426 protein-coding genes, 4 tRNA genes, 1 other RNA gene and 2 pseudogenes (2 of these 433 only partly in view) are annotated in these 461,373 nt (G+C 39.3%); 245 read left to right on the forward strand and 188 right to left on the reverse strand.

Features of this window, described 5'->3' with window-relative positions; all coding sequences use genetic code 11:
- A protein-coding gene (locus OK344_RS04750; protein ID WP_055041803.1) for a hypothetical protein crosses the window boundary here: on the reverse strand, window positions 1–317 show its 5' portion. It extends 145 nt beyond the left edge of the window; only the first 317 of its 462 coding nucleotides appear in the window; it begins with the start codon at window positions 315–317; its stop codon lies off the left edge, out of view.
- Window positions 318–356: 39 nt separating this feature from the next.
- Window positions 357–797 (reverse strand): DUF6646 family protein, encoded by a 441-nt coding sequence (locus OK344_RS04755; RefSeq protein WP_265143701.1) that lies wholly within the window; start codon window positions 795–797, stop codon window positions 357–359.
- Window positions 798–910: 113 nt separating this feature from the next.
- Here OK344_RS04755 and OK344_RS04760 point away from each other — a divergent pair, with 113 nt between their 5' ends.
- Window positions 911–1,669 carry an amidohydrolase gene (locus tag OK344_RS04760; RefSeq protein WP_265143702.1) on the forward strand — a complete coding sequence of 253 codons (759 nt, stop codon included), beginning with the start codon at window positions 911–913 and terminating at the stop codon, window positions 1,667–1,669.
- Window positions 1,670–1,673: 4 nt separating this feature from the next.
- Here the strand turns inward: OK344_RS04760 and OK344_RS04765 are convergent, their stop codons facing one another.
- From OK344_RS04765 to OK344_RS04805, 9 genes are all read right to left on the reverse strand, one after another.
- Complete coding sequence (locus OK344_RS04765; protein WP_265143703.1) at window positions 1,674–1,979, reverse strand: thioredoxin family protein; 306 nt, start codon at window positions 1,977–1,979, stop codon at window positions 1,674–1,676.
- Between the two features lie 50 nt (window positions 1,980–2,029).
- Entirely contained in the window at window positions 2,030–2,335 is a 306-nt protein-coding gene (locus tag OK344_RS04770; protein WP_265143704.1) for a rhodanese-like domain-containing protein, read from the reverse strand.
- A 21-nt stretch (window positions 2,336–2,356) separates the two neighbouring features.
- Complete coding sequence (locus OK344_RS04775) at window positions 2,357–3,763, reverse strand: MBL fold metallo-hydrolase (protein WP_265143705.1); 1,407 nt, start codon at window positions 3,761–3,763, stop codon at window positions 2,357–2,359.
- A 90-nt stretch (window positions 3,764–3,853) separates the two neighbouring features.
- The gene (locus tag OK344_RS04780; RefSeq protein WP_265143706.1) at window positions 3,854–4,213 is read right to left on the reverse strand and encodes a hypothetical protein; all 360 of its coding nucleotides are present in this window, start codon (window positions 4,211–4,213) and stop codon (window positions 3,854–3,856) included.
- A 2-nt stretch (window positions 4,214–4,215) separates the two neighbouring features.
- Window positions 4,216–5,016 (reverse strand): sulfite exporter TauE/SafE family protein, encoded by an 801-nt coding sequence (locus OK344_RS04785; protein ID WP_265143707.1) that lies wholly within the window; start codon window positions 5,014–5,016, stop codon window positions 4,216–4,218.
- 77 nt (window positions 5,017–5,093) lie between these two features.
- The gene (locus OK344_RS04790; protein WP_265143708.1) at window positions 5,094–5,537 is read right to left on the reverse strand and encodes a hypothetical protein; all 444 of its coding nucleotides are present in this window, start codon (window positions 5,535–5,537) and stop codon (window positions 5,094–5,096) included.
- Between the two features lie 84 nt (window positions 5,538–5,621).
- Complete coding sequence (locus OK344_RS04795) at window positions 5,622–7,610, reverse strand: TonB-dependent receptor plug domain-containing protein (protein ID WP_265143709.1); 1,989 nt, start codon at window positions 7,608–7,610, stop codon at window positions 5,622–5,624.
- 118 nt (window positions 7,611–7,728) lie between these two features.
- The gene (locus OK344_RS04800) at window positions 7,729–8,586 is read right to left on the reverse strand and encodes a hypothetical protein (RefSeq protein WP_265143710.1); all 858 of its coding nucleotides are present in this window, start codon (window positions 8,584–8,586) and stop codon (window positions 7,729–7,731) included.
- 98 nt (window positions 8,587–8,684) lie between these two features.
- Window positions 8,685–9,047, reverse strand: coding sequence for a hypothetical protein (locus OK344_RS04805; protein WP_265143711.1), 363 nt, complete (start codon window positions 9,045–9,047; stop codon window positions 8,685–8,687).
- 134 nt (window positions 9,048–9,181) lie between these two features.
- Here OK344_RS04805 and OK344_RS04810 point away from each other — a divergent pair, with 134 nt between their 5' ends.
- The 11 genes from OK344_RS04810 (at window position 9,182) to OK344_RS04860 (ending at window position 20,959) form a co-directional block, all read left to right on the forward strand.
- Window positions 9,182–10,708 carry a helicase HerA-like domain-containing protein gene (locus OK344_RS04810; protein ID WP_265143712.1) on the forward strand — a complete coding sequence of 509 codons (1,527 nt, stop codon included), beginning with the start codon at window positions 9,182–9,184 and terminating at the stop codon, window positions 10,706–10,708.
- 51 nt (window positions 10,709–10,759) lie between these two features.
- A complete protein-coding gene (locus tag OK344_RS04815; protein ID WP_265144105.1) occupies window positions 10,760–11,983 on the forward strand; it encodes a 3'-5' exonuclease in 1,224 nt (407 codons plus the stop codon).
- Between the two features lie 121 nt (window positions 11,984–12,104).
- On the forward strand, window positions 12,105–13,304 hold the full coding sequence (gene lysA, locus OK344_RS04820) for a diaminopimelate decarboxylase (protein ID WP_265143713.1): 1,200 nt from the start codon (window positions 12,105–12,107) through the stop codon (window positions 13,302–13,304).
- 64 nt (window positions 13,305–13,368) lie between these two features.
- Window positions 13,369–13,851, forward strand: coding sequence for a hypothetical protein (locus OK344_RS04825; RefSeq protein ID WP_265143714.1), 483 nt, complete (start codon window positions 13,369–13,371; stop codon window positions 13,849–13,851).
- 60 nt (window positions 13,852–13,911) lie between these two features.
- The gene (locus OK344_RS04830; protein WP_265143715.1) at window positions 13,912–14,664 is read left to right on the forward strand and encodes an energy transducer TonB; all 753 of its coding nucleotides are present in this window, start codon (window positions 13,912–13,914) and stop codon (window positions 14,662–14,664) included.
- A 10-nt stretch (window positions 14,665–14,674) separates the two neighbouring features.
- Window positions 14,675–15,394, forward strand: coding sequence for an energy transducer TonB (locus OK344_RS04835; protein ID WP_265143716.1), 720 nt, complete (start codon window positions 14,675–14,677; stop codon window positions 15,392–15,394).
- 105 nt (window positions 15,395–15,499) lie between these two features.
- Complete coding sequence (gene miaB, locus OK344_RS04840; RefSeq protein WP_265143717.1) at window positions 15,500–16,948, forward strand: tRNA (N6-isopentenyl adenosine(37)-C2)-methylthiotransferase MiaB; 1,449 nt, start codon at window positions 15,500–15,502, stop codon at window positions 16,946–16,948.
- Between the two features lie 52 nt (window positions 16,949–17,000).
- Window positions 17,001–18,284 (forward strand): sigma-54 interaction domain-containing protein, encoded by a 1,284-nt coding sequence (locus OK344_RS04845; RefSeq protein WP_265143718.1) that lies wholly within the window; start codon window positions 17,001–17,003, stop codon window positions 18,282–18,284.
- A 20-nt stretch (window positions 18,285–18,304) separates the two neighbouring features.
- Window positions 18,305–18,829, forward strand: a complete 525-nt coding sequence (locus OK344_RS04850; RefSeq protein WP_088468692.1) for an LptE family protein — start codon at window positions 18,305–18,307, stop codon at window positions 18,827–18,829.
- The gene (locus OK344_RS04855) at window positions 18,829–20,574 is read left to right on the forward strand and encodes a DUF8458 domain-containing protein (RefSeq protein WP_265143720.1); all 1,746 of its coding nucleotides are present in this window, start codon (window positions 18,829–18,831) and stop codon (window positions 20,572–20,574) included. Before OK344_RS04850 ends, OK344_RS04855 begins: the two co-directional genes overlap by 1 nt.
- A 16-nt stretch (window positions 20,575–20,590) precedes the next feature.
- The gene (locus OK344_RS04860; RefSeq protein WP_228399596.1) at window positions 20,591–20,959 is read left to right on the forward strand and encodes a sulfite exporter TauE/SafE family protein; all 369 of its coding nucleotides are present in this window, start codon (window positions 20,591–20,593) and stop codon (window positions 20,957–20,959) included.
- 9 nt (window positions 20,960–20,968) lie between these two features.
- On the opposite strand, the gene OK344_RS04865 is transcribed toward OK344_RS04860, so the two are convergent.
- The 4 genes from OK344_RS04865 to OK344_RS04880 all read right to left on the reverse strand — a co-directional run bounded on the left by OK344_RS04865 (window position 20,969) and on the right by OK344_RS04880 (window position 23,415).
- Entirely contained in the window at window positions 20,969–21,616 is a 648-nt protein-coding gene (locus OK344_RS04865) for a DUF4126 domain-containing protein (RefSeq protein WP_265143721.1), read from the reverse strand.
- Between the two features lie 62 nt (window positions 21,617–21,678).
- On the reverse strand, window positions 21,679–22,059 hold the full coding sequence (gene rnpA, locus OK344_RS04870) for a ribonuclease P protein component (protein WP_265143722.1): 381 nt from the start codon (window positions 22,057–22,059) through the stop codon (window positions 21,679–21,681).
- A complete protein-coding gene (locus OK344_RS04875) occupies window positions 22,052–22,783 on the reverse strand; it encodes a tRNA threonylcarbamoyladenosine dehydratase (RefSeq protein WP_265143723.1) in 732 nt (243 codons plus the stop codon). Before OK344_RS04875 ends, rnpA begins: the two co-directional genes overlap by 8 nt.
- A 2-nt stretch (window positions 22,784–22,785) precedes the next feature.
- The gene (locus OK344_RS04880) at window positions 22,786–23,415 is read right to left on the reverse strand and encodes a TatD family hydrolase (protein WP_265143724.1); all 630 of its coding nucleotides are present in this window, start codon (window positions 23,413–23,415) and stop codon (window positions 22,786–22,788) included.
- A gap of 90 nt (window positions 23,416–23,505) precedes the next feature.
- On the opposite strand from OK344_RS04880, the gene OK344_RS04885 reads away from it, so the two are divergent.
- From OK344_RS04885 to OK344_RS04920, 8 genes are all read left to right on the forward strand, one after another.
- On the forward strand, window positions 23,506–24,132 hold the full coding sequence (locus OK344_RS04885) for a TetR/AcrR family transcriptional regulator (protein WP_265143725.1): 627 nt from the start codon (window positions 23,506–23,508) through the stop codon (window positions 24,130–24,132).
- 147 nt (window positions 24,133–24,279) lie between these two features.
- On the forward strand, window positions 24,280–25,254 hold the full coding sequence (locus OK344_RS04890) for an outer membrane protein assembly factor BamD (RefSeq protein ID WP_265143726.1): 975 nt from the start codon (window positions 24,280–24,282) through the stop codon (window positions 25,252–25,254).
- Between the two features lie 41 nt (window positions 25,255–25,295).
- A complete protein-coding gene (locus tag OK344_RS04895) occupies window positions 25,296–25,619 on the forward strand; it encodes a DNA-directed RNA polymerase subunit omega (RefSeq protein WP_265143727.1) in 324 nt (107 codons plus the stop codon).
- 144 nt (window positions 25,620–25,763) lie between these two features.
- On the forward strand, window positions 25,764–26,969 hold the full coding sequence (gene coaBC / locus OK344_RS04900) for a bifunctional phosphopantothenoylcysteine decarboxylase/phosphopantothenate--cysteine ligase CoaBC (RefSeq protein ID WP_265143728.1): 1,206 nt from the start codon (window positions 25,764–25,766) through the stop codon (window positions 26,967–26,969).
- A gap of 37 nt (window positions 26,970–27,006) precedes the next feature.
- Window positions 27,007–27,912, forward strand: a complete 906-nt coding sequence (gene porD / locus OK344_RS04905; protein ID WP_265143729.1) for a type IX secretion system protein PorD — start codon at window positions 27,007–27,009, stop codon at window positions 27,910–27,912.
- 113 nt (window positions 27,913–28,025) lie between these two features.
- Complete coding sequence (locus tag OK344_RS04910) at window positions 28,026–29,675, forward strand: DNA repair protein RecN (RefSeq protein WP_265143730.1); 1,650 nt, start codon at window positions 28,026–28,028, stop codon at window positions 29,673–29,675.
- Window positions 29,676–29,782: 107 nt separating this feature from the next.
- Window positions 29,783–31,255 (forward strand): DUF5687 family protein, encoded by a 1,473-nt coding sequence (locus tag OK344_RS04915; RefSeq protein ID WP_265143731.1) that lies wholly within the window; start codon window positions 29,783–29,785, stop codon window positions 31,253–31,255.
- A gap of 14 nt (window positions 31,256–31,269) precedes the next feature.
- Entirely contained in the window at window positions 31,270–31,980 is a 711-nt protein-coding gene (locus tag OK344_RS04920; protein ID WP_265143732.1) for an ABC transporter ATP-binding protein, read from the forward strand.
- A 53-nt stretch (window positions 31,981–32,033) separates the two neighbouring features.
- Here the strand turns inward: OK344_RS04920 and fumC are convergent, their stop codons facing one another.
- On the reverse strand, window positions 32,034–33,428 hold the full coding sequence (gene fumC / locus OK344_RS04925; RefSeq protein WP_265143733.1) for a class II fumarate hydratase: 1,395 nt from the start codon (window positions 33,426–33,428) through the stop codon (window positions 32,034–32,036).
- 121 nt (window positions 33,429–33,549) lie between these two features.
- Between fumC and OK344_RS04930 the strand changes: the two genes are divergently transcribed.
- The 9 genes from OK344_RS04930 to OK344_RS04970 all read left to right on the forward strand — a co-directional run bounded on the left by OK344_RS04930 (window position 33,550) and on the right by OK344_RS04970 (window position 43,888).
- Entirely contained in the window at window positions 33,550–34,626 is a 1,077-nt protein-coding gene (locus OK344_RS04930; RefSeq protein ID WP_265143734.1) for a helix-turn-helix transcriptional regulator, read from the forward strand.
- A gap of 155 nt (window positions 34,627–34,781) precedes the next feature.
- The gene (locus OK344_RS04935) at window positions 34,782–36,389 is read left to right on the forward strand and encodes a fumarate hydratase (protein ID WP_265143735.1); all 1,608 of its coding nucleotides are present in this window, start codon (window positions 34,782–34,784) and stop codon (window positions 36,387–36,389) included.
- A 94-nt stretch (window positions 36,390–36,483) separates the two neighbouring features.
- Window positions 36,484–36,768 (forward strand): hypothetical protein, encoded by a 285-nt coding sequence (locus OK344_RS04940; RefSeq protein WP_218250515.1) that lies wholly within the window; start codon window positions 36,484–36,486, stop codon window positions 36,766–36,768.
- Between the two features lie 284 nt (window positions 36,769–37,052).
- The gene (gene prfA, locus OK344_RS04945; protein ID WP_265143736.1) at window positions 37,053–38,138 is read left to right on the forward strand and encodes a peptide chain release factor 1; all 1,086 of its coding nucleotides are present in this window, start codon (window positions 37,053–37,055) and stop codon (window positions 38,136–38,138) included.
- Window positions 38,139–38,187: 49 nt separating this feature from the next.
- Entirely contained in the window at window positions 38,188–38,478 is a 291-nt protein-coding gene (locus OK344_RS04950) for a hypothetical protein (RefSeq protein WP_265143737.1), read from the forward strand.
- A gap of 117 nt (window positions 38,479–38,595) precedes the next feature.
- Window positions 38,596–40,713: a methylmalonyl-CoA mutase gene (scpA, locus tag OK344_RS04955; protein WP_265143738.1), complete on the forward strand. Its 2,118-nt coding sequence runs from the start codon at window positions 38,596–38,598 to the stop codon at window positions 40,711–40,713.
- Between the two features lie 493 nt (window positions 40,714–41,206).
- The gene (locus tag OK344_RS04960) at window positions 41,207–42,598 is read left to right on the forward strand and encodes an RtcB family protein (protein ID WP_265143739.1); all 1,392 of its coding nucleotides are present in this window, start codon (window positions 41,207–41,209) and stop codon (window positions 42,596–42,598) included.
- 95 nt (window positions 42,599–42,693) lie between these two features.
- Window positions 42,694–43,392: a peptide chain release factor H gene (gene prfH, locus OK344_RS04965; RefSeq protein ID WP_265143740.1), complete on the forward strand. Its 699-nt coding sequence runs from the start codon at window positions 42,694–42,696 to the stop codon at window positions 43,390–43,392.
- Window positions 43,379–43,888 carry a tetratricopeptide repeat protein gene (locus tag OK344_RS04970; protein ID WP_088468297.1) on the forward strand — a complete coding sequence of 170 codons (510 nt, stop codon included), beginning with the start codon at window positions 43,379–43,381 and terminating at the stop codon, window positions 43,886–43,888. Before prfH ends, OK344_RS04970 begins: the two co-directional genes overlap by 14 nt.
- A gap of 11 nt (window positions 43,889–43,899) precedes the next feature.
- On the opposite strand, the gene OK344_RS04975 is transcribed toward OK344_RS04970, so the two are convergent.
- The 5 genes from OK344_RS04975 to OK344_RS04995 all read right to left on the reverse strand — a co-directional run bounded on the left by OK344_RS04975 (window position 43,900) and on the right by OK344_RS04995 (window position 48,577).
- Window positions 43,900–44,412, reverse strand: coding sequence for a hypothetical protein (locus OK344_RS04975; RefSeq protein ID WP_265143741.1), 513 nt, complete (start codon window positions 44,410–44,412; stop codon window positions 43,900–43,902).
- A gap of 172 nt (window positions 44,413–44,584) precedes the next feature.
- The gene (sufD, locus tag OK344_RS04980; protein ID WP_265143742.1) at window positions 44,585–45,892 is read right to left on the reverse strand and encodes a Fe-S cluster assembly protein SufD; all 1,308 of its coding nucleotides are present in this window, start codon (window positions 45,890–45,892) and stop codon (window positions 44,585–44,587) included.
- 89 nt (window positions 45,893–45,981) lie between these two features.
- Complete coding sequence (sufC, locus tag OK344_RS04985; RefSeq protein ID WP_265143743.1) at window positions 45,982–46,725, reverse strand: Fe-S cluster assembly ATPase SufC; 744 nt, start codon at window positions 46,723–46,725, stop codon at window positions 45,982–45,984.
- A gap of 67 nt (window positions 46,726–46,792) precedes the next feature.
- A complete protein-coding gene (gene sufB / locus OK344_RS04990; RefSeq protein WP_265143744.1) occupies window positions 46,793–48,241 on the reverse strand; it encodes a Fe-S cluster assembly protein SufB in 1,449 nt (482 codons plus the stop codon).
- A 6-nt stretch (window positions 48,242–48,247) separates the two neighbouring features.
- Window positions 48,248–48,577: a HesB/IscA family protein gene (locus tag OK344_RS04995; protein WP_088359029.1), complete on the reverse strand. Its 330-nt coding sequence runs from the start codon at window positions 48,575–48,577 to the stop codon at window positions 48,248–48,250.
- Between the two features lie 149 nt (window positions 48,578–48,726).
- On the opposite strand from OK344_RS04995, the gene OK344_RS05000 reads away from it, so the two are divergent.
- Entirely contained in the window at window positions 48,727–49,569 is an 843-nt protein-coding gene (locus OK344_RS05000) for a GLPGLI family protein (RefSeq protein WP_265143746.1), read from the forward strand.
- Between the two features lie 54 nt (window positions 49,570–49,623).
- Here the strand turns inward: OK344_RS05000 and OK344_RS05005 are convergent, their stop codons facing one another.
- On the reverse strand, window positions 49,624–50,388 hold the full coding sequence (locus OK344_RS05005) for a murein L,D-transpeptidase catalytic domain family protein (protein WP_265143747.1): 765 nt from the start codon (window positions 50,386–50,388) through the stop codon (window positions 49,624–49,626).
- A gap of 146 nt (window positions 50,389–50,534) precedes the next feature.
- On the opposite strand from OK344_RS05005, the gene OK344_RS05010 reads away from it, so the two are divergent.
- The 4 genes and pseudogenes from OK344_RS05010 to OK344_RS05025 form a co-directional block, all read left to right on the forward strand.
- Window positions 50,535–50,906, forward strand: a complete 372-nt coding sequence (locus OK344_RS05010) for a hypothetical protein (protein WP_088468305.1) — start codon at window positions 50,535–50,537, stop codon at window positions 50,904–50,906.
- Between the two features lie 69 nt (window positions 50,907–50,975).
- Window positions 50,976–53,648 (forward strand): TonB-dependent receptor domain-containing protein, encoded by a 2,673-nt coding sequence (locus OK344_RS05015; protein WP_265143748.1) that lies wholly within the window; start codon window positions 50,976–50,978, stop codon window positions 53,646–53,648.
- A gap of 22 nt (window positions 53,649–53,670) precedes the next feature.
- A complete protein-coding gene (locus OK344_RS05020; protein WP_265143749.1) occupies window positions 53,671–54,129 on the forward strand; it encodes a hypothetical protein in 459 nt (152 codons plus the stop codon).
- Window positions 54,130–54,279: 150 nt separating this feature from the next.
- Window positions 54,280–55,218: pseudogene (locus OK344_RS05025) on the forward strand (IS256 family transposase, variant Zn-binding type); the annotation flags it as partial.
- Window positions 55,219–55,456: 238 nt separating this feature from the next.
- Here OK344_RS05025 and msrB read toward each other — a convergent pair.
- A complete protein-coding gene (msrB, locus tag OK344_RS05030) occupies window positions 55,457–55,987 on the reverse strand; it encodes a peptide-methionine (R)-S-oxide reductase MsrB (protein ID WP_088468308.1) in 531 nt (176 codons plus the stop codon).
- A 74-nt stretch (window positions 55,988–56,061) separates the two neighbouring features.
- Here msrB and OK344_RS05035 point away from each other — a divergent pair, with 74 nt between their 5' ends.
- Window positions 56,062–57,306, forward strand: coding sequence for a DUF445 domain-containing protein (locus OK344_RS05035; RefSeq protein WP_265143751.1), 1,245 nt, complete (start codon window positions 56,062–56,064; stop codon window positions 57,304–57,306).
- Window positions 57,307–57,328: 22 nt separating this feature from the next.
- Here the strand turns inward: OK344_RS05035 and OK344_RS05040 are convergent, their stop codons facing one another.
- Complete coding sequence (locus OK344_RS05040; protein WP_265143752.1) at window positions 57,329–58,339, reverse strand: quinone-dependent dihydroorotate dehydrogenase; 1,011 nt, start codon at window positions 58,337–58,339, stop codon at window positions 57,329–57,331.
- Between the two features lie 93 nt (window positions 58,340–58,432).
- On the opposite strand from OK344_RS05040, the gene OK344_RS05045 reads away from it, so the two are divergent.
- The 7 genes from OK344_RS05045 to OK344_RS05075 all read left to right on the forward strand — a co-directional run bounded on the left by OK344_RS05045 (window position 58,433) and on the right by OK344_RS05075 (window position 65,734).
- A complete protein-coding gene (locus tag OK344_RS05045; RefSeq protein ID WP_265143753.1) occupies window positions 58,433–60,184 on the forward strand; it encodes a TrkH family potassium uptake protein in 1,752 nt (583 codons plus the stop codon).
- 12 nt (window positions 60,185–60,196) lie between these two features.
- Window positions 60,197–60,895, forward strand: coding sequence for a potassium channel family protein (locus OK344_RS05050; protein ID WP_265143754.1), 699 nt, complete (start codon window positions 60,197–60,199; stop codon window positions 60,893–60,895).
- A 118-nt stretch (window positions 60,896–61,013) separates the two neighbouring features.
- Entirely contained in the window at window positions 61,014–61,289 is a 276-nt protein-coding gene (locus tag OK344_RS05055; RefSeq protein WP_265143755.1) for a hypothetical protein, read from the forward strand.
- A gap of 27 nt (window positions 61,290–61,316) precedes the next feature.
- The gene (locus tag OK344_RS05060) at window positions 61,317–61,607 is read left to right on the forward strand and encodes a hypothetical protein (protein WP_265143756.1); all 291 of its coding nucleotides are present in this window, start codon (window positions 61,317–61,319) and stop codon (window positions 61,605–61,607) included.
- A gap of 70 nt (window positions 61,608–61,677) precedes the next feature.
- Window positions 61,678–63,219 (forward strand): glycine--tRNA ligase, encoded by a 1,542-nt coding sequence (locus tag OK344_RS05065; RefSeq protein WP_265143757.1) that lies wholly within the window; start codon window positions 61,678–61,680, stop codon window positions 63,217–63,219.
- Window positions 63,220–63,307: 88 nt separating this feature from the next.
- Window positions 63,308–64,444 (forward strand): serine hydrolase domain-containing protein, encoded by a 1,137-nt coding sequence (locus OK344_RS05070; RefSeq protein WP_265143758.1) that lies wholly within the window; start codon window positions 63,308–63,310, stop codon window positions 64,442–64,444.
- A gap of 69 nt (window positions 64,445–64,513) precedes the next feature.
- Window positions 64,514–65,734, forward strand: coding sequence for an aminotransferase class V-fold PLP-dependent enzyme (locus OK344_RS05075; protein ID WP_265143759.1), 1,221 nt, complete (start codon window positions 64,514–64,516; stop codon window positions 65,732–65,734).
- A gap of 3 nt (window positions 65,735–65,737) precedes the next feature.
- Here OK344_RS05075 and bcp read toward each other — a convergent pair whose 3' ends face one another.
- Window positions 65,738–66,187, reverse strand: a complete 450-nt coding sequence (gene bcp / locus OK344_RS05080) for a thioredoxin-dependent thiol peroxidase (RefSeq protein ID WP_265143760.1) — start codon at window positions 66,185–66,187, stop codon at window positions 65,738–65,740.
- Between the two features lie 32 nt (window positions 66,188–66,219).
- On the opposite strand from bcp, the gene nth reads away from it, so the two are divergent.
- Complete coding sequence (gene nth, locus OK344_RS05085) at window positions 66,220–66,840, forward strand: endonuclease III (protein WP_265143761.1); 621 nt, start codon at window positions 66,220–66,222, stop codon at window positions 66,838–66,840.
- Window positions 66,841–67,051: 211 nt separating this feature from the next.
- Here the strand turns inward: nth and OK344_RS05090 are convergent, their stop codons facing one another.
- Window positions 67,052–68,845, reverse strand: a complete 1,794-nt coding sequence (locus OK344_RS05090) for a DUF885 domain-containing protein (protein ID WP_265143762.1) — start codon at window positions 68,843–68,845, stop codon at window positions 67,052–67,054.
- Between the two features lie 174 nt (window positions 68,846–69,019).
- Here OK344_RS05090 and OK344_RS05095 point away from each other — a divergent pair, with 174 nt between their 5' ends.
- From OK344_RS05095 to OK344_RS05140, 10 genes are all read left to right on the forward strand, one after another.
- Window positions 69,020–69,481 carry a hypothetical protein gene (locus OK344_RS05095; protein ID WP_088468317.1) on the forward strand — a complete coding sequence of 154 codons (462 nt, stop codon included), beginning with the start codon at window positions 69,020–69,022 and terminating at the stop codon, window positions 69,479–69,481.
- Between the two features lie 99 nt (window positions 69,482–69,580).
- Window positions 69,581–70,261 (forward strand): MotA/TolQ/ExbB proton channel family protein, encoded by a 681-nt coding sequence (locus OK344_RS05100; RefSeq protein WP_088468318.1) that lies wholly within the window; start codon window positions 69,581–69,583, stop codon window positions 70,259–70,261.
- A complete protein-coding gene (locus OK344_RS05105) occupies window positions 70,261–70,659 on the forward strand; it encodes an ExbD/TolR family protein (protein WP_265143763.1) in 399 nt (132 codons plus the stop codon). Before OK344_RS05100 ends, OK344_RS05105 begins: the two co-directional genes overlap by 1 nt.
- Window positions 70,659–71,501 (forward strand): energy transducer TonB, encoded by an 843-nt coding sequence (locus tag OK344_RS05110; RefSeq protein WP_265143764.1) that lies wholly within the window; start codon window positions 70,659–70,661, stop codon window positions 71,499–71,501. The genes OK344_RS05105 and OK344_RS05110 overlap by 1 nt, the downstream gene beginning before the upstream one ends.
- Window positions 71,502–71,678: 177 nt before the next feature.
- Window positions 71,679–72,917: a bifunctional folylpolyglutamate synthase/dihydrofolate synthase gene (locus OK344_RS05115; protein WP_265143765.1), complete on the forward strand. Its 1,239-nt coding sequence runs from the start codon at window positions 71,679–71,681 to the stop codon at window positions 72,915–72,917.
- A gap of 33 nt (window positions 72,918–72,950) precedes the next feature.
- Window positions 72,951–73,025: transfer RNA gene (locus OK344_RS05120), tRNA-Val, on the forward strand.
- Between the two features lie 196 nt (window positions 73,026–73,221).
- Window positions 73,222–74,415: a site-specific integrase gene (locus OK344_RS05125; RefSeq protein WP_265143766.1), complete on the forward strand. Its 1,194-nt coding sequence runs from the start codon at window positions 73,222–73,224 to the stop codon at window positions 74,413–74,415.
- A gap of 66 nt (window positions 74,416–74,481) precedes the next feature.
- Window positions 74,482–76,785: a DEAD/DEAH box helicase family protein gene (locus OK344_RS05130; RefSeq protein ID WP_265143767.1), complete on the forward strand. Its 2,304-nt coding sequence runs from the start codon at window positions 74,482–74,484 to the stop codon at window positions 76,783–76,785.
- An 87-nt stretch (window positions 76,786–76,872) separates the two neighbouring features.
- A complete protein-coding gene (locus OK344_RS05135; protein WP_265143769.1) occupies window positions 76,873–77,841 on the forward strand; it encodes an ATP-binding protein in 969 nt (322 codons plus the stop codon).
- Complete coding sequence (locus OK344_RS05140; RefSeq protein WP_265143770.1) at window positions 77,819–78,985, forward strand: DUF3871 family protein; 1,167 nt, start codon at window positions 77,819–77,821, stop codon at window positions 78,983–78,985. The genes OK344_RS05135 and OK344_RS05140 overlap by 23 nt, the downstream gene beginning before the upstream one ends.
- Window positions 78,986–79,032: 47 nt before the next feature.
- Here OK344_RS05140 and OK344_RS05145 read toward each other — a convergent pair whose 3' ends face one another.
- From OK344_RS05145 to OK344_RS05155, 3 genes are read right to left on the reverse strand one after another with little or no spacing between them, the layout of a single operon-like run.
- Window positions 79,033–79,470: a hypothetical protein gene (locus OK344_RS05145; RefSeq protein ID WP_265143771.1), complete on the reverse strand. Its 438-nt coding sequence runs from the start codon at window positions 79,468–79,470 to the stop codon at window positions 79,033–79,035.
- Complete coding sequence (locus OK344_RS05150; RefSeq protein ID WP_265143772.1) at window positions 79,439–79,888, reverse strand: helix-turn-helix domain-containing protein; 450 nt, start codon at window positions 79,886–79,888, stop codon at window positions 79,439–79,441. The genes OK344_RS05145 and OK344_RS05150 overlap by 32 nt, the downstream gene beginning before the upstream one ends.
- A 13-nt stretch (window positions 79,889–79,901) precedes the next feature.
- Window positions 79,902–80,450: a hypothetical protein gene (locus OK344_RS05155; protein ID WP_265143773.1), complete on the reverse strand. Its 549-nt coding sequence runs from the start codon at window positions 80,448–80,450 to the stop codon at window positions 79,902–79,904.
- A gap of 177 nt (window positions 80,451–80,627) precedes the next feature.
- On the opposite strand from OK344_RS05155, the gene OK344_RS05160 reads away from it, so the two are divergent.
- From OK344_RS05160 to OK344_RS05210, 11 genes are all read left to right on the forward strand, one after another.
- Window positions 80,628–82,082, forward strand: a complete 1,455-nt coding sequence (locus OK344_RS05160; RefSeq protein WP_265143774.1) for a type I restriction-modification system subunit M — start codon at window positions 80,628–80,630, stop codon at window positions 82,080–82,082.
- Between the two features lie 9 nt (window positions 82,083–82,091).
- A complete protein-coding gene (locus OK344_RS05165) occupies window positions 82,092–83,204 on the forward strand; it encodes a restriction endonuclease subunit S (protein WP_265143775.1) in 1,113 nt (370 codons plus the stop codon).
- Between the two features lie 29 nt (window positions 83,205–83,233).
- Window positions 83,234–83,683, forward strand: a complete 450-nt coding sequence (locus OK344_RS05170) for a hypothetical protein (RefSeq protein WP_265143776.1) — start codon at window positions 83,234–83,236, stop codon at window positions 83,681–83,683.
- A gap of 59 nt (window positions 83,684–83,742) precedes the next feature.
- Window positions 83,743–87,087, forward strand: coding sequence for a DEAD/DEAH box helicase family protein (locus OK344_RS05175; protein ID WP_265143777.1), 3,345 nt, complete (start codon window positions 83,743–83,745; stop codon window positions 87,085–87,087).
- 18 nt (window positions 87,088–87,105) lie between these two features.
- On the forward strand, window positions 87,106–87,429 hold the full coding sequence (locus OK344_RS05180; protein ID WP_265143778.1) for a hypothetical protein: 324 nt from the start codon (window positions 87,106–87,108) through the stop codon (window positions 87,427–87,429).
- Window positions 87,430–87,442: 13 nt separating this feature from the next.
- Window positions 87,443–87,697 carry a hypothetical protein gene (locus OK344_RS05185; protein ID WP_265143779.1) on the forward strand — a complete coding sequence of 85 codons (255 nt, stop codon included), beginning with the start codon at window positions 87,443–87,445 and terminating at the stop codon, window positions 87,695–87,697.
- 24 nt (window positions 87,698–87,721) lie between these two features.
- Complete coding sequence (locus tag OK344_RS05190; protein WP_265143780.1) at window positions 87,722–88,099, forward strand: KTSC domain-containing protein; 378 nt, start codon at window positions 87,722–87,724, stop codon at window positions 88,097–88,099.
- A 303-nt stretch (window positions 88,100–88,402) separates the two neighbouring features.
- Entirely contained in the window at window positions 88,403–89,296 is an 894-nt protein-coding gene (locus OK344_RS05195) for a WG repeat-containing protein (protein ID WP_265143781.1), read from the forward strand.
- Window positions 89,297–89,673: 377 nt separating this feature from the next.
- On the forward strand, window positions 89,674–90,048 hold the full coding sequence (locus OK344_RS05200; protein WP_055041862.1) for a hypothetical protein: 375 nt from the start codon (window positions 89,674–89,676) through the stop codon (window positions 90,046–90,048).
- Between the two features lie 99 nt (window positions 90,049–90,147).
- Window positions 90,148–90,588, forward strand: a complete 441-nt coding sequence (locus tag OK344_RS05205) for a JAB domain-containing protein (RefSeq protein ID WP_265143783.1) — start codon at window positions 90,148–90,150, stop codon at window positions 90,586–90,588.
- A gap of 89 nt (window positions 90,589–90,677) precedes the next feature.
- Entirely contained in the window at window positions 90,678–90,884 is a 207-nt protein-coding gene (locus OK344_RS05210; RefSeq protein ID WP_265143784.1) for a hypothetical protein, read from the forward strand.
- A 51-nt stretch (window positions 90,885–90,935) separates the two neighbouring features.
- Here OK344_RS05210 and OK344_RS05215 read toward each other — a convergent pair whose 3' ends face one another.
- Window positions 90,936–91,052, reverse strand: coding sequence for a helix-turn-helix domain-containing protein (locus OK344_RS05215; protein WP_306400448.1), 117 nt, complete (start codon window positions 91,050–91,052; stop codon window positions 90,936–90,938).
- A gap of 330 nt (window positions 91,053–91,382) precedes the next feature.
- On the opposite strand from OK344_RS05215, the gene OK344_RS05220 reads away from it, so the two are divergent.
- The 3 genes from OK344_RS05220 to OK344_RS05230 all read left to right on the forward strand — a co-directional run bounded on the left by OK344_RS05220 (window position 91,383) and on the right by OK344_RS05230 (window position 94,376).
- Complete coding sequence (locus OK344_RS05220) at window positions 91,383–91,730, forward strand: hypothetical protein (RefSeq protein WP_265143785.1); 348 nt, start codon at window positions 91,383–91,385, stop codon at window positions 91,728–91,730.
- Window positions 91,731–91,783: 53 nt separating this feature from the next.
- Window positions 91,784–92,170, forward strand: coding sequence for a hypothetical protein (locus OK344_RS05225; RefSeq protein ID WP_265143786.1), 387 nt, complete (start codon window positions 91,784–91,786; stop codon window positions 92,168–92,170).
- 670 nt (window positions 92,171–92,840) lie between these two features.
- The gene (locus OK344_RS05230; protein WP_088468322.1) at window positions 92,841–94,376 is read left to right on the forward strand and encodes a YifB family Mg chelatase-like AAA ATPase; all 1,536 of its coding nucleotides are present in this window, start codon (window positions 92,841–92,843) and stop codon (window positions 94,374–94,376) included.
- A gap of 12 nt (window positions 94,377–94,388) precedes the next feature.
- Here the strand turns inward: OK344_RS05230 and OK344_RS05235 are convergent, their stop codons facing one another.
- Entirely contained in the window at window positions 94,389–95,495 is a 1,107-nt protein-coding gene (locus OK344_RS05235) for a DUF3078 domain-containing protein (protein WP_407936700.1), read from the reverse strand.
- Window positions 95,496–95,647: 152 nt separating this feature from the next.
- Between OK344_RS05235 and OK344_RS05240 the strand changes: the two genes are divergently transcribed.
- The 4 genes from OK344_RS05240 (at window position 95,648) to OK344_RS05255 (ending at window position 99,922) form a co-directional block, all read left to right on the forward strand.
- Complete coding sequence (locus tag OK344_RS05240) at window positions 95,648–96,418, forward strand: rhomboid family intramembrane serine protease (protein ID WP_265143788.1); 771 nt, start codon at window positions 95,648–95,650, stop codon at window positions 96,416–96,418.
- A gap of 28 nt (window positions 96,419–96,446) precedes the next feature.
- Window positions 96,447–97,556, forward strand: a complete 1,110-nt coding sequence (gene dprA / locus OK344_RS05245) for a DNA-processing protein DprA (RefSeq protein WP_265143789.1) — start codon at window positions 96,447–96,449, stop codon at window positions 97,554–97,556.
- A 186-nt stretch (window positions 97,557–97,742) separates the two neighbouring features.
- Window positions 97,743–99,101, forward strand: coding sequence for an NADP-specific glutamate dehydrogenase (gene gdhA / locus OK344_RS05250; RefSeq protein WP_265143790.1), 1,359 nt, complete (start codon window positions 97,743–97,745; stop codon window positions 99,099–99,101).
- Window positions 99,102–99,310: 209 nt separating this feature from the next.
- Window positions 99,311–99,922: a YdeI/OmpD-associated family protein gene (locus tag OK344_RS05255; RefSeq protein WP_265143791.1), complete on the forward strand. Its 612-nt coding sequence runs from the start codon at window positions 99,311–99,313 to the stop codon at window positions 99,920–99,922.
- Window positions 99,923–99,931: 9 nt separating this feature from the next.
- Here OK344_RS05255 and OK344_RS05260 read toward each other — a convergent pair whose 3' ends face one another.
- Together OK344_RS05260 and dinB are read right to left on the reverse strand one after the other, a co-directional pair.
- Window positions 99,932–102,997, reverse strand: a complete 3,066-nt coding sequence (locus OK344_RS05260; RefSeq protein ID WP_265143792.1) for a DNA polymerase III subunit alpha — start codon at window positions 102,995–102,997, stop codon at window positions 99,932–99,934.
- Window positions 102,997–104,175 (reverse strand): DNA polymerase IV, encoded by a 1,179-nt coding sequence (gene dinB, locus OK344_RS05265; protein ID WP_265143793.1) that lies wholly within the window; start codon window positions 104,173–104,175, stop codon window positions 102,997–102,999. Before dinB ends, OK344_RS05260 begins: the two co-directional genes overlap by 1 nt.
- A gap of 61 nt (window positions 104,176–104,236) precedes the next feature.
- On the opposite strand from dinB, the gene OK344_RS05270 reads away from it, so the two are divergent.
- The 4 genes from OK344_RS05270 to OK344_RS05285 all read left to right on the forward strand — a co-directional run bounded on the left by OK344_RS05270 (window position 104,237) and on the right by OK344_RS05285 (window position 106,851).
- A complete protein-coding gene (locus tag OK344_RS05270; protein WP_265143794.1) occupies window positions 104,237–105,013 on the forward strand; it encodes an XRE family transcriptional regulator in 777 nt (258 codons plus the stop codon).
- A 135-nt stretch (window positions 105,014–105,148) separates the two neighbouring features.
- A complete protein-coding gene (locus OK344_RS05275) occupies window positions 105,149–105,736 on the forward strand; it encodes an energy transducer TonB (protein WP_265143795.1) in 588 nt (195 codons plus the stop codon).
- Between the two features lie 61 nt (window positions 105,737–105,797).
- On the forward strand, window positions 105,798–106,349 hold the full coding sequence (locus OK344_RS05280; protein WP_265143796.1) for a DUF3575 domain-containing protein: 552 nt from the start codon (window positions 105,798–105,800) through the stop codon (window positions 106,347–106,349).
- A 70-nt stretch (window positions 106,350–106,419) separates the two neighbouring features.
- On the forward strand, window positions 106,420–106,851 hold the full coding sequence (locus tag OK344_RS05285; protein WP_265143797.1) for a nucleoside deaminase: 432 nt from the start codon (window positions 106,420–106,422) through the stop codon (window positions 106,849–106,851).
- A gap of 13 nt (window positions 106,852–106,864) precedes the next feature.
- Here OK344_RS05285 and OK344_RS05290 read toward each other — a convergent pair whose 3' ends face one another.
- The 3 genes from OK344_RS05290 to OK344_RS05300 all read right to left on the reverse strand — a co-directional run bounded on the left by OK344_RS05290 (window position 106,865) and on the right by OK344_RS05300 (window position 111,296).
- Window positions 106,865–107,623, reverse strand: coding sequence for a type III pantothenate kinase (locus OK344_RS05290; protein ID WP_265143798.1), 759 nt, complete (start codon window positions 107,621–107,623; stop codon window positions 106,865–106,867).
- 19 nt (window positions 107,624–107,642) lie between these two features.
- Window positions 107,643–109,487, reverse strand: coding sequence for a M1 family metallopeptidase (locus OK344_RS05295; protein WP_265143799.1), 1,845 nt, complete (start codon window positions 109,485–109,487; stop codon window positions 107,643–107,645).
- A 123-nt stretch (window positions 109,488–109,610) separates the two neighbouring features.
- Complete coding sequence (locus tag OK344_RS05300; RefSeq protein WP_265143800.1) at window positions 109,611–111,296, reverse strand: DUF6909 family protein; 1,686 nt, start codon at window positions 111,294–111,296, stop codon at window positions 109,611–109,613.
- 202 nt (window positions 111,297–111,498) lie between these two features.
- Between OK344_RS05300 and OK344_RS05305 the strand changes: the two genes are divergently transcribed.
- Together OK344_RS05305 and OK344_RS05310 are read left to right on the forward strand one after the other, a co-directional pair.
- Entirely contained in the window at window positions 111,499–113,700 is a 2,202-nt protein-coding gene (locus OK344_RS05305) for a glutamine synthetase III family protein (RefSeq protein ID WP_088468336.1), read from the forward strand.
- 299 nt (window positions 113,701–113,999) lie between these two features.
- Window positions 114,000–114,686 (forward strand): C40 family peptidase, encoded by a 687-nt coding sequence (locus OK344_RS05310; RefSeq protein WP_265143801.1) that lies wholly within the window; start codon window positions 114,000–114,002, stop codon window positions 114,684–114,686.
- 157 nt (window positions 114,687–114,843) lie between these two features.
- On the opposite strand, the gene rodA is transcribed toward OK344_RS05310, so the two are convergent.
- Genes rodA through OK344_RS05335 form a run of 5 tightly spaced genes read right to left on the reverse strand, consistent with a single transcriptional unit; the run spans window position 114,844 to window position 120,539 of the window.
- Complete coding sequence (rodA, locus tag OK344_RS05315) at window positions 114,844–116,073, reverse strand: rod shape-determining protein RodA (RefSeq protein ID WP_265143802.1); 1,230 nt, start codon at window positions 116,071–116,073, stop codon at window positions 114,844–114,846.
- A complete protein-coding gene (locus tag OK344_RS05320) occupies window positions 116,070–118,088 on the reverse strand; it encodes a penicillin-binding transpeptidase domain-containing protein (protein ID WP_265143803.1) in 2,019 nt (672 codons plus the stop codon). Before OK344_RS05320 ends, rodA begins: the two co-directional genes overlap by 4 nt.
- A gap of 48 nt (window positions 118,089–118,136) precedes the next feature.
- Complete coding sequence (locus tag OK344_RS05325) at window positions 118,137–118,643, reverse strand: rod shape-determining protein MreD (protein WP_265143804.1); 507 nt, start codon at window positions 118,641–118,643, stop codon at window positions 118,137–118,139.
- Window positions 118,640–119,488: a rod shape-determining protein MreC gene (gene mreC / locus OK344_RS05330; protein WP_265143805.1), complete on the reverse strand. Its 849-nt coding sequence runs from the start codon at window positions 119,486–119,488 to the stop codon at window positions 118,640–118,642. Before mreC ends, OK344_RS05325 begins: the two co-directional genes overlap by 4 nt.
- Window positions 119,489–119,513: 25 nt before the next feature.
- The gene (locus OK344_RS05335; protein WP_088468342.1) at window positions 119,514–120,539 is read right to left on the reverse strand and encodes a rod shape-determining protein; all 1,026 of its coding nucleotides are present in this window, start codon (window positions 120,537–120,539) and stop codon (window positions 119,514–119,516) included.
- A gap of 255 nt (window positions 120,540–120,794) precedes the next feature.
- Here OK344_RS05335 and hemA point away from each other — a divergent pair, with 255 nt between their 5' ends.
- Genes hemA through hemE form a run of 4 tightly spaced genes read left to right on the forward strand, consistent with a single transcriptional unit; the run spans window position 120,795 to window position 124,718 of the window.
- On the forward strand, window positions 120,795–122,069 hold the full coding sequence (hemA, locus tag OK344_RS05340; protein WP_265143806.1) for a glutamyl-tRNA reductase: 1,275 nt from the start codon (window positions 120,795–120,797) through the stop codon (window positions 122,067–122,069).
- Window positions 122,056–122,967, forward strand: a complete 912-nt coding sequence (hemC, locus tag OK344_RS05345) for a hydroxymethylbilane synthase (RefSeq protein ID WP_265143807.1) — start codon at window positions 122,056–122,058, stop codon at window positions 122,965–122,967. Before hemA ends, hemC begins: the two co-directional genes overlap by 14 nt.
- An 18-nt stretch (window positions 122,968–122,985) precedes the next feature.
- Window positions 122,986–123,693 (forward strand): uroporphyrinogen-III synthase, encoded by a 708-nt coding sequence (locus OK344_RS05350; protein ID WP_265143808.1) that lies wholly within the window; start codon window positions 122,986–122,988, stop codon window positions 123,691–123,693.
- A complete protein-coding gene (gene hemE / locus OK344_RS05355; RefSeq protein WP_265143809.1) occupies window positions 123,690–124,718 on the forward strand; it encodes a uroporphyrinogen decarboxylase in 1,029 nt (342 codons plus the stop codon). Before OK344_RS05350 ends, hemE begins: the two co-directional genes overlap by 4 nt.
- Before the next feature lie 82 nt (window positions 124,719–124,800).
- On the opposite strand, the gene OK344_RS05360 is transcribed toward hemE, so the two are convergent.
- Window positions 124,801–125,307 carry a GNAT family N-acetyltransferase gene (locus tag OK344_RS05360; protein ID WP_265143810.1) on the reverse strand — a complete coding sequence of 169 codons (507 nt, stop codon included), beginning with the start codon at window positions 125,305–125,307 and terminating at the stop codon, window positions 124,801–124,803.
- Between the two features lie 110 nt (window positions 125,308–125,417).
- Between OK344_RS05360 and OK344_RS05365 the strand changes: the two genes are divergently transcribed.
- From OK344_RS05365 to OK344_RS05390, 6 genes are all read left to right on the forward strand, one after another.
- Window positions 125,418–125,687, forward strand: a complete 270-nt coding sequence (locus OK344_RS05365; RefSeq protein ID WP_265143811.1) for a SemiSWEET family sugar transporter — start codon at window positions 125,418–125,420, stop codon at window positions 125,685–125,687.
- A gap of 27 nt (window positions 125,688–125,714) precedes the next feature.
- Complete coding sequence (hflX, locus tag OK344_RS05370) at window positions 125,715–126,926, forward strand: GTPase HflX (protein WP_265143812.1); 1,212 nt, start codon at window positions 125,715–125,717, stop codon at window positions 126,924–126,926.
- Window positions 126,927–126,940: 14 nt separating this feature from the next.
- Window positions 126,941–127,594, forward strand: coding sequence for a DUF4919 domain-containing protein (locus OK344_RS05375; RefSeq protein ID WP_265143813.1), 654 nt, complete (start codon window positions 126,941–126,943; stop codon window positions 127,592–127,594).
- Window positions 127,594–128,310, forward strand: a complete 717-nt coding sequence (locus OK344_RS05380) for a DNA alkylation repair protein (RefSeq protein WP_265143814.1) — start codon at window positions 127,594–127,596, stop codon at window positions 128,308–128,310. Before OK344_RS05375 ends, OK344_RS05380 begins: the two co-directional genes overlap by 1 nt.
- A 12-nt stretch (window positions 128,311–128,322) precedes the next feature.
- On the forward strand, window positions 128,323–128,670 hold the full coding sequence (locus OK344_RS05385; protein WP_265143815.1) for a DUF6122 family protein: 348 nt from the start codon (window positions 128,323–128,325) through the stop codon (window positions 128,668–128,670).
- Window positions 128,671–128,732: 62 nt separating this feature from the next.
- Window positions 128,733–129,809, forward strand: a complete 1,077-nt coding sequence (locus OK344_RS05390) for a calcium:cation antiporter (RefSeq protein WP_265143816.1) — start codon at window positions 128,733–128,735, stop codon at window positions 129,807–129,809.
- Between the two features lie 50 nt (window positions 129,810–129,859).
- On the opposite strand, the gene OK344_RS05395 is transcribed toward OK344_RS05390, so the two are convergent.
- Window positions 129,860–130,243, reverse strand: a complete 384-nt coding sequence (locus OK344_RS05395) for a group III truncated hemoglobin (protein WP_265143817.1) — start codon at window positions 130,241–130,243, stop codon at window positions 129,860–129,862.
- Between the two features lie 214 nt (window positions 130,244–130,457).
- Here OK344_RS05395 and OK344_RS05400 point away from each other — a divergent pair, with 214 nt between their 5' ends.
- On the forward strand, window positions 130,458–130,946 hold the full coding sequence (locus tag OK344_RS05400; protein WP_265143818.1) for a YkgJ family cysteine cluster protein: 489 nt from the start codon (window positions 130,458–130,460) through the stop codon (window positions 130,944–130,946).
- Between the two features lie 117 nt (window positions 130,947–131,063).
- Window positions 131,064–131,342, forward strand: a complete 279-nt coding sequence (locus OK344_RS05405) for a hypothetical protein (RefSeq protein WP_265143819.1) — start codon at window positions 131,064–131,066, stop codon at window positions 131,340–131,342.
- A gap of 112 nt (window positions 131,343–131,454) precedes the next feature.
- On the opposite strand, the gene OK344_RS05410 is transcribed toward OK344_RS05405, so the two are convergent.
- The 4 genes from OK344_RS05410 to OK344_RS05425 form a co-directional block, all read right to left on the reverse strand.
- Window positions 131,455–132,090, reverse strand: a complete 636-nt coding sequence (locus tag OK344_RS05410) for a 50S ribosomal protein L25/general stress protein Ctc (RefSeq protein WP_265143820.1) — start codon at window positions 132,088–132,090, stop codon at window positions 131,455–131,457.
- Between the two features lie 48 nt (window positions 132,091–132,138).
- A complete protein-coding gene (locus tag OK344_RS05415; RefSeq protein WP_265143821.1) occupies window positions 132,139–133,077 on the reverse strand; it encodes a ribose-phosphate pyrophosphokinase in 939 nt (312 codons plus the stop codon).
- Window positions 133,078–133,168: 91 nt separating this feature from the next.
- Window positions 133,169–134,686: an SGNH/GDSL hydrolase family protein gene (locus OK344_RS05420; RefSeq protein WP_265143822.1), complete on the reverse strand. Its 1,518-nt coding sequence runs from the start codon at window positions 134,684–134,686 to the stop codon at window positions 133,169–133,171.
- A gap of 14 nt (window positions 134,687–134,700) precedes the next feature.
- Complete coding sequence (locus OK344_RS05425; protein WP_265143823.1) at window positions 134,701–135,936, reverse strand: OmpP1/FadL family transporter; 1,236 nt, start codon at window positions 135,934–135,936, stop codon at window positions 134,701–134,703.
- A 391-nt stretch (window positions 135,937–136,327) separates the two neighbouring features.
- Between OK344_RS05425 and OK344_RS05430 the strand changes: the two genes are divergently transcribed.
- The 5 genes from OK344_RS05430 (at window position 136,328) to OK344_RS05450 (ending at window position 143,413) form a co-directional block, all read left to right on the forward strand.
- Window positions 136,328–137,647: a PSP1 domain-containing protein gene (locus tag OK344_RS05430; protein ID WP_265144107.1), complete on the forward strand. Its 1,320-nt coding sequence runs from the start codon at window positions 136,328–136,330 to the stop codon at window positions 137,645–137,647.
- A complete protein-coding gene (locus OK344_RS05435) occupies window positions 137,640–138,104 on the forward strand; it encodes a gliding motility lipoprotein GldH (RefSeq protein WP_265143824.1) in 465 nt (154 codons plus the stop codon). The genes OK344_RS05430 and OK344_RS05435 overlap by 8 nt, the downstream gene beginning before the upstream one ends.
- 8 nt (window positions 138,105–138,112) lie before the next feature.
- Window positions 138,113–140,494 (forward strand): penicillin-binding protein 1A, encoded by a 2,382-nt coding sequence (locus OK344_RS05440; protein ID WP_265143825.1) that lies wholly within the window; start codon window positions 138,113–138,115, stop codon window positions 140,492–140,494.
- Window positions 140,495–140,563: 69 nt separating this feature from the next.
- Window positions 140,564–142,108, forward strand: a complete 1,545-nt coding sequence (locus OK344_RS05445; protein WP_265143826.1) for a protein adenylyltransferase SelO — start codon at window positions 140,564–140,566, stop codon at window positions 142,106–142,108.
- Between the two features lie 30 nt (window positions 142,109–142,138).
- Window positions 142,139–143,413, forward strand: coding sequence for a DUF6080 domain-containing protein (locus OK344_RS05450; protein ID WP_265143827.1), 1,275 nt, complete (start codon window positions 142,139–142,141; stop codon window positions 143,411–143,413).
- Window positions 143,414–143,464: 51 nt separating this feature from the next.
- Here the strand turns inward: OK344_RS05450 and OK344_RS05455 are convergent, their stop codons facing one another.
- Window positions 143,465–143,968, reverse strand: coding sequence for a superoxide dismutase family protein (locus OK344_RS05455; RefSeq protein WP_265143828.1), 504 nt, complete (start codon window positions 143,966–143,968; stop codon window positions 143,465–143,467).
- A 152-nt stretch (window positions 143,969–144,120) separates the two neighbouring features.
- Here OK344_RS05455 and OK344_RS05460 point away from each other — a divergent pair, with 152 nt between their 5' ends.
- Both OK344_RS05460 and OK344_RS05465 read left to right on the forward strand, forming a co-directional pair.
- Window positions 144,121–146,340 carry a TonB-dependent receptor gene (locus OK344_RS05460; RefSeq protein ID WP_265143829.1) on the forward strand — a complete coding sequence of 740 codons (2,220 nt, stop codon included), beginning with the start codon at window positions 144,121–144,123 and terminating at the stop codon, window positions 146,338–146,340.
- Window positions 146,341–146,445: 105 nt separating this feature from the next.
- Window positions 146,446–147,087: a hypothetical protein gene (locus tag OK344_RS05465; RefSeq protein WP_265143830.1), complete on the forward strand. Its 642-nt coding sequence runs from the start codon at window positions 146,446–146,448 to the stop codon at window positions 147,085–147,087.
- A 44-nt stretch (window positions 147,088–147,131) separates the two neighbouring features.
- Here the strand turns inward: OK344_RS05465 and OK344_RS05470 are convergent, their stop codons facing one another.
- Window positions 147,132–147,668: a hypothetical protein gene (locus tag OK344_RS05470; RefSeq protein WP_265143831.1), complete on the reverse strand. Its 537-nt coding sequence runs from the start codon at window positions 147,666–147,668 to the stop codon at window positions 147,132–147,134.
- A 292-nt stretch (window positions 147,669–147,960) separates the two neighbouring features.
- Between OK344_RS05470 and mnmA the strand changes: the two genes are divergently transcribed.
- Window positions 147,961–149,148: a tRNA 2-thiouridine(34) synthase MnmA gene (mnmA, locus tag OK344_RS05475; protein WP_265143832.1), complete on the forward strand. Its 1,188-nt coding sequence runs from the start codon at window positions 147,961–147,963 to the stop codon at window positions 149,146–149,148.
- 56 nt (window positions 149,149–149,204) lie between these two features.
- On the opposite strand, the gene OK344_RS05480 is transcribed toward mnmA, so the two are convergent.
- From OK344_RS05480 to OK344_RS05495, 4 genes are all read right to left on the reverse strand, one after another.
- On the reverse strand, window positions 149,205–149,948 hold the full coding sequence (locus tag OK344_RS05480; RefSeq protein ID WP_265143833.1) for a LytR/AlgR family response regulator transcription factor: 744 nt from the start codon (window positions 149,946–149,948) through the stop codon (window positions 149,205–149,207).
- Window positions 149,949–149,962: 14 nt separating this feature from the next.
- A complete protein-coding gene (locus tag OK344_RS05485; RefSeq protein WP_265143834.1) occupies window positions 149,963–150,253 on the reverse strand; it encodes a 2TM domain-containing protein in 291 nt (96 codons plus the stop codon).
- A gap of 4 nt (window positions 150,254–150,257) precedes the next feature.
- Window positions 150,258–151,577, reverse strand: coding sequence for a 2TM domain-containing protein (locus tag OK344_RS05490; protein WP_265143835.1), 1,320 nt, complete (start codon window positions 151,575–151,577; stop codon window positions 150,258–150,260).
- 142 nt (window positions 151,578–151,719) lie between these two features.
- The gene (locus OK344_RS05495) at window positions 151,720–153,840 is read right to left on the reverse strand and encodes a carboxy terminal-processing peptidase (protein ID WP_265143836.1); all 2,121 of its coding nucleotides are present in this window, start codon (window positions 153,838–153,840) and stop codon (window positions 151,720–151,722) included.
- 136 nt (window positions 153,841–153,976) lie between these two features.
- Between OK344_RS05495 and surE the strand changes: the two genes are divergently transcribed.
- The 4 genes from surE to OK344_RS05515 are packed head-to-tail and all read left to right on the forward strand — an operon-like array spanning window position 153,977 to window position 156,975.
- Window positions 153,977–154,741, forward strand: coding sequence for a 5'/3'-nucleotidase SurE (gene surE, locus OK344_RS05500; RefSeq protein WP_265143837.1), 765 nt, complete (start codon window positions 153,977–153,979; stop codon window positions 154,739–154,741).
- A 45-nt stretch (window positions 154,742–154,786) separates the two neighbouring features.
- Window positions 154,787–155,830 (forward strand): GMP reductase, encoded by a 1,044-nt coding sequence (locus OK344_RS05505; protein ID WP_265143838.1) that lies wholly within the window; start codon window positions 154,787–154,789, stop codon window positions 155,828–155,830.
- A gap of 9 nt (window positions 155,831–155,839) precedes the next feature.
- Window positions 155,840–156,496 carry a hypothetical protein gene (locus tag OK344_RS05510; RefSeq protein ID WP_265143839.1) on the forward strand — a complete coding sequence of 219 codons (657 nt, stop codon included), beginning with the start codon at window positions 155,840–155,842 and terminating at the stop codon, window positions 156,494–156,496.
- A gap of 29 nt (window positions 156,497–156,525) precedes the next feature.
- Window positions 156,526–156,975: a GNAT family N-acetyltransferase gene (locus tag OK344_RS05515; protein WP_265144108.1), complete on the forward strand. Its 450-nt coding sequence runs from the start codon at window positions 156,526–156,528 to the stop codon at window positions 156,973–156,975.
- Between the two features lie 357 nt (window positions 156,976–157,332).
- Here OK344_RS05515 and fabG read toward each other — a convergent pair whose 3' ends face one another.
- The 4 genes from fabG to OK344_RS05535 all read right to left on the reverse strand — a co-directional run bounded on the left by fabG (window position 157,333) and on the right by OK344_RS05535 (window position 161,470).
- Window positions 157,333–158,076 (reverse strand): 3-oxoacyl-[acyl-carrier-protein] reductase, encoded by a 744-nt coding sequence (gene fabG / locus OK344_RS05520; protein ID WP_265143840.1) that lies wholly within the window; start codon window positions 158,074–158,076, stop codon window positions 157,333–157,335.
- A gap of 1 nt (window position 158,077) precedes the next feature.
- On the reverse strand, window positions 158,078–158,815 hold the full coding sequence (rsmI, locus tag OK344_RS05525; protein WP_265143841.1) for a 16S rRNA (cytidine(1402)-2'-O)-methyltransferase: 738 nt from the start codon (window positions 158,813–158,815) through the stop codon (window positions 158,078–158,080).
- A gap of 264 nt (window positions 158,816–159,079) precedes the next feature.
- On the reverse strand, window positions 159,080–160,465 hold the full coding sequence (locus OK344_RS05530; protein WP_265143842.1) for a UDP-N-acetylmuramate--L-alanine ligase: 1,386 nt from the start codon (window positions 160,463–160,465) through the stop codon (window positions 159,080–159,082).
- A gap of 9 nt (window positions 160,466–160,474) precedes the next feature.
- On the reverse strand, window positions 160,475–161,470 hold the full coding sequence (locus OK344_RS05535; RefSeq protein ID WP_265143843.1) for a DUF8457 domain-containing protein: 996 nt from the start codon (window positions 161,468–161,470) through the stop codon (window positions 160,475–160,477).
- 59 nt (window positions 161,471–161,529) lie between these two features.
- On the opposite strand from OK344_RS05535, the gene OK344_RS05540 reads away from it, so the two are divergent.
- From OK344_RS05540 to OK344_RS05565, 6 genes are all read left to right on the forward strand, one after another.
- Window positions 161,530–162,120 (forward strand): thymidine kinase, encoded by a 591-nt coding sequence (locus OK344_RS05540; RefSeq protein WP_265143844.1) that lies wholly within the window; start codon window positions 161,530–161,532, stop codon window positions 162,118–162,120.
- The gene (locus OK344_RS05545; RefSeq protein ID WP_265143845.1) at window positions 162,117–164,561 is read left to right on the forward strand and encodes a bifunctional UDP-N-acetylmuramoyl-tripeptide:D-alanyl-D-alanine ligase/alanine racemase; all 2,445 of its coding nucleotides are present in this window, start codon (window positions 162,117–162,119) and stop codon (window positions 164,559–164,561) included. The genes OK344_RS05540 and OK344_RS05545 overlap by 4 nt, the downstream gene beginning before the upstream one ends.
- The gene (locus OK344_RS05550) at window positions 164,561–166,726 is read left to right on the forward strand and encodes a patatin-like phospholipase family protein (RefSeq protein WP_265143846.1); all 2,166 of its coding nucleotides are present in this window, start codon (window positions 164,561–164,563) and stop codon (window positions 166,724–166,726) included. The genes OK344_RS05545 and OK344_RS05550 overlap by 1 nt, the downstream gene beginning before the upstream one ends.
- Window position 166,727: 1 nt before the next feature.
- Window positions 166,728–167,135: an rRNA maturation RNase YbeY gene (gene ybeY, locus OK344_RS05555; RefSeq protein ID WP_265143847.1), complete on the forward strand. Its 408-nt coding sequence runs from the start codon at window positions 166,728–166,730 to the stop codon at window positions 167,133–167,135.
- 129 nt (window positions 167,136–167,264) lie between these two features.
- Window positions 167,265–169,127: a tRNA uridine-5-carboxymethylaminomethyl(34) synthesis enzyme MnmG gene (mnmG, locus tag OK344_RS05560; protein WP_265143848.1), complete on the forward strand. Its 1,863-nt coding sequence runs from the start codon at window positions 167,265–167,267 to the stop codon at window positions 169,125–169,127.
- Window positions 169,128–169,190: 63 nt separating this feature from the next.
- Window positions 169,191–170,009 (forward strand): class I SAM-dependent methyltransferase, encoded by an 819-nt coding sequence (locus OK344_RS05565; RefSeq protein ID WP_265143849.1) that lies wholly within the window; start codon window positions 169,191–169,193, stop codon window positions 170,007–170,009.
- 132 nt (window positions 170,010–170,141) lie between these two features.
- Here OK344_RS05565 and OK344_RS05570 read toward each other — a convergent pair whose 3' ends face one another.
- Window positions 170,142–171,332 (reverse strand): phosphoglycerate kinase, encoded by a 1,191-nt coding sequence (locus tag OK344_RS05570; protein ID WP_265143850.1) that lies wholly within the window; start codon window positions 171,330–171,332, stop codon window positions 170,142–170,144.
- Window positions 171,333–171,952: 620 nt separating this feature from the next.
- Between OK344_RS05570 and rpiB the strand changes: the two genes are divergently transcribed.
- From rpiB to tsaB, 7 genes are all read left to right on the forward strand, one after another.
- Window positions 171,953–172,384, forward strand: coding sequence for a ribose 5-phosphate isomerase B (rpiB, locus tag OK344_RS05575; protein WP_265143851.1), 432 nt, complete (start codon window positions 171,953–171,955; stop codon window positions 172,382–172,384).
- Between the two features lie 30 nt (window positions 172,385–172,414).
- A complete protein-coding gene (gene rnr, locus OK344_RS05580) occupies window positions 172,415–174,568 on the forward strand; it encodes a ribonuclease R (protein ID WP_265143852.1) in 2,154 nt (717 codons plus the stop codon).
- 529 nt (window positions 174,569–175,097) lie between these two features.
- A complete protein-coding gene (locus tag OK344_RS05585; protein WP_265143853.1) occupies window positions 175,098–175,778 on the forward strand; it encodes a LysE family translocator in 681 nt (226 codons plus the stop codon).
- Complete coding sequence (locus OK344_RS05590) at window positions 175,778–176,707, forward strand: S66 peptidase family protein (protein ID WP_265143854.1); 930 nt, start codon at window positions 175,778–175,780, stop codon at window positions 176,705–176,707. The genes OK344_RS05585 and OK344_RS05590 overlap by 1 nt, the downstream gene beginning before the upstream one ends.
- Before the next feature lie 4 nt (window positions 176,708–176,711).
- Window positions 176,712–177,083: a YraN family protein gene (locus tag OK344_RS05595; RefSeq protein WP_265143855.1), complete on the forward strand. Its 372-nt coding sequence runs from the start codon at window positions 176,712–176,714 to the stop codon at window positions 177,081–177,083.
- A gap of 27 nt (window positions 177,084–177,110) precedes the next feature.
- Window positions 177,111–177,863 (forward strand): SDR family NAD(P)-dependent oxidoreductase, encoded by a 753-nt coding sequence (locus OK344_RS05600; RefSeq protein WP_265143856.1) that lies wholly within the window; start codon window positions 177,111–177,113, stop codon window positions 177,861–177,863.
- Window positions 177,864–177,911: 48 nt separating this feature from the next.
- Window positions 177,912–178,589: a tRNA (adenosine(37)-N6)-threonylcarbamoyltransferase complex dimerization subunit type 1 TsaB gene (tsaB, locus tag OK344_RS05605; RefSeq protein WP_265143857.1), complete on the forward strand. Its 678-nt coding sequence runs from the start codon at window positions 177,912–177,914 to the stop codon at window positions 178,587–178,589.
- 45 nt (window positions 178,590–178,634) lie between these two features.
- On the opposite strand, the gene porW is transcribed toward tsaB, so the two are convergent.
- The 4 genes from porW to OK344_RS05625 form a co-directional block, all read right to left on the reverse strand.
- Window positions 178,635–181,133, reverse strand: coding sequence for a type IX secretion system periplasmic lipoprotein PorW/SprE (porW, locus tag OK344_RS05610; RefSeq protein WP_265143858.1), 2,499 nt, complete (start codon window positions 181,131–181,133; stop codon window positions 178,635–178,637).
- A 91-nt stretch (window positions 181,134–181,224) separates the two neighbouring features.
- Complete coding sequence (locus tag OK344_RS05615; protein WP_265143859.1) at window positions 181,225–181,782, reverse strand: Maf family protein; 558 nt, start codon at window positions 181,780–181,782, stop codon at window positions 181,225–181,227.
- Window positions 181,783–181,795: 13 nt separating this feature from the next.
- Entirely contained in the window at window positions 181,796–182,314 is a 519-nt protein-coding gene (locus OK344_RS05620) for a KdsC family phosphatase (RefSeq protein WP_265143860.1), read from the reverse strand.
- A complete protein-coding gene (locus tag OK344_RS05625; RefSeq protein WP_265144110.1) occupies window positions 182,304–183,056 on the reverse strand; it encodes a Rossmann-like and DUF2520 domain-containing protein in 753 nt (250 codons plus the stop codon). Before OK344_RS05625 ends, OK344_RS05620 begins: the two co-directional genes overlap by 11 nt.
- A 104-nt stretch (window positions 183,057–183,160) precedes the next feature.
- Here OK344_RS05625 and OK344_RS05630 point away from each other — a divergent pair, with 104 nt between their 5' ends.
- The 5 genes from OK344_RS05630 (at window position 183,161) to OK344_RS05650 (ending at window position 188,831) form a co-directional block, all read left to right on the forward strand.
- Complete coding sequence (locus OK344_RS05630; protein WP_265143861.1) at window positions 183,161–183,712, forward strand: RNA polymerase sigma factor; 552 nt, start codon at window positions 183,161–183,163, stop codon at window positions 183,710–183,712.
- Window positions 183,713–183,725: 13 nt separating this feature from the next.
- The gene (locus OK344_RS05635; RefSeq protein WP_265143862.1) at window positions 183,726–184,265 is read left to right on the forward strand and encodes a hypothetical protein; all 540 of its coding nucleotides are present in this window, start codon (window positions 183,726–183,728) and stop codon (window positions 184,263–184,265) included.
- A gap of 13 nt (window positions 184,266–184,278) precedes the next feature.
- Entirely contained in the window at window positions 184,279–184,791 is a 513-nt protein-coding gene (locus tag OK344_RS05640) for a hypothetical protein (protein ID WP_265143863.1), read from the forward strand.
- 249 nt (window positions 184,792–185,040) lie between these two features.
- Window positions 185,041–186,837 carry a translation elongation factor 4 gene (gene lepA / locus OK344_RS05645; protein ID WP_265143864.1) on the forward strand — a complete coding sequence of 599 codons (1,797 nt, stop codon included), beginning with the start codon at window positions 185,041–185,043 and terminating at the stop codon, window positions 186,835–186,837.
- Between the two features lie 299 nt (window positions 186,838–187,136).
- Window positions 187,137–188,831 carry a M14 family zinc carboxypeptidase gene (locus OK344_RS05650; RefSeq protein ID WP_265143865.1) on the forward strand — a complete coding sequence of 565 codons (1,695 nt, stop codon included), beginning with the start codon at window positions 187,137–187,139 and terminating at the stop codon, window positions 188,829–188,831.
- Window positions 188,832–188,902: 71 nt separating this feature from the next.
- Here OK344_RS05650 and OK344_RS05655 read toward each other — a convergent pair whose 3' ends face one another.
- Complete coding sequence (locus OK344_RS05655) at window positions 188,903–189,784, reverse strand: cupin-like domain-containing protein (protein ID WP_265143866.1); 882 nt, start codon at window positions 189,782–189,784, stop codon at window positions 188,903–188,905.
- A 169-nt stretch (window positions 189,785–189,953) separates the two neighbouring features.
- Between OK344_RS05655 and OK344_RS05660 the strand changes: the two genes are divergently transcribed.
- Both OK344_RS05660 and OK344_RS05665 read left to right on the forward strand, forming a co-directional pair.
- Window positions 189,954–192,680, forward strand: a complete 2,727-nt coding sequence (locus tag OK344_RS05660) for a carboxypeptidase regulatory-like domain-containing protein (RefSeq protein ID WP_265143867.1) — start codon at window positions 189,954–189,956, stop codon at window positions 192,678–192,680.
- Window positions 192,681–192,846: 166 nt separating this feature from the next.
- Complete coding sequence (locus OK344_RS05665) at window positions 192,847–192,999, forward strand: hypothetical protein (protein ID WP_265143868.1); 153 nt, start codon at window positions 192,847–192,849, stop codon at window positions 192,997–192,999.
- Between the two features lie 58 nt (window positions 193,000–193,057).
- Here OK344_RS05665 and OK344_RS05670 read toward each other — a convergent pair whose 3' ends face one another.
- Window positions 193,058–193,555, reverse strand: a complete 498-nt coding sequence (locus OK344_RS05670; RefSeq protein ID WP_265143869.1) for a DinB family protein — start codon at window positions 193,553–193,555, stop codon at window positions 193,058–193,060.
- A 126-nt stretch (window positions 193,556–193,681) separates the two neighbouring features.
- Here OK344_RS05670 and OK344_RS05675 point away from each other — a divergent pair, with 126 nt between their 5' ends.
- The 5 genes from OK344_RS05675 to OK344_RS05695 all read left to right on the forward strand — a co-directional run bounded on the left by OK344_RS05675 (window position 193,682) and on the right by OK344_RS05695 (window position 200,122).
- The gene (locus OK344_RS05675; RefSeq protein WP_265143870.1) at window positions 193,682–194,578 is read left to right on the forward strand and encodes a GLPGLI family protein; all 897 of its coding nucleotides are present in this window, start codon (window positions 193,682–193,684) and stop codon (window positions 194,576–194,578) included.
- Between the two features lie 138 nt (window positions 194,579–194,716).
- A complete protein-coding gene (locus OK344_RS05680) occupies window positions 194,717–194,971 on the forward strand; it encodes a FeoA family protein (protein ID WP_265144111.1) in 255 nt (84 codons plus the stop codon).
- A 40-nt stretch (window positions 194,972–195,011) separates the two neighbouring features.
- A complete protein-coding gene (gene feoB / locus OK344_RS05685; protein WP_265143871.1) occupies window positions 195,012–197,048 on the forward strand; it encodes a ferrous iron transport protein B in 2,037 nt (678 codons plus the stop codon).
- A gap of 225 nt (window positions 197,049–197,273) precedes the next feature.
- A complete protein-coding gene (gene glmM, locus OK344_RS05690; RefSeq protein ID WP_265143872.1) occupies window positions 197,274–198,656 on the forward strand; it encodes a phosphoglucosamine mutase in 1,383 nt (460 codons plus the stop codon).
- Between the two features lie 95 nt (window positions 198,657–198,751).
- Window positions 198,752–200,122, forward strand: a complete 1,371-nt coding sequence (locus tag OK344_RS05695; protein ID WP_265143873.1) for a tetratricopeptide repeat protein — start codon at window positions 198,752–198,754, stop codon at window positions 200,120–200,122.
- 95 nt (window positions 200,123–200,217) lie between these two features.
- On the opposite strand, the gene OK344_RS05700 is transcribed toward OK344_RS05695, so the two are convergent.
- The gene (locus OK344_RS05700; RefSeq protein WP_265143874.1) at window positions 200,218–202,737 is read right to left on the reverse strand and encodes an ATP-dependent Clp protease ATP-binding subunit; all 2,520 of its coding nucleotides are present in this window, start codon (window positions 202,735–202,737) and stop codon (window positions 200,218–200,220) included.
- A 159-nt stretch (window positions 202,738–202,896) separates the two neighbouring features.
- Between OK344_RS05700 and OK344_RS05705 the strand changes: the two genes are divergently transcribed.
- Genes OK344_RS05705 through OK344_RS05720 form a run of 4 tightly spaced genes read left to right on the forward strand, consistent with a single transcriptional unit; the run spans window position 202,897 to window position 205,645 of the window.
- The gene (locus OK344_RS05705) at window positions 202,897–203,115 is read left to right on the forward strand and encodes a uroporphyrinogen decarboxylase (protein WP_265143875.1); all 219 of its coding nucleotides are present in this window, start codon (window positions 202,897–202,899) and stop codon (window positions 203,113–203,115) included.
- A 9-nt stretch (window positions 203,116–203,124) separates the two neighbouring features.
- A complete protein-coding gene (locus OK344_RS05710) occupies window positions 203,125–204,228 on the forward strand; it encodes a glycosyltransferase family 4 protein (RefSeq protein WP_265143876.1) in 1,104 nt (367 codons plus the stop codon).
- A 32-nt stretch (window positions 204,229–204,260) separates the two neighbouring features.
- A complete protein-coding gene (locus OK344_RS05715) occupies window positions 204,261–204,680 on the forward strand; it encodes a SufE family protein (RefSeq protein ID WP_088468414.1) in 420 nt (139 codons plus the stop codon).
- A complete protein-coding gene (locus OK344_RS05720; protein WP_265144112.1) occupies window positions 204,680–205,645 on the forward strand; it encodes a glycosyltransferase family 9 protein in 966 nt (321 codons plus the stop codon). The genes OK344_RS05715 and OK344_RS05720 overlap by 1 nt, the downstream gene beginning before the upstream one ends.
- A 55-nt stretch (window positions 205,646–205,700) precedes the next feature.
- Here OK344_RS05720 and OK344_RS05725 read toward each other — a convergent pair whose 3' ends face one another.
- The 7 genes from OK344_RS05725 to OK344_RS05755 all read right to left on the reverse strand — a co-directional run bounded on the left by OK344_RS05725 (window position 205,701) and on the right by OK344_RS05755 (window position 212,045).
- Window positions 205,701–206,783: a mannose-1-phosphate guanylyltransferase gene (locus tag OK344_RS05725; protein ID WP_265143877.1), complete on the reverse strand. Its 1,083-nt coding sequence runs from the start codon at window positions 206,781–206,783 to the stop codon at window positions 205,701–205,703.
- A gap of 2 nt (window positions 206,784–206,785) precedes the next feature.
- Entirely contained in the window at window positions 206,786–207,376 is a 591-nt protein-coding gene (locus OK344_RS05730) for a SprT-like domain-containing protein (RefSeq protein WP_265143878.1), read from the reverse strand.
- 22 nt (window positions 207,377–207,398) lie between these two features.
- Window positions 207,399–208,739, reverse strand: a complete 1,341-nt coding sequence (locus tag OK344_RS05735; protein WP_265143879.1) for a TolC family protein — start codon at window positions 208,737–208,739, stop codon at window positions 207,399–207,401.
- A gap of 46 nt (window positions 208,740–208,785) precedes the next feature.
- Window positions 208,786–209,172 (reverse strand): hypothetical protein, encoded by a 387-nt coding sequence (locus OK344_RS05740; RefSeq protein ID WP_265143880.1) that lies wholly within the window; start codon window positions 209,170–209,172, stop codon window positions 208,786–208,788.
- 8 nt (window positions 209,173–209,180) lie between these two features.
- Entirely contained in the window at window positions 209,181–210,584 is a 1,404-nt protein-coding gene (locus OK344_RS05745; protein WP_265143881.1) for a spore maturation protein, read from the reverse strand.
- A gap of 86 nt (window positions 210,585–210,670) precedes the next feature.
- Window positions 210,671–211,714 (reverse strand): PA0069 family radical SAM protein, encoded by a 1,044-nt coding sequence (locus tag OK344_RS05750; RefSeq protein WP_265143882.1) that lies wholly within the window; start codon window positions 211,712–211,714, stop codon window positions 210,671–210,673.
- A 133-nt stretch (window positions 211,715–211,847) separates the two neighbouring features.
- Window positions 211,848–212,045, reverse strand: a complete 198-nt coding sequence (locus OK344_RS05755; RefSeq protein ID WP_088468420.1) for a hypothetical protein — start codon at window positions 212,043–212,045, stop codon at window positions 211,848–211,850.
- A gap of 133 nt (window positions 212,046–212,178) precedes the next feature.
- Between OK344_RS05755 and OK344_RS05760 the strand changes: the two genes are divergently transcribed.
- From OK344_RS05760 to OK344_RS05790, 7 genes are all read left to right on the forward strand, one after another.
- A complete protein-coding gene (locus OK344_RS05760) occupies window positions 212,179–214,293 on the forward strand; it encodes a prolyl oligopeptidase family serine peptidase (protein WP_265143883.1) in 2,115 nt (704 codons plus the stop codon).
- A gap of 91 nt (window positions 214,294–214,384) precedes the next feature.
- Window positions 214,385–215,104, forward strand: coding sequence for a class I SAM-dependent methyltransferase (locus OK344_RS05765; protein ID WP_265143884.1), 720 nt, complete (start codon window positions 214,385–214,387; stop codon window positions 215,102–215,104).
- Window positions 215,105–215,178: 74 nt separating this feature from the next.
- Window positions 215,179–216,939: a DNA mismatch repair endonuclease MutL gene (gene mutL, locus OK344_RS05770; RefSeq protein ID WP_265143885.1), complete on the forward strand. Its 1,761-nt coding sequence runs from the start codon at window positions 215,179–215,181 to the stop codon at window positions 216,937–216,939.
- Between the two features lie 5 nt (window positions 216,940–216,944).
- Window positions 216,945–217,676: a rhomboid family intramembrane serine protease gene (locus tag OK344_RS05775; RefSeq protein ID WP_265143886.1), complete on the forward strand. Its 732-nt coding sequence runs from the start codon at window positions 216,945–216,947 to the stop codon at window positions 217,674–217,676.
- Window positions 217,677–217,687: 11 nt separating this feature from the next.
- On the forward strand, window positions 217,688–218,668 hold the full coding sequence (locus OK344_RS05780) for an endonuclease/exonuclease/phosphatase family protein (protein ID WP_265143887.1): 981 nt from the start codon (window positions 217,688–217,690) through the stop codon (window positions 218,666–218,668).
- 1 nt (window position 218,669) lies between these two features.
- Complete coding sequence (locus OK344_RS05785; RefSeq protein ID WP_265143888.1) at window positions 218,670–219,050, forward strand: hypothetical protein; 381 nt, start codon at window positions 218,670–218,672, stop codon at window positions 219,048–219,050.
- A gap of 36 nt (window positions 219,051–219,086) precedes the next feature.
- Window positions 219,087–219,428, forward strand: a complete 342-nt coding sequence (locus tag OK344_RS05790; RefSeq protein WP_265143889.1) for a hypothetical protein — start codon at window positions 219,087–219,089, stop codon at window positions 219,426–219,428.
- Between the two features lie 31 nt (window positions 219,429–219,459).
- Here the strand turns inward: OK344_RS05790 and OK344_RS05795 are convergent, their stop codons facing one another.
- From OK344_RS05795 to mraZ, 16 genes are all read right to left on the reverse strand, one after another.
- On the reverse strand, window positions 219,460–220,974 hold the full coding sequence (locus OK344_RS05795; RefSeq protein WP_265143890.1) for a GH3 auxin-responsive promoter family protein: 1,515 nt from the start codon (window positions 220,972–220,974) through the stop codon (window positions 219,460–219,462).
- A 102-nt stretch (window positions 220,975–221,076) separates the two neighbouring features.
- Window positions 221,077–221,487 (reverse strand): BrxA/BrxB family bacilliredoxin, encoded by a 411-nt coding sequence (locus tag OK344_RS05800; protein WP_088468429.1) that lies wholly within the window; start codon window positions 221,485–221,487, stop codon window positions 221,077–221,079.
- 198 nt (window positions 221,488–221,685) lie between these two features.
- On the reverse strand, window positions 221,686–222,132 hold the full coding sequence (locus tag OK344_RS05805; RefSeq protein ID WP_265143891.1) for a GatB/YqeY domain-containing protein: 447 nt from the start codon (window positions 222,130–222,132) through the stop codon (window positions 221,686–221,688).
- Window positions 222,133–222,134: 2 nt separating this feature from the next.
- Window positions 222,135–223,970 (reverse strand): cell division protein FtsZ, encoded by a 1,836-nt coding sequence (gene ftsZ / locus OK344_RS05810; protein WP_265143892.1) that lies wholly within the window; start codon window positions 223,968–223,970, stop codon window positions 222,135–222,137.
- An 18-nt stretch (window positions 223,971–223,988) separates the two neighbouring features.
- Window positions 223,989–225,362, reverse strand: a complete 1,374-nt coding sequence (gene ftsA, locus OK344_RS05815) for a cell division protein FtsA (protein WP_265143893.1) — start codon at window positions 225,360–225,362, stop codon at window positions 223,989–223,991.
- Window positions 225,363–225,382: 20 nt separating this feature from the next.
- Window positions 225,383–226,264, reverse strand: a complete 882-nt coding sequence (locus OK344_RS05820; protein ID WP_265143894.1) for a cell division protein FtsQ/DivIB — start codon at window positions 226,262–226,264, stop codon at window positions 225,383–225,385.
- A 118-nt stretch (window positions 226,265–226,382) separates the two neighbouring features.
- Window positions 226,383–227,741, reverse strand: a complete 1,359-nt coding sequence (gene murC / locus OK344_RS05825) for a UDP-N-acetylmuramate--L-alanine ligase (RefSeq protein ID WP_265143895.1) — start codon at window positions 227,739–227,741, stop codon at window positions 226,383–226,385.
- 5 nt (window positions 227,742–227,746) lie between these two features.
- The gene (gene murG / locus OK344_RS05830) at window positions 227,747–228,859 is read right to left on the reverse strand and encodes an undecaprenyldiphospho-muramoylpentapeptide beta-N-acetylglucosaminyltransferase (RefSeq protein ID WP_265143896.1); all 1,113 of its coding nucleotides are present in this window, start codon (window positions 228,857–228,859) and stop codon (window positions 227,747–227,749) included.
- 18 nt (window positions 228,860–228,877) lie between these two features.
- Window positions 228,878–230,107 (reverse strand): FtsW/RodA/SpoVE family cell cycle protein, encoded by a 1,230-nt coding sequence (locus OK344_RS05835; protein WP_265143897.1) that lies wholly within the window; start codon window positions 230,105–230,107, stop codon window positions 228,878–228,880.
- Window positions 230,108–230,128: 21 nt separating this feature from the next.
- The gene (gene murD, locus OK344_RS05840; protein WP_265143898.1) at window positions 230,129–231,454 is read right to left on the reverse strand and encodes a UDP-N-acetylmuramoyl-L-alanine--D-glutamate ligase; all 1,326 of its coding nucleotides are present in this window, start codon (window positions 231,452–231,454) and stop codon (window positions 230,129–230,131) included.
- 33 nt (window positions 231,455–231,487) lie between these two features.
- The gene (gene mraY / locus OK344_RS05845; protein WP_088468436.1) at window positions 231,488–232,729 is read right to left on the reverse strand and encodes a phospho-N-acetylmuramoyl-pentapeptide-transferase; all 1,242 of its coding nucleotides are present in this window, start codon (window positions 232,727–232,729) and stop codon (window positions 231,488–231,490) included.
- Window positions 232,730–232,767: 38 nt separating this feature from the next.
- Window positions 232,768–234,228 carry a UDP-N-acetylmuramoyl-L-alanyl-D-glutamate--2,6-diaminopimelate ligase gene (locus OK344_RS05850; RefSeq protein ID WP_265143900.1) on the reverse strand — a complete coding sequence of 487 codons (1,461 nt, stop codon included), beginning with the start codon at window positions 234,226–234,228 and terminating at the stop codon, window positions 232,768–232,770.
- 42 nt (window positions 234,229–234,270) lie between these two features.
- On the reverse strand, window positions 234,271–236,262 hold the full coding sequence (locus OK344_RS05855) for a penicillin-binding transpeptidase domain-containing protein (protein WP_265143901.1): 1,992 nt from the start codon (window positions 236,260–236,262) through the stop codon (window positions 234,271–234,273).
- On the reverse strand, window positions 236,246–236,611 hold the full coding sequence (locus OK344_RS05860) for an FtsL-like putative cell division protein (RefSeq protein ID WP_265144113.1): 366 nt from the start codon (window positions 236,609–236,611) through the stop codon (window positions 236,246–236,248). The genes OK344_RS05855 and OK344_RS05860 overlap by 17 nt, the downstream gene beginning before the upstream one ends.
- Window positions 236,612–236,643: 32 nt before the next feature.
- Entirely contained in the window at window positions 236,644–237,537 is an 894-nt protein-coding gene (rsmH, locus tag OK344_RS05865; RefSeq protein ID WP_265143902.1) for a 16S rRNA (cytosine(1402)-N(4))-methyltransferase RsmH, read from the reverse strand.
- Between the two features lie 51 nt (window positions 237,538–237,588).
- Window positions 237,589–238,059: a division/cell wall cluster transcriptional repressor MraZ gene (mraZ, locus tag OK344_RS05870; protein WP_265143903.1), complete on the reverse strand. Its 471-nt coding sequence runs from the start codon at window positions 238,057–238,059 to the stop codon at window positions 237,589–237,591.
- Window positions 238,060–238,309: 250 nt separating this feature from the next.
- On the opposite strand from mraZ, the gene OK344_RS05875 reads away from it, so the two are divergent.
- The 6 genes from OK344_RS05875 (at window position 238,310) to OK344_RS05900 (ending at window position 244,609) form a co-directional block, all read left to right on the forward strand.
- On the forward strand, window positions 238,310–239,074 hold the full coding sequence (locus tag OK344_RS05875) for an alpha/beta fold hydrolase (RefSeq protein WP_088468441.1): 765 nt from the start codon (window positions 238,310–238,312) through the stop codon (window positions 239,072–239,074).
- A 56-nt stretch (window positions 239,075–239,130) separates the two neighbouring features.
- Window positions 239,131–239,751 carry a ribosome biogenesis GTP-binding protein YihA/YsxC gene (yihA, locus tag OK344_RS05880; protein WP_265143904.1) on the forward strand — a complete coding sequence of 207 codons (621 nt, stop codon included), beginning with the start codon at window positions 239,131–239,133 and terminating at the stop codon, window positions 239,749–239,751.
- The gene (locus OK344_RS05885) at window positions 239,751–240,212 is read left to right on the forward strand and encodes a GNAT family N-acetyltransferase (RefSeq protein ID WP_265143905.1); all 462 of its coding nucleotides are present in this window, start codon (window positions 239,751–239,753) and stop codon (window positions 240,210–240,212) included. The genes yihA and OK344_RS05885 overlap by 1 nt, the downstream gene beginning before the upstream one ends.
- Before the next feature lie 138 nt (window positions 240,213–240,350).
- Complete coding sequence (locus tag OK344_RS05890; RefSeq protein WP_265143906.1) at window positions 240,351–241,715, forward strand: T9SS type A sorting domain-containing protein; 1,365 nt, start codon at window positions 240,351–240,353, stop codon at window positions 241,713–241,715.
- A 113-nt stretch (window positions 241,716–241,828) separates the two neighbouring features.
- On the forward strand, window positions 241,829–243,967 hold the full coding sequence (locus tag OK344_RS05895) for a S46 family peptidase (protein WP_265143907.1): 2,139 nt from the start codon (window positions 241,829–241,831) through the stop codon (window positions 243,965–243,967).
- 75 nt (window positions 243,968–244,042) lie between these two features.
- On the forward strand, window positions 244,043–244,609 hold the full coding sequence (locus OK344_RS05900) for a DUF3267 domain-containing protein (RefSeq protein ID WP_265143908.1): 567 nt from the start codon (window positions 244,043–244,045) through the stop codon (window positions 244,607–244,609).
- A 31-nt stretch (window positions 244,610–244,640) separates the two neighbouring features.
- Here the strand turns inward: OK344_RS05900 and msrA are convergent, their stop codons facing one another.
- The 5 genes from msrA to OK344_RS05925 form a co-directional block, all read right to left on the reverse strand.
- Complete coding sequence (gene msrA, locus OK344_RS05905) at window positions 244,641–245,204, reverse strand: peptide-methionine (S)-S-oxide reductase MsrA (protein ID WP_407936704.1); 564 nt, start codon at window positions 245,202–245,204, stop codon at window positions 244,641–244,643.
- Between the two features lie 495 nt (window positions 245,205–245,699).
- Window positions 245,700–246,668 (reverse strand): ROK family protein, encoded by a 969-nt coding sequence (locus OK344_RS05910; protein ID WP_265143910.1) that lies wholly within the window; start codon window positions 246,666–246,668, stop codon window positions 245,700–245,702.
- A 105-nt stretch (window positions 246,669–246,773) separates the two neighbouring features.
- Window positions 246,774–249,845 (reverse strand): preprotein translocase subunit SecA, encoded by a 3,072-nt coding sequence (gene secA / locus OK344_RS05915; RefSeq protein ID WP_265143911.1) that lies wholly within the window; start codon window positions 249,843–249,845, stop codon window positions 246,774–246,776.
- A 108-nt stretch (window positions 249,846–249,953) separates the two neighbouring features.
- Window positions 249,954–250,175: a DUF2795 domain-containing protein gene (locus OK344_RS05920; protein ID WP_088468449.1), complete on the reverse strand. Its 222-nt coding sequence runs from the start codon at window positions 250,173–250,175 to the stop codon at window positions 249,954–249,956.
- Between the two features lie 96 nt (window positions 250,176–250,271).
- Window positions 250,272–251,300 carry a GDP-mannose 4,6-dehydratase gene (locus OK344_RS05925; protein WP_265143912.1) on the reverse strand — a complete coding sequence of 343 codons (1,029 nt, stop codon included), beginning with the start codon at window positions 251,298–251,300 and terminating at the stop codon, window positions 250,272–250,274.
- 65 nt (window positions 251,301–251,365) lie between these two features.
- On the opposite strand from OK344_RS05925, the gene OK344_RS05930 reads away from it, so the two are divergent.
- Genes OK344_RS05930 through OK344_RS05940 form a run of 3 tightly spaced genes read left to right on the forward strand, consistent with a single transcriptional unit; the run spans window position 251,366 to window position 256,650 of the window.
- A complete protein-coding gene (locus tag OK344_RS05930; protein ID WP_088468451.1) occupies window positions 251,366–252,160 on the forward strand; it encodes a DUF2797 domain-containing protein in 795 nt (264 codons plus the stop codon).
- On the forward strand, window positions 252,160–253,968 hold the full coding sequence (locus OK344_RS05935) for a WG repeat-containing protein (protein WP_265143913.1): 1,809 nt from the start codon (window positions 252,160–252,162) through the stop codon (window positions 253,966–253,968). The genes OK344_RS05930 and OK344_RS05935 overlap by 1 nt, the downstream gene beginning before the upstream one ends.
- Before the next feature lie 30 nt (window positions 253,969–253,998).
- Window positions 253,999–256,650, forward strand: coding sequence for a hypothetical protein (locus tag OK344_RS05940; RefSeq protein WP_265143914.1), 2,652 nt, complete (start codon window positions 253,999–254,001; stop codon window positions 256,648–256,650).
- A 16-nt stretch (window positions 256,651–256,666) separates the two neighbouring features.
- Here the strand turns inward: OK344_RS05940 and OK344_RS05945 are convergent, their stop codons facing one another.
- The 4 genes from OK344_RS05945 to OK344_RS05960 all read right to left on the reverse strand — a co-directional run bounded on the left by OK344_RS05945 (window position 256,667) and on the right by OK344_RS05960 (window position 257,373).
- Window positions 256,667–257,008: a hypothetical protein gene (locus OK344_RS05945; RefSeq protein WP_265143916.1), complete on the reverse strand. Its 342-nt coding sequence runs from the start codon at window positions 257,006–257,008 to the stop codon at window positions 256,667–256,669.
- Window positions 257,009–257,113: 105 nt separating this feature from the next.
- A tRNA-Leu gene (locus tag OK344_RS05950) sits at window positions 257,114–257,197 on the reverse strand.
- Between the two features lie 13 nt (window positions 257,198–257,210).
- Window positions 257,211–257,283, reverse strand: a tRNA-Gly gene (locus tag OK344_RS05955).
- An 8-nt stretch (window positions 257,284–257,291) separates the two neighbouring features.
- Window positions 257,292–257,373 (reverse strand) — tRNA-Leu (locus tag OK344_RS05960).
- A 158-nt stretch (window positions 257,374–257,531) separates the two neighbouring features.
- Here OK344_RS05960 and OK344_RS05965 point away from each other — a divergent pair.
- From OK344_RS05965 to OK344_RS06000, 8 genes are all read left to right on the forward strand, one after another.
- On the forward strand, window positions 257,532–257,909 hold the full coding sequence (locus OK344_RS05965) for a DUF3127 domain-containing protein (protein WP_265143917.1): 378 nt from the start codon (window positions 257,532–257,534) through the stop codon (window positions 257,907–257,909).
- Between the two features lie 70 nt (window positions 257,910–257,979).
- On the forward strand, window positions 257,980–258,627 hold the full coding sequence (aat, locus tag OK344_RS05970; RefSeq protein ID WP_265143918.1) for a leucyl/phenylalanyl-tRNA--protein transferase: 648 nt from the start codon (window positions 257,980–257,982) through the stop codon (window positions 258,625–258,627).
- Window positions 258,617–259,501 carry a DMT family transporter gene (locus tag OK344_RS05975; RefSeq protein WP_265143919.1) on the forward strand — a complete coding sequence of 295 codons (885 nt, stop codon included), beginning with the start codon at window positions 258,617–258,619 and terminating at the stop codon, window positions 259,499–259,501. The genes aat and OK344_RS05975 overlap by 11 nt, the downstream gene beginning before the upstream one ends.
- Window positions 259,502–259,672: 171 nt before the next feature.
- On the forward strand, window positions 259,673–260,326 hold the full coding sequence (locus OK344_RS05980; protein ID WP_265143920.1) for a CBS domain-containing protein: 654 nt from the start codon (window positions 259,673–259,675) through the stop codon (window positions 260,324–260,326).
- A gap of 3 nt (window positions 260,327–260,329) precedes the next feature.
- Complete coding sequence (locus OK344_RS05985) at window positions 260,330–261,196, forward strand: NAD kinase (RefSeq protein WP_088468704.1); 867 nt, start codon at window positions 260,330–260,332, stop codon at window positions 261,194–261,196.
- A 68-nt stretch (window positions 261,197–261,264) separates the two neighbouring features.
- Window positions 261,265–262,332 (forward strand): class II fructose-bisphosphate aldolase, encoded by a 1,068-nt coding sequence (gene fbaA / locus OK344_RS05990; protein WP_265143921.1) that lies wholly within the window; start codon window positions 261,265–261,267, stop codon window positions 262,330–262,332.
- A gap of 78 nt (window positions 262,333–262,410) precedes the next feature.
- On the forward strand, window positions 262,411–263,259 hold the full coding sequence (accD, locus tag OK344_RS05995; protein ID WP_088468460.1) for an acetyl-CoA carboxylase, carboxyltransferase subunit beta: 849 nt from the start codon (window positions 262,411–262,413) through the stop codon (window positions 263,257–263,259).
- Between the two features lie 51 nt (window positions 263,260–263,310).
- Window positions 263,311–263,823 (forward strand): DUF6973 domain-containing protein, encoded by a 513-nt coding sequence (locus OK344_RS06000; RefSeq protein ID WP_265143922.1) that lies wholly within the window; start codon window positions 263,311–263,313, stop codon window positions 263,821–263,823.
- 47 nt (window positions 263,824–263,870) lie between these two features.
- Here OK344_RS06000 and OK344_RS06005 read toward each other — a convergent pair whose 3' ends face one another.
- Both OK344_RS06005 and OK344_RS06010 read right to left on the reverse strand, forming a co-directional pair.
- Entirely contained in the window at window positions 263,871–265,103 is a 1,233-nt protein-coding gene (locus OK344_RS06005; protein ID WP_265143923.1) for a PQQ-dependent sugar dehydrogenase, read from the reverse strand.
- 54 nt (window positions 265,104–265,157) lie between these two features.
- Complete coding sequence (locus OK344_RS06010; RefSeq protein WP_265143924.1) at window positions 265,158–265,538, reverse strand: hypothetical protein; 381 nt, start codon at window positions 265,536–265,538, stop codon at window positions 265,158–265,160.
- A gap of 46 nt (window positions 265,539–265,584) precedes the next feature.
- Here OK344_RS06010 and OK344_RS06015 point away from each other — a divergent pair, with 46 nt between their 5' ends.
- The 4 genes from OK344_RS06015 to uvrB all read left to right on the forward strand — a co-directional run bounded on the left by OK344_RS06015 (window position 265,585) and on the right by uvrB (window position 271,069).
- Window positions 265,585–267,078: a S41 family peptidase gene (locus tag OK344_RS06015; RefSeq protein WP_265143925.1), complete on the forward strand. Its 1,494-nt coding sequence runs from the start codon at window positions 265,585–265,587 to the stop codon at window positions 267,076–267,078.
- Window positions 267,079–267,208: 130 nt separating this feature from the next.
- The gene (locus OK344_RS06020) at window positions 267,209–267,577 is read left to right on the forward strand and encodes a BlaI/MecI/CopY family transcriptional regulator (protein WP_265143926.1); all 369 of its coding nucleotides are present in this window, start codon (window positions 267,209–267,211) and stop codon (window positions 267,575–267,577) included.
- Between the two features lie 424 nt (window positions 267,578–268,001).
- Entirely contained in the window at window positions 268,002–268,979 is a 978-nt protein-coding gene (locus tag OK344_RS06025; RefSeq protein WP_265143927.1) for a M56 family metallopeptidase, read from the forward strand.
- 101 nt (window positions 268,980–269,080) lie between these two features.
- Window positions 269,081–271,069, forward strand: coding sequence for an excinuclease ABC subunit UvrB (uvrB, locus tag OK344_RS06030; protein WP_265143928.1), 1,989 nt, complete (start codon window positions 269,081–269,083; stop codon window positions 271,067–271,069).
- A 469-nt stretch (window positions 271,070–271,538) separates the two neighbouring features.
- Here the strand turns inward: uvrB and tnpA are convergent, their stop codons facing one another.
- From tnpA to OK344_RS06055, 5 genes are all read right to left on the reverse strand, one after another.
- Complete coding sequence (gene tnpA / locus OK344_RS06035) at window positions 271,539–272,015, reverse strand: IS200/IS605 family transposase (protein ID WP_265143930.1); 477 nt, start codon at window positions 272,013–272,015, stop codon at window positions 271,539–271,541.
- A gap of 363 nt (window positions 272,016–272,378) precedes the next feature.
- A complete protein-coding gene (locus OK344_RS06040; RefSeq protein ID WP_265143931.1) occupies window positions 272,379–272,639 on the reverse strand; it encodes a DUF3820 family protein in 261 nt (86 codons plus the stop codon).
- Window positions 272,640–272,642: 3 nt separating this feature from the next.
- Window positions 272,643–273,725 (reverse strand): AI-2E family transporter, encoded by a 1,083-nt coding sequence (locus tag OK344_RS06045; RefSeq protein ID WP_265143932.1) that lies wholly within the window; start codon window positions 273,723–273,725, stop codon window positions 272,643–272,645.
- A 21-nt stretch (window positions 273,726–273,746) separates the two neighbouring features.
- On the reverse strand, window positions 273,747–274,481 hold the full coding sequence (locus OK344_RS06050) for a beta-carotene 15,15'-monooxygenase (RefSeq protein ID WP_265143933.1): 735 nt from the start codon (window positions 274,479–274,481) through the stop codon (window positions 273,747–273,749).
- Window positions 274,482–274,550: 69 nt separating this feature from the next.
- Window positions 274,551–275,273: a hypothetical protein gene (locus OK344_RS06055; protein ID WP_265143934.1), complete on the reverse strand. Its 723-nt coding sequence runs from the start codon at window positions 275,271–275,273 to the stop codon at window positions 274,551–274,553.
- Window positions 275,274–275,349: 76 nt separating this feature from the next.
- Here OK344_RS06055 and OK344_RS06060 point away from each other — a divergent pair, with 76 nt between their 5' ends.
- Genes OK344_RS06060 through OK344_RS06070 form a run of 3 tightly spaced genes read left to right on the forward strand, consistent with a single transcriptional unit; the run spans window position 275,350 to window position 279,558 of the window.
- Complete coding sequence (locus OK344_RS06060) at window positions 275,350–276,327, forward strand: aminodeoxychorismate synthase component I (RefSeq protein WP_265143935.1); 978 nt, start codon at window positions 275,350–275,352, stop codon at window positions 276,325–276,327.
- Window positions 276,311–276,937 carry an aminotransferase class IV gene (locus OK344_RS06065; RefSeq protein ID WP_265143936.1) on the forward strand — a complete coding sequence of 209 codons (627 nt, stop codon included), beginning with the start codon at window positions 276,311–276,313 and terminating at the stop codon, window positions 276,935–276,937. The genes OK344_RS06060 and OK344_RS06065 overlap by 17 nt, the downstream gene beginning before the upstream one ends.
- 56 nt (window positions 276,938–276,993) lie before the next feature.
- Window positions 276,994–279,558, forward strand: a complete 2,565-nt coding sequence (locus OK344_RS06070) for a DUF5686 family protein (RefSeq protein WP_265143937.1) — start codon at window positions 276,994–276,996, stop codon at window positions 279,556–279,558.
- On the opposite strand, the gene menD is transcribed toward OK344_RS06070, so the two are convergent.
- Window positions 279,559–281,223: a 2-succinyl-5-enolpyruvyl-6-hydroxy-3-cyclohexene-1-carboxylic-acid synthase gene (gene menD / locus OK344_RS06075; protein WP_265143938.1), complete on the reverse strand. Its 1,665-nt coding sequence runs from the start codon at window positions 281,221–281,223 to the stop codon at window positions 279,559–279,561. It abuts the gene before it with no gap.
- Window positions 281,224–281,313: 90 nt separating this feature from the next.
- On the opposite strand from menD, the gene OK344_RS06080 reads away from it, so the two are divergent.
- The 10 genes from OK344_RS06080 to OK344_RS06125 all read left to right on the forward strand — a co-directional run bounded on the left by OK344_RS06080 (window position 281,314) and on the right by OK344_RS06125 (window position 291,110).
- Window positions 281,314–282,261 carry an isopenicillin N synthase family dioxygenase gene (locus OK344_RS06080; protein WP_265143939.1) on the forward strand — a complete coding sequence of 316 codons (948 nt, stop codon included), beginning with the start codon at window positions 281,314–281,316 and terminating at the stop codon, window positions 282,259–282,261.
- An 89-nt stretch (window positions 282,262–282,350) separates the two neighbouring features.
- Complete coding sequence (locus OK344_RS06085) at window positions 282,351–283,313, forward strand: YpdA family putative bacillithiol disulfide reductase (protein ID WP_265143940.1); 963 nt, start codon at window positions 282,351–282,353, stop codon at window positions 283,311–283,313.
- A 366-nt stretch (window positions 283,314–283,679) separates the two neighbouring features.
- The gene (locus tag OK344_RS06090; protein ID WP_265143941.1) at window positions 283,680–285,800 is read left to right on the forward strand and encodes an elongation factor G; all 2,121 of its coding nucleotides are present in this window, start codon (window positions 283,680–283,682) and stop codon (window positions 285,798–285,800) included.
- A gap of 122 nt (window positions 285,801–285,922) precedes the next feature.
- The gene (locus OK344_RS06095) at window positions 285,923–286,387 is read left to right on the forward strand and encodes an RrF2 family transcriptional regulator (protein WP_265143942.1); all 465 of its coding nucleotides are present in this window, start codon (window positions 285,923–285,925) and stop codon (window positions 286,385–286,387) included.
- 77 nt (window positions 286,388–286,464) lie between these two features.
- The gene (locus tag OK344_RS06100) at window positions 286,465–287,589 is read left to right on the forward strand and encodes a DUF2249 domain-containing protein (RefSeq protein WP_265143943.1); all 1,125 of its coding nucleotides are present in this window, start codon (window positions 286,465–286,467) and stop codon (window positions 287,587–287,589) included.
- A gap of 12 nt (window positions 287,590–287,601) precedes the next feature.
- Entirely contained in the window at window positions 287,602–288,099 is a 498-nt protein-coding gene (locus tag OK344_RS06105; protein WP_265143944.1) for a hemerythrin domain-containing protein, read from the forward strand.
- A complete protein-coding gene (locus OK344_RS06110; protein WP_265143945.1) occupies window positions 288,096–288,926 on the forward strand; it encodes a DUF2249 domain-containing protein in 831 nt (276 codons plus the stop codon). The genes OK344_RS06105 and OK344_RS06110 overlap by 4 nt, the downstream gene beginning before the upstream one ends.
- Window positions 288,926–290,191, forward strand: coding sequence for a hypothetical protein (locus tag OK344_RS06115; RefSeq protein WP_265143946.1), 1,266 nt, complete (start codon window positions 288,926–288,928; stop codon window positions 290,189–290,191). The genes OK344_RS06110 and OK344_RS06115 overlap by 1 nt, the downstream gene beginning before the upstream one ends.
- Window positions 290,192–290,193: 2 nt before the next feature.
- Window positions 290,194–290,523: a metal-sulfur cluster assembly factor gene (locus OK344_RS06120; protein WP_265143947.1), complete on the forward strand. Its 330-nt coding sequence runs from the start codon at window positions 290,194–290,196 to the stop codon at window positions 290,521–290,523.
- A gap of 98 nt (window positions 290,524–290,621) precedes the next feature.
- Window positions 290,622–291,110 (forward strand): D52 family tumor protein, encoded by a 489-nt coding sequence (locus OK344_RS06125; RefSeq protein ID WP_265143948.1) that lies wholly within the window; start codon window positions 290,622–290,624, stop codon window positions 291,108–291,110.
- Between the two features lie 297 nt (window positions 291,111–291,407).
- Here OK344_RS06125 and OK344_RS06130 read toward each other — a convergent pair whose 3' ends face one another.
- From OK344_RS06130 to OK344_RS06145, 4 genes are all read right to left on the reverse strand, one after another.
- Window positions 291,408–292,154 carry a hypothetical protein gene (locus OK344_RS06130; RefSeq protein ID WP_265143949.1) on the reverse strand — a complete coding sequence of 249 codons (747 nt, stop codon included), beginning with the start codon at window positions 292,152–292,154 and terminating at the stop codon, window positions 291,408–291,410.
- Window positions 292,155–292,289: 135 nt separating this feature from the next.
- Window positions 292,290–293,666 carry a tryptophanase TnaA gene (tnaA, locus tag OK344_RS06135; protein WP_265143950.1) on the reverse strand — a complete coding sequence of 459 codons (1,377 nt, stop codon included), beginning with the start codon at window positions 293,664–293,666 and terminating at the stop codon, window positions 292,290–292,292.
- 102 nt (window positions 293,667–293,768) lie between these two features.
- Window positions 293,769–294,389 carry a DUF502 domain-containing protein gene (locus tag OK344_RS06140; RefSeq protein ID WP_265143951.1) on the reverse strand — a complete coding sequence of 207 codons (621 nt, stop codon included), beginning with the start codon at window positions 294,387–294,389 and terminating at the stop codon, window positions 293,769–293,771.
- Between the two features lie 69 nt (window positions 294,390–294,458).
- The gene (locus tag OK344_RS06145) at window positions 294,459–295,040 is read right to left on the reverse strand and encodes a MiaE family protein (protein WP_265143952.1); all 582 of its coding nucleotides are present in this window, start codon (window positions 295,038–295,040) and stop codon (window positions 294,459–294,461) included.
- Window positions 295,041–295,196: 156 nt separating this feature from the next.
- On the opposite strand from OK344_RS06145, the gene OK344_RS06150 reads away from it, so the two are divergent.
- Window positions 295,197–295,445, forward strand: coding sequence for a hypothetical protein (locus OK344_RS06150; RefSeq protein WP_088468485.1), 249 nt, complete (start codon window positions 295,197–295,199; stop codon window positions 295,443–295,445).
- Between the two features lie 38 nt (window positions 295,446–295,483).
- Here the strand turns inward: OK344_RS06150 and OK344_RS06155 are convergent, their stop codons facing one another.
- Complete coding sequence (locus tag OK344_RS06155) at window positions 295,484–296,575, reverse strand: acyltransferase family protein (RefSeq protein ID WP_265143953.1); 1,092 nt, start codon at window positions 296,573–296,575, stop codon at window positions 295,484–295,486.
- Window positions 296,576–296,765: 190 nt separating this feature from the next.
- Between OK344_RS06155 and rplU the strand changes: the two genes are divergently transcribed.
- The 3 genes from rplU to OK344_RS06170 all read left to right on the forward strand — a co-directional run bounded on the left by rplU (window position 296,766) and on the right by OK344_RS06170 (window position 298,494).
- Window positions 296,766–297,194, forward strand: a complete 429-nt coding sequence (gene rplU / locus OK344_RS06160) for a 50S ribosomal protein L21 (RefSeq protein ID WP_265143954.1) — start codon at window positions 296,766–296,768, stop codon at window positions 297,192–297,194.
- 26 nt (window positions 297,195–297,220) lie between these two features.
- On the forward strand, window positions 297,221–297,478 hold the full coding sequence (gene rpmA, locus OK344_RS06165) for a 50S ribosomal protein L27 (protein WP_027376950.1): 258 nt from the start codon (window positions 297,221–297,223) through the stop codon (window positions 297,476–297,478).
- A gap of 170 nt (window positions 297,479–297,648) precedes the next feature.
- Entirely contained in the window at window positions 297,649–298,494 is an 846-nt protein-coding gene (locus OK344_RS06170) for a UDP-2,3-diacylglucosamine diphosphatase (RefSeq protein ID WP_265143955.1), read from the forward strand.
- A 1-nt stretch (window position 298,495) separates the two neighbouring features.
- On the opposite strand, the gene thiL is transcribed toward OK344_RS06170, so the two are convergent.
- On the reverse strand, window positions 298,496–299,548 hold the full coding sequence (gene thiL, locus OK344_RS06175; protein ID WP_265143956.1) for a thiamine-phosphate kinase: 1,053 nt from the start codon (window positions 299,546–299,548) through the stop codon (window positions 298,496–298,498).
- Window positions 299,549–299,577: 29 nt separating this feature from the next.
- A complete protein-coding gene (locus tag OK344_RS06180) occupies window positions 299,578–300,108 on the reverse strand; it encodes an acyl-CoA thioesterase (RefSeq protein ID WP_088468490.1) in 531 nt (176 codons plus the stop codon).
- A 269-nt stretch (window positions 300,109–300,377) separates the two neighbouring features.
- Between OK344_RS06180 and OK344_RS06185 the strand changes: the two genes are divergently transcribed.
- Entirely contained in the window at window positions 300,378–301,604 is a 1,227-nt protein-coding gene (locus tag OK344_RS06185; protein ID WP_265143957.1) for a BaiN/RdsA family NAD(P)/FAD-dependent oxidoreductase, read from the forward strand.
- A gap of 49 nt (window positions 301,605–301,653) precedes the next feature.
- A complete protein-coding gene (locus OK344_RS06190) occupies window positions 301,654–301,977 on the forward strand; it encodes a bacteriophage spanin2 family protein (protein ID WP_265143958.1) in 324 nt (107 codons plus the stop codon).
- Between the two features lie 73 nt (window positions 301,978–302,050).
- On the opposite strand, the gene OK344_RS06195 is transcribed toward OK344_RS06190, so the two are convergent.
- The 7 genes from OK344_RS06195 to rsfS form a co-directional block, all read right to left on the reverse strand.
- On the reverse strand, window positions 302,051–304,180 hold the full coding sequence (locus tag OK344_RS06195) for a cation:proton antiporter (protein WP_265143959.1): 2,130 nt from the start codon (window positions 304,178–304,180) through the stop codon (window positions 302,051–302,053).
- The gene (locus tag OK344_RS06200; protein WP_265143960.1) at window positions 304,177–304,746 is read right to left on the reverse strand and encodes a hypothetical protein; all 570 of its coding nucleotides are present in this window, start codon (window positions 304,744–304,746) and stop codon (window positions 304,177–304,179) included. Before OK344_RS06200 ends, OK344_RS06195 begins: the two co-directional genes overlap by 4 nt.
- A gap of 90 nt (window positions 304,747–304,836) precedes the next feature.
- Entirely contained in the window at window positions 304,837–305,490 is a 654-nt protein-coding gene (locus OK344_RS06205; protein ID WP_088468494.1) for a phosphatidylserine decarboxylase family protein, read from the reverse strand.
- A gap of 4 nt (window positions 305,491–305,494) precedes the next feature.
- Window positions 305,495–306,370 (reverse strand): phosphatidate cytidylyltransferase, encoded by an 876-nt coding sequence (locus tag OK344_RS06210; RefSeq protein ID WP_265143961.1) that lies wholly within the window; start codon window positions 306,368–306,370, stop codon window positions 305,495–305,497.
- A 58-nt stretch (window positions 306,371–306,428) separates the two neighbouring features.
- Window positions 306,429–307,010 (reverse strand): LUD domain-containing protein, encoded by a 582-nt coding sequence (locus tag OK344_RS06215; RefSeq protein ID WP_088468496.1) that lies wholly within the window; start codon window positions 307,008–307,010, stop codon window positions 306,429–306,431.
- A 113-nt stretch (window positions 307,011–307,123) separates the two neighbouring features.
- A complete protein-coding gene (ftsH, locus tag OK344_RS06220; RefSeq protein ID WP_265144114.1) occupies window positions 307,124–309,115 on the reverse strand; it encodes an ATP-dependent zinc metalloprotease FtsH in 1,992 nt (663 codons plus the stop codon).
- Window positions 309,116–309,159: 44 nt separating this feature from the next.
- Entirely contained in the window at window positions 309,160–309,528 is a 369-nt protein-coding gene (gene rsfS, locus OK344_RS06225) for a ribosome silencing factor (RefSeq protein ID WP_265143962.1), read from the reverse strand.
- Window positions 309,529–309,614: 86 nt separating this feature from the next.
- Here rsfS and OK344_RS06230 point away from each other — a divergent pair, with 86 nt between their 5' ends.
- Window positions 309,615–310,331: a biotin--[acetyl-CoA-carboxylase] ligase gene (locus OK344_RS06230; protein ID WP_265143963.1), complete on the forward strand. Its 717-nt coding sequence runs from the start codon at window positions 309,615–309,617 to the stop codon at window positions 310,329–310,331.
- Here the strand turns inward: OK344_RS06230 and OK344_RS06235 are convergent.
- From OK344_RS06235 to OK344_RS06250, 4 genes are read right to left on the reverse strand one after another with little or no spacing between them, the layout of a single operon-like run.
- A complete protein-coding gene (locus OK344_RS06235; protein WP_265143964.1) occupies window positions 310,325–311,419 on the reverse strand; it encodes an LptF/LptG family permease in 1,095 nt (364 codons plus the stop codon). The two genes, OK344_RS06230 and OK344_RS06235, sit on opposite strands and share 7 nt — an antisense overlap.
- A gap of 15 nt (window positions 311,420–311,434) precedes the next feature.
- Entirely contained in the window at window positions 311,435–312,568 is a 1,134-nt protein-coding gene (gene tgt, locus OK344_RS06240; RefSeq protein WP_265143965.1) for a tRNA guanosine(34) transglycosylase Tgt, read from the reverse strand.
- A 4-nt stretch (window positions 312,569–312,572) separates the two neighbouring features.
- On the reverse strand, window positions 312,573–312,941 hold the full coding sequence (locus OK344_RS06245; RefSeq protein ID WP_265143966.1) for a DUF4296 domain-containing protein: 369 nt from the start codon (window positions 312,939–312,941) through the stop codon (window positions 312,573–312,575).
- Window positions 312,938–313,654, reverse strand: a complete 717-nt coding sequence (locus OK344_RS06250; RefSeq protein ID WP_265143967.1) for a polyprenol monophosphomannose synthase — start codon at window positions 313,652–313,654, stop codon at window positions 312,938–312,940. Before OK344_RS06250 ends, OK344_RS06245 begins: the two co-directional genes overlap by 4 nt.
- Before the next feature lie 140 nt (window positions 313,655–313,794).
- On the opposite strand from OK344_RS06250, the gene OK344_RS06255 reads away from it, so the two are divergent.
- From OK344_RS06255 to OK344_RS06270, 4 genes are all read left to right on the forward strand, one after another.
- Window positions 313,795–314,436: a DUF4271 domain-containing protein gene (locus OK344_RS06255; protein WP_265143968.1), complete on the forward strand. Its 642-nt coding sequence runs from the start codon at window positions 313,795–313,797 to the stop codon at window positions 314,434–314,436.
- A 10-nt stretch (window positions 314,437–314,446) separates the two neighbouring features.
- Complete coding sequence (locus OK344_RS06260) at window positions 314,447–315,187, forward strand: uroporphyrinogen-III synthase (RefSeq protein WP_265144115.1); 741 nt, start codon at window positions 314,447–314,449, stop codon at window positions 315,185–315,187.
- A 120-nt stretch (window positions 315,188–315,307) separates the two neighbouring features.
- The gene (locus tag OK344_RS06265) at window positions 315,308–317,362 is read left to right on the forward strand and encodes a S9 family peptidase (protein WP_265143969.1); all 2,055 of its coding nucleotides are present in this window, start codon (window positions 315,308–315,310) and stop codon (window positions 317,360–317,362) included.
- On the forward strand, window positions 317,352–317,705 hold the full coding sequence (locus OK344_RS06270) for a hypothetical protein (RefSeq protein ID WP_265143970.1): 354 nt from the start codon (window positions 317,352–317,354) through the stop codon (window positions 317,703–317,705). Before OK344_RS06265 ends, OK344_RS06270 begins: the two co-directional genes overlap by 11 nt.
- Window positions 317,706–317,735: 30 nt before the next feature.
- On the opposite strand, the gene OK344_RS06275 is transcribed toward OK344_RS06270, so the two are convergent.
- Window positions 317,736–318,221 (reverse strand): SRPBCC domain-containing protein, encoded by a 486-nt coding sequence (locus OK344_RS06275; RefSeq protein WP_265143971.1) that lies wholly within the window; start codon window positions 318,219–318,221, stop codon window positions 317,736–317,738.
- Window positions 318,222–318,411: 190 nt separating this feature from the next.
- Here OK344_RS06275 and OK344_RS06280 point away from each other — a divergent pair, with 190 nt between their 5' ends.
- Together OK344_RS06280 and OK344_RS06285 are read left to right on the forward strand one after the other, a co-directional pair.
- Window positions 318,412–319,959 carry a sensor histidine kinase gene (locus OK344_RS06280; RefSeq protein ID WP_265143972.1) on the forward strand — a complete coding sequence of 516 codons (1,548 nt, stop codon included), beginning with the start codon at window positions 318,412–318,414 and terminating at the stop codon, window positions 319,957–319,959.
- A gap of 66 nt (window positions 319,960–320,025) precedes the next feature.
- Window positions 320,026–320,712, forward strand: a complete 687-nt coding sequence (locus OK344_RS06285; protein WP_088468507.1) for a response regulator transcription factor — start codon at window positions 320,026–320,028, stop codon at window positions 320,710–320,712.
- A 52-nt stretch (window positions 320,713–320,764) separates the two neighbouring features.
- Here the strand turns inward: OK344_RS06285 and OK344_RS06290 are convergent, their stop codons facing one another.
- Entirely contained in the window at window positions 320,765–321,286 is a 522-nt protein-coding gene (locus OK344_RS06290; RefSeq protein ID WP_265143974.1) for an SPOR domain-containing protein, read from the reverse strand.
- A 186-nt stretch (window positions 321,287–321,472) separates the two neighbouring features.
- Here OK344_RS06290 and OK344_RS06295 point away from each other — a divergent pair, with 186 nt between their 5' ends.
- From OK344_RS06295 to OK344_RS06355, 13 genes and pseudogenes are all read left to right on the forward strand, one after another.
- Window positions 321,473–322,843: a c-type cytochrome gene (locus OK344_RS06295; protein WP_265143975.1), complete on the forward strand. Its 1,371-nt coding sequence runs from the start codon at window positions 321,473–321,475 to the stop codon at window positions 322,841–322,843.
- A gap of 21 nt (window positions 322,844–322,864) precedes the next feature.
- Window positions 322,865–325,963: a TAT-variant-translocated molybdopterin oxidoreductase gene (locus tag OK344_RS06300; protein ID WP_265143976.1), complete on the forward strand. Its 3,099-nt coding sequence runs from the start codon at window positions 322,865–322,867 to the stop codon at window positions 325,961–325,963.
- An 18-nt stretch (window positions 325,964–325,981) separates the two neighbouring features.
- Window positions 325,982–327,382 (forward strand): NrfD/PsrC family molybdoenzyme membrane anchor subunit, encoded by a 1,401-nt coding sequence (gene nrfD, locus OK344_RS06305; RefSeq protein ID WP_265143977.1) that lies wholly within the window; start codon window positions 325,982–325,984, stop codon window positions 327,380–327,382.
- Window positions 327,369–327,890 carry a DUF3341 domain-containing protein gene (locus OK344_RS06310; protein ID WP_265144116.1) on the forward strand — a complete coding sequence of 174 codons (522 nt, stop codon included), beginning with the start codon at window positions 327,369–327,371 and terminating at the stop codon, window positions 327,888–327,890. Before nrfD ends, OK344_RS06310 begins: the two co-directional genes overlap by 14 nt.
- Before the next feature lie 55 nt (window positions 327,891–327,945).
- Window positions 327,946–328,653, forward strand: coding sequence for a c-type cytochrome (locus OK344_RS06315; protein ID WP_265143978.1), 708 nt, complete (start codon window positions 327,946–327,948; stop codon window positions 328,651–328,653).
- 13 nt (window positions 328,654–328,666) lie between these two features.
- Window positions 328,667–329,998 carry a quinol:cytochrome C oxidoreductase gene (locus OK344_RS06320; RefSeq protein WP_265143979.1) on the forward strand — a complete coding sequence of 444 codons (1,332 nt, stop codon included), beginning with the start codon at window positions 328,667–328,669 and terminating at the stop codon, window positions 329,996–329,998.
- A 78-nt stretch (window positions 329,999–330,076) separates the two neighbouring features.
- Complete coding sequence (locus OK344_RS06325) at window positions 330,077–331,234, forward strand: hypothetical protein (protein WP_265143980.1); 1,158 nt, start codon at window positions 330,077–330,079, stop codon at window positions 331,232–331,234.
- A 1-nt stretch (window position 331,235) separates the two neighbouring features.
- Entirely contained in the window at window positions 331,236–331,781 is a 546-nt protein-coding gene (locus OK344_RS06330) for an adenine phosphoribosyltransferase (RefSeq protein WP_265143981.1), read from the forward strand.
- Window positions 331,782–331,909: 128 nt separating this feature from the next.
- The gene (locus tag OK344_RS06335) at window positions 331,910–332,620 is read left to right on the forward strand and encodes a YfgM family protein (RefSeq protein ID WP_265143982.1); all 711 of its coding nucleotides are present in this window, start codon (window positions 331,910–331,912) and stop codon (window positions 332,618–332,620) included.
- A 10-nt stretch (window positions 332,621–332,630) separates the two neighbouring features.
- Window positions 332,631–333,146, forward strand: a complete 516-nt coding sequence (ribH, locus tag OK344_RS06340; protein WP_265143983.1) for a 6,7-dimethyl-8-ribityllumazine synthase — start codon at window positions 332,631–332,633, stop codon at window positions 333,144–333,146.
- A gap of 68 nt (window positions 333,147–333,214) precedes the next feature.
- Entirely contained in the window at window positions 333,215–333,496 is a 282-nt protein-coding gene (locus OK344_RS06345) for a hypothetical protein (protein WP_265143984.1), read from the forward strand.
- 46 nt (window positions 333,497–333,542) lie between these two features.
- On the forward strand, window positions 333,543–334,397 hold the full coding sequence (gene ypfJ, locus OK344_RS06350) for a KPN_02809 family neutral zinc metallopeptidase (RefSeq protein ID WP_088468519.1): 855 nt from the start codon (window positions 333,543–333,545) through the stop codon (window positions 334,395–334,397).
- 157 nt (window positions 334,398–334,554) lie between these two features.
- Window positions 334,555–335,493, forward strand: a pseudogene (locus tag OK344_RS06355) (IS256 family transposase, variant Zn-binding type); the annotation flags it as partial.
- Between the two features lie 255 nt (window positions 335,494–335,748).
- On the opposite strand, the gene OK344_RS06360 reads toward OK344_RS06355, so the two are convergent.
- The 3 genes from OK344_RS06360 to OK344_RS06370 form a co-directional block, all read right to left on the reverse strand.
- Entirely contained in the window at window positions 335,749–335,991 is a 243-nt protein-coding gene (locus tag OK344_RS06360) for a YtxH domain-containing protein (RefSeq protein WP_088468520.1), read from the reverse strand.
- Between the two features lie 222 nt (window positions 335,992–336,213).
- Window positions 336,214–337,839 carry an L-glutamate gamma-semialdehyde dehydrogenase gene (gene pruA, locus OK344_RS06365; protein ID WP_265143985.1) on the reverse strand — a complete coding sequence of 542 codons (1,626 nt, stop codon included), beginning with the start codon at window positions 337,837–337,839 and terminating at the stop codon, window positions 336,214–336,216.
- A 77-nt stretch (window positions 337,840–337,916) separates the two neighbouring features.
- A complete protein-coding gene (locus tag OK344_RS06370; protein ID WP_265143986.1) occupies window positions 337,917–338,573 on the reverse strand; it encodes a metal-dependent transcriptional regulator in 657 nt (218 codons plus the stop codon).
- Between the two features lie 275 nt (window positions 338,574–338,848).
- On the opposite strand from OK344_RS06370, the gene OK344_RS06375 reads away from it, so the two are divergent.
- Both OK344_RS06375 and OK344_RS06380 read left to right on the forward strand, forming a co-directional pair.
- Window positions 338,849–339,922 (forward strand): threonine aldolase family protein, encoded by a 1,074-nt coding sequence (locus OK344_RS06375; protein WP_330697438.1) that lies wholly within the window; start codon window positions 338,849–338,851, stop codon window positions 339,920–339,922.
- Window positions 339,919–341,262: a M28 family metallopeptidase gene (locus OK344_RS06380; protein WP_265143988.1), complete on the forward strand. Its 1,344-nt coding sequence runs from the start codon at window positions 339,919–339,921 to the stop codon at window positions 341,260–341,262. Before OK344_RS06375 ends, OK344_RS06380 begins: the two co-directional genes overlap by 4 nt.
- A 51-nt stretch (window positions 341,263–341,313) precedes the next feature.
- Here OK344_RS06380 and OK344_RS06385 read toward each other — a convergent pair whose 3' ends face one another.
- Both OK344_RS06385 and OK344_RS06390 read right to left on the reverse strand, forming a co-directional pair.
- Complete coding sequence (locus OK344_RS06385; RefSeq protein WP_253311393.1) at window positions 341,314–342,129, reverse strand: enoyl-ACP reductase FabI; 816 nt, start codon at window positions 342,127–342,129, stop codon at window positions 341,314–341,316.
- A 102-nt stretch (window positions 342,130–342,231) separates the two neighbouring features.
- Entirely contained in the window at window positions 342,232–342,531 is a 300-nt protein-coding gene (locus OK344_RS06390) for a hypothetical protein (RefSeq protein ID WP_265143989.1), read from the reverse strand.
- Window positions 342,532–342,684: 153 nt separating this feature from the next.
- Between OK344_RS06390 and OK344_RS06395 the strand changes: the two genes are divergently transcribed.
- Window positions 342,685–343,245 (forward strand): DNA-3-methyladenine glycosylase I, encoded by a 561-nt coding sequence (locus OK344_RS06395; protein ID WP_265143990.1) that lies wholly within the window; start codon window positions 342,685–342,687, stop codon window positions 343,243–343,245.
- A 50-nt stretch (window positions 343,246–343,295) separates the two neighbouring features.
- Here the strand turns inward: OK344_RS06395 and OK344_RS06400 are convergent, their stop codons facing one another.
- Window positions 343,296–344,150: a nucleoside phosphorylase gene (locus OK344_RS06400; protein ID WP_265143991.1), complete on the reverse strand. Its 855-nt coding sequence runs from the start codon at window positions 344,148–344,150 to the stop codon at window positions 343,296–343,298.
- 90 nt (window positions 344,151–344,240) lie between these two features.
- Window positions 344,241–344,573 carry a translation initiation factor gene (locus OK344_RS06405; RefSeq protein ID WP_265143992.1) on the reverse strand — a complete coding sequence of 111 codons (333 nt, stop codon included), beginning with the start codon at window positions 344,571–344,573 and terminating at the stop codon, window positions 344,241–344,243.
- A 152-nt stretch (window positions 344,574–344,725) separates the two neighbouring features.
- On the opposite strand from OK344_RS06405, the gene OK344_RS06410 reads away from it, so the two are divergent.
- Genes OK344_RS06410 through OK344_RS06425 form a run of 4 tightly spaced genes read left to right on the forward strand, consistent with a single transcriptional unit; the run spans window position 344,726 to window position 350,999 of the window.
- Window positions 344,726–345,181 (forward strand): GbsR/MarR family transcriptional regulator, encoded by a 456-nt coding sequence (locus OK344_RS06410; RefSeq protein ID WP_265143993.1) that lies wholly within the window; start codon window positions 344,726–344,728, stop codon window positions 345,179–345,181.
- Window positions 345,182–345,183: 2 nt separating this feature from the next.
- Window positions 345,184–346,413 (forward strand): efflux RND transporter periplasmic adaptor subunit, encoded by a 1,230-nt coding sequence (locus OK344_RS06415; protein ID WP_265143995.1) that lies wholly within the window; start codon window positions 345,184–345,186, stop codon window positions 346,411–346,413.
- Window positions 346,413–349,562, forward strand: a complete 3,150-nt coding sequence (locus OK344_RS06420) for an efflux RND transporter permease subunit (protein ID WP_265143996.1) — start codon at window positions 346,413–346,415, stop codon at window positions 349,560–349,562. The genes OK344_RS06415 and OK344_RS06420 overlap by 1 nt, the downstream gene beginning before the upstream one ends.
- A gap of 27 nt (window positions 349,563–349,589) precedes the next feature.
- Entirely contained in the window at window positions 349,590–350,999 is a 1,410-nt protein-coding gene (locus tag OK344_RS06425) for an efflux transporter outer membrane subunit (RefSeq protein WP_265143997.1), read from the forward strand.
- Window positions 351,000–351,051: 52 nt separating this feature from the next.
- Here OK344_RS06425 and OK344_RS06430 read toward each other — a convergent pair whose 3' ends face one another.
- Window positions 351,052–351,591: an RNA methyltransferase gene (locus tag OK344_RS06430; RefSeq protein ID WP_265143998.1), complete on the reverse strand. Its 540-nt coding sequence runs from the start codon at window positions 351,589–351,591 to the stop codon at window positions 351,052–351,054.
- 64 nt (window positions 351,592–351,655) lie between these two features.
- Here OK344_RS06430 and mutS point away from each other — a divergent pair, with 64 nt between their 5' ends.
- The gene (mutS, locus tag OK344_RS06435; protein ID WP_265144117.1) at window positions 351,656–354,241 is read left to right on the forward strand and encodes a DNA mismatch repair protein MutS; all 2,586 of its coding nucleotides are present in this window, start codon (window positions 351,656–351,658) and stop codon (window positions 354,239–354,241) included.
- A 39-nt stretch (window positions 354,242–354,280) separates the two neighbouring features.
- Here mutS and OK344_RS06440 read toward each other — a convergent pair whose 3' ends face one another.
- From OK344_RS06440 to OK344_RS06450, 3 genes are all read right to left on the reverse strand, one after another.
- Complete coding sequence (locus OK344_RS06440) at window positions 354,281–354,688, reverse strand: energy transducer TonB (protein WP_265143999.1); 408 nt, start codon at window positions 354,686–354,688, stop codon at window positions 354,281–354,283.
- An 8-nt stretch (window positions 354,689–354,696) separates the two neighbouring features.
- Complete coding sequence (locus OK344_RS06445; protein WP_265144000.1) at window positions 354,697–356,535, reverse strand: ABC transporter ATP-binding protein; 1,839 nt, start codon at window positions 356,533–356,535, stop codon at window positions 354,697–354,699.
- Between the two features lie 145 nt (window positions 356,536–356,680).
- Window positions 356,681–357,070: a DUF4293 family protein gene (locus OK344_RS06450; protein ID WP_265144001.1), complete on the reverse strand. Its 390-nt coding sequence runs from the start codon at window positions 357,068–357,070 to the stop codon at window positions 356,681–356,683.
- 156 nt (window positions 357,071–357,226) lie between these two features.
- Between OK344_RS06450 and rho the strand changes: the two genes are divergently transcribed.
- Window positions 357,227–359,023, forward strand: coding sequence for a transcription termination factor Rho (gene rho, locus OK344_RS06455; protein WP_265144003.1), 1,797 nt, complete (start codon window positions 357,227–357,229; stop codon window positions 359,021–359,023).
- A 147-nt stretch (window positions 359,024–359,170) separates the two neighbouring features.
- Entirely contained in the window at window positions 359,171–359,767 is a 597-nt protein-coding gene (locus OK344_RS06460; protein WP_265144004.1) for a superoxide dismutase, read from the forward strand.
- A gap of 53 nt (window positions 359,768–359,820) precedes the next feature.
- Here the strand turns inward: OK344_RS06460 and OK344_RS06465 are convergent, their stop codons facing one another.
- Together OK344_RS06465 and OK344_RS06470 are read right to left on the reverse strand one after the other, a co-directional pair.
- The gene (locus OK344_RS06465) at window positions 359,821–360,234 is read right to left on the reverse strand and encodes a DUF6146 family protein (protein WP_265144005.1); all 414 of its coding nucleotides are present in this window, start codon (window positions 360,232–360,234) and stop codon (window positions 359,821–359,823) included.
- 77 nt (window positions 360,235–360,311) lie between these two features.
- Complete coding sequence (locus OK344_RS06470; RefSeq protein WP_265144006.1) at window positions 360,312–361,511, reverse strand: endonuclease/exonuclease/phosphatase family protein; 1,200 nt, start codon at window positions 361,509–361,511, stop codon at window positions 360,312–360,314.
- Window positions 361,512–361,756: 245 nt separating this feature from the next.
- On the opposite strand from OK344_RS06470, the gene OK344_RS06475 reads away from it, so the two are divergent.
- Entirely contained in the window at window positions 361,757–364,633 is a 2,877-nt protein-coding gene (locus OK344_RS06475) for a carboxypeptidase-like regulatory domain-containing protein (RefSeq protein ID WP_265144007.1), read from the forward strand.
- A gap of 17 nt (window positions 364,634–364,650) precedes the next feature.
- A complete protein-coding gene (locus OK344_RS06480) occupies window positions 364,651–366,717 on the forward strand; it encodes a DUF5689 domain-containing protein (RefSeq protein ID WP_265144008.1) in 2,067 nt (688 codons plus the stop codon).
- Window positions 366,718–366,915: 198 nt separating this feature from the next.
- Here OK344_RS06480 and OK344_RS06485 read toward each other — a convergent pair whose 3' ends face one another.
- Genes OK344_RS06485 through OK344_RS06505 form a run of 5 tightly spaced genes read right to left on the reverse strand, consistent with a single transcriptional unit; the run spans window position 366,916 to window position 370,378 of the window.
- Window positions 366,916–367,386, reverse strand: a complete 471-nt coding sequence (locus OK344_RS06485) for a DUF6702 family protein (RefSeq protein ID WP_265144009.1) — start codon at window positions 367,384–367,386, stop codon at window positions 366,916–366,918.
- 41 nt (window positions 367,387–367,427) lie between these two features.
- Window positions 367,428–368,186, reverse strand: coding sequence for an LOG family protein (locus tag OK344_RS06490; RefSeq protein ID WP_265144010.1), 759 nt, complete (start codon window positions 368,184–368,186; stop codon window positions 367,428–367,430).
- A gap of 14 nt (window positions 368,187–368,200) precedes the next feature.
- Window positions 368,201–368,914 carry a nucleotidyltransferase family protein gene (locus OK344_RS06495; protein WP_265144011.1) on the reverse strand — a complete coding sequence of 238 codons (714 nt, stop codon included), beginning with the start codon at window positions 368,912–368,914 and terminating at the stop codon, window positions 368,201–368,203.
- Window position 368,915: 1 nt separating this feature from the next.
- On the reverse strand, window positions 368,916–369,326 hold the full coding sequence (locus tag OK344_RS06500) for a RapZ C-terminal domain-containing protein (protein WP_265144012.1): 411 nt from the start codon (window positions 369,324–369,326) through the stop codon (window positions 368,916–368,918).
- A 29-nt stretch (window positions 369,327–369,355) separates the two neighbouring features.
- Complete coding sequence (locus OK344_RS06505) at window positions 369,356–370,378, reverse strand: aminoglycoside phosphotransferase family protein (RefSeq protein ID WP_265144013.1); 1,023 nt, start codon at window positions 370,376–370,378, stop codon at window positions 369,356–369,358.
- A 51-nt stretch (window positions 370,379–370,429) separates the two neighbouring features.
- Here OK344_RS06505 and xrtF point away from each other — a divergent pair, with 51 nt between their 5' ends.
- Together xrtF and OK344_RS06515 are read left to right on the forward strand one after the other, a co-directional pair.
- Window positions 370,430–370,972 carry an exosortase family protein XrtF gene (gene xrtF, locus OK344_RS06510; protein ID WP_265144014.1) on the forward strand — a complete coding sequence of 181 codons (543 nt, stop codon included), beginning with the start codon at window positions 370,430–370,432 and terminating at the stop codon, window positions 370,970–370,972.
- The gene (locus OK344_RS06515; protein ID WP_265144015.1) at window positions 370,959–371,393 is read left to right on the forward strand and encodes an exosortase F system-associated membrane protein; all 435 of its coding nucleotides are present in this window, start codon (window positions 370,959–370,961) and stop codon (window positions 371,391–371,393) included. The genes xrtF and OK344_RS06515 overlap by 14 nt, the downstream gene beginning before the upstream one ends.
- A 2-nt stretch (window positions 371,394–371,395) precedes the next feature.
- Here OK344_RS06515 and OK344_RS06520 read toward each other — a convergent pair whose 3' ends face one another.
- From OK344_RS06520 to OK344_RS06565, 10 genes are all read right to left on the reverse strand, one after another.
- Window positions 371,396–372,394, reverse strand: coding sequence for a cation diffusion facilitator family transporter (locus OK344_RS06520; RefSeq protein ID WP_265144016.1), 999 nt, complete (start codon window positions 372,392–372,394; stop codon window positions 371,396–371,398).
- A 79-nt stretch (window positions 372,395–372,473) separates the two neighbouring features.
- The gene (locus OK344_RS06525) at window positions 372,474–373,466 is read right to left on the reverse strand and encodes an aspartate-semialdehyde dehydrogenase (protein WP_265144017.1); all 993 of its coding nucleotides are present in this window, start codon (window positions 373,464–373,466) and stop codon (window positions 372,474–372,476) included.
- Window positions 373,467–373,499: 33 nt separating this feature from the next.
- Window positions 373,500–373,937, reverse strand: a complete 438-nt coding sequence (locus OK344_RS06530; protein WP_265144018.1) for a hypothetical protein — start codon at window positions 373,935–373,937, stop codon at window positions 373,500–373,502.
- A 94-nt stretch (window positions 373,938–374,031) separates the two neighbouring features.
- Entirely contained in the window at window positions 374,032–377,364 is a 3,333-nt protein-coding gene (locus OK344_RS06535; protein WP_265144019.1) for a TonB-dependent receptor, read from the reverse strand.
- 214 nt (window positions 377,365–377,578) lie between these two features.
- Window positions 377,579–378,439, reverse strand: a complete 861-nt coding sequence (gene nadC, locus OK344_RS06540; protein WP_265144020.1) for a carboxylating nicotinate-nucleotide diphosphorylase — start codon at window positions 378,437–378,439, stop codon at window positions 377,579–377,581.
- A 38-nt stretch (window positions 378,440–378,477) separates the two neighbouring features.
- Window positions 378,478–380,052 (reverse strand): L-aspartate oxidase, encoded by a 1,575-nt coding sequence (nadB, locus tag OK344_RS06545; RefSeq protein ID WP_265144021.1) that lies wholly within the window; start codon window positions 380,050–380,052, stop codon window positions 378,478–378,480.
- A 6-nt stretch (window positions 380,053–380,058) separates the two neighbouring features.
- Window positions 380,059–380,682 carry an NAD(P)H-dependent oxidoreductase gene (locus OK344_RS06550; protein WP_265144022.1) on the reverse strand — a complete coding sequence of 208 codons (624 nt, stop codon included), beginning with the start codon at window positions 380,680–380,682 and terminating at the stop codon, window positions 380,059–380,061.
- Window positions 380,683–380,758: 76 nt separating this feature from the next.
- Window positions 380,759–381,235 (reverse strand): ribonuclease HI, encoded by a 477-nt coding sequence (rnhA, locus tag OK344_RS06555; protein ID WP_265144118.1) that lies wholly within the window; start codon window positions 381,233–381,235, stop codon window positions 380,759–380,761.
- 8 nt (window positions 381,236–381,243) lie between these two features.
- Window positions 381,244–382,833, reverse strand: coding sequence for a replicative DNA helicase (dnaB, locus tag OK344_RS06560; protein WP_088468559.1), 1,590 nt, complete (start codon window positions 382,831–382,833; stop codon window positions 381,244–381,246).
- A 137-nt stretch (window positions 382,834–382,970) separates the two neighbouring features.
- Window positions 382,971–384,209, reverse strand: coding sequence for an MFS transporter (locus tag OK344_RS06565; protein WP_265144023.1), 1,239 nt, complete (start codon window positions 384,207–384,209; stop codon window positions 382,971–382,973).
- Window positions 384,210–384,293: 84 nt separating this feature from the next.
- Here OK344_RS06565 and OK344_RS06570 point away from each other — a divergent pair, with 84 nt between their 5' ends.
- Window positions 384,294–384,632 carry a DMT family transporter gene (locus tag OK344_RS06570; protein WP_265144024.1) on the forward strand — a complete coding sequence of 113 codons (339 nt, stop codon included), beginning with the start codon at window positions 384,294–384,296 and terminating at the stop codon, window positions 384,630–384,632.
- A 95-nt stretch (window positions 384,633–384,727) separates the two neighbouring features.
- Here OK344_RS06570 and OK344_RS06575 read toward each other — a convergent pair whose 3' ends face one another.
- The 7 genes from OK344_RS06575 to OK344_RS06605 form a co-directional block, all read right to left on the reverse strand.
- Window positions 384,728–385,684 carry a T9SS type A sorting domain-containing protein gene (locus tag OK344_RS06575; protein ID WP_265144025.1) on the reverse strand — a complete coding sequence of 319 codons (957 nt, stop codon included), beginning with the start codon at window positions 385,682–385,684 and terminating at the stop codon, window positions 384,728–384,730.
- Window positions 385,685–385,895: 211 nt separating this feature from the next.
- A complete protein-coding gene (locus tag OK344_RS06580; protein ID WP_265144026.1) occupies window positions 385,896–387,395 on the reverse strand; it encodes a GH3 auxin-responsive promoter family protein in 1,500 nt (499 codons plus the stop codon).
- Between the two features lie 19 nt (window positions 387,396–387,414).
- Window positions 387,415–388,002: a putative outer membrane beta-barrel protein gene (locus OK344_RS06585; protein WP_265144027.1), complete on the reverse strand. Its 588-nt coding sequence runs from the start codon at window positions 388,000–388,002 to the stop codon at window positions 387,415–387,417.
- Window positions 387,999–388,370, reverse strand: coding sequence for a transthyretin-like family protein (locus tag OK344_RS06590; protein ID WP_265144028.1), 372 nt, complete (start codon window positions 388,368–388,370; stop codon window positions 387,999–388,001). Before OK344_RS06590 ends, OK344_RS06585 begins: the two co-directional genes overlap by 4 nt.
- 17 nt (window positions 388,371–388,387) lie before the next feature.
- Complete coding sequence (locus OK344_RS06595; RefSeq protein ID WP_265144029.1) at window positions 388,388–388,990, reverse strand: hypothetical protein; 603 nt, start codon at window positions 388,988–388,990, stop codon at window positions 388,388–388,390.
- Window positions 388,987–389,364: a hypothetical protein gene (locus OK344_RS06600; RefSeq protein ID WP_265144030.1), complete on the reverse strand. Its 378-nt coding sequence runs from the start codon at window positions 389,362–389,364 to the stop codon at window positions 388,987–388,989. The genes OK344_RS06595 and OK344_RS06600 overlap by 4 nt, the downstream gene beginning before the upstream one ends.
- Window positions 389,365–389,439: 75 nt before the next feature.
- Entirely contained in the window at window positions 389,440–389,868 is a 429-nt protein-coding gene (locus OK344_RS06605; RefSeq protein WP_265144031.1) for a hypothetical protein, read from the reverse strand.
- A gap of 275 nt (window positions 389,869–390,143) precedes the next feature.
- On the opposite strand from OK344_RS06605, the gene mfd reads away from it, so the two are divergent.
- The 3 genes from mfd to pth are packed head-to-tail and all read left to right on the forward strand — an operon-like array spanning window position 390,144 to window position 395,050.
- Complete coding sequence (gene mfd / locus OK344_RS06610; protein ID WP_265144032.1) at window positions 390,144–393,524, forward strand: transcription-repair coupling factor; 3,381 nt, start codon at window positions 390,144–390,146, stop codon at window positions 393,522–393,524.
- A 57-nt stretch (window positions 393,525–393,581) separates the two neighbouring features.
- Entirely contained in the window at window positions 393,582–394,481 is a 900-nt protein-coding gene (locus OK344_RS06615) for a hypothetical protein (RefSeq protein ID WP_265144033.1), read from the forward strand.
- 5 nt (window positions 394,482–394,486) lie between these two features.
- Complete coding sequence (pth, locus tag OK344_RS06620) at window positions 394,487–395,050, forward strand: aminoacyl-tRNA hydrolase (RefSeq protein WP_265144034.1); 564 nt, start codon at window positions 394,487–394,489, stop codon at window positions 395,048–395,050.
- Here pth and OK344_RS06625 read toward each other — a convergent pair.
- The 10 genes from OK344_RS06625 to OK344_RS06670 all read right to left on the reverse strand — a co-directional run bounded on the left by OK344_RS06625 (window position 395,037) and on the right by OK344_RS06670 (window position 404,057).
- Window positions 395,037–395,729 (reverse strand): carbonic anhydrase, encoded by a 693-nt coding sequence (locus tag OK344_RS06625; RefSeq protein ID WP_265144035.1) that lies wholly within the window; start codon window positions 395,727–395,729, stop codon window positions 395,037–395,039. The genes pth and OK344_RS06625 overlap by 14 nt on opposite strands.
- 31 nt (window positions 395,730–395,760) lie before the next feature.
- Window positions 395,761–397,356: a SulP family inorganic anion transporter gene (locus tag OK344_RS06630; RefSeq protein ID WP_265144036.1), complete on the reverse strand. Its 1,596-nt coding sequence runs from the start codon at window positions 397,354–397,356 to the stop codon at window positions 395,761–395,763.
- Window positions 397,357–397,527: 171 nt separating this feature from the next.
- Complete coding sequence (locus OK344_RS06635; protein ID WP_088468571.1) at window positions 397,528–397,821, reverse strand: hypothetical protein; 294 nt, start codon at window positions 397,819–397,821, stop codon at window positions 397,528–397,530.
- Window positions 397,822–397,826: 5 nt separating this feature from the next.
- Entirely contained in the window at window positions 397,827–398,507 is a 681-nt protein-coding gene (locus tag OK344_RS06640) for a carbonic anhydrase (protein WP_265144037.1), read from the reverse strand.
- A gap of 125 nt (window positions 398,508–398,632) precedes the next feature.
- On the reverse strand, window positions 398,633–399,187 hold the full coding sequence (locus tag OK344_RS06645; protein WP_265144038.1) for a serine acetyltransferase: 555 nt from the start codon (window positions 399,185–399,187) through the stop codon (window positions 398,633–398,635).
- A 23-nt stretch (window positions 399,188–399,210) separates the two neighbouring features.
- The gene (locus tag OK344_RS06650) at window positions 399,211–400,392 is read right to left on the reverse strand and encodes a glycosyltransferase (RefSeq protein WP_265144039.1); all 1,182 of its coding nucleotides are present in this window, start codon (window positions 400,390–400,392) and stop codon (window positions 399,211–399,213) included.
- Between the two features lie 45 nt (window positions 400,393–400,437).
- Complete coding sequence (locus OK344_RS06655) at window positions 400,438–400,998, reverse strand: acyltransferase (protein WP_265144040.1); 561 nt, start codon at window positions 400,996–400,998, stop codon at window positions 400,438–400,440.
- Complete coding sequence (locus OK344_RS06660; RefSeq protein WP_265144041.1) at window positions 400,998–402,173, reverse strand: glycosyltransferase; 1,176 nt, start codon at window positions 402,171–402,173, stop codon at window positions 400,998–401,000. The genes OK344_RS06655 and OK344_RS06660 overlap by 1 nt, the downstream gene beginning before the upstream one ends.
- Window positions 402,163–403,224 carry an acyltransferase family protein gene (locus OK344_RS06665; RefSeq protein ID WP_265144042.1) on the reverse strand — a complete coding sequence of 354 codons (1,062 nt, stop codon included), beginning with the start codon at window positions 403,222–403,224 and terminating at the stop codon, window positions 402,163–402,165. Before OK344_RS06665 ends, OK344_RS06660 begins: the two co-directional genes overlap by 11 nt.
- Window positions 403,221–404,057 (reverse strand): glycosyltransferase family 2 protein, encoded by an 837-nt coding sequence (locus OK344_RS06670; protein WP_265144043.1) that lies wholly within the window; start codon window positions 404,055–404,057, stop codon window positions 403,221–403,223. Before OK344_RS06670 ends, OK344_RS06665 begins: the two co-directional genes overlap by 4 nt.
- 109 nt (window positions 404,058–404,166) lie before the next feature.
- Between OK344_RS06670 and OK344_RS06675 the strand changes: the two genes are divergently transcribed.
- Window positions 404,167–404,940 (forward strand): class I SAM-dependent methyltransferase, encoded by a 774-nt coding sequence (locus OK344_RS06675; protein WP_265144044.1) that lies wholly within the window; start codon window positions 404,167–404,169, stop codon window positions 404,938–404,940.
- A 3-nt stretch (window positions 404,941–404,943) separates the two neighbouring features.
- Here OK344_RS06675 and OK344_RS06680 read toward each other — a convergent pair whose 3' ends face one another.
- The 13 genes from OK344_RS06680 to OK344_RS06740 all read right to left on the reverse strand — a co-directional run bounded on the left by OK344_RS06680 (window position 404,944) and on the right by OK344_RS06740 (window position 417,900).
- Window positions 404,944–405,882: a glycosyltransferase family 2 protein gene (locus OK344_RS06680; RefSeq protein WP_265144045.1), complete on the reverse strand. Its 939-nt coding sequence runs from the start codon at window positions 405,880–405,882 to the stop codon at window positions 404,944–404,946.
- A gap of 34 nt (window positions 405,883–405,916) precedes the next feature.
- On the reverse strand, window positions 405,917–406,921 hold the full coding sequence (locus OK344_RS06685) for a glycosyltransferase family 2 protein (protein ID WP_265144046.1): 1,005 nt from the start codon (window positions 406,919–406,921) through the stop codon (window positions 405,917–405,919).
- Window positions 406,864–408,663 carry an asparagine synthase (glutamine-hydrolyzing) gene (gene asnB / locus OK344_RS06690; RefSeq protein ID WP_265144047.1) on the reverse strand — a complete coding sequence of 600 codons (1,800 nt, stop codon included), beginning with the start codon at window positions 408,661–408,663 and terminating at the stop codon, window positions 406,864–406,866. The genes OK344_RS06685 and asnB overlap by 58 nt, the downstream gene beginning before the upstream one ends.
- 2 nt (window positions 408,664–408,665) lie before the next feature.
- Complete coding sequence (locus OK344_RS06695) at window positions 408,666–409,487, reverse strand: FkbM family methyltransferase (protein WP_265144048.1); 822 nt, start codon at window positions 409,485–409,487, stop codon at window positions 408,666–408,668.
- 11 nt (window positions 409,488–409,498) lie between these two features.
- A complete protein-coding gene (locus OK344_RS06700; RefSeq protein WP_265144049.1) occupies window positions 409,499–410,458 on the reverse strand; it encodes a hypothetical protein in 960 nt (319 codons plus the stop codon).
- Complete coding sequence (locus OK344_RS06705; RefSeq protein ID WP_265144050.1) at window positions 410,455–411,246, reverse strand: glycosyltransferase family 2 protein; 792 nt, start codon at window positions 411,244–411,246, stop codon at window positions 410,455–410,457. The genes OK344_RS06700 and OK344_RS06705 overlap by 4 nt, the downstream gene beginning before the upstream one ends.
- Window positions 411,243–412,079 (reverse strand): glycosyltransferase, encoded by an 837-nt coding sequence (locus tag OK344_RS06710; RefSeq protein ID WP_265144051.1) that lies wholly within the window; start codon window positions 412,077–412,079, stop codon window positions 411,243–411,245. Before OK344_RS06710 ends, OK344_RS06705 begins: the two co-directional genes overlap by 4 nt.
- The gene (locus OK344_RS06715) at window positions 412,076–412,891 is read right to left on the reverse strand and encodes a glycosyltransferase family 2 protein (RefSeq protein WP_265144052.1); all 816 of its coding nucleotides are present in this window, start codon (window positions 412,889–412,891) and stop codon (window positions 412,076–412,078) included. The genes OK344_RS06710 and OK344_RS06715 overlap by 4 nt, the downstream gene beginning before the upstream one ends.
- Window positions 412,892–412,894: 3 nt before the next feature.
- Entirely contained in the window at window positions 412,895–413,827 is a 933-nt protein-coding gene (locus tag OK344_RS06720; protein WP_265144053.1) for a glycosyltransferase, read from the reverse strand.
- Between the two features lie 163 nt (window positions 413,828–413,990).
- A complete protein-coding gene (locus OK344_RS06725; protein ID WP_265144054.1) occupies window positions 413,991–414,773 on the reverse strand; it encodes a class I SAM-dependent methyltransferase in 783 nt (260 codons plus the stop codon).
- A gap of 4 nt (window positions 414,774–414,777) precedes the next feature.
- Window positions 414,778–416,010: an ABC transporter ATP-binding protein gene (locus tag OK344_RS06730; protein WP_265144055.1), complete on the reverse strand. Its 1,233-nt coding sequence runs from the start codon at window positions 416,008–416,010 to the stop codon at window positions 414,778–414,780.
- Window positions 416,011–416,036: 26 nt separating this feature from the next.
- Window positions 416,037–416,885 (reverse strand): ABC transporter permease, encoded by an 849-nt coding sequence (locus tag OK344_RS06735; protein ID WP_265144056.1) that lies wholly within the window; start codon window positions 416,883–416,885, stop codon window positions 416,037–416,039.
- A 37-nt stretch (window positions 416,886–416,922) separates the two neighbouring features.
- On the reverse strand, window positions 416,923–417,900 hold the full coding sequence (locus OK344_RS06740) for a hypothetical protein (RefSeq protein WP_265144058.1): 978 nt from the start codon (window positions 417,898–417,900) through the stop codon (window positions 416,923–416,925).
- A 206-nt stretch (window positions 417,901–418,106) separates the two neighbouring features.
- Here OK344_RS06740 and rimP point away from each other — a divergent pair, with 206 nt between their 5' ends.
- The 17 genes from rimP (at window position 418,107) to pckA (ending at window position 447,460) form a co-directional block, all read left to right on the forward strand.
- Complete coding sequence (gene rimP / locus OK344_RS06745) at window positions 418,107–418,574, forward strand: ribosome assembly cofactor RimP (RefSeq protein WP_265144059.1); 468 nt, start codon at window positions 418,107–418,109, stop codon at window positions 418,572–418,574.
- Window positions 418,575–418,633: 59 nt separating this feature from the next.
- Window positions 418,634–419,881 (forward strand): transcription termination factor NusA, encoded by a 1,248-nt coding sequence (gene nusA, locus OK344_RS06750; RefSeq protein ID WP_265144060.1) that lies wholly within the window; start codon window positions 418,634–418,636, stop codon window positions 419,879–419,881.
- Between the two features lie 73 nt (window positions 419,882–419,954).
- A complete protein-coding gene (gene infB / locus OK344_RS06755; protein ID WP_265144061.1) occupies window positions 419,955–422,792 on the forward strand; it encodes a translation initiation factor IF-2 in 2,838 nt (945 codons plus the stop codon).
- Window positions 422,793–423,075: 283 nt separating this feature from the next.
- A complete protein-coding gene (locus OK344_RS06760) occupies window positions 423,076–425,886 on the forward strand; it encodes a SusC/RagA family TonB-linked outer membrane protein (protein WP_265144062.1) in 2,811 nt (936 codons plus the stop codon).
- Window positions 425,887–425,898: 12 nt separating this feature from the next.
- Complete coding sequence (locus OK344_RS06765; RefSeq protein ID WP_265144063.1) at window positions 425,899–427,299, forward strand: RagB/SusD family nutrient uptake outer membrane protein; 1,401 nt, start codon at window positions 425,899–425,901, stop codon at window positions 427,297–427,299.
- A gap of 100 nt (window positions 427,300–427,399) precedes the next feature.
- Window positions 427,400–428,083 carry a hypothetical protein gene (locus OK344_RS06770; RefSeq protein WP_265144064.1) on the forward strand — a complete coding sequence of 228 codons (684 nt, stop codon included), beginning with the start codon at window positions 427,400–427,402 and terminating at the stop codon, window positions 428,081–428,083.
- A 209-nt stretch (window positions 428,084–428,292) separates the two neighbouring features.
- Window positions 428,293–428,553 carry a RagB/SusD family nutrient uptake outer membrane protein gene (locus tag OK344_RS06775; RefSeq protein WP_407936702.1) on the forward strand — a complete coding sequence of 87 codons (261 nt, stop codon included), beginning with the start codon at window positions 428,293–428,295 and terminating at the stop codon, window positions 428,551–428,553.
- Window positions 428,554–428,878: 325 nt separating this feature from the next.
- Window positions 428,879–431,776: a SusC/RagA family TonB-linked outer membrane protein gene (locus OK344_RS06780; RefSeq protein WP_265144065.1), complete on the forward strand. Its 2,898-nt coding sequence runs from the start codon at window positions 428,879–428,881 to the stop codon at window positions 431,774–431,776.
- An 11-nt stretch (window positions 431,777–431,787) separates the two neighbouring features.
- Entirely contained in the window at window positions 431,788–433,386 is a 1,599-nt protein-coding gene (locus OK344_RS06785; RefSeq protein ID WP_265144066.1) for a RagB/SusD family nutrient uptake outer membrane protein, read from the forward strand.
- Between the two features lie 296 nt (window positions 433,387–433,682).
- Window positions 433,683–436,658, forward strand: a complete 2,976-nt coding sequence (locus OK344_RS06790; RefSeq protein ID WP_265144067.1) for a SusC/RagA family TonB-linked outer membrane protein — start codon at window positions 433,683–433,685, stop codon at window positions 436,656–436,658.
- Between the two features lie 18 nt (window positions 436,659–436,676).
- Complete coding sequence (locus OK344_RS06795; RefSeq protein ID WP_265144068.1) at window positions 436,677–438,197, forward strand: RagB/SusD family nutrient uptake outer membrane protein; 1,521 nt, start codon at window positions 436,677–436,679, stop codon at window positions 438,195–438,197.
- Between the two features lie 167 nt (window positions 438,198–438,364).
- Entirely contained in the window at window positions 438,365–440,293 is a 1,929-nt protein-coding gene (locus OK344_RS06800; protein WP_265144069.1) for a putative porin, read from the forward strand.
- A 3-nt stretch (window positions 440,294–440,296) separates the two neighbouring features.
- Complete coding sequence (gene bshC / locus OK344_RS06805; RefSeq protein WP_265144070.1) at window positions 440,297–441,883, forward strand: bacillithiol biosynthesis cysteine-adding enzyme BshC; 1,587 nt, start codon at window positions 440,297–440,299, stop codon at window positions 441,881–441,883.
- 38 nt (window positions 441,884–441,921) lie between these two features.
- Complete coding sequence (locus OK344_RS06810; protein ID WP_265144072.1) at window positions 441,922–443,829, forward strand: amino acid ABC transporter substrate-binding protein; 1,908 nt, start codon at window positions 441,922–441,924, stop codon at window positions 443,827–443,829.
- Between the two features lie 109 nt (window positions 443,830–443,938).
- Entirely contained in the window at window positions 443,939–444,814 is an 876-nt protein-coding gene (fabD, locus tag OK344_RS06815; protein WP_265144073.1) for an ACP S-malonyltransferase, read from the forward strand.
- A gap of 3 nt (window positions 444,815–444,817) precedes the next feature.
- Complete coding sequence (locus tag OK344_RS06820; RefSeq protein WP_265144074.1) at window positions 444,818–445,726, forward strand: GYDIA family GHMP kinase; 909 nt, start codon at window positions 444,818–444,820, stop codon at window positions 445,724–445,726.
- 129 nt (window positions 445,727–445,855) lie between these two features.
- On the forward strand, window positions 445,856–447,460 hold the full coding sequence (gene pckA / locus OK344_RS06825) for a phosphoenolpyruvate carboxykinase (ATP) (RefSeq protein ID WP_265144076.1): 1,605 nt from the start codon (window positions 445,856–445,858) through the stop codon (window positions 447,458–447,460).
- 394 nt (window positions 447,461–447,854) lie between these two features.
- Here the strand turns inward: pckA and ssrA are convergent.
- Window positions 447,855–448,254, reverse strand: a transfer-messenger RNA (tmRNA) gene (gene ssrA, locus OK344_RS06830).
- A gap of 352 nt (window positions 448,255–448,606) precedes the next feature.
- On the opposite strand from ssrA, the gene OK344_RS06835 reads away from it, so the two are divergent.
- Together OK344_RS06835 and OK344_RS06840 are read left to right on the forward strand one after the other, a co-directional pair.
- On the forward strand, window positions 448,607–449,431 hold the full coding sequence (locus OK344_RS06835; RefSeq protein WP_265144077.1) for a hypothetical protein: 825 nt from the start codon (window positions 448,607–448,609) through the stop codon (window positions 449,429–449,431).
- Between the two features lie 74 nt (window positions 449,432–449,505).
- A complete protein-coding gene (locus tag OK344_RS06840) occupies window positions 449,506–450,237 on the forward strand; it encodes an SIMPL domain-containing protein (RefSeq protein WP_265144078.1) in 732 nt (243 codons plus the stop codon).
- Window positions 450,238–450,332: 95 nt separating this feature from the next.
- Here the strand turns inward: OK344_RS06840 and OK344_RS06845 are convergent, their stop codons facing one another.
- Together OK344_RS06845 and OK344_RS06850 are read right to left on the reverse strand one after the other, a co-directional pair.
- Window positions 450,333–450,845: a GNAT family N-acetyltransferase gene (locus tag OK344_RS06845; RefSeq protein WP_265144079.1), complete on the reverse strand. Its 513-nt coding sequence runs from the start codon at window positions 450,843–450,845 to the stop codon at window positions 450,333–450,335.
- Between the two features lie 81 nt (window positions 450,846–450,926).
- On the reverse strand, window positions 450,927–451,148 hold the full coding sequence (locus OK344_RS06850) for a PspC family transcriptional regulator (RefSeq protein ID WP_088468611.1): 222 nt from the start codon (window positions 451,146–451,148) through the stop codon (window positions 450,927–450,929).
- Between the two features lie 140 nt (window positions 451,149–451,288).
- On the opposite strand from OK344_RS06850, the gene OK344_RS06855 reads away from it, so the two are divergent.
- The 6 genes from OK344_RS06855 to OK344_RS06880 all read left to right on the forward strand — a co-directional run bounded on the left by OK344_RS06855 (window position 451,289) and on the right by OK344_RS06880 (window position 455,284).
- On the forward strand, window positions 451,289–451,906 hold the full coding sequence (locus OK344_RS06855) for a hypothetical protein (protein ID WP_265144080.1): 618 nt from the start codon (window positions 451,289–451,291) through the stop codon (window positions 451,904–451,906).
- A 9-nt stretch (window positions 451,907–451,915) separates the two neighbouring features.
- Entirely contained in the window at window positions 451,916–452,449 is a 534-nt protein-coding gene (locus OK344_RS06860) for a hypothetical protein (protein ID WP_265144081.1), read from the forward strand.
- A 6-nt stretch (window positions 452,450–452,455) separates the two neighbouring features.
- Entirely contained in the window at window positions 452,456–452,746 is a 291-nt protein-coding gene (locus OK344_RS06865) for a winged helix-turn-helix domain-containing protein (protein ID WP_265144082.1), read from the forward strand.
- A 71-nt stretch (window positions 452,747–452,817) separates the two neighbouring features.
- The gene (locus OK344_RS06870; protein ID WP_265144083.1) at window positions 452,818–454,188 is read left to right on the forward strand and encodes a DUF4153 domain-containing protein; all 1,371 of its coding nucleotides are present in this window, start codon (window positions 452,818–452,820) and stop codon (window positions 454,186–454,188) included.
- Window positions 454,185–454,685, forward strand: a complete 501-nt coding sequence (locus tag OK344_RS06875; protein WP_265144084.1) for a hypothetical protein — start codon at window positions 454,185–454,187, stop codon at window positions 454,683–454,685. The genes OK344_RS06870 and OK344_RS06875 overlap by 4 nt, the downstream gene beginning before the upstream one ends.
- An 89-nt stretch (window positions 454,686–454,774) precedes the next feature.
- A complete protein-coding gene (locus tag OK344_RS06880) occupies window positions 454,775–455,284 on the forward strand; it encodes a hypothetical protein (protein WP_265144085.1) in 510 nt (169 codons plus the stop codon).
- A 63-nt stretch (window positions 455,285–455,347) separates the two neighbouring features.
- Here OK344_RS06880 and OK344_RS06885 read toward each other — a convergent pair whose 3' ends face one another.
- Window positions 455,348–457,429, reverse strand: coding sequence for a protein-disulfide reductase DsbD family protein (locus tag OK344_RS06885; protein ID WP_265144086.1), 2,082 nt, complete (start codon window positions 457,427–457,429; stop codon window positions 455,348–455,350).
- Window positions 457,430–457,459: 30 nt separating this feature from the next.
- On the reverse strand, window positions 457,460–458,779 hold the full coding sequence (gene tilS / locus OK344_RS06890) for a tRNA lysidine(34) synthetase TilS (protein ID WP_265144087.1): 1,320 nt from the start codon (window positions 458,777–458,779) through the stop codon (window positions 457,460–457,462).
- Between the two features lie 79 nt (window positions 458,780–458,858).
- Here tilS and OK344_RS06895 point away from each other — a divergent pair, with 79 nt between their 5' ends.
- The 4 genes from OK344_RS06895 to OK344_RS06910 form a co-directional block, all read left to right on the forward strand.
- Complete coding sequence (locus OK344_RS06895; RefSeq protein WP_265144088.1) at window positions 458,859–459,695, forward strand: OmpA family protein; 837 nt, start codon at window positions 458,859–458,861, stop codon at window positions 459,693–459,695.
- Window positions 459,696–459,768: 73 nt separating this feature from the next.
- Window positions 459,769–460,416, forward strand: a complete 648-nt coding sequence (locus tag OK344_RS06900) for an O-methyltransferase (protein WP_265144089.1) — start codon at window positions 459,769–459,771, stop codon at window positions 460,414–460,416.
- 105 nt (window positions 460,417–460,521) lie between these two features.
- Window positions 460,522–461,235, forward strand: coding sequence for a C40 family peptidase (locus tag OK344_RS06905; RefSeq protein ID WP_265144090.1), 714 nt, complete (start codon window positions 460,522–460,524; stop codon window positions 461,233–461,235).
- Window positions 461,236–461,244: 9 nt separating this feature from the next.
- On the forward strand, window positions 461,245–461,373 hold the 5' portion of the coding sequence (locus OK344_RS06910) for a DUF1648 domain-containing protein (protein ID WP_265144091.1). 351 nt of this gene lie beyond the right edge of the window; 129 of the gene's 480 nt are visible here — the first part of the coding sequence; its start codon is at window positions 461,245–461,247; the stop codon falls past the right edge of the window.

The raw sequence follows: 461,373 nt of genomic DNA on the forward strand, positions 1-461,373 counted from the left end.
GCAAATTCTGTAAATCCATCACCAAAGATGATTCCAGGACCTGCACCAACATACCACTGTAGTCCGCTGGCACCTGCGAAAGGTTGGTGGTACTGATAGTTTGCCTGCGCTAAAGTTGCACCATCTGCAAACAATACGCTGAATTCCCCTGCGTGATTTGCTTTGAAGAAATGTTTCACATGTGGACCAACGAAGGTTGAGCCATCACCAAAATCCACCAATACACCAGCTCCGGTTTTGTACGTCTGTGCTTGTGCTTGGGAAACTCCTAACATTGTCGCCGCAGCGAAAGCTGCAACTGCGAATAACTTTTTCATAATAGTAATTTTAATTTGTTATATTTTGTTTAATGTATTTTAGAGGTTGATAGAAACACCTAAACTGCCATTATTTCCTGCTTCAACGAATATTCCAAACTTGTCGTTGATAAAGTATCTTGCTCCTAAGTGAACACCAAGTCCGAAAGTGTTTCCAATTACACCTACGTCTGCTCCGGGATAAACATCCCATTTTTCAGGCATATCCAAAATGTCCTGCAAGTGGAAATTTACGCGTCCAAATATGAAGAATTTGTGGTCCTTATCATTGTCCTTATAATTATCGAAATAAAGGTTTGCACCAGCGCCAAGAGAGATTAAATCCGTAATACCGTAATCATAAGTCCCTGTAATGCCGGTTCCATTTCCCCAACCGCTTAATCCAATCTGCACTTTTTGATCTCCCTGTCCGTTCCAGGCCTGCGAAAAGGCTGTTTGAGATAATCCGGCAAATAACAGTGCTAAAAATAGTTTCTTCATAAAATTTGTTTAGAATATTCTTCGCAAACATCAAAAACAAGACCAAAAAATGCTCATTTAAATATTTATATGTAAATTTCCTAAGATTTTATAACCTTTTAATGAAATTCTATATGGATAATTTAAAAATTGCAGGTTTAAATTTTGATATCTTATGGAAAGATAAAAATAAAAATTTAATCTTTATTGAAGAAAAAGTAAAAAATATTTCAGTGGACCTCATACTTTTGCCGGAAATGTTTCCTACTGGATTCTGTATGGAAGCAACAGAAATTGCCGACAGAAACGAGGAGACGCTTCATTGGATGAAAGGTTTGGCTTCCTCTAAAAAATCAGCGGTGTGCGGAAGCGCGTCTGTTTTTGATAACGGCAGTTTTGTAAACCGTTTCTATTTCGTAAAGCCCGACGGAAGTTATCAATTCTACGACAAAAGACATCTTTTTACCTATTCCGGCGAAGATCATTCTTATTCAAAAGGAAAAGAAAGGGTAATTGTGGAGTACAAAGGCTGGAGAATTCTGCTGCAGGTTTGTTATGATCTTCGCTTTCCGGTGTTTTCACGAAACAATGAAGATTATGACGCGGTGATTTACGTCGCAAACTGGCCGGAAACCCGAATTGATGCATGGACTACGCTGCTGAAAGCCCGCGCCATAGAAAATCAAAGTTATGTATTTGGCTTAAACAGAATCGGAACAGACGGAAATAATCTGAATTATCCGGAAAGTTCTTACTGTTTTTTTGCGGATGGAAGCATTATTTCTGAAACCGAAAACCATTTTGTTTCCGCAGAATTTAATTCAGATGAACTTAAGAAATACCGCGGGCGATTTCAGTTTTTAGATGACCGGGATTCTTTTGAAATTTTTTAAAAATCTAACTGTTAGAAAAATCCTTAAGAAGTTTGGTTAAAGTATTCACATCGTGAACACCGCTTTCTTTCCAAAGCAAATTGCCGTTACGGAAAACCGCTAAAGTAGGAACGCCTCTTACACCATATTCTGCAGCAATCGCAGGATACTGATCTACATCTATTTTTACGATTCTTGCCAGATCACCGATATTTTCTTTAACGGTGGTAAGCACCGAAGACTGCACTTTGCAGGGTCCGCACCAGGTAGCAAAAAAGTCGATTAAAACAGGACGTTCAGAGTTAATCAGTTCCTGAAATTTTTGTGACATAGTATTATTTTTAAAATTAAACTAAAGATTTAGGAGAGTAGTTTTTTCTGCTAAAGTTTTTTCTGTAGGGCAGTCCAGCCTCCGCCGTTATACACTTCGAAACCGTTCTGTTTAAGAATGGCTTTGGCAGAAGCACTTCTCATCCCACTTGCGCAGCAGGTTATAATTGGTTTCTTAAGATCTAATTTCTTCATCTCCGATACAAGCTGCTGTAAAGGGATATTTTTAGAATTGCGGATGCTTCCGCTACTGTATTCGGCGGGAGTTCTTACATCAATAATTTGTGCCCCATTTTCTACAAGAGCCTTATAATCAACCTTGTTTTTACCGAATAATTTCTTGATAAAATCGATCATTTTTGTTGTTTTTGGAATCGCTTACAAAGTTTTGCTTTGGCAAACAAAATTACTTTTTGGCACACTCGTCTCTTTTATTTTATTGAAACCACCCTCTATTTCTGTGAAATTCCTAATTCCTCTTGAATTTAAAATACTGGCCGCAATCATACTGCGGTATCCGCCGGCACAGTGAATGGAAAAATGCTCGTTGTTATCCAGAGTTCCAGCCCAATCGTTAATTTCGGAAAGCGGTCTTCGGAAGGCTTCATTTACATGTTCTGCTTCATATTCGGATTCTTTTCTTACATCAATTACTTTTGAATTTTCATTGAATTTTTCAGCAAATTCGTCAGCAGAAATTCTTTGAATCGTGTCAATTTCCTTACCTGAATTTTTCCAGGATTCAAAACCATCTTCCAGATATCCCAAAACATGATCAAAACCAACTCTTGACAGCCTTGTAATCACCTCTTCTTCACTGCCATTTTCGCAAACTAAAAGAATAGGTTGCTGTACATCGACAATCATGGCCCCAACCCAAGGTGCGAAATCTCCTTTCAGCCCGATATTGATGGAATTCGGAATAAATCCTTTGTGAAAATCGGCCGCAGCTCGGGTATCGAGAATCAATGCGCCAGAATCTTCGGCTGTTTTTTCAAAATCTTCAGCGTTCAACGGATTTTTACCTTTTTCGAGTACATTTTCGAAATCATCGTAGCCACCTTTATTCATTGCGACATTCATCCCAAAATACTTGGGCGGCGCCGAAAGTCCGTCTAAAACTTCTTTTATAAAAGATTCTTTATTGGGCTGTTTCAGTGCATAATTGGTCTTTTTTTGATTCCCTAAAGTGTCCACAGTTTCTTTCTGCATATTTTTTCCGCACGCTGAACCTGCTCCGTGTGCCGGATAAACCGTGATGTCATCAGCAAGCGGAACAATTTTGTTCTTAAGACTGTCGTAAAGTAAGCCGGCCAACTCTTCCTGAGTCATGTGCGCAGCTTTCTGTGCGAGATCCGGGCGGCCTACATCCCCTAAAAACAGGGTATCGCCAGAGAAAATTGCGGTTTCTTTTCCAGATTCATCAATCAGGAGAAAAGTTGAACTTTCCAAAGTATGCCCTGGCGTGTGCAGCACTTTAATTTTAATTTTTCCTATGGTAAAAATCTGATTATCTTCTGCAATTATCGCATCAAAATCCGGTTCTGCTGTTGGCCCGTACACAATTGGTGCACCAGTTTTTTTTGAAAGATCCAAGTGTCCCGATACAAAATCTGCATGAAAATGTGTTTCAAAAATATATTTGAGTTTTACCCCATCTTTCTCAAGCCTTTCGAGGTAAGGTTTTGTTTCCCGCAAGGGATCGATGATGGCTGCTTCATTTTCAGAAACGATATAATATGCACCCTGTGCAAGACATCCTGTATATATTTGTTCTATTTTCATGGTAATTTTTTTAACCCATGCAAATTTGGTGAAATTGCTCACAATATACACCAACCGATCAATCGAAATAATTGATTATAGCATTTTGAATTAGTTATATTCGGTAACATTACCGTCTTTGTCAGACAACTTACCGGCCTGGCCTTCCTGTGTGAGCTCCCACATAAATTCCTCATTTGTAAAAATAGGATTACCGCTTGGGTTTACTGTTTTGGCAGATAGCTTCTGTTCTTCCTCTCCAGCTTTCTGAATTTTTACAGCAACTGCATCACCTTCAGAGAAATAGGTTACCGAAATTTCTTCACCTGTAGCGCTTTTCAGTATTAAAGGTTTTTGTACAAGTCCTATTTCAGCAGATTTTTCATTTTCTGTTGAAGCTGAATTGGTTTCTGTTTTGGTACAGGAATTCATTAAAAACAATGCGAAACCTGCAACGAGTATATTTTTCATATCTAAAATTGTTGTTTTAAAAATACTTCTTTGATGATAATAAAAATGCCCATTCCCAAAATGATCCATCCAAACATCGGTTTTAGTTTTCGGCCATCCATTTTTTTAGAAACGGCAATACCCACAAAAATGCCCACTACGGATAAACCTGTGAAGCCAAGTAGAAATCCCCAGTCATGGCTCACCATCTCCATGGTGCTGATGAATCCCAGAATAGAATTCATTGAAATGATAAAAAGTGAAGTAGCTACCGCTTTTTTCATGTGCAGGCCCAGCAGCATAACCAGTGCGGGAACAATTAAAAATCCTCCACCGGCACCAATTAATCCTGTGATAATTCCTACCAAAAGTCCTTGCGAAATTAAAATGGTATAGTTGGTATCTTCGAAACTCTGCAATCTTGGCCTTTCATTTTTTCTGATCATTTTATACGAGGCAATCAGCATTAAAATCGCAAAAAGCAAAAGCAGAAACATATCTTTGGTGAGTGTTATTCCCCACCGGTTAATGATATATTCTGGCAAATGCGGCAGAATCAGCCTGCGTGAAAACAAAACGCCCAAAATCGATGGAATCCCGAACGTAAATGCTGTTTTAAAATCAATCTGTTTCTGTCTGATGAAACCTGCCGAGCCTACCAAACTCGTAATTCCTACAACAAATAACGACAGCGCGGTAGCAGTAACTGCATCGAAACCAAACACATACACGAAAACCGGCACGCTCAAAATACTTCCACCACCACCAATGAGACCCATTACCAGACCTATTACGATTGCCGAAAAATATCCTAAAAACTCCATCAATTATTTTTTGGCAAAACTAACTTATTAAATTAAAAACCAGCGTAACCTTTGTTACAGCCCAACTGTATTCAATTTTACCCAATGGACTGTATTTCATATGAATTATCACCAATCTTTACGCGGTCGCCAATTTTTTTTCCTTTGAATCCTTCATATATTGGCGCGTTATCGGAAAAAGAAATCACCTCTTTGCCATCAATGTCGAAAACCGGCACCGAAATTCCGACGAATAAAAAGTTTTTATCGGTTTCGATTACACTTCCCTTTTCGATCATTTGGTGACTTGATTCTTTCTCGTTCATCAAAAAGCTAAGATTTTCTTCGGCCTCGCTCAACATCTTTTCGAACCGCAGTTGCATATCTTTAGCCTGGGTCTGATGAGAAAAATCTTCCGGATCGTGCGTGCTTTCTTCATCCATATCCGAAGCGGTTCTATATTGATTTACAGATTGCTGTAAACTTTCAATAACCTTACGCTGTTCTGCGATAAGCTGCTCAATAATTAAATCCCTTTTCATGATTTTCATTTTTTGATGGTTAACAAATTTACTAAAAATATCTGCCTTTTTCGGGGTCGATATGTGATTTTTGAATTAAAGATTTTAAAAATTCAGATTCAGATTAAGGTAAAAATTTCTTCCGGGACGCGGAATTTTGTTCCAGTCAGCATACGATGTGTAAAGTCGGTCGAATATATTTTCAACGCCAATTTTAGTTAAAACTTTCACCCTATTAAAGCTGAACTGATAACCTGCATTAACATTCAAGATTGTGTAATCCGGCGTTTCTGTTTCACCGTAAACAGCTGCAAAATCACGGTATCTGGAATTGCCGAAAACTGAAAATTCTGCGGAGAGTTTGTTTTTGTAAAAGTGTAATGCCGAACGGTAACTCAACGGACTCATAAACGGAAGGTTTTCTTTGCGGTAATCCTTTCCACGGGCATAGGTAAACTGCGAATTCCATTTAAGAAAAGAAAAAAGCTGAACCTGCGCATTGAGATCTGCATTAAAAATTGTGGCATAATCCAGAGAGCCATATTGTTTTACACCCTTTCCACCAATCGTCATCGGTACAAGTCCTTCTATAACTTTCCCAACGATATAATCTGAAATATGGAAATAACTGGAAGACAGTTGTACCGAAACTCTTTCATTTTTAAAGGCGGCAAAAGCATTGGCTTCCAGCGACGATTCATTATTCAGGTTGGGATTCCCGACATAATCGTACTTTTCGGAACTGTTGAAAAGGTAAAAACCATATCCTTCCGATACCGAAGGAGCGCGGTCGCCGTAACCACCGCCAAAACCGAATTCAAACATATTTACTGAATACTTATATTTTGCAGAAATGCTTTTCAGAAGACGGTTTTTCTTGCCATCCATTTCTGGGTAAAAAATCTGTAGACTGTTCAGTCCAAATTCACTTTCCACTTTATTTGAATGGAAACCCAGCGATACTGAAATCTGAAGCGAAGAATTTCCGTTCAGATTAAAATGATCATCAAGATAAATCCCCTGAAATAATGTTCTCACCTGAGGCCACGTGTACATAAACATCAGTTTTTCGTTAGAATTGGCTGGGTACATGGTCATTTCAGCCGTTGACAAATTCGAAAAACCGTGAAGGTTTACGGTAAAGTGATGGTCGGGCAACTCCGCATAAAGGTTGGTAAAATAACCAAAAGTCTTGCTCCAACCCGGCATATCCATATGTATGGGAACTGCGGGACGTTTGGTATCATCCATTCTGTGCGTGATGTTATTAAAATAAACCTTAGTTTCCCAGTTGGTGAAGAAATCTGAAACGGGAACGAGCTGGAATTTTACTGAACTGATCAGCGCTTCAGCCAGTGAAATGTCCATAGGCAAAGCCGGATAACCTACATCGGTAGCTTTATCGTAAATCACGGAGGCTTCGAGCATTTTATTGTCGCCTAATTTAACTCCGGAATTTCCTGAAAAATTAATTTTTCGGAATTGTGAATACGGAACTTCAGCGCCACCGCCAGCCTTATAATTGTCGGCATCTCTGGACATCAAATTAAAATCGGCGAAAAATTTTGGCGCTTTAAAGGCCGCTGAACTGCCGAAAATCTTCTGTCGGTTAACGCTTTCAAGGCCTGAATTTACACCGAAACTCCATTTTTTTTCACCAAATCCTGTCCGGTTTCTTTTCAGATCAATTGCCCCGCCAATCGTGTTGCCATGCGCAGTTCCGGCCTGTCCTGAACTGATTTCCGCTTCTGAAAGATTCGATATTTCCACATAAGAAGTTACAGGGTCCATTTTATCGGTACATGCCCCGAAAATCCTCATACCATCGATGGTAATTACCGTTCTTTCAATTGGCATATTGTTCAGCAGCGGTTCCCAGGCGTAGGCTCCGCGCTTGATCATTTCTATTTTTGCTGATTTCTGCAGATATTCGTCAATGGAACTCAGGGGTTTGGAATCCTTCGCAGAAATGCGGTTGGTACCGATAACCACAACTTCCTGAATGCTGTGGTGCTGCAGAGAATCGGGATTGCTATTTTGCGCCGCGGCGGCAGAAGCTATAAACGTTATTATCAGTACGAAATTTTTTTTCATTATAGTAATATTCAAAATGAGCGAAATGCCCGTTTCGTTAGCAAAACTTACCAACTTCAGGAAAAGAATCCTTTGAAAACGGGCATTCAAAATGCTAAAAAGACTGCGAAAATATTTCTTAGAATTCGATTTCGAAAAACAGTGACGATGCAGGATTTTGGTCTGTAACTTCTTCACCTTTCAACACTGTTCCGGCTGCGTTTGCGAGCTGCAGATTAATCTTCCAGTAACCGGTCATGGTAAGCGAAAGTTTTCCGTTATACAGTTTTCCGGCTGAAGTTTGGGTCGCGTTCACATTATTTGGCGAGCCGTGATTTCCCATTCCCGGCATTCTGGGATCGATTTTCACGGTGTAACCGTCAACCACAGGAAAAGTCATCATATCCTGCATTTTCCAAACTCCAAGAGTCATGTCATTTACAGCAACTTTTGGTGTTCTGGGTTCGATATAGGCAACAATATATTTCGTGTTATCGCTGCCTAAAAACGAATTTACCCTTCTTTTTGCTGAATCAGGAACATCAACTACAGTGGTTGCGGTATAAGCCGTTCCGTTAATGGAATAATCGAATTTCAGATCCCAGTATTCCGTCGCGTTTTGTGGCATTTGGAATACAAGATAGCCGGTATACAACGTGCCATCTGGAGTTACTTTGGTGATTGAAGACTTCGGCCCGGAATGGCTCATTGAAGTCATGTGCATCACGGGACTCCAGTTTACTGACGCATTTTTTTCGTACTGATTGCTGGATTTGTTTTTAATCCTGAATTTCAGCTCGTTATAACCTAATTGTGTCGTTCCGGTAACGGTATAAAGTTCAATGGTGTGGGTGTCATTTGAAAATTCTTTAACCTTAACCAACCCTTCAAGTTCGTTAACTGATGGTGGTGTAACAGGATCATCTGATGTTCTGCAGGAAATAAGGAAGATTGAAAGCGCAACAAATGCCACGAATATTTTTAGTGAAAATTTCATTTTTTATAAATTTTAGAATGGAGGAAATGCTTCTAAGCACAAAGTCTTAAAAAAATTAAAATTTGCTGCCCAAAAGTGAACAGCCCGATAAATGAAATTTATACTTGTGGCGGATGCGGAAGAATATTCAGATAAACTTTCAGCATACCTAAATCTTTATATGTATTGATCTGCTGATTGGTTTTGAAATCTGGATTCTTGGAGGATGCTAATTCTGGTTGCTGAGAAGGCAAAATATTAAATTCGAAACTGTATTTAACGACTTTTAACAAAGATTCGTTTTTGCTGCTTTCTTTCTGCATCTCACATTTGCCATGGCAGTTTAACTCTGGCTTTGCCTTGTTCACGCAATGGATTTCATAGAAATCTCTGTTGATCTGATAATCGACCAAAATCAGCGAATTCTGAAAACTCGCCAGAAAAATTAATGCGGATAATATGGTAAGAAAAAACCTTTTCATTTGGCAATCCAAATTTAAGATTTTTTTATCCGACTTAAAAATGATTTTCATCAGCACCTTAACTACTAATCTATAGGAAAAATTCTGAAGTCTTTCAATATTTTTTATCTTTATAAAATAAAACTTAATTCAACATGGCAGATAAAGCGAAATTTATTGAAGAGCTTTCGGCAAGATATTCTCCAAAAGGAGATTTCATAATATTGGGAAAGGGGATGCTCGATAGTGAAGTTATACCTGAAGTAAATGTTACCCTTCCCCTGAAAACCATTAACAGACACGGCCTTATTGCCGGCGCTACCGGAACAGGAAAAACAAAAACTTTGCAGGCTTTTGCAGAACAGCTTTCCCACAAAGGAATTCCGTCTTTAGTTTTAGATATTAAAGGTGACTTTTCGGGAATTGCTGAACCCGGTGAAGAAAATAAGAACATCAGCGAGCGTTATGCAAAAACAAAACTTACTTATCAGCCACAGGCTTTTCCGGTGGAACTGATGTCGATTTCCGGTGAAAAAGGTGTTAAACTCCGCGCAACAGTAACGGAGTTCGGACCCATTTTACTTTCGAAAATTCTGGAACTTAATGATACCCAACAAAGCATTATTTCTATCGTTTTCAAATATTGCGATGACAAAGGTTTGCCGCTTATCGACCTCGAAGATCTGAAAAAAGTCCTGCAGTATGTCACTGATAATCCGCAGGGAAAAGCAGATTTAGCCAATAATTACGGATCTATTTCTCCCGCATCTTTGGGTGCAATTCTTCGGTCAATTGTAGCTTTGGAACAACAGGGAGCAGCCCAGTTTTTCGGAGAGCCAAGTTTCGATGTGGAGGATTTACTGCACCAAAGAGACGGAAAAGGCGTGGTAAATATACTGAGAGTAGGAAATATCCAGAGCAAACCTCAGCTGTTTTCAACTTTCATGCTTTCTCTTTTTGCTGAAATTTATATGACTTTTCCGGAAGAAGGCGATTCCGGTAAACCCAAACTGGTGCTTTTCATTGATGAAGCACATCTGATTTTCAAGGAAGCTTCAAAAACACTGCTCAACCAGATTGAAACCATGGTGAAACTGATCAGGTCTAAAGGCGTCGGGATTTATTTCATCACTCAAATCCCCGGTGATGTTCCCGAAAATGTACTTTCCCAACTTGGTCTGAAAATTCAGCACGCATTGCGCGGATTTACTGCGAAAGACAGAAAAGAGATTTCAAAAGCGGTTGATAATTACCCCATTACCGAATATTACAAGGCCGATGAACTGATTCAGAATCTCGGGATTGGGGAAGCTTTTATAACAGCGCTCGATGAAAAAGGAATTCCTACGCCATTGGTTCATACGTATCTCGTTTCTCCGGAATCAAGAATGGATATTCTGGATGAATCCGAAGTAACAGATTTAACCAGCCGCTCGGCACTTGTAGCAAAATACGAAGAAAATCTCGATAAGGATTCTGCTTACGAAATGCTCACCAGCAGAATGGAACAGGCCGTTCAGAATGCAGCACCTACTCAAAAATCAAAGCCCGTAAAAGAAGAACCCGGAATGTTCGAATCAGTGATGAAATCACGCGCCGGACGAACCTTCACGACTACCCTTGCGCGCGAAGGCGCAAAATTTGTACTGGGAATGTTTGGTTTGGGCGGAAGAAAAAGGTAAAATTGCACCTGTTTTTTGGGAATCCAAAAACTGATGCCAGAAAAAGAAAAAATGTATTCAGTAATTGATATAGAAAGTAACGGAGCAGGTTTCAGGAAAGAAAGCATTATTGAAATTGCAGTGTACAGATATGATGGTCACGAAATCGTAGACCAATTTATCTCATTGGTAAATCCAGAGAGCGATATTACGCCGTTTGTTCAGAAATTAACCAATATTTCACCCAAAATGGTGAAAACTGCACCAAAATTTCATGAAATCGCAAAAAGAGTTGTCGAAATTACTGCCAATACCACTTTAGTCGGACATAATATTGAGTTTGATTACCGAATGCTTCGACAGGAATTTAAAAGATTAGGTTATGACTTCAAAATCAATACATTAGACACCATTCCGCTGGCTAAGAAGCTCATTCCCGAAGCAGAAAGTTATTCTTTAGGAAAACTCGTAAAATCCTTGGGAATTCCTTTGGTAGATGCCCATCGCGCTTCCGGCGATGCGCGTGCGACCCTGGATCTTTTTAAGCTTTTGATGATTAAGGATAAAGATTCCGAAATTATTCAGCAACACCATGAAGAATTAAATTCAAAGTCTTATCTCAACAAAATCAGGGATTTAACCCAGGATTTACCGTTTGAAAGAGGGATAATTTACCTGCAGAATGCCGAAGGAAAAATTATCTTCTTCGACTTTGTAGATGATCTGAGCAAATTTGCGAAAATGATGTTCAATTCTAAGTCCAAGCGCTGGAAACAACTGCAGGATGAGGTAGAGCATATTCAGTACGAACTCACAGGAAACGATATTCTTGCAAAACTGATGATGAAAACCAAAGGATTGCGCAAACGCGAAAATCTTCCGTTTGGACTTTATCATAAAAGCGGAAAATATTTTGTGGAAAAAGTCGCCAGTGAGAAAACCGAAAAACCAATCCTGAAATTCAGTTCTTTTACCCAGGGTTTAAAAGCGATAAGCTTCATCAACACTCAGGAAAAATATGCCGACCCACAAGAATTGATTAAAACATTAAGTCTGAAAAACCGCAACGAAATGTGGCTTTCCGGAGGCAGAACCCTGGGCGAAAAATCATTTGTTATTTTTGAAAAAGGCAAACTTACAGCGTATGGTTTCTACGAACTTCACACGCAAATCAATTCCTGGAAAAAAATTACAGCACTGAAAATCGACCTTAATACGACCACCGCAGATCTGCAAAATGATTTAAAATTAGCCCTTTTGCGAGAAGATTTTGAAATTCAGCCTCTTCCTAAATAATTTTTTTCTGCAAAATTTCTACATTTGCAACTTCTTAAGATTTTAATCTGATGTTTAGGCTCTGTTTCCAAACCAGAAATTAGCCTCAGGTTTCGTCTGTAACACTTAACAATTTACTACAATGACCAACCAGGATTTATTGAAAATAGCCGCTGAATATGGCACACCTACGTATGTCTATGATGCAGAATCCATTAAAATTCAATACGAAAAACTCACGTCTTCATTCCACAAGAGCACACGGTTTTTCTACGCTTGTAAAGCACTTTCGAACATCAATATTTTAAAATATGTGAAAAATCTTGGCGGAAGCCTGGATTGTGTTTCCATTAACGAGGTAAAACTGGGTTTAAAAGCTGGTTTCGAACCAAAGGAAATTCTTTTTACGCCGAACTGCGTTGATCTGGCTGAGATTGAGGAAGCCATGACGCTGAAAGTACACATCAACATCGATAATATTTCGATTTTGGAGCAGTTCGGAAACAAATATGGCGACGCTTACCCCATTTTCGTAAGAATTAATCCACACATTTTTGCCGGTGGAAATTATAAGATTTCTACAGGCCATATCGATTCTAAATTTGGTATTTCCATTCATCAACTCCGACATATTGAAAGGGTGATGAAAACCACCAATATCAATGTAGAAGGACTTCACATGCATACCGGAAGCGAAATAAAAGATCCTGATGTTTTTCTTCAGGGTCTGGAAATCATGTTCGAACTGGCAGAACATTTCCCTAATTTGAAATATCTGGACATGGGAAGCGGTTTCAAAGTTCCTTATCAGGAAGGCGATATGGAAACCGACGTGAAAGAACTCGGCAAAAAAGTAGAGAAAGCCGTTGCTGAATTCTCAAAAAACTCCGGAAAGAAATTCGAACTTTGGTTCGAACCAGGGAAATATCTCGTGAGTAAAAGCGGGCATCTTATCGTAAAAACGAATGTCATCAAACAGACTACTGCTACGGTTTTCGCAGGAATTAACTCCGGTTTCAACCACCTGATCCGTCCGATGTTTTACGATTCGTATCACATTATTGAAAACCTTTCGAACCCAAAAGGTGCTGAAAGAATTTACACTGTGGTCGGAAACATCTGCGAAACCGACACTTTCGCATGGGACAGAAAACTGAACGAAGTTCGCGAAGGCGACATTCTGGTTTTTAGAAATGCCGGAGCTTATGGCTTTGAAATGAGTTCCAACTTTAACTCACGGCTTAAACCAGCCGAAGTGTTGTTTATGGACGGAAAAGCACATCTCATCAGAAAGCGCGATGAATTTGAAGATTTACTGAAAAACCAGATCGAGGTACTGTAAAAAAACACTTGTAAAATCGGGTGTTTGCTTAAAAAAGAGGTAACTTTAATAAAATTTTAAAAAGATGAAAAATTTCTTAATACTTTTACTCTTTTCAGCCACATTGTTGCAGGCGCAATACCTTGTAGAAGACAATGACATCTCCGAAAACACTACAGAATCCGGAAAACTTGCGATTTCTTATGACCTTAATAATCCTCTTGAATTTTATCGTCTCAAATGCGAAAATGCGGTTTACGCCCAGTTTCCCGGCGGCGAAAATGCCTTCAAGCAGACACTTTTAAAAAATATGCGTGGTTATCTTGATACAGGATTTTATTCCGTGAACGGCACTTTCGAACTGATCATTAACATCAGTAAAAATGGGAATCTGCAGCGTCTGGAATTAAAACCTGAAGTGCCTAACAGCAACCTGCTTTACCGCGATATTGAACTCGCACTGAGGAAGATGAATCCGAAATTTACGCCCGCAACCTGCAACGGTTTGCCGGTTGATTCTAAGCTGAGACAAAAAATAAACTTCAGGACAGAAAGTTTCGATCTCTAAAAAAATAAAACTTTGCATTCGGTGCAAGGTTTTTTTTTATATTTATGAAAATATTATTGAATGAAATTATTCTATTTTCTTCTTAAACAAAAGCTACTCTGGCCTTTATTAGCATTTCCGTTCTTCCTGTCGGCTCAAACTGTTCACGAATTTCCTACGGCTCAATCTCCTTATATCGGTGGTTACGAGGCTTATTACAAAGACTTTCACGACATTGTTTTAGAAAAAAAACTACAGCCCTGTGCAGAAAAATCACAGTTCTACCAATTTTCGGTTTTAGTTAATATTGATGCATCGATCAATTTTATCAAAGACCAGCATCCCAATTACTTAGCCAATAACAAATGTGCCTCTGATCTTGCACGTGAAGTTGCGAAATACCAGACAAAATGGAATCCTGCAATTATAAATGGTACCCCACAGCCGGCTATTGCACGTTTTATGATTTTTCCGGACCATATCTTCGAGGAGAATAATACCCAATATTCTCCGGTGGTGACAACTCCCGTTTACAATAATGTCGGCGAAGATCACATGAACCACTTCTGGAAACAGCTGAAGTCAAATATGGACCTGAGAAGGTTTCGGTGGGAAGACCGTTTCACGATAGAAGCAGAGTTTATTATCACCAAAGAGGGTAAACTGGAAGATATTGTGTTGACCAAAAAAACCGGACTGGAAGAATTTGACCGTATGCTTTTTTACGCCTTTAAAAGCATGAAGAAAAAATGGAAACCCGCAACAGTTAACGGCATTCCCGTAGATTTTCGCTATAAATACCATTTAACCGCTACTACTGATCCTGAATATTAAGACTTTTAAAATGCGCTATTACTTTATTTTTATCTTATTTATACTTTACTCCAATTCTTTTGCACAAGACATATACGAGCAATATCCTGCCGGACAAACCGATTATATTGGTGGGAACGTTCAGTTTTACAAAGATTTTCATCAGGTCCTGAAAGATAAAAAACTCCAGCCTTGCGAAAACAAAAATGAAGCTTTCAGTTTCCGGATTGTAGTGTATCCCGACAAAAAAATAAAGTATGTTAAAAGTGAAGACGCTGAAAGTTTAGAGAAAAATAAATGTGCTTTTGAGCTTACTAAAGAGGTCGCTAAATACTTAACAGGTTGGAATCCTGCTGTAGTAGATGGTAATAAAGTAGCTGCTCTTACAAGTTTCTGGATTATTCCCCATGAACTTTTTCAGGAATTACCGCAAGGTTACGATCCTATAAACGATATGGAAATGGCTACTTATGAAGGCGGGATTAATAATTTCCGAAAGAAGGTTTTTCAAAGCATCGATCTTTCCCGGTTTACCTTCACAGGCACTTTCAGGCTTGAAGTAACTTTTATAGTAGAGACCGACGGAAAAATGAGCGATGTGCAACTCGCTCAATCAACTGGCCTTAAAGCTTTTGACGATATGGTCATTAAAAGTATATCGCAGATCCGCAACAAATGGACGCCTGGAAACATCCACGGAATTCCAGTGAGATATCGCTTCAGATTACCGTTAGCATTTAAAATGGATTAAATTTTTCTGCCATTCTGTCACTAAAATTCTTATCTTTGCACCCTTAACAAATTTGAATTTAAGTTTGAAGACTCAAATCTTAAATTCGTATTCAAATCATTAATTGTGCAGGAAAAATATATAGACGAAACCAAACAGGGTGAAGCATTTGCTATTGCAGAGAAGCCACAGAATTCCAAAAAACTTTTTCTGGAAAGTTACGGATGCCAGATGAATTTCTCTGATTCTGAGATCGTTGCCTCCATTCTCAGTGAACAGGGATACAACACGACACTAAATCAGGATGAAGCAGATTTAATTTTATTAAACACATGCTCTATCCGTGAAAAAGCTGAGCAAACAGTGAGAATGCGTCTGTCTCAGTTCAAAAATTTAAAGAAAGCAAAACCCAATCTCACAGTTGGCGTATTGGGCTGCATGGCCGAAAGACTGAAAACAAAGTTTCTGGAAGAAGAACAGTTGGTTGACTTGGTGGTAGGACCTGATGCGTACAGAGATCTACCAAATCTTTTAAAAGAGACCGATGGCGGCCGCGATGCCATCAATGTAATCCTCTCGAAAGAAGAAACATATGCCGACATCAACCCAGTCCGTTTAGGCGGGAACGGTGTTACCGCTTTTGTAACCATTACGCGGGGTTGCGATAATATGTGTACGTTCTGCGTGGTTCCGTTTACCCGCGGGCGCGAAAGAAGCCGCGATCCTCATTCGATCATCAACGAATGTAAAGAGTTGTGGAATAACGGATATAAAGAAATTACGCTTCTCGGCCAGAATGTGGATTCCTATCTTTGGTACGGAGGCGGACCGAAAAAAGATTTCAAAAACGCATCGGAAATGCAGAAACTTACTGCCGTAAACTTCGCACAGCTTCTTGATATGGTTGCGGTTGCTGTTCCTGAAATGAGAATCCGATTTTCTACGTCCAATCCGCATGAAATGACGGAAGAGGTTTTCAGAGTGATAGCGAAACACCATAATATCTGCAAATATGTTCACCTTCCGGTACAAAGCGGAAGCGACAGGATTTTAGAGAAAATGAACCGCCAACACACCCGCCAGGAATATTTGGATTTAATTAAGAAAGGAAAAGAAATCGTTCCCGATATCTCTTTTTCTCAGGATATGATTATCGGATTTTGTGGCGAAACTGAAGAAGATCATCAACTTACCCTCTCTCTTATGCGGGAAGTGGAGTACGATTATGGCTACATGTTCGCTTATTCCGAAAGACCGGGAACGCCAGCCCATAAAAAAATGGAGGACGATGTACCTGCTGATGTAAAACAAAGACGATTGGCAGAAGTAATCGCGCTTCAGGGGGAACTTTCTAGAAAAAGAATGCAGGGTTATGTCGGAAGAATTCACGAAGTACTGATTGAGGGCACTTCAAGAAAAAACGAGAACCAGTGGAAAGGCCGAAACTCGCAGAACGCAGTTTGTGTTTTCGATAAAATCGAAGGCCAGAAGTTAGGCGACATTGTGTCTGTTTTTGTTCACGGAAACACCCAGGGAACGCTTTTGGGGACTACGGCAGCAGAGATTACAGTATAAGATTATTGACGTAAATCTCTTTAGCCGTTTTGAAAACTTTGAAATTAAAAAAATGACAGATTTACAATCCATAAAAACACGTTTCGGAATTATCGGAAATTATCCGGCTCTTAACCGGGCTCTTGAAAAAGCAATACAGGTCGCACCAACCGACATTTCCGTTTTAGTGATGGGGGAATCCGGTGTGGGGAAAGAATTTATTCCAAAGATTATCCATAGCGAATCCAGACGGAAGCACCAGCCTTATATTGTGGTCAACTGTGGCGCAATCCCTGAAGGAACAATTGATTCTGAACTTTTCGGGCATGAAAAAGGTGCGTTTACCGGCGCAACTTCTACCAGAAAAGGATATTTTGAGGTTGCGGATGGCGGAACAATTTTCCTTGATGAGGTGGGTGAATTACCGCTCCAAACCCAGGTTCGTTTACTTCGTGTGCTGGAAAGCGGCGAATTTATGAAAGTCGGTTCTTCACAAATCCAGAAAACCGATGTAAGAATTGTGGCTGCCACTAATGTAAACATGCTGAATGCCATCAATGACGGCAGATTCCGCGAAGATTTGTATTACCGACTAAATACGGTGCAAATCGACATGCCGCCTCTAAGAGAAAGAAAAGGAGATATTCATTTATTATACAGGAAATTTGCAATCGATTTTGCTGAAAAATACCGCATGCCAGAACTTGTTCTGACCGAAGATGCAGTGAATTACCTCGAAAAATATCCTTTCCCCGGAAATGTTCGGCAGTTGCGGAATTTGGTAGAGCAGATGACGGTGGTTGAGCAGAACAGAACGGTAAATGCCGTGAAACTTGCTGAATATATCCCCGCATCACCAAATCTTCCGGCAGTAGTACAGAAAAGCGGCGGCGGAATATCGAATTCAGAATTTAATTCTGAAAGAGAAATCATGTACAAAATACTTTTCGATATGCGGAATGATTTGAATGATTTAAAATCGCTAACTTCGGAACTCATAAAGAACCGTGGAAACAGCGATTTCAGCAGTCAGGAAAAAAATCTCATCAACCGGGTTTTTACGCCGGAAACGCAGGTTCAGAATTCCGGATCGCTGCTTTATTTTGAAAACCATAATGCAAATCAGTTTCAGAACCCCACAATTATTTCAGACGGAAATGATAATTACAATGATGTTGAAGACATTGAGATCGAGGAAACAAAACCAGATTCTCTCTCGCTTCAAAATAATGAGCGTGAACTGATTGTCAAGGCTTTAGAGAAACACAAGGGCAGAAGAAACAAGGCTGCTGACGAATTGGGGATTTCTCAGAGAACACTTTACAGAAAAATCAAACAATATAATTTAGAAGATTAATGCATACCATCAGAATTCATATGAAATTAAGACGATCTTTAAGTTTTTGTTTGTTCTCTTTTTTCTTTTTTCTTCAGAGCTGCTACAGTTTTACCGGTTCATCTCTGAGCCCTGAAACTAAAACAATTCAGATAAAAGATTTTCCGAATAATGCGGCGCTGATGAACCCAAATCTGGCTCAGCAGTTTTCTACCGATATACAGAACCGCTTTTTACAGAGAACCACTTTAAAGGGCGCCGCAGAAAATCCTGATATTTTAATTGAGGGTGAAATCACCGATTATTCGATTACTCCCACTACAATTTCTTCTGCGGTAAACGCTCCGGGCGGAAACATTCAGGCAGCACAAAACAAGTTAACAATCACTGTAAAAGTACATTACGAGAACAAAATAGAGCCAGACAAAAGTTTCGACAGAACATACTCTGACGAAGCAGTTTTCAGCAGCGACCTTGATATCAACGCAATTGAAGCTTCACAGGTAAAAGTAGTGAACGAGAGAATCATCAATAAAATTTTTAACGATATTGTAGCCAACTGGTAATGAACGCAAGAATTTTAGAATTAATAAAAAATCCCGAACTATTTCAGTCTCAAGATTTGGAAATCCTGAATTCTGAAATAAAAAAACACCCTTATATACAGAGTATAAGAGCGTTGCACCTGTTCGGCATCCACAAATTCGACCCGGAAGTATACCAACATACACTTTCGACTACCGCTGCTTATACCACCGATAAAAAAATACTTTATCAGTTTATTAACAGAAATTCAGCAGAAACAACAAAAAGTGAATTAAAAACTGATTATCAATACATTAACAAGGAAGAAAAACATAAAGAAGTCTTCGGTAAAATTAAATCTGAACCCACCGAACTTCCCAAACCTGTATATATAAACGGTGAGTTGAACAGAATTTTATTTGAAGAGGAAGATAATTTTCTGAATGAAAAAAGTGAAGTCATTGATCTTGAATCTACATTGGAATCAGGGCAAATCGTTACCCAAAATAAAGTAATTGAAACTGTTGAAGTAGAAACACCTCCTGAAGAAACGGAAATTATTGATGAAATTCAATCAGAAACACAGGAAGATCCAATTTCCGAAACCGTTGATAATAATGAACAAATTGCGGTTGATGTTTCTGATGCAGAAGTTAATTTTCAGGAAACTGATGAGTTCTTACCGTCAACTCAACCAAGTATTTCTGGAGAAACCGAAATCCAACAAACAGAGAATGTATCAGTAGAAACAGTTATTGAAGAAGAAGAAAAAATTTCTGAGAAAACCGATACGGTAGAAAATCCGGCTGAAATCAGTTTTCACGGTACGGAAGAATTTTTTGCTGATATCAAAATCGCACCTAAATACTCAGAACCAATATCTTACAAAGCTCCTGAACCTCAACCAAACAAACATGAGATCGAGATGCAGCGCCTTATTGCTGAAGTGGAAGCAAAAATGAAAGCGGGCAAAAAAGTAAAAGCAGAGGAAAAGGAGGAAGAAATTTCAAACACTGACGTTAACTTCTCTGAAACTCAGAATTTCAATATTGCCCAGCCTGAACCATCTGTTTCAGAAACCAAAAACACAGAAATTCTGGAAGAAAAAATTGAAATCCAGGCAGAGGAAAAAGCGCATAATACCATTGAAAACACGAGTTCATCACAAGAAAGAGGATGGAAACCAATGTCTTTTTCAGGCAACACTCCTGACGCGTTAATTGGTAATACGGAAAATAAACCAGAGCAAAAACCAGTTCCTGAACAGCCAAACACCACAAATGACCAACCAAACACGTCATCTGAAAAAACTGAAATTCCAGAAGAAAGACCTGTCTTCAATGTTTCATTTTTCTCTCAGAATTTAGCGCCGATTGAATCTGAAACTGAAAAAGAAGTTGCAGAAGAAAAAACAACACCGGAAGAAAGCAACGTTCCAACTTTCATCAACACTTGGCAAAACTGGCTAAAAATCGACAGAAGCAAAATCGAGTCAGCCAAAAAACCGATATCAAAAGCAGAAATAAAAAATACAGTCATTGAAAATTTCATCGTAAAAGAACCGAAAATTTCAAAACTTAAAGAAGAATCTGATTTTGTCGTGAAGGAAAAAAGCGATAATATTTCGCACCTGATGACCGAAACGCTTGCTAAACTTTACGTTGAACAGAAACTGTATTCCAAGGCCATCAAAGCGTACCAGATCTTATCGGAAAAACATCCGGAAAAAGAAGCACATTTCGCCGAACAGATCAATTACGTTAAAGATTTAAGACAAAACAAATAACCTAAACCTCATGAAAATGGATGCGACACTTATTATCGGACTTATATTGTTGGGATTATTAGCCGGCTATTTAAGCGGTTTGGTGGGCATTGGCGGAGGCATTGTGATGGTTCCGGTTTTGGTCTTACTCTTCGGATTTACGCAACATAAAGCGCAGGGAACCACTTTGGCACTTCTAATTCTTCCTGTCGGCATTCTGGGCGTGATGAACTATTACAAAACAGGAAATGTCGATATTAAAACAACACTTCTACTCTGTGCAGGTTTTGTTTTGGGAAGTTATCTGGGAAGTAAAACCGCGATTACACTTTCACAAGAAATGCTTCGTAAAGTTTTTGCAATTCTCATGCTGGTCGTCGCTGTGAAGATGTTTTTCCAGAAGTAAAAAAATCCGCTACTCTAGGTTTTTACGGTCAACCGCATCTACATTAATGACTTTTGCGTTTCGGTCTGAATTAAAATTCCGGAATTTCTGCCAAAGTTTTTTTCCTAAAACAAGAACGGTAATTATCAGTGCAACAGCAGCGATAAATGCAATTACAGGTGCTGCTAATGCCAGAAACGACATAATTCCTGCACCGGCTGTTTCGGTAGTTGCCACAACTGAATTCCCCAAGCCACCAGTTGTGGCGGTAGATGCAGCTCGCGTTCCCGCAAATCCCGAACTTATTGCTGCTGCAGTTCCGCCGCCTGCAATTAAAGCTAAAGCCCATTGCGGAAAAGTTCCGATATCGGCGAACTGGCTGGCAAACATTACAGAACCGGCGATTGTAGCCAAAGGCACTGAAATCGTATCTAAAAGGTGATCGATAAAAGGAATGTAATAGGCAAGAATTTCAGCAATCATTGCAATTCCTGTGGTAATAAGTGTAGGCAAACCGGCTAGCCACTCAAAACTTTCGTTCATAGGAATCCAGCCTAAGTAAGAAGCCAGACTCACCGCAAACATGGGCATAAAAACCCTGAAACCTGTAGCTGCGGCAAGCCCGATGCCGATGAACGCGCTGATGATATAAGGAAGAAAAGGAATTTGATCTGACATTATTTGTTGAATTTAGATTTAACAAACCAAATTTACAAAATAATGTATTCCGAGCTGGAATTTTATTTTTTTGATTTACAAAGTGTTATGAAATTTTCTTCCAGAGATTGAAAACTGACTGGTTTTTCATTTGAAACCCAGAAAATCATCGAAATTGAGTTTTTCCCAAAAGCGTCGGTAAAAGTTTCTTTGTTCAGTCGGTAAGTTTCGCGAAGCAATCTTTTGATTCGGTTCCGGTCAACGGCTTTCTTAAAATACCTTTTTGAAACAGAGACGCCAAATTTTTGGTTTGAAACAAGAAAACCTTCCTGAGGTTTTTTCTCGAGATCAATAGAAATGATCCGCAAATTTCCACAGGTCTGCCATTTTCCTTTTGCGAAAAGAAGATCGATTTCCCTTTTATGTTTAAGTTTTTCCTCTTTAGGAAATTTGAAATCAGTCATCTGTTTTCTTGAGAAGGTGGTTAATAACTTCGGCTGCGGCATACAACCCAAAAATTGCGGGCATAAAGCTGCTTGTTCCGTAAAAAGACCTTTTAAAATTTGCGCCGTCGGTCATTTTCAAACTTTCTTCATTCTGAATTTCGTTGGAAAAAACACAGCGGATCCCTTTGTTTATCTGTTCTTTTTTCAGGCGTTTGCGAACATTTTTAGCCAAAAAACAATTATAAGTTTTGCTGATATCGCGAACCATAACCTTCGAAGGATCCATTTTTCCGCCGGCTCCCATACAGCTAACAATCTTTATTTTTTTTCGTTTCGCGGTGATGATAAGTGCAAGTTTTGGCGTCACACTGTCGATACAGTCGAGAATATAGTCGAATTTTTCACTGCCAATCACCTCCTCCATTCTTTCTGGATTCAGGAATTCGTTAATTTTAGTCAGCTGAAGTTCAGGGTTAATATCGAGAAGTCTTTCTGAAACCACCTCAACTTTAGATTTCCCAACAGTTGAATGAAGCGCGGGCAGCTGACGATTAATATTCGTAATATCTACAGTGTCACCGTCAACTATGGTCATTTTACCGATTCCCGAACGTGCCAGAAATTCAGCAGCAAAAGAACCTACCCCTCCCAAACCTACCACGAGGAGATTGGCGTTCTGAAGTTTTTCAATTCCCTGTTCTTTGATAAGAAGCTCTGTTCGCTCCAGCCATTTTTTCTGCATTTTTATATCGGAATTTGTAAATTTTTGAGATTTTCTTTGATTTTCTGTGTTAAATCTTCTAAACTGATCTTTTTGAGGTCTGCAACTTTTTGATAGAGCTCCTTGATTTCAAAATTTGAAGAATCGGTTTCCAGAAATAATTTTTCGGTCGGAAAGTCTTTTAAAAATTCCTGCAAATTTACATTATACAAAACTGATTTTCCAAAACTTAAACAGAAACCGTTTTTCAGGAGATCGTCACCAATCGTTTTCCTTTTATTGAAACCGTGGACAATCATGGGAACTTTAGCCATTTTTCGGAACTGAAGAAGTTGCGAAAATCTTTTCACACAGTGAATAATTAAAGGTTTCTGAAGCGAATTGGCGATCTCGATCTGGGCTAAAAAAGCTTTTTGCTGAAGTTTTTCTTCAACATCAATTAAGCCATCAAGTCCGCACTCGCCGATTGCTACACAGTTTTTATGGGCAGAAATCTTCAGCAACCAATTTAACTTTTCTTCAAAATCATCAGCAACAGCATCAGGATGAATGCCCGCAGAAAAGTAATTTTCTGGCGGAATTTCATTGAATTTCAAATTATAAATCCCCAAATTTTTACCTGCATCGTGGTGATGGAAATCGAAAAAACCCATCCTCAAAATTATTAAAAAAAAGGCCTTAAAACATTAAACATTCGTTTGAAATTTCTTTATAATTTCTTAACTTTACGTAAAATAACAAAAATGAAGAAGAAATTTACCGAAAAGCAGATTCATATTTTGGATGTTGCCGAAAAATTAATCGCCAAAAAAGGATTTGAAGGAACCTCGATCCGCGATATTTCTTCTCACGCGAATATTAACGTAGCCATGATTTCTTACTATTTTGGATCGAAGGAGAAAATGATGTCGTATCTCTACCGATACCGCGTGATGAAAACCAGAGAGAGTTTTGCCGAATTTGCGGAAGTTATTAAAGACGGTAAACCCGAAATGCAGATGAAGGAACTGGTGAAATATGTAGTTAACCAGCTTTTTAAATTCAATTATTTCCATGGTTTTGTGACCCAGGAACTTCGCCATACCGAGCATCTTAAAGATGATTTACTCGAATTTTACACCACTTTTACGTCGAAACTTGATGATGTTATAAAAAAAGGAGTGGCTTCGGGTGTATTTCACCACGCACCAAAACCTGAAGATATTCTGACCTTGATTTTGGGCTCATCGCTTTTCGTCATCAGAAACAAAAATTTCTACGAATTATATGTCGCAGGAAAAGAAGAAAATTATCTGCGTGATGCTGAACAGAAAGTCCTGGCTAATCTTTTGGTGACTGTTTTTTCCGTTTTGGGTTATAACGCGTACTGATTTCACCGCAATTTTCTAGTAAAACATCAAATGCTGATAAATTATTAGTTAAATTATCATAAAAAAAAATCTATTGATAAAAAAATTATATTTTTGCAGACTGAACCGCAGAAGATGAAAATCCATCATTTTCGCTTTAATAGATTTATGAAAAAATATTTGATAGTACTGCTTGCTTTTTTTGCTTTATCGGCCTGTAACAAACAGCAGGAAATGGCGATGAAAAGCGCAGACAAAGATTATATCCTGAAAGTTGCCAACGAGAACTTCGAAAAGAAAAAATGGACCGACGCGCTTGCGCTTTACGAAAGACTTTCGAACCTTGTTGCCGGTACCGACGATGCGCCAAATGTTGTTTACAACTCAGCCTACGCCAACTATTACGATAAAAATTACAAACTCGCAGGCCACCAGTTCAAAAATTTCTCGGTGACTTTCCCGCAGGATCCACGCGCTGAAGACGCGGCTTACATGTCGGCACTTTGTTATTACGAAGGATCAATGGATTATAATCTTGATCAGACGAGTACTGAACTGGCAATTAATGAACTCCAGAACTTCCTGAACAATTATCCGAATACAGAGAAATCTAAAAACATTAACGAACTCATCGATGAGTTGAGTTATAAACTGGAATTCAAGGCTTACGAAAACGCCAGACAGTATTATAAAATGGCAGATTATAAAGCAGCGAATGTCGCTTTTGAAAATGTTCTGAATGATTTCCCAAGTACCAAACTGGCTCCGAAAATCTACGAATACATTTTAAAATCGAAATACGAACTTGCTGTAAATTCAGTTTATGATCTTAAAAAAGACCGTATTGAAAATGCTTTGGCCTTCACAAAACAGGTAGAACGCGATATGCCGAACACCGAAAATGCGAAAACCGCAGTTGATCTAAGAGCTAAACTTCAGAAAGAAAAAGAGAGCTTCCTGGAATTGGAGAAGAAAGTAGAACTTAGAAAAAAGGAACTTCAGGATAAACAGAAAGAGGAAGAAGCCAGACTGAACCTGGAAAAAGACCAGAGAGAAGCCGAGAAGAAAGCCAGACAGATCAAAAGAGACAGCGCGGCGCTTAATACCCCTGCTCCTGCAGCAACTTTCAATATTCAAAAATAAGCTGTATATTTGCAGACTCTAAATAAAATAATTCACTGAAAATGAGCGTTAAAGATTCTAAAGCCGAATTAAGTACTATAACTTACGACAAAGATAAAATTGAAGAAAAAGTGGGTTCTATCTACGAAGCCATTGTAATTATGGGGAAAAGAGCAGAGCAGATTAATGCTGAAATCCGCTCAGAACTTCATAATAAATTAGATGAATTCGCTGTTCATAATTCTACTCTGGAAGAAGTATTCGAAAACAGAGAACAGATCGAAATCTCAAAACACTACGAAAAACTTCCGAAACCTACTTCTATCGCAATCCAGGAATGGCTTGATGATGAAATTTATTTCAGACATACGGACGATAGAAACTAATCGCAGCGTTTTACAGACAATATAAAAAATCGCACTAGCACTATTGCTTCTGCGATTTTCTTTTTTTGCAAAACTTATACTGAATCATTAGAAATGGTATATCTAAAAATTTAAGTAAATTCGTTCGACTTTAAAACACTCGAAATGGCAATTCAGGAAAAAAAAATCCTCATCTGTGTTACCGGCGGAATTGCCGCATACAAAATCAATTACCTCATTCGCGACCTTGTAAAAAAAGGAGCGGAACTGCAGGTTTTAATGACACCTTCAGCGGAAAAATTTGTTTCTAAACTCACGCTTTCCACACTTTCTAAGAAACCGGTTTTTTCAGATTTCTATTCAGAAAACGGCACCTGGAACAATCACGTGGAATTTGCACTTTGGGCAGACTTAATTTTAATTGCGCCCTGCACCGCCAATACTTTGGCTAAAATGGTTCATGGCATTTGCGATAATTTGGTGATCGCAACGTATATGTCAGCAAAATGTCCGGTGATGATCGCGCCGGCGATGGATCTCGATATGTATGAACATCCCTCAACCAAACAGAATTTAGAACTGGCTGAAGATTTCGGGCACATCATTATTCCTGCTGAAACGGGTGAACTGGCGAGCGGACTGGTTGGGCAGGGAAGAATGGCCGAACCGGAAAAAATCTCTAAAACCATTGAAGATTTTTTCACATCAAATACAATTTCGAAAAGCTTAGATGGGAAAACAGTGCTCATTACGGCGGGCCCCACTTATGAATCCATCGATCCTGTACGTTTTATCGGAAATCATTCTTCAGGCAAAATGGGATTTTCTTTGGCGGAAGAAGCGGCAAGACGCGGCGCAAAAGTAATTTTGATTTCAGGACCAAGCTCTTTGGATATTTCTCATCCTAATATCGAAATTCACCGCGTAACCTCCGCGAAAGAAATGTTTAATGAAGTTTTTAAATACTATGAAATTTCGGACATTGCCATCGCAAGTGCTGCGGTAGCCGATTACGCTCCAAAGGAAATCGCCAGCGAAAAAATCAAGAAAAATGATGATTCTTTAACCATTGAACTCGTTAAAAATCCTGACATCCTTAAAACAATGGGCGAAAGAAAATCGAAACAGTTTTTAGTAGGTTTTGCGCTCGAAACCCAAAACGAGGAAGAAAATGCGTTGGGAAAACTCCAGAAAAAAAATCTCGACATGATTGTTCTGAATTCGCTTCGTGATGATGGCGCCGGATTTAAAAATGACACCAATAAAATCAAGATTTTCACTGAAAACGACAGAAAGGAATTTGCTCTGAAAGCTAAAAATGAAGTAGCAAAAGATATTTTAAATGTCGTAGAACAGGAAATTCTGAAATAATATAACTAAATTTCCGTTTTCAACTTTTATCACCAACATGAAGAAACTTTTTACCATATTCATCCTTATTTTCAGTTTTAATTACAGTTTTTCACAGGAATTGCTGGCCACAGTTCAGGTCAATGCGCAGCAACTGGGTGGCAGCAACAACCAGGTGTACAAAACTTTAGAAAAAAATCTTCGCGATTTCATCAACAACACGAGTTGGACAGGAAAAAAACTTCAGAACTTCGAAAAGATAAAATGTAATTTTGCGATTGTAATTACCGAACGCGCGGGAAGCAGCAATTTCAAAGGAAGTATTGTGGTACAGGCCGTTCGCCCGGTTTTCAACACGACTTACGAAACTCCTTTAGTCAATATTAATGACACCAATTTCGGTTTCGATTATACGGAGAATGAAAATCTTGTTTTTAACGAAAGACAGTTTTCCGGGAAAAACTTAATCGATGTGGTAAGTTTTTATGTGTACACGATTTTAGGGTATGATGGCGACAGCTTCAAAGTGCGTGGCGGCCAGCCGTGGTTTGAAAAAGCGCAGAAAATCTCCAACAACTCACAGAATCAGAATTATGCCGGCTGGTCGCTCATCGAGGGAACCCGAACCAGAGCTGCACTGATTGACAACATCATGAAACCGGAGCAAAATACGCTGCGCAACATTTTCTACACCTATCACCGCGCCGGTTTAGACAATCTGGGAAAACAGGACCAGACTTCAGGTAAAAAAATCATCGCTGATGCGCTGATGCAACTGAAAACTTATGAAAATAATTTTCAGATGAATTATCCTATCAATATTTTTATCGACACAAAAAAGCAGGAAATCTTTGATATTTTCAGTAATGGAAGCAATACAAATATTAATATGGCCGACCTAAAGTCATTATTCGTTACGCTTTCACCAAAAGATATCGACAGCAAGTGGAATAAGTGGAAATAAACCGGATGACGGGGAAATTATTGACAATCATTTAATTTCCGACTTAAAAAGCAAAACATTAAATTTGCGTTTAATTGAGTTTCCAAAAAACATTGTAATTCGCCATTTAAAACATGCTTTCAAGAATTTTCATCCAGAATTTTGCTCTTATCGATACGCTCGAAATTACTTTAAACAAAGGGTTACAGGTAATTACGGGTGAAACCGGTGCAGGAAAATCGATTATTCTGGGAGCTTTGCGTTTAATTTTGGGCGAAAGAGCAGACGCGAAATCCATACAGAATTCGGAAACTAAAAGTATTGTAGAAGCCGAATTTGCCATCAACGAAAATCTTCAGTTTTTTTTTGAGGAAAACGATTTGGATTTTGAATCTCAAACGGTCATCCGCCGCGAAATTCTTCCCAACGGGAAATCCCGGGCTTTTGTAAACGATGTTCCTGTAACATTGGATTTACTGAAAATGCTGTCAAAAAAACTTATTGATATTCATTCGCAGTTCGAGACTTCAAACCTTTTCGATGAAGAATATCAGTTCCAGATCATCGACGGTCTTTCGAAAAATAAAATCCTGATTTTAAAATACCAAACGGAGTTTTCAGAATACAAAAAACTGCTGAAGGAATTAGAAAATCTCAAAAATAAGCTGGCAGAAAGCAATAAAGAAAGCGATTACAAAAATTTTATTCTGGAAGAACTTCAGCATGTAAATCTTGATGATCTCGATCTGGAAGAACTTCAGAACCAGGTAAAAAAACAGGAAAACGCTGAAGCAATTACCGATAATCTTTCACAGATTTTTGCAAAACTTGATGCAGAAGAAATCGGCGTTCTCGATTCGATGACCGACATCAAAGGCAAACTGGGGAAAGTAGCCGATCTTTCACACGAATTCACGTTGCTTAACCAAAGACTTCAGGAAAATTTTATTGAATTTAAAGACATCATTTTCGAACTTCAGGACGAGGCTGAAAAAATGGAAACCAGTCCCGAAATCCTGCTCGCACTGAACCAAAAATTAAATATCGTAAATGCTTTGCTGTTAAAGCATAGTGTTCTCAGTGTTTCTGAATTGATAGAAATCCGTGACAATCTACTGAGCGAACAAAACAGTTTTGCCGATCTGGAAAACCTCATCATCCAACTCGAAAAGGAAAAAACCGATTCTGAGAACCGACTCGCAAAAATGGCCGCCGACTTATCGGCCCACCGCCGGAAGAACATTCCAATTTTTACCAATAAAATTGAAATATTGCTCCGAAAGTTGGGTCTGGAAAAAGCGAAGATTGCCGTAGAACTAAGCGAAAGTGCGAGTTATAATAGTTTCGGGAAAGAAAGTATACAGATCTTATTTCAGGCGAATTCGGGCTTTCCTTTAAAGCCAATTCAGTCCGCAATTTCCGGTGGTGAACGCTCCCGGGTTATGCTTTCCATTAAAAAACTGATGGCCGAGAACGCAGAACTGCCGACCTTAATCCTCGATGAAATCGATACCGGAGTTTCAGGCAAAGTCGCGGAAGAAATGGGTAACGTAATGAAAGAAATGGCCGAAAATATGCAGCTGATCGTTATTACGCATCTTGCGCAGGTCGCTGCAAAAGGTAACAATAATTATAAAGTAGTGAAAGAAGATGTTTCGGGCAAAACACAGTCGAACATCATTCCTCTAAATCATGACGAAAAACTGCAGGAAATTGCACAGCTTCTTTCCGGCAGTAAAATTACAGATGCTGCCATTTCTCAAGCGCAGGAATTGATGAAATAATCATTTTTCTGCTTCAAAACAAATCTCTTAACATAATAAAAGGGCTTTAATCTCATCTATTTTGTAACAAATCTTGTTGGTTCTTAACTAATGTTTAAAACCATGAAATGTATACAAAATTACTGAAGTTAGAATTCAAGAGTTTTATCAGGAATCCACAATTCGGGGCACAGCTTGCCATGAAAATCCTGATGGCTTTCGCGTATGCCGGAATGAGTTTTACTTTTGTTATGATGGCGGTGGGTCTTTATTTTATTTCAGTCGAAGAGTTAAAGACTGATCCTATAGCACTTTTTTCTCGGTATTTCCTTTACTATGCAGCACTGGATTTGGTTCTAAGGTATTTTATTCAGCAAATGCCAACGCAAAACATCAAACCATTTCTCACGCAAAATATCACCAAGAAAAAACTGGTGAACTATGCCATCCTGAAAATTATTTTTAATTTTTTTAATTGGGGTTATCTGCTTTTTCTGTTGCCGTTTTGCGGTTTGCTTATTTTCCACGGGAGTTATTCTATCGCCGGGGTTTTGATGTTTCTCACAGGAATAATGGCAGTGTTCTATTTCAGTAATTTCGTAAATATTGTATTGAATAAACAGAATCTGGTTCTATATACTGTAGCGGCAATAATGATTATTTTCGGTTTTTTGGAATATTACGGCTACGTACATCTTTCTGCTTTTTCCGAAAAAATTTTTAAGGCTTTTTATGGAGTTCCTGGTGTTTTTTTAATTCCTGTACTGCTCGCTGTTGCTGCCGGATACTGGTCTTACCGCAATATTTACAGCAATTTTTATCTCGACAAAGGACTGGAACTCGAACAGGCAGTAGGAAAAACCGAAAATATTGATTTCCTTAACCGTTTCGGGACACTTGGCACTTTCATCAACAATGATATCCGACTTCTGAAAAGAAGCAAAGCCGCAAAGTCTGCGTTATTTGCGGGGATTATGTTTTTATTTTACGGACTTCTTTATTTTTCCGGAAAAGCTTATGCTACAGATTTTATGCGTGTCTTTCTCGGAATCTTTGTGACCGGCGGATTTATGTTTATGTTCGGCCAGCGGGTTCCTTCATGGGACAGTTCCTATTATCCGTTGATGATGACGCAGAAAGTTCCATATAAAGACTATCTGCAAGCGAAATGGGCGCTTGTTGTTCTTGCCACCGCTGTTTCTATGGTTTTGGCGCTGGGTTACCTGCTCATCAGCTGGGAATTTTATCTTACCATTTTTGCCGCCGGACTTTATAATCTGGGGGTGAATTCTTACCTCACGCTTTTGGCTGGAGCGTTTAACAAAAAACCTATTGACCTTAATTCCAGCTCCAAATCATTTGGCGGCGGAGGAAATAATTTTAACATGAAAGTAATGCTGATTATGATTCCGCAAATGGTTCTCCCAATGGGCGTTTTTGCACTCGTGAAATTTTTCGCGGGAATCGAAATTGCGGTTGCAAGTTTGGGAGCTTTAGGCCTTGTCGGATTTTTACTGCGTGATAAAATTTTCGATTATATCGTGAAAATTTACAGATCCGAAAAATATTCAACAATAGAAGCCTTCAAAAAAACAGCATAATTTAAGCTATAAACATGATAAACATTCAAAATATTTCTAAAATTTACGGCAGCAAAAAAGTTCTTCATATTGAATCTCTCAAAATCCCTAAAGGTGAAAGTTTCGGATTGGTAGGGAATAACGGCGCCGGTAAAACAACCCTTTTTTCGCTTTTGCTGGATTTAATAGAGCCGTCATCCGGCTTTGTTGAAATTGGCGGCGATAAAGTAAATGAGAACGAAAACTGGAAAAACAAAGTTTCCGCCTTTATTGATGAATCATTTCTAATTGGTTATCTGACGCCCGAAGAGTATTTTTATTTTATCGGCGAGCTACGCGGGCAGGATAAGACGACGGTTAATGAGTTCCTGAAACAGTTTGACGATTTCTTCAACGATGAAATTCTGAATGCTAAAAAATATGTACGAGACCTATCGAAAGGCAACCAAAAAAAAGTAGGAATTGTTGGAGCGCTTATCGGCACTCCGGCAATCATTATTCTCGATGAACCATTTGCAAATCTGGATCCCTCTACACAGATAAAGCTTAAAAAACTCATCAGAACATGGTCTCAGAATGAGTCAGTTACTTTTCTTATTTCCAGTCACGACCTTGCTCATACTACGGAAGTGAGCGACCGAATTGTTGTCTTAAACAAAGGGGAACTCGTGAAAGACATCAGAACAAATCCCGAAACCTTGCGCGAACTCGAAGATTTTTTCGCCAGTTCCGTCACTGTAGATTAATAAACAAAATCCCTGGAAAATTTTCGGGAATTTTTAATTTACGATGAGTTGATTTACGCTAAACCTCCAACCATATCTTCCGGTTTTACCCATTCATCAAATTCTTCGGAAGTTAAAAGCCCCAGATTAACTGCTTCTTCCTTTAAAGTGGTTCCGTTTTTATGGGCAGATTTTGCAATTTTCGCGGCATTTTCGTAACCTATATGAGTGTTCAGAGCGGTTACCAACATTAACGATTTATCTACGAGCTCTTTAATTCTAGGCTCGTTAGCTTCAATACCTATTGCGCAGTGATCATTAAAAGAAATACAGGCATCGCCTAAAAGCTGTGCAGACTGCAGAAAATTATAGGCAATTACCGGTTTGAAAACATTCAGTTCATAATTCCCCTGAGTTCCGGCAAATGAAATGGTCGTATCGTTCCCTAAAACCTGTGCGCAAACCATGGTCAATGCTTCATTTTGTGTAGGATTTACTTTTCCGGGCATGATGGATGATCCGGGTTCGTTTTCAGGAATTAAAATTTCCCCGATACCGGAACGCGGCCCCGAAGCCAGAAAACGGATATCCTGTGCGATTTTGTATAGTGCAACGGCCAATTGTTTCAGCGCACCATGACTTTCCACGATCGCATCGTGTGCTGCCAAAGCTTCAAATTTATTGGGTGCGGTTTCGAAGGGAAGCCCTGTGAATTCTGAAATATATTTCGCAACCAGAACATCATAACCTTTCGGAGTATTGAGTCCGGTCCCTACCGCTGTTCCGCCGAGAGCGATTTCTTGCAGATGATCTAAAGTATTTGCAATGGCTTTCATCGCATAATCGATTTGGGCAACATATCCAGAAAATTCCTGCCCGAGGGTTAACGGTGTGGCGTCCATGAGATGTGTTCGCCCGATTTTCACAATGTTTTTGAAAGCTTCGGCTTTTTCCTGGAGTGTATTTCTGAGTTTTTCAACAGCCGGCAGTGTATGTTCTACCACTTTTTTATAAGCAGCAATATGCATTGCTGTAGGATAGGTATCGTTCGAGCTTTGTGATTTGTTGACGTCATCATTCGGGTGGATTTCAGACTTTTCGCCTAAAGTTCCGCCGTTATTTACGTGTGCTTTATTAGAAATCACTTCATTCACATTCATATTGCTTTGGGTTCCCGAACCCGTTTGCCAGATAACAAGGGGAAACTGATCGTAAAGTTTTCCTGCCAGAATCTCATCACAAACCGACGCAATCATATCTCTTTTTTGTTCGGAAAGCACGCCTAATTCGGCATTGGTAAAGGCTGCGGCTTTTTTCAGAATAGCAAAAGCTTCAATAATTTCGTGCGGCATACTGGCTTCGGGCCCTATTTTGAAATTATTCCGGGAACGTTCGGTTTGTGCACCCCAGAATTTATCAGCAGGAACCTGCACTTCGCCCATCGTATCATGTTCTGTTCTGTAATTCATCGTAAGTAAATTTATAAAAATTAAAGTTACAATTTTCCTATTTGATGCAGAATTAAAAATTAAGAGATTAATTACAGATTATACATTTTATTAACTAAATTTGGTAAGAAGAAGAAAATTTATGTCAAAGAAATCTAAAAATTTGCTGAGGATTTACAATCGCCTGAAACGGGGTCCTGTAAACATCGAAGTTATTAAGCAGCGGGCTAAGTCTCACGACCTCAATATCTCTGAAAGAACATTATACCGTTATCTGGACGAACTTGAAGATATTGTGCAGCACAATGAAAAACTCATCATTACAGAGGGTGAAAAAAACAAAAAAACCTGGAAGATTGAATATGATGAAAGTTCAGCTAAGCTTAATGAGTTCGACATTCAAAGCTATCTGCTTTTCAAAAACCTCATGCCACTGCCATTGGTAAAATCCCGCAAAGAAACCTTCGTCCGTATCGAAAATCTATTCTATAAAAGTTATAGCAAGAGTAATTTCGAAGACTTTTCGATTTTCGCCGACAGGCAGATATCTAACAGTTATTTCTATGAACTTCTTTCCTTGGACGGCTACCAGAAGATCCTGAATGATGCCATATGGAGCATTCAGAATAAACGGGAAATGAGACTTGTAGAAGTTGGTTACGATTACACTTGTATTCCACAGACTGTCGCTTACCCGATAGACTTCCTCCCGCTGCAGATCCTTTATCACCGGGGCGTTATTCACCTTTCCGGAATCGTAAAAGGGAAGAATAAAATCCTGGCAATCGCTCTGAATCAGCTTAAAAAATATTCCCTTACCAACAATATGTTTGATAACCGGGATCTTTTAGCCGCCCTGCGCCGCGAAATGGATAACCGGTTTGGGATTACCGATAATATGAACAATGAAATTTACGATATCGAAATAGAATTTTCTGAACTGACTGGCGAATTTGTTAAACATCATTTTTGGCACCATTCGCAGAATTTTTCAAAACTCAGCAACGGAAATTATGTTATGACTCTGCGCTGCGGTATTAACCGCGAACTGGTAGGCTGGATTTTCCAGTGGATGAGTAACGCCAGAGTGATCAAACTGCAAATCCTGCAAAGCCTCGTGAAAGAAAAACACCTCGAAATATTAGATAATTACGAATCCGATATGCCGCTTTCTTCAAATAATTCTTTTATGAATACTGAAGCGCTTGACAAAAATTGACATAATCAAGGTTTATCTTTGAAGCATCAAATCACAAATGATGAAAAAGGCATACGAAGTAATACTTCCTTTGCCTTTTTTTGTGACAAAAGTCCTTCCCGCCTTTTCTTTATTATCCCTTTAATTTCATTATTTTTGCACCGTAAAAATTAATTATGGAATTTCACTATCAGGATCCCTTTCCTATTCTTAAAGACGACACCCAATACAGAAAACTGAGTTCAGAATATTTAAAAGTAGAATACCTCGGCGGCAGAGAAATCTTAACCATCGATCCCCGTGCCCTGGAACTTCTTGCTGAACAGGCTTTGGCAGATGTGTCTTTCATGCTTCGGCCTTCGCATCTTCAGAAACTCCGTAATATTATAGATGATCCGGAAGCGACCGACAACGACCGTTTCGTAGCTTATAATCTCCTGCAGAACGCTGCAGTTGCAGTGGAAGGCGCACTTCCTTCCTGCCAGGATACCGGAACAGCAATTTGCGTTGCTAAAAAGGGCGAAAACGTATACACTGGAGCAAATGATGCAGAATGGATTTCCAGAGGAATTTATAATACCTACCAAACCCGCAATCTCAGATATTCGCAAATCGTGCCTTTAACGATGTTTGAGGAGAAAAATTCCGGCTCGAACCTTCCGGCACAGATTGATATTTATGCTACAAAAGGCGAAGAATACAAATTTCTTTTCCTCGCGAAAGGTGGTGGCTCTGCAAACAAAACCTTCCTCTACCAAAAAACAAAATCCCTCTTGAATGATGCCTCACTTGAAGCTTTCATTCGCGAAAGAATTATGGATTTGGGAACTGCAGCTTGCCCGCCTTATCACCTCGCGCTCGTAATTGGCGGAACTTCCGCGGAAGCCAATTTAGCAGCCGTGAAAAAAGCCAGCGCCGGATATTACGATCACCTCCCTACCGAAGGAAACATGGGCGGCCAGGCATTCCGTGATTTGGAATGGGAGAAAAGAGTTCAGCAGATCTGCCAAGAATCCTCCATAGGAGCCCAATTTGGCGGTAAATATCTCACACACGATGTTCGGGTAATCCGTTTGCCGCGTCACGCAGCTTCCTGTCCTGTGGGAATGGGTGTTTCCTGTTCTGCCGACAGAAACATTAAAGGTTTCATCAACCGTGAAGGAATTTTCCTCGAGCAGTTAGAGACCAATCCAAAAAAATACCTGCCGGAAATTCCTCCGCATTTGGAAGAAGCAGTTTCTATCGACCTGAATCAGCCAATGCCGGATATTCTGGCAGAACTTTCCAAATATCCGATTAAAACCCGCTTAAGTCTGAACGGAACTTTAATTGTAGCGCGCGATATCGCCCACGCAAAGATTAAAGAACTTCTCGACAGCGGAAAACCTATGCCCGAATATTTCAAAAATCACCCAATTTATTACGCCGGTCCCGCAAAAACGCCGGACGGAATGGCTTCCGGAAGTTTCGGCCCAACAACTGCCGGCAGAATGGATGTTTATGTAGACGAATTCCAGTCACACGGCGGAAGTATGATTATGTTGGCCAAAGGAAACCGAAGCAAGGATGTCACCAACGCCTGCGCAAAATATGGCGGTTTTTACCTCGGCTCTATAGGTGGACCTGCGGCAATTTTAGCCAAAGAAAACATCAAGTCCGTAGAGGTTGTTGATTTTGAAGAACTTGGAATGGAAGCCGTACGTAAAATCGAAATCGAAAATTTCCCGGCATTCATCATCTCCGATGATAAAGGGAACGATTTCTTCGAATCCATCGCGCATTAATATTTTTTAATCATTTTAAATAGCGAAAAATCACCGGAAATCTTTTGTCTGAAAACAAAAATTATCCTACTTTTGCCTAAAATCTATTCCAATGATGATGTTATCAGCATTTTTCCCGTTCTACCAGTTCCTTTGGACCGTATATTTCCTATGCATGTTCCTTATCGGTTTCTGGTGTATCTTTATGTTTTTCGGTTACGTAATCCCGATTTGGTTGACTTCCGGATTAATGGAATATTTTGGAAAAACAAAACCTTTCGATCCTGAAGACATCAGAAGAAAAACGCTGACAGAACAGGAAGGTGTAGAACTCGTTTACAGCAACCCAAAAGGTCACGGCCCGTTCCTACACAGTCACGACAGCCACGGTCATCACTAGTTGATGTCACTGCTCTCCCACTTTAATTTCCGGGAATAGCAGTCACAAAGCAAAATCATATATACAGTCAGTCTCTAATTTTTTTAGGGACTGATTTTTTTTTGGAGCAACTTTTTACGTTTTTCTTTCCATACAAATACCGGCTTTCCACTCTATCTTTTGCTCCGCCACCCTCCGCAAAAGGATGCCGTTTCAATCCGGGCTATAAAACAGGATGGTTGTTCTAAGGTAAGAAATATTGTTTTCTGCTTTTTTCCTATCTTTGCACCCACAAATTTCTACAAATGTCAAAGTCTCTTATCCCAAAACTCGAAGCCATTAAACAGCGTTATAATGAAGTTGCCGACCTCATTATTCAGCCCGATGTAATTTCCGACCAGAAAAAATACTCCTCGCTGAACAAAGAATACAGCGACCTCGGAAAAATCGTGGCGGTTTTCGATCAGTACAAACAGACTTTGAATACTATTGACGAATCCGACGAAATTATTGCAGACGGATCAGATAAAGAGTTTGTAGAAATGGCCAAAATGGAAAAAAATGAAGCCATCCAGAAAATTCCGGCTCTCGAAGAACAGCTGAAAGTTCTTTTAATTCCAAAAGACCCAGCCGATGATAAAAACGTCATCATCGAATTGCGCGCAGGTACCGGTGGCGACGAAGCAGCGATATTTGTAGAAGACGTGTACAGAGCTTATGCGATGTATTTTAAAACAAAAGGCTGGAAACACGAAATAACCGATTCCAGCGAAGCTTCCAAAGGTTATAAAGAATTAATTTTAAAAGTAGAAGGCGACGGCGTCTACGGAATTATGAAATTCGAATCCGGTGTTCACCGTGTTCAGCGCGTTCCTGAAACAGAATCTCAGGGAAGAGTTCATACTTCTGCCATCACAATAGCCGTACTTCCGGAAGCAGAAGAAGTGGATTTCGAACTGAATCCTGCAGACATCGAAATGCAGACATCGCGTTCTGGTGGAGCCGGCGGACAAAACGTAAATAAAGTTGAGACCAAAGTACAGCTTACGCACAAACCTTCAGGTTTGGTCGTGGTTTGTCAGCAGGCAAGATCGCAGTTGGCTAACCGCGAATTGGCGATGGAAATGCTCCGTACAAAACTCTACGATATCGAACTTCAGAAGGTACAGGGAGATATTGCGGCCCAGAGAAAAACGATGGTTTCCACGGGAGACCGTTCTGCGAAAATTAAAACCTATAATTATCCACAGGGCAGGGTAACCGATCACAGAATCAATAAGTCAATGTACAATCTGGATGCTTATATGAACGGTGACCTGCAGGAAATGATCGATGCCGTAATTATGGCAGAGAATGCTGAAAAAATGAAAGGCGAGGAAGAAAATTATTAAGCATTAAACTGATTTTTTATATATTAGCGCACACTTAAAATATTATCATATGAAAAAATCAATTTTGTTAGCAGGCGTTTTCGCCACGATCGCTTTAGTATCATGTAAAAAAACAGAAGCTACAGTTTCTGATGCTACCACTGTAGATTCCTCAGCAGTTATTGTTGGAGACTCTGCTGCAGTTATTGTTGATGACGATGCAATGCCGGTTATTGATTCAGCTGCAAACGCAGTGGAAGGTGCAGCGAAGGCGACTGGAGATGCCGTAAAAGACGGCGCTAACGCAGTAAAAGATGCTGCAAAAGATGCTACTGATGGCGACGGAGATATCACCAAATAAACCTTTTGTAAAAAAAATTAAACTCACGGTCTTTCCGTGAGTTTTTTGTTTAGTGACAGATTCAAAAAACTTTCGATGAAAAATTCTTAACTTTACCCATCTGTAAATTCAATGAGAATGCGCCACCCGATTAAAAATCAAACTCCGGACTTCAATACAAATTCCAATAATAAACTGCCTTATTTTTTTGAAAAAGACGGTCTGGAAATGAAATCTTCCTACACCGAAAAAGATTCGGAACAGTTAACTGAAAAAGGATATTCTGCGGGAATTGCGCCTTTTTTGAGAGGTCCATACTCCACAATGTATGTTCAGAAACCCTGGACGATCAGACAGTATGCGGGATTTTCAACCGCTGAAGAATCCAATGCTTTTTACAGAAGAAATCTTGCTGCCGGACAAAAAGGATTGTCGGTTGCGTTCGATTTGGCAACGCACCGTGGGTATGATTCCGACCACCCAAGAGTGGTTGGCGATGTCGGGAAAGCCGGTGTTGCCATTGATTCCATTGAAGATATGAAGATTCTCTTCAACGAAATTCCTTTGGATGAAATTTCAGTCTCAATGACGATGAATGGTGCGGTGCTTCCAATCCTGGCATTTTATATTGTTGCGGCAGAAGAACAAGGCGTTTCACAGGACAAACTTTCAGGAACGATTCAGAATGATATCCTGAAAGAATTCATGGTTCGGAATACCTACATTTATCCGCCAACACCTTCCATGAAAATTATCGCAGATATTTTTGAATATACTTCTAAACATATTCCGAAGTTCAATTCGATTTCCATTTCAGGCTATCATATGCAGGAGGCTGGCGCTACACCCGTGCTGGAAATGGCCTATACTTTAGCCGACGGTTTAGAATACGTGAGAACAGGAATTAAAGCAGGCATGAAAATCGACGATTTCGCGCCGAGATTATCATTTTTCTGGGCCATCGGCATGAACCATTTCATGGAGATCGCAAAAATGCGCGCTGCAAGATATATTTGGGCAAATCTTTTAACCCAGTTCAATCCACAAAATCAGAAATCTTTAGCTTTAAGAACGCATTCGCAGACTTCAGGATGGAGCTTAACTGAACAGGAACCATTCAACAATATCACCAGAACCGCCATTGAAGCCTTGTCATCTGCTTTGGGAGGAACCCAGTCTTTGCATACGAATGCCCTTGATGAAGCTATCGCTTTGCCCACTGATTATTCCGCGAAAATCGCAAGAAACACCCAAATCATTCTTCAGCAGGAAAGCGGAATCTGCGATGTAGTGGATCCGATGGGTGGAAGTCACTTGGTTGAAAGCTTAACGCAGCAAATGATTGATGAGGCAATGAAATTCATTGATGAAGTGGAAAAAGAAGGCGGAATGACCAAAGCCATCGAAGCAGGAATTCCGAAAATGCGAATTGAAGAAGCCGCAGCCAAAAAACAGGCAAAGATCGACAGCGGAGAAGAATTTATCATTGGTGTAAATTCATTTAAATCCACCCAAAAACAGATGGAACTCGAGATTCTGGATATCGATAATTCTGAAGTTCGGAGAAAACAGATCGAAAGACTCCAACAGATAAAAACAACGAGAGATGCTGAAAATGTTTCAGAAATTATCATCAAACTTAAAGAAGCCGCCAGAACAGGAAACGGAAATCTTCTTGAAATCTGCATCGAAGCCGCAAGAAGAAGAGTAACTTTAGGTGAAATGAGCGATGCGATGGAAGAAAGTTTCGGAAGATACAAAGCCAATATCAGAACCATACAGGGAGTTTACGCCATGAATGCCAGCAAAAACGAATATTTTGAAAAAGCCATTTCCTTAGCACAGAAATTTGAGGATGAGGAAGGCAGAAGACCAAGAATCATGGTCGTGAAAATGGGTCAGGACGGCCACGACCGCGGTGCAAAAGTTGTTGCTACCGCTTTCGCGGACATGGGATTTGATGTGGATGTTGCACCTTTATTCCAGACACCGGAAGAAGTTGCCAGACAGGCGGTGGAAAACGATATTCACATTTTGGGAGTTTCTTCTTTGGCTGCCGGACATAAAACGCTCGTTCCGCAAGTAGTGGAAGAACTGAAAAAACTGGGCGCAGATGATATTACCATCGTGGTTGGCGGGGTAATTCCGCAACAGGATTACGATTTCCTTTACCAAAACGGAGCCGATCATATTTTCGGTCCGGGAACCAATTTACCGAAATCGGCGTGCGAGATTTTGGAGAAAATGTTAAGCTAAAATTCGCAGTTCCAGAATTTATTCTATATTTGCACCTGAAAATCAAGTTCAACCAACAAAAAAACAACGAAGCAATGTTCAAATTTAATCAACATTCATCAGTAGGATTGCCTTTTGCAAAGGCAGGGCTTCGCGGTTTGGTACATTCTTAGAACAACAGTATAATGAAATATCAAAACCCGAAGTCGTAAGATTTCGGGTTTTTTATTGCGCAATATTTCAAACTCAAAATAACTTTCCCCGAAATCAGATTTTTATCAGGAGCTTAATCCCGCTTTCCGTTGCAATCTTTTTTTGCCCTCGCTTTTTTCAAGCCTACGCAAAAAAAAAGGATTTCCACTGCAATCGGGGCTAAGGATTACAACTCCAAACAAACTTTGTCAGAAAATTGAAAACTTTGACAAAAAAAACAATCAACAAAAAATCTAGTTGGTACAAATATTTGATGCGAGAGTGTCTAACATCTCACATCTATTATCTAAAATCTAAAAAGATGGGAAATTTAAAACTTAAAGGAAAAGATATACTAAAATTAGGTTATCCAAATAATCAGAGCGTTAACATCGCTTTAGAAGTTATGAAAAGAAACTTCGCAACCAAAAATATTCACCACGTGAAATCTTTATTAAAAGAAATCCAGCAGAATCCGGAGAACTTCGAGAAAGATTTAACATTCGGACAAATCGCAGAAGCTTTGCTTTCATCAAAGAAAACAGAAAAAAGAATGCTCAACACCAATAGAGCAACTTTCCAAATTTTCGGAAATAACATTTCGGATGAAGCAAAAAACCAATTGTACACTGCTTTGAAACTACCAATTGCAACGCAAGGTGCTTTAATGCCCGATGCTCACAGCGGTTACGGACTTCCAATCGGTGGAGTTTTGGCGGTTGAAAATGCGGTAATTCCTTACGGAGTCGGCATGGATATTGGCTGCAGAATGTCGCTCAGTATTTTGGATACCCCGATTTCATATCTCGACGGAGCAAGAGACAAATACGAAAAAGCGCTTGCCGAACACACCAAATTCGGAATGTACGAAACGCACAAATCTCATGTCGATCACGAAATTTTCGAAAGAGATACGTTTAATTTAATTCCGGTTTTGAGAAGATTAAAAGGAAAAGCCATCAAGCAAATGGGAAGTTCCGGCGGCGGAAACCACTTTGTGGAATTTGGAGAAGTGGAGATTACGGAAGAGAACGAACAAATCAATCTTCCAAAAGGAAAATACCTCGGAATTCTTTCACACAGCGGTTCCCGTGGCTTGGGAGCCGAAATCGCCCAGTATTATTCACGAGTAGCGACAGATCAGTGTCCGTTGCCAAAAGAAGCGCAAAACTTCGCCTGGCTGGATTTGAACACGCATCTTGGAATAGAATACTGGACAGCGATGAATCTCGCGGGAGATTACGCATCGGCCTGCCACGACGATATTCACAGAAGATTGGTAAAAGCAGTTGGTGGAAGAGTGAGAGCCAGAATCGAAAACCATCACAATTTCGCGTGGAAAGAAATCCATAACGGAAAAGAAGTGATTGTTCACAGAAAAGGTGCAACTCCCGCCAACGAAAATGAGTTGGGAATGATTCCCGGTTCGATGACAGCAAAAGGATTTATCGTTCGTGGAAAAGGAAATCCGGATTCTCTGAACTCAGCTTCGCACGGCGCAGGACGGGCTTTTTCTAGAGGAGAATGCAGAAACCGTTTCAGCCAAAATGACATTAAAAAAGAATTAAAACTTAAAAATGTCACCTTAATAGGCGGAAACGCGGAAGAAGCACCGCTGGCTTACAAAGACATCAATGAAGTGATGAATGCGCAAAGCGAACTGGTCGATATTCTGGGAACTTTTCAACCCCGAATTGTGAGAATGGATAAGTAAACTTTACAGTTTGTCATTCTGAACGAAGTGAAGAATCTCAAAAATTCAGTTGTGATTCCTCCTTCGTCAGAATAACAGTTAATAAATTAAAAACAATGGACAAAATAATACAAATAACCTCGGGAAGAGGACCTTTGGAATGTCAGTGGGTATTTGCCAAAGTTCTGAAGGTCTTTCTTGAGGAAGCAAAAAATAATAAAATCGATTACGAGATCATTCACCGTGAAAATGGCGATGAAAACCTGACGTTGAAATCCGCAACCTTACTTTTAAAAGGAAAAGAAGTGAACGGGTTTTTGGAAACCTGGATCGGAAGCATTCTTTGGGTTGGCAAAAGCACTTTCAGAAAACTACATAAACGAAGCAATTGGTTTATCGGAATTTTTGAACTCGAAGGTTTGGAGAAAACTGAATTTAGTGAAAAACAAATTCAGTTTCAAACCGCGAGAAGCCAGGGAAGTGGCGGACAAAACGTGAATAAAGTGGAAACTGCAGTTCGGGCAACGGATCTGAAAACCGGACAAAGCGTTTTCGTGCAGGATTCCCGTTCACAATTGGAGAATAAGAAGCTTTCTGTTATCCGATTGAAAGAAAAAGTAATGGCACTTCATTTTCAGCAGTTGGAAAGGAGAGTGCAGGAAACGTGGAACAATCATTTAAATGTTCAGAGAGGAAATCCGATTCGGACATTTTCCGGAACCGATTTTAAAAAGAATCATCAGGACAGATCTTTCAAAAAAGATAGAAATCGCCTGAAAAACGAATTAAAAAATTACAGAAATGAACTTAACTAAAAACAAATATTACTTCGAAGCGTTGGATAATTATCCGTACAGCTTGCCGGATTGCCTGGAAGCCTTGAATTATGCGCTTTCCTACGACCCGGAAGACGCGGATTCGCTTTGTCTGATGGGAAGAATCTACAGCGAAATGCTTCTGGATTATGAAAAAGCAAAACTCTATTTTGAAGAAGCGATGCAATGCGATGTGACCAATTTAAATACTCCAAAATATTACATTAAATGTCTTCTAGATAATGAAGATTTTCAGGAAGCCGAAAAACTCATTAATTATTCTTTAAAAATAAAAGGAATTGATAAGTACTCGATCTTGTATTACAGAGCCTTACTTTCCGAGATGAGAGGAAGTTTCACAAATGCATTACATTTTTTGAAAGAAACGGAAAAATATTGCTTCAATTCACAAAGTTTGGAATCAGTGAAAGAGCGAAAGAAATTCATAAAATCAAAAATGCCGAAGAAATCTAAAAAAGTGAAGGAGACGAAATAAGTCTCCTTTTTTTATTGAGTGACTGAGGAAATTAACTCTTCAATCTCCAGTTTTTCTTGTACATATTTTTGCTGCAATTCCGAATGCTCTCCCATTCTTCTGTAATATTCCAACGCTTTTTCACCAAAGAATTTTTTGTGGAAATCTGAAACTTCTGGAACATTCGGGAAAATTTTATGAAAAAGCATTTCGTAATACGCCTGAAACTCGCGCTCGTTTTTGTCTTCAACTAAATTTTCCGGTGCTTTCTGCCGGACGTGCAGCATTTCGTGAGCCAGCATATTGACGACTAAGTTCAAGTCAAAATCGAAGAGGTTTCTAGGAATCATCACCATCTGCATTCCGCCGATTTCGCCTTCTGCGGTGAGCAACATTTTGTTGGGTTCCAGTTCGGGCCGGAAACCGAAACCTGCAAAATTTTCATGTTCCAAACCGAAACTGCTGATAACGAAATTGGCCGCATCAATAATCTGGTCGTGCTGTTTGTAAGCTTTAAGATGATCCGTAATGTTTTCTAAATTCATTTGATTACTGATTTTGTTTGGAAACTCACTCTGCGGCCGTGATCGCAGCGGTTACCCCACAAGGAGGCGGCGGAACGAAGTGGAGCCGCCGACTGAGGAGTATGAGCGGAGAGCGCGAATTGTCCGCCCTAAAAATAATAAAAAAAACGTGTCAGAAACACGTTTTAATTTTTTAGAATTCGATATCCACTTCCAGCTTCTCGGCGAGCAGTTTCGAAATTTTCACCTTAAGCGGCTCGATATCAATATTCTGCATCGCATCATTTGCAAAAGCATATAACAACAAAGCCTGGGCTTCTTTTTTAGAAATTCCGCGGGCACGCAGGTAGAAAAGCGCATCTTCATTGAGCTGACCAACGGTACAGCCGTGCGAACATTTCACGTCATCAGCAAAAATTTCAAGCTGCGGTTTGGTATCAATCATCGCACCTTCGTTGAGCAAAATGTTGTTGTTTTGCTGATAGGCGTTGGTTTTCTGTGCAATTTTATCTACAAAAACCTTCCCGTTGAAAACACCGTGAGATTTATCTTTGTAAATTCCTTTGTAATTCTGGTAACTCTCGCAGTTCGGTTTTTTGTGGTGAACGGCGGTGTGATGATCTACCGTCTGCTCGCCTCCGATAATCGTAATTCCGTTCATGAAAGAGTTGATATTCTCCCCGTTATGAATAAAATCGAGGTTGTTTCTTACGAGTTTTCCACCAAAAGTGAAAGTGTTCACCGTGGTTAAACTGTCGCGTTCCTGCTTTGCAAAAGTGTGATCCATCAGGTACGAAGTATCGCTGTCGTTCTGCACTTTATGCCAGTCTGCTTTTGCGTTCTGGTACGTGAAAATTTCGGTCACCGAATTGGTGAAAACAAAAGTATCGTCAAAATTATGATGACTTTCAATAATTTCTACTTTGGAACCTTCTTCAGCGATTAACAGATTCCTGGTATTGTAAACGGCGTTTTCATCCTGATTCTGAGAAATATAGAAGACATGAATCGGTTTTTCAATCACCATATTTTTCGGAACTTTCAGGAAAAATCCCTGTTTGCAGTAAGCCAGATTCAGGTTGGTAAAAGCCAGCTCTTTGGAAGCAATCGTATTGAAATATTTCTCGAAAACTTCTTTGTGTTTTGCGTCATTCAAAGCAAAATTAAAGGAAAGAAATTCCACATTTTCGATGGAAATTTTTGAAAGTTCTTTGTGCAGTTGCCCGTTAATAAAGACAATCCAGTCGAAGTTTTCTTCACCTAAATGAAGTGCATCAATCTGTTCTTTGGTAATATTGTGGGACTCTTTCGGAAAAAAGTTATAATTTTTCTCCGAAATCTCCTTCAGGTTGGTGTATTTATATTCCTCGTCTTTTTTAGTGGGGATGCCCAGTTCAAAGAATTTATGTAAAGCCGATTTCCTCTGGTCATCCAGAAAACGGTGTTTCAGGGTTTCTAAAAAAGCGGCGTGGTTATTCTGTATATTTTCTAAAAGTGCCATATTAATTTGTTTGATGATGTTTGATTTGTGGTTGTTTTTTTTAATGTTTCCCGGGTTCAGAACCCATTAAATTTTCAAACCATTTCAAACTAATTCAATAGCCAGTCGTAGCCTTTTTCTTCCAGTTCCAGTGCCAGATTTTTATCACCGGTTCTGATGATTTTTCCATCAGCTAAAACGTGCACAAAATCGGGCTGAATATAATCTAAAAGTCTTTGGTAGTGAGTAATCACCAAAACTGCATTGCCTTCATTTCTGAATGAATTTACGCCATCGGCAACAATTCTTAGCGCATCAATATCCAAACCGGAATCGGTCTCGTCCAGAATAGCTAATTTCGGATTCAGCATCATCATCTGGAAAATTTCGTTCCTTTTCTTTTCGCCTCCTGAAAAACCTTCATTTAAAGATCTTGAGAGAAAATCTCTCTTGATTCCCAATTTTTCTGAGTTCTCACGAATCAGTGCCAACATTTCCTTTGCGGGCATTTCTTCCAAACCTTTCGCTTTTCTGGTTTCATTAAGAGCAGCTTTAATAAAGTTCGTCACCGAAACCCCGGGAATTTCTACAGGATACTGAAATGACATGAAGATTCCTTTGTGTGCGCGGTCTTCAGGAGCATCTTCAATAATATTTTCACCTTCAAAAAGAATTTCTCCGGCGGTAACTTCGTAATCTTCTTTCCCGGAAATAACCGATGAAAGGGTAGATTTTCCGGCACCGTTTGGTCCCATGATGGCGTGAACTTCGCCCGGGTTGATCTGTAAATTGATTCCTTTTAAAATTTCTACGCCGTCTTCTATTTTAGCGTGTAAGTTATTGATATTTAGCATAATGTAGTTCTGTTTTGTATTTTGTTCAAATGTAACAATCGGTTCTGAATCTTACTTTAAACTGTTTTTATCCAACTGATCCTTCAAGGGAAATTTCAAGCAATTTCTGGGCTTCGATTGCAAATTCCATTGGAAGTTTGTTTAAAACTTCTTTACCGAAACCGTTCACAATCAATGCAATAGCTTTTTCGGTATTGATTCCTCTCTGGTTACAGTAGAAAATCTGGTCTTCGCCGATCTTTGAAGTGGTAGCTTCGTGTTCTAACTGTGCCGTGGGATCTTTGATTTCGATATATGGGAAAGTATGTGCGCCACATTCGTTACCCATCAAAAGCGAATCGCACTGTGAAAAGTTTCTTGCTCCTTTCGCTGAAGGCATCACTTTTACTAATCCCCGGTAAGAGTTATTGGATTTTCCTGCGGAAATACCTTTCGAAATAATGGTGGAGCGCGTGTTTTTACCGATGTGAATCATCTTGGTTCCGGTATCGGCATACTGATGATTATTCGTCACGGCAATGGAATAAAATTCGCCAATAGAATTGTCGCCTTTCAGAATACAGCTCGGATATTTCCACGTAACGGCAGAACCGGTTTCTACCTGCGTCCACGAAATTTTTGCATTTCTTTCGCAAATTCCTCTTTTCGTTACAAAATTGAAAACACCGCCTTTTCCTTCTGCATCACCTGGGAACCAGTTTTGGACGGTAGAATATTTAATTTCCGCATCATCCATCGCAATAAGTTCTACAACTGCCGCATGGAGTTGGTTTTCGTCTCTTGCCGGTGCGGTGCAGCCTTCGAGATAAGAAACATAACTTCCTTCATCAGCAATCACTAAAGTTCTTTCGAATTGCCCGCTTCCGGACTGGTTGATTCTGAAATAGGTAGAAAGTTCCATGGGACACTTCACACCTTTAGGGATATAACAGAAACTTCCGTCGGAAAATACGGCAGAATTTAACGCGGCATAGAAGTTATCGCCTCGCGGAACAACTTTACCGATGTATTTCTTTACAAGATCAGGATAATTCTGGATGGCTTCCGAAATCGGGCAGAAAATAATTCCTTTTTCCATCAAAGTATCCTGAAAGGTCGTTTTCACCGACACGGAATCCATCACGATATCTACCGCCACACCGGAAAGTCTTTTCTGCTCTTCGATGTTGATTCCTAATTTTTCGAATGTTTTTAAAAGTTCCGGATCTACTTCATCTAAACTTGCCAATTCCGGTTTTTTCTTGGGCGCGGCGTAATATTTAATCGCCTGAAAATCTGGTTTTTCATATTGTACATTGGCCCAGTTTGGCTCCTCCATTTTCAGCCAGATTCTGTAAGATTCCAGCCTCCATTCGGTCATCCATTCCGGCTCATTTTTCTTTGCCGAAATCATTCTTACCACTTCTTCGTTCAGACCGGTAGGAAAATCTTCATACTCAATATCTGTCTCGAAGCCGAATTCGTATTTTTGGTTTTCAAGATCGACCCTTAAGTCGTCTTCTGTATATTTTGACATAATTTTTTATAAACTAAAAGATTCACCGCATCCGCAAGTTCTGTTTGCATTGGGATTATTAAAAATAAAACCTTTCCCATTCAAACCTCCCGAATATTCCAGCGTTGTGCCTGCAAGATACAGGATCGATTTCTTATCGATGATAATTTTAATCCCGTTATCCTCGAAAACCTGATCTGCATCAGTTTTTTCGTTATCGAACTTCAAAACATATTCAAGACCCGAACAGCCACCGCTTTTAACGCCGACTCTTATATAATCTTCAAAAGGCTTAAAACCGTCTTCAGTCATCAACTGAATGGCTTTTTCTTTCGCATGATCGCTAACTTTTATCATTGTTTTTATTTAGACTGATTTTAGATTGCAAAATTACTAATAATATAATGAATATCAAATTTGTGGCGGTATATTTGTCTATCCGACTTATAGAAGAAAGAATTTAACTTTCCGGAACGATCCGGATCAAAAAACCAAACAGCTATTCAATGAAAAAAATCGGTCTTATTATTCTGGGATTATGTTCCCAATTGAGTTTTGCGCAGGCGAACCGTTTCATCTATCAGGTAACAATGAAACCCGACTCTACCAACAGAAACGATATCAAAACTGAACTCGCCTATCTTGACGCTACGCCCGAAAAATCGATATTCTACGGAGAAAAAAGGCTTCAGCGCGATTCTCTATTTACAAAAGTGAGACAAACAGGAAGTTTCAATTTCGACCGGAGCCAAATGCAGAATCTCCGTTCGAACATCGATTTTACAGTGGATAAAGATTTTAAAACAAACACCAAAACTTTTACGTCCCGAATTGCCAGAGACCAGTATGCTTATGAAGAAGACCGGCCAATGGAATGGAAAATTCTAACGGAAACTGCAAAAATTGGAGATTACAAAACCCAGAAAGCTGAAACTCAGTTTGCCGGAAGATCATGGTTCGCATGGTTTACCACCGATATTCCTTTTCAGGATGGGCCGTATAAATTTTCCGGACTTCCAGGGCTTATCGTAAAAGTTGAGGATTCCAAAGGCGACTATTCTTTCGACCTGAAAGAGAGTAAAAAAATCGCAGCAATTCAGGCTTTTAGCCAATCCGGAAATCCTGTTAAAATAAAAAGAAAAGACTTTGAAAAACAGGAAACGCTTTTCCGCAAAGATCCGGCATCTTTCATGCAGGCATCAATGGTTTCGGCAAGAGGAGGATCCGGAATCAGTGCTCCCCAGAGCAGAGGTTCAATGAGAACTCCCGACCCAAACCAGCGCAGGCAGATGGAAACAAGAATGGCTGAAGAGCTGAAGAAAAACAACAACCCGATCGAATTAAAATAAAAGAAAATCCCGGTTCACATCGAACCGGGATTTTCATATCAACTATTGAAAAAACTAAATGTTTTCGGGATTTTTCAGCCATTCCGTTTTTGAAAGATACCTTTCATCGGGATAATAAATAAAGAGGCAGTTCTGGCCTTTTATCGTATTGATGATCGGTTCTGCCAGCGCTCTTGGCACCGACGGACAACCCCAGCTTCTGCCAATTCTGTTCTGGCTTTTAATGAAATTTTCACTCACATAATCGGCACCGTGCATCACGATAGCTCGTTGCAAAGCGGCGTCATTATAGCCCGGATCCAGCCCCAGAAGTTTCAGCGAATAACCGTTGCTGCCATTATATGTATTTTCGGTAATATAAAATCCAAGGCTGCTCTGGTAAGAACTTTCGGTATTGGAAAACTTCGCTGCAAATTCTTCTCCCGTATTTTTTCCGTGAGCAACCAGCGAATTAAAAAGTACTTTTTTCTCTTCAAGATCAATAACCCAAAGTCTTTTCTCGGTAGAGGAAAGCGAAAAATCGCAGACGGTAAGCAAATGGGAATCTTCTGGAAGTTTGCCGGCTTTTTTCAGATTAGTGAATCCTAAATAAGCTTTTGAAAAAACATCAGGATTTAAGGCGTTTATTCCTTCAAAACTGAGGGAGGAAAAAATTTCTTCGCCCGTTATTTTTATTGAATTGGCCATATTTCCGGCTGATAAAATTTTGGCGTGAGCTTTAAGTGAAGTTTTGGTGTCTGAAACTGTCGCTACATCACTTTTATAGAAAGAGGTTGCGACAATAAATACCAAAAACAGTGTTAAAAGAACTTTCTTCATAAAACATTATGTTAAATTGATTTTAGGACCGCAAAACTACAAATAATTAAATATCAAGTGGTTGAATCAATTTTTTTTAACTGTTTTTTATGAAACTTTAACTGATTTGGCTGCATTCGGATTTATTTTATTAATTTTGCGGACGCATGGCGAAATCATTAAAAATATTTTTAATTATTCTAGGGTTAGGAATTTTTATTCTACCCAAACAAACCGTGTTTGCGCAGAAGGTTGAAAATTGTTGTGAGCAGAAATCTAAAAAAGACGAATGCTGCAACACAGAAAAAACCAAACCCTGCCACGAAAGCAATCCGAAAAAAGGTTCTGAGAAAAATGGTTGCGGAAATGACTGTGCCAATTGCCACTCGTGCTCGGTAAATATTGCGCTGAACTATATTTCTCCCGAATCATACACCTCGCAGAAGCAACTGTTCATTAAAAAGATCAGTTATAATTACGAAATTTCTTTTTTTTCCTCAAGTATTCAAAACATTTGGCAACCGCCAAAACTTTGTTAATTTATTGACCGTCAGCCAGAAGAATGTTCTTTTGGCAACACTTATTTTAAATTAACAAATTCAAATAAAATGAAAATTTTACTGAAAAGTCTTTTGATTTTTTCACTCTTATTCACGAATTTCCTTTTTGCACAAACCATTACCAAAGCCACCTTTAAAGTAAAGGGCGAATGCGGCATGTGCAAGGACCGAATAGAAACCACCGCAAAAAAAACAGGTGCAACATCTGCTAACTGGAACGCAGAATCCCAACAACTTACTGTAGAATATGATGCAGCGAAAGTAAATCCCGAAGAATTACTTAAAAAAATCGCCGAAGCCGGTCACGATAACGAAAAATTCAAAGCGCCGGACAGCGTTTACGAAAATCTTCCGGGTTGCTGTCATTACGAAAGAGAGCCTTCTTTTTTAACTGTAACGACTGCAGAAAGTACAAAACCAGTAAAATCGGACAATCAGTTTTTTGTGAGAGGAAATTGTGTTTCGTGTAAAACAAGAATCGAAAAAGCTGCAAAAACTGCCGGCGCCGATGCGGCAGACTGGAATCCTGAAACCCAAACCGTAACGCTGGATTTTAATCCCGCAAAAACTTCAGCTGATGCAATTTTGAAAATGATTGCCGATGTGGGTCATGATAATGAAAAATATACCGCGAGCGATTCCGTTTATAAAAACCTTCCCGACTGTTGTCTTTACGACCGCACATTGCCTTTGGGCGTAAAGAGTGATTTGGTTCACATGGAAGAAAGCCCAGCTCCAAAAAAAGATTTCACCCAACATGCAGATCATGTCGACAAGAGTATTGAAGAGGTAAAACTCATAAAAATGGGGGAAGCTACAGCGCTCAGCAAAAAGGAAACCGGCCTTACGTTCAACATCAGTTCTAAAGAATTATTGAAAGCCGCTTGCTGTAATCTTTCTGAAAGTTTCGAAACCAACGCAACCGTTGATGTGGCATTCAGCAATGCGGTTACCGGAACCAAGCAGCTGAAGATGTTAGGTTTAGACCAGAAATACACCTCTTTAACAAAAGAACTTCTGCCTTCCATCCGTGGTTTGGCGTCTCCTTACGGAATGAATTTAATTCCCGGCAGATGGATTGGCGGAATTCAGCTTACGAAAGGCGGCAGCACTGTGACTAACGGATATGAAAGCATCACCGGACAGATTAATACCGAACTTTTAAAATTTCAGGACAAACCGGAAACTGCTGTAAATTTTTTTGGTGACATCAATGGAAGATTTGAATCCAATATCACTTCCACCAGCAAAATTTCTGATAAATGGAACCAATCGGTACTGCTTCATGGGAACGCGACTTTAGCGAAAATGGATACCAATGATGATGGGTTCCTGGATCAGCCAACCGGAAATCAAATCAATGCTGCATATTTGCTGGATTACAATGATTTGGAAAAATCTGGTTTAGGCTCGCATTTCGGAATCAGTTTTGTAAAAGACGAGCGGTTCGGCGGTCAGACAGATTTCGATAAAAATACAGACCGTTCACAGCAAAGCTTTTACGGAGTGGGAATTGATATTTCTAAATTCGACATTTGGAATAAAACAGGATACGTTTTTAAGGGAAAACCTTATCAAAGTATCGGCTGGATGAATCAGTATACCTATCATCAGCAGGACAGCTTTTTCGGACAGAGAAATTACCTCGGTAATCAGAAAACCTTTTACTCAAACTTAATTTTCGAAAGTATTTTCGGGAATACCAATCATAAATACAAAACAGGAGCAAGTTTTTTGTATGATGATTTCGATGAAAATTATCTGACGCAGAATTTTAAAAGAACTGAGACAGTTCCCGGACTCTTCTTCGAATATACGCTGACCGGTCTTAAATACACCTTGGTTGCAGGCGCCAGAACCGATTTCCACAACCTGGCCGAAACCCAGTTTACGCCAAGGCTGAACTTTAAATACGATATTTCCCCTAAAACAATCCTGAGACTTTCCGCAGGAAAAGGTTTCAGAACAGCCAATATTTTCGCGGAAAACCAACAGTATTTCGCGTCTAACCGCCAGATCGAAATTTTAGGAAACGGCGGAAATATTTATGACCTCAAACCGGAAATTGCTTGGAATTACGGCGCAAGCCTTCAGCAGGAATTCAAGCTTTTCAACAGAAAAGCCACATTGGTTGCTGATTTTTTCCGAACCGATTTCCAGGATCAGGTTTTGGCAGATTTGGACATTTCTCCAAACAAAATCGTATTCTATAATCTTGACGGAAATTCTTATGCCAACAGTTTCCAGACACAACTTGATTTCGTACCGGCAAAAAATCTTGAACTGCGTTTGGCTTACAAATATTATGATGTTCAGGCAGATTATTTAGGCGGAAAAAGAGAGATACCGTTTATGGCGAAAAACAGAGGATTCTTTAATGCCTCGTATGCTACTGATAAAAATGATAAAGGCAGCTTCTGGAGTTTTGATACGACCCTACAGCTTGTCGGCAAACAAAAACTCCCCAATTTAAATGCAAACCCTGCAGAATTTAGACTTCCTGAATATTCCGCGTCGTTCGCTACTTTGAATGCACAGGTTTCGAGAAACTTCAATAAAAATATTCGTGTATATTTGGGTGGAGAAAACCTAACCGGTTACACCCAGGATCAGCCGATTATTGATTCTAAGAATCCTTTCGGCAATTATTTCGACGGCGGAATGGTGTATGCGCCAATTATGCCCGCAAATGTGTATCTTGGTCTGGATGTTTCGTTTTAGTTAAAAACTTAAATTAATCCTTATGAAAAAAATATCAATCGTACTTTTTGCAGCCGCAGCTTTTACGGTTTCGTGCAAAAATACCAAAACAACGGAATCTCAAGCAAAAGATGGTTCAGAAACAGCAACCAGTGCTGCAGCTACTGGCGAAAATCCCCAGAGTACAGCAACAGCAACTACTACAGCAGATCCCAACAGACCAGCGTTGAATCCCGCTCATGGCGAACCATATCACCGATGCGATATTCAGGTAGGTGCACCACTTGACAGCCCAGCTCCGGTTCAGGCTCCCGCCCCACAGGTTATTCCTCAACAGGCGCCGGTAAGTAATAATTTCAATACCAATCCTATTGCACCTTCAGCGGCACCGGCACCATCGGTGTCTTCAACTTCATCATTAGGACCTAAACCAGCGCTGAATCCACCACATGGCGAGCCGCACCACCGTTGCGACCTGCAGGTAGGCGCGCCTTTGACTTAAGAATTTAATTATTAAGGCTTAATACTGAAAACTAGTTGGTAAAATTCATTATATCAACGATGGATAAAGGCATAGAAGAAAGTTTTATGAAACGTGTTTCATAAAACTTTTTCTTTGTGTGAAAAATGACTAAAAAAGCGATGCTGGGCTTGCAAAAGTTTGGATGTTATCCGTTGGGGAAGTCAAGCGGGAAAACAGAGGTTTAAATGCAAAAGCTGCGGAATTTTTTTCACAAATAATCGTCCAGAACAAAGATTAAGAAACAGGTTTGTGTGGTTTAGGAAATGGGTGCTGGAAAGACAGACTTATAAGACTCTTTGCCGAGACAGTGGATACTCCAAGGATACGCTGCAAAGGACTTTTTATCAAATTCTGGAAAGCTCTCCAGTATTAAAAATCATCAAACGGGAAAAAGTCAACTTAAGAATGGATGCCACTTACTTTGCACAGTTTTGTTTGGTGGCTTATCAGGACGATCTCGACGGTTACACTCAATTAATCCGCTTCACAGACGGAGAACATTACGAGGAGATCAAAGAAGACCTGGCCAATCTTTTGTTGTTGGGAGTGAGGCTTGAAAGCATCACTTCTGATGGTGATAAAAGTATTTTGAAGGCGATCAAAAAAACCGACAGGAACATCATCATCCAAAGATGTTTGGTCCATATCCAGAGAATGTGCCTGATTTGGCTAACCAAATTCCCTAAACATATTGCAGGTCAAGAGTTGAGAAAACACGTTCTTTTATTGCTGAAAATCAAAACGCATAACGATCGAATCTGGTGGACACAGGAGTTGAAGGAGTGGTATGAGCGGCATAAAGACTATATCAATGAAAAAACTATTAACACAGAAACAGAACGGTATTGGTACACCCACAAACTATTGAGAAGAACATATTTTACTATAAAAAGGGCGCTTCCCAATATGTTTCATTATTTGGATAATCCAAACATTCCAAAAACAACCAACGGAATCGAAGGGTACTTCAGTCATCTGAAAAACCACCTGGATCTACACAGAGGATTAACGCTGAAAAACAGAATTAACTTCATCAAATGGTACATTTATTTTTCTAACGAAAAATAGAGTTTTTTTAGCAATAAAGTTCATCCGATAATTTAAAAAGGGCGAGAAAATCTCACCCTCAAACTATCGTTTTGAACATTAATCCTATTGCTGAAAGGTTGGTCTCCACCATTGCCTTTTTCCTCTTCGGATTAACAGGCGGAATTTAAACATTAATTTTCTAAAATCCACCAACTATTTTTCAGTACATTACCATTATTAAAATAGAAATTGCGGAATTTATGATTCCGCAATTTTTTTATTTTTTCTCTGAATCTCCTACAAATTCTAAACTTACAGAATTCATACAATATCTCGTTCCGGTTGGCGGCGGCCCGTCATTAAAAACATGGCCCAAATGCGAATCGCAGCGTTTGCAAACCACTTCTATTCTTTCCATCCCATGAGAGGAGTCCCGTTTGTAAGCGGTACCTTCTTTATCGGCTTCAAAAAAGCTTGGCCACCCACAGGTAGAAGAAAATTTAGCATCTGAACGGAAGAGATGGTTACCACAAACCGCGCAGTAATAGTCGCCCAACTCATCAAATTCGTTATATTTTCCGGTGAAGGGTCTTTCAGTATCGGCTTCGCGGGCGATAGCGTACAAATCCGGCGAAAGGATTTTTCTCCATTCAGAATTGGGAACATTCAGTTTCGTACGGTCGGTACGGGAATAATATGGATTGTTTTTTGTAGCAGAATTTTCCATTACTTCTTTATTTTGAGGTTGTTTTACCTGAGAACACATTTGCAGGGAAATGAGCATCAGCATCGAAATTATAATTTTCATTTTTTAAAAACTCATTTTTAAATTATTTAGTATTTAAAACGAATTTAGACTTCAAAATTAGTAAATTTGAAACAATGAACGACGAAGAAAAAAAAATACAGCTCCGAAAATACAAGACCTTTGCTACCGGACTTTTTGTTTTGATGGCGGTAATTTTTGTGGTGATGACGATTCTCGAAAAGAAAAATCCAGCTCACTGGATCGGCTACATCCGCGCTTTTTCCGAAGCAGCAATGGTTGGGGCTTTGGCCGACTGGTTCGCCGTTACCGCACTTTTTAATTATCCTTTAGGCCTTAAGATTCCGCACACGAATTTAATTGAAAACAGCAAGGAACGTATTGGGGATAATCTTGGGAATTTCGTGGTTTCTAACTTTCTTTCTCCCCAAAATATCCGTCCGTATATTCAGAAGCTCAAAATTTCTCACTTTGCCGGCGAATGGCTTTCGAAGCAGCGCAACCAGGAAAATCTGGTGAAGGAACTTTCGAATATCGTTTTGGATATCCTTCATAAACTAGACGATACAGCGGTGGTAAAATTTATTGGAAACAAGGCCAAGGAAATGTCCAACGACATAAAAATTAATCACATTTTAGGCAGCGGAATTGAGTATGTTCTCGATAAAAACGATCATCAAAGGATGATTACCGGTCTTTCAAAACAGATAAAAGATTACGTGCTGCAAAATCAGGAAATTGTGAAAAACCGTGTAAAGAAGGAAAGTTTCTTCCTGATTCCTAAATTTGTAGACGACACCATTGCCGAAAAAATCACTAACGGACTTTCGTCTTTCTTTGAGGAAGTAGAAAACGATCAAAACCACTCTTTACGAAGTGAAATTACCCAGAAACTGTACGCTTTTTCGCATGAAATACAAACCGAAGAAAAATGGGCCGAAGAATTTCGCGGGATTAAAGATGATTTCCTGAACGAAGAAAAACTACAACAATACTCAAAAGACATCTGGGATTCCATTAAAAAATCACTGTCAAAAGAACTGGAAGAAGAACATTCAGCCCTTAAGAATTATATCAAAAAAAATCTGACGGAACTTTCTCAGAATTTAAAAGATGATGAAAATTTCCAGAATAAAATCGATCACTGGGTACGCGTCACCTCATATAAGTACATCCTGAAAAACACGCACCAGGCGGCCAATCTCATCAGTTCAACGGTTGGAAACTGGCAAGGCCGTGACCTCAGCAGAAAACTGGAACTTGAAGTAGGGAAAGACCTGCAGTTTATCCGCGTGAATGGCACTTTGGTCGGTGGTTTGGTGGGTTTGATTATTTATACCGTCGCGAATTTTTTCTTATAATCGGTGAGCGTTTTAACCGCTTTCAAACACCTTTTTGCAGGAGTTTTTTGTTGATATCCCGAATCAGTTCAGGTCCTTCATAGATAAATCCGGTGTAGAGCTGGATTAAACTTGCGCCCGCTGCCAGTTTTTCGAGTGCATCTTCCGCAGAATGAATTCCGCCAACACCGATTATGGGAAAAGCCTTTCCGCTTTTTTCGGAAAGAAAACGGATGATTTCCGTGGAACGTTTTGCTAAAGGTTTTCCTGAAAGTCCTCCCGTTTCTTTTTGATTTTCTGAAATCAGATGTTCTCTTGAAAGCGTAGTGTTTGTGGCAATAACGCCTGCGATTTTCGTGTCTTTTACAATGTCGATGATATCCAAAAGTTGTTCGTCTGTAAGATCAGGAGCGATTTTCAGTAGAATCGGTTTTTGTTTTTCTTTTTTGGAATTGAGTTCCTGAAGTTGACTTAAAAGTTTCGTTAAAGGTTCTTTTTCCTGTAAAGCACGGAGATTTGGTGTATTAGGCGAACTCACATTTACCACGAAATAATCAACGTACGGGAAAAGTTTTTCGAAACAGATGATATAATCGTTCACCGCTTCTTCGTTCGGCGTCACCTTATTTTTACCGATATTTCCGCCAATCAGTACGTTTTTATTTTTCTTTAATCTTTCTACCGCCGCGTCTAATCCGCCATTATTGAAACCCATGCGGTTGATGATGGCAGAATCTTCTTTTAGGCGGAACAATCTTTTTTTAGGATTTCCATCCTGCGGTTTTGGGGTTAAAGTTCCGATTTCAATAAAACCAAATCCAAGATCTGACAGTTCGCTGAACATTTTCGCATCTTTATCAAAACCTGCAGCCAACCCAACCGGATTTTTAAATTTGAGGCCGAAAACTTCACGTTCCAATCTTTTGTCTTCAATAGGTTTCGGAAAAAACAATTTGGTGAGGAATCCGAAATTTTTAAGAAGATTAAAAGTGAAATAATGTACTTCTTCAGGATCGAATTTAAAAAGAATAGGGCGGATGAGGCTTTTATACATTTGTAAAATGGGGTTTCACAAATTTACAATTTTCTGGCGAATTTTATTACTCTCACAATATTTTGAATACATTTGCTTTTCTATTTGGAGAAAATGTGGAACAACAGACTCAATACCATTTCATTTTATACAAGTTTCATTGCCTTCGGTCTGATGATTGTAGAAGCTGGATTTTATACAGAACTCCTGTACCGGTCGCAAGTAATTTTCTTTTATGATGTAAGTTTTCTGCTTACCATCTTCAACATCTTGTATTATAACATGTATAAGAAAAATGCAGCCACCCGGAAACTTTGGCCGCTGGAAATCCTAATCATTCTGCTGGTCATTCTATATTACGCTGCGCGGCTGGAATATAATTTCTTCGATTCCCGAAATCTGCGGTTGGTGAACCAAAGACTGCTGTATCTGTTGATTACGCTTTGTTTTATCAGAGATTTTTCGTGTTTGCATATCAATTTTAAAAGAACATTTATCAATCCTGCGCAGCTGTTTATTTCGAGTTTTATTGGAATTATTTTCCTGGGAACCGCAATGCTCCTCATGCCGAATGCAACTACAAAGGGAATAACAGTGCTCGATGCGCTCTTCACTTCTACCAGCGCTGTATGTGTAACAGGTTTGGTGACGCTTGATACCGCCAAAGATTTTACCGTGTTCGGGAAGATTATCATCCTTGCTCTGATACAGACCGGCGGGTTGGGAATTATGACTTTTGCGAGTTATTTCAGCTATTTTTTCCGGGGCGATTCGTCGTTTGAAAACCAGATCAGCATCAGCGAAATGACAAGTTCAGATAAACTGGGCGATGTTTTCAATACTTTAAAACGGGTTTTGGTGATCACCGTAACCGTAGAACTGGTGGGAGCTGCACTTATTTACCTCTCTCTGGACCTGAGCCTTCTGGGCAACTCCATTAACAATGGAATTATGTTTTCGGTTTTTCATGCTATATCTGCCTTCTGTAATGCTGGATTTTCAACACTTTCAGGCGGTTTAAGCGAACCCGGCTACGAACTTAACTACGCGTTACATGTCGTTATCGCATTCCTTTTTATATTCGGCGGACTTGGTTTTCCGATTGTGTATAATGTCTACAAATACATCCGCCATCTGTTCCAGAATATACTGCTGTCTAAAATAACAAAAGAAAAATACCGGTACACGCCATGGGTCATCAACATCAATAGCAGAATTATTTTGATCACCACTGCGATTCTCTTAGTTGTGGGAACTGTTTTAATTTATTTGTTTGAAAAGGATGGTTCTCTGAAAAACCACACGTATTTCGGGACTGTTGTAGAAGCCTTTTTCATCTCAGCATCTAACCGGACCGCAGGCTTCAACACTGTAAATATGGTGAGTTTAAGCGGCCCCACGATGATGATCTGCTTACTGCTGATGTGGATCGGAGCCTCGCCTGCATCTACCGGTGGTGGTATTAAAACAACAACATTTGCGATCGCCATCCTTAACATCATCGCATTTGCCAGAGGCAAAAACAGAACAGAAGTGTACCGCAGAGAAATCAGTGATAATTCAGTAAAACGCGCTTTTGCGATAATTGCGCTTTCTTTGATGATTATTGGGATTGCCATTTTTCTTCTCGTCCTCACAGAAAAAGATAAAGACCTGATGAGTCTGGCTTTCGAAGTATTTTCAGCCTATTCAACCGTTGGGTTAAGTTTGAATTTAACGCCCACCCTTACGCCGGCAGGCAAAATCATCATCATAGTGGTAATGTTTATCGGGAGAGTAAGTATGTTATCGCTGCTCATCGCTCTTGTAAAAAGGGAAAGGTATTTCAATTACCGATATCCGAAAGAGGAAATTATGATCAATTAAAAAGACATCAACATGAAATATATCGTCATAGGATTAGGAAATTTCGGACTTGCGCTGGCCGAAAAACTTACAAAACTCGGCAACGAAGTGATCGGTGTCGACAGCTCAATGACTAAAGTAGAATCGGTGAAAGAAAAAATTTCGCACGCCATTTGTCTTGATGCGACCGATGAATATACGATGGGCGGACTTCCGTACAAAGACACTGATGTGGTCGTAATCGCAATCGGAGAGAATACCGGTGCAAATATCATGGCAACCGCCATCATCAAAAAGCTACACCCAAACCGAATCATCAGCCGCGCCATCGATCCGCTCCACGAAACGATTCTGGAAGCCATGGACATTCACACAATTATTCATCCCGAAGAGGAAACCGCAGAGAAATGGGCGAAAAAACTTTCCCTGAAGGGGTTGGTTGAATCTTTCGAACTCAGCGGTAAATACAGTATTGTGGAAATCCGCCTCCCGCAGAAATTTGTTGGGAAATCTCCGGTAGAGATCGAATTCCGGGCAAAATATAATCTGGTTCTGGTAACAGTCATCAAAATTCTGGCCGAGAAAAGCATCTTCGGGAAAGTGAAACGGGTCAATGAGGTACAAGGTGTTGTGAACAACGAAACGCCGCTTGAAAAAGGAGATATTCTGGTGTTATACGGAGACAATGATGATATTAAAACTTTCATTAGAGAAAGTAGCAGCGAAGAATAATATCATTCTTTAGGTCTATTTGACATCAGTTAATGAACAAATTTGGAAGCATTCGTGCTAAACAGAAAAATAATTTTATTTTAGCAAGAAAAAATTTTACATTAAGAAAATTCTATTATTGAGTTCCCTAATCTGCTTTCAGACCGCCTTTTCTCAAGTGACAATGACCGGAAACAAACTTGAAAAAGACGGGCAAACCTACAAGATGTTGCAATATCAGGACGTATTTAGAAAACCCGAGGCAGCTTCTTATTTCAAGAATGCAAGGACTAACAATACGGTCGGAAGTATTTTTGCTTACACTGGAGGTTTCAGTTTAGGATTCGGATTGTCTGCAGTTTTATTTGGTCCTAAAAAACAAGTTTATGGCAGCTATGACAGTCATATGAAGTGAAAGCAGATAAAAAGTGTTGCTTGGTTAGTGACGGGAATTGGAGTAGTTCTTATTGGAATCGGAATCCCATTCGCTATTGCGGCTAACAAAAATGCCAAAAAAGCGTTGGAAATTGAAAACGGAGGAGCAACCGCTTTCAAACCTTATTTCAGAGTAGAAACTGCCGGAACCGGAATGGCTTTAAGCTACAATTTAAAAAAAATATTATCCTTAAAAATAGGCGGAATTTTCTTCCGTCTTTTTGTTTTTAATCCGGATCTCCATAGCCCTGATCGCAGCGGCATCCTTTTGCGGAGCGAAGCGCAGCAAAAGATATAGCGGAGAGCAGGTTCCCGGCTTCTGAAAATTAGAATAAAATTCCCTATTTTTGCACAAATACTTAAAAACGATGGCTAAACAGGAAGATGTTTTCAAAAAACTGATTTCACATGCGAAAGAATATGGTTTTATTTTTCCTTCGAGTGAGATCTACGACGGACTTTCAGCGATTTACGATTACGGACAGAACGGTGCGGAACTGAAAAACAACATCAAACAATATTGGTGGAAAGCAATGGTGCAGATGAATGAAAATATTGTGGGAATTGATTCTGCAATTTTCATGCATCCCACAATCTGGAAAGCTTCCGGGCACGTTGACGCCTTCAATGATCCTTTGATCGACAATAAAGACTCGAAAAAACGTTTCAGAGCCGATGTTTTGCTGGAAGACTACTGTGCGAAACTCGAAGAAAAAGCTCAGAAAGAAATCGACAAAGCAGCCAAAAGATTCGGTGACGCTTTCGATAAAAATGAGTTTGAAACCACGAATGCACGTGTTTTAGAATACCGAGAAAAGCAGAAAACCATTCTTTCCAGAATGGCAAAATCTCTTGATAATAATGATCTTGCCGATGTAAAAGCTTTGATCGAGGAACTCGAAATTGCCGATCCTGACACCGGTTCAAAAAATTGGACCGATGTTCGTCAGTTCAACTTGATGTTCGGAACCAAACTGGGTGCTTCCGCAGATTCAGCAACCGATTTATACCTGAGACCTGAAACTGCACAAGGAATTTTTGTGAATTTCCTGAATGTGCAAAAAACTTCCCGCCACAAATTGCCTTTCGGGATTGCCCAGATTGGTAAAGCCTTCAGAAATGAAATCGTTGCAAGACAGTTTATTTTCAGAATGCGTGAATTCGAACAGATGGAAATGCAGTTTTTTGTTCCACCGGGTACCGAACTTGGTTTCTACGAAGAATGGAAACAGAAACGGCTCAACTGGCATTTGGCTTTAGGTTTAGGCGCAGAAAATTATAAATTCCATGATCACGAAAAACTGGCTCACTATGCGAATGCAGCTGCAGATATTGAATTCAAATTCCCGTTTGGATTTAAAGAGCTGGAAGGGATTCACTCCAGAACCGATTTTGATCTGAAAGCCCACGAAAAATTCTCAGGCAGAAAACTGCAGTATTTCGATTCGGAAAGAAACGAGAATTACATTCCTTATGTGGTAGAAACTTCTGTTGGTTTAGACCGATTATTTTTAGCGATTTTCTCCAATTCACTGAAAGAGGAAGTTCTGGAAGATGGTTCGGAAAGAACAGTGCTTTCGCTTCCGCCAGCTTTGGCTCCGGTAAAAGCAGCAATTCTTCCATTGATGAAAAAAGACGGACTCGGCGAATATGGTGAGAAAATCTTCAACGATCTGAAATACGATTTTAACGTTATTTATGAAGACAAAGACAGTATCGGAAAACGTTACAGACGTCAGGATGCGATCGGTACGCCGTTCTGTATCACAGTTGATCACGATTCTTTGGTGGATCATACAGTCACTTTAAGAGACCGCGATACCATGAAGCAGGAAAGAGTTCCGGTGGCAGATTTACGAAGAATCATCGATGAGAAAACTAATTTCAGAAACTTGCTTTCTAAGATTTAAGTTTAAAAAACATATTAAATTGAAGTTCCGGATGCGCTCCGGAACTTTTTTGTTATTTAATCTTAAATTTGTAATTAAAGTTTAAATAATGTTTTGGAAAATTATAAAAGGAATCCTGGTGTTTTTCGCTTTGCTGATCGCACTTTCCTATTCATTTGGCTACGACTATCTTTTCAACGGAATCCGCCAGACTTATTTTCGCGGAGAATCAGGTGCTACAATTCACGACGGGAAATATTTTCCGTCACATACCATCGCCAAGGGAAACACATCGCTCTGGGAAAAAGATGTGCTTTACAATAAAAAGCCTTTATCTAAAGCTTTAGTGGAAGATCTTAAAAACACTGAAACCGCATCTTTTTTAATCATTAAAGACGGAAAACTTCTTCACGAAGAATATTGGGATGGCTACTCCGCAAATTCCAAAAGCAATTCTTTTTCCATGGCGAAAGCCGTAACGGTGTTGCTGCTGGGCAAAGCCTTGGAAGAAAAAAAAATCAGCAGTTTACACCAGCGTTATTCAGATTTTTATGAAAACTATAAAAATGTAGAATTCGGGAAAGATTTAACGGTCGGTGATCTTGCAAAAATGGAGGCCGGACTGAACTGGACTGAAGATTACGGCAATCCTTTCCTTCAGAACGCAAAAGCCTATTACGGAAAATCTCTGGAAGAAACTGTGCTGCTGCGCAGCTTTAGAAAACAGCCAGGAACAGAATTCGAATACCAAAGCGGCGCAACGCAGCTTCTTGGTTTTGCTCTGAGAAAATCCCTCAACCAACCTCTCGCCCAATACGCCTCTGAAAAACTTTGGAGACCTTTGGGAATGGAAGAAAACGCAGATTGGAGCACCGATGAATTCGGGATGGAAAAAACTTTTTGCTGCATTCACTCTACTTCGCGGGATTTTGCAAAACTCGGACAGCTGTTCCTGAATGATGGAAAAACAGGCAATCACCAGATCATCAGTTCGCAATTTTTAAATGAGATGAAAACGCCCACGAAACTTTCGAAAGAAGCTTACGGAATGGGACTTTGGATAAATAATGACAGTGATTTAAAACATTATTATTTTTGGGGATTATACGGGCAATACATCATCATCGTTCCGGAAAAAAACATGGTCATCGTAAGAACAGGAATGTATAAAGACCAACCAAAAGACGCCAAAGGAAGACCCGAACAGGCAGCATTCTTAGTAAATCAAGTGGCCACTCATTATTAACACAATCAATCAGAATACATAGTTTTCAAATATAATTTCCGTAAATTTGAAGCATTCTAAATAAGTAAAATGTTCGATTTACAAAATATTCGCAGCCAGTTTCCTGTCCTTTCCCAACAAGTTAACGGAAAACCCTTGGTTTATCTCGACAATGCTGCCACTTCGCAGAAACCGTTATCGGTACTGAATTCTTGGGAAAAATATTATCAGGAGATCAATGCGAATGTTCATCGCGGAATTCACACTTTAAGTCAATTGGCGACCGAGGAAATGGAGCTTTCTAGGAGAAAAGTCCAAAAATTCATCAATGCAAAAAACGATTTCGAAGTCATTTTCACCAAAGGAACGACGGAAGGAATCAACCTCATCGCCTATTCTTTGACGAATTTAATTAAAGAAAACGACGAAATCATCATTTCTTATTTGGAGCACCACTCGAATATCGTTCCATGGCAAATGCTCTGCGAAAGAACGGGCGCAAAATTGAAAGTAATTCCGATTGATGAAAACGGGATTCTGCAACTGGATTTCTTAGATGAAAACCTCAGCGAAAGAACAAAAATTGTCTCTGTAAATCAGGTTTCCAACGCGTTGGGAATTGTAAATCCCATTGAAGAGATTATTGCAAAAACACGCGAAAATTCTGACGCTATTATTGTAATCGATGGAGCACAATCTGCACCACATTTCAATATAGATGTTCAGAAAATGGATTGCGATTTTTTCGTTTTTTCGGGGCATAAAATGTACGCCCCGATGGGGACCGGCATTTTGTACGGAAAAGAAGAAATTCTGAGGAAAATTCAACCTTTCCACGGTGGTGGAGAAATGATTGCAACGTGTTCATTCGAGAAAACAACCTATGCCGATCTGCCTTTCCGTTTTGAAGCCGGAACCCCGAATGTTGGCGGAAATATTGCGTTGGGAGCGGCCGTAGATTTCATTGAAAATATTGGCCATGAACAACTTCAGAACCATGAAAACGCCTTGCTCGAGTACGCTCAGACGAAGCTTCTGGAAATTGAAGGTTTAAAAATTTATGGCGAAAAGGCCCACAGAACCGGCGTTGTTTCTTTCAATCTGGAAGGAATTGGCATTTCTTCGGATGTTGGAATGATTCTCGACAAGTTGGGAATTGCGGTGAGAACCGGCCATCATTGTACGCAACCGATTATGAATTTCTTCAATATCGCAGGAACAGTGCGTGCGAGTTTTGCGGTTTACAACACATTTGAAGAAATTGATATTCTTTTTGAAGGGGTGAAAAAAGCGCAAAAAATGTTGGGTTAAATCTTAGTTTTCCAAGATTTGTTTTGCCGCTTCTTTTGTTTTTACTTTTTCAATAACGCGAACGCATATTCCGTTTTCATCGAAAATAAAAGTGGTACGAACAATTCCCATGAATTCTCTACCCATGAATTTTTTGAGTTGCCAAACGCCAAATTTTTCTATGACATCCCGGTTTTCATCGGCAAGTAGCGGATATTGGAAGCCAAATTTTTCATGAAATTTTTTCTGATTTTTCACAGGATCTGCCGAAACGCCTAATAATTGAAAACCTTCTTTTTTCAGTTTTGAAAAATGATTATTTAGATCGCAGGCTTCCGCGGTGCAACCCGGTGTATTGGCTTTTGGATAAAAGAATATCACAAGTTTCTTTCCTGAGAAATCCTGGGATTTTACGGTTTCACCATCTTGATTTACACTTACAAATTCGGGCAGTTGATCACCAACTTTCAACATAATGTTTAATTTTGCTCAAATTTAAAGCTAAAATGACAAAAAAGCAAAGAGCCGAAACCGTGTTGACGGAACTCGAAAAATTATATCCGGAAGTTCCGATTCCTTTGGATCATAGCGATCCTTACACGCTTTTAGTCGCGGTAGCTCTTTCGGCCCAAACAACTGATAAAAAGGTAAACCAAATTACTCCAAAATTATTTGAAGTTGCCGGAGATCCCTTTAGAATGAAGGATTTAGAAGTTGACGAGATTAAATATTTAATTAAAGAAATAGGACTGGCAAATAACAAGGCGAAAAACCTTAAAAAAATGGCAGAACTCCTGGTAGAAAGACATAACGGAGAAGTTCCGAAAACTTTTGAGGAATTGGAAGCGCTTCCCGGAGTTGGCCACAAAACTGCGTCGGTGGTGATGAGCCAAGCTTTCGGCATACCTGCTTTTCCGGTGGATACGCATATTCACAGGTTGATGAAACAGTGGAAACTGACCTCAGGTAAAAATGTGGTGGAAACAGAGCATGATGCCAAAAAGCTTTTCCCAAAAGAAGTCTGGAACCGCCTTCACCTTCAGATCATTTTTTACGGCCGCGAATATTCGCCGGCCAGAGGAAATCAGGATAAAGATTTTTTAACGAAAATGTTGCTCGAAAAATAAAGGTTAGTTTTTCAAAAGATGCTTCACTTTGGTTACCAGATCATCAATTCAAAAAATTTGGTAAGAAAATTATCTACGCCAATGATTTCTTTTTCCGCATCGTATCGTCTCGACACATTCCTATAGTAATGGGCAACTAATTAATCATAAACGATAACCTAAATTATTTTACTTAAATAGGATCGTTTATTTGAAAATATTTTAATATTAATTACTGTTTTTTTGCCCAGAGTTGCATTTTTCGGTCCAGAACATCCAGTGGCAGACAGCCCTGATTGAGCACTTCATCATGAAATTTCGCTAAACTGAATTTACTGCCAAGTTCCTGCTGATACTGATCGCGAAGTTCGCGGATCTTGAGTGCGCCGATTTTATAGCTCAGCGCCTGTCCCGGCATTGCCATATATCGCTCTATTTCGGCAGTTGCCGCAGCTTCATCATACGAAATGTTGCTCAGGAAATATTTGATGGCTTCTTCCCGGTTCATGGTTCCGGTGTGTAGTCCGGTATCTACCACAAGCCGTACTGCGCGAAGCATTTCATCGCTCAGTGAACCCATTTTCTGGTAAGGATCTGTATAAAGCCCAAATTCTTTCCCAAGCGACTCACAATACAGCGCCCAGCCTTCACCATAAGCACCAAACCAGCCAAAACGCATGAATTTCGGCAGCGTCGTGTTTTCCTGCTGCAGCGAAATCTGGTAATGGTGACCCGGGATTGCTTCGTGCAGGAAAAGGGATTCCATTCCTGAAGTCACATTAAACTTCGCCGGATCAGGAATGGGAATATAAAAAATTCCTGGTCTTTTTCCGTCCGGAGTTCCCACAACGTATTCTGCACTTGCACTCGCTTCCCGAAATTTTTCGGTTTGCCGGATTTCGAAAGCAGTTTTTGGTGTCACGGTAAACATGGTTTTCAGTTTCGGTGTAATTTTCTTCAAAATAGCGTTGAATCCGTCTAAAACTTCCTGACTTGTTTTATAAGGAAAAGCCTTCGGGTCAGTTTTTACATGAGCGATAAATTCATCCAAACTGCCGCTGAACTTTACCTGCTGTTTTACTTTTTCCATCTCAGCGCGGATACCTGCCACCTGCTCTAATCCGATTTTATTGATTTCTTCAGGTGTTTTCCCGGTAGTCGTCCAGCTTTTTACATAGTACGAATAAATTTCTTTTCCTTTTGGCAACGCGTTGATTCCGTCTGAATTTCTGGCTTTAGGCAAATACTCTTTTTCCAGATAATCTCCCATTTTCGTGTAGGCCGGAATGATTTTCTTTGATATCAACTCCTTAAATAACACGGTAAATTTTTCTTTCTGAGCATCGGTAAAGTTTTTCGGGAAATTTTTAACCGGACCGTAAAAGATATTTTTTTCGAAATCGGGCGTTACAATTTCTTCGGCACGCATCTGCGGAATCATTTTTACGACCAGTTTCTTTGGCAGCACATAATTGTTGGCCGTTCCTTCGCGGAAGTTTTCGATCGCGGTATCCATCCAAACCGGAAATTTTTCGGCTCTCTTCAGCCAGTCTTCGTAATCTTTTTCAGTTTTAAAAGGCTGACTTCCCTGCCCGCTGCCCAGTAAAGGAAAATCCAGCGGAAGTCCGGAAAACTGGCTGAAAGGAATATATTCCGGGTGATAAGCATAGCGCTCAATTTTATCTTTCAGCGTATAATCCAGCACATCATAAGTCGTTTTATCTTCGTCGCTTAAGGCTTCATAATCTACCTTTTTCATCTGGTTCTGTACGGTATTGTAAAACGATATTTCACCGGAAATAAAATCTTTATCGATATTCACCGGCAACTGGTCATTGTACCTTAAGTCTCCCTGCGCGGTGGCTTCTAGCGGATAAAGCTTCAGATACTGCTCATAATAATTGGCGGCAATAGAATCTATTTCCAGCGGAGTTTCTTTGGTTAGCGGAGAATCCGATTTCTTGCAGGAAGCTAAACCTGCCGACAGACCAATGATGAGAAGTATGCGGCGAAAAATTTTGTTCATTTCTAATCTTTTAAGAATTGCTAAATTATAGTATTTTGTTTAAAAATTTCTATTCAAAAAACCATTTCAAAGGTAAATTCAAAAAAGAAACAAATAATTTTGCGCAATCAATCAATTTTTTATCTTTGTTGGGTTGGATCACAAACAATTAATTAACACTATTTTCTTAAAGAAATGAAAGGGATTTTAAAAATCTACCATCCTGAAGAAACCCTTAAATACCACCTCAAAAGCACTTACTGCAAAGCGGTTTACAGCAACAAACAACATTTTCTGGAAATTGAGATCATTACAGATGATTCTTTGGATCATGTAGATGATGATTCCCTGCAATATCCGTTTCCACAGATGTCTCTGAAAATTTTCGATTTTCTTATCGATGAAGACGAACTTAACGGGAAAACCTTTGTGATAAATGATACTGAAGACGAAACTTATACCGAAGTAGATCTTTTCGACGATGAGGATGCCTATCTTTACGATAACGAATTGAAGTTCGACACCGACGCAAACGGCGAACTGCAGTTGTACTGGAAGGGAAACATCGATGATTTCTATACCGGATCCGATGAACCGATCCCTTTCAAACTCAAATGTCATTTCAAGGAAGATGAAATTATCGTAGAAGAAGACTAAACTTTACCGCAGTCTTTTTTAATTTAATCTTCTATTCATCGGCTTTTTTACAATATTATTTTAAAATTGCCGTTCAACTCTATAATCAAGAATTAAAAAATGTTTTTACAAACTCCTACCCAAGTTATTAATACCACGACCGAAAAACATGTCTTCTCGCTTTGGGAAATCCTTTTCAGCGGCGGACTGCTCGGCAACATCATTATGGTTTTAATATTCCTGCTGGGGATTCTCGCGCTTTATATATTTCTCGAAAGATATTTTTTTATTAAAAGAGCATCAAAGGAAACTCCGAATTTCCTGGAAAACATTAAAGATTTCGTACAGGACGGTAAAATACAGACTGCGGTAGATTACTGCAGAACCATCGACTCGCCTGAAGCAAGGATGATCGAAAAGGGTCTGGCAAGAATCGGAAGACCCATTTCAGACATTTCGAATGCGATGCAGAACCAGGGTCAACTGGAGGTTTCAAAACTCGAGAAAAACCTGAATATCCTGGCTTCCGCTTCCGGAGCAGCACCAATGCTTGGGTTTTTGGGAACCGTTGTCGGGATGATCATGGCATTTTTCGAAATTTCAAATGTTACCGGTGCGGTGAGTCCAAAACTTTTAGCATCCGGAATTTATACCGCAATGGCAACTACCGCAGTTGGGTTATTTGTGGGAATTCCTGCTTATTTCTTCTATAATATTTTGGTAACCAACGTTGACAGACTTGTGTTAAAAATCCAGACCCATGTGAACGAGTTTCTTGATGCCCTAAATAAACCGCTTTAATGGAACTGAAACGCAGAAACAGAGTAAATGCCGAATTCAGCATGGCGTCGATGACAGATATAATTTTTCTGTTGTTGATATTTTTCATGATCACCAGTTCCGCCATCAGCCAAAGCGCCATCGATGTGAAACTTCCGAAAGCGGATGCTACAAATCCCAGCGTTCAGGATCCTTCAACCGTAACTATTAAGGAAGATGGCAAATATTTTGTAAACGATAGGGAAATCCCGAAAGAAGAGCTGGAAAATGTTTTGGTAACTGCCCTGAAAGACGTTCCCAATCCATCATTCACCATTCGGGCCGACGAAAACACCAAACACAAAGATGTGGTTTTTGTAATGGGAATTGCAGAAACGCACAAGTTTAATTTAGCGATTGCCACCACTCAGGAAAATTAATGAATTACACCTTACAACATAAGAAAGCCGAAGAAAGAGACAGAAGGAACAGTGCAGTGATTACCTTCATCATCTCATTGTTGGTTTTTCTTGGAATATTCTTTTATAAATTTACCAAAATCACCGAAAAACCTGAGGAAATCACCACAATGCTCATTAATTTCGGCGATAACCAAAACGGTGCTGAGGCCGAAGAACCCGCAAATCAGGACGGAAGCTTAGCCGCAAATACAGAAATCGCAAACCCCGAACCTGTAAAGGAAGTAATTGCTGAAACCAAACCCGAGCCCAAACCAGCCGTTACAAAACCTGTAATAAAAGAAAAAATTCTTACCGGAAGCAACACCAAAGTCTCTGTCCCGAAAACTGAAAAAGCGACAAAACCGGCACCGGCAAAAACCTCTGCCACCAAGGCTTCGACACCCAATTCCACCACAGGAGCCGGCGACGGAAAAGGTACAGCTGCCATCGGAAATCTGATTAAAGGCCGTGGAACAAAGACCGGCACACAAGGCACCAACGGAACTGCAGGAAACCAAGGCGATCCATTGGGCGGCGACGGAGAGGGCGACAGTAAAATAGGCGTCGACAGAAACCTTATCGGTTTTATTCCCGGAACCATGGGTCGTGGCGGTGCGCAACCTTCGCACAACTGCTCCGCAAGCGGCACCATTAGTATTGCCTACACCGTCGATAAAGCCGGAAATGTAATTTCTGCCCGCAGATCCGGCGGTATTTCCGATCCCTGTATTTCCTCTACATCCGTGTCGTGGGTGAAAAAATATGTAAAGGCAGAAAAAGCCTCCACCTCATCTACAGGCACTTACCGCATAACTTTTTAATTTTTATTGGGCGCATATTTCCCGCTTTCACTACTCGCTTCCGCTGTCGCGGAGAGCTCAGACATGCCGTTCAATCGGGAGCGCGGGCAGATAATAGCAACGAAACCCGGCATGTTGAACACCGAAATTTAACCTCAAAATTTCCTGAATTCCAAAAACTTTAATCAAATTTGCACCATGACAAACCAAGCATATCAGGAAGCCGTTGAATGGCTTTTTGTACAGGCCCCGAATTACCAGATCGATGGAAAAAAAGCCTATAAACCGGGCCTCGGAAACATCACAAAACTCTGCGCATTCTTCGGAAACCCACAGGACAAAATAAAAACCATCCACATTGGCGGAACCAACGGCAAGGGCTCTTCCAGCAACATGCTCGCTTCAGTCCTTCAGGAGTCGGGTTATAAAGTAGGAATTTACAATTCGCCCCACCTCATCGATTTCACCGAAAGAATTAAGGTAAACGGCCAAAACTGCGACAGGGAATTTGTTTATAATTTCATACAAAAGCTAAAAAACCTGCCCGCAGACATCCGCCCTTCCTTTTTCGAATTCACCACCATCATGGCTTTCGAATATTTTGCACAGCAAAACGTAGATTTCGCCATTATTGAAGTAGGTCTCGGCGGCAGATTAGATTCTACCAATATCATACATCCTTTGGTTTCAGCCATCACCAATGTTGCGCTGGACCATCAGAATATCCTGGGAAACACGGTGGAAGAAATCGCGACAGAAAAAGCAGGAATTATCAAACAAAACACGCCAATCATCAGTGGTGACGACGAGGAAACTGTAAAATCAATCATCAGAAAAAGAGCAGAAGAAAACAGCTCGGAATGGATTGATGCCACTTTAATCGAAGCATCTTTACCTTCAGATTTAAAGGGAAATTATCAGCAGAAGAATACTAAGGTGATGGTTGCACTTGTTGAAGCATTGAGGAATTTAGGGCTGATAATTCCACAGGAAAAGGTAGAAAAAGGCTTGTTGAATGTTCAGAAAAACACCGGTTTTATCGGCCGCTGGTTCGAGTTCTCCAACGATCCACAGATAATTTGCGACACCGCCCATAACCAGGCAGGTTTGGAAGAGGTTTTTGCTCAGCTCAATTCCATCCCGAAGTTCAAACATATTGTTCTTGGTTTCGTAAAAGACAAAAAAATTGATGAAGTTTTAAAGATTCTTCCGGAGAATGCCTCCTTCTATTTTGTCAAACCTTACCTCAACCGGGGTCTTCATCCCAGTTTTTATGAAGATGAACTGAAAAAAGCGAAAATTTTTTATAAAATTTTTGATCACGTCAACGATGCATATCTTTCTGCAAAACAGAATATTAAAAACGGAGAAATGATTTTTATCGGCGGAAGTAACTTTGTAGTGGGAGAATTTCTTGAAAAAAATTTGCAGAAATAAAAAAAGCTTGTATATTTGCAACACCAAAAACAAGGGTTCTTAGCTCAGTTGGTTCAGAGCATCTGGTTTACACCCAGAGGGTCGGGGGTTCGAATCCCTCAGGACCCACACTTGTAAAAGCTTCACAGAAATGTGAAGCTTTTTTTGTACTATAAACTTAGTGTTTATAGGGGCTGGTGGGAATAGCCAATTCTTTAAAATATATTGACTCTCCTATTAATCTTAAAAAAGTATACCTTTTTAGGTTACTTTTTAGGTTACATACTTTTTTTCCAGGTTACACACTCAAACCCCTATTAAACCTATGAAACTATCTATTTTATTCCTCCTAAGAAGGAACAGTATTAACGCAAAAGGCATATGTCCTATAGAGTGTAGAATAACACTAGATAAACAAAGAAAACCTTTTGCTACAGGATTATTTATAAATCCTGATCATTGGAATGCTAAAAAACAGAAAGCCATTCCCTCTACTAGAGATAATTCCCAAATAAGTACTCAACTGAGCTTGATTAAACAAGAAATTAATCAGGCTTTTTTATTCCTGCAGGTACAAGGCAGGGAATTTAATGCAGAAGATATTTACATGCATTATAAAGGTGAAAACATTAAAGATGATAAATCAATAATGGAAATATTCAATCTGCATATTGCAAAGCAGGAAAAGCTGATTGGCATCTCTACCACCAAAGGATCTGTAGCTAAATTCTATCAGACCAAAACTCATGTGAAAAATTATATCTTCTGGAAATTTAAGAAACATGATTACATGTTAAATAAAATGAAAATGTCTTTTATTACAGAATTTGAATACTATCTAAAAGCAGAAAAACAGTTTGAGCAGAACACCATCCATAAAACCCTTCAGAGGCTTAAACAGATGGTTAAATTAGCTGTAGGATTAGATTTTCTTGCAAAAGACCCTTTCCTACTCCATAAGAACAAAAGACCTAAGAAACAGGTGGTTTTCTTAAGTGAGGAAGAACTTGCAAAGATTGACCAGCATGAGTTTGCATCCCAGAGACTTCAACAGGTAGCAGACATGTTTATTTTCTGTTGTTATACTGGTCTGGCATTTTTGGAAATGTCTACTTTAGAAAGGAAACATATAATTATTGGCTCTGATAAAAAGAAATGGATCAGTATTACGAGGCAAAAGACCAATAAGAAATATGAAATCCCTCTCCTAAAGAAAGCTGAAATGATCTTACAGAAATATGAAGGCGGAGAAAAACTCTTACCAAAAATTTCCAATCAACGTTTTAACTCTTACTTAAAGGAGATTGCTGAGATTGTAGGGATTCAGAAAAACCTCACCCATCACATAGCCAGAAAAACTTTTGCATCAACCATACTGCTGTATAATGATGTCCCCATGGAAATTGTATCTGAACTTTTAGGACATTCTGAAATGAGCATTACACAGAATCATTATGCCAAGGTGGTTAAAGCAAAGCTATCTGAAAGCATGACCAAAGTGGAGAAATTATTAAAATAATTCCATATATGGCATATAGCAGAAAGCAGTATTGAAGTATCTTTTACAGATTTAATACTGCTTGTTATGCTTATAAATGAAAATTTTAATGGGTTTCCCATTGACTACTTTAAACTTGAACCAGTTGACTTTATTGAACCTTTAGGTTTTGAAAATCCTGAACTTGCGAATGCTTATACTGCAAGGGAACTCACCTTAAAAACTAAGGATATTCTTACACTGGATGATGATGGTTACATCAGAGATTCATTAGAGCAGCAATTAAACCTTGAAGAATTAAATACAACAGTGGTAAACTGTGCTGTTGGACAAGGTAAAACATCATCTCTATTAAGAATTATTAAGGATTATTCTCAGCAGCATCAGGATGTATATTTTGTATTTGCAGTACCTTTTGTAAGTCTTATTTCACAGTATGAAAGAGATCTTATAAGACTGGGAGTTGATGAAAGTGAAATATTTAACTATGAAAAAATTGGAAAGAGCGATGAAGAAGGCGGTTTAGACTATATGAATTCTAGAAAAAGATTTCACATTGTTACGATTAACACCTTATTAGGTAATCCAGGTGAAACTGCTCCCCTACAATCTGAAGCAAAACATAACTATATCAAAGATTTCTCTCAGTTACTTGAAGTAAACAATAAGAAATCAATATTTATTTATGATGAGATTCATGATGGCATAAAAAATTTCAGCAAGATTGGGGAAGCTCATTTATGGTATTTTGCCCGCTCTATTAGAAAGAATGTGATATTAAGTGCAACTTATAATGTGCAGTCTATTGAGGTTATTAAAATGCTAATTAAACTCACGGACAACAAGTTACAGATTCTTGAATCCGAGAGAAGAGTGTGCAGACAACAAAGCCAGCTATATCTCCATTTTGATACTATTTATAGTTCTAGAAATCTTGGTTCAATGACAGAGGTTGTAAGAAGGCTTGTAGAAGATGGTAAAAATATTGACATTCTCTCTTACAGTAAAAAATTATGTAAGAAAATTCAGGAAAACGATAACCCATTAGGTAATATTTTAAGAGAAAGATTTGGAGACCTTAGAGACTGTACGTCAAATCTTGAAGCCAACCAGGTTACTGATGATGAAGATCCAAGTGTCAACAGGTATGATAATGAATACTGCAATATTGGAACAAACTTTAAATCCGGGGTGAGCATTGAAAAAGAAAACCATGCCTTTATTATCATTCTTCCTACAGATTCTGGCACACCATATGGTGCACTGAATGGAATTTTTTCTGATGGAGTAAATTCAGTAATTCAAGCTGTTGCAAGGCAGAGGAATCCTGGAGAAATTCACATTTTCCTTAGACCTCCCCTTTGGATGAACGCTGATTACTTTATAGGTATGACCCAGGAGCAAAAAGCAGTTCTAAATAGTACAATAGAGGGTGTAGGTAAAAACCCTGCTTTAATTGAAGTAAGGAATAATATCACTATTCCAAGAGTTCAGTACATTCCCTTTTCTCAACACATCACTCTGGTAAAAGAGAAGTGGAGCACTCAAATTAGAAGGCTGCTTATCCCATACAGTTACAACATGAATTTGGAACTTCCTGCGCTGGATAACTACATAATGACTGAATCTGAGAAAATTCTTACGATTCAGTACTTTTTAGGAAAAAACATTGCGAGCTTTGTTACCTACAGTGCTTTTACAAATCAGTTCTATAATGCAAGGTTAGCCGGATTTAATATTCCTTTTGGTATTGCTGATACAGGAATAGATGATGAAGAATTACAAAGTTTTTTTGAAGAAAAGCTGAGCCTCCTCTTAACAGATGAGTCATGGGTAGATTCATCTATTAAAGATAAATATTCAAGAATGAGAAATCTGGTAATGCAGAATCTTTCAGCTTCTGTAAATGATTATCAGAAATCTGCAATTAGATATAAAATTATTGAATTCTTACTTTTAAGATATGACAATAGATTTAGTGAAACCGTAAAACCTTCTCTAAAATATTTGAATTTGCAGTACAATAATGGTCAAGGCAACGGTCAAATCGAAGCTAAACTAAGTTACTACGTAAGGAAAGTACTTAATACCATCGAAACATCGGCAAGAGGAGACATTCAATATTTCAAATCATACCGCACTATAGAATTATTTGAAGGAGAAAAAGAAGAATTATGGCTATTCATAGAGGATATAAAACAGCAAAATCCTGCATTGAAGCTAAACCTAATGAACTTCTTTAGAACTGCAACCCGAGATAACATTGGTAAGAAGTTTTATGAATACATCATAGAAGCTGGTTTTCAAACAGAGGAATACAGACCACGAGTTAATTGCAGACAACAAAATTTTAAAAAGATAGTCCAATCATTTTTGAGCACAAATTTGTAACGGACTATATATATAATGACACAAAATAGCACTCAGCACTCTTACTAAGGGTGCTTTTTTTATACCCTAACCCCAAAAACAAATTTTATGAATCTAAGAAAATCAGAAAGAAAACAGGCCAGAATAAAAATGGCACTGCAAGGTCCTTCAGGATCTGGAAAGACAATGAGTTCTCTGCTAATGGCTAAAGGGCTATCAGGTGGAGATTTATCTAAAGTAGCCATCATTGACACAGAAAATGGCAGTGCAGATCTGTATGCACATTTAGGAGAGTACAATGTAATCTCTCTTACACCACCTTTTACACCAGAAAACTACATTAAGGCTTTAGATATCTGCGAAAATGCAGGTATGGAAGTGATCATCATTGACTCTATTTCACATGAATGGGATGAGCTGTTAGATTTCCACTCCAAATTAGCAGGTAACAGCTTTACCAATTGGGCTAAAGTTACCCCAAGGCAAAAGGCTTTTGTTGATAGAATTCTACATTGTAAGAGCCATGTCATTGCCACCATGAGAACCAAACAGGATTATGTCCTGAATCAGAAAGATGGTAAGATGATACCTGAGAAGGTTGGTCTTAAGTCTGTTCAGAGAGATGGTATGGACTATGAGTTCACCCTCGTTTTTGATGTGGATATCAAGCATTTTGCTACTGCATCAAAGGACAGAACTGGTCTCTTTATGGGTAAGCCTGAATTCGTAATCAGTGAGAAAACTGGTAGAGAGATTTTAGACTGGTGTATGGAGGGAAAACCTATTGACTCTCCTAGAACTAAGGATGGTATTCCAAGGATCAGTGCGGAGGAAGCTTTTAGAGACACTCCAGATGAAAGATTGGAAAGACAGTTTACTACAAATCTGAATGTATCAGAGAAGGTAGTGTATGAATCAATTCAAGCCTGCAGAACCATTCAAGAATTACTTTCCATTTATAAGCAATTTCCAGAGTATCAGGAAAGCCTGAGACTGGATTATGAGGCTAAAAAGTCTCTCTTAATAAATAATAACCCTAATACACATTTACAGAATGGAAGATCAAAAATTCAGTAATATTAGTCCTTTAAGAGAGTCTGAAATCTCTGAAATTCAATCTTTCCCAAGGTTAAGATCAGTGCGGGACATTTTTCTGGAGGATAAAGATGATGACTCTATCATCACTTCTATTAGAGATGATAATGATCCGGAAAAAGCGGTAATTACTAAAGATATGATACCTTTTTCATTTACTAGAGAGAAGGAAATTGAACCCATCAACTCTAATAAAGTATCATTATCAACAGACAACCCTTTTATTATCGCTAATACAGTAGATGTTACTTTACCTCATCTGCAGAATGAATGCATAATTCCAGTATTCAGTAAGGACAATGAAAAGACCATAGCACATCAGGAATTCATTGAAACAGTTATGAATGCTATTAGTAAGGAATTTTATTATCAGAGTATTTCAATGCCTGAAATTAGAGTTTCCCATCAGATCAAAGGCAGGACACCAGATGCAATCCATTTAAATGTGAAGGATTTACTTGAACACCAGAAAACCATCTATTATGAGAGAATGGCCTTTCTGATCAAGATACCTGGAATAACCAGTAACATCAATGGGAATGAACTCTCTTTGTGTTTAGGAGGAGTAAGAAGTTACAACCAACAGAATCTTTACAGTACGAAATCTCTTGAGAAATTTAAGTTCTTCATAGGTTTTCAAAACAAGGTCTGCATGAACCTATGTGTTTGCAGTGATGGATATGTAGAAGATTTAAGAGCCTCCAATACTTTCGAAATTCAGAATAAAGTGCTGCAGGTAATGCAGAACTACAATGCTGAATTACATTTAAGAGAGATGAAGGAGTTAACCCATGATCATCTTACAGAACATCAGTTTGCACAGCTTATTGGTAAGTCCAGGCTATACCAGTATTTACCTAAGGCTGATAAGAAGATAATCCCAGAACTTATGTTTACTGACAGCCATGTTAACACGATGGCTAAAGATTACTATGAGGATCAAAACTTCTGTAGGAGTTCTGATGGCAGTATAAAACTGTGGGATGTATTTAACCTCTTTACACAAGCTAATAAATCATCCTATATTGACACTTTCCTGGATAGGAATCTGAATGCTTTTGACTTTACCAGAGGCCTTCAGAAAACTCTCAATGGTGATTCAGATTATCATTGGTTTTTGAGTTAACAGTAAGCCCTGCTTCGTAGCGGGGCTTTTACTTACTCAGGTTATTTTTAATAATCTAGAATTATATCCTCTTTGAAAATATCCTTTAATTCATTTAGTGGAATAATGAATTTCTGATATTTATTTCCGTCTGTCTTTTCATATAAAATCCCTCTGGTAGTAGAAATTGTAATTTCAACAAGAGATTTCATGAAATTAGCGGGAAAACTGTATTGCTTTTTACTTTTTACTTTAAGTTTTTTTAAGCTAGTCTCTTTAATACTGAAAAGACAAATAACTTCAATAATTATAAATAATTTCTTCTTAGAGAATAGTTGAACTTTATATTGACAACCTAATACTGAAGTTTCGTTATCAAAGCCAAATCCATAATCTGCATTTATTGTAATATCTTCTTCAAGGACTTCACCTACATCGAAAGTAGCAAATTGAAGTGTATCAATATCAATTATTCTAAAAAGAATATTTGTTGTATTTTTTTCCATGAGTTGCTCTACTTTGAGTGCTTTTTAAGCTATCCTTATTAAATGTTTTAGGATCAAATAAACATGAACCAAATTCTTTAGAAACTCTAAACGATATTTCCGGCAAATCTGGTTTTTCTATAATTTGATTTATTTGTATTAGTTTAATACCTAATACTTTCTCAAGTTTATTAATAGTGTCCAGTTTAAAATTTTCCTGTCCTTTAACCCATTTGCTAATTTGCTGGGATGAAACCTTCATTCTTGAAGCTAATTCAGCTTGGCTTATTCCTTCCAATCTAATTTTTCTCAAAATTTTTAAAGCAATCTTTTGAGAGTCATCCCTCCAATCTTCTGCAATCTCTACAGAAGCATTCTCCAACCAATCACTTTTAATGAATGGTCCGTGTGCTTTTTTTAATTTTTCGTAATTAGTCATTTATATAATTGTATCAGTTTTTTATCTCTAGATATCCTAAATCAGTATCATCTTCTATGCCAAGTGACTTGAGGTAATCTCGCGCAATATTAAGTTTATCAAGTTGAGTTTCTGTATGATCTCTCTCCCCCATACTAGCAGTTAGTTTAATTGCACCACCAGTAATGATGAAACAGTTCCTGCCAAATCTTATAGCATAAATCCTAAGCCAAGATTTTCTGTTTGGTCCATAGCTTTTATTTCTTTCAAGAGTTCTCTTTTCTTTATTAGTGAGTGGTTGGAAAAGTTCATCTAGTGTTTTAGGTGACTTGTTATTTGCTGTATTTAAAATAATTTTTTTAAACTTTCTTGATTCCTCTAGTGTCTTTAAAACTGCATCCTCAACACTTATACTCCAAAAATCACCGGCTAGATCAGATTGATTTTCTTCAAAAAATTCTTCTAAATACTCTACATCACCCCATCTTTTAAAGCATAACTGAAAGCAATCACAGCTTTCACCTTCGTAACTAAAAGCCAGAAGACGTTCTTTTACATGCTCAAAGATAGTCAAATTATCCACAAATCAACCTACAGGTTTATTTTTTTCAATGATTTTTGAAAAATTCTACATAAAATAGAACCTTTATAATAACATACAATAGTGCGAAAAAAAATTTAATGGTGCAACCTATCTATAAAATTTCATTATTCATGGTCTTGTTGATTTTTCCCTAAATTGCACCTTCTAAAACCCATTATGTTCACACAAGAATTACAATCCAAAATAGACCAGGTATGGTTAGCTTTTCACAGTGGGGGGTTATCTAATCCTCTTTCTGTAATAGAGCAAATTACATTTTTACTTTTCATAAAGCAGCTTGATGAACTCCAGAACAGAGTTGAACAGGAAGCTTCTATTACAGGGGAACTCATTAATCCAATTTACTCTGAGTTTGATAAAGAACTAAGATGGAGCTACTTCAAAAATCTTTCTCCCGAGGAAATGTATAAATCTTTCCAAAAAGAAAATGGGGTGTTTGATTTTATGAAAGCTTATGGTGGGAAAAGTTCGTCTTTCTCCAAGTTCATGAAAAATGCAAATTTCATTATACCTACAGCAAGACTACTTGCTCAGGTAGTAGAAATGCTGGATAAAATTGACATGCAGGATAAAGACACCAAAGGTGATGTGTATGAGTACATGTTAAGTAAAATAGCTACTGCAGGTAGTAACGGACAGTTCAGAACTCCCAGACACATCATCAAAATGATGGTGGAAATGATGCAGCCTACTCTGGATGATATCATTTGTGATCCTTCAGCAGGAAGTTGTGGTTTTCTGGTAGGAGCTGCAGAATATATCCAGAGCAATTACAAACAGGAGATCCTTAAACCTGCCGTACAAAACCATTTTCTGAATGAAATGTTTTTAGGGATGGAGTTTGATCCTACCATGATTAGAATTGGTGCGATGAACCTTATTCTGCATGGTATTGAAAACCCTCAGTTGAAAGATGTAGATTCTTTATCCCAAAGCAACGCTGATTTTGAGGAAAAAGCTTCTCTAATTCTGGCAAATCCTCCATTTAAAGGAAGTTTGGATAAAGATGCTGTAGATGAAAAAGTAATAGCCATGGTAGATTCTAAAAAGACTGAACTGCTCTTTTTAGGACTGATGCTGAAAGGCTTGAAGATAGGTGGAAGATGTGCAGTAATTGTACCAGATGGGGTCTTATTTGGCTCTTCTGGAGCTCATAAAAAGATTAGAAAGGAGTTGGTGGAGAACCAAACCTTAGAAGCTATAATTTCTATGCCAAGTGGGGTTTTTAAACCTTATGCAGGAGTTTCTACAGCTATTTTAATTTTTACAAAAACCAATGCAGGAGGTACAGATAAGGTTTGGTTTTATGACATGAAAGCTGATGGATATTCTTTGGATGATAAAAGAACGCCTACTACAGCTAATGACATCCCAGATGTAATAGAAAGGTTCTTAAACAGAGCTAAAGAGGACAGAGCCAGAACAGAACCAAGCTTTGTAGTGCCTAAAAAAGAAATTGCAGCCAATGGGTATGATTTGAGCATTAATAAATACAAAGAAGTGGAATATGAGCAGAAAATTTATGCCAAGCCTGTAGAGATTATTTCTAAAATTCAAAAGTTAGATAGCGAAAGGTTAAATCTTTTAAATGATCTAAAAACTTTAATTTAAGCTACGGGCATGAATTATACAATAGGAGAGCTTTTTAAGATAAGAAAGGGCAAAAAAGCTGAAGAAAAAGCAGATGGGAGTTTTAATTACATAACCATTGAAAATCTACACTCAAGGAGATATAACCATAGAACAAGCTCTAATGGTGTTTTTGTTCAAAAAGAGGACATTCTCATTGCTTGGGATGGTGCAAATGCCGGGCTAGTTGGAACGAGCTTAGAAGGTATTATAGGAAGCACTTTAGCACAGTTAAAGCTTGAAGAACATTTTAAAGATACGGTTGACACATATTATGTTTATAGGTATCTAGACTCTAATTTTGAATTAATTAAATCTAAGAGAACTGGAGCAACAATTCCTCACGTAAATGGAGTTGACCTAAAGGCAATGATAATTCCTCTTCCACCTTTATCCACCCAAAAAGCAATTGCAGAAAAACTAGATAAAGCTGATGCCTTAAGAAAAAAAGACAAAGAACTTCTTGCTCAATATGATGACTTAGCCCAAAGTATTTTTATTGATATGTTTGGTGATCCCACCCTAAATGAAAAAGGATGGCAGAAACTGAAGTTGGAGAAATTAATGAAGATAAGAAGAGGTGCGTCACCCAGACCTATTGAAAAATTTATTGGAGATGATGTTAGTTGGATAAAAATTGGAGATGCTACTGATGGTGATAATATATACTTAAATTCAACTAAGGTTAGGATAACAGAGGAAGGTGCAAAAAAGAGTGTTTTCTTGAAAAAAGGCAGTATGGTATTTGCCAATTGTGGGGTAAGTTTAGGCTTTTGCAGAATTTTAAATATTGAAGGATGTATTCATGATGGCTGGCTGTCATTTGAAGAAATTGATGAAAATGTGATTAATAAATTTTATCTGTTGAAAGGAATTAATTTTCTAACAGATTATTTTAGAAGGACTGCACCCGATGGGACACAGCCTAATTTAAACACTTCAATTATGAAGAATTTTGAAATAGCTGTTCCTCCTATGGAATTACAGAATCACTTTGTAGAAATAACCCATAATATTGAAACTCAAAAATCTATAGTTAAACAACAGGCACAACAGTCTGAAGATTTATTCCAGGCTTTATTGCAGGAGAGTTTTAATTTTTAATTAACAATCGAAATATAAAAAAACACATTATGAAAACTAAAATTTTTGCCTTTTTCTTCTTATTATTTCTTCACTCTTTTTCTGCTCAAGAACTAAATTATAATGTCCTTAAAACATTGACAAATATTTCTTTTGTATCCGTAGATGAATATATGATCAATGCCAATGGCTTCAGAAAAATTAAAGAAGAAAATAATGGGAAAACAATATCTTACGGAAGAAGTGATAAAGACATTGGTAATTTAGTTTTTCTAAAGATAATTTCAAGTCCTAAATTTCCCTACAATGGATTGGAGATACTTACTGGGAGAAACACAAATATCAGTGCAATCAAAAGAGAAATCTTAAGTGATGGTTTTGTATATAATGGTAATAAGATGGGGTTTTTAATTTATAATAAAGACAATACTTCATATCTGATTAAAGAAAATTATAATGAAGTTGGGGCAAATCAAATAATGTTTATTTTTGGAGAATAAACATTTGCAAACCAAGGGATTAAATTTAATTTCCTATTTTTATCATAAACTAAAAACTAGTGAGTAATTTCTACAACTATCCTGCACAGTTTGAAACCATTATTTCTTCTGCTAAAGAAGCAGAGAAATATCTGCATGAAAATTTAGAAGTTACAGGTTTATATCTTAGAAAAACCCTGGAGCAATGGGTGCATTTCATCTATGAAAATGAGCCCAGTCTTAAGCTTCCCTACGATACAAGTATTAATTCTTTAATGAAAGATACTTCATTTGTAGATGTATTAGATAATCCCACTTTGCTTAATATGATGCATGCCATCAGGCAGTTAGGCAACAAGGCAGTACATAATACAGGGAAAACAAAGATTACAGAATCTCAGGCAATTCATACCCTTAATCTTCTTCAAAACGTAAGTTATTACCTGATGTCTCTCTACAATGAAGAGCATGTTGTAAAACCTAAATTTGAGGAAGATCTTATTCCATTACCTGTAAGTTTACAGAACAAAAAACAGGAAGAACTCATCTTAAAACTGCAGAAAGAACTTCAGGATAAAGCAGAACTGGAAAAACAGCTTGTTGAGGTTCAGAAAGAAAGGGAATCCAACAGAAAAGACACCCAGAAAACCATTCTTCCACCTGTAGATCCCAATGAAGCTAAAACAAGGGAACTTCTTATTGATTATATGCTGGAAGAAGCAGGATGGGATTTATCCTTAGCTAATGTACAGGAATTTAAGGTTAAAGGAATGCCCAATAATTTGGAAGAAGGATATGCTGATTATGTACTTTGGGGCAATGATGGGAAACCTTTGGCTGTAGTAGAAGCTAAAAGAACTTCCAGAGATTATAATTCAGGAAGACACCAGGCTGAACTGTATGCAAAATGCCTGGAAAATGAATTTGGACAGCTTCCCAATATCTTCCTTACCAACGGATATGAAATTTCTTATTATGACTGGAATTATCCCATAAGACCTGTAAATGGATATTATACTAAAGATGAACTGATCTTAAACATACAGAGAAGAACTTCAAAGCATCATCTTAATGACATTACAATAGATGAAGATATTACCAACAGGTATTATCAGATAGAAGCAATTAAATCTGTAGCTGAAAGATTTGAAGCCAGACACAGAGGAGCTTTATTAGTGATGGCTACAGGTACAGGTAAGACAAGAACTGCTGCTGCACTGATAGATATTTTATCTAAAGCGAACTGGGCTAAAAGAGTTCTGTTTTTAGCTGATAGAACAGCTTTGGTAACTCAGGCTAAAAATAACCTCAATGATTATCTTTCAAATCTGCCTTCAGTTAATCTGGTTAATGAAAAAGAAGATACAGGAAGCAGGGTAATTTTTTCTACTTACCAGACCTTAATAAATCTGATAGACAATGAGAAATTAGATAGTTCTAAAGCTTATGGGGTTGGTCATTTTGATGTGATAATCTTTGATGAAATCCATAGATCAGTTTATAATAAATACAAAGCAATTTTTAACTACTTCGACGGGTTAAAGATTGGACTTACAGCCACACCAGTAGATTTTTCAGAGAAAAACACTTATGAACTCTTTGGTTTAACTACGGGTAACCCTACCTACAATTATGACTTAACTAAAGCAGTAGATGATGGATATTTGGTGCCTTATAAATCATTCTCTGTTCAGACTAAATTTCAGAGAGATGGGATCAAATATGCTGATCTTACTGAAGAAGAAAAGCTTGAATATGAAGAAAAGTTCGGAGATCCTATTACAGGAGAATATCCAGATGAAATAGAATCTACTGCCTTAGATCAATGGATTTATAATACCAATACTGCAGATGCCATTTTGGAATATCTGATGGAAAATGGGATTAAGGTTGAAAACAACAGCAAACTGGGTAAAACCATCATCTTTGCTAAAAAGCATGAGCATGCTGAATTCCTGAGAAAAAGGTTCAATGCCAATTACCCTGAATTGAATGATCAGTTTTTAAAGGTTATTGATTACCAGACAGAATACAGACATGATTTGCTTAGTGACTTCAAGATCAAACATAAAAGTCCACAAATAGCCTGTTCAGTAGATATGTTAGATACAGGGATAGATGTTCCTGAAGTGGTGAATCTGGTATTTCTAAAACCTGTAAAAAGTAGAGTGAAATTCTGGCAAATGATAGGGAGAGGTACAAGATTGTGCCATAACCTCTTTGGACATGAAGACCACAAAAAGGATTTTCTAATCCTGGATTTCTGTCAGAATTTTGAGTTCTTCTTAGAAAATCCAAGGGGAGTAACAGCTCTAAAACAAAAGTCTTTAGCGGAGAAATTATTTTCTTTAAGATTGCAGGTAAGCCAGATCCTTATGGAGCAGGATGATGAGTTGAAGAAACTTGGTAATGATATGATATCTTATCTGCACCAACAGGTTACCAATCTATATCAGGAGAAAAGGACAAGTTTCATTGTAAGACCTCATCTGAAAATAATAGAAAAATACCAGGATAAAAACAAATGGTTGAATATAACCAGTGTTGAATATCAGGACATCATAGACAATATAGCACACTTGGTTTATGACAAAGATCCAGACAATTCTGCATTGTCTTTTGACTTAATGATGCTGGATTTTATGCTGTCTCACCTTAATGGAGATAAGAAGCAGATGTTCTTTATTACCCGAATGGTTAATATTTCAAACAAGCTTAAGAAGCAGTCCAATATACCTCAGGTTAATTCCAAGATAACCACCATTAAAGCCATCTCAGATGAATCTTACTGGAAAGATATTGATGCCTTACAGCTGGAGCATTTAAGAGTAGAATTAAGAAGCTTGATAAAGTTCCTTAGTGAAGAAACAAGAGGAACAGTCTACACCAGTTTAGAAGATAGTATTACTGCTGTATCAGAATCCCCTGAAATTTATGAAAGCAGGAGTTTTGACAAGGAGGCATACAAGGTGAAGATGGAGCAGTTCATTAAAGAAAACCAGTATGACCTTACCATAGATAAAATCAGGAAAAACATCAAAGTAACAAAAGATGATTTGGACTACATAGAAAAATTCCTGTTTGAGCAGGGATCAATGGGTTCCAAAGAAGTATTCAAAGAAGTATACGGAGAAAAACCTCTTGGGGAGTTTATTAGATCAGTAGTTGGATTAGATAAAGTAGAAGCTAAAAATGCTTTCTCCAGATTGGTAAATTTTGCCAGTCTTAACACCCACCAAATCCAGTTCATGGACCTCATCATAGATTACTTTTCTGTTAATGGAGTAATGGATGTAAAACAACTCTTCAACCCTCCTTTTTCTGACATCTATGCTGGTGGAATGATCAAACTTTTTGACAATGAAGTAGCCCTAAAGATTGCAGATACTGTCAAGGAGATAAATTCAAATTGTGTTGTGGCTTAACTGTTTAAATAAAATTATATGAGACATCTAAAAATTATTATTATTTCACTACTTCTCCTCTCTGTTCTAAGTTGTGGTGAAGAAATTAGCAGGCTTGAAAATGAATTAGAAGAGACTCAAGCTAAACTAGATGCAGCAGAGAAAAAAATTACTGAATACGAAATCCAATTAGAGGAAATTAATTCAAACATAGATAATGCAGAAGCAGCGGTTTCAACACTTGAAAGCGAAGTTAATGATTTTGGTATTGAAGAATGGGAGTATAATGTTCCTGATGTTGAGAGAGAGACTAGCAATGTGGCAAGTGCTATTGAAGAAATTAGAACTGCTGCAAACAATTAAAAAATAACAAAATATGAATAGATCAATTGCTATAAGTTTAATAGTAGGTAGTATTTTCGCTATAATTACAGGTGTCCTAACGAAACAAACTAAATATTATGATATATCCGATGGAACGAAAAAAGAAGTTCTTCAAAGTGAATATCCCAATAATCAGCAAACTAGCTATAATTCAACATTAATACTTGTCAGCCTAATAGGAGGAATTGGAGTAGGCTATTTATGTTCAGATATAATTGAAAAAAGAATGAAGAATTTGAGCAAATAATTTCGCATATAAACACCAAAATTCGTGATAAAATTTTATACTATAATTATTCTTTTACTAACTTTTAGTTGTAGCAAGGAAAAACAGAATATTTCAGAATGCTCTCAAATAACTACACCTTTTACAACCTATAATGAGGCTAAAAATACTGTAGAGTCAGTAGATTTTAAATATACCGATGAGGTAGATACTTCTAAAAGCTCGTGGATTAGAGGGGCTCAGTACTACAGCTGTAATGGTGAAACAGGCTATTTGGTTTATCAAACTGATAAAAAAGAATATATCCATCAGGAAGTTCCAGTGGAGGTTTGGGAAGAATTTAAAAATGCTGAATCATTTGGGAGTTTTTATAATAAAAACCTTAAACATAAATACAGAGTAGTTCCCCAAAGTGCAGAATAAAAAAAGGCTACAGTTTGAGTTTTTTCAAGAAAATTCTACACAGATCTGAAGGTATCAGGTAATTTCAAAACTGATCAGCCAATTTTTGATGAATTAGCCTACTATGTGGGGGCTATAGATCATCACACTTTAAAAGAAATCTCCACAGTACATTTAACAACCTTAGAAATACTGGAAATTCTTTGAAAAAAAAGTAAGAGAATATGCTGATGAAAAATCTGAATTTGTAAAACAACTCGCCATATATGCACATTTTGTACATTTGGAAGCAGAGCAGAATTCTACCAAAAACAATATTAGATTATGGAAAAAGGACAAAAACTATCAATTGAACTTTATTCTGAACCCCATTATACTGAGGTTAATATTAGTGATAATTTCTCTCCAGAGGAAAAAGTTTTTGATGTTTTAGCGGAACATATTGCAGATGATTATTACTCTAACTATAGTCAGCCTAGGGTAAGTTTAACACTGCTTGAAAAATTTGAGATTCTTTGTAAAACTGTACGAGAAAAAATTTATGAATCTCGTGAAAACTATAATCACTATACTAAATTGAGTATAACATCTGTCGATGATAAGTTTGTGCTGGATATTTCAGAAGATAACCCTCAACTCTTCGATAAAATCAAAGTTCTGTCAAATAATTTTATACATGTGGTAGACTCAGGAAAACATGGTATATTAAATCAACAACAGGATGTTATTCTGCCCCTTAATTATGACAAAGTTTATACAGCTATTGAAGGGTATTTTGCAGCATTAAAAAACAATAAATACTTCATTTATGATTTAGAGGGTAAAGAGGTAATGGGAGATCTTGAAAAAGTCGGTAATAATTTTAATCCATTTGGTGCTGACCCAGAATACATTTGGCTGAAAAAAAATGGAAAATGGGGTTTATTTGATCAAAACTTGGCTCCAATCTTACCTTTTAGTCTGCCCTACGATTCTTGCGAAGTGATAAACTTTTACGATGAGGATATCTATATAGAAGTTCGTAAAAATGGTAAAACAGGGTTAATAAATGGACTCCTAAATATTACAATTATCCCTTTAAATCCTGATATCGAAAATATCTTTTTTGATAGAAAAACAAAAATTTATGTAGCATATAATAAGGACTTTGAAATTTTAGAAGTTTTGCCTTTAACGGAGATTAAAGACAATGAAGAAGATGGGATATCTCAAAGTTAATTTTTTTTAAAATTTTTTTTAACCTGACTAAATATTTACATAAACTGTATCTACAAATACCCCCACCCTCTTTTAAAAAAGAAATCTCCCCCGCCCGAATTATCAAACAGCTGTGTTTATTGTGGGGAGATATTTTCTTTTTCTTGTTGATTTTTAGGGCATTCGTAATCTCTCATAGAAAGAAAGTATACTTTAGTTTTCTCTCTTAAAGATTCAGGAGTTTCCTACACCCACTTGACATTCCCTACCACAGTTTCCCTTTCAAATTCTTATCAACACCCTGTCTTGGGATGTTGTTTCCCTTAATAGACTGAAAACCACAAACCCCTTGGCTAACTTCCACCAGGATAAAGTATTAACTCAAAAACTTTATCAAAATGAAAAAACATTTCAAAGGATTTGTAGCAAAAGTAGAATTGCTAAAATCAGCCATGGCTTCACCAGACAAAAATGGTCTAAACCCTGTTATCCTTATAGGTATTGCAGGAGAAATGCCCAGCAAATGTGTCCTTAGTGGAACTCTTGCTGAAAACATGGAACTGGAATATGGAGGAGTGTATCTGTTCAATGCAACAGAAACAGAGTACAGCCCAATGTATGGGAGAAACTTCAGATATGTAAGACTATCCCAAAAACTGAATCCTATTGAGATTCTTCAGTCTTCAGATTATGTGGGTAATCTCAAAGTGGTGGATGTAGACTCCAAAGTATCTGCTTCTGAAGCAGAATTGGAAACAGTTGAAACATTGTAAAACCTTGGCTCCTCGTAAAGGGGAGCCTTTTATCCTACATTTTTTTATTATTCAATATTAGCATTACAAAAAAAGTGGGATGAACTAAACTAATATTTTATGGAAACCACAATCAATGAAATTCAGGTAAGTTACACTTCAAAATTCCTTTCTCCTCACCCAATATCCACAAGTAACGAAGCATTTCGTTATGCCATTAAAATCTGGAATAGAGATACTATTGACCTGTTTGAAGAGTTCAAGGTACTCTATTTAAACAAGAGTAATATGGTAATTGGATATTATTCTCTGGGAAAAGGAGGTATAGATTTCTGTTCAGTAGATGTAAGACTTCTTTTATCAGTAGCTCTTACAACCAATTCAACTGGTTTTATAATAGTTCATAACCACCCCAGTGGAAAACTAATGCCCAGTGCAGCAGATAAAAAGATTACAAAACAGATTCATGATTGCTGTAAAATCATGAACTTAGTACTTTTAGACCATTTAATAATCAGCAGCTCAGGATATTTTAGCTTTATGGATGAATGTATGATATAAACGAATAGGTTTTTTACTAAATTTACAACGTTGCGATTTATGGCAGATATTATATTATAGCTTTTTTTTAAACTTTAAACAATTAATTTATGGAAGATTATATTCACTATCTTGATTCAGCAGCTATTTCATTAGGAGATGTGCATTTCAGAAATGGGGACTTTGCCCTGGCTTCCAGTTCTTACACAAAGGCCTTGAACCTTTTAGAAAGATATAATGGAGATAGTATGGTAGCACTTGAGACAGCTGCTTATTTATCCAGAAGAATAAAGGAGTGCAACGCTAAGTCAACGTAAGGAAAACACCTCCATACAGTAGGAAGTCATTCACAGAGTAGAGTAATACCCTTAGTCCTTAAGTAGGTCTAATATGGATACCTCCAAAGCATCAGCTAACCTGTAAAGAGTGAAGATGGTGGGATTGGTTCTACCAGCTTCAATTCTTGAAATATTGGTTACATCAATATCACATGCATCCTAGCCACTAAGTCCAGTTGAGTAAGACCTTTTTCAAGTCTTACTTTTCTGATCTTTTTACCAATATCTTTTAAAATTTCCGCTTTATCCACCTGCCATTTTTGACAGGTTAAAAATGAATAATAAATACGTCTAACGAAATGCCATATATGGCAATGCCATTATTATGAAAACATTTTTACTAAAAATGATTATATTGGTAGTGAAATTTTTCCAAACCAAAGGTCACTATCAATCCGTGTAATTACAATATGGAAAATCCTGATGAAAAAAAAGATTTTGAAGATCTGATCAAATTTGCTGAAATAATCAATTTATATGGGAAAAGAAACGAAATTGGAACGCTTTGAAAATATTGCAGGAGCAGTAGGTAATGTTATTATCGCTTTATTTGAAGATATATTAAGAGTATTGACGTATAAAGATGGTAAGTATCAATATATATGGGGTTCCTTCCTTTTTATGATAATTACCGCTGCGCCGGCGCTTTATTACTTATTTACTAATGACATGAAAAGTTATTACGAAATGGGAAGTTATGATGAAAACGGGGATTACTATTCACATCATAGCGTATTCCGTATTTCAATAGTACTTTTCTTGGGGTGCTTTGTTTTCTTTCTTGTAAAAGAAAGTCGAAAAATACTTAAGTCTTCAAGAAAGTAATTAATTAATGAAAGCCACTCTCCAATGAGTGGTTTTTTTAATACCGTTTATTCATGATTACACTACCATTTAAAATTGGGGAACAGTATGAAAAATGGGAATTCAATTTAGACATCACAATGGATATAATTGCAGGATATGATACATATACTGTCAGCAAGGACTTCTATTGTAGCGATTCAATATCTCAGATAGAATTAACTTTCGAAATGGATATTTTAGCTGTCATAAGGATTCTTTGTAGCAGAGCATTAAAAGAAAAACTACTGAAAAGCAACAAGAATATTATTACTTTATCTTGCACGAGAGACAATCAAGTCTTATATTTATGTACAGAAAACACTTATCTCTGGTTTGTATTAGAAGATAAGGAAGATGAGATTTTCCTTACCTATGGAAAACCTACAGCAATGAAAAAACTATTCAGTTTTTTACTTTAAAAGGCATACTTTTCGGCATACCATTATTGTAGTAATTTTATAAACCGTGATAAATAGAGAGATTTTGTAAGAAGGGTTCGAATCCCTCAGGACCCACAAACTCCTCAAGAAATTGAGGAGTTTTTTTTGTGCTTAGAATCTAACATTAGGTTTAATGGATTTCTTGCTCCTTTCTATATTTCACTTTTTTCCTTAAATTATTCCATTTTAGGTACCCTCCAGGTTACACAAAAATTTCTCAGGTTACAATATCAAATACCCATTAAATAAATGAAAACCTCAACACTATTCCTTATAAGAAATATATAATCAATGTAAAAGGTTATAAAATGTTCACAAATCGCAGTATTGAAAATTTATTTGGAAAATGCTAAAATACAGGTGTTTATAGAGTTGGCTGCGACAGGAAACCGTCATTTCTTATCAAATAAAACCTCCGGAACCACTTTTAATAAACATTTTAGAAAGGTTGAGCCGTAGTTGCCCCGTAGTCGCGCCGTAACATCCGGTATTCTTCTTAACGTCCCCTTCATATCCTCCCCATAAATACTTCAGGTCAACAGTATATCAAAAGGATAAGTTCTCATGCTTTTTAACGGTCCAAAAAAACAGAAAACCGGTTGCTGACTAATCACAAAAAAAATTATTAATTTTATCTCAAAACACAGATATGTTGGTAAAAATTTACGGAAGTGCCATTTTTGGAGTCTCTGCACAAACGATTACGATCGAAGTGAATGTAGATACTTCGGGAGTGGGATATCATTTGGTGGGCCTGCCCGATAATGCAATTAAAGAAAGCAGCTACCGCATTTCTGCGGCTTTAAAGAACGTCGGTTATAAAATTCCGGGCAAGAAGATTACCATCAACATGGCGCCCGCAGACCTGCGGAAAGAAGGCTCGGCATACGATCTCAGTATCGCTTTAGGCATTCTGGCCGCTTCAGAACAAATCAGAGCTGAAGACATCGGCGATTACATCATCATGGGAGAACTTTCGCTGGACGGTGGACTGTTGCCAATTAAAGGTGTTTTACCCATCGCCATAAAAGCCCGCGAAGAAGGTTTCAAAGGAATTATTTTACCTAAACAGAATATCCGTGAGGCAGCTATTGTAGATCAGCTGGAGGTTTACGGGATTGAAAACATCAGGGAAGTCATCGGTTTTTTTAATGAAGGAATTCCACTGGAAAGAACAACCATCGATACCCGCAAAGAGTTTCAGGATAAAATCAACTTCTTTTCCACCGATTTTTCTGAAGTGAAAGGCCAGGAAACCGCCAAACGCGCCATGGAAGTTGCGGCGGCAGGCGGGCACAACATTATCTTAATCGGTCCGCCAGGAAGCGGGAAAACGATGCTCGCAAAAAGAGTTCCGAGTATTCTTCCGCCTTTAACCCTGAAAGAAGCCTTAGAGACCACCAAAATACATTCGGTAGCAGGAAAAATAGGAACAGAGACTTCTTTGATGACCGTTAGACCCTTCAGAAGTCCGCACCATACCATCTCGGATGTGGCTTTAGTTGGTGGCGGAAGCTATCCGCAACCGGGAGAAATTTCCCTGGCGCACAACGGCGTTTTATTTCTGGATGAAATGCCCGAATTTAAAAGAACCGTCCTCGAAGTCATGCGCCAGCCCTTGGAAGACCGCGAAGTCACCATTTCACGCGCCAAATTTACCGTAAATTATCCCGCAAGCTTTATGCTGGTAGCAAGTATGAACCCCAGCCCGAGCGGTTATTTCCCAGATGACCCCAACAACACTTCGTCACAGTTTGAAATGCAGCGGTACATGAACAAACTTTCCGGACCGTTGCTCGACAGGATTGATATTCATATTGAAGTCCAGAAAGTGGAATTCGACCAGCTTTCTGACAAGAGAAAAGGTGAAAAGAGTGATGAAATCCGGAGCCGCGTTTTAAAAGCCCGCGAGATTCAGTCCAAAAGATACCATAACTCCGAAATTCATTACAACGCCCAAATGGGTCCCAGGGAAATTGAAAAATACTGTGAACTCGATGAAACCTCACAAAATCTCATCAAAACTGCCATGGAAAAACTAAATCTTTCGGCAAGAGCCTATGACAGAATCCTGAAAGTAGCCAGAACCATAGCAGATTTAGAACTCGAAGAGACGCTCAATTCAAGTCACATCGCAGAAGCCATTCAGTACAGAAGCCTCGACCGGGAATTTTGGAATGTATAACACACACAAAATTTAATTAACAAAAGGTTTTATAAGCTTCTTGTTTTTTTCTTTGTTTTCAAAACCTAAATTATAGGAGAAACCAACTCCCAGGGTCTGTTTCATCTGAAGTTTCTGCAGCTGATCATGATCGTAAAGCAGATCCAGACTTACCACGGTGGAAATAAATTTGTTGAACCTGATGTTTAAAGTTCCGTTATAAGCGATATCTACACGTTCCGGATGAAAGACGTAATTACTGAAGAAGTTGATTTGATTGACCAGATTAATGTCTTTATAAATTTTCATTCGGTAAAGAATATTTACGAGCGCACCTAACTCCGAACGCACACTTTGCCCATCACGTTCCAAACCATATTTGCCTGCTTTCTGCAGAAAAGGATCCGTAACAAAAGTGAATTTACCGTTCACAGGCCGGAATATCACCTGGAAATTCTCATTCGGGTTGTATGAAATACCTAAACCGGCGTTTAAATAACCGGGAGCCATAAATCTTGAAACGCGGTCGGCGAATTCCGGATCTGGCGTTACGCTGTAATTGTAACCGGGAGAAAACTGCGATAAAAACTGAAAACCGGTAGATAGATAGAAGTTTTTACCAACATCATATCCATAATTGGTCATAAGGTTAATGTAATCTTCAGTTTTTCTTGAAGATTCACCCTGAGACGTAACAAACCCGTAACCCAGCTGCAGGTTGTTATCAAGGAAATGCTTTCTGTTTTTGTAACTTAAATTATAATTAATTTTCCCAATGATGCCAATGTTGTTATTTCCACCCGAATTCCAGTTAGAAAAAGACGATTGGTTAAATACCAGGTTATTCTGCCCAAAATAAAACCATCTTACCGGTTCTTTAAGTTTCAGAAGGTTATAAGGCGTAATCGGAATATCTTCCGTTATGTTTGATATCACTACTTTATCGCGGATTACAAGGGTGTCTTTAAAACGGACATTAAAGTTGATGAGCTTAGGATTCGCCAGACTGTCCAGATCTAAAGCTACGGAATCCCATCTTTGCTGAGAAATAGAATCAATCTCTTTTAAAATATTTCTGCCATTTTGGGAATAGGCGGGCAACGCCAGCAATGTAAGAAAAACGATAATAAACTGTCTCATAGACTGCAAATTTAATGTAAACAAATAAAACCTTACAATTCCCTGCAGATGTTTTTATTACTTTTTGTCTTATATAAGTTTTTAGGATTGTAAAAGATTAGCCATATTTACTTAAAATTTATTTTGGTAAAAGTTTTGACAAAAAAATAGGTATGCTAAAAGAATCCCTGAATTACAGAGCGGTAATCTACGCAACCATAATGGTTTCAGCAATGTGGCTGGGGTTTTTCCTGCAATATCTCGGGCTGTTCGACGGTTGTAGTGGCGCCATTATTCCGCTGAATCCGGAAGGCCTGAAGGGAATTTTTTTCTCCCCTTTCCTGCACGGCAATATCGAGCATATTTTCGGCAATTCAGTCCCTATTTTTGTCTTGATTTTTTTGCTGTTTCAGTTTTACCCTTTTATCGCAAAAAAAGTGTTCTTTCTTGGCTGGTTTGTATCAGCATTTTTGGTCTGGCTCCTGCCACCGATTGATATTTTTACCGGTAATTTCAATTTTGTGTGTATTATCGGTGCCAGCGGAATCGTATATGTATTGGCTTTTTTCCTTTTTTTCAGCGGCGTTTTCCGGTGGAATATGAAGCTGCTCACCGTTTCACTCATTGTGGCGTTATATTACGGAAGTTTGGTTTGGGGTGTGATGCCCGAAGAACTGTTTACGAATCTTGAAGAGCCCAGCAGAATTTCGTGGCAATCGCATCTTTCAGGGGCGGTAGTAGGGATGATCATGGCATTTGTTTTCAGAAAAACAGGTGAAAAGAACAAACGTTTTATCTGGCAGTTCCCGAATTATTACAGCGAGAAAGACGATAAACTTTGGCAGGAATACAAAGAAAATCATCCCGATGATTTTATGGAGCTTCCTTATCTTAAAAAAGAAGATCCCTGGGATCATTTAGACAAAATCCGGAAAAACGAATAATTTTTAATAATTTTGAGAAAAATAACCCATGTTTTCCGAAGAAACCCTATATTCTGTTGCACTTCGCCACTGCCCGCTCATCGGCGACATGGTCTTCAGAAAGCTGGTGAGTGAAATTGGCTCTGCAAAAGAAGTTTGGGAAATTTCAAAATCTGGATTGAAAAACATCTATGGGATCGGTCGGAAAATATCCCTCGAAATTGGCAATCCGAACCATCTGAAATTTGCGGAAGAAGAACTCGATTTCTGCGAAAAAAATAATATTAAAATCAACCTCCGTCATCTCGGCGACCTACCCTATCATCTTAACGAATGTGAAGATGCTCCCGCCATCCTTTACCAAAAAGGCAGTTACGATCCCGCCCGGCAACCGCTTAGTATTGTTGGTACCCGCAATATTACACCATACGGAAAAATGTTTGTACAGGATTTTCTGGAAGAGATTAAAACCAAAAAAGTCATTACAGTAAGTGGTTTGGCTTTAGGCGTTGATACTGAAGTTCATGAAGTTTCGGTTCAAAAAAACATTCCGACTGCAGCGGTTTTAGCACATGGGTTCCACACGCTATATCCGAGCAAAAACAAAAAACTTTCCGAAAGAATTTTAGAGCAAAACGGCGTTCTTTTTACGGAATTCAATTCCAGGCAGAAACCCGACCGTGAAAATTTTATCCAAAGAAACCGTGTAATTGCAGGACTCTCAAATGCCACTATTGTGGTAGAGACCGCCTTCGGCGGCGGCTCCATCAGTACTGCGACGTTTGCCAACAATTACAACCGCGAAGTGTATGCTTTGCCCGGAAAAATCACTGATAAATACAGCCAAGGCTGCAACCAGCTCATCTTTCAGAATAAAGCGGCGGCCATTTCCACCCTTTCTTCTCTGGCAGAACAGTTGGGATTTCATAAAGAAAGTGAGAAAACGGGCGAACTCTTCCCAAGTTCAGAAATCAGGATTCAACTGCCTGAAATTCAGCAAACCCTTTTAAAGGCCTTAGATAAAAACACCCCGCTTTCACTGGATGAGATTTCGATAAAAATGCAGATTCCATCCTATAAAATATTGCCCGATTTGCTTCAACTTGAAATTTCGGGGTACATCAAAGCACTTTCGGGAAGACAATATCTGGCGAATTAAGATATGCAGGTTTTTAAAAATTTATTAATCTTAAGTTAACATTCAATAATTGATATTATAAATGTTAAAATTATGAATTTAACAAAAATAAACTCCAATATTATTAATATTTAATCAATTATTAAAATTTTTGTTGCAAGTTTTGAAAAAAAAATTAAATTTGTTGACAATAATAATTAACCCCTTATGGAGCACTATAACGTAGACCAGAAAATTCAGGAATTTATGGCCAGAATTGAAGCTAAAAATCCGAATGAACCGGAATTTCTTCAGGCCGTGAAAGAAGTTGCAGTTACTGTAATTCCTTTTATTTCAACTAGAAAACAGTACACCGGAAAAAAACTTTTGGAAAGAATGGCTGAGCCGGAAAGAACAATAATCTTCCGTGTTCCGTGGGTTGATGACAAAGGTGAAATTCAGGTAAACAGAGGTTTCAGAATTCAGATGAACTCTGCGATTGGCCCATACAAAGGCGGTATCCGTTTTCATCCTACAGTAAATTTATCAGTTCTGAAATTTTTGGCTTTCGAACAGACTTTCAAAAACTCTTTAACTACATTACCAATGGGTGGTGGAAAAGGAGGTGCAGATTTCGATCCACAAGGAAAATCTGATAATGAAATCATGCGTTTCTGCCAGGCTTTCATGACGGAAATGTGCAAACATATTGGTCCTGAAACCGATGTTCCAGCAGGAGATATTGGTGTTGGTGCAAGAGAAATCGGATATTTATTCGGTCAGTATAAAAAAATCAGAAACGAATTTACAGGGGTACTTACGGGAAAAGGTTTAGCCTACGGAGGTTCACTTATTCGCCCTGAAGCTACAGGTTACGGGGTTGTATATTTCGCAGAGCAGATGCTGAAAACCATTGGACAGGATTTCAAGGGAAAAACGGTTTGTGTTTCAGGTTTCGGAAATGTTGCATGGGGTGTTGTGAAAAAAGTTACCGAACTTGGCGGAAAAGTTGTAACTATTTCCGGTCCAGACGGTTACATCTATGATAAAGACGGTATCAGTGGCGAGAAAATCGATTATCTTTTAGAATTAAGAGCATCAGGAAACAACAGAGCCGAAGATTATGCGAAGAAATTCCCAAGTGCTGAATTCCACGCAGGCAAACGTCCATGGGAAGTTAAATGTGATGTTGCCATTCCTGCAGCAACACAAAACGAACTTCACCTGGAGGATGCGAAGAATCTTGTAGCAAACGGAGTAATTTGCGTTACCGAAGCTGCAAATATGCCTTCAACTTTAGATGCAATTAATCATTTCTTAGGAAACAAAGTTCTTTTCTCTCCGGGGAAAGCTTCCAACGCTGGTGGTGTAGCCACTTCCGGTCTGGAAATGACCCAGAACTCCATCCGTTTGAACTGGTCTTCCGAGGAAGTTGATGCAAGACTTAAGGAAATTATGATCGGTATTCACAAAGCTTGTAGAGATTACGGCAAAGAAGAAGATGGCTATGTAAACTATGTGAAAGGTGCAAATATCGCAGGTTTCGTAAAAGTTGCAGAAGCAATGCTTGCACAAGGTGTCGTATAAAAAATAAAGCCGGATTCTCTCCGGCTTTTTTCATAAAGCCTGTCCCGGGATAATGGGAAAAAAAGTAAAATGAAAGGATAAAGAGCATTGATTTTTCAGTGCTTTTTATTTTGGTGAAAACAGAAGAAATTATTTTCACCCCGAACTTTTAAAGAAGCCGCAGATACTGTATTCCGAAAATTACTAATTTTACTTAAATCTTTATGAACATGCCAACTTCAGAACCAAGGATTGACGCCTATATTGAGAATGCCCAGCCCTTCGCAAAACCCATTCTTATTCATCTCCGCGAAATCATTCACGAAACCTGTCCGGAGGTGGAAGAAACCTGGAAGTGGAGTTTTCCGCATTTCATGTACAAGGGGAAAATCCTCTGCGCGTTCACTGCATTTAAGCAACACTGCGGCTTCGGGTTCTGGCTTGAAAAGGAAATGAAAACCATCAGCGAAATCACCAAAGATGCCGAAAGAACCGGAATGTTTACGTTAGGAAAAATTACAAGCATCGACGACCTTCCATCGAAAGTTCTGCTACAAGCAGGGATTAAAGAAGCCATGGACCTTACCGACATGGGCGTTACGCTGAAGAAAGCAGCTCCCGAAAAGAAAGAAACCGAAGTTCCCGCCTATTTTTCTGAGGCGCTTAATCAAAATTCTGGTGCTAAAAAAGTCTTCGAAAACGCATCACCTTCCTTCAGGAAAGAATACATCATGTGGATCACCGATGCAAAAACCGAAACTACCAGAAACAAAAGAATGCAACAGGCGCTAGAGTGGATTTCCGAAGGAAAAGGCCGCAACTGGAAATATGAGAAACGCTGATTTTCTAATTTAACTGATTTTATGCCGCGGTAAACCGATTTCATGTTCCTGAGGATAAGGCTTCCGGAACGTCATGCTCACATCTTCTTTGATCTGGCGGTGAATATCGTACTGCTTCTCTTTGTGGTAAGCGTAACGCGGATCGGGAATCATCGGCATTTTAGCCATTTTAATGACGGTTATGGTCGGGAAATGATAATCTACCTCAACCGTTCCCAACAGCAGATAACAGCCGCCACCCATAAAATCGTACTGCTTCAGAGAATCCGGAAAATGCGCCGTGTCGAAATAATCGCCGTTCACGTCGATCCAGGTGCCGAAAAACATATTTCCTTTTTTGGTTGGCACGTGTTTTCGGGAAATCAGATACGCCAACATTTTTACCTGTTTTTTATGATTTTTCAAAAGATCTTTCACAAAAACAGAACCTCTGTATTTGGTTTCCAGAAGGTCAAACGGTGTGTAGGAAACCGGAAATCCCAGGATTTCGATCTCATCAAAAGCATCTTCAAAAAAATCCCTTTTCAACTCCGGTAGATGATAGTCCTGAACAGGTTCTTCAAAAAGCATTCTACCTCTGTTTTCGGGCTTGAAGTTAATGAGCAGCAATCTTGCTTCAATGAGAAGTTCGTTTTTCTGTTTACCGGTAAACCGGAAAGCGCCGATAAAAATCAGAATCTGTACTCCTTCAATCCCAATCGGAATGCGTCGGATAAAATCTTCCAATGATTGATAATTTCCGTTTCTCTCCCGTTCTTCAGAGATAAGCTGCGCAATTTTGGTATCAAGTGACTGAAGGTGCATGAATCCGAGAAAAATATTTTTTCCCTGCAGTGAAGTCTGAAATTCACTGGAATTAACACAGGGATTCTGAATGATTCCGCCCGACATTTTCGCTTCGTGAACATAAACTTCGGTCCGGTAAAAACCACCCTGATTGTTAATGACCGAAACCATAAATTCCAGCGGATAATAAACCTTTAGATATAAACTCTGGTAACTTTCTACCGCATAAGACGCCGAGTGCGCCTTGCAGAACGAATATCCCGCAAAAGACTGAATCTGTCGGAAAGCTTCCGTAGTCATCTGTTCCGAATGTCCCTGATTTTTGCACGATTCAAAAAAGTTGTTTTTCACTTCATTCAGTTTCTGAATCGATCTTTCTTTTCCGCTCATGGCACGCCTCAGAATATCACCATCAGCATGGCTGAGTCCGCCAAAATACTGCGCAATTTTAATCACATCTTCCTGATAAACCATGATTCCGTAGGTTTCTTTCAGATTTTCTTCAAATACAGGATGAAAATATTCAAACTGATCGGGATTGTTGTGACGGAAAATATATTCCTTCATCATTCCGCTTTGCGCGACACCCGGCCGGATGATGGAAGAGGCAGCCACTAAAGTTCTGTAATCACTGCATTTTAAACGCCTTAAAAGTCCGCGCATTGCCGGGCTTTCTATATAAAAACATCCTATTGTTTTTCCTGTTGCCAAATACTCATTACACACCGCTTCATCTTTAGAAATAGAAGTATCCCGGATATTCACCTCAATTCCACGGTTTTTTTTAATGAGTTCCACCGTGTCGCTGATGGTTCCCAAGCCCCGCTGAGAAAGAATATCAAACTTTTCGAGCCCTATGTCTTCAGCCACATGCATATCAAACTGAACGATCGGAAATCCTTTTGGAGGCATTTCCAAGGCAGAGTAATTCGTAATAGGCTCTTCGGAAATCAGAATTCCGCAGGCATGCATACTTCTCTGGTTGGGGAATTTTTCCAGAAGTTTACCATATTTGTGAACGAGTTTTACGACTTTGTTGCCATCATGGGTTTCCATCGGTTTTGTCGCAAGATCATCAAGCTCTTCTTTGGGCAGACCAAAGGCTTTCCCCACTTCCCGGAATATCGAACGGTATTTGAATTCGACATTTGTTCCGCAAAACGCAACGTGATCTTTTCCGTATTTATTAAAAATATATTCCAGGATGGTGTCTCTGTTTTGCCAGCTCCAGTCGATATCAAAATCCGGCGGCGAGGTTCGGTTAAGATTCAGAAAACGTTCAAAATAAAGATCCAGTTCTATCGGGCAGATATCGGTGATTCCCAAACAGTAACTTACGATAGAATTGGCTCCACTTCCCCGTCCGACATGCATAAATCCCATGCTGTTGCTGTATTGAACGATATCCCAGGTGATGAGAAAGTAGGCGGAAAATTTGAGGTCACCAATTACTTTAAGTTCTTTTTCAACTCTTTTCTGAGCCGCTTCGTTATTGCCATATCTTTTCTGCAAACCTTCATAAGCCAGTCTTGTCAGAAGTTTCATGTCTTCTTCCTGAGAACTGGTAAAGTATTTTTTATTTTTGTTTTCAGTGCTTCCGCGTTCCTTGTAGGCAAATTCAAAACTGCATTCGGAGAGAATTTTCTTTGTATTTCTGATGATTTCGAGATACCGCTCGAATGATTGAATGATACTTGCTTCAGATTTCAGATATTCTGTTTTGCTACAGATGTCTTCGTCAGAAAGTTTAGAAAGCAAAGTGTTATTTTCAATCGCCCTTAAAACCCGATGTAAATGATATTCTTTTTTGGTACTGAACGTTACTGGATGCAGAATTACCATTTTGTAGGTTCGGCTCATCAACTCCGGACGGATCATTAAGTTTAATTCTTCCTCGCGTAAACCGATAAATTCATGTTCCTGAAGCGTTTCCGGAATGTTATTGATTGGATAGATCACAAAAACCTGTTCAAACGGGGGCGCTTTTTCCGTGAGTTCCTCGCCATCACAATTGTGTGCGGTCAGTACGCGGTTGATTTCTCCAATCCCGCTGAACTCTTTTGCCACAGCAATGTATAACAGTTTGTTTTCTTTTCTTACTTCAACACCTGCGATGGGTTTGATGCCATAGTTTTCGCACTCTTTTTTGAATTCATAAATTCCGGTAACGGTATTAATATCCGTTAAAACTAATTCTTTAGTTCCTGATTTGTACGCCTGCTGTACCAGTGCCTCAACGGAGAGTGTGCCGTAGCGCAAACTGTGATATGAATGACAGTTCAGGAACATTATTTATATATTTTTGGGGCATCTGCAGTTCCGTCCGAGAAATCAAACCCTGAAGCCCGTCTCACGGCATCAGCGCCAAAGCGGTTCTTAATACGGTCCATGGTTTGGTAAAGGTTCATCAGTTCTTCGGTATCTTCAAAAAGATTCATCTGGTGACTGCCGTGTACCAAGCCGGTAAACCGTAAACCAACCAAACGCAGGCGCATTCTGCGGGTATAGATTTTATTAAACAAATCCTTAGCAATCCGCGAAAGGGTATGATCTGCTGCAGTATAAGCCACTTTGCATTGTTTGGTCTCCGTATCGAAATTGGCATAACGGATTTTGATGACCACGGTGGAAGTGAGCCATTTTTCTTTGCGCAACTGGTAAGCGAGTTCTTCCGCCATTCCCGAAATCAGACTTCTTATGGCAAACACATCAATAGTATCATTGGAAAAAGTATGTTCTTTTGAAATTGATTTTCTTTCTGAATAAGGAATTACAGGGGTTTCATCGATTCCGTTGGCTTTTCTCCAGAGCTCGGTTCCATTTTTTCCGATCATCTGCTGAAGGGCTAATACCGGCATTTCGGAAAGGGTTTTAATGGTCCGGATGCCGATTCTTGAGAGCAAGCGAAAGGTCGCTTCGCCAACCATTGGGATTTTCCGGATGGAAAGTGGATTAAGGAATGGCTTAATCTGGGATTCATTAATTTCAAGCTTACCGGAAGGTTTGGATTCTCCGGTTCCGATTTTCGAAACGGTTTTATTCACAGAAAGTGCAAAACTGATCGGCAATCCGGTTTCCTTAGTTACCTGTGATGCAATTTCCTGAGTCCACTGGTAACAGCCGAAAAATTTATCCATTCCGGTAAGATCCAGATAAAATTCATCAATACTTGCTTTCTCCATCACGGGAACGCGCTGCTGAATAATTTCGGTGACATCATGTGATAATTTCGAGAACATTTCATAATCACCTTTCACCACTTTTGCATCGGGACAAAGTTTCAGCGCCATCTGGATCGGCATCGCCGAGCGCACACCAAAATATCGGGCTTCATATGAACATGATGCCACTACACCTCGCTCGCCACCACCTATGATCAGGGGAATACCTTTCAGATCGCTGTTCTGAAGCCTCGCGCAGGAAACGAAGAACGCATCCAAATCCATATGTGCAATTGCATGATTCATGACGCAAAATTATACACTATTTGTCCCAAAATCATTATATTTGTGGATACAATTTGTCCCAATGTCAGTTTTTTCAGATAACATCAGGTTTTTAAGAGGTAAGAAGGATTTAGCTCAACAAGGGTTCGCAGATAAGCTCGGAATTAGTCGCGATCGCTATTCGAAATATGAAAGTGGCCGCTCGGAGCCACCGTATGAAATCCTCATTAAGATATCCAAGTTTTTCCACATCAGTATTGATTTGCTCCTAACGGTGGACATCCGGAAATATCCTTTGGAAGGAATGATGAAGCTGCCCGATAACCGGATTGTTTTGCCGGTAGTAGTCGATCAGCACGGCAATAATTTTATTGAAATTGTACCGCAGAAAGCTTCCATGGGCTATCTAAATGGGTACAGCGATCCGGAATATATGGAAAGTCTGCAGCGCATGAATCTTCCGTTTCTGAAACATGGAAAGTTCCGCGGATTTCTGGCTGATGGAGACTCCATGCCGCCATTTGCTGACGGATCTTATGTGATTGGCGAGTATGTAGAAAATATTGCAGACCTGAAACCCGAGAAGGAATACATTTTTGTAACCCCACAGGGAATCACTTATAAAACTTTAGTGGCGGTAAATTCCTCTTCTGTCACCGTATCTGCTGACAACCCCTTTTATCCGCCGTACGAAATCGCTCTCGAGGATCTTGTGGAAATCTGGCGTTATGTGCGCGGAATTTTGCCACAGGATTACAAACCCAACCAGTCTTATGATACAGGAATAAAAAGCATGTTCTTGGAAATTAAAAAAGATATTAAAGAATTGGATGATAAAGTCTCTAATTTCAAATCATAACAGGAACGGACTTCATATTGGGGAATCTCCCGCGAAAATTCCTCTTCAAACGTATCGGATATTTTAACTATTTTTACACTCATATTAAGCAAAATAGTGACTCGAAAATTATTTTATCTGATTTTATTTTTCTGCATGAATCTTTCTTTCGCGCAACAAAATGATGAATTCAAAAGTGCGAAAGACTATTTCGATTATCAAAGATTTATGCTGAATAGTGAATTCAAGAGAAAATTTGATAACGAAAAAGATATCACGCAAAAAATAGCGATCAAAAAAGACTTTTCGGAGTTTATGGTAAAGCTCGACAGTATTCAGAACACCGCTTTCATAGGAACTTTAATCAAAGTAAAAAACCGCGAGGATTTAGAAAAAATTAACGTTAAAAATCTGCCGGAACTTCGTTTAAATCCGAAAAAAGAGGACCTGAATAAGGAAGCCCAGTATCCCGGAGGTTTCGAAACTTTAAGAAAACAGATCGCTGATTTATTCTATACCGATTCGGTTCTTCCTGATCAGAAATTGTTAAAAACAAATGTTGTTTTCGTTGTAGAAAAGGACGGGAGCATTGCAAATGTGCAGGCTCAGGGCGAAAATTTCACCTTCAACCGCCAGGCGGAAATCGCCATGTATCTTCTGCCCGAAAAGTTTTCCCCGGCCATTATCAACGGAACTCCTGTCCGCTATCGGTTCCGACTTCCCTTATCCATGAGTTTTGACTAAAGGAACTTCCAGATTCTGCCTCTTGGATTGATAATTATCCTATCTTTAGAAAAAATATAAAATGAAGAAATTATTACTCACGGTTGCGTTTTCTTGCAGCGTCATTACTTTACAGTCACAGGAAACAGCAACGGAAAGTGTCCGGATGAATGATATTATGATCAGCCCGATCGAACTTATCGCTGCTCCCATGCTGAATGTATCTTATGAGCGGCTGCTTAACGAAAACTCAGGAATCGGTATCAACGGAATGTTCTATCTGGGAAATAACAGCGACGACGACTACAGCATGACGCAAATTTCGCCCTATTACAGAATGTATTTCGGGAAGAAATACGCGTCGGGATTCTTTGTTGAAGGCTTTGTACCCGTTACTATGACGAAAGACACCTACTACGATTATTATGTAGGCCCTGGCTACAACTCTTCCACCCAAAAGGAAGACAATAATACCACGGTAGGCATTGGAGTGGGTTTCGGTGGAAAATGGGTAGCCCGTAAAAATATTTTGTTTGAGGCAAGTATGGGAATCGCCAGAAGATTTGGAATGGATGAAAAATATGATACCGCGATAACCGGAAAAGGAATGCTCGGAATTGGTTACCGTTTTTAGACAAATAAAATTATATAGTGAAAAAGGTTTAGTTTTGTACTGAACCTTTTTTAGTTTAAAAAATTGCCAGATGTTTACTGACGAATATTACATGAAAATGGCCCTGCAGGAAGCTCAAGTTGCTTTGGAAAAAGACGAGGTTCCTGTCGGCTGCGTTATTGTTTCGAATAATCGGGTTATTGCAAAAGCGCACAACCTTACCGAAACACTGAATGATGTTACGGCGCACGCAGAAATGCAGGCCATCACTTCGGCTGCTAATTTTATGGGCGGTAAATATCTGAGAAACTGCACCATGTACGTCACACTGGAGCCTTGCATAATGTGTTGCGGCGCATTGAACTGGTCGCAGATTTCCAAGGTGGTCATCGGTGCGCGCGACGAACAGCGCGGCTTTATCAATAAGAATCTTTCCCTCCATCCCAAAACAGAAATTGTGCTGGATGTGCTGGAAGCCAAATGCTCGCAGATTGTAAAAGATTTCTTTCAGAATAAAAGATAATCTCTCCGAAACTTTACAGATCCCTTCCTAAATAAAATAAACCTTTCAGCGTGTGCAGGCGGTCTGCCACATGAATCTTTTCGGTAAGCGGCTTGTAAACATGCGAAACACCGCCGGTAGCGACCACGAAACAGTCTTCTTCAACTTCTTCGTTTATACGGTCGATAAAACCTTCTACCATTCCCAGAAATCCGTAAACCATACCACTCTGCATACAGGAAACGGTATCTAGCCCCAATACTTTTTTAGGTTTTACGAGTTCAATTTCAGGCAGTTGTGCGGTGTCATGAATCAGTGAATTGAGTGATGTGATAATTCCCGGCGCGATGATTACGCCTAAAGTTTCGCCTGTTTCATCAATGCAGCTTGCGGTTAAAGCGGTACCAAAATCAAAAATAATTTTTTTCCCTTCCGGATAAAGATGGTGTGCGGAAACGAGGTTGGCATAAATATCTGTACCCATTTGTTTGGACTTCGGCTGAACACCAGAATGGGTGTTACGGTCTACAATTACAGGTTTTTTCCCATGAATTTTCTGAATTGCACGGGTAATATCATACGTGAGCTGAGGAACTACAGACCCGATGATGATTTTGTCGATATTCCCGGCATTGATCTTATGAGTCTGATACATCATCATAAACTGCATCTGCAGTTCGTCGCTCGTGCGGTATGGTTTTGTATTAAGAATCCAGGAAACATCGCAGTTTTCATCATCAAAAAGCCCAAACCTGATATTGGTATTCCCAATATTAATTACAATTGAAGTCATTGGAAAACAGTTTTAAATATTACTTCACCTCAACGAAATTATCTTCAGGATTCACATCAGCCATACGTTGTGAGAAATCGATTCCCACTACCGAAAGCTGGTCTTTGGTGTACGGAACGGTAACCGTGTATTCTTTCTGCGTCCAAGGCCAGTAATTAAGTGTGGTAAAATTACCGTAGATATCTTTACTCTTCCAGGTATGGGTCATATTCAGCGGAACATGATAGTTAATCACCTTTTTGTCTTTAGTCATGACCGAGAAATCTACCGGCATTGGGATTTTTCCTTTATTTTCTAAGGTAATGGTAGTGGAAGCTGTACCATACTCAATATTTTTCACGGCATAGTCGATGGTATTGGTGGTATTAATCCAATAATGGTGAAACCACTTCAGATCCATCCCCGAAATTTTCTGTGCGATGTGCATAAAATCCCGGTCTGTAGGATGCTTAAGTTTCCATTGGCTGTAGAATTCTTTCATTACTAAAGACAGGTTCTGTTCGCCCATGATATAGCCCAACTGTACCAAAAACAAATCGCCTTTTACATAAGATGCGATAGAATAAGCCCGCCCGTCGTCGTGATGGTCTGCCAGCCAAACCGCAGGTTCCTCTTTGCCGGTTTTGGTAAAGTTTACATACGATTTGATGGATCCCACAAACGGATTCGCAACCGGTTCTTTCGGCGGAAATAACTGGTGCATTACATAATCGTCATAATAACTGGTAAAACCTTCATCCATCCATGGTCTCACGCTTTCGTTATATGCTAAAATCTGCTGGTTGTAAGAATGGCCGCCTTCATGAACCATTAATCCCACTAATCCTTCAAGCGATCTTCCTTCTCCTAAAATCATGGTACACATTCCGTATTCCATTCCGCCGTCACCGCCCTGGATGAAAGAGTACGACGGATAAACATACTGCCCAAAAGCTGCATTCATCAGCTGGAAAAATTTAGTCACATAAGGTTTTGATTCTTCCCAGAGTTTGGTTTTTTCCGATTTCTGGTACACGTAATACACTTTCGGTCCATCTAAAATCGTGAATTCCTCCACGGTATAATCTCTGTCGGCAGCCCACGCAAAATCGAGGAGGTTTTTGGCTGTCCAGCGCCAGGTTGCTTTGTTTTTATTGTCGGCTTTTATATTTGCTTTTGGATCGTAACCTTTCACGTCAAGTGGGTTTTCCAAAGTTCCGCCGGCACCAATTACATAATCTTTGTCAATTTTAATCGAAACATCAAAATCAGAAAACGGTGCATGAAATTCGCGGCCGATATAATCAAATGTCGCCCATCCATCGTAATCGTACTCAGCAATTTTTGGATACCACTGCGTCATTGTCATATCAATTCCTTCGCGGTTGTTTCTTCCGGCACGGCGAATCTGATGAGGAATCACCGCATCCCATTCCATCGTAAATGTTGTGGTTGAATTAGGCTTCAGCGGCGTGTTAAGTTCCACTTTCATAATCGTTTCCTGAACTTCGAACTTCAGATTTTTTCCGTTCTGCTTAATCCAGTGAATATTCTGGGCGCCTTCTTCGCCTTTCGGTATTGAAGCAAGTCGCGAAATCCCGTTAATCTGCAATCTCGAGTCTCCGTTTTTTCCCTGATTCTGTACACGCTGATCCATCATCGAGCCGGGTTTAAAGGCATTCCAATAAAGGTGAAAATAAACTACGTTCAGTTCGTCGGGTGAATTATTGGTGTAGGTTAAAGTTTGCGCACCTTTGTAGGTGAAATTTGGCGCATCTACATCAATATCCATTTTGTATTTGGCAAATTGCTGGTAGTAGGCGTTTTGCTGTGCTGAAAGTATTCCGAAAACGAAAGTGAGAATAACAAGAAATCCTTTGTTCATCTTTAAATAAATTTTTGAAGGGGAAAGATATGAATTTTAAAAAACATGGAAACGAATTCATTACATAACCGAAATAAAAAACCCTTTCAGGGATTCTGAAAGGGTATAAATGGGTTTAGAATTTTATTTTTTATCGGCAACTTTTCCGCTGTTTAGGATTTTCTCTAAAATCCTCAGTGTAATTAAATACGTGGGTTTCACACCTGTAAGTCCAAGTCCGCCGGAAGAAAGCGTAGAACCGGTTTCCAGAGGATTATCGGAAGCATAATAAGCGTACATTACAAAAAGATCTTCGGAGATGTGATGACGGATTTTCGAGGCCACCTGAATGGCTTTCTGGTAATGCGCTCCTTCCATTTCGAGACCGATGGCTTTCCAGGACGTATCCATGAAATACCTTAAAATATCTTTATTCTGAAGCGAAGTTCCCAGAACGGTAACCATTCCGCCTTCAAAAGCCTGTAATTCATCGTCTTCGAAATCAGCAAGCGTCAATGCATTTTCGAACGGATAATTATCTGCGGTTCCTTCGAAAACATGTGAAGTCGGTATCATAATATCGCCTTTTCCGCCCATCAGAATGCCGGCTTTACCCATGATGGAGATGGATTTCACTTTCATGGTGTAAATTTCGCCGTTGTAGTCGTACGGACGAAGAAGTTCATCCATCACTTCGTAAGCCTGTTCACCAAAAGCATAATCGAAAACCATCACCACATCGTCACCGGAAAATTTAATCCCTCCGAACGGCGTGTTTTCTAAGTTGGTTTTTGCCAAATCGATGATCTGTACATCAATATTACTTCCGCTTTGATCGTCGATGTAGATTAATCCGGCTTTTTGGGAATGGGTAAGAACTTTTTCCTGAAGCGATTTTTTGTTGGAAATTTCTTCGTAAAGTTTAAAATCGACATCTTTCGTCGACTTTTTCCCTAATGCATCATTGGCGTAAAGCATATTCTTTACCGAGTGCATATTTGCGGAGATAATGTGCAAAGGTCTCATCTGCAGATTATTTTCTGCCAGAACTTCTTTTACTTTATTGGCCCATTTTTCACCAAAGAAATGATGCCCAACCCTTTCGCGGAGGATTGCAGAGAAATGCACTTCTCGCTCTCTAATCTTTTTATTGTCATTGAAACTTTCGTTTCCAAGGTGATAAATAATTTTGAAAAGTCTGTCTGGGTTGGCATCGTCGCCAAAATTATTATAAGCGTTAAGTGTTTCGTCGAAAGTTCTTCCTAAGAGAGAAGAAAGATGAATCAGCGCTACCTCTTTTTCTTTACGGCTGAATTTTTTCTCACCTTTTGCCACTTCTTCGATGATTCTCCAGGCGCGTGTCGGCCTGTCGTTTTCATCAGAAACAAACGCAAGGTTCATGATTTTATCAGCTTCTATATACAAGAAGGTAAGGTGGGTAAGGATATCGTAAATTTCCGAACGACCCAGAAGCACCTCAATGTTCATTTGGTGCTGATCGATACGGTAACAGTTTCTCCGTCTTTTCTTCGGAACAATTACCTCAAAGCTGCCTTTTTCAAAGCCTTCATCTGAAGTTAAGTGAATAAATGAACATTCTTCGATTCCTTCGGGCAAACGGTCCAGAACATACAGCAATCCATCCAACTCTATTTTATTGGGAACACCCATGGTTCCATAAATTTCAGGGTTGATGGTCATTAACAAAGATCGGAGACTTTCGCCGGAGATCCCGGATGGTTTGAAAAAACCGCGATAGAATAAGTGTCGCATTGAAACATAAAGCCTTTCAATAGCTTCTGTAGTTTCCCGTGCACGTGAATTTACCATAGTGTATCTTTTGGCAAATATAGCACATATCTCTCAAATTTGCTGCATTTATAGGATTATGATAAGATTAACTGTTTTTTAATTAATCAATCAAAACTCATTGAATTAATCTTTTTTTATAAATGACCCCTATAATTTTTACATTTTTTCTCTTAGTTTTCTATTTTTTTGTAATTTTACCCCCATCAAAAACAACCCAATTATGTCATCATTACGATTTAAGGCTTTAGAAATGTTATCTTTTACAGATTTCAGAAGAGATAATGCAGTTACAGTTCCTGCAAAATTATCAGAACTTTTCTGCCAGAATGTGTTTTCAGAGGAAACCATGAGGGAATATTTGACCAAGGAAGCATTTACTTCAATTCAGAATGCAATAAAGAGAGGAACGAAAATTCAGCGTGATGTTGCCGACCAGATTGCCGTTGCCATGAAAGACTGGGCGCTGAGCAAAGGAGTAACGCACTACACCCACTGGTTTCAGCCACTAACCGGTTCCACCGCGGAAAAACACGACTCGTTTTTTACTCCCTTTGAAAGCGACAGGGCTATTGAAAGATTCTCCGGCGGAATGCTCATTCAACAGGAACCCGATGCTTCTTCTTTCCCGAACGGGGGAATCAGAAATACTTTTGAAGCAAGAGGTTACACCGCTTGGGATCCTACTTCACCGGCATTTATTATGGGGACAACACTTTGTATACCATCAATTTTTATTTCGTATACCGGCGAAACTTTGGATTACAAGGCTCCTTTGTTACGAGCACTTCATGCGCTTGACGAGGCTGCTACGGATATTTGTAAGTCTTATTTCGATAAAAATGTTACAAAGGTGATTCCAACTCTGGGTTGGGAGCAGGAGTATTTCCTGGTAGATTCCGCTCTTTATCAGTCACGTCCGGATTTAGTGATCACAGGAAAAACTTTATTGGGACATTCGCCGGCAAAAGGGCAGCAGCTTGATGACCATTATTTCGGCTCCATACCTACCCGTGTGATGAATTTCATGAAGGAGCTGGAAATTGAATGTATGAAGTTAGGAATTCCTGTGACCACAAGACACAATGAAGTTGCGCCAAACCAGTTTGAACTTGCGCCAATGTTTGAGGAAGTAAACGTTGCAGTAGATCACAACTCCTTATTAATGGATATTATGGCAAGAGTAGCACACAAGCATCACTTCCATATTCTTTTTCATGAAAAACCATTCGCCGGAGTTAACGGAAGCGGGAAGCACAACAACTGGAGTTTGGCAACAGACACAGGAGAGAACCTTTTGATGCCGGGAAAAAACCCAAAAAAGAATCTGCAGTTCCTCACTTTCTTTGTGAATACTTTGAAGGCTGTACACGATTATGCAGATCTTTTAAGGGCAAGTATTGCTTCGGCCAGCAACGATCACCGTTTGGGGGCAAACGAAGCACCTCCTGCGATTATCTCAGCGTTTATCGGAACCCAACTTTTCGGTGTTTTGGAAGAACTTGAAAAAGTAACCGACGGAAAACTTTCGCCGGAAGAAAAAACCGAACTTAAACTAAATGTTGTAGGTAAAATTCCTGAAATTTTACTTGATAATACTGACAGAAACAGAACTTCACCCTTCGCATTCACCGGAAACAAATTTGAGATCCGGGCAGTGGGTTCTTCTGCAAACTGTGCGGAAGTAATGACGGTGATGAACTCCATCGTCGCAAAACAGCTGCAATCGTTTAAAATTGAAGTTGATAAACTCATTACCGAAGATGGGCTGAAAAAAGATGAAGCAATCTTCAATATTTTAAGAGAGTATATTAAGGTATCGAAGAATATTATGTTTGAAGGTGACGGCTATTCTGAAGAATGGGCCGAAGAAGCCGCAAAAAGAGGCTTAAATAATCTGAAAACCACACCTGAAGCACTAACAAAAGAACTCGACCAAAAGTTTATTGATTTGTACGAAGGACTGGGCATTTATACCCATCGCGAGATTGAAGCTCGTAACGAAATTAAACTCGAAAAATATTCAACGGTAATTGCAATTGAAGGAACAGTTTTGGCTGATATTGCACGCAACCACATTATTCCGTGCGCACTTAAGTACCAGAACAGACTTATCGAAAACGTAAAGGGCATTAAAGAAATTTTCGGTGATAAAGAATTCAAGGATCTCGCAAAAGAACAGATGAATATGATTGCAGAAATTTCTCAGCATGTGTCGATTATTAAAGTTGAGGCTGATGCGCTTCTTGCAGCTATTAAAAATGCCAAGTCAGTAGAGGACCCGCAAGCAAGCGCAACCCAATTCTGTAATGATGTGAAGCCAAGATTCGAAAAAATAAGAGATTCTTCGGATGCCCTGGAGATGGTTGTAGATGATGAATTATGGCCAATGACCAAGTACAGAGAACTGCTTTTTACAAGATAAAATTTTCAAAAAAAGACCTGTTTGTTTCAGGTCTTTCTTATTTCTGATTATAGAGAAATCTAATGTAGATTATAGATGCTTTGTATAAATGTTAACAAATCTTAAAAAAAATAAAACCGCAATCTCTAAAATAAAGGGATTGCGGTTTATTTTTCTTTAACATAGCAAAGAAAAGTGTTAAAAAGTGTTAAACTGGGTTTTCAAAAAGGGTGTTTTCACCCCCTATCTAACTCGAATACCTAATTTTGCTTTGCATTTAAAACGAAGTATCTCAATTTAACACAGATAATCAAATATATATGAAGAAAAGAGTTCTGTATTATTTAGTTGCTGTATCGGCTACATTTTCATTACAATCATGCGTTACGAATTACGTTGTATCAACCCCAACAACCTACACAAATGAATACAAATCAGATGCCAAACTTGCATCAATCGATAACAAAAAATTAGAAACGGCAAAAGCTCAATTACTTAGCAGCTTTAGTGATGAAAAACTTGCAGCAGCAAGATCAATGGAGGCTACATTAAAGAATGATGAGATTGCAAAAACAGTAAGATTCACCAAAAAAATTGATGATCTCTTAACTGAAGCTGAATCTTACTTAGGTACACCTTATAAATATGGAGGGATGACCAGAAGAGGAATCGACTGTTCAGCATTCGTACTTTCAGTTTTCGGCGCTGCTACAGGCATGACTTTACCAAGAGTTGCTGCATCACAGGCCCAGGAAGGTGAAAAAGTTGAGAAAAGCAATCTTCAGAAAGGTGATCTTGTTTTCTTTTCGCAGGGTAGAGGAAGAATCTCTCATGTGGGAATCGTAGAAAATGTAACTGAAGAGGGAGATGTTAAATTTATTCATGCCGCAACTTCAAGAGGGGTAATGATTTCTTCACTTAATGATTCGTATTGGGGACCAAAATACAGGTTTGCAAAAAGAATAATTTCTCCGGAAACCTTCAATAACAACCTTGCAAATAATTAAAAATAAATAATTGATCATAAAAAACTGCCAATTTTAGGCAGTTTTTTTTATGTCTGAAACTCAAACTTTAATTATTGATATTTAAAACTGAAATAATACCTTCCTTGCGCGTTATTTAGAAAGAAATGCATTGATTAGGACTGTGGTCAACAAGAGATTATACCAAACTGTTTCGGTCTGCGTAATTCAGTTTAAAGAAGATGAATGTCATGATAGAAAATGCCAACAGTGAACTTCCACCGTAACTGAAATACGGCAGCGGAATCCCAACTGTAGGGAAAAGCCCCATCACCATCCCGAGATTTATGGCAAAGTGCATTAATAAAATTGATGCAAAGGAATACCCGAAAACGCGGTTAAAAGCCGACTTCTGTTTCTCTGACAGATAATAGATTCTGCCGATAAAAACCGCGTAGAAAATAACCAAAAGCGAAGCTCCGAAGAACCCCCACTCTTCTCCCACTGTACAGAAAATATAATCGGTTTCCTGTTCCGGAACGAATTTCCCTTGGGTAACAGAACCTTCTTTATAACCTTTACCGAAAAACCCTCCGGAACCGATCGCAGTTTTTGAATAAAGTAAATTATAACCCGACGTGTCTCGGAACGCTTTTTCACCTTTATAAAGAACTTCAATTCTTTCGCGCTGGTGTTTGGGCATTTTTTCAAGTATCTTAGGTGATCCGTAAGCAATTCCGCATAAGAGCAGTAACGAGCCAAGGATTCCAGCCATGGAAAATACATTCCAGTGAATTTTGTAATAGTTGGCGAAAATTATCAATCCATAAATTACCGCAATCCCAATAATCAGATAAAGCGGATCAACAGCCAGAGCCAAAAGGAAAACACCTGCGAGAATACCGCCAACTCCGAAAAGCCATCCGTTTAATCCTTCCCGGAAAAGGGCAATAAAAAAAGCAGTAAATACAAGCAGCGAGCCAACATCCGGAATCATTAAAACCACCAGCGCCGGGATCCCAATAATAACAAGTGCTGTGAGAAGCGACTTGCGTGTTGAAATGTTAAAATCTGGTCCTGAAACATAATTTGCGAGCATTAAAGCAACGCCAATTTTGGCAAATTCAACGGGCTGCATGGTAAAACCGCCGAATTTATACCAGTTTTTCTGTCCCAAAATTTCAGTTCCGAAAGGAAAAAGACCTATCAAAAGCAAAACTCCAAATACGTAGATGATACTGGCAAAATTCTCGAAAAATTTAGTCCTCATAACAAAAATAATGAGTCCCACCACGAGTGATAAGCACAAGAAAATAAACTGTTTCTTTCCTAAACCTTCATCAACACTGTAAATGTTCGCAACTGCAAAAAGCGAGATTGCGAGATACAGAAACAGGCTGAGTTTATCTAATCCTTCTGTCCACTTCATTTTTTAGAGCTTTGTGTTTTTAATCTTGTGCGAAGAGAATCTCTTTTGTAAATCAGTCTTGCTCTGATTTGGTCATTTTTGATGAATTTCAGGCTGTCTTCAATAGATTCTATTTTCAGAGAATCTTTATTGGGCTCTTTATAAAGACCTTTTCTTTTCAGATCAACAACCCATTGTCTTTTATATTCAGGCATAAAACTCGCGTTTATAAGTTTATTATAAAGGTGTTCCCGCTTAAGCTCTCCGGTTAAATACTTCTCTGCAATTGCTGTAGCTGCCGGCCCGGCCCATGTTGCGCCAAAACCTGCGTGTTCCATCACCGCTGCAATAACAATTTTCGGGTTTTCGGCTGGTGCTGCAAGAACAAATATTGAGTTATCTTTTCCCTGCGGAACCTGTGCTGTACCGGTTTTAGCGAGCATGGTGAATTCATTTGACTTTAAACTTCTTGCGGTTCCGCCGGTTACTACAGCTTCCATTCCCTTCATGATCGGTCCAAAATGTTTCGGATCTACCAGGGTTTTGTGTTTTACTTTAAATCTTGGATCAGGATTTGGTTTTCCGTCGATTGATTTTACAATATGGGGCGTATAGTACCAGCCTTTATTCACAATAGCAGCCGTAGCATTCGCCATTTGTAATGGGGTAAGAAGTACATCGCCCTGTCCCATTCCGTTGAAGATGGAGCCGTTCATGGTGTAAGCAGAACTCCAGTCTTTTTTACCACCACTTCTTTTTTCGTAAAATGCCCCGCTTGGGATTCTCCCTTTGGAGCCAACGGCAATATCATTATTCAGGTATTCACCTAACCCGAAACTGCTCATTATTTTTTTCCATTCATCAACTCCTTTACTTGGGTTGCCGGGATATTTATTCATGATTGCAATAAAGGCATAAGAAAAATAACAGTTACTGGAAACCTGAATCGCTGGCACTAAAGGATCAGCACCACCATGCCCCTTCACTCTTAAGCCCCGGTAATTAAATCCTCCGCCACAGGGGAAGATGGTATTTTCATCCATAACGCCCATTTGCATTGCCGCCGCGGCTGTAAGAAGTTTGAAAGTTGAACCCGGCGGATACGCGGCCTGAACCGACCTGTCAAACGTTGGCCGGTTATTATAGATGGTATCCATCTGAAGACGGTAAAGGTTTTTCGTTTTATCGGGACCGGTAAATAAATTGGGGTCAATATCGGGGCCGGTAGCCATAACCAAGATTTCACCATTTGTAGGATCCAGTGCAACAATAGCGCCCTGCTTGTTCACAAGCATTTCTTCGGCCATTTTCTGCAAATCGTAGTCGATGGTGAGGGTGATGTCTTTTCCGGTAATTACTTCTTTATCTAAAGCACCGTTTTTATAGGAACCAATACTTCGCAAACGGATGTCTTTCTGGATATACTGCACGCCTTTTTCACCGCGCAATTCCTTTTCATAGGATTTTTCGACACCAGTTTTTCCTATAAAGTCTCCCGGAAGATAATAAAGCGAATCTTTCTTAATATCACGCTCGTTTACCTCATTGGTATAACCCAAAAGGTTGCCCGAAGTAGAAACCTCGTACTGTCGCTGAGGTCTTGAAACGATGCTGAAGGCAGGATATTTAAAAATGATTTCCTGAATTCTTGCGATTTCTTCCCTGCTCAAATTCTTCATAAAAGTCATGGGAGTAAGCTTCGAATAATATTTTTCGGCCTTAATCGCGTTAACTCTTTTAATAAAATCCTGCTTGCTTATTCTCATAAGATTACAGAAATCAAGTGTATCGAAATCGGGTTTTATTAAAGCTTCGGTAAACGAAATTTCGTAGGAAGGCTGATTACCCACCATTATTTTTCCGTTTCTGTCGAAAATAACACCTCTCTGCGGAATAATATATTCTGTTTTAATTGAAGTGTTGGCTGCGTTTAATGCATAACGGTCCGTAAAAAGCTGCAGGTATGCAAGCCTGGCAATAAATATAATGGCCAGGAAGGTTAATAATACGGTGATTTTCAGATACTGCGATTTCATGTGTCTGTGAATAACCTTTAGGCAAGGTTTCTTTATGCAATAATAACGTTAAACTTTCTGTTTGATTCTAAAGGCCAGCGCGTACATCAGTATAAATATAAAGGAAATGGCGCTTGTTGCCAAAACATTCATGAAGATTTCGAAAAATCTACTGAATTTAAAAAATTCAATATACTGAACCAACAGCTGGTGCAGGAAAATACTCGATAGGATAAAGAAAAAATATTGCGACCACTGCAAAGACTGGAAAGAAAAGAAGTCTGTGGAAGTATCCGTAGAAGTCCGGAAAATTAAGGTGCGGAAATAGGCAATAAGCGTGGTAGCAAAAGCATTAATTCCCCACGTATATAGAAATGCATCAATGCTGAGTCCCAAGATGAAACTCAGGGCCAGAAACTGAAATTTATTTCTGAAAAACGGATAAAACATGATGAACACAGGATAAAGCACCGGTGTATATTTTCCGAAAAGTGCAATCCGGTTCAGCACAAAAATCTGTAATGCCACCAGGAAAACAATTATCAGGATATCTGTAAAAAGTGTTCTGCTTATCATTTTTCTCTCTTTATGGTAGCCTGCAAAGTATCCTGAATTCTCTGAACCTCAGCTTTCTTCAGGTTTTTCACCACATATATTTTGCTGAGATTTCCCATTTTCTCAGTCAGTTCTACAGAAATATCCCAAAACCCTGTTTTGCTGTCAACTTCGTAGCCAGAAACTTTTCCAATGGTAATTCCTTGTGGGAATATTGCTGATTTCCCGTCGGTTACCACCGTGTCGCCAATTTGCAACGGTACATATTTCGGAACATCAGAGAGGTGCATGATCCTCGAATCTTCGCCCTTCCAGGTTAAAGTCCCGAAATATCCGGATTTTTTAAGCGACGCATTAATCTTGATTTTATTTAAACTCAGCACAGACTGCACTAAAGCATAAGAATCCGTGGAATTAATCACGATTCCGGCGATCCCTTTTGGAGCCATTACGCCCATCTGAGGAAAAACACCATCACGTTTCCCGCGGTTGATGGTGAAGTAATTATCCTTGCGGTTAATACTGTTGAACACGATCTCTCCGTCTACAAAAGTATAGATTTGCCCGCCACCAATGGTATCATGAACTTTTCTAAAAACTGGAACACCAGAATTTTTCCCATAAACCTGCTCCATGAGCAACTTATTTTGCGCTACCAGCTGGTCATTAATCTGCTTAAGCTTTAAATAAGAGGTGCCTTCATCGATATATCCCGAAACCCAGGAATTTAACGCCGCAGTTTGGCCCGCAAGCCACGACTGCTGCATGGAGTTTCTACTGAAAATCAATACCAAAGCGATAAGCTGCAGAAATATAAAGAAGACGAATAAACCGTTCTTCGAAAATAATCGCAGCAAAAATCCCATCTGTTAATGTCGTAAAAGTTATAAATTATTTAATCAGAAAGTTGAACTTATCCATATTTTTAAGGGCGATACCTGTTCCGCGAACTACAGCTCTCAAAGGATCTTCAGCCACAAAAACCGGCAAACCTGTTTTCTTGTGAAGTCTGTCTGCAAGTCCTCTCAGCAAAGCGCCACCACCTGCAAGATAAATTCCCGTTTTATAGATATCAGCAGCAAGTTCCGGCGGAGTAAGCGAAAGTGTTTCCATTACCGCATCTTCAATCCTGATGATAGATTTGTCTAGAGCTCTTGCGATTTCTTTATAGTTTACCATAATTTCTTTTGGCTTACCGGTAATTAAATCACGTCCCTGAACCGGAATATCTTCAATCTCAACATCAAGATCTTCAACCGCTGAACCAACTTCGATTTTTACTCTTTCTGCAGTTCTTTCTCCGATATATAAATTATGGTGCGTTCTTAAATAATACGCAATATCATTGGTGAAAACATCGCCGGCAATTTTTACTGATTTATCACAAACGATTCCTCCTAAAGCAACTACAGCAATTTCGGTGGTTCCACCTCCTATATCGATAATCATGTTACCTTCGGGTTTTTGCACATCAATTCCTACCCCAATCGCTGCTGCCATTGGCTCGTAAATTAAACGTACTTCTTTCGCATTTACTTTTTGTGCAGAATCTCTTACGGCTCTTTTTTCAACTTCGGTAATGCCGGAAGGGATACAGATTACAATTTTTAAGGTGGGCTGAAAAAGCTTTCCTTTGATACCTGGAATTTGTTTGATGAATTCCTTAATCATGTGCTCAGATGCATGAAAATCAGCAATTACGCCGTCTTTCAGTGGTCTGATGGTTTTTATGTCTTCGTGGGTTTTACCCTGCATATGTTTTGCCTTTTCACCAACAGCGATTGGTTTTCCGCTGGAACGTTCGATGGCTACAATCGAAGGCTGATCTATAACTATTTTATTGTTATGTATAATTAGTGTGTTTGCAGTTCCCAAGTCAATCGCAATATCCTGCGTGAACATATCAAATAAACCCATTTTTTTTCGTGATTTTTTTAAGTGTACAAAGATATAAATTTAGAACCGTTCTAAAAATTAGATTCAGACTAAATTAGGTTAAAATTTTATTAAAGTTAAAAGCTATTCTACAATAACTTTTTTATTTCTTAATTATTTCATTTTTAAATGAAAATTCGGAAATAATTGATCTCCATACCATATATTTTACTGATAATGTTCATCTTGTAGAATCTTCGCCAATTCAATTTAAAGTCTTAAATTTGCGGTTGCTTTATGAATCAGGATACCAACATTCACAAAACCGCTAATTTTGCCGTTCTAAGTGTCAGTTTTGAAAAAGCTGATGCCGAAACTCGGGGGAAATTTGCGTTTTTTGATGAGAATATTAAAAATTTTGTCGGCGAAATTCACAACGAAAATCTTGGTGACGCATTCGTGGTTTCTACCTGTAACCGTACAGAGATTTATACCACATCACAAAATTATCTTCTCATTGCCGAATTATACTGCAAAACAATCGGCGTAAGCCTTACGGAATTTATGCAGTATGTAAACATCCTGAAACATGAAGATGCACTGAATCATCTTTTTCGTGTTGCTGCAGGTCTCGAAAGCCAGATCATCGGCGATTTCGAAATCATCGGGCAGATAAAAAACGCGTACCACCGTTTCAAAAAAGAAAAGAAAAACTCCAATCCGTTTTTAGAACGTGCGATTAACTCAGCGATCCAGATTTCCAAAAGAATTAAAAACGAAACGGGAATTTCAAACGGTGCTGCTTCTGTGTCTTATGCAGCAGTTCACTATATTCTGAAAAATCAGCCTCAGATTTCTGAAAAGAACATTCTGCTTTTAGGAGTAGGAGAAATTGGCCAGAACACGGTTGAAAACCTCGTGAAACACGTTTACAAACCCAAAGTAAAAATCGCCAACAGAACATCAGACAAAGCTGAAAAAATTGCTGAAAAATATAAAATTCCACATATCGAATTCGAGAATTTTCAGGAAGAACTGGCCCAAACCGATATTCTTATTGTGGCTACCGGTGCGCAGCACCCAATTATAAACAAAACCCACTTCCCCAAAGGAAAAGAAACGCTGGTCATCGACCTTTCAATTCCCAATAATGTGGAAAAAAATATTACCGAAAATACAAATATAAGTTTGGTAGATGTTGACCAACTTTCCCTGCACATTAGCGAAACAATGGTTCAGCGTCAAAAGGAAATCCCGAAAGCAGAAGGCATTATTAAGGAAATGACCAAGGATTTTCTGGAATGGGAAAAGAAAAGAAAACTGGCCCCTAACATCCATCATTTTAAAGCGGTTCTGAAAAATATGGAACGCAACGAAATGCACAATATCCACAAAAAACATAAATATGTTGAGGTAACAGATATGCAGCTTTCGAATAAAATGATTCAGAAAATCACCAACAGATTTGCAAAATATATCATTGATAATCCCTGGAAAGCCGAGGAAATCAGCAAGTTAATGCACGAAATTTTAGTCGAACAGCCTAATAACGAATTCAATGAGAAGCATTAAAATAGGAACCAGAAATTCACCTCTGGCCATGTGGCAGGCCCGTGAAGTGGCGCGTAACTTACAGAATCTTAACTATACCACCGATATCGTTCCAGTACTTGCAACGGGTGACAAAAATCTTACCCAGCCGCTGTACAAATTAGGGATAACCGGCATTTTTACAAAAGATTTAGATTTAGCGCTCCTTAATAACGAAATTGATATCGCGGTACATTCTTTAAAAGACATTCCTACTGAACTTCCGGAAAACATTGAAATCATCGCTGTTTTAGAGCGCGATTATCCACAGGATGTCTTGGTAAGAAAAAAAGACGCACAAAATCTGGAGCTCCACGATCTGAAAATTGCAACCAGCAGCCTACGCCGACGTGCTTTTTGGTGCAAAGAATTTCCCGACACCCAATTTTCAGATATTCGCGGGAATGTACAGACCCGTTTGAATAAACTTGAAGAAAACGATTTCGACGCTACCATGTTTTCCCTCGCTGCCATTGAGCGAATGGGTTTAGATGTTCATTATGAGCATCTTCCGATCATGATTTCGGCACCTGCACAGGGAGTTGTAGCGATTTGCGGACGAAGCGATAATGCAGAAATGAAAGAAATTTTCAGCCACATCAATCACAAACCCACCCAAATATGTGTTGAAATCGAAAGAAATTTCCTCAACACCCTTGAAGGTGGATGTACCGCGCCAATTGGTGCTTTTGCAGAAATTAACGAGCGCAACGAAGTACGTTTTATTGGAAGATTATGTTCACTGGACGGAAAAAACTGTATCGAAACCGATGAAATCTTCGAGTGGAACGAACATGAAAATTTTGGGAAAACTTTAGCCCAAAAAGTTCTGGAAAACGGCGGACGCGAGTTGATGCATCAAATTAAAAGTGAGATTTAAGTTTCTGACGATATAAACATGAAGATTATTTTCACCAAGAAAATCAGTAAAATAATGATTTCCAAAAAGTTAGGAAGTCATTTTTCTTATGATTTTGTGGATGTCATCAAGATAAATCCCATGACCGTGGAATCTTTTGACCTGAAAAACAAATCGTTGATTTTCACCAGCGTAAATGCCGTACAAAGCTTTTTCCAAAATGGTTTTAAGGCTGACGAAGACTTTACCAGTAAGAAATACAATAAGATTTATACCGTAGGAATCACGACCAAAAGAGAATTACGGAAATACGGTTACGGAACATTCAAAGTGACCAAACATGCCAAAGAGCTGTCAGAATTTATTATTGAAAACAGCAGCAAAGAAAAATTTCTTCATTTCTGTGGGAATCTTGCACTCGATGTACTGAACAAAACGCTGCCGCTGCAGAATATATCTTATAAAAAAATTCCCGTTTACGAGACACAACTGCTTTACCCGAAGTTTTCCGGAGCTTATGATGCGGTGTGTTTTTTTAGTCCGAGCGGAGTGCGTAGTTTTGCAAAGTTTAATGCTCTGGAGAATGTGAAGATTTTCTCCATCGGCGAAACGACGGAAAAAGAGATCAGAAAATTCACTAAAAGCCCAATATTTACCAGTAAAGAAAGTAATCTCGATGATTTGCTGAATTTAATTGCCGAACACAGCAGTGAGGCCAAACCATCAGGATCAAAAAAAATATTATGATTAAAAATGACCTTTATTTAAAAGCATTAAGAGGCGAAACCGTTGAAAGACCACCGGTTTGGATGATGAGACAGGCCGGAAGATTTCTGCCCGAATTCCGTGCACTTCGAGATGAGTACGATTTCTTTACCAGATGCCGTACACCCGAGCTGGCCGCAGAAATCACCATGATGCCGATCCGCAGATATCCTTTGGATGCAGCGATTCTTTTTTCTGATATTTTAGTAGTTCCACAGGCGATGGGAATCGATTTTAAAATGAAGGAAGGCGTTGGTCCCTGGCTCGACCATCCGATCCGTACGTTAGAAGAAGTGCAGAATGTGGTGGTTCCTGATGTAAACGACACTTTAGGCTACGTTTTTGATGCCATCGAACTGACGCTGCAGAAGTTGGATAACAATATTCCGCTGATTGGTTTTGCCGGTTCACCGTGGACGATTTTATGTTATTGCGTTGAAGGTAAAGGCTCTAAAGCTTTTGAAATCGCTAAAACGTTCTGCTTCCAAAATCCGGAAACTGCCCATTTATTATTACAGAAGATTACCGATACTACGATTGCTTATCTTAAAAGAAAAGTAGAAAAAGGTGTTTCTGCCGTACAGGTCTTCGATTCCTGGGGCGGTATGCTGTCTCCCGAAGATTATCAGGAATTCTCCTGGAAATATATCAACCAGATTGTTGAAGCTTTGAGCCCGCTGAGTCACGTTGTGGTTTTCGGTAAAGGCTGTTGGTTTGCACTGGAAGAAATGACGATGTCTAAAGTTTCGGCATTGGGTGTTGACTGGACAATAAAACCTGAATTCGCCAGAGTTTTAACGAATCATACGATGACGTTGCAGGGAAATTTCGATCCTACAAGACTCCATTCCTCTCCGGAAACCATCCGCAAAATGGTGCACGAAATGATTAACCGTTTCGGAAAAGACCGTTATATTGTAAATCTTGGTCACGGAATTTTACCCAATATTCCATTAGAAAACGCCGAAGCGTTTATCCGCGCAGTTGTTGACTGGAAGCCGAATTAAAAATGAAAGGCGCGAGCGAAGCGAGCGTCAAAAAGTTTCATTATAAAAAAAAAGGAAACGCTTACGGTGTTTCCTTTTTTAATTATATTTCATAGTACCTCAATTCCTCATGATCATTCGGTAACTGAACTTTCTTTTTATAAGTTAAACCCAGTTTTTCGATCAGTTTTCGGGAAGATAGGTTGGGATCACTGGTAATGGCCGATATTTTTTTCAAACCAAATTCTTTGAAAGCCTTATCAAGCAACGCCGAAGCGGCTTCAAATCCATAACCTTTACCTTCATAATCCGGCAGCAACGAGAATCCAATATCGGGAACATCTAGTCCTTCTCGTTCGAAAACACCCACACTTCCGAATTTCTTTCCGTCGTCTTTTTGGGTGATTACATAATTACCGTATCCTAATTTCTCAATCTGCGGCAAAAATCGGTTCTTGATGTATTCTTCCGCATCAGCCACCGAGCGTATGTTTTTATCTCCAATAAACTCGATGAACCTCGGGCTGTTATACAGCTGATATATAAATTCAGCATCTACGACCGAAACAGGCTTCAGAATAAGACGTTCGGTTACTATGTTTTCGGTCATCAGATTAAGATTTTAGGTTTTATATTATTCAAAAATATAAAAATCGCGGCATAAAAATGGAATATTACTGAGTTAAAACCCACAATCACTCTTCCACCAAAAAATTATAAATGAATATTAATCCCGAAATTATAGGTTTTATCGCCGGCGGACTGTCATCCGCACTTTTTATCCCACAAATTGTAAAGATTTTAAAAGAAAAATCTGCAGAAGAAATTGCATTACTCACGTGTATCATCGGAATTATAAGTTCCGGGCTATGGCTGTGGTACGGCGTGATGAGAGAACACATTTCCATGATCATCACAAACAGCATTTCTATTGTCGCCACAAGCGTGTTGATTGTGCTAAAAATCATTTATACCGAAGAAAAAAACTAATTTTGTACTCATCACAAAAAACTAATTATGCTCGACAATAAAGAACATTTATACGAAAAAGCCGTTTTAGTAGGCTTAATCACTCAGAATCAGGACGAAGATAAACTTACAGAATATATGGATGAGTTGGAGTTTCTTGCTTTAACCGCGGGCGCCACCGTAGTAAAACGCTTTACCCAAAAACTTACCCAACCCGATCCTAAAACCTTTATCGGAAGCGGAAAAGCCCAGGAAGTACGCGATTTTGTAAAAGAAAATGAAATCGGAACCGTAATTTTTGATGACGAACTTTCGCCTTCGCAACTCAAGAACCTCGAACGTGAAATCGAAGTTAAAATCCTGGACAGAACCAACCTTATTTTAGATATTTTTGCCCAACGTGCACAAACTTCTTATGCAAGAACTCAGGTAGAATTAGCTCAGTATCAGTATCTTCTCCCAAGACTTACAAGAATGTGGACTCACCTTGAAAGACAAAAAGGAGGAATCGGGATGAGAGGTCCTGGGGAAACAGAAATCGAGACCGACAGAAGGATTATCCGCGATAGAATCTCATTGCTCAAAGAAAAACTGAAAACCATCGACCGCCAAATGGCTACCCAGCGCACCAACCGCGGAAAAGTAGTGCGTGCAGCCTTGGTAGGTTATACCAACGTGGGCAAATCTACTTTAATGAACGCACTCGCAAAATCTGATGTGTTTGCTGAAAATAAACTATTTGCGACGCTGGATACCACAGTAAGAAAAGTTGTTATCGGAAATTTACCGTTTCTGCTCACCGATACGGTAGGTTTTATCAGAAAGCTTCCTACCCAACTTGTCGAAAGTTTTAAATCGACGTTGGACGAGGTTCGGGAAGCCGATCTGCTGATTCATGTGGTGGATATTTCTCATGAAAGTTTTGAAGACCATATTGCATCCGTGAACCAGATTCTGATGGAAATAAACGCCCATCAGAAACCGATGATCATGATTTTCAATAAAATTGATGATTTCAGCTACGAGAAAAAGGAAGAAGATGACCTGACACCGGAATCCCGCAAAAATATTTCGCTGGAAGAATGGGAAAAAACCTGGATGTCGAAATCAAAATATCCCACTGTATTTATCTCAGCATTAACCAAGCAGAATTTTGAGCAGATGAAGAAGTTGATCTACGATGAAGTGCTTAAAATTCATATTTCCAGATTCCCCTACAACGATTTCCTTTTCGAATATTTTGAGGAAGAAACAACTTAAATCAAGGCTTTAGAATGAAAGAATTGTATGGTGTTTTAATGATTTTCTGTGTTTCTGTTGTTTTCGGCCAGGTAAATATCGACGAAATTAAAAAAAACGTTACCGAAAACCCTCAGAAATTTTATTACCAAAATCTCGAAACGTTTAGAACAAATCCGTCAACCCTTTCAGATGAAGAGTTGAACTATATTTATTATGGGAATAATTATGTGGATTACGGTTTCGACAGAGGTGATTTTAATAAAAAACTGAGTGAAGTCTCAAAATTTGCAGGAAGAAAACTTTCAAAAAAGCTTTCGGGTGAAGTTTTAACTAAAGCTTTATCTCTTTATCAACTTAATCCGCTCAACAAAACATTACTTAATGACTTGGCACTCCTGTACGGGTACTCCGGCGATCATGAAAAAAGGGATTTCCATTTGCTACAGTATCAATTGTTGGTAGAAACTATCGGCAAAAGCGGAACAGGTCTTTTAGAAGAAACGCCAATTGTGGTTACAAGTTTCCATGACAAATTTCTTGCATTAGAGCAGTTTTCGAAAGTTCTTGCCAAGGGAATAAGTTTTAAAACTAAACAACTCGAAGACGGATCATGGTTAGACATTTTTAAAAACGGTCTTGACTTATATTTCATAAAAACCGTGCATCATAAAGACATGTTTAAATAATGAATACAGTTCAGGAAATAAAAGCTGCACTTCAGGATTTAGCTATGCCCGAAAAGGCCGCTTTTTTTCCACGGTTTTTCAAAGCCGGAAAAGGCGAATATGCTGAAGGCGACGAATTTCTTGGCGTTATCGTTCCCGATCAGCGAAAAGTTGTTAAAGAATACTGGAACCGTATTTCATTAGAGGAAATTGCTGAACTTTTATCTTCAACAATCCATGAACACCGTCACTGCGCTTTGCTCATGCTGGTGAATAAATTCGAAAAAGCAAATACTGAAAAGGAGAAAAAAGAAATTGTCAACTTTTATCTGAAACATAAAAAATTTATCAACAATTGGGATTTGGTCGATAATTCTGCTTATAAAATACTTGGCAGACATACATACGAAACAAAGGATGATGACCTGTTAAGAACACTTTCTCGGGAAGAAAATATGTGGAGCAAAAGGATGGCCATTGTAGCGACAATGTTTCATGTAAAACGCGGAGAATTTTCGTTGCTTAAGGAACTAGCACTGTATAATCTGCAACATCCGCATGATTTAATGCACAAAGCTAACGGTTGGCTTCTACGGGAAATGGGTAATAAAAATGTAGCCGAACTTCAGCATTTTCTTGTTAAAAATTACCAAAATATGCCGCGCACAACACTGCGTTACGCCATCGAAAAGTTTGATGAAGACTTAAGACAGGATTTTTTAAAAGGCAGAATTTAAAAACTACTACGAATGACAGAATTATTTTATCTGCGCGAAATCTTTCATTATTTTCTGCACTTTATTTTCCCTGTTGTAATTGCGAGAGTTTTTTTTAAATCCAATTGGAGAAAAGCCTACTTTATCATGTTGGCGACCATGGCGGTGGATATTGATCATGTCTTTGCTGATCCGATTTTTGATCCAAACCGTGCAAGTATAGGTTTTCATCCGCTTCACACTTATCCTGCAATCGCTGTTTATTTTTTAGGTACTGTTTTTCTCAAAGGAAATTACAAAATAGCCGCTGTAGGCTTACTTTTTCATATGTTCACAGACTTTCAGGATTATTATTTCTGGCGATTAAATTTTAATTTCTGATTGGTTTTTTAAATAATTATTCTGTTTTTGATAGTTTTTTTGTATTTTGTCGAAAATTTTTTATGAAATTAAAAAACTTTCTTCACTGGACTGTTCTGGTCCCTGTCATCTCCGGTCTTTTTTATTTGGGCGGATTTTTAGTAGACAGTGTTATTTCTAATATTCTCGGAGGTTTACTGCTTTTCGGCAGCGTACTGGCCGCAGTACATCATGCAGAAGTTATCGCACATAAAGTGGGAGAACCTTACGGTACCATTATTCTGGCAATCTGTATCACAATTCTGGAGGTTGGGCTTATTATCTCTTTTATGCTTTCGGGCGGGGAGGGCGCAATAACCTATGCCCGTGATACTGTTTTTGCCGCGGTAATGCTTATTCTGAATGGTATTTTGGGAGCTTGTATATGGATTGGTGCAGCTAAATACAAAGAACAGTTTTTCATGCGCAGTTCCGGCACTACATATCTTGTAAGTCTTGTTGCGATTCTGGTGCTTACGCTAATATTACCTAACTATACCTCGAGTGTGCGGGGTCCATTTTATACTGAGGCACAGTTAATTTTTGTTTCCCTTGCGTGTTTAGTAATTTATGGCACGTTTCTCAGGGTGCAAACGGTACGTCACCGGAATTTCTTTGTGATTGAAGAAGAAGACCATACAACCCATGAAGCTGATCCGCCGAGCTTACCCAAAACTTTTCTAAGTCTCGCGCTTTTGATTGTAAGTCTGGCCGTTGTAATCTTCATGGCAAAAGGACTTTCGCCGGTGATCGAAGATTTTGTGGAAAATATTGGATCTCCAAGAGCTTTGGTGGGGGTAATAATTGCAACAGTGGTATTGCTTCCCGAAGGTTTTGCGGCGATACGTGCAGCAAAGAACAATCAAATCCAGACTTCTATCAATCTTGGACTTGGCTCTGCGTTGGCGAGTGTAGGGCTTACCATTCCGGCAGTTTCTATGGTTTGTATCTGGTTTGATATTCCGTTTGTCCTTGGTTTGGATATGAAATCGATTATTCTGCTTGCACTTTCGGTATTTATAGTGATGCTTTCTTTAAGTCGTGGAAAAACGAACATTATGTACGGCGCCGTACTCATCGTGAATTTGGCGGCCTATATCTTCACTGTAATCGTACCTTAAAAATTAAAAGAGAATTTTCAGACTTAGAAAATTCTCTTTTTTTATTCTTTTTACTTCAATTTCCTGGCGATTTCCATTTTATATGCCATGAGATTGGCAATGTTGGAGGCTTTGTAAATCGCAGCTTCGGCGGTTTCGCCTTCAAAATTTTCTTCCACGGTTTCAGTCCATAACTTTATCCAGTGAGCAAAATGAGGTTTTTCTATCGCCACTTTTTCATTTACCGGAAAATGCATCGCCATAGGATTTCCTTTATACGAAGCCTGTCCGAACAGTAAAGACTCCCAAAACGAATACATTTTAGGCAAATGGTGATCCCAGTTTACCTTCGCAACATCAGTGAAGAAAAACCCGATCGTTTTGTCTTTTGCGACCTTTTTATAAAAGGAATTTACCAAAAACTCTATATCTTCTCTGGATTCTAATAATTTCATGTTGCAAAATTAAGATTTTTAAAACGATTGGTTTATGACCACAGTCGTTAATTGTTATTTTGCGGGCGGACAATTCGCGCTATCCGCTCCTACTCCTCGCTCAGCAGCTCCACTGCGTTCCGCCGCTTCGCTGTGGGGTAACCGCTGCTATCGCGGCCGCAGATAAGTCGCAGCAGAAAGCCTTGATTTTGAAAATATCAGTTATTTTTGCACCATGAATCTGGAATTCTATAAAAATCAGGCCGCTCTAAAACAGAAAGATCACAAAAAATTTCTGGATCAGCTTAAGAAAAAACCGCCTAAAAACCTCGATTACAAAGTTCAGGAAACCCACGACGAAGTTTTCAGTAAAATCGACTGTCTGCAGTGTGCGAACTGCTGCAAAACCACAGGACCGCTTTTCACCGAGAAGGATATTGAGAGAATTTCTAAACATCTGCGCATGAAACAGGCCGATTTCGAAGCCAAATTCCTGAGAACCGACGAAGACAATGATAAAGTCCTTCAAAATCTTCCCTGTTGGTTTCTGAATGCAGACAATACCTGCTCGATTTATGAAGTGCGTCCTAAAGCCTGTCGTGAATTTCCCCACACCGACCGGAAAAAAATTTATCAGATTAATCATCTTACCATCAAAAATACAGCGATATGCCCGGCTGCATTCGAATTTGTAGAACTTTTGAGGAAAAATCTGGAAAAATAATTCAGCTTCTAAACAAATCACAAACTTTAATAAATTGTGTTAAATTTAAGAATCTTGAATAATTCCCTTTCCGAACCTGCGTTATTAACACACCAATAATTAAAAAATTGAATTATTATGAGAAAGTCGTTATTCGCAGTAGTTTTACTTGCTGCAGGTGTGAGTTTTGCCAACGCGCAGAGTACAGAAAAAGCAAAAAAACTGAAAGGAGAGAAAGCAGTAAAAACTGAGGTGCAAACAGTAGTGAATGCTGAGGCCGCCGCAGCCGTGCTTCCTGCAGAACCCACAGAAATGAAAGCTACAGAACAGGCCGCAGTAAAAACCGAAACTGCCGCAGAACTAAAACAGGAAGAAACCACTGAAAAACCAGCCGCGAAAAAACCGGAACCCATGTAAAAAATGTAAAGGTAAAAGTGAAAGAAGGAAGTCCTGCCCATTGGCAGGGCTTTTTTCATACAAAAAAATCCCGCCATTAATGACGGGATTTCTGTTATATTTCGAGAGAATATTATTCTGCACTTGTAGCTTCTGCTGCCGGAGCTTCTCCTTCTGCTGCAGTTTCTTCTTCATCGTCTTCAACTGCTGCTCCACCTTTCATTGCCGTTCTAGACATCTTCACAGCTACTACTACTGCGTTGTCAGGATGCATGAATGTGAAATTGTTGGTCTTGATATCACCTACATACAGTTTGTTACCAATTTTAAGCGGAGTAACATCTACTACGATTTCGTCTGGTAAGTTTGCTGGTAATGCTTTTAATTTAAGCTTTCTGTAAGTTTGTCTCATTGCACCCCCGGAAACAACACCTTTTGCACGACCTGTAATTCTTACAGGAACTTCCATCACTACAGGTTTGTCATCAGCTAACTGATAGAAATCTGCGTGAAGGATTTTGTCGGTGATTGGGTGAAACTGGATGTCCTGAAGTACGGCAGGAATTGTTTGTCCGTCAACCTCAATAGATACCGTGTGTGCTTCAGGAGTATATACCAAACCTTTAAAAGCTCTTTCTTCTGCAGAAAAATTTAAAGTTTCGGCTCCTCCGTAAACAACACAAGGAACTAATTCAGCATCACGTAAAGCTTTAGTAGACTTTTTGCCCACGCTTTCTCTTTTTGTACCTTGAATTGTAATTGATTTCATTATAATGTATTAAAAAATTTTAAGGGTGCAAAGATATGTAATTATTTTTTAAATAATAAATTTATCGCTAATCGATTTATGCTCGTGAACCATTTTCATGACATCTGCAAACAATTCGGCACAAGAAAGCACTTTAATTTTTGATGAAAGTTCAGCTTTTACAGGGATTGTATCGGTTACGATCACTTCAGAAATCTTGGAATTTTCGATATTTTTGTAAGCTTTTCCTGAAAGAACAGCGTGGGTTGCCATGGCACGAACACTTTTTGCTCCTTTTTCTATAAGGATATCTGCTGCTTTGCAAAGTGTTCCGGCGGTGTCGATCATATCATCAATAAGGATTACGTTCTTTCCTACTACATCACCGATAAGGAACATCTCTTCGATTACGTTTGCTTTTTTTCTTTCCTTGTAAGCAATTACTACTTCGGCACCTAAGTGACTTGCGTAATTTTTGGCTCTTTTTGCGCCACCCATATCCGGTGAAGCGATGGTTAGATTGTCTAAATTCAGTTTCTGTATATAATCGATGAAAATAGTGGATGCGTACAAATGATCCACAGGAATTTCGAAAAACCCCTGAATCTGATCTGCGTGAAGATCCATGGTCATTATTCTGGTGGCACCGGCTGCCGTAAGAAGGTTTGCCACTAATTTCGCCCCGATGGGTGCTCTGGGCTGGTCTTTTCGGTCCTGTCTCGCCAGACCGTAATACGGAAGAACCACAGTAATGCTTTTCGCAGAAGCTCTTTTCGCAGCATCAATCATTAATAAAAGTTCTAGAAGATTGTCTGCCGGCGGAAATGTTGAACCTATTAAAAATACCCGTCCACCTCTTACGGATTGATCCAAAACCGGCTCAAACTCTCCGTCGCTAAAGTCCTGAAACTTAATTTTTCCTAAATCCTGCCCATAATGTTGAGCGATTTTTCCTGCCAAAACCTTGCTGGTTCTTGTAGAAAACAGATAACTTGCCTGATCAGCCATTTTTACTTTTTTAGATGGTGCAAATTTAAAAAAATAAAACCACCTGAAACAGTTCAAGTGGTTTTAAAGTTCGATTATTTTATTTTAGCGATCATGGGAATTTAACTCCTGAATAGCTGTTTACATTCACCATCGGCAATGTAGACTTATAAGTCGTGTTTATCGCCTTGATAAATTCATTGGCAATTAATGCATACCCTCTTCCTGTAAGGTGTACCCCATCCAGAGAGAACGTTCCTCCCGTAACGAAAGTTGCTGTATATTTCACTCCATCAAACTGGATTCCTGATGCCTTGGATAACTCTATCATTTTAGCATTGGCATCTACGAAAGCTAAACCTTTAGAAGTAGCGATCGCTTTCAGAGAAGCATTATACGCAGCTGTTGCAGTTAAAACTTTATTTTTTTCTGTATTTGTCAGGATATACTGATTAGCCAATGGATAAGAAATTCCATTTAAATTAATACTTGCTGGCGCACCGGCAACCGGAGTTCCGATTACTGAACTTGTAGACAAAAGCACCAAATCTTCAGAAGTAGCCTGTCTTGCCTGCCCGTAAATCTGGCCAAAAGCTGTTGCAGTTTGAACCCCCAAAGAAGGAGTAAGTGCTAAAGTTAGTTGTGCAGAAAGATTGGTTAAAGAATTATCTACAATTAAAAGTGGGTTTGCAGAGGTAGCTGAAAGCAAATTGATACGGTCCCCAGCTCCGAACGCAGTAAGTGCCTGTTTTAATGGACCATATAATCCGCTGTTAAGTGCAGTAATATTTGATCCTAGTAAAGCCGGAGTCAGCGGATTGTAAGGAACTCTTGTAAAAAATGGAATGGATGTTACATTAGGAATATTTGCCATTACTCCTTTCGCACCGTTCGCGGTAAGCGCATTTACATATCCGCTGATTACTGAAGCAAAAACATTTGGATCTGTAATATCATTGGAACCGTAAGTCGCTGGGTTTGTATTCCCTGTCTGGTCTACACCCGTGCCTCCACTGGTTGCATAAGAAAGCACATCGTTATTTCCGATCCAGAGAGAGAAAAATGTAGGTGCCTGAGCTACTGCATCGCCAATTACTGAAGAAGTTCCGCTTGTAGCAAATCTTACATAATAAGGGTTTGCCTGTCCCGTAGCCAATCCTGCCATGTTACCATAACCTGCGGCTCCTAAGTGAAAGGATTTCGCACCAGGAACCCCAAGGTTTTGATACGGTCCTCCAGGAGTAACATTATCCAAAGCTGCCGCTGGCGCTGATGGCACTGGCGACAACGCTCCATTTACCACCTGAAGATTCAGTTTGCCTGCAAAACCTGGTAGATTAGTAAAACCACCAGTGTTATTTGGCATCATAGGCTGCTTAAACGCTCCTCCACCCGCAAGCTGCATCTGTTGTGCGATCATGGAAGGGTAAGATTCGTTTTGCCCGTCAATGTATAACGCATTGTCACGGTAACCGGATGTAAGGGAGTTCCCTAAAGCTACATATTTGGTAAAGTCTGCATCTCCTTTAGAAACCACAATACTGCTTACGTCCTGATCAAAATCTGTGTCGCAGCTGATATTAAATAATAATGCTGAGACTGCTATTGTTGAAATTAATATTCTTTTCATAATTAAAATAATACTTAAAATGCGTTATAAGATAAACCTAAACCAAAGTAATAAGCTTTAGCTTTTGCCTGTCCGTAGAAATCCAGATAACTGTTGTTTACAGTCCTTGGAGTTTGGAAGTTGTATGCTCCGGATAAATCGATGCCCAAACCTTTCCATTTGTAGCCAATACCTCCTGTAATAACATTGGCATTGAAAGATGGTGTTTCCGGGATGAAGTTTTCATCGCTGTAAGGAGACTCATCATAATAATAACCTAATCTTGCAGCAAAATTATCGGTAACCATATATTGTGTTCCCACTCTCCAGCTTTGTGTGCTGTGGAAATTTTTAGGCGATACCAATTTTGTTGGATCATCAGGCTGATTCCCCACCGGTGCATTCTCGAAGTCTAATGTTAGCTGTTGGTATCTATCCCAACCACTGTAGTTGAAATCCCCTGAAATCTGCCATTTCGGAGTAATTTTATAGGTAACCCCAAGCGTGTACTCATCAACCAGGGGTAAAATAGCTTTAAATTTATCCTGTCCGTTGGCATCTAATCCCAACAGAGGGTAAAGGCTCGACGACACATTAAAACTAGCAACACCTTCATCTGCTTTCATATCAACAGGTGATCGGTAGGCAATACTCACATCCAGTTTTTCGCTTGGTTTAAAATAGAAACCTAAGCCAAATCCTTTTCCTGTGGCCTGATCATCTTTAATGTTTAAAGTTCCTCCCAACTGTGAAACGGTTTTAGTCCAATCCACGGATCCTTTTGCATAGATAAAACTACCCCCTAAAGAAACCCATGGTGCGAGTTTGAAAGATACCATTGGCTGAAAATAAAATGCTTTCAGTTCAATTTTCTGCACAATTTCGCGTCCTGCCCAATCGCTCGGCCATTCAACCGTACTTCCGAAAGGTGTCGCAAAGCTGAAACCAACCGAAACCTCATCTACAATCTTATAAGCCACTGCCGCATAAATTGGTGTCCCCATAGGATTTTCGGTAGTGTAAGATTCAAGAGTAGAGGGATTTTGATAAGAAATGTCTGCGTTAATTCCAAATCCTCCCGCAGCAACACTCAGCTTGTTGGGAATAAAGGAAATACCTGCGGGGTTGAAAAACCCTACACTCGCATCTTCTGCGTGGGCACTTGTATGTGCCATAGCGAGTTGTTTCACGCCCTGTAATGCCACTCTAAAACCGCCCGCCTGCGCAAGAATCCCGGCTAAAAGTGCTGTTGTTACAACGATTTTTTTCATAAATTCATTATTAATGTTCCAAATATAAAATTATTTTTTAAACAAATGTTAATTTATCATAAATTATTTTAAACAACTTCGGGCTTATGACATCTGTTTAATTTTACTTTTACAATATTTTATTAAAAATGCCTGTAAAAACAGACTTTTCTGCAGAGAATTGATCTTTGTTTACAGCATTTATTTAAATTAAATATTACCATGGAAACTATAACAATTACACCTTTTTTGAATTATATGATTTGCATAATAATATTAAAATTAATGCATTATTCATAACAGATGTTGAATTTATATGAAAAATACTAATCCTCCCATGAAATTCTCAAAGGCATGGTTTGCACAAATAAATTTATACTAAATTTGCATGAATTTAATCAAAAAAAACAATATGAGTTGTGGATGTAAAACATCCGGCGATTCGTCCCATTCATGCGGAACAAAATCTGCGAATGGCTGTGGAAGTGTAGATACCTGCGGTAATAGTTATAAACTTAGTGTTTTCGATTGGCTCTCGAATGTTAACAATCCATCAAAATCCCAAACCGATTTTGTGGAAGTAAGATTCAAGAACGACCGTAAATTTTTTTATAAAAACGTACATCATTTACCGCTTCATATAGGAAGCGTTGTCACAGTAGAATCAAGTCCGGGTCACGATATAGGTGTAGTGAGCCTTACCGGTGAGTTGGTAAAAATTCAGATGAAAAAGAAACATGTTTCTGAAGATAACCCACTGAAAATCTACCGTTTGTCCAACCAAAAAGACATTGAGGTTTGGCACGAATCCAGAGGTAAAGAAGAAGCCGTGAAAATTCAGGCCAGAAAGATTTCTTACGCTTTAAACCTTGATATGAAGATTACCGATGTAGAATTTCAGGGCGATGGTGCAAAAGTAACTTTTTACTATACTTCAGACAGCCGTGTCGATTTCCGGCAGCTGATCAAGGAATACGCCTCTGCTTTCCGTACGAAGATCGACATGAAACAAATTGGGTTCCGTCAGGAAGCTGCAAAAGTTGGTGGTATCGGCTCTTGTGGGCGCGAATTATGCTGCTCGACCTGGCTTACAGATTTCCGTTCGGTGAACACGAATGCTGCACGTTATCAGCAGTTAAGCATCAATCCTCAAAAATTAGCGGGTCAATGTGGTAAACTGAAATGTTGCCTCAATTATGAGCTCGACAGTTATCTGGATGCGCTCAGCGACTTCCCTTCGTCTTCAACAACGATTGATACGGTGAACGGAAAAGCCTTTTGTATTAAAATCGACGTCTTCAAAAAAAGAATGTGGTTTGCTTATGTAGACCGGTCTATGGCGTGGTATGATCTGGATGTACAGGACGTAAAGAAACTTATTTCGCAAAATAAAAAAGGCGAGAAAGCACCGCCACTGGAAGAACTTCGCAACCAGCACGATATTCCGGTAAAATCAGTCGATCTGATTCAGGAAAATAATATGGACCGTTTCGAGAAGAAAAATCGAAACTCCGGTAAAAACCAAAACAGGAAAAAACCGAACGGTCCGAAAAATAATCCTAATCAAAAATCTGAGCAGAAGGCCGCTGGCACTCCTCAACGCAAAAACACACCTGAGAAGAAACCTCAGAATGCAAAGTCCCAGGCTCAACCGCAAAATGCGAAACCACAAAACCAGCAGGCGAAAAAATTTAAAAAGAAACCTCAGCCTAAACGTGATGACAATGCATAAGATATTGGGTGTTTTTTCCGTTTTGCTAATGTTTACAGGATGTTCAGATAATTCCGAAACGGTGGATATGAAAAACCTCAACGGAATCTGGCCTAAAAAAGCCGAACAGAAATTCGATTTTGTAATTGCGGATGCAGAAGCTCCAAAAAATATTATATTTGTTGTAAGGAACAATAATGATTATCCCTACAGCAACATTCGATTTATCGTAAATTTCATGGAGGCTGGTGCCAAAAACAAAACTACAGACACACTGAATTATGTTTTGGCTAAACCCAATGGCGAGTGGCTGGGGAAAGGATTTGGTGATACCAAAGAAACACTGTTTCAGTATAAAGTAAATTATAAATTTCCGAAAAACGGCGGTTATTCCATCGGTATTGTCCAGGCAATGAGAACCGACAGTTTGAAGGGCATTGAGGATATTGGTGTAAAAATAGAAACGGCAAAACCGTAACATCATTTATGGAAAACAAAAAAAACCAGGGAAGCAAACCAAAGCAGACTTTTCCGCTTCCTCCAAAAAAACAAAGGGACACTGGCTGGAAAAAGTGGGTGAAATTCGTTTGGATGGCACTAATTGCTGTAATTTTAGGAATTGCAGCGGTATTTTTTGCAACCTCACAGGGATTTCTGGGCAGCATGCCGGATGTAAAGGAACTCGAAAATCCTGACATCTATGTAGCTTCCGAAATTTATTCCTCCGATGGTAAATTACTGGGCAAATTCGAAAAAGAAAAAACCCAGCCCGTAACTTATAAAGATCTTCCGCCTCATCTTATTTATGCACTTCAGGCTAAAGAGGACGAACGATTCAAAGAACACTCAGGTATTGATTTACAGTCTGTTGCAAGGGCTGTTGTATACGGCGGACAGCGTGGTGGTGGGTCTACAATCACCCAGCAGCTGGCAAAACTGCTTTTTACCGACAGGGTTTCGCAAAATAAAATTCAGAGAGCATTTCAAAAGCTTAAAGAGTGGGTTGTTGCGGTAAGTCTGGAGAAAAGATACACAAAAGAGGAAATCATTACGCTGTATTTCAACAAGTTCGACTTCCTTTATAATGCCAACGGAATCGAGATGGCTTCAAGAATTTATTTCAACAAACCTACTTCCAAACTTACGCTTCCTGAAGCAGCAATGTTCGTCGCCATGCTCGAGAATCCGGTGAAAAATAATCCGATGCGAAATGAGAAGCGGGCAAAAGCCAGAAGAGATGTCGTTCTGGATCAGATGGTGAAAACCGGCTACATCGATCAGCAAACTTACCAGAAAGCGGTAGATACTCCAATCGTTTTAGATTACCATCCGGTAAAATCTATCGACGAAGGATATTCCGCCTATTACAAATTCTATCTTAGAAAAGAAATTGAAGGTTACTTAAAAGACTACGAAAAGCAAACCGGAAAAACATTAAACCTTTTCAAAGACGGATTGAAAATTTATGTCACTCTGGATTCTAAAATGCAGATTTATGCAGAAGAGGCGATTAAAGAACACCTTACCGATCTTCAACAGAGATTTGATGCAGAACAGCGCGGGCGTAAACAGAGACCATTCTATTTCCTTGATGATAAGCAGATTGAAGCAATCATGGTGCAGGCCATGAAGAGAACCGGCAGATATAAACAGCTGAAAAACGCTGGTGTTCCGGAAGATTCTATCATGATGGATTTCAAAAAACCAATCAAGACTTCAAGATTTACCTGGAATGGTGAAGAAGAAGTTGAAATGTCGCCTTGGGATTCCATCCGTTATCACAAACAAATTGCTCAGGCAGGATTAATGTCTATGGTTCCCGGAACCGGGGAAATTAAAGCCTGGGTTGGAGGGATCAACTGGCAGCACTTCCAATACGATCATATTAAGCAGGGGAAACGTCAGGTTGGCTCAACCTTCAAACCCTTCGTTTACGCCACTGCGATTATGAAATTGGGTATGACGCCCTGTTCTACCGTTTCCAACGCAACCTATACAAAAGGAACCTGGACAGTGGAAGGATCCGGCGGAATGCTCACTCTGAAAGACGCACTTGCCCACTCGAAAAACCCAGTTGCAGTAAGACTTATTGAAATGACGAGCCCTAAAAGCGTAATTCAAACCGCAAGAGATTTAGGAGTTACCGAAGAAATCCCGAACGAATACGCAGTAGCGCTGGGATCTTCCGACATTACCATTTATGAAATGCTTGGTGCCTACAGTACTTTTGCCAACTACGGAAATTACATAAAACCTGAAATGATCTGGCGTATAGAAGACGCAAACGGCAGGGTAATTAAGGAAGTAAAACCCCTTCTGAAGGAAGTAATGAACGAACTCTATGCCTATACCATGATCGATCTGATGAAAGGGGTTGCTGAATATGGTACCGCATCCGGCGAACTTGGAAGAAGAGGCGTGCAGAAAGGAATTGAAATTGCTGCAAAAACCGGAACCACCCAAAACAATTCCGACGGTTGGTTTATGGGAATTACGCCAAATCTCGCCACCGGAGTTTGGGTTGGCTGGGAAGACCGTGCAACGCACTTCCGCGGAACCGGCGAAGGTCAGGGTGCTAAGATGGCCCTCCCGATCTGGGCAATATTCATGAAAAAAGTTTGGGCTGATAAAGATCTTGGCGTTACGGTAGAAGATAAATTCATTAAACCTTCAAACTGGACCGGCAGTTGCTCTGATCTTCAGGGTTTAGGCGGATATGGTGATGAAGGCGGGCTTCAGACCATGGATGAACTTAAAAACCCTAAACCTGAAAGTCCTGTCGCCGCACCGAAGAAATCAAGTGGCAGGAAAGAAGAAAATGTCAACGAGACCATCAATACCGGCGACGAGATCGACTTTAATAAATAACATGCAGGAAAAATAATAAAGCATCCTTTCAAAATTTGGAAGGATGTTTTTTTTAGCGAACTTTGAAAGATGAATTTAAATAAAATTACCCAACAATATTACTCCCTTTTCCCCGCAGATTTATCGGGCAACACCATGCAGCGACAAACACCGGGAGTACTTCTGGCAGCAGTGGAAATCGAAAAATTTCAAACTCCGGAACTTATTATTTTTAATGAAAAGCTCGCAGAAGAAATCGGGTTGGGAAAACTTCTAGATGAACAGGATGCCATGTTTCTGAGTGCAGCAGATGTTCCTCAACACCTTCAAACTTACGCCACCGCTTATGCCGGCCATCAGTTCGGCAATTGGGCCGGGCAACTCGGTGATGGCAGAGCAATTTTTGCAGGTGAAATCGCAAATAAAAACGGCAAAAAAACAGAACTCCAATGGAAAGGCGCAGGCGCTACTCCCTACTCCCGACATGCGGACGGCCGTGCGGTGCTTCGGTCCTCAGTTCGCGAATATCTGATGAGTGAGGCCATGCACCATCTCGGCATTCCTACGACAAGAGCTTTGTCGCTGTCTTTTTCCGGCGAAAATGTCCTTCGTGACATGATGTACGACGGAAATCCAGCATACGAGAAAGGCGCAGTGATGATGAGAACCGCCGAAAGTTTTCTTCGTTTTGGCCATTTCGAACTGCTTTCTGCTCAACAAGAAATTGAAACGCTGAAAAAACTAACCGATTTTACCATAGAAAATTATTTTCCTGAAATTGATTCTAAAAGTCCCGCAAAATACGCGGAGTTCTTTGCAGAAGTTTCAGACAGAACTGCGGACCTTATCGTGGAATGGTATCGCGTGGGATTTGTTCACGGGGTGATGAATACCGATAATATGTCGGTATTAGGTTTAACAATCGATTACGGACCCTTTTCTTTTCTGGATGAATACAGCTTAAATTTCACTTCAAACACCACCGATTTGCCGGGTCGCAGATATGCTTTCGGAAATCAGGCTAAAATTGCCCAGTGGAACCTCTGGCAACTCGCAAATGCGCTTTTTCCGTTGATTAAAGATGAAAAAATTCTGGAGAAAATTCTGAATGATTTCAGTACAGATTTCTGGCGAAAACATGATAAAATGATGGCCTTAAAATTTGGCTTCAATGAAGTACTGAAAAATGATGATCAGTTCTTTACCGATGCGCAGAAAATCATGGAAGATCTAAAAATAGATTATACACTGTTTTTCAATAAAATAGAAACCTTAAAAGAAGACACAGACTTGAAATCTCATTTCTGTAATATTTTCTACCACAACCCAACCGATAAGCAGTTTTCAGCATTTGAGAAATTCACCGAATCTTATTTTGAAAGGTTAAAATTAAATACCATTTCAGAAACCGAATCAAAGCAACTAATGCAGCAGAACAACCCGAAATTTGTTCTCAGAAACTATCTTCTGTTTGAATGTATCAATGAAATTAACAGCGGTAAAAGAGATTTGCTGAATAAACTTCTTACGGCGCTCGAAAATCCTTATACAGAAATTTATCCTGAATTTTCGCAAAAACGGCCTTCACTGTATGACGGACAGACAGGAAGTTCCACGCTTTCGTGCAGTTCTTAAATTTTATTACTTTTGCCGAAATTTTTCACCTTGGTATTTAAACAAAAATTTACAGATTTTCTTAAAACTGTTTTCCCTGCAACAAAATATGAAATTTTATTATTTCTGATTTTTCTTACCGTTTATGGGATTTTGGGGTCATTTATCGCCATTAATTACCGAATAATTTTTGATGACAGAATTCCGTGGGATGCCTATTTCAGCTTTGATAACCGAGCTATTGTAATGACCGGCGGCGGCTTTGAGAGGCATCCGCTTGCCAATTATTATTTTGACTGGCTTCGCGAGTTTGCCTATCTTTTTTCCGGTGGAAAAAAAGATGAAACTTTCCGTCTGGTTTTGGCCTGGTGCAGCAACTTTGCGATAAGTTTAAGTTTAATCCAGATTTACAAATATTTAAAAAATATCATTGCGTTACCAAAAAAAATCAGTGTGCTGATTGTCTTCTTCTTTGCCTTTTTTACGACCAATATTTTACTTTCGTTCACCCCGGAAACCTACACTTACACTTTGTTTTTCCTGGTACTTTTTAATTACTATGCGGCCTTAAAACTAAAAAAAGAGCAAAAAATACCTGCGGCGGCGCTTACTTTGGCGGTCGTATCGGTGGGCGGTTTAACGGTGACCAATGCGGTGAAGATTTATATTCCTCTGCTTTTCGAAAAAAGAATATTTAGGAGCTGGAAAAAATTAGGGCAGGCATTTCTGCGCGTTCTCATTTCCGTTGCTGTTTTTGCCCTTTTATTTCTCAACCGGTTGAATTTCAATTATATGAATTTCTTCAATAAATCCGGTGAGCAGTTAGAAAAATTTTCAAAACCCAAAGTTACACCCATCTGGGATATGATATCATCGTGGTTTTTTGGTGGGAACATGCTTTTTCCGGGATTCGTGCTGCGCGATTATCACAATAAAAAAGGATTTGAATACAAAGCGCTTTTCATGAATGTTTATGCGTCATGGATTCCTTATATTTTTGTCGCTGCAGTACTGCTTTTGATTTTATGGAGTTATGTGAAAAACTTCAGAAATAAATTTGTTCAGATGCTGATGATTTCGTTTTTGGTGGATATTATCATTCACTGCATCCTGAAATTCGGCCTCCACACTTCTTACATTTATGGCGGCCATTTCGTTTTTGTAGTTCCGTTGCTCATCGGCTGGCTTTTTTATTCCTACCGGAATTCGCCAAAAATACTGTCGTTTATTTACGCTTCGGTCTGGTTTTTATTTTCCTATTTAATACTGAACAATACGTTGAGAATGCAGGAATTCTTCGATTTCCTTAATGCATATTACCAATAAAAAGAACGCATTCCAAAGGATGCGTTCCGTGTCTGTATCAGGAAATAGCTGCTATTTAATTTCTACGCAACCTACTCTACCGCCCGCATTTCCTGTTGGCTGGGTTTTAAAATCATCAGGTCCTGCGTGAATGATCAGTGTTTTACCCACTATGTTTTTGGTTTCATCAGTACAGCCAATACACCACTTATCTGTGCTGAACTGTAATCTTGCTGTTCCGTCTTTATCGGCATTCAGGTTTCCGATATCGCCTTTGTGATACTCATCATGCCCCCATTTTCCGTGAGATTCGGTAGTGGGATTCCAGTGTCCGCCGGCAGAACTGGCATCGGTTGCAGAACAGTCTCCTTTTTCATGAAGGTGAACTGCGTGAATCCCCGGTGTCAGCTTGTAAACATTCAAATCCAGTGCAACATTTTTGCCGGTTTGGGTAAATTTTGCCGTTCCCTGTGTTTCTGTTCCGCTTTTGGAATTTATTACGTAATTTTTTGTGGTTGAGCACGATACAGCCAAAACTGCGCTGCAGGCGAGGATCGAGAATTTAGCGATTTTCATAACTTTTTATTTTAGTGTTAAGATTCATAAAGGTAAGCATAATTTCAGGTAGAAGATAAGGTGCCTTTCAGCTGCATAATTTGACCTTTCGGGTATAAAAATTTTCAGCAAAATTCGTTCCGCAATAAATTTGCTTCATAAAACTGCAAATCATGTCAACCTTTATCCTCTCCAAAATTCTCGCAATTGTATTACTCATTATGGGATTTTTCATGAATGCCCAAATATCGATTTCGGGAAAAGTAAACTTTAAAAACAAAGGAATTAAAGATGTCTCCGTAACGCTTAAAAACACTTATGATGGTTCCACCACTGATGAAAACGGAACGTTTTCATTCCACACCTCGGAGAAAGGACATCATATCCTTGTATTTTCGCATCCTAAATTTGTTGAAGTTGAAAAATCGGTCATCATCGAAAACCTACCGCTAATCATTAATGCGGATTTGAAAGAGCAGATTTCAGATATCGACGCTGTGGTTATTTCCGCAGGATCAATTGAAGCCAGCGACCGGAAAAGAGCGACCGTGCTTCTGACGCCCATCGATATTTATACTACTGCAGGAGCCAATGGCCAGGTTACCACAGCGCTGGAAACACTTCCCGGAGTACAGAAAATCGGGGAAACCGAAGGTCTTTTTGTGCGTGGCGGCACCGGTGCTGAAACGAAATTCTTTATGGATGGCAATCTTGTCAACAATTTCTTCGGTAATTCAGTACCGGGGATCAAGGCGATGGACCGGCTGAATACTTCACTTTTTAAAGGAAATGTTTTTTCCAGCGGCGGATATTCTGCGATATACGGGCAGGCGCTGTCTTCGGTTCTTATTCTGGAAAGCATCGATTTTCCTGAAACAAACGCTGTGGATATCGGTATTTCGCCGATATTTTTGAGCGGCGGTTTCCAGAATGTAGATCAGGCGAAAACTAAATCTTTCGGTGTATCTGCAGCGTACAGCCATTTGGGTTTAATGAATAAAATAATGAAATTCAACAATAATTTCACGAAAGCTCCTGAAAGCTTTGGCACCAATTTTAATTTCAGGCTTAAAAATAAAAACGGTGGAATCTTTAAATATTACGGAAGTTTCGACACCAATACCTTCGCACTTCAGGAAGAAAGTCTGGAACCTGAAACCGATTCCGACAATACTGCATTGAAAGGTAAAAATACTTTTCACAATTTTTCTTACCGGCAGAAATTCGGGAAATATCTGGTGAATCTCGGCAGTTCTTATTCGTATAACCAAAATATTATCGATTTAAGCACCACAGTTCAAAACTCGGAATCCAACCTAAATTCGATCAATAGTACAGGAAATTATTTTAATGCAAAAGGAACTTTAGAGAGAAAAATCAATAAAATCTCAGCCATAAGAGGCGGAGTAGAATTTAACCAAACGCGGGAAAATACGTCTGTTGCTATTTCCCCTATTTCCTATCCTTTTCAGGATCAAATTACCTCGGTTTTTGCGGAGACTGATCTGGGTTTCAGCAATCATTTTTCTGCAAAAGTTGGGTTAAGATCCGAATATTCATCCGCTGTTGATCAGTGGAATCTCGCGCCCCGACTTGCTTTTGCTTACAGGATTTCAAAAAACTGGACCAGTTCGCTCGCTTATGGAATATTTTATCAAAACCCCGAAAACAAATACTTTGGAACTTATGACCTAAATTTTCAGAAAGCGGAACATTATGTTCTGCAGGTTCAGAAAGCTGAAGAAGGCAGAAGCCTGCGGGTGGAGGCCTTTTTCAAAAACTACACGAATCTGATCAAAACAAAAGTCGAAAATTACCTTCCTGCAGCAATCAACAACAATGGAGACGGTTTTGCGAAGGGCATTGAGTTGTTCTGGCGCGACAAAAAATCTCTTAAAAATATAGACTACTGGATTACGTATTCGTTTCTGGACTCCAAAAGAAATTTTCAGAATTATGACCGAAGTTTATTCCCAAATTTTGCTGCAAAACATACGCTTTCGGTGGTCGCAAAAAAATTCGTGACCGACTGGAAAACCGGTTTCAACTTCTCTTACACTTATGCTTCAGGAAGACCATATTATCATTTCCTTACCAATGACAGCGGGGATTATTATCTAAACACCCAAGGGAAACTGAAAGACTTTAACTCATTGAATTTCAGCCTTAATTATCTGCCGAATTTAGGTAAAAAAGAAGCGAAAGCATTCACTATTCTGGTGCTTTCCGTAAACAATATCTTGGGCCAGAAGAATATTTACGGATACAACTTCTCGAATGACGGGATGCGGCGTAAACCAATTTTACCTTCTGCAAATACCTTTGTATTTATCGGCGCATTCATCAGTTTCGGGATCGACAGGACGCAGGAAGCGATCGACAAGAATCTTTAACGGTTCAGGAAAGAAAACCGGCCTTTCGGGTAAAAACTTTCTTTGAAAAGTACCTTTAACAGATACCTTTATCCCATCAAAAAATAACCACTAAAATATGTAAATATGAAAAAATTAGTCTTCGGAATCTGCCTCTTTATCGGAATGAATGCATTTTCTCAAACCGCTTACGAAAAAGCAATGTCAGAAAAAATTGCGCTTGTTGAAAACCATAAAACCGCAGACGATTTCACTGCTTTGGCAAATGATTTTAAAAGGATTGGTGATAAAGAAAAAACACAGTGGCTTCCGTATTATTATGCTGCTTTTTCCACGATCCAGAAAGGAAGAATGGCGATGCGTGAAGGAAAACTTAGCGACCTGGATCCCATTGCCACTGAAGCACAGAAATTCTTGGATTTCGCCATGGATTTGAGCAAAGACAATGCAGAAAACCTCATCCTTCAAAAAATGATTCACGGGCTGAAAATGATGGTAAATCCACAGGAACGTTTTATGAGTGAAGGGATGCTGGCCGCCGACGCCTTATCTAAAGCTGAAAAAATTGATGCCGAAAACCCGCGACTAACCCTTATGAAGGCTGAAGACACCTATTTCACGCCCGAACAGTTCGGCGGAAGCAGAGCCAGAGGACTGGAACTTTTTCAGAAATCACTGGATCAGTTCAAAGTATATAAGACAAAATCTGCTTTGGACCCAAACTGGGGAAAAGGCGAGGCAGAATATTTTATCGCCAATAAACCGTAACATATTAAAAAAATCTCCTGAATGTTCAGGAGATTTTGCTGTAATTAAAGTCCGTAAACAATACCAATACTTGGGATAAAAGCACCGCCGAGAAACGATTTTTGCTTACTATAAAGCACATTATACATCCCGCCAATCTGCATATAAGTCCGTTCCCCCAGCCGCTGCATATAACCGCCGCCAAGATACAGGGCTGCCTCATCACCGGAGTATTTCAAGTTATCCACTTTATTTTTTTGGTTGATAAAATATTCCTGAAACATTCCGCTCAGGAAGAAACTGCGCGAAAAGTAATAATTCACAAAAGGTCCTACACCCACCATGGTTGATGAATAGTATTTTGAGTTTGACCAGTTAACGTTGCTGGCAAGGCCGGTTTCCAGATTTTCGGTAACCTTATAACCTACTCTTGGTGAAAGGTAAACGGACACTCCGCCACCATCTCCAAAAGCACCGCCAAGTCCGGCATATCCGCCGAATGTCCATTTCGAATCAGGATTACTGACCGTGGTTGCAGTTCCGATCTGGGCACTTACACCCACTGCTGCAATGAACGTCAGGAGAAGAATAATTTTTTTCATAGATGTTGAAATAATAGATAAAATTAAACCTTTTTTTGAAATCGATATTTTCAATAACCGCAAAATATTTTGTTTTTGAGTATTTCTGAATGTTCGGAAGAGAAGCTAAAAGAGGTTTTAGCCCCGATGGAAGCGGCATCCTTTATCTTTTTGGCAGAAAAGATAAAGATACAGCGTACAGCGGGTCGGGTTTTCCAAAAGACATCCGGAGTTTGTTGCTCCTGAAAAATATGCATTTAAAACCGTAAATTTGCACCGTGAAACTTTCCCTTGACGAAAGTGTAACTAAAATATGAAAATAGTAGTAGGTTTATCGGGCGGTGTAGATTCCAGTGTTGCCGCCTATTTGCTGCAAAAACAGGGTCACGATGTGGTGGCGCTATTTATGCGGAACTGGAATGATGCATCGGTAACTCTTGAGGACGAATGTCCGTGGATTGAAGACAGCAACGATGCGCTGATGGTCGCCCAGAAGCTTGGAATCCCCTTCCAGGTGATCGACATGAGCGAACTTTACAAGGAAAAAATCGTTGATTATATGTTCGCGGAATACGAAAACGGCAGAACGCCAAATCCTGATGTTTTATGCAACCGCGAAGTGAAATTTGATGTCTTCATGAAAACAGCTTTATCCCTTGGTGCTGAGAAAGTTGCAACCGGGCATTACGCACGCGTGAGTTCGGATTTTGATGAAAGCGGAAAAGAAATTTTCCACCTTTTGGCGGGGAAAGATCAGAATAAAGACCAGTCTTATTTCTTATGCCAGCTGAACCAGGATCAGCTTTCGAAATCGCTGTTTCCGATTGGTGAGCTGACGAAACCTGAGGTTCGTGAAATCGCCAGGGAAATGGGATTGGTAACTGCTGATAAAAAAGATTCTCAGGGATTGTGTTTCATCGGTAAAGTGAGCCTGCCAACTTTTCTGCAGCAGCAACTCCAACCAAAAGAAGGTGAAATTGTTGAAATATTCAACGATTTAGCTGAATATCACACAGAAAAACCTCGTTTTGCATCAAAATTAGAGGAATTACAGTTTCTTTCCAGAAAAATTAAATACCGTAAATCTGACGGAAAAGTCATCGGCAAACATCAGGGTGCACATTATTTCACGATTGGTCAAAGCAAAGGTTTGGGAATTGGTGGGCATAAAGAATCGTGCTTCATCATTTCCCGTGATATGGAAACGAATACAATTTTCGTCGGTGAAGGAAGAAATTTCCCGGGACTTTTCCAATCTGCTTTAAAGATTGCTACTCCGGAAATCCATTGGGTTCGCGAAGATCTGCGTTTAAAAGAAGGCGACTCGATGAAAGTAAAAGCCAGAATCCGCTATCGCCAGGCTTTGGAAGATGCCACTTTATATCAGTTTGAAGACGGACTATATATCGAGTTCGAAAATCCGCAGTCTGCAGTAGCTGAAGGCCAGTTTGCAGCGTGGTATCTGGAGGATGAACTTATTGGGAGCGGCGTGATCAGCTAAACGCAGCATTTAAATTAGATAAAAGGCGGAACTAAAAATTCCGCCTTTTATTTGCTTTATTTCGAAAGCCAGTCCTTAAAATCTTTCACCCGGTCGCGGCTTACCGTAATTTCTTCATCGGGCTGGAAATCCATTTCCACTTTGTAATAAGGCGAGGTATGGATGTTTTTGATGTAATTTGAGTTGATGATAAACTGCCGGTTTACCCGGAAGAAACATTTCTTATCAAGGACTTCCTGAAGCTCGTCTAAGGTGAAATCGGTGGGATAAGTACGTTCTTTGGTCTGGAGGTAAACAATCTTATTTTCGCTGAAAAAACAGGAAACTTCTTCGGTCTGAACAATTTTCAGATTGTAACCAATTTTAACCAAAATTCTTGAAAGCTTCTGCTTCTCTTCTTTAATTAAAGATTTGATCTGCTTTAAGTTATGACTGGTTTCCGTTGGAAGGAAACTTCTGTATTTTTCGATCGCCTGTCGCAAATCTTCTTCCATAATCGGTTTCAAAAGATAGTCGATTGAATTGAGTTTAAAAGCCTTCAAAGTATACTGATCAAAAGCCGTGGTGTAGATGATGAAACTTTTGGTCGGTATTTTTTCGAAAATATCGAATGACAGCCCATCACCCAAAACGATATCAGAAAATATAAGATCCGGATGCTGGTTTTCTGAAAACCACTGTGCACCTTCTTCTACAGAATTTATAGTTGCAACTAATTCTAAATCAGGAAATAAAGTCAATAATCTTTCCAGTTTTCTGGCAGCAGGTTTTTCGTCTTCTATAATTACGGTTTTAATCATATCGAAACTTAAAATTATTTGTATTTATCCATTAACTCACGGATTTTCTTCTTTTCCCAGTCGGTTCCAAAAATAAAATTGGGAACAAAAACACTCAGGGCATGCGCTAAAACGCCGATTCCCCATAAAATTGCCGTCCAATAATTATCCATGTCGTACAAACTGTCGCCGCGCTGAACATTTCTGGCGATAAGAAACAGGTTAACAATAATGTAGACGAAAAAGTGGATGTAGAACCCTTTAAGTTCTTTTACTTTTCTTTTGGCTTCCGTGTAGATGTGGTTATCGGGATGATTTGTTTCCATGATTTTAGTTATTTGACTGTTTTTCTTTTTCCATTATTTTGCGAATCTGTTTTTCTTCCCAGTCTCTTCCGATTCCGAAGACCTGCAGTGCGTGGGAAGCGACGCCTATGCCCCAACCAAGCATGGGCCACCAAAACCATTGATATTCGGGTACGGTCTTTAGGTTGATGAAAATTAAAAACGGAATTACCAGGCAGTAGGAGATCAGGTTTCCGTAAAAACCTTTCAGTTCTTTTACACGTTTAAAGGCTCTGTCGTAAGCCAGTGATTCTTCGGAGGGTTGTGGTGTCATCGCTGTAATTTTTTGAGTTAATATTGGGATTTTCACCCGGAAAAAATCAGTTGATTTTTCGATGAAAACGTTCTGTTTTGTCAGTAATGAATAACGCTGAACGATATTCGCAAGGCCGATTCCGGCACTTTCTTTCATCTGCTCTCTTTGCTGAAGATTGTTTTCAATAAACAGAAATCCATTGTTGGCATAAATCTTTATGTTTAAAGGTTTCTGTGCGGTCGCGAAATTATGTTTTATGCAGTTTTCCAAAAGCAATTGCAGGGAAAGCGGCACAACAAATAACTTCCTGTTGTCTTCATTTATGCTGAATTCAAAATTTACGCTGTCTTCGAATCTTGTTTTCAGGAGTTCGCAATAGGTTTTTGCAAAATCCAGTTCTTCTTCAATGGTAACGAGTTCTTTGTCTTTCTGCTCGAGAACATAGCGGTAAATCTTCGACATTGCTGCCGTGAAATGTTGTGCCTGACTGGGGTTTTCGTCAATCAAAGCACTTAAAACATTCAGTGAATTAAAAAGGAAATGAGGATCGAGCTGGTTTTTTAAACTTTCGAACTGTGCGTTGGCTGATTTGGCGATGAGTTTCTGCTCTACGATTTCTTTTCGGGTAGATTTCTTCCATTCTTCAATAAAACCTTTGGCATGTAAAACAGCTGAAATAAGAAGCGCAATATTAATTCCAAACCAATTTGCAAAGCCCATTGTTCCTGAGAAAAAACCGGTAAATTCCATTTTTTGAAACAGCACCAAATTGGTGTAATTACAGAAAAGTATCAGTACAACGTTAACCAAAACAGTTGCAACGATTCCCAATATGGCACGCGTTCTTGTTTCTTCGACCCAGGAATAGTGACGCGATAGATAATCATTGATCATGCCGTTGCCTGCGGAAATCGTGAGCGCATATAAAACCGCAATAAAGAGGTTTATAAAATACACGGAAACCGTTTTATCGCCTGTAAAAAAGATAAAAGTAAAGGTCCCGATAAAAAATGAAATCCAAAGGACAATGATGAAACTTTTGCGGTTCATGGAGTTAAATTCTGTTTCAAAGGTATCTTTTATTAAAGGTAGAAAAAAAAATTATTCGCTGAAGGGCAGGTTTTCGGTACTGAACAGAAAAAACCACCGCAAAGGGTGGTTTAATTTTATCGAATTATCTTAAAATTTCAGTTTATTTTAACTGTGAAGCGATGATCACCGCTTCCTGAAGGTAGAGGTCGCGCTGGAGATTTTTCTTCCAGTTCTGGGATTTTTTAGCAAATACCTCATCCTTCTTTTCGCGAAGGATTTCATCAGGATTCAGGGTAAATACCAGTCCGTTATTGAATTTATCCAGAACTTTGAATTTCTCGATCTGGGCTTTTCTGGTTTTCATCACTTCATTAAATTTTGTAAGATTAAGTGAAATGCTTTCTTCCTTATCCAGATTTTCTTTCCATTGTGCTGATTCCTGAACCAACTGGTAGGTTTTGTTATTCATCAGGCGTTCTTCCATATCTTTCTGAAGCGCCTGCGCGGTGAAATAGTTCATTGGCTGGTAAGGAACCGCCGGAATTTTGTCCCACGCGAGTGCGTAATCATCATATCTTTCGCCAATTTCGGCATAGGTAAAGAAATCTTTCATTTTAAAGTCGGATTCAATACCCTTTCTCTGGGTGGATTCTCCTGTAACTCTGTAGAATTTCTGAATGGTCAGTTTAAGTGAACCGAAATCATCATTGGTATTAAGGAATCTGTTTAAGTCAACAAAAGTCTGTACAGTACCTTTACCGAAAGACTGTGGAGAGCCTATTACCACACCTCTACCGTAATCCTGAACCGCACCGGCAAGAATCTCAGATGCTGAAGCAGAAAGCTCGTTCTGCATGATGACCAAAGGGCCAGTCCAAAGCGGTGCACTTGTTTTATTTTTAAGCGTCTGGATTTTACCGTTTCCGTCTTTTACCTGAACGTAAGGTCCGGTATTCATGAACAGTCCCAGGATATCACCCACTTCTGTTAAACTACCGCCGCCGTTATTTCTAAGGTCAAGAATGATTCCCTGAACGTTTTGGGCTTTAAGTTTAACCAACTCATTTTTAATATCATCGGAAGCATTTCTTCCCTTTTCGTCTTCAAAATCTGCATTAAAACTCGGCAAATTGATGAAGCCATATTTTTTACCGTCTTTTGAACTTACGATGATGCTTCGGGCAAAAGTATCTTCAATGGCCACTTCCTCGCGGATCATGGTCACTTCTTTGATGGTTTTATCTTTTTTCTCAACCGTTAAAGTTACTTTCGTTCCCTTTTCGCCGCGGATCAGGCGCACCGCTTCGTCAGAAAGCATCCCTACTACATTTACAGGATCTTCGTTGGGTTTAGAACGAACTTTTAAGATTTTATCACCTTCTGAAAGCTGTTTCGATTTCCAGGCTGGCGCTCCAATGGTGAGTGCCCCAAGATACAGATAACCTCTTTTTTCCTGAATGATGGCGCCAATTCCGATTACTTTTCCGGTAAACTGGGTATCAAAATCTTCCTTATTCTTAGGTGAATAATAATTGGTGTGCGGATCGAATACTTCGGTGTAGGAATTCATGTACACGGTAAACCAATCCATTTTATTTCTTTTCTTGAACCTTCTGAAAGTGTCGGTAATAAGGTCTTTCACTTCTTCCGTTGCTTTAAGTCTTTTCTGTTCCGGCGTAAGGATTTCGAGCTTGATGGTATCCTTCAGATTAAACTTTTGTACCGAATCTTTTTTCTCTTTCTGAATTTCTTCCTTTGCTGTAAGAGACTCCATTTCCTGGAGGATATTGTATTTGATATACTTTTTCCACTCGGCGGAAAGTTCCTTCGCGTTGGTTGCGTTTTTCTTGAGCTTTGGCTCCAGAATCAGGGTTTCATCTTCGTCCAAATTAATTGGTTTACTCAAGATATCCTGGGTAATCTTGTCGATTTCGTCCACCCTTTGGTACAGTCGGTCGATGGTGAGTTTATAGAAGGTAAGATCGCCCTGGTTCAGGTAATCATCGAGTTTTGTTCTGTGCTTTGCAAACTCGTCCATATCCGACTGTAGGAAATATCTTTTCGAGGCATCCACCATCTCGAAATAATGTTTGTACACCTCCTGCGAGTAGGCATCATTAATAGGTTTAGGAGAATAATGAAGATAGCTGAGCGTATTTTTTACACTCACCATTATGGTCGACATTTTATCGTCATCATTTTTAGGGGAATTAAAGCAGAACACCAAGCTTGTAAGCGGAATGAAGAGCAATAATGTATTGAATTTAAATTTCTTGAACATATAATTAATTACTAATAGCTGATTTGTTAAGGTTTATGATATTTTGTTACAGCATCGTACAAAGTATCAAAATTAATACCTTATTTATATTTAAACACTATATTTTTAAGTAATTTTGTTGAAAACCCTTATTTATATGCAGAGACCTTTGATATTAGTGACCAATGACGACGGAATTACCGCACCCGGCGTACGGAATTTAGTAAATTTTATGAATGAAATCGGTGAAGTGGTGGTGGTAGCACCAAACTCACCCCAAAGCGGAAAAGGTCACGCCATCACCATCAACTCCACCCTTACGTTTGAAGAAATAAACCTGGAAGGTCCGCAGAAAGATTACTCCTTAAGCGGAACACCGGTGGACTGCGTAAAATTTGCGCTCGATAAAATCCTTACCCGCAAACCGGATCTTGTGGTTTCGGGAATTAACCACGGCGCAAATTCTTCCATCAACGTTATTTATTCAGGGACGATGTCGGCGGCAGTGGAGGCCGGTGTAGAAGGCCTTCAGTCGATTGGTTTTTCGCTGCTTGACTTTTCGTGGGATGCCGATTTCACTCAGGCAAAAAGCCATATTCAGGAAATTGTGAAGAAAGTTCTGAAAAATCCTATGCCTAAAGGTGTCGTGCTGAACGTAAATATTCCGAAACTTGCGAAGGACGAAATAAAAGGCATCAGGGTCTGTAAACAGGCCGATGCGAAATGGGAAGAAAGCTTCGACCAGCGGGTGAACCCGCACGGGAAAACCTATTTCTGGCTTTCGGGATACTTCAACAATATGGATACGAGTTCCGATGCTGATGAAGTGGCACTGTCGGAAGGTTATATTTCGGTAGTTCCGGTAAAATTTGATTTAACTGCTTATGAATATATGCAGGATCTTAAAGGAATCCTGGAATAGCATCTTATTTGTTTCTTCAGGATCAAAATCTTTAAAAATTACAGAATGCGCATAGAATACGAAATAAAACTGGGTTTTAAGGATGTAATGATCCGCCCGAAAAGATCTACTTTAAAATCGAGATCGCAGGTAAGTTTAGAACGGAATTTCACGTTTGTCAATTCGAAGAAAAAATGGAGCGGCGTCCCGATTATCGCCGCCAATATGGATACGGTAGGAACTTTCGAAATGGCGGAAGCGCTGGCGAAAGAGAAGATCATTACCGCCGTGCACAAACATTATACTCCGGAGGAATGGAGTGCTTTTCTGAAAAATCAGCCTGACTCGATTTACGAATACATCGCGTTAAGCACCGGAACAGGGAAAGCTGATGAGGAAAAGATCAAACAGATTATGGAGGAGCATCCTCAGATAGAATTTCTGTGCATTGATGTTGCCAACGGTTATTCCGAGCATTTTGTTGGCTTTGTAAAAAGAGCACGGGCACAATTTCCTACGAAAACGATTATCGCAGGAAACGTGGTGACCGGAGAAATGGTGGAAGAGCTTATTCTGGCGGGAGCCGATGTTATCAAAGTGGGAATCGGGCCGGGGTCTGTGTGTACCACAAGGATTAAAACCGGCGTAGGTTATCCGCAACTTTCAGCGATTATTGAATGTGCTGATGCAGCGCACGGGCTTCGAGGACATATTATTTCAGATGGTGGGTGCAAAATTCCGGGAGATGTGGCTAAAGCATTTGGCGGTGGCGCAGACTTTGTGATGCTGGGCGGGATGTTCGCGGGGCATGATGAAAGTGGCGGCGATATTGTAGAAGAAGACGGCAAAAAATTCAGGCTTTTTTATGGCATGAGTTCGCAAACCGCAATGGATAAACACGCGGGCGGTGTGGCAGAATACCGTGCTTCCGAAGGAAAAACGGTGAAAGTGCCCTACAAAGGTCCTGTTGCCGAAACCGTGAAAGACATTTTAGGCGGCGTTCGTTCCACCTGCACTTATGTAGGAGCGTCCGAGTTGCGCGAGCTGTCGAAAAGAACCACTTTTATCCGTGTTGCGGAGCAGCACAACGAAGTTTTTGGTAATTCATAAATATTTCAAATGAAAAAATACGCATTAATTCTTCTCCTGTTCTACGGGATAATGAGTTTTTCACAAGAGAAAACCCAGACCGACCGAATGATTGAAGAAATTCAACAAATCAAGCAAAACCAAACCGAAATGAAACTCGTCTGGTGGATTCCAACGGAATACTGGGAAGTCGCTTTGCAGGACAACGGCAGCGTTACGGCAGAACAACTCAATTATTTGAAGGAACTTTTGAATGACTATACCATTATTGCAGCGGGAAATTATAAATTAGATTCCGACAGCGGAGGACTTAATTTCACTGTGATTGATTCGAGTAAAAAGGTGGTTTTTTACGGACTTCAAGGTCAAAAAGTAACGCCTTTGAAGGAATCGGAAATCGATGATAAAGTGCTCATTATCGTGAACCAAACCTTAAAACCACTCTTTGCTCAGATGCTCGGAAAAATGGGATCCGGCGTTAATTTTTTCATTTATAACAATTTGGAACATGGAAATAGGATTATCGATCCTAATCAAACTGGAAATTTTAAAGTTGATCTTAACGGAGAAATCTTTCAGTGGAAACTTCCTTTGGTTTCTTTAATGGATGAAAAAACCTGTCCTGTAGATCAACAAAAGATGAGTGGAAACTGGAATTTCTGCCCTTTCCATGGAAATAAATTGTAATATTTTCCCTATTAAAGTTAAAAAAAACAATCGTGAAACTCCTAAGAACCCACTCCGAAAACCAGGATTTTATACAGCTTGTTAAAATGCTGGATGAGTATCTTGCTTATATGGATGGCGACGATCACGCTTTCTATGATCAATTCAATAAAATTGACTTGTTGAATCACTGCGTTGTGCTGTACGAAGAAGAAAACGCGGTAGGTTGTGGCGCGCTTAAAGGTTACGACGGAGAAACTGCGGAAATCAAGCGGATGTTCGTTATACCGGAATTTCGTGGTAAAGGTTATGCTACAGCAATTCTCACTGAACTTGAGAAGTGGGCAAAGGAGCTTCAGTTTAAAAAGATTATCCTGGAGACCGGAACCGGCCAAAAAGAGGCAATAAAGCTTTACAGAAAGACTTATCTGCAAATTGAAAATTACGGACAGTATAAAGGGGTGGAAACTTCAGTGTGCTTTGGTAAGGAGTTGGAGTAAAAAGCAAAAGCAATCATCGCTAACTACCTGATTTTAGTGCTTTTGTTTTGAGACAAAATAACCGAAAGTTCAAGACTGGATCTTTGTGCCTCATCCTTGTTTATTTTTTTAATGGAATCGGCAAACTTCTTCGAAGTTTTTCTTAACGCAAAAATCTCCTACGTCTTTACAAAAAAAAGGAACCGGGTCACCTTAACATAAAAATCCCTTCAGCAGAACTGAAGGGATTTTGTTTATCTTCAAAAGAAGAACTAAATTTTATTCTAGCCCCGATTGCAACGGAAATCCTTTTTTGAAAAAAAAGATTGCAGTGGAAAGCGGGTGTTTCTTTGTGAGCACAACCGACCTTTGTTGCTCCTAAGTCAGCATTCCACCGTCCACATTCAGCACCTGGCCGGTGATGTATGCCGACATATCAGAACCCAGGAACACACAGGCGTTGGCTACATCTTCGGGCTGTCCGCCGCGTTTCAACGGAATACCTTCTCTCCAGCCCTGCACTGTTTTTTCGTCCAAAGCGGCCGTCATTTCCGTTTCAATGAAACCAGGAGCGATGGCGTTACAACGGATGTTTCTGGAACCCAATTCCAGCGCGATCGATTTTGAGAAGCCGATTACACCAGCTTTGGAAGCCGCGTAATTTGCCTGCCCGGCATTTCCTTTAACCCCAACCACGGAAGTCATGTTGATGATAGAGCCAGATTTTGCTTTCATCATCGGTTTAATTACCGCTTTCGTAAGGTTGAATACGGAATCCAGGTTTACTTTGATGATGGTGTCCCAATCGTCTTTGGACATTCTGAGCATCAGGTTATCGCGCGTAATACCGGCATTGTTGATTAAAATATCGATCTTGCCGAATTCTGCCATTACATCTTCTACAAGCTTCTGCGCAGCATCGTAATCCGACGCGTCCGACTGGTAACCTTTTGCTGTTGTAATTTTTGAAAGTTCTTCTTCCAACGCTTTTGCTTTATCAACAGAACCTGCGTAAGTAAAGGCCACTTTAGCGCCTTCCTTAGCGAAAACCTCGGCGATTCCTTTTCCGATACCGCGTGTCGCGCCTGTAATTAAAGCCACTTTTCCTTCTAATAATCCCATATTAGTTATTGTTTAAATTTTTGTATTTATTTTTTGATAAAGTTTTATCCTGATCCTGTTCTTCGCTTACTGCATTATTGATAATGAGGACTATTTCTCCTTTTAAAGTTTTACTTTTGGAAAACTCAATTAAGTCATTGATATTCCCGCGTTTGGTTTCTTCGAATTTCTTTGAAATCTCGCGGCTTAAACTTACTTTAGTCTCTTCACCAAAGAACTCTTTGATCTGCTCTAAAGTCGTATTTATTTTGTGCGGGCTTTCGTATAAAACGATGGTTTTCTTTTCTTCCGCGAGTTGTTTAAGTTTTGTCTGTCTGCCTTTTTTCTGGGGTAAGAATCCTGCAAATATAAACTCATTATTCGGTAAACCGGAAACCACCAAAGCCGGCACAAAAGCTGTTGCTCCCGGAAGACAAATCATTTCAATATCCTCATCAGAACCAGCTTTTGCCAACAGATAACCGGGATCTGAAATTCCTGGCGTTCCCGCATCGGTAATGATGGCGATATTCTGGCCGCTTTTCAGGTCTTCCATTACCTTTTGCGTCATCTGATGCTCGTTGTGCAAATGATAGGATTTCAACGGTTTAGCTATTTCGAAATGCTTAAGCAAAACGCCTGAAGTGCGTGTGTCTTCACACAGGATATAATCAACGTGCTTCAGGACTTTAACTGCCCTGAAAGTCATATCATCCAAATTTCCAACGGGTGTTGGAACAAAATACAGCGTTCCTGACATATTATTTATGTTTCATTCTTTGAGGGTTTATAAAGCCTCAAGCTTTTTTAAATTTTGTATGGACGATATCTTTTCTGCCGGTTGTAAACTTGGGCTGAAGCCAGGAAATCATCTGTCCGTTCAAGATGGGCTAAAGCCCGTCCCTATTGAGATTTAAGATTTTAAATCTTATTTCTAATCTATAAATTTTGGCTAATGCCTAATTTAAATCTGTTATATTTTAAACGGGCTAAAGCCCGTCCCTATTGATGTGAGTACAGGAAACTAAATTCCGTTATATAGGTTTTTACAGAAATCTTCCAATCCAGGATCTCTAGCTCCCATTAAGAGGAGCACCGTTCCTTCTTTGAGTTCGGGTCTCAAGGCTTCAAGGAGGTTATTGCGGTCTTCAACAAAATGTGCGTTTTTACCTTTGTTTTTGATATCCTGAATCAGGTCATCTGCGGAGATATCTTTCACAGCAGTTCCGCCGGCATAGAATATTTCGCTCATCCATATTTCGTCCTGAGGTCTTAGCGCGTTTGAGATTTCGTCTACAAAATCGTGGCGCAGAAATCTTGTAGGTCCATAGCCATGAGGCTGAAACCAGGCAATTACTTTTTCTGCCAAAGGCTGACATGCCCTGATGCTGGCCGCACATTTTGCGGGATTGTGCGCATAATCATCGATGACCCACACGCCGTTTTTCTGACCTAAAATCTGGTGACGGCGGTAAATCCCTTCATATTTTGACAGGCTTGCCGCGCAGGTTTCCAAAGGCACTCCGATTTGATGGGCCACTGCGATGGCTGCGGCTGCATTTTCAACACTGTGTCTGCCCAGTGAAGTCATCTGAAACTTCTGATTATTAAGATCAAATGTTAATGAGAGTCCCTCCTGATGAAAATTCTCCGCTGAGTAGCCAGCATTATCATTTTCGAAACCAAAATCATTACTTGAACCTGCAGAGAGACTTTTCGCTAATGTATTCGACTGATTAACAATGAATAAACCTTTGGTATTATTTTTAAAAACGGTAAACAATTCTATGAGTTCATCAATTTCCTGATGGTCTTTATCGATGTTCAGCAGCAAGCCAATTTCCGGCTTATACTGAACGACAGAACCGTCGCTTTCATCAGCTTCGATGATGAGCCAGTCACCTTTTCCAACGGCGGCGTTGCCAATTTTACCTTCTTTAATGATGGAAGTTAAACCTGCTCCGGAAATAATGCTGGGCTCATATTTGGCATCAAGTAAAATCTGATATAACATCGCTGATGTAGTTGATTTACCGGAAGTTCCGGCAACAGCAATGGTTTTCTTGCTTTTGGCGATGATGGATAAAAGTTCACTTCTTTTGATGATGGGAATTCCGAGTTCCTTAGCTTTCTGAACTTCAAAAACGGTGTCTTCAATCGCTGTGGATACTACAACTAAATCTGTCTTCTCTGAAATCCCACTTCCGTCCTGTAAAAAACAGTGGATGCCCTCTGCTTCCAGCTGCTCTTTTGTGCGGTTATATTCGCCGGGATGAAAATAGCGGTCGCTTCCCGAGACTTCTTTACCGATTCCTTTAAGATATTGTGCAATAGCGCTCATGCCGACACCGGCGACGCCTATGAAGAATACATTCTGAAAATCCTCCATATTAGTTATCATTCCTTTCATCTGTATCCGTTACAAGAATTTATTTTCTACGAGGTTCCAAAGTCTCTGTGCATATTCATCCACTTTTCCCCAATCTTTCTGATAATACACTTCGCTTAAATACTGTTTCGCATCTTCAAGATTATCAAAGGAATTCAGTTTATCTACAGTCGTTTTAAGTTCGTCTCCGTCGCCATTAAAAAGAAGTTTTGTAAAAGCTACCTTATCATTCAAATCGAGTCTGAATTCGTTTTTCTTTTTCTCCGCCTCCATAAAATCCGTAGGAATATTTGTTTTTAAAATACTTCCGGATTCTGTTTTAGGTTCAGCCATGTGCGTTTTTTCTTCTTCAAGCCGTTCCAGCGGATCTTCATCGAAAAGATTCTGCACAACCTTTAAGCCTTTTATATGGGCCAGTTTAATTTTTTTCTCGACGGAATGATGTTCAGGTTTTTTTTCCTCATGAAAAATTTCCGGTTTCTGAGGATGAATTACATCTTCTTTGTTGAATTCTACGATTTTTCTCCGGCGTTCTTCAAGTTCCTGAAATTCTTTTTCTTTCTGCGCAATGCGTTCTTCATAGCTGTATTCAGTTTCAATAGCTGCCAGCAGTTCCTCTTCTACCGCTTCTTCTTCAATTTCCAAATGTTTTTCAACAGATATTTCTGTAGATACATCAGGTTCTTCGTTTTCAATTTCATTAAGCTCATTTGTAAACATCACCTCTTCTTCAATAATATCCTCTTCCAGTGGAGCGTCATCAAAATGGCTGAATTCGGGGCTCATGATTTCGTTTCCGGAAAAAATTCTGGATTCTTCCTGGGCCGGTTTTTCCACGGTATCATCGCTCATGAAACTGTCTTTATTTTTCTCCAAAATCCTGAGAAATGCAATTCTGTCGGTTACTTCTGCAAATAAATCCTGCTTGGTGAGAAGTTCTTCTTTTGAATTGATCCGTGAAAGTGTTTCGAGAATTGTCTTGGATTCAAAAAAAATTTTTTCCTGTAGGTCCTGGAGATTTTGCATAATAAAGTCTATTAAATTTCCGTATTTTTGAGCTTTGAATATCACGGCTAAATTAACAAATGTTTTTAGAAAATACAATTAATCACGCAAAACAAAGCGGCTGGATGGAAGTTATCTGTGGCTCGATGTTTTCGGGAAAAACTGAAGAACTCATCAGGCGGCTGCGGCGTGCTGAAATGGCCGGCCAGAATGTTGAAATTTTCAAGCCGAAACTCGATACCCGATACGCCGAAGAAGAAGTTGTTTCGCACAACCAAAATAAGATCAGAAGTACGCCTGTGGAAAGCACGAGCGAAATACTATTGCTGGGTTCTACCTGCGATGTAGTAGGGATTGATGAAGCGCAGTTTTTCGATGAAAGTGTGGTGGAAGTTGCCAATACTTTGGCCAATAACGGAGTGCGGGTGGTAATCGCGGGTCTCGACATGGATTTTATGGGCAGGCCGTTCGGGCCGATCCCCAATCTGATGGCCACAGCGGAATATGTTACAAAAGTTCACGCCATCTGTAAAAGAACCGGAAATCTTGCCCATTACTCGATGCGGACTTCAGCCAGTGAAGATTTGGTACAACTGGGTGAGACCGAGAGTTACGAAGCGGTAAGCCGGAAGGTTTTTAACGAAGAAATTCTGAAGCGGAAAAACAAATGAATTACACGACCAAACAACTTGCAGACCTCACAAAATCCCAATTGATTGGGAATGGAGGTCTGCAGGTGACCACGATTTCGTTCGACAGCCGAACCCTCTATTCCTCGGCAGATACTGCATTTATTGCCATCAATACCCAAAAAAATTCAGGAGAAAAATATATTCAGGCTGCCGTTGAAAAAGGAATTAAAATCATTATTTCTGAACATCAAGTCGCTGGTCTGCAAGATATTACCTGGATTATTGTAGAAAATTCATTAAAATTCATCCAGCAACTGGCAAAGCATCATCTTTCACTTTTTAATCTGAAGACGGTAGGGATTACGGGAAGCAACGGCAAGACCATCGTAAAAGAATGGCTGTATCAGAGTCTGTTTACGGATTTTAATACGGTGAAAAGCCCGAAAAGTTTCAATTCGCAGCTTGGACTTCCACTTTCACTCCTCAAAATTGACGGAATCCATGAAGTCGGCATTTTTGAAGTGGGCATCTCCAAGCCCTGCGAGATGGAAATTCTGGAAGATATCTTCCCACCTCAAATTGGTGTCCTTACGCATATCGGTTCTGCACATTCCTCAAATTTTGTGGACGAAGAAGAACTGACAGAAGAAAAAATAAAACTTTTCAAACATTCTGAAACTATTATTTTTAATGGTGACAATGACTTGGTATACAATAAAATAAACGAGATCTATTCATGTAAAAATTTAATATCATATGGTTTGAAACACCGGAATGATATTACCATTACGAATGATCCGAATGATAAGTCTGAACCATTACAGATCCGTTATTTCAATGATGAATTTCAGCTTCCGGCGCAGCAAAGAGACGAAGCGACACTGAGAAATGCGCTCTGTGTTGTGGCGGTTCTGAAGGAATTTGGGTTTAATTTCAAACAGATTGTTGATAAGATCAATACCCTGAAATCTGTAGAAATGCGTCTGGAAAGTGTCAACGGACTTCGGAATAATCTTATCATCAACGATTCCTTTAATCTGGATTTGGATTCTTTAAAAATTGCTTACCAGTTTATCAAGGAATATAACAAACCAAAAAATACGCTTATTCTTACCGATATTGTCGAAGGAAAAAACGCTGAACAGCTCTATGGTGAAGTTGTTAAAATCACAAATCAGCAGGATTTTAGCAAAATAATTCTCATTGGCGATGAAATAATAAATTACCAAAACGACTTTAAAGCTGAAACTTACACTTTCAATAACGTTAATGAACTTATTGATAGTCATATTCTTAATCAGATCGAAAGCGAATTGATTCTCTTAAAAGGTGCAAGGAAATTCGAAATTGAAAAAATTAAAAATCACCTGGAACTTCAGAAGCACGATACTGTTCTTGAAGTAAACCTTAATGCCATTCTGCACAACATCAATGTGCATAAAGCCTTATTAAAGCCTGAAACGAAAATGATGGCAATGGTAAAGGCTTATTCTTACGGGCTTGGCGGTTACGAGATCGCCGAGTTTCTCCAGCATCATCACATTGATTATCTTGGCGTTGCTTATGCAGATGAAGGGGTAGATTTAAGAAAAAACGGCATTACCGCTCCCATTATGGTGATGAATCCTGAGCAGCACAGCTATAACATTATCATTGATTATAATCTGGAACCGGAGATTTACAGTTTCCGGGTACTTGAACTGTTCACCCAACAGCTCGCTCAAAAAGGAATTCAGGAGAAATATCCTATCCACATCAAACTTGAAACCGGTATGCACCGGCTTGGTTTTAAGGAAGGTGAACTCAATGAACTTACCGAAAAGTTGAAGCATCTGAATGTAAAAGTTGCCTCCATCTTCAGTCATCTCTCCATTGCTGATGTTCCTGAAGGAAAAGATTATACTTTAGAGCAGATTGAAATTTTCAAAAAAAATTCCGATAATCTCATTTCCGGATTACATTACAAACCCATACGACATATTTTAAACACTTCCGGGATTGTACATTATTCTGATTATCAGTTTGATATGGTTCGAATTGGTATCGGGATGGTAGGAATTTCTTCCAGTGAAAAAATAAAAAAACAATTGCAGGGTGCGGTAAGTTTTAAAACCGTAATTTCACAGATCTCAACGGTTAATGCAGGAGAATCAATTGGTTACAACAGGAATTACAGAACAAAAAACAGTACGCAGATCGCAACCATACCGGTGGGTTATGCCGACGGAATCCCAAGGCTTATTGGAAATGAAGTTGGAAAGGTAGGCATCGCGAAGAAGCTTTTTCCTATCGTAGGAAATGTGTGTATGGACATGATGATGATCAATATCGGAGATGCTGCCGCAAAGGAGGGAGATGAAGTGGTTATATTCAATTCCAATCCTTCTCTCGAAGAATTTTCAAATTACTGTAAAACAATACCTTATGAAGTTTTAACTTCGATCTCAAGACGTGTAAAGAGAATTTATATCAAAAATTAATGAAGAAAATACTGGTGCTTTTTTCAGCCTTATTTATAAACTTCTACCTTAATGCACAGGTAAAGGAAGGTTTTACTGTACCACAAAATCCAAAGATCGGTTTATCTCTTTCGGGCGGCGGAGCCAAAGGCTTTGCGCATATCGGCGTTTTAAAAGTCCTGGATTCGCTGGGCGTAAAAGTAGATTATATCTCGGGAACAAGCATGGGAGCGATTGTGGGCGGTCTTTACGCTTCCGGCTATACAGGGAAAGAGATCGAAAAGATTGTAATGGAAACCGATTTTTACACCATCATCGCAAACGAAAAAACGCGTAAAGAAACCACCTTTTTCGATAAATCCGTTGATAAGTATATTCTTAATATCCCAGTTAAAAACGGTAAAATCAACGTTTTACCAAAAGCAATCTCTACCGGTCAAAAAAACATCTATCTTTTAAAAGAACTGTTTAAAAACGTTTCTACAATTGATGATTTCTCGAAACTTCCTATTCCCTTTATGTGTATTGCAACCAATTTAGAAAGCGGAAAGATTGAGATTTTCGAGAAAGGTGATCTGGTGAGTTCCATTATGGCCAGTTCTGCGTTTCCTTCTTTGATGGATCCGGTGATAATCAATGATTCTTTATATATCGATGGAGCAATGACCGTCAACTATCCTTCAAAACCACTTAAAGATAAAGGAATTGATGTGGTTATTGGTGTGGATCTGAGCCAGGGCTTAGCAAACAGACAAAATCTGCAGAGTGCCATTGATATTCTGAATCAGGTGATTGATTTTGGAATCCAGAAAGAAACCAAAAACCAGTATCACTATACTGATATCAATATTCATCCGGATTTAACGGGAATGAGCGCTACAAGTTACGATGCTAAGGCTGCCATATTAGATTCAGGTTATGTAGAGGCCAAAAAATATACAGAAACGCTTTCGCTGTTGCCAAAAAGAAAAACTGATCTTCTGAGGGTACCTTTGAATTCGATATATTCCAATGTCTATAAAATTGACAGCTTGATTCTCGAAAACAATCATATTTTCGGTAAAAACTATGTACAGGGGAAAATGAATCTCCGTGTACCTTCACTACAGACCTATGGGAGCATCAATAAAATGATTGACAGGCTGTATGCAACCAATAATTACAGGCTGATTAATTACGATATCACGCAACAGGAAGACCGGAATTATTTAAAACTAAATGTTACCGAAGAGGACACGCGTTTTTTCCTAAAATTCGGGCTTCATTACGATGAAGTATTCAAAACCGGGCTTCTTCTTAACGCCACGGCAAAAAGACTCCTTTTCCGAAACTCTACGGTATCTCTGGATGTGGTGGTGGGCGATAAACCGCGGTACTATCTCAACTATTTTATCGATAACGGATATATTCCGGGTTTTGGTGTTTATGCTTCCGGAATGACGCTGTATCTAATGGATATCGATGCTAACGTGTACGAAAAATGGAACTGGTTCCGAAACGAAGCTTTTATCCAGTCCGTATGGCGGGATAAATACGCCATTGGTGGCGGTATAAGCCACGATTATTACGAATCTAAGCTTATATCGGAGTCTAACTACTCGAATGCCCATAACTTCATCAATCCTTATGTATTTATTAAAACCGATACCCAGGATAATACCAGTTTTCCTACAAAAGGTTTATTTCTTTATGCGGAAGGAAAGGTACTGGATCTTCTTAATGATGAGCAGGAAGGAAGAACGGTTCAGCTAAAAATCGTGTCACAGATCAATTTTCCTTTGAATTCGTGGTTTACTTACCGGCTTGGATTATTCGGCGGAGTTACGGTTGGGGAAGAGCTTTCTCCTTACTACCATTATAGGATCGGTGGAATATTCGAGCAGAATATGGGAAACCTATTTAAATTTGAAGGATATGAATTCGGGCAGCTATATTCCAAAAACATGCTTATCGCAGCAAATACCTTCCAATTTAATTTTTATAAAAATTACTTTTTCGATGCCAACTTAAGCATAGGAAATCTCTTTAATGATATTAAAGTTGATGATATTTTACATATTACCGAGTCATCGGCAGGTATTACTGCAGGTTATAAATCACCTTTTGGGCAGATAAAGTTCAATTACAGCAAATCTTTGAACCGTAATAATAATATTTTTAGTGTAATTCTTGGACACTGGTTTTAATATGATACAATTTTTCTTTGAAGATATCGATAAAATCGAAATCGAAGCCAACCTTAGCAACAGTTTGGAAAATATTATCCTTTCTGAGGGCAAAAAGCCAGGTGAAATCAATTATATTTTCTGTGATGATGAGTATTTACTCCAGGTTAACAGAGAATATCTAAAACATGATTATTACACCGATGTCATCACGTTCGACTATGTAAAGGGCAAAACCATTTCAGGAGATATTTTTGTATCTTTGCCGCGCATTTTTGATAACGCTCAAACTTTGTCTAAAGATTTTGAATCTGAATTTTTCAGGGTTTTAGCACACGGACTTCTTCACCTTTGTGGGTATAAGGACAAAACAGAAGAAGAAATCGCAGAAATGCGCAGTAAAGAAGATTATTATCTGAACAAGAGATAATTCATTCGGTACCCCACCCCGTTTACTCAATCAAATATAAGATGAATTGCAGTATCCGATTAACGGGTATTAAAATTTATTAAATGTTTCACGTGAAACATTCAATCATTAATTATCATTTTAATATACATGATCAACGAGACATACGACGTAATCGTAGTCGGCGCCGGCCACGCAGGTTGCGAAGCCGCCGCTGCTGCAGCCAATATGGGATCTAAAACCCTTTTGGTTACAATGAATATGCAGACCATAGGCCAAATGTCCTGTAATCCTGCTATGGGCGGCATCGCGAAGGGACAAATTGTACGCGAAATTGACGCTATGGGCGGATATTCCGGTATTATTGCGGACAAATCAGCAATTCAGTTCAAGATGCTGAATCTATCAAAAGGACCTGCCATGTGGTCTCCACGAACCCAAAATGACCGAATGTTGTTTGCGGAAGAATGGCGTATTGCCCTCGAAAACACACCAAATCTTGATTTCTTTCAGGATATGGTGAAAAGTCTCATCATCGAGAACCATAAAGTTACGGGCGTTGTAACTTCACTAGGAATAAAAATTAAAGCTAAATCTGTAGTATTAACCAACGGAACATTCCTAAACGGTTTAATTCATGTTGGTGACAAACAACTGGGAGGAGGAAGAATGGGCGAACCCAGAGCTTTCGGGATTACAGAACAGCTCGTATCATTAGGTTTTGAAGCAGGAAGAATGAAAACAGGTACCCCGCCACGTGTTGATGGCAGGAGCCTTGATTACACTAAAATGGAAGAACAAAAAGGAGATGAAAATCCGCAGAAATTCTCCTATTCCGATACGCCAAAACTTACAAAACAGCTAAGCTGTCACATTGTTTATACCAACGAAACAGTTCACGAAATATTGAGAGAAGGATTCGACAGAAGCCCTATGTTTAACGGAACAATACAGAGTATTGGGCCAAGATACTGTCCAAGTATTGAAGACAAAATCAACCGTTTTGCAGAGCGTGAACGACACCAGCTTTTTGTAGAACCTGAAGGCTGGCGCACGGTAGAGATTTACGTTAACGGCTTCAGTTCTTCTTTACCCGAAGAAATTCAGATTAAAGCGATGCGGCATATCCCAGGATTCCAAAATGTAAAAGTTTTCCGCCCCGGATACGCTATTGAATATGACTATTTCCCTCCTACTCAACTTCATCACACCCTTGAAACAAAACTCATTGAAAACCTTTATTTCGCCGGTCAAATCAACGGTACAACCGGTTATGAAGAAGCTGCCGGACAGGGATTAATTGCAGGAATCAATGCACACAACAAAGTTCACGAGAAAGAAGAATTCATTCTCAACCGTGATGAAGCTTACATCGGCGTTCTTATCGACGATTTAATTACTAAAGGAACCGAAGAACCGTACCGTATGTTCACTTCCAGGGCCGAATACAGGCTGCTTTTAAGACAGGATAATGCCGACATCAGATTAACTGAAAAGTCACATAAAATAGGTCTTGCAGATGAAACACGGCTCAGAAACGTAGAAAATAAAATCGCGGCCAGTAATGAGCTGGAAGAATATCTGAAATCTACCTCTTTGAAACCCGGGATTATCAATCCTATCCTCGCATCCATTGAATCCTCTCCTGTGGATCAGGCATACCGCGCGTCGCAAATCCTTACAAGACCGAATATGACGCTTGAAAAACTTAGTGAAATTGATTTTATTGGTGAGAAAACTAAGGAATTTACAGAAGAAGTTAAAGAGCAGGCTGAAATCAATATCAAATACAAAGGTTACATTGAGAAAGAAAAAGAAAATGTAGCCAAGCTAAACCGTTTGGAAACCATCAGAATTCCGGATGATTTTGACTACACTAAAATAGGTTCACTTTCTTCAGAAGCAAAACAAAAACTGAATAAAATTCAGCCCAAAACCATTGCGCAGGCAGCAAGAATCAGCGGCGTATCACCTTCAGATATCAACGTGCTTCTTATCTATTTGGGCAGATAAATCATTTTATAATGATCTTGATGTTTCACGTGAAACATCAAGATCTTCTAAATACAGTCTTTTATGATAATTAAAGATCACTTTTTGACCAAAGAAGATTTTAAAATTAAAGAAACTTCTATTACGGGAATTTATAAAACCCATCCCGTTCCGGAGAATATAGGCCGGTATTATGAAAGCACCGATTATATTTCGCATTATCAGGATGAAAAAGATTTAAAACATAAACTGTATAAATTTTTACAGGGATTTAATCTGAATTTCAAAAGAAATATTCTTGCAAAGGAACTTCATAAAAATGCTAATGTATTGGATTATGGTTTCGGTGCCGGAGAGTTTTTGAAATATATTGAAGATGATTTTACAACCTTTGGATACGAACCTAATCAGTCAGCGGCTGAGTTTGCTCTAAAGAAATTGTCAAAAACTAAAATTATAAAGGACCTGAGCAGTATTGAAAACCATTCACTTGATGCGATCACCCTGTGGCATGTCTTCGAACATATTGAAAATCAAGAAGATATATTAAATATATTTCACTCAAAACTGAAAAGCAATGGTTTACTGATTATAGCGGTTCCCAATTACACCTCTTATGATGCGAAAAAATACAGGGAATTTTGGGCAGCTTATGATGTTCCCCGTCATATTTATCATTTCTCGAAGACCGGAATGCACAAATTAATGAATAACGAAAAGTGGAAAATTAAATATATTAAGCCCCTCCTGCTCGATGCGTTCTATATTTCGATGTTGAGCGAAAAATATAAAAATTCACCGCTTTTTTGGCTTAAAGGTTTTGTTTTCGGAGCGATTTCTAATTTTAAAGCATTAAAAAACGACGAATTTTCGAGTTTGATATATATTATCGAAAAAAAATAGTTTTTCGATTTTTAAGGTATTTATGAAGGTCGATTTTTACTGTTTTTATTCAATTTTTAAAAAACCTTTCAAACTTTAGCAAAAAAAAGTTTCCGGAATTACCGGAAACTTTTTTATTAATAATATCATCAATTAACTGTTGATTGCTTTTACGCCAGGCAATTCCTTTCCTTCCAAACTTTCAAGCATCGCACCTCCTCCGGTGGATACGTAACTTACTTTGTCATCATAACCAAACTGTTTTACAAAAGCAACACTGTCGCCCCCACCAACAAGTGAAAAAGCTCCGAGTTCGGTAGATTCTGCAATACTGTCACCTAAAGCTATAGTTCCAGCAGCAAAATTAGGCATTTCGAAAACTCCGATCGGGCCGTTCCATAAAATTGTTCTGGAATTCATAATTACATCATGGAAAAGAACTCTTGATTTAGATCCCGCATCCATTCCCATCCAACCTTCCGGAATATCATAAATATCTACTTCTCTTCTGTCTGCGTCATTACTAAATTCATCTGCAATTACAGCATCTGTCGGTAAAAATACCTTTACATTCTTGGCTTTGGCTTTTTCCAGAATTTCTAACGCCAGCGTTAATTTATCTTCTTCTAAAAGAGAATTTCCGATATGTCCACCCAACGCACGAATAAAGGTGAAGGACATTCCGCCTCCGATAATTAAGTTATCGATAGCCGGTAAAATATTTTCTATAATGGTAATTTTGGTCGAAACTTTGGATCCTCCAAGAATAGCAGTAACCGGTTTTTCTCCATTTCCCAAAACTTTTTCTACCGCTTCAAGCTCTTTGGCCATCAGTAAACCGAAAAATTTAGTTTCAGGGAAATATTCTGCAATTATGGCGGTAGATGCATGCGCACGGTGCGCTGTACCGAATGCATCATTTACATAAGCATCCGCATATTTCGCAAGTTTTTCAGCAAATTCCTTATCTCCTTTTTCTTCCTCGTTATAGAATCTCAAATTCTCCAACAATAGAATTTCTCCAGGCTGAAGATCTGAAGTCATTTCAGTCGCTTCATGCCCGATACAGTCTGCACAGAATTTAACTGTTCTTCCTAAAACCGTTTCTATTTCACCCACGATATTCTTTAAAGAAAATTCTTCAGTTACTTTGCCTTTTGGGCGTCCGAGGTGAGTCATTAAAATCACGGAACCTCCATCATTCAGGATTTTATCAATGGTAGGTTTTACTGCCTGAATCCTGGTATTATCCGTAACTTTCAGATCAGCACTTTGAGGTACATTGAAATCTACACGCACCAATGCTTTTTTATCCTTAAAATTGAAATCGTTCACTGTTTTCATAAAAATCCTTTGTTTTTTAGTTTCACAAATTTAAGATTTATTCACCTGAATAAAAATTTATTTCCCGCTAAAATTCCACAATCCCCGAAGACTCATTTTATCTACATTATATTCTTTTTTTAAAAGAAAGAAATGAATAGTGTTGTTGTAGAAGACGGATTTGTGGAGAAAAACACGCCTTTTAGTTCAACACATTTAGTTGAAGTTCAATTCATAAATGATTAACAATGCAAGTATTTGATTTTTAACGTTTATTAACGTTTATCAACATTTGTTAATAATTTTGCTACTCCGGCTTTCCTGAAAACCTTTGTATGGACAACTGTAAGAATTGATCACTGAAACTTTACTGAACATTCTGCTTCAAATTCCAAAAACATTTTCCAATAGGAAATAAAAACGGATAATAAAACCTAATGTTTTGAAGAGTTATCCACACCAATTCCGTGTTATCCTCACATGTTTTGTGGAATAGTCTTCAAATCCGCTTGCGAATCAGATTTCAGAATAAAATCAAGCTAAAAAGCGTTAAAAACATGATATTTAAAGCTTATATAATCACTTCTTTCTATATATAATCTTAAATTTGTAGGAAATCTACCTTCTAATATCCTTTAAAAATGAAAAAGATAGCCATCGCCTGTGATCATGCCGGTTTCGATTACAAAGAAATTATAAAAAAACATCTGGAAACTCACTATGAAGTAAAAGATTTCGGTACGTTTTCCAAAGATTCTGTGGATTACCCTGATTTCGTTCATCCCAGTGCTAATGCCGTTGAGAGCGGCGAATGCGATTTCGGAATCCTGATTTGCGGAAGCGGCCAAGGTGTTGCAATTACAGCGAACAAGCATCAGCAGATCCGTTGCGCATTATGCTGGATGCCAGAATTGGCCGAACTTGCACGTAAGCACAACAATGCCAATATGATCGCGCTTCCGGCCAGATTTATCGCCAGTGAATTAGCAGTTGATATTGTTGATAAATTCCTCGGCACTGATTTTGAAGGAGGTAGACATGAAAAAAGGGTAGCAAAAATCTCTTGCTGCTAACCATTACCCCAAAATTAATAAACCATTTACATGGCTAAAAAAAGCAAATTTATATCTCATAAAAACAATCACAAACTCCAGGAAATTGGACGTTTGATATTGAAATTTATGAACCAGAAATCCTCTAAAGTCTATAATTACAAACAGATTGCAGATGGTATTGACTATAAAAATCCACGACAGCGAGAGCTGGTCATCCAGGCACTTCACAAATTACTTTCTGAGGAACGGATTAAAGAAACTGAAAAAGGAAAATACATCATCAATCTCCGGATCGAAGGAACCTTAACCGGGATTATCGATTTCAACCAGGCCGGAAACGCTTATGTTAAAGTCGAAGAACTTGACGATGATGTTTTCATTCATTCGAAAAACGTAAAAGATGCGCTTCAGGGTGACAAGGTACTCATCGTCACCTATCATTTTAAAGGTAAAAAGCTTGAAGGTTCTGTGCTGGAGGTTATCGAAAGAAACCGTGATGAGTTTGTAGGCACGTTCCAACTTATTAAACATAAGGATTTTGGGTTTGTTGTATGTGATAAAAAGACAATCAATACTGATATTTTTGTTCCGAAAGGAAAAATTGCCGGTGCACAGGACGGAGATAAAGTCGTTGTAAAAATGACCGAATGGAAATCCGGCGAGAAAAATCCAGAAGGCGAAATCATCAAAGTATTAGGCGCACCGGGCGAACATGAAACCGAGATTCATTCTATTTTAGCGGAATACGGTTTGCCTTATACGTTCCCTGAAGAAGTCGAAAAGGAAGCGGGAGAAATCGACCGGCGTATTCTCGACAGTGAAGTGGCAAAACGCCGCGATATGCGCGGAATATGCACTTTTACCATCGATCCGAAAGATGCGAAAGATTTTGATGACGCCTTATCGATACAGAAATTAGAAAACGGAAACTGGGAAATCGGCGTTCATATTGCCGATGTTTCGCATTACGTGGTTCCCGGAACCAGACTTGATGACGAAGCTTACGACCGCGCGACTTCGGTTTATCTGGTTGACAGGGTTGTGCCGATGCTTCCAGAAGTATTGAGTAATGATGTGTGTTCCTTAAGACCCAATGAAGATAAATATACCTTTTCTGCGGTTTTCGAACTTGATGAGAATGCAGATGTTGTAAAGGAATGGTTTGGAAGAACTGTTATTCATTCCGACAGAAGATTCAGTTACGAAGAAGCCCAGGAAAGAATCGAGACCAAAGAAGGCGATATGGCAGAAGAGATTCTGGTACTCGACAGGCTCGCGAAAATTCTAAGAAAAAACAGAATTAAAAACGGCGCGATTACCTTCGACCGAAGCGAAGTACGCTTTAACCTGGATGAAAACAGCGAACCGATCGGTGTTTATTTCAAAATAAGTAAAGATTCCAATCATCTGATTGAAGAATTTATGCTTCTGGCCAACCGAAAAGTTTCGGAATTTGTTTCGCTTAACCGAAAAGGAGATCCTACAGGAAACACCTTTATATACAGAATTCACGACGATCCGGATCCCACAAAACTCGAAGCACTAAGAGAATTTGTTTCCACTTTCGGCTATAAAATGGATTTGGCAAACACGAAAAAAGTTGCGGAATCCCTCAACCGTTTGTTAACAGATGTGAAAGGCAAGGGCGAAGAAAATATGATTGAAACTTTAGCGATGCGGTCCATGAGTAAAGCGATTTATTCCACCAATCCGATTGGTCATTATGGTCTGGGATTTGAGTATTATTCCCACTTTACATCCCCGATCCGCCGATATCCCGATTTAATTGCGCACCGTTTGCTTCAGCATTATCTGGATGGCGGAAAATCGCCGAACAAGCAGGATTTTGAGGAAAAAAGTAAACACTGCAGTGCGATGGAACGTTTGGCCGCCGATGCTGAAAGAGATTCTATTAAATTCATGCAGGTAAAATTCATGGAGAAACATTTGGGCGAAGTCTTCACCGGTGTAATTTCCGGGGTTGCCGATTTCGGATTCTGGGTACAGATTCCGGAAAACGGCGCTGAAGGTTTAATCAAACTACGTGATCTGATGGACGATTCTTATCAGTACGATGCCAAAATTCATGCGGTAATCGGTACAAGAACCGGAAACCAATACCAGTTAGGCCAGGAAGTAAAAATAAAAGTAATGAAAGCCAATCTCATCCAGAAGCAGCTGGATTTCAAGATTGTTGAATAATGACGGAGCATTACAAGGCTTTTCTCACCGATCTAATAAAAGTGTTTGGATTTATTCTGAACGCTTTTCTTTTTTTTAGCATTATACGTTTATTTCGGTAAAAAATCTTTTTATCAGCTTTATATTGTTGATGACCATTGGGTTTATTCTGTTCCGGATTTTCCGGATTCAGATCAACAGATATGTCTTTTTTTTAATTTTTATTACCTTTACTTTTTAATTGTAACTTCCTGTTTAGTTACGTCTTTTCTAAACGTCCTACGCAGGAGACCTACCTTTATGCTTACGGAATAACTGATATTCAGGGAATTAAAGGAAGATATTCTTCGCAAAAAGGCAGGTCAACAACAATTTATTTGGAAGGCGGAGTTTATAAAGAATATACCTTGCCGAGAATGTTTTTTAATTATGAAAAAATGAAGGATAAAAGCGTGATTACATACGATATAGAAGACGGTTTCTTCGGTTTTAGGGTGGTAAAGGATTATGAATTTTCTGAAGACAGCACGAATCATATATTTCAGTACTGATGTTTGAACTTATACTTTCTGCCATTGGTTTAGGAATTATGCTCAGTCTGGTCTTCATTGGACCTATTTTCTTTCTTTTGATAGAAACCAGTTTTTCCCGCGGTCCGAAACATGCGCTGGCATTGGATTTAGGTGTAATTGTAGCAGATATACTGTGTATTGCAGCAGCTTTTTTCGCCAGTGCCGACCTGGTACAGCTTATTGATAAACATCCAGGATTTTACAGAATTACCTCCTTTATCATTTTAATTTACGCCATTTACATGATTGTTTCCCGAACTCGAATGCATCTTGCCGGTGAGGAAAAAATGATAGGACAGAATTACTTCAGGACTTTTTTAAACGGATTTTTCTTCAATATCCTGAATATCGGGGTCGTGCTTTTCTGGCTTGTTACCGTAATTTCGGTGCGGAATGCTTATCCGGATCTCAACGAATTTCTGCTGTACATGGCTTTGGTTGTTGCAACATATCTCGGTATCGATTTCTTTAAAATCTATCTGGCCAAACAGTTTCACGACAAACTTACCGAAAAACTCGCCAACCAAATCCGTAAAGGCGTAGGATTTATTCTTGTAGGATTCAGTATTTTTATATTTCTGCAGAGTTTCAAAAAATTTAACCAGTTCGACAGGCAGCTGGAGGAAGCAGAAAAAACCGAGCAAAAACTAATGCAGTAATGAAAGCACCTATTTTACCGGCATCCTTAAAGAAAGGCGATAAAATTGCAATAATCTCTCCAGCCGGCTCTGTAGAGAAACCGCAACTGGAGGATGGTTTACATATCATCCGTTCAAAAGGCTACGAACCGGCTTTGGGTGAACATCTTTATACCAAATTTTCAAACGGCTATAATTACGCGGGGACTGAGAAAGAAAGAATTTCCGATATGAACTGGGCACTGAACGATCCTGAAATTTCAGCAGTCTGGGCTTCCAGAGGCGGTTACGGATGCCAGCATTTAGTTGAACATTTAAAACTTTCAGGGTTCAGAAAAAATCCTAAATGGTATATCGGATATTCCGACAATACCGTGATCCAAAGCTATTTACTGAAAAAAGGTTTTGCTTCCATTCACGCACAAACCGTTAAAACATCAGGGTTTGGAGTGACGCCGGAAGGTTATGATCTCACTTTCGATATTCTGGAGGGAAAAATGCCGGAATATTCCATCAAAAATAATAAACTCAACACCTCCGGATTTGCCCAAGGCGACTTGGTGGGCGGAAACCTGGCACTTATTTACGCATTGCTGGGAACAAAATATTCGTTTGATTTCAAAGATAAGATCCTTTTTATTGAAGATATCGGCGAAAAATTTTACGCGTTGGACAGGATGCTGATGTCGCTGGAACTTGCTGGCGTTTTCAGCAAAATCAAAGGGATGATCGTTGGCGGAATGACGCTTATGGAAGACGAAAAAGAAAACATCAACTACGAAGAAAGCTTCGATGAATTTTCTTACCGCATCATTGCCGAGCGGATTTCCAAATATAATTTTCCTGTGATATTTGGCTTTCCGAACGGACATATTTATGATAACCGCCCCATCATCATCGGAGCAGAAATTTCGATGAAAGTCGGTAATAAAGTTGAAGTAAAATTTTAAAATTATGGCAGAACACAACGATTTCGGAAATCTTGCAGAAGATCTTGCTGTGGAATACCTGGAAAAGAAAAATTACAGAATCATTGCCAGAAATTTCCGATATCAGAAAGCTGAAATCGATATTGTTGCTGAATTTGACGCCCTGATTGTTGTTACTGAAGTGAAAGCCAGAAGTTACAACACCTTAATCGAGCCTCAGGAAGCGGTGACGAAGAAAAAGATAAAATCGATCGTGATGTGTACCGATTTTTTCATGCAGGACAAGACGATTGATAAGGAAGTTCGGTTCGATATTATCACGGTTCTTCCTGATGAAAAGGGCGTTCTGCAACTCACTCATATCGAGGACGCGTTCCAGAGTTTCGACGCAAATTAAATAATTCTGATAAATACTCATACTGAAATGAAAACAGCAATCATCACCGGAGCAACTTCGGGAATTGGAAAAGCCACCGCCGAATTACTCTCACAAAAAGGTTTCAGAATGATCCTTTGCGGAAGAAGAACTGAAGTTTTAGAACAAATCAAGACACAACTTTCATCCGTTACCGAGGTTTATACCTTAAACTTCGACCAAAGACACCTACATGAGGTTGAAAACGCCTTCTCTTCCCTACCCGATTCCTGGAAAAATATTGATGTGCTGGTGAACAATGCCGGCAATGCACACGGTTTAGAACCTCTTTCCGATGGTAATACGGAGGATTGGGATGCCATGATCGACGGAAATGTGAAAGGGCTGCTTTATGTTTCAAAATGTGTAATTCCGGGGATGAAAGAGAGAAATTCCGGTCATATTGTAAATATTTCCAGTGTTGCGGCGAGACAGACTTATGCGAATGGTGTTGTTTACTGTGCTTCCAAAAAAGCTGTTGATGTGATTTCCGACGGAATGCGCCTCGAACTTACAGAATTTGGCATAAAGGTCACCAATATTCAGCCTGGTTTGGTAGAAACCGACTTTTCGAAAGTCCGGTTCAAAGGCGACGAAGAACGTGCCAATGCAGTCTATCAAGGTTATAAAGCTTTGCAGCCTGAAGATATTGCCGACGCCATTTCTTACTGTATTAACGCGCCGAAGCATGTGGCAATTTCAGATTTAACCATTTATCCGAGCGTACAGAGCGAACCGAGAACAGTTTACAAGAACCTTTAAATTAAGAAAGCCTCAGGAGATTGTTTTTTGATTTATTAAATTTGCCGAATGAAAATTCTCCATATCGAAACTTCATCCAAAAACTGCTCTGTCGCCATCTCTGATGTTGAAGAACTTCTATGTGTATGTGAAGAAGTCTCTGAAAACTATAAACAGTCTGAAAGTCTGCACACCTTTGTTGAATGGGCTTTAGAAGGTGCTGAAATCTCATTGAAAGATCTGGATGCCGTTTGTTTGGGCATGGGTCCTGGTTCTTATACAGGACTCAGGATTGGTTCTTCTGCGGCAAAAGGCTTCTGTTATGGGTTAAAAATTCCGCTCATCGCTGTAAATTCTCTGGAGACGATGATTGAGCCGTTTTTAAGTCAGAACTTCGACTATATTATCCCTTTGCTCGATGCGAGGCGAATGGAGGTTTATACGGCTGTTTTCGACGGAATTTCCGGCAACATGATCACCGAAACCGAAGCAAAAATCTTAGACGAAACCTCTTTTCAGGATTTTAAAGATAAAAAGGTAATGTTTGTAGGTGACGGATCCACTAAGGCAAAAGAAATTCTTCAGCTTCCGGATGCAGAATTCAGCGAAATGTTCTACCCTTCCGCAAAATATTTAGTTAAAAAGGCAGTTGGAAAATTCAATAACAAAGAATTTGAGGATGTCGCTTATTTCGAGCCCTTTTACCTGAAGGAATTTCAGGGCGTCAAGAAAAAGAAATCAGAATAAATTCCACAGGTTCTATGATAAAAAAAGCGAAGAGTAATCTTCGCTTTATATTTTTATTTCCATTTGGGCAGGACTGGCGACCTTTTGCGGCTCGTCGGTCGTACGCCGCGGTCTCAGCGGCGCAGGCTGGTCGTCCCTTTTCCCCGGTACCGGCGGCGAATCTGCATCTGCAGGCGGTACAGGAGTTGCAGGCGGCTGGTTGTTTATTTTGTTCCCCGATTCATCGGTCGCTTCAATTTCGAGATCGCTTTTCAGGTATCGCAGCATTTCTTCTGCTTTTGCACCTTCTAAAGTCCGCGAATAGTTCAGGGCAATCTGTTCCAGCTGCAAAATCATAATCTCTTTTCCGGCGGTTTTTCCTGTGTTAAAGGCGTTCAGCAAAGCAAATTTAGGCACCAGCGCATCTTTCGGATATTTCTGTACAGAGGATTCGATCAGCGCCTTACTTTCTTCATATTTTTCTGTTGAATAAAGTTCGAACGCCTCCGCATAAGCTTTTTCCACTTCTTCTGATGATTTCGAAAATGAATTGTTTCTTGGGTTTTTAACAAATTCCGCGTAAGAAGTGTAAGGAAAATCGGTCAGAATCATCTGTTTCGCCCGCTCTGCAGCCGCAGGATTTTTCTCGTAATTAAAGGCGAAAATATGATAAAGTGCAAGAAGTTTGGTTTCCTCTTCAGGTTGGGAATCAACCAAATCATAAAGTGTTTTGGTGGCAAGCGGGGTGTCCGAAAAGTATGCCTCGTACATTCTGCCCAAACCTAAACTTGCGGTATCTCTGGCCTTTTTCAGCGCTAAAATATCTTCGGACGCCGTAGGTATTTTTTCAATATAGAATGCAGGTTCGAGTCGTCTTGGGTCGGGTGCCGATGCAATTCCCATCGCCTCATTTTTTAAATCCTCAATAGAACTGCCCCTTGCAGAAGTACGCCAGTTATCACTAAGGGCCCGGTTTCCCCACAGTTGTTTGAACGTAGATTCTCCTTTGGCAACGGTACTTTGGTTGGCAAAATAGAAACCGCCCTTGTTATTCCCAAAATCCTGAAATCCACCGGTATTTCCTGCAAAAATAGAGTTTGCAGAATAATCGCCTGTATCGAAACCTTTATTCCTTTCTGCCTTTTTTCTTTCCAGTTCTTCTCTGGCTTCTTTGGCTTTAATGCCTTCAATGTATTTGTTGAAATAGGCGATCCTTTCCGATTCCGGCATTTTTGTTAAGGCCAGAATACTGTCGTTTTTCCTGATCAGATAATAATTTGCGGAAACCTGCTTGATGTTGCCCGATTTTTCCGTCAACAGAACTTTCGATGGTTCATAAGTCATTACCGCGAGTGCAGAATCGTAGTACGCACCGGCAGAAAGATAATCACTTTCCTCAAAAAAACCTTTTCCGATTTCGTAATAATTGAGGCCGCGAATCTGGGGATCCGACATTTTTTCTTTCAGTGACTTTGAAAAATATTCTTTGGCTTCCTCCTTTTTTCCGGCTTTATTTGCCATAAGCCCCAGGGCGTAATAAAACTCGTTTTTCCTGGAGCCATAAGTTCCTTTTTTACTGATTTTTTCAAGATATTCCTTCGCACCTTCGTAATCATCATCTTTTCCGTTGAAGGTTTTGGCAATTTCTATCTGCGACTTTACTTCAAATTCGAAGTCATTGGCATTTTTATAGGCCGTCACGAAACTTTCTCTGGCTTCTTCGTTTCTGTCGAGATTTGCCAGGATCTGTCCACGAAGAAATGCAATCCTGCTGCGCATTTTCCGGTTTTTATTCAGCGCGTAGGCCTCTTCGAGCTCGTCAACAGCCGCTTCTTTTTTGCCCGCCTGCAGCAGCATTTCAGAATAGTAAATGCTCAGTAATTTTTTATAATCTTTTTTAAGTTTATCGTCTTTCTTTACATCGGTAAAAACTTCTTCAGCTCTGTAGTAATCACCCATTTTAGAATAGGCCAGGCCCTGATAAATTCTTGCCAACGGAATTCTTTTATCATTGCGCATATTTGCGAAAACATAGTTCAATCCGTCCAGCGCTTCCAGCGGTTTATTACGGTAAATCCGTGCCTGAGCCAGCAGAAGATTCGCATCGAAAATTTTCCGGTTTTTTTCTTCGCCACCTTTCATCATCGAGTATTTTGAAATGGCTTTCAATGCTTTTGCTTCCGATATTTCTAAAATTGAAGCCCCACTTTTAAAACCTGCAGTTGATGAATTCTGGGAATCTCCTCTTCCACCAGGAACTCCGGGCCCACCAGGATTCATGCTGCCCGGCGGTGTGGGATCATCGCCAAACATCCCTGCGGACTGCAGATCGCTGCCCAGGGGCTGTTCCTCGTACGTAAGAAGCTGAATATAGGGTGCATAAAAATTATCAACGTGTGCTTCGTCGCGGTTTTTCAACTCGGTCTGTAACGCATCTTTACTGTTGAAGAGTGTGTTGTAGTAGGAGAAAAATCCCTTCATGAAGGTAGAATCATCGGTTTTCTTTCGTGATGAACACGAATTGAAAACAACGATTGCAGAAAGGAAAAGTATAGTTTTTTTCATTATTTCATAATAACTTCCAAATTAGCATTTTATTATGAAAAATGCCTCTTAATTTTTGTAAAAATAATTAAATTTTATTTTTGCTGACCGCTTATTCAAAATCTTTTAAAATGCCGTATACCAAATGGGTTGGCAATCCCATCACTGTATAGTAGCTGCCGGTAATGCGTTTGATTTTCGCCATTCCGAACCATTCCTGAACACCGTATGCGCCAGCTTTGTCGAAAGGTTTATAATTTTCAATATAGAAATCGATTTCTTGATCCGTCAAATCATCTGTTTCTACGTGGGTAACATCGGTTTGGGAAATGCTTTTCTGTGAATTTCTAATGGTAATTCCGGTATAAACCTCATGGGTTTTTCCTGAGAGTTTTCGAAGCATTTCCTTTGCTTCTGCAACATTTTTGGGTTTCCCTAATACTTCATTTTCCAGCGCTACGATGGTGTCTGCGGTAATCAAGACTTCCCCGCTTTGTAAATTTTGGTAAGCATCTGACTTTAAATCGGAAAGATATTCGGCGATTTTTTCGACCGGCAAATTTTCAGGATACACTTCATCACAATCTACAGAAACGACCTCAAAATCAAAACCTAAAGCTTTTAAAAGTTCTTTTCTTCTCGGGGAATTGGAGGCTAATAATATTTTCATTCTTTAATCTGAATTAAACGCTTTTGGTATCATCCTGAATCCAGGTGCCCTGAACTTTCATCACCTGCTCGATGACATCGCGCACTGCACCTTTGCCGCCTTCGATGTTTGAGATATATGCGGAAACCGCTTTCACTTCAGGAACTGCATTTTTCGGACAGGTAGCGATACCCGAAGCTTTCATGATTCCTATGTCGGGAAGATCATCGCCCATGGTAAGGATTTCTTCGTTCTGCAGACTATATTTTTTGCGGAAATCTTCATATTTTTCTAATTTGTGGGATACTTTTGCATAATACTCTTCAATACCGAGGTAATGAATCCGGTTTCTTACAGCAGGATCGTCGCCGCCGGTGATTACGCAGATTTTATAATTGTTTTTTATGGCTTTTACCACGGCATAACCGTCGAGTACATTCATTACGCGGCACATGCTTTTATCGGGCATCAGGTAAACGCTTCCGTCGGTAAAAACTCCGTCAACATCGAATACGAAGGCTTTTATATTTTTAAGTTTCGCTTTATAACTCATACATTTTTTTTATAGAATCGTTCACGGTTTTATAGATTTTCAGGTGTTCTTTACTGGTGATTAAATCCTCATGAAGCTGCAGCACGCGTTCATCGTTTCTCACGGCCGGTCCGGTTTGGGCAGATTTAGGATCAATTTCATGGATTTTCTGAACGGTTTCGTCAATAAGCGGTAAAAAGTAACTGAAAGGAATCTGCTGACCATCGGAAATCTCTTTGGCTCTGGCAAAAAGATGATTCACAAAATTGCAGGCGAATACGGCGGTAAGGTGAATATATTTTCTCTTTTCATAATCAGAATCCATTACATTTTCTGAAACCTGCGAAGCCAGATTTTTCAGCACTTCCTGATCTTCCTGATTTTCTGCCTCCACAAAAAACGGAATCTCAGCATAATTAAGTTTCTTGGATTTAGAGAAAGTCTGTAGCGGATAAAAACTGGCCTTCCGGTAATTGCCTTCCAGAATTTCCTTCGGCAGCGAACCTGAAGTATGGGCGACAAGGCAGTCTTCTTTGATGATCTTTCTCGAAATTTCTGCTGTTACATCATCTTTCACTGCGATTATGTAGAGGTCGGCATCCATCATTTCATCTGTAGAATACGGAATATTGCAGTGTTCTGAAATTTCTTTCAGGGCCTTTCCGTTTCGGCCAAAGATCTGCGAAACACCGATTTTATTTTCACTAAAAGCTTGCGCTAAATGAAAAGCAACATTTCCCGAGCCCAGAATTACAATCCTCATGAAATTAAATATGAACAAATATAAATATTTTGCTTTGGACTGAAAATTGAAATACTTATTTAACTTTTAGCTAAATTTACCATCAAAACACCGAAAGCATCTCAATGAAGATTAAGGAAGAAGAAATTATCCGGCTGATGTCTGGCGAGAAATCCCGTGAAAAAGGAGTCCGCCTGATGATGGATGCTTATCAGAGTAGGTTGTATTGGCATATCAGAAGAATTATTGTAGATCATGATCTGTCACAGGATGTTTTGCAGGAAACTTTTATAAAAGCGTACCAAAATTTTCACCAATTTAAGCAGGACAGCCAACTTTACACCTGGCTCTACCGGATTGCTACCAACGAATCACTGCAGCAGCTTAACAAAATGAAAAAGATGCAGAAATTGGATGAAGATGCAGAATATCTTCTTCAGAATCTGGTAGCAGATAACGTATCTGCAGAAGCCGACGAGATTCAGGTTTTACTGCAGAAAGCAATCCATTCGCTGCCGGAAAAGCAGAAGCTCGTATTCAATATGAGATATTATGAAGATTTACCTTACGAGGAAATCTCAAAAATTCTGGATATGTCGGTAGGTACTTTAAAAACAAATTACCATTACGCGAAACAGAAAGTAGAAGATTATATAAAGTCAAATTATACAGAATAAATTTTTTTCGAGAATGAAAAATTTGGATATTGAGAAATTAGAACGTAAAAATATTTACACTGCACCCGATCATTTTTTTGAGGATATTCAGGCCAAAGTGTTGCAGGAAACTGTTCATCAGAAGCCGGCCAGGGTTTTTAAGATGAATTGGGCTTACGCTGCAGCTGCGGCAGTCGCGATGATTTTCGGGATTACATTCTTTGTGAATCAGGGTGGTGAAGAAAACACAGCAGTAACTGAAAATCAGGTATTAGCAGTGAACGCGCCGGCTGTCAATACATCGCCACAAACTCAAGTACAAAATGAAGCGACAGTTGCCTATAAAATTTTAGAAAACGATTTAACTTCTGCTGCATCAGTTAATCAAAAAGGAAACAAAGAGCAATTTGCAGTTTCTACCAAAGCAGAAACAAGCGCAGAAGTTCAGAATAAGACAAAGACACTAAATCCTGAAGTTCAGGTAGATCAAATTCTGGCTGGGTTTACGTCGGCAGAACTGGCAGATTTAGGAAAAAATACCGAGCAGGACATTTATCTGGATTTGTATTATTAAAAAGGAAACCACTATGAAAAAGATTTTATTATTACTCATCGCAGTATTCTCTGGCTCACAACTCAGTTTTGCACAGGAACAGAAATACGACTGGAAGAATATGAAGCCTGAACAGCGAAAGGAGGTCATCCAGAAAATGAGTCCGCAGGAAAAAATGTCGCTTTTGAAGCAGTTCCGCGAAAACATGATGGTTTCAGAATTGGATGTGCCGCAAACTGATCAGCAGGAATTTAAAACGCTGTATGCGGAGTATCAGGAAAAACAGAACAGTATTAAAAGCAGGTTTAAGCCCAGCGAAGACTACGAAAATATGAGTGATGAAGAAGCAAAAAGACAGCTCAATGAAAGTTTCGATATTGGGCAGCAGCTTTTAGACAACAGAAAAATATACGCGCAAAAATTCATGAAGGTTCTTAAACCACAGCAGGTTTTGCAAATGTACCAGACAGAAGGTAAAATGCGCAGCAAGATATTAGACAAAAAACAAGACGGGCGCTCCAACAGCCCGCAGAGCAGGCGACCATAATAGTTTATTTTTTTAATGTTTGAGCGACCTCTACAAATTATTTTGCAGAGGTCGTTCTTTTTTTGGGCGATCCCCTCGCCGCCGCTGAAGCCGTTCCCGGGTCGGGCTATTCGCTGCAACTCCTCACGCCACAGCAATCCCAACGCTGTTGCGGGGTTTACGCTGCTATCCCTATCGCGAAATCCAACTCGAAATAGTAAGAAAAATTCCGGGAAAAAACACTAAATTTGCCCACTATCTGAATAATCAATGAAAAACATACGAAACTTTTGCATTATTGCACATATCGACCATGGTAAGTCAACGCTGGCAGACAGGCTTTTGGAGTATACCAATACGGTAACTCAAAGAGAACTGCAGTCCCAAACCCTGGATGATATGGATCTGGAAAAAGAACGCGGGATTACCATTAAATCCCACGCCATCCAGATGGATTACGAACTCAACGGTGAAAAATATGTACTGAATCTTATCGACACGCCGGGGCACGTAGATTTTTCTTACGAAGTTTCCCGCTCTATTGCTGCCTGCGAAGGTGCGCTTCTAATTGTAGATGCCGCGCAAAGTGTTCAGGCACAAACGATAAGCAACCTTTACCTGGCTTTGGAAAACGATTTAACCATCATTCCAATCCTTAATAAAATCGACTTGCCTTCAGCAAATCCTGAAGAAGTTACCGACGAGATTATGAACCTGATCGGCTGCGAATACGAAGACGTTTTACGCGTTTCAGGAAAAACCGGCGAAGGTGTTCACGATCTTCTGGAGCAGATTGTCAAAAGAATTCCAGCTCCGGTTGGGGATCCTGAAGCGCCTTTGCAGGCATTAGTTTTCGACTCTGTGTACAACCCGTTCCGCGGAATTGAAGCCTATTTCAAAGTCGTAAATGGAAGCATTAAAAAAGGCCAGCGAATTAAATTCATGGCGACCGGGAAAATGTACGAAGCCGATGAAGTGGGAACATTGAAATTGAAACAGCAGCCAAAGAAAGAAATTCTTACCGGCGATGTAGGCTATATTATTTCCGGGATTAAAGATGCCCGCGAAGTAAAAGTGGGAGATACCATCACCACTTTCGAAAACGGAGCTGAGGCACCGATTGAGGGTTTCGAAGAAGTAAAACCTATGGTTTTTGCCGGTATTTACCCAATTGAAGCTGAAGATTTCGAAGAACTGAGATTTTCACTGGAAAAACTGAGACTGAATGACGCTTCTTTGGTTTTCGAACCGGAAAGTTCTGCCGCGCTTGGTTTTGGGTTCCGTTGCGGATTCCTCGGCATGCTTCACATGGAAATCGTACAGGAAAGACTCGACAGGGAATTTAATATGGACGTGATCACCACGGTTCCCAACGTTTCTTACCACGGTTATTCCAAAAAGGATCCGGACAAAATGATACTCATCAACAACCCGTCGGAAATGACAGATCCGGTTTTGCTGGACCGTGTGGAAGAACCTTACATCAAAGCTTCAATCATTACCAAATCAGATTTCGTGGGTCCTGTGATGACTTTATGTATTGAAAAACGTGGCGAAATCGTTAACCAAAGTTATTTGACTTCAGAGCGTGTAGAACTTGTTTTCAACATGCCGTTGGCAGAGGTGGTTTTCGATTTTTACGACCGTTTGAAATCTATTTCAAAAGGTTATGCGTCTTTCGATTATCATCCGATCGGTTTCCGACCATCGAAATTGGTGAAGATGGATATTCTCATCAACGGTGATATGGTCGATGCACTTTCTTCCCTGATTCACGATTCCAATGCGTATTACATCGGAAAAAGAATGTGTGAAAAACTCCGGGAACTGATTCCGAGACAGCAGTTTGATATCGCGGTACAGGCGGCTTTAGGAGCGAAAGTAATCGCTAGGGAAACCATCAAAGCTTTAAGAAAAGACGTTACAGCGAAATGTTACGGTGGTGATATCTCCAGAAAGCGTAAACTTCTTGAAAAGCAGAAAGAAGGAAAGAAAAAGATGAAACAGATTGGTAGAGTTGAGGTTCCGCAATCGGCATTTATGGCGGTACTGAAACTGAATGATTAAAAAGATTTGGGCGCCTTTTTCCGCCTTCCACTCCCGCTTTTTTTCTTTTTAAGAAAAAAGAGCTTCGTTCAAGTCGGGGCGCGTTTTTTCGCATATTATCCAATATTTTATAACAACAAAATTCCTGTTTCGACGGGAATTTTTTTAGTATAAGACTATTTATTTGAAGAAGATAAATCAAAGAACGATGAAAGAAAAGGTTGAGTGGGTTAATTCCCTTTACTAATTCCGATAATGTAGATTGTGTATTCCTGATTTTTTCAGGAATTTTTTATTTACTTTCGTTAAAAATTTTAATAATGAAGTTCAAATTACTCATCATTCTATTCTCTTCTAATCTGCTTTTCGCTCAAGATTTCAAAACCCCTTACGAAAAGGGCAACGGAAACCAAACCACCACTTATGAAGAAATGGTGAAATATTATGAGAATCTCGATCAAAATTTTGAAAGTATAACCGTAGAGAATTTCGGGAAAGATGATAACGGCGAACCGATAAAAGTAGTGGTTTTTGATGATTCTAAAAATAAAAATACACCAGTAATCCTTATCAACAACGGAATTCATCCCGGAGAACCCGATGGAATTGACGCCACAATGATGCTGATGCGCGATCTGGCCACCGGAAAAGTTTCTGCTAAAAACCTTAAAATCGCCGCAATCCAATCCTATAATATTTCCGGAATGTTGCGAAGAGGAAAATACAGCCGTGCCAACCAAAACGGACCGGAAGAATACGGCTTCCGCGGAAATGCCAGAAACTATGACCTGAACCGCGATTTCATTAAAAATGATACCGAAAATGCCAAGACCTTTCAGCTGATTTTCCAGCATTTTAAGCCAATCTTTTTCATCGACAATCATGTGAGTAACGGAGCAGATTACCAATATCTTTTCACCTATATTTCTACCAACAAGGAACGTTTAGGCAGTAAACTGGGCAACTACTTCAATGAAAAAATGCAGCCTGAAATTCTGGAAAATATCGAAAAAAAGGGAATTCTCACAACGCCTTACGTGAATATCCACGGTGATTCTCCAGATGAAGGTTTCCCATCATTTATGGATTCACCTCGCTACGCTACTGGTTATACCACGCTTTTTAACACTTTGGGAACCGTTGCCGAAACCCATATGCTGAAGCCCTATCCGGAAAGGGTTCGCGCCACTTATGAATATATGGTGAGCGCCATTAATTACACAAGAAAAAATACAAGGGAAATTCAGAAACTGATGGCTGAAAACTTAAACAGTGTGAAGCCAGGAACACAATATCCGATCCAGTGGAAACTCAACGATAAGAAATTTCAACTCATTGATTTTAAAGGATATGAAGCCGGAAAAAAAACCAGCGAAGTCTCCGGAAAGCCAAGACTTTTTTACGACAGAAACAAACCTTTCACGCGAAAAGTAAAATTCTTTAATGAATATGTACCGACCAAAGAAATCAGAGTTCCCAATTATTATGTGATTCCCAAATCTGAAAATAAAGTAATCGAATACCTGAAAAGAAACAATATCGCAATGAAGGAAATCGCTAAGGATTCTACAATAAGTGTTGAAGTTTACAGGATCACAGATTTCAAAACCGTAAAAAACCCGTACGAAGGACATTATCTGCATTACGACACCACAACCAAATCTGAATTTAAAAACGTGAACTTCAGAAAAGGCGATCTGTTGGTTTCAACGAAACAGGCAGGTGTAAAATATCTACTGGAAACTCTGGAGCCGGAAGCGACCGATTCTTTCTATAACTGGAATTTCTTTGATGCCATTTTGGGGCAGAAAGAGTACTTTTCAGATTATGTTTTTGAAGATACAGCGGCCGAACTGCTCAGAAATGATCAGGTTCTAAAAACAGCTTTTGAGTTCGAAAAAATTTCAAATCCTGATTTTGCAAAAGACGGACAAGCCCAGCTGGAATGGATTTACAGGCATTCAGAGTATTATGAAGGCAGCGTAAATCTATATCCAATTTATAGGATTCTCTAAACGATTTCGAAATTAAAAACCCTTTCAAATTTGAAGTTGAAAGGGTTTTTTCTTCACAATATCTTTTAAAATTATCTTGGTAATCCTTTTTTCAGGGCATAATTGGCTCTTTCAACGGCTTTTTTCTCTTTCCAGTCCATGTATCTTTTTCTGAATTTCGCCTTCATAAAATTATCAAAATTCCGCTGAACGGTTAAATTCCAAAGCGAATGCGCTTTCACTGCCCATGATTTATCCCAGGCTCTGAGTGAGATCGAAAAACTTCCGTCGAGGTATTTCATCCAATGCCACCACCCGGTCGGCATAAAAAGGGTGTCGCCGTGTTCCAGGAAACACTCAATGCCTTCCACACCATCCAAAGCCGGGAATTTTTCAAAATCAGGGTTTGAAATATCGTAATCTTCAAGGGCATATGTCGCATACGGAATTTTATAAAGCCGGTCTTTCCATTTGTAATCAAAAAGCAGAATATGTTTTCTGCCGTTGAAATGCGTGTGGAAAATATGCGCCATATCAATATCATAATGCAGGAAAGTTACCGAACCTTTACCGCCGAAAAACATATTCGGGTATTTATCCAGAAAACCGCCCATAAGTTCTTTAGGTGAAAGATAATCTTCCAGAAGTTTGGGCGCAGATTTAATGGGATCGAAAAGGAAAATCCTTAAATCAGTCGGTTCGCGCTGGATCAGATCAATATAATCGCCAAATTTCATTTTCGCTGCAGAAGCGTTGATTGGAGCTGCAGGATCAGCTTTTGAGGAATCATAGAGCGGAACTTCCACATCCCCAACAGTTTCCTTCATATATTCCATCGTCCATTTCTGGTAGGCCGGCCAGTTTTTGGCCATATTCCGGATAACAACGGGCTTGCGGGGAATTAAATATTTTTTGCGGAATTCTTGCTGTGTAATATCCTCTACAACATCAATAGGCGTTAAATGTAATCCCATATTAAGTAAATATTAATGAGCAAAATTAGGAAAAAAGAATGCGCAAATCTGCAAATTTTGATTGTTTTTATCTAATCCTGAAACAGACTCAAAACCCGAAACATACTGTAAGCGTTGCTTCGGATGTAACAATCTGATTGTAAAGTACACTAATCAAAAAAAAAAATCCATGAAATTTTACGCTTCGCTTTTGCTTACTTTTTTATTTTCTGTTATAGGTTTTGCTCAAACCACTGTGTCCGGAAGAATTACAGATTCCGATGGTCAACCCGTTCCCAGCGCAAGTGTAACCATTGAAGAGCAGGGGAAAGATGCGATTATGGCTTTCTCCATTTCAAATTCGAAAGGGGAATATAAAGTTACTTTTACTTCACCCGAACCGAATGTGGATCTAAAAATCAAGGCTTTCAACCAAAAGCCTGTGCTTAAATCCATTAAAAATACAACCCAAAACCTGAATTTCAGCCTCGAATCTGATGCAACTGAAATTAAAGAGGTAAAATTAAAAACAAAACTCATTACCAAAAAAGGAGATACCATTTCTTATGATCTGAAAGCGTTTGAAAGTAAAGCCGACCGCACATTAGCCGATGTTTTAAAGAAAATTCCGGGTATTGAAGTCAATGGTGATGGTTCGGTGCTTTATCAGGGCGAGCCGATCAATAAATTTTATGTGAACGGAAAAGATTTAATGGAAGGCGGTTACGGAACCGTGAATAATTCACTACCGAAAGATGCCGTTCAGAAAGTAGAAGTGATGGAAAATCACCAACCTGTGAAAATTCTTCAGGATAAAGTTCCTTCTGAAAATGCGGGGTTAAACGTAGTTTTAAAGAAATCTGTCACGATGACCGGCCGGGGAGAAGTGGGCGTAGGAATGGATCCGCTGCTTTGGAATGTAAAACTGACGCCGATGTTTTTCGGGCAGAAAAACCAGTGGGTAGTGAATTATAAAGCCAATAACAACGGAGAAAGTGTAGAAAATGAAGGGAATCTTTTGAGTTTCGGGAACCGTTGGGAAGGACGGCGGGGACAGGCTTCACCAAAATCCTGGCTGCGTGTGGAAACCGCAAATGTGCCTGATGTGCCGGAGAAAAGATATTTAATGAACAATGTGCATTTCTTTTCGGCGAATGTTTTAACCACACCATTCAAAAGTAAAGATTGGGAACTGAAAGCCAGTGCCAGTTATACCAATAACGCCATCGAAAGAACGGACAGCAAAACCGAAATTTATGAGCCCGCTTCGTCAATTGTTCCTTCAGGCGGCACCTATGTTTCAGAATCTGCCAATCATTTTTATACCAATGCCAGTAAAGGTGAGTTGATTTTCACGAAGAATGCCAAAAAAGGATTCTTTAAAAATACCACTACCTGGAACGGTTCGTGGAATGATACTAATGCCACCATCAATAACTTTCTTCCACCTGTAGGCGGAAGCAGTACCCCAATCAATAAATTCGGAAACCAGTTTCTGGATTCACCTTCAGGGATTTTTCAGAATTCCCTCAGCACCATTTTGCCATGGAAAGAAAAGCTTTTCAATGTGATGAGTTATGTGAGTTATCAAAAAGACCGCCAGGCAATGGATATTTTACCGGCAAGTTATGTGAATGCGAACGGGAATTTTCCGGAAGCAAATCAGTTTGAAAAGTTGAGACAAAATGCTTCTTCGGAGACCTTTACCGCTAATCATTCTGCGTCGGTAGGTTTCAGTTATAAAAAATGGACTTTCACGCCGGAAATGGGTCTTAATTTGAATTTCAATAACTTAGAATCACTTTTAACCGGTTCTAACGGGATGAATTATATCGGATTGGGGCAAAGTTTTCAGAATGATACCGAATGGAACGAAATTCAGCCATACACGCAATTGGGTGTTAATTTCAAATCGAATAGTTTTAATTTAAGCCTGAATCTTCCTTTTAATTTTTACGACATCACGTACCGAGACAATCTGCGCAACAACAGCCTTCATACCACTAAATCTGTGCTGGAGCCAAGTTTATTCGCCAGTCTTGATTTTGCTTCGTTCTTCAAGATATGGGCTTTTGCCAGCCAGAACAACGATTTCGGGAATTTCGGTTTTCTTTACGAAGGTAAAATGCTTACCTCCCCTTTAGGGATTACCCAAAGATACAGTTACGAAAGCCCGATGATTATGCCGGAATACAGAAACAGCAACCTCGGGTCAAGACTGGAATACCGTAACCCACTGAATAACCTGTTTTTCAATGTGCGTTACGGTTATTCGGTGAACAAAAGGAATTTAATTGAGAAGTTTTCAGGTGACGGATTCAACTCTTCTTTGACCTTGCTGGCGCTTGAAAATACATCGGAGACCCAAACAGAAAGCGCAGAAATAGGAAAGTATTTTCCGAAGTTTAAAACCAATGCTTCGGTAAGTTTTTCAAATGCTGATTCTAAATCGTTTTCATTTTTCAACCAACTTCAGGAGTATAAAATCAACCGCCAGAATATGGGCGTTAAATTCAACAACACCTATTTTTCATGGTTGAGCTTAGATTATACTGCCACGCTGAACTGGGCAACGCAAAAGAATGCAAGCCAGAATACCGAGAACAAAACTTCGGGCTGGAATCACAATCTGGCGGCCTACATTTATCCGCTGGAAAACCATACAATTGGATTCTTCTGGGACGAAATCAATACCAAATCCAGAAACCAGAGTTTTAACAATGCTTTTTACGACCTCTCTTACCAGTACACGTGGGCAAAAAAGAAAATCGATTTCGAGATCAAATGGCTAAATATTGCCAATACCAACGTTTTTGAAAGAATTACTTACGATCCGCAGTTTCTGTTAACCACGGTAAACTCCATCAGAATCCGCCCAAGCCAGGTGATGTTTACGGTGAAATTCAACTTTAAATAGTACCATTTAAATCATTAAAAATTTGCAGCTTGATTTTTATTTGTTGGTTTGATGCTTTCTGCGCCACGGAAAAGATATTCCGTTCACCAAAAAGAAACCCATCGATGTAAACTGGCAGCAGTATGTAAAACAGCTTAAACAGTTCGAGAACGATCCCGTTCAGGGCATGCGCGAACTCTTTTCCCGTGCCAATTCCAAGGTAAAAATCAATGTGGGCGGCAAAGAAATTTCGGATACTGCAGAGATTCTGCGCGCGATGGAGCAAAATGCCAAGGAAGAAATGGCAAAAAATTACAATAGAATCGAGAGGGTTCCATAAAGAAAAATACCGCTCTGCACCAGCAGAACGGTATTCCTCATTTATTTAAACATTAAAACTAAAAGTTCTGTTCGTCGGCGCTTGGGCCGTAACTTCCCGGAACAGGAATTTCATTCAATCGGTAATATACACCCAATTGCGCTCTGTGGTGCGTAAGCTGGTTCAGTGCATGGCGAATGGCGCTGTATTTTGTAAAATCTGCCAATAACTGGTCGCCCATATACATTGCCCATTTTCCGTTCAGCCCATCTTCAGAAAGTTGGCTCAGTGCGTTCTGGCTTTTAGCGTAGAATTCGTCCAGTTTTGCTTTCAGCTCTTCGCGGCTTGTAAAATGCAGCGGTTTGTAGTCACCTGCTGCGAAGTCGAGTTTTTCGGTGTTCAGCATAATTTCCGGCCAGCCTACAATTTCCACAATATGCGTGGCGAGCGGCATCATTTTCATGCTTTTTTCGTGTGGCGCATAATCGTTTTTACCTTCGGGAAAGTTTTCAATGAACTTTTTGGTGGTTTCATATTCCTGCAGAAATTCAGTTTTAAGATTCGGCAAAGTTTCCATAATAATTTGTTTTGTGAAATAAAATTAAGCCGAAATCGTTGAATACCAGTCACAAAAAAATATAATTTATTCTTAAAATTTTGTAACAAATGAAACCTTCCATACACTAATTATTAAAATCGAAATATGAAAAAATTTGCCAGCCTTTTTTTATTGACCTTCTTTTTTGCCGTGAATGCGCAGGAAACTGCGAACAGATTCTTCTATGAACTGAATTACAAGCCAAAGAAAGATTCTGCAAGAACGGAAAAAGTAATGATGGTTCTGGACATTACAAAAGAAAAATCAATCTACCGCGACTATACCATGATTGCCCAGGATTCGGTTCTTAAAATCCAGGTAGATGCGATGCAAAAATCAGGTGTTTTCAAAGATCTTTCGAAGATGGTGACGATGCCGAAATTTTCAGAGAAAGTATATAAATTTTATCCCGACATGAAAGTGCAGTACGTGGAAAGAATTTCCAGCGGTTTTACCCCGATGAATATCGGATATAATGACGATACAAAATTTAACTGGAAAATCCTGAGCGAGAAAGCAAAAATCGGGAGTTACAATGCGCAGAAGGCAACTACTGAATTTGGCGGCAGAAAATGGAATGCGTGGTTCAGTTCAGATATTCCACTTCAGGACGGGCCTTATAAATTTAATGGTCTGCCGGGACTTATCGTAAAAATTGAAGACGAAGGACAAAATTATTCCTGGGAACTTAAGGGGAACAAAAAAGTTGAAAACTTTAACGAAGTTACCTATCTGGAATCAATTTCTCCGGGCGGAAACGGTGGAAGAGTTCAGGAAGTATCCCGCGAAAAATTCGATAAAACCTTTAATGACTTTAAGAAAGATCCGTTTGCTTCTACAAGACCGTTGCTGAAACCTGAAATGTTATCGCAGAAAATGCCCGGAAGCGACACTACAATAGGAGATATGGTGAAACAGCAGGAAAAAATGCTGAAAGATTTCTATGGTGCCAACAATAACCCGATAGAAATTCCTGCTCCACCTGCGAAAGGGAAAAAATAGTTCATTCATACGCTAAATTATATTTTTGTCAACCCTGGAACATAATTGTGTTTCAGGGTTTTTTTTTACGATTTTCCTCACAAAACCTTATTTAGATTTAATTTAAATAACCTATCTTTGCGGTATAAATTTTTAGTGTTGAAAAGAGATCGTTCAGACAAATTATGCTGTTTCCCGAAAAACAAATTCGGAAAAATTGTAGGTTATGAAAATGATGACCTTCAGATGCCAAATAAAATTATCGAAATGGGTCTTCTGCCGGATACCGCTTTTAAAATCCTTTATCAGGCACCGTTCAGCGGGCCGCTTTACGTGGAATTTGGTGATGAAAAAAGCAGAATTGCCCTCCGTGAAGAAGAAGCGCGGTTCATTGTCGTGCAGCCGTTAACTTAAATTTCAAATCATTTTCTCCGGAAATTAAGGCGAAGTAGAAATGCAGAAAATCTTAAACAATAAACAGATCCTCCTCGTAGGAAATCCCAACGTAGGTAAATCAACCGTATTTAACCTGCTCTGCAACAAGAACCAGAAAACAGGAAATTATGCCGGAGTTACTGTAGCCAGCCATTCCGGAAAGTACGAGTACAAAGGCGAAGAGGTAGAGGTAATCGACTTGCCGGGTTCATACAGTGTGTACCCAACTTCTGAAGATGAGGCTATTTTTTCCAAATTTTTAGTTGAGGAACAGCAAAATTATTCGGGCGTTGTTTATCTTCTGGAAGCGTTAAGTATGAAAAGAGGTTTGCTTCTTTTTCAGCAAATTCAGGATTTGGGAATTCCTGTTTTACTCGTTGTAAATCAAATCGACCAGGCAGAACGGAGAGGAATCAACATCAATCTCGAAGAACTTTCGAAAGAACTGAATGTGCAGGTTTTGCGCACCAATGCCAAACAGAATCTGGGAATCGACGAACTACGCGAAGCAATTTTCAGAAATAATTTCACCAAATCTGAAACTGTTTCTTTCGAAATTCCGCTGGAGCAGAAAGGGCTTGTCTTTAAAATATTAGCCGAAACAAAAGAAAGCAACCAGTATAAAGTATGGACGCTGCTTGCATCCGATACCTATCTTGGCAAACTGGAATCTGTAAATGACCAGATCAATCAGGATGAAATAAAATGCCTGGTTCCCAAACGTTTGCAGACTCAGGAAACCATCAGGCGTTACCAGAATATCGACAAGATTATTACTAAGGTTTTGTCGAAAAAAGCTAACTTCAAAGAACTGCTGACCGAAAAATTAGATAAAATACTGGTTCATCAATTCTGGGGTTATGTGGTTTTTGCAATGATTCTGCTGCTGATATTCCAGAGTGTATTTTTCCTGGCAGAATATCCGATGAACTGGATTTCCGATGCGTTCTTCTGGCTGTCATCTTTCACTGCAGAACATCTTCCGCAGGGACCAATCAATTCACTGATTTCGAATGGAATTATCCCGGGAATCGGCGGAATTGCAATGTTTGCCCCTCAAATCGGGATTCTTTTATATTTCCTGTATCTACTCGAAGACTCAGGCTATATGGCAAGGGTAATCTTCTTAATGGACCGGTTTCTGAAACCTTTCGGACTCAACGGCAAAAGTATTGTGCCTTTGGTTTCAGGTACTGCATGTGCCATCCCGGCGGTAATGTCGACCCGGAATATCGAGAATGTTAAGGAAAGACTCATCACCATTCTTGTTACGCCTTTTATGACGTGTTCGGCAAGACTTCCGGTTTACAGTATCATTATTTCTTTGGTCATTCCGGATCAGTATTTTCTCGGAATAAGTTATAAAGCGTTGGTACTGATGGGAATGTATTTCCTTGGTTTTTTTGCCGCGCTTTCTGCTGCACTTTTACTTAAAACGGTAATCAGAAACAAAACAAAATCGTTCCTTGTGATGGATCTGCCTTCGTATAAAATGCCGCTTTTCGGATACGATTTTAAACTGATGTTGGGTAAAGTCTGGGATTTTATAACCGGAGCTGGTAAAATTATCTTTTTCTTCAGTATCATCATTTGGGCGTTCAGTTATCTTGGTCCAAAACAGAATGAAAATGATATGGTTGCCACCGATGTGAAACTGGAGCATTCTTATCTTGCGAAAGCGGGTAAATTTATAGAGCCTGCTATTGCGCCGTTAGGATATGACTGGAAAATGGGCGTTGGAGTGTTGACGAGTTTTGTAGCCCGCGAAGTTTTTGTAGGAACACTTTCAACACTCTACAGTTTGGATGAAGAAGCCCCGGAAGAGAGAATTATCGATAAAATGCGGAATGATACAAAACCCAACGGCGAAAAAGTCTTCAGTTTTGCTACAGGAATTTCAATTTTGATATTTTATGCGTTCGCGATGCAGTGTGCTTCGACTTTGGCAGTGGTTTACAGAGAAACTAAATCATTGAAATGGACCCTCATCCAGCTTTTCGGAATGTCGGGGTTTGCTTATCTTGCTTCATTTATAACCTATCAGTTACTTAAATAATGGAAAACGCTTTAATTCTGCAATATTTGCTCGTCGCGGTAATTGTTATTTTTGCCGCTTACTCCATCTTTAAGATTTTGAAAAAAACCTTTTCACCCAACAAATTCAAAAAGGGGAAACCTGGCTGCGATTCAGATTGCTGTTCATAATCTATTCACTTTATGTAGATTTTTTATTCGTAATTTTGCCTCAGTTTAAATCAACCGTTTTAAAATCAATCATGCAATGGCATTAATCAAAAGTATATCAGGAATCCGCGGTACAATCGGCGGAAAAGTAGATGAAAACCTTACGCCGCTTGATGTGGTAAAATTCACTTCCGCATTCGGAACCTGGCTTCAAAACAATAAAAATAAGAAAGACTTAACCCTTGTTGTTGGCCGTGATGCCCGTCTTTCCGGAGCAATGGTAAATTCTTTGGTTACCGCAACTTTGCAGGGACTTGGGATCCACGTTATCGATCTGGGACTTTCTACAACGCCAACAGTGGAGGTGATGGTTCCTGAACTGAATGCCGACGGTGGAATTATCCTGACCGCGTCTCACAACCCAAAACAGTGGAACGCACTGAAATTGTTGAACGAAAAAGGCGAATTCATCAACGGAGAAAACGGTGCTGAAGTTTTGGCCTTAGCTGAAAGTGAGGAATTCAATTATGCTGAGGTAGATGATTTGGGAAAATATGAAACCAGAGACGATGGTTTTGCGATTCATATTCAGAAGATTCTGGATTTACCGATGGTGGACGCCGAAGCCATTAAAGCCAAAAAATATAAAATCGTTGTAGATGCGGTAAATTCAACCGGCGGAATTGCGATTCCACAACTTTTGGAGCATTTAGGCTGCGAAGTTATCAAACTTTACTGCGAACCTAACGGTCATTTTCCTCACAATCCGGAACCTTTGAAGGAGCATTTGGGCGACATTTGCGAACTGGTGAAGAAAGAAAAAGCAGATTTAGGAATCGTTGTAGATCCGGATGTGGACCGACTTGCGCTGGTTGACGAAAATGGCGAACTTTTTGGCGAAGAATATACCTTAGTTGGGGTGGCTGATTACCTTCTGAAGAATAAAAAAGGAGTAGCTATATCGAACCTTTCTTCAAGCCGCGCATTGAGAGATGTTGCTTTAAAGCATGATTCCGAGTATTTCGCAAGTGCAGTGGGAGAGGTTAATGTGGTAACTTTAATGAAAGAAAAAAACGCTGTAATCGGCGGCGAAGGAAACGGCGGAATCATTTATCCGGATCTTCATTACGGAAGAGATTCACTGGTAGGGGTGGCATTATTTTTAACGCATCTGGCTAAAGAAAACAAAACAGTTTCTGAACTACGAGCTACATATCCGAGCTATTTCATGGGGAAAAAGAAAATTGAACTTACACCGGATATTGATGTGGATTCACTTTTAACTAAAATGGAAAACGAATATCAAAATGAAGAGGTTTCCACCGTTGACGGTGTGAAAATTGATTTTGAGAAAAATTGGGTGCATTTAAGAAAGTCCAATACAGAGCCCATTATCAGGATTTACACCGAAGCTTTTTCTCAGGAAGAAGCCGACAGTTTGGGAGACCAAATGATTATAAAAATAAAAAGTTTGATTTAAGATCATCTTTTTATTAAATTAGATTTTTAATAAAACGTTTTTCCGAAGTTTGTAAGCATGCTTCAAATTTTTGGAAATAACACTGAGAATATAAATTGGAAGAATTTTTTGAAAACGAACTCATTAGAAAGTTCGAAGAAATGGTAGAAAACAATGATGAGTTGTACTTCGAAACCGAAGAGTACGAAGACATCATCATTTACTATCTTGAAATGGGCGATATTTCCTTTGCGGAGATGGCGACCAATTATGCGCTGAAACTTCATCCGAACTCATTAGAACTGAAAATTAAAAAGTTTGAGGTTTTACTTGAACTTGAAAATTATACACAGGCCAAGGAACTGATGCAGGAGCTTCAGGAAGCTTCCATGGAAAGCACCGATTTTCTGGTGTGCTGTGCTAAATACTATTCGAATCTGGGAAACCCCAGACGCGCAATCACTTTTTGTGAAAGGGCGCTGGAATTGGAGGAAGAAGAAAATTTCCTTCATAACTTCATCGCGGATGAATATGTAAATCTGGAAGATCCATTCAACGCGCTGAAACATTACAAACTGGCATTAAAGTATGACCAACAGGACGAATATTCGCTCGAAAATGTAATGTTTTGCTATAATCAGCTGAGCAGAAGTGATGAAGCGATTGAGTTTCTTAACGGATATCTGAATGAGTTTGCTTTTTCTGAAACCGCCTGGTACGAATACGGACAGTTTTATTTTAACCGCAAAAATTATGACGAAGCCATCCGTGGGTTCGATTATCTTCTCGCGATAAATCCACAGGCTGTCGGAGTATATGCCAATAAAGCGGCGTGTTATGAAGCGATGGGCGAGTGGCTGAAAGCGGTGGAAGTGTATGAAGAAATGCTGGAACTGGAATACACCAAATCCTTTACTTACTATAAAATAGGGTTGTGTTATAAAGAAAACAAGCAGCCGGTTTTAGCATTGAATGCTTTCCAGAAATCTTTAAGAGATGATCCGCAGTTCTATCTTTCGATGATGGAGCAATCGTATATCTACGAAGAAATGGGCAGTATGAAAGAAGCGCTGCACTTTGCCAAAGAAGCCGTTTCGATGAATGATAACAATCTGGATTATCAAAAAAGGCTGGCGTTTTTATATATCGACTCCGGACGGTTTGAGGAAAGTTTGGTTTGCTTGAAAAAGTTGGTAGATTTCGAGCCTAACCGGTTTTATAACTGGTACGCTTATTCAGAAGTTTTAATGCTCATCGGTGAATTTGAAGAAGCAATTACAGTTTTAAATCAAGCTACGAAGCTCCACAACCGTGCTGAAATTTATTATCAGTTGAGCAACTGCTATTTCCACATGAATAACCAGAAAGAAGGCAGAAAAGCCCTGGATGTAGCTTTAGATCTGGATCCCAATCTTCTCGAAGATATGAAACTGAAATATCCTTTCATTAAAGAAGAAGTTGAAAAAGTAAAAACGAAAAAGAAATAATTTAAAGCATCAGCTATATTGGATTTGAACTTTAAATAAACCGATTAATAAACCCCTGTCAATCATTTGACAGGGGTTTATTTATTTGAACACTTTTACTTTGCGCTCTGTTTCTTTTTTGGCGTTTCTGCGACCAAACCGTCTTTCTCTTCATTCACCTTCAGCATGATGGTTTCGCCTTCTGAAAGCTGTTTGTTGACAAGCATTTCGGCCAACAAGTCTTCGATATATTTCTGGATGGCACGTTTCAGTGGTCTCGCACCGAAATCTTTGTCCCAACCTTTTTCGGCGATGAAATCCTTTGCATCCTGAGAAAGCTCTACATGATAGTTCAGTTTTTCCAGACGTTTGTAAAGTTTAGACAGTTCCAGATCAATAATCTTATTGATATGTTCTTTTTCAAGAGAGTTAAAGATTACGATATCATCGATTCTGTTCAGGAATTCCGGAGCAAACGCCTTTTTCAGGGCATTTTCAATCGTGCTTCTTGCTCTTGCATCGCTGGTCGATTTTTTAGCAGAAGTTCCGAATCCTACGCCGTCACCGAAATCTTTAAGATCTCTGGTTCCGATATTTGAAGTCAGAATGATAATTGTATTTCTGAAATCTATTTTTCTTCCTAAAGAATCGGTCACAAAACCTTCATCCAGAATCTGCAGCAAAATGTTGAATACATCGGGGTGTGCTTTTTCAATTTCGTCTAAAAGTACCACTGCGTAAGGTTTTCTGCGAACTGCTTCGGTAAGTTGTCCGCCTTCTTCATAACCTACATATCCCGGAGGCGCACCAACCAGTCTCGAAACTGCGAATTTCTCCATATACTCACTCATATCGATACGGATCAAGGCTTCATCAGAATCGAAAAGTTCGCGGGCCATTACTTTGGCAAGCTCGGTTTTACCCACACCTGTTGTTCCCAAGAAAATAAATGTGCCAATCGGGCGGTTAGGATCTTTCAGTCCGGCGCGGTTTCTTTGGATAGCTTTCACCACTTTTTTCACTGCATCTTCCTGGCCAATCACTTTGCCATTCATCATTTCATCCATATGAGAAAGTTTGTCGAGTTCATTTTTACCGACTTTGGTTACAGGAATTCCACTCATCATGGATACCACTTCGGCAACGCTTTCTTCGGTAACGACTTCTTTTTTCTCCTTCACATCTTTGTCCCAAGCTTCCTGAGCAATATTCAGTTCAATCTGCAGGCGTTCTTCCTCATCTTTAAGTTTTCTTGCTTCTAGATAATCCTGAGCTTTTACCGCTTTCTGTTTCAGATCTTTAATCTCTTCGATTTTCTTCTCGTACTCAATGATTTCCGTAGGAACCTTCATGTTTTTGATGTACACTCTTGATCCGGCTTCGTCCATCGCATCAATTGCTTTGTCGGGAAGGAAACGATCGGTAATATATCGTGAAGTAAGGTTTACACACGCCAGAATTGCTTCGTCTGTATAGGTAACGTTATGGTGATCTTCGTATTTGTCTTTCACCTGATTCAATATCTGAATGGTTTCTTCTACCGTAGTAGGTTCTACCATTACTTTCTGGAAACGGCGTTCTAAAGCCCCGTCTTTTTCGATATACTGTCGGTATTCATCTAAAGTCGTTGCTCCGATGCATTGAATTTCTCCCCTTGCCAAAGCAGGTTTAAACATATTGGAGGCATCTAAACTTCCGGTGGAACTTCCCGCGCCTACGATGGTATGCAGCTCGTCGATGAAAAGAATGACGTCGCGGTTTTTTTCAAGCTCAGTCATGATGGCTTTCATTCTTTCTTCGAACTGTCCACGGTATTTTGTTCCGGCAACCAAACTTGCCAGATCAAGTGTAATCACTCTCTTGCCATAAAGTACACGCGATACTTTTTTCTGTTGAATTCTTAAAGCCAAACCTTCGGCGATGGCAGATTTACCAACACCAGGTTCGCCGATTAAAAGCGGATTATTTTTCTTTCTTCTTGAAAGGATTTGCGAAACTCTTTCAATTTCTTTTTCACGCCCGATCACAGGGTCGAGTTTACCGTCTCTGGCAAGCGAAGTTAAATCACGTCCGAAATTATCCAAGGTCGGCGTTTTGCTTTTCCCCGTGCCGATGTTTCCGGTAGGTTTACGCATCTGCCCGAATTCTTCTCGCTCTTCGTCATCGTCGTAAGCGCTCATTTTCGGATCCTGTCCGGAGTTTTTAAGCATGGTCTGATACTCTTTGGTTACTCTTTCATAATCAATGTCATAAGAGCCTAAAATATTAGTTGAAGGGTCATCCGACTTATAAAGTATACCTAAAAGCAGATGAACGGTATTAATTTCTGAACCCTGATACTGTCTGCATTCGAGTTCTGACCGTTTTACTGCCTGATCGGCCATTTTTGTAAAAGAAATCTTATCGCTTTCTGCCGAAAACGGATTAAGTCCCGACACCGACATGGTTTCGATTTTTCTTCTAATTTGCGTTAAATCTGCACCCAGATTTTGCAGGATATCCTTTGCAGAGTTCTCTGTCTTAATCATTCCCAAAAGGAAATGTTCTGTATTAAGAAACTCACTTTGCAGACGTCTTGCCTCTTTTTTACTTTGTTGGAACACCTGATCCAAACCGTTTGAAAATTTATGATCCATATTTTTGATTCATTATTTAAGCATGAAGACTGCAACGAATCTTTTATGCCATATCAAAGTTACAAATACTTTACCAAAATTAAATAATGACTTTATGGCAGGATATATTTTACCATTCGGCTGAAAATGACTACGTTTGTCTCCCTAAATTTTTTAACTATGAGTCCGGAAATTACCAACTATATCGGCTACGCCGCTTCTTTCTTCGTTGTATTGAGTTTTGTGCTGAAAGACATCAAGAAAATCAGAATCATAAATCTCATCGGATGTATTTTCTTTGTGATATATGGGATTTACAGTAATTATCTGTGGCCTATTATTATTCCGAATGCCATTCTGTGCATTATTCAGGGGTATCATCTGGTAAAAAAAGACTAAATTTCTCTCATGAAAGTTCTGGTAAGCGTTTTTAATAATTTATCTACAGACCAACGTGTTGAAAAGGTATGCAGAACATTATCCGAAAATGGATTTTCTATCGAACTTATCGGGAATAACTGGGGTGGTTTGCCTGATCTGAAACGCGACTATCCGGTTTCCAGAATTATATTAAAATCCAAAATTCTGCGGTATGCTTATGTGGAATTTCAATGGAAACTTTATAAAGAACTGCTGAAGAAAGCTGATCAGCACACTATTCTCCTTTCGAATGATTTGGATACCTTACTGCCCAATTATATGGTTTCAAAAAAGCTGAATTTACCTTTGGTGTACGACAGCCACGAGATTTTTACCGAAATGCCCTCGGTCAACGGCCGCTTTACCCAAAATATCTGGCGATCATTGGAGTCTTTTATTGCACCCAAACTGAAATTTATGATGACGGCCAGTGAAAGTTACGCAGACTGGTTTCATAAGACCTACGGAATTGAAAGACCTGTTGTAGTGCAAAATTTCCCCCTGAAATCCGGAAATCCACAAGATTATTCTATAGTTAATTCACCAAAAGTAATTATTTATCAAGGGGTAATCAATCCATCCCGAGGCCTGGATAAGTTGATTCCGGAAATGCATAAAATTGAAAATGCAGAACTCTGGATTGCCGGTGACGGACCTAAAAAGAAGGAATTTCAGGAATTGACTAAAAATTTAGGTTTGGATGATAAAGTGAAATTTATTGGTAAAATTCTGCCGGAAAAACTCCGCGAAATCACCCAAAAAGCAGATTTAGGAGTAAGTATCGAAGAAAATAACGGGTTGAGTTACTATTTCTCAATGCCCAATAAAATATCAGATTATATTCAGGCGAGGATTCCCGTGGTGGTGTCAGATTTTCCGGAGATGAGGAAAGTTGCAGACCATTTTAAAGCGGGTGAAAAAATCCGGGATTACAACGAACTTGCACAAAAAATTCAGTTGGTTCTTAATAATGGGAAACATTCTTATAAAGACGCTTTAGATCATGCGGCCTCACAACTTTGCTGGGAAAATGAAGAAAACAGATTACTTGGGCTTTTCGGTAAAATTGAATCCAGAACTCCTAAAAGCTAAATTCTTATCTTTGCACAAACAGAAATTTTAAGATGACCATCAAAGAAAAACAGCAGGAATTAATCGAAGAATTTGCATTTCTTGAAGATTGGGAACAGAAATACGAATATATTATTGACCTTGGAAAAGAACTAAAAGGACTTTCTGAGGACAAGAAAACGGATGCCAACTTAATTAAGGGCTGCCAGTCTAAAGTCTGGATTGATGCTGAGTTCCGGGACGGTAAACTGTTTTTCGAAGCCGATTCCGACGGTATTCTGCCTAAAGGAATTGTTTCGTTGCTGGTTTCTATTTACAGCGGGCATACAACCCAGGAAATACTGGATTCCGATTTTGACTTTATTTCGGAAATTGGGCTGCAGGAATTTCTTTCGCCTTCGCGTGCCAACGGCTTGATGGCCATGACCAAGCAAATTAAGTTTTACGCCGTTGCCTATCAACTTAAGAAGTGATTACCATTTTAGCATACCGTTTTTCAGCTTTTGGCGATGTAGCGATGACAGTGCCGGTTGTGACTGAATTTCTGGAGCAGAATCCCGACGTGCAGATTGTTTTTGTAACGCGGAAAAACTTCAGCGATTTGTTTGAAGGTGTTCCTAATCTTATTTTTAAAGGAGTAAATATTGATGATTACAAAGGATTTTTAGGTTTGCGGAAACTTGCCAAAGAACTCATCATAGAATTTAATCCTCATTATATTGCTGATTTACACGATGTTATTCGGACAAAAATACTCAACCGAATTTTTAGTCGCAAAAAATATCGTGTAGCCGTCATCAGTAAAGGAAAAGATGAAAAAGAGCATCTCACTGATATCTGGAATTTGGAAAAAAAACCGCTGAAAAAAACTACCGAAAGATATGCTGATGTCTTTCGGGATTTAGGGTTTTCAGTTGAATTATCCCATCAATATAGGACAGTTTCATTACAAAAAAATGGAATCGGTTTCGCTCCTTTCGCACAGCATGAAGGAAAAATGCTGCCCCTTGAAAAGTCATTCGAACTGGCAAAACATCTTTCAGAAAAATACAGAATATACTTTTTTGGCGGAGGAAAACATGAGGTAGAAACCCTCGACAACTGGGTTTCACAAATACCAAACGCTGAAAATGTTGCCGGTAAACTCAGTTTAAAGGAAGAACTGTCGAAAATCGCACGTCTTGAGATCATGATTTCGATGGATTCTGCAAATATGCATTTAGCAAGTTTGGTAGGTACGCGATGCATTTCAGTTTGGGGATCTACACATCCTCACGCGGGTTTTCTTGGCTACGGACAGAGCGAAAATGATGTGGTTCATATAAAAGATCTTACCTGCAGGCCGTGTTCAGTCTTTGGTGACAAAAAATGTTACCGTGGCGATTGGGCTTGCCTTCATGAAATTAATATTCAGCAGGTTATCGATAAAATTGAATAGCGATAAAACAAAAAATTCTTTCACATTAATGAAAGAATTTTTTGTTTGTACGACCTTATAAAAATTTGTCACCTTTTCTAACGTTCTTCAGGTCTTGGATGTAGTCTTTAATGAGCTGGTCGTTTTCCCGAGGACAAATTAGAAGTGCTTTATCGGTATCTACCACAATATAATTCTGTAAACCATCGATAACCGCTGCTTTGTTTTTATTTTTGAACTGAACGATATTGCCTTTTGCATTATATAAAAGTACATGTTTTGGATGCATGGTATTTTCGTTTTCGTCTTTATCGTAATTTTCGTAAACCGAAGTCCAGCTTCCCAAATCGCTCCAGCCTAAATCTGCAGGAATTACGTAAACATTCTTTGCTTTTTCAAGAATACCGTTGTCGATGGAGATTTTGGTTACTTTGGGATAAATCATTTCAATACAACGCACTTCATCTTCGGTATTGTATTCGCAACTCACAAACTGTTGCGACATTTCCTCCAGATGCGCATCGAAGGCGGCGAGGATTGATTTTACGTTCCAGATAAAAATTCCGGCATTCCAAAGAAAATCACCGCTTTCCAGGAAACTTTTGGCAATTTCCAGAATCGGTTTTTCGGTGAAAGTTTTCACTTTAAAATGGTCTGCATTTTTTTTATCGATGAACTGAATATAGCCGTAACCCGTATCAGGTCGGGTAGGAGTAATTCCTAACGTGATGAGGTAATCGTTTTTTGAAGCCAAATTGAAAGCCAGTTCCACTTTCTGCAGGAACGCAGTTTCTTTCAGAATCAAATGGTCTGCAGGCAGCACAATCATGTTGGCGTCGGGATTTTCAGCCGCAATTTTCTTTGCCATATAAATATTACATGCTGCGGTATTTTTCATCATCGGTTCGCCCACGATATTCTGCGGTTTCAGTTCCGGAAGCTGCTGTTCGGTCAGCGAAACATATTCTTTATTGGTAATAACGTAGATATTTTCTTTCGGAACAATCTGGCTGATTCTGTCATAGGTCTGCTGAATCATTGTTCGGCCCGTTCCTAAAATATCCTGAAACTGTTTAGGGAATTTCTGTGTACTCATTGGCCAGAACCGGCTGCCGACTCCTCCTGCCATAATAACGCAGTAATTGTTTGATTTAGACATGCTTAACTTAATTTTTCTACTCTTGCTAAAGGTTTGAATATATACCTTTTTCCGTTATCGATATTCAGGCAAATATAGTTCTTTTTGCGTTTACCTTCTATGATATAAGTTTGTTTACGGTAAATAAAACGGTCCTCGGTTTCTAAATCTTCGATGTATGAAGTTTCATCTTCGTAATTTTCGATGTGGAAGTATTTTACCAAATCGGGACTCGACATGAAGTTGGCTTTCGGTGCTTTCGAGAATTTAAGGATGATCGGTTTTAAATCTTCAGAATAAATAGAAATGCTTTCTAAAAGCATTGTTCTGAAAGTGTTTTTCCATTCCGAACCATGCGGCGAAATACGGTTTCCGAAATTTTCAAAAGCCAGGAGATGCGCAAGTTCATGGGTTAAAACAAAAAAGAAAAGTTGCGGCTGCAATGTCGAATTTATCGTAATCTGGTGCGATTTATCTGGCATTTTCCGGTAATCTCCCAATTTGGAATTTCGTGCTTTTGTGATTTTAATGTGAATATAATGTTCGCCAAACCAGGTTTTCAGGAAAGGCAAAGTATTTTCAGGCAGATATTTTTCGAGATTCGTGATCGACATGCTGAAATCAGTACTTGCTAAATTATAAACTCAGCGGAATACCGGCATAGAAATTAAGCAGTTTCATGCTGAAAAGGTAATTGTATTTCGCCTGGGCAACAGATCCCTGGGCATTTGCGAAATTATTTCTGGCACCGTTGAGGTCGTAAACCGTTGACCGGCCTGCAGCAAAGCTTTTTTCGGCAAAATCCAGAGCCAGCTTCGCGCTTTTCTCTGCTTCGGTGGCTGCCAGATATGCTTCGTAATTACTTTCTGCATCAAACTGTGCCTGCTGTACATTCTGCAAAACCTGCTGCTTTTGCTGCAATAAAGTGGTCTTGGCAATATCTTCATTAATTTTCGACTGCTCTACCTGAAGTTTCGTTATTCCTTTATTGAAAATAGGAATATTAGCCGACAAACCAAGTTGTTGCCCGAAATTATCTTTGTACTGTGTAAAAAACTGTGACTGCTGAATTGAATTTCCGTTAAGGTCTTTTGCCGGGCTGATGAGGTAAAAATATGAACTTCCGAGTCCTGCGTTTGCGATAACGGTTGGCCAGAACGCGGTTTTGGTCACTTCAGTTTGCGCTTCGGCCGATTTTATTCTGCTTTCGGCAGCTTTCACCTGCGGTTGGTTTTCATAGGCTTTAGCTATAATGTTTTCAGCGGTAAAAAGTGGCGCATCAAGCATTCCGTTTACCGGAACTTCCTGAATATCAAAGTTTTTGTAATCAGGCAATTGAAGAAGCATTGCCAAAGCAAAAAGACTTCTGTTGGTGTTGATTTCCGCGGTTTTTACATTCTGCTTTTCTCTTGCCAGTGCTGCTTCGGCTTCGGCAAGAACCGTTTGTGGTGTAGTTCCCACTTCGGTGGTAATTTTGGCTCTTTTGTAAAGTCGGTCAGCGTTTTCTAAGGCACTTTCAGAAATTTTGGTTATTTCCCGGTTGAGTAAAACCGATAAATACTGCTGTGCAATCTGCAGAGAAATGTCGTTTTTAATCCTTTCGAGATCAAATTTACTGGCTTCGACTTCGAATTCAGTTTTTCTGATATTTTTTTCGAGTCTTCCGTTGTTGTAAACCAGAATATCGGCGCCTACACTTGCGCTGTTGCTGAAGTTATCGTTTCGGTTGGTATTTCCGAAAACATCGCGACCCTGCCCGAATGATGCGTTATTATTGATGTTACCTGACACGGAAGGCAGATATTGTCGCTTAGCAATTTGCAGCGAATTATCCTGCGTTTTGGTATTTAATGTATTCTGTATCACCTGCAGATTATTTTCCACCGCGTAGTTTACACACTCCTGAAGCGACCATTTCTTCTGGGAAAAAGCTACAAAAGACACAAAACTCAGCAAAAAGACCGCCGTTTTTTTCATAGGAAATTTTAAAGAATAAGACGGTTATTTTATGAATTTGTTACAGTTAAGTCTTCAATTCGTTTATTCTTGAAACAATCGGCATTGAAAAGATTCCGCTTTTTTGCAGATAAGTTTCATAGAAAGTCTTTGCTTTCGCGGCGAATTCAGGGTTGGGATTTTCTTTGTTTTTGAAATAGAACAGGTGCCCGAGAAGCTCAAAATATGGAATATGATGTGCCGTGTCTTTTTCACTTACCATTGCAAGAATTTCTTCGGTTGATTTGTGAGCAAGTTCCTCAAAACTTATTTTAAAGGTATCTCTCATATTGGTATCGAAAACACGTTCGAGTTCAGTAAGATCGCCTTCATTTTTGCCTCCTAAAATCATTTTCGAAAGGAATTCTGAAAACTGTTTAACTATTCTTATGAGGTAATCTTTATCGTGTATCATATTAATTTTTAAGCGAAGAAAATATAAGCCAAAATCACGGAAGTAATGATTCCCACAAGATCTGCTAAAAGCATCGCAGTTACAGTATATCTTGTGTTTTTAATCCCCACCGCACCGAAATATACTGCGATAACGTAGAACGTAGTATCCGAACTTCCCTGAAGTACAGCGGCCAATCTTCCCTGGAAACTGTCTGCTCCGAAAGTCTGCATCGTGTCCACCATCATTCCTCTTGCACCGGAACCTGAAAGCGGTTTTATTAGTGCGGTCGGTAAGCCGTCAACAAACCTCGTGTCGAAACCAAATACCGCCGCTACCCATTTCATGCCATCGATTAAAACATCAAAAACTCCTGAAGTTCTCAGCAGAGAAATTGCGATGAGCATTCCTACCAGATAAGGAATAATTTTCACACAAGTCCAGAATCCTTCTTTCGCTCCGTCAATAAAAGCATCGAAAACATTAATTTTCTTATAAACCGCACCCAGAACAATCGCGAAAAAGATGAGCAGAATAATTCCGTTGCTCAACAGCATGCTGAAATTATCGAGACCTTCTTTTGTAAGGTTTACCAAATAAACAACCAAAAGACCTACAATAACTGATATTCCGCCAACATAGGCGATTACTGCAGGCTGAAAAAGGTTGATCTTCTGATAAATGGAAACAATAATCATTGCTGCCATGGTTGCTGCAAAAGTGGCGATCATACAGGGCAGAAAAATATCTGTTGGTGTAGCCGAACCCATCGATGCACGGATGGCAATGATGGAGACAGGAATTAAGGTTAAACCTCCGGCATGAAGGCACAGGAACATAATCTGCGAATTGCTGGCCCGTTCTTTATCAGGATTTAAAGTTTGCAGACTTTCCATCGCTTTCAGTCCGAACGGGGTTGCGGCATTATCCAAACCTAATAAATTAGCACTGAAATTCAGCAACATATGTCCGAATGAAGGATGGTTTTTCGGAATTTCTGGAAATAATTTGGAGAAAAAAGGCTGTATCAGTCGCGATAATAAATTTATTCCGCCTGCTTTTTCAGCTATACTCATGAAACCCATAAAAAGGGTCATAATCCCAATCAAACCAAGACAGATTTTCACGGCCGTTTCGGAAGTTCCAATTACGCCATCGGTTTCCTGAACCCGGTAGATCTGGACTTCAGATTTTGCAGAATCTGTTTTATAATGAACCCTGTTTTGATCAAAATCCGGGTTGGCGAGCAGCGCATTCTGGATTTCAGGATTCAGTTCAGCCATTTTTTTTGAAGCAATCTGCACCGTGTCTCCACTTTTGCCGACCACCATGTCGTTGTAAATTGCCTTGTAATTATCTGAAAACAAATATTTTATACTTGCAACTATAATGGCGACAATAATAAATGCGCTCCAAATTCTGCTTAAAACCATTGCTGAAAATTTTGTTAAAAATAACTAAAAAGTTTATTCCATAGGTTTTTGGGACAAAATAAGTTCAGGTGAAAATAATATTTACTTTAAAAAAGTTTGAGTTGCTGGTCTTTGCTGCCCGTAAAATTTTCAGTAGAAAGTGGTGTAAATTCTTTATTTGCGAAGAATTTTCTCTTGCCTAAAGCGAAAGTATCGTGAATCATTTCTGCAATATTTCCTTCGCCTTTATAGCGTTCATGAAATCTTTTTTCACCCAGTTTTCCGCCTCTCATGGAGCGGATATGATTCAGGACTTTCTCTGCTCTGTCAGGGAAATGGGCGTTGATCCAGTTGACGAACACGGGTTCTACGGTGTCATTAAGCCTTATCAAAACATATCCGAATTTCTGTGCGCCGGCTTCGGAAATGGTTTTTAAGATTTTCAGACTTTCATCGCTTGTTAAACCTGGAATTACGGGTGCAACCATAACACCGACAGGGATTTTATGTTCGGTTAAAATCTCAATGGCTTTCAGTTTATTTTTTACCGAGGAAGTCCGTGGCTCCATTTTTCTGCGAATCTCTTCGTTGACTGTTGGAATGCTGAAAGAAACCGAAACCAGATTCTGCTCAGACAAAGGTTTTAGAATATCCAAATCTCTTAAAACCAAAGCATTTTTTGTTAAAATTGAAACCGGATGCCGGTAATCGAGGCAAAGTTGAAGAAGTTTTCTGGTGATTTCAAATTCCCGCTCAGCAGGTTGATAACAGTCGGTATTGCCGGAAAGGGTGATTGTTTTTGGAACATAATTTCTTTTCTGAAAAAATTTTTCGAGCAATTCTGGAGCATTTTTTTTCACCATGATTTTGCGTTCGAAATCGGTTCCGGCAGAATATCCCCAAAATTCATGCGTAGGTCTGGCAAAACAGTAAGAGCAGCCGTGTTCGCAGCCCTGATATGGATTAAGGGAATATTCCATCCTCAAATCCGGACTTTTTACTTCATTGACGATTGTTTTGGGGAAAACTTTTGTGAAAACCGTTTTTGTTTTCTGAAAATCTTCTTCTTCAGGTTCAAAAGTGTATCTGTCGAAACGGTTGATTTCGTTTCGCTGCGCACCCTGACCTTTTTTAAAATTTTCAGAAGACATTTTATAATGTTAGATTAATTGTTTTGAGCAAAAGTAAAAGCTTCAGTTGTTAAAATAATGAGTTTATGCCGACACTTTTCCACAAAAAATCCCGAATTCAATGAATCCGGGATCTATGGTGAAAGATTATTTTCTATAGCATTGCTAAAAATTCAACCCCATGATGGCCGTCATCTTTATATTTGTTTTTACTAAAATGGCAGTGGAAATCTGAATAATAATCGTGATAGTCTTTGTGTTTTTTGGCTAAAAATTTTTTAATACCAAAAATTCCTAAACCAACTACCACTCCAAGACCTCCCGCCAATAATATTCCTGTTTCTTTTCTCATACTAAAACTTTTATGGGTGAAGTTAAGCAAATCCTATTCCTTTTTTGTAAGGTTTTATTTTAAAGTTTGTTAATATTTAGATGCTGTACATGAATACAGTTTTAATTTTATAAATTTGAAAAAACTGTTTTAAATGAAGACCAATTCAATTACTATGCTTACAGGAGCGTTGTTTTTTGCCTCCTGTACTACTCAAAAAATGAATAATTCCCTCAATTATCCGGAGACTAAAAAAGTGGAACACACGGATGAGTATTTCGGAACTAAAGTAGAAGATCCTTACCGCTGGTTAGAGGATGACATGGCTGAAGATACCAAAGACTGGGTTCAGCGTGAAGTAGCATTTACCAATAATTACCTTGCAAATATTCCGTTTCGGGAAGAACTGAGATCACAGCTGAAACACATCTGGAATTATGAAAAAATTGGTGCTCCTTTTAAAGAAGGCGATTTTACCTATTTCTATAAAAATGATGGTCTGCAGGCACAATCTGTTCTTTACAGAACCGATAAAAACGGTAAAACTGAAATTTTTCTCGATCCGAATAAATTTTCTGAAAAAGGTACCACTTCGCTTGCCGGAGTTTCATTCAATAAAAATGGAAATCTTGTAGCCTACAGAATTTCCGAAGGTGGAAGCGACTGGAATAAAATCATCATTATGAATGCTTTAACTAAAGAAATCATTGATGAAACGATTGTGGATGTTAAGTTTTCCGGAACTTCCTGGTTGGGTGATGAAGGATTTTATTATTCCAGCTACGACAAACCAAAAGGCAGCGAACTTTCTGCGAAAACAGATACCCACAAAGTATATTTCCATAAACTTGGAACAAAGCAGTCTGCCGACAGGTTAATCATTGGAGGCGAAAATTTCAAACGCAGATACATGGGAATCGGTGTTTCTGATGATGAAAGATTTGAGATTCTGAGCGCTTCGGAAGCGACAAACGGAAACGAACTTTATATTAAAGACCTCAAAAATAAAACAGATTTCATTCCGGTACAGAAAGGATATGATTTCAATACGGACTTTATTGATTCCAAAGGTGATTATATTTATGCATTAACCGATAAAAACGCCCCGAACATGCGTTTGGTGAAATTTAACATCAACAATCCGAATGTTTGGACTGATGTGATTCCTGAAACTGAAAACGTGTTGAGCGTGTCAACAGGGGGCGGATATATTTTTGCAAGATATATGAAAGACGCGGTAACCAGCATGAAACAGTTCGATTACGACGGAAAACTCATCAGAACAATCGACCTTCCGGGAATCGGAACTGCATCTGGATTTGGCGGAAAAGAAAAAGAAAAAGACCTGTATTTTTCATTCACCAACTATATTACCCCCGGAACAATTTATAAATATAATGCCGACAGCGGGAAATCTGAAGTGTATCAAAAGCCAAATGTAAAATTCAATCCTGAAAATTATGTATCGGAGCAGGTATTTTACACTTCGAAAGATGGCACCAAAATTCCGATGATGATCAACTATAAAAAAGGAACAAAACTCGACGGTAAAAACCCAACAATTTTGTATTCTTATGGAGGATTCAACATCAGTCTGCAGCCAGCATTTTCTGTAGTAAACGCAATCTGGATGGAGAATGGTGGAATTTACGCCGTTCCAAACATTCGTGGTGGCGGCGAATACGGTAAAAAATGGCACGATGCAGGAACCAAGATGCAGAAGAAAAACGTGTTTGAAGATTTTATTGCAGCAGGAGAATATCTTCAGCAGAAAGGATATACTTCCAAAGAATACATGGCGCTTTCAGGCCGTTCAAATGGTGGACTTTTAGTGGGAGCTACGATGACGATGCGTCCGGATCTTGCTAAAGTGGCTTTCCCTGGTGTGGGCGTTTTAGATATGCTGCGTTATAATAAATTTACGGCAGGAGCAGGTTGGAGCTACGATTACGGAACAGCCGAAGACAGCAAAGAAATGTTCGAATATTTGAAATCTTATTCACCAGTACATCAGGTTAGAAAAGGAGTTTGTTATCCATCAACCATGATTATTACCAGCGATCACGACGACCGCGTTGTTCCGGCGCACTCTTTTAAATTTGGTGCTGAGCTTCAGGAAAAACAGTCTTGTAATAATCCGGTTTTGGTAAGAATTGAAGTGAATGCGGGCCACGGAGCAGGCAGAAGTACAGATCAGGTCATCGGTGAAAATGCTGATTTATTGAGTTTTGCATTGTATGAAATGGGGATTAAAGGATTAAAAAAATAAAACTTAAAAAAATGATCACTCTAAACTTCCTGAAATTTTCAGGAAGTTTTTTTAGCTATCGAAGCAAAAAATAAATCATTATTTTTACGCAATGAAACAGAATGAAATCTCTGAATTTTATGATGAGTACGTTCAGCGGCAAATAAAAACAGGTGCCAATGAAAGACTTATTTCTCTTTATAAAAGATTGCTGAACGGCGGGTTGAATACCGATTCTAAAGTCCTGGAACTGGGTTGTGGTGTTGGAATTTTCACGAAACTTCTCGCAAAAAAAGTAAAGAACGGAATCATCGAAGCCGTGGATTTAAGCGAAAAAAGTATTGCCGTTGCAAAAAACGAACTGAAACACAAAAAAAACATCCATTTTGATGTCGCTGATGTGGTGAAATATAAACCTGAAAATTCAGGCTTCGATATGATTACTTTAATGGACGTTATCGAACATATTCCTTTGGAGCATCACGCAGAACTTTTTGCAAATTTGGCAGAAATTGCCACGGAAAAAACAAATATTCTTATCAATATTCCGAATCCGCAATATATTGGTTATGCGAGAATTAACCATCCCGAAAGCCTGCAGGTAATTGACCAGGAAGTAGAACTTTTTACCCTGATGCAGCATCTGGAGAAAAACGGTTTAGAACTTGCATATTTCGAGAAGTACGGGATTTGGGAACAGGACGATTATCATTTTATGGTCATCCGGAAAAAGAGAAATTTTGAACTGAAACATCTTTCTGATCAAAGGAACTTCTCCGAAAAAGTATTCCATAAAATTACCACCAAAATAGATGCAGCTAAATACAGATAACTGCAGAAAAACTAATCATTATTAAATTTCCAAAACCCCGAATCTAATTGTTATTTTTGTGGGAGAATAAAAAAATGTCAGATATTATAAAACTTTTGCCGGATCATGTCGCCAACCAAATCGCAGCGGGAGAAGTGGTGCAGCGGCCTGCGTCTATTGTAAAAGAACTTATGGAAAACGCCATTGATGCAGGAGCTACAAAAGTTGAACTCATTGTTCGTGATGCGGGAAAAAATTTAATTCAGGTTGTAGATAATGGCAGCGGAATGAGCGAAACCGATGCCCGACTTGCGTTTGAAAGACACGCGACGTCAAAAATAAGTACCACCGAAGATATTTTCAGGATTTCAACCAAAGGATTCCGTGGTGAAGCGCTGGCTTCTATCGCTGCGGTGGCTCAGGTGGAACTGAAAACCAAAACCCAAGACGCCAAAACCGGAACCAATATTTACATCGAAGGAGGCGGATTTCAGTTTCAGGAACCGATACAGACTGCCGAAGGATCTAACTTTTCAGTAAAAAATCTCTTCTACAACGTTCCGGCGAGACGCAAATTCCTTAAAAACAACAATGTAGAATTCCGTCATATTATTGATGAATTTCAAAGGGTTGCATTGGCTCATGAAAATCTGGATTTCGAGCTTTTTCATAACGATGATATTGTTTTCCGGCTTCGTAAATCGAGTCTGCTGCAGAGAATTGTAGAGATTTTCGGCCGTAAGCTTCATTCTATTTTAATTCCGATTAAAGAAGATTTAGGATGGATAAAACTTCACGGATTTGTTGCAAAACCCGAAGGCGCGAAGAAAGTTCGTGGCGAACAGTTTTTCTTTGTCAACGGAAGGTTTTTCCGCAGTGCTTATTTCAACAAGGCCGTACAGGAAGCATTTGAAGGTCTGCTTTTGCCCGGATATATTCCTACATTTTTCCTTTTTCTGGAGCTTGATCCGGAGAAAGTTGACGTTAATATTCATCCTCAAAAAACCGAGGTGAAATTTGAAGACGAGAATTTAATTTTCGCCTTGGTCCGTTCCACGATTAAAAAATCTTTGGGCATTTATAATGTGGCTCCAAGCCTTGATTTCGACAGGGATGCAAGCATCGATGCATTTGTTCACCAAACCAGTAAAAGCAGCAGTTTCCGCGCACCTGAAATTACAGTAGACCGCGACTATAATCCGTTTTTGGAAGAAAGAGCTTCTGCCGGAGACCGAACCGCCCTTACGGAAATGTATCAGCAGAATATTCCCGCAGAACCTTCTAAAATAAATCTTTTTGAGGATGAAGATTTCGATGAGGATTTAATGAGGCTTCCGAACGGCTACTGGCTTTTCAATAAAGGCGGCAAAACGCTGATGCTCGACCTTGGACGCATGCAGCGTCTGGTGATAAGCGAAAGAAATGCAAAGAAAAAACTCAGCAATGAAAAACATACCTTGCTTTTTTCTCTGGAATATCACATGAATGAAACCGAGAAAAACAAATTCCGTTCAATAAAGAAATTTTTACCTGAACTTGGTTTCGAAATGGTGATTGCGAACGATAATGTGTTGAGAATAGACGCTGTTCCGGAAGGTTTGAAAGAAACCCAGGTCATGAAATTCATGGAGAATCTTTTCGACATTCTGGAGTACAAAACCGAAGAGGAATTCCTTAATTTCTATCAAAACCAGTGGAACAAAATACAAAGCAAATCCCGTTTTGATTTTCTTTATAAAATTGACGCCGAGCAGGTAATACGCGATTTTACCGCACTGGGTTTCCCGGAGTATTTACCCGGCGGGAAAAGATGTTATATAGAAATCCCACTGGATGAATTAAAAAATAAATTTTAAAGCAAATGTTCAATAACATACCCCCCATTACCCGCAATATTATAATCATAAATATCGTCGTATTTATCCTGACTTACGTTTTGCAGACCGACTTGATGTACAGATATTTAGCGGCATTTTATCCTTTCTCCCCGTTTTTCCATTCTTGGCAAATCATTACGCATATGTTTATGCATGGGAGTTTTCTGCATATTCTCTTTAATCTCATGACGCTTTACAGTTTTGGGCCTGTTCTGGAGCAGGTGCTGGGAGACAAAAAATATGTAATCCTTTATTTTGTAAGTGGTTTGGGCGCTTTTTTCCTTTTTAATCTTTGGAATTTTGTGGAAGTTGAGCAGATAAAGTCCAGCCTGCAAAATTTGGGATTCGATTTAGCCGGTTACATGAACGGTGAGAGTGTTTCCTTTAAAGGAAATTCTGAGGCTGTACTCGAGCAGCAGGGACTTGTAAGCAAATTACAGTCGATAATTTCGGTGCCGATGGTGGGTGCGTCAGGAGCAATATTTGGTGTCATTGCCGCTTTTGCAACGTTATATCCAGATGCCAAAATCATGTTAATGTTTATCCCGGTTCCGGTGAAAGTAAAATATCTGATGCCGGTGGTAATCATCGTTTCCATTTATTTAGGAGTTACCGGAAATGCAGGCGGAATTGCACATCTTGCCCATGTTGGTGGAGCTTTAGTTGGTTTTATACTGGCCAAAATCTGGAAAAAACACCTTTACCGTTTTAATTAAGCTGAGTTTTTGTGAAAATATTCCGTTTTTTACTCACACTTTTTCACCTGGTCATTATTGTTCTTTTGTTGGGAACATTATTGAATGATTACATTCCGCCTCGGGTTTTTCCGTGGGTGAATATGCTTTCACTCAGTTTTCCGGTATTAATGATTCTGAATGTTTTACTCTGCGTATTTTGGCTCGTGCTCTGGAAAAAACGGGTGTTTTTATTTTTACTGCTTAGTTTATTTTTAATCAACCCAACCAGAAGATGGCTGAATTACAGTGACACAGCTCACGAAAAAGCCAATTTAAAAATCGTTTCAGTTAATATAAAAGGAGGAACACTTTTCGGCTATCAAAAGGTTTATGATTACCTGAAAACTACGGATGCAGATATTATTTTAGCCCAGGAATATGCAAGCGAATTCAAAGTTCCAGGTTATGAGCACAGAACGGATGCTTACGAAATCGTAGCATTAAACTCAAAAATTAAAATCCTTGAACAAGGTAAAATTGCAACGGTAGGAAACGGAAATTCTTTTTTTGCCGATGTGGAAGTCAACGGGAAAAAAATCCGGTTGATTAATGTTTATCTGAGTCCTTTTTCTTTTGAAAAAGGCAAAGTGAAACCTTCTGAAGACCTGGATAAAAACAAACTCAAGTTGAGATACGTTATAAGAAAGCTGGTCCCTACATTCAAAAATCATCAGGATGAAGTTGCTGATGTTCAGCGTGCGGTTTCAGAATCGCCTTATCCGGTAATTTTGGCGGGAGATTTCAATGCTGTTCCAAATTCCTATGAATATTATCAAATCGGTAAAAACCTGAAAGATGTTTTCGTAGAAACGGGTAGTGGCAGCTCAACAAGTTTTCACGACTATAAATTCCCGATCCGGATTGATTATGTGTTCTGTTCGCCGGAATTAAAGCCCATCAGTTACAAAGTAGACCGATCCGCGAAAGTTTCAGATCACTTTCCTGTAATTACAGAATTCAAAATTGATTAAAATGAAGAGTTTTATATTATCTGTATTTTTTCTATCGCTGTTTTCCTGCGGAAAAGAAGCGGTTCAAACGGTTCCTGTGGAAAAAGAAATTGTCACTGTTCCTTATGATACCACAGCCGTAGATTCTTTTTCGGTGGGTGCAACTTCCGTGGATGTGGCCAGGCGGATAAAAATTTCGTCGCTAAAATATCAGGATTCTCTGAAAAAAACAGCGCTTAAATTGGAAGAAGAAAAATTGCTGAATGAAGCCAAAGAAGAAAAAGAAAAAGCCGAAAACAAACTGGCTGAAGAAAAGAAAAAACTGGATGCTGAGAAGGCTAAAAGACAAAAACAGAATGCTCCAACAGAAAATCTACCTTCTGAAACACCAAATCAACCATAATTTTTTTTAAATTTAAACCTTACAAATCACCTAATTATGAAAAAATATTTTTTAACCGCAGCAGTATTCTCATTAATGTTGATGAGCTGCAAACAATCGGAAACAAAGGTCGAAACTACCGAGAATCCCGACGGAAGTGTATCCACTACAACTATAGAAACAGAAAAGTCTACGGCGTTGGATTCTGCAACCATCAATGCAACGGTAGGCAAAGCCAAAGAAAAATTAAATGCGGCAGGCGAAAAAATTGATGAGGCTGCCGAACATGCAGGAACACAACTCAAAAAAGCTGGTGAAGATGTAAAAGATGCCGCCGCAAAAGGTGCTGAAAAAGTAGAAGATGGCGCCGAAAAAGTAAAAGAAGATCTGAAAAAGTAAATAAAAAATCCGCTGAATACAGCGGATTTTTTTATTGGTTCATTTGCAGCAAAGGTTCTATATATTCTCTGTTGTTGCTTAACCGTGGAACTTTGTTCTGTCCGCCAAGCTTTCCGCGGGACGACATCCAGTTATAAAAAAGCTGAGGTTTTGCGATATGCACGATCGGCTTTTTTAAGGTCATATTATTATAGCGTTTGGCTTCGTAGTCGGAGTTTACAGATTTAAGGTAATTATCGAAAACTTCGGTGAAGCGCTCCAGATCCTCAGGTTCCTGGGTGAATTCGAAAATCCATTCGTGGGCGCCGCTCTCGCCGTCTTTCATGAATACCGGAGCGCCCGTAAAATCGGTAACTGAACAATTGGTTATTTCGCAGGCTTTGGCTAATGCAGTTTCTACATTGTCGATCATCAGTTCTTCACCAAATGCGTTGATGTAATGTTTTGTTCTTCCAGAAATTTTAATGCGGAATGGCTGCAGCGAGGTAAATTTTACAGTGTCGCCAATCAGATAGCGCCACAACCCGCTGTTGGTGGTAATTACAACCGCATAATTTTTACCGATTTCAACTTCCTGCAATGGGATGGCCTCTAAATTATCGGGATTAAATTTATCCATCGGAATAAATTCATAGAAAATTCCATAATCAAGCATCAAAAGCATTTCGTCACTGCCTGGCTGATCCTGAATGGCAAAAAAACCTTCGGAAGCGTTGTATATTTCGTAATAATTAATGTCTTTACCGATAATTTTTCTATACTGTTCTCGATAAGGTGTAAAACTGATGCCACCATGAAAAAACACTTCAAGATTGGGCCATATTTCAGAAATCGTTTGTTTTCCTGTATCTGCTAAGGTACGTTGCAGCAAAACCATCATCCAGCTTGGCACGCCGGTCATGCTCCCTACATCTTCATTTTTCACTTCAGAAATAATCGCTTTCAATTTACTTTCCCATTCCGACATTAAAGAGACTTTTTTGCTTGGCGTCGTGGTAATTTCCACCCAGAACGGGAGGTTTTCAATCATAATTGCCGAGAGGTCGCCAAATTTTGTATTGAAATCTTCATACAGTTCTGAACTTCCGCCAAGTCTTAAATTCTTGTTTGAAAAGAGTGAATTTTCAGGATGATTATTCGCGTAGATGGAAAGTAAATCTTTCCCGGCCTTGAAATGGCAGTCTTCTAAGCTTTCTTCAGAAATCGGAATAAATTTGCTCTTCGCATTGGTGGTTCCCGAAGATTTTGCAAACTTGCGGATATATCCGGGCCAGAAAACATCGGGTTGTCCCTGTCGTGCTCTTTCAATATAAGGTTCGAAATCTTCGTAAGTAACGATGGGAACATTTTTGCAGAAATCTTCGTAGCTGGAAATAGAGCTGAAGCCGTGAATCTTCCCATAATCCGTATTCTCTGCGTGATAAAGCTGAGAGAATAAGACGCCGTTTTGCGTTTCGATAGGGTGATTGATGAAATTCTGGATCTGATCGATCCTCTGGCGGATAAACCAGTTTACAACGGTATTAAAAAGCGCTTTTGTTGCCATTGATACAAATATAATATATTTCCTACAAAGTTGCTATGCCGGTTTTTCATAAAAAAAATTCCGCCAATAAAGCGGAATTCCAGTTGTAACTAAATATTTCTTTTAGCAATATTCGTCATAAGCAGCCTGAAGGTTGGCAGCAATGGCCCCGGCAGGATTTCCTTCGATATGATGTCTTTCAAGCATGTGAACCAACTCTCCATCTTTGAAAAGCGCTACACATGGCGAACTTGGCGGGAACGGTGCCAGGAATTTTCTTGCTTCTGCTACCGCATCTTTATCGAAACCTGCAAAAACAGTGGTTAACTGATCTGGTTTTTTATCTCCTGTTAAAGAAAAAATCACCCCCGGTCTTGCTGCTCCTGCTGCGCACCCGCAAACAGAGTTAATCATCAAAAGGGTAGTACCTTCTTTTTTAATTGCGTTAGCTACTTCTTCAGGAGTGGTTAAATCCTGGAATCCTTTATCGGTAAGCTCAGCCTTCATCGGCATTACTAATTCTTCTGGATACATATAAAAAATTATTTATGGTTAAAATTGAGACTTTTCTCACTGCAAATTTAATGAATTTCGTGCACTAAATTTCATTCATAATGAGCATCAAAATCATTCCGAAAATCAATTTTTGTCTTTTTGTCATAAAAAACCCGGCGCATTACATACGCCGGGCTTCAATCAAATCGATATGCAAAGGTTGAATATCCGTTGTTTTTAGGAGAGTAATTTCTTAGCCATTTCGGAAATGCTTTTTCCGTCACTTTTTCCTGTAAGCGCCTTACTGGCAACTCCCATTACTTTTCCCAGGTCTTTGGCGCTTTGTGCACCGGTTTCGGCAATGATTTTTTTCATTTCCCTTTCTAGTTCTTCCGCAGAAAGCTGCTTGGGAAGAAATTTTTCGATCACTTTCATCTGTGCTTCTTCCACTTCTGCAAGATCAGTCCTGTTCTGTGCAGTAAACTGTTCGTAAGAATCTTTGCGCTGCTTTATCATGCGCTGTAGAATAGCAATTTCCTGTTCCGGCGAAACTTCGGCGCCTTTGGCCTCGGTTTTTAGTAACATGATCTGAGATTTTACGGCACGCAGAGAATCGAGTGCTACTTTGTCTTTATCTTTCATGGCGGTTTTTATCGCCTCGCTGATGGTAAGTTCCAAGCTCATAATTAATCTACGTCTTTGTTTAGAAATCTGTTTTCGCGAACCTGCATTCTACCGTTGTTTTCTGCAAGAAAGTTATTTATTTTCTGTTCAGAAGCATTACCGTTTTCAATGGTAATATTTTTTCTGCGGAAGGCCGGAACTGTTTCAAAATCGTTTTCAGATTCTGTCGTCTGGTATCTGGAGTTGAATTCCCGGAGTTTGTTTCTTCTTTCAATAATTTTATCATTCGGAGCGACTTTACTGATGAAGGTAAAATCATCAGAAGTTTCCAATTTTGTAGTCTGCTGTGGCTCTTCTATGGTTTGCTGCACCTTAATTTCGGTTTTCTGAACCGGCTGTTCCTTGATTTCTGCTTTAGGTTGTGGTGTCTCAACTTTCGGCTCCTCAATCGGTTCGTTTACGAAAAAACTGAATTCCATTGGTTTTTCTTCAGTAAATGAAGTGTTGTTGGTTTCAGGTGCTTTTTCGGTCGGTGTATCTTCAGTTTCAAATTTGAAAGAAACGGATTCGGTCACTTCATACTGATCTTCGAAAGAAAATAAATCCAGTTCCTGTGGCTCGTTGATGTTGAAAGTCTGATCTGGTTTGGATTCTTCATTCAGGTCGAAGAAACGCATTTCGGTGGCCGTATCATTTTCAACGGCGGTTTTTTTCTCGGCAGATTTTGCAGAGAACTGTGGCGTCTGGAAATCGTCTTCATCATCTAAAACGAAAAGGCTCTTTCTGGTAAAATCTTCTCTTGTAATCTCTTCTTTTTCAGCTTTTTGTTTGAAAGGAGATTCTGGTTTTGAAGGCGCCGCCATGGTATCGGTAAGAGAAAATTTAATTTTTTCTGAAGTGCCTGAATGTTTCTGGTGATCTTTAGCAAATCCTGTTGCGATAACAAGAACGCTTACTGCATCGCCCAATTCCTCGTCGGTTCCTACCCCGAAAATAATATCAGCGGTATTACCTGCTTCTTTCTGAATATGATCCATAATTACGCCGATTTCGTCCATGGTTACTTCTTCGGAGCCACTTCTGATCAAGAGAAGAACATTTTTCGCGCCTGTAATTTTGTTATCGTTCAACAACGGAGAATCGAGGGCTTTTTTCACGGCTTCTTCGGCTTTGTTTTCGCCGGAAGCAATACCGTTTGACATTAATGCTGTTCCTGAATTCTGCAGGACGGATTTAGCGTCACGGAAGTCGATGTTTACATCGAAATAACCTGTAATTACTTCTGCCATTCCTTTTGCAGCGTTGGTCAACACTTCGTCGGCTTTGGAGAATCCTGATTTGAAACCAAGATTTCCGTACTGCTGGCGCAGTTTATCGTTGTTGATAACGATAAGGGAATCCACGTTATTTCTAAGTTTTTCTAAACCTAAATCGGCTTGCTCCAGTCTTCTTTTTCCTTCAAAACTAAAAGGTACGGTAACGATTCCTACAGTTAGAATTCCCATGTCTTTCGCCACTTTTGCAATTACAGGAGCCGCACCTGTACCGGTTCCACCACCCATTCCGGCGGTAATGAAAACCATTTTCGTGTTTTGTCCCATTGAAGCTTTAATGTCTTCAATGCTTTCAATCGCTGCTTTTTCACCTACTTCAGGATCTGCTCCCGCGCCCAAACCTTCAGTAATGGTTACCCCAAGCTGAACTTTGTTGGCAACCGGGTTGTTATCCAAAGTCTGGGAATCGGTGTTGCAGATTACAAAATCTACCCCGTGAATCCCTCTTTCGTACATGTGTTTCAATGCGTTGTTTCCGCCGCCGCCAACTCCGATAACCTTTATAATTGATGAATTTCCCTTTGGCAAATCAAATGAGAATCCTGGTGTGTTCATATTTTCCATAGTATTTGTATTTTTTAGTTATTCAACTTCTTCAAAGAATTTTTTTACGCTTTCCATAATTTTTTGACCGATGGTGAGCTTGTTGCGTCTTTTTTCTCCAGACTCTGCAATCACCTGTTCTTCTGTTCTGAATTCAGGAGTTTCGGTAATTTGTGCTGAAGTTTCGTCTTTTGCAGGGACTTCATTAACAACTTCTTCCGGTTTCGGCTGTTCAGGGCTGTATTTCTTATCGCGGATTTTTAAACTTTCCATTAAAAGACCTATGGAAGTTGCGTATTCCGGACCTTTAAGAAACTGGTTTTTGTCGTTGGCCACATATTCATTAGAAAACCCGATACGGCTGTCGAAACCTGTGGTATAGTTTGCGAGTTGTCTAAGGTTTTTAAGGTTGGAGCCGCCACCTGTTAAAACGATGCCTGCGATGAGTTTTTTCTTCTGCTCAAAAGCGCCATAAGCTTTCAGTTCGGTATTTACCATTTCTAAGATTTCCTCAACCCTCGCATTTACTACATGCGCCAAAGTTTTCAGCGAAATCTCCTTATCAGGTCTGCCGTGAAGCCCAGGAATGGTAACGAATGTGCTGTCTTTTTCCATTTCCGGCATTGCAGAGCCGAATTTTACTTTCAGTTGTTCTGCATGTTTTTCGATGATTGAACAGCCTTCTTTAATATCATCGGTAATAATTCCGCCTCCGTAAGGAATTACACAGGTATGACGAATGATATTGTCTTTGAAGATTGCGATATCAGTAGTTCCACCGCCAATGTCTACAATAGCCACACCCGCTTCTTTTTCTTCTTTAGTCAATACAGATTCGGAAGAAGCGAGAGGTTCGAGGGTTAAGGATTCCATTTCCAGGCCAGCTTCACGAACGCATCTTGCGATATTTCTGATGCTTCCCATTTGGCCAACAACAACGTGGAAGTTGGCTTCCAGACGTTTGCCGTGCATGCCGATGGGTTCCTGGATTTCTCCCTCAGAATCAACCTTATATTCCTGGGGAAGAACGTGAATAATTTCCTCACCCGGAAGCATTACCAGTTTTTTAACCTGTTCTTTCAGTTTTTCGATATCGTCTTCCGTGATATACTGATCGGGATTATCCCTCATGATATAATCTGAATGCTGTAATGACCGGATGTGTTTGCCGGCAATACCAACTGTAACTTTGTGAATAGCTACGCCTGAACTGGCTTGCGCCTCGGCTACGGCAGTTTTGATGGACTGTATGGTCTGGGAAATATTGTTCACAATTCCTTTATGAACGCCCAGGCTTTTCGCCTTTCCAACGCCGAGAATCTCAATTTTACCGTGGGCATTTCTTCTACCGACAATCGCCACAATCTTTGTGGTTCCGATGTCGAGGCCTACTGAATACTCGTGATTTTTCATTGATATGTCGATTTGATTTTTTACTCTATTTTAACTTTTGTTTTGGGCTTTGCAGCCGATTTCGAAGTGGCAGTTTTAGGCTTGGAAGTCTCTTTCTTTGCCGTTGTTTTTACTTCTGTTTTGGGTTTTGAAACGCTGACTTTAGGCTTCTCCTTTGGTTTTGTTTCCGGTTTTTTGGCGGCAGGCTGCAGAGATTCTTTTTTAATTGAATTTGCTGCTGAAGGCGCTTTCGCCAATTCTTTGCTGCCCACCTTCATCATACTGTCGTTTTCTTTGAAATACGGATTCAGCGTGGTAACGATCTGGTTATCGTACTTTACCGATATCTTTGTGTATTTCTCCGGTTCCTGATAAACAAGGTGTTTCTCCACGAAGGTTTTAAAACCTTTAACCTTCAGATTTATATTTTCCAGATTACCTATTTCTACCTTATAATTTCCCTGGCTGGTAAGTAAATTATAATTTTCTTTTTCTTTGGAAATGCCGATGAAATATTTTTTACTGAATTCGTCGCGGTCGATTTTGTCGACCAGTTCAGCCAGTTTTATATATTCAGATTTATCAACGTCGCCGGTAACCAACATGCAGGGGAACGAATAATTTTTGGAGATTGGAAATTCTGTTCCCTTTCCGTCCACATAAAAGTCATTTCCGTTTTTGTTCAGCCGGAACGCGGGGACTCTCTGCTTAATATCCAGATGCAGGTTGCCGTTCAAATTCAAATATACATTGGCACTGTCAACCGCCGGTAACTGGTTGAGTTTTTTCTCTAATTCCGGGATGTTGATGTCGCCTATTCGTTTTTCAGGATTCGATTTCTTTACGATTTCCCTGATGTCTTTTTCATCAATAAAATAAACCGGATGTTTGGTTTGGATCAGATTAACCGAAACTTTTTCCATGGATTTATTATTGAATCTTTTCAACGAAAAACTAAGCAGAAATCCGAAAATGATTACTGTTATTAATATTTTTAATATTCTGAATTTGTTTTTCACTGTTTAATTCTAAACTATTTTTTTATTTGCCCGAAAGCCATTCTACAATTCCGTCGTATAAAGTGTCGATATTTCCGGCTCCTACTGTTAATAAAACATCGAAATTTTTTTCTTTAATCCTGCTGAAAGCATCTTCTAAATTCGAAACTTCGCGAGTTTCCAAATTTATTTTTTCCGACAGCCAGGATGAGGTCACTCCTTCAAAATTTTCCTGTAATTCCCGCGCCGGATATATATCCAGCAGAATAAGTTCATCAGCTTTATCTAAACTTTCTGCAAAACCATCCGCAAAATCTCGAGTTCTGCTGAAGAGATGCGGCTGGAAAACCACCAAAAGTTTTTTCTCCGGGTAAAAGGTTTTGATGGAACCAATTACCGCGTTGAGTTCTGTGGGATGATGCGCGTAATCGTCGATATAAATTTTTCCGTTTTCGAAACGGTGTTTGGTATACCGTCTTTTAATTCCTTTAAAATTGGCAATTCCCTGTTTTAAAGTTTCGAAATCAACGCCTAAATTATGAAGGATCGCAATAGCAACCGTCGCGTTTTCTACATTGTGAATTCCCGGAATTTCCCATTCGAAATCATTAATCTCTTCGGTTGGCGTGTGAAAATCGAAATATATTTTATCGCCGATTTCGCGGATATTGTCGGAATAATAATCAGCTTCCTCATTCACCGCATAGCTTTTGGCATTTCTGCCGATATTGATTCCTTTTCTTACAAAAAGCTGATTATCTGCCGGAACCAGAGTTGCAAAATCTTTAAATCCCTGTTCAATCGTCGCTTTATCACCATAAATATCAAGATGATCAGCGTCTGTTGAAGTAATTACCGCCCAGTCCGGAGAAAGGTTGAGGAAACTTCTGTCGTATTCGTCGGCTTCAACAACCGATATGTCACTTCCGTTGTATAGGAAATTTGATTTGAAATTCTCTGCAATTCCACCTAAAAAAGCTGAAAACGAAAGATTGGCTTCTTTACAGAGATGCGCTACTAAGGAAGAGGTTGTGGTTTTTCCGTGCGTTCCTGCAACGGCGATACACGCGGTATTTTCAGTAATTAAACCCAGAACTTTCGCTCTCTTCAGCACCGTGAATCCATGACCGTTGAAATGGTTCAAAATTTCGAGCTTTTTAATGGCCGGTGTGAAAATTACGAGCGTATTTTCCGGATTTAAATGCTTAGTTTCCTCAGAAACAACATCTTCAAAAATAATATCAATTCCTTCTGAGATTAAAGCAGACGTAATTTTTGTCGCGGTTTTATCGTAACCCATCACTTTTCTTCCGGATGCATTGAAATAACGCGCCAAAGCGCTCATTCCGATGCCGCCGATGCCTACAAAGTAGAAGTTTTGATATGTTGATAAAGCTTTCATCTCGCTTAGAATTTGATGTTTAAAGTGGATAAGGTTTCAGTTACAATTTCCTGCGCTGCATTGGGTTTCGCGAAGAAATCCAGGTTTGCTGACATTTCCTTCCTCAGGTTTTCGCTTTCGCAGATTTCCATGAGTGTAGGCCAGAATTTCTCCTTCATTTCTGTGTCTTTCACCATTCTGGCTGCATTTTTTTCTACCAGAGTCATCGCATTTTTAGTTTGATGATCTTCCGCCGCAAAAGGAAATGGAACCAGAAGCACCGGTTTTTTTGCAACTGCCAGTTCAGAGATTGCAATGGCGCCGGCTCTTGACACGATAATATCTGCTGCAGAATAGGCAAGCTCCATGTTTTTAATAAACTCAATAATCTGAATGTTTCTGTTCTGTTTGGATTCTGTTTCGGCTAAGATATTTTGGTAATCGTTTTTTCCGGTTTGCCAGATCAACTGATAATCTTTTTCTATGATTTCATCTAAATGTTCTTTCCACGCGTTATTCAGCGTTCGGGAGCCTAAGGAACCGCCTACGGAAAGGATGGTGAGTTTATTTTTTTCTAAACCTGATTTTTCTTTGGCGGCATCACTTTCAATTAAATCGGTAATAATATTTTTACGGATGGGATTTCCCAGAAAATATGTTTTCGTTCCGTGGAAAAATTTCTCCATATTCGGATATGCTGTGAATACTGCTTTCGCACGCTTTGCCAGAAAAGTATTGGTCTTTCCTGGAAGCGAATTCTGTTCCTGCACAAAAATGGGAACGCCCAGTGCAGAGGCCATAAATAATGCAGGTCCGCTTGCAAAACCGCCGGTTCCTACTGTAAAATCTGGTTTGAATTCTTTAACTGTTTTCCTTGCTTTTGCCAGACTGGAAACAACTTTGAGCGGCAAGCCGATATTTTTAATAAGATTGCCTCTGTCGAATCCTGCGATATTTAAACCTGTGATTTTATAGCCCGCCTGTGGAACTTTTTCCATTTCCATTTTTCCGTTGGCTCCGATAAACAGAAATTCAGCATCCGGAAATCTTTTTCTGATTTCATCGGCAATAGCGATGGCCGGGAAGATGTGTCCACCTGTTCCGCCGCCGCTCATTAAAACTTTTAACTTTCTGTTCATCTTTTTAAAACCGTAATTTTATGCGATATCATTGATCTCTTCGATATCCTGTTTTTTGCCCATTCCTTCTTCATCATATACCTGTATTCTGGAGCTTACATTTAAAATAATCCCTAACTGAAGGTAGGTCACCAGCATCGATGTTCCACCATAACTAATCAACGGCAAAGGCTGCCCAGTCACCGGAATCAGGTTTACTGCGACTGCAATGTTTACCGATAACTGCACAAAAATCATGATGCCAAGGCTCAGCACAAGTAAACTGCCGAAAAACGCCGGCATTTTACTGGCAATCATCACGATTCTGATGATCATGATGAGATAGAGTGAAATAAGTACCAAAGCGCCGATAAATCCATATTCCTCAACAATAATCGCAAAAATAAAGTCGGAGGCAGATTGTGGCAGCATTTGCTTCAGTGCACTTTTTCCAGGTCCCATTCCTGCAATTCCACCGTGAACGATGGCGGCTTTCGCTTGCATTACCTGATAATTTTTGGCTTTGTCGATTTCGTTTTCCAGCTGATTTTCCTTTTTGGAATTCATGAAAACTTCTACACGGCTCATCCAGGTATGTACCCTGTTGTTCTCAATCAAATCAGTTTTCAGTGCGACAAACATGAAAATCCCAATAGCCAGTGAAGCGATTCCGACAAATCCGAAAATGTATTTTTTACTGAGCTGCCCTATAAGCATTACCGCCAGTGAAACGATGAGGATCATTAAAGCTGTAGATCCGTTATCCTTTGCTACCAAGCCAAATACGAGAAGAACCGGCCCGAAAATAAATAGAATATTTTCCCAGGTGTGGCGCTCTCTTTTAATTTTTTTGGTTAAATATCTGCACAGGTAAATGATAAGCAACAGATAAGCAAACGACGACGGCTGGAAGGAAATCGGCGTACCAGGGATTTTCAGCCAACGTGAGGCTGAAGCACCATCAATAGTTTGGCCTGCAAACATCGTTAATCCAAGCAGGAGAATCATGATGGCCAATAAAATACTGCTCAGTTTACCGATGTGTTCGTATTTTACTACTCCAACGCCACGCATGATCGCCAGACCCAGCACTACAAAGAATGTGTGCTTAATTAAATGCGAAGTCGTGGTGCCGCTGTTTACAATATATTCCAGATTCGAACTTGCGGAATAGACAGGGAACACCGAAAAGAACGAAATCAGTAAGATTACGCTCCAAAGGACTTTGTCGCCTTTCAATAATTCGAATTTGTTTTCTGTTTCCTGCATTTGTACGGCCCGTTTTGGGTGTTATTTTAAAACTTCTTTTTTAAATTTATTTCCGCGGTCTTCATAATTTTCGAATAAATCGAAACTTGCACAACATGGTGAAAGCAATACGGTGTCGCCGCTTTTTGAAAGAGATTTTGCTGTTTTCACAGCGTCTTCCATGCTGGATGTACTGTAGATTAATTCTTTCTTTTCTTTGAAAAAATCGATGATTTTTTGGTTGTCGAGCCCTAAACAGACAATTGCTTTTACCTTGCGTTTTACCAGATCTTCGATTTCGGTGTAGTCGTTTCCTTTATCTGTACCACCAACAATCCATACGGTAGGCTGTTTCATGCTTTCCAACGCATAATAGGTCGCATTTACATTGGTAGCTTTGCTGTCGTTGATAAACCTTACGCCGTTAATTTCGGCTACCTGCTCCAACCGGTGTTCTACTGCCTGGAATGTGGTTAAGGAATTCCGGATGCTCTCATTGCTTATTTTAAGTATTTTACCAGCGATTGAAGCTGCCAAGCTGTTGGCAACATTATGGTTTCCTACCAATGCCAATTCATCGATTTTCATTGAAAATTCATCGTGAAGTTTTACCACCATTTTATCTTCGGTGAGATAACCGCCTTCTTTGAGTTTTTCTTTCAGTGAAAAAGGAATCATTTTGGCTTTTATCTCGAGTTTTTCGAGAAGATTCATGCTCATTTCATCATCTTTGTTATAGATGAAGAAATTATCATTCTCCTGATTCTCAGCAATTCTGAATTTTGCCAAAGCGTATTCTTCGTAATTGTAATTGTACTGATCCAGGTGATCCTGACTCAAATTCAACAACAGGGAAATATAAGGCCTGAAATTCTGGATATCGTCGAGCTGAAAAGAACTTACTTCCAGAACGTAATAATCAAAATTTTCATCAGCAACCTGTTTTGCAAAACTTTTACCAATATTTCCTCCAAGTCCAACTTTTAAATCGTCATTTTTCAGAATATGGTAAATCAGAGACGTTGTTGTTGTTTTGCCGTTGCTTCCGGTAATTGCGATGATTTTGGCATCAGTAAATTCAGAAGCAAATTCAATTTCAGAGGAAAGCCGGATTCCTTTTTTGTTGATTTTCGAAATGATCTCAGCTTTTTTAGGAATTCCCGGTGATTTTATGATCCAGTTGGCTGCAAGAATTCTATCTTCATCGTGCTTTCCTTCTTCATATTCAATGCCGGCATCGAGCAAAAGCTTTTTGTAGTCTTCCTTAATCAGACCTTTGTCTGAAAGAAAAACCTCCAAGCCTTTTTTCTTCGCTAAGTATGCTGCACCAAAGCCGCTTTCTCCGCCTCCTAAAACAACTATTTTCATTTTTTTGTTTTTTATTGACAAGTCACCCTGTCACTATCTCACTTTTAAAGTAATTAAACAGATAATCGCAAATAGAACCCCGATAATGATCATTCGGTTCACGATTTTGCTCTCGTGATAACCTTCTTTTTGGTAATGATGGTGGAGGGGCGACATTTTGAAAAGTCTGTTATTCTGGGCATACTCGAGCCCATATTTTCTTTTTCTGTATTTGAAAACTGCCACCTGAAGCATCACAGAAATATTTTCGACAACGAAAATACCGCATAGCACTGGGATCATAAGCTCTTTTCTCAGGATAATGGCTAAAACAGCAATTATGCCGCCCAGCATTAAACTGCCTGTGTCGCCCATAAATACCTGAGCCGGATAGGTATTGTACCAGAAAAAACCAATCACCGCACCCACGAGGGCCAGAGCGAAAATGGTAGCTTCACCCATATTCGGGAGGAACATAATATTGAGGTAGTCTGCAAAAATAATATTCCCGGAAATGTAGGCAAAAAAGGCCAGTGTAAGCAGGATGACGACACTTGTTCCCGCAGCAAGTCCATCGATGCCATCTGTAATATTGGCGCCGTTGGAAACCGCAGTTACTATGAAAATTACCATTGGAATAAATACGATCCAGGCCCATTCGTGGGCATCTTCAGGACTCATCCAGAAGAGTATTCCGCTGTAGTCGAATTCATTATTTTTAACGAAAGGTACTGTGGAAACGGTAGCTTTTTCCGTGGGCATGAAGTTTTTTTCGATGTTATTACGGTTGATTTCTTTGGCGTCAGCATATTTTCTTTTTACCGTAACATCGGGATGAAAATACATGAGCACTCCCACGATCAATCCCAAACCAACCTGCCCGATCACTTTGAATTTTCCGCTTAAGCCATCTTTATTTTTCTTTATTTTCTTCAGATAATCATCAATGAAACCTATAACGCCCATCCACACCACCGAAACGATGAGTAATAGAATGTAAATGTTCATTATTTTGGTGAAGAGCAAAACCGGAATCAGAGTAGCCAGAATGATGATGAGCCCTCCCATTGTTGGCGTGCCTTCTTTTTGCTTCTGTCCTTCTAAACCCAGATCACGAACCAGTTCCCCCATCTGCTGTTTGCGGAGGTAATTGATGATTTTTTTTCCGTAAACCAAAGCGATAATTAGTGACAGCAAAACCGCCATTCCTGCACGGAAAGAAATAAATCTGAACATACCGAGTCCCGGAACGTGAACCCCGATGCTGGTAAAATATTCGTAGAGATAGTATAACATTTTCTTTGGTTTTCGGTTAATAATTTAATTCTCGCAAATTATTTCGACATTAATTTTGCGAGTTCCATAATGGTTTCTTTATCATCAAAATGATGTTTTACGCCATTGATTTCCTGATAATCTTCGTGCCCTTTTCCGGCAAGAAGGATGATGTCTCTCGGTTCCGCAAATTTAATCGCCATTTTTATGGCTTCTTTACGGTCGGGAATCGAGGTGTATTTGCTGAAATTCTGCGGTTCCACACCTGCTTCAATTTCTTTGATAATTGCCGCCGGATCTTCAGTTCTTGGATTATCGCTTGTGATGATGGCCAGCGTTGATTTTCTTGTTGCAATTTTGCCCATTTCGGGACGTTTTGCATGATCACGGTCACCGCCACAGCCGAAAATCGTAATAAGTCTTTCGTTTTTTGTGCGGATATCGTTGATGGAATCTAAAATATTTTCGAGTGCGTCGGGCGTGTGCGCATAGTCGATAACAAAGAAAATTCCGCTGTCGGATTTCAGGGTTTCGAAACGTCCCTTTACTTTTTTCAGCGTTGAGATGGCTTTCAGTATATCTTCTTCATGAAAACCGCTTTCGATGGCAACTGCATAAGCCAGGAGCAGGTTGTAAACATTGAATTTCCCGGTCAAGGTGGTCCAGAATTCTCTACCGCCAAAATTCAACAGCATCCCATTGAAATCTGCTTCCAGAATTCTGCCGTGGTAATTTGCCATGGTCTTCAACGCGTAAGTTTTTTGCGTTGCTTTTGTATTCTGAAGCATCACAGTTCCGTTTTTGTCATCAATGTTGGTGATGGCAATGGCTTCCGGATTCAGTTCATCAAAAAACCTTTTTTTGGTTTTGAGGTATTCGCTGAAGGTTTTATGATAGTCTAAATGATCGTGAGAAATATTGGTAAATCCAGCAATTTTAAAATTCAGACCTTCAGTTCTGTTCTGGTGAATTCCGTGCGAAGAAACTTCCATAAAGGCATATTCACAGCTCATTTCAACAGCTTTTGCCAGCAATTGATTTAAGCGTACAACATCGGGCGTGGTGTGCGTTGACGGAATGATTTCGTCTGCAATTCGGTATTCAACCGTCGAAATTAAAGCAGATTTAAATCCTAAATTCTTGAAAATATCGAACAAAAGGGTAGTAACCGAAGTTTTCCCGTTCGTGCCTGTAATTCCAATTAAACTGAGTTTTTCTGAAGGATTTCCGTAAAAATTTGAAGCCAGCTGACCCAAAGTTTTCGAAGCATCTTTCACCTGAATGTAAGTGATTTCTGGATAAAGATTCTCTGGCAGAACTTCGCAAACAATCGCTATGGCACCTTTTGCGATGGCCGCATCAATAAAAGAATGTCCGTCGGAAACCGTTCCTCTCACAGCCACATACAGTGAATCTTCCACAGCTTTACGGCTGTCGAAAATGATTTCCGAAATCTCCGGGTTTTTACGTCCGGAAATTTCAAGTACTGGGATTCTGTTCAATAATGCTTCTAGATTCATTTTATATTTCAGGGACAAGCAGTGCAGCCTGTTCCAATTTTTTTAATTCTGTAAACTCAGGTAAATTCTTTGGTTTTTCTTAATCGTGGTGCCTTCCAGCGGAAACTGTTCTTTAATGCGTCCAACGCCTTTGTAATCAACTCTATAGCCTTGGTTTTCAAGTTGGGGAATTACGTTTTTCCCGATGAGTCCTACCACTTTCGGCATCTGTTTACCTGTGACAGCGATTTTTTCGGTTCGTTCTACCATTTTGCTGAGATCAACTTTTTTGTCAACCAGCATTTCTCTTTCAATATTTTGCGGCGTTTTCAGGAAGGTTTTTCCTGCAATTTCTTTAAAAACCGGCGCGGCTACAGTTGATCCGTAATAACTTTTAGATTTATCTGGCTGATTAACCATCACAATGCAAGTATATTTCGGATTATCGGAAGGGTAGAATCCGGCAAAGCTCGCCTGATATTTTGCGGGACCTGGTTTCCAGTACTCGAATCTTGCGGTTCCCGTTTTTCCGGCCATTTTCAGGTTCGGGGTAAAAATACTTCTTGCCGTACCTTTTTCAACGGCTTTAGTCAGCGCGTTGGTCATCATTGTAATTGCTTTTTCAGAAGCCATTTTTTTAACCATAACTTCTGGTTGAGCGGAATACAGAATCTGCCCGTCTTTCATGATTTTATCAATGAAAAGCGGTTTCAGCATTTTACCTTTGTTGGCGATTCCGTTATAGAATGTGGTAAGCTGCAGCAGATTGAATCGTGAGGAGTATCCATAAGAAAGTGAAGCCAGTGTCGCAGCGTTCCATCTTTTGTTTTCTGGGGTTACAATGAAAGGTTTGGTGATTCCGGGAAGCTCAATCTCCATTTTTTCGAACATTTTCCATCTCTTTAAGTGATCCAGAAAAACCTGTGGTTTATCGGCGTAATATTGGGTAATGAGTTTCGCTGATCCTACGTTGCTGGATTTTGCCAGAACATCGGCGATTTCATAAACTCCACCGCCATGTCCGTCGGAAATTCTCTGCTTGGCATACGTCCACACGCCATTTCCAACATTTACTGTGGTGTTTTCATCAATAAAACCATCATCCATTGCGGCTAACAGAGACACCGTTTTGAAGGTTGAACCAGGTTCTGTGGCGTCTTTAAGTGCGTAATTATAGGAATCCACATATATTCCGGGTTCGGTACGCTTTAGGTTGACCATTGCTTTCACTTTGCCTGTAGCGACTTCCATTACCAATACAGAACCGTGGTCTGCATCGAAATTGATGAGTTGCTTTTCGAGTGCTGAATGCGCAATATCCTGAATGCGTAAATCGATCGTGGTGTAAACATCCTGGCCGTCTACTGGTTCCTTAACTTTCCAGTAATCAATGGGTTTCCACTGGCTGGAGTTTACACGCTGCTCCAGGCGGGTTCCGTTGACTCCTGTCATGTATTTGGAGAAGGCGCCTTCCAAACCAGATTTTGTAACGCCGTTATCCATTCCAATAGTCCCGGCGCCGATCTGCGTTGTGGCGAGTTCTCGTTTAAAATTCCGGTCAACGATAAATCCACCGCGGTTTTTTCCTTTTTTGAAAATCGGAAACTTACGGATTCGGTCGTACTCATCGAAATCGAGACCTTTTACCAAAGAATAATATTGGTTGTTTGCTTTTTTCTGCTGATCGAGGCGGTCTCTGAAATAACTTCGCGGCTTTCCGAACATTTTAGAAAGAGAATCGGTAAGTGCGCCAATGTTGTTGGAGTAAACTGTATCTTTTATTGTTTTGAAATCGAGAAAAACATCGTAACGCATTACCGTAGTGGCGAGAATGGAACCGTCGGCAGCATAAAGGTTTCCGCGCGCAGCTTTCAAAGTCGCTTCACGGTAGTTTTTACTGATGTAATCGTCTTTAATTTCCTGAACATTAGTGTTTTGAAGAATAAGAATCCGGCCTAAAAACACCACAAAAAGGATGAAGGCTGCCCCGGCAAAAAGGTAGCCCCATCTCAAAGTTTTTGAGCGCTTATTTTCGAATTCATTGAGTACTGCCATCTGTACTGTCTAATTTTATCAATAATTTGTGTGGGTGGTTTTCCAGAGATAAAAGGGAATCTTCCACCATTTCCTTGCCCAGTTCCGATTCCAGTTTTACTTTAATCAACCGGCTTTGTGCGTATGCGTTTCTCGACTTATATTCTTCGGTCTGTTCTTTTAATTCATTTACCAATTCAATTTTTTTACTCACCAAATGGTTACTGTAAATCATAATCATCAAAAGCAGAAAAACCAGCAGAAAGTACCGGTAATGAATTTTTACTTCATCACGGTTCAGAAAATTCCCCTTTATGATGTCAATAAAGGTTAATTTTTTCTGGGGGCGGTATGTTTGTTTTTTTGCCATTGATCTGATGAATGCGCTCACTCATCTTTAATTTATATTTTTATTCCAACTCGCATTTTTGCACTTCTTGCACGGGAATTTTCTTCTATTTCTGCGTGATCCGGCACAACTGCCTTGCTCTGAAGCAGATTAAATGCTTTTGAATAATTTCCGTAGATATCGCGTTCGGGTTCACCCTCGAAAATGCCGTTCTTCAGAAAACGCTTTACCAGTCTGTCTTCCAGAGAATGATATGAGATTACGACCAGTCTGCCTTCGGGTTTCAATATTTTATATGCCTGAAGGAGCATTTCTTTTAGCACCTCCAACTCCTGATTTACTTCAATTCGGATGGCCTGAAACACCTGAGCGAAAAACTTATTCTGTTTGAATGCCGGGATGTAGCTAAAGAGTTTTTTCAGATCCTCTGTGGTTTCAATAGGTTTTATTTTTCTGTGGTGCACAATTTCGCGCGCCAGTTTTCTGGATTCCCGTAAGTCGCCGTAATAGTAAAAAATATTGGCGAGCTGTTCTTCTTCGTATTCGTTAATGATTTTTTTGGCGTCCAGAACCTGCATCACATTCATCCGCATATCCAGCGGTGCATTGCTTCTTGTAGAAAAACCGCGTTCTGCTTCATCAAACTGATGGGACGATACGCCTAAATCTGCCAGAATTCCGTCTACCTTATTAATACCATAAATCAGTAGAGAATTTTCTAAAAACCTGAAATTCTGATTGATGAGGGTAAATCTTTCGTCTTCAATAGTGTTTTTAAGTGCGTCCAGATCCTGGTCAAAACTGAAAAGTCTGCCTTTCGGTGAAAGTCTTTTCAGGATTTCCCGGGAATGCCCACCACCACCGAAAGTAACATCAACGTAAATTCCGTCAGGATTCGTTACCAAATCATCAACACTTTTCTTCAGCAAAACCGGATTGTGATACATTCTATATTATATTAAGGTGAAGTGGCCGCTGCACACTACGTTTTGGAATAATTATTCTTCCTGTTCATCAAAACTGATGTCTCCCATTACCTCTTCGGCAAGTTTCGCAAAATCTTCTTCCGAAGTGGCAATTACCGCTTCATAAGCTTCTTTGTCCCAAATCTCGAAAAGCGAGCCGGCACTTGTAATCACAATTTCTTTTTTTAGATTTGCAAAAAGGGTTAAATCTTTAGAAATCTGTAATCTGCCTGCGTTATCGGGTTCTACAGTTTTCAGGCCCGCGGTAAACTGGCGGATGAAATCTGCATTTCTTTTCTGGAAGCGGTTCAGCTTATTAATTTTTTCCATCAGTTTTTCCCAACCCGACATTGGATAAACCTCGAGGCAGGATTGGAATACGGAACGCTTGACTACAAAAGAATCTCCGCCAAAATTCTCCATCTGTTTTACCAGTGATGAAGGGAGTTTTAGGCGACCCTTGTCGTCGATTTTACATTCATATGTGCCGATGAAATTCTTCATTTGGGACAAATTTATATAAAAATTTCTAAAAGCTCCCACTTTTTCCCACTTTTTGACTTAATGTTAATAAGTTTTGATTGTTAATACTAAACAGCTGATTAAAAAGAAGTTAACATCTTATTGGATTTATGAAAAATAAATTGAAAAACTCTCATCTTTTTCTTTGAAATTTATTTTTATTATAAATTCATTCATGTAAATAATAGTTGGTCTTTAATTTGTATTTTTGCAGTGCTTAGTAAGCATTTCTATGAGATTTATTACGAAAAAAGAAAAAAAATACTCTTTCATTGAGGCTGGAGAAGGTCACCCGCTGATTCTTCTGCATGGATTAATGGGAGGTTTGAGTAATTTTGATAAAACGGTAAAATATTTTTCCGAACGCGGGTACAAGGTCTTTGTACCGGTGCTTCCTATTTATGACTTACCGGTTTTGCACACCAATCTTACTACAATTGCAAAATATGTCGCCAAATTCATCGAAGAAAAAACCGATGAGCCAGTAACGATCGTAGGAAATTCCATGGGTGGACATATTGGACTGATCCTTACGCTTGCCCGCCCAGAGCTTGTTGCCAACTTAGTCTTAACAGGCAGTTCGGGTCTGTATGAAAGAACTTTCGGTGACAGTTTTCCACGCAAATCTGATAAAGAATATATAAGGAAGAAAACAGAAGAAGTCTTCTATGACCCGGCTGTAGCCACAGACGAATTGGTAGATGAGGTTTTTGCTGTAGTGAATGATAGAATGAAGGGAATAAAAACAGTAATGCTTGCCAGAAGCGCAATAAAGCACAACATGCTGCACGATTTACCGAAAATTAAAACACCTGTTTGTTTAATCTGGGGCAAAGATGATAACGTGACACCACCTGATGTAGCAGTAGATATGCATAAATTCTTACCAAATTCTGATTTATACTGGATCGAAAAATGTGGTCACGCCGCCATGATGGAAAAGCCGGATGAGTTTAACGAAATCCTTTACAGCTGGCTGAAGAAAATAGAAAAATAAAATGGAGGTTTTTAACTTCCATTTTTTATTTAATTAAATTTGAAAAAAATAGTAAAATGATTATTAAGACAGCAGAGTTTATAAAAAGCAGCGGAAGATGGCAGGATTGCCCAGAAGCTGTGATGCCGGAATATGCTTTTATCGGACGATCTAATGTAGGAAAATCTTCGCTAATCAATGCAATGCTGAATCATAAGGACCTTGCCAAAACATCGCAGACTCCTGGAAAAACCCAGTTAATCAATCATTTTATAATCAACGAAGCGTGGTATCTTACCGATTTGCCAGGTTATGGGTACGCCCGTGTTTCGAAAAGTATGAGAAAAGATTTCGAAAAACTGATTAACAATTATATATTGAACCGAAAAAATCTTGTCAACCTTTTTGTGTTGGTAGATGTACGACATACACCACAGAAAATCGACCTTGAATTTATAGAATGGTGTGGCGAGAACGGAGTTCCTTTCTCCATTGTATTTACAAAAGTGGATAAACTCAAACCAAACGCCGTACTGGCTAATGTAGAAGAGTACAAAAAGGAACTTCTGAAAACATGGGAAGACCTGCCTGAAATTTACATAACATCGGCGGAGAAAAAAGAAGGAGGCGACGCAATTTTGAAATTCATCGCCGAAACTAACGCATTTCTGAAAAACAATAAAGTAAACTTTCTGTAATGCAAACAATTCATTGGAAAATTAAGTCTTTCACAGAACTTTCAGTGACGGAATTATATGAAATTTTAAGAATCCGGCAGGCTGTATTTGTTGTTGAACAGACATGTAATTATTTGGATGCTGATGGTTACGATGATAAAGCAGTGCATCTGTGGGCCGAAACTAACGGCGAAATTTTAGCTTACTGCAGGCTTTTCGATTCAGGAATTAAATATCATGAAGCATCTATAGGTCGTGTTTTAACGAATTCCAACTACAGAAATCTGAGGTTGGGGAAAACGCTGATGAAATTTGCGCTCCTTACCATCCAAGCCAGATTTCGCGCTGTAGATGTAAGAATTTCTGCACAGGATTATCTTTTAAAGTTTTATTCGGAATTTGGATTTCAGGATACCGGCAAAAAATATCTTGAAGATGATATTCCTCACACGGAGATGTTAAAATCTTATAAATATGTCTAAATTTTTCTTTTAAGTTTTTTAAAACAAGATTCACCATTTAGCATCAAAATTATCTTTAAGGTAAAAAAATGGCAATATAGTTTGTGTATTATTTCGGATTTGTATAATTTTACAAAAAATCATTAAACTTTAAAGATTATGAAAAAAATTTTACTCACTGGCTTTGCGCTAGTTTCTATGCTATCTCAGGCGCAATCTTGGGTTCCTCAGGGAACCAAATTCCCTGCGAATTTTGGTGTTGATGAGATTGATATTGTAGATGCAAACACGGTATGGATATTTGCCTACGACGGCTCCGGAGCCGGAACTTATCCTAAAATAGTTTCGCGTACCACAAATGGAGGGACTACGTGGACTGCTAACAATATCACTGGTCCGGGATCAAATACTCTTGTATCGGATTTGTCAGCTATTGACGGAAATACCGCATGGGTAGTAACCGCACCGGCTTCAGCAGGAACCAATGCCAACAGAATCTGGAAAACTACAAACGGAGGTACTAGCTGGACGCAGCAAACCGTAGGCTATACCTCTGGATCATTTGCGAATCATATTTACTTCTGGGATGCAAATAATGGATGGACAAGTGGTGACCCATTAAACGGGAAATTCGAAATGTTTAAAACTTCTAACGGTGGTACGACTTGGACTGCAGTTCCCGGCGCGCCAGTACCTGAAAACGGTGATGATTTTACTTACGTTGGTCTTAAGGAAGTTGTTGGCGATAATATATGGATTGGTACCAGCGTAGGCCGAATTCTGCACTCTCCCGATAGAGGAAACACCTGGACCGGAAACTACAGCCCCGTGCTTGACTTTGGTGGAGTAATTACTTCCGGATCTTCTGGAGCCTTTGCTTTTAAAGATGCTAATAACGGACTTTTACTAGCAGTGGACGGAGCTGACTCTCCTACTACATTATCTGCCGGTCTCTATTCAACAAATGACGGAGGGGTAACATGGGATCCAGTTACACCCAACGGGACATGGTTCTTCGGTGATATTGCCTATGTACCTGGTACAGCTAATACCTATGTAACAACTGGTATCAACTCTGCTGCAGCACAAGGTACCGGATCTGCCTATTCTACTGACGGAGGTTTAAACTGGACAATCATTGATAATATCCCTGGAATCGACGGGGGACAAAGAGGGAAGGTATCTTTCCTTAATCCTACAACCGGCTGGACAGGATATTTCTCTGATGGACCTTCAGGAACTCAGGGAATCTTCAAATTCAGTGGAAACTTGGCACTTGGGGTTTCTGATAACGCAGTTAAGTCTAACTTAAAAGTTTATCCAAACCCGGCAACTGATATTGTAAATATCTCTGCTAACAGAAAAATAGAGAATGTTACTGTAATGGATATGACTGGTAAAAAAGTTCAGTCCTTTAAAGCAGGTAACCAGATCAATGTTTCTTCTTTAGCTAAAGGAACTTACATTCTTCAGGTATATTACGGAGAGGGTGCTGTAGAAAACACTAAACTTATCAAAAAATAGTTTGTTAGTAATATTATAATAAGGAATGGATGAGGGTTACTCATCCATTTTTTTTTGAGAAAAGCTGTATTTGAAATGATTTTCATAAATTAGCCTACTAAATAATTTTATAAATGAAAAGAATTTTTTTACTGCTCACATTCATGATGAGCTTTGTTCAGTTAAGAGCCGATGAAGGGATGTGGCTGATGACAATGATCAAGAGACTTAACGGTGTTGACCTTAAAAAGCAAGGTCTGAAGCTTACTCCTGAAGAAATTTATTCTGTCAACAATTCCAGCCTGAAGGATGCAATTGTGCAGTTTGGTGGTGGTTGTACTGCCGAGATGGTGTCTAAAGAAGGTTTACTCTTTACAAATCACCACTGTGGATACGGACAAATCGCTGCACTTTCAACTCCTGAAAAAGACCACTTAACCAATGGGTTCTGGGCCATGAAAAAAAGCGAAGAACTCCCTGCAAAAGGCCTATCCGTAAGATTTTTGGTGAGAATGGATGATGTTACCAAGCGTATTAACGATAAGCTTAATAACAATATGTCTGCAGACCAAAGAAAAGAAATTATCGATGCAGAATACAAAGCAATCCAGACTGAAAATTCAGAAAACGGAAAATACAGCGTTGTGGTTAGAGATTTCTTCAACGGAAACGAGTTTTATTATTTTGTTTATCAGGATTTTAAAGATGTAAGATTGGTAGGGACACCTCCAAACGCTTTAGGTAAATTCGGTGGTGATACCGATAACTGGGAGTGGCCAAGGCATACCGCAGATTTCTCTGTATTCAGAGTATATGCAGATGCAAACGGGAATCCGGCAGAATATTCTCCGAACAACGTTCCCATGAAGCCTAAGCACGCGCTTCCGATTTCACTTAAAGGTTATAAACCTGGCGATTTCGCGATGATTGTTGGTTTCCCTGGAAGAACAAACAGATACCTTACCTCTTTCGGAATCGAGCAGATGGTAAATAAAGATTATCCGGCTTGGGTTGAAGCTTCAAAACTTGCGATGGATGTTATGAAAAAGTATATGGATGCAGATCAGGCAACGAAACTTAACTATGCTTCCCAATATGCATCTGTAGCAAATTACTGGAAAAACCGACAGGGTACCATTGACGCCGTGATTAAAAACGGAACAATCAGCGGTAAAAAAGATTTGGAAGCCAAATTCATGAAATGGGCGATATTACCTGCAAACGAAGTAATGTATTCAGGAGTTTTGGATAATATCAAAGCCAATTATGCACAGTTCTCTAACAGAAATGTGGAAAGAAATTATGCTTCACAACTTCAGAGAAACGCAAAATATATCCCGGTTGCTTACCAGTTGGGCTCTTTATTGAAAACCTATGCAGACCAGGACGCCAACGGAAAAGCCGCGATGAAAACCAAAGTTACCGATGCGATCGACAGAATGTACGATGGTTTCAATACGAAGCTTGAAGGGGAAATGCTGAACTCTATGGTAAACCTTTACCAACAGCGGGTAAATAAGGACGATGCTTCTGCTACACTGTTGAGCGCTGATGCGAAAAACCTTTCAACACTTGCGTTTTCTTCAATTTTCGCAACCAAAGAATCTGCCCTGAATTTTGTAAACAATCCGGACCGGTTGAAAATCGACGCAGATCCGCTTCTGAAACTGGCAAACGGATTCTATACAGACCAAAAATTAGCAGGTGATAAATATGCTAAAGTAGATGAAGCTTTTGCTAAAAACAGCAGAATTTTCTTAGATGGATTAAGAAAATCCCAGCCTGATACCGTATTCTATCCGGATGCGAATTCTACGATGAGACTTACTACGGGATCTATTGATACACTGCCTGTAAGAAGCGACCGTAATTATGGAGGAATTAACGAAAAGAACAACTATTACACAGAAATTAACGGAATGGTTGCAAAATATAAAAAAGGAGATGAAGAATTTGATCTTCCACAGGACTTCCTGGATTTAGTGAAGAGAAAAGACTTTGGCCAGTATGCCGATAAAAAAGGTTTCATGCCGGTAAACTTCCTTTCAAATAACGATATTACAGGAGGTAACTCTGGTTCTCCAATTCTTAACGGACATGGCCACTTAATCGGTCTTGCGTTCGACGGAAACAGCGAAGCCCTTAGCGGTGATATCATCTTCGATCCTAAACTTCAAAAAACCATCAACGTAGATGTAAGAATGGTACTTTGGATCATCGAAAAATACGGTAAAGCAGGTCACCTGATCAGTGAAATGACTTTAGTGAAATAGGTGTTTTCTAAACACACGGAAGCCTGCTGATTTTTCAGCAGGCTTTTTTATATTTATAAAATTAAAAAATGCGCAATGAATTTTGAAAACTTTGAAAAAGAAGAAAAGATAATTGATTTGATGAAAGCAAATTTAGTCGGGCTGAAATACTTCGCATTATTTGCTGTATTATTTGCCACACCGTTTTATCTGATCTGGAAGGGCAATTTTTCGAGCATATTGCTGAATATAGATGGCGTTTTACTTCGGGGGTTTGCTCCTCTTATTGCTGTTTTTGGCGGAATCATCGTCCACGAACTGATCCACGGGTTTTTCTTTGCGAAATATGCCCAAAACGGTTTTAAGTCTGTGAAATTCGGGATTTTAATCAAAATGCTGACGCCTTATTGCCACTGCAAAGAACCACTGCAGATAAAACATTATATCATCGCTTTGCTGGCACCGCTGTTAATTCTTGGAGTAATACCATCAATTATCAGTTTGTTCATTGGAAATATTGATATGCTGTTATTCGGAATTTTTTTCTCAGGTGCCGCTGCGGGAGATATTATGATTTACCATTTGATCAAAAAAGAAAATCCTGAGGACTACGTTCAGGATCATCCGTCCGAAGCCGGCTATTTCTTATTCAAGAAAAAATAAAAGCGAAGAAAAATCTCCGCTTTAAATCTTTTTACTGGGCTTCTTCTGGTTCCAACATTCCCAGCTCGCCGTAATGTTTTTTGAATTTGGCAATCTTCGGCCCAACTACAGCGCTGCAGTAAGGCTGCGTAGGATTTGCATTGTAGTATCCTTGATGATACTGCTCTGCCGGCCAGAATTTCTCGAATTTTGCCAGTTCTGTAACATATTTTCCTTCCCATCTTTCTGAGGCTTCTGAGGCTTTTAACGCAGCTTCAGCTTTCTGTTTTTCAGTCTCATCCTTATAGAAAATCACCGACCGGTATTGGGTTCCGATATCGTTTCCCTGTCGGTTCAGCTGAGTAGGATCGTGTAGGAAAAAGAAAACATCCATCAGCTGTTCGTAAGAAATAATTTTTGGGTCGTAAGCAATTTGTACCACTTCAGCATGCCCGGTTTCGCCAGTGCAAACTTCTTCATACGTCGGGTTCGCTTTATGTCCTCCGGAATATCCTGAAATTGCGGCATCCACGCCTTTCAGCATATTGAAACAACTTTCTACACACCAAAAACAGCCGCCACCGAAGGTGATATATTCTAAATTCTGTTTATCCATTTTTTTATTATTTGTTAAAGGTTTCTTCGCCTCCTGACCGTTGCAGGAGATCAACATTAGACCCATCAAAAATACTAAAATCTTATTCATTTTTTAATAACGCTTTTCTATCATAAAAATTTTAATTCATAATGATGTTTAATGACGAATTGCGGATAGATGCAAATTGAGGTCCACAGGTTCAAATTCCAGATATGCAACTTCAAAGATGAGCCTCCAAGCCCCAAATTTGACCCTTTTACCCCCAAATATGAGCCTCTGAACCCCAAACTTGAGGTTTCGAACCCCAAAAATGAGGTTCCGAACCGCAAATATGAGCCTCTAAACCCCATTTTTGAGGCTGCAAACCCCAAATTTGACGTCTATAACCTCAAATTTTCGGTAAACAACCTAAACCATGAGTGATGGACGCTCAAATAATTGGTTTGGTAACCATAATTAAAACGAACATCCCAATATTGAGATGTTCGTTTTTATATTTAATGTAGATTTAGGTTACTTTTCCCAAACCAAAGCGCTTGCACCGAGTATCGCTGCGTCAGCTTCGTCTAGTTCACTGAAAACTAATTTAACCTTATTTCTGAAAATTGGGAAAAGGTTTCGCTCCATGTGGAGTTTGGTAGGTTTTAAAATAAAATCTCCCGCTTTGATGACCCCACCGAAAAGAAGAATGGCTTCTGGAGAAGAAAACATCACGAAATTTGCTAATGCTTCCCCTAGTTTTTGTCCGGTATATCGGAAAACTTCGATGGCAGTTGGATCGCCTTTTTTTGCACATTCATGGACAACAAGAGAATTAATTTCTTCTTCAGGATATTGATTCAGCATAGAATCTGGAAATTCTGCACGCATTTTTTTGGCGGTAATCGCGATTCCTGTCGCCGATGCATAAGCTTCCAAAGAACCTTCGGAACCGGTACTCCAATGTTTCCTTCCGCCGGGTTTTATGATGGTATGCCCCAATTCTCCTGCAAAACCATCGTGTCCGTATATTAAATTTCCGCCGGAAATAATTCCGCTTCCAACTCCTGTTCCCAATGTCATCATGATGAAATCTTTCATTCCTCTTGCTGCGCCAAACATCATTTCGCCTAGTGCTGCAGCGTTGGCATCGTTGGTCATTTTGCAGGGAAGTCCGAATTTTTTAGTCATGAGTTCTGCAAATGGAATAATACCTTTCCAGCGGAGGTTCGGAGCCTGTTCGATGGTTCCTGTATAATAATTTGCGTTGGGAGCACCCACACCAATACCGTCGAGTCTTGTTTGGTTGCTGTGTTTCTTCATCAAAGGCGACATTTTATTGTATAAAGCATCGATGAAGTCTTCAACTTTTTCGTATTCATCGGTCTTGAGGCTGCCTTTTTCAAGAATTTCTCCGCGGTGGTTCACAAAGCCATATTTGGTATTGGTTCCTCCAATATCGATTCCTAAAGCAATCTGTTTTGACAAGTCTATTAGTGCCATTCAAAAAAAAATTTAGACTTTAAAAGTACAACAAATTCACATTACGTTAACAAAAAAACTTCCCCAAGAATGGAGAAGTTTAATGATATTATTCAGTTGCGCTGCTTATGCTGGAATTTCGCCTTTGTATAAAAAGGAAACGATTTCTTTGTTTACCCTTTCTACCATTTCGCTGAAAAGATAAAAGGATTCCTGCTTATAAATCACCAACGGATCTTTCTGTTCGTAAACCGCACCTTGTGAAGAACGTCTTAAGTCATCCATTTCTCTGAGGTGGAGTTTCCAGTTTTCATCGATGATGGCGAGGGAAATATTTTTCTCGAAATCATTGATTAAAGAATCACATTTAGTTTCGTACGCTTCTTTCAGATCGGTCACAATAGTCATGGTTTTGATACCGTCGGTAAACGGAACCTGAATCATTTTGAACATGGATCCCTGATTCTGGAAAACATTCTCGATAATTGGGAACGATTTTTCTTTCAGAAGTTCAAGCTTCATGCGGTAATCTTCTGTAGCCGCCTTGAATACTATATTGGTAAGCTCCGGAACCTGTTTTGTCTTGAATTCGTTTTCAGAAACCGGTGCTTCCATGGTGAAATACTTGATGATTTCGTACTCGAATTCTTTATAGTCGTTTTCAAGTTTTGTTTTACTTACGATAGATTGAGCCACGTCGAAAATCATGTTCGAAATATCGTATTTCAAGTGATCACCGAACAGTGCATTCTTTCTTCTTTTGTAGATTACGTCGCGCTGTTTGTTCATTACGTCATCATACTCCAAAAGTCTTTTTCGGATGCCGAAGTTATTTTCTTCTACTTTTTTCTGTGCTCTTTCGATGGATTTCGAAATCATGCTGTGCTGAATTACCTCACCTTCTTTATGACCCATTCTGTCCATCATTTTCGCGATTCTCTCAGAACCGAAAAGACGCATCAGGTTATCTTCAAGCGAAACGTAGAATTGTGAGCTTCCCGGATCTCCCTGTCGGCCGGCTCTACCTCTTAACTGACGGTCAACACGTCTGGAGTCATGTCTTTCTGTACCGATGATGGCAAGACCACCATTGGCCTTCACCTCACCCTGTAGTTTAATGTCGGTACCACGACCTGCCATGTTGGTGGCGATGGTTACAACGCCTGGCCCACCTGCCATTGCTACAATTTCTGCTTCTTTTGCGTGCAGTTTTGCGTTCAGTACGTTGTGCTGAATTTTTCTTAACTGAAGCGCTCTTGAAAGCAACTGTGAAATTTCTACTGAGGTTGTACCTACAAGAACCGGTCTTCCTGCAGCGGTTAATCTTTCAATTTCTTCAATTACAGCATTATATTTTTCGCGGTTTGTTTTGAAAACAAGATCCTGCTTATCATCACGAAGAATCGGGCGGTTTGTGGGAATTACCACTACATCGAGTTTGTAAATCTGCCAAAACTCGCTAGCTTCTGTTTCTGCAGTACCGGTCATCCCCGCAAGTTTATTATACATCCTGAAGTAATTCTGCAGGGTAATGGTTGCAAAGGTTTGCGTGGCAGCCTCGATTTTTACATTTTCTTTCGCTTCGATGGCCTGGTGAAGTCCGTCGGAATAACGGCGCCCTTCCATAATACGGCCAGTTTGCTCGTCGACGATTTTTACCTCGCCGTCGATTACAACATACTCATCGTCTTTTTCGAATAAAGTGTAGGCTTTAAGTAACTGGCTTAACGTATGAATTCTTTCAGATTTTACAGCAAACTCGCTGAATAGTTTTTCCTTCGCTTCGAATTCTTCTTCCTTGCTCAAGTTTTTTGATTCAAGTTGTGCGATTTCAGTACCGATATCATTTAACACGAAGAAATCTTTGTCCTCGTTTCCTGCGGACATGTATTCAACCCCTTTGTCGGTAAGCTCAATTTGATTGTTTTTTTCGTCGATAACAAAGTAAAGGTCTTTATCAACCTTCGGCATATCGCGGTTATTATCGGCCATATATTGCCCTTCAGTTTTTTGGAGAAGCGCTTTATTTCCGCTTTCGGAAAGGAATTTAATTAAAGGTCGTGATTTTGGTAATCCTCTGTAAGCCTGAAGTAATTTAAAGCCGCCGTCTTTGGTATTTCCGCTGGCGATAAGTTTTTTTGCTTCATTGAAGATAGCTGAAACCGTTTTTTTCTGAATTTCTACAATTCTGTCGACCGATGGTTTCAATACATCAAATTCCTGACGGTCGCCTTGTGGAACCGGACCTGAAATAATCAACGGAGTTCTTGCATCATCAACCAAAACGGAGTCTACCTCATCCACAATCGCAAAGTTCAGTTCACCCTGTACGAGTTCGGTTGGTGAAGTAACCATGTTATCTCTCAAATAATCGAAACCGAATTCGTTGTTGGTCCCGTAAGTGATACTGGATTGGTAAGCTTTTCGTCTTGCATCGGAATTAGGCTGGTGAAGGTCGATACAGTCGATGGTTAATCCATGGAACTGGTAGAGTGGACCCATCCACGCGGAGTCACGTTTCGCAAGATAATCGTTCACAGTAACTACGTGAACACCTCTTCCCGGAAGTGCGTTAAGGTAAATCGGTAAAGTTCCCACAAGGGTTTTACCTTCACCGGTTGCCATTTCGGCAATTTTACCGCTGTGTAGTACCACACCACCGATAAACTGTACATCGTAATGTACCATATCCCAAACAACCGGAGTTCCTGCTGCATCCCAACGGTTTTTCCAGATGGCAATGTCGCCCTGAACTTCAACGAAATCTTTTGTTGCAGCAAGCTCTCTGTCGAGTTCTGTTGCAGTTACACGGATTTCGCCGTTTTGGGCAAGTCTTCTGGAAGTTTCTTTTACGAGGGCAAATGCTTCAGGAAGGATTTCGTTGAGCACTTTCTCTTCTATTTGGTAGGATTCTTTTTTCAGTTGTTCCACTTTCGAAAAAAGTTCTTCCTTTTCATCAACATTCGAAGAATTTTTGATCTGTTCCTTAATCTGTTCAATCTGGGAAGTGATTCCGGCTGTAGCAGTCTTTATTTTTTCTTTGAATTCTGCCGTCTTGTCGCGTAAACCGTCATCAGTAAGTTCCTGAATTTTTGGCTCAACAGCTTTTATTTTGGCCACCACTTTTTTTACTTCTTTCAGGTCGGTCGTGTTTTTATCGCCCAGAAAACCTTTAAGAACTTTGTCTATAAAACCCATAGTATTTGCGTTCGGCTGCCTACGCGTGCATTCAGCCATTTTAAGATTTTAATTTTTTAGAATTTTTCTAAAATATAAAAAACCGGCTGCAGATAGCCGGCTGCGTTATTAATATTCGTCTTCGTTCCACAGAAAGTCGTCGTCTGTAGGATAATCGCTCCAAACTTCTTCAATGGATTCATAAACTTCACCTTCGTCCTCGATCGCCTGAAGATTTTCAACAACTTCCATTGGTGCGCCGGTTCTGATGGCGTAATCAATAAGTTCGGCCTTTGTCATCGGCCAAGGTGCGTCGCTTAGATAAGAAGCCAGTTCTAATGTCCAATACATATAATTAATTTTTTGCAAAAGTATAAAATTAGGCGACATAAAAAAGAGATTTTGTCGCTGAGTTTCAATAAACTTTGATTTTTATTTCAAAATTTTTCATGAACCATTTCTCAAAAACCATTCCACAAACTTTTTTATGCCATTTTGGAATCTTGTGGTTGGATGATAGCCTATTAATGTCCTCGCTTTTGTAATATCTGCATTGGTTTTATGCACATCGCCAGGTTGCATGGGCAGTATCTTTTTTCGCGGTTTTATTTCCAGATGTTCTTCAATGCCGGCAAGCATTTCTTCGAGGGTAATCACTTCATTTTCACCAAGATTAATGATTTCATACACTTTTTCATTCTTATCCAGATACTGAATTGATTTCTGGATCCCATCAATAATGTCATCTACATAGGTATAGTCTCTGGAGGTGGAACCGTCGCCGTAGAAGGGGATTTCTTTGTTTTCACTCATCAATTTCGTGAATTTGTGAATGGCTAAATCAGGTCTTTGCCGCGGGCCGTAAACCGTGAAAAAACGCAGGTGAATCATATTGATGCCGTAGAGGTGATGGTATACATGCCCCAGAATTTCGGTACATTTTTTTGTTGCGGCATAAGGGGAAATTGGCTGGTCAACATTGTCGCTTTCTGAAAAAGGAATTTTTGAGTTGTTGCCGTAAATGCTTGAACTTGAAGCGCAAATAATTTTTTTTATATTAAATTCATTGCATAGTTCCCAAAGGTTCATTGTGCCTTTCACGTTCACTTCTTCGTATTCCAAAGGTTTTTCAATGGAAGGTCGCACGCCGGCCAGTGCTGCCAAATGAATGACGGCATCAATTTTATGTTTGCTGAAAATTTTTTCGAGTCCGGCCTTATCTCTAATGTCTTGGTTATAAATCTGATAGTGTTTGGTGGAAGTTTCAAAAATAAGCTTCTGGATATCGTGCTCTTTATTGTGGAAGGAAAACTCAAAAGGTTTACCGACAGATTCCAAAGTATTCCGGATTTTTATCCTATAATCATAAAAATCATCAAAATTGTCAATATTAATGACAGAATGTCTGTTTTTTAATAATTGCTCTACCAGGTGCGAACCGATAAAACCGCTTCCTCCGGTAACTAGATATTTCATCTTTGGTTTTATTTAGTACAAATTTAATTAAATTCAAATTATTATTTTTACTGAAATATTATAATATGCAGTTCTCCGGACAAATCCTGAAAATGACAACGCAAAACGCGAAACCCATTCAATATTTCCTTAATCTGTCGAATGATCTCATCAATATGAATCAGCTGATCGGTAAAAACCTTAAGTTGAAACATATCGGCTACGAATGCGTGAACTGCGGCAGTGAAGAAAAGATTTACAGGATGGGATTCTGCAAAAAATGTTTTTTCGAAAGTCCTTATGCCAGCGAAACCATCATCCGCCCCGAACTCTCCACCGCTCACCTGGGTATTGGCGAACGGGATTTAGCGGTTGAAGAGGCGATACAGCTGCAGCCGCATATTGTTTATTTGGCTTATACCGGTGATGTGAAAGTGGGTGTTACGCGCGAAAGCCAGATCCCAACACGCTGGATTGATCAGGGAGCGACTTTTGCACTTCCCATTGCCAAAACCGAAAACCGTTATGAAGCCGGAATGATTGAAGTCGCCCTGAAAGAACATCTGGCCGACAAAACCAACTGGCGCAAAATGCTGGAAGACGATTTCGAGGATGATCTGGATCTTGCCGACTTCCGCGAAAAGATAAAAGATTATTTTCCGGATAATTTCAAAAATTTCTATTCGATGGAACATGAAATGCTCCGTTTGGATTACCCATATGAAGCACCCGAAAAAATTAATTCCTTCACTTTAGATAAAAAACCTGAATTTGAAGGCGTTTTACGCGGAATTAAAGGGCAGTATCTATCTTTTGAAGGTGGTGATTTTATAAATGTAAGAGGGCATGAGGGGTATGTGATTGAACTTAACATCAGTTGATGAAGAACTTTTTATTTTTATTAATTGTTATATTATTTTCATGCAACAATGAAAGTCAAACATTTGATTTATCAAGAAGCAACATTTCCTATCAGGAAAGGGACGGTGAAACAGGTTGGAAAAGAGTTTTGCTTATAAAACCAAATAAGTGGGGATTTGTGAATGACCAAAATAAAATCATGATCCCTTTTGAATATGATTTTGTAAATCCTTTTAAGAATGGTTTGGCTTATGCAAAGAACAATGGCAAAGAGTTTTTCATCACTAATAGAAATTTAAAGTTAGCAGGTAATTATGATGAGGCGGGAATATTTACTTTTGGTTTAGCTCCTGTTTCGAAAAACAAAAAATGGGGTTTCATTGATGAAAACGGCAAATTGGTTATCCCAATGCTTTATGACAGCGTGGAATATTTTACCCAAAATGGGCTCAGTGCCGTGAAGCGTAATGGTAAATCTGGATTTATTGACAGGTATGGAAGAGAAATTATTCCTGTTGCGTATGAATTGGTAAAAGGCGAACAATTAGATGATTTTGTTATCGTCCGCAAATACTATAAGTGGGCTTTCTTCAGTAATACTGGTAAACAACTGACGGATTTTTTATACACTGATGTTCAGAGAGCCTGGAAAGGAGATGATACCACATTCTTCGAAAACGGACCTGCATCTGTAAAGGTTAATGGCAAATATATTTTTCTCAGTAAAAATTTACATCCTGCATTTTCTAATCTCAGTTTTGATTCTGCAACTTCTTTCGATTCTAATAAAAACGCCATTGTAATGAAGAACGAAAAGTTTGGAATTCTGAATAATGACGGAAAATTAGTTATCCCAATAGCGTATACTGCCATTGAAAATTATAACAGCAATGGAGATCCTAATCCAAATTTTTACCTTTTAACAAAGGACAAAAGATATGCACTATTCAATGCGGGTTTAATTAAAATAGCGGAATCAGATGAAGAATTTTTCAACATCACATATTCTAACCAAATCAAATATATTTCATTTAAAAATTTCAGTAATAAATACGGTCTTGTAGATCATAAAGGCAAAATAAAAGTTCCCTTTATCTACGATGAAAGTTTGCATTTTCAAGGAAATGCTTTTTCCATTGTGAAGAGAAATAATAAAAAAGGGATTATTGACATTAATAATCGCGAAATCGTTCCACTTAAGTTTAATGAGCTTGTACAAATTGATGACGAGGATAAAGATCTGTTCATTGCAACCAATCAGAGCGGTGCTTTCGTAATCGATTTGAACAATAAAATAATTCTTTCAGGAGAAGAAATTCAATCGATCTACAATCAGCCACTGAAATTTATTGTCAAACGTAACAAAAAATACGGTATCGTTGATTTACAAAACAAGAATATTCTTCCTTTTGAATATGATGAAATCTCCAACTGGACAGAATACGGGCCAAGAATCTCTAAATTCATTGTTAAGAATGGCAAAACAGGATTAATTGATGAGAATACTTTTAAAATAACAGTGCCCCCCACTTATGATGAGTTCAAATATATAAATGGTTTAATTTTCGCTAAGAAGAACAACAAAGCCGGAATAATTAATGAGAAAGGAAGGGTTATATGTCCATTTATTTACGATGAGATCTTCCCGAGCCTTTTAGATGTTTATGATTTTAAAGCGGATGAAAAAAGAATTTATGCAAGAAACGGTAATGCCTATTTTCAGATTAATGAAAAAGGGGAAGTATTAAAATCGAATATTACTTTTAAAACTGTTCTGAAAAATACCGAAATTCCAGAACCGCCACCACCTCCCAGACCCAATAAATAAAAACTGGCACAGAATTTAATCTTCAAAAAAATGAGGAAAAACTACTTTAGAATTTTACTGAGGATTTTGGGAATTATTTTTCTGCTTTTTTTGGCAGTTAATTTTGGAATTAATTTCTGGCTCAAAAGCAAACTTCCCGGGTATATTAAAAACAATTCCGATTACAAAATTTCTTACCACTCGCTGGATGTGGATTTGGGCACCGGAAATATTTACGCCACCGGAATTTCAGTCAATAATAAAAATGCTGAAAATCAAAATGTTATAAGGTTGCAGGGGACGGTGGATACGCTTTCGATTTCGCGGCTGGGGATTTATGATGCGCTCTTCAGGAAAAGGATTAACAGCTCTAATCTTCTTCTTAAGAATCCCAATCTCAACATCATTCTCGCAAAACCGATTGACGATAAAACAGGAAAAAGACGGAATCCTGTGGTTTTCGAAAATCTGAAAATCAGCAGTGGCACAATTCAGATTTTTAAACATACAAAACAGAAATTTCTTTCCGTTCAGGACCTTAACCTCCAAGTTGAAAATCTGCAGATGACCGAAGAAGCCGTGGAAAATAAACTTCCTGTGGTTTTCGACCGTTACGATATTAACGGAAGAAATTTCTTCTTCAGACCGGATAATCTTTACGCAGTCACCACGGAATACATTACGACCAAAGACGGAAAAATGAATCTTAAGGAGTTTGCTTTAACTCCGCTTCTGTCTTACGCTAATTTCAGGAAATTTTACCCTTCAAAAAGAAATCTTTATGCTTTCAAAACTTCGGAAATGCAGTTTAAAGATATCGAACTTAACGGAAACAAGATTAGACTTTCGAATGCCGAGTTTGAAGATCCGGAACTTAAAATTTATACCACCAATGTAAAACCGCCTGCCACGAAAAAAGATTTTAATTACGTGGTAAATATGGAAGAGGTATTGATGAAGAATGCGAAAATCTCCATTCTGAAACCCGCCGGCACTCCGCTGCTGAACGTTGAAAATATCAGCCTGAACATCAATAAATTTTTGATGAATGCCGATACTTCAAAACAGCCGCTGCCATTTCAGTACGCAGATTTCAATATTTCAGGAAAAAACATCGGTTTTTCTTCAGAAACTGAAAACGTAAAGATTGCTGCAATGGCACTCACTCCAAAATCTACAGAACTCAGCAGTTTTTCTATAAAACCTACCGTTTCCAAATCAGACAAGACACTTTTGGATTTAACGGCTCAAAAGGTAAAGCTACAGATCAATGAGTTCAAATTTGTGGAAAACAGACTGAAGCTTAATGTACAGAACGTTCTGATCAATAGTCTGAACGGAAAAATTATTACCGGAACAAACAAGAATAAAAAGAAACCGGACTTCAGATCAATTTATTTTCCGCTTACGGTTAAGAATCTCTCTCTAAAAAACTCGAATCTGACAGTTGATAAAGGGAATAATCCTTTAATTTTTAAAGATTTAAATGCGACGGTTCAGCAGGTCGAAATGAATTCGAGTACGATAAAAAATCCTGTTCCCTTTAAAACAGGTTTTTACAGTATTACTACCAGAAATTTCAGTTACGGAACGAAATTTTATAACCTTTCGGCCTCTTTACTGAAATTCGGGAAAAATGGGGTTCAGATTTCGAATTTTGCCCTAAAGCCTAAAGTTTCCCGCGCGCAGTTCATCCGCATGATACCTGTTGAAAAAGACCTATATGATGTGAAAGCAGATCTTGTAACACTGAATGGAAACTGGGATTTTTTATCGCCTCAGAAATTTCTGAACGCCTCGCAACTTACACTCAACGGGATGAATGCGAATATTTTCCGCAGCAAAATTCCGAAAGATGATTTAACCGAAAAACCGCTATATTCCAAATTGCTCAGAAGTATAAAGTTTCCTGTGTATATTCAGAATACGGATATTAAAAATTCACTGTTGGTGTACGAAGAAGATACGCATAAAAGCGACGGACCGGGCAAACTCACTTTTAATCATTTCAATATGAATGTGAAAAACCTGAACTCCGGCAAAATGAAGGGAAAACCAACCCAGATTCCTGTAAATATCACCTGCTTGTTTATGAATGCTTCCCTAATGAACGTAAAATGGAGTTTGGATACCGCCAGCATGACGGATAATTTCTCGATTTCGGGCAATATTGCTGATTTGCCAGCGTCAAGGGTGAACCCTTTTATTGAACCTTACCTGAAGATACGTGCGACAGGTTTAATTTCGGATCTCATTTTCAGTTTTAAAGGCAACAACAGAGGCCTGAACGGAACTTTAAATATGAAACATAAAGACTTAAGAGTTTCGATCTTAAAACCAACGGGCGATAAAGATAAAGTTCTTTCCGCTGTAGCAAATATTTTTGTGAAGACCGATTCCGGTACGTACCCCGACTCGGTTCCGGTTGAAAATGTTCAGCGCGATCCTACAAAATCGTTTTTTAACCTTTTCTGGAAAGGCATCGAATTGGGTCTGAAGAAAACCCTGATTGGGAAAAATGTAGAAAACACCGAAAAAACAGTGAAAACTACGGTTGAAAATACAAAAGCTGCACTGGAGCAGAATAAGACCGATTTGAAAGAAACAAAACAGGAATTAAAAGAAAAAGTACAGCAGACAAAGGAAAATATGAAGGAAAAAGGCATTTTCCGGAAACTTTTCAGAAAAAAATCCGAAAACTAATTTTCGGATTTATGTGTTATTCTAAAATAAAATCTTCCCTCTCATTTATCGGAATGCTTCTCAGGAAATTATCGAATTCTTCTCCTGTATAATTACTTTCTGCACCATATGAATCAATGATGATCGACTGTAAACCATTTTTATCCTGAAGTACATATAAAACTGCATTGTCATCAGGGTTACTGTCGCCTTCAAACCGGTAAGATTTTATGATGGATAAATCGGTGGGTTGATAAGTGATATCTGTTTCCTGCAAAATAAACTGTTTATCGTCAGTCATACGGATCTCTCTGGTAATGCCGCGTTCCCTTAGGACATTGATTACCTGGGACAGGGTTTTTAGATTGTGATTTGCCATAATGTTTTGTAATTTTAATGATCTTAAAGTTACAAAATCTTTGCCGAAGGTGTGGGTAAAAAACAAAAAACGCTGCAAATCAATGAAGATCAACAGCGTTTAAAGTACCTCGGACGGGACTTGAACCCGTACATCCTTGCGGATACAGGATTTTAAGTCCTGCGTGTCTACCAGTTCCACCACCAAGGCAGGTAGATTGTTGAGCGAAAAACGGGATTCGAACCCGCGACCCCGACCTTGGCAAGGTCGTGCTCTACCAGCTGAGCTATTTTCGCAATAAAAGTGCGGATGGAGGGACTCGAACCCACACGCCTCACAGCACCAGATCCTAAGTCTGGCATGGCTACCAATTACATCACATCCGCTAAATAACTTCTTCTCTTTTTTTGTGAGTGCAAATATAAATACTTTTTCTCCTTTAAAGCAAGAAAATTTTACATTTTTTCAGATTTTTAAAGTTTTTAATTTTCCAACTTCTTTTTGTCTCGTTTATTTATTACTTTTACACCTTTAACAATCAATTATGGAATTACAAGGAATTATAAAGAAACTGGGTGACGTTCAGACGTTTGCAAGCGGCTTTCAGAAAAGAGAAATGGTTATTGTGACCGAAGAACAGTACCCGCAACCAATTAGTATCGAATTTCTGAAAGAAAAAGGTGATTTACTTAATGCTTATAAAGAAGGAGATAAAGTAAAGGTTTCTATCAACATCGGAGGAAGAGAATGGACTTCGCCACAGGGTGAAGTAAGGTATTTCAATTCGATCACAGGATGGAGAATTGAAAAAGTAGACGGTGGAAATTTCAATGAACCTGTAGAGGTACGTCCGGCAGAATCGAAACCTGCAGCTTCCAATACCGATGTTTTTGCTGAAGAAGATGATGATTTACCTTTCTAAAAGATTGGTCGAAACAAAAAAATAAATAAAAATCCTGCCTTGCCCAAGCGCAGGATTTAATTTTTGAAAAATGGTTTTACTCGATCCAAACGAAATCTCTTTTCCCGATCCTGAATTGATGAATTCAGAAAGCGGCTTGCTGGCGGTGGGTGGCGACCTTTCTCCCGAAAGGCTCTTGTTCGCTTACCAAATTGGGCTTTTTCCGTGGTATAATGAAGGCGAAGAAATTCTTTGGTGGTGTCCGAATCCAAGATTTGTGCTTTTTCCGGATGAAGTGCGGATTTCAAAATCAATGAAAAAAATCCTGCGAGATGGAGTCTTTACTTTTACTGAAAACAAATGTTTCCCCGAAGTCATGCTTCACTGCAAAAACACCTACAGAAAAGGGCAGGACGGAACCTGGATTTCCGATGAATTGATTGACTCGTTTACAAAACTTCATGAACATGGTTTTGCAAAAAGCTTTGAAGTCTGGCAGAACGAAGAACTCGTCGGTGGCTTTTACGGAGTTCAGATCGGAAACGTGTTTTGTGGCGAAAGTATGTTTGCCAAAGTAAGCAATGCCTCAAAAGCCGGATTTCTAAATTTCATCCTGCAGCATAAAGATCTGGAACTAATCGACTGTCAGATTCACTCTGAGCATCTCGAAAGTCTGGGCGCAAGGATGATTCCCAAACTTGAATATTTAAACATTTTAAAAAGAAACAATGAATCCTGAAAAAGAAAAATGGGTTTTACTTGTGTTGCTCTCCGTTATTTGGGGTTCTTCATTCATACTGATAAAAAAATCACTGGAGCATTTCAATCCGTATGAAGTAGGCGCGCTGCGCGTTTTGATTGCCGGAATTATTCTGCTTCCTTTGGCAATTCTCAACATCAGGAAATTTCCGAAAAAACATTTGAAATGGCTTATACTCGCTGCAGTGACAGGAAATTTCATTCCGATGTTTCTTTTCCCGATTGCGGAAACCGAGGTAAGCAGCAGCATTGCGGGAATCATCAACTCGATGATGCCGATTTTCGTGATTATTGTGGGCGCGCTGCTCTGGAAATTTCATACCACCAAAAGACAGGTTGTTGGCGTCATCATCAGTTTTACCGGCGCGTGTATTTTGGCGTTTTCCGGTGGCGAAGGCGGCGAGTTCAAACTGATTCCGATATTACTGTTGCTTTTGGCGACCTTAATGTATGCAATAAGTACCACGACGGTAAAATCAAAACTCAGTGATATTCCTGCAAAAATTCTCTCTGCATTTGTCTTTTCATTTGTGCTGATTCTTCCATCGGTAATTGCGCTGGTATTTGCAGGATTTTTTAATAATATTCAGGTAAACAGCAGTTTATGGGAAGGGCTTGGCTTTGTAAGTTTGCTCTCAATCTTCGGAACCGGCCTGGCGATGATGCTTAATTACAGACTTCTAAGTGTTTCAACTCCGCTTTTTGCCTCTACCGTTACGTTGCTGATGCCGGTGGTGGCGATTATCTGGGGACTTTTGGATGGTGAAAAACTTACTTTGATGCAGGGTTTTGGAGGAGTGATTATTCTGGCGGGATTAATTTTTCTCCGGCAGATGCCCGCAGCCAAAAAATAAAAAACTGCAAAGCCCAATGGACAGTGCAGTTTGAAATAAATCTAATAAAAAGTAAAAATGAAAGGCGACAAAGATATGTTTTTGTTTCCATATGAAGCAAGCTATTTTTAAATTATTTTTAAAAATTTTCAAAAGAGCCTCAGGTTTTTAATATTTTCCTAAATTAGCATCATGTTTATCAAAGATTACATTTCGAAAGATTACCCGGCTTTCAACTCCAGCGACATGATTGATGATGCGAATGAAATGGCGAAAGAGTTCGGTTATTCTCATGTATTTGTAAAAAAGAAAGGCGTGTACCAGGGCGCGATCAGCCAGTCCTTTTTAGATGAAAGTCCGGAAGGAACGCTGGGCTCACTCGATATGCATTTCGAAAAATTTGCAATCCTGGACGACGGTAATCTGCTCGATTCCATCAAACTTTTTCACACCTTCAACTGCAACGTGGTTCCCGTGATTTCGAAGACCGAAAAATACATGGGCTATCTTTGCTGCGACGATATCTTTAACGAATTTTCAAAATATCCGCTTTTCTCGGAAAACGGCGCGGTGATGATTGTGCAGACCAATGGTAGACATTATTCCATGACCGAAGTCTGCAAAATTGTAGAATCAAATAATGGTAAAATTTACGGCTGTTTCATTAATTTAATTACAGAAGACTATATACAGATCACCCTGAAATTCAATAGCGAAAATACCAGCTCTATCGACGAAACATTCGAAAGATACGGCTACAGCGTAGTTCATAAGTATTATGATGATGAGAAGGAAGACCTGCTGAAAGACAGATTCGGTTTCTTTCAAAAATTTCTGGAGTTTTAAATGATGAAGGCAGCAATATATTCTCAAAAAAGCGACTTAGATACCTTTCTGTATCTCAGTAAATTTGTTTCAGAGCTCGAAAAACGCGGCGTACAGGCGGTTTTACACGAAGAAATGGCCAACGCGATGCAGTTTTCGAAAATCTTTGAAACCTTTTGTGGGAAAGAAGATTTAAAGCAGAAAAAAGTAGATCTTTTTTTTACCTTCGGAGGCGATGGTACCATTGTAAACTCATTGCTATATGTGCAGGATTTAGAAATTCCTGTGGTGGGAGTAAATACCGGAAGGCTGGGATTCCTGGCAAGTTTCAGTAAGGAGGAAGTTTTTTTGGAACTTGATGATATTATTAAAGGAGAAGTAAAAATTAGCCGAAGATCGGTTATTGAAATTGTTTCGCCGAACAACTCTGTTTTCTTTCCCTATGCTTTAAACGATTTAACAGTCTCGCGTAAAGAAACTACCGCCATGATTACGGTAGAATCTTATATAAATGGAGAGTTTCTCAATGTCTTCTGGGGCGACGGTGTCATTATTTCAACCCCAACCGGTTCTACAGCCTATTCATTAAGTTGTGGCGGACCAATTATTACACCAGCCAACGCCAATTTCGTCATCACACCTATTGCACCTCATAATCTGAATGTGCGGCCCTTAATTGTAAATGATGATGTGGAAATTCGCCTGAAAGTTGAAAGCCGTGTTCCGCAATATTCTTTGTCTCTCGATTCCAGGCTGATTCACATGGAAACCGATGTGGAAATTGTGCTGCGTAAAGCAAAGTTTCAGATCCTGCTCATTCATCCCAATAACTTAAGTTTTTACGAAACAATCCGCCAGAAACTCCTTTGGGGAAAAGACAAAAGAAACTAATGTTTTTCGCATAAAATTCTTAACTTTACAGACCTAAAATTCAGAATAAATCTTTTAAAAAATATATTATGAACAGACGTTTTCCGGCAGGTGTTGCCACAGGTCAAATGGTTACCGACATTTTTGAATATGCTAAAGAAAATAACTTTGCACTTCCCGCAGTAAACGTTATCGGTTCCAGTAATGTGAACGCGGTGATGGAAACTGCTGCGAAATTAAATTCTCCCGTAATTATTCAGTTTTCAAATGGTGGCGCAGTATACAATGCAGGAAAAGGTTTAAGCAACGATGGGCAAAAAGCCGCAATAGCCGGTGCAGTCGCAGGTGCAAAACACGTTCACACGTTGGCTGAAGCTTACGGAGCAACTGTAATTCTGCATACGGACCATTGTGCGAAAAAACTCCTCCCTTGGATCGATGGCTTAATGGATGCTAACGAAGAGTTTTTTGCGCAAACCGGAAAATCTTTGTACTCATCACACATGCTGGATCTTTCTGAAGAACCGATTGAAGAAAATCTTGACATTTCCTGTAAATATTTCGAAAGAATGGCAAAAATGGGCATGACACTCGAAATTGAACTTGGAGTTACCGGTGGTGAAGAAGATGGAGTTGACAATTCGGGAGTAGATTCGTCTAAACTTTATACCCAGCCTGATGAAGTGGCGTATGCTTACGAAAGATTGAAGGCAATTTCTCCTCACTTTACCATTGCAGCAGCATTCGGTAATGTTCACGGCGTTTACAAGCCAGGAAATGTTAAACTGACCCCAAAAATTTTAGATAATTCTCAGAAATACGTTCAGGAAAAGTTTGGCCTTGGTGAAAAACCGGTGAACTTCGTATTCCACGGCGGATCTGGTTCTACTGTTGAAGAAATTAGAGAAGCAATCAGCTACGGTGCGATAAAAATGAACATCGATACCGACCTTCAGTTTGCGTACACCGAAGGAATCCGCGATTATATGGTTAACAATCTTGAGTATTTGAAAACTCAAATCGGAAACCCTGACGGAGACGACAAGCCAAACAAAAAATTCTATGACCCAAGAGTTTGGATCAGAAAAGGCGAAGAAACTTTCAGTGCAAGACTTGAAAAAGCTTTTGAAGATCTGAACAATGTAAATACACTTTAAAATTAAAATTTTAGATGATAAATTTTAATTGCGTCGCACTTTTATAATTTAAAATCTGGAATCTAAAATCTATCAAAAATGGCATTCGACTGGTTTAAAAGAAAAGCAAAAAATATCACCACTTCCACAGAAGACAAAAAAGATCTTCCGAAAGGACTTTGGCATCAGACTCCTACAGGGAAAATTATTGAGCATGAGGAACTTAAAGCTAATAATTATGTCTCTCCGGAAGATGGTTTCCATGTGAGAATTGGCAGCAACGAATTCTTTTCAATTCTTTTCGACGGAAATAAATATACAGAACTCGACGCGAACGTAGAAAGCGTAGATATGCTGAATTTTAAAGATACCAAAGCTTATACAGACCGTTTAAAAGAAGTAAAAGCCAAAACCAAGTTAACAGATTCCATCCGTAATGCAGTAGGAACGGTAAACGGAGAGAAAATAGTGATTTCATGTATGGATTTTGCGTTCATCGGAGGGTCATTAGGTTCGGTAATGGGCGAAAAAATCCGTCGTGCAGTAGATTACTGTATAGAACACCGCCTTCCTTACATGATCATCTGCCAGTCTGGTGGAGCAAGAATGCAGGAGGCGACTTACTCCCTGATGCAGTTGGCGAAAGTTCAGGCGAAATTGGCCCAACTTTCAGAAGAAGGCTTGCTTTACATCGCCTATCTGTGCGACCCTACTTTTGGTGGTATTACCGCATCTTTCGCGATGACTGCCGATATTATTATGGCAGAACCGGGCGCGTTGATCGGATTTGCCGGACCAAGGGTAATTCGTGAAACCATAGGAAAAGATTTACCGGAAGGTTTCCAGACTTCAGAATTCCTGCAGGAAAAAGGTTTCGTAGACTTTATTGTGAAGCGTACAGAAATTAAAGAGAAGGTTTCCAAAACCGTGAGACTTCTTGTACATTAATATAATCTTAAAAACGATAAAAATCTCTCCTTTACAGGGGAGATTTCTATTATGAGAAGAATAGCCGGAATATTGCTCAACACCTTAAGAACTTTAAGTTTCAGAAAAATTCTGAGACTTTTGAGACTTGCTCTGCCGCATCCGCTCTTCTCATTATTGGGATTTTATGCGACGGTGAAAAGTTTTATGCTCGCCCAGAAGCATTTCCCGGAAACCAACGCCAACAGCGGAATCGGGAATGCTTACCGACATGCGCTGTGGACATGCCTCATCATGATGTACTGCTGCAAAATATCGTCGCCGCACAAAGCGTTAGATTTCTGTAAAAAAATGACCGATCTGCACGAGGAACTTTTCCCTAACGAACCTTTGGAGAAAAAAATGGATTTACATAATAATCAGGTGGGAATGGATCTTTTCATGGAATTACTTCCCGGGATTCACCGCCAGTTCTTCGAAACTAACTTTTTCGTTGAAAAGCTCTTTGTGAAAACGAAGACCGCAAAAATCCTTTCCAATTTGCAAGATGATTTCGGATCTGATTTAGTATATTTAAAGCAGTAAAAAACCCTCAACATCAGCCAAGGGTCTTGATGCGTATTGAAAATCTTCTATTTTTTAGATATTTTATAAAGTTTTCCGCTGTCTGAAACGGCGTAAAGATTTCCGTCCTGCCCGTTCAGCACATCCCGGATTCTGTCGTTTTTGTCGGTTAAAAGCCATTCTTCACCTACTACTTTATTATTTTCGATTACCAGCCTGATGATTTTCTGTCCGCTTAAGCAGCCGATCATCATATTGTTTTTCCACTCCTCAATATTTCCGGTATAGAAGGTGATTCCGCTCATGGATATGGAAGGATCCCAGTAATAAACAGGCTGTTCTGTTCCCTCTTTTTTTGTTGTTCCGTTGTTGATTTTTTTGCCGCTGTACTCAATTCCGTAAGTTACATCACCCCAGCCGTAATTTTTCCCGGGCTGAATCAGATTGATTTCGTCTCCACCGCGCGGTCCCATTTCTGCGTCCCAAACCTGTCCTTTGTGGTCTATAGCCATTCCTTGCGGATTTCGGTGGCCTGTCGAATAGATTTCCGGCTTCCAACCTGCAAGGTTAGGATTTCCGGGTGCGGGTTTTCCGTCCTTTGTGATTTTTAAAATCTTTCCTAAATAAGAGTCCTGTTTTTGCGCATAAGGCCTGGTTTCCCGGTCAGAACGTTCGCCGGTGCTTACAAAAAGGTAGCCCTCCTTATCAAAGGCCAAGCGGCTTCCGTAATGCTTGTCACCGTCGTAGGTTGGAGTTGCACGGAAAATTACCGTTGGGTTTTCTATTGTTTTTTCATCTGCAGAAAGTTTTCCTTTTGCCACCGCCGTATGATTTCCGCTCGAAACCGGTTCAGAGAAACTCCAGAAAATCATCCTATTACTGGCAAAATCTGGATCTAACGCGACATCAAGCAATCCTCCCTGTCCTTTATCATCAACTTTTGGAAGTCCTTCAACTTTCGAAATTGTTTTTCCGTCTGCTGAAACAATATTAAGGTATCCGGTTTTCGAAGTGATAAGGAATCTGCCGTCCGGTAAATTGATGATTCCCCACGGTTTCTGTAAATCTGAATTGATAACTTCCACCTGATAAGGAATGGTGGTTTTTACGCCCGGAACTCTGGTTTGCCCTGCAAAAGCAGACTGATATTCAGGGGAATTTTTGTCGGCGGTTTCAGGATTGGGTAATATTCCGTTCACGGTGGTATCTTGCGCTGTTACCGAAGTTTTTTGGCTTCCTGTGCAGGAAACAAGGAAAACTATTCCCAACATAGATAAATTTCTAATCGATAAATAATTCATATTTAAATATTTTTTGGTTTAAATCCGTAACTAAAAAAGTAATGCTGTACAAAATTACTGTTTCTGTAATTTGAAATTTACAGGTTTGAAAATTTCAGCGGTATCTGTTTTGAAGAAAATTCCGTTTTCGAGATCGGTAATTTTAGGTTTGAATCCCAAAAGTTTTCTCGATTGCGTAATGACGTTGACTTTATACTTTAAATCAGTTTTATTTTCGGAAGAAATGGTCTGCTGAATCCTGTTAATAACTACAGACGTGGCAGGAATTGAATCGTTACTAAGTTCAAATGATACATGGTAACCTTTCTCTCCTGAAATATCATACGATTCATAAACCGGATTTTTTACTTTTGGCAGTGCGTTTGCAGTACAGGACACGGAAATTAATGCAGAGACGCCTGATAAAATTGCGGGGGTTATGATATTGATTTTCATTATTTTCCGTTAATGGTTAAATTCAAATTTATTAAAATTATTACACATGAAAGGTAAGATATATGTAACAGGTCTAGCGCTTGCCACCCTATCATTGTTATCATGTTCCAGGGATAACGATCCGGCACCCTCATCACCGGCCGCTACAAACTCTGTAAATGATTTTGTGTGGAAGGCGATGAACTCGTGGTATTACTGGCAGCCAAATGTACCTAAGTTAGCTGACAACTTCAAAAACTCTGCCGATTATGCTTCATATATCAATTCTAAAACTCCGGATGGTCTATTTTACAGTCTGCTGTATGATTATGGAAATACCGACCGGTTCTCCTGGATAGAAAATAATAATACCATTATACCCGCATCGAAAATAGCTGAAATTGAAAAATTAACCGGCTTTGATTATGCGGTTTATCCCAAAGATAATACCAATACCTCTGCAGTGGCACTTGTAAATTACGTAATTCCAGGAAGCTCAGCCGCTAATGCTGGAATCGTAAGAGGAGACATTATTACTAAAGTGAATGGTTCACCTTTAACAATCAGCAATTATTCGCAGCTCTCTCAGGACCAGTTTACCATAACAAGAGCTGCAACTGCAGTAATTACTTCCACGGGTTTGGTAACAACCGACAGGGCTGAAAACATCAGCATTACCAAAACAAATATTGATGAGAATCCCGTAGCCTTTTATAAAAAGTACAATTACGGTGGCAAAAATATTGGCTATTTGGTCTATAATGGTTTCAAATCAGATTATAATGATGAACTGAATGCTGCTTTTGCTACAATGAAAGCCGACGGGATTACAGAACTTGTTCTGGATTTAAGATACAACGGAGGTGGATCACTGGAAACGGCAACTGCCCTGGCCCAGATGGTGAACGGAAATTACACCGGACAGCCCTACGTTTACCTTGATTTCAACGCAAAGCATAACGATGAAGACGGAATGGATTATTTAACCAACACCGTGAAAACCTATAACATCGTAAACGGTCATCCGGAACAAACCGGGCAGCAGAATGTAAACAGCCTGAGCCTGAGCAGGATTTATGTATTGGTTTCTTTCCAGACTGCTTCTGCGAGTGAACTTACCGTCATCAGTCTTAATAAATATGTTCCGGTAACCACCATCGGTAACGAAACCTACGGAAAATTTGTTGGTTCCATCTCCCTTTATGATTCGCCTGCATCAGATTACACTTCGTACTCCACCAGAAATACCGCACACAACTGGAAGTTGCAGCCCATTACATTTTCCTATTATAATAAGGACAAAGATCCAAATCCCAGCGGTGGAATCCTTCCGACTTACGATATCAATCCCTATCGGGCAATCAACAATATAAAGGAGTTTGGGAATGTATCGGATCCGGAACTGAAGAAAGCTTTGGAACTGATCAGCGGTCAAACCATTTTAAAAACGGCCGAAAATCCAGTAACCTATAGCAACAGAAATCTACGCTTTCAGCCCAGAAATGAATCTAAAGGTCTTGTCATAGAAGACTTTGAGAGTTTCTCCAAAAGAAAAAAATAGATCAATGAGAGCAGCAACCACTGCTCTTTTTTATTTGTTATGTTTAAAGAATTGATAATATTTTAAAAAATATCTTGCTTTATTGAAATTAAATTCTACATTTGTAGAATAGAATCTAAAAAAGTAGAAAATGAAAAATAAATTAACAGAAGCTGAAAAAGAACTCATGGAAATATTGTGGACAAATAAAACCGCATTTATGAAAGATCTTTTACAAGCGCTTCCGGAACCAAAGCCAGCGGCTACCACTGTTGCCACCAACCTTAAAAGAATGCAGAATAAGGATCTTATCGGCTACAAAAGTTTCGGTAATTCCAGACAGTATTTTCCGAAAGTTAATAAAGAAGATTACTTTAACGGAGAGATGACTTCAATTATTAACCAGTTTTTCAACAGTTCTGTTTCTCAGTTTGCTTCATTTTTTACCGCCAACTCAAAATTGAGTCAGCAACAGCTGAAAGAACTTCGGGACATTATTGATAACCAAATAAAAGATTAAAATGGAAACAATAATTCTAAAAATCGTAATATCTTCCACTGTATTGTTGGGTTTTTATCATTTCTTTTTAGCAAAGGAGCGCATATTTATATTCAACAGAATATTTCTGGTTTTGTCTCTTTTATTTGCGTATTCGTTGCCGTTTATACCGATGCCAACTTATTTCGAAAGCAGCGGTCAGCCAAATTTAATCTTCGGCGAACCTGTTCAGCAATTTCAGCAAGTAGGTGTTAACACCGCCCAACACTTCGACTGGAGTAAACTTATACTTGGTGTTTATTTATCGATATCAACTTTATTCCTTGTAAAATTTATCCATTCATTTTTAAAAATCCTACTTTTAAAAGGAGAGAAAAGAATCTACAAAAATCACCGCATCGTAGTTTTAAATCGAGATTATCCACCCTTCAGTTTTTTAAAAACAATGTACTTTGGTGAAAAGCATTTCGTTGATAATCAAATTGATGAAAGAATATTTCTCCACGAAAAATGTCACGCTTCACAAAATCACACTGCCGATATTTTATTAATAGAGTTCCTCAAAATATTTTCATGGTTCAATCCTGCCTTATACTTTTATAAAAATGCCATGATCATAAATCACGAATTTTTGGCTGATGAATTTGTTCTGAAAAACAACTACGACATCAGTAAATACCAGCATTTAATTCTCCATGAAATTACGAATACACAAATTTTAAAATTAACGCACCAATTCGATTTTAATAACACCAAAAAACGATTTATTATGATGACAACTAAAAATTCCAGATTTTCAGCTATAAAAAAAATTGCTGTTCTCCCTTTGCTTGCAATTCTTTTCGTATTTTTCTCTAAAGAAATTCAGGCCCAAACCGAAGCCTCGAAAGTAAAAGTAAATAGCCTAAACGCTTCAGAAAAACAAGATATAGCCGTTCCTATAGATGAAAAGAATGCTACTCCAGCGGAAAAAGAACTTATAAAGGCTTTTGAAAAAGTTAGAAAAGAAAATATCGTAAAAAATGATACTGTTAAAAAGAAATATAAGTCAAATATGGATAAAGCTGTAGCACCAACTTCAGTAAAAGAAGACAGTCAAAAATTTACGGGTATTCTTCCACAGTTTCCAGGAGGTATTAATGAGTTTAGAAAATTAATTAATGCCAATTTTGACACTTCTGTTTTTAAAGGTGATGAAGGGACGGTAAAAACGGAACTTAATGTGGAAATAGATGAAAACGGAAAAATGGGAACAGTTTCAGCTGACGGAACCAGTGATATTTTTAACAGGGAGGCCATAAGAAGCGTCAGCGCACTTAAAGATAAGGTCTGGACGCCCGCTACAGAAAATGGCATACCTGTAAAACACGTTATAAAAATGCCTATTACGATGACGTTTTCCGGAGCATTTCCAACAAAGTAAAAAATATAATGAGATAGAAAACTTCTAAAGAAATTTTAGAAGTTTTTTTAGTTATTAATAAAGAAAAAAATTCAGTTTTAAAATTTACGTAATTTTGCATCATGCAGTTCAAACTTCAGTCAGAATATAAACCGACAGGCGACCAGCCCCAGGCCATTGAAAAATTGGTCAAAGGCATTGAAATTGGCGAAAAATACCAGACCCTTCTTGGAGTTACTGGCTCGGGTAAAACTTTTACCGTTGCTAATGTTGTGCAGGAAATTCAGAAGCCAACCATTGTTTTGGCGCATAATAAAACGCTGGCGGCCCAGCTTTTTATGGAGTTTAAGGAATTCTTTCCTGATAATGCCGTGGAATATTTTGTGAGTTATTACGACTATTACCAGCCGGAAGCATTTATTGCTTCAACGAATACTTACATTGAAAAAGATCTTTCTATTAACGAAGAAGTTGAGAAACTGAGACTGTCTGCAACCGCAAGTTTGCTCTCAGGTCGGCGGGATGTATTAATAGTAGCGTCGGTTTCTTGTATTTACGGTATCGGAAACCCTACGGAATTCAATAAGTCTTTAATTGAAGTTCAGAAAAATGCCAGAATCACCCGCACCGCTTTTCTACATAAACTGGTAAATGCTTTGTATGCAAGAACTTTAAATGAATTTACACGCGGGACCTTTAGGGTGAAAGGTGATGTTATTGATGTATATCCAGCTTATGCCGATAATGCAGTTCGAATACAGTTTTTCGGTGACGAGATTGAAAAAATTCAGAGCTTCGATCCGCTTTCCGGAAATGTGATGGCAGAGTTTGAAGAGATCAATATTTATCCCGCAAACCTTTTCGTGACCTCCAAAGAAACACAGGTCAATGCCATCCGCGAAATTCAGGATGATATGGTTAAACAGGTTGATTTTTTCAATGAAATTGAAAAACCTTTTGAAGCCAAAAGACTCCAGGAAAGAACCGAACTCGATCTGGAAATGATGAAAGAACTCGGTTACTGCAGCGGAATTGAAAACTACTCGCGTTATTTCGACGGAAGATTGCCCGGTTCGCGTCCGTTCTGTCTTTTAGATTATTTTCCGAAGGATTTTTTAATGGTGATTGATGAAAGTCACGTAACGATTCCCCAGGTTCACGCCATGTACGGAGGCGACAGAAGCCGTAAAGAGGTTTTGGTGGAACACGGGTTTCGTCTTCCGGCGGCAATGGATAACCGTCCGCTGAAGTTTGAGGAGTTCGAAGCCATGCAGAATCAGGTGATTTACGTGTCGGCAACTCCGGCAGATTATGAACTTGAAAAAAGTGGCGGGGAATATATCGAGCAGATTATTCGTCCGACCGGACTTCTGGATCCTGTAATTGATATAAGACCTTCATTAAACCAGATTGATGATTTAATTGAAGAAATTCAGAAGCGAACAGAGATTGATGAAAGAGTTCTGGTAACAACGCTGACCAAGAAAATGGCAGAAGAACTCACAAAATATTTTACAAAATTCGGAATACGCACGCGTTATATCCACTCCGACGTTGAGACTTTGGAGAGAATTCAGATTATGCAGGATTTGCGGGTAGGACTTTTCGATGTTTTGGTGGGCGTAAATTTATTAAGAGAAGGTCTGGATTTGCCCGAAGTTTCCCTCGTTGCGATTCTGGATGCGGATAAGGAAGGAATGCTGCGTTCCCGTCGTTCGCTTGTTCAAACCATTGGTAGAGCAGCAAGAAATGTTAATGGTAAAGCGATTTTGTACGCCGATAAAATAACCGGATCCATGCAGAAAGCGATCGATGAAACCAACTATCGACGCGAAAAGCAGATGGAATACAACGAAAAACACGGTTTGGTTCCACAGGCACTGAACAAGAAAATTTCGGAAATCCTTGTCGGAAGATCCAAAGATTTCCCGGATCCGAAATATACCCAAAAAGAAATCCTGAAACAGGTTGCCGAAGAAAAAGCAAGCTATGGAAAAGACGCCACAGAACTGATTGCAGAAAAACAGAAAGCAATGGAAGCTGCAGCAAGAAACCTGGATTTCATTAAGGCTGCAAAATTAAGGGATGAAATTGCAGCATTAAAAGGTTAGAATTTATAAACCTTCTTTTTCTGTGTTTCGAATGCGACCTTATTCTTCCGGAACCGAACGTGTGTAGCAAGATAATTCGCAGTCGAAAGAGCGTTCCGCAAGAATGCCATGCTCTTCATTAGGAACTTGATAGTTATCGATTTAATATCCGTTGTAATTAGTGTTCCGTTCAAACACCGCATTCTCCTCACCTGCAGACTTAGGAAATCTTCGGGCGGTTCCGTAGGAACCGAATGTGTGTAGCAAAGAAGGTTCGCGGACGAAAGAGCGTTCCGCAGGAATGCCATGCTCTTCATTAGGAACCTGATAGTTATTTATTTAATATCCGTTGTAATTGTAGTGTTCCGTTCAAACACCGCATTCTCCTCACCTGCAGACTTAGGAAATCTTCGGGCGGTTCCGTAGGAACCGAATGTGTGTAGCAAAGAAGGTTCGCGGACGAAGGAGCATTCCGTAGGAACGCCATGACCTAATCTGTTTTATCATCATAAAATTCAAACACATATTTTTGATCAAAATTCACATCGAATTTTATCAGAAATTCCACGTACTCATCTCTAAAACTTTTCTTTTTATGATGTTCTTTCTGATTTTGAATATAATCTACCACAGCATCCCGCTGGCTTTTAGAATATGAAAAGCATCCGTAACCTTCTTGCCAATAAAATGGAGTATCAAGATATCTTTTTTCATTGATAAAATTAGTAGATGAAACTTTTATTTCTTTAACCAACTGAGATATCGGAGAAGATAAATCTTTCAGACTTAAGAAAATATGAATATGGTCCGGATTGGCGTAAATAGAAATCAGTTGATGCTTTTTATTTTCAATGATTCCCGAAATGTATTTTTGTACTTCCTCTCTGAAATCTTCTTTAATCAAATTTTCTCTCCCTTTTACTGCAAAAATGAATTGAAGATAGATTTGTGAATAGGTGTTTGCCATTTTTGATTAATATTTTAACATTGCGTTCCTACGGAACGCTTTTCTCTTAAAACGTTAATTCTACACACATTAGGTTCCTACGGAACCTTCCGGAAAGTTATATTCTGTGGTGGTTTACGCAATTAATTTTATTAATAAAACAATTGACATAATAATAATTTCAACAAGTCCGAAGAGCATTAAGAGAATCCCCAAAACTTTAATATCCGGGGCGTGTTAAGTTTATAAGTTATTTTCCGCCACCAATTCTTTGTCTTTAATTTTTCGTATTCGTAAATATCATGGGCATTATTGTAAAAATAGCGACCCATAAAAATGCCGAATACTCCGACTAATATCATATAAAATCCTGATCCAATCACACTAAAACTTATAGACTTTCTTCTTCGTTTTTTCAAAACTCACTTTCCCACGGATTGGGGTAAGCAGGTCCATTAAACCATTGATTTTGATTTCGTAAATAGTAGAAAGCTGCATCCCCAGTTTGCCTTTGGGCATACCTTCCCGATGAAACCATTCCAGATAATTGATGGGAAGATCTGCAATTACAGTGTCTTTATACTTCCCGAAAGGCATTTTCGCGCTGCAAATTTCCTGCAGGATTTCTGGCTTTAAACCTTCCATTTTTTAAATACTTAAATCTATTTTTTTCTCGATCTCTTTTGGTTCCGGCATAATAAGTTCCCGGTCGTCATCAGAAAATTCATCTCTGTAAACCTGGATTAAAAGGACCGTAATCGAAATAAGAATCGGTCCGAAAATCAGTCCCATAAACCCGAAAAGATTCATACCCATAATGATTCCGAACACCGTATTTAAAGGATGGATGTTTTCTAATTTCTTTAAAAGAGTGAATCTTAAGAGGTTATCCGTTAATCCCACGGCGATAAGACAGTACGCTGCAAGCCCAAGCCCGGCACCCATATTGCCTTCTGCAATCATAAAAATGCACACAGGAACATAAATAATCGCCGCACCAACGATAGGAATCATCGAAGCGACTGCTGTTAAGGCAAAGAGGAGAAGCGGGCTGGGTGCGCCAAAAATCCAGTATCCTATAATCGCCACAATTCCCTGTCCGATGGCGACAACAGGAATCCCAATCGCGTTGGCAACAACCATTTTCTGTATTTTCTCCCCCAACAAATTAATGTTAGCCTTTTTAAGGGGGGCTGAACTTCTTACCAGTCTTTCAAAAAGCCTTGGCTTCTCCAGCATAAAATACAGAATAAAGTACATGGAGAGGATCACAGTAAGGGTATTAAAAGTACTGCTCACTGCGGTGGTCGAGAAACTTCCCACTTTGTCTTTCAGTTTCGTTAAATTCTCCTTGCTGAGAATATCGACTCTCGTTTTGGAATACACATAATCATGAATTTTATCGACGAAGATGTTGAATTTCTGCATGTAAGCAGAAGCATTTCCTAATTTTTCTATAAGCAGGTCGGCGATAAAATAAACAGGAAGAATTAAAATGAGCAGTGTGCCCAAAATAATTACTGTGGATGCGAGCCAGGGCTTCCACTCTCGTTCTTCCTGAAGATAAAGATTGTATTTCCTGGAGATAATGTAAAGGGTAATGGCGCCCAGAACAGAAGGAATAAATAAAGACAGATTAAAACAGATTAATCCTGCAAGCACAGTAATAAGAGCCAGCAGAAAGATCTGCTTTATTTTTACCTCGCTGATTTGGTGTTTCCTGTTGGGCATAATTTTAAATTCTAATCAGAATCAGTTGTTGAAATTAAGTTGTCTTGGTTTCCCGCAGAACGCCACATATGCTGAATACATCACTACAAAATAGAACGGAAGTGTTGCCACGATTCCGATTCCGCAAAGTAAAACACCCGCGATACTGATCAGCAATCCAAGGAGTGATGATCCTAAAAATACGCCGTAATGATCTTTAGCGATTCTGAAACTCTTGTTGAAAGCTTCAGTAAAGCTGGCGTTTTCAAAAAGTAAAATAGGATAACCCAAAAGCAATAGAGGAATCACAAGAAAAACAGGTAGTAAACACATCATTAACGCAATTGCCATAATTACCGATGCCATAAGACTGTAGATTACAATCTGAACAAAGTTCTGTCTGTAGCCGATAAATAGATCTGACGCCTGCAAACGCTCCTGATTGTTATATTTATTTGCCATGTAAATGACTCCGACGTAAAGTGGAGCTAAAAGCAGGCTTACAATTCCCGAAAGACCGTAATAAATTTTCATTCCGGGAACTGCCCAGATATCGATCGATGAAAAATCGCCGTCGGCAGACCGGATTTCCTCAGAAAAACTCGCTGAATCGAATCCCGAAAGCGGCTGAATAACCATGGAGACAATAAAATAAATCACCATCGCCAGAAGTGCATAAAGAAAAATTCCCTTATACATCTCGAAAGCATGGGATATAATTTCGCTGGTACTTCTTTGTGGCACTTTATTGCCATCCATTTCCTGAAAAGTGTCCATAGTTTTAATTTTTAATGTTTCCCAAATTTAAATTTAAAATTGGAAAAAAACAGCATCTAAAATTAAATTTTAAACAACTTCTTTGTAATAATGCTGATAAAGTGTATAAATCATAGCATTTAAAAACGGAAAAGTCAGCAAAAAACCAACGCCGCAAATTAATACGCCGCTTAAGCTGAAGAGAAAAGCTACCATCATCGCGGGAACTACGGTGCTGAAATTATTGCGAAGGACTTTAAACGTAAGCGAAATTCCTTCAAATGTCTTTACATCCATAAAAAACATCAGTGGAACACAGAACAGTGTGATAAAAATCCAGAATATGCCCAGAAACAGCAGTGCATTGGCGTAGGTGAAAATAATGATCCAGAACAGATAAAATCCAAAAAACTTAAAAAAATTGAACCCGATATAACCCGCAAAAAGATCGTTCAGGCTTACAGGTTCTTTCAGGTCTGTTTTCCGGTAGATTTTGTAAAGACCTACATTCAGGGGATTGATGAGCGCCAGGAGAACAAAAAATGCCAAAGCGAAATTACGCATTTGTGGTAAACGCGCGATTTCCTCCATTTTTTTATTGAATGCCGGAAGATCAGTACGCACTAAATCCTGATACTTAATGAATTCATCCCAAAGTCCAAAATACTGAAACATATAAAAATAACCCAGAAAAAACAGGGAAAAGTATAAAACACTGAAAACCAACTGATAAAAGAGTGTTTTATTCCAGTAATTAAAAGCGTTTTTCAAAATCTGTCCAAGGCCGAACTGTTGCTGATGGTTATTTTGCATGCCGCAAAAATAAGGTTTAAGATTTAAATTTCCGGTTTTAATTTTTCGCTCACCCGCTTTTGACTATTTTTGCCGCATGGTAAGAAAATTTCACCCCAGTTTCGATCAGATGGATGAGCTTTCCCAAACCGGAACGCCTTACTTCTTTTTGGTGGATTTTTTAATGGAGAATGTTGAGGTTTTCACGGAAGAGGAATTGGATAAATCGGGTTTATTAATTGATTTTCAGAAATTTAAGAAGACGAATGAACCGCTCGGTAAACCTCTTGATATTTCGTTTCAATCCTTCCCGCAAAGTGAAGAATCTTACAGAAAAGGATTTGATCTGGTACAGAAAAACCTGAAAGCCGGCAATTCCTATCTCACCAATTATACCTGTAAAACGGAGGTGAAAACCAACCTTACTTTAAATGAAATTTTCTATCTTTCGCAATCCAAATACAAAGTTTTATACCCAGACAGGTTTGTATTTTTTTCCCCGGAAACTTTTGTAGAAATTACAGATAATAAAATCTTTACCCATCCCATGAAGGGCACCATCGATGCCGGTACCGAAAGTGCGGTGGAGGTTTTGAAGGGCGACGTAAAAGAAAAGGCAGAGCATTACACTGTGGTAGATTTATTGAGAAATGATTTGAGCATGGTGGCAGATGACGTGAAACTGGATGAATTTCAGCGGATTGATTTTATCAAAACGCACAACAAAAATCTCTACGCCATGAGTTCGGAGATTTCCGGTGTGCTGAAGCCCGATTTTCAGGGAAAAATAGGAAGTATTATGAAAAAATTACTTCCGGCTGGGTCGGTTTTGGGGGCACCCAAAGAAAAAACCCTGGAAATTGTGCTCGAAGCAGAAAATTATGCCCGGGGTTTCTATACGGGAGTTTGCGGCTGGTTTGATGGCAAGAATTTGGATTCCTGCGTCATGATCAGGTTTATAGAAAAAGAGAACGGAAAATTATATTTCAAAAGCGGTGGCGGAATTACCCATTTAAGCAAAGCCGAAACCGAATATCAGGAAATGAAAAACAAAATTTATGTCCCAATTTATTGAAAGTATTAAGATAGAAGACAAGAAAATTTTTCTCTTGGACCTGCACCAAAAGCGGGTTGATGACACTTTTGCCCATTTCGGTAAAGAAAGTTCAATCAATCTCGCAGAAATCTTCAAAAATCTGGAGCATGACGAAGATGGCCTATACAAACTGAGGATCAGTTACGACCTGGATAAAAACTTCAGAACCCAGCTCATTCCTTATGCCATCTCTGAAATCAGCAATTTCCAGCTGGTGGTAAACAATATCTATGATTATTCATTTAAATTTGAAGACCGCAAAGAACTCGAGAAAATGCTTCGGCAGGCAAAATCCAGTGAGATTATCATTGTAAAAAATAATCATATTACAGATACTTCTTTCTCGAATTTGCTGTTTAAGAAGGGAAAAGAATGGTTCACGCCTTCAACGTATCTGCTGAACGGTGTTCAGCGGCAATATCTTCTGAAAAATAAAAAAATAAAGGAAGCAGAAATCACCTTGCAGAATATCGCAGAGTATTCTCATTTTCAAATCATTAATGCGATGAATGATTTCGATGATATGTTTATTTATCCCATTGCCAGAATTACCAATCTGCCCGGAAATTCCGGTGATAACGAATTTTAAACCTTAAACCCCAAACTGCCGGCTCACCTGCTTTCGCTTCGCCTTGTTCTGAAAAAATGAAACCTTCCACCGACTTGAACCACAAAAATTTTCAGTCCCTGCTGCGATGTAAATTTACAGTCACGATTCTTTTGTTGTTGGCGACCTTATCGTCTGCCCAAACCCGTATTTCAGGTAGAATTACCGATGAAAAAACGGGCCAGCCAATTTCGGGAGTTGAGATTTTCATTAATAACCGGGAACAGGCAGAAACCGTCACCAAGGGAGCTGATTTTCTTGTTGAATCTGATTCCGGAATCAGTACAGCAACCTTCATCAAAAGAAATTATAAACCGGAGATTCTCAATTTCGACGACTTTCGCTTTGAAAATCTTGTCGTGAAACTTCAGTCTGAAAAAGTAGAACAGATTAATGAAGTGGTGATTTCGGGCGTCAGCAAAAAAAAGTATAAAAACAAAAAAGAAAATCCCGCGTACGCCATCATGCAGGAAGTCTGGAAACGCCGTAAAACAAACGGATTAGCCCGGTACAGCGATTACCAGTTTCAGGAATATGAGAAAATTGAAATCGCACTGAACAATATCGACAGCGCTTTCATGAAGAAAAAAATCTTCAATAACCTCGAATTTATTTTTGATTATGCGGATTCGGCAAACTATGATAAAAGACTTTCGCTGCCGGTTTTTTTCAACGAAACCATGTATAAAACTTATGGCCGCAACGCTCCTGAAAAGAAAGAAAACAGAATCATTGTCGCCAACAGATTTTCTGGATTTAACGACAACGAACTGGTGGCTTCTACGGCAAAAAATCAGTTCAAGGAAGTTAATATCTACGATAATACACTGAATTTCTTTAACATTGGTTTCCCAAGTCCCGCCGGAACAGATGGGTTTAGTACTTATGAATATGAAATCACTGACTCGATTTCTGTAGAGGATACCGATGCGTACGTCATCAAATATTTTCCGAAAAACAGGGAATTGCTCGCGTTTCAGGGAAATCTTTATGTATCCAGAGACACCTATAATATTGTAAAGGCAACGTTGCGGTCAACCAACAAAATCAATGTGAATTTCGTGAACGGAATTTATCTCGAAACGGAATACGACAACTTGGATGATGCGGTGTTCCTGCCCAAAAGAACATATACAGAGCTGGAAATGTCGGTTTTTGGAAAGAAAAAAGATGCGAAAAGCGTACTTTTTAAAAGAACCGGAATTTTCAGCGGTTATCTTTTCAATAAAAATTTTGATGATCAGCTTCTTGTCGACAGAGGCCAGACGCTGAGTGACGAAAATCTAAAGAAATCCGACGCATTCTGGGAGCAGAACAGAACTGAACCGCTTTCGGAAACCGAACAGAACGTGTACACGATGGTGGGCGAACTCGAGCAGGTTCCGAAATTCAAAAGAATCGTAAAACTGGTTGAAATCCTGGAATCGGGTTATATCAACGCCTGGAATGCCATCGATTTCGGTGATATTTATTCCGTTTACGGAAATAATGAGGTGGAAGGCGACCGCGTTCGTGTCGGCGCAAGAACCTATTTTTCGCCAAATGATAAATGGCGCGTCGCCGGATATACTGCTTATGGATTTAAAGATAAAAAACTTAAATACGGATTGGAAGGCAGATACATGTTCAGCCGCGAAAACCGAGCTACCGTTGGTTTCGGGAGCAGGAATGATGTCATCCAGCTCGGCGCACAACTCATGAACGATGATGGAATTATGACCCGCTCTTTCGCCTCGTCTTCGGTTTTTTCATCGGGAACCAATGCTTCTTTGAGTGCCGTGAAGCAGAACAACTTCTTCTTTTCTCTGGAGCCTCTCAAGAATTTTGAAGTCAGGATGGATGCTGCGCTTCAGAACATAAAATCCGCCAATCCCGAAAAGTTCGACCTCGGTTTTTATAAAGACAACCAGTTGAAATCTGAATTGAACGATTTCCACACCACCTTCAGTCTCATCGCAAAACCGGGTGCAAGATATTCGCAGTATGGTGTCGACAGATATGCTTTCACAACACTTTCGCCAACATTTGTCCTGAAATTCACCCACGGTTTCGAAAATGTTCTGGATGGGGATTTCGATTATAACAAACTTCAGTTTCTTTATTCTCAGCCTGTAGTAGTAGGGAATTTTGGGCGTTCAGTCATTAATTTTGAGGCCGGAAAAAACTTCAGCACCGTTCCATTGGCATTGCAGAACATCATTCCCGGAAACCAGTCCTACAGTTTGGTTCCCAACACTTTTGCGCTGTTGAAATACTACGAATTTGTTGCTGATGCATATACGACTTTAAATTACGAACATCATTTTCAGGGGAAAATCCTGGCACACATTCCACTGATTAAAAAGCTGAAATTCAGAGAATTGATTTTCCTTCGCGGTGCTTACGGAACCTTAAGTGAGGCGTCGAAAAACATTAACTTCGAGAGCACGAAGTATTCCGCTCCGGACCAGCAGATCTATTACGAATACGGTTTCGGACTCGAAAATATCGGCTTCGGGAACTTGAGGATTTTACGCGTCGATTTCAACTGGCGCGGGAATTACCTCGACAGACCAGATGTTTCTAAATTCGGCGTGAAATTCGGCTTCCAAATGAATTTTTAATTACTTTAGGTATTCAAAGTACGCTTTCAGGACTGCCGCATTTTCAATAGCCGAAGTGTCAACTTCAAGAATTTTTGCCTTTTCATCGTGTTTAAAGAAATGATCTAAAACCCGAGAAAGTGTATCTTCATCGTCAACTTTCGTGTAAGCAAACCCGAAATGTTTAGCCAGGTGTTCCGCATTTTTGTGATGCGAAGTAAGGATAAATTCATCGAGCGCATTCGTAGAATCCGGCCCCGGAATAATTTTGAAAATGTCGCCGCCCCCATTGTTGAAGACGATGATTCGTGTATAAGGCGGGATGTAGTTGTTCCATAAACCGTTGATGTCGTAAAAGAAACTCACATCGCCCGTAACAAGCACGGTTTGGTCTTTTGCCTTCATGGCAAAGCCCATTGCCGTGGAGGTACACCCGTCAATTCCGCTCGTACCGCGGTTGCAGTGGATGCTGTCGGTTTTATACTCGAAAAGTTGTGCATACCTGATTGCCGATGAATTACTGAAATGCAGGTTCGCATGTTCAGGAAGTTTATCGGCAAGGATTTCGAAGAATTTAAAATCTGAAAACGGAGCTTTCAGGCAGTATTCTTTATGTTTTGCGTCTCTTTTATCTCTGAGCACGTCCCACAGATTGAAATAAGGTTGTGGTTCCAGTGTGATAAATGGTAATAATTTAGAGAAAAAGACTTCAGGTTTGGTCTCAATTTTTTCTGTAAGCGAAAAGAAGGTGTCGGGTTGCCACACTTCGTGGATGTGCCAGTGATTCTTAGGTTTTGCTTTTCGCAGAAACTGCTTTATTTTCTTTGAAACTATGTTCTGCCCAATTGTGATCAGCAGATCCGGCGCATAGGTTTTGAAATCTTCTTCCGAGAAATTAAAAATATACCGGTCGATATGGTTAAAAAACTTCGGATGGGTCAGATTCGAATTGGCTTCGGTTAATACAACAGCGCTGTGATTTTTAACGAGTTGTGTAAGCTGCATTTCAAGTTCTTCGCTGTAATCTCTTGTTCCGGCCAGAATCATGATTCTTTTCGAAACATTCCATTCTGCAGCCAGATTCGAAGGCAGTTCGTACTTCTTTTTCTGTATCGTTTTTTCTACGGTAGGGAAAACAGGAATTTCAGATACAAGTTGATAAAGCGGCTCTGCTAATGGAATATTAATGTGAACCGGACCTTGCTTTTCGAAGCAGATCTCGATCGCTTTCTTTATTAAACTGAAGTTTTCTTCTTCTGCATTTTCTTTATCATCTTCCAGAAGCTGGAAGTCTCCGTAAGAATGCTGTTGATACAGATCTTTCTGGCGGATGGTTTGCCCGTCGAAAATATCCACGAAATCCGATGGCCGGTCTGCAGTAAGGATTAAAAGTGGAATGTTCTGATAAAATGCTTCAGTAACCGCAGGATAGTAGTTGGCTGCTGCCGACCCGCTTGTACAGGTTAGCGCAACCGGTTTTTTAATGCTTTTCGCCATTCCCAGACCTACAAATCCCGCACTGCGCTCGTCAACAATGCTGTAGCAGTTGAATTCATCAGTCTCAGAAAAATGAATGGCCAGAGGCGCATTTCGGGAGCCCGGTGAAATTACAATGTCGAAAATTCCGTATTCTTTAAGGAGGTGCGCTAAAACCTGTATGCTTCTTTTCGAAGAAAATTGTTTCATGTGAAATATTGACTAACTGCAAATTTACTCATAATTAAAATTTTAATAAGAAAAATCATACTTTAGCAGTCAAATTTTTAATCCAATAAAATGAAATTAGTTCCAAGTGTGGATTTGCGTGATTTCCTTTCGGGTGACCCGGAACGCAAACAAAAATTTGTAAATGAAATCGGAAAAGCATACGAAGAAATCGGATTTGTTGCCCTGAAAGGTCACTTTCTGGATGACAAACTGGTTGATGAACTCTACGGAGAAGTTAAAAACTTCTTCGACCTGCCGGTAGAAACCAAACAGAAGTACGAAATCCCGGGAATTGGAGGCCAGCGCGGTTACGTAGGATTTGGTAAAGAAACGGCAAAAGGCTTCAAAAAAGGAGATCTTAAAGAATTCTGGCATTTCGGTCAGTATCTCGAAGACGGATCTAAATATTCCTCCGTTTATCCCGATAACGTTGAGGTAACTGAAGTTCCAAGATTCAACGAAGTTGGAAAGGAAGCTTTCAAGATGTTGGAGAAAACCGGTGTTTACGTCTTGAGAGCGTTGGCTTTGCACCTCGGTTTGGATGAATTCTACTTTGATAAATTCGTAAGTGAAGGAAATTCTATTTTAAGACCAATTCACTATCCGCCGATTACAGAAGAGCCTGATAATGCGGTTCGTGCTGCGGCACACGGAGATATCAATTTGATTACCCTTTTGATGGGAGCTCAAGGCAAAGGTCTTCAAGTGATGAATCATGATGGGGAATGGATCGACGCGATTGCCGAACCGGATGAACTTATGATCAATGTTGGCGATATGTTATCCAGACACACCAACAACAAACTGAAATCTACCATTCACCAGGTGGTAAATCCGCCAAGAGAATTATGGGGAACTTCCAGATATTCCATTCCTTTCTTTATGCATCCGGTGAGCGAAATGCCGCTGAACGCTTTGGAAGGAACTTATGACGAAAACAACCCGAAATTGTATCCCGATACCACAGCCGGAGAATTTCTGCACGAAAGATTGGTAGAATTGGGATTGATTAAGTAAATATTTTTAAAAATACGAAATAGAAGCGGGCAGATTTTTCTGTCCGTTTTCTTTTGCTTCACCAATAATGGTTTTCGTAATTTTGCCGGATGGAAATTTTAGATGTACTGATTATCGGCGCCGGCCCGATTGGCTTGAACTGCGCTTTGGAGGCAGAAAAGAATGGTTTAAGCTATGTGATTATAGAAAAAGGAACCATCGTCAATTCCCTCTACAATTATCCCTTATACATGCGCTTTTTTTCTACGGCCGATAAGCTGGAAATTGCTGAAATTCCCTTCATTACAACTTCTCCAAAACCAGGTAGACAAGATGCTCTGGAATATTACCAAGGAATTGCGCGACAAAAAGAACTTAAAATCAACCTTTACGAGAAAGTTTTAAAAGTTTCAAAAAATCAGGTCTTCGAAATTGATACTTCAAAAGCAAAATATCTGGCAAAAAACGTCATCATCGCTACCGGATTTTACGATATTCCGAATCTCCTGAATATTCCCGGCGAAAACTTACCCAAAGTAAAGCATTATTATACCGAGCCTTATCCGTATGCTAACCAGAAAGTTGTAATCATCGGTGCCAGCAATTCAGCCGTAGATGCAGCTTTGGAAACCTATAGAAAAGGAGCAGAGGTTACGATGATCATCAAAGGTTCAGAGATTTCCAAATCTGTGAAATATTGGGTAAAGCCTGATATAGAAAACCGAATTGCGGAAGGAAGCATCAAAGGTTATTTTAATGCGGAAATGATTGAAATTAAAGAAAATTCTGTCATTTTTAAAGACGAATTGGGCAAAATTCATGAAATTGAGAACGATTTCGTTCTCGCCATGACCGGCTATCTTCCCGATTTTGAATTTTTAAAAGACTCTGGCATCGACTTAAAGGGCGACAGTCTCGTTCCTGCCTATAATCCCGAAACCATGGAAACGAACGTAGCCAATCTTTATTTGGCCGGCGTTGTTTGTGGCGGCAAAGACACGCATCTCTGGTTCATCGAAAACTCCAGAATTCATGCGGAAATAATTCTGAACCATATTGCTGAAAGAAACTAATAATTTCAGTTTATTTTCGTATTTGTATAACATGATATAAAACAGCGAGTTACATCACCTTCTATCTTTTTGAAACTGCATTTTTAGGCCTGTTAACTTTCTCTAAATTCTTTACTGAAAGCGTTTACAGAAGGTTGAGCCATAGTTTAACCGTATATCTGCCGTGCCAAATTAAAGTCTCCCTTTAGTGTACTTCATGTGTTAGCCTGCAATAAGCAATTCCAACCCTTAATGCGAAATGTCATGAATTTACTTTTTAAAAATAACAGCAACCAATTTAAATCTTTCGTAACTTTAACTACCTAAAAATCAAATGCAGGTCATTTCCTTTTTAGCATTCCCATAAAATAATTAAAACTATATATTATGAGTGCTAATACCAAAGATTTACGAAATGTGGTTTTACTCGGTCATTCCGACAGTGGCAAAACCACGCTTATAGAAACCATGCTTTACGAAGGCGGAGCGATTAAGCGCCGTGGATCAGTCGAAGGACAGAACACGGTGAGCGACCATACAGACCTCGAGCACGAAAAAGGGAAAACCATTTTCTCCCACCAGATGTTCGTAAACTGGAAAAACAACAAAATTAACATTATCGATACCCCAGGATTTGACGATTTCGTTGGCGAGGTCGTTTCTTCATTAAAGGTAGCAGATAGCGCAGTTATCGTCCTTAATGCTGCAAATGGTGTGGAAGTAGGTACGGAATTGGTTTGGGAATATGTGGAGAAATACCAGACTCCCGCAATCTTCGTTATCAACCAGATGGACCACCCGAAAGCTGATTTCGAGAAAACTCTGGAGCAGGCTAAAGAGCGTTTTGGTTCCAAACTCTTTCCGCTTCAGTATCCGTATAATTCAGGAGCCAGTTTCAATGCGATCATTGATGCTTTAAGAATGGTGATGTACGAATTTCCAGCTAACGGTGGAAAACCTGAGAAAAAACCAATCCCTGAAAGCGAAATGGCAAGAGCCAATAAAATGCACAACGCATTGGTTGAAATCGCTGCGGAGAATGAAGAGGGTTTAATGGAAAAATACTTCGAAGAAGGCAACCTTTCTGAAGAAGAACTCGCAAAAGGAATTACCATCGCATTGGCAAAACAGCAGTTCTTCCCTGTATTCGTCACCAGCGGACTGAAAGATATGGGAAGCGGCCGTTTGATGGGCTTCATCGATGACATTGCTCCTTCACCCGCCGACAGACCGGCCCGCAAACTCGAAAACGGTGAGGAAATTTCTTACGACCCTAATGACAAAACCACGATTTTTATCTATAAAACACTTTCTGAGCCTCAGGTCGGAATGGTTTCCTACTTTAAAGTCCTCAGCGGTAAACTGAAGCCCGGTGATGAACTCGTAAATGCCAGTAACGGCGAAAGTGAAAGGATTTCCCAACTTTTTGTAGCAGAAGGAAAAGAAAGAATTCCAGTCAATGAACTGGTTGCAGGAGACTTAGGAGTTACAGTAAAACTGAAATATGGTCATTCCAACAACACTTTGAATACAAAAGGTTTAGACCGAAAAGTAAGGCCGATGGAATTCCCTGAAAGCCGCATCAGAAAAGCAGTTTCTACAGATTCCACTGCAGATATGGAAAAACTCGTTACCGCTTTGCATAAAAGTGAGGAAGAAGATCCTACCCTGAAAGTGGAACAGTCTGCAGAACTGAAACAGACCATTCTTCATGGTCAGGGACAGCTGCATCTGGATCTAGTAAAACAGCGGTTACAGAAAGAATTTGGGGTAAACATGAATTTCGGAAATCCCAAAATCCCTTACCGCGAAACCATTACGGGAAAAGCCGATGCCGATTACCGTCACAAAAAACAGTCCGGCGGCTCAGGTCAGTTCGGAGAAATCCACATGAGAGTTGAAAATTTCTATGAGGATATGACGGAACCTACAGGTTTCAACATCCGTCAGAAAGAGATTGAAGATTTGCCATGGGGCGGAAAACTGGCGTTCTACTGGTGCATCGTGGGTGGCGCAATCGATAACCGTTACATCGGAGCCATTAAAAAAGGAATTATGCAGCAGATGAAAGAAGGCCCCCTAACCGGTTCACATTGCCAGAATATCCGTGTAATTGTTTACGATGGCAAAATGCACAGCGTGGATTCCAATGATATTTCCTTCCAGCTGGCGGCTTCGGGCGCTTTCCGCGAAGCTTTTCATAATGCTAAGCCTCAGCTTCTGGAACCCATTTATTCGGTGCAGATTCTCTGTCCGGACGATGATACGGGCGATGTGATGGGCGATTTGCAAACCCGTCGCGCGATGATTTCAGGAATGGATTCCGAGGGACATTACCAGAAAATTCTGGCTGAGGTTCCTTTGGCAGAAATGCACGATTACGGTTCCACACTTCGTTCAATTACCGGCGGGAAGGCAAAATTCTCAATGAAATTCTCAGAATATCAACTCGTTCCGCCAAATGTACAGCAGGAATTGGTGAAACAGCATTCTGTAGAACTGGTATAGTAAATTTAAATTAGAACTCTATAAGAACTCAATCAACATGTTGGTTGAGTTTTTTTTCATGCGTAAACTCATAAAATAAAATAGCAAATTTAAATAAGACTAATTTGTCTTAATTAAATATAATGTCTAAATTTGTCAAAGATTTACACAGTATGCTTTCGAAAACATGTGAATATGCGTTAAGAGCAATGATCTATATCGCGCAGCAATCAAAAGACGGACATATGGTGAATATTAAAGAAATCTCCGAGAAGATCAATTCACCGGAGCTTTTTATCGCCAAAATTCTGCAGAGCCTCAGCAAAAAAGGCTACCTGCAAAGTTCAAAAGGCCGATATGGCGGATTCTGCATTTCCGATAAGGAGGCAGAATTTTCACTGGCAGATATTGTGGAAGCGATTGATGGCAGTAAAATGTTTCATGGATGTGGATTGGGACTTGAATTCTGTTCAGAGACAAATCCCTGTCCGATTCATAACCAGTACAAAGAAGCCCGCGACAAACTGTATTCAATTTATGGCGAAGTGACGCTGAGCAGCTTCCGGAACGGAAATGAAGCCGATATACTTCAGCTGAAAAGAAGGTAAAAAATTTTAAACAATAATCAGACAAATTGGTCTTAATTAAAAAACAATAAATCAACCCTAAACCTAATTTAAATAACATGGCAACACTCCAAACACTGAACGTAACCCTTTTAGAACCTAGATTAAAGCATCCCACAGTTTTTAAATATTTCGACGCGTTGGCGGCTGGTGAAAACTTCGTCATCGAAAACGATCACGACCCGAAACCACTGTATTACGAACTTCTTGCCGAGCGTGGAAACATTTTTACCTGGGATTATATGGAAAAAGGTCCGGAATGGTTCGTGGTTCAGATTGCAAAAAATCCCGCAGAGGAAAGTCACGATATACAAACGTTAGACGTTACCCAACTTGAGCCGCGCATGAAGCATCCGACTGTTTTTAAATATTTCGATGCACTGTCAGCCGGTGAAGCTTTCGTTATTGAAAACGATCACGATCCTAAACCGTTATATTACGAACTTCTGGCCGAACGAGGAAATATCTTCACCTGGGAATATCTGGAACAGGGCCCTGAATGGTTTAAAGTGAAAATCGCCAAAAATCCCGATGAAAACACGCCACAAAAAGGTTCAATTCCTGAAAAGGACGTGAAAAAAGCAGCGCTTTTAAAAGAAAAAGGGGTGACTTTCGGTTGCAGCGATTCCGGTCCGAAATTCCCCGACAATAAAGATTACGACGAATGGGAACTCGGCATGTTGGCCGATTATATCGTGGCGACGCATCACCAGTACATTAAAGATAATGCTGAAAGCCTGAACGGTCTCGCCATAAAAGTCGCCGAACATCACGGGGAAAATAATCACGAACTGCACCGTGTGGCTACCAGTACGCATCATTTCCTGCAGGATCTGCTCAATCACATTACGAACGAAGAGGAAGTGCTTTTCCCTGTCATCCGGCAGTTGTTGAGTAAAAAAGACAATCCGTCCGAAGTAATAAGCTACGAAGCCGGAACGCTGGATCATCCAATCCGCATTCTTCTAAAAGAGCACGAAATCGCTGGCGAAGACCTCAATTTCCTGAGAAGAATCACCAATAATTTCGCACCTCCGAAAAACGCATGTAAGTCTTTTACTTACCTTTATGAAAAACTGAAGGAGTTCGAGAGCGATCTTTATCTCCATCTGCGCATCGAAAACGATTATCTGTTCCCGAGAGCATTAAAGCTGGATAAAGAGATTGCCGCAACTCATTCATAAAAAAATCCAACAATGGAAAAAAAACCGATCAAACGCAACGAAAATCTGGTTCCCGTATCCCGCGAACATCACGCAACGCTGCTTTTCTGCTGGAAACTGCGCACCGGTGTAAAAGCGGAAACCGAACCCGAAAGAATGATTCGTTACACCAACTGGTTCTGGTTAAATCACTTACAAAGCCATTTTGTAACGGAAGAAAAACTGCTTTTCATTGATACCGAAGACGAAATGGTGAAGAAAGGGCTGGACGATCACCAACGGATTCTGGCGAAAATCAATGAAATTAACGTAAGGTCGAACACCAAAACATATCCGCTGTTGCTTGAGCTTGCCACGCTGATCGATGATCACACCCGATATGAAGAGCGTCAGCTTTTCCCTTATCTGGAAGAAAAGTTTTCGGAGCTGGAACTCGGGAAGATTGGTGAAACGCTGCACAGTGAAGACCACGATGCCGTTGAAGATTATGATGATGAATTCTGGGCAAAGGAAAAAAAGAATCATTTATGAAAACAATTTCAATCAATACAAAGATTTCGGAGCTTATTAAAGAAAACTCCGGTAGTGTGGATGCTATCGCCTCCATTGCGAAACCTTTGGAGAAGCTGAAGAATCCTATTCTCCGCAAAATCATGGCTTCGCGCGTTACTATTGCCGAAGCTTCGAAAATGACGGGAACAAAAGTAGATGATTTCAAGCGCGTGCTTTCGCCGCTGGGATTTATTTTTGAAGGCGAAGAATCGACTAAGGAAGAGTCGCCAGCAAAACCCAAACCTTCCTGGCTGCAGAATGCCTCAAAGGAAATTATTGATTTTTATGACGTACGCCCGATTATCGACGATGGTGCCGACCCGCTGAAAGAAGTTCTTCACCGTTTCAAAGAAGTGAAACCGGGCGAGATGCTCTGTGTAATCAACGGTTTTGTGCCCACGCCTTTAATCCATCTTCTGAAACAGGAAAAAGCCGAAGATACTTTTGTGGAAACCATCAGCGACAAAGAATTCCACACCTATTTCCTGAAGAAAAAGAAAGAAGCGGAGATGGCTGATTCTTTCGAAAGTAAATTACAGATGAATGGCGTTGAAGCCTTCAATGGAATTCTTGCAAAATTCAGTGAAGATCAAATCCGCCGGATCGATGTGCGCGGACTCGAAATGCCAGGCCCGATGCACACTATTTTGGGCGAACTCGAAAAACTTCCAGAAGGAAACGCCCTGTTCATCGATCACAAAAGAGTTCCGGTTTATCTGTTAGAAGAACTGGCAGACAAGGATTTCGCAGTTCATATCCATAACGTGGCTGAAGGCGACGTAAAAATGTTGATTTTCAGAAAATAATGGCACATATCCACATTGGGCGGGCACCCGGAAACAAAGCAGTACTGCCATTTTATGCCACGGGAGCCGTAGCTTTTTTGGTGTTGTGTATCGTGATGCTCTGCACGCCGCAGTCGTTTACCCAGCACTATTTCACGCCACATTTGCTCACCATTGTGCATATCGCTGCGCTGGGCTGGGGAACCATGGTTATTTTCGGGGCTGCCCACCAGCTTTTGCCTGTGATTTGCGAACAGGATCTGTACAGCGAAAAAATGGCTTCGGCGAGTTGGTACACCCTTACCGCAGGGATTATTCTCCTTACCTGGAAATTCTGGAATCTCGATGTTGGGTGGATGATGATTACCGGTGGCTCCCTGATCGTGTTCTCGGTTTTGCTTTTCGTTATCAATGTCTGGAAAACTACCCAAATCTGTACAAGATATACCGCCCAGAAAGTCCTTATCACAGGTTCTGCGTTCTGGCTGCTTTTTACGGTTTCCGTGGGGCTTTTGCTGGCCATTAACCTGAGTTTAACCACACCCATGTTCCGCGTAAGTCATCTGGAAGTGCTGAAACTTCATGCGCACATGGGCATTGCGGGCTGGTTTCTGCAACTTATTACGGGCGTGAGTACCAAGCTTGTCCCGATGTTTCTGCTGGGGAAATCTTCCAAAGAATACCTCCTCAGAAACGCGTTTATCTTTCAGAATCTGGGACTTATTTTATTCCTGACCGACGGTTATTTCTTTGCCGTAACGGGGCGGGTACTGATATACGCCGCCATTGTTCTGGCAGGCATTATTTGCTGGCTGCTTTACCTTTACGATGTTTTCAGAAACCGGTTAAGGAAGAGAATCGAACTGCTGATGAAGCATACGTTTCTTTCTTTTCTGAGTTTAATTCTCGCGGTATTGCTGATTCCTGTGGTGTATTATTCCGATGGTTACCGCTTTACGATGGTTTACGGAACCCTGATTTTCTTCGGGTGGATTACCAATATTATTCTCGGCAAAACCTTCAAAACTTTGCCCTTCATTATCTGGAACAACCAGTACAAACACCTTTCAGGAAAGGCGAAAATTCCGCTGCCCAAAGACCTTTATCATGAAAAGCTCACCATCTGGCAGTTCAGGCTCTTTATTGCGGCGTTCCTGGTTTTTGCACTCGGGCTGGTGCTTCAGCACTTAACCGTCATCCGAATTGGGTTGGTGTTATGGCTGGCAGTAGCGGTAATGTACTGCCTGAATGTTTTTAAATTACTTCTTCACAAAACAAAAATTTGAACATGATATTCAACGAAAACGATAAAACCTACGATATGCAGAGCCGTGCCGAAATGGCGCTGTACGAAGTGATAGACCCCGAACTGATGGTGAACATCATGGATCTGGGCATGGTTTATGAAATTAATTTCCCGGAAGAAAACAAAGTGCAGGTCGTGATGACGCTTACCTCACAGTTCTGCCCCATGGGCGATGCCATAAAAACCGGGGTACAGAACGCGTTAGAAACAGAATTCCCCGGCATTGAAGTAGAAATTGAACTCACCTTCAGCCCCGCCTGGAATTACGACTGCGTTTCGCAGGAAGGCATGATGCAGCTGCAGAACAGGTAATTTGCAGAGAAAGAAGAAATTAAAAAGGGTTTTTTAACGGTGATTGAAGAACCCTTTTTCTATTACTTTAGTTGGATTAACAATAAAAACACAATGTTATGCCCATCAACAACCTGAACAATGCGCACCTTACTGAAGCGCAGATGAACGAAATTAAAACCGCACTTACCACGCTGGAAACCGCGCTGTCGGCGCTCAATGTAACCCTCACCCCGGAGGAGCGCCGCACATACGGCAGTGTGAACGAGCAAAACAAACTGCTCATCAATAAAGTGTGGGATTATCGCCAGAACAGCGAGCACCTTTCGCAACCCGATCTCGACTGGGCCGAATTTGAGAACGATCTGAAGAGCCGGCAGTTTATCGAAAATATCGGGCATAGGATAGCAGCACTTGATGAAAGGCTGAAGAACTCGAAAATCCTGCACGATTACGATAACTACCAGTCGGCGCTTGACGATTATGCCTACACCAGTTACAAGGCCGGTTCCAATGCCGCGGGTTATGAAACCAAGATGAACGAGCTGAAGCAGTTTTTCCCGCGAAGCGGTAAACGCCCGGCGACATCTCCTGAAGCAGAAGAATAGATTATTTTCATTAAAAAATGACAGCCCGCGGTTTCCGTGGGCTGTTTTCTTTCCTTTTACTGAACCGTTTCGGTTGTTTGAGAACCGTTTCGGTCAAAAGTTTAAAATTTTAGGTTTCGGGGCTAAACCATTAGGTTCTGAACGTAAAGTTTTGGGTGTTGGACCTAAAGATTTGGCTTGAAGAATTAATGCTTTGGTTAAAAGTCCTAAAGTTTTGATAGAATTACGAAAATGGTGGTGTGTGGGAGATGTAACTTTGGTTTCTGGATTAAATAGGAAATTTAAAGCAGCTTTTATCTAAATTCTCTCAATTTTTTCGTCTAAAATGTTATAAGTTTCGAGAAAAAGGGATGGAAATCGCACATGTTTATCACCACATTCACAAATTACATTTACATTTTCCAGATCGATTTTATTTGGTTTAAGAGTGCTTTCAAAAAGTGGGTGTATTATGTTCTTATAAAATAATTTGTCGTCCTTGGAAATTTTAGAACTTTCTAAGATATCGATAAACATTTCCAAACTTTTTAAAATAGAATAAAATTGACTGCTTTTTGGATCTTTTAGGACTTTATTAGAATCATGAACGTCTCTTGCGCCATATCTAATAATGTCATTTAGATAAAACTTTAAAGCTATCCGTCCTCTATGGGAAATAATTTCTTTTCTTTTGTATTCAAATGATCCTATTGTTTTTTCTGATTCACGGCTGAAATCATCAACATTTTTGAGGAAATATTTATAATATTCGGATATCTTAATTAGTTCTTTATTTTCTAATTCTGATTTTTTTTGTTCATTAAATTGTTTTTGGATTAGATTATTAGCTTCGATTTGAGCTTGTAGGGCAAAGAAAACTAATATTGCACCTATTAGACTAACAATGGGTGAAGTTATTCCTCCTATGGTATCACCAATTTGACCTGTATTAGTAAAATTAAAATCATCTAGAAATAAATTGCGGGTAAATAGAAGGGGACTTATGATAGTGGCTATTATTCCAAATATAAGTATATAAAGAACTTTCTGTGGTTTAATATTCATCACGGAATGGGTTAAGTAATAAGGATTATTTATTTCAAATATCCAACTAATAAATCAATCCACAAACAATAATTGCTTACCATATAGCAAATTACCAAAAAAAATCCGCTAAGCAATGCCGAACGGATTTTTATTTTAAGCCTCTTCCAGTTTTACGGTGAAGTGTCGCAGGATTTCAGATTCCCACTTGATGTGGTAGCCTTTTTCAATGTCGGTGCGCCTGTCATAAACGTTTTTAATGGCAGCAGCAATATAATCCATGTGATTATTGGTGTACGTTCTGCGCGGAATCGCAAGCCTTACGAGTTCGAGTTTTGGGTAACGGTTTTCTCTCGTTTGTGGATCACGGTCGGCTAATAAAGTGCCGATTTCCACGGTGCGGATGCCGGCTTCCTTATAGATTTCATTGGCCAAAGTCTGCGCTGGATATTCTTCACGCGGAATATTCGGTAAAAATTTTAATGAATCGATAAACACCGCATGTCCACCAATAGGCTTCTGAATTGGGATTCCGAATTCTATCAGTTTATTTCCAAGATATTCAACCTGTGAAATTCGACTTTCTAAATATTCAAATTCTGTAGCTTCGTTCAAGCCAACCGCCAGTGCGGCCATATCTCGTCCTGCCATTCCACCGTAGGTAATGAAACCTTCGTAAATAATAGTCATGTTGGAAGCGGCTCTGAAAATAGCTTCGTCATTCAACGCGATAAATCCACCGATGTTGACAAGGCCGTCTTTTTTGGAACTCATGGTCATCCCAACTCCATAAGAAAAAACTTCTTTGCAAATTTCTTTGATGGTGCGGTTTTCCTGACCGGCTTCTCTTTTCTTAATGAAGTAAGCATTCTCGGCAAAACGGGCAGAATCGAAATAAATCGGGATTCCATAACGGTCTGAAAGTTCTTTCACCGCTTTCATGTTTTCCAATGAAACCGGTTGTCCGCCGGAAGAATTACATGTAATGGTAATTAAACAGAACGGTATTTGTTCTTTAGGATGGCTTTTGTAAACTGCCTCGAGTTTTTCAAGATCGATATTTCCCTTGAAAGGGTGAAGATTTTCGATATCGAAAGCTTCATCGATGGTACAGTCGATGGCGTGGGCTTTTCTGATTTCAATGTGACCTTTTGTAGTGTCGAAATGGGAGTTTCCCGGAACCACATCTCCTTCTTTTACCAAAACCGAAAACAAAACATTTTCCGCCGCTCTTCCTTGGTGAGTGGGCAGCAGATATTGGTAGCCGGTGATATTTTTTACCGTGTTGTGCAGATCTTCAAAACTGCGGGATCCGGCATAGCTTTCATCTCCGGTCATCAGCGCAGCCCATTGTTGGTCGCTCATCGCACCGGTTCCGGAATCGGTTAAAAGATCAATAAAAACTTGCGAAGATTTTAAATTGAATAAATTATAGTCGGCGTTTTTCAGCCAGAGTTCACGTTCTTCTTTTGTAGATTGGCGGATTTCTTCCACCATTTTAATACGATAAGGTTCTGCGTAAGGAAGTTTCATAAATAATGAATAATTAAAAAAATTAATAATTGGAAATTGAGATTTTTGAACAAAAATTGGGGTAACTGCCACTTCTTTGTTCATTATTAATTGTTAATTATTTCATTCCGGAGCCTTAAAAACATTGTCATCCGAATGGAAACCTGCAACACCACCACTTACCGCAAATTTCATGGCTTGGGCAGCACTTACATTGTTTAATATCTGAATATTAGTTGCTTCTACAAAAACTACCCAACCCGAAACTGCGTAAGAATGGGGAAGATAAACCGAAACATAACCCGGGAATCCCACAGCGGACAGGTCGCGCTGTGTAAGGAATCCGATTCGCCAAATCGCAGGGTTTTCAGTGGTTTTGATGAGAACGGGTTGGTTGAATTTCTTTTTATCGCCCACGAAGGAAGTCATCACATCTTTCAAGGAGCTGTAAATGAATTTAATTCCCGGAGTATGCTCCAGTAAATAATCGAAACTGTCGACCACAACGCGCCCGATGATAAATTTGTTGCCGAGATATCCGATAAGGGTAGTGGTACCAAGAACCGTGATAAATGTAATACCTGGATAGAGTTTTTCGGAAATCGCAGGAATCATATTATCGATGCTGGAAACGATGTACCAGATAATCCATATCGTTGCTGCAAACGGCCCGATAATTAATAAACCTTGGAAAAAAGATTTTACCAAGGTATTTAGAAGTTGTTCGAAGCGCGTGCGGTCCATTGATGTTTTCAGACTTGTTGTTACTAGCAGTAAAAATACTAAAAATCCGAAAACCGTGGTTAAAAAATACTAGCCGTGAATTGTTTCTTTTTTGCCGTAAGATTTAATGATTTCTGCTTCGTAATCCAGCCATTCGTCCCAGCGTGTATTTACTTTTTCGGGATCACCCAATTGGCGGGCAAATTTAATAAAGGTGGTGTAATGATTGGCTTCAGAAATCATCAGTTCTTTGTAAAAAACCTTCAGTTCTTCGTCTTTAATGTTTTCAGTAAGTACTTTGAAGCGTTCGCAGCTTCGTGCTTCGATCATTGCTGCGAAAAGCATTCGGTCGATAATTCTTTCATCGCGTGTGCCTCCGTGTCGGATAAATTTAATGAGTTCGCCCACGTAATCGTCTTTTCTTTCCCTGCCGAATTCGTAACCGCGTTTTTTGATAATTTCATGAACCATCTGAAAATGCTCCAACTCTTCCTGAGCAATGAGAATCAGTTCGGTGATGATATCGGGATATTCCGGAAGCATCGTGATAAGGGTAATGGCATTGGTCGTCGCTTTCTGCTCGCACCAAGCATGGTCGGTAAGGATTTCTTCCAGATTACTTTCGGCGATATTTGCCCATCTTGGATCGGTAAGGAGTTTCAGTTTAAACATGCTAAAAAGTTTGGGTAAAATTACTCAATAATTTCTTCAGTGGAAATCTATGGAATCTTCAATGTAACCACAGGATTTTTAAACTAAAAGAAACAAAAAAGCAAATTATGGCATAAATCTTGAACGTTGCATTTGCAACATTAAAAATTTTAAATTATGAACACACAGGTATTAACCAGTAAGTTAGAAAAATTGGGAATCATGATTCTTACATTTTTCTTCAGTGTAATGGCATTTGCTCAGGATGCAACCAAATCTCCGGATCTGAATGTTGATGTAACTACTACTAAAACCACCAGTACTACAGAAGAGTGGTTCACGAACCCACTTTACTGGGTAATTGGTGCGCTCGTTCTCATCATCATTATTGCTTTAGCAGCAAGAGGTGGAGGTAAAAGGGACTAATCACTTGTTCACTTCGTATTATAAAAACCGTTTCAATATTAATTTGAAGCGGTTTTTTTACGCAATAATTCGAGGAAGTTCCATCCGAAAGCATCAATTTTCTTCAGACCGACAGCGATTACAAACGCTAAAACAATATTGATGAGGTAAATTAAAATCATCAGTACCCACCACGGCATCGAATCCTGCAGCGGAACCACTAGAAAGTACACCAACGAAGAACTCATGCCCTGTGCAAAGTAAAAGAAAATGGCATTTTTTCCGATAAAAGTAATGATGCTTTCCTTTGTGATTTTCAGCCGGTTGTAGAGCACGAAAAGGGTAACAAGTGAAAACCCTGACCAGAAAATGTAAAGCAGTTTCGGCGGAAACTTCGCTTTATTCATTTTCATGAAAATTTCTTTACCTGAATTCCAGAACAGAATAATTAAAATAAGAATCAAGATTCCGTATAAAAAAGGAATCCACTGGGTGGGAATTTTTTTCCCTTTCAGTTGGTGGGCTGCAAGAAAAATACCTAAATATAGAGCGACGTAACCCACTTGACCTGTAGGATAATAATGAGGTAAAAGATTGAAGATGAGTGTCAGTCCAAAACATAAACCGATAAACCAGTTGATATGTTTCGGGAAAAACCTGAGGATCAGCACGCCGAAAACAGTTAAAATAAAATACACTTTGAGGTACCAGAAACTTCCCATCACTACAGGAAATGTATCTGCATTGGTGTATTGGTGAAGATACCAGTTGCCGAGATTCTGCCATTGCGGAACATCAGAAATATTCTGCGGAACGTATTTCGATCCGAAAGTCGAGTAGAAATCTTTCATCCATTCCAATCCGAAAACATACAGTCCGAAAACTTTGAAAAAGTAATCGAGAAAGAACAGAAAAGTCACAAAAATCATGAAGGTGATCTGCAGTTTGAGGAGCCGGTAAAGTGTTTTTTCGACATTTCCGCCGGAAGTTAAACCACTTAAAGCATAAAACAGCGGCACATCGATGAGCAGTGATAACACCCGAATTTCTGTAGGAACATAAAACTGGCCGGACCAAAATACGGTATGAATAAAAATAATGGAAAGCGTGGCAAAACCTTTGGCAAAATCAATGTAGAGATCTCTTTTCATGGTAAACGGGAAAAATCAAATTTAAATTAAATTAAGCGAAATCACTTGATCAGGTCTAAAATTTTTATGCGCCGGAGTTATAAATGTAATTTTCAGGTTTTTAAGCAAAAAAAAAAATCACATCATTGTGGATAAGTGAGAAATATTTCTTACTTTTGCACCTCGAATTAACTAACAAAATTTATAAACAATGTTTGCAATTGTAGAAATAGCAGGGCTTCAATACAAAGTTGAGCAAGACCAGAAGTTGTTTGTAAACCGTTTAAAAGGAGACAAAGGAGCGAAAGTTTCTTTCGATAAAGTTCTTCTTACTGTAAACGGTACTACAACAATCGGCGCCCCGGCTGTAAGCGGTATCACTGTAGATGCTGAAATCTTAGACCATGTAAAAGCTGATAAAGTAATCATCTTCAAGAAGAAAAGAAGAAAAGGTTACGAAAAGAAAAACGGTCACAGACAGTCTTTAACCCAAATCGTAATTACTGGAATTACAGGTTTCGATAACGGTAAAAAAGAAAAAAAAGCTGAGCCAAAAGCTAAAAAAGAAGCTGTAGCGAAAGAAGAAAAGCCAGCAGCTAAAAAAACAACCAAAAAAGCAGACAGCGAAACTGCTGAATAATTTTAACCCAAAAACCTTAAAATAAAATGGCACACAAAAAAGGAGTTGGTAGTTCCAAAAACGGTAGAGAATCGCATTCCAAAAGATTGGGCGTGAAGATTTTCGGAGGTCAGGAAGCTATTGCCGGAAACATCATCGTGAGACAGAGAGGTACACAACACCACCCAGGTGAAAACGTGGGAATGGGTAAAGACCACACACTGCACGCATTAGTTGACGGAAAAGTAGTTTTCAGAAAGAAACAGAACAACAGATCTTTCGTATCTATTGAACCAAACGCATAATTATTGCGTCCCGATCATCATCGGGCTATAAATTAAATCCTCAGCCGCAAGACTGGGGATTTTTTTATTGAAATAAACCCGTTGAACCGTTCATTTAACTTTGAGCAGAGAAATTTAATTTTGAATTAATTAAGATCTCCTATTCAAATATTAAATTTGAAAAAACTGAAATGGAAAAAAGAGAGGTAGAAATCGTTGTTCTTTCGGACATTCACTTGGCAACTTACGGCTGTCACGCTACAGAATTGGTTGCGTATCTGAAAAGTATCAAACCCAGACTTCTTATTCTGAACGGTGATATTATTGATGGATGGGCATTCTCGAAAAAATATTTTCCGAATTCGCACATGGCCGTGCTGAGTGAGTTTTTCCGGATGATGAAAAGCGAAACCCAGATCATCTATATTACCGGAAATCATGATGAATTCCTGAGGAAATATTCGGATTTAACGATGGGAAATCTGTTTCTGACGGATAAATATCTTCTGGAAATCAACGGAAAAAAACACTGGTTCTTCCACGGCGATATTTTCGATCACACCACAAAAGGCGGTGCAAAAATTATTGCGAAAATTGGCGGAATCGGTTACGACTGGCTGATTCTTGTGAACCGCGCGATTAACTTTCTCCTCGAAAGTATGGGAAAGAAAAAAGTCTCGCTTTCGAAAAGAATTAAAAATTCCGTAAAAAACGCAGTAAAATTTATTGGTGATTTTGAAGAAAAAGCCATCGAAATTGCCATCGAAAACAAATACGATTATGTTATCTGCGGGCATATTCACCAGCCTGCAGACCGATTAATCACCAAAGAAAACGGAAAAGTACGTTACCTGAATTCCGGCGACTGGATCGAAAATCTATCGTATCTGGAGTACAACAATGGCGAATGGAGCCTCATTTTCTTTGATGAGACCAAATTCGACAAACCTGAAATTGTGGCCAGCGATACTTCCGTCAACCTGCAAGAACTAATTCATCCTAATGTTTTTGCAGCATTTGTTGGGCAGAAAATATGATTTATTTGTTTAAAAAGGCGTCCCACCCCTGCGCATTCAGTGCAATCAATTCATTACTGCCTCTTGCTACCAAATAATTTCCTTGATCTAATTCCACAGCATGACCAATAATACTGAAATCCGGATGATTCCTGATTTTTTCGAAGTCTTCAGGTGCTACGGTAAACAGCAATTCGTAATCTTCACCTCCGTTCATGGCGCACATGGCAGGATTTAGATTCAGTTCTTCAGCGGTAGAAATCGTGAGAGAATCCATTGGGATTTTTTCTTCGTACAGGCGGAAGCCCACTTTACTTTGATCCGACAAATGAAGGATTTCCGAAGATAAGCCATCAGAAACATCAATCATAGATGTTGGTTTCACGCCAAGTTCTTCCAACGTCTTTTTGATGTCGGTCCGCGCTTCCGGTTTCAGCTGTTTTTCCAGAATATAATCGTAACCTTCCATTTCAGGCTGCATATTCGGATTAGCAAGAAATACGGCGTGCTCGCGTTCCAGAATCTGCAAACCGAGATACGCACCGCCCAGATCTCCTGTTACGACAAGCAGATCGTTCGGTTTTGCACCATTTCTTTTTACGATATTCTCTGAATTTTCTAAGCCGATCACCGTAATACTCATCACCAAACCGGAATTGGAACTTGTAGTATCGCCGCCAACCAAATCAACTTTATAACGTTTACAGGCCAACGCGATTCCGGCGTAAATTTCTTCGAGCGCTTCTACCGGAAACCGGTTCGAAATTGCGAGAGAAACAAGAATCTGTGTGGGAACAGCATTCATGGCTGCAAGATCGCTCAGATTAACCACCACCGCTTTATAGCCCAAATGTTTCAGGGGTACATAGCCTAAATTAAAATGCACGCCTTCTGCCAATACATCGGTGGTAACCACTACTCGCTGGTTTCCGGGATTAATCACAGCAGCGTCATCACCAATCGAAACTTCGGTAGAATCATTATCAAAACTAAAGTTTTCGGTCAGGTGTTTAATGAGACCAAATTCGCCGTATGCAGAAATCGGGGTAAGTTGCGGACTTTTATCTTCGAGCATAATTTTAATTTTTTCAGCTAAAATAGCGGTTAGTCTTCCTCTTTGCCTTTTTTCCAGGTGAAGGTTCCTCTTTTATGGAACGCTTCCACATTTTCAGGCTTGAAAGGCAAAGCTCTAAGGTCTTCTCTTGTTAAAATTTTAGTGTTTTCGGTACTGAATTCATTCATTACTTCCACAATTTCTTCCGGCGGAGTAGTGGTTTTTCTCAGCATCATGTCGATCCAGATTCCTGTTGCTTCCGATGTCGCACAATGCGTACCATCCGGAAGATAAAATTTGTGAACAAACTGGTAAATGCTTGCATCTTCAGACATTCCGGCAATTTCCAGACTTACATATACGGTTTGGTCGGCATAAATTTCCTTAAAAAAGGAATACCTTTCATGAAGAATTACAGGACCAATTCCCCATCGGCTAAGTTCTTTAAGTCCCATTTGATGGGTGTTCATAAAGGCCATTCGGGTTTGCGCACAATACTGAACGTATGAAGAATTGGCAAGATGTTTATTGGCATCAATGTCGCTCCAGCGGACTTCAAATTTATGATGATATACTGACATATTTTTAGGTTTAATATTTTGGGCAATCCCCTCGCCAGGCTTTACCCACAGCTCGGGTCGGGCTTTTCATTACAATCTTTTTCCGGCTTGGCCGCCAAAAAAAGGATTTCCATTGCAATCCCTATTGCGGAAGTGTTGTCTCCAAAATAGACTGTTGCATGAAGGCACAAAATTACGCATTAATCATGGGCTGGAAAAATTGTATTTTTGCATCTCCAGAAATTTTCATTCCACCGCGGACTGAATTCAGGCAAGTTTTAGATTAAAAGATGCAGAAAAAGAAAATTATCATTATCGGAGGCGGTGCAGCAGGTTTTTTCTGCGCCGCAAATCTGGACGCTAACAAATTAAGTGTTACCATTTTGGAGCAAAATTCGGATGTGCTGCAGAAAGTCAAAATTTCCGGAGGCGGAAGATGCAATGTTTCGCATGCATGTTTTGATCCTAAAGAACTCGTTGGATTTTATCCGCGTGGCAATAAAGAACTGCTCAGCGTATTTCATAAATTTCAGCCGGGAGATACCATGGATTGGTTCGAGAAAAGAAATGTTGCACTGAAAATTGAAAGTGATAACAGAATTTTCCCGGAAACCAATTCGTCTCAAACCATTATGGATACGTTGGTAAATGAAGTTCTGAGGAGGAAATTTAAGATCGAAACAAAAATAGTGGTTTTAGATATTCAGCGACAGAATGAACAGTATTTGGTGATCACAAACTCCGGCGAATATCTTGCTGACTATATTATTTATACCACAGGGAGCTCTCCCAAATCACTGAAAATACTCCAGAATCTTGGTCATAAAATTGTAGAACCGGTGCCGTCGCTTTTTACCTTCAATATTAAGAATGATACTTTAAAGGATTTGATGGGAACCAGTTTCCCACACGCTGAAGTATCGATCCCCAAATTGAAAATGGAGGAATCCGGGCCGATGCTGATTACCCATTGGGGATTATCCGGACCCGCAATCCTGAAAATCTCAGCATGGAAAGCCCGGGAACTTGCAGCACAGCAGTACCGCTTCGAAATTCTTGTTAATTTCTTAGGAATTGATAAAGATGATGCGGAAGAAACTTTTAAAAACTTCAGGTCCGAAAATCCCAAAAAAACCATAGGAAATTCAAAAATTTACAATATAACCACCCGATTTTGGCACCGGATTCTTTGGATTTCCAAAGTTAATTTAGAGAAAAATATTTCGAATCTTACTGCCAGAGAAATTCAGAATATCATCCAAAATCTGTGTGAAAACGAAATGTCAGTTTCTGGAAAGTCGACGTATAAGGACGAATTTGTAACTGCTGGCGGCGTAGAACTTAAAGAGGTTGATTTTAAGAATATGTCTTCTAAAATCCTCAGTAATTTTTATCTTGCCGGCGAAGTGCTTAATATTGATGCTGTTACAGGCGGCTTTAATTTTCAGGCCTGCTGGAGCGAAGCCTGGTTGATGGCCCAGGATTTGAATTCTAAGGGAATAATCCGCCCGAAATGATTCTGTAATCATTTATTTTATTAATTTTGGGCAGCTTAACTTTTAAAAAATGAAGAAATACTTTTCAATATTCACTTTACTTGTCATCCTTAGCGTAACTTCTTGCCAAACAAGAGTTGTAAGTCAGCAGAAACCAATGCAAAAGAACTCACTCGAACTGTATCAGAAGTATACTTTCCAGACGAACGACGGTAAACTAACCAAAATGGAAGTTCTGAAGCAGGATGATACACAGATCTACGGAAAAACAAAAAGCGGCGAAGATATTGTGATCGCAAAAGCTGATGTACGCGAAGCCAGAAAACTTGATGTCTTTTCATCAATTGTAGTGGGATTGGCTGCAGTTGCGGCCGTAATATTTGTTCCGATTTAATCAAAAAAATTACGAATAAAAATAAGAAAGACTCAGTATTGTACTGAGTCTTTGTTGTTATTAATGAGCTCAGTTATTTAAAAATTTTCCCCACAATATTGCCAATTTCAACAAAATCATCAGCATTGCCAATATCGCGGGCCTGTTTTTCGTATTCGGATTTTGTTTTTCTGGACGGGAAAATCAGCAAATAATTTCTAAATCTAAAATGATCATTGAGATATTTAGGGACATCCTGCATTTGCGGCAGGAACGAAACCATTTCTCGGTTCGCCATAAATAAAATCAGCGCGTCATTTTTCTTCATTTTTTCGAAGATTCTTTTCATCTCATTCCAGTCGTTGAAAATGTAAAAAGAAGCATCAATATTTACCTTTTTCCTAATTTTTTCGATGACTTTGATGGTTTTTTCGTTCCCGTAAAATTCTATTTTCGTACCGGAGTTCCTCGCGATATTCCAAACTTTCAGCAAAGAATGGAAAAATCCGGATTCCAGATGTACTTTTTCAGGAAGTATAACAAAATACCGCTGAATGGTAGAAACGGGCTGCGAAGCGTGATAAACAAGCATGTTTGCAGAGATATTATCCAGATATCCGCCGTACAGATTGTGTACGAAACTTTGGGAAAAACCTTTGTCCGGATCTACACCAATCATCAAATCCGTAATTTCGTATTCTTTAATTTCGTTATTTACGCCTTTAATTACATCGGCATCATATCTTGTAAGCGGTGTAATTTTTACATCCGCTGCGGCGCCTATGTTTTGTGCCTGATGCAAAAGTTTTTCAGCATTCTTTTTCGAGGATTCGTTTTTTTCTTCACTTATAATATTTAAAACATAAATATTTTCTTTGTTGTTTTTTGACTTAAGAAGGAGTGAAAGATTGGTCATCGGTTCTACAGTAACCGGATGGTTTACAGCGAGTAAAATGTTTTCAGCATCCGGATTCGAATCTGTAATTGGGTTTTCATCCTCTGATTTTACAAGTTTTTGAGCATTTTTCTGGGTGACAAAAGAAGATACAGTACAGGAAACTAAAATGAGAAGAATACTCCCGTTCAGCACACTTTCATCCAGAAGACGTATCGGCTGGCCTTCTTCGGTTTCCCCAATGATAATGTTGTATCCAACCATTACTATAGCCAGAGTTGCGGCGGCATGCGCAGCACTTAAGCCAAAAATTACGCCGCCCTGTTCTTTTGTGAGTCGGAAGGTTTTTTGAGTGGCAACGGCTGCAAGGTATTTCGAAAGTACTCCGATTACGGTCATTAAAAGAGCAATTTCAATGGTTTTGCTGTCTTTAAAAAAGATTTTGAAATCGATCAGCATACCTACACTGATGAGGAAAAAAGGAATAAAAATAGCATTTCCTACAAATTCTACCCGATTCATTAATGCTGAAGTATGAGGAATGAGTCTGTTTAGCGCCAAACCTGCGAAAAATGCCCCGATAATAGCTTCTACACCAGCAAGTTCTGCCAGAAGTGCAGCCAGATAAATCATCACCAGAACAAAGATATACTGGGAAATACTATCATTTACTTTTTTGAAAAACCATCTCCCTACTATCGGAAAACCGAATAAGACCACAGCACTGAAAAGCACCATGGAAACCGAAAGTTTGGTCCAGAATGCTGCATTTACTTCACCCTGAGTGATTCCTACGCAAATGGCCAGAACCAAAAGGGCCAGAATATCGGTAATCATGGTTCCGCCGACCGTAATATTTACCGGTAGTGATTTCGCAATGCCAAGTTTGCTGACAATGGGATAAGAAATAAGCGTATGCGAAGAAAATATACTGGCAAAAACAATAGATGTAAGCCAGGAAAAATTAAAGAGAAAATGAGCGGAAAGAATCCCAAGTACAAATGGAATGGCAAAGGTATAAAGACCGAAACTTATACTTTTCCACTTGTTTTTCTTGAATTCTGCAAGGTCAATTTCGAGACCTGCCAAAAACATAATATAAAGCAGCCCTGTTGTTCCTGTGACTACAATACTGCTGTCCCGGGAGAGAATATTAAAACCGTTTGGCCCTACTACAGCACCGGCAATGATGAGCCCAAGCAGGTGCGGAACTTTAATTTTGTTCAGTAGAATCGGTGCAAAAAGAATGATGATCAAAACGACCAAAAACTTCAGAACCGGATCTTCCAGTGGCAAAGAAAAATTGGCGACACTTAGAATGGTAATCATAATTTGGTTTTTGATTTTTCTAACTCTAGGGTAAATTTCGCGACACAGTTATTATTTGCGCTTACCTTGCGGATACCTTTTAGGCTGTTTGCCTGAAGGTTATTCCAGATCAGATTAATTTCTGTCTTTCGGGTAGAAGTTGAATCTTCTTTTGATTGAAGATTAAGTTCCGAATTGCTGTAATTTCCGCTGTAAACTTTCAGATTGCCGGATCGGTCGGTAACTTTTGCCAGAACGGTTTTTCCGTTTTCAGAAAACTCCCAAATATCGGTTCTTTGGTCACCAATTGCATGTTCCGGGCAGTTCGATTCGGTACAAACCATTTTGCCGTTCCATTTTCCAGGGATATTTGCGGGCAATGTATTCACCACTACAGAATCTGCCTGAGTGATGATGCTGTCGCGCATGGCGAGTAGATTTCGGTATTCATCTTCTTTGGCAGCAAATTCTTTTTCTTTCTGGATAAGGCTGTTTTCTCTTTCTTCCAGTTTTTTCTCTTTTTCAGTGTCGGTGCAAGAAGTGAAAGGCAGCAGTAAAATAAAACAGATAATCGACAGAATCCTCATGAGTAAATATTTTGGTGTTTTTAAAAATAACAAAAAAAGCCAAGACTGAAAAATCCTGACTCTATTATTTTTTTGTGAAGCGCTGCAAAATTAGGCTTTCATCTTTGCAATCACATCAATTCCGCCTTTGGTTTTATCGCCAATTTTACAGATGATTTCTGTATCGAGAGGTAAAAATACATCCATCCTGGAACCGAATTTAATAAATCCGAATTCGTGGCCGGCTTTTGCGTTATCACCTTCGTTACAGTAAAATACAATTCGTCGTGCAACATAACCTGCAATCTGACGGAAAACAACTTTGTGATTGGTAAGACTTTCCACCGCTACAGTGGTTCTTTCGTTTTCTGTGGAAGATTTTTCGTGCCAGGCAACCAAATATTTACCCGGATGGTACTTTTTGTAAATAACTTTTCCTGAAACGGGATAACGGCAAATGTGTACATTGAGCGGAGACATGAAAATAGAAACCTGAATAGCTTTCCCTTTAATAAATTCGTCTTCATCCACTTCTTTAATCATCACCACTTTACCGTCAACCGGTGCAATTACATTTTCCTTATGATCCTGAATATCGCGGTTTGGCACTCTGAAGAACCAGAATACAAGACCATAAATAATTAAAAGCGGAATAATAATCAACAGTGACCACTCCCGAAGAAAATAAACCGAGAGAAATGCTGCGGCTGCAAATACAATGCTTGCAACAATAATGGTTCCTTTTGATTCCTTATGTAGTTTCATGGATTTATATAAATTTTTCTAAAATAAAGTACAAATATACAACAGGCGCGCAGATAATAAAACTGTCTAAGCGATCCAGAATTCCGCCGTGCCCGGGAATTACATTTCCTGAATCTTTTACCCCGAAATTTCTTTTCAGCTGGCTTTCTACCAAATCACCAAACGGTGCAAATACAGAAACTAAAAATCCTACAACAATCCAGTTACCACGGAGATCGGGATGAAATCTTTCAATGAAAAAAGCGACAACCAAAGTCAGCAGAACACCGCCGGCAAATCCTTCCCAGGTTTTTTTGGGAGAAATTTTAGGGGCCATTTTATGTTTACCGAAAAATTTACCGGTGAAAAATGCAAAACTGTCACTGCTCCAGATCAGAGCGAAAAGAAAGAATACCTCTAAAGTGAAAGTTTCGTTTACCACAGAAAATTTTGGTAGCCCTAATGCGAAACCAAAGGGCAGTGCGGTATAAATAACGGTGAAAATAAGTTTTCCGTTGTCGTAGTATAATTCCTTTGAAAAACGGAATAAAGTAAAAACAGCGATTACGATAAGCGAAAGTGCCAGTATTTCGGATAAATTGAAATCGTAATAAAATCCGTGTTGAAAGTATCTTTTGGAAAAACGGTAAAAAACAAAGACGATGATGGGAAATACCACCCATTTTTCCCAGCTTTTAGGGTTGAATTTCATCATTCTTACACATTCCCAGGCTCCCAGAAAAAGAAATATCGTGATCAAACCGTAATAAAGCGTGTGTGGCTGAATGAGTCCCGGCGAAATTTTATTGATCAGGATGGCACCCCAGGGTGTTGTGCACAGAATGACCAGCAAGCCATATAAAGCACCTCCGAAAATGCGTTGAACTAGATTTTTATCCAAAATTGAATGATTATAAGTTAAGAGGTTGAAAACTTTGAATTAAAAAAACTCAAAGAAATTAATCTTCGAGCAAAAGTAAGAAAAGTTTTGTATTGTCTTTGTTCGGGGTATCTAATTTTGAATTTCCGCCGCTGATGGAAGTTAGGTTTCGGATATTTCCATTGCGTTTTATTTTAGCCATTGCATCGTTTAGATTGGTAACAATCTGCGAAACATTGGCCATAATAATAATTTTTTGCGGAAGTCTGGAAGAATGATAATGCAGAATATTATTGTGAGAAAGCATAATTCTGCCATCATAAGCAATTAAATATTCGCAGGTGATAAATGCGCAGTCATTAAAAAGTTCGAGCTCTGTGGTGTAGGGAACCTTTACCACATCAAGAAAATTCTTAAGATCATGATCCCAGCAGAACACAGATTTTATATCTTCAATCTTCAGTATATGATTAAGGGTTTGAAGCGCTTCTGCCTCGTCACCACAATAATTAAAAAAACCTCCGGAATGCGTAAAAAGTTGCGCAAACTTGTAATCGAGATCAGCATTTTTCAACTGATCACCAAGTTTTACCAAATCCTGATTCTCATCATCCTCAGGCTGATTCAGTATTTTTCCGACAATTTTTTTGAAGAGGCTCAAGTTCTATTGGTTATGTAAATATTTAAACAAAAATAGAAAATATTTATTCAGGCTATAAATTTAATAAAAAAATCCTGATAATTCACCTGCAAAGGCAATTATCAGGACTGTTTTTAAATCTGAGTGTTAGATTCCGGTCCTAATACAGTACCGGGAGTCTCAATTTCTGGCTGCGTATTGGAAACCGGATGTTCCGTTAATTCCGGGTCCCAGGCACGCTTGCCGAAAACTTCTTCTAAGTCTTCGCGGAAAATAACTTCTTTTTCGAGAAGTTTTGCCGCAAGTGCATCCAACTTATCCCTGTTTTCAGTCAGGATAGTTAAAGCTCTCTGATATTGGGTTTCAATGATTTTTGAAATTTCTTCATCAATCATTTTTGCGGTCTGTTCAGAATAAGGTTTTGCGAAATTGTATTCAGACTGGCCCGAACTGTCGTAGTAAGAAATATTACCAACTTTGTCATTCAGTCCATAAATGGTGACCATGGCCTGCGCCTGTTTGGTAACACGCTCCAGATCCGAAAGTGCTCCTGTGGAGATATTTCCGAAAACAGCCTGTTCTGCAGCTCTTCCTCCCAAAGTTGCACAAAGTTCATCATGCATCTGCTCTGTGGTGGTCAGCTGTCTTTCTTCCGGCAGGTACCATGCTGCACCCAGGGATCGCCCTCTTGGGACAATCGTCACTTTTAATAGTGGCGCCGCATGTTCTACAAGCCATGAAATGGTCGCGTGCCCGGCTTCGTGATAGGCTACTCTGCGTTTTTCTGAAGGTTTAATGGCTTTGTTCTTCTTTTCGAGACCCCCGATAATTCGGTCGATCGCATCAAGAAAATCCTGTTTTGTTACAGATTCGTGACCGTTTCTGGCGGCAATTAAAGCCGCTTCATTACAAAGGTTGGCAATGTCAGCACCACTGAATCCCGGAGTTTGTTTGGCCAGGAAATCGCGGTCGATATTTGGCTCGAGTTTAATTTTAGCCAGGTGAACATCGAAGATTTCTCTTCTTTCGTGAAGTTCCGGCAAGTCAACGTAAATAGAACGGTCGAACCGGCCGGCTCTCATCAAAGCTTTATCTAAGATGTCGGCTCTGTTGGTTGCTGCCATAATGATTACATTGGTATCAGTTCCGAAACCGTCCATTTCTGTAAGTAGCTGATTCAGTGTATTTTCGCGTTCGTCGTTACCACCTGTAAAATTACCTTTTCCTCGGGCTCTACCAATTGCGTCAATTTCATCGATGAAGATAATTGCAGGAGATTTTGCCTTTGCCTGCGCGAATAAATCACGGACTCTTGATGCACCAACGCCCACAAACATTTCAACAAAATCTGAACCTGAAAGTGAGAAGAACGGAACCTTAGCTTCACCTGCAACAGCTTTTGCCAATAATGTTTTACCCGTTCCCGGAGGACCTACCAAAAGAACTCCTTTCGGAATTTTACCTCCCAATTTGGTGTATTTATCTGAGTTCTTTAAGAAATCTACAACTTCCTGAACTTCTTCTTTAGCGCCCTCCAGACCGGCAACATCTTTAAATGAAACCTGAATTTTATCTTTTTCGTCGAAGAGTTTGGCTTTCGATTTACCGATGGAGAAGATTTGGCCTCCGCCGCCACCGCCGCCTCCGCCCATCATTTTGCGGAAGATTACGAAATAGAATAAGGCCATAATACCAATCCAGAAGAGTGCCGTGAAAAGCAGTTCCGTCATCGGGTTTTTGCCCATTCCATAGTCTTTTTTAGTGGTTAAAGCGGGATTTTCCTGTTTAATTTTATCAAATTTTTCAAGGAAAAGCTGCAGATCACCGTAGCTTAAACTGTAATCCGGTTTGGGTGCAAAATCGAAGGTTGAGAAAGGGCTTTTATCCTGTGACACCTGTTTGTTTGCCAATTCGGTTTTGGCAGCTTTTGTAAGGAACACATCTGCTTTCTCAATATCTTTGTAAATTAATATATTCTGTACTTTTCCCTGTTGCAATAACTGATAAAACCCCTCCTCATCCAAAGTGTTAGAGTTGGAATTGCTGTTCATATTCGTAAAGAAAATCAGCAGTATTGCAGCGATTACGATCGGAAAAAACCAGTTAAATCCTTTATTGTTATTCATATCTTTATTCATAAAAATTTTGACGAAAAATATATTCCGTCAAATTATAATTGATTTTCTATTTTGGTAATTTTAGCATCACCCCAAAGCTCTTCAATATCATAGTATGCTCTGGTTTCTCTCTGGAAAACGTGCACTACGACCGATACATAATCGAGTAAAACCCACAGGGAGTTTTCGGTTCCTTCCACATGCCAGGGCCTGTCATGCAAGTCGTTTCTTACTTTTTTCTGAATGTTTCCTGAGATGGCAGATACCTGCGTATTTGAATTTCCGGTGCAGATAATAAATGTTTGAGCCACTGAGTTTTCGATCGTTGAGAGGTCGAAAATCATAATATCTTCACCTTTTGTATCTTGTATTGCTTCTACGATTTTGTCTGTAAGCAACTGTTTTTCTGTAATTTTATTCATTAAAATTTTGTATAATCTGCAAATTTATTGTTTTTTTATTTAATTTGGGTCAAATTTGCCCGTTCTAACTCTTAAAGTTTTCATAAATGCCGGCCCTAATTTTCTTAAAAGAATGTGAATCGACCAACGAAGAAATCCTCAGATTTCTGAATCATACGAAAGCAGATATTCAGGCCGTTTACACTTTTAATCAAACCAAGGGAAAAGGTCAATACGGAAATTCCTGGGAATGCGCTGAAAATCTGAATCTGGCATTTACGCTCGCGCTTCCTGCACAGCATTTGGAAACACAGGATCATTTATTCAATTTCCGTACCGCCTTGCTGTTGACCGATTTTCTTGCCATTATGACAAAAAATCGTGTGGAAATAAAGTGGCCAAATGACATCATTCTAAAAAATAAGAAGATTGCGGGAATTTTAACAGAGAAAAAAACACTCGGCGGTATAAATTATTTTATCATCGGTATCGGACTGAATATTTTGCAGAAGAATTTTGATCATTTGCCAAAAGCAGGATCTATACTAACGCAAACCGGTATAAAGCTGAATGCTACAAAAGTCGCAGATTCACTTTTTGTGTATCTTAAGGAACATTTGCAGAATGAAATTTTCGTGGAAGATCTTTTTGAAAACATTAATCAAAGATTATTCAGGAAAGAAATGGTTTCTGTTTTTGAAATCAAAGGCATAAGACAAAATGGCATCATCAGAAATGTTGACAAAGAGGGTTTTCTTTGGGTGGAACTTGAAAATCAGGGACTTCAAAAATTCTACAATAAAGAAATCGAACTTCTTTACTGATTGGCTCTTTTGAAATAAAGATAAAGTGCGACAGGCGCGAAAATAATGTTGGGAAGCCAAATCGCAAGAAGCGGTGGGAGGGTTTTGTTTTCTGAAACTACCTTTAAGACTTCGAAAGAAAATACAAATACAAACGCCAGGGCAATCCCAATTGCGAGATTTACGCCTAGACCGCCACGTTTTTTCTGCGACGATAATGAAAGCCCTAAAAACGTGAGAATGATGACTGAAACGGGCATTGAAGTTCTTTGATAAAGCTCATTCAGATAGCTGTTCAGGTTGGCGTTGCCTTTTTCTTTTTCGCGGTCGATGAATTTTATGAGTTCAGGTGTTGTTTTATTTTGCCCTAAAAGCACGTCCGGGAAAAGCTCTTCCGGCGGATGCCCGAAACTTTTGGTCATGCTGTCTCCGTTGCCTAATTTCTCGGATTCATCTTTAGTGATCGTTTTTTCGAGATAAGAGTTGAGGACAAAGTGTTTTTTGTCTTTTTGCCAGTAAAATTCGTTTGCGATTAACTGGTAAATAAGTTTTCTGTTTTTATCTAATTTTTGATAGATAAATCCAGAACCTCGTTTTTCTTTTTTGTTATAGCTTTTAATGAAAATATATTCGGTCTTTGAAAGTTGGGTGGCAATCTCGGCATTTCCGGTAAATTCTTCCCGGCTTTTTGCATTGTAAGTATAAGGCTCGAGTTCGTTTTTCTTGATATTTGCGAGTGGCAAAACAAAATGATTAATCAGCAGCGCGAGCACCGCAATAAACCCTGAAGTCATTAAATAAGGTCTGGCAAATCGGTGAAAACTCGCGCCAGAACTTATGATTGCTACAATTTCTGTATTGTTGGCAATTCTTGAAGTAAAAAAAATCACTGAAATAAATACCAAAATCGACATGAATGTGATGATCAGATTGATAATCCAGTAAGGATAAAAATCAATTAAAAATTCGCCAACCGTAAAACCGTTCGATTCAATTCTGGGTGCTTTTGCCTGCACATCTATGATCAGTACAATAATCGTCAAAAGTCCCAGCATGAAACCAAAAGTTCCCAGGTATTTTTTGATGATATACAGATCGATGATTTTCATAAAAGCCAAATTATATTAGAGTCTCTGTTTCAGTACAGGAACTACTGAATCTTTCCATTCGTAGAAATCGCCTGCGATAATGTGTTGCCGCGCGACTCTTACCAAATCGAGGTAAAAACCCAAATTGTGTACCGATGCAATCTGTTTTGCAAGATATTCCTTTGCGACAAATAGATGTCTCACATACGCTTTAGAATATTCTGAATCTACGTAAGTGGTCCCGAATTCATCCAGCGGCGAAAAATCGTCTTTCCACTTTTCGTTTTTCATGTTCATTACGCCTTGCCAGGTAAAAAGCATGGCGTTTCTTGCGTTTCTGGTAGGCATCACACAATCCATCATATCAACTCCCAGTCCAATTGACTCCAAAATGTTCCACGGTGTACCAACACCCATCAGATAACGGGGTTTGTTTTTAGGTAAAATATCGGTTACTTCATCGGTGATGCGGTACATTTCTTCTTCGGGTTCGCCAACTGAAAGTCCGCCGATCGCGTTTCCTTCAGCATTCTGTTCAGAAATAAATTCTGCCGAAGCTTTTCTTAAATCAGAATAGGTAGATCCCTGAACAATTGGGAAAAGTCTTTGTTTGTGACCGTAAATTTCCGGATTGTCTTCCGTCCATTTGATGCATCTTTTCAGCCAGCGGTGAGTCATTTCCATGGAATCTTTGGCAAGATTGTATTCGCACGGATAAGGGGTGCATTCATCAAACGCCATGAAAATATCCGCCCCGATCTGTCGCTGGATTTCCATTGATTTTTCCGGAGAAATAAAGTGTGCACTTCCGTCGATATGCGATTTGAATTTTACGCCTTCTTCGGTTAATTTTCTCGATTTCGACAAAGAAAAAACCTGATAACCTCCGGAATCGGTAAGAATCGGCAATTCCCAGTTCATGAATTTGTGCAATCCGCCGGCGGCCTGCATAATATCCATTTTTGGACGTAAATTAAGATGGTAAGTATTTCCCAAAATAATCTGGGCTTTAATGTCATCGCGCAGTTCGCGCTGGTGCACCGTTTTAACTGAAGCCACAGTGCCTACCGGCATGAAAATCGGCGTCTGTATTGTGCCGTGGTCTGTAGAAATGGTTCCGGCGCGTGCTTTGCCAGTAGTGGTGTTGTTGATTTCGAAGAATAAGGACATAATTTTATCTTGCAAACGCAGGTACGTTCTGGTTTTCTTTTACATTTTTATCGATATAATCTTTTGCTGCAGGATCTTTGGCAACGATTATTTTTTGTGCATCATTCAGGATTTCTTCTAAATCTCCCGATGCGATATAATATTTATAGCTTTCGGTAAAATCACTGGCTTTTACCTTTTTGTTTTTCAATACAAAACGGGTGGCGTTTTCCAAATCAGACTGCGGAAGCAAGTTGTTGAACTGGTCATTCACCGCAAACTCAGCAATAATTTCGGACATCTCGTCTTTTGGAATAAGATTTTTCGGAGGATCAATCAGCTGTGAGCAACTCATGACCAAAATCGAAAATAATATTAATAAGAAATTTTTCATAATTTTCCTATGATAGATTTCCATTTTAGGTTTAAAACTCCAAAAACCGCTTCATGAATAATTCCGCCGTTCATTTTGCTTTCGCCCAGCTCTCTGTTGGTGAATATGATGGGAACTTCCACAATTTTAAATCCTTTTTTGAATGCACGGAATTTCATTTCGATCTGAAATCCGTAACCTTTAAGTTTGATATCATCCAAACCGATTTCTTCAAGAACTTTTCTGGAGAAGCAGACAAAACCTGCGGTAGTGTCGTGAACCGGAATTCCTAAAATAAATCTTACGTATTTGGAGGCGAAATAAGAGAGTAAAACGCGGCCCATTGGCCAGTTGACTACATTTACCCCTTTTGAATACCGGGAGCCAATGCTCATGTCATTTTTTAGGCAGGCTTCGTAAAGACGGTTAAGATCTTTCGGGTTGTGCGAAAAATCAGCATCCATTTCGAAAATATAATCGAAATTATTCTGAAGCGCCCATTTAAAACCATGAATGTAGGCTTGTCCCAACCCGTCTTTCACCTTTCGGATGCTTAGATGAAGCTCGTGAGGATAAATTTTCTGCAGATTTTTTACAATTTCTGCCGTACCGTCGGGTGAAGAATCATCAACGATAAGAACATGAAAATCCTCTTCCAAAGCGAAGACCGCCGAAATAATATTTTCGATGTTTTCCTTTTCGTTGTAAGTGGGGATAATGACGAGTTTCTTCATCCTACAAATTAATTTGCAAAGATAAACTTTTCCGGCTTAAATTTTTTGCTATTCTTTACGAGATAATACTGGGTTTTCAATTGCCTGAAAATTGCGGTTAAACTTTGCTTTATTTGCTTATTTTTGCAAAAAAATACAAATTGGTAAGAATTGTACAGCATAATGATTGGGTAGTAATTGTCCTGGTAAGCTGCATTTTCCTCTATATTTTCATGCTTTTATCGTTGCGGCGGGATTCTTCGGTGACCGAGTTTCTGCTGCAGAAATTTGCCGACTCTACGAATAATTTTCTGAGCTGGATCATCATCAGTTTTGTTTTTACCCTGGTGCTGTCTGTTTTTGTGTCACAGAATATACCGGTAGTGCCACAAAAAGTTACAGATTTTCAGTTCTCCGGCTACGAACTGAATAAATTCGGGTTTACTTTTGCCAGTATATCCGTATTTTACTTCCTGAAAAACATTTTCACCTACCTGTATTTTGCAGGTACGGGAACGACGAAAAAATGGGAAGTTTTCTACTTCACTGCCTCAAAGTTTTATTTCAGTTTTTCGATACTCATAATGATCTTGATTGTGCTTCAGTTTTTTTATCTTTTTGATAAATTTCTGATGCTTGATGTATATCTGGCTGTATTTGCATTTGCCTTTTTGTTCAAACAGTTCTTCTATGTTTTCCACCCCAGCAGTATATTGCCCGAAAAGTGGTATTATAAATTTTTGTATATTTGCACCCTCCAAATAGTACCTGTTTTGGTACTCTGGAAACTCTTGTTTTTTTAATATTTTGATGATGAAAATAAAATCGATCCTCGTATCACAACCCGCGCCCAATGAATCTTCACCTTATCTGGAGATGGCCAAAAAAGAAAAAATCAAAATAGATTTCCGGCCTTTTATTCATGTTGAAGGTGTTGATGCTAAGGAGCTTAGAGCCCAGAAAATCGATCTCGCGCAATACACAGGAATTATTTTTACAAGTAAAAATGCAGTGGATCATTACTTCCGTCTTGCAGAAGAAATGCGGTTTACGGTACCCGATTCGATGCGGTACATTTGCCAGTCTGAAGCCATTGCAAATTACCTTCAGAAACACATCGTTTACAGAAAAAGAAAAATTTCTTTCGGTGAAAAAACATTTGCTGATTTATTGCCCCTTTTCAAGAAATTTCCTTCAGAAAAATACTTACTTCCGGCAGCAGATGTGCTAAGCCCGGATGTTGTTAAAGTTCTGGATTCTGCACCGATCGAATGGACCCGTGCGACCATGTACCGCACCGTTTGCAGTGACCTGACTGATATTAATGTGAAAGAATATGACATGTTGGTCTTCTTTAGCCCTCAAGGAATCAGATCTTTAGGGAAGAATTTTGAAAACTTCAAACAAGACACTACCAAAATTGCAGTATTTGGTACTACAACAGAGCAGGCAGCGAAAGAAGCTGGGTTAAGAGTTGATGTGATGGCGCCGAGTAAAGAAACACCATCCATGACGATGGCGATAGAGAAATACATCCGGCAGATGAACAAATAGAAGCTGGATTCTATATCTTATTTTAAAACCGTCTTTCTTCGTTAAAGATGGTTTTGTTTTTAATTAATCTTAACTTTGCGGGCTTTTTGCAGGCAAATTATTCACAATCTCATTACAAAAATGAACGCTCCCAAAGCAAAAAAAATCCATAAAATTCTCGAAATTCACGGCGATAAAAGAGCTGATGATTATTTCTGGATGAACGAAAGAGAAAATCCGGAAGTCACCGATTATCTGAATGAGGAAAACGCGTACTGCGATTTTATGATGAAGGATACCGAAGACTTTCAGCAGCTGCTTTTCGATGAGATGAAAGCACGTTACAAGCAAGATGACCAAAGTTTACCTTATTTTTTTAATAAATACTGGTATATCGTAAGATTCGAAAAAGGAAAAGAATATCCCATTTTCAGCAGGAAATTCCAGACGCTGGATCATGAAGAGGAAATTTTACTCGATGTAAATATTCTGGCGGAAGACGAAAGTTTTCTGGAAGTAGGCAGCGTTGCAGTTTCGCCGGATAACAAACTCATGAGTTTCTCCACGGATAATGTTGGAAGAAGAATTTATACCCTAAGTTTTAAAAATCTGGAAAACGGAGAACTCTTTGGTGAACAAATTCCCAATACCACGGGCAAAGCGGTTTGGGCAAACGACAATAAGCACGTTTTCTATACCAGAAAAGACGAGAATCTGCGCGCGTTCCAGGTCTTCAGACACCAACTGGGAATACCTTATGAACATGATGTCCTGATTTTTCATGAAAAAGATGAAGCGTTCGACGTTAACATCTTCAAAACAAAGTCTTTGGAGTATATTTTTATCTCGAGTTCGAGTTCGGTTACCGATGAGATGCATTTTATTCCTGCAGGCGATGTTTTTTCAGAATGGAAGGTCATTCAGCCAAGAACAGAAGATCTTGAATATTCTGTGGAACATTACGAGGATGAATTTTATATCATCACCAATGCGGATGACGCTACCAATTTTAAAATCGTAAAAACAAAAGTTGCTAATCCCGGAATTGAAAATTGGGAAGACGTAATCCCACACCGAAAAGAAACGCTGCTCGAAGGTTTTGAAATTTTTAAAGATTATTTTGTGCTGGAAGAAAGAACAGAAGGTCTCCTTCAAATTAAAATAATCGAGAACCGCACCGGAAATTCTCATTATTTAGAATTTTCGGATCCAACGTATACCGCTTATATCGGATTAAATCTTGAATTTGATACCACGAAACTCCGTTTTGGTTACACTTCTTTAACGAAGCCAAATTCCACCATCGAGTACGATATGAAGGAGAAAACTTCGCAGGTTTTGAAACAACATGAAGTTTTGGGTGGAAAATTTTTCCCTGAAAATTATATTTCAGAAAGAATTTGGGCACCTTCCCGTGACGGTAAAAATCACATTCCGATTTCCCTCGTTTATCATAAAGACACGCCAAAATGTTCTGAAACTCCGCTTTTGCTCTATGGTTACGGAAGTTACGGACACACGGTAGATGCTAGTTTTTCTAATGTACGGCTTTCGATTTTGGATCGTGGTTTTGTGTATGCGATTGCACATATCCGTGGTGGCGAATATTTAGGGCGCGAATGGTACGAAAACGGGAAAATGCTTAAGAAAAAAAATACGTTCTACGATTTTATTGATGCTGCAAAATATTTAATTTCTAAAAATTACACTTCAGAAAAGCATCTTTACGCGATGGGAGGAAGCGCCGGCGGACTGCTTGTGGGAGCGGTGATGAATGAAGAGCCCGAGCTTTTCAACGGGATTATTGCACAGGTGCCTTTTGTAGATGTGGTTACCACGATGTTGGACGAAACAATTCCTTTAACAACCGGGGAATTTGATGAATGGGGAAATCCGAAAAAGAAAAAGTATTACGATTACATGAAATCTTATTCGCCTTACGATAATGTAGAAGCTAAAAATTATCCGAATATACTGATTACAACTGGTTTGCACGATTCGCAAGTACAGTATTGGGAACCGGCAAAATGGACTGCCAAACTCCGCGAACTGAAAACCGATGATAATTTGCTTCTTTTCAAAACTGATATGAGTGCAGGGCATGGAGGCGCTTCCGGAAGATTCGAGTCATTAAAGGAAGACGCGCTGGAATATGCCTTTATTTTAAAACTGGAAAATAAAATTGATGGAAAATAAAACCGACAGCCAACTTTGGGAAGAAGTAGAGGCTTTTTTCGTTGAAAATTTCGATACAGACAAGCATCCGCAGATTGATACGATTTTGTTTTTAATCGGCGTTCAGGAACTGGGCAGCGGGCAGCAGAAATATACAAAAGATGACAAACTTAATATTTTACATATTGCGGTTTGCAGACTTTTGGAACCTTTCGGATACTACAAATTTTCTCATTACGATGACGACGGGTATCCGCACTTTGATGAACTCGAGCAGTTGCCGGAACTAAAACCTAATGAGCAGCAGATTTTAATGAAAAAAGCGATCATTCAGTATTTTTTTGACGAAGAACTTTTTAAATAGTACAGGGACCAATTGAAAGATTGGTCTTTTTTATTTTATAAGTTTTTCCAGTTGGGCAAGACAGGTTTTAAAACCTTCTTCAAATCCCAAATCCAGGATTTTTTTCATGTCTGCTTCAGAATTAAAATGAATGTTCACAGTAAGTTTTGTTCCTTCATCAACGCCGGTAAAGCCTAAAAGCCATTTCACAGAGGGAAAATCTGGGTCGATATTGCCTTGCGCATCAGTAAAGAAGTCAGTCCAGTCGAAACTGCGGTGAAAAGTAATTTCGTGGTATTCGGCGCCGGCGTATTGTTTTTCGTTTTCTGGGCCAACCATCGCATAATTCCATCTTCCGCCTTCTTTAAAATCCAGATTTTGGGTTTCGCATTTCCACGGTTTTGGCGCCCACCACTGGTCAAGGAGTTCCGGCTTTGTAAAATAATTCCATATTACGGAAACATCGGCATCATAAACTTTCATTACAAAAACGCTGGCAGCATCAAAATCTTTATTGAAAACAGTGTTGGATTCCATTAGAGTAATTTTAAAACAAATGTAAAAGAATATTTTTAAAAGTATATCACAGGGCTTACAAACCTTTTGGCAATACTTATATTTTGTTAAAAGGAGTTTTTTTAAGAAATTAAAAACAATATTTATATAGTTTTCTTGTTATTATATTCTTAAAATGATTAATTTTAACAATTCAAATTAAAATTTCATAATGAACAATAAGTTTATTCCATTTATCTCTGTATTGATGACGATTTCAATGATTGTCTTCGTCACGTTGCAATTGTATTGGATAAAAGAGTTGTATTCCGCACTGAACCAAGATTTTTCGAACAAAGTGTATTCTGCTTTAGAATCCTCCGCACTGAAAGCTCAGGAGATGGAAGTGGAGAAATATCTAAATATAGACAATAAGAACTTTGGAAAAACAGTAGTTGACAGCAGCAATCTTCCTACCCAGACTTATATTCAGCAGAATTCGGATTCGGCGAACAGAACTACAATAACTTTCCAGAAAAGTATTGTCGAAAGTCAAAACTTTCCAATTTCTTCAAAAGGTGACAGTTTGCAGCTTACAAAACTTTATACCGACGAAGGTATTCTTAAAATTAAAAAAAATAATACTGCCGAGCCTTTAACGGCTCAATTATCTAAAGATATCAGCAATAATACGTATGCATTGCGGCAGTTTGTAAAGTTAAGCGCCTCGAACCTTCCAATTGAAAAAAGAGTGGATATAGCAGCTCTCGATTCGGTTTTATCTAAAGAGTTGAAACTTAATGGTTTAAATACAAAATTTGGCTTTGCGGTAATGGATAAAACAAACAGGCTCACGAAAGTGGTAAATGATATTTACATCGACCAGAAAGATAAAAGCAACTACACTTATCCGCTTTTTACCGATAGTAAGGAACGTACTTTATATACGCTTGCGCTTGTTTTCCCCCGGAAAGATTACTCACTGGCAAAGAATAATTTACCGATGCTTTTGGGTACGTTCATGTCGCTTCTTACCATTTTGGGGATTTACATCATTTCAATTAATTATATGATGCGCCAGAAAAAAATTGCGGATGTAAAGACGGATTTTATCAATAACATGTCCCATGAGTTTAAAACACCTTTGGCAACAATTTCTGTTGCGACCGATTCTTTGGCCAACGACAAGATTGCAACAAATCCTGAAAAAGTAAAATATTATTCGGGATTGATTAAACAGGAAAATCTCCGGATGAAAAAGCAGGTCGAAAATGTACTGAACATGTCGAAATTAGAGCGGAATGAAGTACAGCTTTTTCTGAAAGAAACCGATGTAAGGGCTTTGATTAAAGAAATTTCTGAATCTTTCGGGCTTATTGTTGCGCAGAGAAACGGTACGTTAACCCAGGAATTCAATACCAGCAAGTACACTTTTAAAATCGATGAATTTCATATATCGAATGCGTTGGTTAATCTGCTCGACAATGCCAATAAATATTCTCCCGACGCACCTCAGATTAAGGTAAAGACAAGAAATGAAGGCAATTTTTATGTTGTAGAAATTTCTGACAGGGGAATGGGAATGGATATGGACAATAAAACGCGGATTTTCGAGAAATTTTTCCGCGAAGAAACCGGGAATATTCACAATGTAAAAGGCCAGGGTCTCGGACTTTCTTATGTGAAAAAAATCGTGGAACTCCACAAAGGTCAGGTTCTTGTAGAGTCGCAAAAGGGGAAGGGCAGTACCTTTACCATAAAGCTACCGATGGTCCACTGATAAAATATTAATATAATGTGGGGCTACAATATTTACCCTCATCAAAGAAATAAAAATAAATAAATTATGAGCAACAGAATCTTATTAGTAGAAGACGACCAAAGTTTTGGTGCTGTTTTAAAGGATTATTTAACCATAAATAATTTTGAAGTTACCCTCGCAACCGACGGCGAACAGGGATTAAAGGAATTCACAGAAAATGAATTCGATATCTGTATTTTTGATGTCATGATGCCTAAAAAAGATGGTTTCAGTCTGGCGGAAGACGTAAAAAGAATTGATAAAAACACGCCAATCATTTTCCTCACGGCAAGAAACATGCGTGAAGATATTTTGAAAGGTTACCAGCTTGGCGCAGACGACTATATTACAAAACCTTTTGATACTGAGCTTTTACTTTATAAAATCAAAGCAATTCTGCAGAGAAGTGCTGTTTTGGAAGATGATGAGCAGGAGCAGTTCAAGATCAGTAATATTTTCTTCGATTCAATGCTGCGTCAGTTGAGAGTGGGTGATAATGAGTACAAGCTTTCTCCGAAAGAAAACGAATTGCTGAAGCTACTTTGTATGCACCGTAACGATTTCATGCCCAGAGATTTGGCTTTGCGAAAAATATGGAAGAAGGAGAATTATTTCACCGCCAGAAGTATGGATGTTTACATCGCGAAACTGAGAAAACTCTTGAGGGATGATGAAGGTCTGGAAATCATTAACGTACATGGAGAAGGATTCCGTCTCCTGGTGAAAAATTAAGAACACAAAAAAGCTCCGGAATTACACGGAGCTTTTTTGTTTTTATTGAAAATTATTTTGCTTCCACACAGAAAACCCTATACTGAATAGCCATTGCGGATTTAAAATGTGCGCGTACTCTGGCCAAATCGGCTGCTGCACTCTGTTTTGTAAGATAACTCCCGGCCATTACTTTATAGTTCGGCCTCAGCGAAGCATCGATTTCAACTTTCATATTTGGGAATCTTCTTCTGAAAAAAAGGCCAACTTCTCTGGCTTCTTCATTGCTTTTTACAACGGCCAACTGAATTTTATATCCCATGATTCTTGGGTTTCTGCGACAAATTTCAGCCTGTGTAAGTTCTTTTTCCGGCACTACTATTTTTGGGGCAGTTGTTTTAGGTGCGTCATTATTTGATGAATTCCGGGTAAGGCACTTTTCTTCCAGGTTTTCCAATAAGTCCTCAACTTTTTTATCCATTGATATAGAAAGCGGAGTTCCCGAAATGGTATCGTTTTTCACAACTTGCTGTGCATCAAGATTATTAATTGCTAACAGAAAAATTACAGGAATTATTTTAAGAATACGGTTCATTAAGATTTATTTTAGGCAAATTTATAACAAATAAAAATTATACCAACATTTGCTATTTAGAATTAATACAAATTAACTAAATATGCCAAAAGGGCTTTTGTTCTGCCGTTAAATTTCTGTTAAAAGTCTTATTTTTGCCCAATTGAAAAGTAAACTCAAATATTTTACTAACCCAAGATTTTATAAATGATTAGTTGGAGAAAGCATTACAAGAGGGGTCTTATCGCAATAGGTCTATTGCTGTCGACCAGTGCTTCTATTTACGCTCAAGGAGATGCGAAAAACGGTGAAAAGCTTTTCAAAGCTAACTGTGCCGCGTGTCACGCATTAGACAAGCAACTTATTGGTCCTTCATTAGGTGGCGTAGTAGACAGGCTTAAAAAAGAGCAGAATCTCGATACAGATTGGCTGCATAAATGGATTAAAGACAATAAATCCCTGCGCGAATCGGGCGATAAGTACGCCATTGAAGTTTACGAGAAGTTTAACAAAACGGAGATGCTCCCTTTTCCTAATCTTACAGATCAGGACATCGATGACATTTTAGAGTATACAACTAATCCCCCGGCGCCGGAACCGGCTGCGGCTGATGCTGCGACTGGCGGAGCTGCAGATACAAATTCAGTAGCTGCTTTAGAGGCTGCGAAAAAGGAATCAGTAAACTCGAAAATCATTCTTATTTCATTAGTAGCTATCGGTGCATTGTTGCTTTGGTTGCTTCTAAAACTTCAGCAGCTGGTAAAACTTCAGCAAAGTGAAGAGCTTTCCGAACTCAACGCAAACAGAGCGGTTTCTCTTGGCGATCTTTACAGAAAATACCACTACGTAGGAAAAGGAGTTCTTGTAGTTCTGGGTGTTTTAGCAGCATACGGAATCTGGAACTGGCTAATGTGGATAGGCGTTTACAAGGGTTATAAACCGGAACAGCCAATTTACTTCTCTCACAAAATTCACGCAGGTGAAAATAAAATCGACTGCCAGCTTTGTCACTCTTCAGCGAAGTATGGTAAAGTTTCTGAAATTCCTTCCATGAACGTTTGTATGAACTGTCACCGTACAATTTCCGAATACAATGGTAAATATATGGAGCCTGGAAAAGATAAAGCATTCTACGACGGTGAAATTCAAAAAATCTACGCGGCAACAGGCTGGGATCCAGCATCACAGCAGTATACAGGTAAAACACAACCTGTAGAATGGGTGAGGATCCACAACATGCCGGATTTTGTGTACTTCGATCACTCTCAGCACGTAGTTGCTGGCGAGCAGGCAATCATCAGCTCTCATAACAAAAAGAATCCTGAAGCGAAAATTGATGTAGTTTGTAAAGCTTGTCACGGGCAGGTTGATACCATGAACGTGGTGCAAATGGCAAACGACTTTACCATGGGTTGGTGTATCGAGTGTCACAGAACAACAGAAGTTGATATGAACAACGGTTATAATAAAGAATACTTCAAAAATCTACACGACAAACTGAAAAAACAGTATGGTTCAGGTACGAAAATTACCGTAGATGCGATTGGAGGTCTTGAGTGTGGTAAATGTCATTATTAATAACAAAAATTAGAAGTATCAATGGCTTCAAATAAAATAAAATTCAGAAGTATTCACGAACTGAAAGATCCAAGCCTAAACTCCAGGCTGGCTCTTAAAGAATTTCAGGACGAAATTCCTGTGGGTGAATTGTTGGGAGGTGAAAAATCAAAGGAATCGGGATCATCCAGAAGAGATTTCCTGAAACTTTTAGGATTCTCTACTGCTGCTGTTACTTTGGCCGCTTGTGAGGCTCCGGTGATTAAAACCATTCCTTACGTAGTAAAACCCCACGAAATTATCCCTGGTGTTCCCAATTATTATGCAACTACATATTTTGATGGTTACGATTTCGCAAGTGTTTTAGTAAAAACCAGAGAAGGAAGACCTATCAAAATAGAACCGAATCCGTTAGCAAAAGACTTGGGTAAAACCAATGCAAGAGCACAGGCAGCGGTACTTTCACTTTACGACAATGATAAAGTAAAGCAGCCAAAACTTAACGGTAAAGACGAAACTTTCGACAAAGTTGATGATTTCGTTCTTAAAGGTTTGGCAGATGCACAGGCTGGAGGTAAGAAAATTGTTCTTTTATCACATTCTTACGCGTCGCCAACATTCAAGAAGTTATTTGCTGATTTCAAGGCGAAATATCCTACAGCTGAACTTGTAACTTACGATGCAGTTCCTCATACAGCAGCTTTAGATGCAGCTCAGGAAGTTTTCGGACAAAGAGCATTGCCGGTTTACGATTTAACTGGGACGCAACTGGTCGTTTCTTTCCAGGCAGATTTCTTAGGAGATTATAACGGAAGTTCTTTAGAAACTTCTTACGCTGCGGCAAGAAAGCCAGGCCCGGATATGTTGAGACACATCCAGATCGAATCGAATATGTCTTTAACCGGTGCAAATGCCGATTCAAGAATAAAACTTAAGCCAAGTGCAGTAAACAAAGTTTTAGTTGAAGTTTATAACGGTCTTAACGGAGGTTCTGTAAGTAAAGAAGCTGCAGGTATCGTAAAAGAACTTCAGGAAAAAGGAAGCAATGCAGTTGTTTTTGCTGACGGATCTAAAGCAGCACACGTTTTAGCACACTTAATCAATCAAAAATTAGCATCCAAAGCATTTACAGGAAAAGCAAACTTCCTGAAAGAATTTGATGCAGCAAGATATCAGGAATTTTTAGCTTGGATGAATGCAGGGCAGGTGGGTGTATTGATTGCCAACAATGTAAACCCGATTTACTCCAACAACAAAGGTGAAGATTTCAAAAAACTTGTAGCAAAAGTTCCTGTAGTGGTAGCTGTAGCCGACAAGAAAAACGAAATGTACAAGGCAGCGAAAGCTGTAATTCCTGTAGCCAACTGGCTCGAATCATGGGGAGATATGGCTCCTCAAACAGGTGTCTACACCTTAATGCAGCCAACCATCCAGAAAATTTACAAATCAAGACAGATTGAAGAATCCTTATTGGTTTGGATGAACGGGAAAAATAATGCTGCCAATAACTATTACGATTATTTAAAAGCGAATGCAGCCACTTTCATCGGTGGAACTCCTTTCAACAAGGCACTTTACAATGGTGTAGTTGAAGGAGGAAGCGTGATCGGCTCGCTTTCTTATACTGGCGGAAATGCTGCACAGGCTGCCACAGAATTAAACAGCTTTAAAGCATCAGATTTAGAATTGGTTCTTTATACCAAAACTTCGATGGGAGACGGAACCCAGGCTAACAACCCTTGGTTGCAGGAATTACCTGATCCTATCACCAGAATTTCCTGGGATAACTATCTGACAGTTTCTCCTAAAGATGCCGAAAAATTAGGTTTAGACAATGACCTGAATGCAAGAATGCAGTTGGATGGCTCTCTGGTAAACCTTACAGTAAACGGTGTTACAATTAAAGATGTACCTGTATTTGTACAGCCGGGTCAGGCAGAAGGTTCTATGGGACTTGCGCTGGGTTATGGAAAGAAAGATTCAGGGAAAGTCGCAGAAACTGGAGTTAATGTTTATCCTTTGTTCGACGGTTCAAATTCAGTTTTATCTAATGTGAAAATTGAGAAGACAGGAGGTGAGCACGAATTTGCGGGAATGCAGCTTCAGAATACCTTAATGGGTCGTTACGATATCGCGAGAGAAGTTCCTTTGGATACGTTCCTTAATGTGAAATTTGATGACGAAGAATTAGGCTGGAACAAACCTTTGGAATACCATACCATTGGAGGAGCTTTACCGGCAGGTAAAGTAGATCTTTGGGATTCATTTGATGATACCGATGGGCCACACTTTAACCTTTCTGTTGACCTGAATTCATGTACCGGATGTGGTGCCTGTATCATTGCCTGTCAGGCAGAAAACAACGTTCCGGTCGTAGGTAAAGAAGAAGTAAGAATGTCGCGGGATATGTATTGGTTGAGAATCGACCGCTATTATTCTACCAACGTTCCTGCTGAAATGGATAAGAACAAAGACAGCAAACTTTCTCAGGAAGAAGCAGTTTCTGCAGATCTTGATGTACCGGGAATGTATGGTCACGCTTTCGATAAGGACAGCGGTATTCTTAACCATCCTGCGGATAACCCCGATGTAATCTTCCAGCCAGTAATGTGTCAGCACTGTAACCACGCACCTTGTGAAACTGTTTGTCCGGTTGCCGCCACATCGCACGGTAAGCAGGGGCAAAACCAAATGGCTTACAACAGATGTATCGGTACAAGATACTGTGCGAACAACTGTCCGTATAAAGTAAGAAGATTCAACTGGTTTACGTATAACCTTAACGATAAATTCGACTTCAATCAGAATAACGATTTAGGAAGAATGGTGCTGAATCCTGATGTTGTTGTAAGAACAAGAGGGGTAATGGAGAAATGTTCAATGTGTATTCAGATGACACAGAAAACGATTCTTGAAGCTAAGAAAGAAGGCAGAACAGTAAAAGACGGAGAATTCTCTACAGCTTGTGTGAATGCTTGTTCTACAGGAGCTATGAAGTTTGGTGATATGAACGACAAAACTTCTGAAGTAAGAGCATTATACAGCTCTAACAGAAGATATACGTTGCTTGAGGAGATTGGTACAAAACCAAACGTTTTCTACCACACCAAAGTGAGAAACAGAAAAGAACAAAATGTTTAAATAATAAATAGGTAAAAAATGTCAGGACATTACGAAGCTCCGATAAGGGAACCTTTAATTATTGGTCATAAGACTTATCACGATATCACAGAAGATATCGCAAGACCTATCGAGGAACGCGCAGGAAAATTATGGTGGGTTTCCTTTTGGATAGCTTTAACACTATTCATCTACGGATTTGGCTGTATCGCGTACACCATTGGTACCGGTATCGGTGCCTGGGGACTTAACAGAACCAACAACTGGGGATGGGATATCACCAACTTCGTTTGGTGGGTAGGTATCGGTCACGCCGGAACCTTAATTTCTGCAGTTCTCCTCTTATTTAGACAAAGATGGAGAATGTCGGTAAACCGCTCCGCAGAAGCAATGACGATCTTCGCCGTTGTGCAGGCAGCACTTTTCCCGGTAATTCACATGGGTAGAGTATGGGTAGGATATTGGGTTTTCCCTTTACCAAACCAGTATGGTTCTCTTTGGACGAACTTTAACTCACCGCTGCTTTGGGACGTATTTGCAATTTCAACCTATTTCTCTGTATCTACCGTTTTCTGGTTTATGGGATTAATCCCTGACTTTGCGATGATAAGAGACCGTGCAAAAACGCCTTGGACGAAACGAATTTATACATTCCTGGCTTTCGGTTGGGGTGGTAAAGCAAAACACTGGCAAAGATTCGAGGAATTATCACTCGTTTTGGCAGGTTTGGCAACACCGCTTGTATTCTCGGTGCACACCACCGTATCCTTTGACTTTGCTACATCGGTAATTAAAGGTTGGCACTCAACCATTTATCCTCCGTACTTCGTTGCGGGAGCAATTTTCTCCGGATTTGCAATGGTACAAACCCTCTTGCTTGTTGCAAGAAAAGTAGCACACTTAGAGGATTATATTACCATGTACCATATTGAGATTATGAACATCGTAATCGTTGTAACAGGTGGTATGGTAACTGTAGCCTACGCATGTGAATATTTCATCGCATGGTACTCCGGTTCAAGATACGAAGATTTCGTTTATCTGTCTCCGGGTGCAGCAACAGGACCTTACTGGTGGGCTTTCTGGGCGTTGATTATCTGTAACTTGGTTATTCCTGCTTTGTTCTGGTTCAAAAAAATCCGTACAAACATTATGGCTACATTTATTATCGCCTTGATCATCAACATCGGGATGTGGTTCGAAAGATTCGATATCATCGTAATCAATATCTCAAGAGATTACTTGCCAAGTTCCTGGACGATGTTTAAGCCAACAATTATTGACGTAGGGGTATTCCTAGGAACAATAGGCTTCTTCGGAGTGTTATTCTTACTCTACGCCAGAACATTCCCTGTAATTGCTCAGGCCGAATTGAAGTCTATTTTAAAAATCTCAGGTGAAACTTATAAAGCAAAAGAAGAAGATGATGAGCACCACTAAAAAAGTTTACGGTATTTATGCCGATGATGACGATTTATTGAACGGCGTACACGCCTTCAATGACAAAGGAATCAAAATCGACGAAGTGTATACTCCGTTTCCGGTTCATGGTCTTGACAAAGCTTTAGGGTTAAAAAAGACCAGAATTTCCGATGCTGCATTTATTTACGCAGTATATGGTGTAACCATTGGTATCTTGGTTACTTATTATACCATGATTCGCGACTGGCCTCAGAATATTGGTGGTAAACCAGCTTTCGAATGGTCCAGAAACATGCCTGCATTCGTAGTTCCAATGTTTGAACTCATGGTATTTTGTGCAGCACACATGATGTCGCTTACCTTCTTGGTAAGAAACAAAATGTATCCAGGTTGCCCGCCACAAAATCCAGATCCTAGAACTACCGATGATAAGTTTATGATGGAATTTGTAACCGATGATGTAGAATCTGTAAAACAAATCCTGATAGATACCGGTGTAGAAGAAATTACGGTAAAAGATGCTTAGAATGAAACCCTGTAAAACGGTTCCATTTGATTATAAAAACAATAAAATTGTCCAAATGACAAAGAATATATTTAAAATTACAGCCATCTTAGGATTTGCAGCAATTTCATTAAGTTCTTGCAGCAAAGAAAATCCGCCATTGGTTTATTTTCCTGATATGTACTTTCCGGTAGCATATGATCCTTTAATGAAAGCTGAAGATGCATATTCAGATCATGAAAATGAAATTCCAGCTTTTGTTAAGAACAACGGCGCTACAGGATTAAGTCCTGTAAATGGAACTGTTGCCCAGAATAATGATGGTGTTGCAGACGAAGCAATGAATACTGCGATGACGCCAGATCAGTACAATGGAGGTTATGATGCTTCTAAATTGATTTCGGAATCACCACTAAATGCGGCGAATCAGGCAAAAGATATTGAAAGAGGTAAACTTCTATATAACCAGGCTTGTGCAGCATGTCACGGTACCGGCGGTGACGGACAGGGACCAATTGTTGCCAGTGGCGCTTATGTGGGTGTTCCTAATTATGCCGACCGGCAGCTTACCGTAGGTTCTGTTCATTATGTGATTACCAATGGTAGAAACGCAATGGGTTCTTACGCTGGACAATTAAAACCTGGTGACCGGTGGAGAGTTGCAATGTACGTAATGAATGCCTTCAAAGGTGGAATTGCTCCAGCAGCTCCTGCTGATGCAGCACCTGCAACTGATGCTGCTGCTGCAGCTTCTGCGAGTGTAACAACTAGTCCTACTAAATAAAAAGAATTAAAAAATGTATAGTTTTTCACCTAAATTAAGAAGATATTCAATCATATTTATCGTTCTGGGATTAGTGCTTTTTGGAGTAGGTTACTTTATGAATCACGGTATCGATGATGCAAGAATTGAACATATGATGGAGGCCGTTCATGCCGGAGGTAATCATGCTCCTACACATTCAAGCGAAATGGTAGGTCCTCAGGATCATCAAGCTCATTTGGACCATGCAAAACTGCAGATTCATAACCAACCTTTGGCAGCAATTCACACCGTTGCGGTATTTTTGTTCGCGCTGAGCTGTTGTGCATTGTTTTTCTATTCTATTCAGAATGCAGCGCATGCAGGCTGGTCAATCATTATTTTAAGAGTAATGGAAGCTATCGCATCTTTTATACCTTATGCAGGTGCGATTCTTATTATCATCATGCTGTTGAATGCCAGCCATCAGGGACATCTTTTCCACTGGATGGATCCGGAATTAACAACCCCTGGTGATGCACATTTCGATCCTATCCTTTATGAGAAGAAAATATTCTTAAATATTCCTTTCTATGCTTTCAGAACAGTACTTTACGTAGTGGGTGCGTCGTTCTTCGCATGGAAACTTAAAACACTTTCCAAGAAAGTTGATGAAACTAAAGACAGAAAAGTTTATGCATCTTACTATAACTGGAGTATCGGATACATCGCTTTCTTCGGTTTTGCATCTGCAGCCTGGGCTTGGGATTGGTTAATGTCAATTGACCCTCACTGGTATTCTACCATGTACATTTGGTATGCCATGGTAAGTACATTGGCTTCTGCGGTTGCAGCGATTATTTTGATCAGTGTATACCTTAAGAAAAAAGGTGTTTTACCGCAGTTCAATGATAATCACCTGCACGATTTAGGAGTTTTCCTTTTCGCGACAAGTATGCTTTGGTCTTACACATGGTTCTGTCAGTTTATGCTTTACTGGTATGCCAACGTACCAGAAGAGGTAAACTATTTCTTCGGAAGGTTTAAATATTATGGACCTACTTTCCTGCCGATGCTTATTCTTAACTTCCTTATTCCTTTATTGGTTTTGGTAAGTTCAAGTATCAAGAGAAATTACACCGTAGTTACAACGGTAGCAGTAATCGTACTTGTGGGTCACTGGCTCGATTATTTCAATATGGTGATGCCGGGAACGGTAGGACCTTACTGGAAGACACCGGAAGTTTTCATCCTTAATTTAGGCTCCGTGTTATTTGGCGTTGGTTTGTTTGTATTTGTAGTTTTAACTGCACTTTCAAAACTGAAATTAATTCCGGAAGGCAATCCTTACGTAAAAGAATCAAAAATTTACGAATATCCGTTCTAATTTTCTATAGATCGTTCAATAAAAAAATCCCGGCTTTGTGTCGGGATTTTTGTTAAATTTGTATCTAAACCTCATCTTATGAAGCATTTTTTTCTAATTATATTTTGTTCTTTTTTACTTGTTGCATGTAAGAAAGACAAAGTTGATGCAAGCACCACCAAGTCATTACAGTCAAGTATCAACGATATGGCTTCCAGTCTTAATACACTGCAGCAGGTAAAATTCAATGAAGCCTTGTATATTCTCAAGACTTTTGGAGTTGAAGCAGATGGCGATGTCAACGAACTGAATGCTTTGGGTAAGCTAATTAACGGAATGAAAGTTCCCGGCATCTTTGCTCTCGCAGACAAAGTTGCGCAGGAAAACGGAATCGAATGGAAGAGTACGGGCCCGCCGTCTCTCGGAGAGATGAATATCTTCGGAAACGAAGAAGCAAAAGAATCCGATCCCAACGATATTTCTGCAAAATCTTTAAGTCTTAATACGAAACCGCTGGCTGTAGACAGTATTTTGGGTCCAAAATCTCTGCAGGTTGTGCCAAGGCTCGTAGATGGTTCGGGGAATCCTATCGTGTTCACAGGAGCAGCGTTAGAAACTGTGATGGAAGTTTTCAGTAATGGCACCCGAATTTTAACCGCCAAGAATCTTATGCAGGATAACAACTTCAAAGGCTTTAATTTAAGATTTGCGTCCCTGCCTGCGGAGAAAATAAGCGATAACAAGATTGACATTACAGTTTCCGTGAAGACCACAAAGAAAACATATAAAATTTCTAAAATCGGAGTTCCGGTAAATCCTAAAGCTTTGCTTTCTCCACAGGGTAATCCAGCAGAGAATCCAGCAAATCCAAACACTGATATTCCGGTCACAGATCCTACCGATGTTGCTACTGGCACAGAAATTCAGCCGGCTGCGCCTTCAGGAGATCCTAAAACCAGCGTTACCCGTTTTCTGAATAATCTTGGAAGCCAAAACTTGAGAGTAGCCTACGACACTTCCGATAATCCTAACTGGGGATCTTATGAAACATTCTCGAATCCGACCTCTGGGTTTGGCGGAGTGAAAAACATCAATGTTAAAAATATTACCACTCAAAGTTCGAGTACAAACTCAGCCAGTGTAAATGCAACGTATGATGTAACTGATAAAAGCGGAAAAACAACTGCGCTGCAGGTAACTTTTGGGTTGAAAAATGTAAATGGAGAGTGGAAGATTTCAAGTTATAAGATCAATTAAAATGAAAAATGCCCAGCTGATTCTCGATTTAGAGAATACCATTGAAAATATTCCTGATTTTCCAAAACCTGGAATTCAGTTCAAAGATATTACACCGATTTTTCTTAATCCAAAACTCTACGAAGATGTAATTGCTGATCTCGCGAATTTCAGTCGCGGTAAAGTAGATGCAGTTTGTGGGATCGAAAGTCGCGGGTATCTCTTCGGTATCGCTGTTGCAGTTGCCCTCGAAGTTCCTTTTGTACTCATTCGTAAAGCAGGCAAACTTCCACCGCCTTTTGTCGGCGTGAAATACGATTTAGAATACGGTTCAGCAGAAATTGAAATGCGCACCGGGCAAATTAAACCGGGACAGCGAATTCTTATTCATGACGATCTGCTCGCTACCGGCGGTACAACTGAAGCCGCTGCAAGACTGGTAGAAAAGCAGGGTGCAACAGTTTCGCAGTTCAGTTTTTTAATTGGCTTGCAAGATCTGCATGGGGAAGAAAGATTGAGGCAGTTCGACGCAGATGTTTATACAATTCTGGATTATAAAACCTTTTAAAATCCCCTATTTTAACAACAAAAACTTAGCTGTTTGGCTGTAATTTTAAAGCCGAAATGTTTTTTCAGGCTTTATTTTGTAAATCGTTCAAAAACAGTTAAATTTGCACTTCAATTTTTTAATTTATTATGGCAAAACATAAAACGCACACCGACAAAAGAGAGATGGAAGGGAAGGAAACCGTAGAAGTTTTCAAGGATTTAGACAGAGGTGCACTGGATACCGAAAGATTTTTGGAGAAGCATGCTAAAACTTTAGTTACTGTTTTTGTGGCTTTGGTAGCGTTGGTTCTGGGATATTTCGCATATGAGCAGTTTTATGTAGGCCCAAGAAATGAAGAGGCAACGATGAGCTATCTTGCTGCCCAGAAAAATTTAGCAGATGGTAAAGAGGATTTGGCTTTAGGAGGAAAAACCGCTGCAAATCCCGGTTATTTGGGAACTTATAACGAATATTCAGGAACCAAGGTTGGTAAACTTTCTGCTTATAATGCAGGCCTTCTGAAATTCAAAGAAGGGAAATATCAGGAAGCTTACGATCTGTTGGAAAAGTTTTCTTCTAAAAATAAAATTTTAATGGCCCTGAAATATGGAGCAATGGCAGACTGCCAGATCAACCTCAATAAAAACGAAGATGCTCTTTCGCTTCTGGATAAAGCATCGTCAGCATCAGATGATCCGTATACCTCGTATTACTTCACAAGAAAAGCAGGCTTGGTCTCCTTAGCTTTGAAGAAAAATGCGGAAGCAAAAAAATATTTCTCTACAATCGATGAGAAGTATCAGGATTACGACAATGGAATGTCGGATTCTTACATCGAAATGGTAAAATACTACTAAAAAATATAAAATGGCAACTGTAAATCTTTCAGATTACAAACCATTGAAAATTGATGATGCCGGTTCTTTTAGAATTGGCATTGTTGTTTCTGAATGGAATGATTTTGTAACCCACAACCTTCGCGACGGCGCTTTGGAAGTACTGAAAACCGAAGGCGTAAAAGATGAGAATATTAAAGTTTTCAACGTTCCCGGCGCATTCGAACTCAATTTTGCTTCCATGCAGCTTTGTAAGGAAAGGAAATTTGATGCTGTAATTGCGATAGGATGTGTAATCCGTGGCGAAACTCCGCATTTTGATTATGTCTGTTCCGCTGTGGCACAGGGAATCAAGGACTGCAATGTCTTAACAGACGTTCCAACGATATTCTGTTTGCTTACGGATGATAATAAAGAACAGTCGATTGCAAGAAGTGGCGGAAGCCTCGGAAATAAAGGCGTGGAAGCAGCGGTAACCGCACTGCAGATGATCGATTTCAAGAAAAAACTTTCTGAGAAAAAAGGCAGTATCGGGTTCGGGAATTAAATATTATTTCAGCGCCATAAATCATCAACAATATTTGGACTTTTAAACTTCAATTATACCTCTAAATTTTGGGCCAGGATATTTTCAAGGAGAGCTTTCAGCCGAAAGCCTACATCGCAACCTATCAGGATTTGGGTTTAATTAAGGATAATTATCTGACGGTAATTTCACCTAGAAAAAAAGTACGTCAGAATTCCTTAAGGCCTCAAAAATCTGAATTACCGGCAAATTTCAAGTTATATTACGATGAAGTGCCTTTAAAAAATTCGGTACAAAACTTGATTGACGACTGTGTCTCCGCGTACCAGTCTACAAGTTTCTGGTTGCAGAAAAATCAGCTAAATAAATAAAAAAAACGTACTTTTAATCTCAAGATTAATTTAAAAATTATCAACTATGAAATGGACAAACGACAGAAGCGGAAATGTAGATGATCGACGTGGCGCTGGTGGCGGTGGAATGATGGTGGGCGGCGGTCTCGGTACTCTTATTATCGCTGCAATTATATTCTTTCTAGGAGGTGATCCTTCTGCCATTCTGTCAAGTGGTATGGGAAGCGAAACACAGCGGACCGAACAGCGTGATTTAACGCCGGATGAATTAAAAGTACGCGAGTTTGTACAGATGATTACTGCAGAAAATGAACAAACCTGGACAAAGGTTTTTCAGGAAAACGGAATGCAGTACGAGCCCGCAAAAGTGGTAATGTTCGAAGCGGTAACACAGTCGGGATGCGGAACAGCACAGGCTGCGATGGGTCCCTTTTATTGCCCGGCTGACCAAACCATTTATATGGACATGAGTTTTTTTAAAGAACTTCAGCAAAGATTTGGCGCACAGGTTTCAGAGTTTTCAATTGCATATGTAATGGCTCACGAAATGGGTCATCATATCCAGAATCTCTTGGGGACTTTACAGAAAACTGACCAATTGAGAAGAAGCGGAAGATATTCTGAAGCCGATATGAACAGGGTTTCTGTTGCTACAGAACTTCAGGCGGATTTTTATGCGGGTCTTTGGGCGAGACAAACAGATAACAGAGAGAAATTTTTGGAACCAGGTGATATTGAATCTGCAATTTCAGCAGCTGAAGCGGTTGGCGATGACAATATCCAGAAACGTTCACAGGGCTATGTAAATCAGGAAAGCTTTACACACGGCAGCTCAGCGCAACGTAAAGAGTGGTTTATGAAAGGTTATAACACGGGAGATATCCGCCAGGGTGATACATTTAATGCGCTGTTAAAGTAAATTCAGGAAAATTTAAAATAAAGGCTTAATACTGAAAACTAGTTGGTAAAATTCATTATATCAACGATGGATAAAGGCATAGAAGAAAGTTTTATGAAACGTGTTTCATAAAACTTTTTCTTTGTGTGAAAAATGACTAAAAAAGCGATGCTGGGCTTGCAAAAGTTTGGATGTTATCCGTTGGGGAAGTCAAGCGGGAAAACAGAGGTTTAAATGCAAAAGCTGCGGAATTTTTTTCACAAATAATCGTCCAGAACAAAGATTAAGAAACAGGTTTGTGTGGTTTAGGAAATGGGTGCTGGAAAGACAGACTTATAAGACTCTTTGCCGAGACAGTGGATACTCCAAGGATACGCTGCAAAGGACTTTTTATCAAATTCTGGAAAGCTCTCCAGTATTAAAAATCATCAAACGGGAAAAAGTCAACTTAAGAATGGATGCCACTTACTTTGCACAGTTTTGTTTGGTGGCTTATCAGGACGATCTCGACGGTTACACTCAATTAATCCGCTTCACAGACGGAGAACATTACGAGGAGATCAAAGAAGACCTGGCCAATCTTTTGTTGTTGGGAGTGAGGCTTGAAAGCATCACTTCTGATGGTGATAAAAGTATTTTGAAGGCGATCAAAAAAACCGACAGGAACATCATCATCCAAAGATGTTTGGTCCATATCCAGAGAATGTGCCTGATTTGGCTAACCAAATTCCCTAAACATATTGCAGGTCAAGAGTTGAGAAAACACGTTCTTTTATTGCTGAAAATCAAAACGCATAACGATCGAATCTGGTGGACACAGGAGTTGAAGGAGTGGTATGAGCGGCATAAAGACTATATCAATGAAAAAACTATTAACACAGAAACAGAACGGTATTGGTACACCCACAAACTATTGAGAAGAACATATTTTACTATAAAAAGGGCGCTTCCCAATATGTTTCATTATTTGGATAATCCAAACATTCCAAAAACAACCAACGGAATCGAAGGGTACTTCAGTCATCTGAAAAACCACCTGGATCTACACAGAGGATTAACGCTGAAAAACAGAATTAACTTCATCAAATGGTACATTTATTTTTCTAACGAAAAATAGAGTTTTTTTAGCAATAAAGTTCATCCGATAATTTAAAAAGGGCGAGAAAATCTCACCCTCAAACTATCGTTTTGAACATTAATCCTATTGCTGAAAGGTTGGTCTCCACCATTGCCTTTTTCCTCTTCGGATTAACAGGCGGAATTTAAACATTAATTTTCTAAAATCCACCAACTATTTTTCAGTACATTACCAAAATAAAAAATCCGCGGTGTAAATTTACACCGCGGATTTATGTTAATGAAAACTAAGTTTTTAGTTTTGATTGGCAGAATCAGCCACCGATGTTTTGGTTTGATCAACTTTATTCTGTACCTGAGAAGCAACGTCATTGGCTTTTGACTTTAAGTCGCTTCCTAATTTATTGAAATTATCTTTGGCGGTGTTAAATTTATCCTTTACCGCTTGTTTTTCTTCTGGAGTAGAGTTTTTATATTTCCAAAATGCTACTGCTCCAAGTCCAAGTAAGGCTAATAAACCATTTCTTTTAGTGCTCATAATATTAAATTTTTAAGTTATTTGTGAAATTAAGTGATATATCGATATCATTGTAAAAACTGTGCCACTAAACCAACTTAAAGTATAAAGTTTTGTTAAAATACGTGATTGGTGGTCTTTAACTGTTTTACGCATTGAAATAACTTCCTGAATAGCATTAAAAAGATTAGAATAAAAAAACTCTGTCAGTTGACAGAGTTTTATACTTAAAGGAAAAAATGTTTATCCTAAATATGGATATTTGTAATCTTTAGGCGATACAAATGTTTCCTTAATGCTTCGTACAGAAACCCATCTCAGCAAGTTCATTTTAGAACCTGCTTTGTCATTGGTTCCGGATGCTCTCGCTCCGCCAAACGGTTGCTGACCCACAACTGCACCAGTTGGTTTATCGTTGATATAGAAGTTTCCGGCTGCATTTTCCAAAGCTTTGTAAGCTTCATCAATGGCGTAACGGTCCTGAGAGAAAATAGATCCGGTTAAAGAATAAGGTGAAGTTTCATCAACCAATTTCAGTGTTTCCTTCCAATCCTGGTCTTCATAAACATACACCGATAAGATTGGGCCGAAAATTTCTTCACAAACCGATTCGTATTTCGGGTTTGTTGTTTCAATTACTGTAGGTTCTACAAACCAGCCTTTCGAATCATCACATTTACCACCGAAAATAATGTTTGCTTCTGCAGATTTTTCCGCACGCTCGATATATCCTTTACACTTTTCGAAGGAATTTTTGTCGATTACGGCGTTGATGAAGTTGGAAGGATCTTCCGGGCTTCCCATTTTTATTGTTTTAAGCTGAGATTCCATTACAGCTTTCACGTCATTCCAAAGTGATTTTGGAACGTAAGCTCTGGATGCTGCAGAACACTTTTGTCCCTGATATTCGAAAGCACCGCGAACCAATCCTGTAGCAACTGCTTCCACATTCGCAGATGGATGTACCATAACGAAATCTTTTCCGCCAGTTTCGCCAACAATTCTTGGGTAAGTTTTATATTGGTGGATATTGTTTCCGATTTTCTTCCACATATCCTGGAAAACGGTTGTAGACCCAGTAAAATGCAAACCTGCAAAATCGGGATGTGACAACACTTTATCTGCAGTTTCTTTACCATCGGTAAAAATCATATTGATTACTCCTGCAGGCAAGCCCGCTTCGGTAAGGATATCCATAATAATTTTAGCTGAAAGAACCTGTTTGTCTGAAGGTTTCCAAACCACAACATTTCCCATCATTGCCATACATGTTGGCAGGTTACCTGCAATCGCTGTAAAGTTGAAAGGAGTTACCGCAAAGCAGAAACCTTCCAGCGGGCGGTATTCAGATCTGTTCCAAACGCCTGTATCCGAAACGGGCTGTTCGCTATAGATCTCAGTCATAAACTCTACGTTATAACGAAGGAAATCGATGAATTCACACGCCGCATCAATTTCTGCCTGGTGAACGTTTTTACTTTGTCCAATCATTGTTGCCGCGTTTAAACGGTCACGGTAAGGGCCGGCAACCAAATCTGCAGCTTTAAGGAAAATTGCTGCACGCTGTTCCCAACCGAGATTGTTCCATTTTTCTTTCGCTGCCAAAGCAGTATTTATTGCATCTTCAACATGCTGCATAGTTCCCCTGTAATAAAATCCAAGATTGTGCTGGTGATCCTGAGGTGAACTGATGGCAATTTTATCTTCAGATTTTACTTCTTTTCCATCGATGATCATGGGAATTTCTACCTGCTCTTTCCACATTTGTTTGTAAGCGGAAATCAGAGATTTCACTTCTGCAGAACCCGGTTCATAACTTCTTACCGGTTCGTTTACTGCAAAAGGAACTTGCGAAATAGCTTTTGACATATTTTTAATTTTTATTGATTATTTTGAGAATGTTACAAAGTTACGGGAATTGAAGCAATATGCCAAAACCAGTTTTCTTAGTGAGAAAGTTTAACCAGAATTTTATCGCACACCATTTTGCTGAGAACGGTAGGGCAACCATCAATGTTTACGGTCATGGATTTATCGAATTTCTCAATAGCCAAAACTTCGATTTCTTTCCCCAGTTCTAAGTTTTTGATGTTGAGATAGGTAAGGAAATCATCGTCGCTGATGGTTACAGAGGTGAAAATTACCTTTTGGTGCTTTTCGCATTCGCTCAGTTTCTTTAAATCCTGGGCAATAATGTTTCCATCTTTATCTGGAATAGGTTCGCCATGAGGATCGTACTTTGGAAAATTCAGGATTTCATCCATTTTATCAAAAAAAGTCTCGGAGTGAATGTGCTCAAGTTGTTCTGCGATTTCATGTACATTTTCCCAGCCGAAATTCATCTTTTCCACGAGAAACATTTCGGTCAGCCGATGTTTCCTCACCACCAAAGCAGCCTGTTTTTTGCCGGAATCTGTTATTTTCAGTGGTTTATAACTTTCGTAACGCACCCAGTTTTTCTCAGCGAATTTCTTCATCATGTTGTTAACACTTGGCATTTTCACATCAAGAAATTTGCTGATTTCGTTAATGGTTACGGTGTTTTCTTTATCAGCTAAATGAAAAATGGCTTTCAGATAATTTTCTTCACTAAGTGAAATCATAAGTTAGATTAAATGTATCGCAAATCTAACAAATAAAAACAAACAATAAAAAACGCACAAAAATTATGTGCGTTTCGCGATTAACATTTAAAAAAAATTACAGCTTTAACGAAAAACTAAAATTGAATTTTTCTTAAAAATTAATAAAATAATGGTTATTAGTTTTTTTTCATCATTTGTATGTACAAAGATCAAAATACTTTTACAGGTGATAAAGGGTGTATTTACCCTTTTTTTGTTGGTGAAATCACCCATTTTTTCTACATTTAACAACCATAAAGCATACCCTAGATCATCTTAGGCTTCAAGAAAACAAAATGAAATATTCCTTTAAAAACGATTACTCCGAAGGTGCTCACCCCAGAATTCTGGATGCGCTTACTAAGCATAATCTTACCCAGCAAAGTGGCTATGGGCTTGACGAATATTCTCTTCAGGCGGCAAAATTCATTATGGAAAAATTTGATGCGCCCAATGCAGCTGTACATTTGGTGTCGGGCGGAACACAGGCCAACCTCACGGTGATTTCTGCTTTTCTGAGGCCGCATGAAAGTGTGGTTGCTGCCCATATAGGTCATATTTTTACCAATGAATCGGGTGCAATTGAAGCAACCGGTCACAAAATTCATAGTGTGCAAACCATCGACGGAAAATTGCGCCCTGCAGACATACAAAATGTGATGAATGAACATCAGAATATTCCGCATCAGTTAAAACAGAGACTCGTTTATATCTCGAATTCCACAGAAACCGGAACCATTTATTCAAAGCAAGAGCTCCAGGAGCTGTACGAATTCTGCAAAAGCAAAAACCTGATTCTATTTATGGACGGCGCGCGCCTCGGTCATGCGCTTACCGCGGAAACCAACGATGTAACATTTGCAGAAGTTGCCAAATTTACGGATGCTTTTTATTTGGGTGGCACCAAAAACGGAGCTTTGATTGGGGAAGCAATTATAATAAATAATCCAGCACTGCAAGATGAATTTGAATTTCATCTTAAGCAGAAAGGTGCATTGCTGGCAAAAGGAAGGCTTCTGGGGATTCAGTTTCAGGAGTTGATGAGAAATAACCTGTATTTTGAGTTGGCTGATCATGCTAACCGACAGGCGATGAAGATTAAGGCTGCTTTTTCAGAAATTGGGTGCGATTTCCTTTCTGAAACGTTTACCAATCAAATTTTTCCTGTGTTAAATGCGAAACAGATTGAGCTGCTTTCAGAAAATTTCGATTTTTATATTTGGAAAAAGATCAACAATGAAAAATCTGCCATCCGGTTAATTACTTCCTGGGCAACAACTGATGAAACTGTTGCCGGGTTTATAAACGAAATAAAAAAACTGAAATGAAAAAAATACTGATTCTGCCGATCGTATTATTGTCCATCGCATTAAGTGCTCAAAAAACGAAAAATGATCTCGAAATTTCAAAATATGTGAGTCAGGTTAACAGAGATTCGCTGAAGGCTCATGTCGAAAAGCTCGTTAGTTTCGGGACGCGACATACGATGAGCTCAACTACAGATGCAAAGCGGGGAATTGGAGCTGCAAGAAACTGGGTGCTTTCAAAATTCCGGAATTATGCCCGGAATGCCGATGGACGAATGGAAGTTTACCTCCAGAATCAGGATTTAAAACCGGATGGTAAAAGAATTAATAAAGACACAAATCTTGGTAATGCCATTGCGTTTTTGAAAGGTACGGATCCCAATGATAAACGGGTGATCATCATCTCCGGACATCTTGATTCCAGAGTTTCGGATGTGATGGATGCAGAAAGTTTTGCGCCCGGAGCAAATGACGATGGAAGCGGAGTTGCTGCTGTTATTGAAAGTGCGAGAGTTTTAAGCAAATCAAAATTCCCGGTTTCAATTCTTTTTGTCGCGGTAAGTGGTGAAGAGCAGGGATTGCTTGGTGCACGAATGTTGGCTGATAAAGCAAAAGCAGAGAACTGGGATTTGGAAGCAGTTTTAAACAATGATATGATCGGTAATAACAGTTTTGATGCGGGTACAGATGCCGGGAAACCAAAACTACGGGTGTTCAGTGAAGGATTGTCAGCTTTTGAAACCGAAAAAACAGCAGCAGCGATCCGGAATTTAGGTCTGGAAAACGACGGAGCTGCCCGTCAACTTGCACGTTATGTGAAAGAAACCAGTGAAAAATACGTGAAAAACATTGATATTAAACTCATTTACCGAAACGACAGATTTTTACGTGGCGGAGATCATACGCCTTTCGTGAACCATGGTTTTACAGCGGTGCGGTTAACAGATTATTACGAGAATTACGATCATCAACATCAGGACATCAGAACTGAAAATAATAAAAAGTATGGTGACCTTATCGAGTTCATGGATTTTGATTATCTGAAAACAAACACGGCTGTGAATGTTGCAGTTTTGGCTAACCTTGCAAAGTCTGCATCAAAACCTGAAAATGTAAAAATGGACGTGAAAGAACTTTCAAATTCCACAAAACTTACTTGGGATAAACCACTTTCGGGAAAAATTAAAGGTTATCATATTTTGATTCGGGAAACCGACCAATCTGTATGGACGGAAAGAATTTTCACTTCAGAAACTTCAATAACAATTCCTTATTCTAAAGATAATTTCCTGTTCGCAGTACAAAGTGTGTCAGCGGACGGAAACGAAAGTTTACCGGTAATTCCGAAAATAGCCAGATAAAAAAAATCCGCTCTGTAAAAGGGCGGATTTCTTTTTTATGTTGACTTGAGATTATCCTTCGAAATCTTCAAATTTATCTACGATTTTCTGAGAAACTCCGGTATTACTGAAACCTCCGTCGTGGAAGAGATTCTGCATTGTCACTTTTCTTGTAAGATCCGAGAATAGGCTTACGCAGTAATTTGCACAATCCATTGCATCTGCATTTCCAAGAGGCGACATGCTGTCGGCAAAGTTGAAGAATCCGCTGATTCCTTTTACGCCGGCACCGGCTTTAGTCATTACAGGAGATTGAGAAATCGTATTTACACGAACTTTTCTCTCGCCCCAATAGTAACCGAAACTTCTTGCAATACTTTCAAGATAAGATTTGTTGTCGGCCATATCGCCATAATTAGGGAAGGTTCTTTGTGCAGCGATATAAGTTAAAGCGAGGATTGATCCCCATTCGTTCATAATATCTTTGTCCCACGCGGCTTTCATTACTTTATGGAAAGAGACAGATGATACATCCCACCCTTTTTCAAGGAAATCATAATTAAGGTCTGTATAAGCTTTTCCTTTTCTGATGTTTACCGACATGCCGATTGAGTGGAGGATAAAATCGATTTTACCAAATTTTTCCTGTGCATGGGCAAAAAGTTTTTCCAGGTCTTCTACAGAAGTGGCATCTGCCGGAATAACATCGGAACCTGTTTTTGCAGCAAGTTCATCAATCTCACCCATTCTCATTGCAATTGGTGCATTCGAAAGAATAAATTCTGCGCCTTCTTCATGGCATCTCTCTGCAACCTTCCAGGCGATCGACTGGTCATTCAGCGCTCCGAAAATAATTCCTTTTTTCCCTTTAAGTAATCCGTATGACATAATAGTTCTATTTAATTGCAACAAATTTAGAATATTTATTGTTTAAAGCATAAAAAAAGAGAACCATTTTCACGGTTCTCTTTCCTAACTATATGAAATTGCTTAATTGGTGCTCTTGTTCCATTCTGCTTTCACATCTTCGCCTGCGTCTTTTACATTATCTACAGCGTCTTCAGTCCAGTCTTTGGTTTTCTCCCACGCGTCGCTAACAGCGTCTTTGGTATCTTCCCAGGCATCAGAAATATTATCTTTTGCTCGTTCCATCCAACCTTCTGCTGTTGGAGTTTCATTTCTGTCGCGCTGTTCGCGGATATAATCCTTAGCTCTGTCTGCATAATCGTTTACGGTCCACTTTGCTTTGTTAACAGCGTTTTCTGCGTTGTTATAATCTTGTCTGTCCATAATAATAATTTTAAATTAATGATTTGGTGAATAATTTAATTTGATATTATGTTAAGTACCAACAATTATTCCGCTTTAGATTAATGGATGTTAAAAGTTTTATAAAGTTTTATTAAATATTTCCTTTAATTTTATCCGAATATTCAGAATACGATGGAAAAAATCCGCTGCACTTGGTGCGACAAAGACGATTTGTATAGAGCTTATCATGATAATGAATGGGGAAAACCCGTCTATAAGGATGAGACCATTTTCGAATTTCTCGTGCTTGAAAGCTTTCAGGCCGGACTTTCATGGTACACGATTCTGAAAAAGCGTGAAAATTTTAAACTTGCTTTTGATGATTTTAATTATCGAAAAATCGCAGAATATTCCTCTGAAAAAACGGAAGAACTGATGCATAACCCCGGAATCATCCGTAACCGCCTGAAAATTTTGGCAACGGTGAATAATGCGAAAAGATTTTTGGAAGTTCAGAAAGAGTTCGGTACTTTCTCAGAATATATCTGGAGTTTCGTAAACGGAAAACCACTCATTAACCATCCGCAAACATTAAAAGACGTACCGGCAACAAGCGAAATTTCCGATGCTTTGGCAAAAGATTTAAAGAAACGTGGTTTCAAATTTCTTGGCTCCACCGTTGTTTACGCACACATGCAGGCAACTGGAATGGTGAATGATCATTTGGTAGATTGCTGGGTCCGGAATCAATAAAAAAAAATCCGGCAAGTTTCCTGGCCGGATTTTAAAGTTTAGTAACTTTTTTATTTAATAATTCTCTCTAAAACCCACTCAATCATATTTTTTTCTGAAGCGTGATGGTCCGCAGAAAACTCGCCGCGTCTTCTGTTGGCAATTACAGCGTTCACGGTTAATGCTTTATGGCCTAATAATTTGGCCAAACCATAAATTGCAGAGGTTTCCATCTCGAAATTGGTGATGCCCAGATCATTTAAAGTTTCCAGAAATTTATCGTCGAGCGCTTTTAAACGGAGCTGCCTGCCCTGTGGAGCATAAAATCCAGGGAATGTTGCAGTATTTCCATGGTATTTGGCGTCTTTGTAATAATCAGCAATATCCTCAGCCCAATCAGAGAAATATAACAATGGTTTTATTTTTTGATAAGGGAATTTATCTAAAAAGTTCTTCGAAAATTCGTTCTCAAAATGATAATCCTGATAGAAATGAAGCAGCCCATCCAGTCCCACAACATTTTGGGTTACCAGCATGTTATCAACTTCTACATCAGGATTTACGCTGCCGCAGGTTCCTAGACGGAAAAGCTGAAGTGATTTGTGTTCACTTTTGAATTCTTTTTCTTTAAGATCGATATTCACCAGTGCGTCGAGCTCATTCATCACGATATCGATGTTTTCGGTACCGATTCCGGTTGACATTACTGTAATTCTCTCGCCACGCAAAGTTCCGGTGTGGGTGAAGAATTCTCTTTTATTTTTCTGAATGTCAATTTTGTCAAAATATTTCGACACTTTCGGTACACGGTCCGGATCGCCAACAAGAATGATTTTTTCCGCAAGGTCTTCGGGTAAAAGATTCAGGTGATAAACGCTTCCGTCTGGATTAAGAACCAGTTCGGAAGCTGCTAATTTATTAAGCATAATATTATTGTTTTAAATTAAAAAATCCTTTTAAAAAAAAGGAATTTAAAGGTACGGAGAATTTTTGGGGTAATGAAACAATGTCTGGAATTATCCGCCTACACGCTTGGTTTTGTACCCCATGTCCTGAAGGATTTTCATGATTTTATCGCGGTTATCTCCCTGAATTACAATGATTCCGTCCTTTGCAGAACCGCCGATTCCCAAAGTGGTTTTTATTTTCTTAGAGATATTTTTCAGTTCGTCCTCACTTCCTTCGAAACCCTCAATTAATGTAACCGGTTTTCCGTTTCTGCCTTTTTTTTCAAACTTGCATACAAGTGGCTCTTTCTGTAAAGACTTTACAGTTGCTTCTTCAGGCATTTCGAAATCCTGTTCTTCATGTTCCGGGAAAAGGTTTTTCAGTTGGTCGCGTAAATCCATAAAGCAAATTTAATATTTTTTATACATCATAATGCTATTTTCAGGCAAAGCAATGTTTAAAACCCTATGAAGAGTACTAAATATTTGTTAAAACTAAAGTTTGGTTCGGTTTGTTCCGAACTAATATTTTATATTTGTGGCATAAAATACAAATGAAACAGTCGCTGGAACTTAATAAAGAGATTTTTCGGGAGATGGTGAAATTCTATGGGGAGACCCTGAATATCCCGCCACTCGCTGCAAAAATATACGCCTATCTTATTTTCGATTTCGAGAAAAAGGGGATTTGCTTTGATGAGTTTGTACATGTTTTCGCTGCCAGTAAAAGTTCGGTTTCTGCGAATATTAATTTGCTTTTAAATGCCAAATTGATCAATGATTTCAACACGATAAAGGAACGAAAAAGGTTTTTCCGGATTAACGAGAATTACATCAACATCCGTTTCGAAGAAATCATCAGTAGAATGAAAAAAGAAATATTGATCCTGGATCAGCTCAACGAGTTCCGTAAGAGTAAAGATCAGGAAGAATTTCAGAAATTCGAAATCTACAGAAGCTTATTAATTAAGAATATTAAAAATATTGAAGAAACCCTCCATAAAATTTAAGTATGAAAAATAAATTAATCATTATTTCCCTGTCTTTGCTATCGGTACTTTCCTGTAAAAAGACAGAGGAGAAAAAGCCTGAAGGCCCAAAAGAAGTTCCTGTTGTGGAAGTGCAGGAAAGAAATGTCACGGGATATCAGTCATTCCCAGCTTCCATTCAGGGGCGAGTTAATAATGATGTTCGTGCAAAAATTCAGGGTTATATCACACAGGTTTTGGTAGATGAGGGCCAGTATGTTACTAAAGGCCAGCCACTTTTCAGACTGGAAACCAACACGCTTAACCAATCTGCAGATGCAGCACGCGCAGGAATTGGGGCGGCACAGTCCGGTGTTGCTGCAGCAAAAGCAAATGTAAGTGCTGCGCAGGCCGCGGTAAATGCATCGCAGGTAGAGGTTAACAAACTTATTCCTCTGGTTCAGAAAAATATTATCAGCCCAGTACAGCTGGAAACAGCAAAAGCAAATTTATCCCGTGCACAGGCGCAGCTTGCCCAGGCTCAGGCGGCCCAGGCTCAGGCTGCTGCAGGTGTTTCTCAGGCTTCCGCAAATTACAAAGGTGTTCAGGCCAATATTGATTATTCTGTAATCCGGGCGCCTATTTCAGGAGTTCTGGGCAAACTACCGTTCAGAGTGGGAAGTTTGGTTGGTCCCAACGACCCGACCCCTTTAACCACTGTTTCGGATACGAGTGAAATTTTCGCATACTTTTCGATGAATGAAAGAGAATATCTTGATTTCCTGGAGAATGCTTACGGTGCAACGGTGCCTGAAAAATTAAGAAATATGCCGATGGTAGAGCTTGAACTTGCCAACGGAAGTCTTTACGGAGAAAAAGGAAAAATTGAAGCCGCGACCGGACAGATTGATCCGACCACAGGTACTATTCAGTTCCGGGTTTCTTTTCCAAATGCTGCCAAACTCCTGAGCAACGGAAACAGCGGAACGATTAAAGTTCCAAAATTATATAACAAAGCTTTGGTTGTACCAGAAAGTGCAACTTTTGAACAGCAAGGTTTGGTCTACGTCTTTAAAGTTGAAAAGGATACTGCTAAAAATGTAATGATCGGAGTTACAGACCGTGTGAATAATCTTGTCGTCGTAAAAGACGGCATTAAAAAAGGTGAGAAAATTGTGGCTCAGGGCGTAGGTACATTAAAACCCGGAACTGCGGTAAAACCTAAACCTGCAAATTTCGACGAGATTGTTAACGCTATAAAACCGATTTTCTAATGGTAAAACATTTTATAAACAGACCGGTTCTTTCGAGCGTAGTCTCTATCCTCATTGTTATTCTTGGTGTTTTGGGCTTGCAGGCGCTCCCGATTACCCAATATCCCGATATTGCACCGCCTACGGTAAGTATTAACGCCAACTACACCGGTGCGAGTGCCGAAACGGTGATGAACAGTGTGGTAATTCCTATCGAAGAACAGGTAAATGGGGTAGAAGGAATGGATTATATTTCATCTTCTGCGAGCAACAACGGTTCTGCAAATATCCAGATTTTCTTTAAACAGGGCGTTGATCCAGATATCGCTGCGGTGGAAGTACAGAATAAAGTACAGCGCGCAGTTCCGCTTTTGCCTGCCGATGTTACCCGATCCGGAGTTACGGTACAGAAGCAGAGAACAAGTGCACTGATGTTCCTTTCATTTTATACCGATAATAAGGATTTGAATGAAGTCTGGCTTCAGAATTATATGAACATCAATATAATCCCTGAACTTAAAAGGGTAAACGGAGTGGGTGAAGCCCAGGCTTTTGGGGGCAAGAACTTCTCCATGAGAGTCTGGATCGATCCTGCAAAAATGGCAGCCTATGGTTTAGAGCCCAGCGATGTTACCGCCGCGATCAACGAACAGTCCCGGGAAGCTGCTGCAGGGCAGTTGGGGCAGAACAGCGGAAGCGCTTTCGAATATGTAATTACCTACAAAGGAAAATTTAACGAAGAAAAAGATTATGGTGACATTATCCTGAAATCTATGGGGAACGGGCAATTCCTTAAACTTAAAGATGTCGCGGAAATTAAGCTTGATGCTCAGTCTTACTCAGGAATCGGAGAGAATAACGGAAGAAGATCGATCAGTATGGGGATTTTCCAGACGCCGGGTTCCAATGCGCAGCAAATTATTAAAGATATCAAAGTCTTCCTCGAAGAGAACGAAAAAACACTTCCGGAAGGCGTGGGCTATACCATCAACTTTGATACGAACGACTTTCTTGAAGCTTCGATCAGCAAAGTAGTAACCACTTTACTGGAGGCTTTTATCCTGGTTTTCCTGGTGGTTTATCTTTTCCTTCAGGATTTCCGTTCTACCCTGATTCCGGCCATTGCGGTTCCGGTTTCTATTGTGGGAACTTTTTTCTTTTTGAATCTCTTAGGATATTCATTAAACCTTTTAACACTGTTCGCTTTGGTTTTGGCGATCGGGATCGTAGTTGATGATGCCATTGTAGTGGTAGAAGCCGTTCACGCGAAAATGGAACATGGTTTCTCCGATGCTAAAAAAGCTACAGTTAGTGCAATGGACGAAATTACCGGCGCTATTATCTCTATTACTTTGGTAATGGCTGCGGTATTTATTCCGGTAACATTTATTACAGGCCCTACCGGAGTTTTCTACCAGCAGTTTGGGATTACACTGATCGTGGCCATTTTAATCTCTGCGGTTAATGCATTAACACTGAGTCCAGTTTTATGTTCTCTGTTTTTGAAACCAAACCCTGCACATCACAAAGAATATACTTCAATGAACTTCCTGCAGAAGTTTTTCTATAAATTCAATGCAGCATTCAAAAGCGGAACAGACCGGTACGGAAGACTTTTCGTTTTCCTTTTGAGACATAAATGGGTAACGCTCGTAATCTTTGCTGTAGGAGGATTGTTTTTCTGGTGGTCAAATTCCACGATGCCTTCTGGCTTTGTACCCAAAGAAGACCGTGGGATTATCTTTACCGATGTGGCGCTCCCACCGGGAGCGTCTATGGAAAGAACGTATAATGTTTTAAAAGATTTGCAGGCAGAAGCCAGAAAAATCCCGGGTGTCGCCAACGTAACCTTTACTGCCAGCCGCGGATTTATGTCAGGTAGCGGTTCCAATGCCGGACAGGCCTTCGTACGGCTGAAACCTTTTGCTGAAAGAGCTAAAGATAATGATCAATCCGTTGAGGCGATTACCAAAAAACTTTTCGGGCTGGCCGGAAAATTTCCTGACGCTAAAATTGTATTTTTCTCGCCACCAAGTATTCCGGGATTTGGCTCCAGTGATGGTTTTTCTGCGGTTTTATTAGATAAATCAGGCGGAAGTTTAAAACAGCTTGATGGTGTCGCGAAAGAATATCTCGGCGCTTTGATGGAGAGACCTGAAATTCAGTTTGCGCAAACCTCATTCAACACCAATTATCCACAGTATGAAATGGTAATTGATGTGCCGAGAGCCAAAGAAACTGGAGTTACGGTTTCAGATATTTTAAGTACGATGCAGGGATATGTTGGTGGTGTGTACGCGGCCGATTTCACCAAATACGGAAAACAGTTCCGTGTAATGGTTCAGGCGTTCCCCGATTCCCGAAACGAACCATCGGATCTCAGCAGTATTTTTGTAAAAACAGCTTCAGGTCAAATGGCGCCAATTTCGCAATTTGTAACCATGGAGAAAACTTTCGGACCCAAATCTGTGGAAAGATATAACCTCTTTACTTCGATTTCAATATCAGGCTCCAACAATCCTGGATTTTCAACGGGTGATGCCATCCGTGCTGTACAGGAAGTTGCCGCAGAAAAACTCCCGGCAGATTATGTAGTTGAGTTTACCGGTCTTTCGAAAGAAGAATTAAGTTCGGGATCGCAAACCGCAATTATCTTTTTACTGAGCCTGGTATTTGTTTATTTCATTCTTGCCGCGCAGTATGAAAGTTTCCTGTTGCCTTTGGCGGTAATTATTTCGCTTCCGCTGGGTGTTGTAGGCGCATTTTTTGGACAGAGAATTGCCGGTCTAGAAAACAATATTTATTTCCAGATCGCTTTAATTATGCTTGTAGGTCTTCTTGCCAAAAATGCAATTTTGATCGTTGAATTTGCCATACAGCGTAGAAATCACGGCGAAACTTTGGCCATGTCTGCCATCAATGCAGCAAAAGCGAGACTCAGACCGATTCTGATGACTTCCTTTGCCTTTATATTTGGGATGCTTCCGCTGGTTTTCGCGTCCGGTATTGGTTCTGTAGGAAACCGTTCGATCGGGACCGGAGCCGCCGCAGGTCTTCTCATCGGAACGTTTTTCGGGCTGGTAGCCATTCCTGTACTGTACGTAATATTCCAGTGGTTACAGGAAAAGATAACACCTGTAAAAGTGAAAGACATTAATCTGGCAGAATAATTTCGTACACTGATTAAAATTTTTAAAATGAGAAAACATTTCAATATAAGAACTTTATTACTGTCGCTCATCACCTTTGCCGTGCTGACTTCGTGTACGGCCCGGCAGAAGTATGAAAGACCGAATGAGGTGAATGAAAATCTTTTCAGAACAGATTTGCTTCCGAAAGATTCTGCAAGCATTGCCACCGTTTCGTGGCGCGAAATCTTTACCGATCCTGTGCTTCAGAAACATATTTCAAGAGGCTTGGAGAATAATCTGGATATCCGAATTGCACTTCAGAATATCTCTGCCGCAGAGGCTTATTTAAAGCAAAGCAAAGCTGCGTATCAGCCTACACTTTCTGTAGGCCCCGGTTATACGTTCCAGACACAGTCTCTAAACACGCAATTGGGTCAGCTTGCAGGAGAAAGAAGGTATAATAATATTTATGATTTGAGTGCAGATATTTCCTGGGAAGCCGATATCTGGGGAAAAATGAAAGCTCAGGAAAAATCGCAGTTTGCAGAATATTTAGGTACAGTTGCCGCACATAAGGCCGTGAAAAGTGATTTGGTGGCTGCAATTGCGTCTGCCTATTATCAGCTTCTAACTTTCGATGAGCAGAAAAGAATCATCGGTGAAACAATTACCTTAAGAAAGAAAAATCTTGAAACGACAAAGGCGTTGAAGGATGCCGGAACGTTATCTGAAGTTGCTGTACAGCAAAGTGAAGCCCTAGTTTTCAATGCGGAATCATTGCTCATTAACATCAACATCCAAACTGCGCTTTTAGAAAATGCATTAAGCCTTTTAATGGGTGAACCCTCGCATGCGATTGAACGTACTACTTTAGCCCAACAGAAGATGCCGGGCCAATATCAGTTAGGTTTTTCTGCAAATCTGCTTTCGAACAGGGCAGATGTAATGGCAGCGGAATATGGTTTAATTTCAGCTTTCGAACTTACCAATGCCGCCAAAGCACAGTTTTATCCAAGTTTGAGAATTAATGGCAGCGGCGGAATTCAAAGTCTGGATATTGACCATTTATTCACTGTGAATTCACTTTTTGCCAATGTTGTTGCAGGTTTGGTGCAGCCGGTTTTAAATAATAGACAGATCCGAACCAATTACGAAGTAAGTTTAGCCAACAAAGAAAGAGCATATCTGAATTTCCGTAAAACCCTTCTTACAGCCGGAAGAGAAGTTTCTGATGCTTTGAAAGTTTACGAATCTCAGGACAGTTTTATCGATTTAAAAAGAAAAGAATTAACCGCTTATCAAAAATCTGTAGAGTTTTCCCAGGAACTTGTGAACTACGGAATGGCAAATTATCTGGAAGTATTAAATGCTTCGGTAAATTCCCTGAACGCCGAACTGAACATTTCCAATGCCGAATATGCCAAAATGAAAGCTGGAGTAGAACTGTATCAGGCGCTTGGCGGTGGCTGGAAGTAAAGATTTATGATAAATAAATTTTAAAAATGTAGCAAAGGAAAATTCCCGTATGCTACATTTTCAGATTTTTAAAGAATTCCCACATCACAATTCCGCCGCAAACCGAAACATTCAGCGAGTGTTTTGTTCCCAACTGTGGAATTTCTAGGAAACTGTCATAAAGAGGAAGCGTTTCGTCGCTCAATCCGTCTACCTCATTTCCGAGAACTAAAGCGTACTTTTCTCCTTTATTAATAGCGTAATCCGTCATTATTTCCGAAGTTGAAGTTTGTTCAATTCCGATGATTTTATAATTTTCGTTTTTCAGATTCTGCAAAGCTTCTGAAATATTTTTCTCGTAAATCCAATCTACGCTTTCCGTTGCTCCTAAAGCCGCTTTATGAATTTCGCGGTGCGGGGGTTGCGGCGTAATCCCGCATAGAATAATTTTCTCCACAATAAACGCATCCGCCGTTCTGAAAACTGCGCCTACATTATGCATGCTTCTCACATTATCCAAAACCACTACCAACGGAATTTTTTCGGTTTGTTTGAAGGTTTCTACATCGATTCGCCCTAATTCTTCGAGTTTCAGTTTCTTGGTGGATGACATTTTCGTATTTTTGTCAAAAGTAAGTTTTTTAAAACTCTTATCGTTAATTTCACATTCCTAAAATATTCCCGTGGCAAAGAAAGAGACTCCTTTAATGACGCAGTATAACACCATCAAGGCGAAGTATCCTGATGCGCTTTTGCTGTTTCGTGTTGGGGATTTCTACGAAACTTTTGGAACCGATGCCATCAGAACTTCCCAGATTTTAGGGATTGTGCTCACCAAAAGAGCCAATGGCGAAGGTCATATCGAACTTGCCGGTTTTCCGCACCATTCCGTGGATTCTTATTTGCCAAAACTCGTGAGAGCCGGACTTCGCGTTGCGATTTGCGACCAATTAGAAGATCCCAAATCCGTGAAAGGTATTGTTAAACGCGGCGTTACTGAGCTTGTCACTCCCGGAGTTACTTTCAATGAGCAGGTTTTAACCTCGAAAAAGAATAATTTTTTGCTTTCTGTACATAAAGAAAAAGAAAAATACGGAATCGGTTTTGTAGATGTTTCCACCGGAGAATTTCTGGTTTCTGAAGGGAATTTGGAGAAATTGTTGCATATCGTTCACACTTTCGATCCCAGCGAAATTATTTATCAAAGATCAACGGAACTTCCTTCTCAACTCAAAAATAAAAACTCATTTAAGCTCGAAGATTGGGCTTTTCAGTACAATTATGCTTACGAAAAACTTACAGGTCATTTCAAAACCAATTCATTAAAAGGTTTCGGAATTGAAGAATTTAAACTCGGAATTATCGCCGCCGGATCTATTTTTGCTTATTTGGTAGAAGATACGCATCACGCACTTTTGCAGCATATTACAAAAATTCAGGTCATCCCTCAGGACGATTATCTGATGATGGATAATTTTACGCTGAGAAACCTCGAAATCGTCTATCCAAGCAATCCACAAGGGAAATCTTTGCTCGATATTATCGATAAAACCGCAACGCCGATGGGCGGAAGATTGCTCAGAAGAAGACTGATTTTGCCATTAAAATCAGTGGATGAAATCAACAGAAGACTGAATTTAATTGAGTTTTTCAATAAAGAAGATCATTTAAAATATGAAATTCAGCAATTGTTGAAATCCATTTCAGATTTGGATCGTCTAATGGGAAAACTGGCTTCCGAAAAAATTTCACCGAAAGAGTTAGGTTATCTGCGTCACAGTTTGATGAATATTCATCAGATAAGAAATTTGCTCCATCCTTTTGCGGAGATTTTGGCGTGGCTTGAGCCGCTTAATAATCTTGAAGAACTCATCACGTATTTGCAGAATTACCTGAATGATGAACTTCCGGTGAATATTGCAAAAGGCAATGTGATAAAAACCGGAATTTCTGAAGAACTCGATCACTTGCGAGGTTTGCAAAACAAAGGAAAAAATTTCCTCGACGAAATGTGCGAACGAGAAATCGAACGAACAGGAATTTCAAGTTTGAAAATCAGTTTCAATGGTGTTTTTGGATATTTTATTGAAGTTCGAAACACGCATAAAGACAAAGTTCCGAGCGATTGGATCCGAAAACAAACTTTGGTGAATGCCGAAAGATACATCACCGAAGAACTGAAGGAATACGAAGACCAAATCCTTGGCGCTGAAGAAAAAATCTCAAAAATTGAGCACGAACTTTACCGAAAAGTCTGTGAAAATGTGATGATTTACATTGATGCCATTCAAGGAAATTCGAAAATTATCGCGGAACTCGATTGTGGCGTTGGTCTCTCTGAGTTAGCAGTTTCCGAAAGTTATACGAGACCAATTTTAAATGATTCTTACTCGATTGAATTGAAAGAAGCGCGACATCCGATTATTGAAAATGCGCTTCCATTAGGAGAAAAATATATTCCGAATGATTTGTTTTTGGACAAAGATTCGCAGCAGATTATCATGGTTACAGGACCGAATATGGCAGGTAAATCAGCGATTCTAAGGCAAACTGCAATTATTTGTTTAATGGCACAAATCGGAAGTTTTGTCCCCTCGAAACATGCGGAAATCGGGATTCTCGATAAAATTTTTACGAGAGTTGGCGCTACGGATAATATTTCTGCCGGAGAATCCACTTTTATGGTGGAGATGAATGAGGCGGCGAATATTTTGAATAATATTTCTGAGCGAAGTTTGATTTTATTGGATGAAATTGGCCGCGGAACCTCCACTTACGATGGTGTTTCTATCGCTTGGGCGATTGCGGAATACCTGCATCAGCACCCAACTCAGGCGAAAACTTTGTTTGCAACGCATTACCACGAACTCAACGAAATGACGGTAAATTTTGAAAGAATCAAGAATTTCCACGTTTCCATTCAGGAGAACAAAGGAAATATTATTTTCATGCGAAAACTGTTGCCGGGAGGGAGTGAGCACAGTTTCGGGATTCATGTGGCAAAACTGGCGGGAATGCCTTCAAAGGTTGTAAACCGCGCAAATGAAGTTTTAAAAACTTTAGAAAAAAGCCGCAGCCAAAGCGGTTCTAAAGATTCTGCCAAAGCGATTACCGATGAAAACATGCAGCTTTCTTTCTTTCAGTTAGACGATCCTGTTCTGGAAAACATCCGTGAAGAACTTACAAAAATCGACATCAATACATTGACGCCGATTGAAGCTTTAATGAAGCTGAATTCGATTAAGAAGATGATTGGGAAGTAATTTCATCACTTATCCATAGATTTTCTTTTATGATTGGTATTACTCACAAACCAAGCTGAAAGTCTGGTGAACTCTGAATCTTATATTCACATCATTTAAAGTACCTGGAGTCCATTTTTGTCTAATTGATTTAACGACTCTTAATGCTTCCGTATTTAAACGAGAAGATTTTCCACTAGTTTTAACATCTGTAATTGAGCCATCTCTTTCTACTACAAATTCAATGGATGATACTTGTCTTTCGTTCCGTGTGCAGTCGATGTTTTCAGCAATTACACCAGCGCGAATCAAATTATTAAAAGCTTCAGGTCCACCTGGAAAACTGGGTTCTGTTGGTTGGCTATCTAAAATAGCATCTCTCTTTGGTAGTTCAATAGGTTTTATAGCTCTCTGCGCACAAGAGTATAAAGAGAAAATTATAGCAAAAAGTAAAAAGTGTTTTTTCATTATTATTTTTACCCAAAATTCTGCAGTTCCACCAGTCTGCGGTACACATTATTATTTTCCATGAGTTCGTTGTGCGTGCCCTGCTCTACAATGCTTCCGCGTTCCATCACAACGATCCAGTCGGCTTTCTGAATGGTTGAAAGTCGGTGAGCGATAACGAGAGAAGTTCGGTTTTCCATCATTTTTTCCAAGGCGTCCTGCACGAATCTTTCAGATTCAGTATCCAAGGCGGAAGTTGCTTCATCAAGAATCATAATTGGAGGATTTTTCAGAACAGCTCTCGCAATGGAAACCCTTTGTTTTTGTCCGCCTGAAAGTTTGTTTCCGTCGTCGCCGATGTTGGTATAATATTTTTCCGGAAGACCTTCAATGAACTCGTGCGCATTGGCAATCTTCGCGGCGGCCATTACTTCTGCTTCGGTCGCGTTGGGTTTTCCCATGAGGATATTATTGAAAACTGAATCATTAAAAAGCACGGATTCCTGAGTTACCATACCCAAAAGATTCCGGTAGTCATTCAGTTTTAAATCTTTAATGTTTACACCGTCAACTAAAATTTCGCCTTCAGAAACGTCATAAAAACGGGCAAGTAAATTTGCAATGGTCGTTTTCCCTGAACCTGACTGTCCCACAAGCGCCACCGTTTTACCTTTCGGAATGATGAGATTGAAATTCTTTAGAATAACATTGTCTTTATCGTAATAAAAACCAATGTTTTTAAATTCAATTTTATCTTTTAAAGTTGAAATGCCAAGTGGATTTTCGATTTCTTCCACCTTCAGGTCGTAATCCAAAACTTCAGAAACCCGGTCTAAACTAGCCATTCCGCCCTGGATATTCGAAATTGCGCTCGATAACTTCTTCGCCGGTTCCAGAATCTGGAAAAACATCCCGATAAAAACAAGGAATGTTTCGGGCTCCATAGTCTGTTCATTTAAAATCTGAACGCCCGCAAACCAGGTAATAATCAAAATAGTGACAGACCCTAGAAATTCACTCATCGGGGAAGCAAGTTCGCGGCGGCGGCTCATCCCGATAGCATATTTTTTCCAGTTATCGGTGGTGGAATTAAATCTGTTCTTTAAGATTTTATCGGCGTTAAAGATTTTAATAACCTTTGATGATTTCAGGGTTTCGTCAACAAGTGAAAAAAGATTTCCCAATTCTTCCTGTGCAGCAGTCGCCTGTTTTTTAAGACTTTTTCCGACCCAGGCAATCAATCCGCCCATCAAAGGGAAAACAAGCAGAGAAAAGAGCGTTAGTTTTGGAGAAAGAATAAACAGCGTGATAAGCGAGGAAATAATCATAAATGGCGCATTGATCACATCAACCAGGCTTCCCATAATTCCGCCTTCCACGCCGCCAATATCGTTGGAGATCCGACTCATCATGTCGCCTTTCCGCTTTTCGGTGAAAAAGGAAACCGGTAATTTCAGAAATTTATTGTACATCGCAGTTCGCAAATCTTTGGTGATGCCTACACGATAATTTACAAGGAGAAATGCTCCAAGATACCTGAAAATGTTTCGAAGTAAAAAGGCAACCGCAGTTACGGCACATAAAACCGCCAGGACTTTTACCGTTCCGTTGGCATCAATACTTTTTTGGATGGTGTAATACGCCCAATCTTTTGCGTAGCCGAAAAAATCTACAATTCGCCCGGAGTTTACCGGCGGTTTTGTAGTGTCAACCTTCTCGACCGTACCAAACATTAAACCCAAGATCGGAAGCATCGTCGCTACCGAAAAGATATTGAGTACAGAATACATGATGTTGAAAAACATGCTTCCGAAAAGGTATTTCTGATGAGGTTTGGCGAAGGAAAGAATGCGTTGAAATGGTTTCATTCAGTGAAATTAGTGCACAAAAATACAGAAATTTGAACAGATAATGGCAGTTGAGATTTTCTGTCAATTTTTTTACTCATCAGAAATAAAAAAAACAGCTCCTGAAAAATCGGGAACTGTTTCACTCAAAAAAATCGTTGTGAGTTTAGCGGAGTCTGTCTACAGATTTCACGAGCCTGTCGTCTTTTTTGATGTAGATGTTTGCGATAAACAAACTCACCATCGAGATCAACGGGAAAAGCGGCTCAATACCTTTCTCAGGAAAATTAATTCCTCCAGATAAACTGAGTAGCCAATACGCCAATAAACCGAGCAACAAAGCGTTTATAAAAATGCTGATGTTATTCAGCAGAATTTGTCTCTTGCGGTCTTTATAACTTAAAATGCTTAAAAAGCCCAAAAGGATTAAAACAACACACACCACAGAAATAAATGGAGTCGGCCCAAAAACGGAAAAATCCTGCGCCGTAACGAAGAGGAAAATTGCGCCTAAAATCGCCAGAAAAATCCAAACAGTCTGTATTCTTTGAAGCATTATAATAACTATGAGGTGCAAAAATAGCAATTATTTTTTGCATAAATAAAAAAAGTAGTGTAGATTTGCATTACAATTGATCTGATGAAGAAAGTCGCCCGACTTAACTTTCTTACTTTCACTTACTTATAAATTTACTTTTTCACATAACAATTTATGTTCAACATTGAAACGTTACGGTCAAAATCCGAACTGGAGTTGACTAAAATCACCAAGGATTTGGGCATTAAACTTGCTAAGAACAGCACAGATAATGATAAAATCTTTGCAATCCTGGATTTTCAGGCTTCCAACACGAAGATTGCAAAAGAGTATTTCAATGCCACCGAAACTCCCATGAATACGGAAGAAAAACCAGCTCCTGCACCCAAAAAACCGGCTGCCAAAAAACCAGCTGCCAAAAAGAAGATTGAGAAACCCGCAGAGGTTTCCGCCGAGATTCTTTTTGAAAATGCAGAAGCAAGCACCGAACCTGCAAAGCAAAAACCTGCAGAAAATACAGAACCTCCAGTAGCTGAAGCTACACAAGAGCCTGAAAACAGAAGTCCGCAAAAGAAAAAAAGACAGCGTGTTGCTCCGCCAAAAGAAGAAGTTGCCGCAGAGAGTCCCGAAACTGAGACAGCCGCTGCACCCGAACCTGAAACTAAACTTGAAATAAAGGCTGAAGAGACCAAAAATCCGAATCCGAATCAAAATCAGAACGGAAACGGAAATAAAAATCCTAACCAGAACAGGCCTCAACATCCGAATCAGAAAAACCAAAATAAAAATCCCAACCAAAACCGTAACCATCAGAACGCTGAAAACCAGGAAGAAAATTCAAAAAAAGAATTTAATTTCGACGGTTTGGTGACCATTGAAGGCGTTTTGGAAATCCTTCCGGATAATTACGGTTTCCTCCGTTCTTCTGATTTTTCCTATATCTCATCCCCGGATGATGTATATGTATCTACCAACCAGATCAGAAATTACGCGCTGAAAACCGGAGACACTGTAAGAGGAATTGTCCGCTTACCAAAAGAAGGCGAGAAATATTTCTCATTGCTGAAACCTACTGAAGTGAACGGCCGCGATTTAGAATTTATTAAAGACCGTGTAGCATTCGAATTCCTTACACCTTTGTTCCCTGAAGAAAAATTCAATTTAACAGGAAAAAATTCAACCCTTTCTACAAGAATTGTCGATTTATTTACCCCGATAGGAAAAGGACAGCGCGCGATGATTGTTGCACAGCCCAAAACAGGGAAAACCATGTTGCTGAAAGATATCGCAAACTCCATTTCCGAAAACCATCCGGAAGCTTATATGATGATTTTGCTCATCGATGAAAGACCGGAAGAGGTGACGGATATGGAAAGAAGCGTAAATGCAGAAGTAATTGCGTCAACCTTTGATGAGCCAGCTGATAAACACGTAAAAGTAGCCAATCTGGTTCTTTCAAAAGCGCAGAGAATGGTAGAATGTGGCCATGACGTGGTGATTCTGCTTGATTCAATTACCCGTTTAGCGAGAGCTTATAATACCGTTACGCCAGCTTCAGGAAAGATTCTTTCCGGAGGGGTGGATGCCAACGCGCTTCACAAACCAAAAAGATTCTTCGGTGCGGCAAGAAATATCGAAGGCGGCGGATCGTTAACCATTATTGCAACAGCATTAATTGATACGGGATCTAAAATGGATGAAGTTATTTTCGAAGAATTCAAAGGAACGGGAAATATGGAGCTGCAACTCGATCGGAAAATCGCAAATAAACGGATTTATCCTGCGATCGATTTGGTATCTTCAAGTACGAGAAGGGACGATCTTCTTCTGGATGAAACTACGCAGCAGAGAATGTGGATCCTCAGAAAATATCTTGCGGATATGAATCCTGTAGAAGCCATGGAATTTGTAAACAAAAGCATTAAAGGAACTTTGACTAACGAAGAGTTTCTGATGAGCATGAACCGATAATGATATCGTAATATATTCTCAAATCGTTCTGAAAGGAGCGATTTTTTAATTTAATCTATGTTAAAGATTTATTAAAGTAATGTCTGTGGTTTGTACTTGCCCTACATTATGAGTAAATTTGGGTATTAACTTAAAATATTAGAAATTATGGCATTCGAATTACCACAATTGGGATATGCGTACGATGCGCTTGAACCAACCATTGATGCAAAAACAATGGAAATCCACCACACCAAACATCACCAGGCATACATTGATAATTTAAACAAAGCAATTGCAGGAACAGATCTGGAAGGAAAAACCATCGAAGAAATCTGCAAAACAGGTGTAGATAAAGCAGCGGTAAGAAATAATGGCGGCGGACATTATAACCACACGCTTTTCTGGGAAATTTTAACTCCTGGAGGAAGCAAAGAACCTGTAGGAAACGTAAAAACAGCGATTGAAGCTTACGGAGGTTTCGAAAAATTCAAAGCTGATTTTGCTGAAGCGGCAAAAACAAGATTCGGTTCCGGCTGGGCTTGGTTATGTAAGAAAGAAGACGGATCTGTGGCGGTTTGCTCTACTCCAAATCAGGACAATCCTTTAATGCCGGTTTCTGATTGCAAGGGCACACCTGTTTTGGGACTCGATGTTTGGGAGCATGCGTATTACCTGCATTACCAAAACAGAAGACCGGATTATGTTACTGCATTTTTCGAAGTAATCAACTGGGATAAAGTGGAGGAAAAATTTAATAAGTAAGACGTTCTACAATATTAAAAAAGGGTTCAGATGTTTTCTGAGCCCTTTTTAATTTAACGGATATCTGCACCGCTTAGCCCAGACATCCTTAATCCGTATTTCCACTGAACGTAAGCAAAAACCTGATACAGTTTATACTCGAATTTCAGTCCATAGTTTTCCTGAGGATCATAATCAATCGAAGATTCAATGACGTTCCTGTATTTTCCGGAATAGTAATAGGAATTCCATTCGTTTACTAAGAAAGTATTTTTATTTTTCAGATAGCTTTCAGAATACATGTTCATGGGTTTTGCAATGGCGTTCAGGAAATAATCATATTGGGTATCAATCACCTGAAGGTCCCATTCGCCGTCATCATTCTTCGAAGGCGAAATTTCTGGGTTTGAGGAACTGTCCTGAGGCTTATTCTGAGGTACACAGGCGATTATACTAAACGCCAGGATTAGATATATAAATTTTTTCATCCTTTTATTTTTTTATAAAGGTAGTAAAAAATAAAACCGAAGTCAGCGACTTCGGTTTTATCTATATTAAAAAAAACTTATTTGGATTTGTGTTCCCGCTGTAGTACTGTGAATACAGGGAAGTGATCGCTGTATCCATTAGTGAAGCGGTCGCCGTCCCAAGATCTCAGCGGATAGCCTTTCCATTGTCCTTCGCTGTTTTTCATATAAGAAGGTGCAAAAACTTCGGTTTTAAATACGGTGTATCCTGCCGATAATTTTTCGGGAGAATAGAAGTTTTTAGAAACGATAATCTGATCAAAAAGGTTGGGTGCATCGCGGTAACCCAAGGTAGCAACACCTGCCTTATACATTTTGGTCATTAGGTTATAATAAGGAGTTTTATCGCTAAGTTGCTCCGGTTCTGCCACACTGCCTAAAACTTTTTTGATGCTTGGGCTCACAGGATCATCATTGAAGTCGCCCATTGCGATAAGTTTGATGGAAGGATCTTCTGCGATTAAACGGTCCATTTCGGTTTTTAAAACTGTTGCTGCGGCGGCACGGCGTGGGTAAGAGCGTGCTTCGCCTCCACTTCTGGACGGCCAGTGATTTACAAAAACTGCTGTTTTTTCGCCATCGAGCAAACCTTTAACGACCAAAACGCCACGGGTGTAGCTTCTGTGGCCTTCTTCGTTGAAGATTTTAATATCTTTCTCATAGTGGTCGGTTACAACGAATCTTCCTTTCTGGTAGATTAAAGCCACATCCACGCCACGGGCATCATAGGAATTGTGGTGTACAATCCCGTAATTGCTTTTTGCGAGCGCAGGCTGTTTGATAAGGTCTTCGATCACCTGGCGGTTTTCAACTTCCACAAGGCCGATGATGGCAGGGTTGTCATTGGTATATTGTCTTCCCAGTTCAGAAAGTACTTTACTTATGTTGGTCATTTTCTGGTTATACTTTTGGGTATTCCAGTTTTTAGAGCTGTTTGCGGTGAAATCATCGGCAAGAATCTGGTTTCGCACCACTTTTTTACCTACGAGAAGTTCGTTGCTCCATTCGCCTTTGTACACTTCAGTTGTTTCCAGATATTGTAAAGAGTCCAGCGGCACACTGCGGTGGAATGCCGGATTTTTAAAATCTTTTGTACCATCAATATAATCTGCCGAAGGAACAGTGTCCCAGAGGTTTTCTACATTAAAAAAAGCGATGGCTGCTCGCTGTACCTGTATTTTCTGGGCAAAAACAAAGCCCATAAAAAACAGCGTGATTGTAATAAAAAATTTTTTCATTAGAAAATACATAAAAAATTTAAGTGTGTAAAATTAGTAATAATTTCGCAAGCAAGCACTTAAAACTATGAGTAATACTTTTTAGCAATATTTTTTTGGAGCCTTATGAATTTAGGGATATTAATAATAATTGATACTTCTTTATAAGAATAAAGTGTTAAATATCTTTAACTTAATAAAAATTAACCTTAAATTTGTTGCCCCTTAAAAATATCTTATCATAAAGGGGATTTAAATAATTAGTTATGATTAAAAAGTTATCCTTAATCTCATTGTTTACTTTGCTTCCGGCATCGTTTTATTTTGCGCAAACTACGGTTTATGCGTATGTAAAAGACCAGGAAGGTAAACCAGTTGAGAGCGCAGAGATTGATCTTGTACAGTCTACTGATGATGTGAAAGCCGATAAAATTGGTTATTTTCAGTTTGTTGATCTTCAGCCTGGGCAGTACCAGATTAATGTTTCGAAGCCGAATTTTGAAACAAAAGTGATTGAATTTACGGTATCTGCAAACGAAAAAAGAAGGGATTTAGGCGTAATCAGTTTATTACCTGCACCATTTGCAAATGCAGGAGTGATGGTAATCGATGATGCAGCGAGCGATTCTGATGAAGACGGATCTTCTATGCAACCAACCATCGGTTTGCTGAACTCGGGAAGAGACATTTTCCAAAGTGTGACGGCATTCGAGTTGGGTGCTTATTGGTTTAGACCAAGAGGAGTGGATAATCGTTATGAAGATGTATTATTCAACGGTGTTTCTATGTCGAAAAATGATGATGGAAGAGTAGATTTCAGTAACTGGGGAGGATTGAACGACGTAACCCGTTATCCATACGAATCTGTCGATAATATCACTCCATCTGCTTACACTTTTGGTAATTTAGGAGGTGTTGTATATTATAACACAAGAGCTTCTTCTTACAGAAAGCAAACATCGCTAGCATATTCATTCACCAACAGAAGTTATCGTCACAGAGCCATGGCTACTTATTCTTCAGGATTAAGCAAAAATGGTTGGGCGTTTACATTCTCGGCAAGTAGAAGATGGGCTGAAGAAGGTGTTATTGATGGAACTCAGCAAAACAGCTACGCCTATTTTGGAGCCATTGAAAAGCAATTTTCAAGTAGACACGCGATTAACCTTACCGCGTTCGGAGCACCAACTTACAGAGCGAGCAACGCACCAAATACCCAGGAGGTTTATGATCTAATGGGCAAAAACTACAACTCATATTGGGGATGGCAAGATGGTGAAAAAAGAAATTCTAGAATCAGAAAAACTTTCGAGCCAATATTTATGTTGACTGATTATTTGAAATTAGGCAAAACATCCAACTGGACCAACACCTTTTCTTATCAATTCGGAAGCGACTCTAGAAGCAGATTGGATTGGTTCCACGGAACAGATCCAAACCCTACTTACTACAGAAAATTACCAAGCTATTTCTTCTCTAAAGCTTTAGAATTAGAAAGCGATGGTGGAAACGATGTCACCGCAGACGAATTGGCTGAGATTGAAGCAGTAAGCAATAGCTGGCAAACTGACAGCAACGTTAGTCAAATTAGTTGGGATGCTTTATACAGAGCCAACTATTTGAATAAGACCGGAATGAACGGCGAGAAAAGAGGCGCCATTTATACCATGGTAGAAGATGTGAATGAAGATAAAACATTCAATTACTCTTCACATTTTGATACTATGTTGCAACCTAACTGGAAATTGAACCTAAATTTCAATTATCAAAACTTGAAATCAGACAATTTCCGAAGAGTAAGCGATTTATTGGGCGCTGATTTCGCTTATAACCTGAATGCTTTCGGAGGAGATAATCCATATAACGTAGATGATCCAAATGTAGAAGTAAGAGAAGGAGACCGTACCCAGTACAACTATCTTTTATCTCGATCTTCTTATGCGTTCAATGCTTCTACAGAACTTGATTTACCGAAATGGAACGTTATGGGATCTATTTTCTCCTCTTATTCGGAATCTCAAAGAGACGGAAAATACAGACACCATTACTACCTCAATACTTCCAAAGGAAAAAGCGGTATTTATGATGCTTTAGACGGCGGGGTGAAAGGCAGAGTAACCTACAAAATCGATGGTAGAAACTTCATCGTTTATAACGGAGCATTTTTCAGTGTAGCTCCTACGCTCAACGAAATTTTTGTGAATCCTAGGGTAAATGAAAGAATGACGCCGGGTGTGTCAAACCAAATGATTAATTCAAACGATTTGGGCTATATCCACAGAGGTCAAGTATTAAAAATTAGACTTTCAGGATATTATACTACCATCAGCAATAGTACTGATATTTCCAGATATTACTTAGAAGGAGGAGGTGATGATAACTCTGCAATTGGAGCCCCAAATGCATTTATCGCTGAAGTTTTAAGTGGTGCTGATAAGAGATACATGGGGGTTGAATTAGGTCTTGATGTGAAAGTAACCCCAACACTTAACGCAAACTTAGTGGCAAGTGTGGGCGATTACGAATATACCAACAACCCGAAAGCTTATTCATATAGTGATGTGGACAGAACCTACTTCGCAGCAGACCAAGAATTTGGTGAAGCCAATATCAAAGGTTTAAAAGTAGCTGGAACTCCACAAAAAGCTTTCTCATTAGGATTGAAATATAACTCTACGAAATTCTGGTGGTTAGGTGTTTCTGCCAACTATTTGATGGATCAGTATTTGGATTTTTCCGTTATCAACAGAACTGCAAACTTTTACACCAACCCTAGAACCGGAGATATCTATACCACTACAACCGGTGAATACACAGGATTTGATATCCCTGAAGCGAATGCAGAAAATGTAGCTGCTCTCCTTAAACAACAAAAATTTGATGACCAATTTATGTTGAATGCCAATGCAGGAAAATCTTTCCTTATTGGTAAATATAGAATGGGTGTAAGTGTAAGTGTAAATAATATCTTAAACAACAGAGATTACGTAACAGGCGGATTTGAACAAGGAAGAAAATCCAACTTCGCAGCATCTTATGAAGACAATTTGAATGCGGAAAAAGGTGGTTATGCTCTTTTCGCACCAAAACTTTGGTATGACAGAGGGACAACTTTCTTCGCTAATGTTTATTTAAGATTCTAATATTTAAATTAAAAAAAATGAAAAAATACTTTTCTTTAATAAAATTATTCACCCTTGTCTTCAGTGCGTTCCTTTTCAATAGTTGCGTACACGATGATGAGTATGATGCCCTAAATGCAGATAATTTATTGGTTTGTACAGGGGCAGCTTATTACGAAAATCCGGCAAATGGTTTCGAAAAATGGACTTTGCAAGAAGTTAAAGCAAAACCTCAAAACCAAACCATCACCGATAAAGCTTATATCGAAGGTTATGTTTCTTCTTCTGATGAAACAGGGAATATCTATAAGTATATCTACATTCAAGATGCACCGGAGAATCCAACCCAAGGTTTCACCATTAGTGTAAACTCTTTGAGCAATTATGCCAATTATCCTCAAGGTTCAAAAATCTACATCGAGGTGAAAGATTTGGCAGTAGGAGCTTACGGAGGGGTAACTCAGTTGGGAGCGATGGTGAACGGAGCTTTCGACAGGATTCCTGAGAAAATGGTTACCGAGCATATCAAAAGATCATGTGATCCACTACAGCAAATTGTACCAAAAGTGATGACATTGGCTCAAATGGTTTCTGCGTATGACCAATATTTAGGTTGTTTAATTCAAGTAGATAATGCCGAATTCGACAGCAAAGTGCTTTGTTCAACATTTGCACCTCCTTCTACAACTGTTGATCGTGCAATTAATGATCCAAGTACTTCAACTTCACGAGTGGTAAGAAACAGTGGTTATGCATCTTTTGCTACCAAAACATTACCTGCTGGAAAAGGAAAATTTGTTGGAATCTACAGCAAATTCAACACTACTTACCAAATGTATATCGTAAGAGATACCGATTTGGAAATGAATACTTTCCCAAGAAAAGATGGAATCACTGCAGATCCTTGTTCATTTAATCCTGCAAATTCTGCTCAAAAAACAGTTGCAGAAGTGAAGCAAATGTACACCAGCGGAAATTATACTCAAATTACCCAAGATGCTTATCTTAAAGCCAAAGTCATTGCAAATGACGAAACGGGTAACCTTTACAAATACGTTTATATCGAGGATGCTACCGGAGGAATCCGTGTGAATATCAACAAACTTAATCTTTATCAGGATGGAAGATTCCGTGTTGGTAAGAATTTGATTATTAAATTAAAAGATCTTTATATTGGTAAATCCGGCGGAGAATTCCAATTAGGAGCCCCATTCAACGGAAATATTGGTCAGGTTGAAGAAAAGGATGTTTATAAATTCTTCATAGATTCCAAAGAAAATATTACCCCAGTTACTGCTACAGAAAAAACCATTCCTCAGCTTTCTTTCGAAGATGTAGGTAAATGGATTAAAATTAAAAATGTACAGTATGTTGAAAGCGATCTTGGCGAGCCCTACGCAGCCGGAACTACTACCAACAGAACTTTAAAAGATTGTTCTGGTAATGAAATACTTCTTAGAACCAGCAATTTTGCAACCTTTGCAAATAATACAATTGATGCAGGACAAGGCGATGTGTATGCTGTTTTAAGTTATTATAACGGAACCTACCAACTTTGGATTCCTTATCAGGTAAATGCCGATTTCGATAATGAAAGATGCGATGGTGCAGTAGCTCCTACAATTCTGTTCTCCGATGAATTCGGTACTACTTTAAATGCTACTAACTGGACCGCTGTAAGTGTTACCGGTGCACAAGTTTGGAAAACTTCAAACCAAGGTACAGGATCTAACTATTATGCAGTAATGAATGGATTCGCTAATGGTTCTAACGAAAATGAAGATTGGTTGATCTCTAAAGAAATCGACTTGAATGGTTATTCTCAAATCAACCTTACTTTTGACAGTGATGTAAGATATTCAGGAACACCATTGAAAGCATTCGTGACTGATAACTATACTGGAAGCCCAGCAACAACTTCTTGGACCGAATTATCACCAGTTTGGGATACAAATTCGGGAGCGTTTGGATTCGTAAATTCAGGAAATGTTAGCCTTAATAGTTTTGCCGGCAAGAAAGTGAGAATCGCCTTCAAATACGTTTCTACTACATCGGCAGCGAATACATGGGAAATAGATAACGTTAAAGTTAAAGCTAAGCCGTAATCTTAATCAGTTATCAATAACAACCAATACCAGAGAGCAGCCTCAACTGAGGCTGCTTTTTTAGTGTTTATTTCGGTCATTTGCCTGAACTGAGAAGACGCATTGAGAATTAATTTAGACTAGAATGTTTATTTTAAATGCAAAAAAAAGACTGCGAGTAATTCGCAATCTTTTCTTATCTTAACTAAGTAATCTTCTTTAAAAACTAACTTCATTTACCTCTTTCCCACGTTGGAAATTCATGGTCTTCTGGCTGCCTTTGTAGGCGATGTTGACCAGATTTATCTGTCTGGGGAAGGTACCCAACAAAATGGTGTTTTTAATCTTTAAAGTGCTGATCTCGCTTACGCCGCCGGCTTCAAAGTAAACCCAAACCGACTGACCATTAACCTGGCTTCCGGTGAAAGTAAGCGTCTTAGGACTGCCGTTAACAAACAAATCGAAATTATTGTTGACATATTTTTTTACCTCTGCTTCAAAACCTGCTGTATTGGGATTTATTTTAATGGCATCAGAAATATGCTGGGTATTCATCTTTGTTGTGAACTTCAGTGTTTTGCTTCCTTCCACATAATCTACCTTTGTCATCGAGGAGTAAAAATCTGCGGTCGCAAAACTTGTCATCACTATCAATGCAAAGATTCCGATAATATGTAAAAAATTTTTCATCTGTATTTCTTGTTTCAGTATAGTCTCAAATATAATGCCAATTAAAAGTTGACATTTACCGTGTATTTATCATAAAATGCTTTGATGTGCGCTACGGCATCTTCCGCAGTATCAACCACCCTGTACAGGCTTAAATCTTCCTCAGAAATCATTCCGTTTTCCAGCAAGGTGTCTTTAAACCAATCCAGCAAGCCTTTCCAATAGTCAGATCCAACCAAAACAATTGGGAATCTTCCGATCTTGTTGGTCTGAATCAGCGTCATTGCTTCCAAAAGTTCATCTAAAGTACCGAAACCTCCCGGCATTACAATGAATCCCTGAGAATATTTCACAAACATCACCTTTCTTACAAAGAAATAATCGAAATCCAAACTGTAACCTTTATCGATATAAGGGTTAAAATGCTGTTCGAAAGGGAGTTCAATATTTAGTCCAATAGATTTTCCGCCGCCTTTATGGGCACCTTTATTTCCGGCTTCCATAATGCCGGGTCCGCCACCGGTAATGACTCCAAAACCGATTTCGGTAATTTTTTCTGCGATATCTACCGCAAGGTTATAGTAGGTGCTGTCAGGTTTAAGTCTTGCAGACCCGAAGATTGATACACATGGGCCAATTTTCGCGAGCCGTTCGTATCCGTCAACAAATTCGGCCATGATTTTAAAAACCATCCAGCTGTCTTTGGTAATGGTTTCGTCCCATGTTTTTTCGGAAAAAGACCGCTGAACTTTTTGGTCAATTTCAAATTCGTTGCCGGCTGCAGCGCGTGTTGTTCCCTTTCCTCTTTTTATTTTGCTCATAGATTTTTTTCGTCTTATTTAAAATGTTTCTCTGCTTCCATTACAGATTCCGGTTTTCCCACATCAATCAGTTTTGCCTGATGTTCAAATCCGTGGATTTTTTCGGTGTGCATTAAATCCAGATATTCTTCCATAATAGAGAATTTTCCGGTGCGCTTTATCTTGCCGAAAATTGCAGGGTTAATACAATGTATTCCGCTGAAAGCTAATGGTTTGAATCCTTTGTTGAATTCTGCCAGCCGTTGCTCACCAGTATCTATATTTACCCAGCCACGCAACACCATTTCTGGGTTGAAAAGAAGTTTTCTGGAACTTTTTCTGTCGGAAACTGCTAAAGTAGCGAAATCTTTCTTTTCCTGATGGTATTTTACAAATTCTGTAATATTTAAGTCGGTGAGAATGTCAGCATTAAGAATTAAAAAGTCTTCTTCAAAATCCAGAAATTTTCTTGCAAAAACCAAGCCGCCTCCGGTTTCCAGGAGCTGATCTTTTTCATCTGATATTTGGATATGGGCGCCAAAATTCTGGTTGTCTTTCAAAAATTCAATGATCTGATTTCCAAAATGGTGCACATTGATTACAAAATCATTAATCCCATAACTTTGTAAATATTTAATATTTCTTTCCAGCAGCGATACACCGTTGACTTTTGCCAGCGCTTTCGGATGATGATCGGTAAATGGCTTCAGCCTGGTGCCTTTACCGGCTGCAAAAATAAGGGCCTTCATCTTACTTGTTATTAAGTTGTGGCTGCTCGTCGTGATGAATAGTAACGGTGGCCTGCGGATATTTTTCGCGGATAAATGCTGCGGTTTTTTCAGCGCAGTAAACGGAGCGGTGCTGCCCGCCGGTACATCCGAAATTAATCTGAAGGTGCTCGAAATTGCGCCCCAGATAATTATCGATATTGATGGAAACAATTTCCTTTACCAGGCTCAGAAATTTAGGCATTTCGGTTTTTGTTTCCAGAAATTCCTGGACGCCAACATCGCAGCCGGTTTGCGCTTTATATTCCTCAATCCTTCCTGGATTAAGAATTCCGCGGCAGTCGAAAGCGAATCCACCGCCGTTTCCGGTTTCATCTTTTGGAATTCCGCCTTTTTTGTAGGAAAAACTGTGTATATCTATCGTAAGACTCATTTTTTTATTGATTTGAACCGTTAAATTTCTTAATGGTTTTTAATTATTGATTCGATTTTATTTTTAACTGAATTTGATTTCAGCGCTGTAATTAATTTTTTGAGTTCCGGGTAGTGTTCCATCCCGTCCCAGCAATTTGCTAACTCTTCCAGATTTTCAATTCCCTTATCAATGCTTGAGATAAAATGCGGTTTTCTCTGGATAAGTCCGCGGAATCCATAAGCTCCCAACACCTGCATGAAACGGATCAGCTGAATCGGTTTTACCGAACTTTTCAGTTCTTTTACTGAATTTTCATCCTTCCAAAGCGAAAAATAATAACGCAGCATCTCTTCTTTGAAGTCTTGAGGAAAATTGGCTTTTGCCTGAAAAAGAAACGAAATAACGTCGTACAAGAGCGGACCTTTCATCGCCGACTGGTAATCGATGAAGAAAACCTCATCATGATCATTTACCATAATGTTTCTCGCCTGGAAATCGCGAATCATCAAGCCTTTCGGGCCACAATTTGTAATTTCTGAGGTAAGGTTTTTGAATTCTTTCAGCAAAGTAGATTTGTGGTAAGGAATCTCGAGTACATCTGCAATAAAACTTTTGAAATAGAACAGATCGTTCGTTACCGGAAATTCATCATAACTTTCATATTCGAAAGTTTTTGAATAATCAATCTTATCTTCTGTGCTTGTTTGAAGGTGAAATAATTTTTCGAGAGTTTGTTTCACCAAAGATTTTGTTCTTTCAGTTAAACCTTCACTTTCAATAATTTCCGAGAGGGTAGTTTTGCCTAAAAAATCCTGGACATAAATTTTTCGGTCTTCAGAAATTTTAAATATTTTGGGTGTATTGAGATGAAGTGCCGTGAAAAGTTTAGAAAAGTAAAAAAAACTCTCGTTCTCGGGAATATTTTCGTTTTCGGTGATGATGTATCGCTTTTCTGATGAGCTGCCCACGAAATTCTTTCTTGCCGAACCGCTTTGGGGCAATGAATAAAAAACCTGTGATTTTTCCCCAATAAATTCTTCGAAAAAGAGTTTTGCGTTGTCCATATTCATACTTTTACAAAGATAAGAAAATAGAATTTTTGAAAAGATTATATTTGCAGTATGTTCAATGATTTCAAGCCGGTTCTGAAAATCCTTTTACGATTCGTCATCCTTTATGTGGTGATGGTTCTGGCTTATCAGTTTTATCTGAATGAATTTAAAAATACGGGTCTGGATCCGGTTTCTGCATGGGTTGCAGAGCAAGCGGCTTTTGTACAGCAAAGTTTGGGTTATGCGACTCAGATTGTGCCTGGCAAGCCCGAGCAGGAAACAGACTGGTTTTATGTGAGCGGCAGATATGTTTCTCGCATGGTCGAAGGCTGTAATGCGATTTCGGTGATGGTACTTTTTCTTGCGTTTATTTTTGCTTTTTATCAGGGAATTAGGACTTTTGTTTTTGCCGCATTGGGATTTATATTCCTGCACCTTATTAATGTTCTACGTATTGCCGGCCTCAATATTCTTCTGGTTGAATGGCCTCAATATTCCAAGATCGGACACGATTATCTATTCCCAGCGATTATTTATGGCAGCGTTGTATTGCTCTGGCTGATTTGGATTAAGTTTTTTGCGTTAAAAGATTCCGATAATGAAACCGCTTAGGATCTTACTCGTCATACTCGGAATATTTGGGTTAATTGGCGTGAGAATGGTAGAAGGATCTCTTTTCTATGATCCTTTTCTGAATTATTTTCATGCAGCCGACAAAAATGCACAGTTTCCTGATTTCGAGTGGGCGAAACTGATTATTAATTATATTTTCAGGTTTTCCCTTAATTTAATCCTGTCTGCATTTGTTGTTCATTTGGTATTCAAAAATAAAGAATGGACGATGCAGGCGGTTGTATTAATGCTGTTGGTTTTCGCAATCACCTTTCCCATCTATCTTTACTGCATTTATACCGGGTTTGAAGTGGGTTATCTTTTCTCCTTTTATATGCGGAGATTTGTGATTCAGCCATTAATTCTGCTGTTGATTATTCCATTATTCTATTATAGAAAACAGCAGTTGAGAAAGGGTTGAAATTAGGTTGTAACATCATGTTTATCCACCTGCGAAATATTATTTTCGTTCCATACAATTTTCTTTACAAACGGCCGCTGACGAACCTGGCATTCGGAAAGCTGGCAGATTTCGCACGAAAAAGGCTTACAGTCATCCAGATGAAAATTAAATTCGATAGCCCTGCTGGAATTTTCTGAAATTAATTTATACGTTTCTTCCATTTCTTCATGCGCTTTTCGGAGTTCAAAATACCAGGGAAGCGTTAAATGGGCATCGATATGAAGACCGCTTCCGTGCTGCTGAATTCTGGTATTGTGAATGTCGATCCACTCGCGTTTTCTGTTTTCGTTTAAGATTTTAGCCATTTTGGAGAGCAATTCCTGATCGGCTTCATCCATGATTCCGCTCAAAGCTTTTCTAATAATTTTATAGCCAACAAACATGATATATCCCCCGAAAATAAGCGCAACAGCAGCGTCAATCCAGTAAATTTTCGTCAGATATACCAAAATTAAACTGATGACAACGCCTAAAGTGGTTAAAGTATCGCTCTGCAGGTGTTTTCCGGAGCTTTGAAGGACAAGGGAATTTTCCCGAATTCCTTTTTTTACCGAGATATAACCCATGAGATAGTTGATTACGGCGGTAACCGCAATAATGAGCATTCCCCAGTCGAGTTTTTTCGGGACATTACCGTGCAAAAGTGAATCAACCGCCTGAACAAGAATAATGATTCCGGCAAAAATAATCAGGGCGCCTTCGATTCCGGAAGTCACAAACTCCACTTTTCCGTGACCGTACGGATGATCGATGTCTTTGGGTTTTGCTGCGAGATAAAGCGAATACAGTCCCATGAATCCTGCAATGATGTTCACAATACTTTCCATGGCATCAGAAAATACAGCGTCGGAATTTGTAAGATGCCACGCTATTAATTTCCCGATAAACAGACCGATTCCGGCAATAGCTACGGTCTTCTGGAATGCGAAATTGGTTTTCGATGAATGTTGATTTTCCACAGCAGTGTTTGAGGGTTTTAATTAAAAATGTTTCAGGCGTCTAAGAATAAAAAAATGCTCACCTTAAGTGAGCATTATATTAAACCAAGTGATTTTTTAAGAGATATTCGGCAATCTGTACCGCGTTGGTGGCGGCGCCTTTGCGGAGATTGTCTGCAACAATCCACATATTAAGTGTGTTAGGTTGGGATCGGTCTCTGCGGATTCTTCCGACAAAAACCTCATCTTTTCCTTCCGAATACAGCGGCATAGGATAAATTTTGTTCGAAACATCATCCATGACCACAACTCCCGGAGTTTCCGAAAGGATTTTCCGTACTTCATCAAGATCGAAATCATTTTCAAACTCAATGTTTACACTTTCTGAATGCCCTCCCTGAACAGGAACACGCACCGCAGTTGCCGATAAATTAAAACTGTCGTCGCCCATGATTTTCTTAGGTTCAGTCATCAGTTTTATTTCTTCTTTGGTATAATCATCTTCAGCAAAAACATCGCATTGTGGAAGCGCGTTTTTGAAAATCTCGTATGGATACACCTTTTCTGTAGTATTGTCACCGCTGATTTCGGCATTAAGTTGATCTACCGCGTTTTTACCAGTACCGGTAACCGATTGGTAAGTTGAAACGATTACTCTTTTCAGATTGTATTTCAGATTCAGAGGATGCAGAACCATCACCAACTGTATTGTTGAGCAATTGGGGTTTGCAATAATTTTATCGTTTTTCGAAAGCTCAGACGCGTTGATTTCGGGAACAACCAGTTTTTTATCCTCCATCATTCTGAAAGCAGAAGAGTTGTCGATTACCGTAGTTCCTACTTCAGCGAACTTCGGTGCAAATTCCAGGGAAGTATTTCCGCCGGCAGAAAACAGCGCGATTTTTGGCTTCATATCGATGGCGGTCTGCATTGATACGATGGAATATTTGTTCCCTTTGAAACTGATCTTTTTACCGACCGATTTTTCAGATGCAACAGGAATTAATTCTGTAACCGGAAAGTTTCGTTCTTCTAAAACCTTCAACATAACTTGGCCTACCATTCCGGTAGCGCCCACAACTGCTATTTTCATTTTTTTATCTGATGGATGCTAATTAATAATAAATTACGCCACGAAAAGTCGGTGCCACTGAAATGCCCAAAGCATGAATGCAAGTGCAACGAATCCCATAATGACCCAACCCATTTTTAGTTTATCGTTGGTTTTGAATTTTTTATTTAGGATGGTTAACAGCACTGCAGCCACGATCATGGCGAAAGGATGCTCAACGTACGCATTTCTTGATGCAGAATCGCTCATCAGGGTTCCGGCTTCTGAAGCTGCTTTGAAACCTGGAGAGAAGAAAAACAACATTACCAGCCCGATTAATGCCTGAAGGTGGAAAAAAATCATCGTAAACAGTGTTGATTTTCTTAAAAGTTTAGAGATTTTACCTGAATATCCGAACATAGTCACAAGCAGTGCGACAACAAAAACAGCTGCCAAAAGCAGGATTAAATAAGCAAAACCACGGTGTGCCTGAAGCATGATGTTGAAATCCATAAATATTTTTTTATAATTTAACTGCAAATATAAAAAAAATCCCGACGATAAAGTCGGGATTAATATCAAATCTAAAGTTGATACTTTAGGTTTCTTAGAATGAATACTTCATACCGAACATTGCGGACCAAGTAGTAAATCTTGAACTTGCAGGTCTGTTAGGTGAAGTAACCAATTCATTACCGCTTCTTAACATCTGGAATGTTGGATTTGGAGATAATGCACCGGAACGGCCAAGGATTGCAGCACCGTAAGAGCTTACGTTTTGATCCTGAATTCCCCACTCAGAGTTCAGCATGTTGCCAAAGTTTAAGATATCCAAAGAAAGTTGAATTTTATCACCTTTCTGAACCATGTCAGTAAACAAGTTCTGAGTCAAACGTATATCAACACGGTTTAACCAAGGCATAAGGAATTCGTTTCTTGGTAAAATTTGTCCTCTGTAACCTTCGAGACCATTGTCTTTGATAAACTGGTCGAATGCTGCTCTCTGCTGATCTGCGGTAAACAGAACAGTAGTGTTTGCGCCACTTCCGGTTGTAATGTTAGCAAAGTTCATATCCGCGGTAGAGTTTGGAAGGTAAAGCAAGTCATTTGCAATTCCGTCTCCGTTCACGTCATTGGAATAGTAGTAAGAATATCTTCCCTGATGCGCACCGGAATAGTAAGCACCGATGGTAGTACCCGTTTTCTTGATCTCGTAAGTCACGTTTGCAACAACTCTGTGAGGAACTGCATAGTTAGAAATACTTAAGAAATCCTGGTTTGGAGAATCGATGGTTGGAGAACCTAACCAAGATGATGATGCATTAGATCCTGAGTTAGATGATACTTCTTCAGCTTTCGAATAGGTATAGAAGGCAGATCCTGAAAGTCCTTTCCATGGTCTCATCTGAGCTCCGAAAGTTGCAGAAAATGCATAACCCTTAGTGTCTGTATTCGTTAAGATGGTAGCACTGTTTGCTCCAATTGCTGAGTTATAGGTGTATGAGGCAGCATTAGGATAATAAACACGGTCCGCATAGGTCATTTTTTGTGTTGATGCTTTTCTGTTCGCCCCAAACTGGAATACTGCGTTGATATCTTTAGTGTAAAGAATATCAGTAGTAAGTGTTAAAACCGAGTTAGGCACTTTGTAATCGATACCTAAACTTGATCTCCACACAGAAGGCATTTTGAAGTCCTGATCAACAAGAGAGAAAGAAGAAGGCGCACCTGCTTTTGGACTGGTAATGAAAACGTTTTCAGCACCCGCCGGTACATTGTTAAGGTGGTAGTAAATATCCTGCGGCTGGAAGGTTATATTGTTAATCCATCCTGCAACTGCTGCATATGATCCCGGTTCGATGGTGTTCTGAAGTACACCTGCATTGGTTGGCATGTTGGTTAACCAAACAAAAGGTACACGCCCGGAAAATACACCACTTCCTCCTCGTACAGTAAGTGAGCGGTCGCCCAAAACATCATAATTGAAACCTACACGAGGGGAAATCATTACACGTGATTTTGGCCATGATCCAGAAGAGTATTTTGTAGGATTACCGTTTTTATCCAATAATTCCAGTGCGTCGATTGATGGGTTTGCTGTAAGATCGTTAAGATAGAACGGAAGTTCTGCTCTTACGCCCACCGTAAAGTTGAATTTATCGTTAAGCGCAATTCTGTCCTGAACGTAAGCTGATCCAAGACCGAAGTTTACTCTTGCGTAAGTGTCTTGGTTAGCATAAGGATAAGTAAGACCAAACATAATTGGTGCAACTTCGTTAGCAGTACCTGTTTTTAAGAAATCTGCTACCGATGCATATCGGTAATAACCGGTTCCCATACGGGTATATGAGTTACCAAATTTCTGCATTTCATAAGCAACACCTCCTGTTACTGTGTGTTTACCCGCATTATATGTAAGGTTATTAATGAAAGAGAAATTGTCATTCACTACATCATTCAGATAAGAAAAAAGTTCAGTACCAAAACTGATATAGTTACCTCCATTCGGAGAACCATCCCAGATGTCAACAAAAGGGAACAGGGTGTCTGAAGGGGTAGATCTTAAATCCTGAATTTTAGAATAGGTAAATAATAATTTATTTGAAAGGTTAGAGTTAAACGTTGAGTTTAATTCCGCAGTAAGTGAAGAAACTTTATTTTCAAATCCGTAGTTTCCGTTTTCGAAAGTCATTGCTCTGTCGCTTACACGGTTCCATGTCGAACGTGGTGATGGTCCAGAGTTGCCGTTTGCGACCTGCATTGATGTTCCGTTGAGGATGTTGTAACGGATTGCAAATTTATGCTGATCGTTGATGTTCCAGTCTAAACGTGCAAGAAATTTATCTCCCTTTTGTACCGCCTCGTTTGCATAACCCTGATATCTTCCCGGATCATAACCCCATCTGTTGATCAGGTGATTTCTTACTGCGATAAGATCAGATTCTTTTACCCTTGAAATATTGTTTGCCGGATCAGAAACTCCGTCTTGAGATGCTTTCCAAAGGTTAGCTCCAGATGCGTTGGCTCCTGTTTTTGTTTCTCTTTCAGCACTAATGAAGAAAAACAATTTATTTTGAACAATAGGTCCACCTACTGTAAAACCGTTGGTAACCTGTCCTCCCGAAACTTTTTCAATGTCTTTTCCGTTAATTTTCCATCCGTTCAGTTCTTTTCCGTTATAATAACCGTAAAGTGATCCGTGGAATTTATTAGTTCCGGATTTGGTAACTGCGTTAATACCAGCTCCGGTAAAACCAGACTGAGTAACATCAAAAGGAGCAATGTTTACACTGATTTCCTGAATTGCATCTAAAGAAATTGGTTGCGAATTACCACCTGGTAGCGGACTTGAACTTAAACCAAAACCATTGTTAAAGTTCGCACCGTCGATTTGAAGGTTGTTATAACGAGCATCTCTACCGGCAAACGAATTTCCGTTAGCCTGAGGGGTAAGTCTCGTAAATTCCGTTATGCTTCTGTTAGCTTGAGGTAAATCCTGGATTTGCTTCTGACCTACGTTGGTAGCAGCTCCTGTTTTGTTCACATTTGATCTACCGGCTGCCGTAATCATTACTTCTGCAATATCTGTAGTTTTGGTTTCACCTACAACAGAGTTTAATACAAAAGGTTGTCCTAATTCCAAATATACATCTTCATAAACTTGAGGCTGCTGTCCTGCGTAAGTGATTTCAACCCTGTACGGGCCTCCAACACGCATGTTTGGAAGGTTAAAGTTTCCGGAAGCATTGGCCTTAGCGGAGTAGGAGGTACCAGATGGCAAATGGGTTGCTTTAATAGTTGCACCTGAGCTCGCCTTACCATCAGCGGTGGTTACAATACCGGTCATGTTACTTGTAGTAACCTGCGCGTGCACAGTTCCATAGCCGCAAAAAGCGATAGCAGCGATAAGCACGGTCTTCTTTAAAGTTTTACTTTTCATAATAAAATTTAACTAATTTTAAATATATATTTTCGGCAAAAATCGTTAAAAAAAACGGAACTATTATTAATGAATTGTTAAATTTTAAATATTTGTTAACAAACCGCCTATTTGTCAGTATTACAGCGGGTTAAATTTTCTTTCATTGTCAAATTCAAAATATTATACATTGCGTAATATTTTAAAATTTCAGTAAAAAAAGAGAAATCGATAATTATTTTACCGCCTTCAGACTTAAGTCGATATTTTTCGCCGAATGGGTTAAAGCGCCTGCGGAAATAAAATCTACCCCAGTCGCCGCAACTTCTTTCAACATCTCGCGGGTGATTCCGCCCGACGCTTCAGTTTCACATTTTCCGTTGATGAGTTTTACAGCTTTTTTCATCTCATCAACTCCCATATTGTCGAGCATAATACGGTCAACACCGGATTTTAGAGCTTCCTCAACTTCCTGTAAATTTCTGGTTTCAACTTCGATCTTAAGCTTCTTTTTGTTGGCTTTTAGATAGTCTTTTGCCATTTTTACGGCATTGGTAATACTTCCGTTATAGTCGATGTGGTTGTCTTTAAGCATAATCATGTCGTAAAGCCCATATCGATGGTTGGTTCCGCCACCGATTGCAACTGCCCATTTTTCGCAAACACGGAAATTGGGAGTGGTTTTACGTGTGTCTAAGAGTTTGGTTTTGGTCCCTAGTAATCTCGAATCCCAGTCGTGGGTAAGAGTAGCAATTCCGCTCATGCGTTGCATACAGTTTAAAACTAATCTTTCCGTTGAAAGAATTGAGCGTGCACTTCCGGTTACGTAAAATGCAATGTCGCCGGCTTTTGCAGATGCACCATCCTTTATCATTACTTCAACTTTCAGGTTTTTGTCGAACTGTTTGAAGATAATTTCCGCCAATTCCACACCTGCCAGAATACAGTCTTCTTTTACCAAAAGTTTTGCTTTCTGTTCAAGATTTTCGGGAATTGTAGAGAGGGTAGAGTGGTCGCCATCGTGAATGTCTTCTTCGAGAGCAGATTTTATGAATTGTTTTAAGGCTTTATCGGTTACGTATGCAGGTCTTTTCATATTTTATTTTTTAAGGCTTTTGCCAGATTTTTACCAGTTTATACCAGGTCTTTATTATAAAATGCACCTTTGTTCTCTTTCATGGCAAGCGAATGTTTGATGATGAGGTAAGAGATATTCACCAGATTTCTTAGTTCCGAAAGCTGGGGCGACATGATTGAATAATTATAAAGTTCCGTAACGGCTTCATAGATTTCGCGCTGTTTTTTGCGGGCAAGTTCAAGACGTTCGTTGCTCCGTACGATACTCACAAGATCGCTCATCATTTCCTGAAGCTGGCGACGGAGATAAGAAACCAGCACCATTTCGTCCATCATCTTCATTCCTTCTTCATTCCACTCGGGTACGGCTTTTAAATCATCAAAATTAAAATCATTAATTTTCAGTAATTCTACAGTTTTTAAAGCGGCGTTATGACCGAAGACCACGCCTTCGAGTAATGAATTGGATGCCAGTCTGTTAGCTCCGTGAAGACCAGAATTGGTGCATTCGCCTACTGCAAATAAATTTTTGATTGAACTTTGACCGTCCATATCGATATCGATTCCACCCATCAGGTAATGGCAGGCCGGGACCACGGGAATTAACTGTTTGAAGGGATCAATGCCTTCGTTGAGGCATTTCTGGTAGATGTTTGGGAAATGTTCTTTGAATTTTTCCTGATCCATTTCGCGGCAGTCTAACCCTACATAATCGTCGCCCGAAATTTTTAACTCATTATCAATTGCTCTTGCAACAATGTCGCGGGAGGCCAGTTCTTCGCGTTCATCATATTTCTGCATGAATTTTTCGCCATCTTTGGTTCTGAGTTTTGCGCCGTCACCACGTACAGCCTCCGAAATCAGAAAGAGCATTCCGTCTCTTTTTGAATATAACGCGGTAGGATGAAACTGGTAATACTGCATATTCGAAACCCTGCCACGCGCCCTGTGAACGAACGCAATTCCGTCGCCTGTCGCGATTACAGGATTTGTAGTGTTTTTGTAAACATGTCCGGCGCCCCCTGTCGCAACAAGTGTAATTTTGGCGGTAATTTTCTTGATTTTTTTATTCTTTTCATCCAGAATATAGGCACCATAGCAGGAAATATCGTCGGTATTCAGTTCTTTTCCGGGGACATGATGTTGGGTAATTAAATCTACCACATAATGATGTGCCAGCATTTCGATGTTTTTCGACCGCTTTACTGTTTCCAGCAAGGCGCGCTCGATTTCTGCACCGGTTATATCTTTGTGATGAACGATGCGGTTTTCTGTATGACCGCCTTCGCGGCCCAGTTTGAAATCGCCATCTTTTTCCATATCGAAACGCGTTCCCCAATCCACGAGCTCCTGAAATCTCGCCGGTCCTTCTTTGATGACCATTTCTACCACATCGTGTTTATTTTCGCCATCTCCGGCACGCATGGTATCGTCGATATGTTTCTGGAAATTATCTTTGTCAAAATCGGTGACCACAGCAAGTCCGCCCTGCGCATATTTGGTATTGCTTTCGTCTTCATCGGCTTTGGTGACGATGGTGATTTGGGCTTCGGGCATTTTTTCTGAAACTTTTATCGCGTAAGAAAGCCCCGAAATTCCGGAACCAATGACGAGTACATCTGCTTTAATCATAGGTTTTTAAATAAATTTAAATAATTTTTCGTCGGGTTTGCGGACTTTTTTCAACCGCTGAAAATCATCGTCTTCTGAGCGGTAACCCAGAGCCAACGTAACTGCCACACCTTCTTTTTCAGTATCCAGACCCAGGATTTCTTCAATTAAATCTTTTTTGAAACCTTCCATCGGACAGGAATCTACTTCTTCCATCGCTGCGGCAAAAATTAAACTTCCCAGTACAATATACGACTGTTTATCGGCCCAGGCCTGTACATCCACATTACTTTCAGTATAGCTTTCAATATTTCTGCGGAATGGGCTGAGGTTTTCAACCGGAATTTCACGTACCTCAGAAATATGTCGGAAATATCCGTCAATATAACTTCTGTCCACCGTTTTTTTAGAAACGATTACGATTAATTTTGAACAGGAAGAAATCTGGGATGCATTGTGAAATGCGGGAAAGAGTTTTTCCAGCATTTCTTTACTTTCAACCACAAGAATTTTGTAAGGCTGCAGGCCCAGTGAACTTGCTGAAAGTTTGCCTGCCTGCAGAATATTCTGAAGAATCTGTGATGAAACCTCTTTCGAAGGATCGAATTTTTTTACTGAATATCTTTTTTGAAGTGCCTCTAAGTAATCCATTAAACAAAGATAGGAAAAGTAGGAAAACGGAAGCGTAACTTGTGGGAAAGTTAATCCGCGCGAGCGGTATTCAAATTTAAAAAAGTCCGCCGTTCTGTTGGCTCTCAAAATAGGTATCAGTTTCGAGCTGGTCCGATTGAGCGGCTTTCACGGCGAGTTGGTCGCAGATTTCGTTTTCGGGATGTCCGGCGTGGCCTTTTATCCAGTGAAAAGTGATTTTATGCGCTTTGAGAAGTGGCACCAGGCGTTTCCAAAGATCGGGATTTTTTACATTTTTAAAACCTTTTTTAATCCAGCCGAAAATCCATTTCTGGTTAATGGCATCAGCCACATATTTGCTGTCTGTATAAATATGAATGTCGTTTTCGGTAGATTTAAGTTTCTCCAAAGCGACAATTACGGCAAGCAGTTCCATGCGGTTATTTGTCGTGAGGCGGAAGCCTTTTGAAAATCGCTTTTCGTAGTTTTTTTCCGGAACTTTCATTACGATGCCGTAGCCGCCTTTCCCCGGATTGCCGCTGCAGGCACCGTCTGTAAAAATTTCGATTCTCAGGCTCATATTTAAAAATCGAAATCGTCATCATCATCCAAATCATTCATAGAAGAACCTGAAAGATTTTGGCTATTTGGTAAGTCGAACGCTGCGCCTGGATCGATGGTCGCTTTTATTTTTTCAAAACCGGTAGGTTCATCCTGCTGCCCGAAATTTGAGGGTTGATAGCCGTAACCGCTTCCAAACAGGTCGAGGTCGGCGAATTTTGCGATATTTTTGTAAAAAGACATTCTTACATCCGCAGTTGCACCATTACGGTGTTTTGCGATGATGAGTTCTGCCTGGTTTTCTGTGGAAGATTCGCCTCCGTCTTCATCGTTATCCCACGTGGTGATTTTATAATATTCCGGGCGGAAGATGAAGGAAACAATATCCGCATCCTGCTCAATCGCTCCGGATTCCCGAAGGTCAGAAAGCATCGGTCTCTTTCCGGGGCGGGTTTCCACACTTCTGGAGAGCTGCGAAAGTGCGATTACAGGAACGTTCAGTTCTTTTGCGATGGCTTTTAAGGATCTTGAAATGGTTGCAATTTCCTGCTCACGGTTTCCAGCGCCGCCTTTGCCTGAATTTGCAGTCATCAGCTGAAGATAATCGACCATGATGATTTTCACTCCGTGCTGCATTACCAGTCGCCTGCATTTTGCCCGGAAATCGAACACTGAAAGTGACGGTGTTTCGTCGATATATAAAGGTGCATTTTCGAGTTCTGATACGTTGGAGAACAGCCTTTGCCATTCTTCATCGCTCATCTGTCCTTTTCTTAATTTTTCTGATGAAATTCCGGTTTCTGAGGCAATCATCCTGGTAATTAACTGTACCGATGCCATCTCCAGAGAGAACAGCGCCATAGGAATTTTCTGCCCTACTGCGATATTTCTTGCCATGGAAAGCAGGAATGCAGTTTTACCCATCGCCGGACGTGCTGCAATGATAATTAAGTCTGAATTCTGCCAACCTCCGGTTTCTTTGTCGATATCTCTGAAACCCGATGGAATCCCCGAGATTCCTTCTTTGTCTTTCAGCGCTTTAATGGTGTCAATGGCCTGTTTTACCAAAGTATTTGCAGTGTCGAAACCTTTTTTAATGGTGCCGTTGGTGATTTCGAAGAAAGACTGTTCTGCTTTATCGAGAAGTTCGAAAACATCGGTAGATTCTTTGTAAGAGCTGTCGATTACGTTGGCTGAAACATTAATCAGACTTCTTAAGATAAATTTCTCGAGAATTACACGAACGTGATATTCGATATGCGCACTGGATGAAACGCCCATCGTTAAATCGATAATATAATGGTCGCCGCCGGCAAAACCAAGTTTTTCGGTTTTTTTGAGTTCCTGAATTACAGTCATCAAATCCACCGGATGGTTTCCTTCAAACAGTTTGAGGATTGCGCGGAAGATTTCCTGATGCCTTGGATCGTAAAAAACTTCCGGAGTGAGCAAATCGATGGAATAATCAAGGCCTTTCTTGTCAATAAGAAAAGTTCCGATAACAAGTCTTTCAAATTCTACTGCATTGGGCGGCATTTTGCCGTCGGAAATTGATAGTTCTTTTGCAAAATTACCGTGGATGAGTGACGATAATGTGTCCTTCTGTGTCATGGGACAAAGATAGAATTTTAATTATTTCGGAACCCGTATTGTGTAGAAGAAATGATAAAAATTCACAAACGACGCTGTCATCAACTTTAGCAGGAGTTTTCGGTGGTGTGGATAAATTTTGATAACTTTTTTAAGGTTTAATAATTCATTTTGCGGAGTTTAGGAACGGTAGCTCCTACAAGTAAAGCGATCAGTAAAGTCATGCTTCCGCCGAAAACCACCGAACGTACAACGCCTAAAAGTTTTGCTGCAAGGCCGCTTTCAAACTGTCCCATTTCGTTGCTCGACATGATGAAAATAGAATTTACACTTAAAACCCTCCCGCGTAAATGATCGGGAGTTTTCAGCTGTACAATGGTTCCGCGGATGACCACCGAGATCCCGTCTAACATCCCGCTGCAGACCAACAGGAAGAAAGAAAGCCAGTAAAGTTTCGAGAGGCCAAAACCAATAATACATACACCAAATCCTGCCACAGCGAGCAGTAGAATTTTTCCCTGATTTCTCTTTAGAGGCACAAAGGCAAGAAACGCAATAATGCACATGGCGCCGATATCGGAAGCGGCATTCAACAAACCGAAACCTTCAGAACCAACTTTAAGGATATCGGTCGCAAAAACCGGAATCATCGCAACTGCGCCGCCAAAAAGCACAGCAAACATGTCGAGACAAAGTGCGCCCAGAATTTCTTTGGTTTTATAAATGTAGGCGATTCCTTCGCGCATGCTCTGTACGACGCCAATTTCTCTTGCGGTATTTTCAGAAGGATGCTTTTTCAGCATCCAAAAGAACATTGAAGAAAAGATCATCAAGCCTAAAACCACCAAAATCGTCCCCGAAATATCAATCCAGTGGATAAGAAATCCGCCTATTGCGTGGCCTGCAACCGATGCAGTGAGAAATGTGCCCTGGTTAATGGTAATGGCATTTGGCAGGGTTTCTTTTGAAACAATTTTCGGGATCATAGAAGGAATAATCGGCCCCAAAAATGCGCGGCAAAATCCTGTGAAAAAAATCACCATGTAAATAAAATACGAGATTTCTTTGTTGCTGAAATGCAGGAGCTGATTTCCAAAAAATGCCGGAATAATCAACAGACTTATCAGGATTACATAAACATAATTACAGATGAGAAGAAGTTTTTTCTTTTCGGAATTATCGATGACATGTCCAGCGTATAGTGCAGTAGAAACTGCCGGGATCACTTCCGAAAGACCAATTAACCCGATAGCAAAAGGATCTTTGGTCAACTGATAAATCCACCAACCCATCAAAGTGGCTAACATTCTGAAAGACAGAACAAGAAAAAAACGGCCGGTCATTAAATTCCTGAATTCGGGAATTTGTAAAGTCTTAATGGGAGTGAGTGAAATCATGGTGCAAAAGTAATTTTTGATAACGAATTCTTTATGATACGTATGATTTTTTTCGATAAAAAATTAAAAATTTATCTTTGGCGCATGAACTGGATTATACTCATTATCGGTGGACTGTTTGAAACCGGATTTGCCTTATGCCTTGGGAAAGCCCAGGAAAGTACAGGAAAAGAAAGTTATTTTTGGTGGGCCGGGTTTATTGTTTCGCTTTTTATCAGCATGTTTTTGCTTTACAAAGCCATTTCATTTGGTGCGAACCCAATTCCGGTGGGAACAGCTTATGCCGTCTGGACAGGGATTGGTGCGGTGGGCGCGGTTTTTATGGGGATTTTTATTTTTAATGAACCTGTAAACTTCTGGCGCATGTTTTTTGTGTTCACTTTAATTGCGTCTGTGGTAGGGCTGAAGGTAGTGAGTAACTAATTAATCAATTTATTAAAAATTATTTTATAAAAATATCTGAAATCTCAAAAAAAAATCCGGACACAATGCCCGGATTAACTTTTTGCCTAAGTTTTTTATTTTTTAATGAATTTAGTGCTTAATGTTTTTCCGTTTGTCGTGGTTACATTTACAATGTAAATTCCCTTTGAAAGATTTGCAATATTCATTTTATCATTGCTGCTCTTTAAAACAATTCTTCCATCCGCAGAATATATTACTGCTGATTTTAGTTTTTCGTTTTTGGTGAAAATATAAAGTTCATCCGCTGTCTGGGTAACCATAATATCTCTAACAGTGCTGTAAGATTCGGTAGTTCCTAGATTGTTGTCGCCTTCTATAGAGAACGCTAATCCGTTAAATAAGGCATCAGAGGTAAGGGCACTGATGTTTGTCCAGTTTGTAGCTCCTGCTCCAAATGCGTTTGCAGGATCCACAAGTTTCGCAAATTCAGAATTAACTGCCCCTACCGACCAGTTCCATCTTTGGGAACTTATATAATCGGTAAGATTAAGTTTCGGTGCAAAAGCTACCCAATATTTGGTGTTGGCAGTGAGTTGAAGGGCAGAACCTAACGCTTCCACAACATCAATGTTATAAGCAAAGTAACCGGTTGCCGGTGTTGTTATGGTAAATGCGGTAGAAGCTTCAGTAAGATCAATTTTTGCGATATAAGGATTTGCATCTCCAGGAATACCGGCGGGTTTCCCTGCGTTGTCGGCATAAATGTACATTAAAAGTCCCCGGTTAAGGGTGGTAACCGTACCTGCATTTTGAAAACCAAGGAAAGAAAATGTTTTTACACCAGCATCACCGCTTAATATGAAATCGTCTGCAGCCATAACAAAGTTGCCGTTTGAGAGAACACTCGAAACAATACCGCTTCCTCCTGTAGCAACCTGTTCGTATAAAACCGACGCAGGTTTTTTTACATTTTGTAAAATATTTTGACTGGATGAAACAGCCGTAAGGCTTTGGGCGTTAGATAGTGAAAGGGACAAAAATGTTGCAGCTGCCAAGTAAAGTTTTTTCATTTTATAATTTTATAATTGAGTCGGTGAATATATAAAAATTATGTTAAATCAGAAGGCTTTTTTATCTCGTTTTAGCATGTTGCTGTAAGACAGAACATTGCTTTTTATCTACGCAAACAGATGAATGTTAAAGCACAGGATTAATAGCTAATCACTGTCTGGTTTGCGGTTAAATGTAAAGGTTTAAATGGTAATGAATTTTAACAGAACATTAAATTCTGAATTTACTTAAGAAATCCCCAATTTTCCGGTCGTTTGCGAGCCTCGGGATCTTATTTTGGCCACCAAGTTTCCCTTCAGATTTTGCGTAATCCTGAAAAGCATTTCTTTTTAATTTACTGATAATTAATGGTTTCAGAATGTTTCCTGAGATTAAATCGTCGTAATAAGTGTTGCGCTTGCGCATCTCAGCATCAAGGTTTTTTCGGAAATCTTCTATATTTTCAGGTTCTTTTTCAAACTCAATAAACCATTCGTGATAAGGCAGGCCTTCTGTAGGATTTACCTGTGGTGCAAGATGAAATTCGGTGATTTGTGCCGCAAATTTTTCCACCGTAGCTTTCATCGCTTCCTCCACTTCAAAAGCGATAACATGTTCGCCAAATGCTGAGGTGAAATGTTTGGTTCTTCCGGAAACTACTATTCTGTAAGGGTTTTTAGAAATAAAACGAACGACGTCGCCAATGGAATACGCCCAAAGCCCCGAATTCGTTGTTAAAATTAATGCGTAATCTTTATGAAGTTCAACGTCCTTTAAAGTAAGCCTTTTTGCGTCCGGTTTCCCGTATGCTTCCAGCGGAACAAATTCATAGAAAATGCCGTGATTGGTAAGAAGCAGCAATCCTTCGTGCTGATAATCATCCTGAAACGCAAAAAATCCCTCGCTCGCCGGAAAAGTCTGTATGGTATCAACTTCTTTGCCCAGAAGCTCCTTCATTTTTTCGCGGTATGGTTCGTAATTTACTCCTCCGGTGATAATGAGCTGTAGATTTGGGAAAAGTTCAGTGATTTTTTTGCCGTTGCGCTCAATCAGTTTTTCAAAATACATAATCAGCCATGGCGGGATGCCCGAAATTAAGGTCATGTTTTCTTTTTCGGTTTCCTTCACAATTTCGTCAACTTTGGTTTCCCAGTCTTCGATAAGGTTGGTTTTTAGGCTTGGCAAACGGTTTTTCTGAAGGTAATTCGGGATGTGATGGGCCACAATTCCGGAGAGGCGGCCGGTCTGGATTCCGTTGATTTCTTCTAATTCCGGACTTCCCTGAAGGAAAATCATCTTTCCGGAAACAAAATCCGAATTATTTTTTTGATTGATATAATGAAAAATCGCGCTTTGCGCTGCCGCAATTTGGTAAGGCATTCCTTCTTTTGAAATTGGGATGTATTTTGACCCGGAAGTTGTTCCTGAAGTTTTCGCAAAATATATGGGAGTGTCGGTCCAGAGAATATTTCGCTGGCCTTTTTTTACTTTTTCGATATAAGGTTTTAAGTCCTCATAATCTGCAATCCCCACATTTTTCCGGAAATCCGCAACCGTTTTTATGTTTTCAAACTGATGTTCCCTGCCAAACAAAGTTTTTTCGGCAGTTTTTACCAGAGAAATCAGGAGTTTTTCCTGATCTTCAACAGCGTTCTGCTTAAAGGTTTCGGTTTGTTTAACGTGTTTTTTTGCCCAGATTAAAGCAATTTTTTTCTTAATGAAATTCAGCATACCGCAAATTTAGATGTTTTTAGAAACAAATTCTTAAACCTAAAGATAAATTTAGCAATGTGGATTTGGAGTAGTATTTTTCAATTTTGTGATCATTCATTTCGGTAAAAGTGCTGAGGAAATAGAATCTTGGCCCCGCAACAAGCTGAAGGTTGTTGTTTTTCGTGAGGCCGTACATTGCTTTTGCGCCCACCAAAAAAGCGTTCCCACTTTCTGAAAAATTTTTTGTTCTGTAATTTGAATAACTTTTCAGCTTTGCGTAGCCGCCCCCGATGTTTCCTTCGAAACTTAATCTGTTATTGGCTTGGTATCGGTAAAGCGCGTAATAATCGAAAGTGGTAAACTGCGGACTGTGCAGATCGCCGAAAACGGAAACATCAGATACTTCGGAATAACTTTTATTGAATTCGATTCCCAAACCGATATTTTTTAAAAAAGTACCTGTAAATCCTACACCGAATCCGGTAAAAGTGTTGGTGCCCTCTGCAATAAAATTACTGCCTATTCCGGTTAATGTATTTCCTTTGAGTTCGAACGCAAATTTGTCGGTTTCCTGAGACAAACATATTCCGGAAAACAGGATGAAAATAAATATAAACCTCTTCATGGTTCGAGCACTATTTGTGGAAATTTAAAAGCAGTGTTTTTCGCCGGAAGAATGATGGATAAAGAATCGTAATCAAGTCTGCATTCCGGATCACTGGAACTGAATGAAATAATTTTCCGGTTTAGAAACAAGGTCTTTTCTTTCGTAGTTCCAGGGCCGCCAAGCTTGAAGTTTCCCGAAGCATCGGTGTGGGTTTCGGAGATCAAAATATCCTCCGCATATAGTTTTACGGGAATGTTTGCCATGTTTGGTGAAATCTTTCCTTCAGCGTAAATTCTGGAATTACTCACATATTCGGGTTGGCAGCCATTTGGTGACATCAGAAATGTGATGGGCAAAACAGCAGAAAAAATAAAACGTTGTATCATATCGTGGTTTTTTGAAGCTAGAAATTATAGCGGTAACCTAAGCTCAGGCTCAGAAATGTGGAGCGGCTGTAGTATTTCTGAATCTGCGGATTTTCATTGTAAACATTTCCATAATAGAAATTTGCCTTTAAGGCCGCAAAAACCTGCTGAGGTCCGTCTAAAGTATAAATCGCTTTTCCGCCCAGATTAAAACCCATTGCATGATCTTTCAGTTTTTCGCTTTTGTCCAGATAAAGGTTCGTGTAACGGTAATAACTGAAACCTGCCATTTCCTCCACCATAAAATCTTCCGAAATGTTTTCGCGGTGCGTTAGAAAGACATCAAACACCGTCATTCTGGGTGAGCCTAAATTGCCATACAGATTTTGGGAGCCATATTTCACGTTCGAAAAAAGTTCGCTGTAATCCAGACCGACGCCAAAATTAATCGGCGTCATAAGATTTCCGCCAAATCCGAATCCGTAAAACGGCTGAAGATCTTTGGCGAGTGAGTTGTTTCCCAAAGGTTTCATCGCCAAAACCTTCACATCAATATTGGAAACCACATCCAGCCCTTTCCTTTTTTTCTGTCCATGTGCAGTAGTTGAAACCAGTATCATTAAAACAATAAATATTTTCATTTCTCCAATACAATTTCGTTAAACTTAATGTAAGTAATTCCCGCCGGAACGCGGATTTTAAATCCGTCGGAGGAAATTTGAAGGCCAGTTTTATCAGTGCTGAAAGTTTTAATTTTTTCGGTAGAAACAATGTCGAATCCATTTTTTCCTATCGGTCCCGAAAGTTTAAAGTTTCCGTCCGATGGCAACATGGCTTCTGCAACAATGGTGCTTTCGCTGCTGATTTTCAGGAGAAATTTATTGTAATCAACAGTCGCCGAAATCACTTTTCCTTCCACATAAGCGCGTGGGTTGTCCTGCGAATCGCTTCTGCAGCTCAGCAACAGTAAGGCGATGAAAAGCATTGCTGTGCTTGGTTTCAAATAAATTTTCATCAGCATATTTTTTGTGAAAATACGAAAACTGCCTCAATTATCTTGAGGCAGTGTCGGTTTTATATGAAGTTTAGTTTACCTTACCGCATTGGCTGTCCAGGTTTTTCCATTAGCGGTATATAAAATTTTAAGGTCTTTGTTATCGATTCTGATATAAGATGTTGCAGAAGATCCCACCATTACCAGGGTATTGTCACCGGTTTTTTCAAATTCAACACCATTTAGATCTGGAATTCCGTCAGAAAATCTGAAATTGTACTTTGTGCCACTTGCGATTTTGGTTACAAAAACACTACCGTTGTCTTTTGAAATAGATGTGGTGCCATCGTTATAAGAGATGCTTCCGTTGTAGGTTCCTGCAAAAAAATCATTGTCTGCAGGATCATCATCGCGGCTGCAAGAGCTGAGTGAAATTAAAGAAAATAATAAAACGAAAAGGCCTACAAACCTGAACGAATTTCTGAAATGTGAACTTTTGTTGTTGTTCTGAACTGATAATTTCATAATAATATTTTTAATGTTAATGTTTTTCAGGTTTTCAAACATTATGCCAGCGATTCATAATCGTTTTCTTTTAACTTTTATTGGCATTGTTCTGCTTAAACGCTGTAGAAATGATATTTTATGGGTTTAAAAATTAACTTTTCTATAAAAGTGTAGTGGTTAGATTTTCAGAAATATACCTTAAATTTGTGTCCTCAGAACGGTTTCGGAATTTTCCCGGAATCGTTTTCGCCGTTTGTTTTTTTTACGAAACGGTTTAAATTTTTAATTAAAGAATGCAGTTAAAAGCCATACACGAAACCTTTCTTCCCGATATGTTGCGAAACGAATTTGGGAAAGAAATTTTTAAAAATATAGAAACTCACCAACATATCTCCGTGAAAGGGTTTGCGGGTTCGTCGCCCTCAGTTTTTGCGGCGGAGCTGTTTCTCACACAGAAAAAAACGATTCTTTTTATCATTGAAGATAAAGAAGAAGCGCTTTATGTAACATCGGAAATGGAAGATCTTCTGGGGAAAGAAAACGTACTTTATTTTCCCGCAACGCATTTGGAGCCTTACCAGATCGAGAAAACCCAGAACGCAAACCTGGTTTTAAGAACCGAAGTGCTCAACAAGCTGAATTCAGCGAAAAAGCCTAAAGTAATCGTCGCAGGTTTCTCGGCTTTGTCGGAAAAAGTCCTGAAAAAGGAAGATTTTAAGGCGATTTCTCATCAGATTAAAGTAGGTGAAAGTCTGGATTTTGATTTTACTGAAGAACTTTTGCAGCAGTTCAATTTTAACCTGACAGATTTCGTTTCCGAGCCAGGCGAATTCTCTGTTCGCGGCGGAATTGTGGATGTATTTTCCTATTCAAACGAAGAGCCTTACCGCATTTCTTTTTTCGGAAATGAGATTGAAAGCATCAAAACATTTAACATCGAAACGCAGCTCACCAATGGAAAAGTGAACGAATTTCAGTTGGTTTCAAACATGAATTTCGCGGTCTCCGGAACGAAAGTTTCTCTTTTTGAACTTTTGCCGAAAGACAGTTTTGTGGTTTCTAAGAATGCGTTTTTAGGTCTGAAGAAAAACCGGGATTTCTATGCCAAGGCAGAAGAAAAATTCGCAGCGCTGAACACGGAAATCAAACACAGAACGCCGGCAGAACTATTTGTGAATGATGAGGATTTGCTGAAGGATTATCAAAAATTCAGAACCATAGATTTTACTTTGGAAAATTTGAAGATTACGGATGATTTTTCTGTTCAGCTCAATCAAACGCCGCAACCGACTTTTCATAAAAACTTTGAACTTCTTATTGAAGATTTGGTTGAAAAACGGGATTCTAATTACGATATCTGGATTTCTTTCTCCACCGAAAAGCAAAAAGAAAGGCTTGAGTCGATCTTTGAAGAACTGGGAAGTTTCAGTTCCGAACAGAAGGAAATTCCGTTTAAATCTTTCAAATCTGAACTTCATGAAGGTTTTGTAGATTTCGACCATAAAATTTCGGTCTATACGGATCACCAGATTTTTGACCGTTACCAAAGATTCAAAGCAAAAAACACGTTTGCCAAATCTGAACAGTTGACCCTGAAGGATTTAATGCAGATGAAAGTGGGCGATTACATCACGCATATCGACCATGGAATCGGGAAATTCATGGGTTTGGTAAAAGTGAACAACAACGGGAAAGTTCAGGAATGTTTCAAATTGGTTTATAAAAACGGCGATTTACTTTATGTTTCGATTCATTCGCTCCATAAAATTTCAAAATATAATGGCCCTGAAGGTCGCGAAATTGTTTTAAGCAAACTCGGTTCACCTGCCTGGAAATCTTTAAAACAGAAAACAAAAGCTAAAGTAAAACAGATTGCTTTCGACCTGATAAGACTTTACGCACAACGGAAAACAGCGAAAGGTTTTGCTTTTACTCCCGATTCTTATCTTCAAAATGAGCTGGAAGCGAGTTTTATCTACGAAGATACTCCCGATCAGGAAAAAGCCACGCTGGATGTGAAAAAAGATATGGAAAACGATACGGTGATGGACCGTTTGGTTTGTGGTGATGTAGGTTTCGGGAAAACAGAAATTGCAGTAAGAGCTGCTTTCAAAGCGGCAACTGACGGGAAACAGGTTGCGATTTTGGTTCCAACCACGATTTTGGCATTTCAGCATTACCGCAGTTTTAAAGAAAGGTTAAAGGATTTTCCGGTAAATATTTCTTACATGAACCGCTTCCGCACCGCCAAACAGAAATCTGAAACGCTGAAAGGTCTTGAAGAAGGCAAAATCGATATTGTAATCGGGACGCATCAGTTGGTGGGGAGTTCAGTAAAATTTAAAGATTTAGGACTTTTAATCATCGATGAAGAACATAAGTTTGGGGTTTCGGTAAAAGATAAACTCAAGACCCTGAAAAATAATATCGATACGCTTACTTTAACGGCCACACCAATTCCGAGGACCTTACAGTTTTCTTTGATGGCCGCACGAGATTTATCCGTTATTAAAACCCCGCCGCCAAACCGTCAGCCAGTTGAAACGAGTATTATCGGTTTCAGCGAGGAAGTGATTCGGGATGCTGTATCTTACGAAATTCAGCGTGACGGGCAGGTGTATTTCATCAACAACAGAATCGAAAATCTTAAAGATATTGCAGGGCTTATTCAAAGGTTGGTTCCGGATGCAAAAGTAATAACCGGTCACGGACAGATGGAAGGAAAGCAGCTTGAACGCAATGTTCTGGATTTTATGGAAGGAAAATACGATGTGCTGGTTTCCACAACGATTGTAGAAAGTGGCGTGGACGTTCCGAATGCAAACACCATTTTCATTAATGATGCGCAACGTTTCGGGATGGCAGATTTGCACCAGATGCGCGGCAGAGTTGGCCGAAGCAACAGGAAAGCTTTCTGTTACCTTATCACGCCGCCGTTCGATATGATGACTTCTGATGCAAGAAAAAGACTGGAAGCGATCGAGCAGTTTTCGGATCTTGGTAGTGGATTTCAGATTGCAATGAAAGATCTGGAAATCCGTGGCGCAGGTGATTTGTTGGGCGGTGAGCAGAGTGGTTTCATTAACGAAATGGGCTTTGACACGTACCAGAAAATTATGCAGGAAGCCCTTGAAGAATTACAGAACGATGAAGAATTTAGTGAACTGTTTGAAAATGAAGAAGACCGTAAAAAACTCTTCAAATCCAACAAAGAAGTAAATATCGATACAGATCTGGAATTGATGCTGCCCGATTCTTATGTACAGAGTATCGAAGAGCGGCTTTCTCTTTATCAGAAACTTGCAGAAATTCAGAATAAAGAAGATCTTCAGAAATTTGAAAATGAACTTACCGACCGTTTTGGGAAACTGCCTTCAGAAGCTAAAAATCTTTTGAAATCTGTAGAATTAAAATGGATTGCAGCCGAGATCGGTTTCGATAAAATCGTGGTGAAAAACGGAGTGTTTCTGGGTTATTTTCCGCCAAATCCTCAGGATAAGTTTTACCAGAGTGATAAATTCAGGCATATTATTTCGTATTTAAGTCAGAATCCGAAAGATGCTACTTTAAAAGAAAAACATTCAGCCGACAGCAACCAGCTGATGATGCGCAAAGAAAATGTGCAGCACGTGGATGAGGTGAATACGGTTTTAGAAAGAATTCTTGGGAAATAAAACTTTCGAAAACGCATTTCGAAAAAAAGGTTACTTTTGTTAAAATTAATTAGATAGATGAAAAAAATATTACATCTTTTTACTTTCCTCATTGGCTTGACTATTTTATTTTCATGTGAATCAAGCCGGGCTGAAAATGGCGATCTTCTCAACGGGATCAACGGGACGGAATCCGGACCCGGATCTGGGGGCGGAGCATCAAACGATAAAGTTCTAAAAAAAGTAACGTCAACTGATAGTGATGGGATTTCATCTGTAATTAATTATAATTATACTGCCGGTAAGCTTACTACTGTGAAAGTTGAAAGTGATGGAAAAACGGATGATTATACATTGTCTTATGAAAATAATGTGCTTTCCCAGCTGAAGATTGTGCAAAATGAAGGCACAACAGAGCTTATCACAACATTAAATATTACTTACAACGGTGGTAATGTTGCGAAAGCTTCAGGAAATACTGAAAGTGGAGGAACTGTGCTGATGAAAAATGATACCAATTTTACCTATGACAGTACAGGTAAATTAAAAAAAGCGAACACGATATTGTCGGGCGAGGATCCCGAAAATCCGGGAACATATCAACCTGCAACCACTATGGTGAGCGATTTGCTTTTTGCGGGTAATAATCTGTCCCAGTGGAAAATGACAATGACCAACCTGGCACCTCCGCCAATTGTAATTCCACCGGTAGTTATTGTGGCTAATTTAAGTAATTACGAAACCAACAAAAATCCTTTTGCAACACTTCCGATAGAATTTACCGTTGTGTCAGGTCATTTTATGACGGGCACCAACTCATTTACAGGATTGTCCATGAATAATTACAGGTCTACAACCGTTAATACTTCCGAGGGATCATACTCTACAAATTATGCTTATACTTACGACAGTGCGGGTTACCCAACCAAAGCTGTTTCCGCTGAAGGAACACTCACTTTCGAATATACAAAACTTTAATTCTAATGAAATACCTTATCGTCGGACTCGGCAACAAAGGAGATGAATATACAGAAACCCGGCATAATGTCGGGTTTAAAGTTGCTGATAAAATCGCAGAAACCATTGATGCTCCGTTTAAATCATCCAACTTTGGCTTAGTTGCCGAAGGCAAATACAAAGGCAGAAAAGTCTTTATCCTGAAACCGGATACCTACATGAATCTTTCCGGGAATGCGGTAAAATTCTGGCTTCAGAAAGAAAATATCCCTTTAGAGAATTTAATGATTATTACTGATGATCTTGCTTTGCCTTTCGGGACTTTAAGAATGAAAATGAAAGGCTCCGATGCCGGTCACAATGGATTGAAAAGTATTCAGGAGCAGCTTCAGACTCAGAATTATCCGCGGTTGCGTTTTGGGATTTCTGCAGATTTCTCCGAAGGGAAGCAGGTAGATTATGTTCTTGGAAAATGGGAAGGTGAGGAAAAAGAAAAACTTCCCGAAAGAATCGAGAAGTTTTCTAAAGCGTGTCTGTCTTTTGTTTTCGCGGGAATACAGAATACGATGACTGCTTTTAACGGGAAATAGCCATTTCGCCAGTTTGCGCTTCCATTTCTGCGTTCTTAGTGTCGTCCAGCCAAGTTACCACGCCGCTATCAACGCAGTAATTTGCACCCACAATTTTAATTTTTCCGTCTTTTTCCAGTTGATTTAGCGTCGTACTCTGGTGACGGATATCCTGCATGGTTTTCTGGATATTGCAAACATTCAGTCTTTCCAGAAGATCGCTGTTTGATGACGACCGCTCTTCGCCTTCTTTAATCAAACCGTCGATACAGCCCTGGAAATGGCCTACAAGGTGGTTAAGGTTTTCCATGCCCATTCCTTCAATATTTTGTGCGTCCAAACCGCCTTTCAGCGCGCCGCATTTCGTATGACCGAGGACCACTACCAATTTGGAACCTGCGACATTACAGCCAAATTCCATGGAACCCAAAATGTCTTTATTTACGAAGTTTCCGGCAATTCTTACGCTGAAAATATCGCCTAAACCCTGATCAAAAATCAGTTCCGCAGAAGTACGGCTGTCGATACAACTCAAAATTACGGCAAAAGGCCACTGCCCTGCACGGGTATCATTCACCTGCTCCAGAAGATTTCTGTTGATTTTCAGGTTCTGTACAAATCGCTGGTTTCCTTCTTTCAGGAATTTAAGTGCTTTTTCCGGTGTTGTTGTAGATTGTGTTTCTAAAGTATGTGCTTTCATTTGATTTTTTGTTTAAAGTTTATAATTAAAATTACATTGCTCTTCTGTGGGCAATAATGATGTGTGAATCTTCGTCATCTGCATATTCCTGATAAGAGGTTTTAAAGCCGATAAGCCGCACTTCAATATTCTCTTCCTTTGCACGGATGTTGGCAAACTCCTGAATCATCTCAAGAATATCGGTCGCGATATAAGAAGTTGATCTTGCATCAATACAGACCTGAGAGTTGGGTTTGATGTTTTTAAGTGTTTTCTTAATGGCCGCTTTGTTGAGGAATGAAACCTCTTCCGCAAGTTTTATATTAATTTCGTCAGCATCGTCAAGCTCTTCGCGGCTCAGATAGTAAGCTCGTTTCATATTTCCCTGAAGGATATAGAAGACCGAAATTAATAATCCAATTCCCACACCCTTCAGTAGATCAAGCGAGACTACTGCGATTACTGTCGCGATGAAAGGGATAAACTGGTATTTTCCTTTGTGCCAGAAATGCATCATCGTTGCCGGTTTCGCAAGTTTGTACCCAACCAAGATCAAGACCGCAGCTAATGTAGCCAGCGGGATTAAGTTCAGGATAAACGGAATGGTAAGTACACAGATTAATAGCAGTGCGCCATGAATTACAGTTGACAGTTTGGAAGTGGCGCCGGCACTTGCATTGGCAGAACTTCTTACGACCACCGAGGTCATGGGTAAACCGCCGATTGCTGAAGAAATCAGATTGCCTATTCCCTGAGCACGGAGTTCCAGATTGGTATCGGTAATTCTTCTTTTCGAATCTAAACGATCGGAAGCTTCAATACAAAGCAATGTTTCTATAGACGCGACAATAGCGATTGTTGCGCCAACAATCCATACTTTCGGATTCAGGAAACCCTGAAGCTCAGGAAAAACGATCATGTTTTTAAAATCTGCCACACTTTGGGGAACCGGAAGAGAAACCAAATGTTCAGCACCAATCGCAAGATTACTGCCGGTAACCGTGAAAATATAATTCAGCAGAATTCCTGTGCCTACAGCAACCAAAGCTCCGGGAATCATTTTCAGTTTTTTCAGCGCCGGAATTTTATCCCACGCCAGAAGAATTCCTATGGAAACCAGGGTTACAATTACAGCACCCGGATGAACTCCGGCTAAAAGTTCAGAAAAATAATTCGGATTAAATCCATTGGCAAAAAGGGTCTCATTGCCTTCAAAATCTTTATCGTATCCCAATGCATGGGGAATCTGTGTTAAAATAATAATGATCCCGATACCCGCCAGCATTCCTTCGATTACGTTAGTTGGGAAGTAATTTGAAATACTTCCGGCGCGGATAAATCCTAAAATAAGCTGAAGAATTCCGGCAATAATTCCTGCACAAAGAAAGAGTTCAAATGCACCCAAATCCGTAATTGCGGTGAGTACAATCGCCGTTAATCCCGCAGCCGGGCCGGAAACTGAAATGTTGGAATTGCTGAGTGAACCTACAACCAAACCACCGATGATTCCCGCAATAATTCCTGAAAGTGGTGGTGCTCCGGATGCAAGTGCAATCCCCAGACATAATGGGAGTGCAACCAAAAATACGACGAGCCCTGAAGGAAAATTTTCTCTTATTCCTGCGTATATTGAAAGTGTTTTTTTCATTTTTTTGAAAGTTTTGCTGTTGGTTTTGCGCACATTTCTGCACTCGGTTTCGCATCTGAAACCAACTGTACTTGTGAACGTAGCTACAGCGTATAGAATTTAATTTTTTTAGACAGTACAGCTTGCCACACTTATAAAAAGCACGGTATATCCACTGTAAATTTTAAAAAATTAAGCTTCCGGAGGCGGAGAAAATATCGTAAGAAAAGGAGAAAGATGAACGGAATCATCTGCACAGATAAAGGATCTGTTCGATCGGTCTGTTTCGAAAAACTTCAGGAAATCATGTACATTAAGAGTTCCCGGAATGGTTTTTTCGTTGATAACTAAGGGGGAATGTTGGGTTTCTTCTTCGGAAATCACCATGTTGGTTGCCGGTAAATCCCAATCGAAAAACGTGGCAATACTAGGTAAGGCCATGAAATTCAAAAATACCGTCAATGTTATGATGCTCCAAAGTTTCATATAAATCAGAGAAGGTTTTTATTCTTCTTTCTACTCATCACCCATTCAGAGTTGGTTAAATTGTATATTTTCTGAATGTCTTTCAGGATACTTTCAAAATCAATTTCCAGATCGATGATTTTTCCAGTTTTCAAATCGAAGACCCAACCGTGAACGATCGGATATTCGTCTATCAAATATTGTTCCTGTACTACGGCCATTTTGATCACGTTGATGCACTGTTCCTGCACGTTCAGTTCTACAAGGCGGTCGTAACGTTTGTGCTCGTCGGTAATCGCATCCAGTTCTGTCTGGTGCAGCCTGTACACATCGCGGATATTTCGCAGCCAGGGATTCATCAGTCCCAGATCCTGCGCCGTCATCGCTGCTTTTACACCGCCACAACCGTAATGTCCGCACACAATAATATGTTTTACCTTTAAATGTTCCACTGCGTACTGAATCACCGCGGTAGCACTCATATCTAAGGTGTTTACCAAGTTGGCTACGTTTCGGGTTACAAATACTTCGCCAGGTTTTAAACCCATCATTTCTTCTGCTGAAACTCTGCTGTCGGAACAACCGATGTACAGATATTCAGGAGTTTGTGAGGCTGAAAGGATTTTGAAAAAATCTGGATTTTCGGCCAATTTAGATTCCACCCACTTTTTATTATTTTCGAAAATAACTTCATACGATTTTTTCATAGCTTAATTTTTGTGAGATTATACTATTTTGTAGTTGTTATTTGCAAAAGCAATAGATGGAATCAATTATTTTGCAAATGTAAAGTATAGAAATTTAAATCCCGAATATTTAACAGATTTTAATATTAAATTTTATTATTAATGTAGCCCAATGTCGCATTGGTATTGCTACTGATAGTTGCGGGATTGCCAATGACCACAGAATTTGCAGGAACATCGAAATTCACATAAGCGTTCGGTGCAATCAGAACATTGTTGCCAATTGATATTTTTCCAACCAACACCGCGTTCGGACCGATCCACACTTCATCACCAATCACGGGAACGCCTTCATTTTTGCCGCGGTTGGCCTGTGCGATGGTTACGCCTTGTGCAATGTTGCAGTTCCGGCCGATTTTAGCTTTGGGATTAATAACGAGCGCGCCCCAGTGCCCCAAATAAAAACCTTCGCCAATCTCGGTTTCAGGATAGATTTGAAAGCCGTATTTTATTTGATGATGCCGCAAAACAAGCCTCCAGAATGCTCCCAGAAAAGATTTTTTTCTGTATTGCTGGCATTTTCTCAGAATGTAAATAAAGTGAAGGTTCGGATTGATGCATTTTGCCCAAATCTCCGGAGATGAAAGCATTTTGCCGCTTTCACGGTAAAAATCTTTCTGTATGGTGGTGTAGTTGGACATAACGCAAATTTAAGTGAAAGGTTTTAAAGATCATCAATAATCTTAATGATTGATTGCACTGAATTTTCAAGAGTAAAAGGCATTTTGTAGGTGTTCAGTTCTTGAGCATACGCATTAAAACTTTCAGGTTGGGTGAGTGCTTTTTTCATTCCATCGTAAATTCCCTTTTCGGAATTTTCTACAATAAGTCCTAATTTTCCGTTTTCCAGCATTTCGCTAACTCCCGAAACTTCGGTGGCGATAATTTTCTTTTTTAAAGTAATTGCTTCAAATAAAACCGTCGGAAAGCCTTCATATCTCGAACTTAGAACAAAGAAATCCGCATTGCTGATGTGTGGATAAGGATTATCGGTAAAGCCCGTCATTTCTGCAGTATCAACTACACCAAGATCAGATTTCAGTTTTTTGATGTTTTCAAAATCGTAACCATCGCCTACTATTTTTATGTGGTGATGAAAGCCCTCATCGAGGAGACGTTTATGAACTTTGAGCAGCCGGTCGAACCCCTTCTGCGGAAAAACAGTTCCCACAGAAACGAAGACAGGTTGCCGGTTGCTGGTTTCTGGTTGTTTGTCTCGGCTCTTGACTCTTGGTTCTTGGCTCTTTCTAAGAATTTCCTCTGTATCCAATGGATTATAAATACGGACAATCCGACTCTTTTCATTTTCATTCTTCGCAAGTGATTCAAAATCTTTCTGAATGTGCTCAGAAATCACCATTATTTTATCAAAACCGAAAAACTTTCGGATTTCGTTATCGGTGTAGTTGTGAAATTGCGTTTTCCGTAAATCATTATGAATCCAAACGATTTTTTTTGAGCTTTTTAATGGGGAATTTAATATTTCATCGCGAAATCCGTGGATCGCAGCAAATTCGATATCATATTTTTTGTTTTTTAAAATCGTGGAGTAGAGCAGTTTCGGAAACTTCTTTAAAACAAACTGATACATCACGCGGAAAGTTTTTACCGGAATATCCTGAGGCCTGTTGGTGGTAATCATTTCCCCTTTGTTGAGGTAAAGAACATTAATCCAACCTGGAATTTCAGTCAAATATTTTCCGGAATACAAATTCAGGAGAAGATCGATTTCGTATTTATCGTCCGGAAGGTTTTTAAGAAAAGTCGCCAATACCTTTTCTGCGCCGCCATGACGCAGAGAACCGATTCGGATGAGGATTTTCTTCTTTTCAGTATGGTTTTCCATTCTTTACCCTTTCCTTTGATATTGCTTTGACATTCTTTGGCGCTATTATTTCACCGGTTTGTAAACATGAGGAAGATATTGCCTGATGTAACTTTCAAGCTGTGCGCGGTTAGACTCAAGCTCCCGGGGATAATCCGTGTTGTTTTTTAAAGCTTTGTGACCGTATTCATCTATGGTACAGATCAATTTAGCCGGCACGCCTGCAAAAACGGAATTGGCGGGCATGGATGAATTTAGAACCGAGCCTGCGCCTAAAATACAGTTGTCGCCTATTTCTACTCCCGGGAGGATGGTACAGTTATTTCCAATAAAGCAATTTCTGCCGATTTTTATTCTGCCGAAATTTCTGGCATCCTGATATTTTTCCATCGAGCGAATTACGTACATTGCCCCATCATGATTAATAAAAGTGCAGTTTGCGGTGATTTTTGTACGGTCGCCGATTTCTATTAAAAATGGTTCTGAACCAAATTTAGGAGCTTCAATAAAAATTACGTCTTTGCCCACCTTTAAGCCCCGGGATTTACATATTTCGATATAGGCTTTGTCCCGGAACCGGCGGATAAGATCTTCGGTTTTCAGAATGACTCTGTAAAGGAAATTCATTATTTCGTTTTTACTAAATTAAGAATGATTTCTTCAACTTTATTAAAAATCTTTCGGTTATCGAACTGTTCTTCTATATTAATGAGGTTGTGTTTCAAGTTTTGAACAAAGGTTTCGTCGTTTAAGAATTTCTTCATCGCCTCATAGATTTCTGAGGTTTCGTAACGGATCAGGTGGCCGGTTTTGCCGTCCTCAATCATAAGCTCAACATCGCCAACCCTTGTTGCTATAATAGGTTTCTGCAAAATAAGTGCTTCAGAAATTACCAGAGGCCAAGCTTCAGATTCGGAAGGCAAAATGAAGAAATCTGCATTTTTAATGTATGGGTACGGATTCATTTTGTTGCCGGCGAGAATAAAAGTTTCTTCAACGCCAAGCTTTTTCTGCTGAGCCAAGAGGTTCTGAAGCTCTTCTCCGTCGCCAATAATTACTACCGAATGTCCGAAGCCTTCTTTTAAAAGCTTGTGATGCGCGTCCATCAGTTTATGGTAGCCTTTTCTGGTGTGAAGCCTGCCCACGGAAACAAAAACCGGTCTGTTTTTAAAATCGGGAATTTTTTCTTCACTCTTTTTCCTTATTTCGTCGACAGGAACAGCGTTGATTATCACGCTTTCCGGCGGATATTGGAGGTTGGGATAAGTGCGGTGCATAATCTGCATGATTTTTTCTGAGCAGTACACCATGTGATCGAACTGAGGAAAATGTCTGAGAATTTTGGGAACGAGTGGCTGAAGTTTTGGCAAATCAATCTCAGAGTGGAACCACCCGATTTTTTTAGAATTTTTATTGCTGGATTGTAAAACCGACTCAAAATCATTATAAGTCATGGCGATTTCGATATCGTATTGGTCTTTTAGGATTTCGTGGTGGATCTTTTCAGGGTTTTTTCTGAATTTCCTGAGCTTGAATTTTCTCTGTAACAGCTGAACTTTTTGCAGAAATGTATTCGATGAGAGGTCTTCTTTACCTTTTGCCAGAAAAACTTTCTTTACATGCGGCGGAAATTCGTTTCGAAGTTCCCCCTGATTGAGATTCAGCAAAACAGTCATTTCAAATTTTTCAGGATCCAGATTATTCAGAATACTGAGCATCACTTTTTCAACTCCACCCATTTCCATGGAACGGTGGCGAAAGAGGATCTTGATTTTCGGTGAAACGGAATTTTTATTTCGCATATTTTTTTCTGATCCATAAATTTAAAGGCTCCTCGATATATTTAAACATCAGTATCGATAAACCGGTGATGAGCATGAAGATGACCGCGACATTTTCCGCAATATAGTCATAAATGAGCACAGGAATAAAGCCTTTATGAATAAGATAAAAGACATAAGAACTTTTTCCCAGCAAAACCATGGTGTCTGTTGACAAAAAACGGCTTACAATGGTGCGTTCGTGGATGAGTCCCCATAATAAAGGTGCGATCCCAAACACGGATAAAGTGATTACCATCAAGGCTCGGATAAGATCAGAACTGCCGTAACCGAAAGGATTTAGGAAAAGGTAGAGCAGTATAAAACCAATCCCAAAGTAGGTCACCCAACTCGTGTCAAATTTTATTTTTGTATGTTTTTTAATGAGTAAAGCGAGTCCCATACCAGCGAAAAACTCAAAAATAAACACCGCAATATTATTCTGCATAAAACCCCATGGATTTGGTGTTAAACCGGCCAAATACTTCAGGGTTACCCCAAAAATAAAGATAAGAAACGGCAAAATATAAAACCACTTCCGGTTTTTTTTAATTAAAATGAAAAAGAACGGGGCGCTGAAGTAAAAGAGCTCTTCAAGGGTTAAAGTCCAACCCTGCGAAATCCCCGCCGTGAAAAAATACTGCCTGAAAAGTGCTTTGGTCATGGTGAAGCTCAAAACTGCTTCCACTGTTTTTTCGCTACTCCAGAACTGATTTCTGATTAAAAAATCTACAAAAACACCAATTGTAATCAGGAAATACATTGGATAAATCCTTGAAAACCTGTTAACTGCATATTTTTTGAATTGCAGCGGAGTCTGATCATAATACCGGTAGGTAATTAGAAATCCGCTGAGGACAAAAAACATGTCGACACCGATATGCCATTCTCTGATAAAATTTTTAAGCAAATCCGGAGCTGCAGGATTGTTGTAAGGAAAAAAATGAAGCACAAAAATCATCCATGCGGCAATGGCGCGAAACCCTGAGAGTGCAGGCATTATCCCTTGAGTATTGCTGTTGGTTTGTTTCATGAAAATTTCTGAAAAAACATTTTAAGTTTTTTTATCAAACGGAAAGGAATTTTGTTTTGGTAATTCAGTAAATCAAAAATTTCCTGCGCATTGTGGTAGGTTTCGGGAACTTTTTTACCATGAATGGTTTTTAAACCCCTTCTCTGCATGCTGTCCAAAATTACTTTCCCCCAGTATTCGTAAGATTTTTTCTTATTGTCGTTCTGCGAAATACCTCTGGAATGGGTGCGGTACAGGTAATTGATTTCATTGATGAATTTAAAATTACCTCTTTCATACATTTTCAAATAGAGATCCTGATCTTCGGAGATTCTTAATTCGGGATTCATCTTTTCGGTCTGTAAATAAATATTTCTCCTGAAACATACGAAATGATTAACTACAATAGGGCAGTTAAAGAAATAAGGATCTCCGTTTACAATCTGTTTGGTAGATTTTGAAGGCTGCAACGGCTGAAGATCTTTATCGCATTTCATTAACCTGGAATACGTGAGCACCGTTTTCGGATTATTTCTGAACACTGCGACCGCATTTTCGATGGCTTTTGGCAGAATTGCATCGTCGGGATCCACGAAACCACAGATATCGCCTGTTGTCAGTTCGATGAGTTTTGCTTTGATGACGCCCACGCCTTCATTCTGCGGATGTTCATAAATCCGGAACCGGTCATCTTCACCAATCATTTCGCGGATAATTTGTAGGGAATCGTCGGTGGACTTATCATCAAGGATAATCACTTCCCAATCGGTATACGTCTGTGAGAGGATGGATTGGTAGCAGTCGCGGAAGAATTTTCCGTTGTTAAAATTGGCGACAAGGACAGAAAATTTCATTATTTTCATGGTATTAAATGAGCAGCAGCATCAAACTCTCTATTACAAATATAATCGGTTTTCCCGATGTTTAGGAATTTTACTTATTTTTGTTGAATAAACATCACAAGTGGGCGAATTAAAACGAGTTACAAAGACTTTGGTGGGCTATCTCCAGCGCCCCGATCTGTACCCGGAACTGGGCAGAAAAATCATCAAAAATATTTTCAAACGGAACAGTGCTTTCAGAGGGAAAGAAAAAACCAATGTGTGGGCAACTCAGCGTGCCGTGAGCCAGGAACAAGCTATTCAAAAACTTTTTGGCAAGACAGCAGTGCCTTTTGCAGAACAATTCCGGACGGTTTATGACGAATCAGTGAGAAGACAAGAGGAATGCCCTGTGAAAATGGGTGGCGCCGGTGCCCTTGAACTGATTTATGAAGCCTGTGAATTTACTGATGCGAAATCTGTAGTGGAAACCGGTGTAGCTTACGGTTGGTCTTCATTGGCTGCTCTGCTGTCTTTGGAAAAAAGAGGAGGAACACTTTACAGTTCAGATATGCCCTATCTGGGACAGAACGGTGATCAATATGTGGGTTATGTTGTTCCGGAAAAATTGAAGAAAAGCTGGAAACTTTTCCGTCATGCCGACCGAGAGTCTTTACCGAGAATCTTCGGTGAAACACAGGAAATTGATGTGGTGCATTATGATTCCGATAAAGCCTATGATGGCATGATGTGGGCTTACAGTCAGCTTTATCCGCGATTAAGGAAAGGCGGTGTATTCATCAGCGACGACATCAATAACAACTCTGCCTTTCAGGATTTTTGTGAGAAAAACGGGATTGAGCCGACGGTGGTGGATTTTGAAGGGAAGTTTGTGGGTGTTTTTGTGAAGAACTAGAACTCAGAACAGTTCTTTCCGAAAATTAATATTATACAGTCCACTTCTAATACTCCTGAAATCTTTTACCAGATATTTCAAAACCATCCCCCATTTTTTTAGGAACGGCGCATTCGCAATTTCAAAACTTCTGTGAATTCTTTTGATGTGCAGCAGTTGTTCCTTAGGCATTTTAGGTTCATTTTGTGCCCAGTTTTTCAGATGTTTCCAAAGCAAAACTCTTGTTGACGCCGGTTTTACTTTTCCGGAATCAACTTGGGAAATCCGGTTGCTTTCGTGCACGCCCCGAACGGCGACAGGTTCGTCCAAAATCCCCGGATAAAGTTTGGTATAAAAGGCAAGCCGCATCAGAAAATCTGTGTCCTGGTGAAGTTTCAAATCGGTTTTCATCAACGCGTCCATTTTGTCTAATGCAGATTTTCTGATCGTTAAAGCATCGATGCTGAACAATCCGAAACTTCCACGCATACCGATGAGCCCGGGAAAAACGTCTTTGGCCGGATGGTTTTTGTAAACCGTCGTCAATCTATCTTGGTAAATATTGAAATATTGTTCTTTCGCCTTCTCGGACCAATAATGAACTCCGATTGCACCATACACACCTTCTACCTCAGGGTTTTTGAAAAGTTCTCTTTCTGCATCAAAACGGTTCGGCAGGTAAAAATCGTCGGCATCCAGAAATGCGATGTAGTCGCCAGATGCCGCTTTTATTCCAAGGTTCCGGGAGGCTCCCGCTCCGTGATTTCCTTTATCTGGATGCTGAAAAAGTTTTACCCTTTCGTGCTTTTCGGCCAAAGTTTTACAAACTTTCAAAGCGTTGTCTGGGGATTTATCTTCTACCAAAATCACTTCAAAAACCTCATCAAACTGCAGCGCAGATTCTACCGCATTGGTGACGTATTTTTCAGCATTGTAAACGGGAATGATAACAGAGATTTTCATGCGGAAACGTGCGAATATAGTTAATTGATATAATTTACCTTTTTAGGACAGTGAAACGGTATCTGGTCTTCAGGATTTCCGGTTTAAAGAGAGCATTAAAAAAAAACGGTACATATTTTTTCCAACCTTTTTTCAAAGATAATTGAAAAGATTTTCTTTTCAGCAAAATATGATTTCTAAATTTTCCAGGTAAGTCTTTGTCCTTAGACCATTGAAAAACAGAATCCCACAGCAGTAACTGTCTTTGGTTGTATAAGTCGGAATACTGTTGGATTTTGGTGATCCGGTTGTCATCATGAACTCCGCGAATGGCAACCGCTTCGGTGATATTTCCAGATTTTAAATGACTGTGATATGCCAGTTTAATGATGAAATCGCTGTCCTGATGAACCCTAAGTTTTTCGTTGAACTTTAGATTATTTTTTCTGATGCTTTTATTCCGGACTGTCAATCCGTTGAGGTGGAAAAAAGTACCGAAATCGTTTTTCAATCCCAATAATCCAAAAAAAACATCTTTTCCCTCCGCGTGTTTTTTGACGGTTGTCAATTCGATATTTTTGAATTTTTCCCGAAATTCCGCCTTTCCTTTTTCGGAATAGAATTCCGTTCCGATCGCATTGAAAACCCCATCGATTTTTTCGTTCTTAAAAATTTCCTTTTCCGCTTCGAAACGGTTCGGAAGATAATAATCATCGGCATCCAAGAAAGCAATAAACTCTTGAGTTGCTTTTTCCAATCCCAAATTTCGGGTTGCCCCCGCTCCATGATTTCCATGATCAGGATGTTGAAAAAGTTTTACTTTGGGATATTCGGTTTGCAAAGTTCTGCACAACGCTAAGGAATTATCTATTGAAGCATCCTCAACCAAAAGAATTTCCTTCACCTCATCTAAATTCACAGCAGATTCCACCGCTTTGCGCAGGAAAGTGGAGGCGTTGTAAACAGGGATGATGACGGAAATATCCAAGATAGAATACGGATTTAGTGAATTAGTTGTTTCGTGTGATCTGCCCACAATGCCAATTGCAGGAGGTTCCAATGTTTTTTATCTCTGTTCAAATATTTTTGTGCAGTAGAAAAGTGTATGAAATCGAACACTTTCGACGATCTGTTTTTCAATAAATCATCCGACAGTTCCATCAAATTTTTTTCCTCGAACCATTTTTCTACCGAAGAACCAAATCCCTGTTTGTGTCGGTTTCTGATGGTTTCCGTCCAATAATTTCCCATTGCTTCTCGAAGGATGATTTTGTCGTTTTCGGAATCTAATTTTAGATTTTCCGGAAGTTGGATACAGAACTCTGCGAAATCTTTATCCAAAAAAGGAGTACGAACTTCCAGTGAATTTGCCATCGCCATTCGGTCGGATTTCACAAGCATATTTCCGGGCACATATTTTTCTAAATCCGTACGCATAATATCGTTCAACGAATCTGGATTTGCCTTGAAACTATACTGTTGATCATATTTTGCATTTATTCCCAATTCTGCGATTTCTTTAGAACTGAAAAAATTTCTCACGCTATTTTGATGGAAATCGAGGATGTTTTTATGTTTAATATTTTCTTTGGTTAAGTAGGAGGTTTCCCGAAATTTTCCGAACTGTTTTAATCCAAATTTATAAAAAATATTGTTGTAACTGAAATGATTTTTCAGTTGATTTTCAACACGGTAGAAACTGTAACCACCGAAAAGTTCATCTCCCACATCTCCTGCCAAAACCACTTTCAAGTGTCTTGCAGCTGCTTCGCAAATTTTAAATTGCGGAACGTAGCTCATATCTGCAAACGGTTCATCAAAAAAAGGAGAAACTTTCAATAGTTCTGTCACGATATTTCCACGGTTTTCATAAATTTCAATATGATTAGTTTTGTATTTCATGGCAATTTCATCGGCAAATTTCAACTCGCTGTCTCCACCGGAGTATCCAAAACTGATGGTGGTTTGTTTGTCTTTAAATTCATTCACCATCGCGACAATTGTGGAAGAATCTAAGCCGCCGCTTAAGAAACTTCCTACCTCAACATCGGCTACAAGTTGTTTCTGGACTGCGTTTTTCAGCAAAGATGTAAATTCTTCCTTTGCATCGGAAAGCGAAATCCCCAAATCATTTTTTGGGATTTCGTAATATCTTTCAACTGAAATATTTCCATTTGAATAAATAAGAAAATGTGCAGGGGGAAGTGTAAAAATATTAGAATAAATACTTTGATAAGTACTCACGTAACCATATTGTAAAAAATGGTAAATTGCTTCGTTATTGATTTTAGGCTCTATAAGTCCACTCGCTAAAATGGCTTGGATTTCTGAGGCGAAAATAAATTCACCATTTTTTCCGATGGCGTAGTAAAACGGTTTTTCGCCAAAGCGGTCGCGTGCGCAAAAGAGCTGTTGTTTTTCTTCGTCCCAAATCGCAAAAGCAAACATTCCGGGAAGTTTTTCCAAAAGCTTTTTGCCTTTTTTCTGATACATGGCGAGAATTAATTCGGTGTCCGAGCTGCCACGGTATGGATAGTCTGCGAAATCTTTTTTGATTTCCTGATAACCATAAATTTCACCATTGAAGACAATACATTCGTTCGCGGTATTGGAAAACATAGGCTGCTTTCCAGTTTCGGAAAGATCCACAATCGAGAGTCTGCGATGCCCGAGCGCAGCATTTTCAAAAAACTCCTGATGTTCAGCATCCGGTCCTCGGTGCGCAATGGCACGGGTCATTTTCTGAATTTCTTCAGTATAGTTTTTGGCGTTGGGGGTGATGATTCCGGCGATTCCGCACATGGTTATATTGCTTTTGGTCTTAAAATTAAATTGTCAGTTTGGTACAATTCCGGATCATCTTCTGTAAATGTTTTGTTTAATACGCGAGAGAAAATTTCGTAGTTGTTATTAAGAAAGAAGTTCAACAATAGTTCTGGGGTATAAGTACCTTCTCTCCGAATACAATTTGGTGAGAACTCAAGGAAAATGGTCGGTCTGTTTTTTAAGAAAATTTCCTTGTTCCCTAAAATGACCACCGCTTCAAATCCTTCCACATCAATTTTCACCACATGAAACTCCTGATTTTTTGGCAATGTGCTAGCAAGCGTATTAATTTTTACCAGAATTTCCGGGTTGTTTTCCCTGTTTTTGAGAAAGGAACTGGCGCCACTGTTTCCAATATGAAAATATATTTTTCTGTTTTCTTCGCGCGCTCCTATAGCGGTGTTTTGTAAAACGATATTATTATAACCGTTGGCTTTGATGCCATTCAAAAATTCCGTATAAATCAGCGGAATCGGCTCATAAGCGAAGATTTGTTTACAGTATGGAGCTAAAAGTAGGCTGTGCTGACCAATATTGCTGCCGATATCCAGAAATGTTTTTTCACTGGAAAGTTCGCTGCGGATATCATCAATAATTTCCTTTTCGTAAATACCATTTTCAAAAATATAATTATCAACAAATCCGAACTTTTTGTTGAGGAAAATCTTAGTTTTCTTTCCATTATAATTTATAGTGTACAACAACCTGTTATCCAGAAATGTTTTATTCTGTTTTCGTTTAATAAAATTGATTATGCCTTCCTGAAAGATGACTGAATTGATTGACTTTATGATCCTCATTTGTGCTTTTTTTACATAAAGACATTTTTAAACTTCTCCATCACTGGTTTTGGCAGAAACTTTTCGTAAGATTCCCGAGCAGAACGGGAAAGATCAGTATCCATAATAATTTGTTTCAGCTCGATGGAATTCTTATAAAGGTAGGCACTATTTCCCAATTCCATAAGATGAGCCTTCTCAGGAGAATCAGCAAAAGTGATAACGGGTTTATTTTTAAGTGCAAATTCCGCAACGGTAATTCCGAATGTTTCTCCACGCTCCCTTGCATGAAGAAGTGCGTCGCAAGTATTAATGAATTTAAGTTTGTACAGCACATCGGAACTTGGTGGTAAAAATATCATATTTTCCGCTTTCGGTTTCCACCATCTGTTTTTTGCGAATGAATCTACTCCCATGAACAGGAAATAAATGTCTTTGTATTTCCGCGCAATTTCTTCTGATGTTTTTTGCGCAAACGTTATATTGAAACTCTGTGCACCACCATAGTAACCAAATACCCTTGCGTTTCCAGGGATGCCCAGCTGTTTTTTTAAGTCTTCAGTGGTGTCTTCGGTAAAATTAATCATGTGGGGGACAAAGGGATATTTTCCCTGCGTCATTTCATCAGCAAGCCATTCTGAAACGTATGCATAAACATCACCGTGTGGCTCATAATACTTGAATACGGCATGCACGGCAGTTTTACATTCTTTGCTGAAAACGCCGTCGTTGTTTCCGTTCTTGATGGCATACATCAAATCGATGCTGTTCCTGCTGATGAACTGATCTACTTCCGAAAAATCATCATAGGCCAATACCTGGAATCGGTTTTTGAATTTTTCAATACCTAGCGCATGATTGGTTTTGCAGTTCCTGTCATAGGTGATCACCGACTCATTGCCGAGAAATTCCTCATTGAAATGTGCATAATCGTACATCGCGATTGATGTCCCGCGGTAATTAAGTTCGTTTTCGTGGAAGAGTATTTTCATTGCTGGAGACGATTTTTAAAATTCCTTATCAGTTTTTGCAGTATGTTTTCTTTGGGATGCTTTTTCAAATCATTGTGCATAAACAGACCTTCACCCTGGGCAATTTTAAAATTCTGATTTACCCACCATTCTGCAATATCCCTTTCGAAATGTTCCGACTTTTCAGCAATTTCCTGAATATTTTTTTTGAAGAAACTTTTCTTTAAGAGAAAAGGATTGTTGGTCCAGTTTGCCCATCTGCTGTTGGTAACAAAAAACCCACCTTCTTTCTGAATTTTATCAGGAAAAGCTTCAGCCGGATCGAGCCAGTACAGAGATTCTAACAAATGTGGAGCATTCACTTTATGCCATGTATCGTAATAATCCAGTTCTTTTCCTTTATGTTTCATCGAGTGAACCGGATAACCCGGGTTACTTCTGCTGCGGTAGCGCACGATATCAAAACCATTTTCCAGCATATTCAGTCCTTCCTGAAGTTGTGAAAAGACGGTTTTTTGATTTTTAATGAGTTCCCAGTCGTGTTCGAGGAAAAGGACAGTTTCATGTTTGGCATTTTTGATCAGTTTCGAGATTCCTTTTCCGATTCCGATATTTTCGTTTAATCCGATATAGTTAATGCCAAATTTTTTGGCCAGTTTTTTATCTTCAGTACTTACCTCCTGAAAAAGAATGGTGATATCTTCTGACAGGTCCAACAGTCCGTTTTTGCGGTAGGATGCCAGCGTGTTTTTCAGCGTTTTACCGCTGTTCCAGGAAAGAATGCCGATGCTGACAGGGAAATTATTCATCTTTCGGGATTACTTTTTAATTTTCTCAATATTTTATTGTGAGCCAGTCTCATATTACGCTTTGTATTATGGATGAAGGTGGAAATAGATGAAATTGTGAATTCAAGAGGTGCAGTCATTCCGAATGAAGCATAATCGAAACCGTACAGGCGTTTGTTGTCAGCCCGAATATTATTCACCATGTTAAATGGATGAACAAACTGAATAAATAAGGCTTCGCGGTCAAAAAAAGAATACTCGTTATATATCCTGTACTTACTGTGATACGGTTCTTTGATCACTGAGCCGGCCTCGTTAATCTCTTCAACTAAAGAAACGAAAGGGCTCGCCGCCATATTTACCGAGAAGACCTTTGCATTTTTTCCGTTCATTTCAAGCTGTATTCCGGTTCGCACATCTATTACCAAATCATGAACAGGTTTAAAATACTGCTGCACTGTTTGGGTAAATTTTTTGTGCAATAAATCATCATTGTCAATATCGGAGGTGATAACAAATTGAAACTGTTCTTTTTTTGTTTTTATAAAATTTATTATCCAAGGTTGCATCTGAGCAAATTCATTGATAAAAACAGGAATTAATTTGGGATATTCTTTTTGAGTAATAGTTATGACTTTTTTATACTTTGGATCTGTATTCACATCAAAGAAAACTAACCAGACAAAATCCTGGTTAATCTGATTCTTAAAAGATGGCAATGTAAATTTACGAAAAACTTCAAACCGGTGTTCATGCCATTCCTCAGAAAGCGGAGCTTTCCCATCGCGGGTTATGTTCCAGCTTTGCGTTGGAACATTGAATCGGGTAGTGATGATGTGGAGGAATGGTTTCATTTGAAGAAGCTGACTATTTTGCTGTAAATACGGTAAGGAAGACTGCTATAAATTTTATCCAGTTTCTGTTCATAAAAATCTTTACGGTTCATTGTTGTTATGTAATCCGTAAATAAATTATCGTACAAATTTTTATGTTTCATGTACACGTAATCAAATGCTTTTTTTCTCTTTTCTGATTCAGATTTTAATTTCAGCATATTGGAATTACCGTGTTTTCTGTAATTGAAAACGCAATAATCAATTTTAATTTTTTTCTTTTCAGGATATGCTGCAACCAATTGAATCCAGAATTCCCAGTCTTCATAAGCACTGGAAATATTGGAATCGAATCTAATTTTGTCGCCAATATCTTTGCGTCTTACCAAATTTGTGATAAACATTTGATTTTGCTTCAATAGATCAGAAAGAGTAAAGGTGTCGTGTAGGTGAGAATAATTCTGTGAAATGCCGAATATGGCAGCGTCTGAATAAACAAGTAAAGCATCAGAATTATTTTCCAGTATAGCTGTCATTTTTTCTAAGGCCAAAGTGTTTAATGTATCATCACCATCTAAGAATAAAAGATATTCTCCGGAAGCATCTCCTATTCCTTTGTTTCTTGCAGCTGAAACACCGCTGTTTTCCTGGTGAATATATTTAATTCTATTATCAGCAGCTGTCATTTCTTTTACCAGAACGGCGGTTTCGTCTGTAGATCCGTCATCAATGATAAGGCATTCCCAATCCGTGTAGCTTTGTGTAGTAACAGATTGTATACATTCCTGGATGTACATCGCGTTATTGTATGTCGGAATTATTACTGAAACCATATATTATAATTGACCAAATTTTTTTGAATTTTTATAAGCTGTGATATTTTTCACAAAGACCACGAAATTATTTGTGATAATTTTTATGAGCGTCCGTGGTCGAAAAATAAACTTTGTGACAATATTGGCGCTTACCAGTTTTTTGCTTGCTCTCATTTCTTTCAGGTACCCAGTTATCAAATCCAGTATAAACTTAATATCAAGATCTTGTAAATGATCTTTCAAAATTATTTCGTAAAATTTAATCTTTGCCGATCTTTTCTCTTTTTCGTTGTCGTTACGTCCGGAAATACTTAAATCTGTGACCCTAACTGATACCAAAGAGTTTTGTAAAAAAAAGATAGGCCTTTTTTTTGAGAATTCATAAATAGCTAAATAATCGGTGCCCCAAGCTAAAGGAATATTTCTAAATCCAACTTTCAGGTATTCGGCATATTTAAAAATATTCTCTGATAGTGATGCAGATATCCTACGTTGAGTAATATTCTGAAAAAAAGTCGCTGCATTACTGTTTCTATCTTGGAAAGTAAAATCTTTTATAATTGTACCATTCTTATTAATATGAATATGTGGGCTTCGGATTACAGATGAACCATCATTAATTACAGTATCTAAATTTTCATAAAATGTTTCTACAAAATTCTCACTAATCATGTCATCATCTCCCAAAATTTGGAACCACTCTTCAGTAACATTATCTAAAATACGTTTCCATTGCATCGCCAAGTTCTTGCTGCCTATATTCTCAGAATAGTCGTAATAGTTGTAATTACCGGCAGGAAAGTATTTATTAATCAAAGATTTTGGATTATCAGGACTTGCATCATTGCCAATATACAGCGTAAATCTTTTGTCTGTTTGGGCGAAAACAGATTTAAGCGTTTCTTCAAAGAACGAGATTTTGTAATAAGGAATAACAATGGCAAGTTTGTTCATTACTAAAAATAATAATACTAAATTTCTTGGGAAGCAGTTAATTTTATGACAGTTTGAATGACTATTTACTATCACTTCTAAAATAAAACATGATATAATAATCAATAATTTAGAGCTTACAGGATTATTTTGATTTATGGCTAGACCGTATTTAGCTGAATTTCTATTTTGAGACTAATGTTTTAAAGTTCTCAAAAGTTACCAGATTCAAACTTTCTTTTCGATATTTCTCCATTACATAATATTCAAAATATGGATTGTGAACGTTTGTTGAGGGGCCCAAATTTATTTTTTTTGAGATAATACCTACGCCCCAGTCGGTATCAATGCAACAACTGTATATATCTGTACGTTTTCTGGTGTTGAAAAAAGCCTTCCACGTTGTTCCATTCCAGTAACCCCCGGATGGAGACAGTCGATAATAGTAATTTTCAGCAGCGTGAAACTCCGTTGGAGGGTTGCAGTCGTGCATTACAATGAAACCATCTTCTTTCAGGTAATTTAGAGAATTGGTAATGTCTTTCTCGACCTGATCGGCTAGGTGTAATCCGTCGATGAAAACAACATCAAACTTAATTTCCGGGTTTAATATATTACCGCTCTTCAGTTTTTCAAAAAATTCATCACTAGTTAGTTTAAAATCAACATTATTTTCTTCATTTTCATAACCAGGATCCACACTGTACTTTATGGAAGCATTGATTTTGTCAAAATTATCTGCAGGATTGCGTACACCAATTTCAAGATAAGTTGTTTTTCTGTCTAATTTTTCAAGGATGAAATTAATGACCTCAAATCTTAACGGCTCTTTTTTAACCTCTTTAGCACTTTTTTCTAAAGTGATCCGATGATATTTGTCGTTCAGGTAAAGCTCAGCCAATTCAAGCTTTTTCAAATCGCTTTTATTAATGACAAGTTGATTGTCTTTTAAAAATTTTATTCTCATAATCTTATCTCCATTCAAATTTACCGAAAACCACGCCGTGATGGTAACCGCCGTGGATTGTGAATGATGATCCTGTATCTACGACATCAAAATGACATATGTTTTCTACAGAATCATATCTAAATAATTGAGGTATGTGTATAAATGATGTTATATTATAGGATCCCGAAGAGAGGAATTTAGGTTCAATGACAAGCTGATAGTTGTTTTTATTTATTTCCAAAGGGGTTTCAGCAGAAAAGACTCTTGTTTGTAACGCATCCTGTATGGTGACAAATATGTTCGCCTTTTGGATTTTTTTTAAATTATCAATTTCAAATTCGATGATAATTTCATCGTCATAATTAAATGATGTTTCCTGATTATGATTCTTGTCAAATACAGTTATTTTTTTAAACGAAATTTCCTCATTTCTTTGTTCTTTAGCAACAAATACTGCACTTCCTTTTTGCGAATTTTTTAAATAAGAATCTGTAATTAATTTGATATTTCCATGTTGTAGAATCTCTCCGTCCTTAAGGTAGATACCTGATTGACAAAGTTGTGAAACTGCTGCCATATTATGACTCACAAAGAAAACCGTCCTTCCTTCGCCCTTACTTACATCACCCATTTTGCCGAGGCATTTTTTCTGGAATTCGGCATCGCCTACCGCTAAAACTTCATCCACAATCAGGATTTCGGATTCCAAATGTGCGGCAACTGCAAAAGCCAGACGGACGTACATTCCGGAAGAATAACGTTTCACAGGCGTATCAATATATCTTTCAACGCCAGAAAAGTCTACGATTTCATCAAATTTTCGGGTAATTTCTTTTCTGGTCATCCCAAGGATTGCGCCGTTCAAATAGATGTTTTCGCGGCCCGTCATTTCGGGGTGGAAGCCGGTTCCCACTTCTAAAAGCGAGGCAATACGGCCGTTGGTGTAAATTTTTCCGGTGGTGGGTTTGGTGACTTTACTTAATAATTTCAGCAGCGTGGATTTTCCCGCACCGTTTCTGCCGATAATTCCTACCGCGTCGCCCTGTTCAATCTCAAAATTGATGTCGCGCAGGGACCATACATATTCACTTTCACCTTTGGAGGTTCGGTCATTGGATTCTCCAATTTTCAGGTATGGATCTTCCTTGCCGCGGATCTGCGCCCAGAAACGGTTCAGGTCGTGCGAGAGCGTGCCGGTTCCTACCTGGCCCAGGCGGTATTGTTTTGATATATTTTCTGCTTTTAATGCGAGCATCTTTTGGCTGAGGTTTAGGGTAAGGATTAAACAGTGTCCATGAAACTTTTTTCCACTTTGTTAAACACGACAGTTCCTATGGCCAACAATGCAAAGATAATTACGGAACTGGTGAGGAGCATTACGGGTGAGAAATCTCCGGAACCCAGCCAGCCGTATTTAAAACATTCGAAAATTCCTGTGAGTGGATTATACATGGCGATTTTTTTCCAGATGCCTGAAAGTGACGAAAGCGGATAAATTACCGGTGTGGCATACATAAAAAGGCTCACCCCAAATCCGAGAAGCATCTGCAGGTCGCGGTATTTTGTAGTGAGCGACGAAATAATCATTCCTGCGCCCATTGCAAATGCAGCCATCAATATTATTAATAAGGGTGTTGCAAGTAACCATACATTTGGAGTGATATCACCTTTGTTCAAATAATAGAGCCAGACCAGAAGGAAAAGTAAAAACTGTACTCCAAACCGCATTAGATTGGAAATTACAATCGTGATCGGCATTACAAGCCGCGGGAAATATACTTTCCCAAAAATTGCAGCATTCGCTGTGAAAACACTGGAGGCGCTGGTTAAGGAAGTAGAGAAGTAATTCCAAAGTGTCACCCCGGAAAGATAAAAGAGAATCTGCGGCAAACCGTCTGTTGAAAGACCTGCAATCTTACCGAAAACCACGACAAAAACAATGGTGGTTAAAATGGGATTGATGAAAAACCACACAGGTCCCAGAATCGTCTGTTTGAACGATGAAACGAAATCCCGCTTGACAAACATGTACACCAAATCCCTGTATCGCCAGACTTCGCCGAGTTTCAGGTCGAACATGGAATGGTCAGCTTCAATGGTTTCGGTCCACTGCTGTTTTGGGTCGCTCATTTGTGAAAGAATAAATTTTTATCAAAAATAAGGTAAATTATTGGAATTTTTTGGTATCAGTGCGACTCAGGAAGAGGGATGTAAGAAATAACGGGATATAAAGCCGTGTTTCGTAAAGAATTCCCGCGTAAAAACACATGGCAATATATGGTATAGAAAGAAGATGGAAAACAATGATGTTGTTGAAGGCTTTCTTGTCTTTCGTAAGCATAAGGGGAAGAACAAAAAATACCGCCCAAAACAAAAGTCCCAGAATGTTTTTGGGTTGAGAAAAATTCTGAAAAAGGAGATTTCCGTCATTCGTGGTGAAACTGCCGTTCATCAGCCGCATTCCAAAATAAGTCAGGATGAAAGTGATTCCCAAAACCGCTACAGGAATCAAAGTTTCCTTTTTCAATCCAAATTCCGAGTACAGTAAAGTTCCGGCGAGTGCAAGTGATAATGCAGATGATTCTCTGTTCAACGTAGAAACCGCCATCATCAAAACTAAGATTATCAGATTTGATACTTCGTTTTTTTCCAGATATCTGAGGAGGGACAGGAAAAAAAGGAGGAGGAAAAAGTAACTGGAAATATCGTAGGGAACAATCACAAACTGCGAGAATGCTGTTGCGAAAACAGCTACCGCGATCATCAGCAACTTTTCCGAAGATGTGGCGACGAAATTTTTAGTTTCCGTAATTAAAACCATCATAGCGGAGCTTAAAATCAGAAAAAAAGTGTTGAGGAGAAAGAAGGAAAGATACATTTTCGGTTCTGCATCTGCGTCGAAAAATTTCAGTTTAAAGATTGAATAATCAATATTTAAAGTAGATAAAAATTCATAAATCCAGATTAATAAATATCCGCTTAAAATTCGGTGCTGGTAAATTCCGGAACCGAACTGTTGCTGAAATTCTGCGTAATTTAAAATCTTTGAAGAATAAATACTTCCAAATGACAAATACACAAAACTATTGATCAGGAAAGCCAATAATGTTGCGAAAACGAGTTTGGAAAATAAATTTAGTTTCAATTCAGGTGTTTTTTTAATAGAGAAATACTGTCTTCCGTCGATCGTTGCAAATATAAATAATTTACCGCTTGTTGCCTGATTGGGAATCAGTGATTCTTTAGAGAGTTTGCAGTGTTATCAAAAATTTGTATATTTGCATCGGATTTACGGATAAACATGAAAAGGCCTTCGCAAGAATGCCTTTTTTCGTAACTCAAATGAAAGATATGGAATTTAGAAAGAAGATAGAAGAGCTGCTGGGCAGTTTTCTGGAAGAAAGAGAAGATTTGTTTCTGGTCGATTTGAAATTTTCGGCGGCAGATGATATTACGGTTATTCTTGACGGTGATCAGGGGGTTACCCTGCAGGATTGCCTGGATGCAAGCCGCGCTATCGAATTTAATATGGATCGTGAGGAACACGATTTTTCTCTCCAGGTAATGAGTGCCGGATTAAGCGAACCTTTAACTACGCCGCGACAGTACAGAAAAAATATTGGCCGCGAACTCGATCTTTTAATGACAGATACTACGAAGATTGAAGGTGAGCTTGCAAAAGTTGATGATGATAAAATCACCCTTATTTTAAGATACCGTAAACCTAAAGAGGTAGGAAAAGGAAAAGTAGATGTGGTGGAAGAGAAGGAAATTCCGTACACTGAAATTAAAAAAGCACTGGTAACAATAAAATTTTAATAACAAAAAGATGAAGAAAAGGCTTCGCGCCCTACATTCATTATATATCACTTATACATATGGACGGTTTAGCATTAATTGAAGCATTTGGCGATTTCAAAGAAGAAAAAAGCATCAGCAAGATTGATCTGATGGCGATTATTGAAGACTCGCTCAAAACTTTATTAAGAAAACGATTTGATTCCGATGATCATTTCGATGTTATTGTAAACCCTGATAAAGGGGATTTCCAAATATTTTTAAATAAAACCATCGTTGAAGACGAGATGTCTGAAGATGATGATTTAGAAATCGAGATTTCTGAAGCAAAGAAAATTGACCCTACTTTCGAAGTAGGTGAAGATTTTACCGTTGAAATCCCGATCGAAAAACTGGGAAGAAGAAGTATTCTTACTTTAAAGCAGATTTTATCAACCAAACTTCAGGAGCATAACAATGCCATGCTGTACGAAGAGTTCAAGGATAAGATTGGCGAAATTGTTGTTGGTGAAGTGCACCACATCCGTCACAAACACGTGATTTTAATTGATGACGAGGATAACGAATTCATCCTTCCGAAAGAAAACCAAATTCCTTCTGATTTCTTCAAAAAAGGAGAAAACGTACGTGCGATCGTAGAAAGTGTAGATTTCAAAGGCTCGAAACCACAGATCATTGTTTCAAGAACCGCTCCTAAATTCCTCGAGAAACTGCTTGAACTTGAAATTCCTGAGATTCAGGACGGTACCATCATTCTTAAGAAAGTGGTGAGAATCCCTGGTGAAAAAGCGAAGATCGCGGTAGATGCTTATGATGACAGAATTGATCCGGTAGGAGCATGTGTCGGCGTTAAAGGATCAAGAATTCACGGCGTAGTACGCGAACTTAAAAATGAAAATATTGATGTAATTCAGTGGTCTAAAAACCCTGAAATTATGGTGAAAAGAGCCTTAGGAAACATTACCATCAATAAAATTGAAATTAATCCGGAGAATATGTATGCCATGGTTTACACGCCTGTAGAAGAAATTTCACGGGTAATCGGAAAGCAGGGACAGAACATCAGACTTGCTTCATGGTTAAGCGGATATGAAATTGATGTGTACAGAGAAGCCAGCGAAGACGATGACGTAGAACTGAAAGAATTTGCAGGTACCGAAGAAGGCGATATCGAACAGTGGATTATCGACGAATTCGAGAAAGTAGGTCTTACCACAGCAAAAAGTATATTAGATAAAGATACCGAAGCGCTTCTGAAAATGGTAGACCTCGAAGAAGAAACGATTGAAGAAGTAAAACAGATTTTGAAGGAGGAGTTTGAAGACTAATCCTTGAAAATAGCTAGAGTAATGTTAAAATAATTAACTTTACCAAAAATTAAAACAAAAGTATAAATTATACATGCCCAAAATTAGATTAAACAAAGCGGTAAAGGAATTTAATATTTCGATGACAAGACTGGTAGAATTTCTTCAGTCCAAAGGATTCGAGGTAGAAAGTAATCCTAACGCTCAATTGGAAGAGTCGGCATATTCTGCATTAGAAGCTGAGTTCGCAAAAGACGGTGAACAGAGAAAAGCTTCTCATGAGGTCGTGATGATTAAAGTTCCGGAAGAAAAACTGGAAATTGAACCGTCAAAACCTGAGGTAATAAGAGCCAAAACAAGCTTGAGACCCGAAACAAAGATTTTGGGTAAAATTGATCTTGATCCAAAAAAACCTGAAGTTCCTGCCGCTAAAGAGCCGGAACCTGAAGTGAAGGAGGAACCGGTTGTTGTGCCTACTCCTGCCACTCCGGAAAAACAGGAGTTCAAAGTGTTGGATAAGATTGACCTTTCGCAGATCGAAGGCAGCAAGCCAAAGTCTTCCAAAAAAGATCAGCCTGTAAAAGAAGAGGAAAAACCTGCAGTGAAAGCTGAAGAAACTCCTGCTCCAAAGGTTGAAACCCCAGCTCCGGCTGCAGAAAAATCTCCGGAAGCTTCAGAAGAAGCCCAGTCGGATAAAATAGAAACCGTTTATCAGAAACTGGAAGGGGTGAAAATTTTAAAGCAAACCGTTGACCTTTCCCAGTTCAATAAACCGAAACCACAGGGAGGAGCCAACAGTGCTGCAGCGAAAAAGAAAAGAAAAAGAATCGAGAAGCCCAATACTCCGGGTACAGGAACACCAGGACAGGTAGGTAGTCAGCAGGGCAACCGTCCGCCGGGTAACCGTGCGCCGGGACAGGGTGGTAACCGTCCGGGTCAGGGAGGTAACCGACCAGGCTATCAAGGTGGAGGAAATGCCGGAAAAGGTGGCAGCCGTAGGGGTGCGCCAACCATGCCGGTGGAGCTTACCGATGAACAGGTTAAGAATCAGATCAAAGAAACTTTAGAAAAACTTACCAATAAAGGCGGTAAGAATAAAGGAGCTAAATACAGAAAAGAGAAAAGAGTTTACAGGCGTGAGCAGGATGAACTACAGCAGGAGATGGATGCTGCCGACAAAACGCTGAAGGTGACGGAATTTATTACCGTAGGTGAACTGGCGAGTCTCATGAACGTGAGCCCGACAGAAGTGATCTCCGCATGTTTCTCCTTAGGAGTGATGGTGACCATGAATCAGCGTTTAGAAGCTGATACTTTATTACTCGTAGCTGACGAATTTGGATATAAGATTGAATTTTCCGATGCGGATCTTGAAGAATCTGCAGTTGAAGAAGATACCGATACCGAGGCAGATCTGTTACCGCGTGCGCCAATTGTTACCGTAATGGGACACGTTGACCACGGTAAGACCTCTTTACTCGATTATATCAGAAAAACGAACGTCATCGCCGGTGAATCCGGAGGAATTACCCAGCACATCGGGGCGTATAATGTTAAGTTAGAAAACGGTCAGCGAATTACCTTCCTTGATACACCGGGTCACGAAGCATTTACCGCCATGAGAGCCAGGGGTGCACAAATTACCGATATCGCAATTATTGTAATTGCAGCGGATGATGATGTGATGCCTCAGACGAAAGAAGCAATTTCCCACGCACAGGCAGCGGGTGTTCCAATGATTATTGCGCTGAACAAAGTTGATAAACCGAACTCAAACCCAGATAATATCCGCCAGCAGCTTTCTGCAATGAATGTTTTGGTAGAAGAATGGGGTGGTAATGTTCAGTGTCAGGAAGTTTCTGCGAAATTCGGTAACAATATGGATGCTTTGCTTGAAAAAGTATTGCTTCAGGCGGAAATGTTGGAATTGAAGGCCAATCCTAACAAAAACGCACAAGGTGTTGTGATCGAGGCATCTTTGGATAAAGGAAGAGGATACATTTCTACCATTCTTGTGCAGACCGGAACTCTTAAAGTAGGAGATTACATTCTTGCAGGGAAAAATCACGGTAAAGTGAAAGCAATGCTTGACGAAAGAGGGAAGCCGATGGAGGCAGCAGGTCCTTCTATTCCGGTAACGGTTCTTGGTCTTGACGGAGCGCCTACAGCAGGTGACAAATTCAGAGTTTTTGAGGATGAAAGAGAAGCGAAAACAATCGCAACCAAACGTGAGCAGTTACAGAGAGAGCAATCGATCCGAACTAAAAAACACCTTACGCTGGATGAACTGGGCAGACGTATTGCTTTAGGAGATTTCAAAGAACTCAACATTATCCTTAAAGGTGACGTGGACGGTTCTGTTGAAGCGCTTTCAGATCAGTTACAAAGGCTTTCAACGGAAGAGATCAGTATTAATATCATTCATAAAGGAGTTGGTCAGATTACCGAATCCGACGTACTTCTTGCAGCAGCATCTGATGCGATTATGATTGGATTCAACGTAAGAGCAGGTGTCAATGCAAAAGATCTTGCTGATAAAGAAGAAATAGAAATCCGTACCTATTCGGTCATCTATAAAGCGATTGATGAAGTAAAAGAAGCGATGGAGGGAATGCTTTCTCCGGAAATTCAGGAGCAGGTCATCGGGAACGTGGAAATACGAGAAACCTTTAAAATTACCAAAGTCGGTACTATTGCCGGTTGTATGGTTCTAAACGGAAAAGTCACCCGAAATTCGAAAATCCGATTACTGCGTGACGGTATTGTGAAATTCGATGGCGAACTGGAAAGTTTGAAACGTTTCAAAGACGACGTAAAGGAAGTAACCAAAGGTTACGAATGTGGATTGAACATTAAAGGATACAACGATATTGAAGTTGGTGATATCCTGGAAGTATATGAAGAAGTTGCCGTTAAGAAAAAACTGAAATAACAGTTTAGTTGATATAAAGCCTGCTGAAAAGCAGGCTTTTTTGGTTTAGTAGATGATTAATTGTAAAAATTTATAAAAAAAACAATATTGAATTTTATTCATCTTTTAATAAGTATGTTTGACTAAATTAATGCTTATTTAAGTTTATTTTTTGATAAATTTAACTATTAATGCAAATGTTTGTTAATAATCCATACATTTATAATAAATGAAATCTTTAAGCACTTGCTAATGTTAATTAAAATTAACATATTTGCGGGAATAATATTAAAAAAGTGTTAATATGAATTTGAAATTAAGAGTTTTATCTGCCGGCGTGTTGTTCTTTACAGGACAGCTGGTGATGGCACAGCAGGACTCGGTAAAAACGACAACTATTGATGAAGTAGTAGTGGTAGGGTTCGGTCAAAAGAAGACTGTTCAAGAGGTTACTGGATCTATTAGTACAATGACTGCAAAGTCTATTGAAGATGTACCGGTGGCGTCAGTTGATAAGATGTTACAAGGTAGGGTAGCCGGTGTGCAGACAGGAGCAGCTTCCGGTCAGCCAGGAGGCTTCTCTAATGTTCGTGTTCGTGGTATTTCTTCCATAAATGGTGTTACAACTCCAATTTATATCATCGACGGAGTACGTGTTGCAAATGGTGATTTAACAACCAATAACACCACGGCCAATATTCTTGCGAATATGAACCCTGATGATATTGAAAATGTGACAGTACTTAAAGATGCCGTTTCTACAGCTGTTTATGGAGCTGATGCAGGTGCGGGAGTTATTGTGATTACTACCAAATCCGGGAAGAAAGGAAAACCAAGATTCAATCTTTCCTTCAATACAGGTTTTAATCAGCAGGCAGTTGAATCGCACAGAGGATTCACAGCTGGTGAGTACAAAGAGTATTTGAAAGATGGATTAAATAACTTGCTTGGTCAAAATTATACTGTAGATCAATATGCTGCAGGTGCATTTAACAATTCGACTGTATTGTCAATCTTTAGATCACAGGCTGATACCAATTGGGCTGATATTGTAAGAAAAGACGGGTACCAACAAAATGCTGATTTCAGTATGTCTGGTGGAAGTGATAAGTTTACTTATTATGCTTCTGCAAACATGTTTGATCAGAACAGTATTGTGATGAATTCATTCTTTAAGAGATTGTCTTACACTACTAAATTAGGTTATCAGGCAACTGAAAAATTAAAAATCACATCAGATTTTCAAATTTCGCACGGTAAAACCAGAACTCTTGGTGAAGGAGGTGGGTTTGCTAATCCAATGTTAGCACAATATTTCAACAGACCTACAGATCCGGCAAGAAATCCTGATGGATCATGGTATTACAGCCCAACAAACAGCCGTTTGAGTAACAACATGTTTAACCCAGGATATCTACTGGAAAACAACTATAACCAAGCCGGTTCTTTAAGAGCTTTCGCAAATTTAGGTGCAGAGTATGAAATCATTGATAATCTGACTTACAAGTTAGTTTTCGCACCAGAATATATTAGTGTTGAAGAAGATACTTATTGGAATCCTATCCACGGTGACGGATACGCATACGGAGGATATCAACGAACCTCAGTAAACAGATATTTCAACTTTAATATACAGAATATTTTAGATTACTCTAAAAAATTCGGAATGCACAATGTGGGGGCATCTTTAATTCAGGAAGCTTATAAATCTGACAGAAAATTCTTACGAGCAACCGGTATCACTGTAGGTTCTCCAGAATTAACGACATTGTCTAACTTCGTTGTTCCTTATGGTTATGAAGGGAATGTGGATATTTCTTCAAGATACGGTTATGCTGTTACAGCACATTACGATTATGACAAACTCGTATTGGTTGACGGGTCATACAGAAGAGACGTTCTGTCTCAGTTCCTTCCTAGCAAAAAAGCTGGTGATTTCTGGTCTGTAGGTCTTGGTGTAGATTTAGCAAGATTAAATGCAATTAGAGAAATTGAGCAAATTTCTCTAATGAAATTCCGTGCTTCTTATGGTAAATTAGGGAACCAGGTTTCTGCTAACCCGTATGCAACATACAGTTTCTTAGCAAACTACGATGATACTGCTGCTGCAACTTACAACAGAGTATTTAATCCAAATCTATCTTGGGAAACCGTTAATCCATTAAATATTGGATTGGATCTAGGCTTCTTTAGAAACCGTTTAACGCTGTCAGCTGAGTACTTTAACAAAGAAACTAAAGACCTTATCTACAACCTGCCTTTATCAAGAGCACAAGGTTTAGCAAGCTATGTAGACAATATTGGAACTTTGGTTAATAAAGGTTATGAATTTACTCTAAAGGCAGATATCTTTAGAGGAGACAGAAATCAACTTAACTGGAGTCTAGGAGCTAACGTTTCAACATTAGAAAATGAAATTACGGAGCTTTACGGTGGTACAGTAAATACTTCGACAACTACACTAAGGGTAGGTGAAGGAGTAAGAACGTTCTACTTGAGAAAATGGGCTGGTGTAGATTCTGCAAACGGTGATCCACTATGGTTTATCAATGGAGTTGACGGTGAAACGACTAATAACTATAATTTAGCTCAACAAGCTGTTCAAGGGTCATTTATCAGCGATCTTTACGGAGGTGCAAACACAAACCTTTCTTATAAAGGATTTGATCTTGATCTGCAGTTTACTTTTGGATTTGGTGGTAAGATTTATGATGACTGGGCGTCTTATACATACAGTGATGGTCAATACACTCTAAGCTACCCTGGTTATGGCGATATTATGGGAGATTATTGGACTCCAACCAATACTACTGCTAATAATCCTAAGCCAATCATTAACGGGAATAAAAGATCAAACTCTGCATCTACAAGATTTTTATATGATGCTGACTTCATCAGATTGAGCAATGCAAGATTTGGCTACACTTTTGATAAAGGATTATTAACAGGTAGTGGTTTAAATTCTTTCCAAGTATATGTAATGGCAAACAACGCTTGGACTCATAGATTTGATGACCGATTGAAATTTGATCCTGAGACTAACGTATCAGGTTATACAAACTTAGCTTTACCAGTATTAAAATCATTCTTATTTGGTGTTAATATGTCTTTCTAAAATAATATGAAAATGAACAAAACAATAAAAATAGGATTACTTTCCATTGCATTAGCATTTACAGCAAATTCTTGCTCAGATGATTTTGTTAAAAGAGAGTTTTACCAAGAAGTAGAACAAGCACCTTTGACAACTCTGAACGAAGTGAAGGCGTTTGTAAAAGGTGGATATGTTTCTTTAAGAGCCAATACTTACTACGGAGCAGATTTCCTTGCTTACGGGGAAGTAAGATCAGATGAAATGATCAGTAACTTAGCAGGTGGATATTACCAAAACGTAATGAATTACACCATGCTGTCTAGTGATGCGTACGCAACCAACACTTATACGCAGATTTATACGCTTATTGCAAAGGCTAATATCTTGATCAATACTGATATGTCTACGATCCAAGGAAGTAATTTAGATCGTCAGGAGGCTAGATATGCACAAGGTCAGGCGTATGCTATGCGTGCTTTAGGTTTCTTCGATGCGCACAGACTTTATGGTCAGAAATACACAGGAGGAACTTTAGGTATCGTACTTCCGTTAAAGTATGATCCTAAAGCAATGATGCCAAGAGCAACTATCGCTGAAACAGAAGCTCAGATTGAATCTGATTTTAACAAAGCTTTAGAGTTAATGACTGCAAACGGTTCGGTAAATAACGTAACTAAGACTGAATTTACAATCAATTCAGTTAAAGGTCTCGCATCAAGATTCTACCTGTACAAAGGTGACTATGCGAAAGTTAGAACTTATACTAATGATATCGTAAGCTCTGGTAAATATACTGTGCCTGCTGCTTCATTATTACAGGAAACATTCAGGTTTTCTCTTAACGGTGCCGCTCCTAACTCAATTTTTGAATTGGCGGTAGGAATCAATGCCTCATTATCTACAAATTCCTATAGACAGCGATTGAATCCTAATGGTTACGGGAATATTGTAGTGAACGCTAGTACCTTGGCTGCTTATGCTCCCACAGATGTGAGAAGAACTTTCATTACAACTTCTGGTGGTCAACGATATCTGTCTTTCAACTCGAACGCGAACGGGATTGGTAAATATACGCAAGGTGTTGGTGCAGATAATATCAAAATGTTACGTTATGAAGAAATTCTTCTGAACGGTGTTGAGGCTGAATTGAACGGAGGTGATCCAGCAAAAGCCTTAAATTACTACAACATGATCGTAACAAACCGCGGACTTCCTGCAGCAACAAGTGTTGATATGACTATGCTGAAAGTTGAAAGAATGAAAGAACTTTTAGGCGAAGGTCTACGGCAGTGGGATTTAAGAAGATGGGGAGATGCTGTGCCAAGACCGGCAGGGGCTAGTACAGATGTTAATCTCAACGCATTCCCAATTCCAAGAAGTGAAACCGATTTGGCAAACAGTCCGATCATAGCAAACCCTGGATACGATAACTAATATTATATTTCGGGATAAATTATTTGAATAGTCGCTTATTAAAGCGGCTATTCTTTTTTTGATCATTTATTTTATTATTTTTGTTTTAAATGTTTAGGGTATGAAATATTTTGTTGTATTTGCTTTACTCATGTTTCAAAGCATGACATCGGCTCAGGTAGGTAATGAAAACGTTAGTTTTTCTGGCGGTAACTTTTTTTTGAGGGCTAGCAGGCCTACCACAATCGAGTATATAATCGACGGCAATCCTTATGTCAACAGTAAAGAATTTAAGCAGGTAATCATTCCGGGCTACAGTTCTAATAGTCAGAAGTTAAGATATAATGGATATGAAGACGAAATGGAATTTGAAGCTGGAGGCGAAATTTATTACGCTACTAAAGAATTAGGGTTAAAAATCACTTTTAAAGATTTAAATAAGACCTATGAAATTTTGGACTATTCCTATGATAATAAGAAGAGGATAGGATATTTAGTTGTTCTCGTTGATCATCCTGAGGTTTCGCTTTATAAGCGGGAAAGGGTTGAATTGCTTAAAGGAGAGAAAAGTCCCAGCGCTTTTGGCAAAGATGCAAATGATTATTTCGCAAAAGAACGTGATCTATATTTGGTTAAAAAAGGTTCGGAGTTTTTTAAGTTTCCCAAAAACAGTAAAGAGTTTGTTGAAAAATTTCCCGTAGATAAGCCCCACTTTCAAAAATTTATAAAAACCAATAAGCTGAGTGTTACAAAAGAAGAGGATATGATAAAAATAATCAGTTTTGTTGCCAATTCTAGTTTATAATAAAAGCTACTTCAATATCAACCGCATAGGATACATATTTATTCATAAAAAAGAGCAGGTTTATCTGCTCTTTTTTTATGCTCATACTACACTTATACTGTCAGAATACGCAGAGTTTACCTAGTTATATATATATTGATTATTTCTGAATTGAAGCAGAAGCGCTTGCAAGAAATAATCAGGAGGCAGAATCCAAAGTAGTATTTGACTTGCTTGAAAAAAACAGAAACCCAAGTTATATAACCACTACTGCTACAGGGGCGGCTTATATCGAAAAAATACTGGATAGCAGAAGACTTGAGCTTTGGGGTGAAGGTAAGAGTTACTTAGCAATGAAGAGAAAAAAGGCTGCCATCAAGAGAGGGCCTAACCACCTTTTCTTTGGGGGCCAGACTTTCAGTTATGATGACGACAGACTGTCCATGGATATTCCACAGGCGGAAATCAACAATAACCCTAAGCTGAAATAATCAGAATACAGGTTTTACTAATGAGGAGCAGATATATTCTGCTCCTTTTTTTTGTTACTATGCATATTCCACCATAGTTCCGGTTCTTATTTATACTGATTATAAATTAATGCAGCGTCTAATTTTGTTTCTTCAAAGAAATTGAGGGTAGTAGGTGTTAATTTATAAAAAATTCAATAATGTTGCTATTTTGATGATTAATTTCAATAATCATTAATTAAAGCTCATTGATTTCACAGGAATATTAGCGATTGAGTAATTAAACAGTTTGCAGTGTTAAAAAAAATTAACATATTTGCCTCTATAATATTAAAAAAGTGTTAATATGAATGTGAAATTAAGAGTACTAAGTATTGGGGCAATGTTTTTTGCGGCGCAGACTATATCCGCGCAGCAAGACAGTACCAAAGTCCAGAACATTGATGAGGTAATCGTGGTGGGATACGGTACACAGAAAAAAAGTGAGGTAACGGCTTCCATATCTCAGGTAAAAGGATCTGAGATTGCGAATTTGAACACCCCTACGTTTGAAGCTCAGCTAGCTGGTCGTGCTTCTGGGGTACAAGTTACCAGTAATTCAGGAATAATCGGCGATGCACCGCGAATCAGAGTTAGAGGTGTTAACACCATTTCTTCTGGTGCATCACCATTGTATGTGGTGGATGGCATTCCAATTTTCTCAGGTGATACTGGAGGTGGTTATACTGGTGCTAACGCCTTAGCGGATATCAATCCAAATGACATTGAGTCAATGGAGATTTTGAAAGATGGTGCAGCTACTGCAATCTATGGATCAAGAGCAGCAAATGGAGTTGTGTTGATTACCACTAAAAAGGGAAAATCTGGTAAATTTACATTTAATTATAACAATCTTACCAGTTTAGCTACTCCGGTAAAATACTTTGATTTGTTAAATACCGCAGATTTTTTAACAATTTCTGCAGAGAAAACAAAAGCACAAGGTTTATCTGCCAATTATTGGGCCAATGGTAGTGAGTTTGATACAGATTGGCAACGCGCAGTTACAAGATCTACGCTGCAACAAGATCATTATATGTCATTTGGAGGCGGGATGCCAAAAGGTAAGTACTTCTTCTCTTTGGGCTACGCAAATCAAGAAGGTATTTTGTTGGGAAACAGTATGGAGCGTTTTACGGCTAGAGCTAACGCTGATCAAAAACTTACAGATTGGTTGGACGTTGGAGGTAGCATCTCAGCTTCTAAAACTAATTTTGAAGGATTAAATAATGGTCCATCTTCTCTTTCTGGAGCAATGTATAATGCGTTACGCCAATTGCCTAACACTCCAATTTATGATCCCTCCACACCTACGGGATATAACATTTTTACTTCTGGTTCCAGTAGCTTAGTAGGTCCATGGACAAATAATGCATTTATTGCTAATAACATTACCAATATTGTTTATGTATTGAATAATAATATAAATAATTCTAAGCTAACCAGGTTTATTGGTGATATTTATACAAATGTTAAACTTAGAAGCTGGTTAACCTACAGATTACAGGCAAGTGCAGATAATTCGATTACCGACGGTAGATTGTATTGGAATAAAGTGCACGGTGACGGTTTCTCTTCAAAAGGTGTTGTTGAAGCAAATAATTTGAATATGCTTCGTTGGAACATCCAAAATATGCTTACCATCAATAAATCATTCGCAGATCATTCCTTTAATTTGCTAATGGTGCAGGAATATTTAGATCAGAGAAGTAATTATATTTTTGCTGGTGGCTCAGGTTTACCTGATGATTATTTTGGCCAGGCAGGCCCTATTTCAAACTCCATGACCGTACAAACTTCTGGTGGTAGTGTTACAGCTAATAGTTTAGCTTCGTATATTGGAAGGTTTAATTATAACTTCGCGCGGAAGTACTTTTTACAGGCTTCTATTAGAAGGGATGGCTTGTCCCAATTACCATTTGCAAATCGTTGGGGAACATTTCCTGGAGTTTCTGTAGGATGGACGGTTTCTAATGAAGGTTTTATGGAAGCTATTAAGCCTACAGTTTCTGATTTTAAATTAAGAGCTTCTTATGCGAAAGTAGGTAATACTGACATTGGCAGCTATCCGTTTATGTCATTGTATGGAAACGCTCGTTATGCAAACGCAACAGGTTTAGGACTTGTACAAGGTGGAAATCCGGACCTAAAATGGGAGACCAGTATCAAATATGATTATGGATTTGATTTAGGTTTTTTCAATAACAGATTAACGCTCTCGGCCGATTACTTTATCAATGACCAGAATGATATAATCTTAGACAGACCAGTAGATCCGCTTTTGGGAATTCCGAACAATACTATTCGTCAAAATATCGGAGCCGCATCCAATACGGGTTTTGAATTGGCAATAAATGGTGATGTTGTGAAAAGTGAAGATTGGAACTGGAATGTTGGAGCGAATATTTCATTCGTTAAAAATGAGGTGAAAGCATTAGTGGATGGATCAGATATTTTATTCAATGTTGACTCAAACAGACAGCAAGTTGGAGTTATTAGAGTAGGAGAATCGATTCGATCAATCTATGGTTTCGAATATTATGGCGTTAACCCTGCGAATGGTAACCCTGTTTATTACAAAGCTGATGGTTCTCTTGTTCAGCAAGATGCCATGTCGGGTGCTTATACAGTATTTAATCCAGGTGCACCTGGTACGGCAGGTGCTGCATCAAGTTTGGTGGCTGCAGATAAAAGAATATTAGGTAGTTCATTACCTAAGTACTTTGGTGCTGTTACTACTTCGGTTAAGTATAAAAACTTTGATTTAGGAGCTTTGGTTAGATTCAGTGGAGGTAACAAAATTCTTAATCTTACAAGGAGGGATTTATTAGGAATGGACTTCACTAATAACTCTACAGAGATCCTTAATAGATGGCAAAGCCCTTCGCAACCTGGAGATGGTGTTACTCCTAGAGTTATCGCTGCACGAGGCGCATATATTAATATGGATGGCGTAGCAACTTCAAGATTTGTAGAAGATGGTAGTTTTGTGAAGATCGATAACGTCAGTTTAGGTTATACATTACCAAATGACCTAGCAGGCACTTTCGGGCTTTCCGGATTTAGAATATTTACAACAGTGCAAAACGCATTTGTATTTACAAAATATACAGGCATAGACCCAGAGTTAGAGGTAAACGGTGTTGATTTTAATACTGCGCCGAGACAAAGAACTATCTCTTTTGGTTTAAATGCATCTTTTTAATAAAAATAGTTATGAAAAATTATAATTCAAAATTGACAAAAAGTTTAAAGAATCTTATCAATGTAGCTGGAGTTTCAGCTCTATTGGTTACTACAACTGCCTCTTGTAGCGAAGATCGATTAGATCAGCAGCCTTTTAATCAAGTGCAGGAAGAAACGATCTTTACAAGTCCTGCATTAATTGAGCAGGCAGTAATGGGGGTCTATAATGCTGCGCAAAGAGGAGATTACGCAGGGCAAGGTAGAGGCTATCCTTTCGGTGCAGCTTACCACCAACAGAATGACATGCGTGGGGAAGATATGGTGAATACAGCAACCTTTTATCAAGCAACATATATGTCAGCGATAAATGGTTCCGCAACATTAAATAATATTTATTATTGGTTCGATACCTATCGGTTAATTAATCGCGCAAATTTGCTGATTGAAGGAATTGACAAGGCTGTTGCAGCTGGTACAGTTACTGCTGCAAATACTAATAATTTTAAAGGTGAAGCATTGTTTTTTAGGGCAATTTCGCACTTCGAACTGTTGAAGCATTTTTCGAAACCAGTTCATGTAACCGGTTCAGAGCATTTTGATTTTGGGGTTCCTTATATGCTTAAGGGCTCAACCAATTTGCAGGATGCGCTGCAAAATGCAAACGTAGATAGAGAAACAGTAGCCGCTTCTTATATAAAGGTTTTAGCAGATCTCGATGCTGCAGAAGGTTTATTAGCAAATAAAACAAACGTATATCGAATTTCTAAAGAAGCTGCGATTGCTTACAAGACAATTGTTAAATTACATAAAAGAGATTGGGCAGGCGTTATCGCTGAAGCTAACAAGTTAGATGGTAAATTTTCTATTGAAACTGATCCAAATACTCCTTGGGCTAATAACAGTGGAAATAGAGAAAGTATCTTCTCCATTCAGAATTCAGACACAAACAACCCGACAGTAAATGGGGCATTAGCGTCAATGAATATTGGTAGAAACCTAATTGCAATCAGTCCAGTTATTTGGAATAATACCTTGTGGCTGGCAACGGACAAAAGAAGAGGCGAAAACATGGTTTTAACGCCGCCACCTGCTGCAAATGGACAGCCGACAGCGATTACTGGGCGCAAGTTTACAAATAAGTTTAAAGACGCGGTTAACAGAACTGACGCATCCCCTATTGTAAGGTATGCAGAAGTACTATTGAACAGAGCGGAGGCGAAGGCAAGACTAGGCGATGCCACCTATTTAAATGATTTGAATGCTGTTCGTAATCGATCATTAGCAAATCCTGCAACTGAAGCTTACACTGCTGCTAGTTTTGTAACTCCAGTTGCTCAAGTAAACGCAATTTTAACTGAGAAACGGATTGAATTTATTGGAGAAGGAAAAAGATGGGGGGATATTCATCGTTTAATCAATGATGATCTTGTTCCGACGACAGGTATTCCTCAGAAATTCAAAAATGGAATGCCATTAGCTACGGATTATAAAATAGGAGTTCCGTATGTATTTGGTGCTGGGGATATTACAGCAATTCCTTATTCAGATCGCAGATTCTTGTGGCCAATACCAGATGGGCAAGTAAATGTAAACACCACATTAAAAAATCAGCAGAATAAAGGGTGGTAGTATGTTAAAATTTTAATTTACTGTTTAACAGAGAATTAAAAAGCTATCAAAAAATTTTTTCAGAATCAGAATAGATATTTCTCTATTCTGATTTTTTTTGCAAGATTTTGCTCTTTTAATGATTTATAAATCCGTGATGCATTCTGATCTTTTTGTATAAAATATATAATAAATCCTAAATAATTATAAGGAAGGGTTAAGTATTTTTCATAATAGGTGACTAATTCAGAATATTAATTTGGTCATGTTAAAATAAATTAACATATTTGCGAGATAAAATATTAAAATGTGTTAATATGAATGTAAAATTACGAGTTTTAACCATTGGTGTTCTGTTCTTTAGCGGACATACGTTGATGGCTCAGAAAGCAAAGAAAGATACTGCTACGAAGACAAAGGATATCGAAGAAGTAGTACTTGTAGGAGGGGTAAAACTGGACCCGGCACAAAAAGTAGGTTCTTACAGTGTAGTAGGCAAAACAAATTTTGAATCTACTCCTTTTTCTACCGTAGATGAAGTACTGAATGGTAGGGTAGCAGGTCTTAACTTCTCATCAGCAAGTGGCGACCCCGGATCATCAAATATGGTAATTATACGGGGAGTAAGTTCCTTAATCGGTACCCCCAACCCATTGTATGTAATCGATGGTATTGTAATCGGTAAAGGTGCAGATAATGCTCAGATGATGGAGTCATGGAATCCACTGGCGGTCATTGATCCTAACTCTATTGAATCCGTAACCGTATTGAAAGATGCTTCTTCCACAGCTCTTTATGGCTCCAGAGGCGCAAACGGTGTAATTATTGTAAAGACCAAGAAAGGAAAATTCAACCAAAAAACAAGATTTGAATTCTCTACAGAAACTGGTATTCAGGACCGGGCTCACGACAAACTCGAACTGATGACGGGTGATGAATATATTAAATATGGGGGTATCCTCATGTGGAACAGCCAAGAGCAGCTTGGGCAAACCTTTGCCACTTTAGACCAAGCCACGCAATATTATCTTGATACTTATATTCCGGATACCGAACAGATTAAGTATACCCGCCAGTATACCGACTGGCAAAAAGTCGTAAATAGATCTTCTTCCATTGTTAATACTTATAATTTTGGTGCTTCCGGAGGTGGGGAAAATACTTCCTTCAGACTTGGTGGCTCCTACTACCAAAACGAGCCTCTGGTTAAATCTTCCAAATTTGACAGGCTAAGTGTAAATGCAGCAGTGGACCATAAGGCTTCAGACAAACTGAGATTCGGTTTAAATGCAAACTATTCCAATGTAAAAAGAAATACGTACATGGGGGGCAGGGCTTCAGCGAATCCAGTAACAAACTCAATCATGCTTTCTCCTTTACGTTCGGTATATAATCCGGATGGAACCTTTAATCAAGAAGCATGGCCTGAAGCTACGGACATGACATCAGGTTTCAACCCCGCTTCTATCCTTGAAAACGCCTACCAAAATTCTACAATTAATACTTTCCTGGCGTCCGTTAATATGGATTATCAATTCATGAAAAATGTTAGTTTCAATTCATTATTCGGTACCCAATACCAACCAATGAGAGAGTTACAGGTCATTGATAAGGGACACCCTATTTATACCGCACAAACCGATTCTGATAACTTCGGGATGCTGCAGGATGCGCGAACTAATATCTGGGACTGGAACTGGTCAAACAGTATTTCATACCGTAATACCTTTGCCAGCAGACATAATGTAGAATTACTCGGAGGAATGGAGTACCAAAACCACAAGTATAATAACCTCACCAACTATTCATTTTTTATGACGGATGTGCGGCCTTATTTCCAGTTTGCACAGGAGGGATCGATCTTAAGTTATGCTGATGATTATGACTGGACTCAGATCGGATATTTTGGAAGGTTAAACTATATCCTAGATAATAAATACACCATTTCTGCACAGGTGAGACGTGACGGTAACTCAACTTTGGGAACTGAAAAATGGGGTAATTTTTGGTCTTTAGGAGGTTCCTGGAATGTTTTCAATGAAAATTTCCTGCCTAGCGCTTTTTCATCATTTACACTCCGTGCGAGTTACGGGGTTCTAGGAAATATTCCTTATGCGGACCAGTGGGGATTACAGTATAATGCCTATGCGTTAATAGGATACAGTTCCAATACAGGTGGATGGGGTGGAAACGGTGGTTATGGCGGTATTGCCAATCCGGGTAACCCTGCGCTCATTTGGGAAGAGGCTAAACACCTGGATATTAATGCGGATATAGGATTTTTCAATGACAGGTTAAAATTTACTCCAGCATTTTATCATAAAATTACGGATAAAGCTATTGACAGTAGTTTCCCTGCTGTGGAAACGGGCGGGCCATCATCATTCTATGACAATATTGCGACTATTGACAATAAAGGATTTGAGTTAACGATTGAAGCTACTCCAATATTATCAAGCGATTTCCGATGGACCATAAATGCGAATGGGGCTTATTCTAAAACAATGTTGGATAAATATAATCTTACGTTAAGACAAAACGGCTCTGAAGATCCCGGTGGTGCAGATAATGCCTTTGCAGCCCTTGCGCCAGGAAGAATTTTCGGAGAGTATTATGCGGTTTTATGGGCAGGAATTGCTCAGGCCGATGATCCTTCTAAAGGAATTAAAGCTGGTGATGCTTTGTTCTGGACCAATGGTGATAAAACAGATGTTACTAATAAAAGAGAAGAGGCTTTACCAGCCTGGATGGGCAAAAGTGCATTCCCTGTTTACAACGTAGGTCTTACCAATGAATTTAAGTATAAAAACTGGTCTATGAGTTTTATGCTCTCGGGACAGTTTGATTATTATGTGCAGAATGGGGTTCATTCCTATACCATTCATGACGGTGCTTTCCCCACGCGTAACCAGATTAATGATGCATTGTACGACAGCTGGACTGATGCGCCTGGCGCGGAAAACTTCGGAGCATCCAATCCTAAAGCAATTGTTGGTAACCCAAGTACATCTCGATTGGAGTCTTCTCGTTTCATCAATAAAGGGGATCACATCCGTTTGAAAGAAATGAGACTTGCTTATACATTTGGTGAAAATTTTAAAGAAAGTACAGGACTTAATAACTTAACAATATATTTAAGAGGAACCAACTTACTCACATACGTATTCGACAAAGATTTGGATTATGATCCGGAATCAAATTCCAATGCATGGTCTTGGCTAGGAAAAGGAAGGTACTGGTATGCTTCTCCGGTACTTAGAACAATGTCGATGGGTATTCAAATTGGTTTTTAATAGATAAATATTATAATAATGAAAAAGTTTTTAATAATAATTTCGTCTCTATTGGTAATATCAGCAAGCAACTCATGTAGCGACCGGGAGTTGGAACTGTATCCACCAAGTCAAGATGATATTCAGGATATAGATTCAGAAGATAAACTTCAGAAATTTGTTAATGCGGGATACCTTACTATGGGTTCTGTGAGTGCTTTCGGTGCAGATGCGATGGCCTTGGGAGATGTTCTTTCTGATAATTTATATGTAACAAGTGCCAAAGCCTACGTTTTGACTTCAAATATGAATTACAGTCCGCTTAATAATGATACAGGAGGTCTTTACCGCACCATGTATGATGCGATAATGAACTGTAACATGGTGATTAATAATACTAAGGTGGCTAATTCTCCCAATGTAGTAAGGATGAAAGCTGAAGCCAAAATATTACGGGCCTTTGCATATTTCACTTTAGTTAATTATTTTTCACCTGCTCCAACCTCGGGGATTAATCAGGAGTATGGTGTACCAATTGTATTAGGAAATTATGATTCATCGATACAGCCAGCAAGAGCTACTGTGGCAGAGGTGTATTCACAAATAATCTCCGATTTAAATGAAGGTTTGGCAGATGCTGATGAATCTCCTTCGTCTAAAGTATTTCTAAGCAAGACAGCGGCAAAACTTATTTTAACAAGAGTTTATCTTACCCGCAGGGCCGCAGGAGATGCTCAGTTAGCGCTTCAGTATGCTACAGAAATAGTTAATAATGGCGGATCAGAGTTTGCACCAGTTGCTACTGCGGATTATGTGAATTATTGGGCTGGAAATTCTGATGATTTTTCCGAAAACCATCCTGAGACCATTTGGGAACTCGATATGAACTCCAGTTCAAACTTAGTAACTGGCGTTGGTGCTAACCTTGCCATGCCTACACTTTATAACAGAGTAAGTGGCGACCGTCGTGCACTTCTTTTCACCAAGAATTTCTTCGACAGTTTTCCGCATACAGATTTACCAACTTTACCGAATGGAACTCCGCAAAGTATATCCCCGGATGTAAGAAGAGGAGATACCAAAACCACTGCACCCGCTTTACCTGCAGGGCTTTTGTCTACTCTTACACTGCCGGCAACAGATAATCCTGCTGGAGCCTGGACAAACAAGTACCCAAGGTTGACAAGTAATGGAAACTTTATGAGAAATATTAAAATTTTCAGGTTTGCAGAAGCACAGCTGAACAGAATTGAAGCACTGCACCTTACGGGCCAGAATGCCACAGCTCTTGCGGAACTTAACGCTTTTGCATTGTCCAGAGGTGGTTCTACTTATACAGGAGCTAACCTTCTGAATGATATTTTAACAGAGAAGAGTAAAGAATTTTATGGTGAAGGCCAGAGATTTCTTGATTTGAAACGGCATAACTTACCGTTGATAAAAAACTCTAACTGTACAACTAATTGTAATGTACCGGCCAACGATAAATTATTTGTAATGCCGATCAGCCAAACAGCAATTAACTTCAATGTTAACCTTAAACAGTATCCAGGATATTAAATAAGTTTTTCATTAAACCAAAACCCCTGTTTTAAAACGGGGGTTTTTTATTTCCCCATATTTCTTACATTTGTACACCAGGTTTAATGAAAGCAGAAATTCTTCAAGACCATAATTTTCCGGTCAGCTGCGTTTCATCAGACTCAATCAATAATAAAAGCAAACGGATGAAATATCTTCTTCTCTGTATACTGTTCTGTGGATTCGGGATGAACGCGCAGGTTGTCAATAAAACCGATTCCAACAGAGTAAAACCACAGGACACGCTGGTGATCGATTCGGGCAGAAAAGATTCTCTTCAGATCTTTAAGCCTACTATTTATGATTATAAGTATCACACCCAGTTTTCTGAGAAGAAAATTTTTGATACGGTTTTTACCCACAACAAAACTTTTATTTTCTCGCAGTACAACAACCGCGATAATTTCGGAAGAATACAGTTTGCCAATATCGGTTCTGGATTTAACCCTCTGGTTTTTGAAGTGAATACAGAACAGAATCTTTCACTTTTACCGACCAACAAATCTTTCAATATTCTTGGCATCAATGATGTGAAATATTATGATGTGAAAACGCCTACCGCGGCCTTCATTTATCATAATTCTGTGAGCAGCGGTGCCGAACTGCAGTCAACCTACACACAGAATATCGGTAAGAATTTCAATTTTGCGGTGGAGTATCTCGGTTTGCGGTCACTCGGGATGTATAAAAACGCACTGGCGTCGAACAACAATGTCGTTTTCTCGGGACATTATACTTCTAAAAACAATAAGTATGAGGCATTTGCCCATTTTCTCCATCAGAATGTCAACAACCAGGAAAATGGTGGCATTTCAGATACAGATCTTTTCCTGAGTGGGAACAGCAATTTCGACAACCGTCTGAATATTCCTGTAAACCTGAATTCGTCCGATTCTCGTTTTGGGTACCGCAGGTATTATTTCAGCCAGCAGTTCCGGCCGTTTTCTTCTGAGAAATTTCCGTTTAAGATCCGCCACACGATCTTTCATCAGGGGAATAAATATTACTACAACCAGCAGTCTGCGGAACCGTATTATTTTGATGAAGCTTCGGATTTAATCGATTATCCGCTGTCGTCTAAAAAATATTCCAAAAATCTGAGTAATACGGTGAGTGTGCTTTTCGATAAAGAAAATTTCAAACTCGATGCGGGCGTGCGTCATCAGCTTATCAAATTAGGTATTGGGAAGCCTTTACCGACATTTTTAAATATTCCACAGGAACTTTCTGAAAACCGAATTGGTGCAGTGGGTGATTTGCAGATAAAACTCTGGGATAAAATTGCCCTGAATTCTAATCTTGAATTTTCAAACGGAAATGAATTCGGAACTTTTCTCCGCTCGCAAAACTTAATGAAATTTGAGCCCATTGAAGGCTATTTCGTGAACGCGAAAGTAAATTTCCAAAGTGCGTCGCCGACATTCAATTTACTCGTGAATCCTTCGGTTTACCGACAGTTCAATTATTATCTGGAAAATCCAGCCAACGAAACCATTACCGAAATCGGTGGCGATGTCAACCTGAAATGGTTCCAGAGTAAAGTCTTTGCGAATTACTTCAGAATCGATAATTATACCTATCTTGATTCCGCTGCAACACCTCAGCAAAGCGGTTCAGGACTCAATATTTCACAAATTGGCGGCGAAGCTACTTTTTCTTACGGAAATTTCCATCTGAATCCGAAAGTGCTTTTCCAAAGTGCTATCGGTAACAAAGATCTGCTTCCGATGCCGAATTTTGTAGGACGCGCAAATCTTTTCTGGCAGGGAAAAGCCTTTAAAAAAGCCGCAGAAATTCAGACAGGCATCAAAGTATATTATTTTACAAAATTTTCCTCCAGAGAATATTTCCCGGTGCTGAATGAGTTTATTTTGCCCAACGCAAACTCCCAGTCCATTGGTGGGCAGCCGATTGCTGACGTTTATTTTAATATGAAAGTGAAGCGCATGTTCTTCTTTATCGAAGCGCAGCATCTCAACACGACTTTCATGCAGAACAAATCATTTACGGCGCCCAACTATCCGATCTACGATTTCCGTCTGAATTTGGGAATTGTTTGGTATCTTTTCAGTTAAATCATGGTAAAAAACAGCAGCATATCTTTTCTTGATATTGAAAGCATTCCTCAGCTCATCAAAGATTTTCTTTTGCAGAAGGTCGATGGTTTCGGGAATCAGCTTTTTAATGATGAAAATATTAAGAATCAGTTCAGGCTGAAAGCTCAGGAATTTAGTTCTGAAAAAAGGAAAATTCTTTTTGATGTTTTAAAAGAACAGTATTCTGGTTTTAAACTTAATGAAAAACAGGAAGAAAATCTGAATTCAGTTCTTCAGGAAAATACTTTTACCGTAACCACGGGACACCAGCTGAATCTTTTTACAGGTCCGGCATTTTTCATTTATAAAATTCTGCAGACGATAAAACTCGCCGATGAGTTAAACAGAAAGTTTCCCGGCAGAAATACGGTTCCCGTTTTTTGGATGGCAACAGAGGATCATGATTTTGAAGAAATCAACCACTTTAAAACCGAAAACAGGTATTATGAAACCAAGGCGAAAGCCGGTGGAGCTGTGGGAAGAATTATTGTGGAAGATGATTTCTTTATATCCGAATTCGAGGAAGAATTTAAAGATTCAGTTTTTGGGACTGAACTGATTTTGCTGATGAAAAAAGCCTATAAAAAAGGCAATTCACTGGCTCAGGCCATCCGTATTTTAGTTCAGGAACTGTTTGCAAGCTACGGTTTACTCGTGATTGATGGTGACGATGCAAAACTGAAAAGCCAGATGAAAGAGCGGTTCCGAAATGAACTTCTTCATCAGGAGCTTTTTGAATCTACAAAAGAAACTGTAGCATATTTATCTGAAGTTTATGGTAAAGTTCAGGTGAATCCGAGAGAAATTAATCTGTTTTATCTTACAGAAACCCGAAACCGCATCGAATGTAACGGTGAAAAATTCCAAATTGTTGATACCGATATTACTTTTTCTAAAGAAGAACTTTTAGAAGAACTTGAAAAGTATCCTGAAAAATTCAGTCCAAACGCGATGATGCGACCTGTTTATCAGGAAACGGTTTTACCGAATCTGGCCTATATTGGTGGCAATGCCGAAATTATGTACTGGCTGGAACTGAAGGATTATTACGGGAAAACGAACCTTGCTTTTCCGGTTCTCATTCCGCGGGTTTCCCTGCTTTTTGTGAGTGAGAAAAACCTGGAAAAAGTAAAGAAATTCGGTCTGGAGATCAATGATTTTTTTAAGAATTTTGCTGCGGTAACAAAAGATATTTTGCTTCACGATAATGAAATTCTTAAGCTTTTAAATGAAGAAGAATCACTGGTCAATCAGAGATTTGATGAAATTTCAGCGAAAGCTTCTCTTACCGAGAAAAGTTTCGCACATCTTGTGAATGCTGAGAAAACGCGTCAGCTGAAATCTTTCGCAAGGATGAAAAAACGCCTTCTTCGCGCTGAAAAAATAAAACAGAATGAAAAACTCGAACGTTTGGAGCAGCTTTTTCTGCAAATTCACCCCGGAAAGAACTGGCAGGAGCGTGTTTTCAACTTTTCAGTTTTTTACGCTGACCTGGGCCACGAATGGCTTCAAAATTGTTACCAGGAAATAGACGTTTATAGATCGGAATTAATTATTCTCAGCATTTAATTTTAAAGCAGTATTTTTGCACATATTTATCATAACAGATGATCAGAAAAATTTTCTTACTCTCAAGTTTAATCACATTTTCTGGGTTGTATTCCCAAAAAATGCATACCGTTGTTAAAGGCGACAATCCCTACAACATTTCGAAGAAATACGGCATCAGCGTTGATGAATTATACAAGCTGAATCCGAAGGTGAAAGACGGTAAAATTACCCTAGGTGAAGTTTTGGTAGTAAATAAATCCGGTGCTACAAAGGCTGTTGCCACTGAAAAAACCAGCTCCGAATTAGGTAAAATTATTCTTCAGCCAAAGCAAACGGTGTATGGAATTACAAAACAATATCAGATTTCTGAAGCCGAGTTGCGCAAACTGAATCCAAATTTGGATTCGCACATGAAAATTGGTGACGAAGTGGTGTTGCCTTTAGATAAGATTAATAAATTTGGCGGTAGCCAGCCTGTAGCTTCAAATGTTCCAGCGGCAAATCCTCAAACGGTAGCGGTTGAAGTAAAAGCAGAAGAAAATAAGGCTGATGAAGATTCTTACCAGATTCAGGAAAAAGACAATTACTATAAACTTACAAGGAAATTCAAACTTACCCAGAAAGAACTTTTCGCGCTGAATCCCGGCCTTGAAGCAAGAGGTTTGCAGCCCGGAGAAATAATTAAAATAAAAGGAGAATTTTCAAATACAGCTGCGGTAGAAGAGCCAAAAGCTACACCAGTTTCTGAGGTTTCTACCAACACTTATGAAACCACGTCGGTGAGCGATGATTATGTAACGTACACCGTACAGGCGGGAGATACTGTTTTCGGAATTCTGAATAAATTCGGTGTGAGTTTAGATGAATTATTAAATCTCAACCCAAATCTTTCCCAAGGTTTGAAGACAGGAATGGTCCTGAAAATCAAAAAACTGGATGCCGGCTATGTAAAAAAATCCGGTGATGCACTGAATGTCGTTTTGATGTTACCTTTCGGTTTTGATACTGATGATGCAAGAGCAAGAACGCTTTCTCTCGACTTCCTTGCAGGGGCGAAATTGGCCATTGAAAGAAATGCTGCAAAAGGCCAGAAGCTTGATGTAAAAGTAATCGACGCAGGTAATGAAGCAAGTTTCAAGAATTCTTTAACCCAGATCAATGCAGGAAATACCGATTTAATTATCGGGCCGTTCTTCAAATCGAGTGTACTCCAGGTTCTGGATTATGTGAAATCGAATAAAATTCCGGTTGTCGCGCCATTCGCCAATACTGATGATCTTTTGAAATATGATAATCTCATCCTTATCGAAACCAACGAAATGGTTTATGCAGACAGAATCGTGAAGGAAGTAAAAGATGCATATTCTGACCAGAAAATTTACATCGTTGCTGATGATGACAGATCAAAAGCCAATTATCTGAAAACAAATCTGGAAAAAACGATTAGAAATGCCTCAGTTAATATCGTGAATTCTCCGGCTGATATTCAGTTGGATAAAAATATGATGACCGGCCAGTCGGCTCCTGTAATTGCAGTGTTAGCCAATGACAAAGATTCTGTAGGTGATGCCTTTGCGAACCAAATGATTACACTTTCCAAAGAAGTTGCAAACGTAAAAGCTTTCAGTATGTATTATTCGCCGGTATTCGAGAAAAAAGTGGACGAACTCAGCGCAGCCAATCTTGTATATCTGATGGACAGAAAAATTGATACTGAAGGAGATTTCGAGAAAGAAATTTTGGCTGCCTACAAACAGAAATATTGCAAAACGCCTTCTAAATATGCGGTAATCGGTTTCGATGTCGTGAATGATATGCTGAGCCGCGAAAATAAAAAAGGTGAAATTTTCAAACAGATGAACAAAGTGCAGACCCAGTTGGCAACTAAGTTCGAGTTTGAAAAAACCAAAAACGGCGCTTATGTGAACAAAGGTTACAGAGTAGTGCGTTTGTTACCGAATTAAGACACAAAGTATCTTCTCCGGGAGATAAATCCGAAAGGATAATGATAAATAAATATGTAGTTGATTATTCTGAAAGATCAACGGAGTCAATTTTTTCTAAATAATTTATATGAAAGCACTTGTATTTCCTGGGCAGGGTTCACAGTTTGTGGGTATGGGAAAAGAATTGTACGATTCGCGGAAAGACATTAAAGATTTGATGGAATCTGCCAACGATATTTTAGGTTTCGATATACTTTCGATCATGTTCAAGGGGACGGAGGAAGACCTTAAAAAAACCGAGGTTACCCAACCATCTATTTTTATTCACTCAGTAGCTGCCCTCAAAACCATCAATGGTATTGGTTCTGAAATGGTTGCAGGCCATTCTCTGGGCGAATTTTCCGCTTTGGTTGCCAACGGTGTATTGTCTTTTGACGATGGATTAAAACTTGTTGCGGCGCGTGCCAATGCCATGCAGGAAGCATGTGATGCCAATCCCAGCTCTATGGCTGCCATTCTTGGTTTAGCCGACGAAAAAGTGGAAGAAATTTGTGCTTCAATCGACGGAATTGTGGTTCCTGCAAATTATAACTGTCCGGGCCAGCTCGTGATTTCGGGTGAAACTGCAGCAGTAGAACTTGCTTGCGAAAAAATGAAAGAAGCAGGTGCAAAACGCGCCTTGATGTTAGCTGTAAACGGAGCTTTTCATTCACCATTAATGCAGCCGGCACAGGAAAAATTAGCTGCAGCGATTGAAAAAACGAAGTTCAGAACGCCTATGATTCCTGTCTATCAGAATATTGTAACAAAAGCAGTTACCGATCAGGAAGAAATCAAACAGAACCTGATTAAGCAACTTACAGGTCCCGTAAAATGGACACAATCTGTACAGAATATGATTAAAGACGGTGCGGATACTTTTATTGAAGTGGGTCCAGGAAAAACATTGCAGGGACTGATCAAGAAAATCAGCAGCGAAGTTACCATTTCATCAGCAGTGTAAGGAATGACGGGTAACCTATTTTCACCGGGAAAATTATTGCTCACTTCAGAATATGTGGTCTTAGATGGCGCTTTGGCTCTTGCCGTACCTACAAAATGGGGGCAGGAGTTTTTTTTTGAAGAAAACGGAGATGGTAATTCTATGGTTTTTTGGGAAGCTTATCATCAGAATTCGCTGTGGCTGAGCGCAGAGATCGATTATAAAACCTGGAACATCACTTCAGCAAATCTTCCGCAAGCCGCAGCATTCATATTGAAAGTTCTGCAAAACGTTCAAAAACTTTCGGGTGATAAATTCAGATCAGCTTCATCTTACCATTTGAAAACCAACCTTCAGTTTCCGGCTGATTATGGGTTGGGAAGCAGTTCTACGCTGATGAACAATCTCGCCGAATGGGCTGGCATTGATGCTTTTAAACTGAATGAACTCAGTTTGGGCGGCAGTGGTTATGATATCGCCGTGGCAAAAGAAAAATCGGCTATTCTTTACTGGAAAACTGATGATGAAAGACTCATTAAAGCTGTAGATTTTAATCCTGTTTTTAAGAATGAACTTATTTTCATTCATCTCAATCAGAAACAGGACAGCCGCGAAGGCATTGAAATGTACCGTGCGGAGCCGAAATCACCTGAACTGATTGAAGCGTTTTCGTTGATTACTGAAGAAGTAATGACATGTGAAAATTTAGAATATTTTTCGCAGTTAATGGAAGTTCACGAACGAAAACTTTCAAACTTTCTCGGAATAAAAACCGTAAAAGAAAAATATTTCGAAAACTGCCCTTTTTTTGTGAAAAGTCTGGGCGCCTGGGGCGGCGATTTTGTAATGAGTAGAAAATTTCCAGGTTTTGAAGACTATTTTTCGGGAAAAGGTTTTCACCGTCTTTTTTCGTGGGATGATTTAATAAGTTGATTGTAAGCAAGTTGCGTATTTTTAAATTTCTTGTGAATTCTGACGAATATCAGTAGTTTTAAAACCATTTTAATAACCTATAATAGGTAAATTTGTTTTATTAAAAAGAATCAGAAATATTAAGTCATTATGAAGAACATCAAGATTATCCAGCAATTACATGATTTAGGAATCACCGGTTATGAAGAAGTAGTTTACAACCCAAGTTACGAAGAGCTTTATAAAGCTGAAATGTCTGCTAAAAACCAGGGGTTTGAAAAAGGCGCATTGACAGAGTCGGGTGCTGTTGCCGTAAAAACCGGAATTTTCACAGGACGCTCACCGAAAGACCGATTTATTGTAAAAGACGCAGTAACCGAAAATACAATTCACTGGGACGGTAAGGTAAATTTAGCTACCACTCCGGAAATCTTCGAAAGCTGCAAGCAACTTGTGCTGAAACAGCTTTCTTCTTCTAAAAGAATATATGTTGTTGATGCCTTTTGTGGGACCAACCCTGATACCAGACTTAAAGTTAGATTTATTATGGAAGTGGCCTGGCAGGCACATTTCGTAACCAATATGTTCATCCGTCCTTCCAATTATGAACTTGAAAATTTCGGGGAGCCAGATTTTATCGTGATGAACGGTTCTAAAACCGTAAATCCTGACTGGAAAGAGCAGGGATTAAATTCTGAAAACTTCGTGATGTTCAACCTGACGCAGAAAATTCAGATTATCGGTGGAACCTGGTATGGCGGCGAAATGAAGAAAGGAATGTTTGCCATGATGAATTATTATCTTCCATTAAAAGGCATGGCATCAATGCACTGCTCTGCCAACGTGGGAGAAGAAGGGGATGTAGCGTTGTTCTTCGGACTTTCAGGAACAGGTAAAACTACACTTTCTGCAGATCCGAAAAGATATTTGATCGGTGATGATGAACACGGCTGGGATGATAACGGCGTATTCAACTTTGAAGGTGGATGTTATGCCAAAGTGATCGACCTGACTGAAGAAAAGGAACCGGATATTTACAAAGCCATCAGAAGAGATTCACTTCTTGAAAATGTTGTCGTAAACGAATATGGTGAAGCAGATTATACTGATAATTCCATCACCGAAAATACCAGAGTTTCTTATCCGATTTATCATATCAGCAAAATTGTATTGCCATCGAAAGCCGGACACGCGAAAAAGATCGTTTATCTTTCTGCTGATGCTTTCGGAGTTTTGCCACCGGTTTCCATCCTGAACGAAGATCAGGCACAATACCACTTCCTTTGCGGTTACACCTCTAAACTAGCGGGAACCGAAAGAGGAATTACAGAACCGGAACCATCGTTCTCACCGGCATTTGGAGAGGCATTCCTTACGCTGCACCCGACCATGTATTCTAAGACACTGATTGGTAAAATGAAAGAGCACGGAGCAAAGGCTTACCTTGTAAACACGGGCTGGAACGGTACCGGAAAGAGAATTTCACTTAAAGATACGCGCGCGATTATCGACGCGATTATCGACGGATCCATTGACAAGGCAGAGAAGACCGTTATTCCGATCATGAATCTTGAGATTCCGACTGCTCTTCCAAATGTAACCGACGGTATTCTTGATCCAAGAGCCACTTATGCCCACGTTTCCGATTGGGAGGCAAAAGCCAGAGATTTAGGTGCGCGCTATATCAAAAACTTCGAGCAGTACTGCGATACCAAAGAAGGTCAGCGACTGGTTGCTGCAGGACCACAGCTTTAATTTTAATTGTTTTGTATAAAGATTCCCCTAGTGATAGTAGCTAGGGGAATTTTTTTTGGTGATTTTTAAACAGTTAATATATGCGCAAAAATAAAAATCGTTGAGGCAAAAAACCTCCCTATTTTTACAGAATTTCATGCTAATATAAGTATTAAGAAACTCTAGTGTCATGCCTCTATGAAACTATAGCTGGAAGGTGAATTAAAATGAAAACAATAGAGTCCAGAAAATTATAGTGATGATTTGGGAGCTTAAAAAACTGGTAGCCATTCCCATAGTTTTCTTGAAATATTCTTAAACCAGTCAAAGGTAGAAATGTTATAATTACAAGAAGTTTTCTAAATACTGACTAAAATAAAATAACCCACTGATTTACAGTAGGTTATTTTGTTTAATGTGGAGTTGGAGGGATTCGAACCCTCGTCCAAACAAGCAACACGCAAGCTTTCTACATGCTTATTCTGCGTTTGGTTTTCGATCGTAAACAGAGCACAGACACCCAATTTACGACTTATCTTCTTTAGTTTTCGTGCTTTGGCCGAAGTTTCCAAAACCTTATTTCCGCATTGCTATACCCCAGAATCAGACGTCGCGAAACAGAACTTCTGCGGGATATCTTGCTTCCTTACTGTGCTTCGGGAAAACGCTGAATCCTACTATAATTCAGATTAAGCTGCAAGAGCAAACTCTTGGTCGCCAGTTAAAATTGTGTAGCAAGGGATTAAAGAGATCGCGCTACGGTTCTCTGCATGCTTACTTACCCATTGATCTTGCTGTCGAAACCAGTCAACCCCAATTTTTTGTAAGTCTGCAAATATAAGCAAAAATTATTCCCAACGAGAAAGTGTTTTGGGCGTGTCCCTAAGTCGGTCATTCTGGCACAAACTGCCTTTGGCAGTCTGCGCCGCCATTTCCTTCTTCAGGCCGGGCTATCCGCTATATCTTTTGTGGGGGCGGCGGCGGAGCCGCCGCCCCCACAAAAGGATGCCGCTCCTATCCCTCACGCGGGAATACCGTTCCCAATGTCCCAAAAAAATTAACGAAATCATCCTTAAATTTTTTAAAAAGAATCTTAAAAGAGTTAACGCAGGTTAAATTTTAAATCGGGTTTGAAATTAGTTCTACTTTTAGTAAAATTTTTAAAGCGTGAAAACAAAATTACTCGTTCTCTGTTTCGTTCTCATCTCCATCTCCGCATTCGCTCAGGATTATATTTTTGGGAAAGTGCGTTCCGAATTTGGTGCGGAAATGTCCAACGCAATCATCATCAATACCCGCACTGAAGAAAAAGTAAGTTCCGACAAAGACGGGAATTATATGATTGCCGCCAGAATCTCGGATGAGCTTCGTTTTGTGAAAAGTGGTTACGACAGGATTTCTGTGAAAATATCAAACGAACATTATTCCGCACCGGTCAATGTTTCACTTCCCAAATCGGCGTATTTGATCGAGGAAATTGAACTTGCGTTCACGCCCACCGGCAATCTTAAGAAAGATTCCAAATTATTAGATGCGCCTAAAAGACTGGTCGCATTACAGGGTTCTCTGGATGCATACATGAAGTCTCCGATGCAGGAAGCGGTTCCTCAAGCTACTACGATTCCATCTGCATTTAAACCCAAAGATCTAGGGGAAGGAACGATAAGTTTATTGTCAGTTGGTAGCGGAGGTTCCTCAGGTTTGCTTTCAGCAGTTGCAGGTTTAATCAGGCCTTCAAAAAGAGATCAACAGACAGCAGCCAATTATTCCGAAACCCAGGCCTTTTACCGACGGGTAAAAGCAGAGATCGATTTAAGTTTTTATTGGTCGAGAGGCTGGACCGAAGAGGATCTCGACCGGTTTTTAATTTATGCCGATAACAGTTATTCGCTGGCCAAAAAATACCGTAAAAGTTTTGATATTGCTGCTATAAGTTCTGATATGAAAATGGCCTATATCGAATACATTAAAACCCATAAAGTAGGAACCTGATTTTACGTAAAAGGTTAAAATTTGTAAAGCTGCGTTTTATTTTTTCTTATCTTTAGGAATCAAATGTTACTAAAATGAACAGAAATATTATTGCCATCGCCATTGCCGCTGCCGGATTTATCATTGGTCTTGCATTGTTAGGAAATGCGATCAAGAACCGCAACCAGTCGGAAAACACCATTTCAGTTACCGGATTGGGAACCAAGAAATTCACATCGGATCTTATTGCCTGGAGCGGAAATTTTTCGCGCAACAGTTTCGAACTCAAATCCGCCTACGACGAACTGGCCAACGATAAAAAAGTAATTGAAAATTATCTGGCCTCCAAAGGAATTCCGAAAAACGAGATGGTTTTCTCAGCGGTGGATATTCAGAAACAGTTTAATTATTCTACCGATAATATGGGCAGAAGCCAGCAGACATTTGCGGGTTACCAACTTTCTCAGCGGGTTTCGATCGACAGTAAGGATGTCGCTAAAATTGAAAATCTTTCCCGTAATATTACCGAAATCATCAATTTAGGGATAGAATTTACCTCTTCGCCGCCCAATTATTTTTACACGAAACTGGCCGATGTTAAACAGCAGATGATTGCTGACGCTACAAAAGACGCAAAACAGCGCGCTGAAAAAATTGCCGAAAATGCAGGTGCAAAACTCGGTAACCTTAAAAAAGCGACGATGGGTGTCACTCAGATCACTGAACCGAATTCTACGGAGGAGTTTTCTTACGGCGGAACTTTCAATACCTCTTCAAAAGAAAAAGAAGCCAGTATTACGATTAAATTGGAATACGAAGTTAATTAGGCCGCGGCTGGCCACTGGTTTTTGGCTTCACCAAATCATCTTATGCTAACACCTGGTTTTTTAGTTTTAACAGGCTCTTATTGTGAGTCCTTCGCTTAACAGTACACCACATCATAAATTTCCTCTTTAATCCAGTCGGTTTTTTCGGGTTTCCAATTGGCTAAAAGCCACAGATTAAGTGAGTTTTTTTCGGGGTCGTAACATGGCTGTACATAATTTTCATCAATCACCATGAAACCGTTTTTCTCGTAAAACGAAATTCTTCTTGCTGCATTTTCGTCCTGATCTTCTGGTTCGGCTTCCAAAACGATGTGCGAATAGTTTTTGTAAAGATGACTGATGATTTCGGAGCCGTATTTTAGACTTCTGAATTCAGAAAATATTTCGAAATGTTCAATAAAAACGAAGTTGGTCAGTTCCCACGAAATCAGGTAACCGATATTTTTTAAATCTTTTAGAACTGAAAAGACTTTAACCCTCGGGTTCGAAAAGAGATGACGGAACTGCTCTTCACTTCGCCTTTCATCTTCAGGAAAAGTTTCGCAATAAGAGTTGTAAATTTCTGCGACCCGATAATCGTCGAAAGAGTTAATCTGTAAATATTCCATAAAAAATAAAGGCTGTATGCTTTATGCTCAATACAAGTTTCAAGCCGTTGAAAAATTCAAATGATGTTTTTAGAGATAAAATCAAAGATCAAAAACGCTTGGCCGTCGGGTGATGAACATATCTTTAATCCAAAGGGTAAAAGCGAGGCCAAGGTAGATCAGAAAAAAAATACCCGCAGTGGCGAAAGTAGAATAAATGAAGAACACGCGCAGTTTGGAGACAGGAATCCCCAGTTTAGCGCCCATTCTTGTAAGAACACCAAACCACTGCCTTTCCATGGTATGTCTGAAGTTATCGAACATGTTTAAATTTGGTTATAAAGATACAATTTTTCGGGTTTAGATTCATCATCTGAATTTGCAGCTTAAGTTTTATGTACATTTTAAAAAAATGTTTTGTCAGTTCAATAAAAATAATAACTTTGCATTTCAAAGTTCTTTTTATGGAATCAAAAAATTATCAGGAAGACCTTTCGCATATCCGCAGCATGATGGAGCGCAGTTCACGTTTTATTTCCCTCAGTGGACTTTCCGGAGTTTTTGCCGGGCTTGTTGCTTTGCTGGGAGCAGGTTATGTATACTATATTCTGAAGCGTGAAAGCATTGATTATTTTGCAGGTAAAACAAACGTCTACACTAATGATCTTTTGCTGGAACTTGTGTTTGTAGGTTTGGTGATACTGTTTCTAGCTGTTTTATCAGGTTATATCTTTACGGCTAAAAAAAGCAAAGAGAAAAATCTGAAGATCTGGGACCAGACGACTAAAAGGCTCCTCTTTAATTTTGCCCTTCCGCTTGTTACTGGTGGCTTGTTTTGCGTCGGATTGCTGTATCACGGAATGTTTGTCTTTATTGCACCTGCGACCTTAATTTTTTACGGATTGGCTTTGGTACATGCATCTAAATATACTTTTACAGATCTTCAGAATTTAGGATACTGCCAAATCGTTCTCGGGCTTCTTTCTTTATTTTTCCTGGGTTGGGGATTGGTTTTCTGGGCCATCGGATTTGGGATTTTGCATATCGTTTACGGAATTGTGATGTATAAAAAGTATCGATAGTTTACCGCTATGAAAACAAGCTTAGTAAGAAATATTTTTGCAATTTTTGGATTGATTTCTTTTGTCTTTTTTATTTCAGCAGGAAGTTATCTTGTTTATAAAACGACCTTTGGTAATACCGTGCAAATAAATAAAGCTACAAAAAAAGATGTTAAATTTATTCTTAACTGGTGCGAATTAGGAGATGATAAAATAGAAAGGGTGGTTAACAGTTATGTTTCTCAGACTGGTTTTACAGCTGATCATCTTGATGCCTATTTAATCAAAGTTAAAGACATCGATATTGAAGATTTATCACATACTAAAACAGGGAAGTGGTATAGAGGTGATAATTTACCCGATTTGTTACATGATGCTGTGAAATTTTCAACAACATTTAACTCTGAAACACCTTGGTTTTTGAATAATGATGAAATTTTATCTTCTGATTCTTATATTTATCCGTGGTATATCGGCTGCAATGGAATTTCTCCAAGTTCCGTAAAGCTTATTATATTAAAACCTAATTTAAATCTTATTTACTTTAAAAGTGTAAGTATATAAAACAAAATGATTAACATTTCAAAACTAAACAAAGAATTCGAAAGCCGGGTCAGGCTGGGCATTATGTCTGTTCTGATGGTGAATGAGTGGGTTGATTTTACTGAAATGAAAAATTTACTTGAAATTACGGATGGCAACCTGGCGAGCCACAGCACTGCTTTGGAAAAATCTAAGTATATTGAAGTGAAGAAGGAATTCGTCGGTAAAAAACCGAAAACTTCTTACCGGGCTACAAATGCGGGTAAAGATGCATTTAAAGAACATCTTGCTGCACTTGAAAAATTATTGGGACGCTGAACATAATTTTTTTTGCTTGCTTGCTTTGTTATACAAAGTGCTTTGAAATTAGTAATTTTTAAAATAATATCATGAAAACACATCAATTAATCCTCCTTACCACCGTTCTTTTTATAACCCTTTTTTACGGTGAGGATCTGGGTCTCAATTTCGGCCTTTTAGGCGTTGCCTACGCCTTGCTTACCCTCTTTCACACTCCAGAGGAAAACCGGACGCGTAGTTTTCTCATGCTTTTTGTTGCCAGCATTCTCTCGAGCGCAGCTTTTGCATGGTATGGCGATTTCGCTTCATTCCTGGCGGTATTCACTTCTCTTTTTTTACTGGCTTTTAAATCGAAAAACCGTGAACTGAAATCTTTGCTGGTTATTCCGGTGTTTGCGGTAAATTTTGTGACTTTTATTTACCGGTTCTTCAAGTTTGAAGACTGGCTTCCGAAGAGAAATACTTCTGAAACGGTGAAGAAACTGATCGCTATGTTTCTGATTCCTGCTTTTTTCGTAGTTGTATTTTTTGGAGTTTACGCTTTAGGAAGCGAACATTTTTCAGGTTTTTTTACCGGCTGGGAGTTCAGTTTCGATCTCTGGCAGTTTATTGTTCTCGGAACACTTGGATTTTTTATTGCGTTTAATTTCTGGAATTTTAAAATTGAAAAATTCATCTTCAATTTAAACCATCAACTCAAAAATGATTTTCTTAATGAAGATAAAAAAGAACAACACTCAAGTTCATTTCTGGATATAGATTCGGAAAGGATGAGTGGCGTAATTTCATTTATCGCACTTAATATTTTACTTTTGGTTTTTATTTTCACCTTTAATTACGAACAGTTTGTAGAGATTTCCAAATCGCCCAGCCAACTCGCCGGAGAAACTCACGACCGCGTAAACGCTGTTATTTTATCGATTGTAATGGCTGTTTTGGTGATTATGTTTTATTTTAAAGGTAAATTTAATTTCGACAACAAAGCCGGAACCTTAAAGCTTCTTGCTACAATCTGGATCTTCCTCAATGCTCTATTATTGATTTCTGCCTTTGCTAAAAATTCCGAATACATCATCAGTCTAGGAATTACGTATAAAAGACTTGGCGTTTATGCCTTTCTGGCGCTTGCATTTATCGGGCTTATTCTTACTTTCATCAAAATAAAAAATCAGAAAACCAACGCATTTCTTTTTAATCATATGTCATGGTATTTTTATGGAACGGTTTTGGCCGCGTCCTTTATCAATTGGGGGAATTTGGCCACCGTTTACAACATCAGAAATGAAAAAGGTAATTTTGATTTTCACAAAAGCCTGAATTACAATGATGAAATTCTCCTTAAAGTCTATCCAAATGAGTTTGAAAAAACGACAAAACCAACAGAAATTGCTAAAGAACAGAACAAGACTTTCCTTTCCAAAATTATCTATTATCAAACACTAAAACCTCAGAACCCATGAAAAAACTACTCCTGCTCGCGCCTATATTACTTTGGTCGTGTAATAAATCTGATGCTGTAAAAGAATCTGCATCCAGTGTAGACACTCGTCAACAACGACCTGTGGAAAGAGATTCAGCGACGGAAGTTATAAAGGAGGTTCCAATGGGACGGCAGGGAATGATGAGGGAAGTTGAGGGCAATAAAATTATTAGAACTGTAGATGCACAACAGATTCCTTTCAATATTGGCGAAGAATTTACGGAGGAAGATCAGCAGTTTATCGTGAAAATTAAAAATTTCAGACAGAAAACTATTTCCGGAGAAGTAACGCCTGAAAATGCAGAAATGAATATCCGTTTCAATCAGATCAAACTACCGGATGGGACTTTCGACGGACCGTTTGGAAGACAGATTTCTTACACAGCAAAAAATGATGGAGAACTGTGGCTGATTATCGGTAAAAGCAATATGGCGTCTGGTGAAACTAAGGGAAAATTTTCTGTAAGCATTAAGTAAATTTTAAAAAGTTGTCATAGTTAATCTTCTGTTAATTAATGAAGTTGGTATAGTTTCTGAATGAAAGATTTAAATCAAAATTTACTATTATGAAAAATTTATTTTTATCAGCGGTTGTTGCTACAGCTACATTAGCGAGCTGTTCTACCGTTTCATCTATTTTACAGAACACATTTCCATACAATGCGACGGTTTTGGTAACTTCGGGCTCACCGGCAAATACCACTTTGTCTAATGTTTCGCCGGCGCAGAGCATCAACCAGCTTACTGGCGCGGGCGCTAATGTGAGAGATATAAGGGTTTCCAATGCTACAATGTCGGTTCCTAACAATACGAGTATGGGAATCTTCAAATCGGTAAAAGTTTATCTTTCGAATAATGGAAGTAATGAAGTTCTTGTCGCCTCCAGAGATGCCATCGGAGATAATGTCGGAAGTTCGTTGTCACTGGATGTAAATACTTCCCAGACTTTAGATAATATGATGAAATCGGGTGCGGTTCAGGCAAGAGTTGTATATGTTTTGAAACAGTCTCCAACTTCAGATATTTCGCTGAAAACTTCCATAGGATTCAGCAGTGTTCCCGTAACAAATCCTTAATTTAGACTTTTAGATATACAAAATGTCCGCTCAAAAAGCGGACATTTTTTGATTTATTTGGTTTTATTTATTCTTTTTGAAGAATTCAATTCCGCACGTCAGGAAATTTTTAAAATCTTCTTTCGGCATATAGCCCGAAACCGGTGTATTGATGACTTTTCCTTCCGGAGAAACCAATACATAATGCGGCTGAGAATTGTTATTAAAATTTATCTGTTGGAAAAGACTCCATTTATCACCGATTGTTCTGATTTTTTTCTTCTGTCCGTTACCCATATCGATTGAAGTCTGTTCGTTTTCAGGCAAGAGTTCTTTATCATCAACGTAAAGTGAAGCCAGCACGACATCGTTCTGAAGAATCGGCAAGATATCGGGTTCGCTCCACACAAATTCCTCCATTTTTCGGCAGTTTTCGCAACCGTAACCGGTGAAGTCTATTAAAAGCGGTTTGTTTTCTTTTTTGGCAATTTCAATCGCTTCAAAATAATCGTGGGAAGGATGCATTCCTAAAATTCCGTCTTCCTCTTTATGAAGATAACTTACGTTAATCGGAGGCAGAATTCCACTTAAATGTTGCAGCGTAGGCCGTTCTGCCGGGAATAGTCCCTGAATCAGATAGATGATAAATCCAATCCCAAGAATCCCAAAGATTTTCCTTGTTAAAGATATTTTCGGTTTTTTGTCATCATGCGGGAAGCGGATTTTCCCGAACAGATAAAGAACCAAACCAATGGCAATAAGAATCCAAAGCGCAATGAAAAGTTCTCTTTTCAGTAAAAATGTTTTGGAGACCAAATCAGCTTTAGATAAGAATTTCAGTGCCAATCCAAGTTCGATGAATCCTAAAACCACTTTCACGGTGTTCATCCAACCGCCTGATTTCGGCAAACTCTGCAAAGCTTGCGGGAACAAGGCTAAAAGCCCAAAAACAATCGCCCAACTCAGTCCAAATCCAGCCAAAGCAAAAGTGAGCAACATCGGTACGTTGGCGGAACCTGTGACCGCGCTCCCGAGTAAACTTCCCAAAATAGGACCGGTACAGGAGAAGGACACGATAACCAGCGTCAGCGCCATGAAGAAAATTCCGATCAAGCCGCCGGCATCTTCCGCTTTCGAGGATTTATTTGCAATAGAGCTTGGCAGCGTAATGTCGTAGTATCCGAAGAAACTTCCGGCAAAGAAAATAAAGATCAGGAAGAACGTAACATTCAGCCAAACACTTGTAGAAATCTCGTTGAAAATATTCCCCGCAATCCCGTCAATAATATGAAAAGGAACACTCAGCAATACGAAAATCAACAGAATAAAAAATCCGTAGATGAAAGCGTCGCGTTTTCCTTTTGCCTTGTCTTTGCTTCCTTTGGTAAAGAATGAAACCGTTAATGGAATCATCGGAAATACGCACGGAGTAAGCAAAGCGATTAATCCCCCAAAGAATCCGAGAAGAAGATAAGTCCAGAAATTCTCGTTGTTTTGCTCCGCTTCAATTCCGCAGTCGGTTTGTGGATTTTTAAAATCGATGGATTCTACTTTCAGGCCTTTCTGTTCAGTTTTAATCGGCGAAACGGTAGTCGCACTTTCTGAAGTCGTACGTGCTGCTGAATCTACGGTTGCCGGTATTTCCGCCGGATTTGCCGCCTCTTCAGGAGTCTCGGTTTGAGTTATTGAAGTAGTACCAGTAGATGTTGGCGTAATATTCTGGTCAAATTCCAGCGTATTGGGTGCAAGACAAACGCGGTCGTTGCAGGTTTGGTACGTAATTTCTGCAGTAACGGTGGCCGGTTTTGTATTGTCTTTAAGTTTGAATTTCTGTTTAAAGAGTACCAGATCCGAATAATACACAATCTGAACCCCAAAAGCTTCCGAGAATTCATCGTGCTTTTTACCGACTTCGGTAACTTTGCCGACAAGCTGTATTCCCTCTTTAGAAGATAGTTTCATCTCAGTAGGAATGCCGGAATCGGGCGGCAGATCCTGCGAGTAGATATGCCAGTTTTTCTCGATGGTTGCAGTAAGGACAGCTTCGTAAACGCCGTTTGGCAGTGAATTGATGTTGTATTTAAATTTTACAGGATCTTTTATCTGTGCTGAAATCCCCTGGAAAAGAAAGACCAGGAGCAGCAGGAGCCAATTTTTAAATTTCATTTTTATTTTTGTTTTGAACCAGTTTGATGGTTAAAATATGACCGTTATTTTACTGTTTGAATGTACTTCTGCAGCAAATCTGCGGTCCTGGCGGGATGGGATTACTCCCAGAACGTTATCTTGGCCGTCACACAGGAGCCAGATTTTTTGCTGGGCTAAAATAGGGATTTTTTCATCCTTAAAAAATTTGGAGACGGTCTTTTTGCCTATCATGCCGATTGGGAAAAACAAATCGCCCTGCTTTTTCCTTCTTATTTTCAATGGAAACTGAAGTTTATCTCCATCAAAAATCCATTTCACATCCGATGAAACTTTACTTTCCGCAGAAATAAACCGCGAGAGTGAAAATGTGTGGTGTTTTATTATATCTAAACTTTCAGCAACAATTATTTCTTCATCTGAATTGGGTAAATTCGATTTTTCACAAATTTTTTTAGTCAGAACAAAATATTCCCGGTCAACAGTTAATTGAAAATTCGGCGCGTGAAAAACCTTTCCTGTCTCTGCACTGAAAATTTTCGGAAATTCTTTTTCATCATCAAAACTGAATTTCTTTAGAATTTCAAATTTTACAAAATCAGATTGCTTTGAAAATTCTGCTTTTTGAATCAGGATGAGGTTTTCCTTTTCCGAAATTATCTGTCTCTCGATTTCTTCAATCTTTTCTTCAGCAAAAGTTTTAACCTGATTTAGATAATTCAGGCTTTTTGCAAAGTTCTCGAGAAAATGATCATTGGTCTCGAAAAGTTTTGGGGTAATTTCGTTTCGGATAAAATTCCTCAGGTAATCATTTTTTTTGTTGGAAAGATCTTCGCGGAATTTAACTTCATCTTCTGCAGCGAATGCATAAATTTCATCTTTCGAAAATTGAAGAAGCGGACGCAGAATCTGGTTTTCATTTGCAGGCATTCCACTCAAACCAGTAATTCCCGAGGCTTTCGAAAGATTGATGAGGAAAGTCTCAAGTTGATCATTGAGATGATGCGCAGTGACCAAATGCTGCAGTTTTCGCTCTTCCTGTATCTTCCTAAAAAATGTGTAACGAAGATTTCTTGCCCAGTTCTGGATAGAATTTTCAGGCTGATTATCTTTTTCGGAGACTTCATAAAGATGAAAAGCAATATTATTTTCAAGGCAGAAATCTTCTACCGTTTCTCTGTCGTCTTCCGAATCTTTACCGCGAAGTTTATAGTTCACATGCGCGACTTCAAAATGCAGTCCCAAATTTTTGAATAAATGAAGAAGCACCATCGAATCGGCTCCTCCGCTTACCGCAAGAAGATAGGTGCTCCACGTGTTATTTCGGTGAAGATTTCGCAGCGCAGCTTCAAAAGTCTTTTGGGTAAGCAAGTTTTAAGGAATATTTAGCAAAGATAATTCTTCTGTTTAAAATGAATTGGCTATTTTTGGCTTAAATAAACAGATTTTTATGAGAACAGGAACACTTTTGGCCATTGCAATCATGGCGCTAACATTAACTTCTTGTGTAAGCAAGAAGCAGTTTGATGCTCTAAATTTAAACTATAACCAGTGTATTACCAATATCGGTGAGAGACAACGCGAAATTCAGGATCTGAAAGCTACAAATGCCGGACTCTCGAGCGAAAATAATCTTCTGAGAAGCCAAAATGATGCTTTGAAAACCTCCCTTGATGCCTGTTTGGCTAACACCGGTCAAGGTTCTAAAAACATTACCGAACTTATCGGAGAAATTAATGCTTCCAATAAATACATCAAGCAGCTAATCTCTACCAACGCGAAAAACGACAGTTTAAATCTCGCACTTTCAAACAAACTGAAAAGATCTCTTGATAATATCGCAGATAAAGATGTTCAGGTGAAAGTTTTAAAAGGCGTGGTAATGATTTCATTATCTGATCAAATGCTTTATAAAACAGGCGATTATAACGTGTTGCCTGCTGCTCAGGAAGTTTTGGGTAAAGTAGCCCAGGTGATTAATGATTACGATACTTATTCGGTTTTAATTGAAGGAAATACCGATAATGTTCCGTTAAATTCAGCCAATTTGCCGAAAGACAACTGGGATTTATCCGCATTACGTGCAACTTCAATGGCTAAAATTCTTCAGACCAAATTCGGTGTGAATCCTGCGAGAATCACAGCAGGCGGAAGAAGTGAATACAATCCAAAAACCACCAATGCGTCGGTTTCTGGAAGAGCTGAAAACCGTAGAACTGAAATCATCATTATGCCTAAATTAGATGAATTCATGAAACTGATGGATATTGCTCCGGTTAAGAACTAATGATAACATTCAAATAATACAATCCCGAAATTTTTCGGGATTTTTTATTTCATTAAATTTGAAAAAAATTACCATGAGTTTTTTTGAAGAAAACTGTCCGGAGATGGACAGATATCTGGAAAATCACGCTTCCGCAGAACCCGAAATCCTAAAACGGCTGCGAAAGGAAACTTTTCAGAAAACTACCCAGCCCCATATGATTTCCGGCTATCAGCAGGGAAGACTGCTTGCTATTCTTTCAAAAATGATGCAGCCGAAAAGCGTGCTCGAAATCGGAACTTTCACCGGTTATGCCACGCTTTGTCTGGCAGAAGGTTTAGCGAAAGAAGGAAAAATCACCACTTTGGATGTGAATGAGGATTTGGCGTATTTGCCTCAAAAATATTTTAATGAAAGTGAATATTCAGCGCAAATAGACTTTAGAATTCAAGATGCAAAAGTATTTTTGAAAGAAACCAACGAAATTTTCGATCTCGTTTTCATCGATGCAGATAAAGAAAATTATGTGGAATATTTTAGGCTTATCAAACCCAAAGTAAAATCCGGTTCCGTAATTATGTTTGATAATGTGCTGTGGTACGGGAAAGTTCTGGAAGAAAATCCAAAACAGGAATCTACCAAAAAAATTAAGGAACTGAATGATTCGGTAGCGCAGGATACAGATTTCGAAAATCTTATTTTACCTTTGCGGGACGGGGTTAATTTAATCAGAAAAATTTAACATTTTCTCGCGGTTCTAAATGATAGGGCTGATTTTTTAAAGAGTTATTGATAAATTTCAGGATTGATGATCAGCGAAATCGTTTAAATCAGCGATATAAAATTTATGGAAAAAGGAATTTGCAAAGTTTCTGTAGCGCCACTTCGGGCAGAAAACTCACATCAGTCGGAGATGGTTTCCCAACTACTCTATGGAGAAAAGGTGGAGATTATCGAGGAGAACGGAAGTTTTTCAAAAATTAAAATGGTTTTTGATGGCTACGAAGGTTGGGTTGATGCAAACCAAATTTCCAAAATTTCCGAGCAAGATTTTGCTCAAAAAAATTCGCAAATTCTTACTGAAGATTTTAAATTTTTTAATTTTAACGAAGGTAAAATCTTGCTTTCTATAGGAAGTGAAATACTTTCTGATGAAGAACAAACATTGCCTGAAGCAACAGGGAAGTCGCTTTCTGAAACCGCAAAACGCTTTCTAAATGTTCCATATTTGTGGAGCGGACGAAGTTTTTTCGGGATTGATTGTAGCGGATTTACCCAGTTGGTTTTCAAAGTCCACGAAATTCAGTTGCGTAGAGATGCTTACCAGCAGGCGGAAGTGGGAAATGTCTTGGATTTTGTGGAAGAAAGTGAGCCCGGAGATTTGGCTTTTTTTGAAAATCAGGAAGGCAAAATTTCCCATGTGGGCATCATGTTGGAAGATCAAAAAATTATTCACGCTTACGGAAAAGTACGAATCGATTTGCTGGATTCCACAGGAATTTTCAATAAAGATTTAGCAAAGCACACCCACAAATTGCGGTTTGTGAAACGAATTTTATAATTATTGGCCATGAAAAATATTTCCTTTTTTTTAAAGTTGATTTCCTTTTTCATCTTGATCTTCATTTGGATTTTCACGATTTTGAATTTTAAAAATTTGCCAGAAATTATTCCTGTTCATTTTGGAGGTGATGGAAAA

The sequence above is a fragment of the Kaistella yananensis genome (genome assembly GCF_026107505.2).
GTDB classification, from domain to species: Bacteria; Bacteroidota; Bacteroidia; order Flavobacteriales; family Weeksellaceae; genus Kaistella; species Kaistella yananensis.

Coding starts and splice junctions, on each gene's coding strand:
- OK344_RS04755 (WP_265143701.1), bottom strand. CDS start 797: ATGAAGAAACTATTTTTAGCACTGTTATTTGCCGGATTATCTCAAACA.
- OK344_RS04760 (WP_265143702.1), top strand. CDS start 911: ATGGATAATTTAAAAATTGCAGGTTTAAATTTTGATATCTTATGGAAA.
- OK344_RS04765 (WP_265143703.1), bottom strand. CDS start 1,979: ATGTCACAAAAATTTCAGGAACTGATTAACTCTGAACGTCCTGTTTTA.
- OK344_RS04770 (WP_265143704.1), bottom strand. CDS start 2,335: ATGATCGATTTTATCAAGAAATTATTCGGTAAAAACAAGGTTGATTAT.
- OK344_RS04775 (WP_265143705.1), bottom strand. CDS start 3,763: ATGAAAATAGAACAAATATATACAGGATGTCTTGCACAGGGTGCATAT.
- OK344_RS04780 (WP_265143706.1), bottom strand. CDS start 4,213: ATGAAAAATATACTCGTTGCAGGTTTCGCATTGTTTTTAATGAATTCC.
- OK344_RS04785 (WP_265143707.1), bottom strand. CDS start 5,016: ATGGAGTTTTTAGGATATTTTTCGGCAATCGTAATAGGTCTGGTAATG.
- OK344_RS04790 (WP_265143708.1), bottom strand. CDS start 5,537: ATGAAAAGGGATTTAATTATTGAGCAGCTTATCGCAGAACAGCGTAAG.
- OK344_RS04795 (WP_265143709.1), bottom strand. CDS start 7,610: ATGAAAAAAAATTTCGTACTGATAATAACGTTTATAGCTTCTGCCGCC.
- OK344_RS04800 (WP_265143710.1), bottom strand. CDS start 8,586: ATGAAATTTTCACTAAAAATATTCGTGGCATTTGTTGCGCTTTCAATC.
- OK344_RS04805 (WP_265143711.1), bottom strand. CDS start 9,047: ATGAAAAGGTTTTTTCTTACCATATTATCCGCATTAATTTTTCTGGCG.
- OK344_RS04810 (WP_265143712.1), top strand. CDS start 9,182: ATGGCAGATAAAGCGAAATTTATTGAAGAGCTTTCGGCAAGATATTCT.
- OK344_RS04815 (WP_265144105.1), top strand. CDS start 10,760: ATGTATTCAGTAATTGATATAGAAAGTAACGGAGCAGGTTTCAGGAAA.
- lysA (WP_265143713.1), top strand. CDS start 12,105: ATGACCAACCAGGATTTATTGAAAATAGCCGCTGAATATGGCACACCT.
- OK344_RS04825 (WP_265143714.1), top strand. CDS start 13,369: ATGAAAAATTTCTTAATACTTTTACTCTTTTCAGCCACATTGTTGCAG.
- OK344_RS04830 (WP_265143715.1), top strand. CDS start 13,912: ATGAAATTATTCTATTTTCTTCTTAAACAAAAGCTACTCTGGCCTTTA.
- OK344_RS04835 (WP_265143716.1), top strand. CDS start 14,675: ATGCGCTATTACTTTATTTTTATCTTATTTATACTTTACTCCAATTCT.
- OK344_RS04845 (WP_265143718.1), top strand. CDS start 17,001: ATGACAGATTTACAATCCATAAAAACACGTTTCGGAATTATCGGAAAT.
- OK344_RS04850 (WP_088468692.1), top strand. CDS start 18,305: ATGAAATTAAGACGATCTTTAAGTTTTTGTTTGTTCTCTTTTTTCTTT.
- OK344_RS04855 (WP_265143720.1), top strand. CDS start 18,829: ATGAACGCAAGAATTTTAGAATTAATAAAAAATCCCGAACTATTTCAG.
- OK344_RS04860 (WP_228399596.1), top strand. CDS start 20,591: ATGGATGCGACACTTATTATCGGACTTATATTGTTGGGATTATTAGCC.
- OK344_RS04865 (WP_265143721.1), bottom strand. CDS start 21,616: ATGTCAGATCAAATTCCTTTTCTTCCTTATATCATCAGCGCGTTCATC.
- rnpA (WP_265143722.1), bottom strand. CDS start 22,059: ATGACTGATTTCAAATTTCCTAAAGAGGAAAAACTTAAACATAAAAGG.
- OK344_RS04875 (WP_265143723.1), bottom strand. CDS start 22,783: ATGCAGAAAAAATGGCTGGAGCGAACAGAGCTTCTTATCAAAGAACAG.
- OK344_RS04880 (WP_265143724.1), bottom strand. CDS start 23,415: ATGGGTTTTTTCGATTTCCATCACCACGATGCAGGTAAAAATTTGGGG.
- OK344_RS04885 (WP_265143725.1), top strand. CDS start 23,506: ATGAAGAAGAAATTTACCGAAAAGCAGATTCATATTTTGGATGTTGCC.
- OK344_RS04890 (WP_265143726.1), top strand. CDS start 24,280: ATGAAAAAATATTTGATAGTACTGCTTGCTTTTTTTGCTTTATCGGCC.
- OK344_RS04895 (WP_265143727.1), top strand. CDS start 25,296: ATGAGCGTTAAAGATTCTAAAGCCGAATTAAGTACTATAACTTACGAC.
- coaBC (WP_265143728.1), top strand. CDS start 25,764: ATGGCAATTCAGGAAAAAAAAATCCTCATCTGTGTTACCGGCGGAATT.
- porD (WP_265143729.1), top strand. CDS start 27,007: ATGAAGAAACTTTTTACCATATTCATCCTTATTTTCAGTTTTAATTAC.
- OK344_RS04910 (WP_265143730.1), top strand. CDS start 28,026: ATGCTTTCAAGAATTTTCATCCAGAATTTTGCTCTTATCGATACGCTC.
- OK344_RS04915 (WP_265143731.1), top strand. CDS start 29,783: ATGTATACAAAATTACTGAAGTTAGAATTCAAGAGTTTTATCAGGAAT.
- OK344_RS04920 (WP_265143732.1), top strand. CDS start 31,270: ATGATAAACATTCAAAATATTTCTAAAATTTACGGCAGCAAAAAAGTT.
- fumC (WP_265143733.1), bottom strand. CDS start 33,428: ATGAATTACAGAACAGAACATGATACGATGGGCGAAGTGCAGGTTCCT.
- OK344_RS04930 (WP_265143734.1), top strand. CDS start 33,550: ATGTCAAAGAAATCTAAAAATTTGCTGAGGATTTACAATCGCCTGAAA.
- OK344_RS04935 (WP_265143735.1), top strand. CDS start 34,782: ATGGAATTTCACTATCAGGATCCCTTTCCTATTCTTAAAGACGACACC.
- OK344_RS04940 (WP_218250515.1), top strand. CDS start 36,484: ATGATGTTATCAGCATTTTTCCCGTTCTACCAGTTCCTTTGGACCGTA.
- prfA (WP_265143736.1), top strand. CDS start 37,053: ATGTCAAAGTCTCTTATCCCAAAACTCGAAGCCATTAAACAGCGTTAT.
- OK344_RS04950 (WP_265143737.1), top strand. CDS start 38,188: ATGAAAAAATCAATTTTGTTAGCAGGCGTTTTCGCCACGATCGCTTTA.
- scpA (WP_265143738.1), top strand. CDS start 38,596: ATGCGCCACCCGATTAAAAATCAAACTCCGGACTTCAATACAAATTCC.
- OK344_RS04960 (WP_265143739.1), top strand. CDS start 41,207: ATGGGAAATTTAAAACTTAAAGGAAAAGATATACTAAAATTAGGTTAT.
- prfH (WP_265143740.1), top strand. CDS start 42,694: ATGGACAAAATAATACAAATAACCTCGGGAAGAGGACCTTTGGAATGT.
- OK344_RS04970 (WP_088468297.1), top strand. CDS start 43,379: ATGAACTTAACTAAAAACAAATATTACTTCGAAGCGTTGGATAATTAT.
- OK344_RS04975 (WP_265143741.1), bottom strand. CDS start 44,412: ATGAATTTAGAAAACATTACGGATCATCTTAAAGCTTACAAACAGCAC.
- sufD (WP_265143742.1), bottom strand. CDS start 45,892: ATGGCACTTTTAGAAAATATACAGAATAACCACGCCGCTTTTTTAGAA.
- sufC (WP_265143743.1), bottom strand. CDS start 46,725: ATGCTAAATATCAATAACTTACACGCTAAAATAGAAGACGGCGTAGAA.
- sufB (WP_265143744.1), bottom strand. CDS start 48,241: ATGTCAAAATATACAGAAGACGACTTAAGGGTCGATCTTGAAAACCAA.
- OK344_RS04995 (WP_088359029.1), bottom strand. CDS start 48,577: ATGATAAAAGTTAGCGATCATGCGAAAGAAAAAGCCATTCAGTTGATG.
- OK344_RS05000 (WP_265143746.1), top strand. CDS start 48,727: ATGAAAAAAATCGGTCTTATTATTCTGGGATTATGTTCCCAATTGAGT.
- OK344_RS05005 (WP_265143747.1), bottom strand. CDS start 50,388: ATGAAGAAAGTTCTTTTAACACTGTTTTTGGTATTTATTGTCGCAACC.
- OK344_RS05010 (WP_088468305.1), top strand. CDS start 50,535: ATGGCGAAATCATTAAAAATATTTTTAATTATTCTAGGGTTAGGAATT.
- OK344_RS05015 (WP_265143748.1), top strand. CDS start 50,976: ATGAAAATTTTACTGAAAAGTCTTTTGATTTTTTCACTCTTATTCACG.
- OK344_RS05020 (WP_265143749.1), top strand. CDS start 53,671: ATGAAAAAAATATCAATCGTACTTTTTGCAGCCGCAGCTTTTACGGTT.
- msrB (WP_088468308.1), bottom strand. CDS start 55,987: ATGAAAATTATAATTTCGATGCTGATGCTCATTTCCCTGCAAATGTGT.
- OK344_RS05035 (WP_265143751.1), top strand. CDS start 56,062: ATGAACGACGAAGAAAAAAAAATACAGCTCCGAAAATACAAGACCTTT.
- OK344_RS05040 (WP_265143752.1), bottom strand. CDS start 58,339: ATGTATAAAAGCCTCATCCGCCCTATTCTTTTTAAATTCGATCCTGAA.
- OK344_RS05045 (WP_265143753.1), top strand. CDS start 58,433: ATGTGGAACAACAGACTCAATACCATTTCATTTTATACAAGTTTCATT.
- OK344_RS05050 (WP_265143754.1), top strand. CDS start 60,197: ATGAAATATATCGTCATAGGATTAGGAAATTTCGGACTTGCGCTGGCC.
- OK344_RS05065 (WP_265143757.1), top strand. CDS start 61,678: ATGGCTAAACAGGAAGATGTTTTCAAAAAACTGATTTCACATGCGAAA.
- OK344_RS05070 (WP_265143758.1), top strand. CDS start 63,308: ATGTTTTGGAAAATTATAAAAGGAATCCTGGTGTTTTTCGCTTTGCTG.
- OK344_RS05075 (WP_265143759.1), top strand. CDS start 64,514: ATGTTCGATTTACAAAATATTCGCAGCCAGTTTCCTGTCCTTTCCCAA.
- bcp (WP_265143760.1), bottom strand. CDS start 66,187: ATGTTGAAAGTTGGTGATCAACTGCCCGAATTTGTAAGTGTAAATCAA.
- nth (WP_265143761.1), top strand. CDS start 66,220: ATGACAAAAAAGCAAAGAGCCGAAACCGTGTTGACGGAACTCGAAAAA.
- OK344_RS05090 (WP_265143762.1), bottom strand. CDS start 68,845: ATGAACAAAATTTTTCGCCGCATACTTCTCATCATTGGTCTGTCGGCA.
- OK344_RS05095 (WP_088468317.1), top strand. CDS start 69,020: ATGAAAGGGATTTTAAAAATCTACCATCCTGAAGAAACCCTTAAATAC.
- OK344_RS05100 (WP_088468318.1), top strand. CDS start 69,581: ATGTTTTTACAAACTCCTACCCAAGTTATTAATACCACGACCGAAAAA.
- OK344_RS05105 (WP_265143763.1), top strand. CDS start 70,261: ATGGAACTGAAACGCAGAAACAGAGTAAATGCCGAATTCAGCATGGCG.
- OK344_RS05110 (WP_265143764.1), top strand. CDS start 70,659: ATGAATTACACCTTACAACATAAGAAAGCCGAAGAAAGAGACAGAAGG.
- OK344_RS05115 (WP_265143765.1), top strand. CDS start 71,679: ATGACAAACCAAGCATATCAGGAAGCCGTTGAATGGCTTTTTGTACAG.
- OK344_RS05125 (WP_265143766.1), top strand. CDS start 73,222: ATGAAACTATCTATTTTATTCCTCCTAAGAAGGAACAGTATTAACGCA.
- OK344_RS05130 (WP_265143767.1), top strand. CDS start 74,482: ATGCTTATAAATGAAAATTTTAATGGGTTTCCCATTGACTACTTTAAA.
- OK344_RS05135 (WP_265143769.1), top strand. CDS start 76,873: ATGAATCTAAGAAAATCAGAAAGAAAACAGGCCAGAATAAAAATGGCA.
- OK344_RS05140 (WP_265143770.1), top strand. CDS start 77,819: ATGGAAGATCAAAAATTCAGTAATATTAGTCCTTTAAGAGAGTCTGAA.
- OK344_RS05145 (WP_265143771.1), bottom strand. CDS start 79,470: ATGGAAAAAAATACAACAAATATTCTTTTTAGAATAATTGATATTGAT.
- OK344_RS05150 (WP_265143772.1), bottom strand. CDS start 79,888: ATGACTAATTACGAAAAATTAAAAAAAGCACACGGACCATTCATTAAA.
- OK344_RS05160 (WP_265143774.1), top strand. CDS start 80,628: ATGTTCACACAAGAATTACAATCCAAAATAGACCAGGTATGGTTAGCT.
- OK344_RS05165 (WP_265143775.1), top strand. CDS start 82,092: ATGAATTATACAATAGGAGAGCTTTTTAAGATAAGAAAGGGCAAAAAA.
- OK344_RS05170 (WP_265143776.1), top strand. CDS start 83,234: ATGAAAACTAAAATTTTTGCCTTTTTCTTCTTATTATTTCTTCACTCT.
- OK344_RS05180 (WP_265143778.1), top strand. CDS start 87,106: ATGAGACATCTAAAAATTATTATTATTTCACTACTTCTCCTCTCTGTT.
- OK344_RS05185 (WP_265143779.1), top strand. CDS start 87,443: ATGAATAGATCAATTGCTATAAGTTTAATAGTAGGTAGTATTTTCGCT.
- OK344_RS05195 (WP_265143781.1), top strand. CDS start 88,403: ATGGAAAAAGGACAAAAACTATCAATTGAACTTTATTCTGAACCCCAT.
- OK344_RS05200 (WP_055041862.1), top strand. CDS start 89,674: ATGAAAAAACATTTCAAAGGATTTGTAGCAAAAGTAGAATTGCTAAAA.
- OK344_RS05205 (WP_265143783.1), top strand. CDS start 90,148: ATGGAAACCACAATCAATGAAATTCAGGTAAGTTACACTTCAAAATTC.
- OK344_RS05210 (WP_265143784.1), top strand. CDS start 90,678: ATGGAAGATTATATTCACTATCTTGATTCAGCAGCTATTTCATTAGGA.
- OK344_RS05220 (WP_265143785.1), top strand. CDS start 91,383: ATGGGAAAAGAAACGAAATTGGAACGCTTTGAAAATATTGCAGGAGCA.
- OK344_RS05225 (WP_265143786.1), top strand. CDS start 91,784: ATGATTACACTACCATTTAAAATTGGGGAACAGTATGAAAAATGGGAA.
- OK344_RS05230 (WP_088468322.1), top strand. CDS start 92,841: ATGTTGGTAAAAATTTACGGAAGTGCCATTTTTGGAGTCTCTGCACAA.
- OK344_RS05235 (WP_407936700.1), bottom strand. CDS start 95,495: ATGAGACAGTTTATTATCGTTTTTCTTACATTGCTGGCGTTGCCCGCC.
- OK344_RS05240 (WP_265143788.1), top strand. CDS start 95,648: ATGCTAAAAGAATCCCTGAATTACAGAGCGGTAATCTACGCAACCATA.
- dprA (WP_265143789.1), top strand. CDS start 96,447: ATGTTTTCCGAAGAAACCCTATATTCTGTTGCACTTCGCCACTGCCCG.
- gdhA (WP_265143790.1), top strand. CDS start 97,743: ATGGAGCACTATAACGTAGACCAGAAAATTCAGGAATTTATGGCCAGA.
- OK344_RS05255 (WP_265143791.1), top strand. CDS start 99,311: ATGCCAACTTCAGAACCAAGGATTGACGCCTATATTGAGAATGCCCAG.
- OK344_RS05260 (WP_265143792.1), bottom strand. CDS start 102,997: ATGTTCCTGAACTGTCATTCATATCACAGTTTGCGCTACGGCACACTC.
- dinB (WP_265143793.1), bottom strand. CDS start 104,175: ATGAATCATGCAATTGCACATATGGATTTGGATGCGTTCTTCGTTTCC.
- OK344_RS05270 (WP_265143794.1), top strand. CDS start 104,237: ATGTCAGTTTTTTCAGATAACATCAGGTTTTTAAGAGGTAAGAAGGAT.
- OK344_RS05275 (WP_265143795.1), top strand. CDS start 105,149: ATGAATCTTTCTTTCGCGCAACAAAATGATGAATTCAAAAGTGCGAAA.
- OK344_RS05280 (WP_265143796.1), top strand. CDS start 105,798: ATGAAGAAATTATTACTCACGGTTGCGTTTTCTTGCAGCGTCATTACT.
- OK344_RS05285 (WP_265143797.1), top strand. CDS start 106,420: ATGTTTACTGACGAATATTACATGAAAATGGCCCTGCAGGAAGCTCAA.
- OK344_RS05290 (WP_265143798.1), bottom strand. CDS start 107,623: ATGACTTCAATTGTAATTAATATTGGGAATACCAATATCAGGTTTGGG.
- OK344_RS05295 (WP_265143799.1), bottom strand. CDS start 109,487: ATGAACAAAGGATTTCTTGTTATTCTCACTTTCGTTTTCGGAATACTT.
- OK344_RS05300 (WP_265143800.1), bottom strand. CDS start 111,296: ATGGTAAATTCACGTGCACGGGAAACTACAGAAGCTATTGAAAGGCTT.
- OK344_RS05305 (WP_088468336.1), top strand. CDS start 111,499: ATGTCATCATTACGATTTAAGGCTTTAGAAATGTTATCTTTTACAGAT.
- OK344_RS05310 (WP_265143801.1), top strand. CDS start 114,000: ATGAAGAAAAGAGTTCTGTATTATTTAGTTGCTGTATCGGCTACATTT.
- rodA (WP_265143802.1), bottom strand. CDS start 116,073: ATGAAGTGGACAGAAGGATTAGATAAACTCAGCCTGTTTCTGTATCTC.
- OK344_RS05320 (WP_265143803.1), bottom strand. CDS start 118,088: ATGAAATCGCAGTATCTGAAAATCACCGTATTATTAACCTTCCTGGCC.
- OK344_RS05325 (WP_265143804.1), bottom strand. CDS start 118,643: ATGATAAGCAGAACACTTTTTACAGATATCCTGATAATTGTTTTCCTG.
- mreC (WP_265143805.1), bottom strand. CDS start 119,488: ATGGGATTTTTGCTGCGATTATTTTCGAAGAACGGTTTATTCGTCTTC.
- OK344_RS05335 (WP_088468342.1), bottom strand. CDS start 120,539: ATGGGTTTATTTGATATGTTCACGCAGGATATTGCGATTGACTTGGGA.
- hemA (WP_265143806.1), top strand. CDS start 120,795: ATGAATCAGGATACCAACATTCACAAAACCGCTAATTTTGCCGTTCTA.
- hemC (WP_265143807.1), top strand. CDS start 122,056: ATGAGAAGCATTAAAATAGGAACCAGAAATTCACCTCTGGCCATGTGG.
- OK344_RS05350 (WP_265143808.1), top strand. CDS start 122,986: ATGAAGATTATTTTCACCAAGAAAATCAGTAAAATAATGATTTCCAAA.
- hemE (WP_265143809.1), top strand. CDS start 123,690: ATGATTAAAAATGACCTTTATTTAAAAGCATTAAGAGGCGAAACCGTT.
- OK344_RS05360 (WP_265143810.1), bottom strand. CDS start 125,307: ATGACCGAAAACATAGTAACCGAACGTCTTATTCTGAAGCCTGTTTCG.
- OK344_RS05365 (WP_265143811.1), top strand. CDS start 125,418: ATGAATATTAATCCCGAAATTATAGGTTTTATCGCCGGCGGACTGTCA.
- hflX (WP_265143812.1), top strand. CDS start 125,715: ATGCTCGACAATAAAGAACATTTATACGAAAAAGCCGTTTTAGTAGGC.
- OK344_RS05375 (WP_265143813.1), top strand. CDS start 126,941: ATGAAAGAATTGTATGGTGTTTTAATGATTTTCTGTGTTTCTGTTGTT.
- OK344_RS05380 (WP_265143814.1), top strand. CDS start 127,594: ATGAATACAGTTCAGGAAATAAAAGCTGCACTTCAGGATTTAGCTATG.
- OK344_RS05385 (WP_265143815.1), top strand. CDS start 128,323: ATGACAGAATTATTTTATCTGCGCGAAATCTTTCATTATTTTCTGCAC.
- OK344_RS05390 (WP_265143816.1), top strand. CDS start 128,733: ATGAAATTAAAAAACTTTCTTCACTGGACTGTTCTGGTCCCTGTCATC.
- OK344_RS05395 (WP_265143817.1), bottom strand. CDS start 130,243: ATGAAATTATTAGAATCCAGAGAAGATATAGAGTTTTTGGTAAATTCC.
- OK344_RS05400 (WP_265143818.1), top strand. CDS start 130,458: ATGAATCTGGAATTCTATAAAAATCAGGCCGCTCTAAAACAGAAAGAT.
- OK344_RS05405 (WP_265143819.1), top strand. CDS start 131,064: ATGAGAAAGTCGTTATTCGCAGTAGTTTTACTTGCTGCAGGTGTGAGT.
- OK344_RS05410 (WP_265143820.1), bottom strand. CDS start 132,090: ATGAAATCAATTACAATTCAAGGTACAAAAAGAGAAAGCGTGGGCAAA.
- OK344_RS05415 (WP_265143821.1), bottom strand. CDS start 133,077: ATGGCTGATCAGGCAAGTTATCTGTTTTCTACAAGAACCAGCAAGGTT.
- OK344_RS05420 (WP_265143822.1), bottom strand. CDS start 134,686: ATGAAAAGAATATTAATTTCAACAATAGCAGTCTCAGCATTATTATTT.
- OK344_RS05425 (WP_265143823.1), bottom strand. CDS start 135,936: ATGAAAAAAATCGTTGTAACAACAGCACTTTTAGCCGGGATTCTTGCG.
- OK344_RS05430 (WP_265144107.1), top strand. CDS start 136,328: ATGAGTTGTGGATGTAAAACATCCGGCGATTCGTCCCATTCATGCGGA.
- OK344_RS05435 (WP_265143824.1), top strand. CDS start 137,640: ATGCATAAGATATTGGGTGTTTTTTCCGTTTTGCTAATGTTTACAGGA.
- OK344_RS05440 (WP_265143825.1), top strand. CDS start 138,113: ATGGAAAACAAAAAAAACCAGGGAAGCAAACCAAAGCAGACTTTTCCG.
- OK344_RS05445 (WP_265143826.1), top strand. CDS start 140,564: ATGAATTTAAATAAAATTACCCAACAATATTACTCCCTTTTCCCCGCA.
- OK344_RS05455 (WP_265143828.1), bottom strand. CDS start 143,968: ATGAAAATCGCTAAATTCTCGATCCTCGCCTGCAGCGCAGTTTTGGCT.
- OK344_RS05460 (WP_265143829.1), top strand. CDS start 144,121: ATGTCAACCTTTATCCTCTCCAAAATTCTCGCAATTGTATTACTCATT.
- OK344_RS05465 (WP_265143830.1), top strand. CDS start 146,446: ATGAAAAAATTAGTCTTCGGAATCTGCCTCTTTATCGGAATGAATGCA.
- OK344_RS05470 (WP_265143831.1), bottom strand. CDS start 147,668: ATGAAAAAAATTATTCTTCTCCTGACGTTCATTGCAGCAGTGGGTGTA.
- mnmA (WP_265143832.1), top strand. CDS start 147,961: ATGAAAATAGTAGTAGGTTTATCGGGCGGTGTAGATTCCAGTGTTGCC.
- OK344_RS05480 (WP_265143833.1), bottom strand. CDS start 149,948: ATGATTAAAACCGTAATTATAGAAGACGAAAAACCTGCTGCCAGAAAA.
- OK344_RS05485 (WP_265143834.1), bottom strand. CDS start 150,253: ATGGAAACAAATCATCCCGATAACCACATCTACACGGAAGCCAAAAGA.
- OK344_RS05490 (WP_265143835.1), bottom strand. CDS start 151,577: ATGAACCGCAAAAGTTTCATCATTGTCCTTTGGATTTCATTTTTTATC.
- OK344_RS05495 (WP_265143836.1), bottom strand. CDS start 153,840: ATGTTCAAGAAATTTAAATTCAATACATTATTGCTCTTCATTCCGCTT.
- surE (WP_265143837.1), top strand. CDS start 153,977: ATGCAGAGACCTTTGATATTAGTGACCAATGACGACGGAATTACCGCA.
- OK344_RS05505 (WP_265143838.1), top strand. CDS start 154,787: ATGCGCATAGAATACGAAATAAAACTGGGTTTTAAGGATGTAATGATC.
- OK344_RS05510 (WP_265143839.1), top strand. CDS start 155,840: ATGAAAAAATACGCATTAATTCTTCTCCTGTTCTACGGGATAATGAGT.
- fabG (WP_265143840.1), bottom strand. CDS start 158,076: ATGGGATTATTAGAAGGAAAAGTGGCTTTAATTACAGGCGCGACACGC.
- rsmI (WP_265143841.1), bottom strand. CDS start 158,815: ATGTCAGGAACGCTGTATTTTGTTCCAACACCCGTTGGAAATTTGGAT.
- OK344_RS05530 (WP_265143842.1), bottom strand. CDS start 160,465: ATGAAAGGAATGATAACTAATATGGAGGATTTTCAGAATGTATTCTTC.
- OK344_RS05535 (WP_265143843.1), bottom strand. CDS start 161,470: ATGCAAAATCTCCAGGACCTACAGGAAAAAATTTTTTTTGAATCCAAG.
- OK344_RS05540 (WP_265143844.1), top strand. CDS start 161,530: ATGTTTTTAGAAAATACAATTAATCACGCAAAACAAAGCGGCTGGATG.
- OK344_RS05545 (WP_265143845.1), top strand. CDS start 162,117: ATGAATTACACGACCAAACAACTTGCAGACCTCACAAAATCCCAATTG.
- OK344_RS05550 (WP_265143846.1), top strand. CDS start 164,561: ATGAAGAAAATACTGGTGCTTTTTTCAGCCTTATTTATAAACTTCTAC.
- ybeY (WP_265143847.1), top strand. CDS start 166,728: ATGATACAATTTTTCTTTGAAGATATCGATAAAATCGAAATCGAAGCC.
- mnmG (WP_265143848.1), top strand. CDS start 167,265: ATGATCAACGAGACATACGACGTAATCGTAGTCGGCGCCGGCCACGCA.
- OK344_RS05565 (WP_265143849.1), top strand. CDS start 169,191: ATGATAATTAAAGATCACTTTTTGACCAAAGAAGATTTTAAAATTAAA.
- OK344_RS05570 (WP_265143850.1), bottom strand. CDS start 171,332: ATGAAAACAGTGAACGATTTCAATTTTAAGGATAAAAAAGCATTGGTG.
- rpiB (WP_265143851.1), top strand. CDS start 171,953: ATGAAAAAGATAGCCATCGCCTGTGATCATGCCGGTTTCGATTACAAA.
- rnr (WP_265143852.1), top strand. CDS start 172,415: ATGGCTAAAAAAAGCAAATTTATATCTCATAAAAACAATCACAAACTC.
- OK344_RS05585 (WP_265143853.1), top strand. CDS start 175,098: ATGTTTGAACTTATACTTTCTGCCATTGGTTTAGGAATTATGCTCAGT.
- OK344_RS05590 (WP_265143854.1), top strand. CDS start 175,778: ATGAAAGCACCTATTTTACCGGCATCCTTAAAGAAAGGCGATAAAATT.
- OK344_RS05595 (WP_265143855.1), top strand. CDS start 176,712: ATGGCAGAACACAACGATTTCGGAAATCTTGCAGAAGATCTTGCTGTG.
- OK344_RS05600 (WP_265143856.1), top strand. CDS start 177,111: ATGAAAACAGCAATCATCACCGGAGCAACTTCGGGAATTGGAAAAGCC.
- tsaB (WP_265143857.1), top strand. CDS start 177,912: ATGAAAATTCTCCATATCGAAACTTCATCCAAAAACTGCTCTGTCGCC.
- porW (WP_265143858.1), bottom strand. CDS start 181,133: ATGAAAAAAACTATACTTTTCCTTTCTGCAATCGTTGTTTTCAATTCG.
- OK344_RS05615 (WP_265143859.1), bottom strand. CDS start 181,782: ATGAAAATATTATTAGCCTCCAATTCCCCGAGAAGAAAAGAACTTTTA.
- OK344_RS05620 (WP_265143860.1), bottom strand. CDS start 182,314: ATGAGTTATAAAGCGAAACTTAAAAATATAAAAGCCTTCGTATTCGAT.
- OK344_RS05625 (WP_265144110.1), bottom strand. CDS start 183,056: ATGAGGATTGTAATTCTGGGCTCGGGAAATGTTGCTTTTCATTTAGCG.
- OK344_RS05630 (WP_265143861.1), top strand. CDS start 183,161: ATGAAGATTAAGGAAGAAGAAATTATCCGGCTGATGTCTGGCGAGAAA.
- OK344_RS05635 (WP_265143862.1), top strand. CDS start 183,726: ATGAAAAATTTGGATATTGAGAAATTAGAACGTAAAAATATTTACACT.
- OK344_RS05640 (WP_265143863.1), top strand. CDS start 184,279: ATGAAAAAGATTTTATTATTACTCATCGCAGTATTCTCTGGCTCACAA.
- lepA (WP_265143864.1), top strand. CDS start 185,041: ATGAAAAACATACGAAACTTTTGCATTATTGCACATATCGACCATGGT.
- OK344_RS05650 (WP_265143865.1), top strand. CDS start 187,137: ATGAAGTTCAAATTACTCATCATTCTATTCTCTTCTAATCTGCTTTTC.
- OK344_RS05655 (WP_265143866.1), bottom strand. CDS start 189,784: ATGGGATTACATTTAACGCCTATTGATGTTGTAGAGGATATTACACAG.
- OK344_RS05660 (WP_265143867.1), top strand. CDS start 189,954: ATGAAATTTTACGCTTCGCTTTTGCTTACTTTTTTATTTTCTGTTATA.
- OK344_RS05665 (WP_265143868.1), top strand. CDS start 192,847: ATGCGCGAACTCTTTTCCCGTGCCAATTCCAAGGTAAAAATCAATGTG.
- OK344_RS05670 (WP_265143869.1), bottom strand. CDS start 193,555: ATGGAAACTTTGCCGAATCTTAAAACTGAATTTCTGCAGGAATATGAA.
- OK344_RS05675 (WP_265143870.1), top strand. CDS start 193,682: ATGAAAAAATTTGCCAGCCTTTTTTTATTGACCTTCTTTTTTGCCGTG.
- feoB (WP_265143871.1), top strand. CDS start 195,012: ATGCAGAAAATCTTAAACAATAAACAGATCCTCCTCGTAGGAAATCCC.
- glmM (WP_265143872.1), top strand. CDS start 197,274: ATGGCATTAATCAAAAGTATATCAGGAATCCGCGGTACAATCGGCGGA.
- OK344_RS05700 (WP_265143874.1), bottom strand. CDS start 202,737: ATGGATCATAAATTTTCAAACGGTTTGGATCAGGTGTTCCAACAAAGT.
- OK344_RS05705 (WP_265143875.1), top strand. CDS start 202,897: ATGAGTCCGGAAATTACCAACTATATCGGCTACGCCGCTTCTTTCTTC.
- OK344_RS05710 (WP_265143876.1), top strand. CDS start 203,125: ATGAAAGTTCTGGTAAGCGTTTTTAATAATTTATCTACAGACCAACGT.
- OK344_RS05715 (WP_088468414.1), top strand. CDS start 204,261: ATGACCATCAAAGAAAAACAGCAGGAATTAATCGAAGAATTTGCATTT.
- OK344_RS05725 (WP_265143877.1), bottom strand. CDS start 206,783: ATGTCTAAATCAAACAATTACTGCGTTATTATGGCAGGAGGAGTCGGC.
- OK344_RS05730 (WP_265143878.1), bottom strand. CDS start 207,376: ATGTCGATCACGAATCTCGAAAAATATCTGCCTGAAAATACTTTGCCT.
- OK344_RS05735 (WP_265143879.1), bottom strand. CDS start 208,739: ATGAAAAAAACGGCGGTCTTTTTGCTGAGTTTTGTGTCTTTTGTAGCT.
- OK344_RS05740 (WP_265143880.1), bottom strand. CDS start 209,172: ATGATACACGATAAAGATTACCTCATAAGAATAGTTAAACAGTTTTCA.
- OK344_RS05745 (WP_265143881.1), bottom strand. CDS start 210,584: ATGGTTTTAAGCAGAATTTGGAGCGCATTTATTATTGTCGCCATTATA.
- OK344_RS05750 (WP_265143882.1), bottom strand. CDS start 211,714: ATGTCTTCTGAAAATTTTAAAAAAGGTCAGGGTGCGCAGCGAAACGAA.
- OK344_RS05755 (WP_088468420.1), bottom strand. CDS start 212,045: ATGAGAAAAGAAACAGGAATATTATTGGCGGGAGGTCTTGGAGTGGTA.
- OK344_RS05760 (WP_265143883.1), top strand. CDS start 212,179: ATGAAGACCAATTCAATTACTATGCTTACAGGAGCGTTGTTTTTTGCC.
- OK344_RS05765 (WP_265143884.1), top strand. CDS start 214,385: ATGAAACAGAATGAAATCTCTGAATTTTATGATGAGTACGTTCAGCGG.
- mutL (WP_265143885.1), top strand. CDS start 215,179: ATGTCAGATATTATAAAACTTTTGCCGGATCATGTCGCCAACCAAATC.
- OK344_RS05775 (WP_265143886.1), top strand. CDS start 216,945: ATGTTCAATAACATACCCCCCATTACCCGCAATATTATAATCATAAAT.
- OK344_RS05785 (WP_265143888.1), top strand. CDS start 218,670: ATGAAGAGTTTTATATTATCTGTATTTTTTCTATCGCTGTTTTCCTGC.
- OK344_RS05790 (WP_265143889.1), top strand. CDS start 219,087: ATGAAAAAATATTTTTTAACCGCAGCAGTATTCTCATTAATGTTGATG.
- OK344_RS05795 (WP_265143890.1), bottom strand. CDS start 220,974: ATGGCAACAAAAGCGCTTTTTAATACCGTTGTAAACTGGTTTATCCGC.
- OK344_RS05800 (WP_088468429.1), bottom strand. CDS start 221,487: ATGTATCCAGAAGAATTAGTAATGCCGATGAAGGCTGAGCTTACCGAT.
- OK344_RS05805 (WP_265143891.1), bottom strand. CDS start 222,132: ATGAGCTTGGAACTTACCATCAGCGAGGCGATAAAAACCGCCATGAAA.
- ftsZ (WP_265143892.1), bottom strand. CDS start 223,970: ATGGAAAATATGAACACACCAGGATTCTCATTTGATTTGCCAAAGGGA.
- ftsA (WP_265143893.1), bottom strand. CDS start 225,362: ATGAAAAATCACGAGTATTCAGTAGGCCTCGACATCGGAACCACAAAG.
- OK344_RS05820 (WP_265143894.1), bottom strand. CDS start 226,264: ATGGAAAAAGTTTCGGTTAATCTGATCCAAACCAAACATCCGGTTTAT.
- murC (WP_265143895.1), bottom strand. CDS start 227,741: ATGAAAGCTTTATCAACATATCAAAACTTCTACTTTGTAGGCATCGGC.
- murG (WP_265143896.1), bottom strand. CDS start 228,859: ATGAACAGAAAGTTAAAAGTTTTAATGAGCGGCGGCGGAACAGGTGGA.
- OK344_RS05835 (WP_265143897.1), bottom strand. CDS start 230,107: ATGCAGGAAACAGAAAACAAATTCGAATTATTGAAAGGCGACAAAGTC.
- murD (WP_265143898.1), bottom strand. CDS start 231,454: ATGAAAATAGTTGTTTTAGGAGGCGGAGAAAGCGGCTTTGGTGCAGCA.
- mraY (WP_088468436.1), bottom strand. CDS start 232,729: ATGTTATACTATCTCTACGAATATTTTACCAGCATCGGGGTTCACGTT.
- OK344_RS05850 (WP_265143900.1), bottom strand. CDS start 234,228: ATGAATCTAGAAGCATTATTGAACAGAATCCCAGTACTTGAAATTTCC.
- OK344_RS05855 (WP_265143901.1), bottom strand. CDS start 236,262: ATGGCAGTACTCAATGAATTCGAAAATAAGCGCTCAAAAACTTTGAGA.
- OK344_RS05860 (WP_265144113.1), bottom strand. CDS start 236,611: ATGGCAAAAAAACAAACATACCGCCCCCAGAAAAAATTAACCTTTATT.
- rsmH (WP_265143902.1), bottom strand. CDS start 237,537: ATGTATCACAATCCGGTTTTGCTGAAGAAAAGTGTTGATGATTTGGTA.
- mraZ (WP_265143903.1), bottom strand. CDS start 238,059: ATGAAGAATTTCATCGGCACATATGAATGTAAAATCGACGACAAGGGT.
- OK344_RS05875 (WP_088468441.1), top strand. CDS start 238,310: ATGAGATTTATTACGAAAAAAGAAAAAAAATACTCTTTCATTGAGGCT.
- yihA (WP_265143904.1), top strand. CDS start 239,131: ATGATTATTAAGACAGCAGAGTTTATAAAAAGCAGCGGAAGATGGCAG.
- OK344_RS05885 (WP_265143905.1), top strand. CDS start 239,751: ATGCAAACAATTCATTGGAAAATTAAGTCTTTCACAGAACTTTCAGTG.
- OK344_RS05890 (WP_265143906.1), top strand. CDS start 240,351: ATGAAAAAAATTTTACTCACTGGCTTTGCGCTAGTTTCTATGCTATCT.
- OK344_RS05895 (WP_265143907.1), top strand. CDS start 241,829: ATGAAAAGAATTTTTTTACTGCTCACATTCATGATGAGCTTTGTTCAG.
- OK344_RS05900 (WP_265143908.1), top strand. CDS start 244,043: ATGAATTTTGAAAACTTTGAAAAAGAAGAAAAGATAATTGATTTGATG.
- msrA (WP_407936704.1), bottom strand. CDS start 245,204: ATGGATAAACAGAATTTAGAATATATCACCTTCGGTGGCGGCTGTTTT.
- OK344_RS05910 (WP_265143910.1), bottom strand. CDS start 246,668: ATGGCACTAATAGACTTGTCAAAACAGATTGCTTTAGGAATCGATATT.
- secA (WP_265143911.1), bottom strand. CDS start 249,845: ATGGGTTTTATAGACAAAGTTCTTAAAGGTTTTCTGGGCGATAAAAAC.
- OK344_RS05920 (WP_088468449.1), bottom strand. CDS start 250,175: ATGTATTGGACATTAGAACTGGCTTCTTATCTAAGCGACGCACCTTGG.
- OK344_RS05925 (WP_265143912.1), bottom strand. CDS start 251,300: ATGAAATATCTAGTTACCGGAGGAAGCGGTTTTATCGGTTCGCACCTG.
- OK344_RS05930 (WP_088468451.1), top strand. CDS start 251,366: ATGCAGTTCTCCGGACAAATCCTGAAAATGACAACGCAAAACGCGAAA.
- OK344_RS05935 (WP_265143913.1), top strand. CDS start 252,160: ATGAAGAACTTTTTATTTTTATTAATTGTTATATTATTTTCATGCAAC.
- OK344_RS05940 (WP_265143914.1), top strand. CDS start 253,999: ATGAGGAAAAACTACTTTAGAATTTTACTGAGGATTTTGGGAATTATT.
- OK344_RS05945 (WP_265143916.1), bottom strand. CDS start 257,008: ATGGCAAATCACAATCTAAAAACCCTGTCCCAGGTAATCAATGTCCTA.
- OK344_RS05965 (WP_265143917.1), top strand. CDS start 257,532: ATGGAATTACAAGGAATTATAAAGAAACTGGGTGACGTTCAGACGTTT.
- aat (WP_265143918.1), top strand. CDS start 257,980: ATGGTTTTACTCGATCCAAACGAAATCTCTTTTCCCGATCCTGAATTG.
- OK344_RS05975 (WP_265143919.1), top strand. CDS start 258,617: ATGAATCCTGAAAAAGAAAAATGGGTTTTACTTGTGTTGCTCTCCGTT.
- OK344_RS05980 (WP_265143920.1), top strand. CDS start 259,673: ATGTTTATCAAAGATTACATTTCGAAAGATTACCCGGCTTTCAACTCC.
- OK344_RS05985 (WP_088468704.1), top strand. CDS start 260,330: ATGAAGGCAGCAATATATTCTCAAAAAAGCGACTTAGATACCTTTCTG.
- fbaA (WP_265143921.1), top strand. CDS start 261,265: ATGAACAGACGTTTTCCGGCAGGTGTTGCCACAGGTCAAATGGTTACC.
- accD (WP_088468460.1), top strand. CDS start 262,411: ATGGCATTCGACTGGTTTAAAAGAAAAGCAAAAAATATCACCACTTCC.
- OK344_RS06000 (WP_265143922.1), top strand. CDS start 263,311: ATGAGAAGAATAGCCGGAATATTGCTCAACACCTTAAGAACTTTAAGT.
- OK344_RS06005 (WP_265143923.1), bottom strand. CDS start 265,103: ATGAATTATTTATCGATTAGAAATTTATCTATGTTGGGAATAGTTTTC.
- OK344_RS06010 (WP_265143924.1), bottom strand. CDS start 265,538: ATGAAAATCAATATCATAACCCCCGCAATTTTATCAGGCGTCTCTGCA.
- OK344_RS06015 (WP_265143925.1), top strand. CDS start 265,585: ATGAAAGGTAAGATATATGTAACAGGTCTAGCGCTTGCCACCCTATCA.
- OK344_RS06020 (WP_265143926.1), top strand. CDS start 267,209: ATGAAAAATAAATTAACAGAAGCTGAAAAAGAACTCATGGAAATATTG.
- OK344_RS06025 (WP_265143927.1), top strand. CDS start 268,002: ATGTACTTTGGTGAAAAGCATTTCGTTGATAATCAAATTGATGAAAGA.
- uvrB (WP_265143928.1), top strand. CDS start 269,081: ATGCAGTTCAAACTTCAGTCAGAATATAAACCGACAGGCGACCAGCCC.
- tnpA (WP_265143930.1), bottom strand. CDS start 272,015: ATGGCAAACACCTATTCACAAATCTATCTTCAATTCATTTTTGCAGTA.
- OK344_RS06040 (WP_265143931.1), bottom strand. CDS start 272,639: ATGGAAGGTTTAAAGCCAGAAATCCTGCAGGAAATTTGCAGCGCGAAA.
- OK344_RS06045 (WP_265143932.1), bottom strand. CDS start 273,725: ATGCCCAACAGGAAACACCAAATCAGCGAGGTAAAAATAAAGCAGATC.
- OK344_RS06050 (WP_265143933.1), bottom strand. CDS start 274,481: ATGGACACTTTTCAGGAAATGGATGGCAATAAAGTGCCACAAAGAAGT.
- OK344_RS06055 (WP_265143934.1), bottom strand. CDS start 275,273: ATGCAAAATAACCATCAGCAACAGTTCGGCCTTGGACAGATTTTGAAA.
- OK344_RS06060 (WP_265143935.1), top strand. CDS start 275,350: ATGGTAAGAAAATTTCACCCCAGTTTCGATCAGATGGATGAGCTTTCC.
- OK344_RS06065 (WP_265143936.1), top strand. CDS start 276,311: ATGTCCCAATTTATTGAAAGTATTAAGATAGAAGACAAGAAAATTTTT.
- OK344_RS06070 (WP_265143937.1), top strand. CDS start 276,994: ATGAAACCTTCCACCGACTTGAACCACAAAAATTTTCAGTCCCTGCTG.
- menD (WP_265143938.1), bottom strand. CDS start 281,223: ATGAAACAATTTTCTTCGAAAAGAAGCATACAGGTTTTAGCGCACCTC.
- OK344_RS06080 (WP_265143939.1), top strand. CDS start 281,314: ATGAAATTAGTTCCAAGTGTGGATTTGCGTGATTTCCTTTCGGGTGAC.
- OK344_RS06085 (WP_265143940.1), top strand. CDS start 282,351: ATGGAAATTTTAGATGTACTGATTATCGGCGCCGGCCCGATTGGCTTG.
- OK344_RS06090 (WP_265143941.1), top strand. CDS start 283,680: ATGAGTGCTAATACCAAAGATTTACGAAATGTGGTTTTACTCGGTCAT.
- OK344_RS06095 (WP_265143942.1), top strand. CDS start 285,923: ATGTCTAAATTTGTCAAAGATTTACACAGTATGCTTTCGAAAACATGT.
- OK344_RS06100 (WP_265143943.1), top strand. CDS start 286,465: ATGGCAACACTCCAAACACTGAACGTAACCCTTTTAGAACCTAGATTA.
- OK344_RS06105 (WP_265143944.1), top strand. CDS start 287,602: ATGGAAAAAAAACCGATCAAACGCAACGAAAATCTGGTTCCCGTATCC.
- OK344_RS06110 (WP_265143945.1), top strand. CDS start 288,096: ATGAAAACAATTTCAATCAATACAAAGATTTCGGAGCTTATTAAAGAA.
- OK344_RS06115 (WP_265143946.1), top strand. CDS start 288,926: ATGGCACATATCCACATTGGGCGGGCACCCGGAAACAAAGCAGTACTG.
- OK344_RS06120 (WP_265143947.1), top strand. CDS start 290,194: ATGATATTCAACGAAAACGATAAAACCTACGATATGCAGAGCCGTGCC.
- OK344_RS06125 (WP_265143948.1), top strand. CDS start 290,622: ATGCCCATCAACAACCTGAACAATGCGCACCTTACTGAAGCGCAGATG.
- OK344_RS06130 (WP_265143949.1), bottom strand. CDS start 292,154: ATGAATATTAAACCACAGAAAGTTCTTTATATACTTATATTTGGAATA.
- tnaA (WP_265143950.1), bottom strand. CDS start 293,666: ATGAAACTTCCTTACGCAGAACCTTATCGTATTAAAATGGTGGAAGAA.
- OK344_RS06140 (WP_265143951.1), bottom strand. CDS start 294,389: ATGGACCGCACGCGCTTCGAACAACTTCTAAATACCTTGGTAAAATCT.
- OK344_RS06145 (WP_265143952.1), bottom strand. CDS start 295,040: ATGTTTAAACTGAAACTCCTTACCGATCCAAGATGGGCAAATATCGCC.
- OK344_RS06150 (WP_088468485.1), top strand. CDS start 295,197: ATGAACACACAGGTATTAACCAGTAAGTTAGAAAAATTGGGAATCATG.
- OK344_RS06155 (WP_265143953.1), bottom strand. CDS start 296,575: ATGAAAAGAGATCTCTACATTGATTTTGCCAAAGGTTTTGCCACGCTT.
- rplU (WP_265143954.1), top strand. CDS start 296,766: ATGTTTGCAATTGTAGAAATAGCAGGGCTTCAATACAAAGTTGAGCAA.
- rpmA (WP_027376950.1), top strand. CDS start 297,221: ATGGCACACAAAAAAGGAGTTGGTAGTTCCAAAAACGGTAGAGAATCG.
- OK344_RS06170 (WP_265143955.1), top strand. CDS start 297,649: ATGGAAAAAAGAGAGGTAGAAATCGTTGTTCTTTCGGACATTCACTTG.
- thiL (WP_265143956.1), bottom strand. CDS start 299,548: ATGCTCGAAGATAAAAGTCCGCAACTTACCCCGATTTCTGCATACGGC.
- OK344_RS06180 (WP_088468490.1), bottom strand. CDS start 300,108: ATGTCAGTATATCATCATAAATTTGAAGTCCGCTGGAGCGACATTGAT.
- OK344_RS06185 (WP_265143957.1), top strand. CDS start 300,378: ATGCAGAAAAAGAAAATTATCATTATCGGAGGCGGTGCAGCAGGTTTT.
- OK344_RS06190 (WP_265143958.1), top strand. CDS start 301,654: ATGAAGAAATACTTTTCAATATTCACTTTACTTGTCATCCTTAGCGTA.
- OK344_RS06195 (WP_265143959.1), bottom strand. CDS start 304,180: ATGATTACCATTCTAAGTGTCGCCAATTTTTCTTTGCCACTGGAAGAT.
- OK344_RS06200 (WP_265143960.1), bottom strand. CDS start 304,746: ATGAGGATTCTGTCGATTATCTGTTTTATTTTACTGCTGCCTTTCACT.
- OK344_RS06205 (WP_088468494.1), bottom strand. CDS start 305,490: ATGAAACTACATAAGGAATCAAAAGGAACCATTATTGTTGCAAGCATT.
- ftsH (WP_265144114.1), bottom strand. CDS start 309,115: ATGAATAACAATAAAGGATTTAACTGGTTTTTTCCGATCGTAATCGCT.
- rsfS (WP_265143962.1), bottom strand. CDS start 309,528: ATGAATAAAATTACAGAAAAACAGTTGCTTACAGACAAAATCGTAGAA.
- OK344_RS06230 (WP_265143963.1), top strand. CDS start 309,615: ATGCCGGCCCTAATTTTCTTAAAAGAATGTGAATCGACCAACGAAGAA.
- OK344_RS06235 (WP_265143964.1), bottom strand. CDS start 311,419: ATGAAAATCATCGATCTGTATATCATCAAAAAATACCTGGGAACTTTT.
- tgt (WP_265143965.1), bottom strand. CDS start 312,568: ATGTCCTTATTCTTCGAAATCAACAACACCACTACTGGCAAAGCACGC.
- OK344_RS06245 (WP_265143966.1), bottom strand. CDS start 312,941: ATGAAAAATTTCTTATTAATATTATTTTCGATTTTGGTCATGAGTTGC.
- OK344_RS06250 (WP_265143967.1), bottom strand. CDS start 313,654: ATGAAGAAACTCGTCATTATCCCCACTTACAACGAAAAGGAAAACATC.
- OK344_RS06260 (WP_265144115.1), top strand. CDS start 314,447: ATGAAAATAAAATCGATCCTCGTATCACAACCCGCGCCCAATGAATCT.
- OK344_RS06265 (WP_265143969.1), top strand. CDS start 315,308: ATGAACGCTCCCAAAGCAAAAAAAATCCATAAAATTCTCGAAATTCAC.
- OK344_RS06270 (WP_265143970.1), top strand. CDS start 317,352: ATGGAAAATAAAACCGACAGCCAACTTTGGGAAGAAGTAGAGGCTTTT.
- OK344_RS06275 (WP_265143971.1), bottom strand. CDS start 318,221: ATGGAATCCAACACTGTTTTCAATAAAGATTTTGATGCTGCCAGCGTT.
- OK344_RS06280 (WP_265143972.1), top strand. CDS start 318,412: ATGAACAATAAGTTTATTCCATTTATCTCTGTATTGATGACGATTTCA.
- OK344_RS06285 (WP_088468507.1), top strand. CDS start 320,026: ATGAGCAACAGAATCTTATTAGTAGAAGACGACCAAAGTTTTGGTGCT.
- OK344_RS06290 (WP_265143974.1), bottom strand. CDS start 321,286: ATGAACCGTATTCTTAAAATAATTCCTGTAATTTTTCTGTTAGCAATT.
- OK344_RS06295 (WP_265143975.1), top strand. CDS start 321,473: ATGATTAGTTGGAGAAAGCATTACAAGAGGGGTCTTATCGCAATAGGT.
- OK344_RS06300 (WP_265143976.1), top strand. CDS start 322,865: ATGGCTTCAAATAAAATAAAATTCAGAAGTATTCACGAACTGAAAGAT.
- nrfD (WP_265143977.1), top strand. CDS start 325,982: ATGTCAGGACATTACGAAGCTCCGATAAGGGAACCTTTAATTATTGGT.
- OK344_RS06310 (WP_265144116.1), top strand. CDS start 327,369: ATGAGCACCACTAAAAAAGTTTACGGTATTTATGCCGATGATGACGAT.
- OK344_RS06315 (WP_265143978.1), top strand. CDS start 327,946: ATGACAAAGAATATATTTAAAATTACAGCCATCTTAGGATTTGCAGCA.
- OK344_RS06320 (WP_265143979.1), top strand. CDS start 328,667: ATGTATAGTTTTTCACCTAAATTAAGAAGATATTCAATCATATTTATC.
- OK344_RS06325 (WP_265143980.1), top strand. CDS start 330,077: ATGAAGCATTTTTTTCTAATTATATTTTGTTCTTTTTTACTTGTTGCA.
- OK344_RS06330 (WP_265143981.1), top strand. CDS start 331,236: ATGAAAAATGCCCAGCTGATTCTCGATTTAGAGAATACCATTGAAAAT.
- OK344_RS06335 (WP_265143982.1), top strand. CDS start 331,910: ATGGCAAAACATAAAACGCACACCGACAAAAGAGAGATGGAAGGGAAG.
- ribH (WP_265143983.1), top strand. CDS start 332,631: ATGGCAACTGTAAATCTTTCAGATTACAAACCATTGAAAATTGATGAT.
- ypfJ (WP_088468519.1), top strand. CDS start 333,543: ATGAAATGGACAAACGACAGAAGCGGAAATGTAGATGATCGACGTGGC.
- OK344_RS06360 (WP_088468520.1), bottom strand. CDS start 335,991: ATGAGCACTAAAAGAAATGGTTTATTAGCCTTACTTGGACTTGGAGCA.
- pruA (WP_265143985.1), bottom strand. CDS start 337,839: ATGTCAAAAGCTATTTCGCAAGTTCCTTTTGCAGTAAACGAACCGGTA.
- OK344_RS06370 (WP_265143986.1), bottom strand. CDS start 338,573: ATGATTTCACTTAGTGAAGAAAATTATCTGAAAGCCATTTTTCATTTA.
- OK344_RS06380 (WP_265143988.1), top strand. CDS start 339,919: ATGAAAAAAATACTGATTCTGCCGATCGTATTATTGTCCATCGCATTA.
- OK344_RS06385 (WP_253311393.1), bottom strand. CDS start 342,129: ATGTCATACGGATTACTTAAAGGGAAAAAAGGAATTATTTTCGGAGCG.
- OK344_RS06390 (WP_265143989.1), bottom strand. CDS start 342,531: ATGGACAGACAAGATTATAACAACGCAGAAAACGCTGTTAACAAAGCA.
- OK344_RS06395 (WP_265143990.1), top strand. CDS start 342,685: ATGGAAAAAATCCGCTGCACTTGGTGCGACAAAGACGATTTGTATAGA.
- OK344_RS06400 (WP_265143991.1), bottom strand. CDS start 344,150: ATGCTTAATAAATTAGCAGCTTCCGAACTGGTTCTTAATCCAGACGGA.
- OK344_RS06405 (WP_265143992.1), bottom strand. CDS start 344,573: ATGGATTTACGCGACCAACTGAAAAACCTTTTCCCGGAACATGAAGAA.
- OK344_RS06410 (WP_265143993.1), top strand. CDS start 344,726: ATGAAACAGTCGCTGGAACTTAATAAAGAGATTTTTCGGGAGATGGTG.
- OK344_RS06415 (WP_265143995.1), top strand. CDS start 345,184: ATGAAAAATAAATTAATCATTATTTCCCTGTCTTTGCTATCGGTACTT.
- OK344_RS06420 (WP_265143996.1), top strand. CDS start 346,413: ATGGTAAAACATTTTATAAACAGACCGGTTCTTTCGAGCGTAGTCTCT.
- OK344_RS06425 (WP_265143997.1), top strand. CDS start 349,590: ATGAGAAAACATTTCAATATAAGAACTTTATTACTGTCGCTCATCACC.
- OK344_RS06430 (WP_265143998.1), bottom strand. CDS start 351,591: ATGTCATCCACCAAGAAACTGAAACTCGAAGAATTAGGGCGAATCGAT.
- OK344_RS06440 (WP_265143999.1), bottom strand. CDS start 354,688: ATGAAAAAACACTTTTTACTTTTTGCTATAATTTTCTCTTTATACTCT.
- OK344_RS06445 (WP_265144000.1), bottom strand. CDS start 356,535: ATGAAACCATTTCAACGCATTCTTTCCTTCGCCAAACCTCATCAGAAA.
- OK344_RS06450 (WP_265144001.1), bottom strand. CDS start 357,070: ATGCTTCAAAGAATACAGACTGTTTGGATTTTTCTGGCGATTTTAGGC.
- rho (WP_265144003.1), top strand. CDS start 357,227: ATGTTCAACATTGAAACGTTACGGTCAAAATCCGAACTGGAGTTGACT.
- OK344_RS06460 (WP_265144004.1), top strand. CDS start 359,171: ATGGCATTCGAATTACCACAATTGGGATATGCGTACGATGCGCTTGAA.
- OK344_RS06465 (WP_265144005.1), bottom strand. CDS start 360,234: ATGAAAAAATTTATATATCTAATCCTGGCGTTTAGTATAATCGCCTGT.
- OK344_RS06470 (WP_265144006.1), bottom strand. CDS start 361,511: ATGAAAAAATTTTTTATTACAATCACGCTGTTTTTTATGGGCTTTGTT.
- OK344_RS06475 (WP_265144007.1), top strand. CDS start 361,757: ATGATTAAAAAGTTATCCTTAATCTCATTGTTTACTTTGCTTCCGGCA.
- OK344_RS06480 (WP_265144008.1), top strand. CDS start 364,651: ATGAAAAAATACTTTTCTTTAATAAAATTATTCACCCTTGTCTTCAGT.
- OK344_RS06485 (WP_265144009.1), bottom strand. CDS start 367,386: ATGAAAAATTTTTTACATATTATCGGAATCTTTGCATTGATAGTGATG.
- OK344_RS06490 (WP_265144010.1), bottom strand. CDS start 368,186: ATGAGCAAAATAAAAAGAGGAAAGGGAACAACACGCGCTGCAGCCGGC.
- OK344_RS06495 (WP_265144011.1), bottom strand. CDS start 368,914: ATGAAGGCCCTTATTTTTGCAGCCGGTAAAGGCACCAGGCTGAAGCCA.
- OK344_RS06500 (WP_265144012.1), bottom strand. CDS start 369,326: ATGAGTCTTACGATAGATATACACAGTTTTTCCTACAAAAAAGGCGGA.
- OK344_RS06505 (WP_265144013.1), bottom strand. CDS start 370,378: ATGAATATGGACAACGCAAAACTCTTTTTCGAAGAATTTATTGGGGAA.
- xrtF (WP_265144014.1), top strand. CDS start 370,430: ATGTTCAATGATTTCAAGCCGGTTCTGAAAATCCTTTTACGATTCGTC.
- OK344_RS06515 (WP_265144015.1), top strand. CDS start 370,959: ATGAAACCGCTTAGGATCTTACTCGTCATACTCGGAATATTTGGGTTA.
- OK344_RS06525 (WP_265144017.1), bottom strand. CDS start 373,466: ATGAAAATAGCAGTTGTGGGCGCTACCGGAATGGTAGGCCAAGTTATG.
- OK344_RS06530 (WP_265144018.1), bottom strand. CDS start 373,937: ATGGATTTCAACATCATGCTTCAGGCACACCGTGGTTTTGCTTATTTA.
- OK344_RS06535 (WP_265144019.1), bottom strand. CDS start 377,364: ATGAAAAGTAAAACTTTAAAGAAGACCGTGCTTATCGCTGCTATCGCT.
- nadC (WP_265144020.1), bottom strand. CDS start 378,439: ATGAAAAGACCTGCATACGTAACCGATAAAGCCTTAAAACAATTCATA.
- nadB (WP_265144021.1), bottom strand. CDS start 380,052: ATGATTAAAGCAGATGTACTCGTCATTGGTTCCGGAATTTCGGGGCTT.
- OK344_RS06550 (WP_265144022.1), bottom strand. CDS start 380,682: ATGGATTACTTAGAGGCACTTCAAAAAAGATATTCAGTAAAAAAATTC.
- dnaB (WP_088468559.1), bottom strand. CDS start 382,833: ATGACACAGAAGGACACATTATCGTCACTCATCCACGGTAATTTTGCA.
- OK344_RS06565 (WP_265144023.1), bottom strand. CDS start 384,209: ATGATTTCACTCACTCCCATTAAGACTTTACAAATTCCCGAATTCAGG.
- OK344_RS06570 (WP_265144024.1), top strand. CDS start 384,294: ATGAACTGGATTATACTCATTATCGGTGGACTGTTTGAAACCGGATTT.
- OK344_RS06575 (WP_265144025.1), bottom strand. CDS start 385,684: ATGAAAAAACTTTACTTGGCAGCTGCAACATTTTTGTCCCTTTCACTA.
- OK344_RS06580 (WP_265144026.1), bottom strand. CDS start 387,395: ATGCTGAATTTCATTAAGAAAAAAATTGCTTTAATCTGGGCAAAAAAA.
- OK344_RS06585 (WP_265144027.1), bottom strand. CDS start 388,002: ATGAAGAGGTTTATATTTATTTTCATCCTGTTTTCCGGAATATGTTTG.
- OK344_RS06590 (WP_265144028.1), bottom strand. CDS start 388,370: ATGATACAACGTTTTATTTTTTCTGCTGTTTTGCCCATCACATTTCTG.
- OK344_RS06595 (WP_265144029.1), bottom strand. CDS start 388,990: ATGAAAATATTTATTGTTTTAATGATACTGGTTTCAACTACTGCACAT.
- OK344_RS06600 (WP_265144030.1), bottom strand. CDS start 389,364: ATGAAAATTTATTTGAAACCAAGCACAGCAATGCTTTTCATCGCCTTA.
- OK344_RS06605 (WP_265144031.1), bottom strand. CDS start 389,868: ATGAAATTATCAGTTCAGAACAACAACAAAAGTTCACATTTCAGAAAT.
- mfd (WP_265144032.1), top strand. CDS start 390,144: ATGCAGTTAAAAGCCATACACGAAACCTTTCTTCCCGATATGTTGCGA.
- OK344_RS06615 (WP_265144033.1), top strand. CDS start 393,582: ATGAAAAAAATATTACATCTTTTTACTTTCCTCATTGGCTTGACTATT.
- pth (WP_265144034.1), top strand. CDS start 394,487: ATGAAATACCTTATCGTCGGACTCGGCAACAAAGGAGATGAATATACA.
- OK344_RS06625 (WP_265144035.1), bottom strand. CDS start 395,729: ATGAAAGCACATACTTTAGAAACACAATCTACAACAACACCGGAAAAA.
- OK344_RS06630 (WP_265144036.1), bottom strand. CDS start 397,356: ATGAAAAAAACACTTTCAATATACGCAGGAATAAGAGAAAATTTTCCT.
- OK344_RS06635 (WP_088468571.1), bottom strand. CDS start 397,821: ATGAAACTTTGGAGCATCATAACATTGACGGTATTTTTGAATTTCATG.
- OK344_RS06640 (WP_265144037.1), bottom strand. CDS start 398,507: ATGAAAAAATCGTATGAAGTTATTTTCGAAAATAATAAAAAGTGGGTG.
- OK344_RS06645 (WP_265144038.1), bottom strand. CDS start 399,187: ATGTCCAACTACACCACCATACAGAAAGATTTTTACCGTGAAAGCGGC.
- OK344_RS06650 (WP_265144039.1), bottom strand. CDS start 400,392: ATGGAAAACCATACTGAAAAGAAGAAAATCCTCATCCGAATCGGTTCT.
- OK344_RS06655 (WP_265144040.1), bottom strand. CDS start 400,998: ATGAATTTCCTTTACAGAGTCATTCTGAAAACCGAAGATCTTATCCGC.
- OK344_RS06660 (WP_265144041.1), bottom strand. CDS start 402,173: ATGCGAAATAAAAATTCCGTTTCACCGAAAATCAAGATCCTCTTTCGC.
- OK344_RS06665 (WP_265144042.1), bottom strand. CDS start 403,224: ATGAAACAAACCAACAGCAATACTCAAGGGATAATGCCTGCACTCTCA.
- OK344_RS06670 (WP_265144043.1), bottom strand. CDS start 404,057: ATGAAATTTTCTGTCCTTGTCGCCAATTTTAACAACGGAAAATTCTTC.
- OK344_RS06680 (WP_265144045.1), bottom strand. CDS start 405,882: ATGAAAATCTCTGTTATCATTCCCGTTTACAATGCTGAAAAATACGTC.
- asnB (WP_265144047.1), bottom strand. CDS start 408,663: ATGTGCGGAATCGCCGGAATCATCACCCCCAACGCCAAAAACTATACT.
- OK344_RS06695 (WP_265144048.1), bottom strand. CDS start 409,487: ATGAGGATCATAAAGTCAATCAATTCAGTCATCTTTCAGGAAGGCATA.
- OK344_RS06700 (WP_265144049.1), bottom strand. CDS start 410,458: ATGAAAATACTCTTCCACGAAAACGAACTTAATTACCGCGGGACATCA.
- OK344_RS06705 (WP_265144050.1), bottom strand. CDS start 411,246: ATGAATAATTTCCCTGTCAGCATCGGCATTCTTTCCTGGAACAGCGGT.
- OK344_RS06710 (WP_265144051.1), bottom strand. CDS start 412,079: ATGAAACCATTCCTCCACATCATCACTACCCGATTCAATGTTCCAACG.
- OK344_RS06715 (WP_265144052.1), bottom strand. CDS start 412,891: ATGGTTTCAGTAATAATTCCGACATACAATAACGCGATGTACATCCAG.
- OK344_RS06720 (WP_265144053.1), bottom strand. CDS start 413,827: ATGAACAAACTTGCCATTGTTATTCCTTATTACAAAATCTCGTTCTTT.
- OK344_RS06725 (WP_265144054.1), bottom strand. CDS start 414,773: ATGAGAATAAAATTTTTAAAAGACAATCAACTTGTCATTAATAAAAGC.
- OK344_RS06730 (WP_265144055.1), bottom strand. CDS start 416,010: ATGCTCGCATTAAAAGCAGAAAATATATCAAAACAATACCGCCTGGGC.
- OK344_RS06735 (WP_265144056.1), bottom strand. CDS start 416,885: ATGAGCGACCCAAAACAGCAGTGGACCGAAACCATTGAAGCTGACCAT.
- rimP (WP_265144059.1), top strand. CDS start 418,107: ATGGAATTTAGAAAGAAGATAGAAGAGCTGCTGGGCAGTTTTCTGGAA.
- nusA (WP_265144060.1), top strand. CDS start 418,634: ATGGACGGTTTAGCATTAATTGAAGCATTTGGCGATTTCAAAGAAGAA.
- infB (WP_265144061.1), top strand. CDS start 419,955: ATGCCCAAAATTAGATTAAACAAAGCGGTAAAGGAATTTAATATTTCG.
- OK344_RS06760 (WP_265144062.1), top strand. CDS start 423,076: ATGAATTTGAAATTAAGAGTTTTATCTGCCGGCGTGTTGTTCTTTACA.
- OK344_RS06765 (WP_265144063.1), top strand. CDS start 425,899: ATGAACAAAACAATAAAAATAGGATTACTTTCCATTGCATTAGCATTT.
- OK344_RS06770 (WP_265144064.1), top strand. CDS start 427,400: ATGAAATATTTTGTTGTATTTGCTTTACTCATGTTTCAAAGCATGACA.
- OK344_RS06780 (WP_265144065.1), top strand. CDS start 428,879: ATGAATGTGAAATTAAGAGTACTAAGTATTGGGGCAATGTTTTTTGCG.
- OK344_RS06785 (WP_265144066.1), top strand. CDS start 431,788: ATGAAAAATTATAATTCAAAATTGACAAAAAGTTTAAAGAATCTTATC.
- OK344_RS06790 (WP_265144067.1), top strand. CDS start 433,683: ATGAATGTAAAATTACGAGTTTTAACCATTGGTGTTCTGTTCTTTAGC.
- OK344_RS06795 (WP_265144068.1), top strand. CDS start 436,677: ATGAAAAAGTTTTTAATAATAATTTCGTCTCTATTGGTAATATCAGCA.
- OK344_RS06800 (WP_265144069.1), top strand. CDS start 438,365: ATGAAATATCTTCTTCTCTGTATACTGTTCTGTGGATTCGGGATGAAC.
- bshC (WP_265144070.1), top strand. CDS start 440,297: ATGGTAAAAAACAGCAGCATATCTTTTCTTGATATTGAAAGCATTCCT.
- OK344_RS06810 (WP_265144072.1), top strand. CDS start 441,922: ATGATCAGAAAAATTTTCTTACTCTCAAGTTTAATCACATTTTCTGGG.
- fabD (WP_265144073.1), top strand. CDS start 443,939: ATGAAAGCACTTGTATTTCCTGGGCAGGGTTCACAGTTTGTGGGTATG.
- OK344_RS06820 (WP_265144074.1), top strand. CDS start 444,818: ATGACGGGTAACCTATTTTCACCGGGAAAATTATTGCTCACTTCAGAA.
- pckA (WP_265144076.1), top strand. CDS start 445,856: ATGAAGAACATCAAGATTATCCAGCAATTACATGATTTAGGAATCACC.
- OK344_RS06840 (WP_265144078.1), top strand. CDS start 449,506: ATGAACAGAAATATTATTGCCATCGCCATTGCCGCTGCCGGATTTATC.
- OK344_RS06845 (WP_265144079.1), bottom strand. CDS start 450,845: ATGGAATATTTACAGATTAACTCTTTCGACGATTATCGGGTCGCAGAA.
- OK344_RS06850 (WP_088468611.1), bottom strand. CDS start 451,148: ATGTTCGATAACTTCAGACATACCATGGAAAGGCAGTGGTTTGGTGTT.
- OK344_RS06855 (WP_265144080.1), top strand. CDS start 451,289: ATGGAATCAAAAAATTATCAGGAAGACCTTTCGCATATCCGCAGCATG.
- OK344_RS06860 (WP_265144081.1), top strand. CDS start 451,916: ATGAAAACAAGCTTAGTAAGAAATATTTTTGCAATTTTTGGATTGATT.
- OK344_RS06865 (WP_265144082.1), top strand. CDS start 452,456: ATGATTAACATTTCAAAACTAAACAAAGAATTCGAAAGCCGGGTCAGG.
- OK344_RS06870 (WP_265144083.1), top strand. CDS start 452,818: ATGAAAACACATCAATTAATCCTCCTTACCACCGTTCTTTTTATAACC.
- OK344_RS06875 (WP_265144084.1), top strand. CDS start 454,185: ATGAAAAAACTACTCCTGCTCGCGCCTATATTACTTTGGTCGTGTAAT.
- OK344_RS06880 (WP_265144085.1), top strand. CDS start 454,775: ATGAAAAATTTATTTTTATCAGCGGTTGTTGCTACAGCTACATTAGCG.
- OK344_RS06885 (WP_265144086.1), bottom strand. CDS start 457,429: ATGAAATTTAAAAATTGGCTCCTGCTGCTCCTGGTCTTTCTTTTCCAG.
- OK344_RS06895 (WP_265144088.1), top strand. CDS start 458,859: ATGAGAACAGGAACACTTTTGGCCATTGCAATCATGGCGCTAACATTA.
- OK344_RS06900 (WP_265144089.1), top strand. CDS start 459,769: ATGAGTTTTTTTGAAGAAAACTGTCCGGAGATGGACAGATATCTGGAA.
- OK344_RS06905 (WP_265144090.1), top strand. CDS start 460,522: ATGGAAAAAGGAATTTGCAAAGTTTCTGTAGCGCCACTTCGGGCAGAA.